We start from the raw sequence: 458,171 nt of genomic DNA, 5'->3' as shown, positions 1-458,171 counted from the left end.
GAGCAGCGCACCTACGGCACGCTGCAGCCCGTCAGTGGCAGCGGTGGTCGGATATTCAATGGCGCCTGCATGGCCTGCCACCATGACGGCGACAGCCCGAAGCTCAATGGCGTGCGGCCATCGCTGGCGGTGAGCAACAACCTGCATGCGGCCACGCCGGACAATCTGCTGCGGGTGATCCTGGACGGCATCGGCCACCCGGCGCGGCCGGAGCTGGGCTACATGCCGGCCTTCCGCAACAGCCTGAACAATGAGCAGATCATCGCGCTGGCGCGCTATCTGCGGGAGGACTTCGCCGGCCTGCCAGCCTGGCCGGACCTGGAGTTCAAGGTGGCCAAGCTGCGTTGAATCCGGCACGGGGGAGCCGCTCGCTGCCCTCCCCCGACCCGGTCAGGCGCCGAAGCGTTCGTCCAGCAGGTCGAACATCGCAGCGAAGGCGCGACGCGCCACCTTGGCGTCGTACTGCATCTTGCCCGGTACCTGCGCGTGCGGGTCGGTGAAGGAGTGCGCGGCGCCGCCGTAGCTGGTCAGGGCCCAGTCGACATTGGCGGCGGTCATTTCCCTGGCGAACTCGCCCAGCTGCTCGCGCGGCACCAGCGGGTCGATGGCGCCGTCGAGGACCAGCACCGCGCCCTTGATGCTCTTCGCGTCCGCCGGGTTCGGCGTGTCCAGGGTGCCGTGGAAGGAAACGGCGGCGGCCACCGGAGCGCCATCGCGGGCCAGTTCCAGGGAGCAGCAGCCGCCGAAGCAGAAGCCGAAGGTGGCCAGCTTCGCGGTGTCCAGCGGCGCCTTGCCGGCCTGCTCCAGCAGCGCCTTGAGCGAGCCCTGCATGCGTTGGCGCAGCAGCGAGCGGTCGTTCTTCAGCGGCATCATGGCGGCGAGAGCCTGGTCCGGGCCGTTGGGACGTACATCCTTGCCGTAGAGGTCGGCCACCAGCACCACGTAGCCGCGCTCGGCGACCTTGCGGGCGGTGTCCAGGGCGCCCTGGCTGACGCCCATCCAGTTCGGCGCCATCAGCAGGCCGGGACGCGGCGCAGTGCTGGAAGCATCGAATACCAACTGGCCTTCGAAGGCCTGGCCATCGACGCTGTAGGCGACGGGTTGCACGCTGATCTGACTCATCGGGGTAGTCCTCTGGTAAATGCCGGGGATGCCTATCGAACCGGGAACAAGCCTACTCGACTATCTCGGGTTCGGTGGGTGAATGTTTCAGGGCAAGCGGCAGCAGGAGGCACAGTGCAAGGCCTCGGCTGCGCCCGCCCCTTCAGTAGATGCTGACCAGCACATGTCGCTGCTCAGTGGCGCAGACATGATAGAAGTCGCGCAGTTCCCGGAAGGCTTCTTCCAGTTCAGCCTTGAGCTGCGAAGGATCGTCCGTCCAGATCTTCGGGTAGAGTTTGGCCTTGCGGAACCTGGCAAAATCCGCGGCGGCCAGCGCTTCATCGATCGACACCGCATCGAGCGCAGCGACGATAGCCGGCAGTTCCTCGCTCCTTGTGCAGGCAATGAAATCGTCGCAATCGAAGACCTGCACGCCGACCACCGCTTCGCTGAGCGGGTTGCCTTCGATCGGCGAACTGGCCGACACGCCGGTGAGCAGGAAGTGCAGGCCATCCCACAGCTTGTCCAGCCCGACTTGCGGGCAGTCTGCTTCCTCGAGCGCTTCGACCAGATCGAGCAACTCTTCAGCCGGCGCTTCGCCGAGGCGCTTGAGCGCGGCGTCATCCACGCTCAGATAGACGGCCTGGATTCCCATGTTGATTCTTCCCGTGTGCGTTGAAGTTCCAGGGCTTGTCGCATTGGTCTGGTGAGCATCACTGCTGTTCGAACGCCTCCAGCACATCGCGGGCATGCTCGCGGATGAAGGCCCACTTCGAGGTCAGCCCCCGTTGCGCCGCCACCACTTCGTCGGCTTGCAGCGTGCAGAAGCCACAGCCAGGCGCCAAAGCCTCGGCGACTGCTGGCGCAATAGCCGGGTGCTGCTCCAGCACCGCTTCGAGCGGGCGGTAGTCCAAGGGCTGGTGCTGGCCACGATCGCGGAAGGAGCGGTAGGGAGCGCTGAGCCCACGCGCGGCCACTTCGGCGGGCAAGCCGTTCAGATGCGCGGCAATCAGGTCCATGCGGTCGAGCCGTGCCAGGGCTGAGGCGGCCCAGGCACGCTCGCTTTCGCTGGAAGCCGCGCTGCACAGGGCGGTTTCCAGCGTGCTGATGACGTCGGGCGTCGAGTGGTTGATCTCGGCCAGCAGCATGCTCGCCTGCCACGCTTCGCCGGCACTACGCCCGGCGACGACGTCGAGCAGCGCCGGTATGGCGGCTTCGCCCAGGGCGCGGACGAGGGCGTCGTACTCGCCGAGCAGCGATCCGGGCGCAACCGCTCGCACGGCTTGCGGCACCACTTCAGCGACCTGTTCCGCCAGTGGCAACGCCGCGATGCGCGCACGTTCGCGCTCGGCCTCGTCGTACATCGGGAAGTGCCGCAGCAGCTGCGCGCGGGTCAGGCTGAGCGGCACCAGGTCGCCCGCTTCATCGGTGGCGACGGCGATGAAGTGCCTGTCGACCAGGCCCTCCTTGAGCAACTGAGCACGGGCCCGCTTGGCCGCACGGGGGAAACAGTGCAGGAAGCGGTCATAGACCGCCTCCCAGGCGCTGAAGCTGCCCTTGGCCGTGGCTTGCGCGAACTCGGCACACTGCGTCGCCCATTGATCCTGCTCGTCGCCCGGCTCGAAACCATGGTCCTCGGCGTGCTGGCTCAGGTCCGGGCCGGACCAGCGCAGGTCCTCGCCATCGTCGTCGTAGTCTGCGGCCACCTGGGCCAGGACCTCTTCCGTAGCGACCGTCACCATCGGCCAATAGAGCACCGAGCCGTCGCCGTAGAACTCGTGGAACATCGCGCCGTAGACGGTCTCGTCCGGATGGTCACGGCGAATCTTGCGTACTGCATTCACCACATGGTCCACGGCGACGTTTTCCAGGGCCTTCCAGTCGAACTTCTGCTTCGGGGGCATCCTCACTCTCCGGTAGCGCTGACCTGTATTGACGGTTCGTCTATCGCCGCCAGGGTACGAACCAACCCGGCCGCATAGTCCGCCGCGAAGCGGTAGCCACCCTCGACGTGAACGATGCTGCCGGCGGCGAGCCGTGCCTCCCACCAGTCACTGAGGAAGCCAGGGGCATAACCGCCGGTGCAGAATCCGTAGGGGTCGGCCACATAGCTGGTGGTCAGCATCAGGGTGTAGCAGGGGCGCCGGTAGTCGCTCTGCTCCCGGGAGCAGTCATGGAAGTCTTCGTACGACTCGGCGAGCTTGAGATGGGAGAACAGCCAGAACATGGCGTCGTACATCAAATGCGAATCCGCGTCGGCATGCAGGGCGAAGAAGCCCTTGGCGCGGACGATCCGCTCGGCCAGGCGGCGGATTCGCAGCTCGCCATCGGGCAGCTCCGTCGCCGCTGCTTCCAGCGCGCGGCGCAGAATGGGCGACAGCGTGCCGCGCTGCACCGTGGCCAGGTCGGCTTCGAGGGTTTCGGCGTCGTCGTTGAACTCATCCTCGCTGACCAACCCGCGGATGAAGGTCGCGAAGTCCGGCGCGACCTCGGTAATCGCAAAGTCGGCTTCCTGATCGACATGCACTACCCGTGGCTCCCCCTGCCGCCCGCACAGGCGGTAGTCGAGCATGATCATCTCGTGCCCGGCGCTGGGAGTGTTGGCGATACCGATACCGATGTCGGGATAGCCCCATTCGGCGCGCATGAAGGCCGAGCCGAGATCACCGCACAGCGAATAGGTAGCGGTGCGCCCGATGGCGTAGAGGCCAGTGATCGCGATGTGATCCTCGGCCCAGCCGGTCGGCTCATCCATCGGATAGCAACAGCGCTCGACAGCACCGCCATTGCGCAGGCGCGCCAGCTCCACGTAGGCATCCGGCAAGCGGTAGCCGCACTCCGCCTCGATCTGCGCAATCAGTTCGTCGCTGGGGGCTGGCTCGGTGTAGTGGCTGAGCGAGTAGTCGCCATCGTCCCAGAAGCCTTCAAGATCGAAGCCTTCGAAGGCCCCGGTTGTTCTTGCGACAGGTTGCGTCATTCCATTCTCCCTTGGGGGCGCAGCATTTCGTGCTTGCGCCGAGTCAGCTTGCCGAGCGTTTGATGGCCTGCATCGGCATATCCTTGCAGCGGTCCTTGACAGTCCTGCGCAATGAAAAACGCCACGATTCCAGCACTGAAATCGTGGCGTCTGTTCCAACCCTCGCAGAGGGTTAGGCGGAAAGCTCCACCAGCAGCTTGTTCAGGCGGCGCACGTAGGCGGCCGGGTCCTTCAGGCTGTCCCCCGCGGCCAGGGCGGCCTGGTCGAAGAGGATGTGGGTCAGCTCGCCGAAGCGCTCTTCGTCGGCTTCCGCGTCGAGTTTCTCGATCAGCGGGTGGGCCGGGTTGAACTCGAAGATCGGCTTGGCTTCCGGCACCTTCTGCCCGCTGGCCTCGAGGATCTGGCGCATCTGCAGGCCCAGGTCCTGTTCGCCGATGGCGAGGATCGCCGGCGAATCGGTCAGGCGGTGGGACACGCGGACCTCGGCGACTTCATCGCCCAGCGCGGCTTTCAGGCGTTCTGCCAGGCCCTCTTTGGCCTTGGCGATCTCTTCCTGGGCCTTCTTGTCCTCGTCGGAGTCCAGGCTGCCCAGGTCCAGGTCGCCACGGGCGACGTCGACCAACTGCTTGCCATCGAACTCGGGCAGGTAGCTCATCAGCCACTCGTCGATGCGGTCGGTGAGCAGCAGCACTTCGATGCCTTTCTTGCGGAAGACTTCCAGGTGCGGGCTGTTCTTCACCTGGGCGAAGCTCTCGCCGGTGAGGTAGTAGATCTTGTCCTGGCCTTCCTTCAGGCGACCGATGTAGTCGGCCAGGGAAACGCTCTGCTCGCCGCTCTCGTCGCTGGTGGAAGAAAAGCGCAGCAGGCCGGCGATCTTGTCCTTGTTGGCGAAGTCCTCGGCCGGGCCTTCCTTCAGCACCTGGCCGAAGTTCTTCCAGAAGCCCTTGTAGGCTTCGGCGTCGTTGCTCGCCAGCTTCTCCAGCATGTCCAGGGAGCGCTTGGTCAGCGCGGACTTCATCGAGTCGACGATGGGGCCGGACTGCAGGATCTCGCGGGAGACGTTCAGCGACAGGTCGTTGGAGTCCACCACACCCTTGATGAAGCGCAGGTACAGCGGCAGGAACTGGTCGGCCTGGTCCATGATGAACACGCGCTGCACGTACAGCTTCAGGCCGCGCGGGGCCTCGCGGTGGTACAGGTCGAACGGCGCGCGGGCCGGGACGTAGAGCAGCGAGGTGTACTCGAGCTTGCCCTCGACCTTGTTGTGGCTCCAGGTCAGCGGGTTCTCGAAGTCATGGGCGATGTGCTTGTAGAACTCCTGGTATTCCTCGTCCTTCACCTCGGTGCGCGGACGGGTCCAGAGGGCGCTGGCGCGGTTGACCACTTCCCACTCGGTCTCAGCCGGGGCGTCTTCGCCAGCAGCCTCTTTCGGCAGCTCGATGGGCAGCGCGATGTGGTCGGAGTACTTCTTGACGATGTTGCGCAGGCGCCAGCCGTCGGCGAACTCGTCTTCACCGTCCTTGAGGTGCAGGACGATGCGAGTGCCGCGTTCGGTCTTGTCGATGCTCGCCACATCGAACTCGCCCTCGCCTTTCGACGACCAGTGCACGCCCTCGCTGGCCGGGGCACCGGCGCGACGGGTGAACACGTCCACCTTGTCGGCAACGATGAAGGCGCTGTAGAAGCCCACGCCGAACTGGCCGATCAGGTGGGAATCCTTCTTCTGGTCACCCGAAAGGTTCTTCAGGAAGTCGGCGGTGCCGGACTTGGCGATGGTGCCCAGGTGCGCGATGACCTCCTCGCGGCTCATGCCGATGCCGTTGTCTTCGAGGGTGACGGTCTTGGCGTCCTTGTCGAAGCTCACACGGATCTTCAGCTCGGCGCCGCCTTCGAGCAGCTCCGGCTTGGCCAGGGCTTCGAAACGCAGCTTGTCGGCGGCGTCGGAGGCGTTGGAAATCAGTTCGCGAAGGAAGATTTCCTTGTTCGAATACAGGGAATGAATCATCAGGTGAAGCAGCTGCTTCACTTCGGTCTGGAAGCCCAGTGTTTCTTTTTGAGTCTCCGCGCTCATTGTTTCTCGCTCCGAGGATGACAAATGCCGCGTCATGCGGCCGATGTCAGCGAGATGGGGGCTTCCCGAACCAATTCAAGGGGTTGGCGAAAAATCCCTGGTGCTGCGATGGCAGAGCGCCGGCCGAGGGTCAGTGCGCCGGCAACTCGATATCTGTGATTTCGCTGGGGCGCAGCGTGTAGCTGGCCTCGCCCGGCCCCTCGATGACCCGACGAATGACAACACGGCCGTCGGCATTCAGGCCGACGAAGACGCCCTCGGCGGTACGCCCGCGCTCGGTGGTCACGCGCATGCTGCGATTGATGTAGCGCTGCGGGTTGGCCTGCAACCGCTCCAGCGCCAGGCGACCGCTTTCCGCCGCCGGCGGCACCGAGGCGCTCGTTGCCGCCGGGGCAGGCGCAGGAACCGGTGCTGCGGAGACGCTGGCCGCCTTCAATCGCGGATAGTGGTCACCGTGCACACCCCAGCCGCGCGTCGGGCTCTTCTCCAGCTTCACCTGCAGGTCCTGCGCCTGCCCGTCCATCTCGACGGTCAACGGGACCTCCTGGGAAGCCCGCTGGGGATCCAGGGTCGGTATCCGACTGATGGCGACGTCACGCCGGGCAAAGCGGCGCTGCAGGTAGTCCTGCAGGACGTGGCTCAGGGTGTCGCGGGAGTCGAAGCGGGTATCCACCTCACCGCCTATGTAGCGCAGGCGGTCGGTGAAGACTTCGATGGTGCCGGACAGCGTGGTGCGCATCTCGGCCGGCAGCACCAGGTGGAAGACGCCTTCCATGCGGTTGGGGGCCTTGGGCGTCAGGTCCAGGTGCAGGCTGTAGCCGCGTTGCAGGCGCACCGCCTCGGGCAGGTCCTGGCCCGGGGCGAGCCAACTGACTTCGATTTCCGGCAGGCGGCCCTTGTCGTCGGGCAGCACATCCAGCCGGAGCGGGCCGCTGACCGGCGCCGCCAGTCGCACCTGGACTTCGCGATGGGCATAGAAATCCTGCCCTTCGCGCAGGCTGAGCACGCCGTCGATGAACTCGGCCTGCTCGGGCACGAACGGCTTGCCGTTGAGCTCGCCACGCAGGTCGATGGCCAGTTCAGGCTGCACGACCGGTTCAGGCTTGAGCCATTCGAGGCGCAGAATGGCCTCCAGGCGCGCGCTGTCGTGGCTGGCCAGCAGGGTCAGGCCGACCACCAGCGGAATGCAGCCCAGCCCACCGAGAGCGACGGCACTGCGCGCGTGGCGCCAGTGAATCAGCACAAACAGCACTGCCAGCGGCGGCAGCAGGCTGGCAAGCCCCCAGAACAGGCTGCGCTCGAAGGCGCGGGCGATGAGCCAGACGTACCCGGCGAGGATCAGCAGCAGGCCGAGCAGGATCAGCAGCGTGTCCATTCAGGCGCCGTCGACCTTGAAGTGCGCGCGGGCGGTGGCGATGGGCTCGGTGCGGGTGGTCTGCCAGGCGGTGATGGCGACGTTGGCCACGCGCCGGCCCTGGCGCCAGACCTGGCACTGCGCGTAGGTATCGCGGAAGTGCCCGGCGCGCAGGTAATCGATGGAGAAGTCGATGATCTTGGGCATGTGCGGGATGCCCATGAACATCAGCAGGTGCAGCAGCGCCGATTGTTCCATGAAGCCGGCGATCACCCCGCCATGCAGGGCCGGCAGCGTCGGGTTGCCGATGTTGTCCGGGTTGGCCGGCAGGTGGAAGATCGCATCGTCGCCCAGGCGCAGGCAGCGGATGCCCAGCAGCCTGGCGTAGGGAATCATGTCCAGCAGCGGGTCGTAGTTCTTGCTCTCGTGCGCCGCACGCACCATCGCCTCGATGTTCACCGCGCTCATCCCAGGCCCCCCTCGACGTCACGCTTCACGGCGCCGGCGGACACCGCCTTGCCCATGCGCATGAATGTGCCGACTACGTGGGCGATGGGCTCCGAGGGGTCGTCCTGATAGGCATAGCCGCGGGTGAAGATGATGTTCGGGGTGACCCGGTAGCACTCGGCGAATCCGTAGACGTCCTTGTGCGGCTGCGCCGGGTGCATGTAGTCGATGCGCAGGTCCAGGGTCGGGCATATCTCGAATTGCGGCAGCACGCAGACGGTGGAGATGCCGCAGGTGGTGTCCATCAGCGTGGTGATGGCGCCGCCGTGGATCACGCCAGTCTCCGGATTGCCGACGATGGCCTCGCTGTAGGGAAGCCGCAGGGTCAGGCCGGAAGCGTCCGCCGCGTGTGCGCTGATGCCCAGCAACTGGCAGTGGCGCAGCGCCGACAGGAAGCGTTGGGCACGCTCCAGGAGTGGGTTTTCGGACATGGGAGGGGTCGACCGATTGACTGCACGGGGCCGCATCATACCCCGTGCGTTGTCACTCCTGCAGTGATGGATTACAGGGCCTGCGGAATATTCGTTGAACTAATTCACACAACCTCTGTTCAAAGGGCTAACACCAGGAAAGCCGCACATGGAGGCTCCGCATGAAAAAAACCCTTCCCTTCGCTCTGCTGATCGTTGCCGGTCTCGGCCTTGCCGCCTGCGACAAGAAAGAAGAGCCGAAAGCGCCGGCCGCACCCGCCGCGACCGAGCAGCCGGCAACTCCGGCGCCGACCACCCCGCCGGCACCTGAAGCCGCCCCGGCTGCTCCGGCTGCCCCGGCCACCGCGCCGCAGGAGCCCACCGGCGAGCAGAAGCAGCAATAACAGCGCTTTTGCCGCACAAAACAAGGCCCGCACTATGCGGGCCTTGTCGTTTCTGTCGTTTGCCGGTCAACCGCTGGGGGGAATGTCATTGTCCCGTGGCGCGTCGCCCTGCAGCGTCGGCGTGTAAACCATCACGTGGAGCACGCTGGAGTGGAATTCGCGCTGGTACAGCACGCCCACCACGCCCGCCGTCACCAGCATGAAGATCCACGGGTTGATGAACCAGGCGAGCATGGCCAGGGCAAAGTAATAGGTCCGCAGCCCCTGGTTGAACTGGTGCGCCGCCAGCGACACCACGCGGGCCGCCCGCTCGGCGAAGGACTTGCGCTCCAGCTCGCCGACGTTGCGCTCCCCCACCATGGGCGCGGAGCCGATCAGCACCGCCGCGAAGTTGTACTGGCGCATGCACCAGCTGAAGGTGAAGAAGGCGTAGACGAACACCACCGCCAGGCACAGCAGCTTCAACTCCGACAGGCCACGGGTTGGCGCCGTGACAAAGGGCAGGTCGGCCAGCACGGAGATCGTGCGCTCGGCGGAGCCCAGCAGGGTAAGGATGCCGGCCAGGATGATCAGGGTGCTGGAAGCGAAGAACGAGGCGTTGCGCTCCAGGTTGCCGATCACGCTGGCGTCCGCCACACGGTTGTCACGCAGCAGCACGCGGCGCATCCAGTCCTGGCGGTAGAGGTGCAGCACGCTGGCCAGGCACGCGGTGTCGCGGGCCTTGGTCTTGGCATAGCGGGTGTAGCCGATCCAGCAGAAGAGGAACCAGAGGATGGCGAGCAGGTTCCAGAAATACTGGATGTCGAACAGGTCGACGACGTCGGTCATGGATTTCCTTGCGATTCGAGACGGGATGAAGTCAGTACGCAGCCGATAGACGCCAGATCCTACCCTCAAGACACGATTTCCGCTTCCCAGGGCAACGCCCTCTTCCGCTGCGCCCCGCCATCGACATTGCCTGTCCAGGGACCCGATCAGATCGGAAGAATTTCTGAATAAAAAGCCAATATTGACGTACTCGTCATTTTTGTTAGATTCCGCCTCACCCGGATCAGCAAGAATCCGGGCCCACTTCTGGCTGCGGATCTCCCAATGCATAACAACAATGAGCTCCTTCCCGAATCGGTCGATGTCCTGGTGATCGGCAATGGCCCGGTCGGCGCGACGCTGGCTGCCCTGCTCGGCCGCTATGGCGTGGACGCCCTGGTGATCGACAAGGCCCATGACATCCTGCCCATGCCGCGCGCCATCGCCCTGGACAACGAAGCGCTGCGCATCCTCCAGCTCGCCGGGCTGGAGGAAGACGCGTTCGAAACCGTGGTCACCCCCCAGGTGAAGATGCACTGCCCCATCGTCGGCCAGTTCGGCCAGGCCAACACCAGCGGCCGCATCGACGGCCACCACAAACTGGTGACCTTCTACCAACCGGACCTCGAACAGGCGATGCGCCGACAGGCCCGGCACTACGAGAATCTGCGCTGCCGGGGAGGCCTGGAATTGCAGGAGTTCACCCAGAACGACTGCGGCGTCAGCGCCACCCTGCTTGACGGAGCCGGCGTGCAGCACCATGTACGTTGCCGCTATTTGGTCGGCGCGGACGGCGCAAGCTCGCGGGTACGCGGGTTGATCGGCCAGGAATTCAACGGCCAGAGCTATTCCGAGGACTGGCTGATCGTCGATGCCGGCTCACGCCAGGGAAAGGCCATCGACCACGTCGAATTCCTCTGCGACCACCGCCGGCCGACACCGCACATGCCCGCCCCCGGCGGCCGCGAGCGCTGGGAGTTCATGCTCCGCCCCGGCGAAACCCGCGACGAAATGGAAGACCAGGAGCGCATCCGCAGCCTGCTGGCGCCCTGGATCGAGCCGCAGCACCTGACCATCGAGCGCCAGGCGGTCTATCGCTTCCACGCCCGCTGCTGCGAACGCTTCCAGCAGGGTCGGATTTTCCTCGTCGGCGATGCCGCGCACATCACTCCGCCCTTCGTCGGCCAGGGGCTGGTGGCCGGCTTGCGCGACGTGGCCAACCTGGCCTGGAAGCTCTCCTGGGTACTCCAGGAACGCGCCTCGCCGCGGATACTCGACAGCTACGATCAGGAGCGCCAGCCCCACGCGCGGGAGATGATCGACCTGGCCAAGCTCATGGGTCGCCTGGTCATGCCCGGCAATGCCCTGGCCGCCGCCCTGATCCACGGCCTGATGAAGACACTGCGGCTGATCCCGGCGGCGCGGCGACACTTCGAGGAGCTGGACATCAAGCCCAAGCACCGCTTCCGCCGCGGCCTGTTCGTGCGCAGCCCGCGGCAGGCGCGACTGGTCAGCGGCGGGCTGTTCCCCCAGGGCTGGGTGCGCAACGCCGGACGCATCTGCCTGAGTGACCAGTTGCTGGGCGATCGCCTGCAACTGGTCGGCCTGGGCACCGACCCGCGCCAGTGGCTCGACGCTGCGCAACAGCAGCAATGGCTGGAACTGGGAGGCAGCTTCCTGCAGATCGTCCATGCCCGCGACGACAGCCGCGTGGATCTCGCCGAAACCCTCGACGGATCACTGCTCGCGCCCTGGCCTGATCCGACGCTGGTGGTGGTGCGCCCGGACCGCATCATCATGCATCAGGGCCGGCCCGAGCAGGCCGCCGAGTTGCTGCGCCATTGCCAGGCGCTGCTGCGGGCATGAGCGGGTACCGGTTGGCCATGGGCATCCCGTATCATCGCCGCAGCCCCGCAGACGAATGATCGCCATGACCGACCGCCAGCCCCGCGAAGACCACAGCGAACCCCTCACCCGCGGCCACAAGAAGCGCGCCCGCACCCGCCAGGGACTGCTCGATGCGGCGCTGCGGGTGTTCGCCCGGCAGGACATCGCGGCCACGGTGTTCCAGGACCTGGCCGCCGAGGCACAGGTCTCCACCGGCACCATCTACAACTACTTCAAGACCCGCGAGGAGCTGGCCGAGGCCGTGGGCATCTCGCTGGCCGGCGACTTCTCCGAGACCATCACCCAGCTCAGCGCCGGCATTTCCAGCGGTGCCCGACGGCTGGCCATCGGCGTGCGCATGTTCGTCCTGCATGCACAGGCCGACCCGCAATGGGCCAGCGCGCTACTGCGGGTGATCCACTATGACCAGGCCATGCATTCGACGCTGGCCAACCATGTTCGCGACGACCTGCGCGGCGGGCAGGCCGAAGGCGTCTTCAACTACGCGAACGAAGATGTCGCCCTGGACCTGGTGCTTGCCTGCGCCACCGGAGCCATCCGCGCCAGCCTCGAGGGCCGGGCGCCGGAGGGCCAGGACATCCTGCTCAGCGAGATGGTCCTGCGCGCTCTCGGCGCCACTCCCGCCAGGGCGGCGAAGCTAGCCGCCCTGCCCTTGCCGCAGGGCGACTGAACGCGCCTCAGGCCTGAGCGACCCAGAGCCGGTAGCGGCGCGACAGCTTGCGCAGCTTCAGCTGGTTGCCGATCAGCGCCAGCAGTGGCGAAGTGCGCGGGTTGGTCGGGCGGCCCTGGCTGAGCAGCGTCAGTTGCTTCTTCACCACCGACTGGGTCGCCACGGCGGCGAAGGCCTTGTTCTTCCACGCCACGACTATCGGTTCGACCTGTGCGCCCTCGCCGGCCTGCCAGCGCCGTGGCAGCGTGGGATCGACTGCCAGGGCCGTGGCCATCCCCACCATCGCCACCGGGCCCTGCAGGGCGCGTTCGGCGACCTCGCGCCTGCGAATGCCACCGGTGACCATCAGCGGCATGCGTGCCGTCGCGGCGATACGCTCGGCGAACTCGAGGAAGTAGGCCTCCCGCGCCAGTGTGCTGCCGTCGCGAGTCTGCCCCTGCATCGCCGGGCTTTCGTAGCTACCGCCGGACAGCTCGACCAGGTCCACGCCGCGCTCGTTGAGCAGACGCACCACGGCCTCGGCGTCCCGCGCCTCGAAACCGCCGCGCTGGAAATCGGCGGAGTTGAGCTTCACCGCCACGCAGAATTCCGGAGCCACCCGCTCGCGGATCGCCTCCACCGTGCGCAACAGGATGCGCGCGCGGTTCTCCAGGCTACCGCCCCAGTCGTCCTTGCGCTGATTGCTCAGCGGAGAGAGGAACTGGCTGAACAGGTAGCCATGCGCGGCATGTACCTGCACGCCAGTGAACCCGGCGCTCTCGGCCAGCAGAGCGGTGTTCAGGTAGCGCTGGATCAGCCCGTCGATTTCCGCGCCGGACAAGGCACGCGGCTGCGCGAAGACGCCCTTCAAACCGGGAATGTCCACGGCGATAGCCGATGGCCCGAGGGCTTGCTGGCCAAGGTCGGCCATCAGTTGGCGGCCAGGATGGTTGACCTGCATCCAGACCTGCGCGCCCTGGCTGCGACAGACCTCGGCCCAGCGCCTGAAGCGCGGCAGCAGACGGTCGTCCTCCAGCACCACGCCGGCCGGGCCGGTCAACGCGCGGCGGTCGACCATCACGTTGCCGGTGATGATCAGCCCGGCCCCGCCCTCGGCCCACCGCTGGTAAAGGCGCAGCAGCGTTTCGCCAGGCGCGTGGTCGGCATCGGCGAGGTTTTCTTCCATCGCCGCCTTGGCGATGCGGTTGCGGATCACCTGCCCGTTGGGCAGGCGCAACGGTTCGAACAGGGTGCTCATGGGATCGCTTCTCCGTTAATCACTGGGACCTGGCTCAACGGCTGCGCACCCGCTCGACGTAGGCGCCCAGCGGACGGGTGAGACTGCGCTTGATCCGGCTGGCGAACGACTCGCCGCTGTAGATCGGCGCCGCCACCACCTGCTCGCGGGCATCGCGGTACTGCGGGAACAGGCTCAGCGCGTGCCCCCGGTTGATCCCGTAGCGCTGCGCACCCGACCACAGGGTGTTCTGCTCCAGGGTCTGGCAGGTCAAGGTGGTGACCGGCGCCGGCGCGAAGGGGAAGTCGCTGCCGAAGAGAATCTGCGAGGGCTCCACCAGCTCCTTGAGCGCCGCCATGGAGTAACGCGACGGCGACAGCGCGGTGTCGAAGTAGAAGCGCTTGAGGTAGGTCATCACCCCCTGCGGGGCCTTGTCCTGGAACTGCGGCAGGGCATTGGCAAGGGACACGCGCCAGGCCACGTAGGGCAGGAAGCCGCCGCCGTGGGCGAGGATCCAGCGGATGCGCGGGTACTTCTCCAGGGTGCCGGTGAGGATCAGGTTCACTGCCGCACGGGTGGTGTCGCAGAGGAACTCGACGAGGAAACCCGGCGCGGCTATGCCCAGCTTCTCGCTGCTTTCGTGCATGTTCGGGTGGACGAAGACGATGGCCGCGCGGCGGTCCAGTTCGGCCATCAGCTCGTCGAAACGCTCGTCGCCAAGGAACACCCCATCGGTGCTGCCCAGCAGCACCACGCCTTCGGCCTTCAGCTCGTCCAGTGCGCGGATGGCCTCGCGACAGGCGGCTTCGGTGAAGGGAGTGGGCAGCACGGCGAAGTTGCCGAAGCGCCCCGGATGATCGGCCCGCATCTGCGCGGCGAAGTCGTTGCAGCGCATCGCCAGCTCGCGGGCCTGCTCCACTCCTCCGCCGAAATGCACGCCCGGCGCCGACAGCGAGGTAATGGCGGTCTGGATGCCGTTGAGGTCCATCACCTCGATGGACTTCTGCGGCGTCCATTTCGGCAGCGGCGCGCCGGCGACCATGTCCAGGCCTTTTTTCGCCATGACCTCGACGAAGGCCGGCGGAATGATGTGATGGTGCACGTCGATTCGACCTTGTTGGATCGTCATTCTTGTTGTCCTTGTGTGATCCGTGCGGGGCTAGGCAGCCCGGGCGATCTTCATGGCTTCGTTGAACCACAGGGCCACCGCGAAGCGCCCCTGCAACTGGCACTGCCCGTCTTCGACGGCGCGCAGCATGTCGGTCTCGTCGCGGCTGAGCATCACCCGCAGCGCGTCCGCGCTGCGTTGCCAGTGCTGGATGAAGTCCGGCCTGCGGTGCTCGCCACGGTGCAGGCTGAGCTCCCCGCCGCGCAGTTGGTAATAACCGCCGACGCCATCACCGGTGCGAATCTGCAGCACGAACGAGTCCTCGTGGAGCAGCTCGCGCAGGCGCGCCGAGCGGCGTTCGGCCCGGCGCAGCAGCGGGATGGACGCCAGCAGGAGCAGGCGCAGTTTCAGCGAATCGATGAACAGGCTCATGGTCAGCGGGCTCCGCGCAGACGGTTGAACAGCGAATAGCAATCGACCGGCAGGCTGTCGCCACGCCAGCACACATGCTGGTCCGGGCGTACCAGTACGAAGCGCCGTTCGTACAGGCTGGCCAGGTACTTCTCGTGAATCGGCAGAACGCTCAGCGGCACGCGGCATTCCTCGGCGGCCTCCTGCAGCGGCGCGCAACTCTCGGCGTCCACATCGAAGGCCAGCAAGGTATAGCCGCCCAGGGCCAACTGGTCGAAGACCGCCGTGCCATCCTCGCGGAACGCGCTGGGCAGGCGCGCGCTGGACCAGGTGGTGGGGGTGTAGCGAATCTCCTCGTAGGCCGGCTCACTCGCGGTGTCTGCTTCGATCGCCGGAGAGCCGTGATAGCGATAGCCGATCTCCACGCCCAGCGACTCGTAGAGCCGCGACACCTTGCGTTCGAACTCGCGCCCGGCGGCCTCTCGCGCCGCCTCACCGGCCGGCCCCTGGGCGAGGAGCGCGTCGTCGCGGCGCATCTGCGCCTCGAAGGTCGCTGCCGCGCATTTCTTCACGTGGTCGCGGTTGCGCCGGGCAACGGGCAGGCGCTCCGCCTCGTAGCTCTCCAGCAGGCGCGGGCCACCCCAGCCGGCCAGGCAGGCCGCGAGCTTCCACGCCAGGTTGTGCGCCTCGGCCACGCCGGTGTTCATCCCCAGTCCGCCGGTGGGCATGAACTGGTGGGTAGCGTCGCCGGCAATGAATACACGCTGCCGGCCGAACGAACGGGCTACCAGGAACTGCGGGCGCCACGGGCCGGACTGGACGATCTCATAGCGCAGCCGGGTGCCGAGGGCAGCGTCCACCACGCTCTCCAGCGACTCGCCGGGGCGCGGAGCAAAGGGCCGGTGCAGCACGTAGTCGTTGCGGCTGGCATCCGGCGATACCAGCAGCCCGGCAAAACCCGGCCGGGTCAGCCAGGTGTGCCAGTAAGGCTGGTTGTTCGGAAACAATCCAGCGATCTCGTCGGAGCGCAGGTGGATGATGAACAGCTCGCCGACAAGGTCGCGGGTGCCGTCGTAATCGATGTTGAGGAAGTTGCGCACGCGGCTGTTGGGGCCGTCGCAGCCGATCAGGTACTGGGCGAAGAACTGCTGCGCCTCGCCGCTATCCACTTCGTGGGCCATCGCCACCACGCCGGTAGAGCCCTGCTCGAAGCCGTACAGGCGCCAGCCCATGCGCAGCTCGATGTTCGGGTCAGCTTGCACCTCGGCCATCAGCACCGGCTCCAGGTGCATCTGCGCGATTCGCTGCATCGACTCCAGCGGCAGGCTGCCGTCGCGGCAGGCGCGGATGGCCTGTTCGGCCTGGCTGACCGGCTGGTAGATGAGGTGACGGTCCGCCATCACGCTGTAGAACGGCCCGTTGGCCGACGCCGCCATTGCCGAGTACTGGTTGGCGTCGACCGGGTTGCCGGCCGCGCGGATGCGCTCGGCCAGGCCCAACTGGCGGAAGATTTCCATCGAGCGGCAGTTCACCACGTCCAGCTTGGGATGCGTGGTGGTCTCCCGGCGATCGTTGAGCAGCACCGAGCGAATGCCCAGGCGGCTGAGGTTGAGCGCCAGGGTCAGGCCGACCGGACCGGCGCCGCTGATGAGAACGGGGGTGTCGATCATGCCGCCACTCCTTGGGTCTGGTTGCTGTGGCGGACCAGCGACAGGCCGGCGAGGAAGCGCTCGGCGACGCGGCCCAGCTGGTCGGCGTGGCCGGCATCGAAGACATAGCGGTCGGGGCGGATCAGCACGAAGTCCATGTCGGCTTCGTCGAACCAGTCCTGCAGCGCGCCGGTGGGGTCGCCCAGCACCGGGCTGGTCGGGTCTTCGGCGAACTCCAGCACGCGCAGGTCCACCTGTTGCGCCAGCCGCTCCAGATGCGCGTGCTGGCTATCGAGGCAGCCGCGCCGGGCGAGCAAGGCAAAGCCGTGACCCAAGGCTTCGTCGAGCAGCACCCGCTCGCCCTCCTCCTCCCGCAGCACCTTCGGCTGCAGCGCGAGGTGGCCCGACAGCCGATGCCCCCAGCCGCAGAAGCCGGCAGCCAGCGGCTTCTTGCGGTTGGCGCGCTCGTTGAACGCCTTGTTGGCGAAAGGCAGCATCCCGGCGATGCGGAACAGCAGCCAGTCGCGCAGGAAGGCCACGCCGCGGTGGCGGGTCTGGATGACGTTGCCGAGGAACATCGCGCCGTTGATGATTTCGCGCACGTGGGCCGAGCGCTCGGCCTCGTAGTCGTCGAACAGTTTCTCCTGCGCGGCCCCGCGCAGCACCATGTCCAGGCGCCAGCACAGGCTGCTGGCATCGCGCACACCCGAGCACATGCCCTGGCCGAGGAACGGCGGCATCTGGTGCGCCGAGTCGCCGGCGAGGATGATCCGGCCGTTGCGCCAGTCGTTGGCCCACAGGCCGTGGAACTTGTAGTAGGCGATGCGGGTGATCTCGATCTTGTCGAGGTCGACGAAGTCGCGCAGCTGCTGGCGCACCAGGTAGGGATCAGTGGCCTCGCGCTCGGACTTGCCGCCGGTGACCATGAACTGCCATTCGTAGTACGGGCCGGCCATCGGCACGTAAGTCACCGGCTGCGCCGGGTTGCACACCTGCGAGTGGTTGGCCGGCAGCAACGCATCCTTCTCGCCGGAGCGCGTCTTGGTATCGACGACCACCCAGGCCTCGTCGAAATCCGCTGACTCCAGGCGCAGCCCGGCCTCGCGGCGGACGAAGCTCTTGCCGCCATCGCAACCGATCAGGTAGCGGCCCTGAAACACCCGCTCGCGGCCGTCCCGCTGCACGGCGGTGGCGCGCACACCTTCGGCATCCTGCTCGACGCCGGTGACGCGGCAGCCGTACACCGAGGTGATATTGGGGTAGCGCTTGAGCCCGTCGTGGAAATGCCGTTCCAGGGTCGGCTGGTGGAACCACCAGGCGCCGGGATGGCCGTAGCGGCGGTCCTGGCTGCCGATGCGCGAGCGGGTCACCGGCTTGCGACCGGGGCGCAGGATGATTTCCATGTCGGTGAACGACTCGCTGGTGCGGCCGATGTCGTCGGCCAGGCCAGCGGACTGGAAGATGCGCATGATCTCGTCGTCGAAGTGCACGGCACGCGGGGCATAGTAAAGGTCCTCGTCGCGCTCCAGGCCGATCACCGACCAGCCATAGCGGCCCAGCAGGTTGGCCAGTACCGCCCCGGTGGGGCCGAGGCCGACGATGATCACGTCACAGGTTGTCGTTGTTGTTGTGGACTGTTGCATTGCTTGCTCCAGGGGAAGACATCGCCGAATCATTTTGAACACTAGTGTTCAATTCAGTCAACTGGAGATCAATTTTGATTCGAATTGCCTAACCAAACCCGCCGGCCAGAGCCTTTCCAGAGCACCGCCGCCGTACTGGAAAGGTCCGGAAGTCGGAAGAAACCGAGGAGAAAGCAGGAAAAATGACGACCAATGGACCCTGTTGACTTATTTTGAACGCAAGTGTTCAATCGCTCCAAGCTTGACCTTGGAGCCATTTCTTCATGGAAACCCTCAACCCCGTACAACGCCGCATCCATCAGGCCGCCCTGCGCCTGTTCGCCGAGAAGGGCGCCAGCCAGGTGAACATCAGCGATCTGGCGCAGGAGGCCGGTGTGGCCCGGGGCACCATCTACAACAACCTGCAGTCGATCGACGACCTCTTCCAGCACGTGGCCAGCCACCTGGCGGCGGAGATGCACCAGCGCGTGGTGAAGAGCTTCGGCGAGACCTCGGACCCGGCCCTGCGCCTGGCCAACGGCATGCGCTTCTTCGTCCGCCGGGCCCACGAGGAACCGCACTGGGGCGCCTTCATCAGCCGCTTCTCGATGAGCGAGGAATCGCTGCGCGGCATGTGGTTCGGGCCGCCCACCGCCGACCTGCTCAGCGGGCTCGCCAACGGCCGCTACAGCTTCCGCGAGGAGCAGCTGCCGTCGGCGATCTCGATGATCGCCGGCGCCGTGCTCAGCTCCATGTTTCTGGTCCTGGAGGGCCACCGTACCTGGCGCCAGGCCGGCAGCGACGCAGCGGAACTGACCCTGCGCGCGCTCGGCGTGGCACCGGAGGAAGCGCGCAGCCTGTCCACCGGTGAGCTGCCGGTGCTGCCACCCGCGGACTGATCCACCCGAACCTGCCAACGTTCCTTTTCAGGGGCGATGGCGAAGCCTTGCCTGACGAAAGCCACGGAGAACAACAAACATGAGCCGTCAGCACTCCTCTACTTCTCTGGCGACGCCGCAGCCGGCGCGCCATCCGCAGCCGACGGTGAAGGCCCGCGCGCTGGCGCACCTGATCTTCGAGCGCCCGGATCTGGAGCAGGCCGAACGCTTTCTTGGCGACTTCGGCCTGACCCTGGCGCGCCGCGATGCCGACTGTCTCTATCTGCGCGGCACCGGCCCGGCGCCCTACTGCTATCGGGTGCAACAGGCGGCACAGGCGCGCTTCGTCGGCTTCGGCCTGGCCGTGGAATCGCGCGAGGACCTGCAACGGCTGGCACGCCTGCCGGGCGCCTCGCCGATCCAGAAGCTCGATACGCCCGGTGGCGGCGAAACCGTCAGCCTGCGCGACCCTTCCGGCTTCGTCGTCGAGGCGATCCACGGCCAGCAGCCGGCCAGCCAACTGGCGCACCGGGCGGCCCTGCCGCTGAACCAGGTCGACGACGCACCGCGGATCAACGCCACCCAGCGCCCGCCCGTGGCGCCGCCGGACATCATCAAGCTCGGTCACGTGGTGCTCGAAGTGGCCGACTACCAGGCCACCGCCGGCTGGTACACCGAGCATTTCGGCCTGATTCCCAGCGACGTGCAGGTGCTGCCCGATGGCTCCCCGGCGGTAGCCTTCCTGCGGCTGGACCTGGGCGACACACCCGCCGACCACCACACCCTGGCACTGGCCCAGGGCTTCATGGCGGCCTACAGCCACAGCGCCTACGAAGTAGTGGATGCCGACGCCGTCGGCATGGGTCAGCGGGTGCTGCGCGAACGCGGCTGGAAGCATGCCTGGGGTATCGGCCGGCACATCCTCGGCAGCCAGATCTTCGATTACTGGCAGGACCCCTGGGGCGACAAGCACGAGCACTACTGCGACGGCGACCTGTTCACCGCCGAGCGTCCCACCGGACTGCACGGCGTCAGCCCCGAAGCCATGTCGCAGTGGGGCCAGCGCATGCCCAAGAGTTTCACCAAGCCGGCGATGAACCTGCAGAAGCTGCGCATCCTGCTGCACAACCTGCGGCACAGCCCGGACCTGACGCTGCGCAAGCTGATCACCCTGGCGCGGATGTTCGGCTAGCCCCGCGGCACAACAAACAGCACAACAACAATCGCCGCCCCGACGCGGCCCACAGCAGTACCAGGAGTCGCCCCCATGCCCGTGCACCTTGTCCGCTTCGAACACCAGAACGAAACCCGCTGGGGCGTGCTGCGCCAGGGACGCATCAGCCCCCTGCCCGACCGCTACGTCAGCACCGGCGAGCTGATCCGTCAGGTGCAGATCGAGGAATTGAGTGAGCTGCGCGGTGACGAACTGCCGCTGGATGCGGTGAAGCTGCTATCACCGATCACCCGCGACCAGCAGTTCGTCTGCCAGGGCGCCAACTACCGCCAGCACATGATCGAGTCGGGCATGGACCCGGACGCCAAGCACTTCAATATGATTTTCACCAAGGCGCAGAGCTGCATCGTCGCTGCCGACAGCGACCTGATCAAACCGCGCCAGGTACGCTTCCTCGACTACGAGATCGAACTGGGGCTGGTGCTGCGCCGCGAGATCACTGGCAAGGTCGCGGTGAGCGACGCCAACCTGCACGAGTTCATCGCTGGCGTGGTCATCGTCAATGACTACTCGGCGCGGGATATCCAGATCCCGCAGATGCAGTTCTACAAGGGCAAGAGCTTCCGCACCTTCGGCCCGGTCGGCCCGTACCTGTGCCTGCTGCAGAAGAACGACATGCGTGACCTGAAGGATCTGCAGCTGCGCCTGACGGTCAACGGCGAAGTGCGCCAGAGCGACAGCACCGCCAACCTCGTGCACGGCCCGGCGGAGACTCTGAGTGAGCTGTCCGGCGTGCAGGACTTCGCCGCCGGCGACCTGATCGCCACCGGCACGCCGGCCGGTTGCGCACTGTCGGTCCCCTCGCCAGCCAAGCAGCGCATCGCCGCGCTGCTACCCGAGCACATCAAGTGGAAAGCCTTCCTCAAGACGCAGGCGGGGCGTAGCCAGTACCTCAAGGCCGGCGATCTGGTCGAAGCCAGCATCCGTAGCGCCGACGGCGTGATCGACCTGGGCGTGCAGCGCAACCGTGTGGTGGAGCAAGCCTGATGGCCGTGCAGACCCTCGCCGACATCCAGGCACTGGAGAGCGTACCGCTGTCCCGTCGCGAACTGCCCGCCAGCACCTATGAGGCCCTGCGTCGCTGCGCCGCGCAGCACGGCCAGGCAACGGCGCTGAGCTTCTTCCTCGAAGCAAAGGATTTCCGCCGTACCCACGACTGGACGTACGCCGAGCTGTTCGCCGACATCACCCGCGCCGCCAACGCCTTCCATCGGCTTGGCGTCGGGCCGAAGGACGTGGTCGCCTTCCTCCTGCCGAACCTGCCGGAGACCCATTTCGTCATTTGGGGCGGCGAGGCCGCAGGCATCGTCCTGGCGATCAACCCGCTGCTGGAAGCCGCGCAGATCGGCGACCTACTGCGTGCCGCCAATGCTCGGCTGGTAGTGACCCTGGCGCCGACACCCGGCAGCGACCTGTGGCCCAAACTGGCCAGCCAACTCGACAGCTTGCCCGGGGTGCGCGATGTGCTCTGGGTGAGCATGGCGCCCTACGTCGGCAGCGTGGCGTCTCTCGCGCTGCGCTGGATGGCCCGGCGCGAACGCGCTCGCCACCCGCGCCTGCGCATCCACGACCTGCGCCGCCTGATGCGCCGCGAGAATGGCAAGCAGCTCAGCAGCGGCCGGGTGATCCACGCGGAGGAGCCCTCTTCCTATTTCTGCACCGGAGGTACCACCGGTCTGCCGAAGATCGCCAAGCGCAGCCACGGCTCGGAAGTCTTCAACGCCTGGGCCATGGCCGCCAACATGCAGCCACGCCAGAGCGGCCAGGTAATCTTCTGCGGGCTGCCGCTGTTCCACGTCAACGGCCAGCTGGTGACCGGGCTGATGCCCTGGACCCATGGCGACCGGGTAATCATCGGCACGCCCCAGGGCTATCGCGGCGAGGGGGTGATTCCGGCGTTCTGGGCGATGGTCCAGCACTTTGGCATCAACTTCTTCTCCGGCGTGCCAACCGTCTATTCGGCACTCCTGCAACAACCGGTCGCCAACCATGACCTGTCCAGCCTGCAGTACGCGCTGTGCGGCGCCGCGCCTATGCCGGTGGAACTGTTCCGCGAGTTCGAGCGCGTGGTAGGCGTGCGCATCCTCGAAGGCTACGGCCTGACCGAAGGCGCCTGCGTCTCGTCGAGCAACCCGCCCGACGGCGAGCGCCCGATCGGCTCCATCGGGCTGCGCCTGGCCTACCAGGGCATGCGTGCGGTGATCCTCGATGACCACGGCGACTATCTGCGCGACGCCGAAGCCGACGAAGTCGGGGTGATCGCCATCCACGGCCCGAACGTCTTCCTGGGCTACCTCGACGACAGCCACAACAAGGGCCTGTGGATCGACATCGGCGGACAGCGCTGGCTGAACACCGGCGACCTCGGGCGACAGGACGCCCAGGGCTACTTCTGGCTCACCGGGCGCAAGAAGGAACTGATCATCCGCGGTGGCCACAACATCGACCCGAAGCAGATCGAGGAGGCACTGCAGGCGCACCCGGCGGTTGCTCTGGTAGCCGCGGTGGGCAGCCCCGATCCGCATGCCGGCGAGATTCCCGTGGCCTACGTGCAGCTCGCCGCCGGCCAGCGTACCGACAGCGCCGCGCTGCTGGACTTCGCCAACCAGCGGATCAGCGAACGCGCCGCGGTGCCCAAGCGCATCGAGATTCTCGACGCCCTGCCGGTCACGCCGGTGGGCAAGATTTTCAAGCCCGCATTGCAGCAACGCGAGATCGCTCGGGTGATCCACCAGGAAGCGGACAACCAGGGACTGGCCGGCATCGCCGTGGAGGTGGTGCAGGACGCCCGTCGCGGGCTGGTGGCGCAGGTTCGCGCCGGCACCGGACGCGATGAACTGGCCCGCGCGCTGGGCCGCTACAGCTTCGCGGTGGACTGGCACGGCTGAGACCAATCGCACCACCGCCTCGCTCGCACCCGAAACAACAATAAAACGAAGGAAGTGCCATGCGCCCCCGACTGCCCCGAGCCCTTGCTCTGCTGCTCGTCCTCGCCCTGCCCGGCTGCGAACGCATCCAGCACGCGGCCCTGGATACGATGGTCAAGGACCACACCGACCAGTCCCTGATCCAGGGCGGCAACGCCATCCGCGTCATCCTCTGCGGCACCGGCACGCCGCAGGTCAACGCTACCCGTGGCCAGGCCTGCACCCTGGTGGCTGCCGGCGGTCGACTGTTCCTCTTCGATGCCGGCGAAAACGCCATGCGCAACCTGGAGACCAATCACGTGCCGGTGCAGGCGCTGAACCAGGTGTTCATCACCCACTGGCATTCCGACCATTTCAATGGCCTCGGCGCGCTGATCAACCACAGCTGGATCTACGGCCGGCAGACGCCCTTCCTGGTCTACGGCCCGCCCGGCGTCGAGCAGGTCGTCGAAGGTCTGGCCATGGCCTACGCCCAGGACGCCGGTTACCGCAGCGCCCACGCCCTGCCGCCGACCAACCAGCAGCTGGCGTTCGCCGAGCCGCGCCGGGTGGAGATCGTCGAGGGGCTGGAGTCGGTGCGTGTCTATGACCAAGGCGGGGTGACCATCGACGCCTACCGTGTCGATCACCACCCGGTGGAACCGGCCTACGGCTACGTACTGCACTACCAGGGCAAGAAGCTGTTCATCAGCGGCGACACCCGCGTCAGCGAGCGCTATCTCGAGGCCATGCGCGATGCCGACCTGGTGGTGCACGAGGCGATCAACGCCCATCTGGTCCGCGAAGGCGCCGCCGCGCTGGAACGCACCGGGCAGCCGGATCGCGGCGCGCAGGCCGTGCGCGTGCTCGACTACCACGCCGACACCCTGGAGCTGGCGCGCATGGCCCAGCGTGCCGGGGTGCGCCACCTGCTGCTTACCCACCTGATTCCCGCCCCGGACAACTTCCTCGCCCGACGCATGTTCGTCAGCGGCATGGCCGATGAGTATTCGGGCGAGATCACGCTCGGGGAGGACGCCCTCGACCTGAGCCTCTAGCGCCTCCACCTCACCACCTTCATCAACTGGCCCGCAGACCGCGGGCCAGCGGGGAGCCGCTGCGCCCGAAAAAGGGCCGGCAGACGACAGAACAACAACAAGAGGTCGTTTCAGATGAACCGCAGATCACCCGCCTTGCACAAGCTTGCGCTACCCGCCGCCATCGGCCTGGCCCTCTACGGTAACGGCGCGCAAGCCTTCACCTTCTCCCTTGGCGAGATCGAAGGGCAGTTCGACTCCAGCCTGTCAGTCGGCGCCAGCTGGGCCATGCGCAACGCCGACGCCGCACTGCTGCACAGCCACAGCTCGGATGACGGCAAGCGCAACTTCCGCGAGGGCGACACCTTCTCCAAGGTGTTCAAGGGCATCCACGACCTGGAGCTCAAGTACGGCGACTCCGGCGCCTTCCTCCGCGGCAAGTACTGGTACGACTTCAAGCTCAAGGACGAGCACCTGCACTTCAAGGACATCGATGACAACGGCCGCGAGGAAGGCGCCAAGGCGTCGGGCGCCGAGTTCCTCGATGCCTTCCTCTACCACAACTACAGCATCGGCGACCTGCCCGGCACCGTGCGCCTGGGCAAGCAGGTGGTGAGCTGGGGCGAGAGCACCTTCATCCAGGGCGGCATCAACGCCATCAACCCGATCGACGTCGCCGCCTTCCGCCGGCCCGGCTCGGAGATCAAGGAAGGCCTGATCCCGGTGAACATGTTCTACGTCTCGCAGAACTTCAGCGAGCACCTGTCCGCCGAGGCCTTCTACCAGTTGCAGTGGCAGAAGACGGTGATCGACAACTGCGGCACCTTCTTCTCCACCACCGACGTGATGGCCGACGGCTGCAACGGTCTCGCCGCCGGCCCGGTAATCAATCAGAACCCGCTGGCGGTACAGGCCCTGGCGCCGGCCGGAATCAACCTGACCGACGAAGGCATCGTCATCCCTCGCGGCAAGGACAACGAAGCGCGCGACGACGGCCAGTGGGGCGCGGCGCTGCGCTGGTTCGCCCCGGAACTGGACAGCGAATTCGCCGGCTACTTCATCAACTACCACAGCCGCCAGCCCTACCTCAGCGTGCGCAGCGGCCCGCACGCCGCCGACCTGGGCTTCGCCCCGCAACTGTGTGGCAACCTCGGCATTCCCGACGCGCTCTGCGGCGCGGTGATCGGCAGCAGCGCCGGCCAGCAACTGACCCAGGCCTATCGGCTGGGCAGCGCGCAGTACTTCGCCGACTACCCCGAGGACATCCAGCTCTACGGGCTGAGCTTCAGCACCAGCCTGCCCACCGGCACCACCCTGGCCGGCGAGATCAGCTACCGGCCGAACATGCCGGTGCAGATCAACCCGGTCGACCTGGTCACCTCGACCCTGGGCATACCGGCGCTCACACCGGTCTACGGCGATGCGCCGGCACCGGCCAACGACGCGGTCCTCAAGGGTTACCGGCGCAAGGAAGTGACCCAGGCGCAGGTCACCGCCACGCACTTCTTCGACCAGGTGATGGGCGCCGACCGCCTGACCCTGATCGGCGAGATCGGCGTCACCCACGTCGGCGGCCTGGGCGGCGACGACGAGCTGCGCTACGGCCGCAGCCCGGTGTTCGGCCAGGGCGCGTTGTACCCCGACAACAGCCTGTGCACCGGCAACAGCGTCACGCCGCAGTACTGCAACGACTCCGGCTTCGTCACCAGCACCGCCTGGGGCTACCAGACGCGGGCGATCTGGGAATACGCCGACCTCATCGACGGCGCCACGGTGCGACCCAACCTGGCCTGGTCCCACGACGTCCACGGCTACGCCCCGGAGCCGGGCTTCAACCAGGGCGCGCGGGCGATCAGCATCGGCGTCGATGGCACCTACCTCAACACCTACAACATGAGCCTTTCCTACACCAACTTCTTCGGCGGTAAGTACAACGTGAATACCGACCGGGACTTCCTTGCCCTGAGCTTTGGCGTGTCGTTCTAAGCGGAGAAAAACCGATGAACAAGAAACTTGCGTGCGCTTCACTGCTGTTCCTGGCCCTGCCCTTCAACCTCCAGGCTGCCGTTCCCGAAACGGAAGCGGCGAAACTGGGCAACACCCTCACGCCCCTGGGTGCGGAGCGCGCCGGCAATGCCGACGGCAGCATTCCCGCCTGGGACGGCGGCCTGCCAGCCAACGCAGGCAGTCGCGGCGCTGACGGCCGCCTGAGCGACCCCTTCGCCGCGGAAAAACCGCTGTTCACCATCACCGCGAAGAATATGGCGCAGTACGCGGCGAACCTCACGCCGGGCCAGCAGGCGATGCTGCAGCGCTACCCGGATTACCACCTCAACGTCTATCCCGCGCATCGCTCGGCGACCTACCCGGCAGCGGTACTGCAAGCTGTGTCCGCGAATGCGCGCCATGCCAGCCTGGTCGAGGGCGGCAATGGCCTGAAGGACTTCCAGACGGCGATTCCCTTCCCCATTCCGCAGAGCGGCGTCGAGGCGTTGTGGAACCACATCACCCGCTACCGCGGCGGCAGCGCCCAGCGTCTGCACGTGCAGGCGACGCCCACCGCCAGCGGCACCTACACGCCCACCTACTTCCAGCAGCAGCTCAGCTATCGCGACCAGCTCACCGACTACAGCCCGGACAAGGACAACAACGTCCTCTTCTACTACAAGCAGTTGGTCACCGCGCCGGCGCGCCTGGCGGGCGATGTGGTGTTGGTCCACGAGACCCTCGACCAGGTCCGCGAGCCACGCATGGCCTGGGTCTACAACGCTGGCCAGCGCCGCGTGCGCCGCGCCCCGCAGATCGCCTACGACGGCCCCTACCCGGCCTCCGATGGCCTGCGTGTCGCGGACAACCTGGACATGTTCAACGGCGCGCCGGACCGCTATGACTGGAAGCTGGTGGGCAAGAAGGAAATCTATGTGCCCTACAACAGCTTCGCCCTGGACTCCACCACCCACCGCTATGACGACCTGGTCAAACCCGGCCACCTCAACCAGGACCTGGTGCGCTACGAGAAACACCGCGTCTGGCAGGTCGAAGGCACCCTGCGCGCCGGCGAGCGACACATCTATGCACGCCGCGTGCTGTTCCTCGACGAGGACACCTGGCAGGCCGTGCTCGCCGACCACTACGACGGCCGCGGCACCCTCTGGCGCGTGGGCGAGAGCTTCATGACACCGCTGTACGACAAGCAGATTCCCTGGCTGGGCGTGGAGGCCATCTATGACCTCATCAATGGTCGCTACCTGGTGTCCGGCCTGACCAACCAGGAGAAGTCCCAGGTGGAGTTCGGCTTCAAGGCCAGCAGCGTCGACTACACCCCGACGGCGCTGAGGAACCAGGGCATCCGCTGACCTTCAGCGAACGGGATAAATCGACCTGCATGAAAAAGGCCGCCTTGTGGGCGGCCTTTTTCGTGGATGGCAGGATATCAGGCCATCGCTTCCTGAGGTTTGCCCAGCAGGCGGTCGATCACCACCATCACCGCCAGCATGGCGACCGAAGGGATCAGCCAGGCGAGGCCCTGTTCGGCCAGCGGCAGGTGTTCCATCCAGGCCGGCATCCAGGCGTCGAGCTTGGCCCCCTTCAGGGCATCGATGAGACCGAAGACGAAGGAGATCACCATCACCGGAGCGACGATGCGGGTCTGCGAACGCCACAGGCTGGCGCAGAAGCTCAGCGCCACCAGCACGATGCACGGCGGGTAGATGGCGGTCAGCACCGGGATCGAGAACTGGATGAGCTTGGTCAGGCCCAGGTTCGATACCAGCAGCGAGAAGCCGGCGAGGATGACCACCAGGCTGCGGTACGACAGCGGCAGGATGCGGCAGAAGTACTCGGCGCAGGCGCAGGTCAGGCCAACGGCGGTGACCAGGCAGGCCAGCGCGATGAGCACGGCGAGGAAGGTGCTGCCCAGCGAGCCGAAGGTGTGCTGTACATAGGCGTGCAGGACGGCAGCACCGTTGGCGGCACCGGCGGCGATGTCGTGGCTGCCCGAGCCCAGGCGGAACAGGCTGATATATACCAGCGCCAGGCCGACCCCGGCGATCAGGCCGGCGATGATGGCGTAGCGGGTGATCAGCCGCGGCGAGTCGACGCCACGGGAGCGGATCGCGTTGACGATGACGATGCCGAAGACCAGCGCGCCGAGGGTGTCCATGGTCAGGTAGCCATTGACGAAGCCCTGGGAGAACGCCGCGGCCTGGTAGGCCGGTTCAGCGACGCCGATGGGACCGGCCGGCAGCATGAAGGCGGCGATGCCCAGGGCGGCCAGGGCAATGATCTTCAGCGGCGCGAGGAAGCGGCCGACGGTATCGAGCAGCTTGCCCGGATACAGCGAGATCATCAGTACTACCGCGAAGTACACCAGGCTGTAGAGGAACAGCGGCAGCGCGCCCTCCCCGGTCAGCGGCGCCAGGCCGACTTCGAAGGACACGGTGGCGGTACGCGGGGTGGCGAACAGCGGCCCGACCGACAGGTAGCAGACAGCCGCCAGCAACCCGCCGGCGACCTTGCCGATGGGGTGGCTCAGGGTGTCCATCGCCCCACCGACCTTGGCCAGCGCGACGACGGTGATCACCGGCAGGCCGACTGCGGTGATCAGGAAGCCCAGCGCGGCCATCCACACATGCGGCCCCGACTGCAGGCCCACGATCGGCGGGAAGATGATGTTGCCCGCGCCGACGAACAGCGCGAAGGTCATAAAACCAAGTGCCAGGACGTCCTGGCCTTTCAAGACTTTCATGAAGGGAAATACCACAGTGCTGAAACGGTTTCGTGGTCTCCCAAGGCACGCACACCATACAGACGTAACAAAGCCGCATCGAACGGGATTGGCCGACTCACGCTGGGCGAGCCTGGGCATCCTGTGATGCTGCTGTCATCGGTACGGTGATTTGTTCTTGGAAGTCCGATAGCAGAGGTTTTCCATGGGCTCGTGGCCCGGTTGCTCCTGCATTCTGGTTATCCCGACATCCTTGCCGGTCAGGAATCGCCGTCGCTTCCGGGTAGGAATTGACGGTGAGCGAGCCTTCCCTTGTGGGGAACGCGACGCTTCATATAGTTGCTAGCCTAACGATCTATTCCGATGAACTGCACTGACATACGTCAGATCGTCCGCGCAATGATCGGCGATGTCGCCTGAACGACACTTTGTAGACGCCGCCATAACGACAGAGGCCACCCGAAGGTGGCCTCTGTTGACAGGCGGTTAAGTATGCGAGGCGCTTACTTGACCGGCCAGCCGGTCAGCTCGGCCAGGGCCTTGCCGATGTCAGCCAGGGAACGCACGGTTTTCACGCCAGCGTCCTGCAGGGCAGCGAACTTCTCGTCCGCAGTGCCCTTGCCGCCGGAGATGATGGCGCCGGCGTGGCCCATGCGCTTGCCGGGCGGTGCGGTTACACCAGCGATGTAGGACACCACCGGCTTGGTCACGTTGGCCTTGATGTAGGCAGCCGCTTCTTCTTCGGCCGAACCACCGATTTCGCCGATCATGACGATGGCCTCGGTTTTCGGGTCTTCCTGGAACAGCTTCAGGATGTCGATGAAGTTGGAGCCCGGGATCGGGTCACCACCGATGCCCACGCAGGTGGACTGGCCGAAGCCGGCGTCGGTGGTCTGCTTCACGGCTTCGTAGGTCAGGGTGCCGGAACGCGACACGATGCCTACCTTGCCCGGCAGGTGGATGTGACCCGGCATGATGCCGATCTTGCACTCGCCGGGAGTGATCACGCCCGGGCAGTTCGGGCCGATCAGGCGTACGCCCAGCTCGTCGCACTTGACCTTGGCTTCCAGCATGTCGATGGTCGGAATGCCTTCGGTGATGCAGACGATCAGCTTGATGCCGCCGAAGGCCGCTTCCAGGATCGAGTCCTTGCAGAACGGAGCCGGAACGTAGATGACCGAAGCGTCAGCGCCGGTAGCTTCCACGGCTTCCTTGACGGTGTTGAACACCGGCAGGCCCAGGTGGGTGGTGCCGCCCTTGCCGGGGGTCACGCCGCCAACCATCTTGGTGCCGTAGGCGATGGCTTGTTCGGAGTGGAAGGTACCCTGCGAGCCGGTGAAGCCCTGGCAGATGACTTTGGTGTCTTTATTGATCAGGACGCTCATTACTTACCCTCCGCGGCCTTGACGACTTGCTGGGCAGCGTCGGTCAGGCTGGTCGCCGCGATGATGTTCAGACCGCTTTCGGCCAGGACCTTGGCGCCGAGGTCGGCGTTGTTGCCTTCCAGACGAACGACAACCGGGATTTTCACGCCGACTTCTTTCACGGCGCCGATGATGCCTTCGGCAATCATGTCGCAGCGAACGATGCCGCCGAAGATGTTCACCAGAACGGCAGCGACGTTGCTGTCGGACAGGATGATCTTGAACGCTTCGGTCACGCGCTCTTTGGTGGCACCGCCGCCAACGTCGAGGAAGTTGGCCGGCTTGCCGCCGTGCAGGTTGACGATGTCCATGGTGCCCATGGCCAGGCCAGCACCGTTGACCATGCAACCGATGTTGCCTTCCAGCGCGACGTAGTTCAGTTCCCACTTCTGCGCATGGGCTTCACGAGCGTCGTCCTGGGACGGGTCGTGCATGGCCCGCAGCTTGGGCTGACGGTACATGGCGTTGGAGTCGATGTTGATCTTGGCGTCCAGGCAGTGCAGGTTGCCGTCTTTCTTGATCACCAGCGGGTTCACTTCCAGCAGCGCCAGGTCGTAGTCCTGGAACAGCTTGGCCAGGCCAACGAAGATGTGGGTGAACTGCTTGATCTGGTCGCCCTTCAGGCCCAGCTGGAAGGCCAGCTCACGACCCTGGTAAGGCTGCGCGCCAACCAGCGGATCGATGGTCGCCTTGAGGATCTTCTCAGGGGTTTCGTGCGCAACTTTCTCGATGTCCACGCCACCTTCGGTGGAGGCCATGAAGACGATGCGACGGCTGGAACGGTCGACAACGGCGCCGAGGTACAGCTCCTTGTCGATGTCGGTGCAGGATTCCACCAGGATCTTGCTGACCGGCTGGCCATTGGCGTCAGTCTGGTAAGTCACCAGACGCTTGCCCAGCCAGTTGGCGGCGAACGCCTTGGCGTCCTCTTTGCTCTTGACCAGCTTCACACCGCCCGCTTTACCGCGGCCACCGGCGTGTACCTGGGCCTTAACGACCCACTCGGTACCACCGATCTTTTCACAGGCTTCTGCGGCCTCTTCGGGTGTGTCGACGGCGAAGCCCTTGGATACGGGCAGGCCGTACTCAGCGAACAGCTGCTTACCCTGATATTCGTGGAGATTCATGCTTGTCTACCGTTTTCGTCTTGGGTATTGCGCATTCGGCGCGGCGCTCGTGGCACCACGCCACCTGTGACCGAGTCCCCCTCGGGGGAGAAACGATCCGGCGGGATGGACGGCAGCCCCTCGCAAAAGACTGCCGCCCTCCCCGCCGTGGTCCCGTTCCTTAGCGCTTCTTGCGGTTGGCGATGTGGATGGCGTGGCCATTCACTGCCAGGGCCGCTTCATGCAGCGCTTCGGACAGAGTCGGGTGGGAGAAGACCATCATGCCCAGGTCTTCGGCACTGGTGCCGAATTCCATGCCGATCGCGCCCTGCTGAACCAGCTCGGCGGCGCTCGGGCCGATCACGTGGACGCCCAGTACGCGGTCGGTCTTGGCATCGGCGATGACCTTGACCAGACCGCCGGTGTCGTTGGCAGCCATGGCGCGGCCGCTGGCGGCGAACGGGAAGGTACCGACGTTGACTTCGACGCCTTCACCCTTGAGCTGCTGCTCGGTCTTGCCGACCCATGCGATTTCCGGGTGGGTGTAGATCACCGACGGAATCAGGTCGTAGTTCATCTGGGCCTTGTGGCCAGCGATGCGCTCGGCAACCATCACGCCCTCTTCCGAGGCCTTGTGCGCCAGCATGGCGCCGCGGACCACGTCACCGATGGCGTAGACGCCCGGAACGCTGGTCTTGCACTGGTCGTCGACGAAGATGAAGCCACGCTCGTCCAGGGTCACGCCGCTGTCGGCAGCCAGCAGATCGGTGGTCACCGGGCGACGGCCCACGGCCACGATCAGCTTGTCGAAGACTTCCTTCTGCTCGCCGTTGGCGTCGGTGAAGGTCACGGTGACCTGCTTCTTCTTCACGTCCGAACCGGTGACGCGCGCGCCCAGGCGGATGTTCAGACCTTGCTTGGTCAGGGTCTTCAGGGCTTCCTTGGCGATCTGCTCGTCGGCAGCCGGAAGGAATTTGTCCAGGGCTTCCAGGACGGTGACTTCAGCGCCCAAGCGAGCCCAGACCGAACCCAGTTCCAGGCCGATGACGCCAGCGCCGATCACGCCGAGCTTCTTCGGTACGCTCTGGAATTCCAGGGCGCCGGTGGAGTCGACGATGATGTCTTCGGTCAGCGGGGCCGGCGGGATTTCGACCGGCTTGGAGCCCGAAGCGATGATGATGTTGTCGGCTTCCAGAACCTGGGTCTTGCCGTCCAGGCCGGTCACTTCGACCTGCTTGTTGGCCAGGACCTTGCCGTGGCCTTCGAAGGAGGTCACGCCGTTGGCCTTGAACAGGGTGGCGATGCCGCCGGTCAGGTTCTTCACGATGTTGGCCTTGCGACCAATCATCGCCGGAACGTCCATCTTCACTTCGCCAGTGGAGATACCGTGAACGTCGAAGCTCTCTTTGGCTTCCTTGTACTTCCAGGAGCTGTCCAGCAGCGCCTTGGACGGAATGCAGCCTACGTTCAGGCAGGTACCGCCGAGAGCGACCTTGCCCTCTTTACCGATGTACTTCTCGATGCAAGCGGTCTTCAGGCCGAGTTGGGCGGCACGGATGGCGGCTACGTAACCGCCGGGGCCGGCACCAATCACAACCACGTCGAATTTCTGGCTCATGTCTCAATCCTTATTCCGGTGAAGCGGACGGCCCCTTTCGGGGCCGTCGTGTAGTACGGGGCCGTCGTGTGAACTGACGTATCAGACGTCGAGCAGCAGGCGAGCCGGATCTTCCAGCAGATCCTTCATGGTGACCAGGAAGCTTACCGCTTCCTTGCCATCGATCATGCGGTGATCGTAGGACAGCGCCAGGTACATCATCGGCAGGATCACTACCTGGCCATTAACGGCCATCGGGCGTTCCTGGATCTTGTGCATGCCGAGGATGGCGGTCTGCGGCGGGTTGACGATCGGAGTCGACAGAAGGGAACCGAATACGCCACCGTTGGAAATGGTGAAAGTACCACCGGTCATGTCTTCGATGGACAGCTTGCCGTCTTTGGCTTTCTTGCCGAAGGTGGCGATGCCGTTCTCGATCTCGGCCAGACTCATGAACTCGGCATTGCGCAGAACCGGTACGACCAGACCGCGGTCGCTGGAAACTGCCACACCGATGTCCTGGTAGCCGTGGTAGACGATGTCGTTGCCGTCGATCGAGGCGTTGACGCCCGGGAAGCGCTTCAGGGCTTCGGTGGCGGCCTTGACGAAGAAGGACATGAAGCCCAGGCGAACGCCGTTGTGCTTCTTCTCGAACAGGTCCTTGTACTTGTTGCGCAGGTCCATGATCGGCTTCATGTTGACTTCGTTGAAGGTAGTCAGCATGGCCATGGAGGACTGGGCTTCGACCAGACGCTCGGCAACCTTGGCGCGCAGGCGGGTCATCGGCACGCGCTTCTCGACGCGGTCGCCAGCGGCGAACACGGGAGCAGCGGCAGCGGCCGGAGCAGCTGCCTTGGCGGCCGGAGCGGCAGCCGGGGCATTCTTCTTGGCTTCAACAGCGGCTACGACGTCTTCCTTGGTCACGCGACCGCCCTTGCCGGTGCCGGCCAGGCTGTTCGGGTCGATGCCGTTCTCTTCGGCCAGCTTGCGGGCAGCCGGCGAGAGGATGTTGTCGTCGCCGGCAACGGCGGCAGTGGCAGCAGCAGCCGGTGCGGCAGCCGGAGCCGAGGCAGCAGCCGGAGCGGCAGCGGCAGCACCGCCTTCGCTCAGCTTGCCCAGCAGTTCGTTGGAAAGAACGGTGTCGCCTTCATTCTTGACGATCTCAGCCAGGACGCCGTCGGCCTCGGCCAGTACTTCGATCACGACCTTGTCGGTCTCGATGTCGACGATCAGCTCGTCACGCTTGACGGCTTCACCGACCTTCTTGTGCCAGGTTGCGACGGTGCCGTCGGCAACCGATTCCGGGAAGGTTGGGGCTTTGATTTCGATAGCCATTATGTGTGTTTCCTTAAATTCGGTATCAACTGCGCGTTGGCGTTAAACGGTGAAGGCGTCCTGCAGCAGTTTTTCCTGCTGCTCGGCGTGCATCGAAGCGTAGCCGCAAGCCGGAGCTGCCGAGCCTTCGCGGCCCGCGTATTCCAGATTGAGACCTTTCTTGTGCGCGGCGATGACACGACGCATGTGGTGCTGCGAGCAGAACCAGGCGCCCTGGTTCATCGGCTCTTCCTGGCACCAGACGATGTGCTTGAGGTTCTTGTACTGCGACAGCACCTCGGTCAGATCGTCTTCCGGGAAGGGATACAGCTGCTCGATACGAACGATCGCGATATTCTCGAGACCTTCGGCACGACGCTTCTCCAGCAGGTCGTAGTAGACCTTGCCGCTGCACAGCACGATGCGGTCGACTTTCTTCGGATCCAGGCTGTCGATCTCGTTGATCACAGTCTGGAACGAACCGTCGGCCAGATCTTCCAGGGTCGAGATGGCCAGCTTGTGACGCAGCAGCGACTTCGGAGTCATCACGATCAGCGGCTTGCGCAGCGGACGGATCACCTGACGACGCAGCATGTGGTAGACCTGAGCCGGAGTAGTCGGCACGCAGACCTGGATGTTCTGCTCGGCGCACAGCTGCAGGTAACGTTCCAGACGCGCGGAGGAGTGCTCCGGGCCCTGGCCCTCGTAACCGTGCGGCAGCAGCATGGTCAGACCACACAGACGTTGCCACTTGGTTTCGCCGCTGGTGATGAACTGGTCGATCACGACCTGTGCACCGTTGGCGAAGTCACCGAACTGCGCTTCCCACACCACGAGTGCATCCGGGGTGGTGGTGGCGTAGCCGTATTCGAACGCCAGTACAGCTTCTTCCGAGAGGTAGGAGTCGTACAGGCTGACGCGCGGCTGGCCGTCGAACAGGTTGGCCAGCGGGATGTAGACCGAGTCGTCCTTCTGGTTGTGCAGCGCCGCGTGGCGGTGCGAGAAGGTGCCGCGGCCGACGTCCTGACCGGTCATGCGGACCGGGTGACCTTCGAACAGCAGGGTGGCGTAGGCCAGGTTCTCGGCGAAGCCCCAGTTGATCGGGAAACCACCGGCAGCCATCTTGGCGCGGTCTTCGTAGATCTTCTGTACCTGACGCTGCATGACGAAGCCGTCCGGGGTTTCCAGCAGCTTGTTGGACAGGTCCTGCAGGGTCTTCAGGTCGCAACGGGTGTCGTGACGGGCGGTCCAGGCGTGGCCGATGTACGGACGCCAGTCGACGAAGAGCTCCTTGTTGGGCTCCTTCACCAGGCTCTTCACCACGTGCAGGCCGTTGTCGAGAGCGTCGCGGTATTCGTCGACCTTCTCCTGGGCCTGCTCGGTGGTCTGCACGCCAGCGGCGATCAGCGCGTCGGCATACAGGTCACGGGTGGTGCGCTGCTTGGCGATCTGCTGGTACATCATCGGCTGGGTGCCGCTCGGCTCGTCGGCCTCGTTGTGGCCGCGACGACGGTAGCAGACCAGGTCGATGACCACGTCACGCTTGAACTGCATGCGGTAATCGATGGCCAGCTGGGTCACGAACAGGACCGCTTCCGGATCGTCGCCATTCACATGGAAGATCGGCGCCTGGATCATCTTCGCCACGTCGGTCGCGTACTCGGTGGAACGAGCATCGTCCTGACGGCTGGTGGTGAAGCCGACCTGGTTGTTGATCACGATGTGGATGGTGCCGCCCGTCTTGTAAGCACGGGTCTGCGACATCTGGAAGGTTTCCATGACCACGCCCTGCCCCGCGAAGGCGGCATCGCCGTGGATGGAGATCGGCACGACCTTGTCGCCGCTGCCGTCTTTGCGACGGTCCTGACGAGCGCGTACCGAGCCCTCGACCACCGGGGAAACGATTTCCAGGTGCGAGGGGTTGAACGCCAGGGCCAGATGGACTTCGCCGCCGGTGGTCATGACGTTGGAGGAGAAGCCCTGGTGGTACTTCACGTCACCCGAGCCCAGTTCGACCAGTTTCTTGCCTTCGAACTCGTCGAAGAGGTCGCGCGGGTTCTTGCCCAGGGTGTTGACCAGGACGTTCAGACGGCCACGGTGGGCCATGCCGATGACGATTTCCTTGACGCCGTAGGAGCCGGAGCGCTGGATGATCTCGTCGATCATCGGGATCAGGCTCTCGCCGCCTTCCAGGCCGAAGCGCTTGGTGCCCGGGTACTTGGTGCCCAGGTACTTTTCCAGGCCTTCGGCAGCGGTCAGGCGCTCGAGCAGGTGGGAACGGGCGTCGGCGGAATACGTCGGACGGCCGCGCACGCTTTCAAGGCGCTGGGCGAACCAGTGGCGCTGCTCGGAATCGACGATGTGCATGAACTCGGCGCCGATGGTGCTGCAGTAGGTCTGCTTCAGCGCATCGATGATTTCACGCAGGGTCGCTTCTTCCTTGCCGATGTAGAGCTCACCGGTACGGAAAGTAGTGTCGAGGTCTGCAGCGGTGAGCCCGTAGTGTTCGAGCGACAGATCGGAGGGAGCGGTACGCACCCAGAGACCCAGCGGATCGAGCGATGCTGCCTGATGTCCACGCAGACGATATGCCAGGATCAGACGCAGGACTTCAACCTGCTTTTTCTCGTGCTCGGTGCTTACGCTGCCAGCGGAAACAGGCGCAGCGCGGCGCTGGTTCTTGGCCAGGAGTACGAAATGATCACGGATAGAGGAATGCGAGACGTCGGGGGCAGGATTGCCGTCGGCGGGGAGCTTCTGGAAGTACGTGCGCCACTCTTCTGGCACAGCGTTCGGGTCGTGCAGGTAGAGCTCGTAGAGCTCTTCGACGTAGGCAGCGTTTCCACCGGATAGATGGGCACTGTTCCACATCCGCTGCATTACGCTTTCGTGCATGCTTGGTCACCCTCGGTAAGGGGACTCCACCTGTGGAATCTCTGGCGCGAAGTCATACACAGCGACTTCAAGCCACCGATCCCCGCAGATAGTCCGGGTACCAGCCCGGATGCCCCTGCTGGTCATATATACGTTTTCAAAACAGGACCCCCGCTTTGTGGGCTTGGGTCCTAGGGACTGTACCGCCGGAAAATGTTCCGGCGGCACAGGTGTCGCTCTTGCAATGATCTTTGGGCGCGAGGCCCTCGGATCAAGTGCCGCTCTGCAGCAGCATGTTACGGATGTGACCGATTGCCTTGGTGGGGTTCAGACCCTTCGGGCAGACGTTCACGCAGTTCATGATCCCGCGGCAGCGGAAGACGCTGAACGGGTCATCCAGGCTCGCCAGGCGCGCCTGAGTTTCGGTGTCACGGCTGTCGGCCAGGAAGCGATAGGCTTGCAGCAGTGCGGCGGGACCCAGGAACTTGTCCGGGTTCCACCAGAACGACGGGCAGGACGTCGAGCAGCAGGCGCACAGGATGCACTCGTACAGACCGTCCAGCTTCTCGCGCTCTTCCGGGCTTTGCAGACGTTCGATGGCCGGCGCTGCATATTTGTTCTGCAGGAACGGCTTCACGCTCTCGTACTGCTTGTAGAAGATGCGCATGTCGACAACCAGGTCACGGATGACCGGCAGGCCGGGCAGCGGGCGAATGACCAGCTTGCCGCCCTTCAGGCCAACGGCCGACAGGGGGGTGATGCAGGCCAGGCCGTTCTTGCCATTCATGTTCATACCGTCGGAACCGCACACGCCTTCACGGCAGGAACGACGGTAGGAGAAGCCCTCGTCCTGTTCCTTGATCAGCGCCAGCACGTCCAGGACCATGATGTCCTTGCCGTCGGTATCGACCTGGAAGTCCTGCATGTAAGGCGCAGCGTCCTTCTCAGGGTTGTAGCGGTAAACACTCACTTGCAACATGGCGGGCACCCTTAGTAAGTACGAACCTTGGGTTCGAATGCCGGAACAGTTTTCGGCGCGAAGTTGACGGCACGCTTGGCTACACGCTTCTCACCCGGGAAGTACAGGGTGTGGCACAGCCAGTTCTCGTCATCGCGCTCCTCGAAGTCTTCACGGGCATGCGCGCCGCGGGACTCTTTACGGGCTTCTGCCGCAATCGCAGTGGCTTCGGCCACTTCGAGGAGGTTCTGCAGTTCCAGCGCTTCGATACGCGCCGTGTTGAATGCCTGGCTCTTGTCGTTGATCTTGACCGCAGCGATACGCTCACGCAGATCAGCCAGCTGAGCGATACCTTTCTGCATGTATTCGCCGGTACGGAACACACCGAAGTAGTTCTGCATGCAGGATTGCAGCTCGCGCTTGAGCGGAGCGACTTCTTCGCCGCTGGTGCGCTCGTTCACGCCGTTCAGGCGCTTGAAAGCGGACTCCAGGTCGGACTCGGAAGCCTGGCGGTGCTCGATACCATCCTTGAGCGCCTTCTCCAGGTGCAGACCGGTGGCACGACCGAACACAACCAGGTCGAGCAGCGAGTTGCCGCCCAGGCGGTTGGCGCCGTGTACCGATACGCAAGCCACTTCGCCTACGGCGAACAGGCCTTCGATGATCTGCTCGTTGCCGTTGGCGTCCATGGTCAGGGCCTGGCCATGGATGTTGGTGGCAACGCCGCCCATCATGTAGTGGCAGGTCGGGATAACCGGGATCGGAGCGACAACCGGGTCAACGTGGGCGAAGGTCTTGGACAGTTCGCAGATGCCAGGCAGGCGGCTGTGCAGAACTTCTTCGCCGAGGTGGTCGAGCTTCAGCAGTACGTGGTCCTTGTTCGGGCCCACGCCGTTGCCGGCGATCACTTCTTTAACCATGGAGCGGGCAACCACGTCGCGGCCGGCCAGGTCTTTCGCGTTCGGAGCGTAACGCTCCATGAAACGCTCGCCATGGGCGTTGATCAGGTAGCCACCTTCACCGCGGCAACCTTCGGTGACCAGTACACCAGCGCCGGCGATGCCGGTCGGGTGGAACTGCCACATCTCGATGTCCTGCACCGGCACGCCAGCGCGCAGGGCCATACCGATGCCGTCACCGGTGTTGATCAGGGCGTTGGTGGTGGAGGCGTAGATACGGCCGGCACCGCCAGTGGCCAGGACCACGGCTTTGGAGCGGATATAAACGGTGTCGCCGGTTTCGATGTCGATAGCGATGACGCCAACCACATGACCGTCCTGGTTCTTCACCAGGTCAACCGCGTACCACTCATTAAGGAAGGAAGTACCGCTCTTCAGGTTGGCCTGATAGAGAGTGTGCAGCAGGGCGTGACCGGTACGGTCAGCCGCGGCGCAGGTACGGGCAGCCTGGCCACCCTTGCCGAAGTCCTTGGACTGGCCACCGAACGGACGCTGGTAGATGCGACCCTGCTCGGTACGGGAGAACGGCAGACCCATGTGTTCCAGTTCGAACACGGCTTCCGGGCCGACGGAGCACATGTATTCGATAGCGTCCTGGTCACCGATGTAGTCGGAGCCCTTGACGGTGTCGTACATGTGCCAGCGCCAATCGTCGTTCGGGTCGGCCGAAGCGATGGCGCAGGTGATGCCGCCCTGGGCGGATACGGTGTGCGAACGGGTCGGGAAGACCTTGGTCACCACGGCAGTCTTGTGACCGCCCTGGGCCAGTTGCAGCGCAGCGCGCATGCCGGCGCCGCCACCACCAACGATGATGGCGTCGAAGGAAAGAGTACGAATGCTAGCCATGGATCAGTTACCCCAGAGAATCTGCACACCCCAGACGAAGAATGCGAACATGGCCATGCCGCATACCGCCTGGACGAGGAAACGCACGACGGTCGCGGACTTACCCAGCGCCATCGGAGTCAGGTAGTCGGTAGTGATGGTCCACATACCAACCCACGCGTGCACGCTCAGGGAAACCAGCGTCAACAGGCTGAAAATCTTCATCAGGCTGTGGGAGAACAGACCATGCCACTCGGTGTAGGTGATACCCGGGTGGGCGATCAGGAAGCCCAGCAGGAAGAGAACATAAGCCGCGAGAACGACCGCGGAGACGCGCTGGACCATCCAGTCATAGAGACCCGAACGCGACAAGTTAGTGACGTTAGTTACCATACCCATACCCCCGCCAGAACGATCAGCACCACTGCGACAGCGATGACGATTTTCGAACCACGCTTACCGCCTTCCAGCGTTTCGCCAATACCTGCGTCCATGACGAGGTGACGAATACCGGCTACCAGGTGGTACAGGAGCGCAGACAGCAGGCCCCAGATCACAAGCTTGACCAACGGATGGGTCAGACACGCCTTCACCTGCTCGAAGCTTTCTTCCGAAGCGAGGGAACGATCCAGTGCGAACAGCAGCACTGCGATGCCCACGAACAGAATGACGCCAGAGATGCGGTGGAGAATCGACGTGTAAGCAGTGATAGGGAGTTGGATGGTCCTTAGGTCTAGGTTTACGGGTCGTTTGCTATTCACGGCTTTTTTCACACTGAGAGCCCTTCTATGAATCAGGGCTAGTTGTCGGGAGGTGCACTTGTCAGGTACCCATCACCTTCGGGAGTGACAACCACCAATCAAGCGAGGCCGGACGGCCCTTGGCGGCTGGTCGCCGAGTATAGACAGTTAGGCTCCTAATGACAACGGAAAGACCTTCACCTAAGGACTAATTGCCGCACCCCCCGAAAAGGCGTAAACAGGCAAATTTTTCCGGCAAAACAGGGGCTTGGAGGAGCCAAACTTCTCCGATTGTGCAAATTGACATTCGGATTTATCTCTCTATAGTGGTGCGGGCCCTGCGTGGGGGGTCGTACAGATGATTTCAAGCATAAATAGGAGGCCATCATGGCTGACAAAAAAGCGCAGTTGATCATCGAGGGCGCTGCCCCCGTCGAACTGCCTGTCCTCTCCGGCACGCTGGGTCCCGATGTTGTCGACGTGCGGGGCCTGACCTCCACGGGTCACTTCACTTTCGACCCCGGCTTCATGTCCACCGCCTCCTGCGAGTCGAAGATCACCTACATCGACGGTGATAAAGGTGTACTGCTGCATCGCGGCTACCCGATCGAACAGCTCGCCGAGAAGTCCGACTACCTGGAAACCTGCTACCTGCTGCTCAACGGCGAACTTCCGACTGCCGAGCAGAAGGAAAAGTTCGTCGGCACCATCAAGAACCACACCATGGTTCATGAACAGCTGAAGACCTTCTTCAACGGTTTCCGCCGTGATGCGCACCCGATGGCCGTGATGTGCGGCGTGATCGGTGCGCTCTCCGCCTTCTATCACGACTCCCTGGACATCAATAATCCGAAGCACCGGGAAGTCTCGGCGCATCGTCTGATCGCCAAGATGCCGACCATCGCTGCCATGGTGTACAAGTACTCCAAGGGCGAGCCGATGATGTACCCGCGCAACGACCTGAACTATGCAGAAAACTTCCTGCATATGATGTTCAACACCCCTTGCGAGACCAAGCCGATCAGCCCCGTGCTGGCCAAGGCCATGGACCGCATCTTCATCCTGCACGCCGATCACGAGCAGAACGCCTCCACCTCCACCGTGCGCCTGGCGGGCTCCTCGGGTGCCAACCCGTTCGCCTGTATCGCCTCGGGCATCGCTGCCCTGTGGGGACCGGCCCACGGCGGTGCCAACGAAGCCGTTCTGCGCATGCTGGACGAGATCGGTGACGTGTCCAACATCGAGAAGTTCGTGGCCAAGGCCAAGGACAAGAACGATCCGTTCAAGCTGATGGGCTTCGGTCACCGCGTGTACAAGAACTTCGACCCGCGCGCCAAGGTCATGAAACAGACCTGCGACGAGGTTCTCCAGGAGCTGGGCATCAACGACCCGCAACTGGAACTGGCCATGAAGCTGGAAGAAATCGCCCGCCACGATCCCTACTTCGTGGAGCGCAACCTCTACCCGAACGTGGACTTCTACTCCGGCATCATCCTGAAGGCCATCGGCATTCCGACCAGCATGTTCACCGTGATCTTCGCCCTGGCACGTACCGTGGGCTGGATCTCGCACTGGCAGGAAATGCTCTCCGGTCCGTACAAGATCGGCCGTCCGCGTCAGCTGTACACCGGCGCCACCCAGCGCGACTTCGTGGACCTCAAGGCCCGCTAAGCGCTACGGCGTACGAGAAAAGGCCGCCTTCGGGCGGCCTTTTTTATTGCCGCGCTTCGCCTTCCTGCAGGAGCGAGCCCCGCCGACGCGCCACGACAGGAACGAAAAAGCCGCCCGAAGGCGGCTTTTTCATGCAAGGCAACGACAGCGCCTATTACTTCTCGGCGGCGCTGCGCAGGCCCTTCAGGGTGTTCATCGGCGCATCGACCACGAAGCTGTTGGCCAGCCAGGACGGGATGCTGCCACCCGGCTCGGTCTGCACCTGGTAGGTCACTTCGGTCACGCCGGCGCCCTTGGGGACCAGCTTCCACTCGCCGATCAGCTTCGGCACGCGGATTTCGCCCTTCTCTTCCGGGATGTAGGTCGGCTCGGCCTTCAGGTGACGGATCAGGCCGCCGTCGGCGGTCTTCTCGGTGGTCACATGGATCACCACGTCGCGGCCGGTCACCGGCCAGGGCATGTCGATCTTCGAGTAGGTCCAGGAATTGTCGCCTTCGGTCTTCAGCAAACGCATCTCGGCGCAGGCATGGATCCACTTGCAGGAACCGGCCACGTCTTCCTGCAGGGCGTTGATCTTGGCCACGTCGGCCTTGATGTCGACGACGCCACGGTAGGCCTTGTACTTGGAGCCGGCCACAGGGCTGAGGAAGACCTTCACGCCGTCTTCTTCCTTCTCCAGCTTCCAGTCTTCCGCCAGGGCAGTGCCGGCAAAGCCCATCACGGCAGTGGCCAGCAGGGTCATACGCAATACACCACGCATCGTCTTACCTCTCTTTATTCTTGATCTTGTGGGGGCAGCAAACGCCGCCGCCCCGTCGCAATCCGCGGTCTTGAGCGGGTCGGGGCGTCAGTATGGACCGCGAAAACGTGACTTCCAAGTCACATCAGGCGGCGGTGATGCGTTCCCACTCGGTGAGGATCTGCAGGGCCTGCTGGTTGCTGCTGCCGCAGGCGTCGGCGTCCGCATCGAAGACCGCACAGACCTTTGGACGCCGCGAGTCGCCGAATAGTTTGCACAGATTGCGTTCATCGAGCTGCACGCAGCGGACGCCCGCCGGCTTGCCGTCAGGCATACCGGGGATGGGCGAGGAAATCGACGGCGCTATGCAGCAGGCGCCACAGCCGATACGGCATTGCATGGATGAACTCTCGACAGGGAAATCATGGACTGGAGCGCAGCATCCCCTGCTTGCGCAGGGCCGCCACCAATTGCTCGCCATCGGTGGAGCCGGCGCGATAGAACACCGCCGGCTCGCCAATCGGCGCGGGAACCTCGACCGTTCCGCCGGCAGCGACTTCAAAGGTCGCACCGCTCCACAGATGCACCCAGCGCCCCTCGGGCAACGCCACGTTCAGACGCTGCACGCCAGGCTCCAGCACCGGGGCCACCAGAAATTGGTCGCCGAGCATATAGCTCGTCGGCGTTTCCGCCAAGCTGGCCGGATCAGCGGGGAACTCCAGCCAGAGCGGGCGCGCCAGCGGCCAGCCATGCTGCGCCGCCTCTTCCATCAGGCGCTGGCGGTACGGCGCCAGCTCGCGGAACACCGTGGCGAAGCGCTGCAACTGCGCCACGGTCGCTGGCGAACTGTAGGCCTGTACGTTGTCGTCCGGGCGGTTGCCCTCGTGGGTGCGCAGCAGGCTGGTGAAGGCGGAGAATTCCATCCAGCGCAGCAGCAGTTCCTCGCTGCGGTGGTAGTTCCTGATCGGGCTGCTGATGGTGGTGTAGCCGCCGGTGTCGCTGTGGTCCAGGCTGAAACCGGATACTCCGCCCGACAGCAGCCCCAGCAGCGCACTGTGCAGGCCGTCGTCGGCATCCCAGGTCACCAGTTGGTCGCCCAGCCACATACTGGTGGTCAAGCCAGGGCTGCGGCTGTACGCGGAGCGCATGAAGAACAGCAGGTCGCCGGCGCCCTCCTCCTCCACCAACTGCCGGTTCAGCTTGGCCCACAGCTCCGGATAGCGATTGTGCACGACGGAAGCCGGCTCACCGGAGGCCAGCTTCGCCTCGTAAGGCAACGCCTCGCCGAAGTCCGCCATCCAGCCGGAGAAGCCCGCGCCGAGCATCTCCTTGCGCATCACCCCGCGCAGCCAGTCAGCCGCCCGGGGGTTGGTCAGGTCCACCAGGCCGGCGCTGAAGCTGGTGTTCTGCAACAGCAACGGCTGCCCCTGTTGATCCAGGGTCAGGTAGCCGTGTTCCAGCGCTTCACGGTAGAGGTTGCGGGTCGCCCCGCCCTTCTCAGCCGTATCCACCAGGAAGGGATTCACATAGGCCAGGCTGCGAATGCCCTTGGCCCGCAGTTCAGTGTTGAACGCCAACCAGCCCGGATAGCGCTCGCCATCCAGCACCCAGTTCCACCACAGTTGCTTGCCGAAGCTGGTGGTGCGCTGGCCGACCCAGTCCTGCACCCAGACGCCCGCCAGCGGCACCTTCGCCTGCTCGAATTGCCGGACGATGCCGCGCACGCGCTCGGTGCCGCCCTGCAGCCCGAGGATCGCGCCCTGCTGGGTCCAGGCCGGCAACGGCGGCATGCGCCCGACCACCGAGGTGTGCGCCTCGATCAGCGCCTTGGGGCTGCTGCCTTTATAGAAGTGGGCCTGGAGCTTGCCAGCATGCACCTCCAGCGCCACGCGCTGGTCGTCGCGCAGGTCGAAGACCTGGTACTCCGGCGCCTCGCTGAAGAAGCCGTGCAGGCGCGAGGTGAGATAGAAAGGCACCGGCGCGTAGGTGGTCCACCAGTCGCCACCAGCACGAGCACTGAGGTCCGCGGCCAGGGTGATCGGTTGAAGACCGCGCCCCACGCCCTGCTCCTGCACCAGGATCGGCAGCCGCCGCCCGCTCAGGTCGAAGCGGGTGAATTGCTCGCCGAAGCCATGGAGCTGCTCGTCCGCCTCCCGTGCCCAGGCCAGATAGAGGCGATTCAGCGCCGGATCAGCCAGGCTCACGTCCATCACTACGCCGCGCTCGCCGTCGGCGCGCAACGAGAAGGTATAAGGAGCTTGCCGGCCATCGGCACAACCGAGCGTACCGGCGATCAGCAACCTGTCCGCTTCAGCGCGCACGGAGTCCAACTGTTGCTGGCGACACAGCAGCTCGCGGTGTTCGCGGACGAACATCGCGCCGCGATGCTCTTCGGCATCCACGCGACCGATGCCCGCGGCCAGGAATCCGCCACGGGTCTGCCACAGCGTCTGCGCAGGATGTTCGCCCGCGCGCAGGGCGAAGGACGCACCGTCCCACTCCAGGCGATAGTCACCCAGCGGCCAGTTCTGCCCGGCAGCCATGGCCGGAGCCACCGTCAGCTGCGCCCAGACCGACCGCTGCTGCCACCACTGCCAACCTTTCCAGCCGCCGAACGCCAATACCCCCAGCGCCAGCAGCGCCGCCGCTCCCCGCAATACGAACCTGATCAATATCCCGCCCCTTGGCTGTCGCGTCGCGCATCCACTAGGCTCAGGCGCAGTCCCCTTCTGGAGCCGCTGCCATGCCGGTCTGGCTGTAAACCGCGTTTCTTCTGTCACTCTCCAACCTGTTCATGACCTTCGCCTGGTACGGCCACCTGAAAACCCTGAGCAGCAAGCCGTGGATCATCGCGGCGCTGGTCAGCTGGGGCATCGCACTGTTCGAATATCTGCTGCAGGTGCCGGCCAACCGCATCGGCTACACGGTGATGTCGGTGGGGCAGCTGAAGATCATGCAGGAGGTCATCACGCTGGCGGTCTTCGTGCCGTTCAGCGTGTACTTCATGCAGCAGCCACTGAAGCTCGACTATCTATGGGCCGGCTTGTGCCTGCTGGGCGCGGTGTACTTTATCTTCCGCGCCTGAGGCGATCAGGAGCGGCGCACGACGATCTCTGCGACCGATGGCGCCACCTGAGGGGGAGAAACGGATCAGGCCTCGGGCGATTCCTGAAGGCGGGTGATCAGGCTGGAAGTGTCCCAGCGCCCGCCGCCGGCGGCCTGCACCTCGGCGTAGAACTGGTCGACCAGCGCCGTCACCGGCAACTGCGCGCCGTTGCGGCGAGCCTCATCCAGGACGATACCCAGGTCCTTGCGCATCCAGTCCACCGCAAAGCCGAAGTCGAAGCGACCTTCCAGCATGCTCTGGTGACGATTCTCCAGTTGCCAGGACTGCGCGGCGCCCTTGCTGATCACTTCCATCGCCGCCATACCGTCGAGGCCGGCGCTCTGGGCGAAGTGCAGCGCCTCGGACAACCCCTGCAGCAGGCCGCCGACGCAGATCTGGTTGACCATCTTGGTCAACTGGCCGCTGCCCACCGGGCCCATGCGCCGCACCATGCGCGAATAGGTGGCGATCACCGGCTCGGCGCGGGCGTAGAGGTCAGCGTCGCCGCCGACCATCACCGTCAGCGCACCGTTCTCGGCGCCGGCCTGGCCGCCGGAAACCGGCGCATCGAGGAAGCCCAGCTCGCGCTCGGCCGCCGCCACCGCCAGCTCGCGGGCCACTTCGGCCGAGGCGGTGGTGTGGTCCACCAGCACGGAGCCGGGCTGCATGCCGGCCAGCGCGCCATCCTCACCCAGCACCACACTGCGCAGGTCGTCATCGTTGCCCACGCAGCACATCACGAAGTCGGCCCACTGCGCGGCCTCGCGCGGTGTCTGCGCCGAGCTGCCGCCGAACTGCTTGACCCACTGGGCGGCGCGGCTCGCGGTGCGGTTGTAGACGCACACCTCGTGCCCTTCGCGCGCCAGATGCCCGGCCATGGGGTAACCCATCACGCCCAGGCCGATGAAAGCCACTTTCGCCATCGCAGTCCCCTTGTCCGATCAAGTCGCTCAGCCTAGCACAGCGGTTTGCCGGTCCCGCAAACGCCTTCCATACTCGATTCGAACCCAACCACGAGCACCGACTATGCCCCACTGGCTGGTGATCGACCTGGAAGCCACCACCGAGGAAGGCGGCTGGCCGGTCGAGGAAATGGAGATCATCGAGATCGGCGCGAGCCTGGTTGCCGAGGCCGACGGCCGCGAGCTGGACCATTTCCAGCGTTTCGTCCGCCCGCAGCGACGCCCGCTGCTGACGACCTTCTGTCGCGAACTCACCCACATCACCCAGGCCAATGTCGATGCCGCCGCGCCGCTGCGCGAGGTCTGGCCGCAGTTCGAGCGCTGGCTCGCCCAGCACAGCCCGCGCCTGGCCGGCTGGACCAGCTGGGGCGACTACGACCGTCACCAGCTGGAACTGGAATGGCGCCGCCAGCACCTGGACAGCCACCTGTCCCGCGTCCCCCACGTCAACCTCAAGCAGCGCTTCGCCCAGGCCCGTCAGCTCAAGCGCCAGGTAGGCCTGAACGCCGCGCTGCACCTGGCCGGCCTGCACTTCCAGGGACAGCCGCACCGCGCCCTGGAGGACGCCCGCAATACCGCCCGCCTGCTGCCGCTGACCCTGCCCGTCGCCGGCTGAAGCCGCAAACTCATCGTCGATTCAGCGCCGACCTGGCACTGACCGCACGGTCGCCTGCGCCGCTCTAGTGACGGGGCCTGCGGCCTTGGGCATACTGGCGGGCCCTTTTTCACCCCTCTAGCAGGAGAAGCCCATGTTCAAGGTCAACGAGTACTTCGACGGCACCGTCAAATCCATCGCCTTCGACATGACCGCAGGCCCCGCCACCATTGGCGTGATGGCTCCCGGCGAATACGAATTCGGCACCAGCCAGCTGGAGGTGATGCACGTCGTCGCCGGCGCACTGACCGTCAAGCTGCCGGGCAGCGACAGCTGGGAAACCTTCGAAGGCGGCAGCAACTTCACCGTGCCGGCCAACAGCAAGTTCCAGCTGAAAGTCGCCCAGGACACCGCCTACCTCTGCGAATACCGCTGAGTTCGGCGCGTCATGAAAAGCCGGCCCTGAGGGCCGGTTTTTTATTGCCTGCGAAAAGACCGGGCGAACTCTCGGTACTCGAGCGAGCCCTCTCCCCCGCCCTGGCTGCGCGCCCCGCTCCAAAGGGAGAGGGAGTGGATTGTGCCGGCTGATACCTCAGCTTCATCCTGCACCGAACGGTCCCCTCTCCCCTTGGGAGAGGGTTAGGGTGAGGGGAAGCCCAGGCGCAGAGTTCCAGGCAGCTTTGTCTACGAAATGCACCCTCGCAGCCCGACCTCAAGATCCACCCGCAACCCCGCATCCTTCTCCGCAATGAACACCAGCCGCGAGCCCTGCGCCGCCTCGGCCGCAGTGGCCGGGCACAGCTGATAGCGCCCGCCGACATATTGCAGCCAGACCGTCTCGCCCTGTCCCGCCAGGCGAATCAGCCCCTTGAGGCGCAGCAGGCCGCGAGGCAGTGCCTCCAGCCATTGTTTCAACCGCGCGCCATCGAAGCTCGCCTCGCCCTGCCAGCTCCAGCTGTCGAACAGGTCGCCATGGTCGATGCCTTCCTGCCCATGGGGCCGCAGCTTGCGCGACGGCTCACCGAGCAGCAACGCGTCGGGAATCTGCGCCTGGATAGTTTCCAGCACCCGCGCGCCCCGGCCGAAACGCTCGCGCTGGCTGGCGCGCTCGTCGGCGTCCAGCAGGTCGCACTTGTTCAGCAGCAGCAGGTCGGCGGCGGCGGCCTGCATGCGCTCCAGTCGCGCATACTCGCCTTCCAGCGGTTCCCGGCGGGCAGCATCGACCACGGTGAGCACCGCATCCAGATGCAGACGCCGGCGCAGCTTCGGGTAACCCAGCGTCTGCACGATGCGCTGCGGGTCGGACACCCCACTGCACTCGATCACCACCTGCTCCAGCGGCGGGTGCATAGTCGCCAGGCGCTCCAGCTGCGCCAGCAGGTCGTCCTGCACGCTGCAGCAGATGCAGCCGTTCTCCAGGCTGTACACCGCCTCGGTCTGCTCGGCGATCATCCCGGCATCGATGTTCAGCTCGCCGAAATCATTGACGATCACCGCCAGGCGCCGGCCTTCGCAGCGCTCCAGCAGGTTGCGCAGCAGCGTGGTCTTGCCCGCGCCGAGGAAGCCGGCGACCACCGTCACCGGGATGCTCGCGGCGTTCATGCGTTGACGCCTTCGATGCGCGGCGGTTCGCCCTGCCACACCGCCGCCAGGGCGGTATCGCTGAACTGGCCGAGGCGGTCGTACACCGGGCGGCCTTCGACGAAGGTCAGTTGCACCTCGGTGCGGTGGATGAAGTTGCGCGCCGGCTGCTCGAACAGGTTGCGGTCGAGCACGATGAAGTCCGCCGACTTGCCAGCCTCCAGGCTGCCGGTGAGCTTCTCCAGGCCCATGGCATAGGCGCCATTGAGGGTCGCCACGCGGATCGCCTGCTCCAGGCTGATCGGCTCGCCGAAGCAGGCCGGGTCGTCGTTCCACGGGTTTTGCCGGGTGACCAGGGTTTCCAGCGCCAGCCAGGGGTCGATGGATGCCACCGGCCAGTCGGTTCCGAATACCGCGATGCCGCCGGCGGCCAGCACGCCCTTGAAGTCGTAGATGCGCTTCAGCCGATCCGTGCCGTAGCCCGAACGCGCGCCGCTGGCGAAGGGCGTCGGGTACCAGGCTGCCGGGGAGAACTCGGCGATCACTTCCAGCTCGCGGAAGCGCTTGAGGTTGCCCGGATGCAGGATGGTGCTGTGCGCGCACTGGTGGCGCACACCGCTGAAACCATTGCGCCGGCGCGCTTCGGCCACCGCATCGAGGAACACGTCGGACGCCGCATCGCCAGTGCAGTGGGCGATGACCCGGATGCCACGGCTGTCCATGTCCACCACCATGTCGGTGATGTGCTCGGGCGTCAGGTTGAGCTTGCCGCGCCAGGCGTCCTCGCCCGGCCAGGGTGTAATAAGGAAGGAGGAGCGCGGCTCGACGGTACCGTCGAAGTGGAACTTCACAGCGTTCGCCGACAACCGTGCGCTGCGATAGTAGTGACGCTCGCCGCTGAGCAGCTCCCAGCGGCGGCGCACCGGGAAGATGTCGTCCTGCCAGCTGATCGCTGCTTCCACGCGCAGGGTCAATTGGCCGGCGTCGTCGAGGTACTTGAGGGCGTCCAGGCGGTTCTCGCAGACGTGCAGGTACTTGGCCGCGGTGACGCCGCGCGAGCTCTGGAAGTGCACGCCCTCGCGGTAGGACTGGCGCAGCACCTTCGCCGGGGTCGGCGGCATGGCGGCGTGGATCAGCGCGTAGGCGCCGTCGATCATCAGACCGTTGGGCTCGCCGGTCAGCTCGTCGCGCTCCAGGTAGCCGTTGCGCGGGTCGGCGGTGCTGGCGTCGATACCGGCCAGTTCCAGCGCGCGGGAGTTGACCATCATGGTGCCCCACATGCGGTCGAGCAGCGCCACGGGGCGATCCGGCAGGATACTGTCGAGCCACTCGCGGCCCGGCTTCAGCCCGGCTTCGCGGAAGGTGTAGCGCACCCAGTACTGGCCGTAGACCCAACCGTCACCGGGATGGCTGGCGGCGTAATCGAGGATGGCTTTTGCAAGCTGCTCCGGGGTCGGGTCCTCGATGCCGACGTCGAGGTCGTCGGCGTAACGCGGGTTCAGCGCCAGGTCCGGGTGGGTGTGCATGTCGTGCAGGCCGGGCATGCAGAACGCGCCTTCGAGGTCGCGCACCAGGGTGTCCGGGCCGATCAGGTGCTCCATGTCCTCGCGACGGCCCACCGCCAGCAGCCGGCCATCGCGGATGGCCACGGCCTCGGCCCAGGGCTGGGCGGGGTCGAGGGTATAGAAGCGGCCGTTGTGCAGCAGCAGTTCGGCGAAGCGCTCGGTGGGGGAGTTGGAGGAGCGGAAGCGGTCCGGAGCGGTCATGGGAAGCCCTTGTTGTTCTTGTCCATGGAGGCAGTATAGGGCTCGGCTTTCGGCCATCGGCTAGCATAAGATGACAACTCACTAGCATCAGACGACAGCTTGAGCCTGCGCCATGCCCACCGCGTCCTTCGACATCGATTACGCTGCCCGCCAACTGTTCCGCCACTTCCTCGACGAGTGGCGCGCACGCCCCACCCTGCCGGCGCTGGCGCCCTTGCTGGGTGGCCTCGGGCTGCCCAGCAACAGCGAAGCGGCGGCCGCCGAGATGAACTTCGCCCGCTATTACCGCCTGCTGCAGCAGGCCGCCGGGCTGCTCGGCCCGAGCGACTTCTTCCTGCGCCTGGGCCAGCGCTACAACCTCTATGACCTGGGGGTGATCGGCTACGCGCTGATCAGCGCGGCCAACCTGCGACGCTCCTGGGACATCTCGCTCGGCCAGCCGTCGAGCCTGATGCCCCACCCGATCCACACCCACCGCGAGGAAGTCGGCGAGCACATCCGCCTGACGCTGCAACTACCGCCCTTCGGCGAGGTGGAACGCATCGCCCTCTGCGAGGAGTGGCTCAGCAGTACCTGGCGCTGGCTATGCCAGCGCCTGCCGAACCTGGAGGCCTGCACCGGCATGCAACTGCACCTGCCCTACCCGCCACCCGCCCACGCGGCCCTGTATGGCGAGCTATTCCCCGGCCCCAGCCAGTTCAATGCCGGGCAGGCCGAGCTGTGGATGCCGAAGGCCTTCCATGACCAGCCCTTCTCCACCGCCAACCCGTCGGTGAGCCGGCTTTGCCAGGCCCAGGGCGCGGCAACCCTGGCCAGCTTCGAACGCGGCCCGGCGCTGCCGGACGATGTGCGCTACTACCTCCTGCAGAACGCGCGCATCCCGCTGCCGGACCTGGAGCAGACCGCCGCCTGGCTGCGTCTGCCGCCGCATACATTGCAGCGCCGGCTGCGCGAGCACGGGCTGACCTTCAAGGGAATCGTGCTGGAGGTGCGGATGGCGCTGGCCCAGCGTTATCTGCTGGCCAGCCGGATGGCGCTGCAGGAGATCGCCTTCCTGCTCGGGTATGAGCACGTCACCAGTTTCCACCGGGCTTTCCAGCGGTTCACCGGGACAACGCCGGAGCGCTTCCGCGCCGACGCCGGGAAGGACTCCCTGTAGGAGCGGGCCATGCCCGCGATCGCGCCCATGGGGCGCTCCTACAGGGAGAGTCCTGCGATCAGACCTCTTTCTCGCAATTGATCATCCACGGCACCCCGAAACGGTCCTCCAGCGCGCCGAACAGCTCGGCCCAGAAGGTCTGCTCCAGCGGCATGGTAACCTTGCCGCCCTGGCCGAGGGCGTCGAAGATGCGCCGCGCTTCGGCCTTGGTGTCGACGTTGAGGGTGATCGACACGCCCTTCACGCCCTCGTACTGGCCGCACTGGGGCGAGGCGTCCGAGCCCATCAGCACGTGGCCGCCCACTTCCAGGCGAACGTGGATGATGCGGTTCTTCAGCGCCTCGGGCATGTCCTCGCAACCCGGCGCATCGGAGAAACGCATCAGGTGCGGCAGCTCGCCGTGCAGTACTTCGGCGTAGTGACGGAAGGCTTCTTCGCAGTTGCCGTCGAAGACCAGGTAGGCATTCATCAACATGGCGGATTCCTCCAGGCTCAGGATTTGCTGGCGATTTCGGCGCGCAGGCGTTCTTCCTGCTCGCGCAGTTCGGGGGTGAATTCGGCGCCGAAGTCCTCGGCTTCGAAAATCTGCCGGATTTCGATCTCGGACTCGCCGTCGAAGGGATTGGGCGAGCGCCTGACCCAGTCGATGCACTCCTGCAGCGACGCGGTCTGCATGATCCAGAAGCCCGCGATCAGCTCCTTGGTCTCGGCGAACGGGCCGTCGATCACCTGCCGCGACGCGCCATCGAAGCGCACCCGCGCGCCCTTGACACTGGGGTGCAGGCCTTCACCGGCCAGCATCACGCCGGCCTTCACCAGCTCCTCGTTGTAGGCTCCCATGGCGGCAAGCAGCTCTTCCTTGGGCATCACACCGGCTTCGGAGTCGGCGGTGGCTTTGACGATCACCATGAAACGCATGGTCTTTCTCCTCTTGTTGTCATTTTCAGCGTGGCGGCCGGTTGCTTCCGGTTCCTGACGAGTAGTCGAAGGGCGCAACGACAGATCGACAGGCCACGCGAATTTTTTTTCGAGCGGGGCGACGGGGCTTTTGAGCATAGGTCGCGCCAGGGTTCCCGGAGGCGATATGGGAAAATTCGCTATGGACGCTCGGGGGCAGTGCCCTTAGAACGTGCCGCTCAGCAAACTCCCGGCGGTCCCATGCAGGTTCAGCTCATCCCCGTCATCGAAATCTTCTACCTGGTCGACTCCGTTCCCTTGCCGTCCCACGGGCCGTACTGGGACCACGTGGCAGGCTGGCGTGATTACCATGAGCGCAACCTGCGGGCCAACGGCTTCAGTCCGCGACTGCGACCGTACCTGCAGGGCAGTGCGTTCCATCGCATTGCCGAGCTGAGCGACACGGACATTTCGCGGTTGGTCCGCCTGCACTGCGCCGAGGGCCTGGAAGGCTCCGGAGACTGGCGCCAGGTTCCGCCCCTGTCTGGCGGCTACGTGTTGCGGATCGGCGATCTCGACGTCCTGTTCCCGCAATGCTGCAGCGACCTAGGCGACATGCACAGCTGGAAGCGCATCGCCGCCGGCAAGGGCGCCTACCTGTACAGCGGCCATCCCTCTCCCGATATCAATCAGCACAACCAGTCCGTCAGCTTCGACTTCAACGGGCCGGGCGAGACCTTCATCCCGCCGCCGCCGCTGCATTCGGTCACGGTGCCGCTGTCCGCGCTGACCCGCGCGGTGCAGGCGGCCGACCGCGAGCTGAGGATCTTCGCGGCTCGCCTGGATCTGCTGAACGCCAACCAGTCCATGGGCATACCCGACATCGAGACGCTGCTCATTCGCGGACACTGAAAACCCGCTCTGGACAGCTCCGCCCACGCTCCCTAGATTCAGTCCTTTTCGCACCATACGGAGCATCGCCCCATGAGCCTGGAATCGGTTCGCGCCTTCTTCGCCGAAAAGGCCCCCGACATCGCCATCATCGAGCTGGAAACCAGCACCGCCACCGTGGCCCTGGCCGCCGAGGCCCACGGCGTGGAGCCGGGCCGTATCGCCAAGACGCTGTCCCTGCGCGTCGGCGAACGCACCGTGCTGGTGGTGGCCCGCGGCGACGCGCGGCTGGACAACCGCAAGCTCAAGGAAGCCTTCGGCGGCAAGGCCAAGATGCTCGGTGCCGAGGACGTCGTGGCCCTGACCGGCCACCCGGTGGGCGGTGTCTGCCCGTTCGGCCTGGCGACGCCGTTGCCGGTGTATTGCGATGTGTCGCTGCAGGCGTTCGACGAAGTACTGCCGGCGGCCGGCGCGGTGCACAGCGCAGTGCGGATCGAACCGCAGCGCATGGCGCAGCTGGTGGCGGCGGATTGGATCGACGTCTGCCAGGAACTGGCCTGAGGGTTTTTGATGCCCATGCCTCCTGACCTGTAGCACGCAGGGCGCATAACCCGGAACGGGTTATCCACCGATGCCACAATGGCGGATAACGCTGGCGCGTTATGCGCTTACTGAATGCTCGCGATATCCAGCCCGCTCTGGGCGTATCGCGATTGATGGGTATCGCTGCGCTCCACGCCATCCTACGTTGATGCTCTGTGTGGCTGGGAACTCTGATCGCCGAGAAGCTTCGCTCCCGCAAGACCAATCGCTGCTCCAGAACTGTTGACCCAGCAACACCCGCCCAACACTTTGCTGCGTGCCCAGCGCCCAAACTGTTGGACAAAATATTCAAGCCATTGAATTCAAAGGGTTTTAATTTGCGGCACAGCTTGTGCAATGACCTCATCAGTCAGACCCGAACGCCGGGTCGAATCATCTGCCGAGGTCGCTGTACTGCCATGCCCCCACTCCCCGAATCCGCCCACTACGACATCCGCGAACCCAACGCGCAGTGGATCGTCTCCGACGCACAAGCCATCGAAGTCGCCCACAAGGTCGCCGCGTTCCTGCTAGAAGGAGCCGCCGAACGCGACCGCAACCGCGTCGTCCCGCCCGAGGTCATCGAGGTCTACTCCAACAGCGGCCTGTGGGGCATCACCGTGCCCCGCGAGTTCGGCGGCGCCGAGGTGTCCTATGCGACCCTCGCCGAGGTCATCGCCATCGTCTCCGCTGCCGATCCCTCGCTGGGCCAGATTCCACAGAACCACTACTGCCTGCTGGAAGACATCCGCCTGCAGGGCAGCGACGAGCAGAAGCGCTTCTTCTTTGATCTCGCGCTCAAGGGCAACCGCTTCGCCAACGCGCTGTCGGAAACCGGCGGCAAGAACGTCCAGGACATCCAGACCCGCCTACGCCACGACGGCGACAGCGTGCTGATCGACGGCCGCAAGGGCTACTGCACTGGCTCGCTCTACGCCCACTGGATCGGCGTGCTCGGCCTGGACGAACAGAACAACGCCCAACTCGCCTTCGTCCCGCGCGGCACGCCGGGGCTGGTGATCGTCGACGACTGGGCCAGCATCGGCCAGCGCACCACCTCCAGCGGCACCGTGCTGGTGGAAGGCCTGCGCGTACCGGCGTTCAACGTCTTCCCCACGCACCGCTCGTACGACGTGCCGACCCTGGCCGGCCCGTTCGCGCAGATCACCACCGCCGCCATCGATGCCGGCATCGCCCGCGCGGCGCTGCGCGACACCATCGCCTTCGTCCGCGAGCAGGCGCGCCCGTGGATCGACGCCGGCGTGGAAAAGGCCAGCGACGACCCGCTGACCATCATCCAGATCGGTGAACTGGGCATCCGCATCGAAGCCGCCGACGCCCTGCTGGAACGCGCCGGCAAGGTGATGGACGCCGCTCGCCCGGCGCCGGACGAAGACAGCGTGGCCCGCGCCTCGGTCGCCGTGGCCAAGGCCAAGGTGCTGACCACCGAGGTCGCCATCGAGGCCTCGAACAAGCTGTTCGAACTCGGCGGCACCCGCTCCACCCTCGCCCGCCACGGCTTCGACCGCCACTGGCGCAACGCCCGCGTGCACACCCTGCACGACCCGGTGCGCTGGAAGTACCACCTGGTCGGCAACTGGCTGCTCAACGACAAGCGCCCGCCGCGCCACGACTGGAATTGAGGACGCGCGATGAGCAAGCAGATCCGTCTCAACGCCTTCGCCATGAACTGCGTCGGCCACCTTTCGCCCGGCCTCTGGCGCCACCCGCGCGACCAGCAGGCCGCGCGGTACACCGACATCCACTACTGGATCGAACTGGCGAAAACCCTCGAACGCGGCAAGATCGACGGCCTGTTCCTCGCCGACGTGCTGGGCGTGTATGACGTCTACCACGGTAACGCCGACGCGGCCCTGCGCGCCGGCGCGCAGGTGCCGGCCAACGATCCGCTGCAGATCGTCCCGGCCATGGCCGCGGCCACCGAGCACCTGGGTTTCGGCATCACCGCCTCGGTGTCCTTCGAGCACCCGTTCCCCTTCGCCCGGCGTATCTCCACGCTGGACCACCTGACCCGTGGCCGCGCCGGCTGGAACATCGTCACTTCCTACCTCAACAGCGGCGCGCGCAACCTGGGGCTGAAGCAACAGCTCAACCACCAGCAGCGCTATGCCCTGGCCGAGGAGTACCTGGAGGTCTGCTACAAGCTCTGGGAAGCCAGCTGGGATGAAGACGCGGTGGTCGCCGACCGTGCGAGCGGCATCTACGCCGACCCACGCAAGGTGCACCCCATCGAGCACAAGGGCGAGCACTTCGAAGTACCCGGCTTCCACCTGAGCCAGCCGTCGCCGCAGCGCACACCAGTGCTTTACCAGGCCGGCGCATCGAGCCGGGGCAAGGCGTTCGCCGCCGGCAATGCGGAGTGCGTGTTCGTTGCCGCGCCGACCAAGCGCATCCTCCGCGACCAGGTGGCCGACCTGCGCCGCCTCGCCGTGGAAGCCGGCCGCGAGCCGAGCGACGTGCTGGTGCTGAACCAGCTCACCGTGATCGTCGCACCGACCGACGCGGAGGCCCTGGCCAAGCTGGAAGACTACCGCCGCTACAGCGACCGCGAGGGCGCCCTGGCGCTGGTCTCCGGCTGGACCGGCATCGACTTCGGCCAGTACGCGCCGGACCAGGTGTTGCGCCACGTACAGAGCGACGCGATCCAGTCCGCGGTGGACGCCTTCAGCGCTGCCGACCCGGAGCGCCAGTGGACCGCCGCCGAGATCGCCGACTACTGCGCCCTGGGTGGCGACGGCCCGCTGCTGGTGGGTTCGCCGCAGACCGTGGCGGACGAGTTGCAGGCCTGGGTCGAGGAAACCGACGTCGACGGCTTCAATCTCTCCAGCCTGGTGGCGCCGGAGACCTTCGTCGACATCGTCGACCTGCTGGTGCCCGAGTTGCAGGCGCGTGGGCTGTTCAAGCGCGAGTACGAACAAGGCACCCTGCGCCACAAGCTGTTCGGCCAGGGCGACCGCCTGCGCGCGCCGCACCGTGCGGCGAAACTCAGACGAGGTGGCGTCTGATGGACGGCTGGTTCCGCAACCTCGACTGGCACGATCTCGCCCAGGCCTGCCTGGACACCCTCGCCATGCTCGGCGGCGCACTGGCCTTCACCGTGTTGCTGGGGCTGCCGCTGGGCGTGCTGCTGTACCTCACCGGCAAGCGCCAGTTGCATGCCAGACCCGGCCTGTACCGCGCTCTCTCGGTGGTGGTGAACATGCTGCGCTCGCTGCCATTCATCATCCTGCTGATCGTGCTGATCCCGGTCACCACGCTGATCACCGGCACCTCGCTGGGCGTCGCCGGCGCGATTCCGCCGCTGGTGGTGGGTTGCACGCCGTTCTTCGCGCGGCTGGTGGAAACCGCCCTGCGCGAAGTCGACCGCGGCCTGGTGGAAGCCACCCAGGCGATGGGCGCCAGCACCTGGCAGATCATCTGGCACACCCTGCTGCCGGAAGCGCGCACCGGGCTGATCGCCGCCGTGACCGTCACCGCCATCGTGCTGGTGGACTACACCGCGATGTCCGGCGTGATCGGCGGCGGCGGTCTCGGCGACCTGGCCATCCGTTTCGGTTACCAGCGCTTCCAGACCGACGTGATGATCATCACCGTCGCCCTGCTGATCCTGCTGGTGCAGGCCCTGCAGATGAGCGGCGACCGTCTCGTGGTGCGCTACACCCGGCGTTGAATTCCCCGCCCACTCCCCCACCGGGAGCGGCACTTGCGATCCACCCGCCGGCAGCCGGGCCCCGCTGCCATCAAGGCCCCACGTCCACACCACGACGGCCCACCCACTACTGCCAAGGAGCAACACCCATGAAAAAGGCCATCGCCATTCTGGCGGCCGTCGTCGCCTTCTCCGCCCACGCGGGGGAGAAGCTAGTGGTCGGCGCCACCCCGGTGCCCCACGCCGAGATCCTCGAGTTCGTCAAACCGGAACTGGCCAAGGAAGGCGTCGACCTCGATATCAAGGTCTTCACTGACTTCATCCAGCCCAACCTGCAGCTCGCGCAGAAGAACCTCGACGCCAACTACTACCAGTACCGTCCCTTCCTCGATGACTTCAACAAGACCCGCCACACCGACCTGGTGCCGGTGGTAGGCATCCACATCGAGCCCTTTGGCGCCTACTCCACCAGGTACAAGTCCCTTGCCGAGCTGCCCGACGGTGCCAGCGTGGCTATCCCCAACGACCCGGTGAACACCGGCCGCGCCCTGGTGCTGCTGGCCGAGAGCGGCCTCATCAAGCTCAAGGACCCGAGCAACCCGCAGTCCTCCGAGCGCGACATCACCGACAACCCCAAACACCTGAAGATTCGTGAGCTGGAAGGCGCCCTGCTGGCCCGCGCGGTGAAGCAGGTGGACCTGGCGTTCATCTTCGCCAACTACGCGCTGGAGGCCGGGATCGACACCAAGAGCGCGCTGATCGTGGAGAAAGGCAAGGACCTCTACGCCGAGTTCCTCGTCGCCCGCCCGGACAACATCCAGGACCCGGGCATCCAGAAGCTGGCCAAGGTGCTGAATTCGCCGGAAGTCCGCCAGTTCATCCTGACCCGCTACAAGGGTGAGATTGCGCCGGCGTTCTGATGCGAGATCGGACGCGGGGGCGTTTAACCCTCTCCCCCCGCCCTCTCCCGCAAGCGGGAGAGGGAGCTAAAAGCCCGCCAGCTGAAGCAGCTGTATCAACGCACACGGACAGCCCCTCTCCCTTCAGGGAGAGGGTTGGGGAGAGGGAACCTCCCGCACTGCAATAACCACAGGAAACCGCATGACCGACGAATCCGCACCCAAGGACCTTCGTGACCAGGCGCCCCGGCAACTCCCGGCGCGCCGCATCGACAACGACGCCCAGGCCATCGACGCCGCCCACGAAGTGGCCCGCCTGGCGAAACCCGGCGCTGCCGCCCGCGACCGCGAGCGCGCACTGCCCTGGCGCGAGCTGGAGCACTTCACCGCCCTGGGCCTGGGCGGCATCAGCATTCCCCGCGAGTACGGCGGCGCGCAGGTTTCCTACGCCACCGTGGCCGAAGTCTTCCGCGTGATCTGCGCCGCCGACCCGGCGCTGGGGCAGATTCCGCAGAACCAGTTCGGCCTGCTCAACGTGATCGACAACGTCGCCAGCGACGCGCAGAAGCGCGTACTGTTCGGCGGCGTACTCAACGGTCGGCGCATCGGCAATGCCGGCCCCGAACGCAACACCCGCAACACCCTCGAACTCAAGGCACGGCTGCGGCCCGACGGCGAACACTTCCGTGTCAGCGGCGAGAAGTTCTATTCCACCGGCGCGCTGTTCGCCCACTGGGTCGCGGTGAAGGCCATCGATGAGCAAGGCCGCGCGGTCATGGGCTTCGTCGAGCGCGGCGTGGAAGGCCTGCGCATCGTCGACGACTGGTCCGGCTTCGGCCAGCGCACCACCGCCAGCGGCACCGTGCTGCTGGACAATGCCCCCGTTGCCGGTTCGCTGGTGATCCACAACGGCCGTCTCGCCGACGTGCCGAACATCCAGGGCGCCGTCTCGCAACTGATCCAGGCCGCCATCGATGCCGGCATCGCGGCGAACGCCCTTGAAGATGCCATCGACTTCATCCGCACGCGCACCCGTCCCTTCATCGATGCCAACGTCGAGCAGGCCAGCGAAGAGCCCTTCACCATCGCCGAGATCGGCCGCCTGCAGGTCGAACTGCACGCCGCCGAGGCGCTGCTGGAGCGCGCCGGCCATGTGCTCGACGAAGTCAGCGCACGCCCCATCGACGACGAGTCCGCCGCCCGTGCCTCCATCGCCGTGGCCGAGGCCAAGGTGCTGACCACCGAGGTCAGCCTGGCCGCCAGCGAAAAACTCTTCGAGCTGGCCGGCAGCCGCGCCACCCTTGCCGAATTCAACCTCGACCGCCACTGGCGCAACGCCCGCGTGCACACCCTGCACGACCCGGTGCGCTGGAAGGTCCAGGCGGTCGGCGCCTACCACCTCAACGGCGCACGCCCCGCGCGTCATTCCTGGATCTGAGGAGCGCCGATGAACAGCCTCGTACAATCTCCCGCACAGATCGCCCCCATCCACATCATCCGCAGCGACGACGAAGCCCTCGACGTCGCCCGCACCCTGGCCGCCGACTTTCGCGAGGGCGCCATCGTCCGTGACCGTGAGCGGCGCTTGCCCATCGACGAACTGGAGCGTTTCAGCCGCTCCGGTCTGTGGGGCATCACCGTGCCGCGCGAGCACGGCGGCGCGGGGGTTTCCCGCGTCACGGTGGCCCGTGTGATCGCGATCATCTCCGCCGCCGACGGATCGCTGGGGCAAATTCCGCAGAACCATTTCTATGCCGTCGAGCTGCTGCGGGTGAACGGCAGCGAAGAGCAGAAAGCCCGCCTGTTCGCCGAAGTGCTGGCCGGCGTGCGCTTCGGCAACGCGCTGGCAGAAATCGGCACGCGCACCGCCCACGAGCGCACCACCCGTCTCAAGCGCGAAGACGGCCAACTGCGCATCCATGGCCGCAAGTTCTACTGCACCGGTGCGCTCTACGCACAGCGCATTCCGACCCTGGTGATCGATGACGACGGCGTCCAGCAGTTCGCCTTCATCGCGCGCGACAGCCAGGGCGTGGAGGTGATCGACGACTGGTCCGGCTTCGGCCAGCGCACCACCGGCAGCGGCAGCGTGGTGTTCGATGGCGCGCCCGTGAGCGAGGACGACATCGTGCCGTTCCAGAGCGCCTTCGAGCGTCCGACCACGGTCGGCCCCTTCGCACAGATTCTCCACGCCGCCATCGATGTCGGCATCGCCCGTGGCGCCTATGAAGATGCTTTGGTGTTCCTGCGCGAAAAGGCGCGGCCGTGGATCGACGCGGGCGTGGACAAGGCCAGCGACGATCCGCTGGCGATCAATGAAATCGGCCGCCTGGCAATCCGCTTGCACGCCGCCGAAGCGCTGCTGGATCGCTCGGGCCGCGTGCTCGATGCCGCCACTGCCGAGCCAAGCGCCGAGAGCGTCGCCGCCGCCTCCATCGCCGTGGCCGAGGCGCGGGCGATCACCACCGAGGTCTCGCTGCTGGCCGGCTCCAAGCTGATCGAACTGGGCGGCAGCCGCGCCAGCCTCGCCGAGCTGGGCCTGGACCGCCACTGGCGCAACGCCCGCGTGCACACCCTGCACGACCCGGCGCGCTGGAAGTACTTCGCGGTGGGCAATTACTACCTCAACGACCAGCTGCCGCCGCGCCGGGGGACCCTATGAGCCAGAAGCAGATCCTCCTCAACGCCTTCAGCATGAATTGCGTCGGCCACATCAACCACGGCCTGTGGACCCATCCGCGCGACCGCTCCAGCGACTTCAACAAGCTCAGCCACTGGACCGACCTCGCCCGCCTGCTGGAGAAAGGCCTGTTCGACGGCCTGTTCCTCGCCGACATCCTCGGCGTCTACGACGTCTACCAGAACGGCATCGAACTCACCGCCAGGGAAGCCATCCAGCTGCCGGTGAACGACCCGCTGATGCTGGTCTCGGCCATGGCCGGGGCAACGGAGCACCTGGGCTTCGGCATCACCGCGAACCTCACTTACGAGGCGCCCTACCCGTTTGCCCGGCGACTCTCCACGCTGGATCACCTGAGCGACGGCCGGGTCGGCTGGAACATCGTCACCGGCTACCTGGAAAGCACCGCCCGCGCCATGGGCCAGGACCGACAGATCGACCACGACCGTCGCTACGACCGCGCCGACGAATACCTGGAGGTGCTCTACAAGCTCTGGGAAGGCAGCTGGGAAGACGATGCCGTCGTCGCCGACCGCCAGCGGCGCATCTACGCGCAGCCGGCCAAGGTGCACAAGGTCCGCCACCACGGCGAGTTCTTCGACATCGAGGGTTACCACCTCAGCCAGCCGTCGCCGCAGCGCACGCCGCTGCTGTTCCAGGCCGGTGCGTCGAATCGCGGGCTGGCCTTCGCCGCACGCCACGCCGAGTGCGTGTTCGTCTCGGCGCAGACCCGCGAGGCCACCCGCGTGCTGGTGGAGCGCATCCGTCAGGCGGCGGTGGATGCCGGCCGCCGGGCGGACGACATCAAGGTATTCATGGGCATCAACGTCATCGTCGCACCGACCGAAGCCGAGGCCCGCGACAAGCTCGCCGAATACCGCCGCTTCGCCAGTGCCGAGGCCGGCCTTGCACACTTCGCCAGCACCACCGGCATCGACTTCTCGCGCTACGCACTGGACGAGCCGATCCGCTACGAGAAGACCAACGCCATCGAGTCCGCCACCAAGGCGCTGACCGTCGCCCGCACCGACGCCACCGTGCGCCAGTTGCTGGAACAGCTCGCCCTCGGTGGCCGCTACACCACGCTGGTCGGCGACCCGCTGCAGGTGGCCGATGAGCTGCTGGGCTGGATCAACGAGGCCGGTCTGGACGGCTTCAACCTTACCCGCACCGTGGAGCCGGAAAGCTACGCCGACTTCATCGACCTCGTGGTACCCGAACTGCAGAACCGCGGCGCCTACAAGACCGCCTACGCGGACGGCACGCTGCGGGAAAAACTCTTCGGCGCCGGCCGCGCCCGACTGCCCGCGCGGCACGTCGGCGCAGGCTTTCGCCAGGCAACCGCCACTGGAGCGACTCCAGCTTTCTCGCTTTGACGATCGGCTTAAAAAATCACAAAGGATTCGTTGCCATGCATGCACGCTTCAAACTGGCCCTCGGGCTCTCCTTCAGCCTCCTCGCCGCCGGCCTCGCCCAGGCCGCCGACACCCTGCGCCTGGGCACCACCGCCGCCTTCGCCCCACCGCTGGAAGTGGCGGTGAAGGAAGCCGCCGAACAGGGCCTGAAGGTCGAGCTGGTGGAGTTCACCGACTGGAACGCACCGAACATCACCCTCGACCACGGCGACATCGACGCCAACTACTTCCAGCACACGCCCTTCCTGGAGAACGCCAACCGCGAGGGCGGCCTGCACCTGAAGGCGTTCGCGCCGGGGATCATCAACAACGTCGGCCTGTACTCGACCCGATACAAGGCCATCGCCGACCTGCCCGAGGGTGCCAAGGTCGCCATCGCCAACGACCCGATCAATGGCGGCCGTGGCCTGCAGCTGCTGCAGAAGGCCGGGCTGCTCAAGCTCAAGGATGGCGTCGGCTACAAGGCGACACTGGACGACATCGTGGCCAACCCCAAACACCTCCAGATCATCGAGCTGGAGGCCGTGCAGCTGGTCCGCGCGCTGGACGACGTCGATCTCGCCCAGGGCTACCCGCATTACATCCGCCTGGCCGGGACCCTCGATCCGAACAGCGCGCTGCTGTTCGATGGCATCGAGAACCGCGAGTACGTCATCCAGTTCGTGACCCGCGATGACTACAAGGACCCGGACGGCAAGCTGAAGAAATTCGTCGATCTCTACCAGCACTCGCCGCAGGTCCGCGCCGCGCTGGACAAGGCCCACGGTTCGCTCTACCAGCCGGGCTGGCAGTAAACGCGCCAGCATCACCGCTGGCGCGCTATTTCGTAGGGCGGATAACCTGTTCCAGGTTATGCGCCCTACGTTCCGGCCGCGCCGAAATCTCCGGCAAGAACCGCAATTGCCGAACACACCGAACCAGTCCCCTCTCCCTTCAAGGAGAGGGTTAGGGAGAGGGCAAAGCGCCCGCTCCGAACTACCGAACAGGCCCCCACCATGGTCAGCTTCAACCGCAATCTCGAACTCGCCACCCAGCACATCGCCCTGCGCGGGCTGGGCAAGACCTACGCCGGCCACCACGGCCCGGTGGAAGCACTGAGCGACATCGAACTCGCCGTCCGCCGTGGCGAAGTGTTCGGCATCATCGGCCGCAGCGGCGCCGGAAAGAGCTCGCTGATCCGCACCCTCAACCGCTTGGAACAACCCAGCGTCGGCCAGGTACTGATCGATGGCGAGGACATCGGCACCTTCGACGCCCAGCAACTGGTCGGCCTGCGCCGTCGCGTCGGCATGATCTTCCAGCACTTCAACCTGATGTCGGCCAAGACGGTGGCGCAGAACATCGCCCTGCCCCTGCGCGTGGCCGGCGTGCCCAAGGCGCGCATCGCCGAGCGAGTGGACGAGCTGCTGCAGCTGGTGGGGCTGGAAGACAAGCGCCACGCCTACCCGGCGCAACTCTCCGGCGGGCAGAAGCAGCGCATCGGCATCGCCCGCGCTCTGGTGCACCAGCCGGAAATCCTGCTCTGCGACGAGGCCACCTCGGCGCTGGACCCGGAGAGCACCCAGGCCATCCTCGCGCTGCTGCGCGACATCAACCGCCGCCTGGACCTGACCATCGTGCTGATCACCCACGAGATGGCGGTGATCCGCGAAATCTGCGACCGCGTGGTGGTGCTCGAACGCGGGCGCATCGTCGAACAGGGCGACGTCTGGGAAGTCTTCGGCAACCCGCAGCACGAGGTCAGCCGCACCCTGCTCGGCTCGCTGCAACAGCACCTGCCGCCTGACCTGCTGGCACGGCTGGAGCATCCCTCGGACAACGAAGTGATCCTCGACCTGCACTACACCGGCGTACGCGAACAGGAGCCGGACCTGCTGGCCATCGCCCAGGCCCTGGGCAGCCGCATCAGCCTGCTGCACGGCGGCATCGAGCGCATCCAGGGCCGCGCCCTCGGCCGGCTTCTGCTGAGCGTCGCAGCACCCGCCGCCAGTGCCCCGCAACTGCTCGAACGTGCCCGCGATGTAGCCGACAGGCTGGAGGTGCTCACCCATGCCTGATCGCCTGCTGCAAGGCCTGCTCGACACCCTGCTGATGATCGGCGCGTCCTCGGCCATCGTCCTGCTGGTGGGCATCCCGCTGGCCCTGGTGCTGGTCACTACCGGGCCCGGGGGGATCTTCCAGGCGCGCCTGGTCAACCAGGGCCTGGGCAGCGTGGTCAACGTGCTGCGTTCGATCCCGTTCCTGATCCTGATGGTCGCGCTGATCCCCTTCACCCGGCTGATAGTCGGCACCAGCTACGGCGTGTGGGCGGCAGTCGTGCCGCTGACCATCGCCGCGACGCCGTTCTTCGCGCGCATCGCCGAGGTCAGCCTGCGCGAGGTCGACCACGGCCTGATCGAAGCGGCCCAAGCCATGGGCTGCCAGCCCCGGCACATCATCTGGAACGTGCTGCTGCCCGAGGCACGACCGGGCATCGTCGCCGGTTTCACCATCACCCTGGTGACCATGATCAACTCCTCGGCCATGGCCGGCGCCATCGGTGCAGGCGGCCTGGGCGACCTGGCCTACCGATACGGCTACCAGCGTTTCGACACCCAGGTGATGCTCACCGTGATCATCCTGCTGGTCGCCCTGGTGACCCTGATCCAGTTCGGCGGAGATCGCCTCGCGCGCTGGCTCAACAAGCGGGCGTGACGTTCGTCGGCTGGACTCGGCGCAACCCTGCCCCCACGCGGGTTGCGTCTAACCTGACAACACACCCGCCCCTCCGTGCCCCGGCACAGCTCGTGGATGCGTGGCGTCCCTGTGCTCACTGCGGAGGCGTTCGTCATGGCCAATCCCCTTTCCACCCTGGGCATCGTGCATACCGCCATCAGCCTGGTACCACTGGTTGCCGGGTTGTGGGCTTTCTACCAGGCGGGGCGCATCGATCCGCGCAGCCCGGCCGGACGCTGGTATGTCTACGGAATGATCCTCGGCGTGCTGACGGCCTTCGGCCTGTCCAGCACCGGCAGCTTCAACGCCGGCCACGCCATCGGCATCCTCTGCCTGATTGCCATCGCGGCAGGCAGCTACGCGCAGCGGATCAGCGCGCTCGGCGGGCTGCGCGAATATGTGGAAACCGGCGCGATGAGCTTCAGCTTCTTCCTGATGATGATCCCCACGCTCAACGAGTCGCTGTCCCGGCTGCCGCCGTCCAGCCCCATCGGCCAGGGCCCGGACTCCCCCCCGGTGCAGACGGCGGTGATGGTTGCGCTGCTGGTGCTGGTGGTCGGCGTGCTCTACCAGTTCTACCGCATCCACCGTCGGCGCATGCCGCCGGCACGCCCGGCGCACTGAGCGTCTATGCTGGCGGACTCCCGCCTCGGAGCTCCGCCATGACCGTCCGCCGCATCGTCGCCAACCTCGCCACCGGCCAGCCTGCCGAGGTCGCGCGTTTCTACCGCGAGCTGTTCGACCTCGACGTGGTGATGGACCACGGCTGGCTGATCACCCTCGCCAGCGGCGACAGCGCGCTGGCGCAGATGAGCCTGGCCAGCGAAGGTGGCTCCGGTGCGCCGGTGCCGGACCTGTCCATCGAGGTGGACAATCTCGACGAGGTGTACGAGCGCGCCCACGCGGGCGGCCACGAGATCACCTACGCACTGACCGTCGAGCCCTGGGGCGTGCGGCGCTTCTTCCTGCGTGACCCGTTGGGGACGCTGTTGAATGTGCTGGAGCACCGCTAGCCACTGACCGTTCGTCACTCCCGCCTTTGCTCGCCCCTCTTTCCCGGCAAACCGCCTGGGGCGACCTAAACTGCTTCTGGGCGCCGCCGAGCAAGGCCGCCCAGCGCCGGATGGAATCGGTTCCCGCCCGCCAGGCAGAAGCCCGCAACGCACCATGCAACCCGACGCCCGAGACAGCCCCTGACCAGAGCCCCGCCCTGCCGGAAACCGGCAGCAGCCCTGCTCCAGGTGCTTCCCGCCTCACCAGGAACAGCTTCGGGAGAACCGCATGAGCATTCGCAATTCCAAGGAACCGGCCGAAGGCGCAGGCCAGCCGAAGCCGCAGCGGCCCTTCGCGCACCCACAGGACCACCTGTCGCAGCTCTATGACCTGCCGCCCGGCCAGCTGCCGGACGCGCTGGGTGCCACGCCGAGCCAGGCATCCGCCTATTCGGCCGGCGCCACGGACTACGCCCGGAAACAGCAGCAGAGCGCACAGCACACCCTCGACCAGCTCGACGAACTCGATGAAGCCCTGCAACGCGAAGCGAGCCGGCCCACCCCCGATGCCATCGTCACGCCGGATGGCGCGCCCGACACCCCGCTCAGCCAGGCCGATCAGTTGCTGCAAGCAGTTGTCTCGCAGGACGCCAGTGACACCGAAAACGTGCTGCAGGACGTGCAGAGCACTCTCGACTCCCTCGCCGGCATGGCCCAGGGCCTGTCGCAGCAACGCCTGGACTCCATCAAGGAACGCGAGACGCTGGACGCACGCCAGGAACAGGCCGATGAGCGCGAGCGCCTGCTCAACGAACGGGAAGACGCCTTGCGCCAATGGGAACAGCGGTTACAGCAGGAGAAGGCTGCGCTGACCCGCCTCGGCGAGCAGCAGGCCGCCACCCTCGCCGAACGCAGCGCCACCCTGCAGGCGCTGGCGGAGACCGTCGACAGTCGCGACCGCGCCACCAGCAAGCGTTGCGAGGTGCTGCAGACGGAGCAGGACCAACTGGAACGCAAGCTGGCGCAGATGCGTATTCGCCATGCCGACCTGGACGGCCGCGAGACGCTGCTGCAGCAAAAGGACAACGAGCTGACCGAACGCTTCAAGCAACTGGTGGATGCCAAGGAGCGCTTCGGCGCCATCGTCCGCAGCTTCAACGAAACGGTACGCTTCAACACCGCGCTGAGCGCCATCAACCGCACCGTGAGCGGACGCCCGGACGGCCACTGATTCACTCGTGGAGTGCCGGGGCCCAGCGGCCCCGGCAGCGGCGTCTCAGCGATTGAGGAAGCCCAGCAGGTCCTCGTTCACCTGGTCGGCCAGGGTGGTGCACATGCCGTGCGGGCCGCCCTTGTAGACTTTCAGCTCGCCCTTCTGCACCAGCTCCACCGAACGCTGGCCGGCGGCGCCGATGGGCACGATCTGGTCATCGTCGCCGTGGAGGATCAGCGCTGGCACGTCGATCTTCTTCAGGTCCTCGGTGTAGTCCACTTCGGAGAACTCGTGGATGCACAGGTACTGGCCCAGGTGCCCGCCGGTCATGCCCTGCAGCCAGAAGTTGTCGATCACGCCCTGGGACTGCTTCGCACCCGGCCGGTTGTAGCCGTAGAACGGCACCGCCAGGTCCTTGAAGAATTGCGAGCGGTCTTCCTTCACGCCCTTGCGGATGCCGTCGAACACGTCGATCGGCAGGCCGCCGGGGTTGGCAGCCGTCTTGAGCATCAGCGGCGGCACCGCACCGATCAGCACCGCCCCGGAAAGACGTTTGGTGCCATGCCGGCCGATGTAGCGCGTCACCTCGCCGCCACCGGTTGAATGGCCCACCAGCGTGGCGGACTTGAGGTCCAGCGCATCGATCACCGCCGCCAGGTCATCGGCGTAGGTGTCCATGTCGTTGCCGTTGGCCGGCTGGCCCGAACGGCCGTGGCCGCGCCGGTCGTGGGCGATGACCCGGTAGCCCTTCTGCACCAGGAACAGCATCTGCGCGTCCCAGGCGTCGGCATTGAGCGGCCAGCCGTGGGAGAACACCACCGGCTGCCCGCTGCCCCAATCCTTGTAGAAGATCTCAGTGCCATCTTTCGCTTTGACGAAGCTCATTTAGGTCGTTTCCTTCAGGGAGTGGTTGAAAAGAAACGCCGCAACTCCAGCGACTGCGAACCGCTCTACGGCGGCCTTGAGCATAGCCAGCGCGGTGACGCCGGCAGCCGCGCCTGGCAGCTTTCCGACAAGCGACCACTCAGCCGATGCCGGCCGCGAACAAACCGCCGAGCCAGTCGGAGAACACCCGCAGGCGCCGCGACATCTGCCGGCGCACCGGGTGCAGCACGCTGACCGGCAGCGGCGGCGGCTGCCAGGCGCGCAGCACCTCCACCAGCTCGCCGCTGGCCAGGCCTTCGTGCAGGTGATAGCGCGGCGCCTGGATCATGCCGAAGCCGGCGCGGCAGGCGGCAATGTAGGCGTCTGCGTTGTTCACCGCGATCCGGCTGGGCAGCCGCTGGGTGCGCAGTTGGCCATCGAAGCGGAACTCCAGGTCGAAGATGCGCCCGCTGGAGGCCGACTGGTAGTTGACCGCCAGGTGCCCTTCGAGCCGCTCCGGATGCTCGGGCAGGCCGAACTCCTGCACGTAGGCGCGGCTCACGCAGGTCAGTTGCTCCAGCTCGGCGATGCGCCGGCCGACCAGGCTGGAGTCCGGCAGTTCGCCTGCACGCAGCACGCAATCGACGCCTTCTCGCACCAGGTCCACCTGGCGATCATTCAGGCTCAGTTCGAGCTCGATCTGCGGGTAGCGCCGGCAGAACTGCGGCAGCGCCGGGATTACCACCAGCCGTCCCAGCGAACTGGGCAGGTCGATGCGCAGCTTGCCGCGCGGGTTGTCGGGCGAGTCGGAGAAGCAGTTCTCCGCCTCCTCCAGGTCCTCCAGCAGGCGCACGCAGCGCTCGTAATAAGCCTGTCCATCGGCGGTGACGCTGACCTGCCGCGTGGTACGACGCAGCAGTTGCACGCCCAGGTGCGTCTCCAGTTGCTGGATCAGCTGGGTCACGCTGGCGCGCGGCATCTGCAGGCTGTCCGCGGCCTTGCCGAAGGCCTTGAGTTCGACGATGCGGGTGTAGACCTGCATGGCCTGCAAGCGGTCCATGGCGCACTCCGATTATTCATCCAGGCCGAATAGTTAAACCGCAATCTGCCGGTTTATCCATGCCTGACAAACAACAAGAATGGTCCTGCCCCTTTCCCCACCCCGGAGAATCCCCGCATGAAGACCCGCCGCCTGGGCTCGCAAGGCCCCGTCGTCTCCGCCATCGGCCTCGGCTGCATGGGCATGTCCGACTTCTACACCACCGGCAGCGATGAGGCCGAATCCATCGCTACCCTGCACCGCGCGCTGGAGCTGGGCGTCACCCTGCTCGACACCGCCGACATCTACGGCCCGCACACCAACGAGGAACTGCTCGGCCGCGCCCTGAAGGGCAAGCGCGAACAGGTGTTCCTCGCCACCAAGTTCGGCATCGTGCGCACCCCTGACCAGCCGCAGGTGCGCGGCGCCAACGGCAGCCCGGAGTACATCCGCCAGGCCGTGGAAGGCAGCCTGAAGCGCCTGGGCACCGACCACATCGACCTCTACTACCAGCACCGCGTCGACCCCAAGGTGCCCATCGAGGACACCGTCGGCGCCCTGGCCGAGCTGGTGAAGGCCGGCAAGGTGCGCTACCTCGGCCTGAGCGAAGCCTCGGCAGAAACCCTGGAACGCGCGCACAAGGTCCACCCGATCACCGCGCTGCAGAGCGAATACTCGCTGTGGACCCGCGACCCGGAAGAGAACGGCGTGCTGGCCGCGTGCGAACGCCTGGGTGTCGGCTTCGTGCCCTACAGCCCGCTGGGCCGCGGCTTCCTCACCGGCGCGCTGAAGAGCCCGGATGACTTCGCGCAGGACGACTACCGGCGCTCCAGCCCGCGCTTCACCGGCGAGAACTTCGCGAAGAACCTGCTGCTGGTGGACAAGGTCGCCGAGCTGGCCGCCGCCCGCGGGGTGAAGCCCTCGCAACTGGCGCTGGCCTGGGTGCTGGCCCAGGGCGAGCACCTGGTGCCGATCCCCGGCACCAAGCAGCGCAAGTACCTGGAAGAGAACGTCGCCGCCGTGGACCTGGCTCTGACCCGGGCGGAACTGCTGGAGCTGGACGCAATCTTCCCGGCCGGTGCGGCCGCTGGCGGGCGCTACAGCGAACAGGTGATGGCGCTGATCCAGTAAAAGCTCTGCATCGGGGCTCCGGTGGACGCTCGCAGCGGTTATGCTGACGGGGTCCACCGGAGGCTCCATGCGATTCGTTCCCGCCGCACTGCTCGTACTTTCCTTCCTTCCCCTCGCCGCCCACGCGGATGAGGAGTGCCAGGTGACGGCCGTGTTCAGCGGCGACCAGTTGACCTGCCAGCGCGCGGATGGCGGTGATACCACCATCCACCTGCGCGGCATCACTGCTCCAGAACTGGAACAACCCTTCGGCCAGCGCTCCCGCGCGGCCCTGGTGCAGCTCGCCCTGGGCAAGAGCGCCACCCTCAAGCACGCCGAGCCGCTACCCGACGGCAGCCTGCGCGCGGCGGTGTGGGTCACCCCGGCGGAGTGCCCGAACTGCGGTCATACCCTGGATATTGGTCGCGCCCAGCTGAGCATCGGCCTCGCGCGCTGGCGGCAGAGCGACGCGCAGACGCCCGAGGAAGTCGGCCAGTACCAGTTCGAAGAGCACGAGGCCAAGGCCCGCCGCACCAATCTCTGGCGCAAGCCCTGACGCGGGAATCCGTCAGTTGCTGACGTAGTGCTGCAGGATGCGCCGATCCTCGCCCGCGTCCACCAGCGTCTTCAGCGTCTGCGCGTAGCGACGGACGAAGTCCTCGTCCTGGGTGCGCTTGCTGAAGGCGACTTCCGCCGACTCCGCTGACACCACCACGCTGGTGGGCTCGATGCGCTTGGCCAGGCCCAGCTGCTGCAGTTCGTACTGGCCGCTGTGCTCATCGGCGATGATGCCGTCGATTCGGCCCTTGTCGACCATGTGCCAGAGGTTGCTGCGGCTGGGATTGAAGAACACCCGCGCGGCGAAGTCGGGGTCAGCCATCAACTGGCGATAGGGTTCACCGTAGGAAACGTCGATCTGCGCGCCGAGGCGGAAGTCGCTGCCGGGCAGGTCGGCAAGCTGCTGCAGGCTACCCAGCTGGGGCAGGCCGCGACGGACGAAGAGGATGTTGCGCGACGGTGGCAGCACGGTACCGGAGAACCAGGCGTAGGCCTCGCGCTCGGGCTTGCGGAAGGCCCCGGGCAGCACGTCGAGGCGACCGAGTTCGAGTTCCTTGAGCGCCCGTGCCCAGGGCAGCTTGACCATCCGCACCTCGCACCCCAGGCGCTCCAGCACAGTGCGATTCAGCTCGACGTAGAGCCCACCGACGCTGCCGTCGGGCAATTGCATGCTGAAGGGCGGGTCGTCATCCCAGCGCAGGGTCTTCTCGCAGGCGGCCAGCGGCACGCTGGCCAGCGCCAGGCCCAGCAGGACCAGGCGCTTCAGGCGCGCACGCGGGAGCAACGGCAGGCGATGGGCTTGCGACGGCAAGATCACGACTCACAGCAGGAGAAGACGGATGACCGGAGTGTATTGAACCCGATGCCTGCGTGACCAGTGGTGATCGGGTTCGCACGTTGGTTCCGTTTCGCTCACTGCCAGCCGTAGCGCCGGGCGAACCAGCCCTTCACGGTCTGGGTCAGCGCCATGTAGCCCAGCAGGATCGCCACCAGCCAGGGCCAGTACCCCAGCGGCAGCGCCTCCATGCGGAAGGAATGCGCCAGCGGCCCCATGGGCAGGAAGATCGCCACCGCGACGATCGCCAGGGTCATGCCCAGCAGCGGCCAGGCGGCGCGGCTCTGCAGGAAGGGAATGCGCCGGGTGCGAATCATGTGCACCACCAGCAGTTGCGAGATCAGCCCCTCGACGAACCAGCCGGACTGGAACAGCGTCTGCTGCGCCGGTGAATTCGCACCAAATACGTGCCAGAGCACAAGGAAGGTGGCGATGTCGAAGATCGAGCTGATCGGCCCGAAGAACACCATGAAGCGCCCCAGTCCGTCCGGGTTCCACTGCTGCGGCTTGCGCAGCAGTTCGCCATCGACATGGTCGAAGGGAATGGCGATCTGCGACAGGTCGTAGAGCAGGTTCTGCACCAGCAGCTGCAGCGGCAGCATCGGCAGGAAGGGAATGAAGGCGCTGGCCACCAGCACGCTGAACACGTTGCCGAAGTTGGAGCTGGCGGTCATGCGGATGTACTTGAGCATGTTGGCGAAGGTGCGGCGCCCCTCGATCACGCCCTCCTCCAGGACCATCAGGCTCTTTTCCAGGAGGATCAGGTCGGCGGCTTCCTTAGCGATGTCCACTGCCGAATCCACTGAAATGCCGATGTCCGCCGTGCGCAGCGCCGGGGCATCGTTGATGCCGTCGCCGAGGAAGCCGACCACGTGGCCGCGCTCGCGCAGCACGCGCACCAGGCGCTCCTTGTGGCTGGGAGTGAGCTTGGCGAACAGCGTGGTGCGCTCGGCCAGTTCGCCCAGCTCGGCGTCGTTGAGCTCGTCCAGCTGTGGGCCGAGCAGCACGCCCTCGACCAGCAGCCCCACATCGCGGCAGACCTTCAGGCTCACCCGGTCGTTGTCGCCGGTCAGCACCTTCACCGCCACGCCGTTCTCCGCCAGCGCGCGCAGCGCCGGGGCAGTGGTTTCCTTGGGCGGGTCGAGGAAGGCGATGTAGCCGGCCAGGCAGAGGCCGCTCTCGTCCGCCACGCCGTAGACATCGCGGGTGGGCGGCAGCTCGCGGGTGGCCACGGCGACCACCCGCAGGCCTTCCTGGTTGAGCCCGTCGGCCACTGCGCGGATGCTTTCCAGACGCGCCCCGGTGAGCGGCTCGACACCTTCGGTGGTTTCCACCGTGGCGCAGACCGACAGCACCTCTTCCAGCGCGCCCTTGCAGATCAGCAGGTGGTTGTCCTCGCGTTCGCTGACCACCACCGACATACGCCGGCGGGCGAAGTCGAAGGGAATCTCGTCGAGCTTGCGGAAGCGGCTGTCCACCTTCAGTGCATGACGCAGTTCGACGTGCTCGAGGACGGCGACATCCAGCAGGTTCTTCAGCCCGGTCTGGTAGTGGCTGTTGAGGAAGGCCAGTTGCAGCACGCGGTCCTGCACCTGGCCGAAGGCGTCGGTGTGGCGCTCGAGGACGATGCGGTCCTGGGTCAGGGTGCCGGTCTTGTCGGTGCAGAGGATGTCCATGGCGCCGAAGTTCTGGATGGCGTCCAGGCGCTTGACGATCACCTTGCGCCGGCTGAGCACCACCGCGCCCTTGGCCAGGGTCGAGGTGACGATCATCGGGAGCATTTCCGGGGTCAGGCCGACGGCGATGGACAGCGCGAACAGCGCGGCCTCAAGCCAGTCGCCCTTGGTGAAGCCGTTGATCAGCAGGACCACCGGCGCCATGACCAGCATGAAGCGGATCAGCAGCCAGCTGACCCGGTTGACGCCGGTCTGGAAGGCCGTCGGCGTCGGGTCGCTGGCGATCACCCGCTCGGCGAGGGAGCCGAAGTAGGTGCGCGTGCCGGTGCCGATCACCACCGCCAGGGCGGAGCCACTGACCACCGTGGTGCCCATGAAGCACAGGCTGTCACGCTCCAGCGGGTTGCCCTGGCGGGCGTCACGCAGCTGGGCAAACTTCTCCACCGGCAGCGATTCGCCGGTGAGCGCGGCCTGGCCGACGAAGAGGTCCTTGGCGCTGAGCAGGCGCACGTCCGCCGGGACCATGTCGCCCGCCGACAGCCACAGCACGTCGCCGGGCACCAGCTCGCGGATCGGCACTTCCACCCGCAGCGCGGGGCCATCGTCTTCGGCGCTGCGAAATACCGTGGCCGTGTTGCTGACCATCGCCTTGAGCTTCTCGGCGGCACGGTTGGAGCGCTTCTCCTGGATGAAGCGCAGCAGCGTGGAAATCCCCACCATGCTGCCGATCACCACGGCGGCCTCGACGTCCTCGGTGAACCAGGAAATGGTCGCGAGCACGGTGAGCAACAGGTTGAAGGGGTTGCAGTAGCAGTACCACAGGTGCATCCAGGCACCTAGCGGCCGGTCCTGGTCGACTTCGTTGAGCCCGTCACGCTGGCGGCGCTCGCCCGCCTCGGTCTCGTTGAGGCCCTCGCGCCGGCTCTCCAGGCGCTCCAGCACCGTGGCCGATTCCAGCGCGGACCACTCCAGCAGGGCCGCAGCCAGCGCATTGGGCGCTTGTCTCCCGGCCGCCGAACCGCGCAGCAGGTCACGGGCGACCAGCCGGCGCAGTTGGCGGGCCGGGAAGCCCTTGTTGATGAATTCGAGCAGGTGGGTCCTGATGAGGTCCAGGCGCATGATGACTTTCCCCTTGTGCGCACTTCGTCCGGCGGCGGGGGGAGTCTGTGCCGGGTACCTTAAGGGGCCATGAAGACCGGCGGCGCCGAACGACGGCGCCGCCGAGCGCACTCAGAAGTCGCGCTTGTAGAAGATATCCAGGGAGCTGGCCAGGCCGCTGGCAGCCTCCAGGTAGACCTTCTTGCTCAGCAGGTAGCGCAGCGCGATGGTGTTGGCCGGTTCGAACACACCCACGCCATAGCGCAGGCTGAGACGGTCGGAAAGCTGGCCGCTGGCGACCACGCTGGTGCTGTTGCCGGTGCCTTCGGTGTCCAGCTGGAAGTCCTGGATGCCCAGGCGCTGGGCGACTTCACCGGTCAGCGGTGCGCTGCCGGCCAGGCCGAGCGCCAGGGCTGCCTCGCCGAGCATGTTGCTGTCCTCGCCGCTGGACATGGGCCGGCCCAGCACCAGGTAGGACAGCGCCTGCTGCTGGCTCATGGCGGGCTCGGAGAACACTTCGCTGCGCGGCTGCTCGGCGTTGCCGGTCAGGCGCAGGCCGGCCACCACGTCGTCGACCTTGCGGATCGCCTCGACATCTAGGAACGGCTGGTCGATAGGCCCGGCGAACAGCAGGCGCGCGCGGCGGATGGTCAGCTTCTGGCCGTAGGCGCGGTAGCGGCCGTTGTTCAGGCGCAGCTCGCCACGGGTGTCCATGTTGTCGCCGATGTGCACCTGACCCGCCAGCTCCGCGTTCAGGCCGAAGCCGCTGAAGGTCAGCTTGTCGCTGCCGACCCTGACATCGATATCCATGTTCAGCGCAAGCGCGCTTTTCGGCTCCTGCTTCGCGCCGACGATCACGCTGTCGTCGGACACCTTGACCGTGGACGGCGGCAACTGGCGAATGGTGATGGCGCCGCGCGGCACCTGCACCGAGCCGGACACGGCAAGCCGTTCGCCCGCCATCTGCACCGTGAGATCGGGCTCCACTTCGAGGTTGGCGTAGGGCTCCACGGTCACCGGCAGTCGACTGCCGCGCAACTTCACGTCGACGTCCAGGCCACTGAACCAGGCGATGCGCCCGGACAGGCTGCCGTTTCCATGTTCTCCGGCCTTCCAGTCGCCGCTCAGGTCGACCTGCTCGCCGGCAATCCGGGCGGTGACCTGCAACTGCTCGAAACGGGTCGGCAGGTCGCCGCCGGAGATTTCCCCGTCGTTCAGGCGCAGCTCGCCATCCACCCGTGGTGCCAGCAGGCCGCCAGAAATCTGCCCGCTGCCGTTGAGGTGGCCTTTCAGGGTTTCCACCATGGGCGCAAAAGGCCGCGCCACGGCGATGTCCAGGCCACTGAGGCTGAAGGTGCCGCTCACCGGCTTGGCTTTCGGCCGCGGGTCGAGCTGGACCTGGGCCTGCAGGCTGCCGAGCTTGTCGCCCAGGAACTGCAGGCTGGTGTCGATGCGCCGGGGCGTCAGGCGGCTCTCCAGTTGCAGGCGCTGGTAGGGGAAGTCGACCCACTCCTCCTGCTCCTTGATGCGCAGGGTGCCGTTGTTGGCATTGATCAGGATGGAGCCGTTGGGGCCGCTGGCGGGCAGGTCGAGCTGCACGTCGCCGTCGAGCTTGCCTTTCCAGGCGAAGTCTTCGGGCAGCCAGCGCGCCAGGCTGTCCAGCGGGAACTCGCGCAGGTGCATGCGCAAGCGTGGATCGGGCATCAGCCGCTGGTCTTCCATGCAAAGGCTGGCGGGGCCGGAAGCCCAGCAATGGGCGCCGAGGTTGATCCGACCATCCGCCAGGCGTTCCAGGCGTGCCGGCTGTTGCAGGCGCCAGTCCTGGCCGCCGCTCTGGATATCGCCCTTCAAGAGACTTCCGCGCCAGTCCTTGCCGTTCCAGTTGCCGTCCAGGCCGAGGTCGAGCACTACCGGCTTGCCCTGCAGGTTCAGGGCAAGTTGCTGGCGCTTGAGGTCGCCGCTGCCCTCCAGCTTGAGCACGCCGAAATCGGTGTCGCCGCTGCGCAGCCCCTGGGCTGTCAGGTTGACGCGACCACGCTGGCCGGCATCGAGGGAGGCGCTCAGATCCAGTGTGCGCAGGCCCTGGTCAGCGTAGGCGACGCGCTGGCCGTCGAGCTTCAGCTGCCCTTGCGGCGCCTGCAGCGTGCCGGCCAGGTCGAGCTGGCCGTTGAGACGGCCGAACAGCTGCGGCCACAGCTGACCGAGGCGATTCAAGGCGATGTCCAGGCGACCGGATAGCCGCTGGTCCAGCGCGGCTTGCCCGCTGATGCGGTTGTCGCCCAGCTGCAACGCCAGGCCATCGACCTTCCACGCCTGCCCTGCCGCCGTGGCATTCGCCTTGAAGGTAGCCGGCTGGCCACGCAGGCGGCCTTGCAGGTCGAGGTTGGCATCGAGGTTCAGCGCTTCGCCCTTGAGCGAGCCCTTGCTGCGCAACGGTCCACCGAGGCGGCCGGGCATTTCTTCGAGCCAGTAGGCCGGGTCGAGATCGGACAGGTCGAGCGCTGCGTCCCAGCTCACCGCATCGGCGAAACCGACCTTCAGGTGCCCTTCGGCCTTGCCCTGCCCGGCCACCAGTTTCAGCGACGGCAGGAAGACTTCCGCGAGATTGCCAGACACCGGGCTGGCCAGGGTGAAAGCGCCGGCCGGCCCCTTGAAGGCGCCGTCAAAATTACCCAGGTAGGCACCCTCGCTGTAGCTCACCTCGGCCTTGAAGGTGTGTACGCTCACCGGCGGCTCGTCGATCTCCGGGTACAAGCGGCGCCAGGGGAAGTCCAGCCAGTCGAGCTGGGCGTTGGCGGCGAAGGCGTCTTTCCAGTCGAGGCGGCCGGTCAGTGCCACGCGCTGGTCCTTGGCGGCGCTCAGGTCGAGGGCGGCGATATCCGCACCCTCGGCGTCGACGCGCCCGCGCAGGGTCAGCACCACCGGGCTTTCCTCGGCGGGCAGCACGGCGGCGCCAGCCAGCTGGTAGCCATCCTTGAGGTTGCCGCTGGCATTCAGGCGCAGCTGGTTCAGCGTCAGAGTGTCGGGTAAGGACGCATCGGCCTTGAAGCCGTCAGCAGTCACCAGCGCGGTGGCCGGCAGGTTCTCCGCCAGCGGTTGCAGGTCTCCTTCCAGGTTGCCGTTCAGGTAGCCACTGCTCTGCGCCTGCAATTTGAGGTGCCCCATCAGCTCACCCTTGGCCTGCAGCTGCAGGGTCCAGGGCTTCTCGCCCGGCGCGGGCAGGCCAAGCGTCCCCTCGGCCTCCAGCGGCCAGCCCTGGGTCGGCTTCAGCAGGCCCTTGAGCGACAGACTCAGGCCATCACGGGCAAGCTTCAGCGAGTCGATGTGCAGGCCTTCATGGTCCCAGTGCGCGGCCAGTTCGGCGTCGCGTAGCTGCTCCTGGCCATCGAGCAGGAAGCGGCCGATGCGGATGTCACCCAGTTCCAGTGACAGCGGCAGGCTCAGGTCGGGCAGCTCGATGGGGCCGGACGATTCGCTCGGCTCGCTCGGCGGCAGGGTCAGCAGCACTTCGTTGGCCACGACCTTGTGCAGGCACAGCGTCATGCGCAGCAGGCAGGCCGGCGACCAGTCGATCTGCGGCTGGTCCAGCACCAGATGGGTGCCGCCGTCGGTCCACTCCAGGCGCTTGGCGCTGAAACCACCGGCAAGGCGGCCGTCGAACTCATCGACGCTCAGGCCCGGCACCCAGCTCAGCACGGCGCGGCTGCCCGCAGGCGTGCCGAGCAAGGCGGCCACCGCAATGACCAGCAGCAGGATCAGCCCGAGCAGGCCGCCCAGGCTCCAGCGCAGCGCACGCATCCAGCCCGCGCGGGTCACAGCTCAGGCCCCATGGAGAAGTGCAGGCGGATGCCGCCGTCCTCGTCCAGGCCATCGGCGAGGTCCAGGCGCAGCGGGCCGACCGGGGAAATCCAGCGGATACCGATGCCGACGCCGGTCTTGATCGAGGGGAAGTCCAGCGAGTTGAACGAGTTGCCCTGGTCGACGAAGGCTGCAATGCGCCAGCGCTCTGCGATGGGGTACTGGTATTCGACGCTGCCGGCGACCATGTAGCGGCCACCGATGCGATCGCCGTCGGAGTTCTTCGGCGACAGCGTCTGGTAGTCGTAGCCGCGCACGCTCTGGTCGCCGCCAGCGAAGAAGCGCAGCGACGGCGGGATCGCGCTGTAGTCATTGGTGGCGATGCCACCAACCTGGATGCGTCCGAGCAACCGCTGCCCTCCCCAGAAACTGGTCACGCCCTTGGCCATGGCGTTGATATGGGCGACGTCGGCGTCCGCCAGCAGCCCTTCCTTGGCGCCCTTCACCTCGAATTGCAGGCGATAGCCCTTGCCGGGGTCGATCTTGTTGTCGGCCTCGAGGATCGAATAGCCGATGCCCGGCATCAGGAAACTGCTCAGGCCCGAATCGTCGCCCAGTTTGTATTCCTCGCGCTGCCAGTTCAGCGAGACGACCCGCTGCCAGCCGCTGTCGAGCTTGTGGTGCCACTCGCCGCCGAGGGTCAGCAGCTTGCTCTCGGTGTCCACCAGATCTTCGTACTGGTAGCCGCTGGTGAAGCGCAGCTTGTCGGTGAGCGGCGGGTCCAGCGGAATTTCGTACCAGGCGCCGACGTTCTGCCGTGGCGCGGAAACTTCCGCCTCGAATCCCAGACTATGGCCCTGCGGGTTGACCCAGTGGCGGGTCCAGGTGGCCCGTGCACGGGGCCCGACGTCGGTCGAGAAGCCCAGGCCAAGGCCCATGGTGCGTGGCTTGCGTGCCTCCAGATGAACATTCACCGGCACCACTTCACCATCGGCGTTGGTCGGCGCGGCATCCACCCGTACGCCATCGAAGTAGCCGCTGGACTGCAGGGCCTGGTTGAGGTCGGCGATCTGTTCGGAATCGTAGTCGGCGCCTTCCTTGAACGGCACCATGCGCTGCAGCAGGTCCTCGTCGAAGGGGAAATCGCCAGCGAATTCGACCTTGCCCAGGCGATAACGCGGCCCGCTGGCGTACACCAGTTCGATGTCCGCCACGCCGGCTTCGGGGTCGATGCGCAACTGCTGCTGGGTGAACTGGCCACGGAAGAAACCGAAGCGCGAGGCCTGGTTCTGGATCAGCCGCTTGGCGTCTTCGTAGGCACCGTGGTTGAGTTGCGCGCCAGGCTTCAGGGCGTCGCCGCCGGGCACCCGGAAACTCTTGAGTCTGGCTGCCGGGCCTTCGACGCGTACGGTGACGTTACGCAAGTGAACGGGCTCGCCGGGCCGCACATTGATGCGCAGGGTGGGCACCTTGTCATCGGTCACCCGGCCACGGATGCGCGCCTGGTAGTACCCCAAAGCCTGGGCGGCCTTCTGCGCCTGCTCCACGGCATTGCGCCGGAATCTTTGCAGGGCCTCCTGATCACGCTCGCCAAGGCTGCCCACATAGGCCTCGATATTGGCCTTGAGCGCAGCGTTGGCGGGGGTGACACGAACGTCGAGATGGGCTTCGGCCGCCAGGACCCTCTGCAAGCAGAAGGCCATCACCAGCAGCAGCCCAAGCAATCCTTGGACAACTCTCATGGCGCGAAATGCTAGCACGGGTTTTCCCCGTATTGCCTTCCTTCAGGCTGTAGGAAGCGTCTGAGGATTCAAGGCGACAGCTATCCCGCGGACACTTTCACTGCCTCGCGCCCATGGGTGGGATGGAACAACACGTGCTCGCGGATCGGGCCCAGCGCCACCTCTCCCAGTTCCTCGTAACCGTGGCGCCGGTAGAACTCCAGGTAGCGAGCGTTGCCCGTATCCAGCACCAGTCCCTGGGAGCCACCGTCCTCGGCGCACCAGGCATGCAGCGCATCGAGCAACTGCTCGCCCAGGTGCTTGCCCTGGAACTCCGGGTGCACGCCGATCAGCGGCAGGATGTGGTAAGGCCCCGGCGGCAGGCAGCCGAGCACGGCGGCGTGGTAGTCCAGGTAGCGTCGGGTGCAACCCAGGCCGGTGGTGAGCAGCATGCGCATGCGCCAGAACCAGCTCTCGGTGACATCCAGGCGACGTTGCGGCGGGACCACCAGCGCTACACCCACCAGACGATCCTCGATCAGCAGGCCAATGGCGGGCAGCTCCTCGAGGAAGTGCTGGTTGACCAGCTCGCGGACGGTCGCCCGCACGCGCTGGTCAAAACCGGCACGGTCGGATTCGAACAGGTAGGCGAAGGTGGGTTCGTGGCGGTAGGCGTGATAAAGCAGCGAGCGGACTTCACGGCTGTAGTTGCCGTCCAGCAGACGGACTTCGGCGAGGGTATCAGGCATGCGGACGCCTCTTCGTGTGAGTTCTTCTTATGGTTATGAGTCCAGCCACAAAACCCTAGCAGCGCCTTGCCGGGGTCGCCAGGGTCGCCCTACCTGGGCTAGCATCGTGCTTTTGCCAGGGCGCCCAGGATGAAAATCGTCTCCTTCAATATCAACGGTTTGCGCGCACGTCCCCACCAGCTCCAGGCGATCATCGAACGCCACCAGCCGGACGTGATCGGCCTGCAGGAAACCAAGGTTGCCGACGAGCAGTTCCCCCGCGAGGAGATCGAGGCCCTCGGCTACCACGTGCATTACCACGGACAGAAAGGCCACTACGGCGTCGCCCTGCTCTCCCGCCAGGAGCCGCTTGAGCTGCAGCGCGGCTTCCCCAATGACGGCGAGGAGTCCCAGCGCCGCTTCATCTGGGGTACCTTCAAGGACGCCGATGGCCAGCCGATCACCGTGATGAACGGCTACTTCCCCCAGGGCGAGAGCCGCGACCATCCGGTGAAATTCCCCGCCAAGCAGCGCTTCTACGCCGATCTGCAGGACCTGCTGGAAACCCGCTTCCAGCCCGACCAGCCGCTGGTGGTGATGGGCGACATCAACATCTCGCCAGAAGACTGCGACATCGGCATTGGCGAGGAGAACCGCAAGCGCTGGCTGAAGACCGGCAAGTGCAGCTTCCTGCCGGAAGAGCGCGAATGGCTGGCGCGCCTGAAGGGCTGGGGCCTGGTGGACAGCTTCCGCCTGCAGAACCCGAGCGTGGACGACCGCTTCAGCTGGTTCGACTACCGCAGCCGTGGCTTCGAGGACACGCCCAAGCGCGGCCTGCGCATCGACGTGATCCTCGCCTCCGAAGCCCTGCGCGGCCGCATCGCCGAGACCGGCGTGGACTACGACATCCGCGGCATGGAAAAGCCCTCGGACCACGCGCCGATCTGGCTGAAGCTGAAGTAATCGCCTTGAACGAAAAAGCCCGGCCAATGCCGGGCTTTTTCATTTTCCGGAGAGAATTCAGGCTTCTTCCGCACCAGTTCCAACCGTCTTGCTGATGGCGCTGTAGGTCGTGTTGAAGCGCACGGTCTCGTTGAAACCCTTGACGATGGCGCCAAAGCGCTCCTTGGCGTCGAGCAGTTGCTTGAAGCGGTCCGCCAGCTCGCCGCTCTGGCGCTGCAGGCCGGCCTCGCGATCATCCAGCTCCTGAACCCGCGCACGCAGCTGGTTCTGCTGGCGGTCGATACTCTGCTGCTCCTGGCCCAGGACCTCAGCGCGCTTGGTCGTCGCGCGGTCGCGGCTATCGACGGTCTCGGCCAGGGCCTGCAAGGCCGTGCTGCGTTCAGCGAGAACGGTGGCGTTGTGTTCGGCGATGCGTTCGATGCCTTGTTTCTCTTCCTGCAGGCGTTGCTCCTGCTGACTCAGGCGCTCCTCCCGCTCGGCCAGCTGGCGCTCGCGCTCCAGTGTCGCCAGACGGCGCTCCTCGAGCGCCTCGCGCATTTTCACGATCTCCAGTTTCTGCTGCGACAGGCCGTGCGCCATGCCAGCCAGCGAGTCGAGAGTGGACTGAACATCGTGCAGGACGCCATCGGTTTCGAGGACCGAAGATTGGCGCACAGTCACGGCGGATTCCACGGACGCCCGGGCATTCGCGGCTTCGGTGGTGGTGGGTTGGGCTTGAGCGTTCATGATGGAGGTTTCCTCGTGGGAAATGGGGGAAGTCGCCTGACTGGAAAGCAAATGGGTTGTCGCATCGACAGGAGTGCGTGGGTGGCCCTGGTTCGGCTCCGGAATCCGTAGCGAATCCAGCAGGATCTCAGACTCTTGAACTTCGGAAACCGCCGGCTCGAAATGGGGAACACCAGCGGCCAGCGCCAGTGGCTCGGCGGTGTCGGGGGAGTCGTTGTCCGCGACACCCAGCCCAGAACAGGCAGAGGCGAGTTCGGCAAGGTCTCTTTCGAGGTGCTCGAAAGCCTCCAGGGTCTGAGGGCCCTCCGGCTGCCCGGCGGGCGACGTCTTGTCGCTCTGAATCGGGATGTACCCTGCCGATAGTGCAGGGCGAGCAATTTTCTCGGCCGGCGGGGGTAGAGGTGCCGTGAGACTGGGCAGACTCTCGTCAATAGCTGGAGAAAGAAGTGCGGTGACCTCACCGGACGAATGTGGAGCGGTCACGTCTGACGAGCCGTCCTCCTGGAGTCCTTCGAACCGCTGCGCATCTGAAGTCATGAAACGTCCTACCCTGAGGGTGGTCAGCCACACCTTCTCTGCACGCCGCACGACAAGTCGAACGGAGGTCGGAGACTCGGTGGCGCTGCCCCTTCGCAATCAAGGGCAACAGGCCGACGGGAAGAGCCGATGGGATGCCCCGCTCTTCTCGGATGGGGGAAGAGCAGGACAGGTTGCAGGAGGAATTCTTACAACCCCGCACCACCGTGACTGTCAGTTAATTCCTGCACGAATGAAGGAAAACTATGGAAGGCCACCTGATCGATTCGGCTCGTTACCACCGCGCCGACTGCCCTCCAGAAGCCAGGCGAGCGGTCACTGACCGATGCCCCTAAAGCAGGCCGATCTCCTCACTGATGCTGAACAGCTCTTCCAGGGTAGCGGCCGACAGTTTCCGCATCAGTTGCCTCTTATGCTGGCCGACACTGGCCCCCGATAGAGCCAGCACCTCCGCAAGCGATGCCACCGAACGCCCCAGTCGCAACCCGTGCAGCACGGCGACCACATGGGTGGGGAGACCCAGTGCCGACTCCAGCCGTGGATCGTCCACCAGCGGCAAACGCTCATGTTCAGGGAAGATCTTGCCACCCGAGAGTACGGCGTCGACGGCCCTGCCGATCAAGGTCGGTCGGTCGTCCATCAAGAGAAAGCCTGAAACCCCGACGCGAATTGCGCGTTGAATGTTCAGCGGTGAGCCCAGGCTGGAGCAGACCAGCACAGGAGTGCTGGGTTTGAGTCGGCCGTCTCGCCTGAGCATGGTGACCAGTTCCATACCATGGATGTCCGGCAACTCCAGGGTCACCACCAGCAGATCGCAGTCACTGGCCTCCAGGCTGCTCAAGGCCTGGCGTGCGTACTTGAAATGCACGTCGCACTGATGGCCATGCTCCTGCAGAAACCGGCGGAGCGTGAGGAAGTCACGCCGAGACGGCTCGATGAGTACTATACGGGCCATGTTCCTCCTTGCTGCAAAGGCCCCGCGGGCCGCGTGCGACATGGCATACAGAAAGAATCCACTGCAGTAATCGTTCCCACAGAAATCTCATTGAACAGCTAAGCCAACGGAACACGGCGCTGGCGTAACTGACAAAGCCGGACAACTCCTTGTCTCGGCATCCCCTGTTTCGCCAGCCCCCACTGCGGCAGATAAACCCGACCGGAACGCCCGATGGCGTGCCGGTCGCTCCGGTCACTCGTTGACGGTTTTGGAAATGGCCGACAGGGTGCTGTTGAACTGCACCGTCTCGTTGAAGCTCTTCACGATAGTGCTGAACTTGTCCTTGGCGCTCTGCAGTTGCTTGAGCCGAACGCCCAGTTCCTCGCTCCTGCGCTTGAGGGAACTCTCCCGCTCGTCCAACTCGCTGGCGCGGGTACGCAGGCTGGCAGTCTGTTCATCGATACGCTGCTGTTCCAGCTGGATCGACTCGGCACGTTTGACAGTGGTCTTGTCGCGCAAATCGACGGTCTGGGCCAGCTCCTTGAGCGCTTCGCTGCGTTCGGCGAGTAGACGATTGTTCTCTGCGGCCATGCGATCCAGGTTGGTCTTGGCCTGCTTGAGATGATTTTCCAATTGCAGCAGGCGCTCTTCCTTGTCGCCCGCCAGGCGCTCGCGCTCCTGCAACTGGATGTTCCACTCCTCCAGCTCTTCCTGCAGACGGCCCGCCGCCTGTTTCTGCTGAGTCAGCCCTTGAGCCATGCCGGCGAGCGAGTTCAAGGTGCTCTGCACATCGGACAGCACGTCATCCGGATCGGCCTCAAGCTGCGGAACACTCAGCGTGGCCGCTACTTCCTGCAATTCCGCCGAGGAGATGGGGGCATTGGCCGGAGCCTCGACCTCGATTGACTCATCGTGCATTTCGGTCATTTCAGTTTCCTTCTGGATAAAGATTCCCTGAAGCGCCGTCGCTTCAGGAAGGTTGTCGTCTGTCTGCCTGACCCCGGCAGCAAGGGGGGCGGACGAGGTGTGCGCGGCGTTCAGCCGGGCCTTTGCTGCCGGGGTTGCATCGCGAACGACATTGGCAACCGTCAGCACAGCCAGGGCGTCCTCCAGGCTTGCGATCATCGGTTCAAGACCGAAATCGTCCGTGACAGTGGCCTCCGGGTTCATTTCGATCACTTGCGTGCCCACCTGCCGGACCAGATCAGGCTGTTGCTCCGGAGTCACGGGCTCCCAGTGCATGACGGCCGGTGTGTGATCCGTTTCGGGCTGGTCGGCGGCCTCCGCGATCGGCGACTGCGCAGGTTCGGCAGCCTCTGTGCCGGTGTTTTCGGTGGTACACACGCTCGCAGCGATGGTTTCCAGCGCGCTCGCTTCCGGCGCATCGGCTACCGCCGCCGGCTGGGCGTGCTGGAGCGCAGCCTCGACCTCGGGAGCGCTCTCATCAGCCGACAGCGATACACCGAGACTCGGAGCGGCAGACGCCCGCTCCACGCTCGGCCGTGGCCGCGCGACGACTTTCCTGGCGAGACGCACGTCACTGACGACGATGCCCGGACCTGCCGCTTTCGGCGTTACTACCACGGGCTCGGGCCCTTGCTCGTGGCCGACCTCACTATCTGCCCCTGCCTCGGGCACTGCCACTGCCGGTACCGCTGCAGTGCTCACCACGGACGGCTGCCGTTGCTCGACAGCCTCCTCGATCACCGGCGCCTGCACGATGGGCTCCGGCACAGCCACGACCGTCTCCTCGACGGCAGCCACGGTCTCGGCAGGACCTACAACTTCAGGCTCGATCGCTGCCGTGATCACTGGCGCTGTCGGTGCATTGCTCATCGCTGACAACTGCCGTTGCTCGACAGCCTCCTCGATCACCGGCGCCTGCACGGTGGACTCCGACTCAGCCACGACCGTCGCCTCGACGGCAGCCACGGTCTCGGCAGGACCTTCAACTTCAGGCTCGATCGCTGCCGTGACCACTGGCGCTGTCGGTGCAGTGCTCATCACGGACGGCTGCCGTTGCTCGACAGGCTCCTCGATCACCGGCGCCTGCACGATGGGCTCCGGGACAGCCTCGTCCGACGCCTCTACGTCAGCCACGGTCTCGACAGGACCTTCAATTTCAGGCTCGATCGCTGCCGTGTCCACTGGCGCTGTCGGTGCAGCGCTCACCACGGACGGCTGCCGTTGATCGACAGGCTCCTCGATCTCCGGCGCCTGCACGATGGGCTCCGGGACAGCCTCGTCCGACGCCTCGACGGCAGCCACGGTCTCGGCAGGACCTTCAACTTCATGCTCGATCGCTACCGTATCCACTGACGCTTCCACTGCTGGAAGTTCGCTGACGACTTCTTCCAGCTGGGACGGCTCGCCAACGGGTTCAACGAACGGCATTGGCACGGGTGCGGCCACTGGCTGCAGTCCTACGTCCTCGACCAAGGGCGACGTCCGCCCTTCAGAGGCAGCCGTTTCCGGCGTCGAAACCTGCGGTCGCTCGACGCGCTCCTGAACGTTCAGCACTGGCTCCACTGCCGCAGATTCGCCCCGCTCCACCAGGGCCGGAACATCCAGCGCTTCCATGGTCAACTCGACCGGAGGTTCGTCCAGAGGAAGCGGTGCCTCCGGCATCGGGGGAAGCTCGGCAATCTGCTCTTGTGGCGCCTGCGCAGCCTCGGTACGGCCCTTCGCGGCAGACGATTCGCGTACCAGGAAGTCCTGGTCCAGGGACTCCGACGCCACGCTGCCGGCCAGACTGAGCCCATGCAACTGGTCAATACCGACAGTGGAAGCGAGAGCGGACGGCTCATCGTTACTGGAAGCTGCAACCACGGCCTCGGGTTCCGCTCCCACTTCTTCGGCGGAGCTGTTGTGCCTCGACTGGCGGGCGAAATTGGCGAAATCCAGGATCATCTCGGTAGCCATTTCGAATCCAAGGTCTTCGATCCTGGTCGGCGCATCCTCTTCGCCCTCGTCGGGCTGTCGCAGGACGCCGGCCGCAGGCGGGCGTACGCCGAGCATTCCGGCTCGGGACAACAGTTGCAGCCACGAACGCATCGGCTGTAGCGGCAGCCGGATCCCCTTGAAGGTCAACGCCTGGGGAGAAGGCAGGCTCAGTGCGCGACGCCGCCAGGGCCGTCCCCAGGAAGCGGCGGATGCGACATGCAGGGCCAGAGCGGTGGGTTTGACACGATGCTCGGAGCCAGCCGAGGCTGGCGCGCTTTGGAATTGGGTCATGATCACTTTCCGGCGGGGACGTTGAAACGACGCAAGTTTCGCTTGGCCGGAAAACGGGTGTTATCAGGCTTTCCTGATGAGCCAGGAGATTTTTCCTATCACTTCGTCAGCGCCCTTTTGTCAGCCGTTCCAGCAAGTCCCGGCTCAGTCGCGGCGTCAATGCGGCAGGCGCTTTCTGGCCCCCTTCGCGGAAAAGCGCTGAGCGAGCCCCGCGAGATCCAGCAGCATCACCAGGACAAAAAGTGGCGCCACCAGCATGAGCATCGGGACCGCCAAGGCCAGCGCCCTTTCCGGTGCGATGACCAGCGTGCCGGCCATCAGCACCACCAGAAGAATGAGCACCAGCTTCATCAGGACCGACGCAAAATCGAGGGTCTCGTGCATGTCGTTCTCCAGCAGGGTCGATTCGAGTGACCTGTATAGCCGTGGGCCAAGTGCGTCGAAATCGGAAACTTCCTGCAATCCGCCAGTCATGTCCGAAGGCGTCAGGAACTGCTCTGCCCTGCTGCGAAGCGTCATATCGATGCAATGATTCCGACTTAATCTGCCGCGCCAACGATGCCTCAAATGGAAGTTGACCCATGCAGTACAAGTCGAGCCCCAGCGATGCCCAACCCTGGCCCGTCACCATCGCCTGGCTCACCATCGCATTCATCTGCTACGCGTTTCCCTGGTCGGCCTTTGCCGCCCTGCCCTCGTCCCAGGGCGGCGAGCCGGTGCTGCGTATCCAGGGCTCCAACACCATCGGTGCGCACCTGCTGCCGGAGCTGGTGAAGGGCCTGCTGGTCAGCGAGGGCTACGCGGACGTCAGCGCCAAGCCGGGCAAGGCGGACAACGAACAGCGCATCATCGGCCGCAGCAAGGAAGGCAAGGAGGCCATCATCGATCTGGCCGCCCACGGCTCCAGCACCGGTTTCGTTGCCCTGAAGGACAACAGTACCGAGCTGGCCGCTGCTTCGCGCCCGATCAAGGACGCCGAGGTCGCGGGCCTGTCGGCGTCGGGCAACCTGCGCAGCGCCAAAGCCGAACAGGTGATCGGTATCGACGGCCTGGCGATCATCGTCAACGCGGCCAATCCGCTGGACGAGCTGACCACCGATGCGCTGGCGAAAATCTTCTCCGGCGAGGTGAAGACCTGGGAGGAAATCGGCGGCCGCGGCGGTGCGATCCGCCTTTACTCCCGCGACGACAACTCCGGCACCTTCGATACCTTCAAGGAGCTGGTGCTGGGCAGCCACGGCAAGACGCTGGCCAGCGGAGTACAGCGCTTCGAGTCCAGCGACCTGCTGTCGGCCGAGGTGAGCAAGGACCCGCAGGGCATCGGTTTCGTCGGCCTGTCGTCGATCCAGAAGTCCAAGGCCCTGCGCATCGCCGATGGCGACTCCCAGGCCATGCCGCCGTCCACCACCCTGATCGCCACCGAGGACTACCCGCTGTCGCGTCGCCTGTTCCTCTACATGAAACCCGAGGAACCGAACCGCTGGGCCCGCGCCCTGCTGCAGTTCGCCCAGGGCGACAAGGGCCAGGCCCTGGTCAGCGCCAGCGGCTTCGTCGGCCAGCGCGTGCAGGCGGTGAAGATGGCACCGCGCGCCAGCATGCCGGAGAACTACCAGGCCCTGGCGCGCGACGCCGAGCGTCTGTCGGTGAACTTCCGCTTCCGCGAAGGCAGCGCCACCCTGGACAACAAGGCCCAGCGCGACATCGACCGCCTGCTCGCCTACCTGCAGCAGAACGGCAAGATGAACAAGCAGGCGGTGCTGGTCGGCTTCGGCGACCCCAAGCAGGACCCGGCGCGCGCCGAGCTGCTTTCCAAGCTGCGCGCCATGGCCGTGCGCCGCGAGCTGGCGAAGGAAGGCGTGATGTTCCGCGAGATCAGCGGCATGGGCGATGCCCTGCCGGTGGCGGCCAACAGTGACAACGACGGCCGGGTGAAGAACCGCCGCGTCGAGGTCTGGGTGTACTGAGTTTCCAGATCGAAAAGGGTTCTTCCGAGGATCAGCGTCTAGACTTTCTTTCAGACGCTGATCCTCAGTCACCAATTCATGTAGGAACTTGTTACGTTCCATCGCTTGCCTGAGGCGTCCGCTCTGCTATTTTCCCGCCAGTGACGCCGGGCCCCTCTGACGGTTGCCAACCGCCATGTCGGAGTCACTTTTCGACAACGACACTAAGGGAGGGGCCACATGACAGCTCTGCACGCCTTTTTGACCGAACCATTCCTCGGAACCGCCACCTGGTTCTGGCTGGCCTTCCTGGCCATCGTGATTCTTCTGCTCGTACTCGACCTTGGCGTCCTGCAACGCGATCACCACGAGATCGGCGTGCGCGAGAGCCTGATGCTCTCCGCCGGCTACTTCGCCTGCGGCCTGGCCTTCGGTGGCTGGGTCTGGTACGAGTTCGGCGCCACCAGCGCGGTGGAGTACTACACCGGTTTCCTCGTCGAACAGTCGCTGTCCATGGACAACGTGTTCGTCATGGCGATGATCTTCGGCTTCTTCGGCATCCCCCGCCGCTACCAGCACCAGGTCCTGTTCTGGGGCATCCTCGGGGCCATCGTCATGCGCGCGCTGATGATCGGCCTGGGTGCCGCACTGGTGAAGGAATTCGAGTGGATCATGTACGTGTTCGGCGCCTTCCTGCTGTTCAGCGGCGTGAAGATGCTGTTCAGCAAGCATGACAGCGAACCCGACCTGGCCAACAACCCGGTACTGAAGTTCCTGCGCAAGCACATCCGCATGACCGACACCCTTCACGAACATCACTTCTTCGTGAAGATGCCGGATGCCTCGGGCAAGCTGGTGCGCTACGCCACCCCGTTGTTCCTGGCGCTGATCCTGATCGAACTGGCCGACCTTGTGTTCGCCGTGGACAGTGTGCCGGCGATCTTCGCCATCACCCAGGACCCGTTCATCGTCTACACCTCGAACATCTTCGCCATCCTCGGCCTGCGCGCCCTGTACTTCTCACTGGCGGCGATGATCCACCGCTTCGTCTACCTGAAGTACGCCCTGGCGCTGGTGCTGGTGTTCATCGGTACGAAGATTTTCCTCCACGGATTCATCGGCAAGGTTCCCGCAGCCCTGTCCCTTGGCGTAACCTTCGGCCTTTTGGCGGGTGGCATACTGCTATCCTTGCTCAAGACCCGCCGGACCAGCGAGGAACCGCTGGAAATCGTCAGCCAGGAGAGGATCCATGCAAGCGCTGGAGGTGAGGATCGAAGCCGTTGAGTTTCGCGGCCGGGCCTATTGGCAGGTCCGCCTCGGTCGTCGCGCGCTGCGTTTCCCCCATGAGGCCGCTGCGCGCGCCTTCGCCGCCCAGTTGCACACGCGGCGGGAGTGGCTGATCGAGCAGCGGGCGAACGCCGAAGGGCCGGAACCCTCCGCCCCGCAATGAAAGAACAAGGCCAGCGCAAGCTGGCCTTGTTCGTTGTGCGGGGCGGAGAATCTCCCGTAGGGCATATAACCCGGAACGAGTTATACGCCGAAGGCTCCGATGGCGGATAACGCCTCAGGCGTTATTCGCCCTACGCTCTGAACCGAGCGTAGGAGCGCCACGCTCTACCAATGAAAAAGGCCCGCATCAGCGGGCCTTTTCAGTGCTGCCTGGGATCAGCGGCTGCTGCGCAGCGCGTCGCGCGGCACGTACTTGCCGATCTCGTATTTGCCGATGGCGGCGCGGTGCACTTCGTCCGGGCCGTCGGCCAGGCGCAGGGTGCGCTGCATGGCATAGAAGTACGCCAGCGGGGTGTCGTTGGAAACACCGGCACCGCCATGCATCTGGATGGCGCGGTCGATCACCTGCAGGGCGACGTTGGGCGCCACGACCTTGATCTGGGCGATCTCGCTCTGGGCGATCTTGTTGCCGGCGGTGTCCATCATGTACGCGGCATGCAGGGTCAGCAGGCGGGCCTGGTTGATCTCGATGCGCGAGTTGGCGATGTGGTCGATGTTGCCACCCAGGCGCGCCAGCGGCTTGCCGAAGGCGGTACGGCTGACGGAGCGCTTGCACATCAGTTCCAGCGCGCGCTCGGCCATGCCGATGGAGCGCATGCAGTGGTGGATGCGGCCCGGGCCGAGGCGACCCTGGGCGATCTCGAAGCCGCGGCCTTCGCCGAGCAGCACGTTCTCATAGGGCACGCGCACGTTCTCGAAGAGCACTTCGGCGTGGCCGTGCGGGGCGTCGTCGTAGCCGAACACCGGCAGCGGGCGGAGGATCTTCACGCCGGGGGTGTCGGTGGGCACCAGAATCATCGAGTGCTGCTGGTGACGCGGCGCGTCCGGGTTGGTCAGGCCCATGAAGATCATGATCTTGCAGCGCGGGTCGCAGGCGCCGGAGGTCCACCACTTGCGGCCGTTGATGACCCACTCGTCACCGTCGCGTACCGCGTTGGCTTCCATGTTGGTGGCGTCGGAAGAAGCCACGCCCGGCTCGGTCATGGCGAAGGCGGAGCGGATCTCGCCGCGCAGCAGCGGCTCCAGCCAGGTGCGCTTGTGTTCTTCGGTGCCGTAGCGCACCAGCACTTCCATGTTGCCGGTGTCCGGCGCGGAGCAGTTGAAGGGCTCGGAGCCCATCAGCGAGCGACCCATGATTTCCGCCAGCGGCGCGTATTCCATGTTGGTCAGGCCAGCACCCAGCTCGGACTCGGGCAGGAACAGGTTCCACAGGCCTTCGGCCCGGGCCTTGGCCTTGAGCTCTTCCATGATGGCCGTGGGCTGCCAGCGGTCGCCTTGCGCCACTTGCTCCTCGAACACCTTCTCGGCGGGATAGACATAGGCATCCATGAACGCGGTAACGCGTTCACGCAGGTCCTGAACCTTGGCGGAATAAGCGAAATCCATGGGGGCTAACCTTCTGGCGGCGGTTGTTTGTGTGGTGATGATGCTAGAACAGCCCAGGGCATTTACCCAGCCTATTATCCGAATCAATGAACATTCATAACCCGTATGGACCTGAGCGTTCGTTCGGGTATGATCGGCCGCAGAACAAATACAAGCGGAGCCCTGGAATGAACCTCAGCAAGGTCGATCTGAACCTGTTCATCGTCTTCGACGCGATCTACACCGAAGCCAACCTGACCCGTGCCGGACAGATAGTCGGCATTACCCAGCCGGCCGTGTCCAACGCCCTCGCCCGCCTGCGTGAAACCTTCAACGACCCGCTGTTCGTGCGGACCGCACAGGGCATGGTGCCCACGCCGATGGCGCAGAACATCATCGGGCCGGTGCGCAACGCGCTGCAGTTGCTGCGCGTCTCGGTGCAGGAGAGCCGCACCTTCACGCCGACCCAGGCGAGCAAGACCTACCGCATCAGCATGACCGACCTCACCGAGGCCATCGTCCTGCCGCCGCTGTTCCAGCGCCTGCGCCGCCTGGCGCCGAACGTGCACATCGAGAGCTTCCTCTCCAAGCGCCGCGAGACCACCAAGGAACTGGCCGCCGGCCGCCTGGACTTCGCCGTGGACGCGCCGCTGAACACAGACCCGCAGGTGCGCCACGTCAAACTGATGGAAGACCGCTACGTCTGCGCCATGCGCCAGGGCCACCCGCTGGCCAAGGACAAGCTGAGCCTGGACGAGTACCTGTCGGTGGCGCACATCCAGATTTCCAGCCGCCGCAGCGGCCTGGGCTATGTGGACCTGTCGCTGGGCAAGATGGGCCTGCAGCGCAAGATCGCCCTGCGCTCGCAGCACTACCTGATGGCCTCGACCGTGGTGCAGCAGACCGACATGGTGGTTACCGTCCCCGAGCGCTTCGCCCGCCACCACGGCCTGCATTTCGTCGACCTGCCGGTGAACGACGTGCCCAAGCTGGAAACCCATCTGTACTGGCACGAAAGCACCGACCAGGACCCGGCCAACCGCTGGATGCGCGAGCAGATCATCGAGTTGTGCCAGCAGGTGACGGCACGGGAAGCGCGTGAGGCGGCGGAGCGCGCCTGATGCTTGGGGCGATGCCCTTTGATGGGTATCGCTTCGCTCCACGCCATCCTACGTTTGCCACACGTGCAACGACCAACCCTGTAGTAGCGAGCTTGCACGCGAACCGCCCAGCCGAGAAATCCCCGGTGAAATCTGTTCGCGAGCAAGAACTAGGCGTCCCCTCGCTCCTACAAAAAGCCTCTCGAGAAGCCACCCGCAAACCCCGCCCTGCCGAAGTGCCTGTCCAACGAACAGGCCGGGGTCTGCCGGCGAACCCTTCAAAGACTCCGCGCGATCACCAGCCGCTGCACATCGCTGGTGCCTTCGTAGATCTGGCACACGCGCACGTCGCGGTAGATGCGTTCAACCGGGTAGTCCTGCAGGTAGCCATAGCCGCCGAGGGTCTGGATCGCTGCGGAACACACGCGCTCGGCCATTTCCGAGGCGAACAGCTTGGCCATGGAGGCTTCGGTCAGGCACGGCAGGCCAGCTTCGCGCAGGCTGGCGGCGTGGTGGACCATCTGCCGGGCCACGGCGATCTCAGTGGCCATGTCGCTGAGGCGGAAGGCCACGGCCTGGTGCTGGATGATCGGCTTGCCGAAGGTCTCGCGCTCGTGGGCGTAGTCGCGGGCGTATTCGAAGGCTGCGCGGGCCATGCCCACCGCCTGCGAGGCGATGCCGATGCGCCCGCCCTCCAGGTTCGCCAGGGCGATGGCGTAGCCCTGCCCCTCCTCGCCCAGGCGGTAGCTGGCCGGGATGCGCACGTCGTCGAAGGCGATCTGGCAGGTATCGGAGGCGTGCTGGCCGAGCTTGTCCTCGACGCGCACCACGCGGTAGCCGGGGGTGTCAGTGGGCACGATGAAGGCGCTGATGCCCTTCTTGCCCGCCGCCGCATCGGTCACCGCGAAGACGATCACGAGACCCGCGTGCTTGCCGGAAGTAATGAACTGCTTGCTGCCGTTCAGCACGTAGTGGTCGCCGTCGCGGCGAGCGCGGGTCTTCAGGAAGCTGGCGTCGGAGCCGGCCTGGGGTTCGGTCAGGGCGAAGGCGCCGATCATCTCGCCACGGGCCAGCGGCACCAGGAACTGGCGCTTCTGCTCATCGTTGCCGAACTTGGCGATGGGCATGCAGCCCACCGAGTTGTGCACGCTCATGATGGTCGAGCAGGCGCCGTCGCCGGCGGCGATTTCCTCCAGCGCCATGGCGTAGGCCAGGTGGCCGGTCTGCGCGCCGCCCCACAGCTCCGCCACCAGCATGCCGAGGAAGCCGAGGTCGGCCATTTCCTTGATGGCTTCGGCCGGGAAGCGGTGCTCGCGGTCCCACTCGGCGGCGAAGGGCTTCAGCCGCTCCTGGGCGAACTGGCGGGCAACGTCGCGGATCTGGATATCTTCTTCGCTGGGAATCATCACTCGCTCCTTAGGCCAGGCGCTCGACCGCGATGGCCGTGGCTTCGCCGCCACCGATGCACACCGAGGCCACGCCGCGCTTGAGGTCGTACTGTTTGAGCGCCGACAGCAGGGTCACGATCACGCGCGCGCCGGAGGCGCCGATGGGGTGGCCGAGGGCGCAGGCGCCGCCGTGGACGTTGAGCTTGTCGTGGGGAATGTCCAGGTCGCGCATGGCGGCCATGGCGACCACGGCGAAGGCTTCGTTGACCTCGAACAGGTCGACATCGCCCAGCGCCCAGCCGGTGCGCTGCATCAGGCGCTCGACCGCGCCCACCGGGGCGGTCGGGAACAGGTTCGGCGCGTCGGCGTAGGACGAATGCCCACGGATTGCCGCCAGCGGCGTCAGGCCACGCTTCTCGGCTTCGGACAGGCGCATCAGCACCAGCGCGGCGGCGCCGTCGGAGATGGAGCTGGCATTGGCCGCCGTCACGGTGCCGCCGTCGCGGAACGCCGGTTTCAGGGTCGGAATCTTGTCCAGCCTGGCCTTGGGTGGCTGCTCGTCTTCGCTGATGGCGCGCAGTTCCTTGCCGGCCTTCACGGTGACCGCGACGATCTCGTCCTTGAAGCGACCTTCGCTCATGGCGTTCTGGGCGCGGGTCAGCGAGGTGATCGCGTAGTCGTCCTGCTGCTCGCGGGTGAAGCCGTACTTCTCCGCGCAATCCTCGGCAAAGGTGCCCATCAGGCGACCCTTGTCGTAGGCATCCTCGAGGCCATCGAGGAACATGTGGTCGAGCACCCGGCCATGGCCCATGCGGTAGCCGCTGCGGGCGCGGTCCAGCAGGAACGGCGCGTTGGACATGCTCTCCATGCCGCCGGCCAGGGCGACGCGAGCGCTGCCGGCGAGGATGGCGTCGTGGGCCATCATCGCGGCCTTCATGCCCGAGCCGCACATCTTGTTCACCGTGGAGCACGGCGTGCCGCGCGCCAGGCCCGCGCCCAGCACGGCCTGGCGTGCCGGCGCCTGGCCCTGCCCGGCGGCAAGCACGCAGCCGAGCACGGCTTCGTCCACTTCTTCGGCGCCCAGGCGGGCGCGCTCGACGGCGGCGCGGATCGCTGCCGCGCCGAGGGTGGCGGCGGTGACGTCCTTGAAGTCGCCGAGGAAGCCGCCCATGGGGGTGCGGGTGGCGCTGACGATGACGATGGGATCGTTCATGACTCTGACCTCCTGCTTACTTCGCGGCCATGCGGATGGCGCCGTCGAGACGGATCACCTCGCCGTTGAGCATGGTGTTCTCGATGATGTGGCGGGCCAGCGCGGCGTACTCGTCCGGGCGACCGAGGCGCGGCGGGAACGGCACGCTGGCACCGAGGGAGTCGCGCACTTCCTGGGGCATCGCGGCCATCATCGGCGTCTCGAAGATGCCGGGGGCGATGGTCATCACGCGGATGCCCGAACGCGCCAGTTCGCGGGCGATCGGCAGGGTCATGCCGACCACCGCGCTCTTGGACGCGGAGTACGCGGCCTGGCCGATCTGCCCGTCGAAGGCGGCGACCGAGGCGGTGTTGATGATGATGCCGCGCTCGCCACCGGCGTCCGGCTCGTTGCCGGCCATGGCTTCGGCGGCCAGGCGCAGCATGTTGAAGGTGCCGATCAGGTTGATGTTGATGGTACGGGTGAAGCTTTCCAGCCCGTGCACGCCGTTGCGGCCGATGACCTTTTCCGCCGGGGCCACACCCGCGCAGTTGGCCAGGCCGTGCAGCGCGCCGAAGGCGTCCAGCGCGAGTTGCACGGCAGCTTTGCCGTCCGCCTCGCTGCAAACGTCGGTGCGGATGAAGCGCGCGTTCGCCTCGCCCAGCTCGGCAGCCTGGGCCGCGCCGGCTTCGGCGTTGACGTCGGCCAGCACCACCTTGGCGCCGGCGCTCACCAGCAGCTTCGCGGTGGCCGCGCCGAGGCCGGAACCGCCGCCGGTGATGAGGAATACCTTGTTCTGGATCTGCATGAAGTCTCTCCGCTGTACTTAGTGAGCCGCCGCTTTCTCGGCCGCTTCGCGTTGCCTGGCAATCTCCTGGTTGCGCAGGAGGAAGCGTTGGATCTTGCCGCTGGGGGTCTTGGGCAGTTCGTCGACGAACTCCACTTCCCGCGGGTAGCTGTGCGCCGACAGTCGCTTGCGCACGTACTGTTGTAGTTCCTCGGCCAGCTCCGCGCCCGGCCGGTAGGACGAACAGAGCACCACGAAGGCCTTGACCAGTTCGGTGCGCTCCGGGTCCGGCTTGCCGATCACCGCCGCCTCGATCACCGCCGGGTGCTCGATCAGCGCGCTCTCCACGTCGAACGGGCCGACACGGTAGCCGGAGGTGGTGATCAGGTCGTCGGCGCGGCCGACGAAGCTGATGCTGCCGTCGGCGTTCAGCTCCACGGTGTCGCCGCTCAGGTAGTAGTCGCCGACGAAGGATTTGGTCTCCATGCCCTGGTAGCCGGCGAACCACATCAGCGGCGACTGGCGGCGGTCCATGGCCAGCACGCCGGGCTGGCCGGCGGGCAGTTCGTTGCCCTGCTCGTCCAGCACCACCACACGGTGGCCGGGGATGGAGAAGCCGGCAGCGCCCAGGTGCACCGGGTGCTGCAGTTCGTGGTGATTGGCCAGCACCATGCCCAGCTCGGTCTGGCCGTAGTGGTCATGGATGGTCACGCCCAGCTCGCTGGCGAACCAGCGGATCACTTCCGGAGTCAGCGGCTCACCGGCGCTGCTCACTGCGCGCAGGCGACCCTTGAGCGGTTTGGACACGGCCTCGCCAGCGGCGATCAGCAGGCGGTAAGCGGTGGGCGAACCGGCCAGGTTGGTGATGCCGTACTTGCGCACGATGCGGCAGGTGCTTTCCACCGTGAACGCGCCTTCGTAGAAGGTGATCGGGTGGCCCATGGCCAGCGGCCCGGTGACGCCGTAGTAGAGGCCGTAGGCCCAGCCCGGATCGGCAAGGTTCCAGAACGAGTCCTCCTCGCGCAGCCCCACCGCATCGCGCATGTAGCCGACGAATGCGACGATGGCCTTGAGCGGCACGGCCAGCGGTTTGGCCAGCCCGGTGGTGCCGGAGGTGAACATCAGCAGGAAGGTGTCTTCGCCGCTGCGCAGCACCGGTTCGAAGTCCGGCGAGTGGCGTTCCAGTTCGGCCCAGAAGCTGTAGTCGCCATGACGGATGCCCTGCCCCTTCGGACCGCCAACCGTCACCAGCAGGGGAGCGTCGGGCACCTCGTCGAGCTTACCGCGGTTGGCGCCGTCGGTGACTACCACCTTGCTGCCGGCCAGCTTGACCCGGTGCTCGATGGCCTTGGGGCCGAAGGCCGTGAACAGCGGCTGGTAGACCGCGCCCAGGCGCCAGGTGCCGAGCACGGCGATCAGCAGTTCCGGGGTGCGCGGCAGCATGCCCGACACCACGTCGCCGGGACGCACGCCGAGGCCGTGCAGGAAGCTGGCGAAGCGGCCTGAAAGCTCCTTGAGCTGGGTGAAGGTGTAGGAGGCGCTATCGCCGTCCTTGCCCTCCCAGAACAGCGCGACGCGGCCGGGAATGGCGTGGCGGTCGCAGCATTCGACACAGGCATTGAGGGCATCGAGGTTGCCGGCCAGGACGGCGTCGGCGGTAACGCGGTAGTCGAACTCGGCCGTGGCGGCAGTATGGGAACGCATCGCGGAACTCCTGGGTTTGTTCTTGTCTGGAGTCCCCTGATGTTCCCGCCGCGCCGGCGCGCGGGCAATGTCGAAAGCCGCCAATCTGGATGAGCGGATTGGACAGCTGTTCGTTGAGTGAAGGCTGAGCTGACACGGCTCTGGCTTAGCCCGAGCGAGTGCCTGTTGCGGTAGGCACTGTGTAGGATGGGTGGAGCCTATGCGATACCCATGCCGCCAGCGCGGGATCGATGGGTATCGCTTCGCTCCACACCATCCTACGGTCGAGCGCCCTGTGGAATTCGACGCTCGTCAGCGGCTCCGTCTTAGACGCGGAACTGATCCATCAGCCCCTGCTGATGGTTCGCCAGCTTGTTCAGCGACTGGCTGACCTGCGCCGATTCCTGCGCCTGGCTGGACAGCGATTCGGTGACGTCACGGATGCCAGCGACGTTGCGATTGATCTCCTCGGCCACCGCGCTCTGTTCCTCGGCGGCGCTGGCGATCTGCAGGTTCATGTCGGTGATCACGCCCACGGCGTCGCCGATGCGCTTCAGCGCGGCCACGGCCTGTTCGACCTGGTTCACGCTGTCCTGCGCCTGGCGGTGGCTGTTGTTCATGGCGCCGACTACCTCGCGGGTACCGTTCTGCAGGCCTTCGATGACCTGGCGGATTTCCTCCACCGAGTCCTGGGTGCGCTTGGCGAGGTTGCGCACCTCGTCGGCGACCACCGCGAAGCCGCGCCCGGCCTCACCGGCGCGGGCCGCTTCGATGGCGGCATTGAGCGCCAGCAGGTTGGTCTGCTCGGCGATGCCGCGGATGACTTCCAGCACCGAGCCGATCTGCTCGCTGCTCGCCGCCAGCCCTTCCACCTGGCTCATGGCGCTGCTCATGTCGCTGGCCAATTCGTCGATCAGGCGGGTGGTGTTGTCGATCACGCTGAGGCCGTCGCGGGTCGCGCCGTCGGCGCCACGGGCGGCATCGGCGGCCATGGCGGCGCTGTTGGCGACGTCATGGGCGGTGGCGCTCATTTCCTGGGAGGCTGTGGCGACCTGATCGACTTCGCGGAACTGCTGCTGCATGCCGGCGCTGGTCTGGCTGGCGATTTCCGAGGATTGGTCGGCAGTGGCGCGGGCGTCCTGCACCGAGGATTTCACGTCACGGATGATCGGCTGCAGCTTGTCGAGGAAGCGGTTGAACCAGCCGGCCAGTTCACCCAGCTCGTCCTTGCCGCTGTAGTCCAGGCGCTTGGTCAGGTCGCCTTCGCCGCTGGCGATGTTGCGCAGCATGGCGGCGACGTTGAGGATCGGCCGGGTCACGCCGCGGGCGGTGAGCCACACCAGCAGCAGGCCGACGATGGCGGCGGCGAGGCCGAACAGGGTCTGCCACAGCGCGCCGCTGGAGTTGCGTTCATCCAGTTGCTTCTGCAGTTCCAGCGCCGGAGCCAGCAGCACGTCCTGCGGCACGTCGAGCACCACAGCCCAGGGCTTGGTGGCATCCGGGATCGGCAGCAGCGGCTCGAGCACGCGCAGCTGGCCGTCCTGCTCCAGCACCTGCGGACGACCGCCGGCCTGCAGGGACAGCAACTCGGCGGCCTGGTCGGGAATGGCCTTGGCCAGCGGCTGGCCGAGCAGCGCTTCGTCGCTGCTGTAACCGGCGAGCAGGCCCGCCGGGCTGACGATGCTGACGCTGCCGGCGCCGTCGTAGAGTTGGTTGTCGCCATCGACAGAGAGCTTCTGCAGGCGGCTGAGGCTGATGTCGATGCCGATCACGGCGATGACCTTGCCCTGGTCGATCAGCGGGAAGGTCACGGTGGTCATCAGCACCTTGGTGCCCGAGGCGCTGTCGAAATAGGGGTTGAGCACGCAAGCCTTGCGGGTCTGCAGCGGGCACAGCTGCCAGGTGTTGAACGGGCTGCCGTCGAGCATCGCCGAGGTGTCGGCGATCATGTCCTCGGTCACTGCCAGGCCGGTCATCTCGCCGGAGGCCTTCTGCGCCCAATAGGCGCCGAAGCGACCCTTCTCGTTGCTGCCGGCGTCGGGCTGGTCATGGAAGGCGGCGTCCTGGCCGTCCAGCGCATCGGGCTCGAAGACCACGTAGAGGCTGAGCAGGTTCGGGTTGCTCTTCAGGCCGTCGCGCACCAGCTGGTTCAGGTCCTTGCGCACGCTGCCGGCGTCCGCGCCGTGCTGGGTGCTCTGCTCGCGCAACTGGGCGACCTGGCGGGAAAACTGGTTGCCGAAGTGGTAAACGTCGGTGAAGAAGCGCTGGATGATCTCCGCCTGTTGCTCGCTGCGCGCCTGCATCCGCGACTTGGCCGCGTCCTTGAGCATCTCCGCGTTGGCCGCCTTGATCAGTTGCGCGTCGTGGTTCATCCGGAACAGCGAGAGACCGACCAGCAGGCAGACGATGCAGAGCAGGCAAAGGCCGGTCAGCAGCGTGATCTTCCACTGGATCGAGAGGCGGGAAAGGGGCATGGAGTGGCGTCCTTGAGCAACAAGCAATTCTTTGAGGTTTTATCGGCTTGTAAGGCGGCTACTTGAGCTGCGCCCTTAAATTTCAGGGCTCCTGGCGGATCAGCGCCCGGTACTGCCCAGGCGTCGATCCGGTCCATTTGCGGAAGGCCTTGTAGAAGGCGCTGGTGTCGGCGAAACCCAGCTCCTCGGCCAGGTCGGCGAAGTTGCCGTCGCCGCTGTCCAGCCGGGCGATGGCGAGGTCGCGGCGCAGCTGGTCCTTGAGCGCCTGGTAGGACTGCCCCTCGGCGGCGAGCTTGCGGCGCAACGTCGAGGGCGCCATGTAGAAGTGCCCGGCGAGGGCGTCGAGGTCCGGCCAGCGTTCGAACTTCAGGCTGCGCAGGTAGGCCTTGGTGCGGGCGGCAAGACTCTGCGGGTCGCGGTAGCGCACCAGGATGTTCGCTGGCGCGCCCCCGAGGAAGCGCCGCAGCTCGCGCTCGTCGCGGCGCACGGGGAGATCGAGCGCCTCGGCGTTGAACAGCAGGCGCGACTGGCGACGGGCGAAATTGAGGTTCTCGGTGAACATCACCCGGTAGTCGGCGATGAAGTCCGGCTGCGGGCAGCGCAGTTCGATGGCCAGCACCGGGATGCGGCGCCCCACCAGCCAGCAGGCCAGGCCGTGCAGCATCAGCCACAGGGTGAAGTAGCAGAACGCGCGCGGCGCCGGGCCCTCGGGCTCGTCGAGGACGATGGCGGCCAAGCCTTCCTGGCGCGTCAGGCGCGGGGTGAAGTCGTCGAACACCAGGCCCATGAAGCGCAGCGCGGCGTTCATCGCCGTCTCCAGGGTCGGCTCGCGGACGGCGGCGGCGGTCATGAAGTTGAAGCTGCCGGACTTCATGCGCCGGGCGTTCATGCCGAAGAACTCGTCGTCCATCTCCCTGGCCAGGCGCAGCCAGAGCCGCGCGTAGGCCTGGCTGGAAACCCGCGCGTAGGGTTTGCCGAACAGTTCCGGGGCGATGCCAGCGGCGGCCAATAGCGGGCCGTCGTCGCGGCCGGCGCGACGAAACTCGGCCAGCGCTTCGCTGACCAGGCGGATGGAGATGGTGCCCTTCTCTACGCCCATGGCGCCCCGGCAATCCGGGCGCGCGCCAGGGCGCAGGCGGGCATCGGGCGATCAGCCACGCTGGCTGCGCACCTCTTCGATGCTGATCTCGCGCATGCGGAACTTCTGGATCTTGCCGGTCACCGTCATCGGGAACTCGTCGCAGAAGCGGAAGTGGCGCGGCACCTTGAAGTGGGCGATGGCGTTCTTGCAGAAGGTGCGCAGCTCGTCTTCGGCGACGCTATGGCCGGGGTGGAACTTGACCCAGGCCACCAGTTCCTCGCCGTACTTCTCGTCAGGGATGCCGATCACCTGGGCGTCTGCCACGGCGTGGTGGGTGTAGAGGAACTCCTCGATCTCGCGCGGATAGATGTTCTCGCCGCCGCGAATGATCATGTCCTTGCTGCGTCCGACGATGCGCACATTGCCGGCTTCGTCCATCTCGGCGAGGTCGCCGGTGAGCATCCAGCGCGCCGGACTGATGGCCTCGGAAGTCGCCTGCGGGTTGTTCCAGTAGCCGAGCATCACGCTGTAGCCACGGGTGCACAGCTCGCCGATGGTGCCGCGCGGGACGATGCGGCCGTCGGCGTCGATGATCTTGCTTTCCAGGTGCGGCTGGGTGCGGCCGACGGTGGTGACGCGGGTTTCCAGGTCATCTTCCGGGCCGGTCTGCAGCGACACCGGGCTGGTCTCGGTCATGCCGTAGGCGATCTGTACTTCGGCCATGTGCATCTCGTCGATGACCCGGCGCATCACTTCGATCGGGCAGGTGGCGCCGGCCATGATCCCGGTGCGCAGGCTCGACAGGTCGAAGTCGCGGCGGGTCGGGTGGTCCAGCTCGGCGATGAACATGGTGGGCACGCCGTACAGCGCGGTGGCCTTCTCTTCCGCCACCGCCGCCAGGGTCGCCTCGGGTTCGAAGCTGGGCGCGGGGTAGATCATGGTGGAGCCGTGGGTCAGGCAGCCGAGGTTGCCCATCACCATGCCGAAGCAGTGGTACAGCGGCACCGGGATCACCAGGCGGTCGTGCTCGGTGAGGCCGAGGCTGTCGCCGACCATCAGGCCGTTGTTGAGGATGTTGTAGTGGCTGAGCGTGGCACCCTTGGGGAAGCCGGTGGTGCCGGAGGTGTACTGGATGTTGATCGGCTCGTCGAACTGCAGCAGCGCCTGGCGCTCGGCGAGTTCGGTGGCGGCGATACCACGCCCCAGCGGCTCCAGCTGGCTCCAGCGCAGGAAGCCGGCGGGCGCGGTATCGGACAGGCTGATCACCCCGCGCAGCTCCGGCAGGCGGTCGCTGGACAACTCTCCCGGCCTGCCCTGCCCCAGTTCGGGCAGCAAGTCGGCGAGCATGCCGTGGTAATCGGAGGACTTGAAGGCGTCGGCGCACACCAGCCAGCGGCAGCCGGACTGCTTGAGCGCGTATTCGAGTTCGTTCACCCGGTAGGCCGGGTTGATGTTGACCAGCACGGCGCCGACCTTGGCGCTGGCGAACTGGGTGACGCACCACTGCGCGCAGTTGGGCGCCCAGATCCCCAGGCGGTCGCCAGGACGCAGGCCGAGGGCAAGGAAAGCGCGGGCGATGCCATTGACCACCTCGGCCAGCTCGGCCCAGGTGTAGCGCAGGTTCTGGTGACGCACGACCAGCGCCTCGCGCGCGGCGAAACGCTCGACGGTGGCGTCGAAGGCAGAGCCGACGGTCATGGCCAGCAGGGATTTGTCCTGCGGGCCGCGGGTGTAACTCAGGTGGTTCATGGCTTTCCCTTGTTGTGCTTGTTCTGGGATCAACACTGAACGATCGGTTCGGGCAGCGACGCAGAGCGTCTGGAACCGCGCTTGCTTACCGGCAGCCGCGCGGCTGACTGGCCGGTCGCGGGCTGCGAAACATGTTTACGTTAACGTAAAGGTAAACGCAACCCCGACCTTCGACAGCGCAGCAGGCCGGGCGCCTCCGCTCATTGCAGGATAGCCACTCACAAAGCGTGCCATCCGGCCTGAACGCCATATGCGGCGCGGCTTTGAGAAGGTTTTCAGTCGTTCGTGGGTAAGCCGTCCCGGTTGCATTTCGCAACAGCTCCGGCAAGCTGCCGCGCCGCGACTGCCAGCACGGCGCACGGCCTCTGCGCAGCGGGCGGCGCGACGTCTCAATCTGTCGCAATCTGAGACGCCCCGCGCCGCGTGCGCTATGACGGACCTTGCATTAGAATTCGCCGAAAATGCCTACATGGATGTAGATACATTCCCACTCACGCTTGCGAATCCCGTCCATGACTAGTCGTCGTTCGATACTGAGCCTGCTGTTTGCCTGTGCCGCTGTTGTCTGTTCATCGAACACCTTCGCCGCCTCCCCCGCCAAGGCGGCTTCCCCCAAGGAGCTGGTGCTCGCGTCCGGCAGCGCCCTGGTGGTCGACCTGGAGAATGGCAAGACCCTCTACTCCAGCAATCCCAACCTGGTAGTACCCATCGCCTCGGTGACCAAGCTGATGACCGCCATGGTCACGCTGGACGCCAAGCTGCCGATGAACGAACTGATCCCCGTGGACATCTCCGAGACCGCCGAGATGAAGGGCGTGTTCTCCCGCGTCCACCTGGGCAGCATGATCAGCCGCCAGAACATGCTGCTGCTGGCGCTGATGTCCTCGGAAAACCGCGCCGCCGCCAGCCTCGCCCGCAACTATCCGGGCGGCTCCAAAGCCTTCGTCGCGGCGATGAACGCCAAGGCGAAATCCCTCGGCATGACCAGCACCCATTACGTCGAGCCCACCGGTCTGTCGATCCACAACGTCTCCGACGCCAATGACCTGATCCGCCTGGCCAAGGCCGCCTACACCTACCCGCAGATCCGCCAGCTGAGCACCACGGCGACCAGCGACGCGCGCTTCAGCAAGCCCAGCTACTCGCTGAGCTTCTTCAACACCAACCCGCTGGTGCGCAACGGCAAGTGGGACATCCGCCTGACCAAGACCGGCTTCACCAACGATGCCGGCCACTGCCTGGTGATGGTCACCATGATGAACGGCCGCCCGGTCGCCCTGGCCCTGCTCGATGCCTTCGGCAAGCGCACCCACGTGGCCGATGCCGGCCGCATCCGCCGCTGGGTGGAAACCGGTGTCGCCTCGCCGGTGCCCGCCGTCGCCCTGCAGTACAAGGCCCAGCGCAGCCAGGCGCGTGCGGCCAGCATCACGGCCACCGCCGAGTAAGCTCCTCCCCGCGCTGGCGGAGTCCGCTCCGCCGGCCGCGTTTTTTCTCCCCTCCCCCTCCTATCGCACTGTCGTTTCAGCCCTGCTGGATGGCGCTTCCGTCACTTATATGCCGATCATCATTCAATGCTAGTATGACGACCGTAATATTTGATTGCCGGAGCCTTGCGATGACCGAACTGACACTCACCCGTGAACAGAAGATTGCCGCCTGGGAAGCGGCGGCTGCGCAGATACGCCAGCGTCTGGCCGAGCCCGGCGTGGTTTCGCTGCAGGAATTGCGCGGCAAGACGCCCCAGGAGTTCTTCGACGGCATCGGCGCTGGCGAACTGCCCGCCCCACCGATCAATGCGCTGATCGGCTTCGTCCCGCTGGAATGGGGCCAGGGCCGCTTCATCTTCCAGGGCACCCCGGACATGCGCCACTACAACCCGCTGGGCACCGTGCACGGCGGCTACGCGGCGACGCTGCTGGACTCGGCCATGGGCTGCGCGGTGCACACCATGCTCGAACCGGGGCTGGGATACACCACCACCGACCTGCGCATCAGCTACATCCGTGCACTGACCCGTGATACCGGGCCGATCCGCGCCGAAGGCACCCTGGTGCACATCGGCCGCTCCACCGCCCTGGCCGAAGGCCGCCTCTACGACGTGGACGGCCGGCTCTACGCCACCGGCTCCACCACCTGCCTGATCCTCGGGCGCTGATCCCTCAGGAGACTGACCATGACTTCCGTCGTCATCGCGGGTTATGCCCGCTCCCCGTTCCACTTCGCGAAAAAAGGCGCGCTGATCGACGTGCGCCCGGACGACCTCGCCGCGCAGACGGTCAAGGGCCTGGTTGCGCGCAGCGGACTCGACGCCCGGCTGATCGAGGACCTGATAATGGGCTGCGCCTACCCCGAGGCCGAACAGGGCATGAACCTCGCGCGCATCACCGGCTTCCTCGCCGGGCTGCCGGAAACGGTGGCCGGCGCCACGGTGAACCGCTTCTGCGGCTCGTCCATGACCTCCATCCACTTCGCCGCCGGGCAGATCCAGCTCGGCGCCGGGGATGCCTTCATCTGCGCGGGCGTGGAGTCCATGACCCGCGTGCCCATGGGCGGCTTCAACCTCTCGCCCAACCCGCGCCTGCTGGCGGAGTTCCCCCAGGTCTACATGCCCATGGGGCAGACCGCCGAGCTAGTCGCCGAGCGCTTCGGCATCTCCCGCGCGGACCAGGAAGCCATGGCCGTGGACTCCCACGCCAAGGCCGCCCATGCCCGCGAGCAGGGCCTGCTGGCGGCGGAGATCGTGCCCATCGACACGCCCAATGGGGTGGTCAGCGAGGACGGCTGCATCCGCCCCGGCACCAACCTGGAGGCACTGGCGCAGCTCAAGCCGGCCTTCGGCGGCAGCGTCACCGCGGGCACCGCCTCGCCGCTCACCGATGGCGCCGCGGCCGTTCTGGTGTGCAGCGAGGACTTCGCCCGCGCCAACGGGCTGGACATCCTGGCGCGGGTAAAAGCCGTCGCGGTGGTCGGCTGCCCGCCGGAAATCATGGGCATGGGCCCGCTCTACGCAACCCGCAAACTGCTCGACCGCACTGGACTGCGCATGGCCGACATCGACCTGGTGGAGATCAACGAGGCCTTCTCCAGCCAGGCGCTAGCCTGCCTGCGCGGGCTGGAGCTGGATAGCGACCGGGTCAACCTGCACGGCGGTGCCCTGGCCATCGGCCACCCGCTGGGCGCCACCGGCGCTCGCATCACCGGCAAGGCGGCAGCGCTGCTGAAGGAAACCGGCGGGCGCTACGCCATCGCCACCCAGTGCATCGGCGGTGGCCAGGGCGTGGCGACGCTGCTCGAGGCCGTTCGCTGACGCTCACGCCCGTAGGGCGCTTAACGCGCCAGCGTTATCCGCCGCGAATAGCCGGCGGATAACCTGTTCCAGGTTATGCGCCCTACCGTGCTGCCGCGGGCCCGGTATTGGGCGAAGACATCGCGGACGGAGTCCGCTCCTACGCGGTCGAGGTTGATCGTAGGAGCGGACTCCGTCCGCGATCCTCTTTCCGCGCATGCCCTGTCTGTCCTGAATCACCTCCCCGCGCCCGCCCTGCGTTAGAATGACATCCAGCATTCCATGATCCGCAGGAGACCGGTCATGCGTTACTCCGAAGACCACAAGGCCCAGACCCGCGAACGCATCATCAACGAGGCAGCGCAGCGCTTCCGCAGCGAGGGCGTGGACGCCACCGGCCTGCAGACGCTGATGAAGGCGCTGGGCCTGACCCACGGCGGCTTCTACGCGCACTTCAAGTCCAAGGACGAGCTGGTGGAGATCGCCCTGCAGCAGGCCGCCGAGCAGCTGCGCCCGGTCGTCGACCAGCAGTTCGAAAAGGCCGAGCCGCTGCCCGGCTTCATCGACCAGTACCTCTCCCCCGGCCACCGCAATGCGCCCGGCAAGGGCTGCCCGCTGCCGACCATCTCGGCCGAGCTGGGCGCGCGCGGCCATGCCAGCGCCACCACCGACGCCATCGTCCAGGCACGCATCGACGCCATCGAGAAGGCACTGCCCAGCGAGCATGCCGAGGATGAGAGCGTGGCCATGCTCGCCACCCTGATCGGCGCGCTGGTGCTATCGCGCAGCGTGGCCGATCCGCAGATGTCCGACCGCATCCTGGAGAGCACCCGCCGGCACCTGAAGCGCGAGATCGGCGCGGCGGAGTGAGGCGCTTTTGTAGGGGGCATAACGTGCCAGCGTTATCCACCGTTCAAGGGCCGGCGGATAACCTGTTCCAGGTTGTTCGCCCTACGCTCCCGGGCACCAATTTCAGCGCCGATCGACACCTGTAGGAGCGGGCCATGCCCGTGATCGCGAGCATGGCGCGCGCATAAAAAAGCCCCGGCGCAAGGCCGGGGCAAGCTTTTCGCCACTCAGTTACCCGATCAAGCCACTGCCACGCCATAGCGCTGTGCCGGGGCGCTGCGCGACAGGTTCGGCGCCATCTTCAGGCGCGCGGCAGTAAAGGCTTCGAATTCGCCCGCATCCGGCAGCGCCGGCAGGGTCACCACTTCACCCTGGGCCAGGCCGGCCAGCGCGGCGTCGACCATGTGGTTCACGTCCATCAGCATTTCCGCCGGCATTGCGGAGATGTCGGTGCCGGCGCGGTCCCAGATTTCGGTGCGGGTGGCGCCCGGCAGCACGGCCTGGATGCGCAGGCCCAGCGGCGCCAGCTCCTGCTGCATGGACTGGGTCAGGTTGAGCACGAAGGCCTTGGTGGCGCTGTAGCTGCCATTGAACAGTTCCGGCGCCAGCGCCAGCACCGAGGCCACGTTGATGATGGTGCCGCGGCCACGCCCGGCGAAAGCCTTGGCGGCAGCGCCAGCCAGGCGCGCAGTGGCGATGACGTTCAGCTCGATCATGCTTTCCAGGCGGTCCAGGTCGGCTTCCAGCAGGGTGCCGTTGATCGCCACGCCGGCGTTGTTCAGCAGCAGGCTGAGACTCGCATCCTCGGCCAGGCGGGCCTCGATGCGGGCGCGGTCTTCGCGACGGGTCAGGTCGGCCTTCAGCACATCCACCGAAACGCCGTATTCCTCACCGAGGTGCGCGGCCAGGGCGTCCAGGCGTTGCTGGTCGCGGGCCACCAGCAGCAGGTCGTAGCCCTGCGCGGCGAGGCGCTGCGCGTAGGTGGCGCCGATGCCGGAGGAAGCACCGGTGATCAGTGCGCGGCCCAGTTCGGATTTGGCATTCATGGTTCTTTCTCCAGGGAGGCGTTCGCCCCGCTTGCAACGTTGGGTGGGCCTGGTGGCCGTCTGGAATGTCCGGCCACTGGAATGATGACCGTCATCTGAAGGTTAATATTATACTCATAATATTATCTGTCAAGACCTGCCATGCGGTGCTGACGAACGGCCAGGGAGTCGCTGGCAAGCCTTGCGGGGCAGGCGCCAGGTGCCATCCGGCAGTTTAGGTTGCCCATTCCAGAGCGCTCGCGAGAGGCTCGCCGGGTCTCCACACAAGAACAATCCCGGAGCGTCACCTGCACCCTGCTGCCTGTCTACGCACCGGAGCGATCCGGAGGAGGACACATGCGATTGCGCTGCTTTTTCCTGGGATGTGTTTGGGATGAAGGGAATCTGACCGAAGTCGGCCGCGTACCGATGCTGTGCCAGCGCTGTGCGCGCTGCGGTGCACAGCGGTACCTCAGTCCCGAACCGGAAATCTGAAGTCGGCCCAAAGAAAATGCCCGGAGCACTGTCGTGCTCCGGGCATCGGGTGTTGCTCGATAGAGATCAGTTGGCCACGAAGGCCTGGCTGGTGGTGATCGCCATGTCGCCGCCGGGCAGCTTCAGGTCGCCGATGCGCTCCAGGCTGTCGGCGTCGAAGATCGCCACGTCGTTCAGGGTGCCGGTCAGGTACAGCTTGTTGCCGGCCTTGTTGGTCGACAGGCAGTAGTAGGAGTGGTCCAGGTTCGCCGCCTTGACCAGCTTCTGCTCCTTGATGTCGTACTTGGCCAGGCGGTTCAGCACGCCGTAGACGATATTGCGGTCCTTGGCCGAGCGGATACCGCTGAAGTACACCTCGGTGACCGGGCCGAAATCGACGGTCTCGGTCTTGCCGGTGGCCAGATCGATGTTGAAGAAGCCGTAGAGGAAGTCGGCCGTGGCCATGTCCTGCTTGGCGTCCTTGAACTTCGCCGTGGTGTAGAGCAGCGAGAAGTCACGCGGGTAGGTCTGCTGGTTCCACACGTAGAGCACATCTGGCGGCGCGTAGTTGGGGCGCTTCCAGTTGCGGCTGGGGATCACCACGTCGAACTTGCCGGTCTTCACGTCCACCTTGTAGATGTCCGGGCCTGCCACGTAGAGGGTGCCGTCATCGCCGCTCTGCATGATGGTCAGCTGGCGCGGCGCCGGGAAGGTGCGCACCGGCTTGGCGCCCATGCCGTCGGCGACGGAATACACCTGCAGGCGCGGCTGCTGCACCTCGTAGTGCTCGGCGAGGATCAGCGTCGGGTTGGCGATGGCATAGATCTCCTTGCCGTCGTGGCTGACGGTCATGGAGAACATCGCCCGCGCGTTCTCGCCCGGCTTCTGCGCAATGGTGGCGTGGAACACCGGTTTGCAGTCATCGAGCTGGATGCCGTAGATGTCCGCGTAGTGGTTGCTGAGGATGTAGACGGTCTTGCGGTCCGGCGACAGCTGGGTCATGCCCGGGCCGTAGGCGCCGGGGATGGTGCAGGTCTTGAACAGCTTGTCGGTCTGCATGTCGATGACGTGCAGGTTGTTCGGGTAGTTGGTGCTGATCAGGTACTCGTGGCCACTTTCCAGCGCTTTGCTCACGTCTGCGCCGGCGTCGGCGGCTAGAGCTTGCAGCGCGCAGGCCAGCGAGAGGCCACCGAGGGCGGCGGCGAATGCTTTTCTGGACATGCAGGTTTTCCTCTTGTTCTTCTGTCCCATATGTTTCAGGGCGATCATTTGTCGTCCGGGAATACGGTGCCGAGGTTGCGCCAGTTCTCGGCCGAGGCCTGCGCATCCTTGTTCCAGTCGGGGTAGGTGCTCATCATGTCCGGCACCTGGGCCGGCCACCAGCAAGGGTCGGAGCAGCCGTAGAGGTCCGCTTCCATCGGCTGGCAGAGCGAGGACACGCCGCCGAACACGTCGACTTCCCAGCCCGGGTCGGTGGTCGCCGCGCAGCCGGCCACGGAGTTCATCGCCACCACGTCCTCGATGCGATCCTCGGCGGCGGCCTGTTCGAGCTTCTGTGCTTTGGTGTTGATCGCTTTCAGATGTTTCATGTCAGTGCGCCTTCCGCGGAGTGATGTGGCGGTCGATGAAGCTGGGGTTGGAAGCCATGATCCGGCTGTAGACCTCGATGCCGAAGTCGACCCAGTCCCTCATCAGTTCGCAGTAGTGGTAGGTGGGGTGCGCCGGGTCGCCGTAGCGCGCGTAGCTCTCGTGGTAGCAGCCGCCGGAGCAGAGGTTGCGGATGTGGCAGCTGGCGCAGCCGGTGTCGGTGCGGTCCAGGCGCTGCGAGAGGAACTCGTTCAGCTCGGCCTGCTTCACCCCTTCATGCACGTTGCCGAAGGTCGGCAGCGATGAACCGGTGAAGCGATGGCACAGGTTCAGCTCGCCCTTGTGGTCCACCGCCAGCATCTTCAGGCCGGCGCCGCACGGCAGGGCCTTCTTCTGCCCTTCGTGGATGTCGGTGATCAGTTGGTGCAGGTTGGAGAAGCCGATGTTGCGCCCTTCCAGCGCCTCGTCCAGGTAACGGCGACCGAGGGCCTTCATACCGGCGAAGACAGCCTTCAGCTCATCGGTGGTGAGGTTGTAGCTGCTGATGTCGCCCGAGGTGACCGGCGCGAAGCCGACTTCGGCGAAACCCATCTCGTTGAACAGGTGATTCCAGATGGTCTCGACGTCGGTGACGCCGGTGGTCAGGGTCACCCGCGCGCCAACCGGCCGCGCGGTGTAGCGCGACAGCAGCATGTCGGCCTTGCGCCGCACCACGTCATAGGTGCCCTGCCCGCCCACGGTGATGCGGTTGCGGTCGTGCACCGTCTTCGGCCCGTCGATGCTGATGGACAGCCCGAAGCGATGGGCATTGAGCCAGTCGACGATTTCCTCGGTGAGCAGCGTGGCGTTGGTGGTCATGACGAAGTCCACCGTCTTGCCCAGCTCGCCGAAACGGCGCTCGCAGTACGCGACCATGTGCTCGATCAGCGGGCGGTTGGACAGCGGTTCGCCGCCGAAGAACACCACGGTGTAGCGCTGCTCGTCGGGGGATTCCTGGATCAGCATTTCCACCGAAGCCTCGGCGGTTTCCGCGCCCATCTTCTTGCCGGCGGAGGGCTTGTCCAGGTCTTCCTTGTAGCAATAGGTGCAGCTGAGGTTGCAGCCGGTGTTGACGTTCAGCACCACGGTGTTGAGCGCGGTGCGGTCAACCTTCTTGATGCCGATTTCAGGGGTCAGCGGCGAGCCGTCGCTGACCAGCTCCAGCGCGATCAGCTCGCGCAGGGTCTCGTCGATATCCTCGGCGGCGAAACGCCCGGCCAGGCGCTGGGTCAGCTCGTCCGGCGAGCAGGCATGCCCGCGCAGCGCGTCGATGATCCCGCCGGTCAGCTCGTCGCTGGCGAACAGCGAGGAGCTGGGAATGTGGAACAACAGGCGGTCGGCGTCGACCTGCACTTCATGCAGGTTGCGTTCGACCAGATTCAAGATGGCGCCCATGGCGACCTCCCGGAACTTGCTTGGTACACCCGCCCGAAGGCGGGGGCTCATGCTCTGAGTTCATCCGATTCCGACACTTACGGAATCGGCGGGTTGTTCCAACGCTGCACGGTGACGATCATGTGCCCTTCGCCCTTGTGCGACTGGCCGGCGTCGTCCACCGCGGCGATCACCTTCAGGTTGCCGGCGTTGTTGGTCATCATCTTGCGTTCCGGGTTCGGGCCGGCGTCGCCCGGGGTGAAGATGCCGGTGGCGGCGTCCATCGCGCCGGCGAACTTCACATCCTGGTCTTCCTTGGCGCGGTCATCGAAAGGCTCGACCGACCACTGCGCCGGGAACACGCCGATGCGGAACGGCTTGCCGTCGGCGCCCTTGCCCCAGGCCTCGGCATCGAAGCTGCCCTGGACCTTGGGCGTGGAGCCGCCATTGCCACCGATGCGGGAGATGGAGAACTCCGGCACTACCTTCACTTCGGCGATGTCCTTGTACACCGCGAGGCTGCCGCCCTTGGCGGTGCCCACGGTGACATCGCGCTCGCCAGCGGCAGCCGCGTCGCTGGCCTTGACCTTGACGGTCACGCGCTCGGGCGTTTCGGAAACCACCGACACCACTTCCACGCCCTTGCCGAACGACGGCTTGCCCTTCAGGCCGGTGCCGACCACGCTGACTTCGGTCTCCGCGCCCGCCTTGATGTAGGCCGGCTGCACACCCAGCACGTGGCTGGTGCCGTCCTTCGCCGCGACGAAGTCCAGGCCGCGCTCGTCGTGGGCCTTGTCGAACATGCGGCCCTGCATCTGGCCATTGAGGGCGGCGAACACCTGACGCATGGTCACGTCACCGACGGTGACCGCGCCACGCCATTCGTAGCCGTTGTAGAGCACCGCGCTGCCCTCGCCGCTGAACGGCGAACCGTCGGCGTACTGGCCCTTCACGCTCACCTTGAAGGCATCGTCGCCGTCCTTGCTCACGCTCATGCTGCCGGCCAGATCGCCCTTGCCCGGCATGTGCCCGGCGAAGCTCCAGTTACCCGCCAGCGACTCGGCCTTGGGCCGGTTCTTCTGCCAGTCGGACCAGGCCTTGCTGTCCAGCGGGTAGCGCTTGGCCAGTTCCGGGACCATCTCTTTCCTCGCCAGGTCGAACCAGTCGCGGTCGCGGGACAGGGCCTGGTATTCCAGCGACGGCCAGCGGCCGAGGTGGAAGTTCACCAGCTTCTCCCACTCCGCCGCCGGGCGGCGCTGCAGGGCAATGCGCGCACCCGAGTGGCAACGGGCGCACATCTGCTCGAAGTTCGTATCGAATTTCTCGACGGTGTTCAGCCGGCGCTCGAGGGCGTAGCGCACGCCTTCGGTTTCGCTGGGCGCCAGGCCCTGCTTGTCAGCAAGGAACTTGACCACCGAGCGACGTTCCTCATCGGTGATCTTCAGGCCGTACATCACCTGCATGCGGGCGATGCTCATCAGCCAGCCTTCGGGGGTCTTGCGCTGGTGGCTGATGCGGCTGAGGGAATTGTTGCCTTCGGGCGTGTGGCACGCCTGGCACTTGGCGTTGATGATCGCCTGGCCTTCGGGTGCGGCCTGGGCCGTCTGGTGGAGCGCAAGGGCCAGTGCGGCCAGGGTTCCGGCACCCAGATAGTGCCGAAGTCGTGTCATCTTCAAGGTCAGGCCTCCTCGGTATTCTTGTAGGTTATTCGCGCCCACCGATGGGCTAAGAGCGAGCTCTTGAAAGCGGTTTTGCAGGTTGTGTGCCACTACTGCGCAAACCGCGCCGAATCAGGCTTTCGGCGGGATTTGCAGGCACGCCCGGCAGAGGACACCGGGATTGCGACGTCACATTTCGCGATTGCTGTCTAACTCTGAGACAGGGCCCGTGAGACACCCTGCGAAGCAGTATGGTCCGGCTGGCGCAAAGCGCCGCCCGCCGGGAGCAACAAGGCGCCGAACAGCATGGTCAGCAGGCCGATCCAGACCAGCGAGAGGAACGGAAAACGGCGCACCACCACGACGCTCTCGATGTCGTCGCCGGGCTGCTTGAGCAGACGAGCGGAAGCCGGCACCCAGATCTGCAGGTCGCCGCTCCAGCCGCGGACGATGAACGGATGCAGCACGTAGCCACGATCCGAGGCGAAGCGCGCGTAGTGGTAGTCGAGGATTTCGCAGAGCTGGCGCACCGGGCCCTGGTAGGCCGGCGGGTTGCCGCGACTGTCCTGGAACAGCGCGTGGCCGGCCAACGTGCGGTCACCGTCACGCAGCTCCACCTTGGCCACCGCGTGGTAACCGGAGAAGTCCGGGCGGCTGGCATCCGGCGAGACGCGCATCTGCATACCGCCGATCACCGCGTGCCACTGCTCGAAGGAAATGCCCGGCGGGATGCTGATCTGCTGGTAGCTGTTCAGCGCCGTGGCGGCCAGCCCGCCCACCAGCGCGATCACCGCGCCGCCGTGTACTAGCGCCAGCCCGCCGCTGTAGCGCAGGTTGCCGACACGCAGGCTGCGCCACAGGGTCTGCGAGCCCCAGAGCAGGCAACTGCCCATCAGGAAGGCGCCGCCCAGCAGCGACGCGTCCAGCCACGGCAGTACCCGCACGATGTTCTGCGAGAGCATGCCGTCGCCGTTGTAGCCGTCGCTCAGCCAGCCGCCGTGCCAGCCGGTCCAGAGCATCACGGCCGCCATCAGCACGGTCGCCAGCAGCGCCAGCCGAGGCCGTCCGCAACGGCGCAGGAAGCTGTAGCCGCCCATCAGGCCGAGAGCCGCCAGCAGCGGCACTACCCAGTGCGCCAGGCCGTAGCCATTGACGTCCCACTGGTCGAAGGCGCGGCGCAGGCTGTCCATCTCGGCGGTGGTGGCCCAGGCAGTCAGGGTCTCGAAGAAGGGCTTCAACTCGCTCGGCCGCTCCACCCCCAGCCACTCGTAGAGGTGCGCCTGGAGCAGCGCGCCGAGGGCCAGCAGGCCGGTGCCGGCGAACAGGTAGATGGCCACGTCCAGGGTCCAGTCCGACGCCCCGAGCCGTCGCCCTGCCCGCTTGCGCGATCGCCATCCGGCCAGCAGATGGAATGCCGCGAGGGCCAGCAGGATCGCCGCCAGCGCCAGGTGGCTGAGCCAGGAGGTGGTGCCGATGTAGCGGTGCGAACTGGCGAGCACCGTGCTGCGGGTGACCGCCATGGCGCCGCAGGCCATGGCCGCCGCCAGCAGGCTGAGCACCGGCAGCAGCCGCGCGTAGGGGCCGTCCGCGCGCCAGCGGCGGGCGCCGTGCAGCACCGCGCCGAGCAGCGCCCAGATGATGAAGGCCGAGGTCTGGACCGGGTCCCAGTGCCACAACTGGCCGTAGGTGAAATCCTCCATGGCCCAGGCCATGCCGACGCCGATACCGGCGCTGAGGATCAGCCAGGCGCGGCGGCTGTAGCGCGGCATCACCCAGGCATAGGCGTGGCCGCCTCGGCCCAACGCTTCCAGCGCGGCACCGGCCGGCGCCAGTACCCAGGCATAGGCGCAGAGGATCAGCGGCGCGTGCAGGGACATCCAGAAGGTCTGCAGATGGGCGTTCATGCCCTGGCTCGGCTGCGCCGCCAGCCAGTCCGCCGGCGTCGCACTGAACGGCCCGAGCCAGGCGGCGGTGGCGACGTACCAGGCGGCGATCAGCGCCATGCCGCGCCCGGCCCAGCCCGGCAGCGCCGCGCTCTTCAGGGCAATAGCCATGCTGAAGGTCGCCAGCAGCAGCACCGTGCCCTCGTCGCCGCCCCAGAGGTTGGAGAACTTCAGATACGTCGGCAGCGCCGCGCTGCTGTAGAGCCAGGCGTAGCGCAGCTGGAAGTGGTCGGCCACCAGGTGCAGGCCAAGCGCCAGGCAGGCGCCGCACAGTGCGCCGAAGCCAACCAGCCATACCCGCCCGCGCCACTCCTGGCGGATGGCGCCCAGGGCAATCAGCGCCGCCAGGGCCCAGAGCAGCCCATTGCCCACGACGGGCAGCAGCCACAGCAACAGGCAGGTCAGCACGGCAGCCAGCGGCCCCGCAATCCACGGCAATGACAGGTGCATCCTCTTCAAGCCAGGCCTCCTTGTGCAACGCCGACGTGGCGCCGGGCGAAACCCCGAGCGCTTCACGTTGCGTGCCATCCGGAAAAGTCCTTGCAAAACAGCAGGCTGCGCTCGCCCGGACGCTGCCTGTGCGTGGCAGATCGCGACAGCTGTAGCAGTCTGAGACAGCCCTGGGGGTTATAGACGATGGTCTAATTGCACGACTCTCCCACAAGGAAGTGCCGACCAACGAGGCGCCAGCCAGACGCCTCGCGTCATCCGGCCTGTCCGGAACAGGTGCCAATCCGCGCCAGCCGGGGCTTTGCCGGGGCCGGCAGGTGGCCGAATACGTGAGAACGATTATGCTTTCAGATGACCTTGCGGCCAGCCGCAGGGCCACCTGACTTCACGCATCGCGCAATCCGTACGACCTGTCATCAGCCCTGGGCTCGAGTGCGGTAACGGAAAATCGAGGGACTCCGGCCCAAAACAACAACAAGACGGAGACGAACATGGCGCAGACATACAGCCCGGCCGCGGGCAACGCTCCTCACAGCGGAATCACCAAGGAGGAGCGCAAGGTCATCTTTGCCTCCTCCCTGGGTACGGTGTTCGAGTGGTACGACTTCTACCTCTACGGCTCCCTGGCGGCGATCATCGCCAAGCACTTCTTCGCCGGGGTCAATGAAACCACCGCCTTCATCTTCGCCCTGCTGGCCTTCGCCGCCGGCTTCGCGGTGCGGCCCTTCGGCGCCATCGTGTTCGGTCGCCTGGGCGACATGATCGGGCGCAAGCACACCTTCCTCATCACCATCATCATCATGGGCATCTCCACCGCCGTGGTCGGCCTGCTGCCCGCCTACGCCACCATCGGCGTGGCCGCGCCGATCATCCTCATCACCCTTCGGCTGCTGCAGGGCCTGGCGCTGGGCGGCGAGTACGGCGGCGCGGCGACCTACGTCGCCGAGCATGCGCCCAAGGGCAAGCGCGGCTTCTTCACCTCGTGGATCCAGACCACCGCGACGCTGGGCCTGTTCCTCTCGCTGCTGGTGATCATGGCCTGCCGCACCGTGATGGGGAACGAGGCGTTCGAGGCCTGGGGCTGGCGGATTCCGTTCCTGCTGTCGATCCTGCTGCTGATCATCTCGGTGTACATCCGCCTGCAGCTCTCCGAGTCGCCGGTGTTCCTGAAGATGAAGGAGGAAGGCAAGGCGTCCAAGGCGCCGCTGACCGAATCCTTCGGCCGCTGGGAGAACCTCAAGGTGGTGATCATGTCGCTGCTCGGCGGCACCGCCGGGCAGGCCGTGGTCTGGTACACCGGGCAGTTCTACGCGCTGTTCTTCCTGCTGCAGACGCTGAAGATCGACGCGCAGACCGCCAACCTGCTGATCGCAGGCTCCTTGCTGCTGGGCACGCCATTCTTCGTGTTCTTCGGCAGCCTGTCCGACCGCATCGGCCGCAAGAAGATCATCATGGCCGGCTGCATCCTCGCCGCGCTGACCTACTTCCCGATCTTCCACGGCCTGACCCAGTTCGGTAACCCGGACGTGTTCGCCGCCCAGGAGAAGAACCCGGTCACCGTGGTGGCCGACCCGAACGCCTGCTCCTTCCAGTTCGATCCGGTGGGCAAGGCGAAATTCGTCAGCTCCTGCGACATGGCCAAGAGCCTGCTGGCCAAGCGCGCCATCCCCTACGAGAACCTCAAGGCGGAAACCGGCGCACTGGCCCAGGTGCACGTCGGCGACAAGATCATTGCCAGCTTCGAAGGGGCCGGCATGCCGGCGGCGGAGTTCAAGGTGCAGTCAGAGGTCTTCACCGCGCAGCTCGCCGCCTCGCTGAAGGAAGCCGGCTACCCGGAGAAAGCGGACCCAGCGAAGATCAACCACCTGATGATGCTGGTGCTGCTGACCATCCTGGTGATCTACGTGACCATGGTCTACGGGCCGATTGCCGCGTGGCTGGTGGAGCTGTTCCCGACGCGCATCCGCTACACCTCCATGTCGCTGCCCTACCACATCGGCAACGGCTGGTTCGGCGGCTTCCTTCCCACCGTCGCCTTCGCCATGGTGGCCGCCACCGGGGACATCTACTACGGCCTCTGGTACCCCATCGTCATCGCCGTGATGACGGCCATCCTCGGCATCTTCTTCCTGCCGGAAACCAAGGACCGGGATATCACCAACACCTGAGCCCTGCGTCTCAGCCGCTGTCGCACAATGCGACAGCGGCTTTTCTCCCGCCCACCAAAAACCACAATTAAATCCTTTTAATTCAATAAGTTATAAAAAATTGACAGCCTTGGCACAGCCGTTGCGATGCTCCGCCTCAGCGACTCCCAGACCGGGAGCACGAACAGACAACAAGAGGCCACCGCAATGCTCGCTTCCCTGCCCATCAAGCCCGAATCCCGCGCCTTCCTGCAGCGCGCTCCGAAGATGCTGATCGGTGCCGACTGGACCTCCGCCAGCGACGGCGCCCTGATGGACCTGCGCAACCCGGCTACCGGCGAAGTGCTCTGCCAGGTGCCGGCCGGCACCGCCGCCGACGTCGACCGCGCCGTGCGCGCCGCGCGCCAGGCCTTCGATGACTCGGCCTGGAGCCGCACCCGCCCGCGCGAACGGCAGAACCTGCTGTGGAAACTCGCCGACCTGATGGAACGCGACGCCGACCTGCTGGCCGAGCTGGAATGCCTGAACAACGGCAAGAGCGCCGCCGTCGCCCGCGTCATGGACGTGCAACTGGCCATCGACTTCCTGCGCTACATGGCCGGCTACGCCACCAAGATCGAAGGCACCACGGTCGACGTGTCCATGCCGCTGATGCCCGACGGCGAATTCCACGGCTATATCCGCCGCGAAGCCGTCGGCGTGGTGGGCGCCATCGTCGCCTGGAACTTCCCCCTGCTGCTGGCCTGCTGGAAGCTCGGCCCGGCGCTGGCCACCGGTTGCAGCGTGGTGCTCAAGCCCGCCGACGAAACCCCGCTGTCCGCGCTGAAACTTGCCGAGCTGGTCCTGGAAGCGGGCTACCCGGCGGGTGTGTTCAACGTCGTCACCGGCGCCGGCATCACCGCGGGCGCCGCCCTCTCCCACCACCCGCTGGTGGACAAGCTGACCTTCACCGGCTCGACCCCGGTCGGCAAGGAAATCGGCAAGGCGGCCATGGACAACATGACCCGCGTGACCCTGGAGCTGGGCGGCAAATCGCCGACCATCGTCATGGCCGACGCCGACCTCGCCACCGCCGCCGCCGGCGCCGCCCAGGCGATCTTCTTCAACCAGGGCCAGGTCTGCTGCGCCGGCTCGCGCCTGTATGTGCAGCGCAAGCACTTCGATAATGTGATCGCCGACATCTCCGGCATCGCCAACGGCATGAAGCTGGGCAACGGCCTGGACCCGAGCATCGACATGGGCCCGCTGATCTCTGCCAAGCAGCAGAAGCGCGTGTTCGACTACATCGAACTGGGCCGAGGCAAAGGCGCCACCATCGCCTGCGGCGGCGAGCAGTTCGGCCCCGGCTACTTCGTCAAACCCACGGTGATCGTCGACGTCGACCAGAAGAATCCGCTGGTGCAGGAGGAGATCTTCGGTCCGGTGCTGGTCGCCATGCCCTTCGACGAAATCGAGGACGCCCTGCGCCTGGCCAACGACAGCCCCTATGGCCTGGGCGCGAGCATCTGGTCCAACGACCTGGCGGCGGTGCACCGCATGGTGCCGCGCATCAAGTCCGGCTCGGTGTGGGTCAACTGCCACAGCGCGCTGGACCCGGCGCTGCCCTTCGGCGGCTTCAAGATGTCCGGCGTCGGCCGCGAGATGGGCGCCGCGGCCATCGAGCACTACACCGAGCTGAAATCGGTGCTGATCCGCCTGTAAGTGATGTAGCTGACCTGTAGGAGCGCGCCATGCGCGCGATCGCGGGCATGGACCGCTCCTACAGGTTCATGCCGGTATCGAGCCAACGTGTCTACCTCGCCCGCGCGGTCCCCCTGCGCGGGTCTTGCATCCCCCGGTCGCGGCAGCGCACGGGGGATTTTTTTGCCCGGTTCAATCCCGATCCGGCGCCCCCAGCGGGAACAGCGGCCGGTGCGGCCGCGCCTCCTCCACCGCGCGGGCGAAGGATGGGCGCGCCAGCAAGCGCGAGCGGTAGGCGCGCAGCGTCGGATACTGGTCGCCGATGGGATGGGTCCAGTCCGCATAGAACAGCGACGGAGCGGCCGCGCAGTCGGCGAGGCTGAAGCTGTCCCCCGCCGCCCAGGTACGCCCGGCGAGTTCCTCCTCCAGCCAGGCGTAGGCCAGCTCCAGTTTGCTCACCGCATGGGCCAGGCCTTCCGCGCGCTTGCCCGCTTCGCCGCTCATGGCGCCCAGAACGGCGTGCTGCACCGGGGTCATCACATGCCAGTCGAAGAAGCGGTCGAGGAAGCGCACGTCCAGCGCCTTCAGCGGGTCGTCCGGCAGCAGGCGCACCGGGCCGGGATGCTTGAGGTGCAGGTACTCGATGACGATGCTGGTCTCGGCGACGCTGTGCTCACCGTCCAGCAGCACCGGGAACTTCGCCAGCGGCCACAGGCGCAGCCAGTGTGCGCCGTTCTCCGGCTGATCCGGGCCGAGGCCGCGGAACTCGAAGGGCGTGGCGTTCTCGTAGAGGGCGATCAGGACCTTCTGCGTGTAGGAGGAAAAGGGATGGCCGAACAGGACGAGGGACATGGCAGGTCACCTGGGCAGACGAAAGTACTCAGCCTAGACCCGAATGCCGGCGGGCGAAGCGGGCATGACCGCCGATCCGATCAGGCCGCCGTGCAAAGCCGTCCACTACGCATGGAACCTCCGTCCCAGAGCGGCCTATCGCCACTACGCCAGCCGCCGCCCATGTCGTTTTTGGTCATGCCCACGGCGATTTCGAGCAACTCGCCACCCATCCGGTGCCTTAGCTTGAGCCCCGCGTGAAGCGCATAGCCGCCACGCGGATTCCCCGGCCTCTACCAGCGCTCCAGCGGTTGCGGGGAAGCCGCACCCGGCCACGCGTCGCCGCGCCCTACATAACAATTTCAATAAAAGGCCGACAGATGAGTGCTCCCAGTGCAAAAGGCGCCAATGGCGATCTGGTGCAGGGCTTCAAGCCCCGCCACGTAACCATGCTCTCCATCGCGGGAATCATCGGCGCAGGCTTGTTCGTCGGCTCCGGCCATGCGATTGCCGCCGCCGGCCCCGCCGCCATCGTCGCCTACGCCCTCTCCGGGCTGCTGGTGGTGCTGGTGATGCGCATGCTCGGCGAGATGGCCGTGGCCAGCCCCGACACCGGCTCCTTCTCCGCCTATGCCGACCAGGCCATCGGCCGCTGGGCCGGCTTCACCATCGGCTGGCTGTACTGGTGGTTCTGGGTGCTGGTCATTCCCATCGAGGCCATCGCCGCCGGGGTCATCCTCAACAACTGGTTCCCGCAGGTCGAGACATGGGTATTCGCCCTGTCGATGACGCTGCTGCTCACCGTCACCAACCTGTTCAGCGTCGCCAAGTACGGCGAGTTCGAATTCTGGTTCGCCATGCTCAAGGTGGTCGCCATCGTCGCCTTCATCGGCCTTGGCGCGGCCGCGCTGTTCGGCCTGCTGCCGGGGCGCGAGGTGAGCGGCCTGAACAAGCTGATGGGCGAGCACGGCGGCTTCATGCCCAACGGCTGGACGGCCATCTTCAGCGCGCTGATCACCACCCTGTTCAGCTTCATCGGCACCGAGGCGGTGACCATCGCCGCCGCCGAATCCAGCGACCCCAGCCGCAACATCGCCAAGGCCACGCGCTCGGTGATCTGGCGCATCAGCGTGTTCTACCTGCTGTCGATCCTGGTGATCATCTCGGTGGTGCCGTGGAACGACCCGCGCCTGGTGGAGATCGGCTCCTACCAGCGCACCCTGGAACTGCTGAACATCCCCAACGCGCAACTGCTGATGGACCTGGTGGTGCTGGTCGCCGTGGCCAGCTGCCTGAACTCCTCGGTGTACATCGCCTCGCGGATGATCTATTCCCTGAGCCGGCGCCACGATGCGCCGGCCTTCATCCAGCGCACCTCCGCCGCCGGCGTGCCGCGCGCGGCGGTGATCGCCAGCACGCTGATCGGCATGTTCACCACCCTGCTCAATTTCTTCGCACCAGGGCGGCTGTTCGAGTTCCTGCTGGCCAGCTCCGGCTCCATCGCCCTGCTCGTCTACCTCGCCATCGCCGTGTCGCAGCTGCGCATGCGCGGCATCCTGCGCCGGCGCAACCACGAGCTGGTGTTCCGCATGTGGCTGTTTCCCTGGCTGACCTGGCTGGTGATCGGGATCATCAGCTTCATCCTCGCGGTGATGTTCATCATGCCGACGCACCGCATCGAAGTGAGTTCGACCCTGGCGCTGACGGTAATCATCATCCTGCTCAGCCAGACCAGCCGGCGCACTTCGCCCTCAGGCCAATCCGCCCTCGGCCGCCGCGCCGTGCGCGGCTGAGCCGGTCACCCACCCACGCAGACGAGGTGCCGATTGGTCGAACGCCGCCAGTTCAGTGGGGCCATGCAGGGCCGCAACCTGCGCTACCTCGACGGTGATTCCAGGGAGCCCGGCCGCCTCGCGCGGGTGGGCTTCCTGCTGCTCGAACACTTCTCCCTGCCCGCCTTCACCCAGGCGCTGGACACGCTGGTCACCGCCAACCTGATCCGCACGCAGACGTTCGCTACCGAGACCTTCAGCCTCAACGGCGAGTCGGTCACCAGCGACCTCGGTCTGGTGATCTGCCCCGGCGCCATGCTGACCTCGACGCAGCTCGCCGAGCTGGACCTGCTGGTGGTCTGCGGTGGGTTGCGCACTCCGCTGCGCGCGATCCCGGAGCTGACCCGCCTGCTCCAGGCCGCCGCCGACAAGGGCATCGCCCTGGCCGGCCTGTGGAACGGCGCCTGGTTCCTCGGCCAGGCCGGCCTGCTCGACGGCTACCGGTGCGCCGTCCACCCGGAGAACCGCGCGGCGCTGGCGGAAATCGCCCGGCACAGCGAAGTCACCAGCGAGAGCTACCAGGCCGACCGCGACCGCCTCACCGCCGCCAGCCCCACGGGCGCCTTCAACCTGGTACTGGAGTGGATCAACGCCCGCCACGGCCGCGAACTGGTGGACGCCATCGTCGACATCCTCGCCTTCGAGGAATCACGCTTCCGCCGCACCCGCCCGGCGCTGCACGAGAAGCTCAGCGAGCCGCTGCGCGAGGCGATCAACCTGATGAGCGCGAACATCGAAGAGCCGCTGAACCAGGACCAGTTGTCGAGCTACGTCGGGCGTTCCAAGCGGCAGATCGAGCGGCTGTTCCAGGAGCAACTGGGGACCACGCCGGTGCGCTACTACCTGGAACTGCGCATCACCGAAAGCCGCCGCCTGCTGCAGCATTCAAGCCTGCCGATGTACGAGGTCGGCCTGGCCTGCGGCTTCGTCTCGCCCAGCCATTTCAGCAAGTGCTACACGTCGTTCTATGGCTACTCGCCGTCGAAGGAAGCACGCTTTGGTTGCGTGAAGGCACAGCGAACCTTGTAGGTGCGAGAGATTCGGTGCTGTGCGGTTCGCGAGCAAGGACTGGGCGTCCCCCTCGGTCCTACAAATAGCCCTCACGCCCACCCCTGACGTTGGCTCGGTTCGTAGGGCGCATAGCGCGCCAGCGTTATCCGCCGCAATGACATTGGCGGATAACCCGTTCCGGGTTATGCGCCCTACATGTCTGAGCGCACACCAAAGCGGCGCAGGAACACCCAAGCCAAAGCAGCACAACCTGCACCAGAGGAGCTGAGACAGGCGCCGGCTCTGCCGACGGATCGCGGGCATGGCCCGCTCCTACAGGGGAGCGCCAGTGCCGCCGGTGAATACCAGGCTGGTTCGCGAGCCACCCATGCATCGGACCGTCGACAACGAGCCCCCCACACTTTGCGACCATAAAAAAACCGCGCCCAGGGGCGCGGTTCTTCGTCATGCAACCGATCAGGCCAGCGGCGGCGTGCTCGGCGGCACCAGGCGCTTGGAGCCGGTGGCTTCGAAGGCCGCGGCGAAGCGCAGCAGCGCGGAGTCGTCATAGGCGCGACCGGCGAAGGTCAGGCCCACCGGCATGCCGATATCGGCCATCACGCCCATCGGCACGGTGACGGTCGGCACGCCCAGGTGACGGATCGCCAGGTTGCCGTTGGCGACCCAGATACCGTTACTCCAAGCGATGTCGGCCGACTCCGGATTGACGTCGGCGTCCGCCGGGCCGACGTCGGCCACGGTGGGGAACAGCACGGCGTCGAGCTTCAGGCCGTCCATCCAGTCTTCCAGGTCGAGCTTGCGGGTCCTTTCCAGGCCGCGCAGGCCGTCGGGCAGGGACTCGATCTGGTCCCAGGTCTTCAGGCCGCGCTTGGCCATGTTGACGTACTCGTCCATGCCGGCGACCAGGTCGTCCTCACGGTTCGGCAGGGTGCCCGGGTCGTGCGGGAAGATCTGCAGGCCATCGACGTCGGCCAGCTTGTTCAGCTTGGGGTCGCCGTTGGCGCGGAGGAAATCGTCAAAGCCCCAGCCGGACAGCTCCCACAGCTCGTCATGCATGAACTGCTCTGTGACGAAACCACGGTTGAACACGGTCGGCGCGCCCGGGCGGTCGCCCTCGCAGTTGGAAACCAGCGGGAAGTCCACTTCGACAACTTCGGCGCCGGCGGCTTCCAGGGCCTTGCGGGCCTGTTCCCAGAGGTCGATGACCGAGGCGCGGGTGTTGATGCGCTGGCCGGTCGGGCCGCCGATGCCGGGCTTCTCGCTGGTACCGGCGAGTTCGTCCTTGTTGATGAACATGCGCGGCACGCCCAGGCGCTTGCCCTTGAGGGCTTCGGGGCCTGCTGCGAGGTCCAGGTAGGACGCCGGGCGCACGTCGGCGACGGCGGGAATCGGCACCCACGGCTGCAGGCGCCAGAGGTCGCCACGCTTGTCGGCGTCTTCGGCAACGACCACGTCGAGCACTTCCAGCAGGTCGGCCATGGTGCGCGCATAGGGCACCACCACGTCCATGGTCGGGGTCAGCGGCCAGTTGCCGCGCACCGAGATCACGCCACGGGACGGGGTGTAGGCGCACAGGCCGTTGTTCGAGGCCGGGCCACGACCGCTCGACCAGGTTTCCTCCGCCAGGCCGAAGGCCGAGAAGCTCGCGGCAGTCGCGGTGCCGGCGCCGTTGGAGGAACCGGATGCGAAGGGCGCGGTGAGGAACTTGCGGTTGTACGGGCTTTCCGCACGGCCGTAGACGCCGCGCTGCATGCCACCGTTGGCCATGGGCGGCATGTTGGTCTTGCCCAGGCAGATGGCGCCGCCAGCGCGCAGGCGCTCGACAGTGAAGGCGTCGCGGTAGGCGACCAGGTCCTTGAAGGCCGGGCTGCCGGAGGCGGCGGTCAGCCCCTTGACCAGGTAGCTGTCCTTGGCAGTGTAGGGGATGCCATCCAGCGGGCCGAGGGTCTCGCCACGGGCGCGACGGGCGTCGGAGGCTTCGGCTTCCTTCAGGGCCTGCGTGTTGCGCACGACCACGGCATTGAGCTTGCCCGGGCCATCGTAGGCATCGATGCGCGCGAGGTAGGCCTTGACCAGTTCGACCGCGGTGGTGCGGCCCGACTCCAGGGCTTCACGCAGCTGCGCAATGGAAACTTCGGTTACCTCGATCATGCTGTCACCGTCGGCTGAAGGGTGGTGGGAAGGGGCAGGTCTGCGTCGCGACGGACCCAGACGGCGCAAGTCGGAAAATGCGTGTTCATCTCGATTCTCTTGTACTTCTGTTACGCGACGGGAGTGAGTGTACCGTCGGCCGGCGGCAGCGTTCAGCGCCCGGCGGACAAACCGGATGCGCATCGACAGGCTGTGAAGGGCGAATACAGCCGCCAGGGCGCACACACTGGCATGACCGATCAGAATACACAACAGTCGTAAATTAAAAAAAACGCCCGCCGAGTGGGGGGACTCGCCGGGCGATAGTCGGGCGCTGGGGGGAGCGCCCCTGGAGAGTGAATCAGCGGCAGCCCGAAGGCAGACGCTGACGCAGGCTATTCGCCGCCTGCCGGCGCTGAGCGGGCCGCTGGGGGGAGCGGCCCGCTCGAAGACGGTTCAACTGTGCTGTGCGCACTGGTAGGCGGCATCCAGCAGCTCGCCCTTGTCCTGCCAGGCGCTGCGCTGGTAGGCGCTGAAGTGGTTGCCACCGGCAATCGGGGTCACCTGGACGATGCCACTGGCCTGCCGCGGATCGGCGCTGCCGGTGAGCAGCTGGCGGGTGGCGCCGCTGTCACTGACGAAGGTGGCGGTGCCGGGAGTGAGCCGGCCGTCGACGCAGCTCAGGTAGGTGCTGCTGTCCTGGGCGGTGGTACCGCCGAGGCTGTCCCAGCTCAGCCGGGTTTCCGAGGTCGCCGCGCAGCCGGTCAGACTGGCCACGGCCAGCAGCAACGGACCAAGGGCGATGCGGGCGACCAGGCGATTGGGTGTGGGGCGCTGTGTGTTCATCGTTTCTGTCCCTTGCTCGGTTCGACAAGCTCTTGGGACAGATAGTCAGCTGCGCCCGGCCGGCGCACCACTCGATTGCATCGATAGTGAAGCTCGACGTCGTCGATGGTTGCGCAGCGCCGCATTGGCGCACCGCCGCGCAGGAAGTTCGAACCCTCCCCGCCCGGCCGGGTCGCAACTCAGGAAGGCCCTGCATTGATGACCCCGGAGGACACGCCATGAGCTACGACTGGGACCTGATCGAACGCCTGCTGCTGCGCGCCCAGGAATGCGCCGACCAACCCTACAAGGCCCGCGAGTGCGGCGAGGAAGTGGCCGAGCAGCACCGGCTGCAGGGCGAGCCGGTGGACGGCAGCGTCGATCACCTGAAGAAGGTCGCCGGCGACCTGGAGGGCGACCTGCTCGCCAACGGCTATATCCAGGAACGCCCCCGCGAGCACGGTGGTACCGGCAACAACTTCGAGCTGACCGAGCGCGGCACCGAGCTGCTGACACTGATCAGCCGCAGCTTCCCGGACCACCTGGTGTTCCGCCAACTGCTCGACGAGCAGGGCGAAGCCGCGCTGCTGCCGGAAACCTTCGACCTGCTGGCCGAACGCGCCACCCGCGACCGGGTGAACGACCGGCCGGAGCGCTGACGCTTCAGCGATCAGGCGGCAGGCAGCTCCATCACCATCTCGTGCCACGCCATGCCGCCGTGGTCGGACGCCGACGGCTTCACGTAGCGATAGCCGAAGCGCTCGTAGAGCGGCACGTGACGGTCCTTGCACATCAGGTGGATGCTGCGCTTGCCCAGGCCGGTCATGCGTTCGATGAAGGTACGCATCAGCAATGTGGCGTAGCTCCTGCCCTGCTGCGCCGGGTCGATCACCACCGACATGATCACCACATTGGGCGCCGCCGCATCGTGGCCGATGAGCTCCTTGAACTCCTCGTCGGACATCACCACCTCGAAAGCGCAGCCGCTGTTGATGAAGCCAATGATCTCGCCGTCCAGCTCCATGATCAGGAAGCCTTCAGGATACTGTGCGATGCGCGTGGCGATCTTCTCGCGGGTCGCGGCCTCGTCGCCTTCGTAGGCGGATATCTCGATCTCGAAGCAGCGGTCGGTATCGGCGGCTGTGGCGGTGCGGAAAGTCGGTTGGCTCATGGTGATGTTCCGGTGGATCAGGTGGATCGGAGACAGCAGGATAATGAAAGCGCAGAATGCACGTACTGCATTTTCTTCACCGGATACTGAACACCGTGCACGCCAACCTGCGCCGCCTCGACCTCAACCTGCTGCTGGTGTTCGACGCCCTGTTCCGCCACCGCAGCGTGGTGACCGCCGCCGACGAACTGGCCATGAGTCCCTCCGCCTGCAGCCACGCGCTGGGCCGCCTGCGCGACACCCTGGGCGACGAGCTGTTCGTCCGCGCCGGTAGCGCCATGCAGCCCACCGCCCAGGCCGAGCTGATGGCCGAAGGCATCGGCGAGGCCCTGGCGCTGCTTGCCGAAAGGCTGTCCAGCGCCGCGCCTTTCGACCCGGCAAGCACCACCCAGACCTTCGTCTTCGCCGCCACCGACTACACCAGCTTCACCCTGCTGCCGGGACTTGTTTCGCGGATCGAGAAACTCGCCCCGCACCTGCGCATCAAGGTGGTCTACGCGACGCAGCAGGACTCGCTGGACGACCTGCGCGAAGGCCGTGTGCACTTCGCCCTGGGCGTTACCCACGAGCGCAGCGAAGGCGATGCCCTGGAGGCCATCGAGTGCTTCAGCGACGACTACGTGGTAGTCGCGCGCAAAGGGCACTCGCGGATCAGCGGCGGGCTTTCACTGCAGCAATACCTCGCCGAGCGACACGTGGTGGTGCTGCCCTGGAGCGACGCCGTCGGCGTGATCGACGCTGCCCTGGCGCGTCAGGGCATTCAGCGCGACGTGGCGGTGCAACTGCCCAGCCTGCTGGCCGCACCGAGCCTGATCGCCGTCTCCGACTACCTGCTCACCCTGCCCCGCCGCGTGGCGCAACAGCTCAATGCCGACGGTGCGCTGGTGTTGTACCCGGCGCCCCTCGAGCTGCCGCGCTACAGCCTGTGCATCCTCTACCACCCGCGCCACGCGAGCCGCCCGGCGCACCGCTGGCTGCGCGAGCAGATGCTGCGGGCGCTGGGCGACACCTAGCGGCCTTCCGGCAGCCTGGCGATCACCTTGATCTCGAAATCGAAGCCATACAGCCAGGTCACTCCCACCGCCGTCGCCGTCGGATAGGGCGCCATGCCCCAGTAGTCGGCAGCGACCTGCCAGGCACGCTCGAAATTCATCTGCGGATCGACCAGGAATACCGTCACGTCGATCACGTCCTCGAAGCTGCAGCCGGCGGCGGCGAGTATCGCGTTGAGGTTGTCGAAGGCCCGACGCACCTGGGCTTCCAGCTCCGGTTCGGGCGAGCCGTCCTCGCGACTGCCGACTTGGCCGGAGACGAACAGCAGGCCGTTGCTGCGGATCGCCGGGGAATAGCGGTTGCGTTCATAGAGGGCCTGGCGGCCAGCGGGGAAAACCACGTCGCGAGTAGTCATGGACTTGCTCCATCAGAGGGGGCCGCAGCCCCGGTTTCAACGATGGAGTCAGGTTAGGGCGCAGCGCACCGGCGATAATCGGGCAATACGGGTCAGCATTGTTTGTAGAATCCAAACAATCAGCCCGGGGACAGCCCCTTTCACCAGCCAGCCGGAGCCACCATGGACCGTTTCGATGCGATGCAAGCCTTCGCCCGCGTGGTGGAAACCGGCAGCTTCACCAAAGCCGCCGACACCCTGCACATGAGCCGCACCAGCGTGACCCAGCTGATCCAGCAACTGGAGGCGCGGCTGCGTGTGCGCCTGCTCAACCGCACCACGCGCAAGCTCAACCTCACCGCCGATGGCACTGCGTACTACGAGCGCGTGGTACGCCTGCTGGCGGACATGGACGATGCCGAGACCAGCCTCTCCAGCGCTGCTGCCCTGCCGCGCGGGCGCCTGCGGGTGGACGTCCCCAGCCCGCTGGCGCGCCTGCTGCTGATCCCCGGGCTGCCCGACTTCCACGAGCGCTATCCGGACATCCAGATCGACCTGGGCGTCAGCGACCGCATGGTCGACCTGATCGACGAGAACGTCGACTGCGTGGTGCGCGGCGGCGAGCTCACCGACCTGTCGCTGATGGCGCGCAAGATTGGCGAGCTGCAACTGGGGGTGTTCGCCGCTCCCGCCTACCTGCAACGCGCCGGTGTGCCGCAGCACCCGAGCGAGCTGGAAAACAGCCAGCAACGCATCGTCGGCTACCTCTGGGCGCGCACCGGCAAGCCGCTTTCCTATGCCCTGCAGAAGGACGGTGAGAGCGTTCAGGTCCACGGTCGCCCGGTACTCACGGTGGACGATGGCAACGCCTACCTGGCCGCCGGGATTGCCGGCATGGGCGTGCTCTGGTTGCCGCGTTACATGGCGCTGGATGCCCTGGCGCGCGGCGAACTGGTGGAACTGTTCGGCGACTGGAGCATGGAGAGCATGCCGCTGTACCTGGCTTTCCCGCCCAATCGCCACGTCAGCGCCAAGCTGCGGGTGTTCATCGACTGGGTCGCCGAGCTGATGGCGCGGCATGCACCGGTGGCCCACCCGCCGCTCTAGCCAGCGCAGCTTCAGCCCAGGCGCATGGACAGTTCCACATCGTCCGCGAAGGGAATCGACAGGTAGCGCCCGCCCGGCAGGCGAACTTCGGCCAGGTACTCGGGGCAGTAGTCGGCGTTGTCGGCGACGACCATCGCGCCGGGGCGAAGACGGCTTTCCACCAGGGCGAGGATCTCCGGATAGAGCGACTTGGCGCCGTCGAGCAGCAGCAGGTCAATGCTCTCCGGCAGGTCGCGGGCCAGGGTCTGCAGCGCGTCGCCCTGGCGAATCTCCACCAGGTCGGCGACGCCGCCGGCCTCCAGGTTGGCATGGGCCCGCGCCACTTTCGACGGCTCGAACTCGCTGGTGATCAGCCGGCCACCGCCGTTGTCGCGCAGGGCTGCGGCCAGGTGCAGGGTGGAGAGGCCGAACGAAGTGCCGAACTCGACGATGTTCTTCGCGCCGATGCCGCGCGCCAGCATGTACAGCAGCGCACCGGTTTCCCGCGAGACGGGCAGCGGCTGGTCCTTGAGCTGGCCGTAAAGCTCGCGGTACTGCGTCTTGCTCTGCATCAGGCGGGTCAGCGCGGCCTGGTCGAGGTTGGCGAAAGCTGGGCTGGACTGCGGAGAAGCCGCGTCGGCCTCCTCGAACAGGTGTTGCAGCAGGGGCGCCACGGGGGCGGAAGTGAGGGTTGTCATGGTGGGTTTCCCGTGTGGAATTTGAGTGCGAAAAAGCGCCCGACTAGAATGCGATCTTTTCGTCAGGTTTTACTATTCGCATTGCCGGAGCCAGCCATGAGCGAACGCCGCAGCCCGCGTATTTCCACGCGCAAGGAGCCGAAACAGGCCCGTTCCAACGACCTCGTGACGGCCGTTCTCGACGCTGCTGTTCAGGTTCTGGAGAAGGAAGGCGCCCAGCGTTTCACCACCGCGCGGGTCGCCGAGCGCGCCGGGGTCAGCGTCGGTTCGCTGTACCAGTACTTCCCGAACAAGGCCGCGATCCTGTTCCGCCTGCAGAGCGACGAGTGGCGGCAGACCACCGAGATGCTGCGCGGCCTGTTGGTCGATGAAAGCCAGCCGCCGCTGCAACGCTTGCGCAACCTGGTGCACGCCTTCATCCGCTCAGAATGCGAAGAAGCGCGCATGCGTATCGCCCTGAGCGATGCCGCCCCGCTCTACCGCGACGCCCCCGAGGCCAGGGAAGCCAAGGCCGCCAGCGAAGGCATCTTCCAGGCGTTCATCGCCGAGGTCCTGCCGCAAGCCAGCGACACGCAGCGCACACTGGCCCGCGAACTGATCACCACGACGCTGGGTTCGGTGGGCAAGCAGTTCTCGGAAAGCCCGCGCAGTGCGGAAGAGATCGAAGCATTCAGCGGAGCGATGGCGGATATGTTCTGCGCTTACCTGGACCGGCTGACACTCGCGGCGCCCATGCGCTCTCTCGCAGAGTGATGATTCAGTCGAAAAACTCCATGTCGCGATACGGCCGTCGCCGGCATTGCGCGAGGCGCGACTCCAGGCAGCCGACGTGGACTTCCAGGCGGTGACCATCCGGGTCGAGGAAGTAGAAAGAGTTGCCTTCGCTGGTGTTGTCCTTCCATTCCTCGACTGAAGTGGCCAGCAGGCGCTCGCGCAGCAGCACGAAGTCGCGCTGCGCGATGGAAAAGGCGTAGTGCGTGTAGTCTGCACGCGGGTTAGTACCGCGGTTTTCATCCAGCGACAGACATACCCAGAGATCACCCAGCTCCAGGTAGGCGCCGGCTGCCCAGCGCGCCCGTAGCCTCCCATCCAGGCTTCCCCGGTAGAACTGGATACTGCGCGACAGGTCTGTGACGGCCAGGGTCAGATGGTTCAGTCCGGTAAGCATGTCGGGGCTCCGCGATCGGGAAGCGACGAGCATGCCAGAAGCTTGATGCTATCGGTGGGTACCACTTCTTTATCGAGCGTCCGTTCCCACCAGCAGCACCTCGGCCCGAGCCCCCGGCATCATCGCCAGCAATCCGGCGACAAGCTGGTCGCCCGCTTCGCGCAGGGCCTCCAGCGGCATCTCCGGCAGGCTTTCGAGGATGAACCACATGCTCTGCGCCTCGGCATCCAGACGGGTGCGTACGCCCTGTCGCCAGTTCCAGCGCCGGCAGGTGACGCCGAGGTCGTCGCGCCAGATGATTTCGCCGGCGTCGGGGGATTCATGGGCCGGCGCGCCGTCCTTCAGGGTGTCGAAGGTCTCGCTGCCCTCGGCGATTACCAGGCGCGGAGTACCGGCGTAGGCAGCGAGGTTTTCCCCGCCGACTGGAATGGCGAATTGCACGCTGATGGCGTTGTACAGGTCCACTACCGGGTCGATGCTGGGCAGGCTGCCGTCGCGCAGCGCGCGCTTGCGCAGCGCCTCCGCCGAACAGGGCGTGCGCTGGGGCTTGGCACCGAATCGGCGGAACACCTCGGCCCAGGCCGCCAGGTGCGCGTCGCCCCAGGCCGGCTCGCCCACCGCCAGTGCCGCGCAGGCTCGCTGCAGCGCCAGCTCCGCCACCTCCGGATGGAGGATCGGTGCGGCGTCCACGGTGATGCTCAGGGCACGAAAGCCAGGAGCGAGGGTTGCGATGGCAGGGTCGATTTGCGGCGTGACGGCTTGCATGGCGGAATCCTTGAGGTGCAGCGGCAACGAGGTGGAACGGTCTGGCGCAGGGCCTGCCTCAGCGGCGGACGAAGTTGCGTTTGTTGTAGTCGCCCCAGGCGACGGAGAGGGTTTTCAGCACACACAGCAAAGCGGTCCATCTGGACGTCATTGGAATAACTCCGGAATCAGTGGGAATGGGCACGAACAGCGCGCCCGACCCGCACAGTTCTACCGGCATGGCGACATCGCTGCCATGAAATCCCCGAATGAATAATTAGCTCTGCTTATGAAGCGCCGCGAAAATCACTTCCGCTAATCGCGATCACCAACGGATCCGCAGGCCGATAGCACCGCTCAGAGACTCCTGGTTCTCGCTGTCGACATTGCCGCTGTAGGTGGTCGAAGCGTACAGCGCGACCTCCTCGGACAGGCGCGCGGCGATGCCGCCACCGATGTCCATGGCAGAGCCCTGGTGATCGGTGCGAATGGCATTCGTGTGGTCGTAGACCACCGCGTCGCGGCCACCGAAGTTGTGCCAGAGGTTGGTACGCAGCCAAGGCTCCAGCGGCGTGCCGTTGACCAGGTAACGGCCCTTCAGGCGCGCGCCGAGCCGACCGGTGTAGTACTCCTGGTTGTCGAAGGAGACGTGGGAAATACCATCGTTGTCGCTGTCCAGCGAGACCTTCTGGACGATCAACTGCGCCTGGGGTTCGACCACCCAGCGCAGACTGACCGGGATCGGCCGGCCGACCTCGGCGGATACCGCCCAGGCGTGGCCATCGAGGTCGAGCTTGTAACCGCGCTCCGAACGGCTGCGTCCGTCCAGGCGTGTACCCATGGCCAGCAGGTCGAGGTAGCCGCCAGCGGGGCTGCTCAAGGTCCAGTAGGCGCCCAGGTTGTCTGCATCTAGATCGAGATCGCCTGCGCGCAGGCTCTCGAAGCCGAGATTGAAGCCCCTGACATCGCCATCGACACTCGAATGCCCGACGAACAGGCCGGCGCGCTGGATATAGCCGTTGTCCATGGCCGCGCCAAACAGGTCATGGCCGACCTGGAAGCCGTTGAGGTGGCCATCGAAACTGGGCGAAACGGTGCCCGACCAGCTCTGTCGCAGACTCTGCCCCATCACCCGCACCCAGCCGGCCGGCGCACCGCCGGTTTCACCAAGCAGGCTCTGTTCACCCTGGCGCTCGTGGAAGGTACCGATGGCACTGGTGACCAGCAGCGCCGCCACGGGTGGGACGGCGGAGTACACCGGCACTTCCGGGCGGTAGATGACGATGGTTTCGCCGGGGTTCGGCGTGGGCAGCGACGGAGTACCCGGAGCCGCCACCGGCGCGGTGGCCGCGGGTTCCAGCGGAGCTTGCGGACCGGGGACTGTCGGCTGAGCAGGAGGGACAGCTGGCGGCGTTACCGGTGGCGTCGGCGGCGGCTCAGGTGGCGTGCCGGGTGGATTTTCCGGTTGTTCGGGCGGTGTGACCGGTGGCTCTACAGGCGGCTCAGGCGGTGCTACCGGCGGCTCAGGCGGAGTGACCGGTGGCTCAGGCGAGTTGGCCACACTGGAACGCAGGTACCAGGCGTTCTCCGAGCCGGCGGTGTAGCCACCCTTGAACAGGTAATACTGATAGGGGCCGGCGGAAAGTCCGTGGGCCAGGCGGAAGGCATCGCTGCTGCTAACTGCGCCCTGCCCGGCTTCCACGACCTGAATGCCGTTCAGCTCGGTGAGAGCACCAGCGCCGCCGAGGTTGCTGACCTCCAGCAGCGTATTGCCGGAAAGGCCACCGCGATTGACCACCAGGCGGTCGGAAGGGGCATCGTCACCGGCCAGTACGGACTGCAGGCGCACGCTGCCGTTCTCGCCGAGGTAGTCACCATCGATCGAAAGGCGATCGGCAGCACTGGCGCCAGAGGCAGTGAGGTCAATGATCCCGGCATTCACCACCCGCGCATTGAGGGCACTGTTGAACGGCAGAATGCTCCCGCGGCTGGAGGTCAGCAGGCTGCTGGAATCCAGCAACAGGCTGCCGGTACCGCTGCCTGCGTCGCCCAGCCCCAGGCTGTCATTGAGGTCCAGCCGCGCCCCCTGGGTCAGCGCAATGCTCTCCCAGCCGACGTAGCGCCCGCCCCGGTTGGTCGTGCTGCCGACGAAGGTGAGGCTGTCGCTCCCCGGCCCACCATCGAGGGAGGGGGTGCTGGCCAACTGGGTTTCGCTGAGGTTGCGCAACTGCGCCGTGTCGTCGCCATCGCCCATGAAGATGGCGCTGCGCACGGTGCCGCCACCCTCCCAGGTCAACCGATCGTTGCCGGCACTCAGCAGGATCTGCCCGCGAATGCCGCCGCCGGTGATCGTGACGTTATCGTCGCCGCCGCTGAGGCTGACATTTCCGCCAATGCTGCCGCCGGAAACGATGACGGTGTCATGGCCGAAGCCGGTAATCAGGTTGCCGATGATCGAGCCGCCGGAAAGCTCGAAGAGGTTGTTGTCCAGTTTCATGTCCACCCGGCCGATGGTGCCGCCACTTATGGTCGCCGTGTCACCGTCCTCGAAGGCCCCGACGATGGTGCCGCCAGTCATGGTGAAGGTATCGTGCTGGTCGCCCTGGGCCAGCGAGCCGATGACACCGCCGGTCATGCTGAAATCGTCGCCGCCCTCCCCCTGGTTGACAGCACCCTGGACCGCTCCCGCGCTCATGTGGAAGCTGTCGGATCCACTGCCCAGGCTGAGGCTGCCGCCGATGCTGCCCGAATCCATGACGACCGTGTCGTCGCCGTTGCCAAAGGCAACGTTGCCGGTGACGACGCCGCTGCCCCCGGCGGGAAAAGTCAGGCTGTTGTTGCCCGCCGTATCACTCAATGACGCGGCGGTCCCGGAACTGCAGAGGTGTGGATCGTTCCCCGCCCCCGGAGAAAAACTGCAATCGGCCCGGGCGGAGGCTTCCGGCAGGAGCAGAGCCAGCGGCAGAAGCGCTCCCAGGGCTTGATGCAGGCAGGACCTTGTCATCGGGGGTTGTATCCCGGTGATGGCTCTCCGAAAGTCATAGTTGAATGGTCGGATATGACAAGGCAGCCGATCGGCTGCCGCTTCGCTTTCCCGCCCCCCCGCTCTGGCAGGCGATACGGACCATGCCGGCGGATGCTTTAGCCGGACGCCAGCCTGAGGCTTTAGAAATCGTGCATTGAAGTACACCCTCGCCAGCGGTGAGATGGGCCGGCGGACAACCCGCCACCCCCGACAACAACGAGAAAGAGGTTCGCGCCCCATGCGCACGCTGATCAAAGCCCTGGCCCTGGCTTCCACCACACTCCTCGGCGCGCCCTTCGCCACGACCGCCGCCGAAGCCCCCAAGGCTGAAAAGCCGGCCTTCGTGGTACACAAGCTGACGGACTTCCTCTACGCCATCGGCGAGCCGAACTACTACCAGAAGAATTATTCGTACCTGCTGGTGGGGGCGAACCAGGCGCTGATGTTCGACTCCGGCGCCAACCAGAAGGAAGACATCACCCAGGTCGCCCGCCAGATCACCGACAAGCCGCTGTCGGTGCTACCTTCGCACCTGCACTTCGACCACCTGGGCGGGCTGCACAACTTCCAGAGCATCTACCTGGTGGATACGCCCTTCACGGCGAAATTCCGCCGTGCCGACGGCCTCTACCAGGTGCCCGAGCCGGTCTACCTGGGCAACATCGACCACATGACCCTAGCGCCCTTCAAGGTCTCGCGACTGGTGAAGCCCGACGAGGTGATCGACCTGGGCGGTCTCAAGCTGCGCCTGCTGAGCATGCCCGGCCACACCCCGGACGAAGTGGCGCTGCTCGATGAGGCGCACAACATCCTGCTCTCCGGTGACCACCTCTATCCGTCCTGGCTGCTGGCCGGGAATCTCAAGGACTACGTCGCCTCGCTGGACGCTACGCTGAAGGTGATCAACCCGCAGACCACTCTCTACGGCGCCCACGCCGACGAGGACCCGAGCAAGGTACCGGCCATGACCTACGCCGACGTGGTGGCGGTGCGCGACAAGATGCAGCAGATCCAGGCCGGCCGCGCCAAGGGCGAAGCCTTCAGCGACCCGGAGCTGATCAGGAGCTCGGAGCTGTACAAGGTGGAGAAGGACATCAGCATCCTCACCGATATCCAGTTCACCGATGGACGCGGTTACGGCTACTGAGCCGGCTCGCTGATCGACAGCAACCACTCGATGAACGCCCGGACCTCCGGGCGTTCGCGTTTCGCCTCAGGGCAGACCACGTAGTAGTTGTGCACCGCCGCCACCGAGATCGGCAGCGGGCGCACCAGCCGGCCTTCGTCGAGGTCGCGCTGTGACACCGTCTCATCGCTGAGCGCCACGCCGAAACCATCGCGCGCGGCCTGCAGGACCATGCCGAAGTCTTCGAAATGGATGTCCTCGGCACCACCCCGACTGTATCCAGCCTCGGCCAGCCATTGCTGCCACTGGCTGCCGTCATCCTCATGCAGCAACCGGTGCCGCGCCAGATCGGCGGCCTCGACGATGGCCAGCGGCCCGCGCAGGTATTGCGGGCTGCACACCGGCGTCATGCGGATGCCATGCAGCAGGCGCCACCAGACACCCGGCCACGGCGGTGTGCCGTAGATCACCGCCACGTCGGCGCGGCGCCAGTCCACCTGCGGCATGCCCGGCGCGGTGATCACGCTGACCCGCACCGAGCGCGACTCCTCCATGAAGCGCAGCAGCGGCCGGGTCAGCCACTCCACGCCTTCGGCCGGCGGGATCGACAGGCAGATGTCCACCCGGTCCTCTTCCAGCCGGACTCCCGCCTGCAACGCCTGGACCGCCTCGGTGATCTCGCCCATGGCACTGGCCACGCGCTTCTGCAGCTCGCGGCCGCTGTCGGTCAGCACCAACTGACGGCCTCGTTTCTCGAACAGCTCCACGCCCAGGCTGGCCTGCAGCGCCTTGACCTGCTGGCTGACCGCGCCCGTGGTGACGTGCAGCTCGACAGCAGCCGCGGCCAGGCTGCCCAGGCGGGCCACGCTTTCGAACACCCTGAAACTGTGCAGCGGTGGGAGGGCCATCTCTTTTCGAAATCCAACGAAAACCAAGGCGGACGGTTATAGCAGGAGCAGCCTTCGCCGGGGAGGACGGCGAGCACGGCACATCACTGGCCCGCAATTTGCGATGACCTGTGTACAGGTGGCCGGCAAGAGTCTTTCAGAGCTTTGCATGCAGCCAAGTGGTGCTTTTGGATTCAAACATGCACACATTTCGTGCAACGCACTCCGGGTCAGGAATTCATGCAGAAAGCCGATTGCAGAGCCATCCACCCCGATAAAACACATAACCGACCGGTCAGATTCCGGACCATCGGCCGAAAACATGTATACAAAACAGTGGATATTCACCACGGACTTTGTCTACAGTGGCCCCACAACAAAAACAAGCGAGTCCTCAGCCATGAATGATCGTTCAGCTGTAGCGTCCGCCGGAGCACGCCCGGAAGACGAGAACCTCGGAATCGGCGCCAACCTGGCGTACGGCCTGCAACACGTTCTGACCATGTACGGCGGTATCGTCGCCGTGCCCCTGATCCTCGGCCAGGCGGCCGGGCTCTCCCCCAGCGAGATCGGCCTGCTGATCGCTGCCTCTCTCTTCGCCGGTGGCCTCGCCACCTTGCTGCAGACCCTCGGTCTTCCCTTCTTCGGCTCGCAGATGCCACTGGTGCAGGGCGTTTCCTTCGCCGGTGTCGCCACCATGATCGCCATCCTCGGCGGGGGCTACGAGGGCGGTGGCATGCCCGCTGTCCTGGGTGCCGTCATGGCAGCCTCCTTCATCGGCTTCCTAATCACGCCGGTGTTCTCGCGCATCACCAAGTTCTTCCCGCCGATGGTCACCGGCATCGTCATCACCACCATCGGCCTGACGTTGATGCCGGTAGCGGCGCGCTGGGCCATGGGCGGCAACCCCAAGGCGCCGGACTTCGGCAGCATGGCCAACATCGGCCTGGCTGCCCTCACCCTGGTGTTCGTCCTGCTGCTGAGCAAGCTGGGCAACGCATCCATCTCGCGCCTGTCGATCCTGCTGGCCATGGTGATCGGCACCGTCGTCGCCGCCGCCCTGGGCATGACCGACTTCTCCCGCGTGGCCGAAGGCCCGATGGTGGCCTTCCCGGCGATCTTCCACTTCGGCCTGCCGACCTTCCACATCGCCGCCATCATCTCGATGCTGATCGTGATCATGGTGACCCTGGTGGAAACCTCGGCGGACATTCTCGCCGTCGGTGAGATCATCTGCACCAAGGTCGACTCCAAGCGTCTGGGCAATGGTCTGCGCGCCGACATGGCGTCGAGCATCCTGGCGCCGATCTTCGGCTCCTTCACCCAGAGCGCCTTCGCCCAGAACGTCGGCCTGGTGGCCGTGACGGGCGTGAAGAGCCGCTACGTGGTCGCCACCGGCGGCCTGATCCTGGTGACCCTCGGCCTGCTGCCGGTAATGGGCCGGGTGATCGCCGCAGTGCCCTCCTCCGTGCTCGGCGGCGCCGGCGTGGTGCTGTTCGGCACCGTGGCGGCCAGCGGTATCCGCACCCTGTCCAAGGTGGACTACCGCAACAACATGAACCTGATCATCGTCGCCACCTCCATCGGCTTCGGCATGATCCCGATCGCCGCGCCCAGCTTCTACGAGCACTTCCCCAGCTGGTTCGCCACCATCTTCCACTCGGGCATCAGCTCGGCGGCGATCATGGCCATCGGTCTCAACCTGCTGTTCAACCACCTCAAGACCGGCAACTCCAACCAGCAGTCGGTGTTCGTGGCCGCCGAGGAGCGCACCCTGCGCTACCGCGACATCGCCGCGCTGAACGAGGGTGACTACTTCCAGAACGGCAAGCTGTACGACGCCGAAGGCAACGAGGTCCAGGTGGTCGGTGACGATCACGACCACGACGAGCACCACGCGCCAACCGCCAGAACGGTGAAGCGCGAAACGGTGAACAGCAGCGCCTGACGCTCAGTCAGATGCCCATGAAAAAGGCCCCTTCCGGGGCCTTTTTCGTTCTTGCCAGCCAAGGGCAGCTTCAGTGCAGCGCCACCGCAGAGTCTTCTTCGGCTGAAGCCACCACCATCGCCACCGGACCAGCGTGCGGCGGCTCTGATTCCGCTTCGGCCTGCGGCGGCGCGCTCACTTCCAGCATCAGCGACGCAGAAGGACCACCTCCTGGCGGCGGGTTGACCACCACCACGGCCAGGCTGCCGCCAACGGCGACATCCTCGGGCAACAGCTGGAAGGCCAGGCGCGAACTGTCGGCCAGCGACGTTTCGCGCTCCTTTCCATTCACCTGCACCCGCGCGCCACGGCTGAAACCCTTGCCACGCAGGGTGACGTAGAGCGACTGGGCATCGAGGACCGGCGGCTGTGCTTCGGTGATAACGGCGAGGGGGTTTTCCAGCGGGTCCTTGCGCCGCGCGTCACCGGCCGGATGGCGGGTGCGAAATAGCGCATCAAGGAGGACGGCGAACTTGTCGGTACCCTGCTTGGACGCCATCCCCACCAGAGCGGCCATGGCCATCAGCCCATAGAGATTGACGCTGGCCGGTTCGCTGGCGCCGCTCACCGTGAGCACCACCGCGCGCACGATCAGGTAGAGCATCAGCGCCAGCGCCATGCCGATGCAGGGCTTGAGCAGGTACCACCAGATCCAGCTGGCCATGAAGCGGTCGTTGCCGACGAAGTCGCCGAAGGACTTCGCGACATGGACGAAACTGCCCAGCGCGCCTGCGACCATGACCATCACCAGCAGCCGCGCGTCCGGGCCAGGACACCAGCCGACCAGGCATTGCACGCCGGGGTCGCCCACTGCGCCGGCGCGAGGAAACTGCGGGTAGGACTGCGGCCACAGGCCGACCAGGGCGACCGCGAGAGCCAGGGCGAGGAGCATCAGCCCCGCCCCCATCAGGGTGATCTGCAGGGTATTGGCGCGTCGTCTCTTGCTGCGTGTCTCCATCATGCGCTCCGGGCAGAAGGTCAGCGGGAAAAACGCCCTGCCGCGAAGGGTGTTTCCCGCCTTCGCACGACGAACAGAGAAACTCACGTTAGCGCAGCGCCAAGCCGCTGCAAGAGGCCCTGGTGAATTTTTAACCGCTGTCTCGACGGCGTTACGTAACGCTGGCGAAACGGCGCGCGCGAAGGCCCGCGCTCAGGCCACTTCAGCCTCGGACAGGGGCGCATCCAGTAGTCCGATAAATGCCCGCAGCGCCGGCGTATCGGTACCGCGCCGCCAGAACAGCCAGGTCGTCGCGTCGGCATGCTGCGGCGCCAGCCGATGGATCGCCACGTTGCGCCCGCCAGCCAGGCTTTCGAACATCGCCCGCGGGATGATCGCCACGCCGCCGCCCGCCGCGATGCAGGCGAGCATGCCGTGGTAGGACTCCATCTCCATGATCTTGCCCGGCACCACGCGGTGCTCGGCGAACCAGCCTTCCAGGCGCTTGCGGTAGGAGCAGGTGTCGCGGAAGGCGAACACCGTCTCCCCCGCCACGTCCCGCGCGTCATGCACCGGTGCATGGTGCTTGGCACTCATCAGCACCAGCTCCTCGCGGTACACCGGCTTGCCGTCCAGTTGCGGATGGTTGGCCGGGCCATCGGCAAAGGCGGCGATGAAACGGCCGGAGAGCACGCCGTCGATCATCTCGCCCGAGGGGCCGGTAGACAGGTCCAGCTGCACCTTCGGGCACTGCTGGTGATAGCGCGCCAGCATCTCGGGAATGCGCACCGCCGCCGTGCTCTCCATCGAACCCAGGGAGAAGCCGCCATGGGGCTCGGCGCCCACCGCCACCTGCCGGGCCTCTTCCACCAGATCGAGGATGCGCTCGGCATATTCGAGGAAGCTGCGGCCGGTAGGCGACAGACGGAGGCGCAGTTTCTCGCGGATGAACAGCTCGGTGCCCAGCTCCGCTTCCAGCTGTTTGATCCGCGTGGTGAGGTTCGACGGCACGCGATGTAGACGGGCCGCAGCGGCAGTGATGCTGCCCTCGTTGGCGACGGCGCGGACGATTTCCAGCTGGGTGAGGTCCATGATTCTCTCCGAGAGAAAGAGTCTTTCTTGATTATTCATTTTACATGAATGGTTGCGCATCTTAATTTCTGCGCCATCCCGGAGCCATCCCGCCCGGACGAACGACCGGCCTTGCGCCTCCCCATAGAACAAGCAGGACTCACCATGAACCAGATCGCCGCCATCCCCGCTGCCATCTCCCGCAGCCCCGCCACCGGCCAGGAACTGGCCCGCTACACCTTCGAAGATACCGCCCAGCTGGAGACCTCGCTGGCCCGCACCGATGCCGCGTTCCGCCAATGGCGCGACACCAGCATCGCCGAACGTGTCGCCGTGCTGCGCAAGATGGCCGAAGTCCTGCGCGCCAACGTCGAGCCGATGGCCCGCATGGAAGCCCAGGAAATGGGCATGCCGGTCACCCAGGCCCGTGGCGAGATCAACAAGTGCGCCAACCTCTGCGAGTGGTACGCCGACAACGGCCCGGCCATGCTCGAAGACGAGAAGACCAGCATCGAAGGCGCGTACATCTCCTACCTGCCGCTGGGCCCGGTGCTGGCCGTGATGCCGTGGAACTTCCCCACCTGGCAGGTCATGCGTGGCGCGGTGAGCATCATCCTGGGCGGCAACACCTACGTCCTCAAGCACGCGCCGAACGTCATGGGCTGCGCCTATCAGCTGCGCGACGCGTGGCTGCAGGCCGGCCTGCCCGAAGGCGTGTTCGAGGTGCTGAACGTCGAGCCGCCGCTGGTCTCCAAGGCCATCGCCGATGACCGCATCGCCTCCATCGCCGTGACCGGCAGTGTCGGCGCGGGCGCCGCCATCGCCTCCCAGGCCGGTGCCGCGCTGAAGAAGTGCGTGCTGGAGCTGGGCGGTTCCGACGCCTTCATCGTGCTCGCCGACGCCGACCTCGATGCCGCCGTGAAAGCCGCCGTCGCCAGCCGCTTCGGCAACTGCGGCCAGGTGTGCATCGCCGCCAAGCGCATGATCCTCGAAGAATCCATCGCCCCGGCCTTCACCGAGAAACTGCTGGCCGCCGTCAAGGCGCTGAAGATCGGCGACCCGCTGGCGGACGACACCTTCGTCGGCCCGATGGCCCGCTTCGACCTGCGTGACGAACTGGACGGCCAGGTACAGCAGGCCATCGCCGATGGCGCCACCCTGCTGCTGGGCGGCCACAAGCTCGACGGCGAAGGCAACTACTACGCACCGACCGTGCTGGCCGACGTAAAGCCGGGCAACACCGCGTTCAAGAAGGAAATCTTCGGCCCCGTCGCTTCGCTGATCGTCGCCCGAGACCCCGAGCACGCCCTGGAGCTGGCCAACGACAGCGAGTTCGGCCTCTCCGGCGCGATCTGGAGTGCCGACAAGGCCAAGGCCCAGCACATGGCCCGTCGCCTGGTCAGCGGCGGCGTGTTCATCAACGGCTTCTCCGCCTCCGATCCCCGCGTACCGATCGGCGGCGTGAAGAAGAGCGGCTTCGGTCGCGAGCTGTCGCACTTCGGCCTGCGCGAGTTCACCAACCCGCAGACCGTGTGGATCGACCGCAAGTAAGTCGCCCCACAAGAAAGGCCCCTTCGAGGGGCCTTTTTTATTCCGCGTCACAACGCCCACACCGCTCCAACAATGTACGTCAGGGCTTGCTCGCGTCCTTCTTCAGCTGCAGCAGTTCCAGGGTGCTATGCCGCAGGTTCTCGGCCAGGCTGCCCTGCTCGTTGAAGCAGTCTTCGACAAGCCAGCCGCCAGCCGTGCGATGCAGCAACAGGCCGAGATCGCGATCCTCCCCCGTCAGGGCATCCTTGAGCACTACCCGCGCCTTGATGCGCTCGTCGTCCACCGGAGTGAACGCCAGCGACTTCACCTTGATATCGCCCCAGTCCTGGCAATCACACAAAGGGTCGCCACCGAGGTAGCCCAACTCGCCATCGGCGGCGTCCTGGTCAGCCTTCATCAGTGCGATCAGCGAGGCATCGTAGACGTCCTCTTCCTTCAATGTCGGGTTCGGCACGCCCGGGCCGTCCGGCGTATAGCTGGCGTACAGCCGGCGCAGGAAGCGTTCGGCGCTGGCGCTATCGGTCGCCGACGTCGAGGCCGCGAGCGAAGTATCGAAGAGCGTCAGCAGGATCAGCGACAGGGCGAAAGCGGATCGCAGGAAGGCCATGGGATTCTCCATCGGTCAGCCGGGCATCATCGCCCGACGCGGCCTCGAAATTCCGTGAAGTGGTTAAAGCTGTGGCTGATCGCCTCGGGACAACCGCCAGCCCTACCGCCCAGGTCCCCGAATGGCACCTGAGTAGGATGGGTGGAGCTTGCGATACCCATCGAGCGGCCCCTCCCAGGAATTGATGGGTATCGCTTCGCTCCACGCCATCCTGCGAAGAGCCCTCACGCGAACGTACAGCGGACCATAGGGCGCATAACGCCAGCGGCGTTATCCGCCATGACGGGGGCTGCGCAATCAGGATCGCGGACGATATCCCTGGGACAGCAGCCAGCCCTGGAAGGCCCGGCGGCGCTCCGGCGGCAGGTCTGCCAGCACCTGGGCCTCGGGCTCCGCGCGCAACCGCCGCAGCCAGGGCGCCAGCTCCAGCCCGTCGAGGTGCCAGATGCCCAGCGGCTGATCGGCGCTGACCACCACTTCCGCCTCGTCGACGAACTCACCCTTCAACACGGGAGCGCGCTCGATACGCAGGCTGGCGAAGTCCGCCGACATGTGGCTCGGCTGCTCGTCGGGCCAGGCGCGGCGCGCCTGCCAGAACGGCAGATCGGCCCACTGCGTTTCGCTGGCATAGAAGTCGCGGCCGACACGGGCGAAGCGCAGGAACAACTGCTCGACCCGCTGCTGATGGAAGCGCTTGGCCAACTCCGCCCGCTCCGGCGCGCGCAGCAGCGTGTTGATCACCAGCGGCGCCTGCAGGGCCGAGGACAGCGACTGGAAGATGCCATTGCCGGACAGCGGGTCCACGGCCATCGCCGCATCGCCCACGCGAATCCAGTGGTCGCCACAGGCTTCCAGGCAGAGGATCGCCGTGCTGCTGCGGGCGTGCAGGTCCAGCTCGTGCTCGGCGGCATCGCCGAAGAACTGTCGGACCAGCGTCGACGCGGCGCGGCGCTCGCGGCAGTAGTCCAGCAACTGCTCGCGGGGCGGCAGTTGGCTGCAGGCGACATCCAGGGTGAGCTGCCAGTAGCAGCGCCCGTCCTCCAGCCGCGCCATCCATGCCCAGCCATCGGCCAGGCTTTCCACCGCCGTCGCCAGCGGACCGGGCGCGCCCTGCCAGCGATTGAGCAGGCTGAGGGTTTCCGGGCCGCGCCGGGCCTTGTTGCCCTTCTGGTTCAGCGGCGCCTGCCGGCCGCGGGCCTCGACCAGAAAGGCGCCCTGCACTTCGCGGCCGCCTTCGAGCTTTACCCGCCAGCCGGGGGCTTCTTCCGCCACGGCCAGCACCTGGGCTTCGATCAGTTCGACGCCGGCCTGCTTCAGGTCCTCGCGCAGCCCGGCATCGAAGCGCGGGCGGTCGAGGACGCATTCGATGTTCTGCGCGCTTGCCACGCCGTTCCAGTGCACGCGCCGTTGCGACGGCGGCGCGGCGCACGCCAGTGCGCGCTGCAGGCCGGAATTGCGCAGACCTTCCAGCACGCGCTGGGACACACCTTCCACCGCAGCGAAGCGACGCCATTCACTGATCACGGTGACGGGGTGTCCGAGGCGGCGCAGGCCGAGGGCGACCGCCGCTCCGGCAGGACCGGCGCCGAGGATCAGGATGGGGAGATCAGTCATGCTCCGGATGCCCTCACCCTAACCCTCTCCCAGAGGGAGAGGGGACTGTTCGGTGCTTTTGGAGGTTTCTGCGCACGCCGATAGCAATGGACAAACGCCAGAGATGAGCCCCTACGGAGGACGGCCCCCTCTCCCTCCGGGAGAGGGCTGGGGTGAGGGGGACGGACTCGACCTCCACTCACAACCCCACCCTCCGCTCAATCCCCCGAAAAGCCGCCCGCGCCCGCATCAGCTCGACGAGCTGAACATTCGACAGCTCCGGCCGCTCCGCCAGCAGCGCCGCCAGATGCCCAGCGAATGCCGCGCATCCCAGGCTCGCACCGGAGCGCCCGCCCACCTTCACCGCCGCACCGAAATCGGCCTGCGGGCTGTCCAGCCAGGACCACTCGCCCTCGCCGCAACGGGCATCGCCGGTCACCCGGATCACCCCCGCGTAGCTTGCCGGGAACACCGGCTCGCCCCGCGCCGGGCTGGACGCGCAAACCAGTACGCCAGCCTCGATCAGCTCCGTCACGGCTTCGCGCAGGATCGGCCGGTCCTGGCGCACGCCCAGGCTCAGATTGATCAGCCGCACGCCCTGCTCGCCGAGCCAGTGCAGCGCGGCGGCGATCTGCAGCGGGCTGGTCACGCCACGCTCATCGAAGACCTGGGCGACGGAAAGGCGAGCTTCGGGCGCCTGGGAAAGAATCGCTTCGCAGACGACGCTGCCGTGGCCCAGTGCATCCACCACAGGCTCGCCGTCAGCATGACCGTCATCAGTCAGGAAGAACCGCCGCGAACCGCTGACGCTCGCGGATTGAGCCTCGGCAAAACCACTGTCGACCACTCCAACCCGCAGTTCAGGCCTCATGCTGCTGCACCGCCTGCGCCTCACGCACACGCATCTGCCCATCCTGCAACTCCAGGTGCAGGTCGGCGGCAGCCAGGGTCGAGGTGCGGTGGCTGATCAGCAGCCGCGTGCGCCCGGCGAACAGCCGGTCGATAGCCGCGATCACCTCGCGCTCGGTGCTCTCATCCACTTGCGAAGTGGCTTCGTCGAGCACCAGGATCAACGGGTCCTGCAACAGCGCGCGGGCGATGGCGATGCGTTGCTTCTGGCCGCCGGAAAGCTGCTGACCCCGTTCGCCCAGGGGGCTGTCGAGGCCTTCGGGCAGGCTGGCGATCAGGCTGTCCAGCTGCGCCGCGCGGGCGGCCCTGTCGATGGCCTCGCGGCTCGACTCGGGCGCGCTGTAGGCCAGGTTGTCGGCGAGGCTGCCGCGGAACAGCACGATGTCCTGGCTGACCACCGCCACGCGCCGGCGCAGGGCGTGCAGGTCGAGTTCGCGCAAGTCGATGCCGTCGAGCAGGATGCGCCCCTGGTCGGGGTCGTAGAAGCGTTGCAGCAGATCGATCAGGGTGCTCTTGCCGACCCCGGACGGGCCGCTCAGGGCGACCTTGAGGCCGGCGGGAATCACCGCCTGCACATCCTGTAAAACCGGCTGCACACGGCCAGGCCAGGCGTAGTGCAGATTCTCCAGGCGCAGCTCGCCCACCGCCGGCATCGGTCGCGGCGCGGCGGGCGAAACGATGGTCGCTTCCTCGCCACGCAGCTCCATTACCCGGCCGAGGCTGACGGTCATGCGCTGCAGCGCGACGTACAGGCCGAGCAGGCTCTGCACCGGCCCGATGGCCATGCCCAGGTAGGTGGAAAAAGCGATCAGCGAGCCGAGCTGCCAGGTGCCCTGCACCACCCAGTAACCGCCGACGAGGAAGGCGCAGGCGCGGGACAGGGACATCAGCGTGCCGGGCACCGCCTGGGTGAAGAACTCGGTGAGTTGCAGGCGCAGCAGTTGGCCGAGGTAGCCCTGCCCCAGGCCTTCCAGGCGCCCGGATTCGCGGGATTGCTGGCCGGCGGACTGGATGAATTTCATCGCCGGCAGCGTCTCGACGAAGAACGACGACAGGTCTGCCGAACGCTCGCGCAGGCCCCGCGCCTCGCGCTCCACCTTGCGCCGCATCCAGCGCAGCCAGAGCACGTCCAGCGGAATCAGCAGCGCCACCAGCAGCGAAAGCTTCCATGACAGGGTTAGCAGAAGCACCAGCGCACCGACCAGGCCGATCACGCTGGAGACCGCGGAGAACAGCGAGTCCACGGCGAAGCGCTGGATCTCGGCGACGTCGCCGTCGAGCCGGGACATCAGGTCGCCGATGCGGCGGCGGCCGAAGAAGCTCGGCGAGAGCGTCTGCAGGTGGCGGTACAGCGCATCGCGCAGGGAGAACAGGATGCGTCCGGACAGGCGCGTGTGCAGGTAGCGGTTCAGGCCGGACAACGCCGTGCCGACCAGGCCGACGACGATCATCGCGCCGGCCACCATCACCAGCACCGGGAAATCCTTCGCCAGCAGGCCGTCGTCGATCAGCGTCTTGGTCAGCCAGGGCTGCGCGAGCACCAGGATCGAGGCACAGAACGACAACCCGAGCAGGCCGGCAATGGCGGTCTTGTGCGGCCGCACGAAGCCGTACAGCCAGCGCAGCGAGGCCTTGAGTTGCTGCGGGTCCTCGCTGTCGATAAGGCGGGTGAAGAACATCAGCCCACCTTGAGTTGCTTGAGCTTGCGGTACAGCGTGGCGCGGCTGATACCCAGTGCGTCGGCGGCGGCGGAGACGTTGCCCTGGTGGCGCTCCAGCGCCTGGCGGATCAGTTCCAGTTCGTTCTCGCGGATGCTGCCGCTCTGCGGGCGCTCGCCGGCGGCGAGTTCGTCCAGGGTGCTGTCGGGCAGGTGCTCGAGGCTCAGTTCCTCCTCGCCCTCCTCGCGCATGGCCAGCGCGGTGCGCAGGACCATCTCCAGCTGGCGGATGTTGCCCGGCCAGTGGTACTCGCGCAGCAGGCCGAGCAGCTCGGCGGAGAGCTTGACCTTCGGCGCGCCCAGGCGCGCCAGCAAGCCAGTGGCGAGCTCGGCGAGGTCGTCGCGCTCGCGCAGCGCCGGCAACTTCACGCTGATGCCGTTGACGCGGTAGTAGAGGTCCTCGCGGAAGTGCTTTTCCTCCACCAGGCGCTTGAGGTCGCGGTGGGTCGCACAGATCAGCGCGACGTCGATGTCCTGTTCCTCGCCGGCACCCAGCGGCGCCACCTTGCGCTCCTGCAGCACGCGCAACAGGCGCGCCTGCAGGGCCAGCGGCATGTCGCCGATTTCGTCGAGGAACAGCGTGCCGCCATGGGCCTGCTGCAGCCGGCCGACCATGCCGCCGCGCCGCGAGCCGGTGAAGGCGCCGTCGCGGTAGCCGAACAGCTCGGATTCGATCAGGCCCTCGGGAATCGCCGCGCAGTTCACCGCGACGAAGGGTTTGTCGCTGCGCGCGCTGGCCTGGTGCAGGGCGCGGGCGACCACTTCCTTGCCGCTGCCGGTTTCACCCAGCAGCAGCACCGGTAGTTCGTTGACCAGTCCCTGGCGCGCCATGCGCAGGGCGCGGGCGTAGCGTGGGTGGCTGCCGGCGAGGGCTTCGAGTTCGGGGCCGGCGGCCGGGCGCGGCGCGCGGGCGCTGACCGGCACCGCGTGGCTGCGCAGCGGTGCCTGCAACGTCTTGTAGAACAGCTCGCCCTTGGGCGTCTGCAGGCTGCCGACGCCGCCCTGGTAGAGGCGGCCGAGCAACTGATCGCCGCGCAGGCCGAGGAAATCTTCGCTGCGCCGGCCCACCAGGCTTTCGCGGTGGGCGCCGAGCAACTGGCAGGCCTGGCCGCTGACGGCCAGCACCTTGCCGTCCAGCCCCAGCGCCAGCAAGCCCTGCCAGGCGGAATCGAGGTACTGGCGACGGTAATGAAAGGCGATCACCACCTGCCCCGGATGGCTGACGGCGAACAGCCGCGCCTCGATCTGGAACACCGCGAGGCTGAGCAGCGAGAGGCTTTCGCGCGGGCCGGAGAGTGGCCCCTCACGGGTCATGTCGAGCACGCCGAGCAGCGTGCCCTGCGGCCCCTCGATGGGCACCGAGGTGCAGGAGAAACGGCTCAGGCGATCGAGGAAGTGTTCGCCGCAGTCGATCTGCGTGGCGCGCTTCTCTACCAGCGCGGTGCCCAGGGCGTTGGTGCCGCGCGAGGCTTCGCTCCAGCAGGCGCCCTGGACGATGTCGGCCAGGCCCTTGCTCTGCATGCGCTCGCGGGCGCCTTCGACACAGAGGATGGTGGCGTCGGCGTTGGCCAGGATGATCACGCCGTCGTGGCCCTGGCGCTGTTGCAGGTAGTCGAGTTCGGGGGTGGCGGCGTCGAGCAGCAGGCGGTTGCCGGCCAGCAGCACGTCGGGTTTAACCCGCGTATCGAGGCCGTGCTCGGTGCCGCTGGCGCAGTCCAGGCCATGGCCGACACTGCGCCGCCAGGAGGCGTCGATTTCCTCGCGGAGCACGCCGCTGGGGACTTCGCCTTCCTGTTGCAGGCGTTCACGGGCCAGGTGGGCTTCACGCAGCAGGTCGCTGCTTATTGTTCTTGTAGTCATGCATCGCTCCGGTAGGTTCCGTGCCCCTTTTCAGGGATGTCGGGGCGCGGAACTCGCAGGCTGGTCAGGGCTGTGTACACCCGCAGGCGGCGTCAGTAAAGGGGAAGCCCCAGGTAGGAAAGTCTAGTAGGGAGCAGCAGGCAAATCCCGCGCCACTCCCCCTTCCTACGCCGCCTTCGAGTTGTATTGACACTGACTCAAGGCAGGTTTACGTTAACGTAAAGGTAAACGACCTAGCAAGAGCATTCCCATGGCCACGACCTACACCATCTCCGAGCTTGCCCGCGAACTGGACGTCACCACCCGCGCCATCCGCTTCTACGAGGAGCAGGAAATGCTCAGCCCCGAGCGTCGCGGCCAGGAGCGCGTCTACAGCGCGAAGGACCTGGTGGCACTGAAGCTGATCCTGCGCGGCAAGCGCATCGGCTTCTCGCTGGCCGAGTGCAAGGAGCTGATCGACCTCTACGACCCCAGCAGCGGCAACACCAAGCAGCTGCAGACCTTCCTCGACAAGATCACCGCGCGCCGCGCACAGCTGGAACAGCAGTTGCTCGACATCGAGCAGATGAAACTGGAACTGGACACGGCCGAGGAGCGCTGCCTGGCGGCCATGGCCGAGACCGATAAACCCCGCAAGCAGCGCGTGCCGGTTTAAGACAATCTCCTGGACCTCGCGAGCTAGAGCCAGGCAAGGCGAAAGGCGCCGAGAACGCGGAGTTTACGCTTGTAAATGAGCAGTTCTCGGCGGCTTTCAACGCAGCATGGCCGACGCGCAGCAGGTCCATTCACCCATCAGATTACAAATACAAGTACAGGTGATCCCATGAGCTACCCCTCCCTCAACTTCGGCCTCGGCGAAACCATCGACATGCTGCGCGAGCAGGTGCAGGGCTTCGTCGCCAGCGAACTCGCCCCGCGCGCCGCGCAGATCGACGCCGACAACCTGTTCCCCATGGACATGTGGAAGAAGTTCGGTGACATGGGCCTGCTCGGCATCACCGTCGCTGAGGAGTACGGCGGCGCCAACATGGGTTACCTGGCCCACGTCATCGCCATCGAGGAAATCAGCCGTGGCTCGGCTTCGGTCGGCTTGTCCTACGGCGCGCACTCCAACCTGTGCGTCAACCAGATCAAGCGCAACGGCAACGCCGAGCAGAAGGCCAAGTACCTGCCCAAGCTGATCAGCGGCGAGCACATCGGCGCCCTGGCCATGAGCGAGCCCAACGCCGGCTCCGACGTGGTGTCGATGAAGCTGCGCGCCGAGAAGCGCGGCGACCGCTTCGTCCTCAATGGCAGCAAGACCTGGATCACCAACGGCCCGGACGCCAACACCTACGTCATCTACGCCAAGACCGAGCCGGAGAAAGGCGCCCACGGCATCACCGCGTTCATCGTCGAGCGCGACTGGAAAGGCTTCAGCCGTGGCAGCAAGTTCGACAAGCTGGGCATGCGCGGCTCGAACACCTGCGAGCTGTTCTTCGATGACGTGGAAGTGCCGGAAGAGAACGTACTGGGCGCAGTCAACGGCGGCGTGAAGGTGCTGATGAGCGGCCTGGACTACGAGCGCGTCGTCCTCGCCGGTGGCCCGATCGGCATCATGCAGGCCTGCATGGACGTGATCGTCCCCTACATCCACGACCGCAAGCAGTTCGGCCAGAGCATCGGCGAGTTCCAGCTGATCCAGGGCAAGGTCGCCGACATGTACACCCAGCTCAACGCCAGCCGCGCCTACCTCTATGCCGTGGCCCAGGCCTGCGACCGTGGCGAGACCACCCGCAAGGACGCCGCCGGGGTGATCCTCTACACCGCCGAGCGCGCCACCCAGATGGCCCTGGACGCCATCCAGATCCTGGGCGGCAACGGCTACATCAACGAGTTCCCCACTGGCCGCCTGCTGCGCGACGCCAAGCTCTACGAGATCGGCGCCGGCACCAGCGAAATCCGCCGCATGCTGATCGGCCGCGAGCTGTTCAACGAGACCCGTTAAGCCTAACTCGCCGATTCGTAGGATGGGTGGAGCGAAGCGATACCCATCAGCTTGACCTGCGATGGGTATCGCAGGCTCCACCCATCCTACCTGCCCTTCGCACGTGGAGACGCCATGACCATCCTCGGCACCCAACTCAACACCCGTTCCCCGGAATACGCCGCCAACGCCGCGACCATGCTGGAGAACGTCCAGGACCTGCGCGCCGCCCTCGGCCGCGTCCATGAAGGCGGCGGCGCCGCCGCCCAGGCCAAGCACACCGCGCGCGGCAAGCTGCTGGTGCGCGAACGCATCAACCGCCTGCTCGACGCCGGCTCGCCCTTCCTCGAAGTCTCCGCCCTCGCCGCCCATGACGTGTACGGCGAAGACGTCGCCGCCGCCGGCGTGGTCGCCGGCATCGGCCGCGTGGAAGGCGTGGAATGCATGATCGTCGGCAACGACGCCACGGTGAAAGGCGGCAGCTACTACCCGCTGACCGTGAAGAAGCACCTGCGCGCCCAGACCATCGCCCAGCAGAACCGCCTGCCGTGCATCTACCTGGTGGACTCCGGCGGCGCCAACCTGCCGCGCCAGGACGAAGTCTTCCCCGACCGCGAACACTTCGGCCGCATCTTCTTCAACCAGGCCAACATGAGCGCCCAGGGCATCCCGCAGATCGCCGTGGTGATGGGCTCCTGCACCGCCGGCGGCGCCTACGTGCCGGCCATGAGCGACGAGACCATCATGGTGCGCAACCAGGCCACCATCTTCCTCGCCGGCCCGCCGCTGGTGAAGGCCGCCACCGGTGAAGTGGTGAGCGCCGAGGACCTGGGCGGCGCCGACGTGCACTGCAAGACCTCCGGCGTGGCCGACCATTACGCCGAGGACGACGAGCACGCGCTGGCCATAGCCCGCCGCTGCATCGCCAACCTCAACTGGAGCAAGCAGGGCCAGCTCAACACCCGAGCCCCGCGCGCCCCGCTGTACGCCAGCGACGAGCTGTACGGGGTGATCCCGGTGGACAGCAAGCAGCCCTTCGACGTGCGCGAGATCATCGCCCGCCTGGTCGACGGCAGCGAATTCGACGAGTTCAAGGCGCTGTTCGGCACCACCCTGGTGTGCGGCTTCGCCCACCTGCACGGCTACCCGGTGGCGATCCTCGCCAACAACGGCATCCTCTTCGCCGAGGCCGCGCAGAAAGGCGCGCACTTCATCGAACTGGCCTGCCAGCGCGGCATCCCGCTGGTATTCCTGCAGAACATCACCGGCTTCATGGTCGGCCAGAAGTACGAGGCCGGCGGCATCGCCAAGCACGGCGCCAAGCTGGTCACCGCGGTGGCCTGCGCCCAGGTGCCGAAGTTCACCGTGATCATCGGTGGCAGCTTCGGCGCCGGTAACTACGGCATGTGCGGCCGCGCCTACGACCCGCGCTTCCTGTGGATGTGGCCCAACGCGCGGATCGGCGTGATGGGTGGCGAGCAGGCCGCCGGCGTGCTCGCCCAGGTCAAGCGCGAGCAGGCCGAACGCGCCGGTAACGCGCTGTCGGCCGAGGACGAGGCGAAGATCAAGGCGCCGATCCTCGAACAGTACGAGCGCCAGGGTCACCCCTACTACTCCAGCGCGCGCCTGTGGGATGACGGTGTCATCGACCCGGCGCAGACCCGCGACGTGCTCGGCCTGGCCCTCTCCGCCTCGCTCAACGCGCCTGTCGAAGCCACGCGCTTCGGCGTCTTCCGCATGTAAGGCCGCAGCCATGACCGACTATCAGAACATTGAGCTTGATATCGACCCGCGCGGCGTCGCCACTCTCTGGCTGAACCGCCCGGAGAAGAACAACGCCTTCAACGCCCAGACCATCGCCGAGCTGATCCAGGCGCTGGCTGCCGTGGCCAGCGACGAGCGCGTGCGCCTGGTCGTGCTGCGCGGCCGCGGCCGGCACTTCTGCGGTGGCGCGGACCTGGCGTGGATGCAGGAATCCGTGCAGCTGGACTACCAGGGCAACCTCAACGACGCCCAGCAGCTCGCCGAACTGCTCTACAACCTGCACCAGCTGAACAAGCCGACCCTCGCCATCGTGCAGGGCGCGGCCTTCGGTGGTGGCGTCGGGCTGGTGGCCTGCTGCGACATGGCGCTGGCCGCCGAGGACGCGCAGTTCTGCCTGTCCGAAGTGCGCATCGGCCTGATCCCCGCGACCATCGGCCCGTTCGTCACCAAGGCCATCGGCCAGCGTGCCGCCACCCGCTACGCCATGACTGCCGAACGCTTCAGTGGCCTGCGCGCCCGGGAGCTGGGCCTGGTGGACGAGCACTACCCGGCCGCCGATCTGGATGACGAAGCCGACGCCTGGATCGCCAACCTGCTGAACAACAGTCCGGCGGCCCTGGTGGCCTGCAAGGCGCTGTTCCATGAAATCGGCGCCGGCGAACTCACGCCCGAGCGCCGCCGCTACACCGAAGCCGCCATCGCCCGCATCCGCATCAGCCCCGAAGGGCAGGAAGGCCTGCGCGCCTTCCTGGAAAAACGCAAACCGGCCTGGCAGGAGCAAGTCTGATGAAGAAGATCGATACCCTGCTGGTGGCCAACCGCGGCGAGATCGCCTGCCGCGTGATGCGCACCGCCAAGGCCCTGGGCCTGACCACCGTGGCCGTGCACAGCGCCACCGACCGCAACGCCCGCCACGTCGAAGAGGCGGACATCGCCATCGACCTGGGCGGCGCCAAACCGGCTGAAAGCTACCTGCGCGCGGACGCCGTGCTCGCCGCCGCGAAAGCCGCCGGCGCCCAGGCCATCCACCCCGGCTATGGCTTCCTTTCGGAGAACGCCGGCTTCGCCCGCGCCTGCGAAGAGGCCGGGCTGGTGTTCCTCGGCCCGCCGGCCAGCGCCATCGACGCCATGGGCAGCAAGTCCGCCGCCAAGGCACTGATGGAAACCGCCGGCGTACCACTGGTGCCCGGCTACCACGGCGAGGCCCAGGACTATGCGACGTTCCAGCGCGAGGCCGAGCGCATCGGCTACCCGGTGCTGCTGAAAGCCGCCGCCGGTGGCGGTGGCAAGGGCATGAAGGTGGTCGAGCGCGAGGCCGAACTGGCCGAGGCGCTGGAATCCGCCCAGCGTGAAGCACAGTCCGGTTTCGGCGACTCGCGCATGCTGGTGGAGAAGTACCTGACCAAGCCGCGCCACGTGGAAATCCAGGTATTCGCCGACCAGCACGGCAACTGCCTGTACCTCAACGAACGCGACTGCTCGATCCAGCGCCGCCACCAGAAGGTGGTGGAAGAAGCGCCGGCTCCGGGCCTCTCGCTGGAACTGCGCCAGGGCATGGGCGAGGCCGCCGTGCGCGCCGCCCAGGCCATCGGCTACGTAGGCGCCGGCACCGTGGAGTTCCTCTACGACGAAGGCAGCGGCCAGTTCTTCTTCATGGAAATGAACACCCGCCTGCAGGTGGAGCACCCGGTCACCGAAGCCATCACCGGCCTCGACCTGGTCGCCCTGCAGATTCGCGTCGCCCGTGGTGAACCGCTACCGATCACCCAGGAACAGGTGCCGCTGATCGGCCATGCCATCGAAGTGCGCCTCTACGCCGAAGACCCTGAGGGCGGCTTCCTGCCTGCCAGCGGCCACCTCGCGCTGTACCGCGAACCCGCCGCCGGCCCCGGCCGCCGGGTGGACAGCGGCATCCGCGAGGGCGACGACATCTCGCCGTTCTACGACCCGATGCTGGCCAAGCTGATCGCCTGGGGCGAGAACCGCGAGGAAGCGCGCCAGCGCCTGCTGTCGATGCTCGGCGAAACCGCCGTCGGCGGCTTCAAGACCAACCTGGCCTTCCTGCGCCGCGTGCTGGCCCACCCGGCCTTCGCCGAAGGCGAGCTGGATACCGGCTTCATCGGCCGCTACCAGGATGACCTGCTGCCCGCGGCCACCGCCCTGCCTGAGCGTTTCTGGCAGCTCGCCGCCGAAGCCTGGGTGCAGAGCGAAGCCGCCCGCGTGCGTGGCGACGATGCCCATTCGCCATGGTCCGCCCAGAGCGGCTGGCGCAGTGGCCTGCCGGGGGAAACCGACCTGCACCTGCTGGCCAAGGGCGAGTCGCATGTCGTGCGCCTGCGCCACGCTGATGGCCAGCGCATTGCCAAGCTCGATGGACAGTGGCTGGACGTGAAGGACGGCGACATCCGCCGCCGTCACCAGGTGATCCGCCGTGGCGACAGCCTCTACCTGGAATGGAACGGCGAGCTGGTCAGCGTGCAGCGCTTCGACCCGATCGCCGAGGCCGAAGCCGCGCACTCGCACCAGGGTGGCCTGGGCGCGCCCATGAACGGCAGCATCGTGCGCATCCTGGTCGAACCCGGCCAGAGCGTCGAAGCCGGCGCCGCGCTGGTGGTGCTCGAAGCGATGAAGATGGAACACAGCATTCGCGCGCCGCACGCTGGCGTGGTGAAATCGCTGTATTGCAGCGAAGGCGAACTGGTGTCGGAAGGTACGGCGCTGGTGGAGCTGGAGGAGGCGTCGGCCTGACGCCGGCTTTTGTAGGGCGCATAACGCGCCAGCGTTATCCGCCGCCAGACAACGGCGGATAAAGCGTTCCGCTTTATGCGCCCTACACGACTTCCGCTTGATGCCGCATTTGCAGGAGCGAGCAAGCTCGCTCCTGCAGAAAGCACCGCCCTTCGCGTGAACCCAACGAGGACATTCCATGACCCTGCCCCCATCCGTCCGCCTGGTCGAAGTCGGCCCGCGCGACGGCCTGCAGAACGAGAAACAGCCCATCGCCGTCGCCGACAAGGTGCGTCTGGTGGACGACCTCACCGCCGCCGGCCTGAGCTACATCGAGGTCGGCAGCTTCGTCTCGCCCAAGTGGGTGCCGCAGATGGCCGGCTCGGCCGAAGTCTTCGCCGGCATCCAGCAGAAGGCCGGCGTCACCTACGCCGCGCTGGCACCGAACCTGAAGGGCTTCGAGGCCGCGCTGGAATCGCAGGTGAAGGAAGTTGCGGTATTCGCCGCCGCCTCCGAGGCCTTCTCGCAGAAGAACATCAACTGCTCGATCAGGGAGAGCCTGGAGCGCTTCGTGCCGGTGATGGAAGCCGCGCGCCAGCACGGCGTGCGCGTACGCGGCTACGTTTCCTGCGTGCTCGGCTGCCCCTACCAGGGTGAGGTGGACGCGGAACAGGTTGCTGCCGTCGCTGCGGAATTGCACGCCATGGGCTGCTATGAAGTTTCCCTGGGCGACACCATCGGCGTCGGCACCGCCGGCGCTACCCGGCACATGTTCGAAGTCGTCGGCCAGCGCGTGCCGCGCGCGCAACTGGCCGGGCACTTCCACGACACCTATGGCCAGGCCACGGCTAACGTCTACGCGAGCCTGCTGGAAGGCATCGCGGTGTTCGACAGCTCGGTCGCGGGTCTCGGCGGTTGCCCCTACGCCAAGGGCGCCACCGGCAACGTTGCCACCGAAGACGTGCTCTACCTGCTCAACGGCCTGGGCATCCACACCGGCATCGACCTGGACCTGCTGATCGACGCCGGCCAGCGCATCTGCGCCGTGCTCGACAAGCCCAACGGCTCCCGCGTGGCCAAGGCGCAGTTGTCCAAGCGCTGAAGTCGGCGCAGACCGTACGGCGCATAAAGCGGAACGCGTTATCCGCCGCCAGGCCATCGGCGGATAACGCCTTTGGCGTTATGCGCCCTACCCGGCCGGCCGCTCCTACGAAATTCCCACCCATTCACCGCTACTGACCCCGTTCCCACATCCCGGTACAGTGCGCCCTCTGCCCTTCTCGCGCACGGCCCACCGATGACCGATTCCGACAGCCTCAAGGACTACCCCAGCGTCCGCCAACTGGCGATCCGCTCGCTGTTCGAGATCTTCGAGCAGTTCAGCGAAGGCACGGTGATAGTCGACCGCGAGGCGCGCATCGTCTGGATCAACCAGCGCTACGCCCAGCGCTTCGGCCTGGACAGCGCCGAACAGGCCGTCGGCCGCCCGGTGGAACAGGTGATCCCCGGCAGCCTGATGCGCGAAGTGGTCAGCAGCGGCCGGCCGATGCTGCTGGACATCCTCGACATGGCCAAGGACCCGCTGGTGGTCATGCGCGTGCCGATCCGCGACGATTCAGGCGTGGTCATCGGCGGCATCGGCTTCGCCCTGTTCGACGAACTGCGCGCACTCTCGCCGCTGCTCACCCGTTACCAGCGCATGCAGGCCGAACTGGCCTCGACCCGCTCGCTGCTGCAGGCGCGCCAGGCCAAGTACAGCTTCGCGCACTTCATCGGCACCAGCCCGGCCAGCCTGGAAGTGAAGCGCCGTGCCCGCCGCGGCGCCGCCAGCGAGGCGCCGATCCTGCTGCTGGGCGAGACCGGCACCGGCAAGGAACTGCTCGCCCATGCCATCCATGCATCGTCGCCGCGCGCAGACAAACCCTTCGTCAGCCTCAACGCCGCCGCCATCCCCGAGACCCTGCTGGAAGCCGAGTTCTTCGGCACCGCACCGGGCGCCTTCACCGGCGCCGACCGCAAGGGCCGCGCCGGCAAGCTGCAGATCGCCCAGGGCGGCACGCTGTTCCTCGACGAGATCGGCGACATGCCGCTGACCCTGCAGAGCAAGCTGCTGCGCGTGCTGCAGGAAAAGGAATTCGAGCCGGTGGGCTCCAATGAGGTGCTGCGCAGCGACATCCGCCTGATCGCGGCCACCTCCATCGACCTCGACGCCGCCGTGCGCGAAGGGCGTTTCCGCGCCGACCTGTTCTACCGCATCAACGTCCTGCCCATCGAGATTCCGCCGCTACGTGAGCGCCTGGAAGACCTGCCGGCGCTGTGCGAAGCCATCCTCGACGGCCTGCGCGACGACCGCCAGACCCTCTTCGAGCTGGATGCCGGCGGCATCGCCCTGCTCGCCCGGCACGCCTGGCCGGGCAACGTGCGCGAACTGCGCAACCTGCTGGAGCGCACCGTGCTGCTGGGCGACCGCCCGCAGATCGATGCCGCCGCCCTGCGCTCGGCGCTGGGTGAGCTGCAACCGTTGCCGGTCGGCACAGCAGCGCCGTCAGCCAGGCTGGGCGAAGGGCAGGATTTCTATGCGGCACGGGATGCCTTCGAGCGCGAGCTGATCGCCAACACCCTGGCCGAGCAGGCCGGCAACGTCGACGCCGCCGCGCAGCGCCTCGGACTGGGCCGTTCCACCCTGTACAAGAAGATGGCGACACTGGGTCTGCAATCCTGACCCACCAATCCCGAAACAGAGACAAGTCTCAAAAACGAGACAAGCCAGTTTCTCCACAAAATCACTGCCCCCTGGCATAGCCTTGCGGAAATCCGTCTCCATTCAGAGACAAACGATACCCGTCAGCAGTCGATTTTCTCAAAATAAGACTTGAAAATCAGATAGTTACAATCCTGGCACGGTCCTGGCTATGTCGCCTCTCGCGGCCTTCGCGCCGCACAGCCGACATAACAACAATCAACGCTGCCCGAACGCGAACAGACCCCAGCGGACACCACGGCTAGTCCCGCTTCGCACACGGCGCCGCGCCAGGAGATCACCCGATGAGCCGTACCGCCATTCTGGCCGCCCTCGGTTCCACCCTCGTCCTTTCGCCCCAGGCCTTCGCCGAATTTCTTGCCGACAGCAAGGCCAGCGTCGAACTGCGCAACTTCTACTTCAACCGCGACTTCCGCCAGGACAACGCCGCGCAGTCCAAGCAGGACGAATGGGCGCAGGGCTTTCTGCTGCGCTACGAATCCGGCTACACCGAAGGCACCATCGGCGTGGGTGTGGATGCCCTCGGCCTGCTCGGCGTGAAGCTGGATTCCAGCCCCGACCGCGCCGGCTCCGGCCTGCTGCCGCGCGACAAGGACAAGGTCAACGGCGCCCCGGACGACTACAGCGAGCTGGGCCTGACCGCCAAGCTGCGCGCCTCAAAAAGCACGCTGAAGATCGGCACCCTGCTGCCCAAGCTGCCCACCGTGCTGGCCAACGATTCGCGTCTGCTGCCGCAGACCTTCGAAGGCGCGCACCTGAATTCCGCCGAGTTCGCCGGCCTGACCTTCGACGGTGGCCGCCTGCGCCAGGTGAGCCAGCGCGACTCGTCCAACCGCGAGGACATGACCGTCACCAGCGGCAGCGCGCGCGGCATCGTCGCCACCGACACCAGCGACCAGTTCGACTTCGCCGGCCTGAGCTACAAGTGGACGCCGCAACTCACCACCGGCTACAGCTACGCCAAGCTCGACGGGCTCTACGACCAGCACATCGTCAACCTGGTGCACGTGCTGCCCGTCGCTGCCGGCCAGTCGCTGAAGACCGACCTGCGCTACGCGCGTTCCGACGACGACGGCCACAGCAACGTCGACAACCGCGCCTTCGGCGCGATGCTCACCTACACGCTGGGCGGCCACGGCTTCGGCGCCGGCTACCAGAAGATGAGCGGCGACACCGGCTTCGCCTACATCGGCGGCACCGACGCCTTCCTGGTCAACTTCGTGCAGATCGGCGACTTCGCCAACCGCGACGAGAAGTCCTGGCAGGCCCGCTACGACTACGACTTCGGCGCCCTCGGGGTTCCCGGCCTGACCTTCATGACGCGCTACCTGTCCGGCGACAGCATCGAGCTGGGCGCGGGCAAGCCCGAAGGCAAGGAATGGGAACGCGACACCGATATCGGCTACGTGGTGCAGAGCGGCCCGCTGAAGAACGTCGGCGTGAAGTGGCGCAATGCGACGGTGCGCTCCAGCCACTTCGGCAACGACCTGGACGAGAACCGCCTGATCCTCAGCTACGTGCTGCCGCTCTGGTAACCAACTGACCGCCTGACTCCTGATCGTCAAGCAAGCCCACTACAACAAGAACGACGCGCGGCTCCTGGCCGCGCGACAACTGGAGATACTTCGATGAGCGTGGTCATCGCCCTTGCAGCCCTCGCCCTGCTGATGCTCGCCGCCTACCGCGGCTACAGCGTGATCCTCTTCGCCCCCATCGCGGCGCTGCTCGCGGTGCTGCTGACGGACCCTGCCGCCGTCGCCCCGGCCTTCACCGGGGTGTTCATGGAGAAGATGGTCGGCTTCGTCAAACTCTACTTCCCGGTGTTCCTGCTCGGCGCGGTGTTCGGCAAGCTGATCGAGCTGTCGGGCTTCTCGCGCTCCATTGTCGCCGCCGCCATCCGCCTGCTTGGCACCAGCCAGGCGATGCTGGTGATCGTGCTGGTCTGCGCCCTGCTCACCTACGGCGGCGTCTCGCTGTTCGTGGTGGTGTTCGCGGTCTACCCCTTCGCTGCCGAGATGTTCCGCCAGAGCAACATTCCCAAGCGGCTGATCCCGGCGACCATCGCCCTGGGCGCGTTCAGTTTCACCATGGATGCCCTGCCCGGCACCCCGCAGATCCAGAACATCATCCCCACCGCCTTCTTCAACACCACCGGCTGGGCCGCGCCCTGGCTGGGGCTGATCGGCAGCCTCTTCGTGTTCAGCGTCGGCATGCTGTTCCTGCGTCGCCAGGCCGGCAAGGCGCGCGCCGCCGGCGAGGGCTACGGCAGCGAGCTGCGCAACGAGCCGGAAACCGCCGACGACATCCGGCTGCCCAACCCGCTGCTGGCGCTCTCGCCGCTGGTGCTGGTGGGCGTCGCCAACCTACTGTTCACCCACTGGATTCCCCAGGTCTACGGCAAGACCCACAGCCTGCAACTGGCCGGCATGGCCGCCCCGGTGGCCAGCGACGTGGCCAAGCTGACCGGCATCTGGGCGGTGCAGGCGGCGCTGCTGCTGGGCATCCTGCTGGTGCTGGTGACCAGCTTCGCGGTGATCCGCAGCAAGCTTGCAGAGGGCAGCAAGACCGCCGTGGGCGGCGCGCTGCTGGCGGCCATGAACACGGCTTCGGAATACGGCTTCGGTGCGGTGATCGCCTCGCTGCCGGGCTTCCTGGTGCTGGCCGATGCGCTGAAGAAGATTCCCGATCCGCTGATCAACGAAGCCATCACCGTCACCACCCTGGCCGGCATCACCGGCTCGGCGTCGGGCGGCATGAGCATCGCCCTGGCGGCCATGTCCGAGCAGTTCATCGCCGCCGCCCACGCCGCCAACATCCCGCTGGAAGTGCTGCACCGGGTCGCGGCCATGGCCTCTGGCGGCATGGATACCCTGCCGCACAACGGCGCGGTCATCACCCTGCTCGCGGTTACCGGCCTGACCCACCGCGAGGCCTACAAGGACATCTTCGCCATCACCCTGATCAAGACCCTCGCGGTGTTCGTGGTGATAGGTACCTTCTACGCCACCGGGATCGTTTAAGAATCCGCTTGTGGCTAGCTGCGCGTCGGCATAACTGCGTCAAAAGCAGGCGATGACTGCTCATTGACTACACGTCAACTCCGCGCCCTCGCCTGCTTGTTCCTTGTTCTGCTCCAGCTCGCAAGGCCACAAACGAATTCTGGGCAGTCCTGTGTATTGATAGTCGCAGCAATGCGGCCAACCCGTTCCAGAGGAGATTTGCATGACTCTCAAAGGCAAGACCGCACTGGTCACCGGCTCCACCAGCGGCATCGGCCTGGGCATCGCCGCGCGCCTGGCACAGGCGGGTGCCAACGTGGTGGTCAACGGCTTCGGCGATATCGACGCGGCGGTACGCGAGCTGTCGGTACATGGCACACGCATCGGCCACCACGGCGCAGACATGGCGCAACCCGAACAGATCGCCGAGATGATCGCCTACGTCGAGCGCGAGTTCGGCGGACTCGACATCCTGGTCAACAACGCGGGCATCCAGCACGTCGCGGCGCTGGAGGATTTCCCCGTGGAGCGCTGGAACGCGATCATCGCCATCAACCTCTCCTCGGTGTTCCACACCACCCGCCTGGCGCTCCCGGGCATGCGCCAGCGCGGCTGGGGGCGCATCCTCAACATCGCCTCGACCCACGGCCTGGTCGCCTCTGCCGGCAAGAGCGCCTACGTGGCCGCCAAGCACGGGGTGATCGGCCTGACCAAGACCACCGCCCTGGAAACCGCCACCAGCGCCATCACCTGCAACGCCATCTGCCCCGGCTGGGTGCTGACGCCGCTGGTGCAGCAGCAGATCGACGCGCGCATAGCGGCCGGTGCCACACCCGAACAGGCACGCCACGACCTGCTGGCGGAGAAGCAGCCGTCGCTCGACTTCGTCACCGCCGACCAGCTGGGCGAGCTGGCGCTATTCTTGTGTTCTGAAGCCGCCGCCCAGGTCCGCGGCGCCGCCTGGAACATGGACGGCGGCTGGGTCGCGCAGTGATTCACCCGCAGCGGCGAAGCACTTCCGGCGACGCTTCGTGTCAAGATGATGGGGGCCGCTGGTCGGCGGTGCCCACCGTTCCTTCGCTGGAGTCGTCGTCAATGAACCCACTGCTCTGGACACCCTCCCCCGAACGCATCGCCGCCACCCGGATGGACGCCTTCCGCCGCAAGGTGGCGCAGCAGCACGGAGTCGACCTGCCCGACTACGCCGCATTGCATGCCTGGAGCATCGCCGAGCGCGAAGCCTTCTGGCTGGCCATCATCGACACCTTCGGCGTGCAGTTCCACGAGGCACCCACGACGGTCCTCGAGGAAGGCCCGGAAATGCCCGATGCGCGCTGGTTCCCCGGCGCCACCCTGAACTTCGCCGAACACCTGCTGCGCCGTCGCGACAACAAGCCGGCGCTGATCGCCATCAGCGAGGATGAGCGTCGCGAGGTGATCAGCCATGCCGAGCTGGCCGCCCAGGTCGCCGGCCTGCAGTGTGCCCTGCGCGAAGCCGGCGTGGGCGTCGGCGACCGCGTCGCGGCCTTCATGCCCAACACCTGGCAGACCGTGGTCGGCATGCTCGCCACCACCAGCCTCGGCGCCACCTGGTCGAGCTGCTCGCCAGACTTCGGCACCCATGGCGTGATCGACCGCTTCGGCCAGATCGAGCCCAAGGTGCTGATCGCCTGCGCCGGCTACCGCTACGCCGGCAAGGTGCTGGACCTCAGTGCCAAGCTCAACGAAATCCTCGCCCAGCTGCCCACCCTGGAGCAGCTGGTGATCGTCCCCTACGCCAACGGCCACGCGCGACGCAGCGACTTCCAGACGCCGGCGCGGGTCAGCCTCTGGCAGGACTTCTTCCACAGCGGCGGCGAGCCGGTATTCACCCCGGTGCCTTTCGACCACCCGCTGTACATCCTCTACTCCTCCGGCACCACCGGCGTGCCCAAGTGCATTGTCCACGGCGCCGGCGGCGTGCTGCTGCAGCACCTGAAGGAGCACGGCCTGCACGTCGACCTGGGCAACAACGACACGCTGTTCTACTACACCACCTGCGGCTGGATGATGTGGAACTGGCTGGTCTCGGGACTCGCCGTCGGCGCGACGCTGGTGCTCTACGACGGCTCGCCCTTCCACCCCGGCCCCGAGCGCCTGATGGACCTGATCGACGCGGAGAACATCAGCGTGTTCGGCACCAGCGCCAAGTACATCGCCGCACTGGAAAAGGCCAACGTGCGGCCGCGCCAGAGCCACTCGCTGGAACGTCTGAAGACCCTGCTCTCGACCGGTTCGCCACTGGCCCACGAGAGCTTCGACTACGTCTACCGCGAGGTGAAACCCGACCTCTGCCTGTCGTCGATCTCCGGCGGCACCGACATCGTTTCCTGCTTCGCCATCGGCAATCCGACCCTGCCGGTGTGGCGCGGGGAAATCCAGTGCAAGGCACTGGGCATGGCGGTGGAAGTCTGGGACGAGGCCGGCAGACCGGTGCGCGGCGAGAAAGGCGAGCTGGTCTGCGTGCGGCACTTCCCGTCGATCCCGGCGGGCTTCTGGAACGACGAGAACAACGAGAGATTCCTCGATGCCTACTTCGCCACCTTCCCCGGCGTCTGGGCCCACGGCGACTACGCCGAGGAAACCGAGCACGGCGGTCTGGTGATCCATGGCCGTTCCGATGCCGTACTCAACCCCGGCGGTGTGCGCATCGGCACCGCGGAAATCTACCGCCAGGTGGAGAAGATCGAACAGGTGCTGGAGTCCATCGCCATCGGCCAGGAGTGGCAAGGCGACGTGCGCGTGGTGCTGTTCGTGCGACTGCGTGACGGCGTGGAACTGGACGAAGCGCTGCAGGAACGCATCCGCCAGACCATCCGCAGCAACACCACCCCACGCCATGTGCCGGCGAAGATCCTCGCGGTCAGCGACATCCCGCGCACCATCAGCGGCAAGATCGTCGAACTGGCGGTACGCAACGTGGTGCACGGCCAGCCGGTGAAGAACACCGACGCACTGGCCAACCCGCAGGCGCTCGAGCTGTTCAGGTACAGGAAGGAGTTGGAGAGCTGAGTCTCTCCAGATTCGTGGAGAGCGGCTCTTGATCTCGTAACAGAGCTTCTCCGCGATCCGGCCGGCAGGCCGGCAGGCCTGTTCCGCCATCGCGGGCATGGCCCGCTCCTACAGGGACATCGCATTCGGATGGGCTGGGGCACCTGGCCCATGCCCACGATCCATCGTAGGGCGCATAACCTGGAACAGGTTATCCGCCGGCGATCCTGCGGCGGATAACGCTGGCGCGTTATGCGCCCTACAAGAACAGCCCCTACCTGCGATCAGCGCTCTCGCCAATCAGTCACCGCCTGGATGCGTGGTCCGGGCGGCGCTGATCAGGCGTCGCCCAGCGACTCGGTGCCCAGCTCGTCCCACACCGCCTCGGCGAGGTGGAAGGTGGCGTTGGCGGCCGGAATGCCGCAGTAGATCGCACTCTGCAGCAGGACTTCCTTGATCTCTTCGCGGGTCACGCCGTTGTTGCGCGCGGCGCGCAGGTGCAGCGTCAGCTCGCCCTCGCGGTTCATGCCAATCAGCATGGCGATGGTAATCAGGCTGCGGGTGTGGCGCGGCAAGCCGGGGCGGGTCCAGATGTCACCCCAGGCATGGCGGGTGATCATTTCCTGGAACTCTTCGTTGAAGGCGTTGCGCTTCTGCAGGCTGCGGTCGACGTGGGCATCGCCCAGCACCGCGCGGCGCACCTGCATGCCGGCTTCGTAGCGTTCTTTCTCGTCCATCTCAAACTCCGTCAAATCCCCGTAGGATGGGTGGAGCGCAGCGATACCCATGCTGTCATCGCACAGAACCGATGGGGTTCGCTGCGCTCTACACCATCCTACGAAGAGCGGTTAAGCGCGCAGGAAGTCCAGCACGCGCTGGCTGAAGGCATCGCCGGCCTGCACGTTGGACAGGTGCGCGGCGCGGAATTCCGCCAGCTCGGCGCCGGGAATGCGCGCCTGCAGGAAGCGGCCGTCCTCGGTGGTGGTCACCGGGTCGGCAGCGCCGCAGACCACCAGGGTCGGCGCAGTGATCGCACCGATCTCACCACGGAAATCGGCATCACGCACAGCCGCGCAGTTGGCTGCGTAACCTTCCGGCGAGGTCTGCGCCAGCATGCCGACGATAGGCTCGACCTTGCCCGGCTCAGCTTCGGCGAAGTCGGCGGTGAACCAGCGCGAGATCGAAGCATCACGCAGATTGCGCATGGCCTCGGCGCCGCCGCTGAGCACGGTCTCGATACGCGGGTTCCAGACTTCCGGGGTGCCGATCTTGGCGGCGGTGTTGCACAGCACCAGGCGCTCGATGCGCTCCGGCGCATGGATGGCCAGCCACTGGCCGATCAGGCCGCCCATGGACAGGCCGCAGAAATGCGCGCGCGGGATGTCCAGAGCGTCCAGCAGGGCCAGCACGTCGCGGCCATTCTGCTCGATGCTGTACGGGCCGGGAGTGACCAGCGAAGCGCCGTGGCCACGGGTGTCATAGCGCAGCACGCGGAAGTGTTCGGCGAAGGCGGCGACCTGCGCGTCCCACATGTGCAGGTCGGTGCCCAGAGAGTTGGACAGCACCAAAACCGGAGCGTCGGCGGGGCCTGAGAGTCGCGGCCCTTCAAGTAAGTAATTCAGGTCGCCATCGGCGAGACGTACGGCAGGCATGCAAGGCTCCTATGGGGATTCTTTGCGCAAGGAAAGTGCTTGGTGTTCGGCCAGCGCGAGCTCGACCCAGCGGCGCGCCTGGCCCAGGTAATGGGCGGGATCGAGCAGGCGATCCAGCTCTTCGGCATTCAGTTGGGCGGCGACTTCGGCGTTGGCACCGAGCACCGCGCGCAGGTGTGCACCCTCCTTCACCGCCTGTTTGCAGCACTGCTCCACCAGGTGGTGTGCGGCGTCGCGGCCGATGCGCTGGGCCAGGGCGATGCTCACGGCTTCGGCGAGCACCAGGCCACGGGTCAGGTCAAGGTTGGCCAGCATGCGCTCGGCATCCACTTCCAGGCCCGGCACCAGGCTCATTGCCTGTTGCAGCGCACCGGAGACGAGGCAGCACAGCTCCGGCAGGCTTTCCCATTCGGCGTGCCACAAGCCGAGGCTGCGCTCGTGTTCCTGGGGCATGGCGGCGAACAGGGTCGAGACCAGGCCGGGCGCGCGGGTCGCCGCGCCAATCAGCACGGCGGCGCCCACCGGGTTGCGCTTGTGCGGCATGGTGGAGGAACCACCCTTGCCCGGCGCGGAAGGCTCGAAGACTTCGCCGGCCTCGGTCTGCATCAGCAGGCTGAGATCGCGGCCCAGTTTGCCCAGGCTGCCGGCGATCAGGCCGAGCAGGCTGGCGAACTCCACCAGGCGGTCGCGCTGGGTGTGCCAGGGTTGTTCGGGGAGTTGCAGGTCCAGCTCTTCAGCCAGCGCTTCGGCCACGGCGAAGCCCTGCTCGCCCAGCGCGGCGAGGCTGCCGGAGGCGCCGCCGAATTGCAGGCACAGCAGGCGCGGCTTGAGTTCGCTCAGACGCTGGCGATGGCGGGTAATCGCACCCAGCCAGCCGGCGATCTTCATGCCGAGGGTGACGGGCGTGGCGTGCTGCAGCCAGGTGCGGCCGACCATGGGCGTGCCGGCGTGGGCTTGTGCTTGTACGGCGAGCGCGTCGGCCAACTGGGCGAGGTCGCCTTCGAGCAGCTCAATGGCGGCACGCAACTGCAGGACCAACCCGGAGTCCATGGCGTCCTGGCTGGTGGCGCCCAGGTGCACGTAGCGCTCGGCTTCGGCGTCCTCGGCGGCGATACGCTTGCCCAGCGCCTTCACCAGCGGGATCGCGGAATTACCGGCGCTGCAGATGGCCTGCGCCAGTGCAGCGAAATCGTAGAGTTCGGCGCGGCAGGCGGCGGCGACGGGCGCCACGGCGCTTGCCGGGATCACACCCACGCGGGCCTCGGCACGGGCCAGCGCGGCCTCGAAGTCGAGCATGCCCTGCACCCGGCCGTGGTCGCTGAAGATCGCGCGCATGGCGGGCTGGGTGAAGTAGGCGTCGAACAGAAGGTTGGTGCTCACGAGGTGGCTCCGGAGATCGGCGGGCGTTGTCGGACAGTATGACCGGAGAGTTGCCTTTCGTAGGGCGCATAACGCGCCAGAGTATCCGCCGACCCATGGCCGGCGGATAACCTGTTCCAGGTTATGCGCCCTACAAGGCCAGCGGTCACACGCGCTCGACGACCAGCGCCACGCCCTGCCCTACGCCCACGCACATGGTGCACAGGCCGAGCTTGCCGCCGGACTTCTGCAGCTGGTGCACAGCGGTCAGCACCAGGCGCGCGCCGCTGGCACCCAGCGGGTGGCCGAGGGCGATGGCGCCGCCGTTGGGGTTCACCCGTACGTCGTCATCGGCGATGCCCAGATCACGGGTCACCGCCAGACCTTGCGCGGCAAAGGCTTCGTTCAGCTCGATGACATCGAACTGGTCGACTGACAGGTTCAGGCGTTCCAGCAGCTTGCGCACCGCCGGCACCGGGCCGATGCCCATCACGCGCGGGGCGACACCGGCGCTGGCCATGCCGAGCACCTTCGCGCGCGGCGTCAGGCCGTGTTTCTTCACCGCCTCGGCGCTGGCGAGGATCAGCGCCACGGCACCGTCATTCACGCCGGAAGCGTTGCCGGCAGTGACGGTCTTACCTTCGCCGTTGACCGGCTTGAGCTTGGCCAGCGCTTCCAGGGTGGTGTCCGGGCGCGGGTGTTCGTCGGTGTCGACGACGGTGTCACCCTTGCGACCCTTGATCACCACCGGGACGATTTCCTCGGCGAAGTAGCCGTTGGCCTGGGCGACGCCGGCACGCTGCTGGCTGCGCAGGGAAAAGGCGTCCTGGTCGGCGCGGTTGACGTTGTAATCGTCGGCCACGTTGTCGGCGGTCTGCGGCATGGCGTCCACGCCGTACTGCGCCTTCATCAGCGGATTGATGAAGCGCCAGCCGATGGTAGTGTCCTCGATCTTCTGGCCGCGGCCGAAGGCGCTGTCGGCCTTGCCCATCACGTAGGGCGCGCGGGACATGGACTCGACGCCGCCAGCGATGACCAGCTCGGCCTCGCCGCTGGCGATGGCGCGGAAGCCGGTGCCTACCGCGTCCAGGCCCGAGGCGCAGAGACGGTTGAGGGTCACGCCCGGCACGCTTTCCGGCAGGCCAGCCAGCAGCAGCGCCATACGCGCCACGTTGCGGTTGTCCTCGCCGGCCTGGTTGGCGCAGCCGAGGTAGACCTCGTCCAGCGCGGCCCAGTCGACTTGCGGGTTACGTTCCAGCAGCGCCTTCACCGGCACGGCGGCGAGATCGTCGGCGCGCACACCGGAGAGCGAGCCGCCGAAGCGACCGATGGGCGTGCGCACGGCGTCGCAGATGAAGACCTCGCGGCTCATTCCTCACCTCCCAGCTGGCCGTGGGCGGCGGCGGTGCGGGCTTCGAGGGCGCGCAGGGCTTCCAGCTCGACGTCGGTCGGCGCGACGGTCTCGGTCACCTGCTCAGCGAAGCGGATCGCCCAGCCGGTGTTCTCGACCACCTGCTCGCGGGTCACGCCCGGGTGCAGGGTGGTGACGATGAATTCGTTGCTGCCGGCTTCCGGCTCCATGATGCACAGGTCGGTGATGATCGCCACCGGGCCCTTGCCTGGGAGGCCGAGCTGCTTGCGATGGTCGCCGCCCTCGCCGAAGCCGACCGAGGTGATGAAGGCCAGCTTGTCGACGAAGGTGCGGTGGGACTGCTTGAGGATGATCAGCACTTCCTTGGCGGAACCGGCGATCTCCGGCGCGCCACCGGCGCCAGGCAGGCGCACCTTGGGCTTGTTGTAGTCGCCGATGACAGTGGTGTTGATGTTGCCGAAGCGGTCGACCTGGGCTGCGCCGAGAAAGCCGACGTCGATGCGCCCGCCCTGCAGCCAGTAGCGGAAGATCTCGCCGGTGGGCACCACGGTGTCGGCGGTCTCGGCCAGCTCGCCGTCGCCGATGGACAGCGGCAGCACGCTGGGCTTGGCGCCGATGGGGCCCGATTCGTAGATCAGGACCACGTCCGGCGAGGCGGTCAGACGCGCGAGGTTGGCGGCCTTGGACGGCAGGCCGATACCGACGAAGCAGACGGCACCGTTCTTCAGGCGGCGGGCGGCGGCCACGGTCATCATTTCATTGGTGCTGTAGGCGCTCATTACTTGGCCTCCGCGAGCTTGGCTTTGAACTCGTTGAAATCTTTCGTGCCGCGGATGTAGGTATCGATCCAGGCGTTGAAGGTGTCGCGGTCGCGGGCGATCGGGTCCCAGGCCTGGTAGAAGCGGTTGTCGCGCTCGGAGTAGCCGTGGGCGTAGGACGGGTGCGAACCGCCGGGCACCAGGCAGACGGCGGACAGCGCCCAGGTCGGCAGCACGCAGGAGTTCATCGGCGCATTCAGGTCGTCGACGATTTCCTCGACGGTGACGATGCAGCGCTTGGCGGCCAGGGCGGCTTCCTTCTGCACGCCAAGGATGCCCCACAGCAGCACGTTGCCCTTGCGGTCGGCCTTCTGCGCGTGGATCACGGTGACGTCCGGACGCACCGACGGCACGGCAGCCAGTTGCTCACCGGTGAACGGGCAGTTGATGAACTTGATGTTCGGGTTGACCTTCGGCAGGTCGGAGCCGGCGTAGGCGCGCAGCACGGCGAACGGTAGGCCCGAGGCGCCGGCGACGTAGGAGTTGGCGAGGTCGGCGTGGCTGTGCTCGTCGATCTCCAGCTCCCGCGGCCAGCCCTTCTCCACCGCGTCACGCAGGCGATGCAGCGAACCGACACCGGGGTTGCCGCCCCAGGAGAAGGTCAGCTTGCGCACGCAGCCGGCACCGATCAGCAGGTCGTAGACCAGGTCGGGGGTCATGCGCACCAGGTGCAGGTCTTTCTTGCCCTGGCGGATCAGCTCGTGGGAGGCAGCGGTCGGGATCAGGTGGGTGAAGCCTTCGAGCGCGACGGTATCGCCGTCGTTGACGAAGCGCTCGACCGCTTCGCGGAGAGTCAGGAGTTCAGCCATGGTCGGTCTCGTTGTGTAGGGGGTGCCGATGGGAAAACAGTACCGTCGGGGGGATGGGCGAACAATGCGATAATCGACTATTGGTGCGAATATCGAACACTTCTCTTAGGGGGCTAACGGCTGGTTTTCACGGGATCGGAGGTGTCTGAAGGTGGACGCAGACGTTGTCCGCGGGTCGCGGGCATGGCCCGCTCCTACAGTGTTGGCACAGCGTCGGTCTGTAGGAGTTGGCCATGCCTGCGACAGCCCGAGCTGCGGAGCATCAGGGCGCTCTGCGTAGGATGGGTGGAGCGCAGCGATACCCATGCGGTCGGTGCACGGATCGATGGGTATCGCTGCGCTCCACGCCATCCTACGGCGGGGTTACCGGAAAGGCCGGAGCGCTGGCGGGAATCAGGCTTCCTGCAGCGCGCGGGGACGGCTGCTGCGGTCTTCGGCGTCGGAGGAAGCCGCCTGCTGCAGCTGGAAGTCGAACTCGATCTCGGCGAAGCGCCCGTCCACACCGCGCGCCTGGGCGGCAGCCGCGTCCTCGACGAAACGCACCTCGCCGATCAGACCGTCACGGGTGGCGTAGGCGAAGTCGTCCCACAGGTACTGATCGCCGGCCAGGTTGATCTGCGTGGTCAGGTGACGATGCCCCGGTGCGGAGATGAAGAAGTGGATATGCGCCGGGCGCTGGCCGTGGCGGCCAAGCTGATCGAGGAGCTCCTGGGTCGGGCCGTCCGGCGGGCAGCCGTAGCCGCTGGGCACGATGCTGCGGGCCTTGTAGCGGCCTTCGGCGTCGGTGACGATGCGCCGGCGCAGGTTGAACTCGGACTGGGTGCTGTCGAAGTACGAGTAGGTGCCCTGGGTGTTGGCGTGCCAGAGGTCGACCACGGCGCCGACCAGCGGCTTGCCCTGCGGGTCGAACACGCGGCCGGAAAGGAACATCACGGTGCCCGCGTCCTTGCCGTCATCCATCCGCGCTTCGCCTTCGGACAGCGGCGCGCCGGCCACATACAGCGGGCCTTCGATGGTGCGCGGGGTACCGCCGCCGATACCGGCAGCCGCGTCCTGGGCGTCCAGCAGCAGGTCGAGGTAGTGCTCGACGCCGAGGCCGGCGACGACCAGGCCGGCTTCCTGACGGGAGCCGAGTCGGTTGAGGTAGTCCACCGCTTTCCAGAATTCGTCGGGGGTGACGTTCATGTCTTCGATCAGTTTCGCGGTGTCCTGCAGGATGCGCAGGACGAGGTTCTTCACGCGCGGGGTGCCCTGGTCATTCAGGGCGCCGCTGGCCTCTTCGAAGAACTTCTGGATGTCGGCAGTCTGGGAAATCTTCACGGTCATGATGCGATCCTCAAGTCTTGTTCTTGTTGAGTCGTTCGGACAGAAATCAGCGGTCGTCGGTATGGATCGAGGACGGATGGCGGCAGAGCCCGTCGACCTCGATGTCCATGTACGGGGACAGCGGCAGCTGCATCAGGGTGTCGTGCAGTTCCTCGACGCTGGCGAGGTCGAACACGCTGTAGTTGGCGTAGTGCCCGGCGATGCGCCACAGGTGGCGCCACTTGCCCTCGCGCTGCAGGCGCTGGGCCAGCTCCTTCTCGTCGGCCTTGAGCTGGGCAGCCTTGGCCGGGTCCATGTCGACGGGCAATTTCACGGTCATCTTCACGTGGAACAGCATCGGGTCTTCTCCTCTATCGGGCAGTCGGAAAGGGTTGCAAATCAGTGGCGGCGGAAGCGCGCCAGGCGCTCCTCGTCGAGGGTCAGGCCCAGGCCGGGCGTGCGCGGAACATGCAGCTGGAAGTCGCGGTAGACCGGCGCCTCGGTGACGATTTCCTCGGTGAGCAGCAGCGGGCCGAACAGCTCGGTGGCCCAGGTCAGCTTCTCCAGGGTGAGGAAGGCGTGGGCCGAGGCCAGGGTGCCGACCGCGCCTTCGAGCATGGTCCCGCCGTACAACGCGATGCCGGCGGCTTCGGCGATCTGCGCAGTGCGCAGAACGGCGCGCGGGCCACCGTTCTTGGCGATCTTCAGGGCGAAGATGCTGGCGGCGCCGTCAGCGGCGAGGCTGAAGGCGTCGGCCACGCTCTCGATGGATTCGTCGGCCATGATCGGCGCCGGGCTGCGCTGGTTCAGGCGCACCTGGCCGCTGCGGTTGATGCGCGAGATGGGTTGTTCGATGAGGTCGATGCCGTTCTCGCCGAGCACCTGGCAGCCACGGATGGCCTGGGATTCGTCCCAACCCTGGTTGACGTCCACGCGCACGCTGGCGCGCTCGCCCAGGGCCTTCTTGATCGCCACCACGTGCTTGAGGTCCTGCTCCAGCGGGTTGGCGCCGATCTTCAGCTTGAAGATGCGGTGGCGGCGGATGTCGAGCATCTGCTCGGCTTCGGCGATGTCGCGGGCGGTGTCGCCGGAGGCCAGGGTCCAGGCCACTTCGAGACTGTCGCGCACCCGACCGCCGAGCAGCTCGCTGACCGGCAGGCCGAGGCGCTTGCCCTGGGCGTCCAGCAGCGCGCTCTCGATACCCGAGCGGGCAAAGGTGTTGCCCTTGATCGACTTGTCCAGGCGCTGCATGCAGGCGTTGATGTTGCTGGCGTCCTGGCCCTTGAGCAGCGGCGCGAAGTGCGCGTCGATGTTGGCCTTGATGCTTTCCGGGCTCTCGTTGCCATAGGCCAGGCCACCGATGGTGGTGGCTTCGCCGATGCCCTCGACGCCGTCGGAGCAGCGCAGGCGGATGATCACCAGCGTCTGCTGCTGCATGGTGTGCATGGCCAGCTTGTGCGGGCGGATGGTCGGCAGGTCGACGATGATCGACTCGATGCGTTCGATGACGGGGCTACTCATGGACGGCGTTCCGGTCTGGGATTTGTGGGTGGGCCGGGCCGCATTGCGGCGATACCCGACAGGTCTTTTCACGATTGACGAAGGATTGCGCCGGGGCCTACAGGCAGTCCAATATCGTTGCCATCTTGTTGCATACCCTGGAGGTATCATGGAGCTGCGACACCTGCGCTACTTCCGCGAAGTGGCCGGCACCCTCAACTTCACCCGCGCCGCCGAGCGCCTGCACATCGCCCAGCCGCCACTGAGCCGGCAGATCCAGCAGCTCGAGGAACTGCTTGGCGTAGCGCTGCTGGAGCGTGGCCGACCGCTGCGCCTGACCGACGCCGGGCGCTACTTCCACGAGCAGACCGGCACCCTGCTGGCGCAGCTGGAAAGCATCTGCGAGAGCACCCGGCGCATCGGCCAGGGCGAGCGCCAGTGGTTCGGCATCGGCTTCGCGCCCTCGACGCTGTACGACGGCTTGCCCGAGCTGATCCGCGAGTTGCGCGGCGACGCCGCTCTGGAGCTGGGGCTGCAGGAAATGACCACGGTGCAGCAGGTCGAGGCGCTGAAAAGCGGGCGCATCGACATCGGCTTCGGGCGCATCCGCATCGACGATCCGGCGATTACCCAGCAGGTCTTGCGCGAGGAGCCGATGGTCGCCGTGTTGCCCGCCGGCCATCGCCTGCTCGGCACGCCGCTGAGCCTGGAACAGCTGGCCGGCGAGGACTTCGTGCTCTACCCCGCCAACCCGCGCCCCAGCTACGCCGACCACGTGCTGGCGCTGTTCGCCAACCACGGCCTGGGCATCCGCGTGGCGCAGTGGACCAACGAATTGCAGACCGCCATCGGCCTGGTCGCCGCCGGGCTGGGCGTGGCGCTGGTGCCGGCGTCGGTGCAGCAACAGCACCGCGCCGACATCGGCTACGCCACGCTGACCGACGCCGGGGCGGTCTCGCCGATCATCCTCAGCCAGCGCCGCGGCGACGTCAGCGCGCCGCTGCAACGCTGCCTGCAACTGATCGGCGCAAACCTGCCGTAAGGGCATCATGGCGGCGACTCAGCCCAGGTCGCCGCCACCCACCGGCAGGGTCACGCCGGTGATGTAGCTGGCTTCGTCGGAGGCGAGGAAGAGGATCGCGCCGACCTGCTCGTCGATGCTGCCATAGCGCTTCATCAGGCTGCTGTCGAGGGTCTGGTCGACGATCTGCTGGTACCAGGCTTTCTCCTCCTCGCTCTGCTGCGCCGCGTTGCGCGGGATGCGCCGCGGCGGCGCTTCGGTGCCGCCGGGCGCGGTGGCGTTGACCCGCACGCCGCGCTCGGCGGTCTCGAAGGCCAGGCACGCAGTCAGCGCGTTCACCCCGCCCTTCGCCGCCCCGTAGGGCACGCGATTAACCCCACGGGTGGCGATGGACGAGACGTTGACGATGGCGCCCGCGCCCTGCTCCAGCATCGGCACCAACGCCGCGCGGCAGCACCACAGGGTCGGGAACAGCGAGCGGCGCACCTCGGCTTCGATCTCGTCCTCGGCGTAATGCTCGAAGGGCTTCGCCCAGATGGTGCCGCCGACGTTGTTGACCAGGATGTCGAGGCGGCCGAAGCGCTCGATGGCCTGGGCGACCACGCCCTGGCAGTCGGCAAAGCGCTCCAGGTCGGCAGTCAGGGTGAGCACTTCGCCGTGCTGGCCGAGGGCGTCCTGCAGTTCGTGGACGATTTCCGAGCGGTCCACGGCGATGACCTTGGCGCCCTCTTCCACCAGGCGTTCGGCGACGCGCCGGCCGATGCCCTGGGCGGCGCCGGTGACGAGGGCGATCTTGTTGTTGAATCGGTTCATGGAAACCTCATGTTCAGTTGATTCCCGAAACTTGGTGCGTTACCCACCACCCTCACCCCAGCCCTCTCCCAGAGGGAGAGGGGGCCGTCCGTACCGGTTGATACCGTGGTTCTATCCTGCGCCGAACGGTCCCCTCTCCCGCTTGCGGGAGAGGGTTAGGGTGAGGGGCTCTTGACCCATCAGGCCGCGCTCGCCGCAAACTTCTCGTAGTAGAAATTCGCCGGCGTGATGCCCTGCTCGCGGATGTACTGGCTGACCGCCTCGACCATCGGCGGCGGGCCGCAGAGGTAGATGTCCACCTCGCCGTCGTGCAGGTGCGCCGGCTCGATGTGCTGGGTGACGTAGCCCTTGCGCGGATAGCTGCTCTCCGGGCTGGCCACGCAGGCGCTCCAAGTGAAATTGGGGATGCGCGCGGCGAAGGCTTCCAGGCGGTCCATCTCCACCAGGTCGAAGTCATGGGTGACGCCGTAGATCAGGTGCAGCGGATGTTCGCTGCCACGCTCGGCGATCTGTTCGAGCATCGCGGTGAAGGGCGCCAGGCCCGTCCCACCGGCCAGCAGAAGCAAGGGCCGCTTGATCTCGCGCAGGTAGAAGCTGCCCAGCGGGCCGGCCAGGAACAGCGCGTCCCCGGCCTTGGCCAGACCGGTGAGGAAGCTGCTCATCAGGCCGCCCGGCACGTTGCGGATCAGGAAGCTGACCTCGCCGTCCTTCTGCAGCGAGCTGAAGGAGTAAGCGCGGCTTTGCTCGCTGCCCGGCACCTGCAGGTTGACGTACTGCCCCGGCAGGAAGGCCAGCCTGCTCAGCGACTCGCCCTTGATCGACAGCGCGATGGTGCTTTCGGAGAGCTGGCGCACCGCGCTGATGCTGGCCTCGAAACTGGCCTGGGCGGTCTTGCAGACTTGCGAGGAGGCCGGCACGCGCACCACGCAATCGCTCTGCGCGCGCATCTGGCAGGTGAGCACGTAGCCCTGCTCGGCTTCGTCCTCGGTGAGCGCGTCCTCGATGTAGTCCTGGCCCAGGTCGTAGCGGCCGGCTTCGGCGAAGCACTTGCAGGTGCCGCAGGCGCCGTCGCGGCAATCCAGCGGAATGTTGATGCCCTGGCGGTAGGCCGCATCGGCCACGGTCTCGCTGGGGCCGGCGTCGATGAAGCGGGTAACGCCGTCTTCGAAATTGAGGGCGATCTTGTGGTTCATGGCGTGTACCTCGGTGCCGCGCAGGCAGCATCGCGCGCGGCGAATCCACGCACGCGCCGCACAGCCTGCGACGGCGAATCAGATGTGGTAGATGTCGATGACTTGCCTGACGTAGTCGTTCTTCAGCACAACCTTCTTCGCCTTTACCAGCGGCTGCTCGCCACGCACATCGAGCGTGTAGAAGCTGGTGCCGAAGTAGCTGTCGAGTGTCTTGTAGCGGAAGCTCAGGGTGTGCCAGTTGAAGCGCACCTGGCACTGCCCGTCGGCCTCGCCGAGCACCTCGATGTTGCTCAGGTTGTGCGAGGTGCGCGTGTCCGGCAGGGTCGCGCTGGAGCGCTCGGTCTTGATGCGGAACACGCGGTCTTCCAGGCCGCCACGGCTGCCGTACCAGATCAGCGAGATTTCCCGCTGCGGGTCTTCGGTGAGCTGGTCGCGGTCGTCCCAGGAGGGCATCCAGAAGGTGGCGTCGGCGGCGTACAGCTCCAGCCACGCATCCCAGTCCTTGTCATCGAGGTAGCGCGCTTCGCGGTAGAGGAAGTCGCGGACGCTCTCGTAGCGGCTCATCACACGCCCTCCTCTGTCACGGCGATGCGATTGGCCTGCTCGGCGGCCAGCGCATCGATCATGGTCTGCTGCCAGTACTGGTGCTGCAGCACGAACAGGCCTTCGTCCTCGGTGCGTACGCCGGACAGAGCCGGCGCCAGGTCGATTTCCCGCGCCGCATCGTCGGCGCCGTCGATCCAGTGCTGCGCCCCGCGCGACATGTCGTTCCAGCCGCCCGCGCTGCCCTGGTAGGCCTGCTGGCAGGAACGGAATTCCTCCAGGTCGTCCGGCGTGGCCATGCCGCTGACGTTGAAGAAGTCCTCGTACTGGCGGATGCGCTGGGCACGAGCCTCGCTGCTCTCGCCCTTCGGCGCGATGCAGTAGATGGTGATTTCGGTGCGGTTGACGTCGATGGGCCGGGCGATGCGGATCTGCGAGCTGAATTGGTCCATCAGGTAGACGTTGGGGTACAGGCAGAGGTTGCGCGAGTTCTCGATCATCCAGTCGGCGCGGGCGCGGCCATGGTCGCGGGCCAGTTCGTCGCGGCGCTCGAAGGCCGGGCGCGCCTCGGGGTTGGCCCAGCGGCTCCAGAGCAGCAGGTGGCCGTGGTCGAAGGAGTAGAAACCGCCGCCATGCTTGGCCCAGCCACCGGCGCTCATGGTCTTCACTTCTTCACCGGCTTCGCGCTGCTGGCGCTGGTTCTGGGTGGCGGCGTAGTTCCAGTGCACCGAGCTGACGTGGTAGCCGTCGGCGCCGTTTTCGGCGGTGAGTTTCCAGTTGCCTTCGTAGATGTAGCTGCTGGAGCCGCGCAGCACTTCCAGGCCTTCGGGGGACTGGTCGACGATCATGTCGATGATCTTCGCCGACTCGCCCAGGTGCTCCACCAGCGGCTTGACCTCGGCCTTCAAACTGCCGAAGAGGAAGCCGCGGTAGGACTCGAAACGCGCCACTTTCGTCAGGTCGTGGGAGCCTTCGCAGTTGAAGCCTTCCGGATAGCCGGCCTCGGCCGGGTCCTTGACCTTGAGCAGCTTGCCGGAGTTGTTGAAGGTCCAGCCGTGGAACGGGCAGGTGTAGCTTGCGCGGTTGCCGGACTTGTGTCGGCAGAGCATGGCGCCCTTGTGGCTGCAGGCGTTCAGGAAGGCGTTGAGCACGCCGTCCTTGTTGCGCGCGATGAAGACCGACTGGCGACCGATCATCGTGGTCAGGAAGTCGTTCTTCTCGGGGATCTGGCTTTCATGGGCGAGGTAGACCCAGTTGCCTTCGAAGATGTGCTTCATCTCCAGGTCGAACAGGCGCGGGTCGGTGAACATCTCCCGCCGGCAGCGATAGACGCCTTTGGCAGGGTCTTCCTCAAGCAGCGAACGCAAGTAGTCGATACCCAGGGACATGGCCGGGGCCTCCGTTGTTATTGTTCAGGCAGGCTCAGGTTAGGGCTGGGTTCGGCGGGGCAATATCCGCTTTGTGCAGAGTGCTATCCGTTTTCTGCAGGGTTGCCGTGAAGCCGCAACGAAGGCCCGCGCGAGCAGGCCGCCGGGAATTCAGAGGTGGAAGATAACGCCGTATTCAGCGGCCACTTCGACGGTCTTCGGTACGTCCACGGGGCCGGGCGCAAGCTCGCGATCCAGGGCGCGGAACATCTCGATGGCCTGGCTCTGGGCGCCGGTGATTTCGAGCATCTCGCCACCGCCGGGGCCGAAGTTGAAGCCATGCAAGGTGCCGGCGGGAATGTGGATCAACGTGCCGGCCTGGCAGGCGGCCGTGCGTTCGGCGACCGTGAAGACGACTTCGCCGTGGAGCACATAGAAGGACTCGTCCCAGTCATGGGTGTGCGACGGCGGCCCGGCACCCTCCTCGCCTGCCTGAAAGGTAATCCGCTGCGCCGCCGAGTCGGTGTCGGCGACCAGCACGTTGATGCGGATGCCGACGACATTGAGGGCCGGGCTGCGCGCTCCCGGCGAGAGAATGAACGGGGTGGGATTCATGGACGCGACCTCGCTGGGATTGCGCAGGAATTGCGCACGCCTCTTCCCAGTACAGCCCCACCCCGGCAAGCGAAGCGGGGAATCGGAGGAACGGCAGCACGTAGGGCGCATAACCCGGAACGGGTTATCCGCCGGCCACCTCGCGGCGGATAACGCTGGCGCGTTATGCGCCCTACCAATCGGCTTTCGCAGGAATGGCCTGGTGCCCTGCCGCCTTCCCCGGCGAACGCTTGAGTAGGATGGGTGGAGCTTGCGATACCCATGCTGTCGGTGCGCCGGAATTGATGGGTATCGCTGCGCTCCACGCCATCCTACGTTGGTGCTCAAGCATAACGTCGGCGTGAGCCAGCAGAGATCAGCTGCGGCGCTTGAGCGTCTCCGAGGGCAATTCGCCGAACTGCTGGCGGTAACCTTCGGCGAAGCGCCCCAGGTGCAGGAAGCCATAGTCCAGCGCCAGCTCGGTGACGTTGCGCACCGGGCAGGCCGGGTCGCTCAGGCAGGCGCGGATGCGCTCCAGCTTGAGGCGGCGGATGTACTGGCGCGGCGTGGCGCCTGCATGCCGCTCGAACAGCGCGTAGAGCGAGCGCAGGCTCATTGAAGCCTGGCGCGCCAGCGCTTCGACGTCGATGTCCTCGCGCAGGTGGCCCTCGATGTACGCCTCGATGCGTTCGAAGGAAGCGCTGGCACCGGCAATGGGTTCGCGGCTGACGTTGGTCTTCAGCAGAGTCAGCAGCTTGCTGGCGACTATCTGCTGGTAGTGCTCGTCGACCCGCGCCAGGCGTTCGCCGGCTTCGGACTCCTGGCAGACCATCGACAGCAGGTTGACGAAGCCTTCCAGATCGCCCAGCTGGTAGCGGTTCTCGGTGAAGCGCACACCGGCGCGCGGGTGGTTCCAGCGCTGCTCGGCGCAGACGGCTTCGAGCAGGGTCACCGGAATCTTCAGGATGAATTTCTCGCAGTCGTCCGAGTAGGTCAGGTCGACCGGGTCGTCCGGGTTGATCAGCAGCAGCTCGCCCGGCGCCAGGTAGTGCTCCTGGCGCTGGCCGCGCCACAGGCAGTGGCCACTGAGGAGGATCTGCAGGTGGAAGATGCTCTCCAGCGCCGGCGAGGTGACGCGCACCGCGCCGCCATAGCTGATGCGGCACAGGTCGAGGCTGGCAAAACGCCGGTGATTGAGGCTGGCCTGGGGATGGCCGTGGGCCGGCAGGCGCAGGTCGTGGGTGCCCACATGCTGGTTGACGTAGCCGGACACCGCATAGGGATCGGCACGCTCGAACACGCGGCTGCGCTCGCTCAGCAGGCTTTGCATACAGGCACTCACTCTTGTGGTTGGCCGCGCTCTTCGTCGCGGCTCGTGCGCCCAGTCTATGCCGTGGCCCGGAATACGGGCATCGGCCGGGATGGACGGTCGTGCGGGTAATCCAGGTGCAAGGCAGGCCCGCGAATCCGCTTCACCCTAGGGGCCGGTACCGGCCGGCGCAATTCGACCTGTGGCGCAGTGTTCGCCAATCGCACGCTTTCGTCGCCCACTCATTGCCAGCAGGTGGTGCCGGTTCCGGTGCCGGTATTGCTGCGAGTGCCGGCCTGGTCGAGGCTCAGGCTCAGGCACGGCGTATCCTTGGCCTGGGAGCCCGTGGCGGTGGCGGTGAGCGTGTAGGTGGTGGCGGTGATGTTGGAAATGGCCAGGCTGTAGTACTGCAGAGCGTTGACATTGCTGGTCATGTTCAGCGCGGCGGCAGTGCTGGCGTAGGCATTGTTCTGCGAGTAGTAGCGCTCCTGCCGGGCCGCCGCCTCGCTGAGCACGGCCTGGGCTTCGACCCGGTGGCCGCGCAGCACGTAACGCTGGTAGCTGGGGAAGGCGATGGCGGCGAGGATCGCCACTATCGCCACCGTGACCATCAGTTCGATCAGGGTGAACCCCCTCTCCTGCCGACGTTGCTTCATGCTTTCTCCCTGTCAGTTGGCTGGCTGGATCTGCCAGGTACGCCGGCCGCTCACGGTGCCGGAGTTGGTGCGGATGGCGTCCGGCAGCAGGTTGGTGCCGCCGCCCTCGCCGCCGGTGTAGGTGTAGCCACCGGAGACGGTGATATCGCCACCGCCGGTGATGAACGCCGAGAGCGCATCGAAGCTGCCGTCGTTGTTCAGGTCGAAGACGTTGTACGGCGTCAGCCCGCCGCGCTCGGGATCGATGGCGTAGCGGGTGCCGGAGAGGCCGGCGGCGCAGGTGCCGGTCTGCGGCGTGGAGCTGCTGAAGATGAGGGCGGAGCCGTAGAGCGTCATGTCGTAGATCTGCCGCTCGCCGGCCACCGGGAAGTCGAAGTACCAGCCCCATTTGTTGACGTTGGCATCGGCGGTGTTGCCAGAGGTGTCATACCACGCCACTTCGTTGTTGCTCAGGGTGTAGGTCGAGGTGCTGTTGAAGGTCCCCGTGCTGAGCGTCTGTGCCTGCAGGTTGCTGCGCGTGCGCGCCGCCGTCAGTGAGGAGGTGGTGGCCTCGCCGGCGATCTTGCGGTCCCAGATGCCGTAGACACTCTGTTGCGCCGTGGAGGTCTTGTCGGCGGTGAGCAGATAGCGGCCCGTGCCGAAGGCGACGATGTAGCCGGTGCCGCTGGGGTGATCGACCAGCGACGGCGCGGTGGTGATCGGTTGGCGCGTACCGCTGGCATTGCGCGCAACGTACAGCGGGTTGCCGCCGAAGGAAACGGCGTATCGCGCCTCCGAGGCCGTGCTGTTGAGCGGGTCGCCCCCGCTGGTGTCGATCAGGTCGAAACGCCAGAGGTTGCCCAGCAGGTCGCCGCCGTAGGCATAGTCGGCGATGCCGTCATTGTTGGCGTCGGCCACGAACAGTCGCGACAGGCCGTTGTTGAGGGCATCCAGCGAGGCGGTCTCGGCGGCGGTCAGGCTCGGCGTGGCGGTGATCTTCTTCAGCAACGCACCGGTCTGGATGTCGATGATCAGCAGCGACGCAGTGCTGCTGCCGATGTCATAGCCATTGGGCACCAGTGCCACCCACTTGCCGTTGTGCAGGCGCGCAATGGACGGCCGCGCCGCCGTGTAGCCGAGGCTGCTGTCGTTGTCGCTGGTGAACTCCCAGAGCAGCCTGGGCGCGGCAGGGTCGGTGACGTCGAGGGCGAACACCTCGCGGCCGCCGGCGCCAAGGCTGCCCAGCAGGACCTTGTGCCAGGCCGAGCCGTAGTAGACGTCGGACACCACGGGCGTGCCGTCGACGAAAAAGCGATGCTCGGTGCCTTGCTGCTTGCCGTAGTCCGGCGCGGTGAGGGCGTTCAGGTTGGGGATCACCGCGCTGGGGATGAAGGCGAAGATCTCGGCGCCGGTGGTCGCGTTGAAGGCATGCAGCATGCCGTCGTTGGCGCCGACATAGACCACCGAGGGCTTCGCCGCCAGCGCGGTGGCGAACGCCGCATAGGTGGTGCTGCCCTCCAGGGCGTCGGCGCGCGAGGACAGATAGTCGGAGCCGCTGACCAGCACCGGTGCCGAATTGATCATGTCGCCGAGTAGCGTCGTGCGGGTGCGGAAGGTGTTGTTCTCACCACGCAGGAAACCGACCCGCGCCTGCCCCTGGGTATCGACCACACCGGCAACGGTGCGATTGAGCTGGGTCTGCTGGGCGGCGGTCAGGTTGCTCCAGTTGAAGGCGGTGAGCGCTCCGCTCTTGGCGAACAGGATGTTGCGCGCGCTGGGTGTGCCCAGTTGCGCCGACGCCCGCCACAGCGTGGTTGTGGTCGTGGTGACGGCGCCGGAGCTGCTGGTGGTCATGGTTCGCTGCTTCTTCAGCAGGTCGCCGGTCCAGTCGCCGGTGACGAAGCTGGTGCCGTAGGTGTAGCTGCCACTGTCCAGCGACTGGGAGTCGACCGCCACGGCGGCGACCGACGTATTGAGCTGGAGGATGTCGTCGAAGGCCGACTTGAGCTGGGAGGCGAGTTTGCTGGGGTTGCTGACCAGGAAGTAGTTGTCCGGCACGCCATCGCCGTCGCGGTCCCAATTGGTGAGGTCGGTCTTGCCGTACTTGGCGGCGTACCACATGGGGTCCTGCAGGCTGGTCACGGCGGTAGTGGCCGACGGCGTGAAATTGCGCGTGTGGTAGGCCGGCCGGTTGCCGCTGAGCGCGCCGCTGCTGCCACTCAGGCCAGGCAACAGCGCGCAGGTGATCGACGAGCAGTCGCCGGGGGACCGGCCATCCGGAGTGTCGAGCCGGAAACGCGAACTGCCGCTGCCACCGCCGGTGACCTCCAGGTACACGCCATCCTTCGTGGTGCCGGCCATGGTGTAGCCCATGTGCGATTCATCGCCGGCCACCGAGTATTCGGTCTGGCTGGTCACGTCCACGGTACCGTCGCTCCTGGCCGTCACCGTGTAGAGCACGATGGCGTCCATGTCGTAGTCACGGCCCTGTGCGGAGTCGTCGTAGACCACGCGGAAGGTGATGGAGGTGAGGTTGCCGGCGCTGTCGCGGGTCAATGTGTCGATGTAGAAGCCGGTGATCTGGCTGACCACGCTCTGGCTGACGTTCATGCTGAACGGCACCAGGCGCAGCGTCCCCTTGCTGGTCTTGATGCGGATGTTGGGCAGGGTCGAGGACTGGGCGATGGAGAAGCTCTGCACCCGGTTCGAACCCGCGGTGGTGAGCGCGTTCTGGCTGCCGAAGAAAGACACGGCCGAGGTCGCGTAGCTGCCCTGGCGCGTGGGCTCCTCGGCAAGCCCGCGAATGGTGGCGAAGCTGCTGGCGGTCTTGGCGGTGGGCGCCGAGTCATTGGTGCCGCCGGACTGGCCGACGTTCACCGAGGCACTGCCGCCGACCTCGCGGCTCCACAGGGTGGCGCCGATGCTGGCGAAGTTGAAGCTGATGTCGTTGGTCGGCTGGCTGTCGGTGCCCAGGGAGCTGCCCGGCACATCCGAGTCGTAGCTCGGGTTGACGTCGCTCATCAGCGTCATGAACGGCCGGGTGCAGGACGGGTAGGTGCTGTAGGGGTTGGCCCAGCTGGTCAGGCTGGAGAGGCCCAGGTTGGTGTCGGCTGTGCCGGCCGCGTAAGCCGCGGTCGGCGCCTTGCCGGCGTAGTAGCGCAGCGTCTCGTAGGCCATCTCGCCGAGCGGGTTGCCCCAGTCGACGCACTTGCCGTTGGTCAGCGGATTGAGGTTGTAGCCGCTGGAGTCAGTGCAGCCGGCGGAAAACACCAGGCGGTCGAGGTTGGCGACTATGCCGCTGTTGTTCACGTAGCAGCGGCCGTTGAGGCAGCCGGTGCCGGTGGTGGAGTCGGTCAGAAAGCGCCCGGTGGAGCTGTTGTATTCGTTGCTGAAGGACGCCGCCGCCTTGCGCACCACGCCACCGCGCAGGTTGTTGGCGTAGGTGCCGGTGACCAGGCCGAAGTACATCTTGTCCGAGGCGCCGTAGTCGTGGAGCACACCGGTAGGTTTGTAGAGGTTGCCATACTGGGCGCAGTTGCTTTCCAGCAGGCCGGCCACGCACACCTGCACCCGGACGTTGAGGTCGTACGCAGGGATGATGGTGGTGTCGCTGTTGGTGGTGCTGGTGACGGTGTTGGTGCCCTGCGCCGACTCGCGCGACACCCAGCCCCAGATCCGGTAAGTGCCCAGCAGCGCCTGCTGCAGGCTGGTGATGATCCGTAGCCTCGGCGCGGCGCTGCTGTTGTAGGAACCCAGCGTGCTGGAGCCGATCGAGGTGTTGGCGAAGAGCACGTACTTGCCGTTGGTGGGGACCGGGATCGGGGTGTAGTCCGCCAGGCTGTAACCGTCGCGGGCGACGCTCAGGTACTCCTTGCCCCAGCTGTGCGCGTCGTTGGGGATGAAGGCGCGCTCGAGCACCGTGGAGAAGGCGCTGTCGGTAGAGCGGTAGCCGCCGTAGAGCACCTTGCGCAGCACATCCTGGCGCGACATGGTGAGGTAGTTCAGGTAGTCGCCGCTCCAGCGGCCAACCGCGCTGGTGCACTTCTTGGTGCTGGTGGCGCTGGAGGGCGCGAAGGTGCCGCTCAGCACATCGTAGATGTAGCACTTGTAGGAGTCGAAGTAGCCGGTGTAGTCGATGCTGGGCTTGTAATAGGTATCCAGCTGGCCGTCGCCGTCGATGTCGGAGGCGTCGTTGTAGGCCGGGAAGTAGAGCTTCTGGTCGCGGCCCACCACCAGCATGTTCATCGGCGGCGCGATGTTGCTGACGAACAGCGGCGTCTGCGCCAGGGACGCGCCCCAGGCCTGGCCACCCGCCAGGCAGGACAGCAGCAGGAACAGCGTCGCACGCAACGACTTCATGGTGTCGGCATCCTTGTACGACCGGAAAAATTCACTGGATCACCAGCCCGAAGGTCGAGCGCAGGCACAGCGCGTCAGCACCGCAGGCCTTGCTGGTGGCCGTACCCTTGTAGGCCTGGGAGTTGACCTCGTAGTAGTAGGTGCACCCCACCTGCCCCTTCGACAGGTAGGAATTCGCGCTGCCTCCCGCGCCGCCCTTGCAGTTGTTGGAGATGTAGCGCAGGTACCAGCGCGCACTGCGCAGCAGGCTGGTGCCGCCTTCCATGCCGGAGTACAGGTTGGACTTGCTGAAGTCGGTGCTGTAGTTGGTCGCCGCTGCGGTGAAGCACGGCGAGGTGCCCGCCGTGCAGTTGTCCAGTGCGCGGGTACTCTTGCGCAGGCGCCCTTCCCCTTCGCGCAGCGCGGACTCGGCCGCGCTCATCAGCCGTTGTTGCTCCAGGCGATTGCCGGTCATCCGCCCTTCCAGCTGCATGCCGCGCATGCCGCTGACGGCAGCCAGGGTGATCAGCAGCAACATCACCAGCGCGACGAACAACACTGCGCCACGCTGCCGGCGGGAAGACAGTCGTTTCATGGCATCAGGTTCCTCAACATGCTGGTGCCGCTGACGATGCGCCGCACGGGCCCGTCGCCATCGGTGCAGGCCTTGCTGCCGTAGAGGTCCTGCCAGCGCTGGCAGGTGGTGGCAGCCAAGCCGCCGCTCACCGAGCTGCTGCTGGCCAGCAGCAACGCGTAACGCAGACTGCGCACTGTCTGACCAGCCGCCGGCGTGGCGACGTACTGCGCCACCTGGCGATTGAATTCGTCGCTCTCGCTGTCCACCCCGAAGTCGAAGCGCAGCGCCACCACGTTCTCCACCAGGCTGGAACCGTTACAGGTCAGCTTGCCGTTGCTCAGGGTGAGTTTCTCGACCACGTTGTTGCTCGGGCTGTAGTTGCTGTAGGGCTTGTTGACCCCGGCGCGGCTGGCCAGCGATGCGCCGGTGCAATCGACGTCAGTGGTGTCGCGCGGCTGGTAGCGCAGGCAGACGGTGTTGGCATCCACCCGCACCAGCGCCTGGCCGGCTGCGAAGACGCAGCCATTGCTGGTCTGCGCGGGAAACGCGGCGGTCATGCGCGAGGACGGCAGGCGCCGGTAACCGGCTTTCGACAGGCGCCCATCAAGCATCTGCTGGGCGTAGCGCGCGCTGTCCTGGTTCTGCGCCTGGCCATCGAAGTAGCGCGAACGGTTCTGCCCGTCGAGGAACATCTGGGTGATGCCCAGGATCAGGAACAGGCTCAGGCCCATGGAGATCATCAGCTCGATGAGCGTCACCCCAGCCTGGGCACGCACGCCTGACCTGCGCATCCTAGGGTTCCTCCCGCAGCACGTAACGGCAGATGGTGTTGTCGCCGGTGGCGTTGGCGTCCAGGCATTCGCCGGCCTTCACCCGCCAGGCCAGCTGGATCTCGATGGCTGACCCGCTGTTGCTGCACTTGCTGCTGCCATTGGTGCGGCAGACATAGAACTCGCTGGCCAGGCCGGAAGCGCCCGGCAGCGCCTGGTTAACCCGCTGCGACCAGCAGGCCAGGCGCTGGCTGGCAGTCAGCGAAGCCAGTGAGGCGCAACTGCTGGGAGCGGTGGGAAATGACGCGCTGGCAGCCTTGTAGTAGCCCCAACTGGTCGGTGGCACCACCTGGGCCGCGCTGCCGTCCTGGGTGGAGTAGATATCGGTGCGCATCATCTCCATCAACTCGTCCGCCAGCTCCGCCGCGTTGCTGCGCAGAATGGTGTCCTGGGCATAGGCGATGGTTCGCCCCTGCATCGCCAGCATGCCGAGCACGCCGAAGCAGGTGACCAGCAGGGCCACCATCACCTCCACCAGACTGAAGCCCGCCATGTTCCGCCTCGCCGTGCGCCCTATCATTGGCCGGTTGCTCCCTGCAGGCTGATGTAACCCGAAGCGGCCACCTTGATACTGAATGCCTTGCTGGTGCCGCTGCTGGAGATGTCCAGGTCAGCCGCCGCGGCGCTGCCATCAGGCTTGAACGAGAGGTTACTGATGGTGCTGCTCACGCTGAGGCTGCTCGGCAGGTCCAGGCGCTGGCTCACCGAGGTGGAGGTGATCGAACCACAGGTGCTGGCGCGCACCACCACCCACTGCAGGTTTCCACTGCTGGGGCAGAGCGTGAGGGTCTGTCGGGTGTTGACCGCATCCGCACGGGACGCCTGGAGCAGCCGGAAAAGCGTCGATGCGCCGCTCTGCACACGGCTGGATTCGATCAGGTAGCGAAAACCTGGCAGGGCCACGCCAGCGAAGATCGCCAGCAGCGCGACAACCACCATCATTTCCACCAGGGAGAAGCCTTCCTGGCGTCCGGGGCCCCGCCGCGATTTCAGGCGGGAAAATGAGCATCCAACTGCATGAAGAACCATGGACTTTTCCAACGATGGTCAGGTGGCCGGGCCCCGTGTGGAGCCCCCCTTTTGGGGTGCCAGGACAAAGATTGGCTATTGGTCCGACAGCAATTTCTTCAGGGAGTTGAATCTATTTCAGCGAAACGGGGCGATTTTTCGACCGTTCACTCCCACCCAGAGACCGTTCATCCTATTGACGCCAGAACAACCGACATTGCGTCGAGCTCTGCAGCGTAGGAAACGTTCGCCAGCGGAAGGGCCACGACCTTGCATCGCGGCCCCTTTCAGACGCGTCCGTCAGGTCGCGTCGGCGTGGCTCACCAGCCCCTTGATCAGCACCGCGGCGGTGGCGATGGCGGCGGGCACCATCAGCGCGGTCAGCACCTGCTCGAAGTTCCAGCCCAGGCCCAGCAGCGTGGCGCCGATCCAGGCACCGAGGATGGCGCCGAAACGACCAATGCCAAGCATCCAGGAAACCCCCGTCGCACGACCCTGAGTCGGATAGAAGCGTGCTGCCAGCGACGGCATGGCCGACTGCGCGCCGTTCACGCACATGCCAGCCGCCAGCACCAGGGTCGCCAGCAGCGTGACGGTGCCCAGGCTCTGCCCCACGCAATAGGCGAACACCCCGGCCAGGCAGTAGAAGATGCCGATGACCTTGTGCGGATTGAAGCGGTCCATGGCCCAACCGACCGCCACCGAACTGAGCACCCCGCCGAGCTGGAACAGCGCACCGATGAAGGCAGCCTGTTCCATGCTCGCGCCGGCGTCGCGCATCAGCGTCGGCAACCAGCTGGTGAGCAGGTAGACGATCACCAGGCCCATGAAGTAGGTCAGCCACAGCAAAAGGGTTCCGGCGCTGTAGGTGCCGGAGAAGATCACCCTGAACACGTTGCGGCTCTGCACCGTCTTCTGCTCGGGCACGCTGAAGTCACGGGCGGCAACCACCTCGGCCGGCGCGATGGGCGCCAGGGCGCGCTTGACCTTGTCCGCCCCGCGATTGCGCACCACCAGGAAGCGCGCCGACTCCGGCAGCCACACCAGCAGCACCACCGCCAGCACCAGCGGCAGCACGCCGCCGAGCAGCAGCAGGCTGTGCCAGCCGTAGGCTGGGATCAGCTTGGCGGAGACGAAGCCGCCGGACGCCATGCCCAGGTTGAAGCCGCAGAACATGCTGGTCACCAGCAGCGACTTGAGGCGCTCGGGGGTGTACTCCGAGAGCAGCGTGGTGGCGTTGGGCATCGCCGCGCCGAGGCCGATGCCGGTCAGCAGGCGCAGCGCCATCAATTGCTCGAGGTTGCTGCTGTAGGCCGAGATCAGGCTGAACAGGCCGAAGAGGAACACCGCCACCACCAGCACGCCCTTGCGCCCGAAGCGGTCGGCCAGCGGGCCGGAGCCCAGGGCGCCGAACACCATGCCGATCAGCGCGGCGCTCATCACCGGGCCGAGGCTGGCGCGGTCGATGCCCCAGTCCTGGGTCAGCGCCGGGGCGATGAAGCCCATGGCGGCGGTATCCAGGCCGTCGAGGAAAACGATGAGGAAGCACAGCAGCACGATGCGGTACTGGTACAGCGACAGCGGCTGGGCGTTGATGAAGGACTGGACGTCGAGGGTGCCGGCAGCGGGCACGTGGGCAGAGCTGGTCATGCGAAGACTTCCTGCGAATGCGTCGTCGCGGGAAGGCCGGCTGGATCGCCCTGCACTCCCGCAAGCTGGACAGGAATGAGGCGCGAGCCGGTGGACGCACGGACCGGCGGATGAAGCAGGCACACAGGGGCCATGGCTGACGCTCATTGTTGTTATTGCCCGTCCGGCTGGACGGGTCGCTCAACAGTACGAAGAGACGTTCAGCCGTTCAATTCGATAATCGCGCCTGTGGGCGGTTAGCGAACAGGGAATGCCAGAGGCCAGCGAAAGGCGTGCAGGCCCTCCCCGCAGTCAATGGAACAGCCGCGTGCCCAGCTCGCGGCTGGCCTCCAGCAGCACTGGCAGGAAGCGCGTCTCCAGCTCCTGGCGCGACACCCGGCCGGCATGGGTGCCGACGTTCAGCGCGGCCAGCACCTGGCCGGCGGAATCCTTCAGCGGCACGGCGATGGAGCGCAGGCCGACCTCCAGTTCCTGGTCGATGATCACCCAGCCCTGCTGGCGAATTTCGGCGATGCTCGCGCGGAGCATTTCCGGGGTGTGCACGGTGCGGCTGGTCTTCACCTGCAGGTCGGCGTGGGCGAGGTAATCCTCCAGTGCATCGTCGTTCAGCCCGGCGAGCAGGATGCGGCCCATGGACGTGCAGTAGGCCGGCAGGCGGCTGCCGACGCTAAGGTCCACCGAGATCAGGCGCTGCGGTGTGGCCGAGCGGGCGATGTAGAGAATCTCGTCGCCTTCCAGCGTGGCCATGGAGCAGGCCTCGTGCAGTTGTTCGCTGAGGCGGTCGAGGATCGGCTGCGCGGTGACTGCCAGCGGCGTCGAGGACAGGTAGGCATGACCGAGGGTCAGCACCTTGGGCAGCAGCGAATAGGTGCGGCCGTCGGAGGTGACGTAGCCCAGCTTCATCAGTGTGTGCAGGCAGCGGCGCACGGCGGCGCGGGGAATCTCGGTACGGTGGCTGATCTGCGCGATGGTCAGGTGGCGCTTGCGCTCCTGGAACGCATGGATCACCGCCAGGCCACGGGCCAGCGAGGTCATGAAATTCGGGTCGCCGGTGAAGGCCTCGATGCGCTTGGCGGGCGAAGCGATGATCGGCGGCGCGAGGGGCGGCAGGCTGGCACGGGGAGCGTCGGTCATTGTTGTTGTCCTGGCAGGCGAATGCCGGGCGATTATCGACACGCACGGGCGATTATCGCAACACGAATGACCGATTATCGAACAGAGCTTGAGAGCGCGCGCAGAAGCGAACTCTGTCTCCGATGGTTCCCGCTGGCACTAAACCTGTAGGAGCGCGCCATGCGCGCGATCGCGCCCACATCGCCTTTCTAAAAAGCGGCCCGCTCCTACAAGGTGAATCCGCCCCCCAATGGCACCCCTGAGGCCTACAGCGGTTCCAGCTTCAACTGCCGCAACCGGCTCAGCGTGCGCGAGAAGTCCAGCGCCGCCCCACCCGCCGCCAGCTCCTCCAGCGGCACCGTGGCGAACAGCTGCAGCTTCAGCTGCCGGTCATAGGCGATGTCGATGAAGTTGAGGAAGCGCATGCTCACGTCCGGCGGGTAGTCCGCCAGCGGACCGAGACCGCTCACCGCCATGCGCGGGTAATGCTCGATCAGCCACAGGTAGTCGCTGGCCGAGCGCGGACGTTCGAACATCTCGCTGAAATCCATCCACGCACAATGATCGTCGTGGGCATGCACCTTCAGCGGGTGGTGGTTGACGCTGAGCGTTTCATTGAAGTGCGCCTCGTCCGCCAACCCCAAGCGCGAATCAATCAACTCGATATCATCCGTCGTCGCCGGCCAAAGATAAGTGCCCCACTCCTCCAGCGACGTACTGTGCTCGCGGTAGTCCTGGCCGGCATCCACCGAAATCACGTCGAAGCGCTTTTCGATCAGCTCGATGGCCGGGCGGAAGCGCTCGCGGTACAGCGGGTTCGGACAGAGATTTTCCGGCTCGTAGTTGGACGTACAGACCAGGCCTACGCCCTCGTCCACCAATACCTTCAGCATCCGCCCCAGGAGCATGGCGTCGCCGATGTCGTGCACGTGGAATTCGTCGAAGCACAGCAACCGGGTTTCTTCAGCGATGGCGCGGGCGACGCGCACCAGCGGGTCGGACTGCCCGGTGATCGCCAGCATGCGCACCTGCAGTTCCTGCAGGAAGGCATGGAAGTGCACGCGGCGCTTGGCCTGGGTCGGCGCGGCAGCGAAGAACTGGTCCATGACGAAGCTCTTGCCGCGCCCCACCCCGCCCCAGAGGTATACGCCGGCGACAGGTTTGCGCAGGAAGCCGTGACGGCCGGCGAGGAAGTCGTCGAGCCAGCTGGCGAGGTGGTCCACCGCCGCCATCTGCGCATCGTCCGCCCGGTAGCCGCGCTCATCGAGCGCGGCGGCGAAGTGCCGCCGGACACGGTCGGCGACCGGTTCGGCGGATGTTTCCTGTAGTCGTGTATCAGAAGTCAAAGAACACCGTTTCCGCATTTCCCTGGACGCGGATATCAAACCGGTAAGCGAGCTTCCCGTCCACCTCGCAACGCTTTGCGATGAGGGTTTGCCGACGTTCGGGCTGCTCGATCAGATTCAGCACCGGGTCCACCGCGTTCGCCTGCGCCTCGTCCTCGAAGTACAGGCGGGTCTGCAGGTGGATGTTGATGCCACGGGCAAACAGCGACAGGTTGATGTGCGGCGCCATGGGCACACCGGCGGCGTTTTTCACCACTCCGGGCTTGATGGTCTGCACCTGCCACTCGCCGGCATCGAAGGTCGTTGCCGTGCGTCCGAAGCCATTGAAGGGCTTCTCCTGATCGTAGGCAGCGTCATACACACCTTCGTGATTCGCCTGCCACAGCTCCAGGAAGGAGTCGCGGATCAGATGGCCGTTGCCGTCGTACACATGGCCGATCAGCAGGATGTGTTCGCCGGGCGCGCCAGGCTTGACCATCTCGCTCCAGATTTCCTGGTCACGGGCCGGGTTGCCGGCGGCGGAAAGCGCCAGGCCGATGTGTACGTACGGGCCGGCGGTCTGCGAGGGGGTTTCCGGCAGCAGTTCGATAGGCATGGTCGGTCCTCCTCACTGGTTCTCGAAATGGGTCTTGCGTTGGCCGCGCAGCACGATGTCGAAGCGGTAGGCCAGGCAATCCATGGGATTGGCGTTGCTCATGTCGAGCTTGGCGATCAGCGACTCCACCGCGTCCGGGTTGGCGATGGACTTGACGATGGGGCACATCGGGATCAGCGGGTCACCCTCGAAGTACAGCTGGGTAATCAGCCGCGTGGAGATCGACGGGCCGCTGATGGAGAAGTGGATGTGCGCCGGGCGCCAGTCGTTCGGGCCGTTGCGCCACGGGTACGGGCCGGGCTTGATGGTGCGGAAGACGTAGCGCCCTTCGCTGTCGGTCAGCGCACGGCCGACACCGCCGAAGTTCGGGTCCAGCGGCGCCAGGTAGCGGTCGTTCTTGTGCCGGTAGCGGCCGCCGGCGTTGGCCTGCCACATCTCCACCAGGGTGTGCGGCACGGGCTTGCCGTACTGGTCCATGACCCGGCCGGAAACGATGATGCGCTCGCCGATGGGCAGGCCACCGTTGTTGAAGTTGAGCAGCAGGTCGTTGTCGTGATCGCCCATCTTCAGGTGCGAGAAATCCGGGCCGCTGGTTTCGGAGACCGATTGCGGAATGCTCACCAGCGCCTGGCGCGGGGAACGGGCGATGGAGGTCTTGTAGTCGGGGGTGAGGGCTTTAGGGTGCCAGTTTCGGTCACGAATGACGAAGCGGCTGTTCTCCGCGTCGGACATGTCGGTCTCCTCTTGTTGGATTTATAGGAGCCTGTTGCATCAGGCAGTGCGACGGAGTGTCGCCCGCAAGCCCGACGCCGAAAACTGAAAAGATGCCCACCATCCATAACCATTCAGTTATGGATAAGCACCCTCACGGTACGCTTCGCCGACCTCGCGCAGCACCTCCAGGCACCAGTGCGCGCCGAGCGAAAGCGGCAGCGTCGAGTTGCTGCAAACCCCTACTGAACCGCCCGGTTCCTGTACATCCAGAGGCAGTTCGACCATCTCGCCGGAACGCAGGTCCAGGCGCACCGAATCCAGCGGGGCGATCCACAGTGCGTCGCTGGTCAATACATAACGGCGGCTGAGTACCGTGGACAGGGTCTCCAGTCGACGACGCGGCTGGCCGAGGCCGCTCTGCACCAGCAGGCTGTCGGCGGACTTGCGGATGGTGGTGCCGGCCAGCGGCAGCACCAGCGGCCAGTCGTCCAGCGCCGAGGGCGGCAGCGGGCGACCCAGCAGCGGGTGCCCGGCGCGGGCCACCAGGGTCATGGATTCGCTGTACAGGTGTTCGAAGGCAAGACCCTGGATCTGCGGGCTTTCGGTCATGCGGCCGACCACCAGGTCCAGCTCGCCCACGTGCAGTTGCGAGAGCAGGTGCGCGCTCGGCCCGGTCACCACGCTGACCACCAGCGCCGGGTGGCGCTCGTGCAGGCGCCGCACCGTCTCCGGCATCAGCAGGCTTTCCACGGTGGAGAGCACGCCAAGGCGCACGGTGCTGGAGGCGTACTCGCCGCCGCGCAGGCTGTTCACCCCGTCGCGCAACGCCTGCACGCAAGGGCCGGCGTAGCGCAGGAAGGCCACGCCGGCCTCGGTCAGGCTGGCGCCGCTCTTGCCGCGCTCGAACAGGCTGGCCTCGAGCAGGTCCTCCAGCTCCTTGAGCGTCTTCGAGATGGCCGGCTGGCTCACCGCCAGGGCGTCCGCCGCCCGAGCCAGGCTGCCCTGCCGGGCCACTTCGAGGAAACACACCAGGTGACGGAACTTGATACGCGAATCGATATTCATGGCGGCTCAACGCGGCTCGCGGAACGCGCGGGGCGAGACCCCGGCGTAGCGCTTGAAGAATCGGGAGAAGTAGGCGGGTTCGGAGAAGCCCAGGCTGTCCGACACCTGCTGGATGGTCATGGCTGTGTACACCAGGTTGCGCTTGGCCTCCAGCAGCAGGCGCTGGTGGATCATCTGCAACGCCGACTGCCCGGCCAGTCGCCGGCACAGCGCATTGAGGTGCGCGGCGCTGATCCCCAGCGCCGCCGCGTAATGCTCGATGGGCCGGTGTAAACGGAAGTCCTGCTCGAGCAGGCGGGAGAACGCATGCACATGCTCGACGCCGCGATCCTGCTGGCTCGCCTGCGCGCGAGCCTGCTCCAGCGCCCGGCGGCTGAGCCAGACCAGCAGCATGTTGAGCAGCGACTGCAGCATCAGGTCGCGGCCCGGCGCCTGCTGGGCGTACTCACGGTCGATGGACTCGAACAGCGCATCCAGCTGGCGCTTGCCCTCGCCCACCGTGAAGCACGCCGGCTGCTCCAGTACCGGGCTCTGCAGCAGGCCGCCGAGCTGCTCGGCCAGCGGCAGGCCCATGCTCAGCACCCAGCCCTGCACGTCCTCGGCAAAGCGGAAGCCGTGCACAGCCAGCGCCGGCGTGACCTGCAGCGAAGCCTCGCGGACTGGCGTCACCCGCCCTTCCACTTCCAGCTCCGCCGCGCCGGACTGCACATACAGCAACTGCACCAGATCGCCATGCCGGTGCGGGCGGATTTCCCAGTCATGCAGGCGGCTGCGCGAGGCGATGGATTCGCAGTGGATCAGGTCCGGCGTCGGCCACACCGTCGTCTCGCCATACAGGCGGAACACCGGGACCGGCGTGTCAGCGCGTTGTTCGATCACCGCCCACATCCATGAAAAATCCAAGAAGACTGTTGGAAATTACCTTCAAAGGCCGATCTCATCCACAAAAAATGCAGGAGACAAAAACAACAGCGCTCTCCAAGGAGCCACCCCATGAAGACTCAAGTCGCCATCATCGGTGCCGGTCCTGCCGGCCTCCTGCTTGGCCAGCTGCTGCACAAGGCTGGCATCGACACCGTGATCCTCGAACGCCAGACGCCTGACTACGTGCTCGGCCGCATCCGCGCCGGCGTACTGGAACAAGGCACCGCCGACCTGCTGCGCGAAGCCGGCGCCAGCGCGCGGATGGACGCCGAAGGCCTGCTCCACGACGGCTTCGTACTGGTCCTCAATGGCCGCCGCGAGCGCATCGACCTCAAGGCCCTCACCGGCGGCAAGCAGGTGATGGTCTACGGCCAGACCGAAGTCACCCGCGACCTGATGCAGGCCCGCGCAGCCAGCGGCGCGATGAGCGTGTATGAAGCGGCCGACGTGGCGCTGCATGACGTAACCAGCGAAAAGCCCTACGTCACTTTCACTCACCAGGGCGAACACGTGCGCCTGGACTGCGACTACATCGCCGGCTGCGACGGCTTCCACGGCGTGGCCCGGCGCAGCATTCCCGCCGAGCGCCTGAGCGTCTTCGAGCGCGTCTACCCGTTCGGCTGGCTCGGCCTGCTCAGCGACACCCCGCCGGTCAACCACGAACTCATCTACGCCAGCAGCGAGCGCGGCTTCAGCCTGTGCAGCCAGCGCAGCGCTACCCGCAGCCGCTACTACCTGCAGGTGGGGCTGGAAGAGAAGGTGGAAGACTGGTCCGACGAACGCTTCTGGGAAGAACTCAAGCGCCGCATTCCCGAGGACGCCGCACGCCAGCTGGTCACCGGCCCGTCGCTGGAAAAGAGCATCGCCCCGCTGCGCAGCTTCGTGGTGGAGCCGCTGCAATACGGCCGGCTGTTCCTCGTCGGCGACGCCGGCCACATCGTCCCGCCCACCGGCGCCAAGGGCCTGAACCTCGCCGCCAGCGACGTCGACGCGCTGCACCGCATCCTCGTGAAGGTCTACGGCGAGGGCCGCGTCGACCTGCTGGAACAGTATTCGCCCATCGCCCTGCGGCGCATCTGGAAGGCCGAACGCTTCTCCTGGTGGATGACCTCGATGCTGCACCAGTTCCCCGACAGCGACGCCTTCACCCGGCGCATGCTGGAGACCGAACTGGACTACTTCCTCGGCTCCGAAGCTGGCCGCACGACCATCGCGGAAAACTACGTCGGCCTGCCGTTCGAGAAAGTGGTCTGACGGCATTTCTCCAGCCCCGTAGGGCGCATAACGCGCCAGCGTTATCCGCCATTCAAGAGCCGGCGGATAACCTGTTCCAGGTTATTCGCCCTACGATTCTGTAGGAGCGAGCTTGCTCGCTCCTACAAGCAGCCCGCTACTATCCTTACTACTCCAGCCACACCGCTCGCCGCGACACCGCCGGAGGCCGTCATCGACCCGGATGAAGCGAACTTCCTCAGCTACCTGCTCGCCGAAAGCGGCGACGGTGACGCGCGCGCCTTTGCCACACTGTACCGCAGCACGGCCTCGCGCCTCTACCCACTGGCGCTGAAGCTGAAGACCGATCAGACAGAAGCCGACGCCCTGCTGGTCGACACCTTCCTCCACGTCTGGACAGACGCCGATCGCTATCACCCCACGCGCATCGCCGCGCTGGACTGGATGATCGCCCTGCTCTACCAGCTCGCCGACCACCCTTCCCCACCAGCCAGCGACGAACCCTGGCCAGAACTGCCACCACCGGACGAACTCTGGCCCGCCATCCACGCGCGCATTCCCGATGACGAGGCCGACAGCCCCGGCCTGCGCTGGCCGCTGATCATCGCCAGCGTGGTCGGTGTGCTGATCGGCGCGGCGATCTGCCTGAGCCTGCTGCTGGAGCTGCGCCCCGCGTCCTAGGCATTCACCTGAAGGGCGATGGGTATCGCTTCGCTCCACACCATCCTGCGACGTGCCACCTGCCCACCTTGGAGCTTTCCGCAGGATGGGTGGAGCGCAGCAATTACCCATGCTGTCGCTCTTCGAACAAGGCCAGAAACACCCCGCCCCAGTCCCGTATCCCGCCATAAAAACCCTGAATTCCGTACGGCATCACCTTGCCAAGCCGCCGCGTACTTGGCATAAACGTCCGATTCTTTTTCGCACACATAACAAGGAAGTTTCGATGCGCATTATCGGCCGCGTCCTACTTGCAGTCCTGCTGCTGCTTTTGCTCATCGGGGGCGTCATCGCCTGGTACACCGCGCATCCCAATCTCCCCGAGTATTCCAGGCCGGAGAAGATGATCCACCTCGACCAGTGGAGCCCGGCAGACCGCGAAACCTACTACTACACGCCCCAGGGCACCCAGGTGAAAGGCCTGCGCTACGACTGGTTCACCCACCTCGAGCAGCCCTTCTCCAGGGACAAGTTCGCCAGCCCCGAAAACCTCGCGCGCTTCGGCTTCCTCATCGAGCCCGAGCAGATCGGTCGCGACGCCGACGACACCCTGGCGGCCACCTCCAGGAACCCCGGCAACCTGCCGGTCGGCTTCGCCCGCCACCAGGACGGCGAGTCCGGCGCCTGGTACCTCGACATCACCTGCTCCGCCTGCCACACCGGCGAGCTGCGCTACAAAGGCACCGCTGTGCGCATCGACGGCGGCGCAGCCATGCACTCCATCGCCTCCACCGTGCCTACCCTGCGCGGCGGCGCGTTCGGCCAGGCGCTGGGCGCCAGTCTTGCCTCCACCTACTACGTGCCGTGGAAGTTCGACCGCTTCGCCAAGGGCGTGCTGGGCGACCGCTATCCCAAGGGCAAGGCCGCGCTCAAGCGCGACGTGCGCAACGTGCTCGGCACCCTCGTCTCCACCGCCTGGAACGACACCCACCGCGGCCTCTACCCAACCTTGGAAGGCCCCGGCCGCGCCGACGCCTTCGGCCGCATCGCCAACAGCGTGTTCGGCGACGGCATCGACGCCTCCAACTACCGCGTCGCCAACGCCCCGGTGAACTACCCACAGGTATGGGACATCTGGAAGTTCGACTGGGTGCAGTGGAACGGCTCGGCCATGCAGCCCATGGCACGCAACATCGGCGAAGCCCTCGGCGTCGGCGCCACCCTGCGCATGTTCGAGAGCGACGGCAAACCGGTGATGGGCGATGAGCGCTACGCCTCCAGCGTGCGCCTGCGCGATCTCTACACCCTGGAAGAGACCCTCAAGCAGCTCAAGCCGCCGGCCTGGCCGAAGGACGTGTTCGGCGAGATCGACCTGAAGAAGGCCTCCCAGGGCCGCGCCCTGTTCCAGGCCAACTGCGTCTACTGCCACGGCCCGCACGTCAAGGAGCCAGGCGCCAAGGACTACATCGCCCCGGCCCGCGTGCCCGAGTGGCGCATGAAGATGGTCCCCACCAGCGAGATCGGCACCGACCCGACCACCGCCGACAACATCGCCGACCACACCTTCGACGTGCGCCCGCTGAAGCTCAAGCTCGATGAGCTGCAGAACATGAACGTGGTCCTCGTGCCCAAATCCGACGCGCCGCTGGACCTGTCGAAGATCTCCGCCGCCAAGGGCCTGGCCTACGTCACCGCCTTCGTCGAGCAGCGCGCCTACCGCGACGCCCACATCAGCCCGCTGCAGCAGCAGGAAATGAACGGCTACGGCCTGCCCATCGGCGTCCGCGAACTGCGCGCCTACAAGGCCCGCCCGCTGGATGGCATCTGGGCCACCCCGCCCTTCCTGCACAACGGCTCGGTGCCCAACCTGTTCCAGATGCTCTCCCCGGTGGCCGAGCGCGACAGCCAGTTCTGGGTCGGTAGCTTCGAGTACGACCCGAAATACGCCGGATACCGCACCGAGCGCTTCCCCGGCGGCTTCCTCTACAAGACCAGCGTCACCGGCAACAGCAACGGCGGCCACGAATTCCGCGACGGCTGCCGCAAGGACGGCGCCATCGGCCGCGCCCTGTCGCCAGAAGAACGCTGGGCGCTGGTGGAATACCTGAAGGTGCTGGGCAACCCCGACTACGAAAGCAAGCTCGACCCGAACGTCCCCACCCCACCGTGGACGCCGGGGCCGAAGTGCGAGTGACGACACGCTTTTCGTAGGACCGAGGGGGACGCCTGGTCATTGCTCGCGAACAGACTCCCCGGCAGCTCCGGCGCTGGCCGGGTTCGCGAGCAAGCTCGCTCCTACATGTGAATGGCAACTCCCAGCCACCACCGAAACACCGATCCGCCCCCTCTCCCTCCGGAGCGGGGCGCGTAGCCAGGGCTGGGGTGAGGGCCAGCCCCCACTCTGAAGTCCCACCGAGTCGCCGAACCAGTTCCCTCTCCCTTCAGGGAGAGGGCTAGGGAGAGGGAAACGCCCAGCACCATTCCCCTCCCGCAACACCGATCCGCCAAGCAGTCCCCTCTCCCCAGAGAGAGGGTCAGGGAGAGGGAAGCTCCTGGAATCCCCTCCATAAAAAGAACACCAAAGGACCCCGTGCCATGCGCTCCCTGCTCACCCGAATCTGGCTCTTCCTCGGCAAATGGCTCGGCCGTCTGCTGCTCGCCGTCGCCGCCATCGGCCTGCTCGGCTGGGGCATCGGCAGCCTCTACTACGCGTGGAAATTCTCCGGCCCGGTCTCCGCCCAGGAACAAATCCCACCGGGCGAAGCCCAGCTCACCCAGGCCATCATCGAAGACGCCGTGCGCATCGTCGAACAGCACCGCGACAACACCCGCGTCCTGCGCGACGCCCACGCCAAGGCCCACGGCTGCGTGAAGGCCGAAGTCACGGTCGCCAGCGACCTCGCCCCCGGCCTGCGCCAGGGCGTGTTCGCCGAACCGGGGCACAAATGGGCGGCCATGGTCCGTTTCTCCAACGGCAACGCCTACCCGCAGTTCGACAGCGCCCGCGACGCCCGCGGCATGGCCATCAAGCTACTCGACGTGCCCGGCGCCAAGCTGATGCCCGGCAAGGGCCACGACACCGAGCAGGACTTCGTCATGTTCAACCACCCGGTGTTCTTCGTCCGCGACGTCGCCGAATACCGGCAGAACTTCGCCGCGCAAGCGAGCGGCCAGAAGGTCGCCGCCTTCTTCCCCAGCTGGAAGCCCAGCACCTGGGAAATCCGCCACCTGGTCATCGCCCTGCAGACCCTCGCCCCCGCCCCGGACAGCCCCCTGCAGGCCGGCTACAACGGCATCGCCCCCTACAAGCTCGGCGACGCCAACAACATCAAATACCGCGTCATCCCGCTGAGCGAAGGCTGCCCGGCCTACCAGCTACCCAAGCTCAACGAGAAGCTGCCCAACTTCCTGCGCACTGCCATGTACCAGCAACTCTCGGTCGACCGCATCCCCGCCTGCTTCGCCCTGCAAGTGCAGAAACAGGACCCGAGCAAGTACATGCCCATCGAAGACGTCAGCGTCGAATGGAGCGAGAAGGACTCCCCCTTCCAGACCGTCGCCACCGTCAGCATCCCGCCCCAGGACTTCGACAGCCGCGAACAGAACCTCGCCTGCGACAACCTCTCCTACAACCCCTGGCACGCCCTGCCCGAACACCGCCCGATTGGCGGCATCAACCGGCTGCGCAAGGCGGTTTACGAGGCGGTGAGTGTTTATCGGCATGAGCGCAATGGGGTGGGTGGGGAATGACCCAACCCATTCGCAAAGCGGTAGCACCTGATATTCAGCGGCAAGAGAGCTAGCGGTAGATGATGTTTCACGATTGGCTGATCGCCCAAGGCAAGAGCCAGAAGACCATCAAGCACTACACCGGCGCCATCGACGGGCGCCTAAAAGTTTTGGCAATGCACCTCGACAATGGTGACTTTGCGCTGGGCGATATCAAGTCCAGCGCGGCATTCGCCGACATTTGCCAGAAGTTCGATCCAACTGAGGAAATCCTGCCGCTCAACACGCGCGGAAAGGACATGTATCGCCGCGCCCTGGTTATGTACGCGGAGTACCGGGACAGCTCGCTGAACGAAGCGGCACTCGTCCAAGTCGACTTCCTGCAATCCGTGCAGAAAGCGCTTCAAGACTCAAGCGAGCAGCGACGGACCCGCCTGGCAAAAGCCCCAAAGATACCGAGCAAGAAAACGGTCCGCGCAGTGGTGTTTAACCGCAACCCCGATGTGGTCGCCGAGGTATTGCTACGTGCAGAAGGGAAGTGTGAGGGCTGCAAGGAGCCAGCCCCCTTCAAGCGCAAATCCGACAGCTCGCCGTATCTGGAGGTACACCACCGAATACCGCTCGCCCAGAACGGTGAGGACACGGTGGAGAACGCCATTGCGCTTTGCCCAAACTGTCACCGCGAAAGGCATTTCGGCTGAAAGAACCCGCAGACGCACCGCCTAATTGCGCGTCTATCGAATGACCAAGGACCGCGCATGAACAGCCTCCTACGCACCTCCCTCCTAACCTTGACTACTGCCGTGCTACTCCCTATCGCCAGCGCGCATGCCGCCCAGGAGTACCTGGTGATGGCTCCGCTGGATGAAGTGCGGCATAAATGCGATAGCGACCTGCCCCGCCTCGGCGTCGCCTGCACCCTCGACGGCAACCCAATCGGTGGTGAGGCGCAGTGGATCAAGGTCACCGAGAACCTGTCGCAGGACGAGTGGGCCGCTGGAGTGACCGTCAGCGCTGTACTCCAGCTGACGACGCGCACCACGGCCAACGGCATTCCCTACCTCGCCGCCGCCAGCTACCAGGTCACCAGCCAGGCACCGAAGCAAAAGGAAACTCGCTTCGGCAGCACGTTCTGGAAAGTCATCCGCGCCCAGGTGTACAGCAAACCGATCGACGACCCGATCTCCGTGCAATACCTGAAAGACGCCAACGACAACCCCACGCCTGAGCAACTGGCCGCCCGCGATTTCGCCGCGAAGGACGCCGAAGCTCGGCAGTACGCCGCGTCCCCCGAAGCACAGCGCGGTATCTCCGCCGACCTGATTCTTGATTGCGATCTGCGCATAAAAGAAGCGCGCGAAACCATCGCCTACGAAAAGAAGGTGGGCGCCACTTCCGGCTTTGTGAACAAGCTGAACCTGCGTCACGCAGGCGAGCAGATCGTTCAGTGCCAGGAGGACATGAAAGAGTACTGGAGTGACTACAAGAGCAACGGCGGCAAGTCGCGTAACATCGAACAACTCAGGGCCGAGCGAGCGAACTGAATGAGCGGCTTGAGCAAGTCTCCACTGCTTTCGCGAACGAAATGGCTACAACATTGACTGCAATACTGAGACAGAGAGTGCAGTTCCGCCTCCGAAGCGAACTGTCCCCGCCACCTCTGTTGTCCGAGACAACTTGATTCTTCTATCGTCCACCCGCCCCGTGAAAAAGACGGGGCCGGGATTAGCAGCCCGAAACCCTAGAGACAATCGCCGATCTGTATCGGCGGCCCAACCATTTGGGCCGTCCACCGGAACGCGGCGTGTTGGTTCGTATGGCTGCTGATCCAACATCGTCCGTAGGTGGTCAGCTCGTAGTAGAGATGCGACTGAAATGGACGATTCTTCCCTGCCAATCCCACTCCCTTTCCTCCGTAATCGCCGCACCCTGCGCGCGCTGCTGATCGACGATCAGGTCTGGTTCATCCTCGCCGACTTCTGCCGCGTGACGGGTTACACGCACGAAGAACGCCTGGCCATGCGCATGGCCGACGACCAGATTCGCCAGGAGCGGCTGCTGACCGAGGACGGCCTCGAACTCGATTACGTGCTGCTGAGCGAATCCGCCGTGTACCAGGCGCTGGTGACGTTCAACGTGCCGGACTATGGCGCGCTGCGGCGCTGGATCAGCGGCACGGTGGTGCCGCAGGTGCGCAGCCAGTTCAACGCCGCGGGACCACGCCATGTGCAGCTGCAATTCGAACGGCACTGCCTGCGGGTGCTGGATTGGCAGGATGATCTGTGGGTGCGCTTCGGCGATCTGCCGCGCGTGCTCGGCGGGCGTTCGCCGATTGCCGGGCGCAGCGGATGGCGCGGTTGGGCGAAGCGGTTGCGGACGTAGGGCATCGTCTGACCGAAGCTGCGACGCTCTCTGTAGGAGCGCGCGATCGCGGGCGTGGCCCGCTCCTACAGGTACTTACCGGCTTTTCAGATAGAGAACGGCAGAGCCGTAACGCTCCAGCTTGGCGTCCGCCGTCACTAGTTGCAGCCCCTCGACCTGTGCCTGGGCTACCAGCATGCGATCGTGCGGGTCCTTGTGGTCCTCATGCAGCGGCAGCGCGCGCAGTGCAACTGCATGAGCGCCGACGAAGGGCAGTTCGCGCAGACCACCCTCAAGGGACGCTCGGCGCAGATCATCGGGCTCCACGCCCAGCGACTTTTTCGCAAGGCTGGCCTTGATGGCGACTTCCGCCAGGCTGATGGCGCTGAAATGCACAGGCTGGCCATTGTCCAGCGCACTCTCGATCATCTGGCGGGCTTTGGGAGTCAGCCGTGGGTCATCCGTGGCGGCCCAGATCAGGATGTGGGTATCCAGCAATATCAATCAGACGGCTCCTCGAGATAAAGCTGGGCGATCTCGTCATCCAGGGCATCGAATTCATCGGACAGACGGCCTTTCAGGCTACCGATGAAGGGTTTGCGCTGCCCCTCTCCATAGGTCAGCGATACCAGCTTGGCGACGGGCTTGCCTGCCTTGCCAATGATCACCACCTCCCCTTTCGCCGCCTGATCGACAAGCTTGGACAGGTTGGACTTGGCGTCATGGATGTTGTGGACGTCAGGTGTTTGCATGGCTGCGCCCCTCCGGGGACAGGTTGGCGACGAGTCCAGCTTAGCTAAGATGTTAGCTAAAATACATCGGCGTCCGCCGAATCACCTGCAGGAGCGCGCCATGCGCGCGATCGCGGGCATGGCCCGCTCCTACAGGGTTAGCCAAGAGGGTCCCGTCAGAGCTCCCCGCCCAGCTTGAGGAGGGTCATGATCAGCCCGCCGATGGTCATGAAGGACGCGAGCAGTGTGCCGAGGATCAGCGGGACGACACCGATCGGCGAGACGTAGGGCGTCACTTCCAGCGGGAAGCCGGGACGGATGTGGTGCGGGGTCATGCAGGTGATCCGGTAGTCGCCGGGTTCGTTGCAGTGGAATTCGCCCAGGGGATTGCTGGAGTTGCCGCCCATGTCGCTGCGGCGCACGGTGAAGACGTTGAAGTGGCTGTACGCCTCGTAGGGCACGGGATTGCCGCTGGCGCAGGCGGTGATGGCGAAATCGGCGTTGAAGTGCGCGGTACCGGTGACGACGGTGAAGGGCGGGAAGACGATGTTGACCACGTAGCGCCCCGGTCGCGGCAGCGCCACTACTTCCGCGCGGGCGGGGTCGGCCCAGCGGTAGCAGATGTCAGGGGCGATCACCCGGCGCAGCCCGCCGATGCAGCGGATCAGCAGGTAGCCACCGAGCAGCATCACCAGCGGTGCGCCCCACAGGAGCATCGACAAGTCTGACTTCATTCCACCAACCCTTGGTTAACCATCATGCTGTCCCTTTGCGACGCGGCGGACAGACCGTCTACATCAGATCACAGGCCAGTGCTTCAGCTCTTGGCAGGAACGCACCAGTCATGCATCAGCCGCCGAAGTTGGCCACGAGAGACTTCGTAATTATCGCCGCTACGTGCAGGAATTTTCCGATAGAGCTCATTCCCTCGGCTCCCTAGCCTTGCGCTTCATGTCATCGACGCGCGCAAGCTGCTCATCCCGTGCAGCACTTTCCGCCGTCGTCGTGCCCTGGAGAATCCTGCATGTCTGCCGCCGAGAAGAAGTTGAACAAGCTGGCCGCCACTTTTCGGGCGGCGCTGGCCAAGGGGAATTACCGACTGGGCCGCGATACGGCGCGCGAGGCGCTGAAGATCGCGCCGACCCATCCCACGCTGCTGGCGGATTATGCCCTGTGCCTGATGCGGACCCAGGACTACGAACAGGCCTACAAGACCTACCTGAAACTGCTGAACAAACTGGGCGAGGAGAATATGCCGGGCACGGCGCTGGACGGGCTGACCGAGGCCTGCGGCTGGCTGAAACGCGAGGACCTGGTGCGCCGCTACGGCAACCTGTCGCTGAGCGTGGCGGACCGCAAGTACAGCCAGTTCCCCGCCCACCCGCTGCCCGACGCGCCGCCACCGGCTTTCGACGGGAGCAACCCCGAGCACAACCTGATCGTCTTTTCGCTGTTCGGCGCCCGCCCGCGCTATTGCGAGAGCGCGCTGAAGAACGTGGAGGCCGCGCACGAGCTGTTCCCGCAATGGCGCTGCCGCTTCTACGTGGATGACTCGGTGCCGCAGGCAGTGCTGACCCGATTGAAGGAGTCTGGCGCGCAGGTCGTGCTGGTTGACGAAGCGACTCGCAGCGCCATCCCCGCGACCATGTGGCGCTTCCTGGTGATGGAGGACCGCGAGGTCTCGCGCTTCCAGGTGCGCGACGCCGACTCGCTGCTCTCCGAGCGCGACCGCGCGGCGGTGGAGGCCTGGCTGCAGAGCGGCTGCTGGTATCACCACATGCGCGATTACTTCAGCCACACCGAATTGCTGCTGGCGGGCATGTGGGCCGGCTGCCACAACCCGAACCTGCCGGGCATCCGCGAGCTGATCGCCCAGTACCTGAAGGAAGAGAAAGCGCACCAGCGCTTTGCCGACCAGTACTTCCTGCGCCGCAGCCTGTGGCCGACCATCCGCCAGAGCCTGTTGAGCCATGACGATCTGTTCGGCTTCCTCGAGGCGCAGCCCTTCCCGCCGCATGAGCCGGTGCGCTGGCAGACGGAGTCGTTCCATGTGGGCAGCAATGCCAGCTACCAGGGCATCAAGGTGCAGAGCAAGCTGAAGGACGGTGAGTTGCAGCCCTGGGGGTTGTTCGATACCGAGGGCACGCTGCTGTGTCGTTACGAATCGCCGGTGGCCAGGGGGCACTGGGAGGAATGGATACCCTACTTCCTCTGCGAAGCCATTGCGGATGGCAGTTGCTCGGTGCGCAGTCTGGCCAAGTAAGGGGATCGCTTCGGGAGCGGGTCCGCTCCTGCTACGCAGCCGGGGCAACCGTAGGATGGGTGGAGCCTGGGCGATACCCATGCTGTTGGTGCGCCGGACAGCATGGGTATCGCTGCGCTCCCCGCCATCCTGCAAAAGCTGCCCGAAGTCAACCGGTGCAGCGTCAGTAGACTTCCGGCACCTGCAGTTCCTGCGGCGTAGGATGCCGGCGATAGCCTTCGTGGCGCTGCCGCTCGGGCAGGTCGACGGCGGGCTGTTGTACTTCCTGGTAGGGAATCTGGCTCAACAGGTGGCTGATGCAGTTGAGCCGCGCGCGCTTCTTGTCGTCGGCCTGCACGATCCACCAAGGCGCTTCAGGGATGTGGGTGCGTTCGAGCATCACTTCCTTGGCCTTGGTGTAGGACTCCCAGCGGCGGCGCGATTCCAGGTCCATCGGGCTGAGCTTCCACTGCTTGAGCGGGTCGTGAATGCGGCTGAGGAAGCGGTAGTGCTGTTCCTCGTCGGAGATCGAGAACCAGTACTTGAGCACCTGCACGCCGGAGCGCACGAGCATGCGCTCGAACTCGGGCACGCTGCGGAAGAATTCCTCGTACTGGGCGTCGGTACAGAAGCCCATCACCCGCTCGACGCCGGCGCGGTTGTACCAGCTGCGGTCGAACAGGACGATCTCCCCCGCCGCCGGCAGGTGCGAGACGTAGCGCTGGAAGTACCACTGGGTGCGTTCGCGATCGTTCGGCGCGGGCAGCGCGGCGACCCGGCACACGCGCGGATTGAGGCGCTGGGTGATGCGCTTGATCACCCCGCCCTTGCCGGCGGCGTCGCGACCTTCGAAGAGGATGACCACCTTGTGGCCGGTCTTCACCACCCAGTTCTGCAGCTTGACCAGCTCGGCCTGCAGGCTGAACAGGGTGTGGAAGTAACGCTGGCGCGCCAGGCGTTCCTCGTGGGTCTGCAGGCTGCCTTCGCGCAGCCCTTCGAAGTCGTAGAGTTCGTCGAACAGTTCGAGTTCGAGCTCTTCGTCGCGGTCATCCAGCAGGTCGCGCTGGACGCGTCGTGGGAAGTTCTTGTCATCGAGCAGCATGGTGGGTTGCCTTGTGCCGTCACTGGCTCAGTCACATCGAGTGACACTTTCATGACAGAAAAATGTAATCACGCTTTATGACGAATTCATTACAGGCAGTGAAAGATATTTCTTACAAAGCCCGTGCTAGAGCGTTCTTCGATAGGACACCCGATAAATCAGGAAGGTCTTGATGAGGCGGGCGAGCCGCCGGACGGAGCTGATGTCGAGGCGATATCAGCGCAGGGAAACGGCCGCGAATACCCGTTCACGGCCGCCAACGAGCGGGGAAAAGTCAGGCGTCAGCCAGCGGGCGGGGCTTGTTGACGTACTTGAAGGTGCCGGATGCGGTCGCGACGACCACGCCCTGGCTGTTGCGCAGCTCGCCCTCGCAGAAGGCGATGGAGCGGGTGTGGTGCTGGACCTTGCCGTGGGCTTCGAGTACTTCGCCGACTTCGCCGCCGGGGCGCAGGAAGCTAGTCTTCATCTCCACGGTCACCACGCCGCGATAGGCTTCGTCGGCATCACTGGCACTCAGGGCCATGGCGACATCGAGCAGGGTCATGATCAGGCCGCCATGGGCGTTGGCCCAGCCATTCACATGCTGCGGTTCGACGCGTATGACCAGGCGGCCCGGCCCGTTTCCATCTTCCGCCGGGGCATGGCGGAACTGCAGGAAGTCGAGCATGGGAATGGCGATGCCACGGTGGGCGGTGTAGAGCTTGAGCTGGTCGATATCGAGGGGCATGGGGCTTCCTGGTGCACGAGTGAGGCCAGGCGATGTTCCCCGCTCAGGCCAGCGGATCGCAAGCCCGAAGTGGCTTCATGCACGACAGGAATGCCCGGCGATTGCAGCGCTCGGGCGAACAATCGGCGCCCCTCGCCCCGGGTGGTCAGCGCGAGCGGCGGGTGCCGTTCTTCTTTTCGCTCTGGCGCTCGACGGCCTGGACGAAGAGTTCCTCGACCAGCAGTGACTGGATCGGCGCACGGGTCTCCAGCGACAGGCTCATGGCCTCCAGCTTCTGGTTCACTCCCAGGCGGGCGATGCCGCACAGCAGGATGCGCTGGGCGCCGAAGATATTGCCCTTGTCGACCAGCACTTCCCGGGGCTTTTCGCCGTCCAGGTAGCTGATCTTGAGGGCGATGGCGGTGTCATCGCGCACGGCCAGGTTGAGCCAGGTGGCGACGTTGAACTCGACCACCCAGCCCAGGCCTGTCTTCTTGGCCACGGCTTCACGGACCAGATGAGCGGGAACCGGACCCAGGGGGGTGCTGTGGTTTTCCATGGGGCTACTTCTGACTGCTGCGGGTAGAGCGAAATGCGCTAACGGTATCCCCGATTTTATGTGAAGCAGTTCAAGTTTTCAGTCTGAATTTTGTAAGACAACTGCTATCAGGTATGCGTGACATTACAGAAGCGGGCCGCTCTGGAATGCCGCTCTGCTGCCGGAATGAGCTGAAGGAAGGGCGCGCGGCAGTGTCGGGATACCGAATACTGTCCGACGAAGTGAATGAGTGGGGTCAAGCGTCACGCAAGGCCGGTCCGGCGCGATGCCGAATCGACCCTGCCGTGTCTCCTTGGCTGGCGCAAGCGCCAGTGAGGCCGGGCCTGGGGCCCGCTTGCTCAGGCCGCGCCAGCGAAAGTGCGGGGCCTGTGTTCGCCCGAGCGGTTCTTGCGCACTTCCCGGCGCTCTCTGAAGTCCAGTTCTTCCAGGGCGTCCATGCGTTCCTGCAGGTCTTCGATGACCTGCGGGGTCAACAGCTTGCGATGTCGAGTCATACGCACCTCCTGCGTGCTGATGCCTCATTAATTGGACTAGCACGCGGGTACGAAGATTCAACAGCCAGGCGGGACGGATTGACCAAACGGTCAGGCGAGCGAAGCGTAGGCATTGTGCAGAAAAGCGTCGCGGGCATGGCCCGCTTCTACACGGAACGCCGGTGCAGGAGCGGGCCATGCCCGCAATCAGCGCCTGAAGGCGCTCAATCGATCACCGCAATTCGTCGATCAGGCTCGCCACCGTCACCAGCACCGCCCCCGCCAGCGCCTTCGAACGCGCGCCGCTCCACCCGGTGCGGGCATTGGGCGACAAGTTGTGGTCCTTGAACGGCATCTCCAGGGTCAGCGACAGGCAGTCATAGGTGCGGCCGACGTGGTTGCAGGCCAGGGTCAGGTTGGCCTGGCCGGGAGCGTCCTTCGGGTAGCCGTGCACGCTCTGGAATTCGCCGTTGGCTTCCAGGCGCTCGCGGAACAGGCTTTCCAGGCGATCCAGGCGCGGCGTGAACTCCGGGTTGCCCTCGCAGCCGGCGGCGAACACGAAGGGGATTTCCTCGTCGCCGTGCACATCGAGGAACAGGTCCACGCCGTATTTGGCCATCTGCTGCTGGACGAACAGCACTTCCGGGCTTTCCTCGGCGCTGGGCGCGGCCCAGGCGCGGTTGAGGTCCTTGCCGGCAGCGTTGGTGCGCAGGTGGCCGTGGAAGGCGCCGTCCGGGTTCATGTTCGGCACCAGGTAGAAGTCGGCGCGCTCCAGCAGGCGCTGGATGTCAGCGTCGCCGGATTGCAGGCGGTCGATCAGGCCTTCCATGAACCACTCAGCCATGTGCTCGCCGGGGTGCTGCTGGGCGATCAGCCAGATCTTGCGCGCACCCGCCGCGCCCTTGCCGATGCGCAGCAGGGGCAGCTCGCGGCCTTCGAGGCTATGGCCAGTGGCGAGCAGTTCGGCGCCACTGGCCTGGGCGCGTTTCACCAGTTCGGCGTGGCGTTCGCGGCTGTAGGGCTCGAAGTAGGCGAACCAGGCCTGGGGCTGCTCGGCATCGAGGCTGAAGTGCAGGCCATTGGAGTCGTAGGTACTCGGCACGCGGAACCACTCGCGCTGATCGAACGACGCCACGGCGTTGTAGCCCGGCCAGCCGCCGATGTAGCTGGAGCCGGGGGTGTTGGTCAGGCTGAACTGGTACTGCTGGCCGGGTTCGAGGCCTTCGGCCTTGAAGTGGAACCACTGGAAGTGCGGGCTTTTGCTGTCCGGGCGCAGCGCCAGGCGCACGTGGCGCGGATCGCTGTCGTCAATGACCTGGATGTTGCCGCTGTCGAAATCGCAGTCGATCTTCATGAATTCTCCGTAGGCGCACGAACCTGAGGCGCCAAAGCCCTGCATTTTCGCCCTCCCCGCCGCGCCTGTCATGTAGCGGCGACTTGCCCGCACAAATATATTATGCATGTAATATAAATCAGGTAACGGATTGAAGCGGCCCTGCGCTGGTGATCCAGCGACCACCGGCTAACCTCGATTGACCCTTTCCACTGACTCTTTCCAAGCATGGAGAACACGGCATGAGCGCATACGATGTGATCGTCATTGGCGGCGGCCCCGGTGGCTACAACGCTGCGATTCGCGCGGGCCAACTGGGCCTGAAAGTCGCCTGCGTGGAGGGTCGCGAAACCCTCGGCGGCACCTGCCTGAACGTCGGCTGCATGCCGTCCAAGGCGCTGCTGCATGCATCCGAGCTGTATGAAGCGGCGGCCGGCGGCGAGTTCGCCAACCTTGGCATCCAGGTCAAGCCCAAGCTGGACCTGGCGCAGATGATGAAGCAGAAGGCCGAGAGCGTGACCGCGCTGACCAAGGGCGTGGAATTCCTGTTCCGCAAGAACAAGGTGGACTGGGTGAAGGGCTGGGGCCGCATCGACGGGCCGGGCAAGGTCGAGGTGACCGGCGCTGAAGGCAGCAAGACCAAGCTGACCGCCAAGGACATCATCATCGCCACCGGCTCGGAGCCCTCCCCGCTGCCGGGCGTCGAGGTCGACAACAAGCGCATCCTCGATTCCACCGGCGCGCTGTCCATCCCCGAGGTGCCCAAGCACCTGGTGGTGATCGGCGCCGGCGTCATCGGCCTGGAGCTGGGCTCGGTGTGGCGCCGCCTGGGCGCGGAAGTCACGGTGATCGAATACCTCGACCGCATCTGCCCCGGCATGGACCTGGAAACCGCCAGGACCTTCCAGCGCGCACTGACCAAGCAGGGCATGAGCTTCAAGCTGGGCTCGAAGGTCACCCAGGCCAAGGTCAGCGGCAAGCAGGTGACCCTGAGCGTGGAGCCGGCCGCCGGCGGCGCGGCGGAGTCGATCCAGGCCGATTACGTCCTGCTCGCCATCGGCCGCCGCCCCTATACCCAGGGCCTCGGGCTGGAGAGCGTGGGGCTGACCACCGACAAGCGCGGCATGCTGGAGAACCACGAGCACCGCAGCAGCGTGCCGGGCATCTGGGTGATCGGCGACGTCACCTCCGGCCCGATGCTCGCGCACAAGGCCGAGGACGAGGCGATCGCCTGCGTCGAACTGATCGCCGGCAAGGCCGGGGAAGTGAACTACGAGGTGATCCCCAGCGTGATCTACACCCACCCGGAAGTCGCCACCGTGGGCAGGACCGAGGAACAGCTCAAGGCCGAGGGCCGCGCCTACAAGGTGGGCAAGTTCCCCTTCACCGCCAACAGCCGGGCGAAGATCAACCACGAGACCGAGGGCTTCGTGAAGGTGCTGGCGGACGAGCGCAGCGACGAGATCCTCGGCGTCCACATGATCGGCCCGAACGTCGGCGACATGATCGCGGAGTACTGCGTGGCGATGGAATTCCGCGGCGCCGCCGAGGACATCGCCCGTACCTGTCACCCGCATCCGACCCGTTCCGAGGCGCTGCGCCAGGCGGCGATGAACGTGGACGGCTGGGCCATGCAGGCCTGACCGCCCGTCGCTTCTGACGAGCGGTAGGTGCGGCGCGATAGCGCACCCACCACAACGCTGCAGGCCACGGCTGACGGGGCCTGCAGCGATTAACTCGGATTAATTTGCGACTACTTTGTGTACAAACGCGACATGGGCTGTGACTTTCTTCGACTCTGAAACCATCAATTGCGTGAACGAACACGAAAGTGGATGAACCGCTTTCGCCACCTTCGCAATGGATTACCGCAGAGAGATCACAACCATGCATGCGACTCTTCGTTTCAACGAGGCTCTGCTGATCACCGGACGAGCCTTCCAACCCTTCAATTGTGTGACCTGGGTTGACCAAGGGGGCGACGGCAGCCTCGACCTGTCCGTCCTCGATCGTACCGGTGCCCGTCTGCTGGGCCTCACCCGCATTCCCAGCTCCGCCTACTCCGACCCGGAGCAGCTCGAAGGCCTGCTGAACCAGGCCCGCGACGAGCTGAACCGCGAAGGCTACCGCCTGCAGGAATGGCACATGCCCGCCTGATCCGCAGACAGGTACCCATGAAAAAGCCCGGCCTCCGCCGGGCTTTTTCATGGGCGCTGCCAGCCGTCGGCAAGCGCTCAATTTCCCGCCTCTTCCGCCGATAGCGCGTTATCGGTCGCCTCACCGGCTGCATCGTTTCAGCTTCGATTCCGAACCCTGGCTTCCCACTCGTCTGAATCCGCCCTCGTGACGCGGCTTTCGCGGGTGCAGCGACCGACAATGATGGCAATTTGCAGCCATCCTGTGTTTTGCTTCCCCCAGTCTCGTCTTCCACCGGGCCTTCGGCACGCAGTACGGTCTTCGTTCAATGCTCGATCTGCAGCGATATTTCTACAGTGGCGACACCCCTTCGCTGCTGGTTTTCGGCGAGCACAACACGGCGCTGGTGGCGCTCTCCATCCTCATCGCCATCTTCACCTCGGCCATGGCCCTGCAGCTGTCGGGCGTGGCGCGGCTGGCGCGCAGCCCGTTCTACCGCCAGCTGGCCATCGGCACCGGCGCGGTGGCGCTGGGCGGCGGCGTGTGGGCGATGCACTTCATCGGCATGCTGTCCTTCCAGCTTTGCGCGGCGGTGCGCTATGACCCGCTGATCACCCTGCTCTCCGGCCTGCCCAGCCTGTTCGCCTCGTGGATCGCCCTGAGCCTGCTGGCGCGACGCAACGTCAGCCCCCTGCAACTGATCGGCGGCGGCGTGCTGGTCGGTGCCGGCATTGGCGCCATGCACTACAGCGGCATGGCAGCGATGCAGATGGCCCCGCTGCTGCGCTACAACCCTTGGATGTTCGCGCTGTCGATCCTGGTCGCCGTGGTGCTGGCGGTGATCGCGCTGTGGGTGCGCTTCGGCCTGCGCGGGCGGATGCGGCCGAACCTGACGATTCTGGTCAGCGGCGTGGTGATGGGGCTGGCGATTGCCGGCATGCACTACACCGGGATGGCCGCCGCGCGTTTCGTCGGCCGGGAGGAATTCGGTGTGCCGCAGGGCGTGCAGGGCAGTTTCTACCTGGCGATGGCAGTGTCCATGGCCACCATCAGCCTGAGCATCTGCGTCGCCGCGGTGAACGGCCTGCTGCGCTACCGCCAGCTGTTCCAGGAACTGCAGCGCCGGCGCAAGCACCTGGATTCGCTGCTCGATGCCGCCGTCGAGGCGATTCTTACCATCGACCACAGCGGCGTGATCCGCTCGGTCAACCACGCCGTGCTGCGCCTGTTCGGCTGGCACCCGCACGAGCTGGTCGGCCAGCCGATGCAGGTGCTGATGAACGAGGCCTACGGGCAGCAGTTCCGTATCGCGCTGGAGAACTACAAGCGCAGCGGCGAGCGCCAGTTCCACAACTCCGAACTGGAGCTCGAAGGCCTGACCCGTGACGGCCGTGAATTCCCCGCGCGGGTCAGCCTTGGCGTCACCGACCACGACGGCAAGCCCTGGTTCGTGGTGTTCGTTGCCGACATCAGCGAGCGCCGCGTGATGGAACAGGCCCTGCGCACCAGCGAGGAACAGTACCGCTCACTGATCCGCAACATGCCCGGCATCGCCTTCCGAGTCCTGCCGGACGACGTCTGGAGCACGCTGTTCGTCAGCGACGCCGTCGAGGCCGTCACCGGCTGGTCGGCACAGGACTTCATCGACCGGCACATCACCTTCGGCGAGCTGTATCACCCCGATGACCAACCGGCGGTGAACGAAGAAGTCCGTCGCGCTATCGCTGAACGCCGCAGCTATGTCGTCGAATACCGCATGTTCGACCGCAGCGGCGCGGAGCATTGGATCTGGGAAGGCGGCAGCGCCTGCTATGACGAAGCCGGCAAGCCGCAGTGGATCGACGGCGTGCTGCTCGACCAGACCGAAACCAAGTTGCTGAGCAACGAGTACGAAGGCAAGGTCACCGCCATCGGCCGCGCCATGGCGCTGATCGAGTTCGACCTCGACGGCCGCGTGCTCGCCGCCAACGAGAACATCCTCGAACTCTTCGGCTACACCGAAGCCGAGGTGCTGGGCCAGCACCACAGCCTGTTCTGCCCGCCGGACGTCGCCGCCAGCGCCCGCTACCAGACGTTCTGGCAGGGGCTGCGCGACGGCGAGTACAGCGCCGGCGAATACCGCCGCCTGGCCAAGGACGGACGCGAGGTGTGGATCCACGCCACCTACAACCCGATCCTCGACTTCGACGGCAAGCCGGTGAAGGTGGTGAAACTGGCCACCGACCTCACCCCGCGCCGCGTCATGGAGCAGGAACTGCGCAGCGCCCGCGACCGCGCCGAACAGGCCGCTGCCGCGCGCAGCAGCTTCCTCGCCAACATGAGCCACGAAATCCGCACGCCGATGAACGCCATCATGGGCTTCACCGAACTGCTGCTGGATTCGCCGCTGGAAGAGAACCAGCGGCGCTACCTGACCACCGTGCAGAACGCCTCGCGCTCGCTGCTGGGCCTGCTCAACGACATCCTCGACACCGCCAAGCTCGACCGGGGCGCCATCGAACTGGAAGCGCTCGACTTCTCCCTGCCGGAGCTGTGCGAGCAGGTCTGCGCGGCGCTGCGACTGTCCGCCGAGCGCAAGGGCCTGAGCCTGCAGATCGACTACGGCCAGCGCGCCGGCGAGTACTTCCAGGGCGACCCGCTGCGCCTGCAACAGGTGCTGACCAACCTGCTGGGCAATGCGGTGAAGTTCACCGAGCGCGGCGAAGTCCGGCTGGTCATCAGCGGCGAGCCGGGCGCGCTGCGCCTGGCCATCCGCGACACCGGCATCGGCATCGCCGCCGACCGCCTGGAACGCATCTTCGACCCCTTCGCCCAGGCCGACGCCTCCATGAGCCGGCGCTTCGGCGGCACCGGGCTGGGCACCACCATCTCGCGCCAGCTGGTGGAGCTGATGGGCGGCCGCATCACCGTGGAAAGTGAAGTGGGCCGCGGCAGCGTGTTCACCGTCGACCTGCCGTTGCCGGCCGGGCGCAGCGTGCAACCGACGGCCCGCAGCCACGCGCCGAGCCTGCCACCGCTACGCATTCTGGTGGCCGACGATGTACCGCAGAACGTCGAGCTGCTGGAGCTGAACCTGCGCCGTCTGGGCCACCAACCGTACAGCGTCGGCGACGGCCAGGCCGCCGTGGATGCGTACAGCGCAGAGGACTTCGACCTGATCCTGATGGATGTGCAGATGCCCGGCATGGATGGCCTGGAAGCCACCCGGCGCATCCGCAGCATCGAACAGGAAAGGGGCATTGAGGCCGTGCCGATCATCGCCCTCACCGCCAGCGTACTCGACCGCGACCGGCAGAACGCCCTGGACGCCGGCATGAACGGCTTCGCCAGCAAGCCGCTGGACCTCGCCGGCCTGCTGGATGAAATGGCCCGCCTGCTCGGCGCCGCTCCTGCGGTGCGCAGCGCGCAGACCGCCGACAGCACGCCGCTGGCAACCCTGGACTGGGCCGCCGGCGCGCGCCTGTGGGGCGGCCCGCTGCCCATGGCGCGGGCCATTGTGCGCTTCCTCGACGAGCAGAAAGCCAGCCTGGATACCCTGGAAATCGCCGTGAGCGAAGGTGACCGCGCCGGCATCGCCGCCCTCGCCCACCGCCTGCGCGGTGCCGCTGCCAACCTTGCCCTGCCGCGCCTGGCCAGTGCCATCGGCGCGCTGGAAGGTGCCGCCGAGCATGGCCCGGCTGAGCAGCTGAACTCCACGCTGGAGCGTGTCCGCGTGGAGTTCGCCACGGTCCGCGAGTCGGTGCCACTGGTGCCGGAAGCGGTTACCGAGGCGGTCGGCCAGATCGTCGGCGAGGCCGCCTCGCAGGACCTGCGCGACGCGCTGCAAGCCCTGCAACTGGCGCTCTCCCGTGGCGGTCTCGACGACCAGGCACTGGAACGCCTGCGCCTGGGCACCGCCCAGGGCGAGCACCGCGAGGCCTTCGAGGCCCTGCGCTACGCCATCGACGATTTCGACTTCGACCAGGCCCTGGAATGGGTCCGGACCCTCGGCACCCGCCTGGAGCAAGCATGACCCAGACCGCCCAAGATCATCGGCCCTGCCTGCTGCTGGTGGACGACGAAGCCACCAACCTCCAGGTGCTGCGCCACATCCTGCAGGACGACTACCGCCTGCTGTTCGCCAAGGACGGCGACAAGGCGCTGGAGCTGGCCAACCGCGAGCGCCCCGACCTGGTCCTGCTGGACGTGATGATGCCCGGCATGACCGGCTTCGAGGTCTGCCAGCGGCTCAAGGCCGAGCAGGCCACCTGCGCCATCCCGGTGATCTTCGTCACCGCCCTGGCCGACGTGCCGGACGAGGCCAAGGGCTTCGAGGTGGGCGCGGTGGACTACATCACCAAGCCGGTCAGCCCGCCCATCGTCAAGGCGCGGGTGCGCACGCACCTGTCGCTGGTGAGCGTGGAGGAGCTGCGCGAGACGCGCCTGCAGATCGTCCAGCGCCTGGGCAAGGCCTCGGAGTACAAGGACAACGAGACCGGCCTGCACGTCATCCGCATGAGCCACTACGCACACCTGCTGGCGCGCGCCGCCGGCTACTCGGAGAAGGCCGCCGACGACCTGCTCAACGCCGCGCCCATGCACGACGTGGGCAAGATCGGCATTCCCGACGCCATCCTGCGCAAACCCGGCCGGCTCGACGAGCACGAATGGCAGGTGATGCGCCAGCACCCGGAGATCGGCGCGCGGATCATCGGCGAACATGACTCCAACCTGCTGCGCCTGGCCCGCAGCATCGCCCTCACCCACCACGAGCGCTGGGACGGCACCGGCTACCCGAAGGGCCTGCGCGGCGAGGAGATTCCCGTCGAGGGGCGCATCGTCGCCATCGCCGACGTGTTCGACGCGCTGACCAGCGTGCGCCCCTACAAGCCGGCCTGGAGCATCGACGAGGCGGTGGAACTGCTGCGCCGGGAGAAAGGCAGCCAGTTCGACCCTGAGCTGGTGGAGCTGTTCCTCGGCTGCCTGCCCGACATCCTCGCGGTGCGCGAGCGCTGGGCCGACGCCGGCTGAGCGGCGGCCCGCACAATTCCTGCTTTACTCTCTGACCTTCACCCCTGCCGAGAGTAAGCAAGATGAATGCGAAACAGCACGACACCCTGCTGGCAACCCTGCAGGCGCGCTTCGAGCAGCACCCCGAACGCCACAAGGGCATCGACTGGGCCGACGTCCAGGCGCGCCTGAAGAGTGCCCCGTCCAAGCTCAAGGCGCTGGAACAGATGGAGGCCACCGGCGGCGAGCCCGACGTGGTCGGCCGCGAAAGCGCCAGCGGCGCCATCCTGTTCTTCGACTGCTCCGCCGAAACCCCGGCCGGCCGCCGCAGCCTGTGCTACGACCGCGAGGCGCTGGATGCACGCAAGAAGGACAAGCCCGGCGGCTGCGCCACCGAGCTGGCCGCGCAGATCGGCATCGAGCTGCTCGACGAAGCGCAGTACCGCCAGTTGCAGGAGCTGGGCAGCTTCGACCAGAAGACTTCCAGCTGGCTGCGCACGCCCGGCTCCATGCGCAAGCTGGACGGCGCGCTGTTCGGCGACCGCCGCTACGAGCGGGTGTTCACCTACCACAACGGCGTGCAGTCGTATTACGCGGCGCGGGGCTTTCGCGGCGTGCTGAAAGTCTGACGGAAGACCGGATGTAGTCCGTTTCTGAACGATTCCTGTACCGCCGCTGAACTTTCCCAGGGCCGCCCGGCGGCCCTTGATACAAGTCAGGCGGATTCCTCCGAGTGGCGCGCAGCCTTGTCGCATCCCACTCGATGACGAGGAATCTTCCGTGAAAACCCCCGCCTGCCTTCTGCTCGCCAGCCTGCTCGTCGGTTGCGGCCCGACGCCTTCGGTGCCGGCCGACAGCGTGCGCCCGGTGAAGCTCTACAGCGTGCCCGCCGCGGCTGCCGAAGGTGTGCGTCAGTTCCCCGGCCAACTGGTGGCCTCGGATGAAGTCGACCTGTCCTTCCGCCTCGCCGGGCATCTCAAGACCCTGGCGGTGAAGACCGGCCAGCGCGTGGAGCGCGGCCAGCTGATCGCCGAGCTGGATGATGCTGACCTGCGCCTGCGCCTGCGTGATCGCGAAGCCACCTTCAACCTGGCCCGCGCCCAGTACCAGCGCGTCGCCACGCTCAACGAGCGGCAACTGGTGGCCCGCGCCGAACTGGACCAGCGCAAGGCCCAGCTGGACTCCGCCGAGGCCGCGCTGAAGCTGGCGCGCCAGGAGCTCGGCTATGCGCGCCTGACCGCGCCGTTCGAGGGCGTCATCGCCCAGCTGCCGGTGCAGAACCACCAGATGCTGCAACCCAAGCAGCCGGTGGCGATCCTGCAATCCGCCGATACCTACGACGTGCAGTTCCAGCTGCCGGAAAGCCTGCTGGAGCGGGTCGACGGCGCCAGCCTGCGTACCGACTACCAGCCCATCGTGCGCCTGGCTCGCGTGCCCGGCCGCGACTTCCCCGCGCAGTACAAGGAGCACAGCACCCGCCCCGACCCGGCGACCCTGAGCTACACCGTCACCCTGACCCTGCAGCGGCCGCAGGACGTCACCCTGTTGCCGGGCATGAGCGCCACCGTCGAGGTGGACTTCGCCCAGCTCGGCCGTGATGCCCAGGCCATCCTGCGCATCCCGGTGGAAGCGGTGTTCAGCGCCGATGACGGCGCGCCGGGGCAGAGCCAGGTGTGGGTGGTGAAAGGTACTGGCGATGCGCTGCACGTCGAGCGCCGCGCGGTGCAGCTCGGCCAGCCGGGCGCCGCGGGTATCCAGATTCTCTCCGGGCTGGAGCCGGGCGAGCGCATAGTCGCCGCAGGCACCGCCGAGCTGCGCGAAGGCCAGCACGTGCGCCCGTGGCAACGCGAACGGGGGCTGTGATGGACATCAGCGGCTACTTCATCCGCAACAAGGTGAGCAGCTGGATCGTCATCCTCCTGCTGGCCCTCGGCGGCCTCTACGCGATCTTCGAGATCGGCCGTCTGGAAGACCCGGCCTTCACCGTCAAGACCGCCGTGGTCGCCACCCGCTACGCCGGCGCCTCGCCGCAACAGGTCGAGGAAGAAGTCACCTATCCACTGGAGAACGCCATCCAGCAACTGGCCTACGTCGACAAGCTGACCTCGATTTCCAGCGCCGGCCTCTCGCAGATCACCGTCAACGTGAAGCCGCAGTACCGCGCCGGCGAGCTGCCGCAGATCTGGGACGAACTGCGGCGCAAGGTCAACGACCTCGCCCCGCACCTGCCGCCGGGGGTCTCGCCGCCGCAGGTGAACGATGATTTCGGCGACGTCTACGGCATCCTCCTGTCGCTGTCCGGCGACGGCTATCGCTACCAGGAACTGCGCGACTACGCCGACTATCTGCGCCGCGAACTGGTGCTGGTGCCGGGCGTGAGCAAGGTGGTGGTTTCCGGGCTGCAGGCCGAGCAGGTCCAGGTGGAGGTCTCGCGGGAGAAGATGAACGCCATGGGCGTGCCGCTGCAGCGTCTGGCGGACCTGCTGAACCGGCAGAATGTGGTGTCCGACGCGGGCAGCCTGCGGGTCGGCAGCGAGAGCATCCGCCTGCACCCGACCGGCGAGTTCGCCGACGTCGGCGAGCTGGAGCGCCTGCTGGTCAGCGCGCCGGGCAGCGCCCAGTTGATCCGCCTGGGCGATATCGCCACGGTGAAGCGCGGCTTCACCGACACGCCCAGCCACCTCTGGCGCGCCGATGGCAAGCCGGCGCTGGCGCTGGGCATCGCCTTCGCCCCGCAGGTGAACGTGGTGAAAGTCGGCGACGCCGTGCACCAGCGCCTCGACCAGCTGGAAAGCGAACGCCCGGCCGGCATGCAACTGACGCCCTTCTATGACCAGGCCGTGGAAGTGCACGGCGCGGTCAACGGCTTCCTGCTCAGCTTCGTCATCGCGCTGGCGATTGTCGTCGGCACCCTGCTGGTGTTCATGGGCCTGCGCAGCGGGCTGGTGATCGCCGGGGTGCTGGCGCTCAACGTGCTGGGCAGCCTGCTGCTGATGTACCTGCTGGGCATCGAGCTGCAGCGCATCAGCCTCGGCGCGCTGATCATTTCCCTGTGCATGCTGGTGGACAACGCCATCGTCGTGGTCGAGGGCGTGCTGGTCGGCCGCCTGCGCGGCCAGGGCATCGACGCCGCGATCCGCCATATCGTCCGCCTCACTGCCCTGCCCCTGCTCGGCGCCACGGTGATCGCGGTGCTGGCCTTCGCCCCCATCGGCCTGTCCGCGGACTCCACCGGCGAATACTGCCGCTCGCTGTTCGACGTGCTGCTGGTGTCGCTGCTGCTCAGCTGGGTCACCGCCATGACCCTGGCGCCGCTGCTCGCCCGCTGGGCCTTCGCCAAAATGCCGGTGAAGGCGGACAGCGCCGAGCCGCACGCCGGCTGGCTGTACCGTGCCTACCGCAGCCTGCTGGAAGCCTGCCTGCGCCAGCGCGCGCTGACCCTCGGCGTACTCGCCGTGGCGCTGGCCGCCTCGCTGCTGGGCTTCTCCCAGGTGCGGCAGAACTTCTTCCCGCCGGCCAACACGCCAATGTTCTTCGTCGACCTGTGGCTGCCCCAGGGCACCGCCATCGAGCACACCCGCGACCTGGCCGCCGAGATCGACCGGCACATCACCGCCCTGCCGGGCGTGGAGCGCACGGTCACCAGCATCGGCCAGGGCGCGCCGCGCTTCATCCTCACCTACGGCGCCGAGCGCCAGCACGCCAACTACGCCCAGGTGCTGGTGCGCACCGAGAACCGCGCGCAGATTCCGGGGCTGATCGCAGGCCTGCAGCACTACCTCGACGAGAACTACCCGCAGGTACAGACGGGGCTGAAGCGCCTGATGTTCGGCCCCTCCAACGGCAGCGCCATCGAAGTGCGCCTGACCGGCCCGGACCCGCAGGAGCTGCGCCGCCTCGGCGCGCAGGTGGGCGACATCCTCGCCGCCGACCCGGTGGCCACCGGCGTCAGCCACGACTGGCAGGCCCGTGCGCTGCTGGTCAGGCCGCAGTTCAATGAGGCCCGCGGCCGCGAGCTGGGCATCGACAAGCGCGACCTCGACAGCCTGCTGCGCATGAGCTTCAGCGGCCTGACCGTAGGCCTCTACCGCGACGGCACCCAGCAGATGCCGATCGTCGTGCGCGAACGCGACGTGGACGCCGGGCAGATCAACGACCTGATGCTGTGGAGCCCGGTGAGCCAGCGTTACCTGCCCATCGAGCAGGTGGTCGGCGGTTTCGACAGCGTCTGGGAGGACCCGCTGATCCTGCGCGAGGACCGCAAGCGCACGCTGACGGTGATGGCCGACGTCGCCCCGCAGAGCGGCGAGACCTCCTCGCAACTGCTGAATCGGGTGCGCCCGCAGATCGAGGCGCTGACCCTGCCGCCGGGCTACGAGCTGGCCTGGGGCGGCGACGTGGAAAGCTCCAGCGACGCCCGCAACGGCGTGCTCGGCAGCCTGCCCATGGCCTTCCTGGCGATGTTCATCATCACCGTGCTGATGTTCTCCTCGCCGCGCAAGGCGCTGCTGATCTGGCTGACCGTGCCGCTGGCGATGATCGGCGTGAGCCTGGGCTTCCTGCTCACCGGCATCCCCTTCGGCTTCATGGCCCTGCTGGGGCTGCTGAGCCTGTCCGGCATGCTGGTGCGCAACGGCATCGTATTGCTGGAGGAAGTCGACAACCTCGCCGAAAGCGGCCAGCCGCCCCGCGAGGCGCTGGTGAACGCTGCCTGCGCGAGGCTGCGGCCGATCTGCCTGACCGCGCTGACCACCATCCTCGGCCTGGCGCCGCTGCTGCTGGACGCCTTCTTCCAGAGCATGTCGGTGGTGATCATGTTCGGCCTGGGTTTCGCCACGCTGCTGACGCTGATCGTGCTGCCGGTGCTGTACGCCAGCGCCTACCGCCTCGGCGGTTCGAAGGTGGCTGCCCACTGATTTGGCAAGATCCGTGGGGTGACTGACGTTGCCGCCAGCGTCGGTCACCGCCACACTCGTGGCATCCAATGAACGAGCCTTGCCATGGAATCGCCACGCCGTATCGCCTGCCTGCTCTACCCCGAGGTCATGAGCCTGGACATCACCGGGCCGCTGCAGGTGTTCGCCTCCGCCAACGTCGAGCGCCAGCGCCAGGGCCTGGCGCCGCTCTACGAGCTGCTGGTGCTGGGCGAACAGGCCGAGCCGGTGGCGACCTCGGCTGGCATCCGCATCTGCGCCGACCAGGCGTGGCGAGAAGTCGATCCCTCGAGCCTGGATACCCTGCTGGTGCCCGGCGGGCTGGGCGTACCGGAACAATGCGGGAACAGCGAGCTGCTGCACTGGCTGGCAGCCGCCGAACCCCAGGTGCGCCGTCTCGGTTCGGTGTGTTCCGGCGCGCTGATCCTCGCCGCCGCCGGCGTGCTCAATGGCCGCCCGGCCACCACGCATTGGGCGGATGTCGACGAACTGTGCGCCGGCTTCCCCGAAGTGCTGGTCCAGGGCGACCGCCTGCACACCTACGACCCGCAGCGCCGCGACGGCGACGATCACGTGTTCACCTCGGCGGGCGTCACCGCCGGTATCGACCTTGCCCTGGCGCTGGTGGAGGCCGACCTCGGTCGCGCGCTGGCCCTGGCGGTCGCACGGCGACTGGTGATGTTTCTCAAGCGCCCCGGCGGACAGGCGCAGTTCAGCCACTGGCTGACCCCGGAGGCGACCCGCACGCCGCGCCTGGCCGCGCTGCTGGAATGGATACCGGCGCACCTGGGCACCGACCTGTCGCTGGAAGCCCTGGCCGAGCAGGCCTGCATGAGCCCGCGCACGCTCTCGCGGGTATTCATCAACGAACTGGGCATGGGGCCCGGCCGCTACGTCGAACGGGTGCGCCTGGAAGCGGCGCGGGCGCTGCTGCAGGACGCCCAGGCGTCGATCAGCACGGTGTCGCGGCTGTGCGGTTTCGGTCATCCGGAAAACCTGCGCCGCACCTTCCACAAGCACCTGGCGATCAGCCCGCAGGAATACGCCGAGCGCTTCGGCCAGTTGCACAGACAACGACAACCACCCAAAGGAAGATTGCCATGCTCGAACTCCGCCCCGGCTGCGAGTGCTGCGACCGCGACCTGCCCGGCGACAGCGCCGACGCCCGCATCTGCAGCTTCGAATGCACCTTCTGCACCGACTGCGCCGAGCAGGTGCTGAAAGGCCAATGCCCGAACTGCGGCGGTGAGCTGGTGCCGCGTCCGCGCCGCCCGCTGGCGAAGCTGGCGGCCAATCCGGCCTCGACCCAGCGGGTGCTCAAGCCCAACGGCTGCCAGGGCTGAGGACGGACCATGCTGCTGCGCACCCCGGCAATCCGCCTGCTGTTCACCAGCCAGGCGCTGTACTGGTCCTGCTCGCTGATCGGTATCACCCTCACCTCGCTGGTGGGCGCCCAGCTCGCTCCACTCAACAGCCTGGCCACGCTGCCCCTGGCGATCCTGGTGCTGGGCAATCTGCTGGCGGTGCAGCCGCTGTCGCTGTTCATGCAGCGCCACGGGCGCCGGCGCGGCCTGCTGCTGGGCGCCGCCTGCGGCGTGCTCGGCGGCCTGCTCTGCGCGCTGGGGGTGTGGCTGGCGGATTTCCTGCTGTTCTGTCTCGGCGCGCTGCCCATCGGCGCGTACCAGGCCTCGGCGATGTACTACCGCTTTGCCGCGCTGGAGGCGGTCGATGAAACCCACAAGGGCCGCGCCACGGCCTATGTGATCGGCGGCGGCGTGCTCGCGGCTCTGCTGGCGCCGAGCCTCGCCCTGTGGTCGCGCAACGCCCTGCCCGCTCCCTTCGTGGGTTCCTACCTGGCGATTGCCGCGCTGGCGCTGGTCGCCATCGCCGTGCTCAGCCGTCTGCCGGAGGGTGCGGCACCCTCGCCATCCACCGGCGGCTGGAAGGTGATGCGCGAGCTGCTGGCGCGCCCGGCGGTCCGCGCGGCCATGGCCTGCACCGCCGCCGGCCACGGGCTGATGATCCTGATCATGAACGCCACGCCGCTGGCGATGAGCTTCTGCGGGCTGCCGCTGGAGCGTTCGGTGAGCGTGATCCAGTGGCACGTGCTAGGGATGTTCCTGCCTGCCTTCATCGCCGGTCCGCTGGTGGACAGGTTGGGCGCACGACGCGTGGCCTGGGTCGGCATGGCGCTGCTGGCGGTGAGCGCCGCGGTGGCCCTGAGCGGGCAGTCGGTGGCGCAGTTCCTGGTCAGCTCGCTGCTGCTGGGTATGGGCTGGAACCTGATGCTGGTGGCAGGCACCACGCTGCTTGCCTTTGGCCACACGCCCCAGGAGCGCGGCCATGCGCAGGGCCTGATGGAGCTGGGCAATGGCAGCCTGGCGGCGCTTATGTCCTTCAGCTCCGGCGCGCTGATCACCAGCGTCGGCTGGAGCGCGGTGAACCTGCTGGTGTGGCCGGTGCTGCTGGTGGCGCTGGTGATGGTCTGGTCGGGGCGCAGGGAATTGGCGGCCGCTTCGTAGGGCGCATAACCCGGAACGGGTTATCCGCCGCATTGGCGGATAACGCTTGAGGCGTTATGCGCCCTACGACTGCGTGGAAGTCCACCAATGAAAAAGGCGACCCGAAGGTCGCCTTTTCGCTGCCAGACGCCGACTCAGTAGTAGGCGTTCTCGCGGTTGCTGTGGTCGGTGACATCACGCACGCCCTTCAGCTCCGGGATGCGCTCGATCAGGGTCTTCTCGACGCCATCCTTCAGGGTCATCTCGACCGCGCCGCAGCCCTGGCAACCACCGCCGAAACGCAGCACGGCGATGTTGTCCTCGACCACGTCCACCAGGCTCACCTGGCCACCGTGGCTGGCAAGCCCTGGGTTGATCTCGGTCTGCAGGTAATAGTTGATGCGCTCGGTGATCGGACTGTCTTCGTTGACCATCGGTACCTTGGCGTTGGGCGCCTTGATGGTCAGCTGGCCGCCCATGCGGTCGGTGGCGTAATCGACCACGGCGTCGTCCAGGAACGGCTCGCTGATGGCGTCGATGTAGGCGGTGAAAGCTTTCAGGCCGACCGGGGTGTCTTCCGGCTTCTGCTCGCCCGGCTTGCAATAGGCGATACAGGTTTCGGCGTACTGGGTGCCCGGCTGGGTGATGAAGATGCGAATGCCGATGCCGGGAGTGTCCTGCTTGGACAGCAGCTCGGCCAGGTAATCCTGTGCGGCTTCGGTGATGGTGATAGCGCTCATGGCAACTCCTCGCAAACGTGGCGCCAGTTTACGCCATTCGGGGGGACGGGATAAAGCCCTACCGTTTTAGTAGGAATAATTCGCAGCTGGATGGACAGCAGGTAACTCCCTGCAGGATGGGCGGGGGCGCCTGGCCCATGCCCGCGATCACGGGCATGGGCCGCTCCTACAAAGAGCGTACCGGTCAGAGGTTCTCGTAGCGGTTCATGTCCAGCACGCCCGCTTCCACCGGCTCGGTTTCGCGCAGGTAAGCGTCCAGGTCATGGAAGTAGAACCAGAACTGCGGGTGGCTGCGGCGAATGCCCCAGCGGTCGGCGACCTTCTCGAAGTCCGCCGCGCTCTTCACCTGCTCCAGCGCGGCGACGAAATCGCTCACCTCGGCGGCCTTCAGGTTGAACATGAAGTTCGGGTAGCTCGACAGCACGCCGGGGTAGATGGTCAGGGTGTCCAGCCCCGGCTGGTAGCGCAGGGATTCGCCCGCAATGAAAGCGACGTTGCTGTGCGCGCGGTTGCGCAGCACGGTGTAGATCTCGCGCTCGCCGTCGGGCAGTTCCACACGCAGGATGGTCGCCTCGGGGAACTGGTCGATCACCGGCAACCCGGCGGCCGGACGGCTGACCAGCCGGCTGAAGGCCTGCTCGGCGTCCTGCAGCGGCGCCGCCACGGTGTTGCGGTAGCAGGCACCGTTCTCACACAGGTTGATCGGGTCGGGCCGCGCATTGAGCGCCACGTAGTTCTTCAGCAACTGCTTGGCGAAGGCCAGCTTGGCGCCTTTCTCCGGCAGGAACAGGCCGGTCGGCTGGTCACTGTCATTGCTGTAGTAGTCGGCCCACATCTTGATTTTCCCGCTGTTCTGGTACCAGTCGTCGAGCAGCTTCTTGCGTGCGCCGACGGGCATCAGCCGGAGGAAGTTCTGTTCGGCGCCGTTGCGGATCAGGTCGAAGTACAACCGCGTCTGCGCCTGGTGGGCGACATTGCCGAACACGTCGAAGTTCACCACCAGCCCGTAGTAGGTGCGCTCCAGCAGCGGGTAGTCGAGCCACCAGATGGTCTGCGGCACGCCGCCGATCAGGCCCTTGCGCACCGAAGCGCTGTCGTACTGGCGGAAGATGCTCAGCACGGCATTGTCGTTGCCGGCCCAGATGTCGGCCCAGGTCGGCGTCGGCGCATCGTCGTAGACGTCCTGGCGCAGCTCTTCGTACTGGTTGCGCTTGTCGCGGTAGGAGCGCCACTGGGACAGCATGGCGCCCACGTCATCGATCTGCCCCGGCAGCGCCAGCAGCGGCGAGGCCTGGTGCTGGAATTTCGGGTCGGTGACATAGAGGTCGTGGTCCGGGTCCTGGAACAGCGCCCAGAAATTGTCGCGGATCACATCGGTGGCGATCTGCCCGCGGCACACCGGACCGCGAATGAAGGTGCGGACAAAGTACTCGGCATTGTCGAGCATGAACTGGTAGCGCGCCCGCGCCGGGATCGCCTCGAAGGTCACGAAAGGATTGGCGCGGTGCTGCAGGCCGTAGCCCGGTACCTTGTCGGTGTTCCAGTCGCTGCCGTAGAACAGCTCCTGGTTGCGCTTGAGGCGTGCCTCGTTGAGCGGATAGGTGATGTGCGTCTTGTGCACGATCACGCCCTGGATGGGCCACAGGCGGTAGTAGAAGGTATTGCCCGGATCGTCGTTGGGCCGGCGCGTGGCGATGGGGTCGATGGGCTGGCCGCTGGGCGTGCGCGAACGCACCAGCTGGAAGAAATGCCCCGGCTCGCCGCGTTCGGTGAAGTACAGGTGGGCAAGGAACAGGTGCTCGTAGATCCAGCGCTGCACCAGGCTCTGGCGCGCGCCGGGCTGGTTCAGGAAGGCTTCCCAGTCGGCGATCTGCGCGGCCTCGCCGGCGCCCGGCTGCCAGGCCTTTTCGTCCACCGGCGCACCCTGGGCCAGCCAGGTCTTGATGGTCGACAGCTGCTTGTCGCTCAGGCCGGTGACGGCGAACGGCATGCCGCTGCGAGGATTTTTGGCAGCGAAGTCGTCGATGGAATCGGGTGTCGGGCACTGGTTGGTGCGGTTGATCGACAGGTCCAGCCCGTCGGGAATCTTCGCGTTGGGCACCAACGGATGCTCATGTCCAAGGTCGATCATCCGTGCCATCAGCGCCGCCTGGCTGCCGCGGCCGTCGAGCACCGACCAGAAGTCCTTGCGCCGCCAGGCATCCGCGCCCTGGGCGTCGAGGAACAGCCGCGTCGGGTCCTGCGCCTTGCTGCGCCCACCGTCGTAGACCGGCAGCTTGTTCGCCCCGCGCTGCGCGCCTTCGGCGGCCGTCAGGTTGAGCTGGCACGGCGAGTCGTAGCAGGCGTGGCAGGCCACGCACTTCTCGGTGAAGATCGGCTGGATGTCCCTGGTGTAGGACAGCCCTCCCGCCAGGGCCTGCGCCGAAAACGCCAGGGATGCGATGAGCAACGTGAAACGGGCTCGCAGGGACATGAAGGACTCCGGACATCAGAATGGAGCGGATTCTAGCGGGAGTACCGGCGCAATGCGCTCCAACCAAAGGCGGAACATGAGGAATCTTCATGTAAAACCGCGCCCGGTCAAATTTCCTGCAGCTTTGTTATCATCAGCGACCTTTCGTCACGCCTTTTTCCGAGAATTCCAATGATCGACCGTGCCGCACGCCTGCAAGCCCTCCAGCAAGCCCTCAAGGAGCGCATCCTGATCCTCGATGGCGGCATGGGCACCATGATCCAGAGCTACAAGCTGCAGGAAGAGGACTACCGTGGCGCGCGCTTCGCCGACTGGCCGAGCGACGTGAAGGGCAACAACGACCTGCTGCTGCTCAGCCGCCCGGACGTCATCCAGGCCATCGAGAAGGCCTACCTCGACGCCGGTGCCGACATCCTCGAGACCAACACCTTCAACGCCACCCGCGTGTCCCAGGCGGACTACGACATGCAGGAACTGGCCTACGAGATGAACGTCGAGGGCGCGCGCCTGGCCCGTGAAGTGGCCGACGCCAAGACCGCCGAAACCCCCGACCGCCCGCGCTTCGTCGCCGGCGTCCTCGGCCCGACCAGCCGCACCTGCTCGATCTCCCCGGACGTCAACGACCCGGGCTTCCGCAACGTCACCTTCGACGAGCTGGTGGAGAACTACAGCGAATCGACTCGCGGCCTGATCGAGGGCGGCGCGGACCTGATCCTGATCGAGACCATCTTCGACACCCTCAACGCCAAGGCGGCGATCTTCGCCGTGCAGGGCGTCTATGAGGAACTGGGCGTCGAGCTGCCGATCATGATCTCCGGCACCATCACCGACGCTTCCGGCCGCACCCTGTCGGGCCAGACCACCGAAGCCTTCTGGAACTCGGTAAGCCACGCCAACCCGATCTCCGTCGGCCTGAACTGCGCCCTCGGCGCGAAAGAGCTGCGCCCGTACCTGGAAGAGCTGTCGAACAAGGCCGGCACCCACGTCTCCGCGCACCCCAACGCCGGTCTGCCCAACGCCTTCGGCGAATACGACGAGACCCCGGCGGAAATGGCCGTGGTCGTGGAAGAGTTCGCCGCGTCGGGCTTCCTCAACATCATCGGCGGTTGCTGCGGCACCACGCCTGGGCACATCGAAGCCATCGCCAAGGCCGTGGCCAAGTACGCGCCGCGTGCGATTCCGGAAATCCCCCGCGCCTGCCGCCTGTCCGGCCTCGAGCCGTTCACCATCGACCGCAATTCGCTGTTCGTGAACGTCGGCGAGCGCACCAACATCACTGGCTCGGCCAAGTTCGCCCGCCTCATTCGCGAGGAGAACTACGCCGAAGCGCTGGAAGTGGCGCAGCAGCAGGTGGAAGCCGGCGCCCAGGTGATCGACATCAACATGGACGAGGGCATGCTGGATTCGAAGGCCGCCATGGTCCGGTTCCTCAACCTGATCGCCTCCGAGCCGGACATCTCCCGCGTGCCGATCATGATCGACTCCTCCAAGTGGGAAGTGATCGAGGCAGGCCTGAAGTGCATCCAGGGCAAGGGCATCGTCAACTCCATCTCCATGAAGGAAGGCGTCGAGCAGTTCAAGCACCACGCCCGTCTCTGCAAGCGCTATGGCGCCGCCGTGGTGGTGATGGCCTTCGACGAAGCCGGCCAGGCCGACACCCAGGCGCGCAAGGAAGAAATCTGCCAGCGTTCCTACGACATCCTGGTCAACGAAGTGGGCTTCCCGCCGGAAGACATCATCTTCGACCCGAACATCTTCGCGGTCGCCACCGGCATCGAGGAACACAACAACTACGCGGTCGACTTCATCGAGGCGTGCGCCTACATCCGCGACAACCTCCCCTACGCCCTGACTTCGGGCGGGGTGTCCAACGTGTCGTTCTCGTTCCGTGGCAACAATCCGGTGCGCGAGGCGATCCACTCGGTATTCCTCTACTACGCCATCCAGAACGGCCTGACGATGGGCATCGTCAACGCCGGCCAGCTGGAGATCTACGACGAAATCCCGCAGGAACTGCGCGACAAGGTCGAGGACGTGGTGCTCAACCGCAGCCCGGACGCCACCGAGGCCTTGCTCGCTATCGCGGATAACTACAAGGGCGGCGGCGCGGTCAAGGAAGTGGAAGACGAAGAGTGGCGCAGCCACAGCGTCGAGAAGCGCCTGGAGCATGCACTGGTCAAGGGCATCACCACCTTCATCGTCGAGGACACCGAGGAGTGCCGGCAGAAGTGCGCGCGCCCCATCGAGGTCATCGAGGGCCCGCTGATGAACGGCATGAACGTGGTCGGCGACCTGTTCGGCGCCGGCAAGATGTTCCTTCCGCAGGTGGTGAAGTCCGCCCGCGTGATGAAGCAGGCGGTGGCCCACCTGATCCCCTTCATCGAAGCCGAGAAAGGCGACAAGCCCGAGGCCAAGGGCAAGATCCTCATGGCCACGGTGAAGGGCGACGTGCACGACATCGGCAAGAACATCGTCGGCGTGGTGCTGGGCTGCAACGGCTATGACATCGTCGACCTGGGCGTGATGGTCCCGGCCGAGAAGATCCTGCAGACCGCCCGCGAGCAGAAGTGCGACATCATCGGCCTGTCCGGCCTGATCACCCCGTCGCTGGACGAGATGGTCCACGTCGCCAAGGAAATGCAGCGGCAGAACTTCCACCTGCCCCTGCTGATCGGCGGCGCCACCACCTCCAAGGCGCACACTGCGGTGAAAATCGACCCGCAGTACAGCAACGACGCCGTGGTCTACGTGACCGACGCCTCCCGCGCAGTGGGCGTGGCGACCACCCTGCTGTCGAAGGAAATGAAGCCCGAGTACACCCGCAAGCTGCGCGAGGAGTACGCGGAAGTCCGCGAGCGCACCGCCAACCGCAGCGCACGCACCGAGCGCCTGAGCTACGAACAGGCCATCGCCGCCAAGCCGAAGTTCGACTGGGCCGGCTACCAGCCGCCGGTGCCGAGCTTCACCGGCGTCAAGGTGCTGGATGACATCGACCTCAACGTGCTGGCCGAGTACATCGACTGGACGCCCTTCTTCATCTCCTGGGACCTGGCCGGCAAGTACCCGCGCATCCTCACCGACGAAGTCGTGGGCGAAGCGGCGACCAGCCTGTTCAACGACGCCCAGGCGATGCTCAAGAAGCTGATCGGCGAGAAACTCATTCGCGCCAAGGCAGTCTTCGGCTTCTGGCCGGCCAACCAGGTGCACCACGACGACGTGGAAGTCTACGGTGACGATGGCCACAAGCTGGCTACCCTGCACCACCTGCGCCAGCAGACCATCAAGCCCGACGGCAAGCCGAACTTCAGCCTGGCCGACTTCGTCGCGCCGAAGGAGAGCGGCGTGAAGGACTACGTCGGCGGCTTCATCACCACCGCCGGCATCGGCGCCGAGGAAGTGGCCAAGGCCTACGAGGCCAAGGGCGACGACTACAACGCGATCATGGTCAAGGCCCTGGCCGACCGCCTCGCCGAAGCCTGCGCCGAATGGCTGCACCAGCGTGTGCGCAAGGAATACTGGGGCTACCAGCCCGAGGAGCACCTGGACAACGAGGCGCTGATCAAGGAGCAGTACGTCGGCATCCGCCCGGCGCCCGGCTACCCGGCCTGCCCGGACCACACCGAGAAAGGCACGCTGTTCAAGCTGCTCGACCCGAAGGGCCTGTCCGGCGTGACCCTGACCGAGCACTTCGCCATGTTCCCCGCCGCCGCCGTCAGCGGCTGGTACTTCGCCCACCCGCAGGCGCAGTACTTCGCCGTGGGCAAGGTCGACAAGGACCAGATCGAACGCTACAGCGTGCGCAAGGACCAGGAAATCACTACCAGCGAACGCTGGCTGTCGCCGAATCTGGGCTACGACAACTGAGCACCCCATGTCGCGACCGGGCCCGCCCGGCGCGACATCCTCGTCAGGGCTTGCAACTGCCCGGGCAAAACCTTCGCTGCACTTGCGGCGCAGATGCGGGATAATCCCGCCATCCTGGGTACCCCCGGGCCACAACGGACCGAAGCCGGCCACCCGCCAGGCTTCCGCTGACGAGAGCAATGCGAATGAAATACCTCACCCCCGAACAGATGGCCAAACCGCGCAAGCGCCGCCTGCTGAAGAAACTGCGCCTGGCCGAGTTCCAGGAATTCGGCTTCAGCCTGGAAGTGAACTACAGCGGCGACCTGGATGACGTGCTCGAGCAGTGGATCGCCTTCGTCGAGTCCGAGGGCTGGGTCTTCGTCGGCGGCGCCACCGAAGACGGCGAGTTCACCGGCTACCTGTGCCTGAACGCCGTCGGCAGCCTGACCGAAGCCGACCGCGAGACCACCCGCCTGTGGCTGGAAAAGCAGTCCTGGGCCAAGTCCTTCGAGCTGGGCGAGCTGAGCGACTGCTGGCACGGTCTGTTCGAGTAATACCCGCACCAAAGGAAACGTGGGCAAGCCTCCCCGGCAAGCCCACGCTTTCACCCCGCCCTTTTCGTTACATCGCCATCTGCCCCTCCACCTCCTGCAGCTTGCGCCGAGCCAGCGCCAGGTTGGCTTTCACCTTGTCCAGCACGTAGTACATGAACACGCCTTCATGCTTCGCCATGGGGCGGATGATGTGGTACTGGCGGCCCAGGGTGATGAGGATGTCCTCGATCACATCGTTGAGCGCCAGCGACTTCATGGTCTTGAGCTTGGCGCGGACCACTTCGGTATTGCCCGCTGCCGCCAGTTCCAGGTCCACGCCGCCACCCGCCTGCCCGAGCAGCATGCCGCTCTTGGCATCCACCACGGCCGACGCCAGGGCACCATCCAGGTTCAGCAGTTCGTCCAGCGATTGTTGCAGTGCTGCCATAGCGATTACTCCTTGAGTGCGCGTCCGGTTGTAGGGGCCCCGCAGCCGCGCGCGCCGCGAAGCCTTTTGTCTCAGCCGGCCAGCGACAGATCCGCCAGCCGTGTTGCCGTGCGTTTTGCCTGGTAGAGCACCTGGCCGAGCATCTCCTCGCGGTCGGCGACCAGGTTGAGGATCATCGGGTGGCTCGGGTGCGGGATGTCGACGATGACGATGTAGCCTTCGCTCGCCTCGACGATCACGTTCTGGTGCGGCCCGACTTCGCTCTCCTGGCCGACCATCGCACCCAGGGCAGAGATCGAGCAGGCCATCGCCGCCAGCTTGGAAACCTCCAGCCCCTTGCCGGCGCGGGAGGCGACTTCGAAACCATCGGTGGTGGCAATCACCGCCGCGCTCAGCCGGCCGAGGCTGGCGCCCAGTTCGTCCAGCGCCAGCTCGGCGTCGTGGCGCAGTCTTTCCGGCAGGCTCATCAGGGCATGTTCCATGGTCGACTCCAGTCGGTGGCGAACGTCAGGCCTCAGGCCGCCGTGCATTCCAGTTGCAGCAGGAGCAGGTCGAGCAGCAGCCGCACCTCCTCCGCTTCGCGTACGTCCACCTCGATCACCGGGAAGCTGTATCCGGCTTGCGCCAGGGCGGCGGCGTAGTCGTCCAGGCCGGGATGGGGATTACCCGGCAGGCGGCCGACACCGATCACACAGGGCGCGCGGCCGATGCAATCGGCGAAGCCGTCGAGGTAGACGCGCAGGTCGCCCAGCGGGTCTGGCCGCGAGTTGTCGATCAGGATCACCAGCCCGAGCGCACCTCGGGCGAGGATTCCCCACATGAAGGCGAAGCGCGCCTGGCCTGGGGTACCGTACAGGCGCAGGCGCTCTTCCGGGCCGAGGACCACTTCGCCGTAGTCCAGGCCGACCGTGGTGCGCGCCTTGTCCAGGCTCGGGTCGTTGTTCTGCACATCGGTGCTGACCGGGTCGATATCGCTGATCGCGGCGATGGCGGTGGTCTTGCCGGCGCCCATGGTGCCGGTGAAGAGGATCTTGTATTCCCTCATCGGCTGGCCTCCGCAGTACCGCCCAGACCGAGATGACGACGGATGCGCGCCAGCAGGCCGATGGGCGCTGCGGTTTGCTGCGCGGGCGCAGCAGGCATGGCCTCGACGGGTTGAAGCATCTGCTGGGCGTCCATCAGGCGGACGAAGCTTTCCGCCACCTGGCGCGGCACGCCGGAGCGCTCGCACAACTCATCCAGGCTCATGGCCCGCGCGCAGAGCAGTGTGGCCAGGCGCACGTAGCGATGCTCACCCTTGAGCAAGGAAGCCGCCGGCCAGTGCTTCAGGCGCAGCGCTCCGCCAGGAGTCTCCACTGGCCGGTGACCGATGGCACGGGCGGCGCGCTCAAGACAGTCGAAGACTTCACTGGCACGCAGTGGCCAATGGACCCAGAGCGGCTCGCCTTCGGCGGTGCGCAACTGGACGCGGGGCTCGCCTTCCTCCCCCTCGACCAGCAGATCGGCCGGGCCATCGACATACGCCCAGCTCGCCAGCGTGCGACCGCTGAGCAGGCCGACAATGGATTTGAAAACCACCTGATCCCGCAATGCCATCCGGGCGAACCCGTAGGTGTAGTGAACCTGATACGGCTGATTCATCGGCGCGCTCCCTTGGGCCAACAAACACCATCAACCTGCACGGGTTGATCAGGAGGCTCACCGGGACGTTGGAAGATGCCGAGCGCAAGCTCGCAGAAGGCGCGGACGAACGTCCGGCCTGCTTGGCAACCCCGCGGTCATGGCCCTTTCGGGCTGTAGATCGGTGGCTTTGCGTCCCTGGCTTTCGCACAGGTTTGCCCTGGTCAATTGAGTCTCAGCGTAGTACGTCGATTTCGTTCGCCAAGGCAAAAAAGCGTGACGAACCTCACACAAATATCGGAAATATGCCCGGAACAACTTCGCAATATTCGTAGGCATATTCCGTTCTAAAACGGGGCGGGAAACGTCCCCTTCGGCTAGGATTTCCTACAGCGACGCCCTACCGGCACGGGCTCGCCGGATATCCATACAAGGCCGGAGCTCACTGCCCAGAGACGCCATGCTAGAGCGCCAGCGGTTCCAGAATATTCTCAGCCTGGGCTTGCCGATCATCGGCGGGATGCTCAGCCAGAGCCTGCTCAACCTGGTGGATGCGGCCATGGTCGGCCACCTCGGGGAAAAGTCCCTGGCCGGGGTCGGCATCGGCAGCTATGCCAACTTCGTCGCCATTTCCCTGGTGATGGGTCTGGGTGCCGGCGTGCAGGCACTGGTGGCACGCCGACGCGGTGAAGGCCGCAACGCCGAGCTCGCCGCTCCGTTGAACTGCGGGCTGCTGGTGGCGCTGGGCCTGTCGCTGCCGATCACGCTGATCTGCCTGTTGTTCGCCGAGCCCATTGTCCGCGCTCTATCCAACGACCCCGAGGTGCTCGCGGTCGGTATTCCCTACTTCGAATGGCGCGCCTTGTCGGTGCTAGCCGTCGGCCTGAACTTCTCCTTCCGCGGCTACTGGAACGGCACCCGGCGCTCGGGCATGTACATGCGCACCCTGGTGGTGATGCATCTGGCCAACGCGGCGATCAGCTACAGCCTGATCCACGGCCTGTTCGGCCTGCCCCGGATGGGCGCGGTGGGCAGCGGCCTGGGCACCACGCTGGCGCTGTACCTCGGCTCGCTGATCTACGCCTGGATCACCTGGCGCGACGCCCGCGCCCAGGGCTTCCACCCGCGCCTGCCAAGCGAAAGGGACATCCGCACGCTGCTGCGCCTGTCGCTGCCCAACTCGCTGCAGCAGTTCTTCTTCGCCGCCGGCATCACCCTGCTGTTCTGGATCATCGCCCAGGTCGGCACCCGCGAGCTGGCAGTGGCCCACGTGCTGATCAACCTGGCGCTGTTCCTGATCCTGCCTGGCGTTGGCCTGGGCATGGCGGCGACGACACTGGTCAGCCAGAGCATGGGCGAGCGCGACTTCGACAGCGCGCACCGCTGGGGTTGGGACGTGGTCAAGGTCGCCGCCTGCGGGCTGGCACTGCTGGGCGCGCCGTTCTGGATTTTCCCCGAGGCGATCCTGCGGCTGTTCGTCAGCGATCCTGCGCTGATCGAACTGGGCCGGGTGCCGCTGATGCTCACCGGCATGGGCATGGTGATCGACGCCACCGCGCTGGTACTGACCCAGGCGCTGCTCGGCGCAGGCGCCGTGCGCACGGTGATGGCGGTCAGCCTGGGCAACCAGTGGCTGTTCTTCCTGCCACTGGCCTACCTGGTCGGCCCGGTGCTGGGCGGCGGGCTGCTGGCGATCTGGAGCATGCAGATACTGCAGCGCGGGCTGGCCTCGGCGATCTTCGCGGTGATGTGGCAGAAGCGCCAGTGGACGCAGATCGAACTCTAGCGTTCGCGCCCTCAGGAGCTAGGCTTGCAGGCAAAAGGAGGACGAACGATGGACGAGCAACAGAACAAGCCGCCGAGCTTCTGGCAGATGCTCCACAGCGTGCTGGCCGCGGCCTTCGGCGTACAGAGCGGGCGCAACCGCGCGCGCGACTTCACCCACGGCAAGCCCAGTCATTTCATCGCCATGGGCATTCTCTTCACGCTGGTCTTCGTGTTGCTGCTCTACGGGCTGGTGCAGTTGGTGCTGCATTTCGCCGGGCTGTAGAAAAGCCGGCCGGGAAGTGAGGTACCGGGCGGGCCGCAGCGCGACCCGCCGGCACCGCTGTCACTGGTGGCTGACCCAGAATACGGCGGTCGCGACCACCAGCAGGATCAGGATGAATGCGGCGCGGGCATCGACGACGCTGTCGCTGGTCTTGCTGGACGTTTCTTCGCTCATGCTTCCCCCATCTTCTCGTTATTGGCTGAAGGACCACAGCCCAGAGTTAAGACCAGCCCGGCCCGCAGCTCAAGGAACCGCCCCTTTCCGCCACTGCGCAAATGCCGTTAGGCTGCTGGCTCCATAAGAACAAGCGAGTGGATGAAGCACGTGGACTCACTGCAAGACACTGTCGCGCCGGAAGGCGTCTGCTACGGCTGCGGCGGCAGCAACCCGCACGGACTGCACATCAAGAGCCGCTGGCACGAGGACGGAATCCACGTCGTCGCCGAACACCTGCCCGAAGCCAAGTACTGCGGCTGGCCGGAACTGGTCTACGGTGGCCTGATCGCCATGCTGGTGGACTGTCACTCGAACTGGACCGCCATGGCCTACCACTACCGCGCCGAAGGCCGCGAGCCGGGCAGCCTGCCGCGCATCGACTGCGTCACCGGCAACCTCGGTATCAAGTACATCAAGCCGACGCCCATGGGCGTGCCGCTGACCCTGAAGGCCCATGTAGAAGGTGAAGTCGGACGCAAGAGCCGGATCATCTGCGAGGTCTACGCCGGGGACGTGCTGACCTGCGTCGGCGACTCGATCTTCGTCCGCGTCGACACCTCACAACTGCGCGACGCTGCCCACGGCCGGGATGCCTGATCGGCTCCCGTTGCGCCGCCGCCCATAGCCAGGCGAAGCGGCGCAACGGAGCAACGGCCGTCCTGCTTCAAGTCCCCGTCCCGCCTGTGTTTCAGGCCTGGCGCGACTTATACCCGAAAGTTCTCGCCATATACTCAAACATCACTTTTGCGCATATTCCCGAACTGGTATCGTGCGCCCCACTCCGCGTGGAGCGCGTTGCCGTGCGCGCTGGGATACGCAATACGCCCTGAGCGCTATAGCCTGACAGCAGGATGATTCATGTACGTATATGACGAATACGATCAGAGGATCGTAGAAGATCGCGTCAAGCAGTTCCGCGATCAGACCCACCGTTACCTGGCGGGCGAACTGACCGGCGAGGAATTCCGCCCGCTGCGTCTGCAGAATGGCCTGTACATCCAGCGCTACGCGCCCATGCTGCGAGTGGCTGTGCCTTACGGCCTGCTGTCCTCCCGGCAGGTCCGCAAGCTGGCGCAGATCGCCCGCGACTACGACAAGGGCTACGCGCACATCAGCACCCGCCAGAACGTCCAGTACAACTGGCCGGAACTGGAAGACGTGCCGGAAATCCTCGCCGAGCTGGCCACCGTGCAGATGCACGCGATCCAGACCAGCGGCAACTGCATCCGCAACACCACCACCGACCAGTTCGCCGGCGTCGCCCGCGATGAACTCGTGGACCCGCGCCCCTGGTGCGAGATCATCCGCCAGTGGTCGACCTTCCACCCCGAATTCGCCCACCTGCCGCGCAAGTTCAAGATCGCCGTCAACGGCGCCGTGAGCGACCGTGCGGCCATCGAGGTGCACGACATCGGTCTGGAAGCGGTGCAGAACGAAGCCGGCGAGCTGGGCTTCCGCGTCTCCGTCGGCGGCGGCCTGGGCCGTACCCCGATCGTCGGCAGCTTCATCAATGAATTCCTGCCCTGGCAGCACCTGCTGTCCTACCTGGACGCCATCCTGCGCGTGTACAACCGCTATGGCCGTCGGGACAACAAGTACAAGGCGCGCATCAAGATCCTGGTCAAGGCGCTGACGCCGGAAGTCTTCGCCCAGAAGGTCGACGCCGAATGGGCGAACCTGAAGGACGGCCCGAGCACCCTGACCGACGCCGAGCTGCAGCGCGTGGCTGCGCACTTCGTCGATCCGGCCTACCAGGCCCTGGAAGACCAGGACGCCACCCTCGCCCAGCTGGACGCCGAGAACCCCGGCTTCGCCCGCTGGCGCACCCGCAACACCTTCGCCCACAAGAAGCCCGGCTACGTCGCCGTGACCCTGTCGCTCAAGCCCACCGGCGTGGCGCCTGGCGACATCACCGACAAGCAGCTGGACGTGGTCGCTGACCTCGCCGACCGCTACAGCTTCGGCGAAGTGCGCAACAGCCATAACCAGAACATCATCCTCGCCGACGTCGAGCAGGCGCAGCTGTTCACCCTCTGGGGCGAACTGCGCGAGAACGGTTTCGCGACCCCGAACGTGGGCCTGCTGACCGACCTCATCTGCTGCCCGGGCGGCGACTTCTGCTCCCTGGCCAACGCCAAGTCGCTGCCGGTGGCCGAAGCCATCCAGCGTCGCTTCGATGACCTGGACTACCTGTTCGACATCGGCGACCTCGACCTCAACATCTCCGGCTGCATGAACGCCTGCGGCCACCACCACGTGGGCCACATCGGCATCCTCGGCGTGGACAAGAAGGGCGAGGAGTTCTACCAGGTCTCCCTCGGCGGCAGCGCCAGCCGTGAGGCGAGCCTCGCGCAGATCCTCGGCCCGTCGTTCGCCCAGGAGCAGATGGCCGACGTGATCGAGAAGATCATCAAGGTCTACGTGGAACAGCGCACCGAAGAGGAACGTTTCCTCGATACCTACCGTCGCATCGGCATCGACCTCTTCAAGGAGCGCGTATATGCAGCGAATCATTAAGAACCGCGAGGTCGTCGACGATCGCTGGCACCTGCTGCCCAAGGACGCGACCCTCGAGACCGTGCCCAACTGCGACGACGTGATCATCCCGCTGAACCTGTGGCTGGAACACGGCCCTGCGCTGCGCGGCCGTGACGGCGGCCTGGGCGTGTGGCTGGACGCGGACGAAGAGCCCGAAGCCATCGCGCAAGACCTGGACAAGTTCAAGGTCATCGCCGTGAACTTCCCCGCCTTCACCGACGGCCGCGGCTTCAGCACCGCGCGCCTGCTGCGCGAGCGCTTCGGCTACAAGGGCGAAGTGCGCGCCATCGGCGACGTGCTGCGTGACCAGCTGTTCTTCATGCAGAGCTGCGGCTTCGACGCCTACGCCATCCGCGCCGACCGCGACCCGCAAGCGGCGCTGGCCGGTCTGGATGACTTCTCCGAGGTCTACCAGACCTCGGTGACCCAGCCGCAACCGCTGTTCCGTCGCCGTCAGCTCGCCTGATTCAGCGACAGGAAAAAGCCCCGCACTGCGGGGCTTTTTCATTTCTGCTCGGCACGGTTTCTCGCAGGGCGCCTATCGCGCCAGCGTTATCCGCAGCCGGGACAACGGCGGATAACCTGTTCCAGGTTATTCGCCCTACGGTTTGGCGAGCCCCCTAGTGGCTCGCTCCTACCGGGTGCCATTGCGCGACCACGGTATCAGGCGCGGACGCTGTCCCACGCGATCTGAGCCAGTTGCTCACGGCACTCGATCAGGTCCACCCGCGTCCGCCCGGCCAGCCAGTTCCGCGCATAGTCATGAGTCGGACCAATCACCACGGAGTTGAACAACTCCGCCGACAGTGCCTTGAACGCCCCCGCCTTGCGGTGTTCGGCCAGCAGCTCGGCAATACGCCGGCCCTGCTGACGGTTGGCCTCGCGCAATTCCTCGCCCACCTCCCCCGCTTCCACGCGCCCGCGGCTGTGCAGGATGAAGCGAGCCCACTGCGGATTGGCCGAGACCCAGTCGATGTAGGAGGTGACGAACAGCTTCACCACTGCCTCGGCGCTCTTCGCCTCCTCCAGCCCGGCGTCGAGCAACGCCGCGTACTGGCCGATGCCGGTCAGGTACAGCGCGCCGATGATGCGCTCCTTGTTGCCGTAGTGGTGATAGAGGCTGCCAATGCTGGCACCGGAGCGATCGCGAATCATCTCGATGGTGGTGGCGTCCACGCCGGATTCACTGAAACAGGCCAGCGCGGCCTGGAGGATGTCGTCTTTGCGGGAAGGTCGGGCCATGGGGGTCCTGTATCGGAATTCGGTCCAGAAAGTAATTCTAGAATAATTTTCTAGAATTACTTTCTAATCTTCGTATACTGCCTGGGCGCGCACCGCTCTTCAATGACAGTTCTTCAATCACAGCTCTTCAATCCCAGCTTGCCCACCCCATCAGCCTGCGGAGCCACCATGAGCCAGATGCTGCAGATGTTCCAACAGGCCGGCCCGGCGCAGTTCAGCGCCATGATCGGCCAGGTTGCCCCCTACTTCTCTACCATCGCCCCGCAGTTCGTCGAGCTGCGTCCGGGCTATGCAGAAGTCACCTTCCCCAAGCGCCGAGAAGTGCTGAACCACATCGGCACCGTGCACGCCATCGCCCTGTGCAACGCCGCCGAACTGGTGGCCGGTACCCTGACCGACGTGTCGATCCCCAAGGGTCGCCGCTGGATTCCCCGCGGTATGACCGTGGAATACCTGGCCAAGGCCGAAGGCGACGTCCGCGCCGTGGCCGACGGCCTGGCAATCGACTGGAACCAGGAAGGCGACATCACCATACCGGTGCTGGCTTATGTCGGTGACAAGAAGGTCTTCCGCGCCGATATCACCATGTACGTCAGCCAGGCCTGAGGGACGCTGCCATGATCACCCCGCTCCCCCGCCCCCTGGACAACGGTAACGGCCACAGCCTCTCCAGCCACTGGTACTACCCACCCGGCGAAGCCCGCGGAGCGGTGCTGATCGTCCCCGCCATGGGCGTCGAGCAGCGCTTCTACACCGCCTTCGCCAACTGGCTGGCGGAGCGCGGCTTCCTCACCGTGACCTTCGACTACGTAGGCATGGGCAAGTCCCGCGCCGGCCACCTGCGCGACCTGGACGTCAACGTCGTCGCCTGGGGCAACCACGATTGCAGCGCCATGCTCGACGCCGTGGTCGAGGCCGCTGGCGAGTTGCCGGTGTACTGGATCGGCCACAGCCTGGGCGGGCAGATCCTGCCCTTCGTCCGTGGCAACGAACGCATCCAGCGCGCCTTCACCATCGCCACCGGCAGCGGCTACTGGCGCGAGAACACCAAGGGATTGCGGCACAAGGCCTGGCTGCTCTGGTACTGCCTGGCACCGACCATCACGCCGCTGCTGGGCTACTTCCCGGGCAAACGCCTGGGCGTGGTAGGCGACCTGCCGCGCGGGGTGATCGAGCAATGGCGGCGCTGGTGCCTCGACCCGGAGTACGCGGTGGGCGCGGAAGGCGGTGCGGTGCGCGAGGCGTATTCATCGGTGCGCACGCCCATCACCTCCATCTCCTTCACCGACGACGAGATGATGTCCGGCCGCAATACCGAGTCGCTGCACGGCTTCTACCGTGGCTCGCCAAAGACCGTGAAGCGAATCGCCCCGGAGGACATCGGCGTGAAACGCATCGGCCACTTCGGCTTCTTCCGCAGCCAGTTCGCCGATTCGCTGTGGGCGGGCTACCTGCTGCCGGACCTGGGCTGACACCCAGGCCCGGCGCGGGCATCGATCAGAGGATCAGTCCAGCGTCACCAGTACCCGGCCAACCAGCTTGCCGGCAAGGATCTGGTGGATGGCGGCGGGCAGGTCGTCGAGCTTGACCTCGCGCACCGCCGCTTCGAGGTTGTCGAGCTTCCACTGCAGGGACAGCTTGTCCCACATGGACGCCTTGACCACCAGCGGCAGCTCTACCGAGTCGACGCCCAGCAGGTTCACGCCGCGCAGGATGAACGGCAGCACGGTGGCCTTGAAGGCGGCGCCGGCAGTCAGGCCGCAGCAGGCGACGCTGCCGCCGTATTGCAGCGACTTGACCACGTTGAACAGGATGTCGCCGCCCACGGTGTCCACCGCGCCGGCCCACTGCTCGCGCAGCAGCGGCTTGTCGACGCCATCGGAGACGGTGGCGCGGTCGAGGATCTGCCGCGCGCCGAGGCGGTTCAGCAGCTCGGCCTGCTCCAGCTTGCCGGTGGCGGCGGCCACGGTGTAGCCCAGCTGCGCCAGCAGCATCACCGCGATACTGCCCACGCCGCCGGTGGCGCCGGTGACCAGGATCGGGCCCGCGGACGGCGTGACGCCAGCGCGCTCCAGCTTGTCGACGCACAGCGCGGCGGTCAGGCCGGCGGTGCCGAGGATCATCGATTCGCGCAGCGACAGGCCCTGCGGGCGCTTGATCAGCCAGGCCGCGGGCACACGGATGTACTGGCCGAAACCGCCCGGGGTGTTCATGCCCAGGTCGTAGCCGGTGACGATGACTTCGTCGCCAACGGCGAATTCGCCCACCGAGGATTCTTCCACCACGCCAGCAGCATCGATGCCGGGAGTGTGCGGGTACTTGCGGGTGACGCCACGGTTGCCGCTGGCGGACAGCGCATCCTTGTAGTTCAGCGAGGAATACTTCACCCGCACCAGCACTTCACCCGCCGGCAGATCGGCAACCTGCCGCTCGGCCACCTGCAGGTCATACACGCCATGCGCGCTCTCCGTGACCCACAACGCCTTGAATGCACTCATCTCGACCCTCCTCTTTCGAATTTGGAACGGGCGCGATCCCGGCGCCCGACGACGATCATTGCCAGAAGCGGCTGCGACCCAGGCGGTCCCACCAGGTCACCAGCACGCGATCGATCACGCCGCTGACGCCCACGCCGAAGCGCTCCTGGATGGACTTCTTCTGTACGTAACTGAGCTGGTAGACATCCGCCTCGCGAGCGCGTTCGGCCAGGTATTCGTCACTGGTCTTGAGCTCGTCGACCAGCTTCTTGCCCAGCGCCGCCTGACCCAGCCAGACCTCGCCGGTGGCGATCTCGTCGATGGCCAGTTGCGGGCGGTAGTGGACGACGAAGCGCTTGAACAGCTCGTGGGTGGTTTCCAGGTCTTCCTGGAACTTCTCCCGGCCCTTGTCGGTGTTCTCGCCGAACACGGTCAGGGTGCGCTTGTACTCGCCAGCGGTGAGCACCTCGAAATCGACGTCGTGCTTCTTCAGCAGGCGATGGATGTTGGGCAGCTGCGCCACCACGCCAATGGAGCCGAGAATGGCGAAGGGTGCGGAAAGGATGCGTTCGCCGATGCAGGCCATCATGTAGCCGCCGCTGGCTGCAACCTTGTCGACGCAGACGGTCAGCGGTACGCCGGCCTGACGGATGCGCGCCAGCTGGGAGGCCGCCAGGCCGTAGCCGTGAACCATGCCGCCGCCGCTCTCCAGGCGCAGCACCACTTCGTCACGCGGGGTGGCGAGGGTCAGCAGCGCGGTCACTTCATGGCGCAGCTGCTCGGTGGCCGAGGCCTTGATGTCGCCGTCGAAGTCGAGCACATAGACGCGGTTCTTCTCGCCGCCCTTCTTCTTTTTCGCTTCCTTCAGGCTTTTCGCCTCGGATTTGCGCAGGGCCTTGAGCTTGGTCTTTTCCAATACGCTATGTTGCAGGCGCTCGCGCAATTCCTTGTAGAAGTCGTTGAGCTTGTGCACTTCAAGATGCCCGCTGCCGCCGCGACGACCGCGGCCGCGCAGTGCGGAGATCACCACCAGGACGATGACGATGGCCACCACCACGGTGAAGGTCTTGGCCAGGAAACCCGCGTAATCCGCTAGAAACTCCACTCACATCCCCTTTTACAATTCTGGTCGAGCCCGCCAGGCGAGCGCAGCGAATCCCGCAAGCATACCCACGCCGCAGGCCCGCCACCAGCGCTGGCAAACCGCTGCATCAGTCCAGCGAATGCCATTCAAACAAGCGTATGTTTTTTCGTTGACAGCCCCAGGTGATCCTCATAACCTCGCCGGAACTTTCAGCCCTGCCGGGATACTGCGCGTGGGAAGCATCTACCTGATTCGACATGGCCAGGCTTCATTCGGTGCCGACGACTACGATGTGCTCTCGGCCACTGGCGTACGCCAGGCGGAAATCCTCGGCGAACACTTGGCCGGCCTGGGCCTGCGCTTCGATCGCTGCGTGGCCGGCGACCTGCGTCGCCAGCGCCACACCGCCGAAGCGGTGATGGGCCGGCTGAACGAAGCCGGGATCGAAACCCCCATCCTGGAAATCGACTCCGCCTTCAACGAATTCGAAGCCGACGCCGTGATCCGCGCGCACCTGCCGGACCTGCTCGAGATCGAGCCGCAGGCGCTGCACATCATGCGCAACGCCGCCGACCACCGCGCCGAGTTCCAGCGCCTGTTCTCCACCGTGATTGCCCGCTGGGTTTCCGGCGACCACGACAAGGACGGCCTGGTCAGCTGGGCCGAGTTCCTCGACACCGTGCACGGCGGCCTCCAGCGCCTGCTGGAGGCGGCCAGCGGCAAGGACAACATTGGCGTGTTCACCTCCGGCGGCACCATTACCGCGGTGCTCCAGCATGTGACCGGGATTCCGGCGCTGAACGCCTTCGAACTCAACTGGCAGATCGTCAACACCTCGCTCAACCGCCTGAAGTTCCGCGGTAGCGAAGTGGCCCTGGCTTCCTTCAACAGTCACGTGCATCTGGAACTGTTGAGGGCGCCGGAACTCATCACCTATCGTTGAGTACCGGCCCATTGCGACGCGAGCGTCGCGCGAGAAAACCTAGAAAAGGAATAGAACCATGAGTGTTGCTGACATCGTTTCCACCATGCAGAGCAAGTTCAACGCCAGCGCGGCCGCCGGCCTGGATCTGGTGTTCCAGTTCAACATCGAAGACGGCGACAACCACTACCTGGTCGTCAAGGACGGTACCTGCCAGGTCGTACAGGGCGACGCCGAGTCCCCCAACGTCACCCTGATCATGGACAGCGAAACCCTCAAGGGCATCACCAGCGGCGAAACCGACGGCATGCAGGCCTTCATGGCTGGCAAGCTGCGCGCCGAAGGCGACATGATGCTGGCGATGAAGCTGGGCGAACTGTTCCCGGTCTGATCCGAGGAAAACCTGCCCGCGCAGCACGAAAAACCGGAGTCCATGGCTCCGGTTTTTTTATGCCCGCGCCCCGCTGCAATACCCGGATCAGGCAGCTTGATCGGGGTCCAACACGAACGCCAATAAGGGCTTTGTGTGCTTGTGACGGGCAAGGCCTGACATTAGATTAGCCAATGATCACCCGGCGCCATCATTGCTTTGCCTGATCCTGCCGCGACCCATCGGGCAAGATACAGACGCCGGCCTGCGCGCACCTCGCCAGGAGCCCTGGGCCCTCGCGGGGACGATTCGTAAAAGCCCGTACAAGAAAGGGACCAGCATGTCGTTGACCGACCAGACCATCCGCTCCCGCGAAGGCGAAGAACTCGATGCCGCCGTGATCGACGGCTTCCTCAAGGACCACATTCCCGGCCTGCAGGGTCAGCCGCGCATCAGCCAGTTCCCCGGCGGCGCGTCGAACCTGACCTACCTGATCCAGTACGACAACCAGGAACTGGTCCTGCGCCGCCCGCCGTTCGGCAAGAAGGCCAAGTCCGCCCATGACATGGGCCGCGAATACCGCATCCTGAATCAGCTCAAGGACGGTTTCCCCTACTGCCCCAAGGCGTACGCCTACTGCACCGACGAGTCGGTGATCGGCGCCGAGTTCTATGTCATGGAGCGGGTCAACGGCATCATCCTGCGCAGCGACCTGCCCAAGGAACTGAACCTCGACGCCGGGAAAACCACCGCGCTGTGCAAGAGCTTCATCGACAAGTTCGTCGACCTGCACAACGTCGACTACAACGCCTGCGGCCTGGGTGACCTGGGCAAGCCCGAGGGCTACGTGCAGCGTCAGATCGGCGGCTGGATCGATCGCTACGAGAAATCCCTGACCCCCGACGCGCCGGCCTGGGAACAGGTGAAGGTGTGGCTGCGCGAGAAGATGCCGGCCGACCACCACAAGCCGGGCATCGTCCACAACGACTATCGCTTCGACAACGTCATCCTCGACCCGAACAACCCGATGCAGATCATCGGCGTGCTCGACTGGGAGATGACCACCATCGGCGACCCGCTGATGGACCTGGGCAACACCCTCGCCTACTGGATCGAAGCGGGCGACCCGCAGCCGATGCAGATGCTGCGCCGTCAGCCCAGCCACGAGCCGGGCATGCTGACCCGCCAGCAGTTCGCCGACTACTACGCCGAGCGCGCCGGCATCCAGATCGACAACCTCGATTACTACTACACCTACGGCCTGTTCCGCCTGGCCGGCATCATGCAGCAGATCTACTACCGCTTCTTCCACGGCCAGACCCAGGACAAGCGCTTCGCCACCTTCATCCACGCCAACAAGCTGCTGGAGCAGGTGAGCCTGCAGGTCATCGGCAAGTCCCGCCTGTAACGGCGCCCCAGAACAAGGAGAACCCCCATGTCCAAGACCCAACTGTTCGACCTCGAAGGCAAGATTGCCTTCGTCTCCGGCGCCAGCCGCGGTATCGGCGAGGCCATCGCCAAGCTGCTGGCCCAGCAGGGTGCCCACGTGATCGTCTCCAGCCGCAAGATCGACGGCTGCCAGGCCGTGGCTGACGAAATCGTCGCCGCCGGCGGCAAGGCCACCGCGATTGCCTGCCACATCGGCGAGATGGAGCAGATCCAGGCCGTCTTCGCACAGATCCGCGAGCAGTTCGGCCGCCTGGACATCCTGGTCAACAACGCCGCCACCAACCCGCAGTTCTGCAATGTGCTGGACACCGACCTGTCGGCCTTCCAGAAGACCGTCGACGTGAACATCCGCGGCTACTACTTCATGTCCATCGAAGGCGGCAAGCTGATGAAGGCCAACGGCGGCGGCAGCATCATCAACGTCGCCTCGGTCAACGGCGTCACCCCGGGCGAGTTCCAGGGCATCTACTCGGTAACCAAGGCTGCGGTAATCAGCATGACCAAGGTCTTCGCCAAGGAATGCGCGCAGTTCAACATCCGCTGCAACGCCCTGCTGCCGGGCCTGACCGACACCAAGTTCGCCTCGGCGCTGGTGAGCAACGATGCCATTCGCAACGTCGCCCTGCAGCGCATCCCGCTCAAGCGCGTGGCCGATCCGAGCGAGATGGCCGGTGCCGTGCTGTACCTCGCCAGCGATGCCTCCAGCTACACCACCGGTGTGACGCTGAACGTGGACGGCGGCTTCCTCGCCTAAGCGTTATCGCGGGAACGAAAAAGGGAGCCGGTTGGCTCCCTTTTTCTTTGGTGAGGATTGGGCTCGCTCAGACAAGATCAAAAGCCCCTCACCCTAACCCTCTCCCGCAAGCGGGAGAGGGGACTGTTTGGTGCAGGATGACACCACAGTGCCAGCCGGCACGAGTTGCCCCCTCTCCCCCTGGGAGAGGGTTGGTTGAGGGAATGAGGCGCACAGACTTCACAGAGGAAACCAGTTGCTCCTGGCTCACTGCCAATCCTTGAGAGCCTGGTTCGCCGCCGCATTCATCGGCTCAGCGGTCAGCCCGCCGGCCCCGTAACGCACCGCGAAAACAGCCTGGTCGGCCAGCGGCAGGTAGTTCACCCGGCCCGCCTTGGGCACGAAGGTCAGCAGGTCATGCTGGCCGTCGCGCAGCCATCGCCACAGATCGAGACCCAGCACGTCGTCCGCCAGCGCCACCTTGCGCCCCAGGCTCTGCTGCTCGACAGCGAGGAAGCGGCCGCTGAGGTCCTGCAGGCGATAACCCGGCACCATCCCTATCAGCCGCGCCAGGCCTTTCCATTCCAGCACCCGCGCATCCAGTTGCCAGAGGTCGCCGGCCAGTTCAACACGACGCTCGTCATCACCCTGCAGCAACGTCACGTCATACCGCTGCTCACCGACCTTGTGGAAGCTCAGCGTCGCCAGCGGGCGCTCTGCCGGTAGCCGGTCGTAGCTGCGCAGGTCCCAGGCCACCAGCGCCACCAGTGCGGCCACGGCCACGAACAGCATGCCCGCCGTACCCCGCAGCCAGCCGAGGAACCAGTGACGGTCGAACAGAATGCGGGCGGCTACCACCAGGGCCAACAGCGCCAGGAAGGCAACGACCCAGGCCAGACCGTCGTACTGCATCGAATGATTTCCTTCCTCGTAGAAATGCCGGCATTATGCGCACCGCGTACCTGCACGGCCAGCCAGACCGTCGCAGCTTTCGGGCCCGTTAACGTTTCCCGCGCACCATTCTTTACGAGAGAGTGGCGCCACGGGCCCCCGATCAAGGCCAACCCCATGCCCTTCGAACTCGTCGTAGACCCGACCACCCTCGTCATTCTCGCCGGCGTCGCCTTCCTTGCCGGCTTCATCGACGCCATCGCCGGAGGCGGTGGCCTGCTGACCATCCCTGCCCTGCTCACTGCCGGCGTCCCTCCGCACCTAGCGCTGGGCACCAACAAGCTGAGCTCGACCTTCGGCGCCGCCGTGGCCAGCTACACCTTCTATCGGCGCAAATTGTTCCAGCCGCGCCAGTGGCGCAAGGGCCTGATCGCCACAGCCATCGGCGCAGCGCTCGGCGCCTGGGCCGCGCACCTGATGCCGGCGGAATGGCTCAACCGCATGCTGCCGGTGGTGGTCTTCGGCTGCGGCCTGTACCTGCTGTTCGGCAAGACGCCCGAAGCGCCTCTGGACGCCAATCCGCAAATCGCCCAGGGCCGCCAGTGGCCGCAAGGCCTCGGACTGGGCTTTTACGACGGCGTGGCAGGCCCAGGAACCGGCGCCTTCTGGACCGTCAGCACCCTGCTGATGTACCCGCTCGACCTGGTCCGCGCCAGCGGTGTGGCGCGCAGCATGAACTTCGTCAGCAACATAGTCGCGCTGGCGGTGTTCATCGCCTCGGGTCAGGTGGTCTGGCTGATGGGTCTGTGCATGGGCAGTTCGCTGATGATCGGCGCCTACTTCGGCGCGCGCACGGCGATTGGCGGCGGCGCCAAATTCATCCGTCCGGTATTCATCCTGGTGGTACTCGCCTTGACCGTGCGCCTGGCCTGGCAGCACTGGTTCACCGCCGCGGCCTGAGGGAGGCCGGAGCAGCGCCTGGAATCAGGCGCCGCCGGGCAGGACAGGATCGGGACGACCGGCGCGGCGCGCCAGGTAGACCTCGATCAGGTAGCGGGCGATCGAGCGCTCGGCCGGCAGGCGCGGCAGCTCGTCGACGTGGAACCAGCGGGCGTCCTCGATCTCGTCCGGCTGCATGACGATCTCACCGCTGACGTACTCGGCGTGGTAGCCGAACATCAGCGAATGCGGGAACGGCCAGGGCTGGCTGCCCATGTAGCGGATATTGCCGATCTCGACGCCCACCTCTTCGCGCACCTCGCGCGCAACGCAGTGCTCCACCGACTCGCCCGGCTCGACGAAGCCGGCCAGGGTGCTGTACATCCCCGGCACGAAGCGCGGCGAACGTGCCAGCAGTACCTCATCGCCACGGGTCACCAGGACGATCATGCTCGGCGACAGCAGCGGGTAGCGCTGGATGCCGCAGCTTTCACAGTGCATGGCGCGGTCACGGGGCATGCGCAGGCTGGGCTGGCCGCAGCTGCCGCAGAAGCGGTTCTGCCGCCACCAGATGCCGATCTGGCTGGCGAAGCCGAGCATGGCGAAGATGTCTTCCTCGGCCTGCATCATGAACTGGCGCAGGCCGATCCAGCTGGCGCCTTCCAGCGGGTCGGTACGGTCGATTTCCAGCAGGTACACCGGTTCGCCGTCGAACTGGCCGACGGCGTGCTCGGAAAGCACCGAGAGATCCTGGCGCTTGAGCCAGTCACGGGGGAACAGCACGCCGTTGCTGTCGGCGAGGAACTGCTGCTGGCAGTGGGCAAGCGCCCAGCCGCCGTTGGCAGCGACCTCGAACATCGAGGACTCCCAGCGCCCGGTGCGCATCAGGCTGCCACCGTCAGGCCCAGGGCCTTGACGCTCTCGCTGGCGACGTCGAGGACGTCGGGTTGGCCTTCAGGCCGCATCATGGCTCCACCCTCCAGGTAGTACTCCAGGCCGGTCAGCGCATCCGCCAGGGTTTCCAGCATCTGCTCGGACGGCATCTGGGTCGTCTCGATCATCTGCCCCTGAATGTAATCGGCACAGGCACCCACGAGCAATGCCGCGCGCTCCTGGCCGAGGAACCACAGGCCGCCGCGCACTGCCTGCAGGCTGATCGGCACGTTGGCCAGGTGAAGTTTGTCGCCATTGGATTCCAGGTAGGCGGTGATCGCGCGCTTGGCCAACGCCAGTCCCGCCTGGGCCTCGTCGATCACCACAATGCGCGCTTCGGCGAGCTGGTGCACGGCGAAGGAGTCATCCTCACCCATCGGCGCCGGACGCGCACTCATGCGCTCGCCACGCTCCAGGTTGCCGACCATGCTCTCGACGTAGAGCAGCGCGTCGGCCAGGGAGTTGAGGGCGGCAGGCTCGTCCACCGAGCCCTTGGCGACCCAGCCGGCGACTACGCCGTGCTGGTGCTGCAGCGAAGTGGCAGCGGAATTCAGGCCGACCATGCCCAGGGTCTTGGCCAGTTTGCCCAGCTGGGTGTGCAGGATGCCCAGCGCATCGGCCTGGGACACGCCGCGCTCGATCAGGTCGAGCTGGTCCTTCACCGCCGTGAGTTCCTCGCGGATCGCCACCGACAGCGAGCGCATCACCGACTTGCCCGGGCCGGACAGGCGTTGCGACTCGTCTTCGAGCAGGTGATCGGTGAACGGCAGCGGTGCCAGGCCGAACACCTGGCGCAGTTCGGTCGCGCGCACGCCGCTGGTGTCAGCCAGCGTGGTGAGATACAGCAACTCCTTGAGCAGCTGCCGTGGCGCTTCGTACTGCGGGTTGGCGATCAGCTGCTTGAGTTCGCGGTCCAGGCGCGAGAACACCTGCTTGCGCGTCTTGCGCGGCAGCATCTGCGCGTCCACCAGCGACTCCAGCGCGCCAGCGCCGACCCAGCACAGGCGGGTGCGCGCGGCGCTGCCCAGCAGTACGTCGAGCTTGCCCAGTGCGCGCCCCATGAGCTTGAGGCTGGGATAGAGATTCTGTTCGCGAATCAGCCCGACCAGGCCGACCTGGTACATCTGCCGCAGACGGCGGACTTCGCGGGCTGGGTCTTCCACCTGCGGCGCAGTGACGGCGCGCAGCGGGCGTGGCAGGTCCAGGCGCGCGCTGAAGAAGAAGCTCTCCGGCAGCGCGGGCTGGCCAGCGGCCTGGCGCACATCGTTGATCGCCGGCAGCAGCAGCTCGGGGATTTCCTGGCGGTGCGCCTCGAGGTTTTCCAGGTAGCGGCGCAGCACGTAGAGCGCATTGCCGAGCGCTGCCAGCTGGCCGTCGCGGTCTTCACTGACCCCGGTCGGAATGTCGGTGGCCAGGTCCAGCGCTTCCTGCGCCAGCAGCTCGGCGCCGGCCAGTTCGATGAGATTCAGCGTGCCGCGAATCTGGCTCAGGCAATCGACGGAATGTTGCAGCAGGCTGCCGTTCTGACGCTCGGCGATGAAGTGCTCGAGATTCTGCTCGGCCTCCTCCATCGTCGCGAACAGCTCGTCGCGGACCAGACTGAGGGACGTGGCTCCAGTAACCATCGGCCTAGTGCGCCTCCTGCGCGCAAGAAGAGTGGACGGACATCAATCGGCGAACTCGGGGGTCTTCTTGCTCATGTGCGCCATCATCGCGGCCTGCAGGTCAGCGGACTGCAGCATGGCGGCGTTCCAGGTGGCGATGTATTCCAGGCCGTCCTCGACGCGGTGGTCGCGGGCGTAGCCGATCATTTCCTTGGTGCCGCGGATGGCAATCGGCGACTTGGCGGCGATCTGCCGGGCCAGCTCCATCACGCCGTCCTGCAGCGCGGAATGGTCGGCGTAGACACTGTTGACCAGGCCGATGCGCTGCGCTTCCTCGGCGTTGACGTTACGCCCGGTGTAGGCCAGCTCACGCATGATGCCGTCGCCGATCAGGCGCGGCAGGCGTTGCAGGGTGCCGACATCGGCTGCCATGCCCATGTCGATTTCCTTGATGGAGAACTGCGCGTCCGCGCTGCAGTAGCGCATGTCGCAGGCGGAGATCAGGTCGATGCCGCCGCCGATGCAGTAGCCCTGGATTGCCGCGAGGACCGGCTTGCTGCACTTGTCCACGGCGTTGAAGGAGCCCTGCAGCTGCAGGATGGTCTTGCGCAGTGCGCGGGCGTTGCGGCCGACGTCCTTGCCCAGGTGGCTGGCGGCCTGGGCCAGCAGGGCGAGGTCGATACCGGCGGAGAAGTGCTTGCCGGCGCCGCTGAGGACGACGACGCGGACTTCATCCGTTTCATCGGCCCACTGGAAGATATCGATGATTTCCTTCCAGAAATCGGCGTTCATCGCGTTGAGTTTTTCCGGGCGGTTGATCTGCACATGGGCGATCTTGTCCGCCAGTTCAACGCGGAAGGCTTTGTATTCGGTCACGGGAGATGTCCTCGGGAATGCCCTGCTTCTCGTCTGGGTGCGGCGCGCTGCCGCTGGAGCCCGGGCCAACAGTTCTTATGGTTGCCGCATACAGATTTTTGGCATCGCGCCACTATAACAAGGCAAGACCAAAAGTCGATGCCGCGGTCTGTGACACAGGCCACGGCATCGGGCGTGAATCCGCTCGCAATTCGCTCACCAACTGCTTGATCTGACAGGAAGGTGGCCGCCGCGACAATCAGTCGCCGGCGGCCATCGGCAGCCCCTGCGCGCGGTTGCGGTACTGGCGCCAGGTGTACATCGGGATGCCCGCCATGAACACCAGGAAGCCCCAGAAGATCGCCTGCTGGCCGGTGCCGTAGAGTGCCCACAGCGAGTAGAGGAAGCCCAGGCAACCAATCGCCAGCACCTGCGGGCGCGAGCGCGGGGAGAAGGACTCGGGCTTCACCGCCAGCATCTGGATCAGCGCGGCGGTGCAGAAGGCGTAGGGAACGACGCCCGTCATGGTGCCGAGCAGGATGATGACGTTGAACACCTCCACCAGCTCGCCATGGCCATCGACCATCACCAGCGCGGTGACCAGCAGCCCGGAGGACAGCAGGCCGTTGGCCGGCGCGCCGTTCTTGTTGAGCTTGCCCAGGGACTCGGGGAACAGCCCGTCGCGGGCCGGCGCCACCGGGATCTGGCCCTGCAGCAATACCCAGCCGTTGAGCGCGCCGAGGCAGGCGATCACTGCCCCGCCAGCCACCAGGTAATAGCCCCAGGTGCCCAGCAGGATGCGCGCGGCATCAGCGAACGGCGACGTGGACTTGGCCAGCACTTCCGGCGGCATCAGGCCCTGCACGGCGGTGATCGACAGGATGTACACCGCGGCAGCCGCCAGGGTGCCGAACAGCGTGGCGCGGGGGATGGTCTTCTTCGGGTCGCGCACATCGTCCGCCGGCACAGTGGCCGATTCCAGGCCGATGAACGACCAGAGCGTCAGCGCTGCCGTGGTGGCGATGGCCTGGGCATAGCCCATGTTCGGCAGCTCGCTGGGCGCCGGGATGGTCAGGTAGTCGGGGTTGAAGTGGAACCAGCCGAGAATGCCCACCAGCAGCAGCGGGATCAGCTTGAGCGCGGTCAAGCAGTTCTGCACCACGGCAAAGGCGGTGATGCCGCGCAGGTTGATCAGGGTGCACAGCCAGATGGCGCCGATGGCCGTGGCGACCATCAGCAGCGGGTCGGCCAGTGCCGGAATGAAAACCCGCAGATAACCGACCAGCGTGACGGCGATGGCGGCGTTGCCGATCCAGGCGGCTTTCCAGTACGTCCAGGCACAGAGATAGCCGGCGAAGCTGCCGAAGCCGTCACGGGTATAGGCGTATGGCCCGCCAGCTCCAGGGTTGAGCCGCGCCAGCCGGGCGAAGGTGAAGGCGAGGATCACGGCCCCGGTGCTCGACACCAGCCAGCCGAACAGACTGAGCCCGCCGAACGCGGCCAGGCTCGACGGCAACAGGAACACCCCCGACCCCACCATGTTGCCAACCACCAGCGCGGTGCAGCTCCAGAACCCCATGCTGCCCTTTTTCGCTTCCGCCATCTGCGCTCCTTAGAAGCCCGCGATCTGTATTTTCGTGTTGTCGCCCTGGCCATCGAAGGGGCGCAGAGCGGCGATCTGTCCTACAGGGTAGACAGCGCCGGGCAAAGGAGGAAACCGTTTTGCAGGACGAGACCGCCCGTTTCGAGCGATTTCGCCCCGCGCGGTCAATGCCGCTGCAGAAATTCCGCCGCTCAGGCGGAGCCGAACTGCCGCGTGCCGATCCCGTAGAGCTGCTCGAACTGCAGCGACGGCATCGGCTTGGCGAACAGGTAGCCCTGCCCTTCGGTGCAGCGTTCGGCGCGCAGGCGGTCGCGCTGGGCGGAGGTTTCGATGCCTTCGGCGATGGTCTCCAAATCGAAGCTGCGGGCCATGTCGAGGATTGCGCGGATCACCGAGAGGTCCTGCTGGGTCTCCAGCATGCCGATGACGAAGGTGCGGTCGATCTTGATGCGGCTCAGCGGATAGGTCTTGAGCAGGCTGAGGGAGGCGTAGCCGGTGCCGAAGTCGTCGAAAGCGATCCCGACCCCATAGGAGCGCAGGCTCTGCAGGGTACTGAGAACGGTGTCGTCGTGGTTGAGCACGATGTTCTCGGTGATCTCCAGTTCCAGCGCCTCCGCCGGCAGGCCGTGCCGTTCCAGTGCCTCCAACACCTGGGTGACCAGGTTGCCCATGCGGAACTGCGCGCCGAACAGATTCACCCCCATGCGCAGGTCGGGCGCACCGTTGCGCCGCCAGTAGGCAGCCTGGGCGCAGGCCTCATCCAGTATCCAGGCGCCGACGATGGCCGCCAGCGGGCCGCCCTCAAGCGACGGCAGGAAGGCCGCCGGCGACAGCAGGCCGCGCTGCGGATGCTGCCAGCGGATCAGCGCTTCCGCCCCGCGCAGGGAGCCGTCGCGCAGGCTGACCTGGGGCTGGTAGAACAACAGGAACTCGCCGTTGGCCACGGCGCGATGCAACTCCATGCCATACAGGTGCCGCGCCGCCGCTTCCATCTTCAGCGCCGGAAGGAACACAAACGCGTGGCTGCGACCGCTGCTCTTGGCCTTGAACAGCGCCAGGTCGGCGTCACCCACCAGCTCCAGCGCTTCCTGCGCATGCAGAGGCGCCAGAGCCACGCCGCAACTGGCAGCGACCCGCACCTCATGAGCGTCGATGACGATGGGCTCGGCGATACTGGCGATCACCGCCTGGGCGAAGCGCATGGCGTGTTCGGGCGAGAGCAGGTTCGGCTCGAGGATGGCGAACTCGTCGCCACCGATGCGCGCCACCGTGGCGCCAGCGGTGGCCAGCCGGGCCAGTCGCTCGGCAACCTGCCGCAGAATGCCGTCGCCGACGGCGTGGCCGAGGGAGTCGTTGACGTCCTTGAAGCCGTCCAGGTCGATCATCAGCACGGCCGCCGGGCGCGACTGCACCAGGACTTCCTCGGTGCGCCGGTAGAACTGGCCGCGATTGGCCAGCCCCGTGAGTACATCGACGCTGGCCAGTTGGCGCAGCGCCTCCTCTTCCCGATGGCGGGCGGTGAGGTCCTTGAGCACTGCCTCGAACTTGAGCTTGCCCCTTTCCGACCAACTGAAGAGCGTCAGGCCCAGCGAGAGTTCGGAGCCGTCCTTGCGCAGGCCGGCGATTTCCCCCGGCACGGCCATGCCGTCCAGGGACGTGGCATCGCTGGCTCCGCTGATCAGGGCGCGGAAGGACTGGCGACTGCGCTCGGGCAGCAGCAGCTCGAAGGACTGGCCGCTGCCTTCGATCAGGTCGTAGCCGAACAGGTTGGCCGCCGCTTCGTTCCAGGCACCGATCTCGCCCCAGCAGTCGAACCAGACCACAGGAGTCGGCGAGGTGCCGGCGTACTCCTCGAACAGCGGCCGGGTGCGCGACGAGGCCACCTCGATGCGGCGCAGTTCGAGCCGGTCGGACGCCATGCGCGCCAGCTCGACCAGACGCTCGCGGTCCTCGCCGGAAAAGTCTTCGTGGGGCTGGCTGTCGATGATGCACAGCGCGCCCAGCGCCTGTCCCTCGACCGAGAGCAGCGGCACGCCCGCGTAGAAGCGCACGCCATTGGGCGCCGTCACCAGCGGGTTGTCGTGGAAGCGCTCATCGCGGCTGGCGTCGCCCACCACCATCACGCCGTCCTGGGCGATGGCATGGGCGCAGAAGGATACGTCGCGCCCCATGTCGACTTCGCCGATGCCGGTGGCGGCGGCGAAGAACACGTGGTCACTGCCGATCATGTTCACCGCTGCGACCGGCATGCCGAACATGCGCACAGCGATCTGCACCACCGGGTCGAGGCTGGGCAGCAGGCTTTCGTCGTCGAAACCGTAATCGGAGAGCGCACTCAGGCGCTCGCTCTCGTTCGGCAACGTCACGGGACAGCGCATGGGGGAAACCTCCCTTTTTCCTCAATTTCTCCCTTTACCGATGCGCACAAGGATAGTTCCACTTTTCATACAGTGATGTATGTCGCTGCTGTCAGTAGTCGGACGGTCACTTGCAGCACTCCACGGTATAGCGCCGCTCGCCGTCTACCTCGCGCACCTGCAGGCCATGGACGTCGGAGTCGAAGCCGGGAAAATTGCGTTCGAAGCTCTGCGCGAAGGCCAGGTAATCGAGTATGGAGCGGGTGGATTCGGTGAACCGCTCGCCCGGCATGATCAGCGGGATACCTGGCGGATATGGCACCAGCATCACCGCGGCGATGCGCCCTTCCAACCGATCGATGGGCACCGCCTCGACCTCGCCGCGCACCAGTTGCGCGTAAGCGTCCGCCGGGCGCATGGCGATTTCCGGCAGCACCGTGTACATGCGCTTCATCGCCTTGGCGGTGGCGTGGTCGCGATAGCAACGGTGCAGCTCATCGCAGAGGTCGCGCAGGCCCATACCCGCATAACGTACGCCGCCGGCCTGGGCGACGCTGGGCAGCGCGTCCGCCAGCGGCTGGTTGGCGTCGTAGCTGCGCTTGAACTCCAGCAGTTCGGTGACCAGGGTGCTCCACTTGCCCTTGGTCACGCCCATGGAGAACAGCACGAGGAAGGAGTACAGCCCGGTCTTCTCCACCACCAGCCCGCGCTCCCAGAGGAAGCGGCTGACAACCGCGGCGGGAATCCCGCGCGAATCCAGGCGCCCGCCAGCGGTGAGCCCCGGCGTGGCCAGGGTGACCTTGATCGGGTCGAGCAGCACGTAGTCTTCCACCGCGTCGCCGAAGCCGTGCCAGTCGGCGTTGGGTTCCAGCACCCAGTCGCGGGTCTTCACCTCGTCAGTGCCCTCGACGCCCGGCGGCTGCCAGACGCAGAACCACCAGTCGTTCTCCGCGAGGTTCTGTTGCACATTGGCCAGGGCGCGGCGGAAGCTCAGGGCTTCGTCGAAGGTTTCCTGGATCAGCGAGCGCCCCGCCGGGCCTTCCATCATCGCCGAGGCCACGTCCAGCGAGGCGATGATGCCGTACTGCGGCGAGGTGGAGATGTGCATCATGAAGGCTTCGTTGAAGCGTGCCTGCTCGAAGCGCCGCGCGCCGGCATCCTGCACATGGATCATCGAGGCCTGGCTGAAGGCGGCGAGCATCTTGTGCGTGGAGTGAGTGGTGAACACCAGCGGGCCGCTGTCGTCACGGCTGGTGCCCATGCCGTAGCGTCCGTCATAGAACTCGTGGAAGGCCGCGTAGGCGTACCAGGCTTCGTCGAAATGCAGTACCTCGACGCTGTCGCCCAGAGCCTGCTTGATCATCTGCGCGTTGTAACAGAGGCCGTCGTAGGTGGAGTTGGTCACCACCGCCAGCCGCACCCTGGGCTCTCGGCCGCGCGCCAGCGGGCTGGCCTCGATCTTCGCGGCGATGGATTCGCGGCTGAACTCCGACAGCGGGATCGGCCCGATGATGCCCAGCTCGTTGCGCTCAGGCGTCAGGTACAGCGGGATGGCGCCGGTCATGATGATCGAATGGAGGATCGACTTGTGGCAGTTGCGGTCCACCAGCACCAGGTCGTCGCGGCAGACCATGGAGTGCCAGACGATCTTGTTCGCCGTGGAGGTGCCGTTGATCACGAAGAAGGTATGGTCGGCGCCGAAATTGCGCGCCGCACGGGCTTCCGCCTCGGCCAGCGGACCGGTGTGATCGAGCAGCGAGCCCAGCTCGGGGACCGAGACGGAAAGGTCCGAACGCAGCGTGTTCTCCCCGAAGAACTGATGGAAGGCCTGTCCCACCGGACTCTTGCGGTAGGCCACGCCCCCTCCGTGGCCAGGCGTGTGCCAGGAATAATTGGACTGCGCGGTGTGCTCCACCAGCGCGCGGAAGAACGGCGGCAACAGGCCTTCCAGGTACTTGCGCGCAGCGCGACTGACCTGGCGGGCGAGAAAGGGCACGGTGTCTTCGAACAGGTAGAGGATGCCGCGCAGCTGGTGCAGGTCGGCCATGGACTCGGCCGGCGCGTTCTCGATGGTCATCTGTTCGCCGAGGGCGAAGATCGGCAGTTGTGGCGCGCGCACCCGCGCCATGCGGATCAGCTCCACCACATCCTGCAGAAGGCGCTGGTTCTCCCCCGCCCCCTCGGCGGCGACCAGGATGCAGGCGAGACCGTGGTGGGTCGAGGCAACGATGCGCCCCTCGGCGGAACTGGCGGTGGAAAGGATGCTGAAGCCGTCCTGCTCCAGCTCCCGCGCGATATCCCTCACCCGGTCGCCGGCCACGGTATCGGCCTTGATGTCGCGGTGGACGATGAGGATGGGGAATTTTAAGTCTTTGTACATTGTGAACCCCTGAATGGACGTACGACTGGCGTCGATCCCTTTCAGAGTATGGGCTCACGGAATGTAGGGGAATGCACCCGGCAGACGGCTGTAATAAAACGTCGCGTGGCTGACAGGTGCGCTCACCTCGAGCGTTTTGATCTGGCTCTGGCTCTAAAAGACTTCCAGAGAAATGCCAGCGCACTCCAGACTGCCCCGTTCAGGAGGCCTCGTTGAATTGGAGTTTCAGGGGTTGAGCGACATGGATGTCGCGAGAGCCACGATTGGCCAGGGATGGCCCTTCGCGGCGGGCCCCTGAAACTTCGATTCAACGAGGGAATTTTTCGCCTAAGCAAAAAACCGGATGTCCGGGGCAAGCCTTCTTGGTTACTTCTTCGGCGCTTGGAAGAAGTGACTCGCCCGAGGGGGCGAAACACAGAGTTCGCGCGTACGTCAGAGCGACGCCGAACCGCCTAAGTCAAAGCAGCGTTACAGGATCAACACCCGAGCAGAGAACGGCGCCGGCCCTGCCGGCGGATCGCGGGCATGGCCCGCTCCTACAGAAGTCGCATCCGTGCGTTGACCCTCGGAAACGAAAAAGGCCCCTGATAGGGGCCTTTTCTCAGGTGGCGAGAAGGATCACTCCTTCGGCGCTTCCATCTGCGCCCACAGCGCCGGACCACCCGCGGACTTCTCGATCACCGCCAGGCGCGCCACATGCGCCTCGATCTCCGCATCGCTGGCGCGAATCACCCGGGTCAACCCGCGATCTGCCGCCAGGCGACGGATCGCCGAGGCCGTGGCACGGCCGCTGCCGTCACCCTCTGCACCATTGCCAGCCAGCGACAGGCTGGTCTGGCCACCGGTCATCGCCAGGTAGACGTCGGCAAGAATCTCGGCGTCGAGCAATGCGCCGTGCAGGTCACGGCCGGAGTTGTCGACGCCATAGCGCTTGCACAGCGCATCGAGGTTGTTGCGCTGGCCCGGATGGCGCTCGCGGGCCATCAGCAGGGTGTCGAGGATGCCGCAGTAGTCGGCGACGTCCGCACGCTCGGACTGCCCCAGCAGGGCGAACTCGTTGTTGATGAAGCCAACGTCGAACGCCGCGTTGTGGATGATCAGCTGGGCGCCCTTGATGAACTCGAAGAAGTCATCCGCCACTTCGCGGAAGCGCGGCATGTCCTTGACGTATTCATTGGTGATGCCGTGGACCGCGATCGCACCTTCGTCGATCTCGCGGTCGGGCTGCAGGTAGACGTGGAAATGCCGGCCGGTCAGGCGGCGACCGTCGAGTTCGACGCAACCGATCTCGATGATCCGGTGGCCGTCGGTGACCGGCATACCGGTCGTTTCAGTATCGAGTACGACGCTGCGCATTCTGTGTGAAACCTTCTTGCGATTGATGCGCCCGAATGACTTCGGGCGACCTTGATTCTGAGAGCGGACGCTTAGCGCGGCAGCTCGCTCACGCCACGGTTGGCGAGCATGTCGGCGCGCTCATTGCCGGGGTGGCCGGTGTGGCCGCGCACCCAGCGCCATTCGACAGTATGCCGGTTTACCTGCTCATCCAGCGCCTGCCACAGGTCGGCGTTCTTCACCGGCTGCTTGGCGGCGGTCTTCCAGCCGCGCTTCTTCCAGTTGACCATCCACTCGGTGATGCCCTGCATGACGTACTGCGAGTCGGTGACGATACGCACATCGCAATGCCGCTTGAGTGCGGCCAGGGCCATGATGGCGGCCATCAGTTCCATGCGGTTGTTGGTGGTTTCGGCCTCGCCGCCCCACAGTTCGCGCTCGGCGCCCTTGTAGAACAGCACGGCGCCCCAGCCACCCGGTCCCGGGTTGCCCTTGCAGGCGCCGTCGGTGTAGATCTCGACTTTCTCTTCGCTCATTTGGCTCGCTTTCAGGACTCGGAATCGCGGCGACTGACCTTGGCCACCGGCAGCGGCACCAGTTGGCCGCGCGGCTCGCGACGGGGCTGACGCAGGGGCCGCAGACCGACCACCAGCTTGCGCGCCACCAATAGATAGAAGCCGGCGCCGGAGCCCTGCAGGACGGGGCCCCAGGTCTCCATGCGGGCCAGACGGCCCTGCCATTTCGCCGATGCAAGCGGCGGACGATAACACCCGAAGCGGCGTTTCTCCAGCGCGAAGCCCAGCAGGTTGAGCCAGTCGCAGACCCGGTTCGGCGAGATGCAACGGGCGCGGCGCAAGGCATCGCGGGCGAAGTAGTGGCGGATGCCCCAGGCACTCCAGGGATTCACCCCGACCACCAGCAGGTGCCCGCCCGGACGCACGCTGCGCGCGGCTTCGCGCAACAGGCGATGCGGCGACAGGCAGAAATCCAGGCCATGCTGCAGCAACACCACATCAGCGGCATGCTCGCCCAGCGGCCAGGCCGCCTCGTCGCAGGCGATCTCCACGCCGGGCAACGGCGGCCCGAGGCGCACGCCACGCTGGATATTGCCGACGCTGGCCGGCAGCTCCGCATGCGGCCCGTAATGCACCAGGTAGCCGCCGAAATAGCGCTCCAGCTCGTCGATCAGCAACTGCTGTTCTTCGGCGAGCATCATTCCGCCGATCGGCCCGGACAGCCAGTGGCGGGCCTGGTCGATCAGCTCCAGCCAGTCGGCATCGGCCTGGGCGAAGGGTTCTTCGATCATCACTACCCCCTGTGGGACAGCGCGACACAAAAGTGCGTATCCGCACTACTATGCGCCAATGCCCACCACTTGGCGACTTTCCACCCATGATACAGATAGATGCTCTGCCCGCCTTTTCCGACAACTACCTCTGGCTGTTGCAGGATGTGACCCGCCGTGAATGCGCGGTGGTCGATCCGGGTGACGCCGCGCCAGTCGAGCAATGGCTGCAGGCCCATCCCGGCTGGAAGCTGACCGACATCATCATCACCCACCACCATGCCGACCACGTCGGCGGCGTCGCCCGCCTCAAGGCGGAAACCGGCGCCCGCGTGCTGGGCCCGGCCGGAGAGAAGATTCCGGGACGCGACGTGGCGCTGGAAGACGGCGACCGGGTCGAAGTGCTGGGGCTGGGCTTCGAAGTCATCCATGTGCCCGGCCACACCCTCGGCCACATTGCCTATTTCCATGCAACGAACAGCCATGACGATGAAAGCCAGCCACTGCTGTTCTGTGGCGACACCCTGTTCGCCGCCGGTTGCGGCCGCCTGTTCGAAGGCACGCCAGCGCAGATGCATGCCTCGCTGAGCCGGCTGGCCGCCCTGCCCGGCCGCACCGCCGTGTACTGCGCCCACGAATACACCCTGAGCAACCTGCGCTTCGCCTGTGCGGTCGAACCGGAGAATCCGGAGGTCCTCGCGCGCTTCGAAGAGGTCAGCCGCTGGCGCGAACAGGGCCGGATCAGCCTTCCTTCTTCCATTGCCCTAGAAAGGGCTACGAATCCTTTCCTTCGCGTGTCGGAAATATCCGTTAAGAAAGTCGCCGACGAGCGGAGCGGCCAGCAAATCCGCACGCCGGACGAGGTCTTTGCGACCATTCGCCGCTGGAAGGATCAATTCTGAAGGCTGGCGAAATCTTGACCAGGGCAGGCTCGGTTTCTAGAATCGCCGAAATTTTTGCCCCGGACATAGTCATCAGCCAATGCCGCCCAAGACCAGAAAGACCTCCGATCTAGACGCATTGGCACGTGCCATCCGAGTCTCCATCGTCCTCCTCGCAGCGGGTCTGGCGGGTTGCCAGTCGACCCAGCAGACCGCCAGCGACAACCAGGCCCGCAGCGCCTCCCGCGCCGTCGACGTGCAGTTCAATCCAGCCTGGAACCAGGCCCAGAACGATATCTGGGAACGCATGCGTGGCGGCTTCCAGTTGCAGGACCAGCTCAATACCAACCCGCGTATCGAGCGTCAGCGCCTGTGGTTCATGAGCAACCAGTCGTTCCTGGAAAACGCCAGCGAGCGCGGCGCGCCGTACATGCACTACGTCGTCGAGCGCTTGGAAGAGCGCGACATGCCGCTGGAACTGGCGCTGTTGCCGATGATCGAGAGCTCCTACAACCCGATGGCCGTGTCGCGTGCCCAGGCCGTAGGCCTGTGGCAGTTCATCCCGAGCACCGGTACGCACTTCAACCTGCGCCAGACCAACTTCTATGACGGCCGCCGCGACATCACCGCGTCGACCAATGCCGCGCTGACCTACCTGAACCGCCTGCACGACATGTTCAACGGCGACTGGCTGCTCGCGCTGGCCGCCTACAACGCCGGCGAAGGCACTGTCAGCCGCGCGATCGAGCGCAACGAGCGCCTCGGCCTGCCCACCGACTACTGGAACCTGCCGCTGCCGCAGGAAACCCAGGACTACGTGCCCAAGCTGCTGGCCCTGTCGCAACTGGTGAATGCCCCGACTATCTACGGCATCAACCTCAGCCCGATCGCCAACCAGCCCTATTTCACCTCGATCCGCGTCAAGCCGGGCCTGGACCTCTCCCAGGTCGCCGCCGCAGGCGATCTGGACCAGGACGAACTGCAGCAGCTCAACCCCGCCTTCAAGCGTGGCGTGACCCTGGATGGCCCGCACCACCTGCTGGTGCCGCTGGCCAAGGCGGATTCGCTCAAGGCCGGCGTTGCGAACCTGGAGCCGGTACAGGTCAAGCCCCTGGTGGCTTCGAGCAATGGCCATTACCGCGTGCGCAAAGGCGACAGCCTTCACAGCATCGCCCAGCGCTACCGTCTGAGCGTGGCTGAACTCAAGGCCGCCAACCGCCTGAGCGCCAACCGTCTGCGCAATGGCCAGACCCTGGTCATCCCCGGCCAGCCCGGCCGTCCAACCATCGAGCCGGAGAGCCCGCGCCAACTGGCCCAGGTGGAAAGCTCGAAGACCGTCGCCAGCGCCCGCGTCGCTACTCGCAGCTACACCGTGAAGAATGGCGACACCCTGTGGAACATCGCCAAGAAGAACGGCGTCGAGGTCGCGGACCTCAAGCGCTGGAACGGCCTGGACAGCCATGGCGTCAAGCCCGGCCAGACCCTCAAGCTGCAGAGTGCTGCCGCTACCCAGCTGGCCTCCAGCAGCAAGAGCAAGGCCAAGCAGGACACCGCGACCTATTACAAGGTCAAGCGAGGCGACTCGATCTCGATGATCGCCAAGCGCTTCAACGTGGAGACGCAGCACATCCAGCGCTGGAACCCACGCAGCGGCAAAGCCCTGAAGCCCGGCCAGACCCTGACCCTGTACCTCGGCACCGCCAGCCGCTGAGTTTTACCTTGCGCCGGGGCGCACAGCCCCGGCCGCATGTCTTCTGGCAGCCAGGACAAGCTGCTACTGTACGACGCAACTCTCCTTCAGCCAGCCGGGATCGGATCCTACGCCTGATGCGTCGCTTGTCTCTCCTGTTCCTGGGACTCTTCCTGGGCCTCCCCGCCTCCGCCCAGATCACCGAGAGCCACGGCTACGCCCAGTTCGGCGACCTCAAGTACTCGGCCAGTTTCGACCACTTCGACTGGGTCAACCCCAAGGCGCCCAAGGGCGGCCTGCTGCGGCTGATGGGCCTGGGCACCTTCGACACGCTCAACCCCTACACCTTCAAGGGCAGCCCGCCGGTCAGCACCGCGGACTTCCTGCAGTACGGCGTCAGCGAGCTGAACGAGCCGCTGATGGTCGGGACCGGCCTCTACGACCCGTCCGGCGACGAGCCCGCCTCCAGCTACGGCCTGATCGCCCGCAGCGTGGAGTACGCCGAGGACCGCAGCTGGGTGGTGTTCAACCTGCGCCCGGAAGCCCGCTTCCACGACGGCAAGCCGATCACCGCCTACGACGTGGCGTTCTCCTACCGCACCCTGCTCAAGCATGGCCACCCGATGTACCGCACCAACCTGCAGGAAGTGCAGCGGGTCGACATCCTCTCGCCGCAGAGCATCCGCTTCGTCTTCAAGCGCCACGACAACCCGCTGCTGATCCTGCGCCTGGGCGAGATGCCGGTGCTGCCGCAGCACTACTGGAAAGGCCGCGACTTCCAGGCCACCACCTTCGAACCGCCGCTGGGCAGCGGCCCCTACCGAATCACCGAGGTGGTGCCGGGGCGCCGGCTGGTGTTCGAGCGGGTCAAGGACTGGTGGGGCAAGGGCCTGCCGGTGAATCGCGGCAAGTACAACTTCGACCGTGTCGAGGTGGACTTCTACCGTGACGCCGGCATCGCCTTCGAAGCCTTCAAGGCTGGCGAGTTCGATGTCTACGTCGAGCACCAGGCGAAGAACTGGCGCAGCAACTACCGCTTCCCGGCCGTTCGCCGGGGCGAGGTTATGAAGGTGGAAATCCCCCACCAGATTCCCACCCAGACCCAGGCGCTGTTCCTCAACACCCGCCGCGCGACCTTCGCCGATCGCCGCCTGCGCGAGGCGCTGGGGATGATGTTCGACTTCGAATGGACCAACCGCGCGCTGTTCAACGATGCGTACGTGCGCGCCAACAGCTACTACCCCAACAGCACCCTCGCGGCCACCGGCGTACCGCAGGGCCAGGAGTGGCTGCTGCTCTCGCCGTACCGCTCGCAACTGCCCGAAGCGCTGTTCAAGCGCCCCTTCACCGTCCCGGTGACCAAGGGCGCCGGCATCCCGCGGGAAACCCTGCGCCACGCTTTGGGTCTATTGGGCGAAGTCGGCTGGAAGCTCTCCGGCGACCGCCTGCTGGACGCCAACGGCAAGCAGCTGCGCTTCGAGATCCTGCTGGTCAACCCCAGTCTGGAACGCATTCTCCAGCCGTATCGCGAGAACCTCGCCAGCATCGGCATCGATGCGAGCTTGCGCACCGTGGACCGCGCCCAGTACAAACAGCGTCTGGACCAGTTCGACTACGACATGATTCTGATGACCCTGCCCCAGACCCTGAGCCCCGGCCTCGAACAATGGCAGTACTTCCATTCCAGCCAGGTGGCGGTGAAGGGCAGCAAGAACTATGCAGGCATCGCCAACCCCGTGGTGGACGCGATGCTCGAGAAACTCCTCGGCGCCACCAACCGCGACCAGCAGGAAGCCGCGGCGCGCGCCCTGGACCGGGTGCTGCTGTGGCAGCACTACAGCATTCCCAACTGGTACCTGAACAAGCACCGACTGGCGTACCGCAACCGCTTCGCCTTCGTCACCACGCCGCCCTATACGCTGGGTCTGCGAGCCTGGTGGCAAAAAGACCAGGAGAAAACCCTATGAAAAGCCCCCGCCGCGCCGCGCTCTGCGCCGGCCTGTTGCTGGGACTGCTGGGCAGTGCGCAGGCCGCGCCGCAGCACGCCATCACCCTGTATGACGAGGCGCCCAAGTACCCGGCGAACTTCAAGCACTTCGACTTCGTCAATGCCGATGCGCCCAAGGGCGGCACGCTGCGCCTCTCCGACTTCGGCGGCTTCGACAGCCTCAACCCCTTCATCGCCAAGGGCAACTCCGCGCCGCAGATCAACCTGATCTACGACACCCTGACCTTCCACTCCCTCGACGAGCCCTTCACCGAGTACGGCCTGCTCGCCGAGAAGATCGAGAAGGACCCGGAACACCGCTTCGTCCGCTACTACCTGCGCCCCGAGGCGCGCTTCCAGGACGGCACGCCGGTCACTGCCGAAGACGTGGTGTTCACCTTCGAGACGCTGATGAAGGACGGTGACCCGATGTACCGCAACTATTACGCGGACGTCGACAAGGTGGTGGCCGAGGACAAGCTGCGCGTGCGCTTCGACTTCAAGCACGGCGACAACCGCGAGCTGCCGCTGATCCTCGGCCAGCTGTCGATCCTGCCCAAGCACTGGTGGGCCAGCCGCGACTTCAACAAGACCAACATGGAACCGCCACTGGGCAGCGGCCCGTACCGCATCGCCAAGGTCGAGGCCGGCCGTTCGATCCGCTACGAGAAGGTCAAGGACTGGTGGGGCGACAAGCTGCCGGTGAACCGCGGCTTCAACAACTTCGACGCCGTGGTGGTGGAGTCCTATCGCGACCTCACCGTCGCCCTGGAAGCCTTCAAGGCCGGGCAGTTCGACTTCAACGACGAGCGCATCGCGAAGAACTGGGCGACCGCCTACGACTCGCCCGCCGTACGCGACGGCCGCATCGTCCGCGAGGAGCCGGTGAACGGCAACCCGTGGGGCATGCAGGCTTATGCCTTCAACATCCGCCGCCCGGTGTTCCAGGACCCGCGCGTGCGTGAAGCGATCACCAACCTGTTCGACTTCGAGTGGACCAACAAGCAGCTGTTCTTCGGCTCCTACCTGCGTGACGGCAGCTACTTCGAGAACTCCGAGATGGCCGCCAAAGAGCTGCCCGACGCCGAGGAGCTGAAGATTCTCGAGCCGCTGCGCGAAAAGCTGCCGCCAGAGGTCTTCACCCAGGTCTACGTGCCGCCCACCAGCGACGGCAGCGGGATCATCCGCGAGCAGAAGCGCAAGGCCTACCAGTTGCTGCTGGAGGCCGGCTACAAGATCGAGAACGACAAGATGGTCGGCCCCGACGGCAAGCAGCTCAGCTTCGAGTTCATGCTCGCCCAGGCGGACTTCGAGCGCGTGCTGCTGCCCTTCAAGCGCAACCTCGCGGAGCTGGGCATCGACATGCAGCTGCGCCGCGTCGACGTCTCGCAATACATCAACCGCCTGCGCTCGCGCGACTACGACATGATCGTCAGCAGCTGGCCGCAGTCCAGCTCGCCCGGTAACGAACAGCGCGAGTTCTGGCATTCCAGCAGCGCCGACAAGCCCGGTAGTCGCAATTTCATCGGCCTGCGCGATCCAGGCATCGACGCCCTGGTGGAAGGCCTGATCAACGCCGGCTCCCGCGAAAGCCTGGTGCGCCACGCCCGAGCCCTCGACCGCGCGCTGCTCTGGGGCCACTACGTGGTGCCCAACTGGTACCTGGGCAATTGGCGCATCGCCTACTGGAACCGCATCGCCCACCCGGAAAAACTGCCGCCTTACAGCTACGCGCTGCAGACCTGGTGGCAGGCCCGCGACAAGGCCGTACCGACCAAGACGGATGCCAAGGCCGCGAGCGAAACGCCGGCTGACGGCACCGTCGCGCAAGGGACCCACTGATGCTGGCCTACATCCTGCGGCGCCTGCTGCTGATCATCCCCACCCTGTTCGGCATCCTGCTGATCAACTTCATCATCATCCAGGCCGCCCCCGGCGGCCCGGTGGAGCAGATGATCGCCAAGCTGGAAGGCTTCGACGCCGCCAGCGGCGGCGCCACCGGGCGCATTTCCGGCGGCGGTGGTGAAGTCGCCTCCGCCGGCACGCACTACCGCGGCGCCCAGGGCCTGGACCCGGAACTGGTGAAGGAAATCGAGCGCATGTACGGCTTCGACAAGCCGGCGCCCGAGCGCTTCTGGATCATGCTCAAGAACTACGTGCACCTGGACTTCGGCCAGAGCTTCTTCCGCGACGCCAAGGTCACCGACCTGATCGTCGAGAAGTTGCCGGTGTCCATCTCCCTCGGGTTGTGGAGCACATTGATCATGTACCTGGTGTCGATCCCGCTGGGCATCGCCAAGGCGGTGCGCCACGGCAGCCACTTCGACGTCTGGACCAGCTCGGCGATCATCGTCGGCTACGCCATCCCCGCCTTCCTCTTCGCCATCCTGCTGGTGGTGCTGTTCGCCGGCGGCAGCTACTGGGACTGGTTCCCCTTGCGCGGACTGACCTCCAACAACTTCGACGAGCTGACCTGGGGCGGCAAGGTCCGCGACTACTTCTGGCACCTCGCGCTGCCCATCACCGCGCTGGTGATCGGCAACTTCGCCACCATCACCCTGTTGACCAAGAACAGCTTCCTCGACGAGATCGGCAAGCAGTACGTGGTCACCGCCCGCGCCAAGGGCCTGACCGAGCGCCGCGTGCTCTACGGCCACGTGTTCCGCAACGCCATGCTGCTGATCATCGCCGGCCTGCCCTCGGCCCTGCTGGGCATCTTCTTCACCGGCTCGCTGCTGATCGAGGTGATCTTCTCCCTCGACGGCCTGGGCCTGCTCAGCTTCGAGGCAGCGCTGAACCGCGATTACCCGGTGGTGTTCGGCACGCTGTTCATCTTCACCCTGTTCGGCCTGATCATGAAGCTGGTCAGCGACGTCCTCTACACGCTGGTCGATCCGCGCATCGACTTCGAGAACCGGGAGTAATCCGATGCGCCTGTCTCCCATCAATCAGCGCCGCTGGGCGCGCTTCAAGGCCAACAAGCGCGGCTGGTGGTCACTCTGGCTGTTCCTCACGCTGTTCATCCTCAGCCTGGGTGCCGAGCTGATCGCCAACGACAAGCCCCTGGCGATCCGCTACGACGGCGAGTGGTATTTCCCGGTGGTCAAGCGCTACCCGGAAACCGCCTTCGGCGGCGAGTTCCCCATGGAGGCGAACTACAAGAGCCCGTACATGCGCGAACAGATCGCGCAGAAGGACGGCTGGATACTCTGGCCGCCGATCGCCTACAGCTACGACACCATCAACTACGACCTGCGGGTGCCGGCGCCCTCGGCGCCCACCGCGGAGAACTGGCTGGGCACCGACGACCAGGCGCGCGATGTGATGGCGCGGGTGATCTACGGCTTCCGCGTGTCGGTGCTGTTCGCCCTGATCCTCACCGTGCTCAGCTCCATCCTCGGTGTCGCCGTGGGTGCATTGCAGGGTTTCTACGGCGGCTGGATCGACCTGCTCGGCCAGCGCTTCCTGGAAATCTGGTCCGGCCTGCCGGTGCTCTACCTGCTGATCATCCTCGCCAGCTTCGTGCAGCCGGGCTTCTGGTGGCTGCTGGGAATCATGCTGCTGTTCTCCTGGATGAGCCTGGTGGACGTGGTGCGCGCCGAGTTCCTCCGCGGCCGCAACCTGGAATACGTGCGTGCCGCGCGCGCCCTGGGCATGCGCAACGGAGCGATCATGTTCCGCCACATCCTGCCCAACGCGATGATCTCCACCCTGACCTTCATGCCCTTCATCCTCACCGGCGCGATCGGCACCCTGACCTCCCTGGACTTCCTGGGCTTCGGCCTGCCCGCCGGTGCGCCGTCACTGGGCGAGCTGGTCGCCCAGGGCAAGTCCAACCTGCAGGCGCCCTGGCTGGGCATCACCGCCTTCGTTGTGCTGGCCGTGATGCTGAGCCTGCTGGTGTTCATCGGCGAAGCCGCCCGCGATGCCTTCGACCCGAGGAAGTGACATGAACCAGAACGAAAACCTCATCGAAGTCCGCGACCTGTCCGTCGACTTCCTCTGCGGCGACGAACAGGTGCGCGCGGTAGAACACATCAGCTTCGACATCCGCAAGGGCGAGACCCTGGCGCTGGTGGGCGAAAGCGGCTCGGGCAAGTCGGTCACCGCGCATTCCATCCTGCGCCTGCTGCCCTACCCCACCGCCAGCCATCCCTCCGGCAGCATCCAGTACGCTGGCAAGGACCTGCTCAAGCTGCCCGAGCGCAAGTTGCGCGGCATCCGCGGCAACCGCATCGCCATGGTGTTCCAGGAACCCATGACCTCACTGAACCCGCTGCACACCATCGAGAAGCAGATCGGCGAAGTGCTCGCGCTGCACAAGGGCATGAACGGCAATCAGGCCCGTGCCCGTACGCTGGAGCTGCTCGACCTGGTCGGCATCCCCAATCCCACCAGCCGACTCAAGGCCTACCCGCACGAGCTCTCCGGCGGCCAGCGACAACGGGTGATGATCGCCATGGCCCTGGCCTGCGAGCCGGAGCTGCTGATCGCCGACGAACCGACCACGGCGCTGGATGTCACCGTGCAGCTGAAGATCCTCGACCTGCTGCGTGACCTGCAGCAGCGCCTAGGCATGGCCATGCTGCTGATCACCCACGACCTCAACCTGGTGCGGCGCATCGCCCATCGCGTCTGCGTGATGAAACGCGGCTGCATCGTCGAGCAGGCCGATTGCGACACCCTCTTCGCGGCCCCACAGCACCCCTACACGCGCGAATTGCTCGGTGCCGAGCCCAGCGGCAAGCCCGCGCAGAACGAGCCCGGTGCGCCGCTGCTGGAGGTCGACGACCTGCGCGTGTGGTTCCCGATCAAGAAAGGCGTGTTCCGCAAGACCGTCGACCACGTCAAGGCGGTGGACGGCATCGACTTCAGCCTGCCGCGTGGCCAGACCCTGGGCATCGTCGGCGAGAGCGGCTCGGGCAAGTCGACCCTGGGCCTGGCCATCCTCCGGCTGATCAACAGCCAGGGCGGCATCCGCTTCGAGGGCCAGGCCATCGAAAGCATGAACCAGGCGGAAGTCAGGCCGCTACGGCGCGAGATGCAGGTAGTCTTCCAGGACCCGTTCGGCAGTCTCAGCCCACGCATGTCGGTGGGCCAGATCGTTGGCGAAGGCCTGGAAATACATGGCATGGGCACGCCCGAGGAGCGCGAGCAGGCGATCATCGAGGCGCTCAAGGAAGTCGGACTCGACCCCGACACCCGCCACCGCTACCCCCACGAGTTTTCCGGGGGCCAGCGGCAGCGTATCGCCATCGCCCGCGCGCTGGTACTCAAGCCAGCGCTGATCCTGCTGGACGAGCCGACCTCGGCACTGGACCGCACCGTGCAGCGCCAGGTCGTCGAACTGCTGCGCGGGCTGCAGGCCAAGTACAACCTGACCTACCTGTTCATCAGCCACGACCTGGCGGTGGTGAAAGCCCTCAGCCACCAGCTGATGGTGATTCGCCACGGCAAGGTGGTCGAACAGGGCATGGCCGAGGAAGTCTTCGCCGCACCGCGGCATGCCTACACACAGCAACTGCTGGAAGCAGCCTTTATGGTACCGACGCAAGCCTGAGCCAGCAGCAGACAAGGAAGCAATGACATGGGGTTTCTCGCCGGTAAACGCGTACTGATCGTCGGTGTCGCCAGCAAGCTGTCCATCGCCTCCGGCATAGCCGCGGCGATGCACCGCGAAGGCGCCGAGCTCGCCTTCACCTACCAGAACGACAAGCTCAAGGGCCGCGTCGAGGAATTCGCCGCCGGCTGGGGCTCCAGCGCCGAGCTGTGCTTCCCCTGCGACGTGGCCAGCGATGCAGACATCGAAGCCGTGTTCGCCGCACTGGCAAAGCAGTGGGACGGCCTGGACTGCATCGTCCACTCGGTGGGGTTCGCACCGGGCGACCAGCTCGACGGCGACTTCACCGAAGTCACCACCCGCGATGGCTTCCGCATCGCCCACGACATCAGCGCCTACAGCTTCGTCGCCCTGGCCAAGGCCGGCCGCGAACTGATGCAGGGCCGCAACGGCTGCCTGCTGACGCTCTCCTACCTGGGCGCCGAACGCACGATGCCCAACTACAACGTGATGGGCATGGCCAAGGCCAGCCTGGAAGCCGGCGTGCGCTACCTGGCCAGCAGCCTCGGCCCGGAAGGCACCCGGGTCAATGCAATCTCCGCCGGCCCGATCCGCACCCTCGCCGCCTCGGGCATCAAGAGCTTCCGCAAGATGCTCGCCGCCAACGAACGCCAGACGCCGCTGCGGCGCAACGTAACCATCGAGGAAGTCGGCAACGCTGGCGCCTTCCTCTGCTCGGACCTGGCCAGTGGCATCAGCGGCGAGATCCTTTACGTCGACGGTGGCTTCAACACCACCGCCATGGGCCCGCTGGACACGGACTAAGTCTTCCGGACAGGCAACCAAGAAGGCCCCTTTTCAGGGGCCTTTGACTGAGCCCGTCAGTTGTACGCCATCGTCACGGTGGCAATGCTCGCTACGGTTCCAGGCGATACCGTCCCCGTTCTCACGTACCGAACCGACAAGGGAATACTGACGGTCGTTGTGCCGGTCACCGTTGTGACATACCACTGGTTCAGTGTTCCAACGGTGCTGGAGTCCGGGCCGAACCGCACTGCGCTCCCATCAGCCTTGAACACCCGCAGCCCCACCCCCTTGGCGGTCGAGCCGGACGCGAGTGACAACACATCGGTGATGTTACCGGTGTTGTTGGCATCCGAGAGGGTGATGTACATCTTGCTAGCCCCTCCCGTACCGGTGCCCGCCTTGCAGTTGAGGTCGACGCTGAAGTTTGTCGCCTTGCCTGCCGCATCGCCGATCGCCCCGAAAGCCCCCATGGAAATCGGGTCAAGCTTGACGGATTGCGAAAATGCACTGATGGCGCAGGTCGGGTTGGTCGGTTTGATCGGAATCGAACCGCTGATGACGATAGTCGCCAGTTGCTTTCCCTGGCTGGGTACCCACCAGCCCGCGACCTCACCGTTGATAGTGCCACCGTCGGCGATCGGCCCTGTCTTGACAAAGGTGATGGTCAGGTTAGCAGTCGGGTTAACATGGCTTGGATCACCGGGCGTATTGAAATAATAAGGGAATGTGGACTTATTGGAGCCCGTATATTGGAACTTCATTCCGAGGCCGGCGATGCCAGTTGAGTAGATCGCCTGCGCTCCTACCGCTCCTATCTGCGGAGTACTTCCCCGGTGGACCTGCTGCACACCATCACAACCCGTGATGTCGCCTGCAACAGTGCTGAGGGGAACGGACTTGGTAAATAAATCCGTCCCGTCGGGGACGTTGGTATCGATCGCAGCATCGAATCCGGGCAGCGTGAAGGTGAACATTGGCTGTATGGTCGTATCGCAGGCCGCCCATGCGCTGGCAGAAGCAAAGAACGGCAGCAAAGCCAGTAGGCTGACGGAAATCCGAGTCTTGACCGGGGTAACCCGCTGGCGATCCAGATGAATGTGGCAAAGGTTGGCTGTGGAAAACAGCTTCATCCTGGTCTCCTGACCTACGGCTGCAGGTCCATATGCATAAATATTCATGGCGACAGACTGACTGCCTCCTCCTTGATGACGATGAGCGCTGGCCGGCAGCGCCGTTTATTCTGCGTCCTTCCGAGCACAGTCATCTGTCAGCCTGCCCCGCCTTTTTCTCTGAACTTTCCCAAGACCTGGCAAGCACCATCCCGCTGCCGGGGCCGCGTCTCACAAACATCCAGGGAAGAATTACCCACCTCTTCCTAGATAAAAGGAAATCCCCTTCAGGACTGACTGATAACTGGCGTACCGATGAAAAACTCGGGCGAATCGTCCACCCGCCCAATACATCGATAGACCGCCGCAAAAAAGAAGGCCGCTGATGCGGCCTTTTTTGAGGATTGTTAGAGGAAGAGCTCCGGATGGATATTCCACCCGGAGCGTTCTGCAATCTCGGGCAAAAAAGGATTAATGCCCGATTCGGCTCACACCAGGTTGACCTTCACCGCCTGTTGCACCAGCAACTCGGCGTCCAGGCCGGAGTGCTGATAGACGTTGTACGTCGTGCCACCAACGTTGATCGATCCGTTGTTGGCCCAGTCGCCGTAGTCCGGCCCCTTGGCGCCCAGCAGGTCATCGAGGTTCACCACGCTCTTGGCGTTGCCCTTCACCATCATCTGCACCGTGTGCTTGTCGGTGCTGTGGAACAGGTCGGTCTGACCGTTCTCCAGCACGTCCTGCACGGACAGCTTCAGCGTGTTGCCATAAGAGGCGTTGGTGCTGGTGAGATCGATGATTTCCATGCTGCTGACCTTGCCCTTGGAGGTGGCCAGGGTCAGGTCCAGCACCTGGTTGTAGTTCTCCACCTTCAGGGTATCGACGCCGTCGCCACCATGGATGCCAGTGTTGCCGGTGTAGGCCAGGTAGCTGCTGGCAGCGTACTTGAGCAGAGCCACGTCGTCGCCAGCGGTGCCGTAGTAGCTGTCCGTCGCGTGGTCGATGGTCTGCGCACGGGTATCACTCACATGCAGGGCTTCGGTGAAGCTGAAGCTGCTCAGCGTCACGCTGTCGCTGCCGGCCACGACCTTGAAGCTGCCCACTTCCACACCCGCCGTCGCCGTGTAGGTGTAGTACTTGTAGTAATACGGAGTGGTCAGCGTCTCGTGGGCAAGCTCCTTGCCATCCACGCCGTAGACATAGACCGTGGCGCCCGTCTTGGCCAGCGCAGCGCCCGACAGGTACATCGCGAACTTGGTCGCCGGCTGGCTCAGAGTGACGGTGGCATTGGCGTTGCTCGCGTCGCCAAGCGTCAGGCCCGCCATCTGCTTATTGGCTACCGCCACAGTCTTGGCCATGCTGGTGCCGCTGGTGCTCACCGAGAAGTCGGTGCCGGTATAGACGTTGCTCGACACCGCTCCGGCCGTGAAGGTCGTATCGCTGATCGCCTTGGTGGCAAAGCCGCCGCCCACGATCGCGTAGGGCTGCGAACTGGCCCCAGCCACGCCGTTGGAAACGATAGACGCGCTCACGTTGAAGTTGTAAGCGACGCCCTGTTCGCTGTACGCCACGGCGGAAGGCACCTTGACGGTGACCTGGCCGGCGGTGATGTTCGCCGCGGTCAGTGCCTGGTCATACAGCCCCACGCCCCACTGCACGTGAACGATATCGCCTGCCTTAGCGCCGGTGTCGGCCAGGGACACCACCATGTCGACACCGCTGTAGGCCTCGCTCGCAGTCAGCAACCCGTCATCTGCCTTGGGGATGCTGAGGATCGTCGGGGCCTTGGCGATATCCGCCAGGGCCACCTTCTGGTTGGCCAGGTTGGCGCTCAGACCAGTGCCATCGCTGACTCGCAACTGAACGCTCCAGTCGGAGGTATGCGCGATCTTGTCGACGAAGGCCCACTCCGAGCCCGAGATAGCCGTAACCTTGCTCCAGCTGGCGCCATTGTCCGAGGAGGCCTCGAGATAGCTGCCGCTGGCCAGGGCGCCGGAAAGCTTGCCCGTTACCAGTCGACCGGCCGAGCCGTCCTCGGTGATGAAGTCGTTCAGGACGCCGGTGTCCTTGGCCATGGCATCGATGCTGCCGGCACCACCGCCTTCGGCACTGATTGTGATGCTGGTGGTCACGCCCTGCTTGATGAAGATTTCCGCATCCAGCGCGTTGTAGCTGTAGACCTGATAGACCACGCCGCCAATGGTGGCGGTGCCGCTGTTCTGCCAGCCGCCGATGCCCGCGCCATGCCCTTCCAGGCCGTACAGCTCGACGATGTCGCCGGCATTGCCGTCAACCATCACCTGCACCTTGCCGTCTTTACGGAACATGTCCGTTTCGCCCAGGTGCAGCACTTCGTTGAGGGAAATCTTCAACGTGTTGTTGCCGGTGCCGGTGATGTCGAACTTCTCGATGCTACTGATCTTGCCTTCGCCGCTCTCACCGGTCAGACCGCGCAGATCCAGGACCTGATCTTTGCCGGTGAGCTTCAGCGTATCCATGTGGTTGCCACCATGGACATGCGCCGAGCTCTGCTTGAAGTAGGCCGTCGGATCGATCGACATGGAGATGACATCGCTCGCCGACGAGCTGATGCTGTCGGAGAAGTAGGACTCCCACGGATGGTCGATTAGCTTCTGGTTCGGCGCCTGCCAGGGTGCCGTAACGGTGACTTCAACCGGGACCAAGTACGGTACCTGCACCTGCACGGTCGTTGTGACCTGTTGCGTTGTCGTGAAGTTATCGATCGGCAGGCCAAACATGTCGCTGTACACCATCACCTTGCCGATGGTGGTGCCCGAGGGCGCGCTATAGCTGAAGTTATTCACCAGCCCATAAGGCCCGTGGTTGTTATAGCTGTAGATCAGTCTGTAACTACTGTCGAAGACCTGAACCAGCGAGCCATTGCTCCCGATGTTTTCGGTGCCCCAGTAATCGTAAGAGAAGGACGTCACCGGATTATCGAAGGTGAAGATTGCCGCACTCTTGCCGCTGGCATTCGGGTCTGTGATGCCGCCGATATACAGACCACCGCCATGCCCCTTGCCGCCGGGGAGTATGACTTTCACGATGCCGAAGGAATTGACGGTGAAGTGGCCCGTTCTGCTGTAGAAACTTCCGCTATAGCCAACCTCGCTGTCAAAGTTGTCGAGGTACGTGACGCTCTTGGTTTGCGTCTGCGTCTCGGTCCTGTAACGAGTCTCGTAATGGATCTCGGTACGGGTCTGGTTGAGCGCGAAGACGGAGCTGGGGTTACTGATCTGCCCCTCGTCGGTCACGATCTGCGCCGTCACCCCGAAGCTGTAGGAAACGCCCTGGGACAACGTCTGAACGGCCGGCACGTTGGCCGTGACGCTGCCCTTGGCGATATCGGCCGCAGTCAGCACCTGGTCGTAGGTAGTGTTGCCCCAGATGATATGCACCGTGTCGCCGGCCCTGGCGCCGGTATTGGCCAGCGAGACGTTCACGTCGCTGCCATCGGCGGCCTTGGCCAGCGTGTACCCACCAATGCTGTCCGGGATACCGGTGATGGTCGGGGACGCGACCTGCGGAGCCAGGTAGGTCACATCCTGCGAGGCGAAAGCTAACTCCAATGGTGGCGAGATATTGGCGAAGACACGAGCCTGGATGGTCCAGTTGGCGCTATGGGCCTTGGTATCCACGGCGACCCAGTTCTGACCACTGACGACGGCATTCGTCCAGGTGGCGCCTTTGTCGAAGGACACCTGAACTGTCTCGTATTCGAGCAACTCCTTGCTCAGAGAGCCGTAGACCCCCCGCCCCGCTGTACCATCGGCAGTGATGAAGTCGACGGAGTGCGCCAGGTCGGTCGAAGAGTCCTTGCTCATGCTGTCGATGGTAATCACCAGCTCGGGCTCTTCCACGGTGTACCCATGCGGCGAGGCGGTAATGGTCCCCGCATTACCCGCCGCGTCGTGTGCCACCAGCGTGGCCACGATCGATTGGCTGCCATCAGCCACCAGCTTGCTGCCGGGCACGCTCGTGCTCCAGCTGCCATCCGCCGCGACCTTGGCGTTGTACTGAGTGCCATCGACCGTGACGGACACCAGATCACCGGCGGTGAAGTCACCAGATACCTTACCGCTGATGGCCACGTTCGCCTTGGCCTCACCGACACTGATGAAGTCGTCACCAGTGATGGCATCGATACTCAGGAAGGTCGAGTTCGCGTTAGGCCCGGTGTAGTCAGTGATGACGTTGAACGGGTCGGACTTGACGCTGGTATTGCCCATCGCGTTGGTCGCCTCAACGGTAAAGGCGTGCGAGCCTTCGCTGAGGTTCGTCACCGGGGTGAAGCTCCACTTGCCATTCTTGTCGGCGGTCGTGGCGCCCAGCTTGCTGCCATTATCGTAGAGGGTCACGGTGGAACCAGCTTCTGCCTTGCCCGACAGGACCGGCGCCGCGTCGTCGGTGGCGCCGCCCTTGGCGACTGAGCCCTGGATACTGCCCTGGCCGTCATAGACCTGCTCGATGCTCGGCTTGGCCGGTGTATCGAGGTTCACCTCGTAGGCGTGGACTTCGGTCACGGTGTTGACCTTGCCCGCTTCGCCATGCGCGATGACAGTGGCGGTGATCGCATGCAGATCATTGGCCACCAGATCGCCTCCCGCCACGCTGACGCTCCACTTTCCATCAGCACCAACGGTGGCACTGTAGTCGTGGCCATTCAGCGTGAAGGTAACCTGGTCGCCCTCCTGGAAGACGCCACGAACCTTGCCGCTGACAGTCTGCTCGGTCTTCGACTCGGGCAGGTTGACGATGTCATCCCCGGCGACCGGCGCGATAGTGAGTTCGGTGGCGCCCGGCTCGACAGCCGAGATATTGATCGTATAGGGCTCTGACAAGTCGCTGAGCTTACCGGTCGGGCCTTCCGCACGGAGCGTGATCGAGTGCTCGCCATTGGAGAAAGCCATCGCGGCTGGCACCTTGAACGACCAGGAGCCATCGTCGCCAGCCACAACGCTACCCAGCTGGGTTGCGCCGCTGAAGACATGGATGATGACGTCCTTCTCGGCGCCCACGCCTGAAATCAGCGGATGCGCGGTGTCCTGGTCGATGACGGTAGCGAGACCAGGTACTTCGGGAGCCAGAACGTCGACAAGCACTTGAAGAGTCTTGGAGGAGCTCGGATTGCCGGCAGCGTCCCTGGCGATCAGGATGATGTCATTGTTGCCTGCGGACATGGCCTGGACCGGGGTAACCGTCCAATCGCCATTCTTGTCCGCCGTGACATTGATCGTTTCGCCTGTCGGGAAAGTCACGGTGACCACCGCGCCCGGCTCGGTCTTGCCTTCGATGGTCGGCTTGTTTACGCCGGCAGCGGCCGGATCAATCCAGGCATCCGGTGCAGCAGGTGCAACGAGATCCACACTGTAGGCATGATCCTGGGTGATGGTACCGGCGGCGCCAGCCTTGCTGTGCGCCACAATGGAAGCGTGGATGCTGGTGCCGGCGGCGAGTTCGCCTCCGGGCACAGACACGCTCCATTCACCCTTGGCGTTCACTGTCGTGCTGTAGAGGGTGCCATGCAGATCGACCTTGACCACATCACCGGCCTGGAAAATACCCACGACCTTGCCACTGACGGTCTGCGCGGCCTTTGAATCGGCCAGGTTCACGACGTTGTCGCTCGTCACTGGGTCAACGATGAGTTGAGTATCCCGCGCAGTGACGGTTCCCAGCATCGTTTCAGCAATTTTCTGCGCCGAGGGCTCCTCGATGGTCGCGCTGGTGGTGATCTGCGACAGATAGTAGTCACCGATACCGGCACCAATGCGGAATGTCGTCACCGGAATTGGCTCATGGGTCGCCGATGGCTTATCCATGAAGGCATGCCAGGCCTTGAGCGTCGCGGCAGAGGGCACATGGGTCGTATAAGGAGCGGCGCTACCGTTGGAGATGAAGAACACTTGCTTGTTCTCCACCATGCCGGCCGACGCTTCCTTCTGCAGATTGGCCAGAGCCATCTTCAGACTGGCTTCGTAGTTCGAATTCCCCGACGCCATGAAGCCGTTGATCACATTGAGCAGCTTGTTGTAATCCGGATCCGCGGGGCTACTGAACTTGAAGGAGCCAAGATCTTTCGCGGTGTCTTTCATTTCGATCAGATTGAAGGTCACCGCGGAGCCGGACCTCAACGAGACGCTCACCATCTCCATCAGCGCCATTTTGACCGAGTTCAGGCCGATGAAGCCCATGCTTCCAGAGGCATCGACCACGACGGTATAGCTTTGCGGAGCGCCAACCGCTGATAACGTACTCGCCTGATCAGCTTGTGCACCCAGGGTCGCCCCGAGAACGAAAGACTTGGGGGACGCACTGGTGCTGGTGGTCTGGGAAATCTCACTGCTCAGCAGGCTCGGACTCGAACCGACGGCAAGGCCCGACTTGCCCGGCGACTCCTGTGCGGCACCGAGGCTGCTGCCCTGGGGGGCAACGACAACACCCGGCTGCACCATGGGGGTGGTTATTCCGGCGTCCTTAGCGGTGATCTGAGCGTCACTCGCCAAATGGTCTTGCGCCATGGCCGCGACAGGAGCGCTGGTCGATCCTTGCTCCTGCAGAACAGCTGACTGCTGTGGCGGTACTGACGAGGAGGACTGGACGATAGCCTCTCCACCATTGGTGTCCGGCGAACCGGACCGCAGCAGCTCGGATTGGGCAGTGATCAATTCCGTCTGGGCAACGGCCAATTGGCGCGGTGTAAGGGAGTTGGGTTCAGTCATGGTGCTCTCCTGGAAACCTCACCGACAACGGCGAGGAAAAGTGAAGTAGCGAAAGCATTGCCAGGGCGCGAAGTACCCCGTCGGCGCATCGCTGTCATCGGAATCGAAAAGATGTCGTCTGCGGTTGAGTTCGCCGTGCTCAGCGGCATTGAGGCGGGGTCAGGGCCTGCCTCATCGCGACTATCTATTCGGCGTGACTCGAAAACAGGCTCTGGAGCAACCCGGGAGCGACTGTCGGGCGACAGCGTTGTGATGCAGGGTTGGCGGCAGCTGCACCACGTCTTCGGCATCACCCGGGGCGGTGACGAACTCGGGCAAGACGTTGCTGCCTTCCTGGTTGCTGCCTTCCTGGTTTTGGCCCTTCGCTTCACCCGACGCTGTGTCGTCGACCTTGGGCGGTGCTTTCAGGCCTGCGTGGGGAGAAAAGAGAGTCAGAGCTACCTTTTCCATGGGCATCTGTTTCCTTCCTTATGAAATCTGTCACCTCCAAATCTTAAAATTCACCCCACTGGCGTAGCTGTCAGACGAAGCTTTTCAGCGGCGTGGACGCTTCCTGCACCGACGTACTAAAACACCCCCGCCCTTCCGAAGAAGAATCCCTGAATTCCGCCCCCGGGTAGAAAGGCAGGTACACAAGGCCGCCGAGAAGCGGGATCGCACCCCGCGAGCAAAAACACAGGACCAAAAAAAACGCCGTTTCCCTCACGGGAAACGGCGTTTTTTGAGAAGACGGAGTCAGGGCCGTCGTCGACAGCCCATACCGATCACTTCTTGGCGTCGTCGAATTTCTCGATCTTCGCCTGATCCTGCAGGTAGCGACGGAACGCGGAGAAATCGTCCTGGCCGCTACGCGAAGCGAGGAAGCGCTGGTACATCGCTTTCTCCTGCTCGGTCGGCTTGGCATCCGGCTCACTTACACCGCTGAGCTTGACCAGCACGAAGTCGCCGTTCTGCAGCGCGACACCGCCCAGGCTGGGCTTGCCGGCGCCTTCCGGACGAGCCATGCGGAACACACTCTGCAGCACGACCGGATCGACGCCTTCCTGACCGCGGGCAGCGGCTTCCACGACTTTCCAGTCCTGGCCTTCCTGGGCCTGGGTCAACGGGATCTTGCCGTCGCGCAGACCAGCAAGCAGCGCTTCACCACGAGCCTTGGCATCGGTGGCAGCGTGCTCGACCTGCAGGCGCTTGAGGATATCGGCACTCACCTGTTCCAGGGTTTCCTGCTCAGGTTTGTGGTGCTCTTTCACGCGCAGCACGACCACGGTGTCGGGGTCCAGCTCGATGGCGCCGCTGTTGGCACCCTCTTCCAGCACTTCGGGACTGAAAGCGGTCTGAATGACCTGGCGGTTGGCGGTCACGCCCTCACCACCTTCCTTGCCGAACGGCTTGCTGGTCTGCACCTTCAGGCCCATGTCCTGAGCCGGCTGGCCCAGATCGGAGGCTTCGTAGGCAGAGCTTTCCAGTTGCTTGGTCACATCGACGAAGCGCTGTTCGACCAGTTGGGTCTTGGCTTCGTGCTCCAGCTTGGCCTTCAGGCTGTCGAAGGTCGGAACCTCCGGCGCTTCAACGCCCAGCAGCTTGATCAGGTGCCAGCCGTAGGAGGTCTTCACCGGAGCAGAGACTTCGCCCTTCTTCAGCGCATACAGCGACTCTTCGAAGGCCGGGTCATACACGCCACGACCGGCGAAGCCGAGGTCACCACCGTTGGCGGCGGAGCCGGTGTCGTTGGACAGCTCCTTGGCCAGCTTGGCGAAGTCTTCACCCTTGTCCAGGCGTGCCTTGATCTCGTCGATCTTGGCCTTGGCCTGCTGGTCGTTCTGCTTGTCGTTCACCTCAATCAGGATGTGCGCGGCGTCGCGCTGCTCGGCCAGACCGGCGATTTCCTTCTGATAGAGGGCATCGAGGTCTTCTTTCTTCACCTCGACCTGGTCGAAGAAGGCGGACTTCTTCAGCTCGACGTAGTCGATGGTGACCTGTTCGGGTGTCATGAACTCGGTGCTGTGGGCGTCGTAGTACGCCTTGATCTCACTGTCCTCGACCTTGCTCTTGGCCGGGTCGGCCTTCAGGGTCAGGGTGGCGAAGTCGCGGGTCTGCTTCTCCAGGCGGGCGAAGGCATTCAGCTCGTCGTCGGTGACGAAGCCAGTACCGGCGATACCGGCGCGTAGCTGACCAATGAGCATTTCCTCGCCGAACATGCGACGGAACTGCATGCGGTCATAGCCCATCTGGCGGATGACCTGGTCGAAGCGCTCGGCGCTGAACTTGCCGTCCACCTGGAATTCCGGGGTCGACAGGATCAACTGATCCAGCGCCTGCTGGGAAAAGGCGAACTTGTCGTTCTGGGCGGCCTGCAGGATCAGCTTGCGCTCGATGAGCGACTTCAGCGCGGAGTCCTTGAGCAGCTTGTCGTCAAGCATGGACGAATCGAAGTCCTTGCCCAGACGCTGCATCAACTGGCGACGCTGCATGTCCGCAGCCTGCTGCAGCTCCGGCAGACCAATGTCTTCACCGTTGACCTGAGCAGCGACGTTCTCGTGGTGGGTTGCGCGAATGATCTGATCGAACCCGGTCAAAGCCATGAGGACAACGATCACGCCCAGGATGGTCTTGGTGATCCAGCCTTGGGAATTGTCCCTGATGTTTTGCAGCATGCGGCCCCCGACGCGGCCACGGCTCACCGTCAATGGCGGCGCGGCGTGGAAAAAAGGCGGATATAAGAAAGGCGCATCCGAGGATGCGCCTTCTCGTAACTGGTGGAGCTTGCGGGCATTGAGCCCGTGACCCCTGATGATTCCAACCGACCTACGCCAGCCGGGTCATCGCTCCGTGACCGGCCCAACCGAAGTTGAACCGGTCCAGGTCAAGTCCAAAAAGACGCTTAGTTGACAGCGTCCTTGAGGGCTTTACCGGCCTTGAAGCCCGGGATCTTAGCAGCAGCGATCTTGATCGGCTTGCCGGTTTGCGGGTTGCGACCGGTGCGAGCAGCGCGCTCTTTGACAGCGAAGGTGCCGAAGCCTACCAGTACGACGGAGTCACCAGCCTTCAGGGCGCCAGTTACGGACTCGATCACCGCGTCCAGAGCGCGACCGGCAACAGCTTTCGGGATATCAGCAGATGCGGCGATAGCATCGATCAGTTCCGACTTGTTCACTCTAAGTCCCCTTATTTCTGTTGAGTATGTTTCTATGTGTTAGGTGTAAGCAAAAGCAGGTGCTGGTTTGCCAACTGACAAAGCAAGTGCCGCTTTATAACAAGGGCTCAAAAACAGTGTCAAGAAAGCCCCCCAACTAATGCGTGCTGATTCGCTCCTTGGAATCAGACTCGCGCTTCTCATCCTTTGCAACCATCTCGGGAGCCGCATCGGGCAAGGGCTCCGGGGCGTATTGCAGCGCAATTTGCAGGACCTCGTCAATCCATTTAACCGGTTTAATAACGAGATCGGCCTTAATATTATCCGGAATTTCCCTAAGGTCCCGTACGTTTTCCTCGGGAATGATCACCGTCTTGATTCCACCACGGTGCGCAGCCAGAAGTTTTTCCTTCAGCCCACCGATGGCCAGAACCTGACCGCGCAGGGTGATCTCGCCGGTCATGGCAACGTCAGCACGGACCGGAATCTGGGTGATCGCTGAAACCAGTGCGGTGCACATGCCGATGCCCGCGCTAGGGCCGTCCTTGGGCGTCGCGCCTTCCGGCACGTGGATGTGGATATCGTGCTTTTCATGGAAGTCCGGGGCGATGCCCAGACTCTTCGAACGACTACGAACCACGGTCAACGCGGCAGTAATGGACTCCGCCATGACGTCGCCCAGCGAGCCGGTCTTGGTCAATGCGCCCTTGCCGGGAACCATGGCCGATTCGATGGTCAGCAATTCGCCGCCCACCTGGGTCCAGGCCAGGCCAGTAACCTGGCCGATCTGGTCCTGCTGCTCGGCCAGGCCGTAGCGGAACTTGCGCACACCCAGGTAGTTCTCCAGCGAATCCGGAGTCACCACGGCTTCGATGCGCTTGGCCTTGCCGCCGTCCTTGACGGCCTTGCGGCAGACCTTGGCGATCTGGCGCTCGAGGCTGCGGACACCGGCCTCGCGGGTGTAATAGCGGATGATGTCACGGGTAGCCGCTTCCTCGAAGACCACCTCGCCCTTCTTGAGACCATTGGCCGCAGTCTGTTTCGGCACAAGATATTTCGAGGCGATGTTGATCTTCTCGTCCTCGGTGTAACCCGGCAGGCGGATGACTTCCATGCGGTCCAGCAAGGCTGCCGGGATGTTCATGGAGTTCGCCGTGCAGAGGAACATCACATCGGAGAGGTCGTAGTCGACTTCGAGGTAGTGGTCGTTGAAGTTGTGGTTCTGCTCCGGATCGAGCACTTCGAGCAGCGCCGACGCGGGGTCGCCGCGCATGTCGCTGCCCATCTTGTCGATCTCGTCGAGCAGGAACAGCGGGTTGCGCACGCCCACCTTGGTCATTTTCTGAATCAGACGACCGGGCATGGAACCGATGTAGGTGCGACGGTGACCGCGAATCTCGGCCTCGTCACGCACGCCCCCCAGGGCCATGCGCACGAACTTGCGGTTGGTCGCGCGGGCGATGGACTCGGCCAGCGAGGTCTTGCCCACGCCGGGCGGGCCGACCAGGCAGAGCACCGGGCCCTTGAGCTTCTTCACGCGCTTCTGGACGGCGAGATACTCGAGGATGCGCTCCTTGACCTCTTCCAGGCCATAGTGGTCCGCGTCGAGGATATCCTCGGCCTTGTCCAGGTCGTGGCGCACCTTGCTTTCGGCCTTCCACGGCACATTCACCAGCCAGTCGATGTAGGAACGCACCACGGTCGCCTCGGCGGACATCGGCGACATCTGCTTGAGCTTGTTCAGCTCGGCAGTGGCCTTGGCCAGGGCCTCCTTGGTCAGGCCGGCGGCGTCGATGCGCTTCTTCAGCTCCTCGACTTCGTTGTGGCCTTCGTCGATGTCACCCAGTTCTTTCTGGATGGCCTTCATCTGCTCGTTGAGGTAGTACTCGCGCTGGCTGCGCTCCATCTGCTTCTTCACGCGACCACGAATGCGCTTCTCGACCTGCAGCAGGTCGATCTCGGCATCCAGCATGGCCAGCACGTGCTCGACGCGGGCGGACAGCTCGGTGATCTCGAGGATCTCCTGCTTCTGTTCGATCTTCAGCGCCATGTGGGCAGCCATGGTGTCTACAAGACGGCCCGGCTCATCGATGCTGTTGAGCGAAGACAGGACTTCGGCCGGGACTTTCTTACCCAGCTGCACGTACTGCTCGAACTGGCTGAGCAGGCTGCGGGTAAAGACTTCGGATTCGCGCTCGCCGACGGTGGCCTCGTCAATGATCGAAACTTCCGCGCGGCAGTAGGCTTCCTCGTCGATGAAGCGCTCTACCTGGCCGCGCTGCTCGCCTTCGACCAGCACCTTGACGGTGCCATCGGGCAGTTTCAGCAGTTGCAGGACGGTGGCTACGGTGCCCATGCGGTACAGGCCTTCAGCGCCCGGATCGTCGTCGGCCGGATTCTTCTGCGCCAGCAACAGGATCTGCTTGTCACTGGTCATGGCGGCCTCGAGGGCCTCGATGGATTTCTCTCGTCCCACGAAAAGCGGGATGACCATGTGCGGATACACCACTACGTCACGCAGGGGGAGCAGGGGCAACTCGACGAGTGTTTTCATGATATTCGGCTCTACAGCGGCACTTGGCCAAAACGATGGGATTGGACCCTTCGGCCTAAGATGGGGTTAGGACTGGGAAAAAACAAGCGCGGTAGATGGGAAGAAAAAAGGGGCCCTAGGGCCCCTTCTGGTTTCAGGCGTCAGGTGCAGCCTTGGCCGGCTGCTCGCTGTTCTCGTAGATCAGCAGCGGCTGGGAGGAGCCCTCGATGACGCTTTCGTCGATCACCACCTTGCTGACATCGTTCTGCGAGGGGATCTCGTACATGGTATCGAGCAGGATGCCTTCGAGGATCGAACGCAGGCCACGGGCGCCGGTCTTGCGCTCCAGCGCGCGACGGGCAACAGCCTTGAGCGCGTCCGGGCGGAACTCGAGGTCCACGCCTTCCATTTCGAAGAGCTTGGCATACTGCTTGGTCAGCGCGTTCTTCGGCTCGGTCAGAATCTGCATCAGCGCAGGCTCGTCCAGCTCGTCGAGGGTCGCGATGATCGGCAGACGGCCGACGAACTCGGGGATCAGGCCGAATTTCACCAGATCTTCCGGCTCGACCTCACGCAGAGCTTCGCCAACCTTCTTGCCCGCTTCCTGGCTGCGAACCTCGGCATTGAAGCCGATGCCGCCCTTGGTGGAACGGTTCTGGATGACCTTTTCCAGGCCAGCGAACGCGCCACCGCAGATGAACAGGATGTTGCGGGTGTCGACCTGCAGGAATTCCTGCTGCGGGTGCTTGCGGCCGCCCTGGGGCGGTACGGAAGCCACGGTGCCTTCGATCAGCTTCAGCAGAGCCTGCTGAACGCCTTCGCCGGACACGTCGCGGGTGATCGACGGGTTGTCGGATTTGCGCGAGATCTTGTCGATTTCGTCGATGTAGACGATGCCCATCTGGGCCTTCTCGACATCGTAATCACACTTCTGCAGCAGCTTCTGGATGATGTTCTCGACGTCCTCGCCCACGTAGCCAGCCTCGGTGAGGGTGGTGGCATCGGCGATGGTGAAGGGAACATTGAGCAGACGCGCCAGGGTCTCGGCGAGCAGGGTCTTGCCCGAGCCGGTCGGCCCGATCAGCAGGATGTTGCTCTTGCCGAGTTCGACGTCGTCCTTGCGCTCACGCTGGTTCAGGCGCTTGTAGTGGTTGTACACCGCTACTGCCAGGGTTTTCTTGGCACGTTCCTGGCCGATCACGTACTGATCGAGGATGGTGCGGATCTCTTTCGGCGCCGGAAGCTTGTGCGCACTGCTCTCCGCCTGTGCTTCCTGCACCTCCTCACGGATGATGTCATTGCACAGGTCGACGCACTCGTCGCAGATAAAGACCGAGGGGCCGGCAATCAACTTGCGCACTTCGTGCTGGCTCTTGCCGCAGAAGGAGCAATACAGCAGCTTGCCGTTGTCCTCGCCGTTGCGGGTGTCAGTCATTCGATCGTTCCAATCGGGGATATACGTGAAGGACAAGATGAAGGCATTCGCAGGCATTTTCAAGCCCGCGAGCGGCCGGATTACCGGCCGCGGTACAGCGGAGAGACTCAGCTGGCGGAAGGACGCTGAGTGAAGACCTGATCGATCAGACCGTACTTGACAGCCTCGTCGCCGCTCATGAAGCGGTCACGGTCGGTATCGCGGGCGATGACGTCCAGCGGCTGGCCGGTGTGGTGTGCCAGCACCTGGTTCAGGCGCTCCTTGATGAAGAGGATTTCCTTGGCGTGGATCTCGATGTCCGAGGCCTGGCCCTGGAAGCCGCCCAGCGGCTGGTGGATCATCATGCGCGAATGCGGCAGGCAGTAGCGTTTGCCTGCGGCGCCGCCGGCCAGCAGCAGGGCACCCATGCTGCACGCCTGGCCCACGCAGATGGTGGACACGTCGGGCTTGATGAACTGCATGGTGTCGTAGATCGACATGCCAGCGGTGACGGAACCACCCGGGGAGTTGATGTAGAGGTGGATGTCCTTGTCCGGATTCTCGGCTTCAAGGAACAGCAACTGGGCAACCACGAGGTTGGCCATGTAGTCCTCGACCTGGCCGACCAGGAAGATGATCCGCTCCTTCAGCAGGCGCGAATAGATGTCGTAGGAACGCTCACCGCGGGCGGACTGCTCCACCACCATCGGCACCAGACCACCAGCGGCCTGAATGTTCGGAACTTGCGGCATATAAGGATTATGCATGTCCGACGATCACTCCCTAATAAAAAGTCATGTCTCTATAGACGCACAAGCCAGCCCGAAGGCTGGCTTGTGACAATCGAACGAAGAAGCGCTGGATCAGGCCGCTTGCGGAGCTTCTGCAGGCTTGACCGCGTCTTCGTAGGATACCTGCTTGTCGGTCACATTGGCCTTCTGCAGGACAGTATCTACAACTTGTTCTTCCAGTACAACCGAACGGACTTCGTTCAGTTGCTGGTCGTTCTTGTAGTACCAGGAAACAACCTGTTCCGGCTCCTGATAGGCGGAAGCCATCTCTTCGATCATTTCGCGAACGCGGGCTTCGTCAGCCTTCAGTTCGTGCTGCTTGACCAGCTCGGCAACGATCAGACCCAGTACGACGCGGCGCTTGGCCTGCTCTTCGAACAGCTCGGCCGGCAGTTGGTCGGGCTTGATGTTGCCACCGAACTGCTGGACAGCCTGGACGCGCAGACGATTGACTTCGTTGCCGATCAGGGCTTTCGGAACTTCGATCGGGTTGGTCTCGACCAGACCTTCCATCACCTGGTTCTTCACCTTGGACTTGATGGCCTGACGCAGTTCACGCTCCATGTTCTTGCGAACTTCGGTGCGGAAGCCTTCCAGGGTGCTTTCCTTCACGCCGAACAGAGCGAAGAACTCTTCGTTCAGCTCCGGCAGCTTCGGCTCGGCGACGCTGTTGACGGTAGCGGTGAACTCGGCGGCTTTGCCGGCCAGGTCCAGGTTCTGGTAGTCCTCGGGGAAGGTCACGTTCAGAACACGCTCTTCACCAGCCTTGGCGCCGACCAGGCCTTCTTCGAAGCCCGGGATCATGCGGCCGGAGCCCAGCACCAGCAGGGTACCCTTGGCGGAACCACCAGCGAAGGCTTCGCCGTCGATCTTGCCAACGAAATCGATGTTCACCTGGTCGTCGTTCTGAGCGGCGCGGTCAACAGCTTCGAAGCGGGTGTTCTGCTTGCGCAGGATTTCCAGCATGTTGTCGAGATCGGCGTCAGCCACGTCGGCCTGCAGGCGCTCGACCTTGATGCCGTCGAAACCGGCAACCTGGAACTCGGGGAAGACTTCGAAGGTAGCGATGTACTCGAGGCCCTTCTCTTTCTCGAACACTTTCGGCTCGACGGAAGGAGCACCGGCCGGGTTCAGCTTCTGCTCGACCACGGCTTCGTAGAAGGTTTCCTGGATCAGGTCACCGAGGGCTTCCTGACGAGCGGCGGCTTCGTAGCGCTGACGGATCACGCTCATCGGCACCTTGCCGGGACGGAAGCCAGGAACCTTGGCGCGACGAGCGGTCTGCTGCAGACGCTTGTTGACTTCGGTCTCGATGCGCTCGGCCGGCACGCCAACGGTCATGCGGCGCTCAAGAGCGGAGGTGCTTTCAACGGAAACTTGCATGGATATTCCTCGTGGCACAGACGTAAGCCGGTCCTTCCGGCTCCCAGAATCAAGGGCAAGCATTCTAGTAGCTAGAAATGCAGAAGTCACCCTGAGCGGAAGCTGCGGAAATTCACGGATGCGAGAGCTTATGGAAAGAAGATGGTGCGGACGGAGAGACTCGAACTCTCACAGCTTGCGCCACCGGAACCTAAATCCGGCGTGTCTACCAATTTCACCACGTCCGCAGGGTACCGCAGAAACGAAAACGCCAGGCTCTGGGCCTGGCGCTTCGGAATATGGGGTGGACGATGGGAATCGAACCCACGACACCAGGAGCCACAATCCTGTGCTCTACCAACTGAGCTACGCCCACCATATTACATTTGCTTGTACCGAACGCCACTTGGCGCACCCGGCAGGACTCGAACCTGCGACCATCCGCTTAGAAGGCGGATGCTCTATCCAGCTGAGCTACGGGCGCTTTAGTGGCGGCAACCCTTGCTAAGCAGACTCAGTGGAAACCACCGAATCGGTTGGCACCGCCTCTTTCGTGTTTCAGGCTGTGCTCGGCAAGCGGGGCGCATGTTATCGATGAGGCCATACCCCGTCAACAACTTTTTTAAAAAAAGTTCAAAGAGATAAAGGAGTTACGCCAAATCAGGGGCTCCCGCCTTTGCCTTATGGAGGCAGCATGCGAAAATGCGCGCCTTCTTTTCACCCGCCTTAATGGTTATCCCCCCGACATGACTGCAAAACTGATCGACGGCAAAGCGATCGCCGCCAGCCTCCGCCAGCAGATTGGCCAACGCGTCAATGAACGCCGCCAGCAAGGACTGCGCATCCCCGGCCTGGCTGTGATCCTGGTCGGTAGCGACCCCGCCTCTCAGGTCTATGTCGCGCACAAGCGCAAGGACTGTGAAGAGGTCGGCTTCCTCTCTCAGGCGTACGACCTCCCCGCCAGCACCACCCAGGAAGAGCTGCTGGCACTGATCGACCGCCTGAACGCCGACCCGGCCATCGACGGCATCCTCGTCCAGCTCCCCCTCCCCGCCCACCTCGACGCCTCCCAGCTGTTGGAACGCATCAGCCCGGACAAGGACGTGGACGGCTTCCACCCCTTCAACATCGGCCGCCTGGCCCAGCGCATCCCACTGCTGCGCCCCTGCACCCCGAAAGGCATCATGACGCTGCTGCAGAGCACCGGCGTCGATCTGTACGGCATGGACGCAGTGGTAGTGGGCGCATCGAACATCGTCGGCCGCCCCATGGCGCTGGAGCTGCTGCTGGGCGGCTGCACCGTCACCGTGACCCACCGCTTCACCCGCGACCTGGCCGAGCACATACGCCGCGCCGACCTGGTGGTCGTGGCCGCCGGCAAGCCGGGCCTGGTCAAGGGTGAGTGGATCAAGGAAGGCGCCATCGTCATCGACGTGGGCATCAACCGCCAGGAAGACGGCAAGCTGGTGGGCGACGTGGAATACGACGTCGCCGCCGAGCGCGCCAGCTGGATCACCCCGGTTCCGGGCGGTGTCGGCCCGATGACCCGCGCCTGCCTGCTGGAAAACACCCTGTACGCCGCCGAACACCTGCACACCTGACAGGTTTTCGACGAGCAAGAAAAAGGCCGCTGATCAGCGGCCTTTTTCATTTCCGGGGAGCTGTTACTCGGCAAGGCGCCAGGTAGTGCCGCCCTTGCCGTCTTCCAGCACTACGCCCAGAGCGGTCAGCTCGTCGCGGATACGGTCGGATTCGGCCCAGTTCTTCGCCGCACGGGCATCCAGACGAGCCTGGATCAGTGCCTCGACCTGCGCCGCGTCGACCTTGCCGGCTGCGCCGGCCTGGAGGAACTCGTCGGCATCCAGTTGCAGAACACCCAGCAGAGCCCCCAGCTCACGCACGCGTGCCGCCAGTGCAGCCGCAGCCGCCGGATCGCTCTCGCGCAGGCGGTTGACCTCACGGACCATCTCGAACAGCACGGCAACCGCTTCCGGCGTACCGAAGTCGTCGTCCATCGCGGCGCCGAAGCGCTCGACGAACTCCTCGCCACCCGCCGCAGCCACCTGCGGCAGACCACGCAGCGCGGTGTAGAAACGCTCCAGCGCGCCCTTGGCTTCCTTCAGGTTGTCTTCGGAGTAGTTGATCGGGCTGCGGTAGTGGCTGGAGACCAGCAGGAAGCGCACGACTTCCGGGTGGTATTTCTCCAGCACCTCGCGGATGGTGAAGAAGTTGCCCAGGGACTTGGACATCTTCTCGCCGTCCACGCGCACCGCTCCGGCGTGCATCCAGCTGGCCGCATAGAGTTTGCCGGTGGCCGCCTCGCTCTGGGCGATCTCGTTCTCGTGGTGCGGGAACACCAGGTCCGGGCCGCCGCCGTGGATGTCGAAGGTCTCGCCCAGGCAGCAGGTGGACATCACCGAGCACTCGATATGCCAACCCGGACGCCCGGCACCCCAGGGCGACTCCCAGCTTGGCTCGCCCGGCTTGGCGCCCTTCCAGAGCACGAAGTCCAGCGGGTCTTCCTTGGATTCGTCGACCTCGATCCGCGCACCGATGCGCAGGTCCTCGATCTTCTTGCGCGACAGCTTGCCGTAGCCGGCGAACTTGCCGACCCGGTAGTAGACGTCGCCATTGCCTGGCGCGTAGGCGTAACCCTTGTCGATCAAGGTCTGAATCATCTCGTGCATGCCGGCGATGTGACCGGTGGCGCGCGGCTCGATGTCCGGACGCAGGACCGACAGGCGCGCCTCGTCTTCATGCATCGCGGCGATCATGCGGGCGGTCAGGTCTTCGAACGATTCACCGTTCTCCTGAGCGCGGCGGATGATCTTGTCGTCGATGTCGGTGATGTTGCGCACATAGGTCAGGTCATAGCCGCGATGGCGCAGCCAGCGGGCAATGACGTCGAACGCCACCATCACGCGGGCATGGCCGATGTGGCAGAAGTCGTACACGGTCATGCCGCACACGTACATGCGCACCTGGTTGCCCACCAGCGGTTTGAAGCTGTCCTTTGTCTTGGACAGCGTGCTGTATATCTGCAAGTCAGCCATCCGTTACTGCCCCCAGGAATCGCGCAGGGTCACGGTACGGTTGAATACCAGGGCGTCAGCCCTGGAATCCTTGGCATCCGCGCAGAAGTAGCCTTCGCGCTCGAACTGGAAGCGATCCTCGGCAGTGGCGCTGGCCAGCGACGGCTCGGCGCGGCAACCCTTGAGCACCACCAGGGAATCCGGATTGATGTTGTCGAGGAAGCTGCCGCCCTCTTCCGACTTCTCCGGATTGGCGGAACGGAACAGGCGGTCGTACAGGCGCACTTCGCACTCGACGCTCTCGGCGGCCGGCACCCAGTGGATCACGCCCTTGACCTTGCGACCTTCCGGGTTCTTGCCCAGGGTGTTCTCGTCGTAGCTGCAGCGCAGCTCGACGATGTTGCCGGCGGCGTCCTTGACGGCTTCGTCGGCGCGGATCACGTAGCTGCCGCGCAGGCGCACTTCGCCACCCGGGATCAGGCGCTTGTAGCCGGCCGGCGGGACTTCCTCGAAGTCGCTGGCGTCGATGTAGATCTCGCGGCTGAACGGCAGCACGCGCACGCCCATGTCCTGTTTTGGATGGCGCGGCAGCTCGAGGTTCTCGACCTGGCCTTCCGGATAGTTGGTGATGACCACCTTCAGCGGCTTGAGCACGCACATGGCGCGGCCGGCGTTGGCATCAAGGTCGTCACGGATGGCGAATTCCAGCATGCCGATGTCCACCACGCCGCCGGCGCGGTTTACGCCGATCATGTCGCAGAAGGTGCGAATCGACGCCGGGGTATAGCCACGGCGGCGGTAGCCGGAGAGAGTCGACATGCGCGGGTCGTCCCAGCCATGCACGTGGTTTTCATCGACCAGTTGCTTGAGCTTGCGCTTGCTGGTGATGGTGTAGTTCAGGTTCAGGCGCGCGAATTCATACTGGCGCGGCTGGGCCGGGACCGGCAGGTTGGCCAGGAACCACTCGTACAGCGGGCGGTGATCCTCGAACTCCAGGGTGCAGATGGAGTGGGTGATGCCCTCGATGGCGTCCGACTGACCGTGGGTGAAGTCGTAGCTGGGGTAGATGCACCACTTGTCGCCGGTCTGGTGGTGATGGGCGTGGCGGATGCGGTAGAGGATCGGGTCGCGCAGGTTGATGTTCGGCGAAGCCATGTCGATCTTCGCACGCAGCGAGCGGGCGCCATCCGGGAACTCGCCGGCTTTCATGCGGGCGAACAGGTCCAGGTTCTCTTCCATAGAACGCTCGCGGAACGGGCTGTTCTTGCCCGGCTCGGTCAGCGAACCACGGTACGCGCGCATTTCCTCGGCGTTCAGGTCGCAGACGAAAGCCTTGCCGGCCTTGATCAGGTCTACCGCCCAGTCATGCAGCTGGTCGAAGTAGTTGGAGGCGTAGCGCACCTGCCCGGCCCAGTCGAAGCCCAGCCATTTCACATCGGCCTCGATGGCATCGATGTACTCCTGGTCTTCCTTCGCCGGGTTGGTGTCGTCGAAGCGCAGGTGGCAGTCACCGCCGAACTCCTTGGCCAGGCCGAAGTTCAGACAGATGGACTTGGCGTGACCGATATGCAGGTAGCCGTTGGGCTCCGGCGGGAAGCGGGTGACGATTTTCTGGTGCTTGCCACTTTCCAGGTCGGCCGCAACGATCGGGCGCAGGAAGTTGGCGGCAACAGTGGCTTCTTTCGTATCGGCGGTAGGCTTGCTCATGGTGTCCTTGATCATGCTGGTGTTCGGCCAGGGTAGGCCAGCCAAACCAAAGCGCTTATCATAGCCGAAGCTGTCAACCCCCTGACAGGCCTTCGATTTTTCCAAAGAGCGGAATTCCCTGATGACTACCACCGTCAAACTGCAGACCAACTTCGGCGACATCACCCTTGAACTCTTCGACGACAAGGCGCCGGAAACCGTGGCCAATTTCAAGGAGTACGTGAAGGCCGGCCATTACGACAACACCGTTTTCCACCGTGTGATCAACAACTTCATGATCCAGGGCGGCGGTTTCGAGCCGGGCATGAAGCAGAAGTCCACCCGCAAGTCGATCAAGAACGAAGCCAACAACGGCGTCGGCAACAAGATCGGCACCGTCGCAATGGCCCGCACCATGGAGCCGCACTCGGCCAGCGCGCAGTTCTTCATCAACGTCGCCGACAACGATTTCCTCAACCACAGCGCGCCGACCGTGCAGGGCTGGGGCTACTGCGTGTTCGGTGAAGTGAAGGACGGCATGGACGTGGTCAACAAGATCAAGACCGTCGCCACCACCATGCGCTCCGGCCACCAGGACGTACCGGCCGACGACGTGATCATCGAGAAAGCAGAAGTCATCGGCGAGTGAGTCGATGAGCGTCCTGTTCATCTCGGACCTGCATCTCGAAGCGGAACGCCCGGACATTACCCGGGCGTTCTTGCATTTTCTCTCCACCCGCGCCCGCATGGCCGAGGCGCTGTACATCCTCGGCGACTTCTTCGAAGCCTGGATCGGCGACGATGGCATGGACGAGTTCCAGCACTCCATCGCCCGCGCCCTGCGAGAGTTGTCCGACAGCGGCACGCGCATCTACCTGATGCACGGCAACCGCGACTTCCTGATCGGCCAGGCCTTCTGCCGCGAAGCAGGCTGCACGCTGCTGCGTGACCCGAGCCTGATCGACCTGGACGGCGAGAAGATCCTGCTGATGCACGGCGACAGCCTGTGCACCCTCGACGCGGCCTATATGAAGCTGCGTCGCTGGCTGCGCAATCCGCTGACCCTGTTCATCCTGCGCAACCTGCCGCTGGCCACCCGCCACAAGCTGGCGCGCAAGCTGCGCAAGGAAAGCCGCGCGCAGACCCGCATGAAAGCCAGCGAGATCGTCGACGTCACCCCGGCGGAAGTGGAGAAGATCATGCGCGACAAGGGCGTGCGCATCCTGATCCACGGCCACACCCACCGCCCCGCCGTCCACGAACTGGAAATCGACGGCCGCCCCGCGCGACGCATCGTCCTCGGCGACTGGGACAGCCAGGGCTGGGCTCTGGAGGCCGACGACCAGGGCCTGCAGCAGGCACCCTTCCCCCTGTGAAGCTCCAGGCCACCGCAATGGTGGCCTTTTGGCGTTAACCCACACGCACTGTCAGACATTTCTCCTTGACCAGCACCGACCGCCTTGCGCAGCATTCGCGGTTTGCTCACTCAAGGAAGAAACATGTTCAGCAAGGGAAACCTCATCAAGTTCGGCGCCCTGCCCCTGGCATTGGTCGCCGCCGCCTTCATCCTGTTCAACGGCGTCTTCTTCTATAACGAAGCCGGCTTCATGACCCACGTGCGGACCATCTTCGGCGACGAGAAGATCGTCGACGACGTCGGCTACGCCACCAAGTGGTTCGGCCGCGCCACCACCTGGAAGAAAGCCATCAGCGTGCAGTCCGTGCTGATCATGGACGAGAACGACAACAACCCGGACAACGACGGGCTGGGCGCGACCATCGAAGCCTTCCCCATCGTCTTCCTCGGCAACGTCGACGCCAAGGTCGAATCCTCCGCGCGCTTCCGCCTGCCCGGCGGCGACCAGTTCCTGAAGATGGCCCAGGAATACCGCAACCCGGACAACTTCATCCGCACCGCGCTGGTCCCGGCGATCAAGGAAACCCTGCAGGCCACCGCCTCGCTGATGACCGCCGACGACTACTACGCCGGCGCCCGCAGCGAATTCGCCGCGGAGTTCGAGAACCAGCTCAACGATGGCCTGTACCTGATCAAGCGCAAGGAGGTCCGCGGCCCACGCGGTGCCGTACCACACCAGACCGCGATCCTGCAGGCCGGCACCGAACAGGGCAGCTTCGGCGACAACAACGCCAGCCAGTTCGTCACCGAGAAGGTCACCGACGCCAAGGGCATCCCGGTGCGCAAACAGCAGCAGTTCCGCAAGTTCGGTGTGGAAGTGGTGGAGGCGCGAATCACCAACGTCGACCCGAACCCGCAGTACAAGCAGCGCATGGTCAAGGTGCAGCAGGCACTGGCCGAGCTGGCCGTAGCGCGCCAGAACCGACTGAAGGAAGAGGAAGAGAAGCTGCTGGTCACCGCCCGTGGCGAGAAGGAAGTAGAAGCCAAGCGCCAGGAAACCCTGCGCGACCAGATCGAGCGCACCACCCAGGCGGAAACCGAGAAGCAGCTGGCGGTGATCAACGCCGAGCGCGAGAAGCAGCGCGCCGAGATCGAGAAGCAGACTGCTGAGTTGCTGCGCGACAAGGCTGCCGTGACAGCGCAGGCCACCAAGATCACCGCCGACGCCGATGCCTACGCCCGCGAAGCGGTGATCAAGGCGGACGGCGCGCTGCAGCCGAAGCTGGACGCGCTGATCGCCATCAACAAGGTCTGGGCCGAAGCAGCCGCCCAGGCGCCCGTCCCCAGCGTGATGATGGCCGGCGGACAGAACAGTGCCAGCAGTCGCCAGGATGAGATCGGCCAGCTGATGGGCGTCCTGGCGACCAAGGCCGCGCGCGACTTGGCGCTGGATCTGAAGGTGAAGGACTGAGCCCCACCAGCAGCGACAAAGAAAAAGCGCCCGTCAGGGCGCTTTTTTCATTTCGGCGGACGACTCAGGCCGCCTGCTCCACCGGCACTCCGCTGTGGAAGCGGAACTCGCTGTCCGGCGACTGGATCAGGCCAGCCTCCACTTCGCGAATCTCCGCCACGCGGCGGTCGATGTCGGCGTCATCGCCATAGCGGCGCGCCAGGCTCAAGTAGCCCTGGAAGTGCCTTGCCTCGGATTTGAGCAGCGAGCCGTAGAACTTGGCCAGGTCGGCGTCCAGGTGATCCACCAGCGCGGCGAAGCGCTCGCAGCTGCGGCATTCGATGAAGGCGCCGACGATCAGGGTATCCACCAGTTTCTGCGGCTCATGGTTGCGCACCACGGTGCGCAGGCTGGAGGCGTAGCGGCCGGCGGAGATCGGCCGCAGGGGGATGCCGCGTTTCTTCAGGATCGCCAGCACCTGCTCATGGTGGCGCAGTTCCTCGCGCGCCAGGCGCGACATGAAGTTCACCAGCTCCTCATGGGCGCTGTACTTGGCGATCAGGGCCAGGGCCGTGCTGGCGGCCTTGAACTCGTTGTTCTTGTGGTCGATCAGCATCACCGCCTGATCCCGCAGCGCGGCTTCCACCCACGCATCCGGCGTGGCACAACCGAGGAATTCCCTGATTTCAGACAGCATGTTCAAAACTCCAAGCTCGCGACCCACCGGCTGGCCGGTGTCATAAAGGCGGAGCATTATACGAATGCCACCGCGCGGAACCAGCTTCCGGCGTTGATATGCCTCAACGTCATGAACGAGATATCCCGACTACAGTTGCTCCACATAAACAACGCGCACGAAGGGAAACGATCATGCAAGCCATCCGTAGCATCCTCGTAGTCGTCGACCCGGACCAGCCGGAAGGTCTCGCGCTGAAACGGGCCCGCCTGATCGCCAGCGTTACCCAGTCGCACCTGCATCTTCTGGCCTGCGAGCGGCGCGCCGACTACAGCGCCAAGCTCGAGGAAGTCGCCGAGGTGCTGCGCCAGGAAGGCTTCAGCGCTTCCAGCCGCCAGGCCTGGAAGGACAACCTGCACCAGACCATCATCGCCGAGCAGCAGGCCGAAGGCTGCGGGCTGGTGATCAAGCAGCACAGCCCGGACAACCCGCTGAAAAAAGCACTGCTCACCCCGGACGACTGGAAGCTGCTGCGCTTCTGCCCGTCTCCGGTGCTGCTGGTGAAGACCAGCCTGCCCTGGGCCGGACGCAACATCCTCGCCGCCGTGGACGTGGGCAACAACGACATCGAGCACCGTACCCTGCACGCCGGCATCGTCAGCCACGCCTACGATATCGCAGGCCTCGCCCACGGCCAGTTGCACGTCATCAGCGCGCACCCCTCGCCCATGCTCTCAGCCGCCGACCCGACCTTCCAGCTCAGCGAGACCATCGAGGCCAAGTACCGCGAGGCATGCAAGGCGTTCCAGGCCGAATTCGGCGTCGACGACCAGCACCTGCACATCGAGGAAGGCCCGGCGGACGTACTGATCCCCCGCGCGGCGCACAACCTCGACGCGGCGGTGACGGTGATCGGCAGCGTGGCACGCACCGGGCTGTCCGGCGCACTGATCGGCAACACCGCCGAAGTGGTGCTGGATTCGCTGGAGAGCGACATCCTGGTCCTCAAGCCGGACGACATCATCGCCCACCTGGAAGAGATCGCCGCCAAGCCGTGATCCGGCAGCCATGACGAAAAAGCCGCCCATCGGGCGGCTTTCTCATTGCGCGGCAACGATCAGACCCGCGACTCCAGCGCGTCAGCCAGGAAGCTCGGCGCGATATAACGCTCGTAATGCGCCTCGGAGAGGATGAAGAACTCCTTGTCGATGGCGTCGCGCAGGTCCGGCAGCGGCCATTCGCGAAACTCCGGCAGCAGCGCCAGACCGTAGGCTTCCACCTGGTTGATCATCCGCGAGCCGCGGGCAATCAGCTGGTAGGCCCAGCAATAGGGCGACTGCTCGGGCACGAAGCGGATCTGCCGCTGCTCCAGCTGGCTGCGCAGCAAGGACGCATCGAAGACTTCCAGCTTGGCCATCATCACCTGCGTCAACAGGATCTCCAGACGGCTCAGGACCGCCCGCTTCTCCTCGTCGCCGTAGCGGTTCCAGTTCACCACTTCGTGGTGGAAGCGCTTGCAGCCACGGCAGACCAGGTCGCCATAGACCGTCGAGCAGAGCCCGACACAGGGGGTTTTGATGCGTTGCGAAGACATGGCTGAACAGATAGCTGGCAAAGCGGGCATGTTAGCCCTTTGTCTAGGCAAGATCACCCTCGGGCGCCACGCAAATCGGCTTACCAAGGCCCATTAATTCCATTAGAATGGCTGCGCCTTTTTGGCGTCATTGTCCGAAAGAAGCTGTTTTCAAAGCGTCACGAAGCACAGATTCCGGCAGCCGCGCGGTCTGGGCGCCTCCCTCAAGCGCCCATTCCCATCAGTCCCAGGCCACCCCGGCGTAAAACTTTGAAAACAGCTTCTGCCCGGAGATCGCCGGTGCCGTCGTAGGTCAGTGGATTACCGTCCACCATGCCTGACGAATGGATCGGAGGGGTCTCCTGGATACGCGTCCTCCGGGACCACTGATGAGGGAAATACTGTGCTTGAAGCCTATCGCAAACACGTAGAAGAGCGTGCCGCCCAGGGCGTCGTGCCCCAGCCGCTGAACGCCGAACAGACCGCTGGTCTGGTCGAACTCCTGAAGAACCCGCCGGCCGGCGAAGAAGAATTTCTCCTCGACCTGATCACCAACCGCGTACCGCCGGGCGTGGACGAAGCTGCCTACGTCAAGGCCGGTTTCCTGTCCGCCGTCGCCAAGGGTGAAGCCACTTCCCCGCTGCTTTCCAAGACCCGCGCCCTCGAGCTGCTGGGCACCATGCAGGGTGGCTACAACATCACCACCATGGTCGAGCTGCTGGACAGCGCCGAGCTGGCCGAAGTCGCCGCCGCGCAACTGAAGCACACCCTGCTGATGTTCGACGCCTTCCACGACGTCGCCGAGCGCGCCAAGAAAGGCAACGCCGCCGCCAAGTCCGTGCTGCAGTCCTGGGCCGAAGGCGAGTGGTTCAAGGCCCGTCCGGCCGTCGCCGAGAAGCTGACCCTGACCGTGTTCAAGGTCCCCGGCGAAACCAACACCGACGACCTGTCCCCCGCTCCGGACGCCTGGTCGCGCCCTGACATCCCGCTGCACGCCCTGGCCATGCTGAAAATGGCCCGCGACGGCATCGAGCCGATCCAGCCGGGCTCCGTCGGTCCGCTGAAGCAGATCGAAGCGGTCAAGGCCAAGGGCTTCCCGGTTGCCTACGTCGGTGACGTGGTCGGTACCGGTTCTTCCCGTAAGTCCGCCACCAACTCGGTGCTGTGGTTCTTCGGCGACGACATCCCCTACGTGCCGAACAAGCGCGGCGGTGGTTTCTGCTTCGGCACCAAGATCGCCCCGATCTTCTACAACACCATGGAAGACGCCGGCGCCCTGCCGATCGAATTCGACTGCACCAACCTGGCCATGGGCGACGTCATCGACGTATACCCGTACGAAGGCAAGGTCACCCGTCATGACAGCGGCGAAGTGGTCACCACCTTCGAGCTGAAGACCCCGGTTCTGCTCGATGAAGTCCGCGCCGGCGGCCGTATCCCGCTGATCGTTGGCCGCGGCCTGACCGAGAAGGCCCGCGCCGAGCTGGGTCTGCCTGCCTCCGACCTGTTCAAGAAGCCGGAAGCGCCGGCCGACAGCGGCAAGGGCTTCACCCTCGCCCAGAAGATGGTTGGCCGCGCCTGCGGTCTGGCCGAAGGCCAGGGCGTACGTCCGGGCACCTACTGCGAACCGAAGATGACCACCGTCGGTTCCCAGGACACCACCGGCCCGATGACCCGCGACGAGCTGAAAGACCTGGCTTGCCTGGGCTTCTCCGCCGACCTGGTGATGCAGTCCTTCTGCCACACCGCCGCTTATCCGAAGCCGATCGACGTCAAGACCCACCACACCCTGCCGGACTTCATCATGACCCGCGGCGGTGTTTCCCTGCGTCCGGGCGACGGCATCATCCACAGCTGGCTGAACCGCATGCTGCTGCCTGACACCGTCGGCACCGGCGGCGACTCGCACACCCGCTTCCCGATCGGCATCAGCTTCCCGGCCGGTTCCGGCCTGGTCGCCTTCGCCGCTGCCACCGGCGTCATGCCGCTGGATATGCCGGAATCGGTTCTGGTGCGCTTCAAGGGCCAGCTGCAACCGGGCATCACCCTGCGTGACCTGGTCCATGCGATCCCCTACTACGCCATCCAGGCTGGCCTGCTGACCGTCGAGAAGAAGGGCAAGAAGAACATCTTCTCCGGCCGCATCCTCGAGATCGAAGGCCTGAACGACCTGACCGTCGAGCAAGCCTTCGAGCTGTCCGACGCCTCCGCCGAGCGTTCGGCTGCCGGTTGCACCATCAAGCTCCCGGAAGAGGCGATCGCCGAGTACCTGAAGTCCAACATCACCCTGCTGCGCTGGATGATCGGCGAAGGCTACGGTGACGCCCGCACCCTGGAGCGCCGCGCGCAAGCGATGGAAGCCTGGCTGGCCAACCCGCAACTGCTGGAAGCCGACAAGGACGCCGAATACGCCGCGGTCATCGAGATCGACCTGGCCGACGTCAAGGAGCCGGTACTCTGCGCTCCGAACGACCCGGACGACGCCCGTCTGCTGTCCAGCGTCGAAGGCCGCAAGATCGATGAAGTCTTCATCGGTTCCTGCATGACCAACATCGGTCACTTCCGCGCTGCCGGCAAACTGCTGGACAAGGTCAAGGGTGGTATTCCGACCCGTCTGTGGCTGGCTCCGCCGACCAAGATGGACGCCCACCAGCTGACCGAAGAAGGCTACTACGGCATCTACGGCAAGGCTGGCGCGCGCATGGAAATGCCGGGCTGCTCGCTGTGCATGGGTAACCAGGCTCGCGTACAGACCGGTTCGACCGTGGTCTCCACCTCGACCCGTAACTTCCCGAACCGTCTGGGCGACGCCACCGACGTGTTCCTGGCATCCGCCGAGCTGGCCGCTGTCGCTTCGATCATCGGCAAGCTGCCGACCGTCGAGGAGTACATGGCCTACGCGAAGGATATCGACAGCATGTCTGCCGACATCTACCGCTACCTGAGCTTCGACCAGATCGCCGAGTTCCGCGAAGCTGCTGCCAACGCGAAGATCCCGGCCGTCCAGGTCTGAGTCTCCTAGCGTGATGAAAAGCCCCGCCCCGAGCGGGGCTTTTCTTTTCCAGGCCCCGAAACAGAGCGCTCCCGCCCGCCCCTAACGATGGGCCTAATACTTATTGACCGGTTGCGCCGCAGGCCACCGGGTCTAAGGTGGACGACAGGCTCCTGCCGATATCCGTGCCCAGGTGCCCTTGTGGAACCCTCCAGAGGTGCGCTCCCTTCCTCTGCGCCCCGCCCTCCATGGCGGGGCTTCTTTTTTTCTGCACCGCCACTGGCACAGCCCTTGCTCCACTCCTCACACCTGCGGTCCAACGGCGGATCGCGCCCGACAATCAACAATCGACAATGGCGTCGTGCCTACCTCCTGTGACAGCAGGTGGCGCGGCGCCATTTTTTGCATTGAAAGCGCGTTGAGAGTGTGTTCAGAGGTGGAGATGATCGACAGCACCAGCCCACTGCCGGACAGCCTGGCCTGGGTGGCCGGTTCCGATGCCCCGGAGAAGACAGCCCTTAACCTGGGCTTCATGGCCCTTACCGACTCCGCCTCGCTGGTGGTAGCCGCGACTCAGGGCTTCGGCCAGCCCTACGGCCTGACGCTCAACCTGCAGCGGCAGAATTCCTGGGCCGGCCTGCGCGACCGCCTGCTCAGCGGCGAGCTGGACGCAGCGCAAAGCCTCTACGGGCTCATCTATGACCTGCAACTAGGCCTGGGCGGCGCCCCAGCCACCGACATGGCCGTGCTCATGGGCCTGTGCCAGAACGGCCAGTCGATCAATCTTTCCGCCCCACTGATGCGCGACGGCGTGACCTCTGCCGGGGCACTGCAGAGCCACGTGCGCCAGAACGGTGCGCAACTGACCCTGGCCCACACCTTCCCCACCGGCACCCATGCGATGTGGCTCTACTACTGGCTGGCCAGCCACGGCATCCACCCCCTGCAGGACGTCCGCAGCCTGGTGGTGCCGCCGGCACAGATGGTCGAGCACCTGAAGGCCGGGCGCATCGACGGCTTCTGCGCCGGGGGCCCGTGGGGCGCCCTGGCGGTGGACGAAGGCATGGGCTTTACCCTCGCCACCAGCCAGCAGATCTGGCCGGACCACCCGGAAAAGGTTCTGGGCACCACCCGTGCCTTCGTCGAGGAGTATCCCAACACCGCGCGCGCACTGGTCATGAGCCTGCTCGATGCCAGCCGCTTCATCGAAGCCAGCGCAGACAACCTGCGCAGCGCCGCCCAGCTGATCAGCAGCGAAGACTACGTCGACGCCCCACTCGCCAGCGTCGAGCCGCGTCTGCTCGGCCGTTACCAGGACGGCCTCGGTCACGCCTGGCAGGACGCGCATCCACTGCGTTTCTTCAATGCAGGCCACGCCACCTATCCCTGGCTCTCCGACGGGCTGTGGTTCATGACCCAGTTCCGCCGCTGGGGCCTGCTGCGCGAAGACGTCGACTACCTTGGCATCGCCCGCCAGGTCCAGCAGCTCGACCTCTACCGCGAAGCTGCCAGCGCCGTGGGCGCAAGCGTGCCGGACGCCGAGATGCGCACCTCGACCCTGATCGACGGCCGCCTCTGGGACGGCAGCGACCCGGCCGGCTATGCCCGCAGCTTCGAGCTGAATGCCCTGGCGGAGCGAGGTTGAGCATGCTGCGCGTCCTGCTGATCAACGACACCCCGAAGAAGGTCGGGCGCCTCAAGGCCGCGCTGGTGGAAAGCGGCTTCGAGGTCATCGACGAATCTGGCCTGACGGTCGACCTGGCGCAACGGGTGGAGGCCCTGCATCCGGATGTGATCCTCATCGACACCGAGTCCCCTGGCCGCGACGTGATGGAGCAGGTAGTGCTGGTCAGCCGCGACCAGCCGCGCCCCATCGTCATGTTCACCGACGAGCACGACCCGCAGGTGATGCGCCAGGCGATCCGCTCCGGGGTCAGTGCCTACATTGTCGAGGGCATCCAGGCCGAGCGGCTGCAGCCGATCCTCGATGTCGCCATGGCCCGCTTCGAGAGCGACCAGGCCCTGCGTGCCCAGTTGCAGGCCCGCGAGCTGCAGCTGGCGGAGCGCAAGCGCATCGAGCTGGCCAAGGGGCTGCTGATGAAAATGAAAGGCTGCGCCGAGGAAGAGGCCTACACCCTGATGCGCCGCCAAGCCATGGGCCGCCAGCAGAAGCTGGTGCAGGTGGCCGAGCAGATCATTGCGATGCACGAGATGCTCGGGCACTGACGCTGCAAGTGCGAATCGGCTGAAAGCGCTAGGCGGCCAACGGCCAGCGGCGGCAAGGCGCGATCATTTCGCCAGCCGCCGAGCTGGCCCCTCCCCTGCCCGCAACGCCCTATGCTGCGGCCGCCCGGTCTTTTGGCCGGGCCCCAGGAGCGTCATCGGCAGGGTTCGATGGCGCATCGCAGTGGCCGCCGCCGGCTAGGCACCTCGGCGCCACCCGACCTCGCCGCCTGTGCGGCTCAGCAAGGGCAAGCCCATGATCGACCTCACCACCTGGAACCTCAGCGTTCCCACCGACCCCCGCCCCACCGAAGTCAGCACCGAGCAGATCGCCCGGGGCTACCAGAGCCGCTACTTCCAGCGCGGCGGCAGCCAGGTGGTGTTCTGGGTGCCCGTCACCGGCTCGCACACCTCCGACAGCGTCTACCCCCGCAGCGAGCTGCGCGAGACTCTGTCCAACGGCGAGGTCTCCAACTGGTACTACACCCAGGGCGACAACGAACTGCGCGTGACCATGAGCGTCCAGCAGGTGCCCTCGAAGAACAAGATCATCATTGGCCAGATCCACAGCCGCTCGCCCTACACCGGCAACGGCGAGCCGCTGGTCAAGCTGCAGTACCACTACCTGCCCACCCTGGAGAGCGGACGCCTGGAAGCCCTGGTGCGCAACCACCCCGACGACAGCGCCAGCATCAACGTCCCGCTGATCGACAACATCGCCCTGGACCAGACCTTCAATTACAGCCTGCGCGTCACCTCGGTGGGCAACCTGGCGATCCGCGTGGAGACCTCCGACGGCCGGGCCAACTACTACCGCAAGATCCTCAGCACCACCTGGTCCAAGCAACTGCTCTACTTCAAGGCCGGCGCCTACATCAACGACAACTACGGCGACACCAGCGAAGGCGCGCGGGTAACCGTCTTCCACCTGAACTCGGCGCACCGCTGATTCGCCATTCACTGGCCTGATGAGGCGCGGGGCGCGCGGACTGCGCGTAGAATGCGCGGCACATCCGCACTACCCGTTGCCTTGTCACCGAGACCGCCATGGCCCGCCTGAAACTGGAATTCCCCGAAGAACTCTTCATCTACGAAACCAAGCTCACCGTCCGCGTCACCGACATCAACGGCGCCAACCATCTGGGCAACGATTCGATGATCTCGATGATCTCCGAAGCCCGCGCGCGCTTCCTGTTCGACTACGGCATCCGCGAGACCGGCATCATCGTCACCGACCTCGCCACCACCTATCGCGCCGAGGCCCACGCGCGCGATCAGCTGCTGTTCGAGGTCGGCGTGATGGACTTCAACAAGTACGGCGGCGACATCATCTTTCGCATCACCCGCCCGGCCGACGACACGCTGGTAGCCATGGCCAAGTCGGGCTTCGTGTTCTTCGACTACAAGGCCGGCAAGGTCGTGCCGATCCCCGAGGCATTCCGCGACACCTTCCCCAACGTCAACTGGATCGCCTGACGCTCCAGTACAGGGCACGCCGCAGCACGGCGCGCCCTCTGATGGATCAGCATCGGTCCTGACCCTCCTCTCATCTCTTTGATCTGACTGGGATTTCTCATCCTGGCCCGCGCCTTGCTCTGCACAAGGCGATGGTAATCAACGACGATTACCCGACTTCGACAAAGGCGTCGCATCCACACCCGCGCAGTGCGGTGGGTGGAGCGACGCCTTTTTCGTTTGCCCCGGCGCAGGGGCTCAGGACCTTCTCGAACCCGGCGGCTGCCAAGTGGCGCATGACCGGGCTCCTCTACCGTTGCTGATGAGGTGTTCGATGAACACGAGTTTCTGGAAAGCCGGCCACGCGCCGACCCTGTTTGCCGCCTTCCTGTATTTCGACCTGAGCTTCATGGTCTGGTACGTCCTCGGCCCGCTGGCGGTGCAGATCGCCACCGACCTGCAACTGACCACCCAGCAGCGCGCGCTGATGGTCGCCACGCCGATCCTCTCCGGCGCCATCCTGCGCTTCCTCATGGGCCTGCTGGCCGATCGCTGGTCGCCCAAGGCCGCCGGCATCCTCGGCCAGGTGATCGTCATCTGCGCGCTGTTCGGCGCCTGGCGACTGGGCATCCACAGCCTGGAGCAGGCGATGATCCTCGGCGTGCTGCTGGGCATGGCCGGCGCCTCCTTCGCCGTGGCGCTGCCGCTGGCCTCGCAGTGGTACCCGCCGCAGCACCAGGGCAAGGCCATGGGTATCGCCGGGGCCGGCAACTCCGGTACTGTGCTCACCGCGCTGTTCGCCCCGGCCATCGCCGCCGCCTTCGGCTGGCAGAACGTCTTCGGCTTCGCGCTGATCCCGCTGCTGGCCACCCTGGTGGTGTTCGCCCTGCTCGCCCGCAACGCCCCGGAGCGCCCGCCAGTCAAGTCACTGGCGGATTACCTGAAGGCTCTGGGCGACCGCGACAGCTGGTGGTTCATGTTCTTCTACAGCGTGACCTTCGGCGGCTTCCTCGGCCTCGCCAGCACCCTGCCCGGCTACTTCCACGATCAGTACGGCCTCGACCCGGTGAAAGCCGGCTACTACACCGCCGCCTGCGTCTTCGCCGGCAGCCTGATGCGTCCGCTGGGCGGCGCCCTGGCCGACCGCATCGGCGGTATCCGCAGCCTGCTGGTGATGTACACCGTCGCCTCGATCTGCATCGCCGCCGTGGGCTTCCACCTGCCCAGCGCGGTGGCGGCACTGAGCCTCTTCGTGGTCGCCATGCTCAGCCTCGGCGCGGGCAACGGTGCGGTGTTCCAGCTGGTGCCGCAGCGCTTCCGCCAGACCATTGGCGTGATGACCGGCCTGATCGGCATGGCCGGCGGCATCGGCGGTTTCTGCCTGACGGCGGGCCTGGGCGCAATCAAGCAGGCCACCGGCGACTACCAGATCGGCCTCTGGCTGTTCGCCAGCCTCGGCGTACTGGCCTGGTTCGGCCTGCACGCGGTGAAAGCCCGCTGGCGCACCACCTGGGGTAGCGCGGCCGTTACCGCGGCGCGGGTGTAGGCCATGGCCTTTGCAGCAACACTCATTTTCTGCAGGGGTGACAGCCTTTTCACGAGCAAGTCCGTGCCTGTGCTTTCCCCCTCACCCCAGCCCTCTCCCTCAGGGAGAGGGAGCTGTCCATACCGGCTGACACCGAGGTTTCATCCTGTGCCGAACGGTCCCCTCTCCCTCTGGGAGAGGGTTAGGGTGAGGGCCGCCCCGAGCGCCGGTCCATCCCGCAGGAGCAGGCCATGAGCCTGGCCCTGAGCTTCGCCCAGGCCAGCGCCACCGGCCCGCGCGACGAGAACCAGGATGCCCTGCGGGTGGTCACCCCGCCCGCAGGGCTGGCCGCCAGCAAGGGGCACCTGTTTGCCATCGCCGACGGCGTCAGCCACTGCGCCGACGGCGGCCTCGCCGCGCGCCTGAGCCTGCAGGCGCTGGCCGCCGACTACTACGCCACCCCCGAGACCTGGGCCGTCGCCCAGGCCCTCGACCGCCTGCTGATCTCGCAGAACCGCTGGCTGCAGGCCAACGGCGGTGGCCAGCCGCTGCTCACCACCCTCACCGCGCTGGTCCTGCGGGGCCGGCGCTTCACCCTCGCCCATGTCGGCGACTGCCGCCTGTACCGCTGGCACGCCGGCCAGCTGGATTGCCTGACCCAGGACCACGTCTGGGAACAACCCGGCATGCAGCACGTGCTCAAGCGCGCACTGGGCCTCGACCAGCATCTGGTGGTGGACTACTGCGACGGCGAACTGGAAGCCGGACAGAGCTTCCTGCTGGTCAGCGACGGCATCTGGGCTGCTCTTGGCGACAGCGCCATCCAGCGCCTGCTGGAGGACGCACAGAGCTTGCAGGCCTGCGCCGACGCACTGGTCAGCGCCGCCCACCTGGCCGGCAGCCAGGACAACGCCAGCGCGCTGCTCCTGCAGGTGGACGAACTGCCGCCTGCGAGCCTCGGCGACGCCCTCGCCCAGCTCGACCACTGGCCCGCGCCGCCCGCCCTGCGGGACGACCAGGAGTTCGAAGGCTGGCGGGTGGAAGGCCGACTGGCGCAGTCGCGCCAATCGCTGATCTACCGCGTGCGCGACCGGCAGAACCGCCCCTGGCTGCTCAAGACCCTGCCGCCAGCACTGCGCGACTCCGCGGAAGCCGCTCAGGCGCTGCTGCTGGAGGAGTGGTTCCTGCGCCGCGTGCAGGGCCGCTACTTCCCCGAACTGCACAGCCTGCCGCAACGCCAGCACCTGTACTACGTGATGCGCGAGTATCCGGGGCAAACCCTGGACGAGCACCTGAAACTCAACGGCCCGTTGAACCTGCCCGACTGGCTGGACCTCGCCCAGCGCCTGTTGCGCGGCCTGGGCCAGCTGCACCGGCGCAACATCCTGCACCGCGACATCAAGCCGGAAAACCTGCACTGGGCCGACGACGGCGAGCTGCGCCTGCTGGACTTCGGCCTGGCCTACTGCCCGGGCTTGTCGCAGGAAGACCCGCACGACCTGCCCGGCACCCCGAGCTATCTCGCCCCGGAATCCTTCCAGGGCGCGGCGCCGGAAGCCCGCCAGGACCTCTACGCGGCCGGGGTCACGCTCTACCGCCTGCTCTGTGGGCACTACCCCTATGGCGAGATCGAAGCCTTCCAGCATCCGCGCTTCGGCACGCCCGCCCCGGCCAGCCGCTATCGCCCGGATGTGCCAACCTGGCTGGACGACTGGCTGGCAAAGCTGATCGCCGCCCAACCGCAACAGCGCTTCGAAACCGCCGAGGAATGCCTGCTCGCCCTGGAACAAGGCGAACGCCAGGCACCGCCGCGCCCACGCCCGCTGCTGGAACGCGAACCGCTGCGGGTCTGGCGCGGCGTCGCCCTGGCCTCGCTGGCGATCAACCTGGGGCTGCTGCTCTGGCTGCTGCACGGGGGCTGAAGGCGCACCAGATCGGTTCAGAACGCATCACCGCAGTGCAGCAAAAAGGCCAACCGGCAGAACAGGCCAGCCGAAAGCCCCGAAAACCGGGGGTCGAGAAAGTTGGCACAGCCCCTGCAATAACCGTTTCAACAATCTACAAAAGCGCGTCCCTCAACGAAGAGGCTCGCACTTCCCGATCGATCGGGACTTGGACAAAGGCGTCCTCGCTGGGTAACCGGCGGGACGCCTTTTTTGTTTTCCGCGATTGCGTGACGGAGCCCTGACATGAAGAAGCTCAAGCTCGTACTGATCGGCAACGGCATGGCCGGTGTGCGCACCCTGGAAGAACTGTTGAAGATCGCCCCCGATCTTTACGACATCACCGTGTTCGGCGCCGAGCCCCACCCCAACTACAACCGCATCCTGCTCTCCCCCGTGCTGGCCGGCGAGCAGGCCTTCGAGGACATCGTCCTCAACGACCTCAACTGGTACAGCGAGAACGGTATCCGCCTGCTGCTCAACCGCAAGGTCAGCCGCATCGACCGTCATCGCCGCAAGGTCTACGCAGAAGACGGCACCGAGGCCGAGTACGACCGCCTGCTGATCGCCACCGGCTCCAACCCCTTCATCCTGCCGGTGCCGGGCAGCCGCCTGCAGGGCGTGATCGGCTACCGCGACATCGCCGACACCCAGACCATGATCGACACCGCCGGCACCCACAGCCATGCGGTGGTCATCGGCGGCGGCCTGCTCGGCCTGGAAGCGGCCAACGGCCTCAAGCAGCGCGGCATGGACGTCACCGTGGTGCACCTCTCCGACTGGCTGCTGGAGCGCCAGCTGGACCGCACCGCCGGCAAGCTGTTGCAGGAAGCGCTGGAATCACGCGGCATCAACTTCCGCCTGAACACCCACACCGAAGAACTGATCGACGACGGCAGCGGCCGCGTCTGTGCCATCCGCTTCAAGGACGGCGAAGTGATCGCCGCCGACCTGGTGGTGATGGCCGCCGGCATCCGCCCCAACACCGAACTGGCGGAGAAGACCGGCCTGCCCTGCAACCGCGGCATCCTGGTCAACGACACCCTGCAGACCTATGACCCGCGCATCTACGCCCTGGGCGAATGCGCCAGCCACCGCGGCATCGCCTATGGCCTGGTGGCCCCGCTGTTCGAGCAGGCCAAGGTCTGCGCCAACCACCTGGCCATGCTCGGCTTCGCCCGCTACCAGGGCTCGGTGACCTCCACCAAGCTCAAGGTCACCGGCATCGACCTGTTCTCCGCCGGCCAGTTCATGGGCGGCGAAGGCACCGAGACCATCACCCTCTCCGATCCCATCGGCGGCGTGTACAAGAAACTGGTGATCAAGGACGACGTGCTGGTCGGTGCCTGCCTCTACGGCGACACCGCCGATGGCGGCTGGTACTTCCGGCAGATCCGCGAGAACCACAACGTCGGCGAAATCCGCGACCACCTGATGTTCGGCGAGAGCAGCATCGGCGACGTCGGCCACCAGGGCCAGAACAGCGCAGCGAACATGCCCGACACCGCCGAAGTCTGCGGCTGCAACGGCGTGTGCAAGGGCACCATCGTCAAGGCGATCCAGGAGAACGGCCTGTTCAGCGTCGATGAGGTGAAGAAGCACACCAAGGCCGCCAGCTCCTGCGGCTCCTGCGCCGGGCTTGTCGAGCAGATCCTGATCAGCACCGTGGGCGGCGCGGCGGACGTGAAGCCCAAGAGCGAAAAGGCCATCTGCGGCTGCAGCGACCTCAACCACGGCCAGGTACGCCAGGCGATCCGCGACCATCACCTGATCACCCTGAGCAGTGCCATGCGCTTCATGGACTGGCGCACCCCGGACGGCTGCGCCACCTGCCGCCCGGCGCTGAACTACTACCTGATCTCCACCTGGCCGGGCGAAGCCAAGGACGACCCGCAGTCGCGCCTGATCAACGAGCGCGCCCACGCCAACATCCAGAAGGACGGCACCTACTCGGTAGTCCCGCGTATGTGGGGTGGCGTCACCAACGCCGCCGAACTGCGGCGCATCGCCGACGTCGCCGACAAGTACCAGGTACCCATGGTCAAGGTCACCGGCGGCCAGCGCATCGACCTGCTGGGTATCAGGAAAGATGACCTGCCGGCGATCTGGAAGGAGCTGGACATGCCCTCCGGCCACGCCTACGGCAAGTCCATCCGCACCGTGAAGACCTGCGTCGGCAGCGAGTTCTGCCGTTTCGGCACGCAGAACTCGACCCAGCTAGGTATCGACCTCGAGCACGACCTGTTCAACATGTGGTCGCCGCACAAGGTCAAGCTGGCGGTCTCCGGCTGCCCGCGCAACTGCGCCGAGGCCGGCATCAAGGACATCGGCATCATCGGTGTGGATTCGGGCTGGGAGCTGTACATCGGCGGCAACGGCGGGATCAAGACCGAGGTGGCGGAGTTCTTCGTCAAGCTCAAGACCTCCGACGAAGTCCGCGAGTACAGCGGCGCCTTCCTCCAGCTCTACCGCGAGGAGGCCTTCTACCTCGAACGCACCGTGCACTACCTGCAGCGCGTCGGCATGGAGCGCATCAAGAAGGCCGTGCTGGAAGACGCGGAAAACCGCAAGGCGCTCAATGCCCGCCTGCAGTTCTCCCTGTCGCTGGAGCAGGACCCGTGGCAGGAGCGCATCACCCAGCAGCCGCTGAAGAAGGAATTCGAACGGATTCCCCTCAAGCAGCTGGAACCCGCCTGAGTGCCCGCCGGGCCCCGCCACCGGGGCCCCTACTACCCGATTGCCGGAGACACCCCATGAACTGGTTAGACATCTGCGCCCTGGACGACATCAACCCGCTGGGCTCGCGCGTCATCGCCGGCCCCAAGGGCGACATCGCGATCTTCCGCACCTCCGATGACGAGGTCTTCGCCCTCGACGACCGCTGCCCGCACAAGGGCGGCCCGCTGTCCCAGGGCCTGATCTACGGCAAGCGCGTGGCCTGCCCGCTGCACAACTGGCAGATCGAACTGGCCAGCGGCGAGGCCGTGGCCCCCGACCAGGGCTGCGCCCATCGCCACGAGGTAAAGATCGAAGATGGTCGCGTGCTGCTGGCCCTGCGCGACAACCTCGCCCACTGCGCCTGATCCCCCTGCGATTGATTTCCCTGCTTCCGATTCAGAGCGAGGCTGCGCCATGACCCACAACCGTCGCACTACCGCCTCCACCTGCTGCTACTGCGGCGTGGGTTGCGGTGTACTGATCGAGCACGACGACGAGCGCATCCTCGGCGTACAGGGCGACCCGCAGCATCCGGCCAACTTCGGCCGCCTGTGCAGCAAGGGCTCGACCCTGCACCTCACCGGCGACGCGGACGCCCGCGCGCAATTCCCGGAGCTGCGCCTGGGCAAGGGACTGTCACGCGCCCGCACCGACTGGGACACCGCACTGGAGCATGCCGCCGGCGTCTTCGCCGAAACCCTCCGCGAGCACGGGCCGGACAGCGTGGCCTTCTACGTCTCAGGCCAGCTGCTGACCGAGGACTACTACGCCTTCAACAAGCTCGCCCGCGCCCTGGTCGGCACCAACAACATCGACAGCAACTCGCGCCTGTGCATGTCCTCGGCGGTGGTCGGCTACAAGCGCAGCCTGGGCGCAGACGCCCCGCCCTGCAGCTACGAGGACATCGAACTGGCCGACTGCGTGATGATCGCCGGCAGCAACATGGCCTACGCCCACCCGGTACTGTTCCGCCGCCTGGAAGAGGCCCGCGCACGTCGCCCGGAGATGAAGCTGATCGTCATCGACCCGCGCGTCACCGACACCGCGGAGCAGGCCGACCTGCACCTGGCGATCCTGCCCGGCACCGACGTCGCGCTGTTCCACGGCATCCTGCACATCCTGCTCTGGGAAGGCTGGACCGACCGCGCCTTCATCGAAGCCCACACCGACGGCCTGGATGAACTCAAGGCCCTGGTACGCGACTACGGTCCGCTGGCCGTCGCAGAAATCTGCGGCATCGCCGTCGACGACCTGCAACGCGCGGCCCAGTGGATCGGCCAGTCGCCTTCCTTCCTCTCGCTCTGGTGCATGGGGCTGAACCAGTCCACCGCCGGTAGCGCGAAGAACAGTGCGCTGATCAACCTGCACCTGGCCACCGGGCAGATCGGCCGCCCCGGTGCCGGCCCCTTCTCCCTCACCGGCCAACCCAATGCCATGGGCGGCCGCGAGACTGGCAGCCTGTCCAACCTGCTGCCCGGCCACCGCGAGGCGGCCAACGCCGAACACCGTGCCGAAGTGGCTGCTTACTGGGGTGTCGAACAACTGCCGGAGAACCCCGGCCTGAGCGCCATCGAACTCTTCGACGCAGTACGCGACGGGCGCATCAAGGCCCTGTGGATCGCCTGCACCAACCCGGCCCAATCACTGCCAGACCAGACCCGCGTGCGCGAAGCCCTGGCCGCCTGCTCGTTCGTCATCGTCCAGGAAGCCTTCACCACCAGCGAGACCTGCCAGTACGCCGACCTGCTGCTGCCGGCCGCCAGCTGGGGCGAGAAGGAAGGCACGGTGACCAACTCCGAACGCCGCATCAGCCACGTGCGCCCGGCCATCCCGGCCATCGGCGAGGCGCGGGCGGACTGGAACATCGTCTGCGACTTCGCCCGCCGCCTCGAGCAGCGCCTGCGCCCCGGCGAAAACAGCCTGTTCGACTTCGATTCGCCGTCCTCGCTGTTCGACGAATTCAAGCTGCTGACCCGTGATCGTGATCTTGATCTGTCCGGCGTCGACTACGCCCTGCTGGACACCCGTGGCCCGCAGCAATGGCCCTTCCGCACCGGCGCTACCCAAGGCACCGAACGCCTGTATGGCGACGGACAGTTCCCCACCATCAATGGCCGCGCGCGGCTGATCGCCGAGCCCTACCGAGCACCGAAGGAAAAGCGCGATGCACGTTACCCGCTGATCCTCAACACCGGCCGCCTGCGCGATCAGTGGCATGGCATGACCCGTACCGGCACCGCGCCGCAACTGTTCGGCCACGTGGAAGAAGCTGTGCTCGGCCTGCACCCGGACGAGCTGCGCCGCCGGCGCATCAGCGACGGCCAACTGGTTCGCCTGCACAGTCGCCGTGGCGAACTGGTGCTGCCGGTGCAAGCCGACGACCGCCTGCGTCCCGGCCAGGCCTTCCTGCCGATGCACTGGGGCGACCGCTTCCTCAAGGGCCTGGGCATCAACGTGCTGACCCTGCCGGCGGTGGACCCGCTGTCGCGCCAGCCCGAGCTGAAGCACGCCACGGTGGAAGTCAGCCGCATCGAGCTGCCCTGGCAGTTCTTCGCGCTGGTGGAAGGTGAGGTGCAGAAGCGCTTCGACGCCCTGCGCCCGATGTTCGAAGACCTGCGCTACGCCAGCTTCAGCCCCACCGGCCGTGAACGCCCGGCACTGGTGATCCGTGCCGCACACCACGAAGCGCCCAGCGCGGACTGGCTGGCCCGCATCGACGCCCTGCTCGACCTCGGCGACGGTCCGGTCATGGCCTATGACGACCCGCGCCGCACCGTCGGCAAACGCGTGCGTATCGAACAATCGCGAATCGTCTCGCTGCGCCTGGCCGGCGAAACCGCCGCCCGCGCCTGGCTGCGCGAATTGTGGAAGGAAGGCCGCGCCGACCAGGAGCTGCGCCGCTGGCTGCTCGCCCCGCTCAGCGCCGCCCCGGGTAAAGCCGGCGCGGCGGCGGACAAGACGCTGTGCAACTGCCTGAACGTCAGCCAGAGCCGCATCCAGGCCGGGATCGACAAGGGCCTGGACCTGGAAGGCCTCAAATGCGAACTCAAGTGCGGGACCGCCTGCGGCTCCTGCGTACCGGAAATCAAGCGCCTGCTGGCTCAGAAGCCGCTGGCCGCTACCGCCTGAATCAAGCCGCGAAGACGGCAGCCTGAGGAGAACGACATGAGTGGAAAAGTCTGGCTGATCGGCGCCGGCCCCGGCGACCCGGAACTGCTGACCCTGAAGGCCGTCCGGGCCATGGCCCAGGCCGACGTGGTGCTCATCGACGACCTGGTGAATCCGGCGGTGCTGGAGCACTGCCCTTCGGCGCGAGTGATTTGCGTCGGGAAACGCGGCGGCTGCCGCTCCACCCCGCAGGACTTTATCCACCGCCTGATGCTGCGCTACGCCCGCCAGGGGCGCCGCGTCGCACGTCTGAAAGGCGGCGACCCGTGCATCTTCGGCCGTGGCGGCGAAGAAGCTGACTGGCTGATTGCGCGGGGCATCGATTGTGAGTTGGTCAACGGCATCACTGCCGGGCTGGCAGCAGCGACTCAGTGCGGCATCTCCGTAACCCTGCGTGGTGTCAGCCGGGGTGTGACCCTGGTGACCGCACACACCCAGGACGACAGCCCGCTGAACTGGCGCGGCCTGGCCGAAGGCGGAACAACGCTGGTGGTGTACATGGGCGTGGCGAAACTGGCGGAAATCCGCGACGGACTGCTCGAAGGCGGCATGGCGGCCGGCACGCCAGTGGCGATGATCGAGAACGCATCCCTGCCCGCCCAACGCGAATACCGCAGCCAGCTGGGCGACATGCTGGAAGACGCCCAGAGCTTCGCCCTGAAGAGCCCGGCAATCCTGGTGATCGGCGAAGTCGCCGCCGCTGCGCAGCAGGCAATCCTGGCCCGCACCGCCTGAGATTCACTTTCCTGCAGGCAAAGAAAAACCCGGCCTAGGCCGGGTTTTTCTCGTCAGCTCAGACCAATTACTTGGCTTGGGCTTCCACTTCGGCTTCTACGCGGCGGTTAACAGCGCGGCCTTCGGCGGTTGCGTTGTCAGCAACCGGACGGGACTCACCGTAACCAACAGCGTTTACGCGGCCGCCTTCAACACCGTACTCGTTGACCAGTACGTCACGAACGGCGTTGGCACGACGCTCGGACAGCTTCTGGTTGTAGGCGTCGGTGCCGACGGAGTCGGTGTGGCCTTCAACGGTGGTGGAGGTGGACGGGTACTGCTTCATGAAGTCAGCCAGGTTTTTGATGTCAGCGTAGCTGTTCTCTTTAACCTTGGACTTGTCGAAGTCGAACTTCACGTCCAGCTGAACGCGAACGACTTCGGCAACAGCCGGGCAGCCGTTGGCGTCAACGGTGACGTTGGCCGGGGTGTTCGGGCACTTGTCGACGTTGTCGCAGACGCCGTCGTTGTCGGAGTCGGAGCAGACTTCAGCAACCGGCTCGGGAGCCGGGGCCGGCTTGGCGCCGCCGCCGAAGTTCATGCCAACGCCCAGGCCAGCCATCCACTCGCCCTGGTGACCGTTCTCACGCTTCTCCAGGCCGTACTGACCGTCGAGGCTGGCTTTGGCGTAGAAGTTTTCGGTGAAGTAGTACTTCAGACCGGTACCGACCATGGCCATGGTCAGGTTCTGACGACCACCGTTGTCGGAGTTGATGTTGGTCAGGCTCTGGTGGCCAACGCCGGCGGAAACGTACGGACGCAGGTTGCCAGCACCCGGAGTGCCGAAGTGGTAGATGGCGTCCAGAGTGCTCAGGTTGCCATGGACCTTCTTGTTGCCGGTCTCGTAGGTGCCACGTACGTCGTGGTACTCACCGTAGGACAGAGCCAGCTCGACGTCGTCGGTCAGGAAGTAACCAACGGAGCCGCCGTACAGGTCCGCGTTCTTCATGTTGCGGGTGCTGTCGGTGAAGTAGCGCTTGCCGAATGCTTCGACTTCGACGGCGCCCTGGCCTTGAGCGAAGGCATTGACAGCGGCGGTGGCGATCAGCGAGCCAACTACGACGCCTAAGGTGTTCTTCAGTTTCATCCGTTAAATCCCCATCTTGGTGGTCAATAAGTTGTCCTAACCATAGGCCGTACAACTTGGGTGGCAAGTTTATCAGAACTTGCCAAACAGAGAGACAATATTTCCCGGACTAAGATTCCGTCACATTCGAAAACTTTTCTCTCATTCGATCGAGTGCACGTTTGTAGCGCATCTTTGTGGCGCTAAGCCCCATGTGCATGATGTCGGCGATCTCCTGGAACTCCAGTTCCGCAACAAATCGAAGCACGAGGATTTCCCGATCAATGGGATTGACATGAACTAGCCAGCGGTCTAGTCCACCCCGTTCTTCGACTTTCGGAGCCTTCTCTTCAGAGGCTTCCTCGACTGGATCCAGACTCAGCGCATCGAGCAATCTGCGTTTGCGCCGTTCCTTCCGATACTGGGTAATGCACTCGTTGTAAGTGATGCTGTACAGCCAGGTCTTGAACTTCGACTTTCCCTCGAAGTTCTTCAGACCATACAGCACCTTGAGCATGACCTCTTGACACACATCATCGGCGTCCCGGTCGTTGCCCAGATAGCGCGCGCAGACGTTGAACAGCGTGCGCTGGTATCGGCGCATCAGCTCTTCATAGGCCCGCGTCACGTGGTAGAGCTCCTCGTGGGAACGCTCCACCAGCTCCTCGTCGGTGAGCTGGCGCGGGTCATAGCGCAAGGACAGTGATTGCGGCTTGTTCAAGTCGGGTCGGGCCAGGTCAAGTCAGCGTCCGGCGCGGCTTTCAGGAAGCCGTACCGGTAATCGGTCATCATCTTCAGCGACTGGTTACACGCTGATCGAGCAGGATGCGGTTGGCGATCGACACCAGCTCACCCTCGTCTGTCAGCAGGATAGTCTTGATGGTACCAATTTCCTCGATGATGCCTTCGACATCAGCCACTTTCACCTGTTGTCCGACCTGATACAGCTCCCGCACATAAATACCCGCGATGATCTGCCCTGCCACCTCACGGCTGCCCAGGCCCAGGGCCAGGGCGGCAGCCAGGCCGATGGTGATCAGCACGATGGCGATGATGTAGTTCAGCAGGTCGGTCTTGACCTCGAGCTGGCCGATAGCCACCGAGATGCTGATGATGATGACCAGCCACTGGGCCACGCGACCCAGGCCGTTGGCGTATTCCAGGCCGACACCATCGGCCGCGCCGCGCACCAGGCTGTTGGCCAGTTGGGCGAGCAGGATGCCGACGATCAGCACCAGCGCCGCGCCGAACACCTTGGGCAGGTACAGCGCGAGCATGTCCAGGGTTGCCGAGACGCGCTGCAGACCGAGGGACTCCGCCGCGGAGACGAGGAATACCAGCAGCACGAACCAGTAGATGATCTTGCCGATCAGGGTCGAGACCGGCACCTGGATGCCGGCACGGGCCAGCAGCTTGGTCAGGCCGGTACCCGCCATGAGGCGGTCGAGGCCGAGCTTGGCCAGCAGCTTGGAGATCAGCGCATCGAGCAGTTTGGCGACGACGAAGCCGAGCAGCACGATCACCAGCGCGGCGAGCAGGTTCGGGATGAACCCGGCCAGCTTGCCCCACAGGGTGTTCATGGCGGTGAGCAGGCTTTGCGTCCAGATGTCGAATTGCATGTTCAGTCGGCCTTGTCAGCGGAAGGGGCGGAATTCTGCGCGTGGCGCGAGACGGGTGCAAGGTGCGCGGCGCCACGGCTCACGCCAATGGACAGGGCCTGGAACCAGTGCCCCATCAGGCTGAACAGATCGCCCGCGCCTACCTGGCGGTTGGCGGTCTTCAGGACGCGATCCAGGCGCGAATCGTCTCCCGGCTGTTCCGGAGGCATTCGCAGCAGATCGCGCAAGGATTCTTCAAATGGGTCGTGCATACGCACCTCGCCTGTGTGAGGTGCTTGACGCCCCCACCACCTCAAAAGTCACACCTAGAGCCAACGCATGCGGCGGAATATCCACCATTGGAAAGCCACTATCCCGAGGATCACCAGGCAGGCCACGGCGAAGCCGTAGGGTGCACTGGAGCCGGGAATGCCGCCGACGTTGATGCCCAGGAGACCGGTCACGAAGCTCATGGGCAGGAAAAAGCCGGTAATGATACCAAGCAGGTACATGGTGCGGTTCATCCGCTCGGTAATTCGACGATGTTCGGCTTCCTGGATCAGGCTGATGCGCTCGCGCACCAGCTCCAGTTCTTCCAGGTTGCGGGTCAGGCGGTTGTAGAGCTCGTTCCAGTAGTCGGCGTCGTCGGCCACCGTCCAGGACGCCTTGAACCGGACCATCTGCGAGTAGATTTCCCGCTGCGGCGCCAGGTAACGGCGCAATCCCGCGGCACGTCGCCGCAGGGTGCGCAGCTGGTGCTGGTCGGGAATGCTGCGCTCGTCTTCTTCGATGGCCTCTTCCATCGCGTCGAGCTGATCAGCCAGGCCGCCGATCAGGGTATCGACGCGGTCGGTGAGGTAGTGGGCGAGGTACAGCACCACTTCCGAGGCCGTCTTCGGGCCGGTGCCGGCATCCAGGTCGGCGCGCAGGTCGGCCACCGCCTTGAGCGGACGCAGACGCAGGGAAATCACCCGCTGCGACTCGGCATAGACCCGCAGCGAGACCATGTCCTCAGGTACCGCACCGGGGTTCAGGTTGACCCCGCGCAGGAACAGCAGCAGGCGCTCACCCCCCAGGTCGACCAGGCGCGGGCGGGTGGCCTCTTCCAGCAGCAGGTCGCAGGCGAATTCGTTCAGACCGCTGGATTCGCGCAGCCAGGACTGGGCTTCGGGCACACCGCGATCCCAATGCACCCAGAGGCTTTCCTCGGGCTTGAGATCCAGCAGCGGCAATTCGCTCCGGGTGATCCGCCGGCCACCACCGTGGCCGTCCAGCACGAAGCCGTCGATCAGTCCGCGTTCCGTGCCGCTCTCGTACTGCTGCATGCCCTTTTCCTTCGCTCAAGGTCGCTTGCGCGAGGCCCCATGAAAAATGCCGGAAGCTTTCGCTCCCGGCATTGACCCGAACTTCAGCTGGAAGGTTCGAATTATTCCGGCATTTTCAACGCTTTAGGCGAGACGATGATGCCGTTGTTGTCGGCATAGACGAACTCGCCCGGGCGGAAGGTGATGCCGCCGAAGGTCACGGCCACGTTGAGGTCGCCGATACCGCGCTTGTCGGTCTTCATCGGGTGGCTGGCCAGCGCCTGCACGCCCAGATCGGTCTGCGCGATCACGTCGATGTCACGGATGCAGCCGTACACCACGATGCCTTCCCAGCCGCTCTTGGCGGCCTTCTCGGCCAGCATGTCACCCAGCAGTGCACGGCGCAGCGAGCCGCCGCCGTCGACCACCAGCACCTTGCCCTTGCCATCCTTCTCGACCTGCTCCTTGACCAGCGAATTGTCCTCGAAGCACTTGATGGTGACGATCTCGCCACCGAAGGAGTCCCGTCCGCCGAAGTTGCTGAACATCGGCTCGACGACCTGGACCAGCTCCGGGTAGGCATCGCACAGATCGGGGGTGACGTAATGCATGGAGAAGCTCCTCTTGATGAAATCCGGCAGGGTTTCAGGCCTGGATGTGACCGAAAGCCGCAATGGCGTCACAGTCTACTCCCTGCCACGCCAAGCTCAAGCCTGCGCCAGAGCGCCCTGCCCTTCCGGCAAGCCGCTGTGCTCCAGCCAGTATTGCAGCAGTGGCCAGACCTCACGCTGGGCGCCCTTGCTGATCAGCATCTCGATGTGACCAAAATCTTCCGAGAAGCCCTGGCGCCGTCCCAGGTGCAGGAACTGCCGGATCTCGGAGCCGAACTGCTCCAGCAACTTGCGACAGGCCCAGGCCGGGTCCTGGATATCGCCATCGGAGCCGATGGCCAGCACCGGCAGGGAAACCTTCTGCAAACCGCCCCACCAGTCGTTGTCCTTCTCGCCGAAGCGGCCGAACAGGCTGTACCAGTGCAGGGCCTCCAGGGCGAGCCCCAGCGGCTCGTCCTCCGGACCGCGCTTGAGCCGCGAACCGGACAGCCCGCCCATGCGCTTGAGCAGCAAGCGCCCGCCCCAGGCCACGGGCGGTAGCTTCAGCGGCCAGTAGGTACGGCTGATCTGGCTGCCGCACAGCGCCGCGCTGGCGGCCTGCTGCTCATCCAGGTAGCCGCCGCCCAGCGCGGCAGCCAGGGTGACGCCCCCTAGGGAGTGCCCGACCCAATGCGGCGCCTGGCCGCTCTGCTCGACCACGAAATTGGCAATGGCCGGCAGGTCGAAACGTGCGTAGTCGGCGACACGATTGCGATCGTAGTCAGCGTTACGGGGCGACAGGCCATGCCCGCGCATCTCGGCGATCCAGACATCGAAGCCGGCACGCGCCAGATACGCACCCAGGCCAATACCCTTGGGCGAGAACCAGAAGCGGCGGTTGGAGAAGCTGCCGTGCAACAGGATCACCGGCACGCCACGCCGCCCTTCGGGGCGACCGAGGCGGGTGACCGCCAGCTCGACGCTGGAGTCCGGGCTGTTGTTCGGCTTGAGGCGGTAGACGTCCTCGGTGAGGTCGCCGCGCAATTCCGCGCTGACTAGCGCGACGGGGAAGAGTTGACTGCTGCTTTGCATGGAATCGCTTGCATAAAAAAGGGCGGGTGAAATCACCCGCCCTTCTCAGGATGGAGAAGGAACCGTCAGGACTGGCCTTCGGCGAGGAAGAACCAGGTGTCGAGGACCGAGTCGGGGTTCAGCGACACGCTCTCGATGCCCTGCTCCATCAGCCACTTGGCGAGGTCCGGGTGGTCCGACGGGCCCTGGCCGCAGATGCCGATGTACTTGCCGGCGCGGTTGCACGCCTGGATGGCATTGGACAGCAGCTTCTTCACCGCCGGGTTACGCTCGTCGAACAGGTGCGCGACGATGCCCGAGTCACGGTCCAGGCCCAGGGTCAGCTGGGTCAGGTCGTTGGAGCCGATGGAGAAGCCGTCGAAGAACTCGAGGAACTCGTCGGCCAGCAGGGCGTTGGACGGCAGCTCGCACATCATGATGACGCGCAGGCCGTTCTCGCCACGCTTGAGGCCATTGGTGGCCAGCAGGTCGACGACCTGGGAGGCTTCGCCGAGGGTACGGACGAACGGCACCATCAGCTCGACGTTGGTCAGGCCCATCTCGTTGCGGACCTTCTTCATCGCGCGGCATTCGAGTTCGAAGCAGTCACGGAAGGATTCGCTGATGTAGCGCGAGGCGCCACGGAAGCCGAGCATCGGGTTCTCTTCTTCCGGCTCGTAGAGCTTGCCACCGATCAGGTTGGCGTATTCGTTGGACTTGAAGTCCGACAGACGCACGATGACCTTCTTCGGCCAGAAAGCCGCGGCCAGGGTGCTGACGCCCTCGACCAGCTTCTCGACGTAGAAGCCGACCGGATCGTCGTACCCGGCGATGCGCTTCTCGACGCTTTCCTTGATGTCCGCCGGCAGGCTGGCGAAGTTCAGCAGCGCCTTGGGATGCACGCCGATCATGCGGTTGATGATGAATTCCAGGCGGGCCAGGCCCACACCTTCATTCGGCAACTGGGCGAAGTCGAAGGCACGATCCGGGTTGCCGACGTTCATCATGATCTTGAACGGCAGGTCGGGCATGGCGTCGACCGAGTTCTGGCGGACGTCGAAGCCCAGTTCACCTTCGTAGATCAGGCCGGTATCGCCTTCGGCGCAGGATACGGTCACGCGCTGGCCATCCTTCAGCGCCGCGGTGGCGTTGCCACAGCCGACGACTGCCGGGATGCCCAGTTCACGGGCGATGATCGCGGCGTGGCAGGTACGGCCGCCACGGTTGGTGACGATGGCGCTGGCGCGCTTCATCACGGGTTCCCAGTCCGGGTCGGTCATGTCGGAGACCAGCACGTCGCCCGGCTGGACCTTGTCCATCTCGGAAACGTCGTGGATCACCTTCACCGGGCCGGCGCCGATGCGCTGGCCGATGGCGCGGCCTTCGACCAGGACCTTGCCTTTTTCCTTGAGCAGGTAGCGTTCCATCACGTTGGCGCTGGAACGGCTCTTAACGGTTTCCGGACGGGCCTGCACGATGTACAGCTTGCCGTCGTCACCGTCCTTGGCCCACTCGATGTCCATCGGACGCTCGTAGTGCTTCTCGATGATCAGGGCCTGCTTGGCCAGTTCGGTCACTTCGGCGTCGGACAGCGCGAAGCGGGCGCGGTCGGCCTTCTCCACGTCGACAACCTTGACCGATTTGCCGGCCTTGGCTTCGTCGCCGTAGATCATCTTGATCGCCTTGCTGCCCAGGTTGCGACGCAGGATGGCCGGGCGGCCGGCTTCCAGGGTCGGCTTGTGGACGTAGAACTCGTCGGGGTTCACCGCGCCCTGCACCACGGTCTCGCCGAGGCCGTAGGCGCCGGTGATGAACACCACGTCACGGAAACCGGATTCGGTGTCCAGGGTGAACATCACGCCGGCGGTGCCGGTTTCCGAGCGGACCATGCGCTGCACGCCGGCGGACAGGGCGACCAGTTTGTGGTCGAAGCCCTGGTGGACGCGGTAGGCAATGGCACGGTCGTTGAAGAGGGAGGCGAAGACTTCCTTGGCCGCGCGGATCACGTTGTCCACGCCGCGGATGTTCAGGAAGGTCTCCTGCTGGCCGGCGAAGGAAGCGTCCGGCAGGTCTTCGGCAGTGGCGGAGGAACGCACGGCCACGGCCATGTTGTCGTTGCTGCCGGCCATCTCGGCGAAGGCCTTGCGAATCTCGGCATCCAGACGCTCGGGGAACTCGGCGTCCATCACCCACTGGCGGATCTGCGCGCCGGTCTTGGCCAGGGCGTTGACGTCGTCCACGTCCAGGGCGTCGAGGGCCGCATGTATACGATCGTTCAGACCGCTCTGGTCGAGGAAGTCACGGTAGGCCTGGGCGGTAGTGGCGAAGCCACCCGGTACGGAAACGCCGGCACCGGCGAGGTTGCTGATCATTTCGCCCAGGGATGCGTTCTTGCCCCCCACATGTTCGACATCGTGGACGCCGAGCTTATCGAGGGAAACTACGTACTCTACCAAGGTGATCTCTCCACTAAGTGTTGGAAAAGGTCATACAAGTCGGTGCGGCCCCACCCTGTCTGGCCGGAGCCGGAAAAATGGGTGAGAATGCCCCGGCAAAGGGCCTTGCAAACGCGGGGCCTATCATAACCAGGATTCGATCCTACCTATAAGGCCCGCAGCGCACATGAAACGAACTGCATTCTTCATCTCCGACGGCACCGGCATCACTGCCGAAACCCTCGGCCAGAGCCTTCTGGCGCAGTTCGAGAACATCAACTTCACCAAACTGACACGACCTTACATCGATACCGAAGAAAAGGCGCGCGTCATGGTACAGCAAATCAACCGGGCTGCGGAGGCGGACGGGGCAAGACCGATCATCTTCGATACCATCGTCAATCGTGAGATCCGCTCGGTCCTGGCGCAATCCAACGGTTTCATGATTGACATCTTCTCGACCTTTTTGTCCCCGCTCGAGCAAGAATTATCCTCAGACTCGTCGTATTCCGTCGGAAAATCCCACAGCATCGGCCATAACCCGCACTACATGGAGCGGATCGATGCGGTGAACTTCGCCCTCGACAACGACGACGGCGCCCGCACCCACTACTACGACAAGGCCGACCTGATCCTGGTCGGCGTCTCGCGCTGCGGCAAGACGCCCACCTGCCTCTATATGGCCCTGCAATACGGTATCCGCGCGGCGAACTACCCGCTGACCGAAGAAGACATGGAGCGCCTGCAACTGCCCAACGCGCTCAAGCCCTACAAGCACAAGCTGTTCGGCCTGACCATCGACCCGGACCGGCTCACCGCCATTCGCCACGAGCGCAAGCCCAACAGCCGCTACGCCAGCTTCGCCCAGTGCGAGTTCGAGGTTCGCGAGGTGGAGAACCTGTTCCGCCGCGAGAACATCGCCTACATCAACTCGACGCATTTCTCGGTGGAGGAGATCTCCGCCAAGATCCTCGTCGAGAAAGGCGTCGAGCGCCGGCTAAAGTAACCGGCCACCGCGTAAAAATCCCCCAACCGACGGCCGGCATCACCGGCCGTTCGACTTTCTGCAGCCTTTCATTCGGGCGCCTATCATTCTCTGAACCCGCGTTTTACCCGTGGCAGTTTTCACGGATCGGGCATTCCCGGCACAGGAGAGCGCCATGCGAGAATGTCAGTACCTGATTCTGGTCGCCTTGTTGGCATTGACGGGTTGCGATTCGGGCGACAAGCCCGTCGCCAAGACCGCCACGGCCGCCACGCCACCCGCCAGCCCGCCCGCCGCGACAGCGCCTCCTCCGCCAACGCCCCCCGCCCCGCCTCCAGCCGCCGCCCCGGCCGCGCCCGCTGCCGCGCCCTCGCAGGCGGTGTTCAGCGTCGAGGAACTGGACCAGATGCTCGCGCCGCTGGCGCTGTATCCCGACTCGCTGCTGGCCCAGGTGCTGATGGCCACCACCTACCCCGGTAACGTGGCCGACGCCGCAGCCTGGTCGAAGGCCAACCCCAAGGCGGTAGGCGATGATGCGGTGAAACAGGTCGCCAACCAACCCTGGGACCCCAGCGTCCAGTCGCTGGTCGCCTTCCCCCTGGTGCTCGCCACGCTGGGGCAGGACCCGGCCTGGGTGCAACGCGTCGGCGATGCCTTCCTCGCCCAGCCCGATGCGGTGATGGATTCCATCCAGCGCCTGCGTCGCCAGGCCCAGGCCGCCGGCAACCTGCAGTCGAACGAGCAGCAGACCGTGACCATCAAGCCGGCCGCCCAGCCGGCACCGGCGCAGCCCGCTTCCGGTGGAGACACCGTAGTAGTGCAGCAACCGGCAGCGGCGCAGACGATCATCATCGAGCCCACCGATCCGCAGGTGGTCTATGTGCCCAGCTACAACCCCACGCAGGTCTACGGCTCCTGGCCCTATCCCGCCAGCCCGCCGGTGTATTACCCGCCGCCGCCCGAATACCCGGTCGCCACGGCGCTGGCCACCGGCCTGGCGTTCGGCGCGGGCGTTGCCATCGTCGGTTCGCTCTGGGGCGATTGTGATTGGGACGACCATGACATCGACGTCGACGTCGAGCATTACAACAACTTCAACAGCAACCGGAACGTGAACCGGAATGTGAATCGAGATTTCACCGGCAACGTCAATGGCAACCGGGCGAAGTGGCAGCACAACCCGACCTACCGCAATGGCGTGCCCTACCGCGACTCGGCCAGCCGCGAGCAGTACAACCGCCGGCTGGCCGGGGGCGAGCAGCGCGATGCGCTGCGCGGGTTCGACTCGGCCCGCACCCAGGAGCGCGCGAAAGCCAGGGAGAGCCTGAGCCAACGCGGCATCGCCCCACCGGCGGCGAACAATGCCCAGGCCCGCGAGCGCGCCCAGGCGGCAACCCGCGACCTGCGGGACAACCCGCAAGCCCAGCAGCGTCTGCAGCAAGGCAACCGCGACAACGCCCAGGCCCGTGAGCGGGCGCAGGCTGCCACCCGCGAGTTGAACCGTACCCCGGAAAACCGGCAGCGTGCGCAGAACCAGGTGCAGAACCGCAGCAACCAGGCACAGCAACGGCCGCGGACGCAGAACAACCAGCAGATCCGCGAACAGGCACGCCAGCAGCATGCCCGCACCCAGGCCCCACGCAACAATGCCTTCGCCGGCGCCAACAACCCCAGACAGTCCCGCGAAGTTGCCAACCGCGGCCAAGCCAGTCGCGCCGCCGCCAGCCGCCCGCAGGCCGCCCGCGCCGGTCACACCGTCCAACGTCCTGCCCGCGCGCCCTCTGGCGGCGGTCGGCGCCGCTAGGAGACGAGCCATGCCCATCGCATCGCGCCTGCTGACGCTCGCCCTCCTCGCCGCCCTGCCTGCCAGCCTGCTGGCCCAGGACAGCTTCCCCACCCCCGACGCGGCCGCCGACGCCTTCATCGCCGCGCTCGGCACCGAAAAAGCCGACCCCGAACGCCTGGCCGCCCTGCTGGGCAAGGACTGGCAGAGCTATATACCGACCGCCGGCATCGACCGGGATGAAGTGGACGCCTTCCTCGCCCACTACAAGGACAAGCACCAGATCGAGAAGGACAACCCGCACCTCGCCCATCTGGTCGTCGGCAACGATCCCTGGACCCTGCCCCTGCCGATCGTCCACGACAAGAACGGCTGGGCTTTCAACGCCAAGGCCGGCGGCGAGGAAATCCGCATTCGCCGCATCGGCCGCAACGAGGAGTCGACCCTGGAGGCCGTGCAGGCGTACCACGATGCGCAGATGGACTACGCCGAGGTTGACCGCAACGGCGATGGCGTCCTGGAGTACGCGCAGCAGTTCGTCAGTAGCGACGGGCACCATGACGGTCTGTACTGGCCGGAGGAAGACGGCGGCGAGGAAAGCCCGCTCGGCCCATTGTTCGGCGACGACATGCCGGGCGACGGCTGGCATGGCTACCACTACCGCATCCTCACCGCCCAGGGCCCCTCGGCCCCCGGTGGCGCCTACGACTACAAGATCGGCGGCAGGATGACCCGCGGCTTTGCCCTGATCGCCTGGCCGGTGAAGTACGGCGACAGCGGCGTGATGAGCTTCATGATCAGCCACGATGGCGAGATCTTCTCCAAGAACCTCGGCCCGGAGAGCGACAAGATTGCCAAGAAGATGAGCCGCTTCGACCCGGACAGTAGCTGGACCGAGGTCACCGCCGAGGAGGAAAAGCCCTGAGTGACTGAACCCACCCGGCCGCCTGGCGGTCGGACGGGTTCTGGCAGAGCCCGCCGCTCGCCCGGCATTCGGCGGGCCCGCAAGGCCCCTGTCATATGCCTGAAACAAATACCCTGCCAACACGCCAACCGACTGTCGCCAGCGAAAAACCACATGATAGAATTCGGGCGCTATTGCCTGGCGTCACCAGGCCACGCCGGCCGGCATGCCGGCCACAGCCATTTGGGGTGACGACCGGGGCGTTTCTTTTCAAGGCTTTGCGGCCACTCACTCATCAAGGCCCATGAGACTCAAGCCCACTGCCCTGCTCCTCTTCCTGAGCATCTTCCTGCTTCCCGGCTTCAGCGCAGCTGCCGGCAAGACCGTCTATGGCCTGAACGAATACGCCCGGATCAACGACCTGGACATCGAACTGGCCGCCAAGCTCGACACCGGTGCCAAGACCGCCTCCCTCAGCGCCCGCGACATCAAGCGCTTCAAGCGCGATGGCGAGACCTGGGTGCGGTTCTACCTGGCCACCGACACCGCCGACAGCCAGCCGATCGAGAAACCCCTGGCGCGCATCAGCAAGATCAAGCGCCGCCACGGCGACTACGACCCTGACGAAGGCAAGGCCTATACCGCGCGTCCGGTCATCGAGCTTCAGCTGTGCATGGGCAAGGCCCTGCGCACCATCGAAGTGAACCTTACCGACCGCAGCGCCTTCCAATACCCGCTTCTGATCGGCTCCGACGCGCTCAAGCGCTTCGGTGCCCTGGTCGACCCGAGCCTGAAATACGCTGCCGGCAAGCCCGGCTGCCAACCCGTAGCGAAACCTGCCGAGTAATCCCATGCGCTCTCTTACCCTGCATCTGAAGGTCCTGATCGCCATCCTGCTGACGCTGGGCGTCGCGATCACCGCCTACCAGATCTTCGTCCTCGGCATTCCCATGACCGAGGCCGAGACCGACGACCTGTGGAACATCGACGCCAAGGTCGAGTTCGTCGCCACGCCGAAGACCCCGGTGAAGGTGCAGATGTTCGTACCGCCATTGGCCCAGGATTACGTCAGCCTCAACGAGAGCTTCGTCTCCAACAACTACGGCGTGGGCATCAACCGCTCCGACGGCAACCGCAAGGTGACCTGGTCCTCGCGCCGCGCCAGCGGCCAGCAGACCCTCTACTACCGCCTGGTGCTGACCAAGCGCTATGCCGGCGCCACCGAGAAGGCCAAGGAAAAGGGCCCGATCTTCCGCGACAGCCTGCCCCTGGAAGGCCCGGACAAGATCGCCGCCGAAGCCCTGATCGCGCCCATCCGCCAGCACTCGGCGGACGTCGAGACCTTCGTCAGCGAAGCCATCAAGCGCGCCAACAACCTCAATGACGACAACGTGAAGCTGCTGCTGGCCGGCGATACCAGCCTGGACAAGCGCTCGCATGTGGTCGAAACCCTGCTCGCGGTGGCCCATGTGCCGCTGGAGCGCGTGCACACCATCCGCCTGGTCGCCAACCAGCCGCAGCAGCCCGAACTCTGGCTGCGCAGCTACAACGGCAAGGAATGGCTGTACTTCAACCCGGAAACCGGCGAGCGCGGCCTGCCCAACGATCGCCTGATCTGGTGGCTGGGTGACGAGAGCCTGCTGTCCATCGAAGGTGGCAAGAAGGCCCAGGTCAGCTTCAGCCTCAACAGCAGCGAGATGAACGCCATCCGCCTGGCCAAGCTGTCGGACGAGAACACCGACGCGGCCTTCCTCGAGTACTCGCTGTACGGCCTGCCGCTGTCCACCCAGCAGACCTTCCAGATCATGATCATGATCCCGTTCGGCGTGCTGGTGATCCTGATCCTGCGCAACCTGATCGGCCTGCAGACCCTGGGCACCTTCACCCCGGTGCTGATCGCCCTGGCCTTCCGCGAGACCGGCCTGCAGTGGGGCATCGGCCTGTTCACCGTGATCACCGCGCTAGGCCTGTCGCTACGCTCGTACCTGGAACACCTGAAGTTGCAGATGCTGCCACGCCTGTCGGTGGTGCTGACCTTCGTGGTGGTGATGATCGCCGCCATCAGTCTGCTCAGCCACAAGCTCGGCTTCGAGAGCGGCCTGTCGGTCGCCCTGTTCCCGATGGTGATCCTGACCATGAGCATCGAACGCCTGTCGATCACCTGGGAAGAGCGCGGCGCCGCCCACGCCATGAAGGCTGCCATCGGCACCCTGTTCGCCGCTGCCCTGGCGCACATCCTGATGCGCGTACCGGAGCTGGTGTACTTCGTGTTCACCTTCCCGGCCGTGCTGCTGATTCTGGTGTCGTTCATGCTGGCGATGGGTCGCTACCGCGGTTACCGCCTGACCGAACTGTTCCGCTTCAAAGCCTTCCTCAAGGACTAAGCCATGTTCGGCCTGATCAAGCGATGGAAAGCCCTGGAAGCCAAAGGCATCATGGGCATCAACCGACGCAACGCGGACTACGTGCTCAAGTACAACCAGCGGCACCTGTACCCGATCGTCGACGACAAGATCATCACCAAGCAGCGCGCCATCGAGGCGGGCATCCACGTACCGGAAATGTACGGGATCATCTCCACCGAGAAGGAGATCGAACGCCTGCCGGAGATCATCGGCGAGCGCAGCGACTTCGTGATCAAGCCGGCGCAGGGCGCCGGCGGCGACGGCATCCTGGTGATCGCCGATCGCTTCGAGGAGCGCTACAAGACGGTCTCCGGGCGGATCATCAGCCATGAGGAAATCGAGCACCAGCTGTCGAGTATCCTCACCGGCCTGTACTCCCTGGGCGGCCACCGCGACCGCGCGCTGATCGAGTACCGGGTGACCCCGGACCAGATATTCAAGAGCATCAGCTACGAAGGTGTACCGGACATCCGCATTATCGTGCTGATGGGCTACCCGGTGATGGCGATGCTGCGTCTGCCGACCCGCCAGTCCAACGGCAAGGCCAACCTGCACCAGGGCGCCATCGGCGTGGGTGTGGACCTCGCCACTGGCCTGACCCTGCGCGGCACCTGGCTGAACAACAAGATCAGCAAGCACCCGGACACCACCAACGCGGTGGACGGCGTGCAGTTGCCCAACTGGGACGGCTTCATGAAGCTCGCTGCCGGCTGCTACGAGTTGTGCGGCCTGGGCTACATCGGCGTGGACATGGTGCTGGACCAGGACAAGGGCCCGCTGATCCTCGAGCTCAACGCCCGCCCCGGCCTGAACATCCAGATCGCCAACGACTGCGGCCTGACCTTGCGTACCCATGCCGTCGAGGCGCATCTCGCCGAGCTGGAAGCCAAGGGCGTGAAGGAGACGGTGGAAGAGCGCGTGCGCTTCTCCCAGCAGCTCTTCGGTCATGTGCACCCGAAGGAAGTCTGAGGCGCCCCGCCCCACAAAAAAGCCCGGCATTCGCCGGGCTTTTTCATGGTCATCTGATTTCGCGGACAGCGCGTAGGGCGCATAACGCCAACGGCGTTATCCGCCGTGGAGGCTGGCGGATAACCCGTTCCGGGTTATCCGCCCTACGGAACTGCTTCAGCGCACTACGGCCAGCTCGAACCCACCCTGGTCTCCGTGCTCGCGCACCTTCATCCCGGCCTCGTTCACCGCCAGGTCTTCCAGCGGTCGCTTGTAGGGCTTGTTGTCGAGGGTCTGCAGGCTGCGGTCCTCGTCGGTAGTGAGCAGCAGGACGTAACGCTCACCCTGGTTGGCGCGCACCGGGATTGTCCCTTCGATGAAGGCATAGCGGTACCAGGTCTCCGGGTTGAGCTTGTACACCGCGTCACTCACCAGGCGTGTCGGGCGCTTCTGCTCGTCGAGGAACAGCAGCGACGGGTAGACCACCTGGTGGTTGGCGAAGCTGCGCACGCGCAAGCCGTAGACGTGTTGTGAGCTGGGCAGCTTCATTGCCACGAAGTAGCTCTTGCCCATGGGGAAATCGAAACTCGGCGAGAACTTGTTCAGCTCCTCGTAGCGCGGTTCTTCCACCGACAGCTCGGTGAAGTCACCGTCGCCCATCTGATCGCAGCAACGCCGCTGCAGGTCGACATAGAGGTCGTCCAGGGTCTTGCCACTGCCCTTGAGCAGCGCCTTCATGGCGTCAGTCTGCTCGCCCATGCCGTCGAGCCCCGGCAGGTTGTTCGGGCGCCCCTTCAGGTCGATCTGCCGGCCTTCGGTAAAGGCGATAGTGCTGCCACCCTGCTCGCCCCGACGAAACATCGCCCCGCGCTGCTCCGCCGTGATCGGCGAGTTGCGCACCTGCCCCTTGTCGTCGACCCAGGTGAAGTACGGGTTGCCGTTCTCACTGCGGACAAAGCCGCGATCCTCGTAGGACTCGGCGTCGATGTACTCGGAAGAGTGCTCACCATTGGGCAGCACGTAATCCGCGCGGCCGGGTGCTACCTGGCCGGCGGCGTAGAAGCTGTTCTGCAGGTTGCCCTGGGCGTCCACCCAGGTGAAGTAGCGGCGCTTGCTCTCCCCTGCCGGCCGGGCACCCGGCCACTGGGTGGCGCTGAGGTCGATCAAGCGTGCGCGGTCGCTCTGGTCGATGCGCTTGTCCGCCTGGCGCTGCTGCTGGGCGTAGTTGGCATCGACGAAGGTGTTATGCACCTGGCCGCTGTCGTCGATCCACGACAGGTATCGACCGCTGGCAGCCTGCGCCGATGCGCTCGCCACGCCGACGGCGGCGACGCAGGAAATCAGGAGGGTCAGCCTGTTCATGTTGTTGCCCTCAGAAGGTGGTGCGGTAAGTCATGGCGAACACGTAGGCCTTTACCGTGGTGCTGACGTCGAGGCCGGCATAGGGGTTGTACACCAGGTTGTCGATGCCGGTGCAGTTCAGGTTGCAACTGGTGCCCGCCTTGATGCTCTGCTTGGAGACGAAGTAGTTGAAGCCCAGGTCGATCACCGTGTCCTTGTCCCACTGATAGCCCAGGCCCAGGCCGTAGAGATCGGCGTCGCCGATGGGCACCAGGGCGTCGGCCTTGTCCTTGGGGATCGCCGAGGGACGGTACTCGTATCCGGCGCGCAGTTGCAGGCGGTCGTTGACGTCGTACTGCACGCCCATGGCATAGCTCCAGGTGTCCTGGTAGCCGCGGTCGAGGATGATGCTGTGGTCGGTGGCACCGTTGGGCGCAAAGTTCTTGGCGATGCGCAGCAGGTCGAGCTCCTTGTCGAACTCGATTTCCAGCTTGTTCCAGTCGCTGTAGTCGGTCCACTTCAGGTCGAAGTTGAACTGCCACCTGTCGAACGGGCGCACCTTGATACCGGTGGAGAAGCTGTCCGGGTTGACCATGTTCAGCGTCGCCACACCGTGCTCTTCCTCGGCGTTGCCGTAGGGGAACAGCGGGCTCAGGAAGGCGCCGAACACCGAGTTCTGCATGCCGGACCAGAAGCCCTGCCAGTCCTTGGTGTAGTCGACGCGGTACTTGCCCTTGAGGTGCATGCGCGACTCGCTCTGGTAGGTCGCGCCCCAGGCCAACCAGTCGTAGGGTTCCCAGAGCACGCCCAGGTTGAAGCTCGGCGAGAGGGTCTGCTGCATGTCCAGCTTGAGGTTGGCCAGCGAGTCGTAGGGACCGATGCGGCCGCCGCAGACGTTGAACACCAGCTCGACGATCTCCTGCGCACCCGGCACGCAGGTGGTGTCGTGCAGGGTCTGCAGCAGGCCGGTGAGCAGGCCCGGGTTGCGGAAGTCGGTATCCAGCGCCATCGCCTGGTGGGAGAAGCCGATGCTCAAGCCCACCGACAGGTCGTCGTTGACCTCGTAGCCCACCGAGGGTGAGAAGTAGGTGATGCGCTGCAACGAGACGCGGCGGCCTTCGTAGCGTGCCGGGTCGCTGTCGGAGTCGCGCGAATAGCCCAGCGCCTGGGGCGCGTAGACGTTGGTGGCGAAGGTGAACTTGGAGCCCGGCGGGTTGATCGACAGGCCGGCCAGTGGCGCCACCAGCAGCGGCATGTCGGTCATGCCGCCGAGGCCCGGCAGGTACATGGTCGGAGTCAGGGTACGGCTGTTCTCACCGGCCACCGGGTCGTCGTCCAGGCCGAAGGAGGACGAACCATAGTCCGGCGGCGCCTTGAAACCGGCGCGGATATCCATGACCCCGGTGATCAGCTTGAGCTGGGTCTGGCGGCCCTTGAGCTTGGTCAGGGCGGCGGGGTTGTAGTGCACCGCGTCGATACCGGTGGAGTCGGCCGTGACCGCGTTGGCCATGGCCATGGCCTTGGGGTTGCCGATGGTCAGGTCGTTGGCGAGCTGGGCGTTGGCGAGCGTCGCCCAGCCAAACCCTACCCCTGCCATCGCCACCGCGAGGGGCGAAATGCGCATAGTCATGTGGTGGTCGCTCGTCGGTTACTGGGCTTTGAGGCCTTGGATATCCAGGGGAAGGGAAACCCCCAGCAGTACATCCGGCGAGTCTTCGGTCAGACCGAAACCGGCGTTCACGTTGACGATGTAGTCCGGCGATGTTCGCAGGCCGAGCGAGAAGTTCATGATCGCGCTGGTCTGCTCGGGCGCCTCGACCGTGCGGTCGTTGAAGTAGTACTTGTTCTTGAACGAGTAGGCCATCTGGTAGGAGGTGGCCAGGGAAACGTCGTAGGACAGCGCGTAGGCCATCCCCATGGCGAAGTTCAGCGTGTCACCCGGCACCACCTTCTCCAGCTCCTCGCCGAACTGGTTCTGGTGGATGTCATCGACCTTCATGTTGTAGGTGTAACCCAGCGAGCCGTAGAGCACGACGGGGTCGATCACGTAGGACATGTTGGCGCCGGCGCCCAGGCTGTAGAAGCCGTTGCCGGTGGAGACGTCATCCTGCACGTTGCCCTTGTACGGGCTGTCGCCGGTGGGCAGGCCGAGGGTCGCGTAGAGCGTGGTGACCGGGGCGCCGCGGCGCGCGGCCCAGGGCTGCCAGCGCAGGGTGGCGGAGACGTCGCCCAGGCTGTAGGCATGGATGTCGCGCTCGGTGTCGTACTTGGCCACGAACGGCAGGCGCATGCTGAAGGTCAGGTTGTCCCAGATGCCGTAGTCGAAGGTGAACGAGTTGGTGAAGGTGTGTTGCGCCTCGCTCTGGGCCAGCACGCTGTAGACGTTCTCGCCACTGCGCACGGCCTGCAGGCGCGTGTCGCGCATCAGGGTGTAGTCGAAGCCGTAGGTCAGCTGGCGCTCACCTTTCTTGAGCAGGGTGTAGCTCTTCTCGGCGGCCTGGAATACCTGCTCCAGCGCCTTGGCGCTGTCGGCGTCGGTATCCTTCTTGGCCAGCGCATCACGCGCGTCTTCGGTTGTCGCTTCTTCGGCGATGGTGCTGGTACTTGCCAGCAAGGCCAGAGCGGCAACGCACGCAAACCCCTTGAAATCCATGTTGCTATCCCCTGGTCTTGTTCTTATTCGTATGGGCCGATCGGGCGATCACTTGCGCCGGATGTACTGGACATCTCCGTTCGTGGCGGCTGTGCCAATCTGGTTCTGGGTGACCTTGCTCATCTCCGGGAACTCGCGGAAAGCCAGCAGGCTCACGGTCCGGTCGTCCACCAGGCGCATGTCGGCCTCCTTCAGCTCCAGGGCGTTCCTGGGCTCCTGGCCGCTGGGGTAGATCACGAAGAGCACGTTCTGGTCCCAGATTTCCTCGAAACGGGCGCGGGTGAAACTGATGTTGCCCAAGGCAGGATCGGCAACGAAGACGTGGTCGTTGTAGACGTCGCGGACCACGACGAAATGCTTGAAGCCGGCATAGTGGATCGGCACCAGCGCCGGGTGTTCGAGCGAGTCCAGGTCGGAGAACTCGGCACGGAAGCCGCCACTCTTGTAGCCGAGTGCGGCGGCATAGCGCTTCATGTCCAGAAGCGAGAATCCACGGCGCTGGACGATCTTGTCGGCCTCGCCATACTTGATCAGGCCTTCCATGACCTGACGCTCTTCCAGGTTGCGGCCCAGGTAGTAGTCCAGCAGCGTGGTCAGCGCCGCCGAGCCGCAGCTGTAGTCGTAGGCCTGGCGGATGACGTTGCGGAACTGCACCTGGCTCATCGGCTCGAGCTGGACCGACTCACGGAAGGGACCGTTGGGCGTGAGCGGCTGCGAGATGTTCACTGTGCCCTGCTGTTGCGGCTTGGTATCCACGGCCTGGGTAAAACCGAACAGGCCCAGCAGGCTTCCCAGCAGAATCTCGAACATCCCACCCCTCGCTTCAAATTCTGGAAGTCATTCCTGGAAGACCCTCGCCGGCAGGCGCCGGCAAGGGGTACTGCGCTTCAACCTTCGGGATCAGTGACCCCAGACCTTCACGGTCGAACCGGCGAGGTTCAGGTTGGAAACGGTCAGCGAACCAATGCTGGCGCCGCCGGTGCCTACCTTGACGGCGTCGATGGTGACGTCACCGGTCACGGTGGGCAGGCCGATGGCCAGTTGTTCGGTGGCTACGGCGGTGCCGCCGCCAACCGGAGTGATGTTGGTTTTCACCACGTCGACGGTCATCGGCGCGTTGTCGGCGATGGTCACGCTCGGCAGGTGGATACCCTGCAGGACCAGGGAACCGCCGTTGGTGTCGGCGTCCTTGTAGGTGACAGCGCCAATGGAGGCGTTGAAGGTACCGGAAATGCTGATGCCATCCTGGCCGGTGATACCGGACAGTGCAGCGTCATCCATGGATTTCATGTCGGCATGTGCCAGGAACGGAGCGGCCAGAACTGCGCTTGCAAGAACCAGTTGCTTGATTTTCATTGTTATAACTCTCCAGTGTTCAGGTGGGGTTGCCCCAGGCACTGCAAGGGGCGTCCTACCCCGCTGCAGGTTGACCGGCTGCTGCCGATCTTCCAGACCCCCGACTTCTTCCTTAGGCGCCGCGGGTATGGATTCGTGAAGCACGAAGCTTCTCGTCCTGGTCTCCAAGCTACTGACCCGCCGTGAACCTGCCAGCCCATCCAAGGGATGGCGCAAAACCAACCTTCCGACTCAAGCTTCGCTGAGCAGTCCCAGACTCTTCCCCTTGAGTACCGCCTGGGTGCGGCTGCGCACGCCGAGCTTGGCGAACAGGTTGTGCAGATGCCACTTGATGGTGGCCTCCGACAGATGCACCGCCTGGGCGATATCCCGGTTCGACAAACCCGCCGCCACGAGCCGCAGGATTTCCCGCTCGCGATGGCTAACATCTTGATTTTCATCGAAACTTTCAGGATCTACAGAGAGCCTGCGGCACTGTTCGCGAAGCATCTCGGCCACCCCTTGCCAGGCCGATGCGCGCTTGGGTTCGGCGCCTTTCCAGGCCTCCCAGAGCGGCAGTAGCCACAGGGCGTCGTCCTGGAACAGGCGCCGGTAACCCAGGTTCCAGGCTTCCTCGAGGGTGGGGGCGAACAGAGCGAAGGCTTTTTCGCTGTTACCTTTCTGCCAATACGCCACAGAAAGTAACAGCGAAAGACGCAGCCGCCGGTCGCGCTGATAGGGCGAGGTAAAGCCCGCCAGGCACGATTCCAGACGCTGCTGCGCACGTTCGGCGTGGCGCTCGGAAAGCGCCAGGCGCGCCTCCGCCATCACCAGCGCCGCGTGGGCATCGGCGTAGCGTTCGGCGTTGAGCCCTGACAGGTGCCGCGCCAGTTGCAGACACACGCGCTCGGCCTCGTTGGGCCGGCGCATCCACAGCAGCAGCTGCACCTTGCAGCTCATGGCCAGCGCATGCACCCGCTCGTAGCCCGGCGACTGCAGGCCAACCAGCCATTCGTCGAGCTGGGCCAACCCTTGTTCGGCCTCACCAGCGAAGAATCGCGCCTTGGCCATCACCAACTGGCCACGACTGATCAGCTCCACCGGTGTGGCAACGTCGCGCCAGGTGGTGGCCAGCGGCAGTTCGGCAAGGATCGCCGCGTGACGATCCTGCTCGTACAGCAGGTCCGCATAGGCCAGGGACAGCGGCCCACCGACCCGGCTGCGCCGGCCGAAGACCCGCTCCACGCGGCTGCGCGCACTCTCGGCAATGGTCCGGCCGCGCTCCAGCTCACCGCGTTCCTTGCAGATCAGCGCCTCGATCATGCTGACGACGACCTGCAGGTATTCGCTGTCAGCCATGCGCAGGCAATCGCGGGCAACGCCGATGGCGTTGGCCGCCTCGGCGTAGTCACCCAGCAGCGCATAGGCAGCCGCCTGGATGCACGACAGGCTGGCGCGGAACACCGGCTGGTTGCCTGGCACCAGCGCCAGCCACTGGCGCGCCACCTTCAGGCAGGCCTCCAGCTTGTCCTGGTAGAGCAGCACCAGCGCCTTGAGTACCTGGGCCACGGCGAGCAATTCGGCCATGCCGAAGTGGCGCACCTTGCCCTGCCCCTGCAGCAGCCGGACGCTGAGCTCTTCGATCAGCGCCTCGGCCTCGGCGAACTTCTGCTCGAAGGCCAGTTGCCAGGCGTAGAAGATCTGGAACACCGGGTGCTCGCGGATCACCTCGGCGGGAATGCTGCTGAGCATGCCGAGGATGCCGTACACGCGGTTGCCGGCAATCAGCTTGGCGCCCTGGCGCTCCAGCAGGTCGGCGGCGAAGGCGTAGTCGCGGGCGCGCAGGGCGTACTTGATCGCACGGTCCGCCATGTCGCGACCCTCGCACCAGCGCGCGGCAGCATGCAGCAGCGGCGTCGGATCGGAGTTGCGCGCCAGGCGGCCCTGGAGGAATTCGGCGAACAGGTGGTGGTAGCGGAACCACTCGCGCTGGTCATCCAGCGGGATGATGAACAACTGCTCGTTCTGCAGCCGCATCAGCATGTCCAGGCCATCGCGGCGCCCGGTCAGGGCGTTGCACAACTCGGCGCAGAATTCGTCGAGCACCGAGGTCTGGTCGAGGAACTGCTGCAGCGGTTCGGGCAGGCTGCGCAGAACGTCCTCGGCGAGGTAGTCGGCAAGGTCGCGCTCGGTACCGGAAAGCCCCTTGAGCAGCGCCGCGCGGTCCGGGTTGCGCGCCAGCGCCAGGGCCGCGAGATGCAGCGCAGTGATCCAGCCTTCGGTGCGTTTATGCAGCAGCTTGAGCTCGCTGTCGCTCAGGGCCAGCCCCTTGAGTTCGGTGAGGAAGGTGTCGGTTTCCTCGCGGGTCAGGCGCAGGTCGTCGCCGCTCAGGCAGAAGGCCCAGGGCGCCAGGCCCGGCTCGTCGACCAGGAAGCGCGGGCGATAGCGCGTGCTGGTGACCAGGCGGATGTTGTCCGGCAGGTGCTCGATCAGGTAGCGCGCACCGTGGGCCAGCGCCGGGTGGCGGATCTGGTGGAAGTCGTCGAGCAGCAGGTAGATCGGCCCGTCGAGGCGACGCAGGTCGGAAAGGAAGGCGTCGATGATGCCTTCCAGCGGCAGGGTCATGTCCGACTGCAGCAGGTTCGAGGTGTTGGTGCCGAAATCCGCCTCGACGCTGCGGATGCTCGCCACCAGGTACTGCACCAGGCGCTGCGGCTCGCTGTCGCCCTCGTCGCAGGACATCCAGGCGACCCGCGCGCCACCCTCCAGTAGGCGCTGGCGGAACAGGCTGAGAATGGTGCTCTTGCCGAACCCGGCCGGCGCACTGAGGATCAGCACGCGCTGCTGGCGGTGGGCATACAAGCGGTCGATCAGGGCGCGGCGCGGCAGCAGCGAATCGCTGTCGGTGCGCGGTGGGAACAGCTTGGTGCGCAGCAGCGGCATGGGCTGCTGCGGCAGTGTGGTCAGGGTCGTCATGTCAGAGCAGACTCAGCTCGCGGGCACGGCGTATCGCTTGGGTCCGATTGCGCACCTTGAGCTTCTCGTAGATGTTGTGCAGGTGCCATTTGACGGTGCCCAGGGCCAGCGACAGCTGCTGGCCGATCTCCTCGTTGGAGAGTCCCTGGGCCGCCAGGCATACCACCTCGCGCTCGCGGTCGGTCAGACCTTCCTCGAGCACCTCGGGTGACCTGCGTGCTTCCTGCCCCGGCCAGACGGTCAACATTCCGCGAATGAAGACCTGCAGCGCCGGTTGTCGCTCGGTGGATTCCAGCTGCTGCAGCAACTGGCGAATCCCCTCGCCTTCCTCGATGAAAATGCTCCGCACCCCTTCCCGCTCGGCGCCGACCAGGCATTGGCCGAGCAGGCTGTGGGAACGTTCCTGGTAGCCCAGGCGCTGGTAGCTCAGGGCCGCCAGCAGGTCCAGGCGCAGCCGTTGCAGGCCGTGCCACCCCGGCTGCAGCATGCCGCGCAGCTGGGTGATTTCGTGCAACGCCTCGCTGAAGTGCCCGCGCGCCTGGAGCAGGCGCACACGGCTGATGCCCTGCACCCAGAGCACCGGGTTGAACGGCATCTGTTTGTAGTGGCTGGCGAGCTTTGCCCAGTCGATCGCCTTGAGCCGCTGCTCGGCGCGCTTGCAGCGGTCGGTGGCGGTTTCCTGGAGGATCAGGTTGATCTCCTCGCCCACCGCCATGGCGAAGAAGCGCCAGGACTGGTTGCGCGAAGCCAGGGTCTGCATCAGCCCCAGAGTCGCCAGTGCTTCCTTGCCGCGGCCCTGCAGGCGCTGGATGCGCGCCAGGCACTGCATGCCCTGGGCGTACAGGTCGATGGGATTGACCACGTCGACCCGGCCCAGCGCCCAGCGCAGGCGTTCTTCAAGGCCATCCAGTTCGGTGCGGTAGTAGGCCGTCAGCGCTTCGGCGATGGCCGGCAACGCCAGGGCCTGGGAGCGTTTGTCGAACAGCGGCATGGCCTGCTCACGTACGCGCTCGATGAGCATCTGCGCCTGGTTGACGTGTCCCTGCTCCAGCGCCAGCACCACTTCGATGGTGCATTGCTGCATGTGCAGGTAGCGGCCGTCGAGGAAGTGGTTGCGCTGCTGCGCCAGCCCCATCAGGCGACGTGCCTGCTCCGCCTGGCCACGCACGACCTGGGCGAAGGCGGCGATCAGCAGGATCGCGCCCTCGAGGAACGCCGAGTTCTGCCCCAGTTGGCTCTCCACCTTGCGCGCCAGGGTAATGCACTGTTCGAGGTCATCTTTCTGCAGCGCCAGTACGGCTTTCACCGCCAGCGCCGAGAGGTACTGGTTGCCCATCGGGCCGTTGCCGCGCGAGTCGCCCCAGCGCGCCAGCAGCTCGTCGATCATGCGATTGGCTTCGGGCAGGCTGAGCTCGGTGGCGCGGGTCCAGACGTCGCTGAGCACGAGGATCGGGTAGCGCTCGGCGATCTCGTTCGGCACATGCTTGCGCCAGCGCGAGATCAGGTAGAGCTGGCCGCGGTTGATCAGCTCCAGGCCGCAGCCGTCGACCAACGCGGCGAGCATCTCCGGGTCCTCGGCGAGGCAGGCGTGCTCGATGGCCAGGGTCGGCATGTGGTGATTGGTGAACCACAGGCTGGCGTTGAAGTGCAGTTGCTTGAAGCGCTCCGGGTCGCGCTCGCGCAGGCGGGCACGGAGGAAGTCGGCGAACAGCTGGTGGAAGCGGTACCACTGGCGGTCGCGGTCCAGCGGCAGGAGGAACAGCTGCATGCTGTCCAGGTGCTCCAGCAGCGCTTGGCCGTCCTGGCGACCGGTCAGGGTGTTGGCCAGATCGCCGTTCACGCGATTGGCGATGCCCAGCGACAGCAGCGCGCTCTGCACGTCGGCCGGCAGGCGTTCGAACACCGCGCGCAGCAGGTAATCACCCACCGCCGCCTTGTCGCTGCTGAGCAGCCTGAGGTCTTCCGGAGCACCCGGCTGCTGGCGCAGCCACAGGCTGACCAGGTGAACCCCCGCCATCCAACCTTCGGTCTGGTTGTGCAGCGACTGCAGGCAGCTATCTTCGAGTTGCAGGCCATCGCGGGCCAGGTACTCGCGGGTTTCGTCGCGGGACAGGCGCAGCTCGTCCTGGCCGATTTCCAGCAGCAGACCCTTGGCGCGCCAGGTAGCGAGGTTCAGCGGCGGCTGGGAACGGCTGCCGATGGCCAGGGTCAGGCCGGGCGGCGCGTACTGCACCAGGCGATTGAGGCCGGCGAAGACGTCGGAATGGGTGATCTCATGCAGGTCGTCGAGTACCAGCAGGACCTTGCGCTCGTCGCGGGAGAGGTCCATCAGCAGGCTTTCCATGACCGCGACCACGGGCACACGCATGGTGTTGTGCACGTAGCCCAGCGCATCCTCGCCAGTGCCCGGCACGGAGGTGGCCAGGGCCTGGATGAGCTTCAGGCAGAAACGACCGGGATCGTCGTCGTCACTCTCCAGGGAGAGCCAGGCGACCTTGTGGCCTTCGCTTGCACGCTTGCCGGCCAGCGCCGCCAGTGCGGTGGTCTTGCCGAAGCCGGCGGGCGCCGAGAACGACAGGATCGAGGCATAAGGATGTCGGTCCAGGGCATTCTGGACCTCGGGACGAATCAAATAATCAGCAGGCACCCGAGGGGGTGTTAATCTGGAGCGCAGAAGGCTGCCGGCTGCGGGCTCGAGCACTACATCCACGGCCTGTATCCCTATGTCATTATCGTTGTTGGTACGGAGCACTGTCCGCGTGGGATTCGTCACTTCTTATCAGAATGCTTTTCCTACGTAAACTGAAGAAATAGCTCTAGGATCGACACTTCAGCCGACCTGATCACCTCATTTGCCTGCACGCTGTTACCCATGCCTGACTGTTTTCTGTACCCGCTTCCTTACCGGGAAGACCCGGGCGAACGCTTCGCCCTGATTCATCGGGCACCCGGCGCCGTACTCCTGGACGCCGGTCGACCCATTGCCACACGTGGACGCTATGACCTTCTGAGCGCCTGGCCATTGGCAGAACTGGCACCAACCGCCGACGAATCGGCCAAGCGCTTCTTCGCCCGCGCAAGAGCCGCCTTGCAGAGCCTGGGCGAGGCAAAAGTCCCGGACAATCAGCAATTGCCATTCGTCGGCGGAATGATCGGTTATCTCGGTTATGACTTCGGCCGGCGCGTCGAGCACCTGCCCGAACCGAACCTCGACGACCTCGCCTTCCCCGACGCACGCCTGGGCCTGTATGCCTGGGCGCTGGTCACCGACCACGAGGAGCGCAGCAGCCAGCTGGTTTTCCACCCGTCACTGGCGACGAGCGAGCGGGAGCGTCTGATCGCGCTGTTCGAGAACGCCCACGATGATGAAGCGCTGCCGCCCTTCCAGCTTGCTGCGCCCTTCCGTCCGGACCTGAGCCGCGAGCAGTACCGCGAAGCGCTGGAGCGGGTGCACGGCTACATCCTCGCTGGCGACTGCTACCAGGTGAACTACACGCAGCGCTTCCGTGCGCCCTGCCAGGGCTCGCCCTGGCTGGCCTACCGCGCGCTGCGCGAGGCGTGTCCTACGCCCTTTGCCGGTTACCTGGCATTGCCTGAAGGCGCCGTCCTCAGCCTGTCGCCGGAGCGCTTCATCCAGCTCCACGGCAAGCAGGTGGAAACCCGCCCGATCAAGGGCACCCGCCCGCGCGGCGACACCCCAGAGGCCGACCGACAGAATGCCGATGCCCTGCTCGCCAGCGAGAAGGATCGTGCCGAGAACCTGATGATCGTCGACCTGCTGCGCAACGACCTGGGCCGCAGCTGCCGCCCTGGCAGCGTGCGTGTGCCCGAGCTGTTCGCGGTGGAGACCTACCCCAACGTCCACCACCTGGTCAGCAGCGTGCGTGGCGAACTGGCGGACGGCAAGGACGCGCTGGACCTGCTCGAAGGCAGCTTCCCCGGTGGCTCCATCACCGGCGCACCGAAAGTCCGCGCCATGCAGATCATCGACGAGCTGGAGCCGACCCAGCGCAGCATCTACTGCGGCAGCCTGCTCTACCTCGATGTGCGCGGCGAAATGGACAGCTCCATCGCCATCCGCACCGTACTGGTCAAGGACGGCCAGGCAAGCTGCTGGGCCGGCGGCGGCATCGTGGCCGACTCGAATTGGGAAGAGGAATACGAGGAATCGCTGACCAAGGTGGGCGTGCTGCTGCGGACCTTGGAAAACCTGTAGGAGCGGGCCATGCGCGCGATCGCGGGCATGGCCCGCTTGTGTCTGCAAAGCTCTATAAGCTCGAAGGTGAGAGCGACGGGAGGCAAGCTGCAGGTCCGCGGTGTTGGTCGCACGAGTAGGAACTCAAGCTGCCTCCCGCCGTCCTCTGACCTAGCCCGAACAGTTGAACGAGTGAACCTCGAACCACAAGCGTGGGCAGTCAGAGTGCTCTCGTCGAACAGTTTACGAGGATTGGCTCATGACAACAGCTTGGGTAGGTATCGATGTTGCCAAGGATTCACTCGCCGTTTGGATCCGGCCACAAGGTGTACTCGTCAGCGTTTCCAATGACGCAACGGGATATCAGCAATTGCTGGAGCTCTTTGCCCAGGACAAGCCGGGGCGGATCGTTCTGGAGGCCACGGGCGGGTATGAGCGAGGTGTGCTCTTTGCCCTGCTGCGGGCAGGCCATGTCGTTTCCCGCCTGAATCCAACTCGAGTACGAGCATTCGCTACAGCGATGGGCAAGCTGGCCAAAACCGATCCGATTGACGCTGCGGTACTGGCACACCTGGCCCAGGTTCTTGAAGAATCGCCCAGCCAGGCGCCCTCGCCAGCGCGCGAGCGGCTGCTTGCGCTGGTCCAGCGCCGCGAGCAATTGGTCTGCCAGCGCGATGATGAGCGCCGCCGGTTGCCGCAGGCTAGCCAAGCCTTTGTCCGGGATTGCCTGGAAAATGCCATCAAGACCCTGCAAAGCACCATCCGACGTTACGACCAGGAGATAACCAAGGCCCTGAACGACCTGGACCCGGAGCAGGTCGAGCAGCTACGCCAAGTCAAAGGCGTAGGGCCGGTCACTGTCGCAGGCTTGCTCGCCTACTTGCCGGAGTTGGGGCAACTCAATCGACGGCAGGTTGCCGCACTGGTGGGGTTGGCTCCGTACAACTGCGACAGCGGCCAAAAGTCGGGGCAGCGACGCATCCGCGGTGGCCGCAGTGCAATACGACGCATCCTCTACATGGCGACCTGGTCGGTCATTCGTTATCAGCAGGAGTTTGCTGATCGCTACCAAAAACTACGGGACAAGGGGCGGTGCCCGAAGGTCGCATTAGTGGCATGCATGCGCGTACTGATCGTGCGGATCAACGCGATGGTGAGAGACGGCACCGGGTGGAGGACAGGTGCCGTGTGAAGACAGTTGCTCCTACAACAGCTGCGTGTCTCGATATTCCGCGTAGGGCGCATAACGCCTACGGCATTATCCGCCGTCCTGGCGGATAACCCGTTCCGGGTTATTCGCCCTACGAGGAACAAAAAAGCCCCGCATCAGCGGGGCTTTTTTGTCACAGCCGGTATTACAGGCTGAGCGGGCGGTTGGACGCCTTGAGGAATTCCTTCTTCAGGTCCTCATAGGTGTGCACGGCCGGGAACTGCGGGAACTCGCGAATCACGTTTTCCGGCGCGTGGAACAGGATGCCGGCGTGGGCTTCGGAGAGCATGGTGGTGTCGTTGTAGGAGTCGCCGGCGGCGATCACACGGTAGTACAGGCTCTTGAAGGCGATGACCGACTGACGCTTCGGGTCCTTCTGGCGCAGCTGGTAATCCACCACGCGATCGGTCTCGTCGGTGATCAGCTTGTGGCACAGCAGGGTCGGGAAACCGAGCTGGCGCATCAGCGGCTGGGAGAACTCGTAGAAGGTGTCGGAGAGGATCACCACCTGGAAGCGCTCGCGCAGCCAGTCGACGAACTCCACCGCGCCTTCCAGCGGCTTCAGGGTGGCGATCACTTCCTGGATGTCGGACAGCTTCAGGCCGTGCTCGTCGAGGATGCGCAGACGCTGCTTCATCAGCACGTCGTAATCCGGGATGTCACGGGTCGTCGCCTTCAGCGCTTCGATACCGGTTTTTTCAGCGAAGGCGATCCAGATTTCCGGAACCAGAACCCCTTCCAGGTCGAGACAGGCGATTTCCACGAACGATTTCCCCGCAGGTTTGACTTGAGAGGCGGCACTCTAGCCGCTCGCTCCAGGCGGTGCAACGCACCACTTATACCCAAACACCACAGTCGACCTTCCTGATGGTTATTTAGGGGCATATCCCCCTCTTTGCTACCATCGCGCCCACAGAGCGCCTTGCGCCATTAAAACTAGGAATACCGCCTGATGAGCCTCCCGTTCGATATCGCGGAAATCGCCGCGAGCTATGCCAGCAAAGCCCCACAGGACATCCTGAAGCTTGCCTTCGAGCACTTCGGCGACGAGCTGTGGATTTCCTTCAGCGGCGCCGAGGACGTGGTGCTGGTGGACATGGCCTGGAAGCTCAACAAGAACGTCAAGGTGTTCAGCCTGGACACCGGCCGCCTGCACCCGGAGACCTACCGCTTCATCGAGCAGGTTCGCGAGCACTACGGCATCGCCATCGAAGTGATGACCCCCGACCCGCGCCTGCTGGAGCCGTTCGTCAAGGAAAAGGGCCTGTTCAGCTTCTTCAAGGACGGCCATGGCGAGTGCTGTGGCATCCGCAAGATCGAGCCGCTCAAGCGCAAGCTGTCCACCGTGACCGCCTGGGCCACCGGCCAGCGCAAGGACCAGAGCCCCGGCACCCGCAGCCAGGTGGCCGTGGTCGAGGTGGACGGCGCCTTCTCCACCCCGGAGAAACCGCTGGTGAAGTTCAACCCGCTGGCGAACATGAGCAGCGAAGAGGTCTGGGCCTATATCCGCATGCTGGAAATCCCCTACAACAGCCTGCACGAGCGCGGCTTCATCAGTATCGGCTGCGAGCCCTGCACCCGCCCGGTGCTGCCGAACCAGCACGAGCGCGAAGGCCGCTGGTGGTGGGAAGAAGCCACGCAGAAGGAATGCGGCCTGCACGCCGGCAATTTGATCAGCAAGGCCTGAAGCCGTACCCTCGGCTGACGGAAATTTCCTTGTCAGCCCGCAGCCCAGGATCGGACGCCTGCATGCCTGCGGCGGAGCCGATCCCATGCGCATCACCCTGGTGAAGAAGGTCCTGGCCGACGGCCAGGACTGCCGCAAGTGCCGCGAAGTCCACGAACGCCTGGTCAAGGGCGGCTATCTGAGTCGAATCGACCGCACCCTGGTCGCCGATGAGCGCAACCCCGCCAGCACTGGCTGGCTGGTCGCCGCGCAGTACGGTGTGGACACCGCGCCGTTCTTTGTCGTCCGCCACGATGATGGCTGCGAGGTCGTCTACACGGTGTTCATGAGCTTCCTCCATGAAGTTCTGGAAGGCCGTGGCGAACTCCCGCTGGACTCCCGCGAAGCGCTGGCCGAACTGGCCCAGCGCGACGACCTCGATCGCCTCTGAGCGTCGTCTTTGACGCTTTCTTGATGCCCGTTCGGCCAGACTGTTTTCTCCTTCCCTGACGCACAAGGATGTTTCGCCATGGCCGACGGCACGGATCGCAGACGCCCCCGCATTCCCGCCACCGTCTGGGCACTGGGTTTCGTCAGCCTGTTCATGGACCTGTCCTCCGAACTGCTGCACAGCCTGTTGCCGCTGTTCCTGGTTGGCAGCCTCGGCCTGAGCATGGTTGCGGTGGGCCTGATCGAAGGCATTGCCGAAGCCACCGCGCTGATCGTGAAGGTATTCTCCGGCGCCATCAGCGACTACCTCGGCCGGCGCAAGGGCCTGGTGCTGTTCGGCTACGGCCTGGCGGCGCTGTCCAAGCCGCTGTTCCCGCTGGCTACCTCCGGCGAGACCATCTTCGCCGCGCGCCTGCTCGACCGTATCGGCAAGGGCATCCGCGGCGCACCACGCGATGCACTGATCGCGGACGTTTCGCCGCCGTCGATCCGTGGCGCGTGCTTCGGACTGCGCCAGTCCATGGATACCGTCGGCGCCTTCGCCGGCCCGCTGCTGGCCATCGTGCTGATGCTCTGGCTGGGCAACAACCTGCCGCTGGTGTTCTGGTTCGCCTGCATTCCGGCCGGCGTCGCAGTGCTGGCCATCGTCTTCTTCGTCCAGGAACCGGAACAGGCCGAAGGCACCCAGCGCTTCCGCTCGCCGATCCATCGCGATGCGCTGCGCAGCTTCCCGGCGCGCTACTGGTGGGTGGTCAGCATCGGCGCGGTGTTCACCCTCGCGCGCTTCAGCGAAGCCTTCCTGGTGCTGCGCGCCCAGGACATCGGCCTGCCGATGGCCTGGACACCAATCGTCATGGTGGTGATGGCCCTGGTATTCATGCTCTCGGCCTACCCGGTGGGCTGGTGGTCGGACCGCACCGACCGCACCGGCCTGCTGGCCATCGGCATGCTCCTGCTGGTGGCGGCCGACCTGCTGCTGGCCTGGGCCGACTCCACGCCGCTGATGCTCGTCGGCGTCGCACTGTGGGGCCTGCACATGGGCTTCACCCAGGGGCTGCTGGCGACCTTGATCGCCGACACCACGCCAGCCGACCTGAAAGGCACCGCCTTCGGCGTGTTCAACCTCGCCAGCGGAATCGCCATGCTGCTCGCCAGCGTGCTGGCCGGCTGGCTGTGGCAGAGTTTCGGCGCCAGCTGGACCTTCCTGATCGGCGCGGCGCTGGCCTTCGCCGCCCTGCTGTTGCTGCGCTGGCGCATCCACTGAAGTCAGCAATGAAAAAGCCCGGCATCTGCCGGGCTTTTTCGAGTGCGGAGGCGATCAGTAGACCGGCAGCTCGATGCCGTCGAACAGCTCGTCCAGCTCGGTCTTGTTGTGGCACTGCACGGCCTTGGCCAGCAGGTCGCGGGTCAGGTGCGGGGCGAACTTCTCGATGAAGTCGCACATGAAGCCGCGCAGGAAGGTGCCGCGACGGAACCCGATCTTGGTCACGCTGGACTCGAACAGGTGGCTGGCATCGAGCATCACCAGGTCGCTGTCGAGCTTCGGATCGACCGCCATGTGGGCCACGATGCCCACGCCCAGCCCCAGGCGCACGTAGGTCTTGATCACGTCGGCGTCGGCCGCGGTGAACACCACTTTCGGCACCAGGCCACGCTGGTTGAAGGCTTCGTCGAGCTTGGAGCGGCCGGTGAAGCCGAATACGTAGGTCACGATGGGCTGCTCGGCGAGCAGTTCCAGGGTCAGCTTCGGCACCTTGGTCAGCGGGTGGCCCTGGGGCACGATCACGCAGCGGTTCCAGCGGTAGCACGGCATCATGATCAGGTCGCCGAACAGCTCCAGCGCCTCGGTGGCGATGGCGAAGTCGACGGTGCCGTCAGCGGCCATCTCGGCGATCTGCATCGGCGTGCCCTGATGCATGTGCAGGGAGACGTCCGGGTACTGCTTGATGAAGCCGCTGATCACGCCGGGCAGTGCATAACGCGCCTGGGTGTGGGTGGTGGCGATGGACAGCGTGCCCTTCTTTTCGTTGGAGAACTCCTGGGCGATCTGCTTGATGCTCTCGACCTTGCGCAGGATCTCGCCAGCGGTGGTGATGATGCGCTCGCCGGCCGGGGTGACGCGGGTCAGGTGCTTGCCGCTGCGGGCGAAGACTTCGACGCCCAGCTCGTCTTCCAGCAGGCGGATCTGCTTGCTGATGCCGGGCTGGGAGGTGTACAGGCTTTGGGCGGTGGCCGAGACGTTCAGATCGTGGTGCGCGACTTCCCAGATATAGCGCAGTTGCTGAAGCTTCATGGACTTTCCTCGAAATGAATGTCGCGACCCGCGATCAGGGGCTTGTCGTTTTATAACCATATTAATGGTTTAAGGAATAAAACTAGACGTTTTTTTTCGCCCTGCATGCCATTCGTCTAAAGCCCCACGGAAATTCCGGGCTTGCCCGACGTATCGTCACAAAGCCTTCAGCGGTGCTGCAGCATCGGTACCAGGTAGACCGGCACTTCGGCCAGCTGTACCAGGCGCGCGGCGGTGCGCCCCAGCGGCGTGTTCAGGCCATCCCCATGGCTGTGGCTGCCGGCGACGATGATGTCGACGTCCAGGCGCTTGGCCTCGTCGAGAATCACCATCGGCGCGTCCCCCTGCACCACGCGCACCGAGCGGATCAGCTCGGCGTCCTGGCGCGCTTCCCCCAGTTCATCGCGGAACCCTTCCATCACCCGCTGCTCGATGCTGCCCATGACGTTGGTCAGGCCGTTGGTGCGCATCTCGTTCAGCGTGCCTTCATCCAGGTAGGTCTGCAGGACGGACTCGGCGAACAGCCCCAGCGGTTCGACCGCGTGCACGACATACACCTCGGCTCCGTAGGCACGGGCCAGGGAAAGTGCGTGCTGAAGGACGTAGGGGGCGTAAAGACCGAGGTCGGTGGCGTAAAGAATCGTTCGGATCATGCGGCCTCCTCGACTGCCTGCGCGGCGGGGCCTATCCAGCAGCGTAGCAGGAGAACGCGAATCGCTCCGAGAAGGCCGGATGTCGCGGCCGGGCGGCTATCCGGCGACCTTCTTCTCGTTGCTCACACCATGGGGAACATGGCCGGTCGCCACCACTTCCCGCGCCTTCTCGCAGTGCATCGGCTGGTCGTCGAAGAACACGTCGGCGGCGAAAGCTTCGAGGAAGGCGGCCTTGTCCAGGCCACCGAGGAACAGTGACTCGTCCAGGCGGATGTCCCACTCGCGCAGGGTGCGGATCACCCGCTCGTGGGCCGGGGCCGAGCGCGCGGTGACCAGCGCCGTGCGGATAGGGCAGGACTCCTGGGGGAAGGCCTGCTGCACGCGATTGAGCGCCTTCAGGAAGGGTTTGAACGGGCCGCCACCCAATGGCTCACGGGCGGACTCGCGCTCGTGGGTCTGGAAGGCCTCCAGGCCACCCTGCTGGTAGACGCGCTCGGAGTCGTCGGAGAACAGCACCGCATCGCCGTCAAAGGCGAAGCGCAGCTCGCCATTGGCTTCCCGGCGGGTGCCGCCGGAAAGGATGGTCGCGGCAGCGAAGCCGGCGTCCAGCGCGTTGCGCACGTCCTCTATGTGGGTGGAGAGGAACAGGTGGCAGTTGAACGCCTTGAGGTAGGGATAAGGGCTGCGCCCGCCAACGAAGGCGGCGCGGGAGATGCCCAGGCCGTAGTGCTGGATGGAGTTGAATACGCGCAGGCCGGTATCGGCGCTGTTGCGCGATACCAGGACGACTTCCACCGGCGCGCTGTCGGTCCCGCCGTTGAGGGCGAGCAGCTTCTGCACCAGGGCAAAGGCATCGCCCGGCGGCAGGACTTCGTCCTCGCGGTCGATCTGGTACTGGCGATAGGCTTCGACGCCCTCGCTTTCATAGACCTGATGGCTTTCCCGCAGGTCGAACAGCGCCCGCGAGGAGATCGCCACCACCAGCTTGTCGCCCAGCCCTTTTGCCATGCTTCCCCCCCGGTGCTCGTCAGCGAGTCTGGTTGCGCGCGTCGATGAAACGCAGCGCGCGATATAGCGCATCGATCTTCGGCAGTTCGCGCCCCGCCCTGCGCGCAGCTTCCAGAGGCGCCGCATAGATGGCGCCCAATTCCAGCGGCCGGCGCTGGGCAAAATCATGGTACATGCTGGGCAGGTAGTCCGGCATCGCATCGGTGGAACTGAGCATCGCCCCGACTATGCCCTGGGGCAGCGAGTGCCCGCACGCGGCGGCGGCGGCGATGACTTCCTCCATCAGTTCGGCCACCAGGGTGCGACTGTCGGGGTTGTCCATGATCGCCCGCGTGCCGCTGTCGAGCAGCACCGAGAGACCGTTGTAGGGGATGTTCCAGACCAGCTTCTGCCAGCGCGCCTGCTCCAGGTTGGGCATGGCATTGGAGTCCAGGCCGGCGCTGCGGAACAGCGCGGCACCCTCCTCCACGATCGCCTGGCGCGCTTCGGCCTCCTGCGCGGAGCCCGAGTGATAGCCAATGTTCACCCCACCGAAGGCCTGGTGTTCGATCACACCCGGCTCGGCGCGGTGCACGCAGATGAAGCAGAGTCCGCCGAGCAGGTGGATGTGGTCGGGCAGCAGCGCGCGCAACTCGTCCTCCACGGCGAGGCCGTTCTGCAGCAACAGGACCTTCGCCCCCTGCGCAGCGGCCTGAATGATCAGCGGCGCGAGGTCGGCGTTGCTGGTGGTCTTGGCGCCCACCAGCAGCCAGTCGCAGGACGGCATCTTCGCCACATCGTCGTAGGCGTTCACCGGCGACAGGCTAAGCGCGCCGTGCACCTGGCTGTTCAGACGCAGGCCGTTCTGGGCGACGGCGAGATACTCGCTGCGCAGCAGGAAATGAACGTCATGGCCGGCGCGGGCCAGCATCAGGCCGTAGAAACCGCCAATGGCGCCGGTTCCGATGATGCCGATTCGCAGATTCATCAAGGCAATTCCTCAGCAGGGCGCGCCAGGGCAGCGCGCAGGGCTTGGGTCAGGGGTTCGGGGCGCAGCGGTGCGTGGACAGGGCCCAGGAAGTGGCCGTCGCGCACCAGGAACAGGGACGGCAGGTGGAAGACCTCGTAGCGCTCGACCAGGCCGCCGCTGTGCCCGGCGTCGATCCAGCACAGGCGGTCGATGGGCAGGTGGAACTGCGGCAGCACCTGCCGCGCCCAGCGACAGGTGGAGCAGCCAGCGCCGGTGAAAATCAGCAGCGATACGCCCGGCAGCTCCAGCAGCCGGCGGTCGGCATCCAGGTCGGTCAGCTCCAGGGCCGGCACTATACTCAAGGTGCCACCACTATAAAGATTGCAGTCGGAGCGTTCCGTCATGCGTCAGTTCCTGCGCCACCCGTGCGATTTTCCGGTCGAGCTGGTCATCCGCAAACAGACTTTCCTGCCGCGCCAGCGGTTGCACAATATCAGCCTCGGCGGCGTCGCGTGCAATTCGCCACGGGGCTTTCGCCGCGGCACCTCCATCGAGCTGCGCATTCCCCTGCTGGGCGACTCCGCCTGCTACCCCGGCGTCATCGCCTGGAGCCGCAAGCAGGCCAGCGACTACCGCGTAGGCATTGCCTTCATCGACGAAGACACCCTGTTCCGGGCGCGCATGGTCGAGCAGGTCTGCCAGATCGAACAGTACCGTCGCCAGCAGGAACAGGCGAGCGGCAGCAGCCTGCCCTTCGAGACCCTGGCGCTGGAGTGGATCGCGCATAACGCCGCCGACTTCCCGATGTTTTGCGCGGTCTGACCAGCGCCCCGCAGAAAGTCGCGCAAATGCCCGTGTTGCGGGCATTTTCCTGCATCGAGCCATTGTCGAGGCTACGCCTGAACGGTTAAGGTTCGGGTTCCCCTTAGCGACACCTCTGCCTGCGCCCCATCGCACGGGGATTTCTGGCGGCCGGCACCCGTGACCTGATTGAGTACCACGATGGCTGATTTACAGATCGACGACCTTAACGTTGCCTCCAACGAGACACTGATCACGCCGGAGCAGCTCAAGCGCGAAATCCCCCTGACCGACGCCGCCCTGCGCACCGTCGCCAACGGCCGCCAGGTCGTCCGCGACATCCTCGACGGCAAGGACCACCGCCTGTTCGTGGTAATCGGCCCCTGCTCGATCCACGACATCAAGGCCGCCCACGAATACGCCGAGCGTCTGAAGGTGCTGGCTGCGGAAGTCTCCGACACCCTGTTCCTGGTGATGCGCGTGTACTTCGAAAAGCCGCGCACCACGGTCGGTTGGAAAGGCCTGATCAACGACCCGTACCTGGACGACTCCTTCAAGATCCAGGACGGCCTGCACATCGGCCGCCAACTGCTGCGCGACCTCGCCGAAATGGGCCTGCCCACCGCCACCGAGGCGCTCGACCCGATCTCCCCGCAGTACCTGCAGGACCTGATCAGCTGGTCGGCCATCGGCGCGCGCACCACCGAATCCCAGACCCACCGCGAGATGGCTTCCGGCCTGTCCTCGGCGGTCGGTTTCAAGAACGGCACCGACGGCAGCCTGACCGTGGCGATCAACGCCCTGCAGTCGGTATCCAGCCCGCACCGTTTCCTGGGCATCAACCAGGAAGGCGGCGTCTCCATCGTCACCACCAAGGGCAACGCCTACGGCCACGTGGTGCTGCGCGGTGGCAACGGCAAGCCGAACTATGACTCGGTCAGCGTCGCCCTGTGCGAACAGGAACTGACCAAGGCGAAGATTCCGCTGAACGTGATGGTCGACTGCAGCCACGCCAACTCCAACAAGGACCCTGCCCTGCAGCCGCTGGTAATGGACAACGTCGCCAACCAGATCGCCGAAGGCAACAACTCCATCGTCGGCCTGATGGTGGAAAGCCACCTGGGCTGGGGCGCTCAGCCGATCCCGAAGGACCTGTGCCAGTTGCAGTACGGCGTGTCGATCACCGATGCCTGCATCGACTGGGACACCACCGAGAAGGCCGTGCGCAGCATGCACACCAAGCTCAAGGAAGTCCTGCCCAAGCGCCAGCGCGGCTGACGCTCAAGGCACGAACGAAAAAGCCGGGCATCTGCCCGGCTTTTTTTATTGTTCCGCCGCCTCGCGGGATGAACCTGTAGGAGCGAGCTTGCTCGCGAACAGAGTCTCCGCCAGCGCCAGCGTCAGGCAATTCGCGAGCAAGCTCACTCCTACGAAAAGCCAAAGAAAAAGCCCGGCATTGGCCGGGCTTTTTTCATTTCAGCGCGCTGAACGTCAGAGCGCTGTATCGGTGTGACGCTGGCGGCGTTCCAGGTAGCGCTCGACGTAGGAGCACGACGGGATGACGCTATAGCCCTTGCGCTCGGCGAACTGCAGCGCATGCTCGGTTAGAGCGGCGGCGATGCCGCGACCACGCAAGCTGTCCGGAACGAAGGTGCGGTAGATGTCGAGCGTCTGCTTGCCCAGATCCATGTAGGCCAGATAGGCGCGATGACCATCAACAGTCGTTACGAACTGGTGGCTGGTTTCATCATGCTGGATGGACAACGACTCACTCACTTGCTCTCTCCTTCGCAGGGCCTCACAACATGACCCGCACCTGATTGATCTTGTTCAGGCGGAGGAACATTTCCGCCGAGCCCGTCCCGATCATGACGGTGATATAGACTCGGCCGTTCTCCACCTTGTGCAGCACACCCTGATAATAGGCACCATCAAACGTGATGAACTGCAGGCGCTTGCCTGTGTACTGGGCAAGACTTTCAACGCTAACGAACTCATATTGCTGCGTTTTGGCCTGCGACTCAACCGTTTCCGGGGCCGAAACCATTTGATACTGGCTTTCCGGCGTGAGTTTTTCCTTAGCCGGATCGACCCACGCGAACCCCAGCGGTGTGACTGACTGCTGGTTCACTAAGACGACCGGATGCAGCATCTGGATCACATCCTTGGGCTCGAAAAATTGCAGACCGCCCCAGGCCATTCCCTCACTGGGCATCAGCTCGATGCGCAGCGAACGCGGATCTTCCAGGTAACGGCCATAGGCCTCGAGTAGCGGCTTGTCGAGCGCGACGCGCTGCTGGCGCAAGGCCTTGTCGAATTTCTCCAGCGACAGCGCGGTGTAGGCTTTCTGATCGACGCCCAGCTTGCCACGGCAGAATTCGCTGACCCGGCGCTGGTACTGGTTGTCGTTCATCTCGAAGACGACCTGGGATACCCGCGGCGGGTTCACGCGCATGTCGCCCGGACGCTCGGAAACGTTCATCAGTGTCATGCTGGTGTGCATGTCGAGCATGTCGCGAGTGTCGCTGCGCAGGTCGAAGGTCAGGGTCTGCGCGCCCGGCTGCATGCGGTAGGAAAACTCGATATCCGACTCGAGGGTGCGGTACCCCATCTGCAGCAACTCATCGACGCCGATGTTGCGGACGTTGCCGCAGGCCACTTCGCTCATGGCAGTGAAGGCGCTCTTCTCTGCCGGCTTGGCGTACAGCGATTGCATGAACGGACCGTGGATCTGCAACTCGACGCCCTTGAGGTCTGCTGCCATCTGCTCCGGCAGCTTGCCCTCATCCAGACGCTCCTTGAAGCTCAGCAACTCGCGCAGCCCATTGAACTTCAACTGGGCGTGGGAGACCTTCAGGCTGTCACCGGCCATGGGCACCCTGATCACCACGTTCTGCAGACCGACACGGCCGTCGAAGGACGAAGAGATTCCGCCATAGGTGATCTCCATGAACGGAGAGACGCGGGCGATGGCTTCGTTCACCACGCTGCGTACGGAAAGCCAGAGCGACGCCTTGATGATGAGGGCGATCGCCACGACGGCGAAAAGGGACCACTTGAGAATCTTCGACATGGCAGGCACATCCTGGATTGTGCGAGAGCGGGACGCAGGGATACTGGCAGCTTAACAGTACGCCTGAGACCTCTCCACGAACGCCGTCGGAATTTGCGTGCACAGCGCACAGAAATCGCCCGAATTTAGTGGCATGCGGCTGACTCATCAGTCAGTCAAAACGCTTTACGCACCAGGCCCGCGTCAGTATGTTCTGGCCACTTCCAACCCAAGGACTGCAACCCAGGACCCTCTGCCATGAGTGAGCTGATCAGCTACCAATTCGAAGACGGCATCGCCACCCTGACCCTGAACAACGGCAAGGTGAACGCCATCTCCCCGGCGGTCATCGAAGCCTTCAACCAGGCCCTGGACCAGGCGGAGAAGGACCGTGCCATTGTCATCGTCACCGGCCAGCCGGGCATCCTCTCCGGCGGCTACGACCTCAAGGTGATGACCTCCGGCCCGGAAAACGCCGTGAACCTGGTGGCCGCCGGCTCCACCCTGGCCCGCCGCATGCTGTCCCACCCGTTCCCGGTCATCGTCGCCTGCACCGGCCACGCCGTGGCCAAGGGCGCCTTCATCCTGCTCTCGGCGGATTACCGCATCGGTGTCGACGGGCCGTTCCAGATCGGCCTCAACGAAGTGGCCATCGGCATGACCATGCACCACGTCGGCATCGAACTGGCCCGTGACCGCCTGCGCCGTTCCGCCTTCACCCGCTCTGTGGTGAACGCCGAAATGTTCAACCCGCGCGACGCCGTGGACGCCGGTTTCCTCGACAAGGTGGTGCCGGCCGAACAACTCCAGGCCGCTGCCCTGGAGGCCGCCCAGCACCTGAAGAAGCTGAACATGACCGCCCACCGCAACACCAAGCTGAAAGTGCGCAAGCAGTTGCTGGAAACCCTGGACAAGTCCATCGAGCTGGACCGGAACCACCTGGCCTGATCGCCCGATGACCAAAAGCCCGGCCTGGTGCCGGGCTTTTTCATGCCATCACTATTACCTAAATAGCAATACTGATTAAGCCTGTTTGCTATTTTTCAAAAATTATTACGCATTAACCTATAGATGAACCCGAAACAAACCAACCCAGAGGTGTTCATCATGAAACTCAACATCATCGCCGCCAGCGTACTGGCCGCCGCTACCGCCTTCGCCGCCCAGGCCAGCTTTGCCGAAGAGTCCCCGCTGATGCAGGACCGCATGGTTCACATGACCCAGGCCGCTATTCAGCAACAACAGTCCGAGCAGTCCGCCAGCCAGGTGAATGTCGAAGCCGCTTCCAAGCAGGGCTGAAACCTTCACATCCCGCCAGCCGCCTGCAGCAGGTGACGTCATGCAACCCTGCCCGAAGCGAAAAGCCCGGCGTGATGCCGGGCCTTTCAGGGACGATGACGCAACCTCAGTGCTTTCGACGGCCGCCACGCCCGTCGCCTCCCCTCCCTGACGAGGGTCAAGCAGCCATGAAGCCCGCCAGAGTTCCGGAAACATCCGATAGCGTCCCGCCACTCACCTCCTTGCGTCTGGTCGTAGCGCCGCCATCTATCAATTTGCCTGATACCGGGAACCAACCGGCATCGTTATTCAATCGAAATGACCAAAGCGACACTGGGCCATCACTTCCCCTGACCCGAGTCGCCAGCATGAACCGCCAAGCCCACCGCTACGCCCGCAACGGCGCCCTCGCCGCCCTGGGGCTCTACACCATCGTGATCCTGGTGGTCACCGCCCTCAGCGCCGGCTTCGACGGCGCGCGCCGTGCCCCGGTGGACAATATCGACCGCAGCGGGCTCTTCGAACGTTTCAACCAGGCGGTGCCCGTGGCACTGCAAGGCCTCCAGGAAGCGCTCACGCCTCACTCCTGATTCCGCTTCGCTGGCGCGTCGCGCCAGGCTGGCCAACACTCAATCCCTGCAGAACGACCTATCCAGCAGCAGGGTGGGCTTGAGCATGGGCCGAGTCATCGCTTCCGCCGTCTACAGCAAGGGCCGCAAGGTCTCCGACATCCCGCTCGAGGACGGCTACCGCTGGGCGTGTCAGCCCGACCACTTCGTCTGGACCGGCCTGCAGGAGCCAACTCCGGAAGAGATGTTCAACCTGCAACGGCAGTTCAACCTGCACGAACTGGCCGTGTCAGACGCGCTGGAAAAGCACAGCAGGCCGAAGCTGGAAACCTTCGGTGACGCGCTGTTCATCGTCATCTACTCACCGATCCGCGCCGATAGCCGACTGATGTTCGTCGAAACCCACCTCTTTGCCGGCATCGGCTACATCATCAGCGCGCGCCATGGCTTCTCCCAGTCCTACGCCCAGGTCCGCCAGCGCTGCGAGGCGCGACCGCTGCTGCTGGCCCATGGCACCGACTTCGTGCTCTACGCCCTGCTGGATTTCGTGATGAGCAATTACGAGCCGGTGGTCGAGGCGATCCGCGCGGAGATTGAGGAGGTGGAACAAGAGGTGCTGCGCAAGTCGCTGACCCAGGAGCAGATCGAAAAGATCTACGGCCTGCGCCGTGAAGTACTGCGGCTCAGGCGCTATGCCGCGCCCATGGTGGAAATCTGCCAGGAGCTGCAGCGCCTGGACTTCCCCTTCATCGACAAGCAGATGCGCCCCTACTTTCGCGACGTGGCGATCCACGTGAACCGCCTGCTCGAAGACCTCACCACTTTGCGCGACGTGGCCAGCCAGACCATCGAAGTCGGGCTGGCGCTGGAGTCCTCGCGGCAGAGCGTGGTGCAGCGCAAGTTCGCCGCCTGGGCAGCCATCCTCGCGTTCCCCACCGCCGTGGCCGGCATCTACGGGATGAACTTCGAGTACATCCCGGAGCTGCACTGGCACTACGGCTACTTCCTGATCATGGGGCTGCTGGCGCTGGGCTGCGTCGGGCTCTACATCAGCTTCAAGCAGGCCGACTGGCTCTGACCGCAAGCTACAGATGCCCCCGGGAAGCTCCGCCCATCCTACAAAAGCCGTTTGCCGATACCCCGTCTCCAGAATCGAAAACGCCGCTCGATTGAGCGGCGTTTTCAGTCAACACGGCAGGAGTCAGGCCGCGCTCTTCTTTTCATCACGCCCCTGCTGGACGAAGCGCATCATCCATTCGCCGACCGCCGTACCCTGGTGCGGGCGCGAGAGGCTGTCGATGCCGGACTGGAACACCGGCTCGCTGAAGATGTGCTTGCGCAGCTCGAGGATCGCCTGGGAGTAGTCGCTCTGGAACTCCGGGTGGCCCTGGAAGCACAACACCTGGTCGCCGATGGCGTAGGCGGCGTTCGGGCAGAAGTCGCTGGAGGCGATGCGACGGGCGCCGTGGGGCAGCTCGGTAACCTGGTCCTGGTGGCTGACCAGCAGGGTCAGGCCATCGCCCGGCGCCGGGCTCATCCACTCCGGCTGCTCCTCGATGCGGTAATCGTGGATACCCACGCCCCAGCCCTGGCTCGCGCGCTCGGTCTTGCCGCCCAGCACCAGTGCCAGCAGCTGGTGGCCGAAGCACACACCCAGCAGCTTGTCGCCGCGCTGGTAGAGCTTGAGCACGTAGTCCTTGAGGGTCTGGATCCAGGGATCAGTGCCGAAGGAGTCCGCCTTGCTGCCGGTCACCAGGTACGCGTCGAACTTCTCATCTTCGGGCGGGTAATGCCCTTCCACCACGTTGTAGACCGTGAACTCGGCCGGAACGGGTTGCTTGGCGAACAGTTGCTGGAACATCCAGCCATAGCCCTTGTACTGATCGATGAGTTCGGGGCGGAGGATGTCGGTTTCCAGAATGCAGATGTGCAACGACATGCAGGGGTGATTCCTGGGGGGTTGGCGGCTGATAAGAATGGTTTTCCTGACACTGATGAAACGCGCGTGAAAATTACGCCCTATTTTTTCACCACACAAGATGCCGAGGCCGATTCTTGTGTAGGAATTTCAGGGGAAATACCGGAAAAACCGACTTCCTTCAATTGCACGGATGCACAGGAGTGACGGCCGGTTGGCAAGGATTCAGCCGATGGACAGCCTTTGCAGCAGCGAGTTCGTGTCCAGGACCTGCGCGTACTCGCCCTGCAGGTTGGCCAGGGACATGGCGTGGACCTCCTCGGCACTGCGCTGCAGGCCGTTGAAATCGCGCTTGTCGAAGGCGAAACAGGCGTCGGCGACGACCTGCGTAGTGAAGCCCAGGTTGCCCGCCGTGCGCGCCGTGGCCTCCACCGAGTTGTTGGTGCTGACGCCGCAGATCACCAGCGCCCCGATATCCCGCACACGCAGCCAGCGCTCCAGCCCGCTGTGGATGAAAGCGTCGGGGACGTTCTTTTCCACCACGTGCTCATGCTCCAGCGGTGCCAGCGCCTCCTGGAACTCGGCGCCCGGCTGTCCCGGCCAGAACGGCGAGCCCGGCGTGCGCGACATGTGGCGAATATGTACCAGCGGCCAACCTTCCCGGCGCCAGGCCGCCAGCAGGTCGCCGATGCGCTGCTCGGCCTGCGGGTTGTTGCGCGGCTCCAGGCTGTCACGCATGCCTTTCTGCTGGTCGATGATCAACAGGGCGGGAGGCGTCATCGGAGGGCATTCCTTGCAAGTGAGAAAGCGCTATCCTACGGTCTGCACAGGGAAGAAAAAACCGGCCATGGGGCCGGTTTTTTCTGTACGAGCGAGCTCGCTCGCGAACAGCCCCGCTGCGGAGCCAGGTTCGCGAGCAAGAACCAGGCGTCCCCCTCGCTCCTACAGGGACGGTCAGAACGTCTCGCCGCGCGCGGCCTTCTCCAGCAGCAGCGCCGGCGGCAGGAAACGCTCGCCGTACTGCTCGGCCAGATACTCGGCGCGGGCGACGAAGTCCTTCAGGCCGTACTGGTTGATGAACTGCAGTGCGCCGCCGCTCCAGGCCGCGAAGCCGATGCCGAAGATCGAGCCGATGTTGGCGTCGGCGGTGGAGGTCAGCACGCCCTCCTCCACGCAGCGCACCGTCTCGATGGCCTGCACGAAGAGAATGCGGTCGCGCACATCCTCAGCGGAAATCTGCGCGTCAGCCTTCTCGAAGCGCTGCTTCAGCTCCGGCCACAGGTGCTTCTTGCCGTTGGCGGGATAGTCGTAGAAGCCGGCGCCGGCGGCTTTGCCCGGGCGCTTGTACTCGTTGACCATCAGGTCCACCACCGCGAAGGCCGGGTGTCTGGGCAGTTGCTTGCCTTCTGCTTCCAGATCCTTGCGGGTCTGCTCGCGGATGTGGGTCATCAGGCTCATGGAGACTTCGTCGCTGATCGCCAGCGGGCCCACCGGCATGCCGGCCTGGCGCGCCTGGTTCTCGATCATCGCCGCCGACACACCCTCGCCGAGCATGGCCAGGCCTTCGTTGGTGAAGGTGCCGAACACGCGGGAGGTGAAGAAACCACGGCTGTCGTGGACGACGATCGGGGTCTTCTTGATCTGCAGGACGTAGTCGAAGGCGCGGGCCAGGGTGGCGTCGTCGGTCTTCTCGCCGCGGATGATCTCCACCAGCGGCATCTTGTCCACCGGGCTGAAGAAGTGCAGGCCGATGAATTTCTGCGGCTGCGCTACCGCCTCGGCCAGGCCGGTGATCGGCAGGGTCGAGGTGTTGGAGGCGATCACCGCATCGGGCAGCGCGGCAGATTCGGCGGCAACGCTGACCTTGGCCTTCAGGCCACGGTCCTCGAACACCGCTTCGATGATCAGGTCGCAGCCTTCGAAGTCGGCATCGCTGGCGGTCGGCTTGATCCGCGCGAGGAAGGCGTCGCGCTTCTCGGCGCTCATCTGGCCGCGGCCGACCTTCTTGTCCAGCAGGCCGGCGGAATAGGCCTTGCCCTTCTCTGCCGACTCCAGGGAAACGTCCTTGAGCACCACCTCGATGCCGGCGGCGGCCGAGACGTAGGCGATGCCCGCGCCCATCATGCCGGCGCCGACCACCCCGACCTTCTTCGTCTGCTGCGGCGGGATGCCCTGCGGACGGGACTTGCCGGCGTTGATCTCGTTGAGCTGGAACCAGAAGGTGCCGATCATGTTCTTCGCCACCTGGCCGGTGGTCAGCTCGGTGAAGTAGCGCGCCTCGATCAGCTGAGCGGTGTCGAAGTCCACCTGCGCGCCTTCGACGGCGGCGCACATGATCTTCTCCGGCGCCGGGAAGCAGCCCTTGGTCTTGTCGCGCAGCACGGAAGGCGCGATGGCCAGCATCTGCGCCACGGCGGGGCTTGCCGGCGTGCCGCCGGGAATCTTGTAGCCAGCGCTGTCCCACGGCTGCTTGGCGGCCGGGTTGGCAGCAATCCACTCACGGGCCTTGCTCAGCAGCTCGTCGCGGCTGGAAGCCAGCTGATGGATCAGGCCGGCCTTGAGTGCCTGGTCCGGGCGCACCTTCTTGCCTTCGGCCAGGTACGGCAGGGCCTTCTCCAGGCCGAGCAGGCGCACCATACGCACCACGCCGCCACCTCCTGGCAGCAGGCCCAGGGTGACTTCCGGCAGGCCGAGCTGGACGTGGCTTTCGTCCAGGGCGATGCGGTGGTGACAGGCCAGGCAGATTTCCCAGCCGCCGCCCAGGGCCGCGCCGTTGATGGCGGCGACTACCGGCTTGCCGAGGGTCTCCAGGCGACGCAGCTGGCCCTTGAGCACCAGGATGCCTTCGTAGAAGGCCTGGGCATCGGCCCTGGTCACCTTGATCAGTTCATTGAGGTCGCCGCCGGCGAAGAAGGTCTTCTTCGCGGAAGTGATCACCACACCGGCAATCGACTCCTTCTCGGCTTCCAGGCGCGCCACGGTGGCGGCCATGGCCTCACGATAGACACCGTTCATGGTGTTGGCGCTCTGGCCGGGCATGTCCATGGTCAGGACGACGATGTTGTCCTGGCCTTTCTCATAACGAATGGCGTCAGTCATTTTTGTATTTTTCCCATGGTGGGGGATCGCTTCAGGGGCGTCACGAGCGAAGGGCAGGCAAGGCGGAAATTCTTCGGGAAGCGGAGTTGGCTGCAGCCAATGAGCATTCCCGGAGAATTTCCAACGCCGCATGGCCGAGCGCAGTAGCCCATGATCGATCCTTAAACTCGTTCGATGATGGTGGCTATGCCCATGCCGCCGCCCACGCAGAGGGTGGCCAGGCCGTAGCGCAGGTTGCGCCGCTCCAGTTCATCCAGCAGGGTGCCGAGGATCATGCAGCCGGTGGCGCCCAGCGGGTGGCCCATGGCGATGGAGCCGCCGTTGACGTTGACCTTGCTCTCCGGCACGCCCATGTCCTTCATGAACTTCATCACCACCGAGGCGAAGGCTTCGTTGACCTCGTAGAGGTCGATGTCCTCGGCCTTCAGCCCGGCCTTGGCCAGCGCCTTGCGGGTCGCCGGCGCGGGGCCGGTGAGCATGATGGTCGGGTCGGTGCTGGTCACCGCGGTGGCGACGATGCGTCCGCGGGCCTTCAGGCCCAGTTCGCGGCCCTTGGCCTCGGAGCCGATGAGCATGGCGGTGGCGCCGTCGACGATGCCGGAGCTATTGCCCGGCGTGTGCACGTGTTCGATGCGTTCAACGAAGCTGTACTTGCGCAGTGCGCTGGCGTCGAAGCCCATCTGCCCCATCATTTCGAAGCTGGGTTTGAGCGCGCCGAGGCCTTCGAGGGTGGAATCGGCGCGGATGAATTCGTCATGGTCGAGCAGGACGATGCCGTTCTGGTCCGTCACCGGCACCAGGGATTTGCCGAACAGCCCTTCAGCGCGGGCCTTGGCGGCCTTCTGCTGGGAGCGCAGGGCGAAGGCGTCGACGTCGGCGCGGCTGAAGCCTTCCAGGGTGGCGATCAGGTCGGCGCCGATGCCCTGGGGCACGAAGCTGGTGTGCAGGTTGGTTTCCGGGTCCAGCGCCCAGGCGCCGCCGTCGGAGCCCATGGGCACGCGGGACATGGATTCCACGCCGCCGACCACCACCAGGTCCTCGAAGCCCGAGCGCACCTTCATGGCGCCCAGGTTGACCGCTTCCAGGCCCGAGGCGCAGAAGCGGTTGATCTGCACGCCGGCGACCTGCTCGTCCCAGTCGGCGACCAGCGCGGCGGTCTTGGCGATGTCCGAGCCCTGGTCGCCCACCGGGGTCACGCAGCCCAGGACGATGTCGTCGACCTGCGCGGTGTCGAGCTGGTTGCGCTGCTGCAGCGCGCGCAGGACTCCGGCCATCAGGTTGACCGGCTTGACGCTGTGCAGCGCGCCGTCCTTCTTGCCCTTGCCGCGGGGAGTACGCACCGCGTCGTAAATGAATGCTTCGGTCATGGCGTTCTCTCTTAGAGTTGTCGTCACGCAGGCGTGGCGTGTCGGCCTACCTTAGCGGCGTATCGGCGCGCGGCAATGACCGCAGCGCTCAGCGCAATTGACCGCCACGCTCAGCCACCGACCGGCGGCGAACGGGTCGAAGGCTCTGGAAAGGGGCTGCCGGAGCAGGCAGACGAACGGTCGAAAAGCTGAACAGAGCTGTCACGGCCCGGTCATATAGAGGGAATATGCCTGAAGCTGCAGGACTTGCTGCCAGATGGTCTAAGCCCCCGCGGCACTAGGCTTAGACTCAATCAGGCAGATGATGCGAAGAGTGCCGTTGCCGGGTTTTGCCGGCTCGGCTCGATAAACCAGAAGCCAAGGCATGGGCGTCACTATCAACAGGCCGTGAGTGAGCCGTGCCAAGAACAAGAAAGGCGGAAGGACATCATGGACAAACAATCGAGAAAGTGGCGTCAGGCTAGCCTGATCGTCTTCGCAACCACCGTTGTTTTGATCATCCCCAATCTGAGTCGTCTGGTCGGCTAGGGCCAACACCCGGCAACCCCGCCGCTGCGTACCGCGTGCCGCCATCCGCGAGCCACGGTCAACGCAGCGCGGGAGCCACCTGCCTCCTGCTGCGCCCACTCCTCTGCTAATGTTCCGCGGCCCTCTCCCGCCACGGATGCGACCATGCGCCCACTGCTGCTGACGCTGCTGCTGCTCTGCCCCACCACTTTCGCCGCCACGCTCACCCTGGAACTGCCCGACGGCAGGCACGACTTCAGCACGGAACAACTGCTGACCAACCCCAAGGCGCAGGACATCGAGATTCCCGCCGACGTCTCCTACAACCGCACCATGCAATACCGCGCGGTACCGCTGGCGGCGCTGCTGCAAGGCGTGAAGCCGGCCGACCACCTGCAGGCCGTGGCGCTGGATGGCTTCGCTGCCGAACTGCCGGCCGCGCCGCTGCTGGCGGAAAAAGGTTCGCGCGCCTGGCTGGCCATCGAAGAGACAGGCAAACCCTGGCCACCGTTGGCCGAAGGCAAGCCTTCCGCCGGGCCTTTCTATCTGGTGTGGACCGATCCGAAAGCCGCCGGCATCGGCCCGGAGCAATGGCCCTTCCAGGTCGCCAGCATCCGTTACCTCAAGCCGCTGGCCGAGCGCTTCCCCGCGCTGCTGCCGGCGAAGAATGCGCCTGAATCGGTGCAGAAGGGCTTCGCCCAGTTCCAGAAGAACTGCCTGGCCTGCCACCGCCTGAACGGTGCCGGCGACTCGCAGTTCGGCCCGGACCTGAACCTGCCGCACAACCCCACCGAGTACTTCGCGCCGGGCTATCTCAAGCAGTACATCCGCGATCCGCAGAGCCTGCGGCACTGGCCGGAAGCGCGGATGAAGGGCTTTGCGGCGGATGTGGTCAGCGATGCGGAACTGGAGCAGATCGTCGCCTACCTGAAGCACATGGCGGGGCGGAAGGTAAAAGCCGGCGGATAAAGGCATCCAGCTCTTGTAGGGCGCATAACGCGCCAGCGTTATCCGCCGCTGGGGGCTCGGCGCGAACCCGCCCCTGCAACCGCGCTCAGTGCCAGTAATCCCCCGGTGGCGCCGGCAGCTTGCCCAGCAGCTGGCGCAGCCCCGCGCCCCACTGGTTGCGAATGCCCTCGAAATACGGGTCACCCTCCTGGATGCGGTACCCCGCCGGCACCTCCAGGCTGCCCTCGCGGTACACCAGCAGGTCCAGCGGCATGCCCACCGAGAGGTTGCTGCGGATGGTCGAGTCGAAGCTGATCAGCGCGCAGCGCAGGGCCTGTTCCAGCGGCGTGGCGTAGCTCATGGCGCGGTCGATGATCGGCTTGCCGTACTTGCTCTCGCCGATCTGGAAGTACGGCGTATCACGGCAGGACTCGATGAAGTTGCCCTGCGGGTAGACGTTGAACAGGCGCGGCACTTCCGTGCCGATCTGCCCGCCGACCAGGAAGGAGCTGCCCAGGTCGACACCCTGGTTCTGACCAATATTCTCGTCGTGATCGACCACTTCACGCAGCGTCGAACCCACGAGGCGCGCGGCCTCGAAGAGATTCTCCACTGTGCCGAGGTTCGGTCCGTCGTCGCCCATGCGCTGGCGCAGCGTGCTGATCACCGACTGCGAGGTGGCCAGGTTGCCGGCGCTCTGCACCACGATCAGGCGCTCCCCCGGCGTGCCGAAGATATGCAGCTTGCGGAACACCGCGATGTTGTCGACGCCGGCGTTGGTGCGCGAATCGGAAACGAAGACCAGGCCCTGGGCGAGGTTCATGGCGACGCAGTAGGTCATGGCTTTCTCATGGCGGCAGGAACTGGCACCGATCTTATGCCGGTGCCGTCGCTTGTGCCACGCATCCTCACTGTTGCGCCTGCTGCATCTGCTGCAGATGACCCGGCGCCACGGTGACGCGGGCGTGCATCTGCTCGCCACCGCCGCCCCGGCGCATCCCGCGCACCGGGCAGGCATCGAGGTAATCCAGGCCCACCGCCAGTTTCAGGTGGCGCTCAGGGCGATCCAGCACGTTGGTCACGTCGAAGCTGTACCAGGCGTCATCGAGCCAGGCCTCGGCCCAGGCGTGGCTGGCCAGGTGATCCTCGACGTCGGTGTAGAGATAGCCGGAGACGTAGCGCGCCGGCACACCGAGGTAGCGCAGGCAGGCGAGGAAGGCGTGAGCGTGGTCCTGGCAGACGCCCTGCCCGGCCGCGAAGGCTTCGGCGGCGGTGCTGTCCACCTGGGTCGAGCCCGGCACGTAGGCGATGCGCTCGTTCAGCGCCTGCATCAGGCGAATCATCGCCTTGCGGTCTCGGCGATCGGAGCACTGGGCACGGGCGAACTCCTGCAGCGCGCCGTCGGCCTGGGTCAGCCGGGTGCTGCGCAGGAACGGCAGCGGCGACAGGTGATCGTGCTCGCGCTCGTTCTCCACGTCGATTTCCACGTGACCGTGGGCGGCGATGACAATGGCCTCGTGGGGCTCATCCAGGGTCAGTACGTGAAGGATGTTGCCGTAGGCATCGCGCTGCGGGTGTGCCGGTCGCGGCAGGTGCAACTGCCAGTCGAGCACATGCTGGCGCTCGCTTTCCTGCGGGGTCAGGCGCAGGTACTGGATGCTCGCGCGCACCTGGTCTTCGTAGCGGTAGGTGGTGTCATGGCGGATGGAGAGTTTCATGCGGCCTCCAGGTACGAGCTGTGAATGGCGTTGGCGAGCTGGCGCACCAGCCCGATATGGTCGGTGATCCAGGGATGCAGGCCACTGCCCAGCACTTCGTCGATGCCGGTGTAGCGCACCCGCGCTTCCAGTTCGGCGGCCAGACGCTGGGCCGGACGGCCGTTGATGCCGGGCAGGCTGGCGAGGATCTGGCGCAGCTCCTCGGCACAGGCCAGCAGCGAGCGCGGCACGTCCTCGCGCAGCAGCAGGAGTTCGGCGATGTTCCGCGCGTTGAGGGCGTCGCGGTACAACTCGGTGTAACCCTCGAACGCCGACAGCGCGCGCAGCAGCGCGGTCCACTGGTAATAGCCGCGCGCCGTGCCTTCGGCCGGGCCGGCGCTGTGTTCGCCCAGCACCTGATGGCGCGCGTCGAGCAGGCGCAGGGTGTTGTCGGCGCGCTCGATGTAGGTGCCCAGGCGGATGAAGTGGAAGGCATCGTTGCGCATGCTGGTGCCGAAGGTGGCGCCACGGAACAGGTGCGAGCGGTCCTTCACCCATTCACAGAAGTGGCTGATGCCGTAGCGCAGCAGGCCCTGGTGGGCGATGTCGCGCATCTCCAGCCAGGTGGCGTTGATGTTCTCCCACATGTCGGTGGTGATCCGTCCGCGCACCGCGTGGGCGCCGGCACGGGCGGCGCCGAAGCAGGAGTAGATACTCGCGGGGTTCTGCGCATCCAGGGCGAAGAAGTTCAACAGGCGTTCGGCGTGCAGCTCGCCGTGGCGGGCGAGGTAGGCGTCGAGGTTGCCGGTGATCAGCAGCGGCATGGCCAGTTCTTCCAGGCCGTCGCCACGGCCGTCCTGGGGCATCAGCGACAGCGAGTAGGACACGTCGAGCATGCGCGCGAGGTTCTCGGCGCGCTCCAGGTAACGCGACATCCAGTACAGGTCGGAGGCGGTTCTGCTGAGCATGCTTAGTCCTCTACTACCCAGGTGTCCTTGGTACCGCCACCTTGTGACGAGTTGACGACCAGCGAGCCTTCGCGCAGCGCCACGCGGGTCAGCCCGCCGGGCACCAGGCGCACGTTGTCCGGCGCGGAGAGCACGAAGGGGCGCAGGTCGATATGGCGCGGGGCGATGCCGTTCTCGACGAAGGTCGGGCAGGTCGACAGGCTCAGGGTCGGTTGCGCGATGTAGGCTTCCGGGCGCGCCATCAGCCGGGCACGGAAGGCTTCGATCTCGGCACTGCTGGCGGCCGGGCCGACCAGCATGCCGTAGCCGCCGGAGCCCTGCGCTTCCTTCACCACCAGCTCGGGCAGGTGCGCCAGCACGTGGGACAGGTCCTGCGGGCGGCGGCACTGCCAGGTCGGCACGTTGTGCAGGATCGGCTCCTGGTCGAGGTAGAAGCGGATCATCTCCGGCACGTAGGGATAGACGGACTTGTCATCGGCGACGCCGGTGCCGATGGCGTTGGCCAGCACCACGTTGCCCGCACGGTAGGCGGCCAGCAGGCCGGGCACGCCGAGCATGGAGTCGGGGTTGAAGGCCAGCGGGTCGAGGAAGTCGTCGTCCACCCGCCGGTAGATCACGTCCACCGGCATCGGGCCGGAGGTGGTGCGCATGTAGACGCGCTCGTCGCGAACGAACAGGTCGGCGCCTTCCACCAGCTCCACGCCCATCTCGCGGGCCAGGAATGCATGCTCGAAGTAGGCGCTGTTGAAGCGACCGGGCGTCAGCACCACGACGCAGGGCTGCTCCACTTCACTGGCCTGACGCAGGGTGTCGAGCAGCAGGTTCGGGTAGTGGTCGATGGGCGCGATGCGCTGGGCGCCGAACAGTTCGGGGAACAGGCGCATCATCATCTTGCGGTTCTCCAGCATGTAGGAGACGCCGCTGGGGGTGCGCAGGTTGTCTTCGAGGACGTAGTAGGCGCCGTTGCCGTCGCGCACCAGGTCGATGCCGGCGATGTGCGCATAGACGTTGCCGGGCACGTCCAGGCCCTGCATGGCCAGCTGGTACTGGTCGTTGGCCAGGACCTGCTCGGGCGGGATCAGGCCTTCCTTGAGGATGCGCTGGTCGTGGTAGAGGTCGGCGAGGAACAGGTTGAGCGCCTGCACCCGCTGGATGCAGCCGGCCTCGATGATCTTCCATTCGCTGGCCGGGATGCTGCGCGGGATGGTGTCGAAGGGGATCAGGCGCTCGGTGCCCTGGTCGTCGCCATAGAGGGTGAAGGTGATGCCCGCGCGATAGAACAGCAGGTCGGCCTCGCGGCGGCGCTGCTGCAGCTGTTCGCCGGGCATGTCCGCCAGCCAGCGGGCGAACTCCGTGTAGTGCGGTCGGCAGGCGCCAGCGGCGTCATGCATTTCGTCATAGAACACCCGAGCCATCTTCCACTCCTTGTTGCCGCTCTCACTCGGCTACAGGTGCCGTCGCAAGGCCCGTGCCAGAGGTCGATTTCCTGTCCATTCAATGACTTGCAAAGGCTGTTTGCGCAGGCCGCACTGCCATGGTGCGAAACCGCCACCGCCCCTGCGCGCCGCGCCCTTTTTGGGGCCACGGGCCGCGCCAGGGCTCGCTTGTCAGCCTCCGGGGCCAGAACTACGCTGCAAGAGCGTGGCCATTCCCCATGGACTCGCAGCGGTCAACGGAGGTGCCATTTTTCTGCGCGCTGGTTCCGCAGTGGCTCCCACAACGAAGAACAACAGGAGTCCGTCCATGTCATCAGTGCAATTGCTTTCACTGAAAGTCGCGGCGCTGGCCTTTGCCGGCGCCGGCCTGCTCGCCAGCGGCTCGTTGCAGGCCGCCGAGGCACTCAAACAACTCGGCAACCCCGAAGGGGCGCTGGATATCATTGCCTGGCCCGGCTACATCGAACGCGGCGAGAGCGACAAGAATTACGACTGGGTCAGCCAGTTCGAGAAGGACACCGGCTGCAAGGTCAACGTGAAGACCGCCGCCACCTCCGACGAGATGGTCAGCCTGATGGCCAAGGGCGGCTACGACCTGGTCACCGCGTCCGGTGACGCTTCCCTGCGGCTGGTCTACGGCAAGCGCGTGCAGCCGATCAACATCGCCCTGGTACCCAACTGGAAGAACGTCGACCAGCGCCTGCAGGACGCGCCCTGGCACACGGTGGACGGCAAGCACTACGGCACGCCCTACCAGTGGGGGCCGAACGTGCTGATGTACAACACCAAGGTCTTCCCCAAGGCGCCGGAAAGCTGGAGCGTGGTGTTCAGCGAGCAGAAGCTGCCCGATGGCAAGTCGAACAAGGGCCGCGTGCAGGCCTACGACGGCCCGATCTACATCGCCGACGCGGCGCTCTACCTGAAGACCGCCGAGCCCAAGCTGGGCATCCAGGACCCCTATGAGCTCAACGAGGAACAGTACGCCGCCGCGCTCAAGCTGCTGCGTGAACAGCAGAAGCTGATCCACCGCTACTGGCACGACGCGACGGTGCAGATGAGCGACTTCAAGAACGAAGGCGTGGCCGCTTCCGGCTCCTGGCCCTACCAGGTCAACGCGCTGCAGGGCGAGAAGCAGCCGATCGCCTCGACCATCCCCGGCGAAGGCGTCACCGGCTGGGCGGACACCACCATGATGCACGTCGACGCCAAGCACCCGGTGTGCGCCTACAAGTGGCTGAACTGGTCGCTGGAGCCCAAGGTGCAGGGCGACGTTGCCGCCTGGTTCGGCTCGGTGCCCGCCTCACCCGATGGTTGCACCGGCAGCCAGTTGCTGGGCGAAAAAGGTTGCGCCACCAACGGCTACGACCAGTTCGACCGCATCGCCTTCTGGAAGACGCCGCAGGCCAAGTGCGACCAGGGCCAGTGCGTGCCGTACAGCCGGTGGACGCAGGACTACATCGCGATCATGGGCGGGAGGTGACGTAGCGTCCTTCCGGCGGCGGATGACCGGTCCCGGTCATCCGCCGTTTTCGTTTCAGCGCGCCCCGACCAGCACCCGCGCGCCCATGCGCTACCTTTTCTGATGCAGCCCCCGCCATTCAGGTAGCCAGCAGCATGACCACAGCCGTCCAGTTCACCGACGTGAGCCGTCATTACGGCGAGGTGCGCGCCGTCGATTCGGTGTCCATCGAGATCCGCGACGGCGAGTTCTTCTCCATGCTCGGCCCTTCCGGCTCGGGCAAGACCACCTGCCTGCGGCTGATCGCCGGCTTCGAGCAACCCACCTCCGGCTCCATCCGCATCCATGGCGCAGAAGCGTCGGGCCTGCCGCCCTACGAGCGCGACGTGAACACGGTATTCCAGGACTACGCGCTGTTCCCGCACATGAGCGTGCTGGACAACGTCGCCTACGGCCTGAAAGTGAAAGGCGTGGCCAAGGCCGAGCGCTACCACCGCGCCGAAGAGGCCCTGGGCATGGTCGCCCTGGCCGGGTACGGCAAGCGCAAGCCAGCGCAGCTCTCCGGCGGCCAGCGCCAGCGCGTCGCCCTGGCCCGCGCGCTGGTGAATCGCCCGCGTGTCCTGTTGCTGGACGAACCCCTCGGCGCGCTCGACCTGAAGCTGCGCGAGCAGATGCAGGTGGAGCTGAAGAAGCTGCAGCGCCAGCTCGGCATCACCTTCATTTTCGTCACCCATGACCAGAGCGAAGCGCTGTCCATGTCCGACCGCGTGGCGGTGTTCAACAAGGGCCGCATCGAACAGGTCGACACCCCCGGCAACCTCTACCGCCGCCCCGCCACGCGCTTCGTCGCCGAGTTCGTCGGCACCGCCAACGTGCTGCGCGGCGACCTCGGCCAACGCCTGCTGGGCGAGTCGCGCCCGCACTCGCTGCGCCCCGAGCACGTGCGCTTCGGCCGTGCGGGCGACGGCGAGCTGGAAGTCAGCGGCACGCTGTTCGACGTGCAATACATGGGCGCCAGCAGCCGCTACGAGATCGAACTGGAAAACGGCGTGCGCCTGGTCGCGGCCCTGCCCAATGGCGAGCGAGAGGAGCAACGGCCGAAACCGGGTGACGCGGTGACCGCCTGCTGGGCACGCAGCGCGCTGGTGCCGCTGCTCGAGGAGCCGGCGCCGTGAGGGCGATCTCCAGCTTCCTCTACCGGCGCAGCACGCTCTACCTGCTGATGCTGCTGATCCCGCCGCTGCTGTGGTTCGGGGTGATCTACATCGGCTCGCTGTTCGCCCTGCTCTGGCAGAGCTTCTATACCTTCGACGACTTCACCATGGCGGTGACGCCGGACCTGACCCTGGCCAACTACCAGGCCCTGTTCAACCCGGCCAACTACGACATCGTCCTGCGCACCTTCAGCATGGCGATTGCCGTGTCGGTGGCCAGCGCCGTCCTCGCCTTCCCCATCGCCTACTACATGGCGCGCTATGCCGGGCCCAAGGAGAAGGCCTTCTTCTACATCGCAGTGATGCTGCCGATGTGGGCCAGCTACATCGTCAAGGCCTACGCCTGGACGGTGATCCTGGCCAAGGGCGGCATCCTCTACTGGATAATCGAGCACCTGCACCTGCTCGGCCTGCTGGACCTGCTGCTGCAAGTGCCAGGCGTGGGTGGCAACACGCTATCCACCTCGCACCTGGGGCGCTTCTGGGTGTTCACCTACGTCTGGCTGCCGTTCATGATCCTACCGATCCAGGCCGCCCTGGAGCGCCTGCCGCCATCGCTGCTGCAGGCCTCGGCGGACCTCGGTGCGCACCCGCGGCAAACCTTCTTCCAGGTGATCCTGCCGCTGGCCTTCCCCGGCGTGGTGGCGGGCTCGATCTTCACCTTCAGCCTGACCCTGGGCGACTTCATCATCCCGCAGCTGGTCGGCCCCAGCGGGCTGTTCATCGGCACCATGGTCTACGTGCAGCAGGGCGCGGTGGGCAACATGCCGCTGGCGGCGGCCTTTACCCTGGTACCCATCGTGCTGATCGCCGTCTACCTGTCCATCGCCAAGCGACTGGGGGCCTTCGATGCGCTCTGACGCACACTCCACCGATCGCCCCTCCTGGTTCCTGCGCCTGGCAGCCTGGGGCGGGCTGGTGTTCCTGCACTTCCCGATCCTGGTGATCCTGCTCTATGCCTTCAACACCGAGGAGTCGGCCTATAGCTTCCCGCTGCAGGGCTTCACCCTGAAGTGGTTCAGCATCGCTTTCCAGCGCGGCGACGTGCTCGACGCCATCTGGCTGTCGGTGAAGATCGCCTGCGTGGCCACGCTGATCGCCATGGTCCTCGGCACCCTGGCCGCTGGCGCGCTGTACCGCCGCGACTTCTTCGGCAAGGAGAGCATCTCGCTGATGCTGATCCTGCCCATCGCCCTGCCCGGGATCATCACCGGTATCGCCCTGCTCTCGGCGTTCAAGACACTGGGAATCGAGCCGGGCTTCCTGACCATCGTCATCGGCCATGCGACCTTCTGCGTGGTGATCGTCTACAACAACGTGATCGCGCGCTTCCGCCGCACCTCCTTCAGCCTGATCGAGGCGAGCATGGACCTGGGCGCCGACGGCTGGCAGACCTTCCGTTACATCATCCTGCCGAACATCGCCACGGCGCTGCTGGCCGGCGGCATGCTGGCCTTCGCCCTGTCGTTCGACGAGATCATCGTCACCACCTTCACCGCCGGCCACGAGCGCACCCTGCCGCTGTGGCTGCTCAACCAGCTGAGCCGCCCGCGCGATGTGCCCATCACCAACGTCGTCGCCATGCTGGTGATGCTCGCCACCATGCTGCCGATCCTCGGCGCCTACTACCTGACGCGCGGGACCAGCGATGTGGCTGGGAGCGGGAAATGACTCTGTGCCAAACGCCCCCACCCTAGCCCTCCCCCTGAAGGGAGAGGGGACCGGATCGGCGCCGGCTGAAACCGTAGTGTCAGCCGACACGGACAGCTCCCTCTCCCTTCAGGGAGAGGGTTGGGGAGAGGGAAACCCACTGAAGAAAAGGAGCCTCCGATGCAAACCAAACTCCTGATCAACGGCCAGTTCGTCGCCGGCGAAGGCGCCCCGCTGGATATTCTCAACCCCGCCACCGGCACCGTGATCGGCCAGATCGCCGAGGCCAGCGAGGCGCAGGTGGACAGCGCCGTGCGCGCCGCCGACGCAGCATTCGACGGCTGGTCGCAGACTGCGCCGAAAGACCGCGCCATGCTCCTGCTGCGCCTGGCCGACCGCATCGAGGAACACGCCGAGGAACTGGCCCGGCTGGAATCCGACAACTGCGGCAAGCCCTACGCCGCCGCGCTGAACGACGAAATCCCGGCCATCGCCGACGTGTTCCGCTTCTTTGCCGGCGCCTGCCGTGTGCTGCCCGGCTCCGCCGCTGGCGAATACCTCCCCGGTTTCACTTCGATGATCCGCCGCGACCCGGTGGGCGTGGTCGCCTCCATCGCGCCTTGGAACTACCCGCTGATGATGGCCGCGTGGAAGCTCGGCCCGGCCCTGGCCGCCGGCAACTGCGTGGTGCTCAAGCCTTCCGAGCAGACGCCGCTGACTGCCCTGCGGGTGGCCGAATTCATCGCCGAGCTGTTCCCCGCTGGCGTGGTCAACCTGGTGTTCGGCCGCGGCCCGAGCGTGGGCGCGCCCCTGGTGAGCCACGATCTGGTGCGCATGGTTTCGCTGACCGGCTCGGTGGGCACTGGCAAGGCCATCATCCGCAGCGCCGCCGACAGCGTGAAGCGCCTGCACATGGAGCTGGGCGGCAAGGCGCCGGTGATCGTCTTCGACGACGCCGACCTGGAAGACGTGATCGCCGGCATCCGCACCTTCGGCTTCTACAACGCCGGGCAGGATTGCACCGCCGCGTGCCGCATCTACGCCGGCAAGAAGGTCTATGACAACTTCGTCGCCGACCTCGCCAGCGCGGTGTCGAGCCTGAAGACGGGTCTGCAGAACGACCCTGACACCGAACTCGGCCCGCTGATCACCGCGGCCCAGCGCGACCGCGTCGCCGGCTTCGTCGAGCGCGCCAAGGCCAGCCCGCACATTCAGATCGCCACGGGTGGCAAGGTTGTCAGCGGCAATGGCTTCTTCTACGAACCAACGGTGGTGGCCAACGCCCAGCAGGACGACGAGATCGTCCGCCGCGAAGTGTTCGGCCCGGTGGTTTCGGTGACCCCGTTCAGCGACGCCGACGAGGCGGTGCGCTGGGCGAACGACTCCGACTATGGGCTGGCCTCGTCGGTGTGGACGAAGGATGTCGGCCGCGCCTCACGGGTGGCGGCGCGGCTGCAGTACGGCTGCACCTGGGTGAACACCCACTTCATGTTGTGCAGCGAGATGCCCCACGGCGGCTTCAAGCAGTCCGGCTACGGCAAGGACCTGTCCATGTACGGCCTGGAGGACTACACCGTGGCGCGGCACATCATGTTCAAGCATTGAGTCGGTGGAGGAGCGGATTACCGGTAAGAACGGTTGCGCTCTTCTGGTCAGTCCGTGCTTGCGCTCCCCCCTCACCCCAGCCCTCTCCCTCAGGGAGAGGGGGCAGTCCGTGCCGGCTGACACCAAGGCTTCATCCTGCACCGAACGGTCCCCTCTCCCGCGTGCGGGAGAGGGTTAGGGTGAGGGGCTCTTGATCTCGTAGGAGCGGACTCCGTCCGCGATGGCTCGCCGCCGTACCGAAACAGCAGGATCAGGCCAACCCGGCCAGCTTCAGCCAATGCTGGTAGAAACCCTCTGCCACGCGGTTCATCGCCGCGACCTTCTGCGGCAGGTCGGCCAGCATCGCCTCCGCGCACTCCTGGCTCGGCTGGCTGGGGTCCTGGTATTCCGGGAAGCCATTGACCCAGCCGCTCACCAGTTCCTCGGTCATCTCCGGGTGGCCCTGCAGGCCAAGGATGCGCTCGCCGAAGCTGAAGCCCTGGTTCTCGCACCAGGGGCTGGAGAGCAGGCGGGTGGCACCGTTGGGAATGTCGAAGGTATCGCCATGCCACTGGTAGATCGGGAATTCCTCGGGCAGGTGCGCCAGCCACGGGCTCTGCCCTTCCTGACGGCGCATCGGCTGCCAGCCCATCTCGGTGTAAGGCAGGCGGTGGATATCGGCGCCCAGCGCCTTGGCCAGCAGCTGGCCGCCCAGGCAGTGGCCGATCATCGGCACGTCGCGCTCGATGAAACGGCGGATCGCGGCGATCTCGTCGCGCAGCCATTGCAGGTCGTCGTTCACGCTCATGGGCCCACCCATGATGGCGACGGCTTTCGGCCGCTCCAGGTCGTAGCCATCCAGCTCGCCCAGATCGACACGGCGCACGTCGAACGGCAGTTGCAGTCGGTCGAGCAGCGCGCCCAGGTGGCCGGGCGGGCAGAAATCGACGTGGGTCAGGATCAGGATATCGGTCATGGTCACCTCCGCGCGGCAGTCTGCCGCATCGGTGGCGGTGAGGAAACCCGGCGTGTCCGCAAGCGCGTCCTTGCACGGCTGCCGTCCTGGCGCCGTTCCCCGGACGAAGAAAGGCGCGCCGTCACAGCTGGCGACGGCGCGCATTTTCATTCTTACGGGTAAAGAGCACAGGTGAAAAACGCGGGTAGAAGATCGGCCGTCGCAAGACGGCTCAACGACGTGTTGCGATCAACGCAGGGAGGTGACCTCCTGGGTCACGCCCCATCCATCGAGCGTACCGCCCAGTGGCACCACGACTTCCTCAAGGTCGTGTTCGAAATCGCCGATGGCGGCATGGGTGGCGAACATCACCTTGCTGATCTGCAGGTTCCAGCCGCCGTCATCGCGCGCTTCGACCTGGGTTCTCAGCGACTCGCCGCGAAACTGCCGGGCAGCTTTACGGGCGTTCTGTTCATCGGAAAAGATGGCGAAAAAATCGATGGGATGAATACGAGCGAAATCGAAGCCACCTTCCTTCATCCGGCGCAACACGTTGACGCTGATATCCTCCGAGAGGGGCTTTTCCATGGTACGCACCTCCTGTCGAGACGTTCAGAGTGTATTCCCCGCCAACGAACACGCCCTGCGCGGGCGCATTCCGGGCACTTCAGTGTGCCGCCGGGAAACGTCAAATGACGCAACGTCCCCCGAAATGGTGGCCAACTCCGCCGAACGCGCCGAGCGGCGCAGCGGAAATCTCCCGGCCACATTGCTCAGCGTAGCGTCTGGCGGCGCGCCCTGCCGCTACTTTGACACCAAGGCCCGTTCGGCGGCGACAGGCGGCAGCCCGATGGCGCCATCCAGGATGGCTACCCCCCCAGCGCCAGGCAGATGCCAGTCATGGCCACACCCAGCGCGGTGAAACCAACGGCGCCCTGCCACGGCCGGCCGCCAGCCCAGCGCGCCAGCAGCCAGCCCAGGCCGAACATCAGCAGCAAACCCGTGATCTGCGCCAGGCGCAGCGCCAACAGGTCGTCACGGATAACCAGCAGCGGCAGGATAATCGGCAAGGTCGCGAGGAAGGTATGCCCGGCCAGGATCAGCCACGCCAGCCAATGCTCGCGTCCCAGGCTCGGCGCTTCCCCGGTACCGAGCAATGATTTCAGGAAGTTGCCGCGCAGGCGCTGGACGTCGCTGCTCTGCAGGTGATCCACCATCAGGTCCGGGAGGAATTCCCGCAGGCCTTCGCGGAAGCTCTTCTCGTCCGCCGACCGGCGCAGGGCGCGCAGGCCGGCGTGGCGATGCTCACGGTCCACGCGCATGCCAACCAGGGTCATCAGGGCGTCGACCATGCCCCACGCCAGGTTGCAGCCCAGCGCCGCCAGCACCAGTTGCTGTCGTCCTGCGCCATCGGCGGCGGTGGGAATGACCGAGATGATGGTCAGCGCCATGATCACCCCGAAGGCGACCTCGCTGAGCCGGTCGAACGGATCGGTCAGGTCGCTCCAAGCCTTGCTCCAGGCGGCTTTCCAGGAAAGTCGCGATTGCTCCACGAATCAGGCTCCTTCACTGCGTTGCCGCACCGGCCAGAAGGCGCCGGGGCGGATTTCCAGTACGCAGTCTAATGGGAGCGCCCGACAGTGACGTTGATCGCAGCCGTTCTCCAGGAGAATCTCGAAGCGGACCGTGAACGCCCGCGCGCTGCGCTCAGCGACTGAGCCAGGCCATCACCCAGCGGTTGATCGCCGGCGGCGAGAGCTGGCCGGACCAGTACATGGCGCGGAACATCGCGCCGATGGGCCGGTGCACACCGCCGCTCTGGGCCTGCCGCCACGCGGCCTGGGCGATGTCCTCGGCCACCAGGGTGACGCCCAGGCGGCGCAGCACTGGCGGCTCGAAGGTCTGGCTGGCGACCATTGGCGTGCGCACGAAGGGCGGCATCAGGTCGGCGACGCGGATGCCCAGCTCCCGCCACTCCAGCTCCAACGCCTCGGTCAGCCCGCGCACGGCGAACTTCGACGCCGAGTAGCTGGCCATCTGCGGCACGCCATAGAGCCCGGAAGCCGAGCCCATGTTCAGCACCTGCGCGCCCGGCGTGCGCTTGAGGTAAGGCAGCGCGGCATAGCAGCAATTGAGCACGCCCTGAACGTTGATGGCGATGATGCGGTTGTGCTCGGCGAGGCTGATGTCCTCGAAGCGCCCGAAACGCAGGATGCCCGCGCAGTTGAACAGCAGGCGCAGGTGCCCGTTGTGGGCTTCGGCGAACTCGCGCACCGCCGCCGATACCGCCTCGGCATCGGTGACATCCAGCGCCCGCTGCCAGGCGCCGTCCAGCTCGGCTGCCAGCGCCGCCAGTGGCTCGGGATTGAGGTCGATCAGGCCGACGCGCCAGCCGCGCTGGTGGAACAGTTTGGCGGTGGCGGCGCCGATGCCAGAGGCGGCCCCGCTGATCAGGATGGTGTTCATCGCTGCATTCCTTGCATTGAGGTGGGTTGCGGGTGCCCGGCCCGCAAATGGCTGGCGAGAAAATTGGCGACGTCCTGCAAGGCGCGATCGGCCACGTCCAGCAGGCCGGCGTGGGCCTGGAACACGTGCCAGCAACCGGGAAACCGCTGCAGCTGCACGGTATTGCCATAGCGCCGCGCAGCATCGACGAAGCGCAGGCTGTCGTTGCGCAGCACCTCGTCCTCGCCGACCTGGATCAGTAGCGGCGGCAGGCCGCCCAGATCAGCGTGCAGCGGCGACAGCCGGGCGTCCGCGCGGGGCACGCCCGGCGGGCAGAACATGCCCATGGCACTGTCCATCCAGGCGCGGGTGATCAGCGGGTCGCCCGCGGCTGGCGCGTGCAGGTGTTCATTGGAGAGATCGGTGACCGGCGAGAAGGTCACCAGCGCACCGGGCATCGGCAAGCCCTGCGCCTTGGCTTCCAGCGCCAGCTGCAGGGTCAGGTGACCGCCGGCGGAATCCCCGGCCACCGCGATGGCGGGCGCAGGGATGCCCTTGTCCAGCAGAGCGCGGTAAGCCGCCACGGCATCTTCACGCTGAGCGGGGAAGCGATGCTCGGGCGCCAGGCGGTAGTCGATCACCCAGACCTCGGCCTTGCAGCGCCGCGCCAGGTTGGCGGTGATCGCCCGGTGCGTGGCCGGTGAGCCGATCAGATAGGCACCGCCGTGCAGGTAGAGGATCACCCTGCCCTCGCCGACACCTTCCGGCCGCCAGACTTCGGCGGGAACGCCGCCCAGCGTCGTCTGCTCCCGGTGCACGCCGCGCGGCGTCAGCGTGGCGGCCGTCAGCCCACGCAGCAAAGCGCGCTGCGCCTTCACCGGCAACTGCGGGCCCATCAGCCCGCGGAACAGCAGGTTGAGCGCGCCACGCAGGGCGGCCGTCAGCAGCTTCTGGCGGGTCGACAGCGGCACTTGCGGTTCAACGGATGCAGTCATAGTCGGCGAACTCCGGCTGACGGGTCTGTTGGCGATAGCGGAAGGTGAAGCCCGGCCAGTTCACGGTATTGCGCCCGCTGGCGGTCTTGTACCAGCTGCTGCAACCGCGCTCCCAGATGGTGTGCCGCAGGTCGTGCTGCAACTGGCGGTTGAAGCCCTGCTGCGCCTGCGGCTTGAGGTCCAGGTACTTCAGGCCCTCGCGCTGGATTCGCTGCAGGCAGCCGAGCACATAGGGGAACTGGCTCTCCAGCATGTAGATGATGGAGTTGTGCCCCAGGTTGGTGTTCGGCCCGTAGAGGATGAAGAAGTTGGGGAAGCCGCTGACACTGATGCCCTTGTAGGCCTCGGCACCGTCACTCCAGGCCTGGTTCAGTTCGCGCCCGGCGAGGCCGGTGATTTGCATCGGCGCGAGGAACTCGGTGGCGGCGAAACCGGTGCCGTAGATGATCGTGTCCACCGGATGCCGCACGCCGTCGCGGGTGACGATGGCGTCCTCGGTGACTTCGCGGATGCCGGTATCCACCAGCTTCACGTTGCTGCGCGCCAGCGCCGGGTAGTAGTCGTTGCTGATCAGGATACGCTTGCAGCCCATGGGGTAATCGGGCTCCAGCCGCGCGCGCAGTTGCGGATCGCTGATGCTCTTGCGCATGTGCAGGTGGAAACTGATCCGCATGATTTTCATCATCGGCGGGAATACGGTGAAGGCCAGCGCGCGGGCCTCATGCTGGATGTACTTCAGGCCCCGGTCCAGACGCTGCAGCCAGGGCAGGCGCGACTTGATGCGACGCTCCCAGTCGGCGTAGGGGCGGTCCGGCTTGGGAATCACGTAGGCGGCGCTGCGCTGGAACAGCAGCAGCTCGGCCACCTTCGGAGCAATCTGCGGGACGAACTGGATAGCGCTGGCGCCGGTGCCGACTACCGCGACGCGCTTGCCCTCCAGCGGCGCGCCGTGGTCCCACTGCGCGGAGTGGAACGCCTTGCCCTGGAAGCGTTCGATGCCCGGCAGCTTCGGGATCAGCGGGCGGCTCAGCTGGCCGAGGGCGCAGACCAGCGACTGGGCGCGCAGCTCCTCGCCGTCGGCGCAGGTCACCCGCCACTCGCCGGCCGCTTCGTCGAAGCTCGCCTCGCGCACTTCGCAGTTGAAACGGATGCGCTCACGCAGGCGGTACTTGTCCGCGCAGTGCCGCGCGTAGTCGAGGATTTCCGCCTGGGGCGCGAACTTGCGCGACCAATCGGCCTTGGGTTCGAAGGAGAAGGAGTACAGATGCGAAGGCACGTCGCAGGCGGCGCCCGGATAGACGTTCTCGCGCCAGCAGCCACCGACGTCGGCAGCCTTCTCGAGGATCAGGAAGTCCTGGATGCCCGCTTGCTGCAGGCGGATCGCCAGGCCCAGGCCGGCAAAGCCGGCACCGATGATCAGCACGCGCGGGGCGGCCGATCGACGGGATGATGTTGTCATTGTTGTGCTCCCGGTTTCGAAGTCCGCACAACGGCGGATGACACCATCCTAGTGCGACTTCCTACCGCAGGTTATGGCATAGTCGGACATAAAATTGTGACTTTCGGTCACCCCTGATTTTCGGTCATTTGAAAGCCGAGGTTCCGATGCCTGCCACTCCAGCCTGGTCGCCGCGGCGCAGCGCCATCAGCGTGCAGCTCATGACGCAGTTCGGCCTCGACCACGGCATGACCCTGGAACAGTGCCTGGATGGCACGGGCCTGGACATCGGCGTGCTCGCCGACCCGGGCGCCGAGGTGGAAGCCAGCCAGGAACTGGAGCTGCTGCGCAACATCAACCGGCAGATCGGCCAGCGCCCCGGTATCGGCCTCAAGGCTGGCCTGCGTTATCACCTCAACACCTATGGCATCTGGGGCTTCGCCCTGCTCAGCAGCTCGACCTTCCTCAGCGCGGCGCACCTGGGCCTGCGCTACCTCGACCTGACCTACGCCTTCCACCGCATGACGCTGGAGGAGCACGACGGCGAGGCGCACCTGGTGCTGGACGACTCAGCGGTGCCGGAAGACCTGCGCGACTTCCTCATCGACCGCGACGGCGGCGGCGTGCTGCGTATCCAGCGCGATCTCACCAACCAGCCGCCGCCAATCCGCCAGGCGCTGTTCCGCCGCGAGGCGCCGGCCGACCTGCAACCGTACATCGATGAACTGGGCGTGACGCCGCTCTTTGGCCAGGCGGAGAACCGCATCGTCTTCGACAGCCGCATCCTCGACATGCCGCTGCCGGGCGCCAACCCAGAGGTGGCGCGCCGCTGCGAGGAGCAGTGCCGCGCCCTGCTCGCCCGGCGCCAGGTGCGCACCGGGCTGTCCGGACAGATCCGTGATCGACTGCTGGGTACGCCGGGGCGGCTACCGGACATGGAGCAACTGGCAGATGAGTTGCACATGACGTCGCGCACGCTGCGCCGCCGGCTGGAAACCGAAGGCAGCAGCTATCGCACCTTGCTGGACGAGGTACGCCAGGCGCTGGCCGAGGAGTTGCTGGCCACCGGGGCGATTCGTCTGGAGGAGATTGCCGAGCGGCTCGGCTATGGCGAGGTGTCGAACTTCATTCACGCCTTCCGCCGCTGGAAAGGCGTGACGCCGGGGCGTTTCCGTCGCGGCTGAGCGCTCGGGAAGCTGGCGCTTAGAAGACCAGCTTGTAGCCGATCATCGCCAGCATCACGGCCAGGCACGGCCGCAGGATGCCGTCCGGAATGCGTCCGGCCAGGTGGCTGCCGACGTAGATGCCCGGCAACGAGCCGATCAGCAGGTAGCCCAGCAGGCCCCAGTCCATGTTGCCCATGCTGGCGTGGCCGAGGCCGGCGACCAGGGTGAGCGGTACCGCGTGGGCGATCTCGGTGCCCACCAGGCGGCGGGTGGCGAGGAACGGATAGAGGATGAACAGTGCCACGGTGCCCAATGCGCCGGCGCCGATGGAGGTCAGCGCGACCATCGCGCCGAGGATGGCGCCGGTGATCACGGTCAGGGTGTTCAGCTTCGAGCCACTGAAGTGGAAACTGTCGCCGGCATGGCGCTGGGCGAAGGCCAGCACCTGCTTCTTGAACAGCACTGCCAGCGCAGTGAGCAGCAGCACGACGCCCAGGGCGTTCTTGATCACGGCGTTCATGGCCGCGGTATCGGTGTGCAGGCTGTGCAGGAACAGCAGCGTCAGCGCCGCCGCCGGAACGCTGCCCAAGGCCAGCCAGCCGGTGATGCGCCAGTCGATGTTGTCGTTCTTGCGGTGAACCAGGACGCCGCCGGACTTGGTAATGGCGGCATAGAGCAGGTCAGTGCCCACGGCGGCAGCGGGGTTGATACCGAACCAGAGGAGAATCGGCGTCATCAGCGAACCGCCGCCGACACCGGTCATTCCAACGATAAAGCCAACGACAAGACCCGCGATTACGAAACCGATATTGCCAACATCCATCTACGCGTCCTGACTGGCGAAACTGATCACCTCGTGGTGTGGGCGGCAGGATAACGGCTTTTCTTATAATCCATTAGATCGATGTGGTCTTACTTTATAACTGCTTTTTACCGTTAATCGGGTTGCTTATTTCCTATCCGCAGCGCCTGGCATAAGCCTTCTAGGAGCGCGCCACACGCGCGATCGCGGGCATTGTCCGCGCCTACAGGATGCTCCGTCAGTGAATGAAAAAGGGGCCCGAAGGCCCCTTTTCACTCAGCGCTCGATCACTTCACGTCAGGCTTGCCGTCCACCACGCCAGCGGTGTTGTCCAGCAGGCTCTTGGTCGCGGTCTGGATGAAGGACTCCAGGCGCACGCGCAGGCTCTCCTGGTCGGACGCGCCGTCCACACGCTTCACGCCGAAGTCGCTGCCCAGCTTGTAGTCGTAGACGCGGATATCGCCTTCCTTCGGACGGATGAGGATGCGGTTACCGGAAATCACGGCGACCACCTGCTCGCTGCCCGACGGCTTGATGACGCCGATGCCCTTGTCGCCAGCCGGCAGGTTCAGCAGGTCGCGGCCCCAGCACTGGTGACGCACTTCACCGCCCAGGCGGCCCATGATGGTCGGCACGATGTCGATCTGGGTGCCGACGGTATCGCGGGTCGCGCCGAACTTCTCCTGGATGCCCGGGGCAACCAGCAGCAGCGGCACGTTGAAGCGGAACAGGTCCATCTCGGTCAACTGCTCGGGACTGCCGAAACCATGGTCGCCGACGACCACGAACAGGGTGTCCTTGTAGTACGGCGATTTCTTCGCCTTCTCGAAGAACTGCCCCAGCGCCCAGTCGGAATAACGCATGGCGGTCAGGTGCTCGTCGAGGCTGCCGTTACCGGTCACGCGCTCCACCGGCAGGTCCTTGGGCAGTGCGTAGGGCACGTGGTTGGACAGGGTCTGCAGCAGGGCATAGAACGGTTTGCCGGTGGCTTCGAGCTTGTCCAGCTCCTCGTTGCCGCGAGCGAACATGTCCTGGTCGGACACACCCCAGGTCGGGTCGGAGAACACCGGATTGACGAAGTCGTTGCGGCCGATGAACGAGGTCATGCCCTGGTTGGCGAAGAAGCCGGACTGGTTGTCCCAGGCGAAGTCGCCGTTGTAGACGTAGACGTCCTCGAACTTGCGCGCCGACAGCAGCTGCGGCAGGCCGGAGAACTTGTGGCCACCCTCGGGCGTCTGCATCAGGTATTCGAAGCCCGGCAGGTTGGGGAAGCACGCCATGGTGGCGAACATGCCCTGGTGGGTGTGGGTGCCGTTGGAGAAGTACTGGGTGAACAGCAGCCCTTCCTTGCTCATCTTGTCGAAGTACGGCGTGATGTTGCCCTTGCCGCCCAGCGCACCGACATAGTGGCCGGCGAAGCTTTCCATCAGGATCACCACGACGTTCTTGATCGGCAGGGTGCCGTCGGCCGGCGGGGTGTAGTCGCGGCGCACGGCGGCATCGTCGGCGTCGACCAGCTTGTCGTCCGGCATCACCAGCATCTGGCGCACCACATCGCGTGCCTGGTCCACCGGCAGGGTGGCTTTCCAGATGTTGTCGCGGTCTTCGGACAGGAAGCGGCTCTCGGCAGCCTTGATCAGGCTGAGGGTGCCGTTCAGGCCCAGCTGGTTGGCGAACATCGAATCGGTGGTGAAGGCATCGCCCCAGCGCAGCGGCGGGCCCTGGCGCAGGGTGCCGCGAGCGGCCACCACGCACAGCACGATCACCACCAGCATCACGGCCACGCGGATGTACCAGACGGCGGCGGACGGACCGGAAGCATCCGGACGGGTGGCGCGGTCGATGCCGCGGAACAGCAGGTACAGGATCCAGGTGGCAAAGGCCCAGGCCAGCAGATAGCGAACCACCGGGTAGCCGTACCAGATCATGCTCATGACCGTCTTCGGGTCTTCGGACATGTACTGGAACACCAGGCTGTTCAGGCGCTGGTGGAACTCGCGGTAGAAGTCCATCTCCAGCACGCCGAGGAACAGCGTGATGCTCGCGGCGATGGTCAGCCAGGTCTCCCACAGCCAACGCCAGCCCATGGCGCGCACGCTGGCGATGGCGAACACCAGCGGGGCGACGATGTAGACCACCGCGCGGATGTCGAAGCGCATGCCGGTGATGAAGGCCTCGACGAAAGTGGACGCCGGGGTGCTGCCGATCAGCTCGCGGTTGTAGACGAGCAGTGCCACGCGCAGCAGGGAGAACATCACCATCAGCGCAACGACGCTGAGCGCGGTGAACGCCAGGTGGCTGGACAGGGTCGGCCGCGTGAGGCTCGCACCGGTCTGGCGGTTGGTCAGGACTTCTGATTGGCCCATTTCTTGGTTCCGTTGTGAACGTTCAGGGTTCGAAGGAGCGTCGCCATGGCCGGACAGACGGGCTGCCCGCGCGAGCGCGAAAGGCTGCGGCATTACACCGCAAAAGCAGCGGCGTCGCATTCTATTGTGCGCGCCTTAAGCGGACATTAAGCCTGGCCGTGCATTCGTTTCGGGATGATGCAAGCGTGAACCGGCGCAGGTGGGACCGCCTGACGGCGGGGATAGTGCCGGCCGGCATGTGAAGAAAATGTCCCGAAGGACGGGCAATCCGGGGCATTGCGCCCCTGCCCACCACGCGCGGGGCGTGGCGGGCAGCGCTGGATCAGTCGTTGGCCGGCTTGCCGATGGCCTGCAGCACGTACTGCGGCAGGGCGAAGGCGCCCTGGTGGATGGCCGGGTTGTAGTAGCGGGTCTGAATGCCGCTTGCAGCGAAACGCTGGGCCAGGGTGGCAACGTCAACCTTGCGCAGCGCCGGGTTGGTCGAGCCCCAGGCGAAGGTCATCGAGCCGCCGATGTAGGTCGGCACGGCCGCCTGGTAGAAGTGCCAGTCGGTGAACAGGCCGTTCATGCGCCCAGCGGTGTTGCGCACGGTGTCCAGCTGCATGAACGGCGTGCCGTTCTGGGTCACCAGTACACCGCCTTCGTTCAGGCAGCGGTGGCAGGCCTGGTAGAAGTTCTCCGAGAACAGCACTTCGCCCGGACCGATCGGGTCGGTGGAGTCGGAGATGATGACGTCGAACTTCTCCGTGGTGGTGGCGACGAAGCGCATGCCATCGTCGATCACCAGGTTCAGGCGCGCATCGTCGAAGGCGCCCTGGGAATGGTTGGGCAGGAACTCCTTGCACATGTCGACCACGGTACCGTCGATCTCGACCATGGTGATGTGCTCGACGCTGGCGTGCTTGGACACCTCACGCAGCATGCCGCCGTCGCCGCCGCCGATGATCAGCACGCGCTTGGCCGCGCCATGGGCGAGGATCGGCACATGGGTGAGCATCTCGTGGTAGATGAACTCGTCGGCCTCGGTAGTCTGGATCACGCCGTCCAGCGCCATCACCCGGCCCATGCGGGCATTCTCGAAGATCACCAGGTGCTGGTGCTCGGTGCGCACCTCGTGGAGCATCCTGTCGACGCTGAAACGCTGGCCATAGCCGTCGTAGAGGGTTTCCTGGTAATCGTGCATGCAGTGGGCTCCCGTCGGGACAAGACACTAGGAGGGGACGGCCGGGCCGCCCCGAAAGAGGCGCGCATTCTACGTGCCGGAAGATGACAGGTCGAACCCTGCTGTCGGCGCCTTCCATATAAACAGCCTGAGCGCGACAGTTTGAAAGTCAGGCGCGGGAGGACAGCCCGCCGCGCAACAGGTAAGGTCGCCGCATGAACAACACAGCCACCGACTCCCGCACCATCCGCCTGCCCTACCGGGCCCCCTGGGACTGGCAGCAGTTCCACGAGCACTTCGCCCTGCGCAGCCTGGCCGGAGTCGAATGCCTGTCGCCCCGGCGTTACGCCCGCAGCGTCCGGCTGGGCGCGGACAGCGGCTGGTTCAGCGTTACGCCGCTGGATGACTGCGCCGAGCTGGAACTGGAGCTGCACCTGCCGCCCCGTCACGCCGAGGCGCTGACGGCGCGGGTGCGCAAGATGTTCGACCTGGACAGCGATCCCGCGCCTATCGCCGGGCACCTGGGCGAAGATGCCGTCCTCGGCCCGCTCCTGCTGCAAGCCCCCGGCCTGCGCCTGCCCACCGCGTTCGACCCGTTCGAGCAGGCTGTGCGCGCCATCGTCGGCCAGCAGGTCACGGTAAAAGCGGCGGTGACCATCGTCGGGCGGCTGGTGCAGCGTCTGGGCGAGACGTTGCCAGGAGAAGCCGAAGGCCAGCCAACCCGCCTTTTCCCCACGCCCGAAGCCCTGGCCGAAGCCGACCTCGCCGGTATCGGCATGCCCGGCAAACGTGTGGAAACCTTGCAGCGTTTCTCTGCCGCCTGCGCCAGCGGCGCGCTGGCGCTGCACGTGGACGACGGCGCCGATGACCTGGTGAAACGCCTCTGCGCCCTCCCCGGCATCGGCCCATGGACCGCGGAGTACGTCGCCCTGCGGGCCTTCGGCGACCCGGATGCCTTCCCCGCCGCCGACCTGGGCCTGCTCAAATCGCCCGTCTGGGGCGCCGAAGGCATCACCGCCCGCGAACTGCAACGCCGCGCCGAAGCCTGGCGGCCATGGCGCGCCTACGCCGCCGTCTATCTGTGGCACGCCTATTCCCAGGCCGGCCGCACCGGAGGATGACCATGCACTACCGCTACCACGACAGCCCCACCGGCCGCCTGCTGCTGGCCGGCGACGAAGGCGGCCTGCGGATGCTCTACATGGACCTGGAGACCCGCCACTATCCCGAGCCTGACTGGCAACAGGGCAGTCCTTTGCTGGACGAGGTTGCGCGACAGCTGGACGAGTACTTCGCCGGCAAGCGCCAGCGCTTCGATGTGCGCCTCAATACTGGCGGCACCGAGTTCCAGCGCCAGGTCTGGCAGGCGCTGCTGGAAATCCCCTACGGCTACACCACCGTCTATGCAGAACTCGCACGGCGCATCGGCCGGCCCAGGGCAATTCGGGCGGTGGGCGCAGCTAACGGCGCCAATCCCATCAGTATCATCGTCCCCTGCCACCGGGTGATCGGCAGCAACGGCAGCCTCACCGGCTACGCCGGCGGCCTGCCGCGCAAGGAACTGTTGCTACGCCTGGAAGGCGCGCTGGAGTCGGCTTAGCTGCAGTCGGCTCAGGAGAATCCTGCCTAGAAATCGAAGGCGGTCTGCGCTGCCTGCGGGTCCTCGAAACCTTCCAGCGCCAGCATGCGCATCTTCGAGGTACTTCCGCCCGGCGCGGAGAAGCCGCCGGTCTTGCCGCCACTGGCGAGCACACGGTGACAGGGAATGATCAGCGGGATCGGGTTGCTGCCCATCGCCTGCCCTACCGCACGGGACAAGCCAACATCGCCCAGTCGCCGGGCGATCTCGCCGTAGGTCGTGGTTTCACCGCGCCCCAGCTGGAGAATGTCGTCGTAGACCCGGCGGTGAAAATCGCTCACCGCGGAAAGGTCCAGTGGCAGATTGCCGAAGGACACTGCCTCGCCCCGCGCATACCCCAGGATCAGCTGGCGCGCCTCGTCGATGAACGCCGGCCAGTGGGCAGTTTCGCTGCCGAGCTTGTCGAAGCGCTCGCGCACGCTGTGCACGGAGTCACCCGGCAGATAGGCGCGCGTGATCCCCTGCGGGCTCCAGGCGAGCCCGAACCAGCCGAGGTCTGTTTCGATCAGGCAGTAATGCATCGAACGAGTCTCTATCCCTGCGCCCTATCCCGCAACCCTTTCCGCCTTCAGCACGACGTCGCACCAGCGCCGCAGCTCTGCGCCGATGGCGCCGGCCGGATCGCCCTGGCGCTCGAAGGCCCACCACAGCTGCGCGCCCTGCCATTGGCTGGCCATCAGCCGGCCGAGTATCGGCTGCCGCTGCGGATCATCGCTCAAGCGCCGCCCCAATGCCTTGGCCAACGTGGCGCCCCACTGCGCACCGCGCTCTCGCAACAGCGGATCGCGCATGTCTTCCCTCAGGATCAGCAAGCCTTCGGCGTAATCCGTCTCGCCCTCACCCACCGGGAACATCGCCACGAGCATCTGCACGGCGCCTTCCGGGCTCAGTTCGGCGCTCTCGTCCAGGCGCGCGGTCTGCTCATCAAGTTGGTCCCAAGCGCGCAGCAGCACGGCGCGAAGGAACTCGGCCTTGGTTGCGTGTCGCTGCACCAGCGTCGCGGCGGACAGCCCGACCTCGCAGCCCACGGCGGCGAAGGTCACCGCCTCCGGCCCTTTGCGCACCATCAGCGCCATGGCGGCGTCGAGTATCGCTTCGTCACTCACCGTCTTGGTTCGAGCCATGCCATCCTCTTTTATAAATGAACATTCATTTATATATTGGCACCAAGCTTACCCAGGGAGACCCCACATGGCCAGTATTCTCGGCTACATCGCCAGCAGCCTCGACGGCTTCATCGCCACCCCGGAACACGGTCTGGACTGGCTGTTCAAGCATGATCAGCTACAGCTGGGCGAACATGACTACGGCCTGTTCCTCCAGCGCATTCGCACCGTCGTCATGGGCCGTGCGACCTACGACTTCCTCGCCGCCGATCCCGGTCCCTGGCCCTACGGCGAACAGCGTGTGCTGGTGGTGACTTCTCGCCCCATCGACGACCCGAAGGGCCCGCTGGAAATCCGCAGCGATGTCGACGCGCTGGTCGCGGAGCTGCGAGCGCTGGAGGATGGCGACGTGTGGATGCTCGGCGGCGGCCAGTTGCAAATGGCCTTCCTCGAGCGCGGGGCGCTGGATGAGCTGGAGGTGTACGTGATGCCGGAGATCATCGGCGGCGGCTTCCCGCTGTTCCCCGCCACCGGCCTGCGGGTATCACCGACGCTGCTGTCGGCCAAGGTCATCGAGCCAGGCTGCGTGCGGATGCATTATCGGTTTGGCTGAGGAGCACCCTGCAGGAGCGCCCATGGGGCGCCCTGCAGGGAGCGGTACGGCAACTAGATCTTCACATTCCCCCGCGGCCCCGCTACCGCCCAGATAATCAGGCCCAGTACCGGCAGGATGACGATCACCAGGATCCAGATGATCTTCATCGACATCTCGGCGTTGCTCTTCACCACGTTGATGATCGCCCAGATATCCAGGGCAAAGATGATCAGGCTGATCAGGCCACTCAGGGTCGAACCCATATAGAAGATCCCTCTATGCGATTGTCGGCCTGATCAGCATAGCCGTCCGCGCCGCAACGGCACGGGCGTGGCCAACGGAGGGCTCAGACCCGCGCCGGGTCGATCACCGCAAAGCTGGCCACGGTGTCGTGGCCATCCAGCACGCCGCCCTCGCGGGCCAGGCCGATGGTCTGCAGGCCGGCCTGCTGTGCGGCATCCAGCTCCTGGACCACGTCGGAAAGGAAGAGGATTTCCTCGCCCGGCAGGCCGATGGCAGCGGCGATGCGCTGGTAGGAATCAGCCTCGCGTTTGGGCCCGCTGGTGGTGTCGAAGTAGCCGGAGAACAGCGGCGACAGGTCGCCGGCCTCGGAGCAGCCGAAGATCAGCTTCTGCGCCTGGATCGAGCCGGAGGAATAGACGTACAGCTGGTAACCCTCGGCGTGCCAGTGACGCAGCGCGTCGACGGCGTCCGGGTAGACGTGACCCTTGAGCTGGCCGGCACGGTAGCCCTGCTCCCAGACCATGCCCTGCAACGCTTTGAGCGGCGTGGCCTTGCGGTCTTCGGCGATCCAGCCGAGGAGGATGTCGATGCAGCGTTCGGTGTCGGCGTTCGCCTCGCCGCTGTCGGCACGTACGGCGGCCAGTTGCTCGGCCACGGCAGGCTCGGCGGCATGCTCGCGCACGTAGTCCGGCAGATGCGCGGCGGCATAGGGGAAGAGCACGTCGAAGACGAAGCTGACGGCGCTGGTGGTGCCTTCGATGTCAGTGAGGATGGCTTTGATGGGCATGAAAACTCCAGCTGCCCGCCCCTGGCACAGGCGGGGGGATATGGCGGTAAGAGCGAGCTTGCTCGCGAACAGATGCAGCAGCGCGGTGCGTTCGCGAGCAAGGACTAGGCGTCCCCCTCGGTCCTACGAAAAGCAAGGAACGCCCGGCAACGCCGGGGCGAAAGAATCAGTCTTCCAGCAACGGAAAGCGCTTGGCGATCTCGTCGCCGGTGAACTTCGCGACCCAGCCCTCGGCGTTGTTGAACAGGCGGATGGCGACGAAGTGCGGACGCTCGCCCATGTCGAACCAGTGGCGGGTGCCGGCAGGCACCGAGATCAGGTCGTTCTTCTCGCACTGCACGGCGTACACGTGATCCTCGATGTGCAGGGTGAACAGCCCGCGACCAGCGACGAAGAAACGCACCTCGTCCTCACCGTGGCGGTGCTCGTCGAGGAACTTGGCGCGCAGCTCGTCCTTCTGCGGATGGTCGGCGGTGAGGCTGACCACGTCGACGGTGACGTAACCCTCCTCCTCCTGCAGGCGGCGAATCTCGTGCTGGTAGGCGGCGATCACTTCTTCCTGGCTGGCGCCGGGGACGATGGGGGCGTTGGCCGCCCAACGCTGGAAGCGCACGCCCAGCTCGCCCAGGGTGGAGGCGATGTCCTCGGCGTGGGTCAGCAGCTTCAGTGGCTGCTCGGGGTTGGATTCGTGGTAGACGGTCAGGCTGCTCATGGTCGTTATCCTTCTGGGCTGTTTCCGCAAAAGCGGGCCGGATTCGCTCAGCGCGTGCCGCCGCGAAGGCTCAAGACTTTCAATTCGCATTCGAAGAGGAATTCGAAGGCTTCGATCTGGCGCAGGGCATCGGCCATGCGTGGGCCCCAAGTGTACAGGCCGTGGCCGCGGATCAGGTAACCGGGGCAATCCGGATGCGCATCGAGCCAGGGCTGCACCTGGGCGGCCAGTCGGGCGATGTCCTGGTCGTTGTCGAAGATCGGCACGGTCACGCGGCCTTCGTGGGTGGTGACGCCGCTGAAGGCCTTCTGCAGCTCGTAGTCCTCCAGCTCCAGGCGGTCGCCGGCGGTCAGTCGCGACAGCACGGTAGCGTTGACCGAATGGGTGTGCAGCACCGCACCGATCTCCGCGCGCCAGGCGTAGAGCTGGGTGTGCAGCAGGGTTTCCGCCGAAGGCTTCTTGCCCGGCTCCAGGCTGTTGCCGGATAGATCCGTTTCCAGCACGTCGTCCTCGCCAAGCTGGCCCTTGTGCTTGCCCGAGACGGTGAGCAGCGCGCGGTCGGCCGCCAGGCGCGCCGAGTAGTTGCTGCTGGTGGCCGGCGACCAGCCACGGCCATAGAGGAAGCGGCCGGCGTCGATGATCTGCCGGGTCAGCTGTTCACGGGTGTCGTTCATGCGGGTCCTCGTTCAGACGGGTCCAGATGATGAAGGCGGCGGCCAGCGCGGCGATGCTGGCGATGGAAAAGGTCCAGGCCGGGCCAAGGCTACCCCAGCTGTAGCCGGAGTAAAGCGCGCCGAGCGCGCCACCGGTCCCCGCCAGTGCGGCGTAGAGCGCCTGGCCCTGGCCCTGCTGGCGCGCCTGGAAGCTGCGCTGGACGAAGTGGATAGCGGCGGCGTGGAAACTGCCGAAGGTCGCCGCGTGCAGCAACTGGGCGAACAGCAACACCAGCAGGTGCCCGGCCAGCGTACCCAGCAGCAGCCAGCGCAAGGACGCCAGCAGGAAGCTCGCCACCAGCACCTGGCGCAGGGAGAAGCGCTTGAGCAGGCGCGGCATGACCAGGAACAGCAGCACCTCGGCCACCACGCCCAGCGCCCAGAGCTGGCCGATCAGCCCACGGGCATAGCCGAGCGCTTCCAGGTGCAGGGTCAGGAAGGTGTAGTACGGGCCGTGGGACAGCTGCATCAGGCACACGCAGAGGTAGAACGCGAGCACGCCGGGCTTGAGCAGTTGCTGACGGAAGCCACCGGCGCTGGCTTCGTCCTGCCGCGCCGGCGGCTGGGCGTTCGGCACCCACCAGCTGGCGCCGACGATGCCGAGCATGATCGCCAGCAACGCCAGCGGATAGGCGTCCAGGCTGGCGAACTCGAACAGCCAGCCGAGGCCGACCACAGTGCAGATAAAGCCGATGGAGCCCCACAGGCGAATACGGCTGTAGCTCTCGGTGCGCCCACTCAGGTGCGCCAGGGTGATCACTTCGAACTGCGGCAGCACCGCGTGCCAGAAGAACGCGTGCCCGGCCATGATCAGCGCGAGCCAGGCATAGCTGTGGCCGAGGAATATGCCGGCGAAGCACAGCGCCGTACACACCGCGCCGAAGCGCACGATGGCCAGCCGCTGGCCGCTGCGGTCGCCCAGCCAGCCCCACAGGTTCGGCGCCACGCAGCGCATCAGCATGGGGATGGCGACCAGCTCGCCGATGCGCGCGCTGGAGAAGCCCAGGTGATGGAAATACAGCGCGAGGAACGGCGCCGTCCCGCCCAGCAGGCAGAAGTAGAAGAAGTAGAAACTGGACAGCCGCCAGTAAGGGACCTGCATCATCGGCGGCGCGACGAACCTTCCGCGAATCGGGTGATTCGCGGAAGGTTCTGGTCGATCAGAGCTGACCGAGGACCGGAGTGCCGACCTTCACGTCGGCATTCTGCGCGCGATGGCGCAGCAGGTGGTCGAGCAGCACGATGGCCATCATCGCCTCGGCGATGGGGGTCGCGCGGATGCCCACGCACGGGTCGTGGCGGCCCTTGGTGATCACGTCCACCGGGTTGCCGTTCACGTCGATGGAACGGCCGGGGGTGGTGATGCTGGAGGTCGGCTTGAGCGCCAGGTGGGCGACGATCGGCTGGCCGGAGGAGATGCCGCCGAGGATGCCGCCGGCATTGTTCGACAGGAAGCCTTCCGGGGTCAGCTCGTCGCGGTGCTCGGTGCCGCGCTGGGCGACGCTGGCGAAGCCGGCGCCGATTTCCACGCCCTTCACCGCGTTGATGCTCATCAGCGCGTGGGCCAGTTCGGCATCCAGGCGGTCGAAGATCGGCTCGCCCAGGCCTGGCGGCACGCCTTCGGCGACCACGGTGATCTTCGCGCCGACCGAGTCCTGGTCACGGCGCAGCTGGTCCATGTAGGCCTCCAGCTCCGGCACCTTGTCCGGGTCGGGGCTGAAGAAGGCGTTCTCTTCGACGCTGTCCCAGGTCTTGAAGGGGATTTCGATCGGGCCGAGCTGGCTCATGTAGCCGCGCACGCTGATGCCCATGCCTGCCAGCACCTTCTTGGCGATGGCGCCGGCCGCTACGCGCATGGCGGTCTCGCGCGCCGAGGAGCGGCCGCCACCACGGTAGTCACGCACACCGTACTTGTGGTGGTAGGTGTAATCGGCGTGGGCCGGGCGGAACAGGTCCTTGATCGCCGAGTAGTCCTTGGACTTCTGGTCGGTGTTGCGGATCAGCAGGCCGATCGGGGTGCCGGTGGTCTTGCCCTCGAACACGCCAGAGAGGATTTCCACCTCGTCGGCTTCCTGGCGCTGGGTGGTGTGGCGGCTGGTGCCGGGCTTGCGGCGGTCCAGGTCGCGCTGCAGGTCTTCCAGGGAAATCTCCAGGCCGGGCGGGCAGCCGTCGACGATGGCGACCAGCGCCGGGCCGTGGCTTTCGCCAGCGGTGGTGACGGTGAACAGCTTGCCGTAGGTGTTGCCGGACATGCGAGGCTCCGCGAAAAGACTAGGATTCGAAAAGGCCGAGCAGTATACCTGCGTCAATCCGCCCTGCGAACCTTCGCGGCCCGTGAGGATCAAAGCGCCATCAGCCCCATCCTGAAGTCATCGATGCGCCGTCTCGCCCTGTTCTGCTTCCTGCTCATTTCCTCCTTCGCCCAGGCAGCCCCCACCAGCATCCTGCAACGCCCCTATGACCTGGACACAGGTCACGGCGTGCTGCGCGGCACGATGCTGCTGCCACAGACTGACACTCCACCGCCGGTGGCCCTGCTGATCGCCGGCTCCGGCCCCACCGACCGCGACGGCAACAACCCCGAGGGAGGGCAGAACGCCTACCTGCGCAAGCTGGCCGAGGCACTGGCGGAGAACGGCATCGCCAGCGTGCGCTACGACAAGCGCGGCGTGGCCCGCAGCCTGCCCGCAGCGCCGCGCGAGGAAGAGCTCAGCGTCGAGGCCTACGTCGGCGACGTGGTGGCCTGGAGCGACAAGTTGGCCCACGACCCGCGCTTCGGCCGGCAGGTGCTCATCGGCCACAGCGAAGGCGCGCTGATCGCCAGCCTCGCCGCACCGCAAACCCATGCCGAGGCGCTGGTTTCCCTGGCCGGCAGCGCCCGCCCGATCGGCGATGTGCTGCGCGAACAGTTGCAGGGCCGCCTCCCCCCGCCCCTGCTGGCGCAAGCCGACCAGCTGATCGACAGGCTGCAGGCCGGGCAGTTGCAGCCCAGGGTGCCGGAGCCGCTGAAAGTGCTGTTCCGCCCCAGCGTGCAGCCGTACCTGATCTCGCTGTTCCGCCAGGACCCGGCCCGCGCCTTCGCCACGCTCAAGCTGCCCACCCTGATCCTGCAGGGCACCAACGATATCCAGGTCGGCGTCGAGGATGCCCAGGCACTCAAGCGCGCCAAGCCCGACAGCGACTTCCACCTGATCTCGGGGATGAACCACATCCTGCGCATCGTTCCGACCAGCGGTCCGCAACAGCTCGCCTCCTACAACAACCCCAACCTGCCGCTGGCCCGCGAGCTGGTACAGCACGTCACGACTTTCATCCGGCAGGCGCAGAACCTGCCCGGTGGCACGCTGGCGGAATCTGGAGCGAACGTCTCAAGAAATCCGCCGGTGCGTCGATAAACCACGGGAGAGCCCTGGTCACGCACACCAGGCCCCGAGGTAGATCCCCATGACTGAAGCCGAACAGACCGCCGTCGCCGCCGACGAGGCCGCCGCCCGCCCGCACCCGTGGGCCGAGCTGGCGCCGGAACACTATCGCCTGCTGCGCCTGGCGCCGCTGCCCACCGACCGCAGCACCGGTGCGCGCCCGCTGCGCTTCGTCCAGCTCGGCCGGGTGGAACGCCACAACGCCGAGCAGAGCCTGCTGCGCCTGACCGTTCAGGTGCCCGGCCAGGTGCTGCGCAAGGAAGTGAACCTGCTGGAGGTCTGGGCGGACCACCGCAACAAGGAAGTGCGCTTTGGCGCCGATTCAGGCTTTGCCACCGATCCGCTGAACCGCGGCCTCGGGCGCTTCCTGCTGGCCCAGGGGGTGGCCTGGGCGAAAAAGAAGTGGTCACACTACCGCGTCGAGGGCGGCGCGCTGGCGATGAAGGACACGCCCAACGAAGAGGCCCGGCAGCGCCGCGACCACTTCCTGCGCGCCCAGGGCTTCGACGTGATCTACGAAGACTCGCGGTTGCTGAAGGCGCGTTACAGCGTCGGCCGGGTCAGCGAGCTGTATGACGACTGGCACAAGGAGAAGGTGCAGATACTGCCGCTGCTGGAGGCCGGTTCCATGCTGGAACAGGCCGACCAGAACCTCGCCACCCAGTCCAACGAAATCCGCCGGCTGGAACAGCGCATCGAGACCTTCCGCCGCGACGACACCAGCCTGCGCTTCACCATTGCCTGCCTGACGGTGTTCGCCGTGTTCCAGGCCGGTCTGCTGATCTGGATCGCCACGCACTGAGGCGTGGCGATTCCCTGTAGGAGCGCCCCATGGGCGCGATCACGGGCATGGCCCGCTCCTACAGGTTCATTCAGGCTTTGATCCGCGACCTGAACAGCTCCTGATGCTCGCGGCACTGCTGCGCCGAAAGCAGGAACACGCCGTGGCCGCCGTACTCGAAGTCCAGCCAGGTGAAGTCCACTTCAGGGTAGAGGGCCGCCACGTGCACCTGGCTGTTGCCCACTTCCACCACCAGCGTGCCGCGTTCGGTCAGGTGGTCCCCGGCCTCGGCCAGCATGCGCCGCACCAGGTCCAGCCCGTCGTTGCCGCAGGCCAGGCCCAGCTCGGGCTCGTGGTGGTATTCGGCCGGCATGTCGGCGAAGTCTTCGGCGTCGACATAGGGCGGGTTCGACACGATCAGGTCGAAACGCTGGCCCGGCAGGCCTTCGAAACCATCACCCTGCACGGTATAGACGCGCTCGCCGAGCTCGTGGCGCTCGATGTTGATGTTGGCCACTTCCAGGGCATCGAACGACAGGTCGCCCAGCACCACCTCGGAGTCCGGGAAGGCGCTGGCACAGGCGATCCCGATGCAGCCCGAACCCGTGCAAAGGTCGAGGATTCTCGCCGGGTCGGCCGCCAGCCAGGGCTCGAAGCGGCGTTCGATCAGCTCGGCGATGGGCGAGCGCGGCACGAGTACGCGCTCGTCCACCACGAAAGGCATGCCGCAGAACCAGGCTTCGCCCAGCAGGTAGGCGGTCGGCACACGCTCCTCGATGCGCCGGCGCAGCAGGTGCATCAGGTAGTCGCGCTCCTCGTCCTCGAGGCGGCAGTCCAGGTAGGCATCGGCCATTTCCCAGGGCAGGTGCAGCGCGCCCAGCACCAGCTGGCGGGCTTCGTCCCAGGCGTTGTCGGTACCGTGGCCAAAGAACAGTTCCTCGGCGTGGAAGCGGCTGACGGCCCAGCGGATGTGGTCACGCAGGGTCAGCAAACGGGATTCGGTCACGGCAGCAGTCCTCGCAGCTCGCAAAAAGGGGCGCATTCTAGCGGAACGCGGGGGCTCTGGGGCGCCTCCGGGCGGTTCCTGAGAAGAATGCCAATACCACTTTGGCGCGAGTTCGCAAAGATTCACAGCGGACGCGTTACGGCCCACAATGAGTGAACATGCATTTACAGGAGTCCAGACATGTCCCATCCGCTCAGCATGCTGCAGATCAGTGGGCGCGGATATCCGCCGGCCACCCTGCGCCAGAGCACTCTGTTGATCATCGACGCCCAGGAGGAATACCGCAGCGGCGTGCTCGCCCTGCCTGACCTGGACGCGGCGGTGGCGCAGATTCGCCTGCTGCTGGAGACGGCCCGGAACATGGGCACTCCTATCGTCCATGTGCATCACCTGGGTGTGGTCGGTGGCCTGCTCGACCCGCAGGGCCCGCGCGGCCGCTTCCTGCCGGAGCTGGCTCCACTGCCTGGCGAGGTGGTGGTGGACAAGCGCCTGCCCAACGCCTTCGCCGGCACCGACCTGCATGACCGCCTGCAGGCCAGCGGCCGCCTGGACCTGATCGTCTGCGGGTTCATGACCCACTCCAGCATCAGCACCACCGTCCGCGCTGCCAAGGACTACGGTTACCGCTGCACCCTGGTGGACGCGGCCTGCGCCACCCGCGACATCCCCACCCCCGAAGGTGGCGTGCTCGCCGCCCGCGACCTGCACCGCGCGGAAATCGCTGCCCTGGGCGACAACTTCGCCGCCGTGGTCGCACAGGCCCAGGCGCTGGTCTGAAGCCACTCGTCCCGACGGGCGGCAGCGACAAGCGCCCGGGGTTAGGCTCAGCTTAGGCGCGAAAGCCCGCGAACCCGCTCACCCAGCGGGTTCGCCGCGCTTCCCGACCCTGGGGTTGGAACCCCACCCCTCCCCACCGGTCATAGCCTCGTTCAACAGATGAGGAAGTCGGGATGAAGATGACCGAGAAGTTCGACCCACCCAGCCTGCGCCCGAAACGACCGGGGCGCTGGCGCTGGCGCTTTGCCGCCGCGATTGCCGCGGTGATCGCCACCTTCGGCATCCTGTCCAGCATGGCCGGCGTCGCCGCCCTGCTCCGCCGCCAGCCCGCGGTGGGCGTCCTGCACATCGAACCGGGCGCTGGCGCCGTGCTGCTGGTCATCGGCCTGTTATGTCTCTGGCTGGGCGTCACCTTCTGGCGCGCCGCCCGCCGCCGTGCCCGTGGCCGCGACGGCCTGAGCCTGTCGCCGCGACTGATGAAGCGCCGCAACTGAATTCCTGGGCGAATTTCCGTAGGACCGGCACGATCCGTTAGACTGCGCGGCTCTTCGAGGAGGTGCGCATGCAAGACGACGATTTTTCCCAGTTCGCCCGCGAGATGCGCGGCGTCAAGCGCATCACCGTGGACCAGGCCGACACCGGCAAGCCCAAGGCCGACCGCAAGCAGCTCAAGGAGCTGCGGCAGAACGCGACCGTGCGCACCGAGAACATCCGGGTGGACGGCCTGTCCGACCAGTTCGTCATCGACGTCGGCCCCGAAGACGAACTCTACTGGGCCCGCGACGGCGTCCAGGAAGGCCAGATCCGCAAGCTCAAGGCCGGCCAGATCGCCTTCGAGGGCAGCCTCGACCTGCACGGCATGAAGATCGAGACCGCCCGCGAAACCCTCTGGGACTTCATCGCCGAAGCCACTCGTTTCGAGATCCGCTGCGTCCGTGTCACCCATGGCAAGGCCGCTCGCGTCGATGGCCGCAGCCCGATGGTGAAGAGCCACGTGAATACCTGGCTGCGCCAGCACCCGCAGGTACTCGGCTTCACCTCCTGCCTGCCACGCCACGGCGGCACCGGGGCGATCTACGTGATGCTGCGGCGCACCATGCTGGAAGGCCGCGACGAGTAATCAGACGGGAAAACGCGCGCCGTAGCTTTCCCTCTCCACCTTCAGGCCGTTCACCACGAACGACACCGAATGGTAGAACCCCACCACCATCAGGCACTCGATCAACTGATCAGCGCTGAAGTGCTCGCTCAGCCACGCCCACAGCTGGTCGTTCACGGTCGAGCTGTCGTGCAGGCTGTCCGCCAGCGCCAGCAGAGCCCGCTGCGCGGGGCTCCACAACGCAGCGTCCGGTGTTGCGCGGCAGGTGTCGGCCAGTTGCTCCTCGCTGAAGCCGGTCTTGCCGGTATAGAACGCCACGTGCACGCCCCACTCGTATTCCGCGCCGCAGCGCGCGGTGGTGCGCAGGATCAGCAACTCACGGTCCTCCAGGGCGATGCTGCCGCGGTCCAGCAAGCCGCCAGCGAAGAAGCGCTGCAGCACCCGCGGGTTATGCGCCATGGTACGGAACAGCTTCAGCGGCTCCACGCCGGTCGGCATGATCCGGGTGAACGCGGCTTGCTGGTCTTCGGGGAACGGCGGTTGCAACGGCTCGATACGCGGTTGTGTCATGATGCGCCTCCGACTGCTATCAATTAAGTAGCAATCAAGCTAGACCGCTACTGAAAAAGTAGCAAGGAGAGTCGATGACACTTCCCCTCCCCGGCAACCCCGTACGCGGCTCCGACAGCGGCCGGCCGATCATGGCGCTGCTCGACCTGCTCGGCCGCCGCTGGAGCCTGCGCGTGCTCTGGGAATTGCACCAGGGGCCGGCGAGTTTCCGCGAGCTGCAGGCGCGTTGCGAAGGCCTCTCGCCCTCGGTGCTCAATACCCGTCTGGGCGAACTGCGCGAGGCGCAGCTGGTGGAAAACGGCGCGGACGGCTACCAGCTTTCCGAGCAGGGCCAGGAGCTGGCGCTGCACTGCCTGCCGCTGGCGCAATGGGCCGAGGGCTGGGCGCAGCGCCTGGCGCCAAACCGGCAGCCATAACGCGCCAACCGGCGCGCGGGCCTTGCCAGAGGGGGCTGAGCGCCCTACCCTGCGCCACGGTTTTTATTTTTGTCATTGCCACAGGTAGATCATGTCCCTGGAACAAAACTACTCCGCGATCCTCAGCCAGCTTGGTGAGGACGTCACCCGCGAAGGTCTGGTCGACACGCCCAAGCGTGCCGCCAAGGCCATGCAGTACCTTTGCCGCGGCTACCAGCAGACGCTGGAGGAGATCGTCAACGGCGCCCTGTTCAGCTCCGACAACAGCGAAATGGTGCTGGTCAAGGACATCGAGCTCTACTCGCTGTGCGAGCACCATCTGCTGCCCTTCATCGGCAAGGCCCACGTCGCCTACATCCCCAACGGCAAGGTGCTGGGCCTGTCCAAGGTCGCACGCATCGTCGACATGTACGCCCGCCGCCTGCAGATCCAGGAAAACATGTCGCGGCAGATCGCCGAGGCCGTGCAGCAGGTCACCGGCGCGCTGGGCGTGGCCGTGGTGATCGAGGCCAAGCACATGTGCATGATGATGCGCGGTGTGGAGAAGCAGAATTCCTCCATGGTCACCTCGGTGATGCTCGGCGAGTTCCGCGAGAACGCCGCCACCCGCAGCGAGTTCCTCAGCCTGATCCGCTGATCGCGAACCGCCGCCATGAAAAAACCGGCCCTAGGGCCGGTTTTTTTTGCCTGCAAGAAGGCATCAGCGGGTGTAGTAACCCACCGCCACCAGGTAGTGCCCGGCCTTGCGCAGGAAGGCGTGCTTGTTCTCCACCTTGCTGGTCACCGGGTTGCGCCACTGGTACTCGAACTCCGCCTCGCCCTTGGCCTTCACCAGTTCCAGCATGGCGTGGCCGATGGGGTTGCCGCCCGGGTCCTTCAGCGAGTCGAAGTCGGTGCCGACCATTCGGGTATTGAAGCCGTGGGCGACGAACTTCGAGGACTCCAGGTCGACCACGAAGACGTAGAGGTCATCCTCGATGAAGGCCTTGTCCCGTGCGGTGATCTGCTTGAAGGTTCCTTGCGGGTCGGCCTCGACGGCCTTCACCGCCTTGTCCAGCATGGACACAGCCTGCTGCGCCGAGGCGCGCGGGATGTAATAGCCCACCGCGAGGAAGCGCTCGCCGACGCGCTGGTAATAGACGTGCTTGCGTTCCACCTTGCCGTCCGCCCAGTTCTTCCAGCGGTAGTCGGCCTGCTGCACCTTGCCGGTTTCCGGCGACTTCAAGGCCTTGGCGAACTGCTCCTGCAGCGAAGGATCGAGCGTCGAGGAAACGTCGCGGTCGATCAGCACCACCGACGGCCCGCCGCTGGCGAGCATGGTGCCCTTGCTGTCCACCACGAACACATAGAGGTCGCCATCGACGAATTCGCCCTGGCGGCTGAATGCGGCGAAGGCCTTGTCGCCGTCCTGCTTGTAGGCAGCCACCGCCTTGGACAGCAGCGCCTTGGCGCGCTGGTCGTCAGAGCCTGACGTGGCGCTCGACTGGGCGGCGAACAATGGGAAGGACGACAGGAAGGAAAGCAGCAACAGTGACTTCAACAGCGTCTTCATATGCGAATACCCCCGTGGCATAGCTTGTAGTTGTGCACAGAGCATAGCCAGCCAGGGGCGATTCGCGTCGGCATTCACTGCCGAAACAGCGGGCGATTCAGCCGAAGAATCGCTTCATCGAGCGCGAAAGCCAGCCGCCGTGGCCCTGGTCGCGGGTCAGCTCGTGCATGGTCGCCTTCACCGCCTCCACATAGTTGGCGTCGTCGTTGCGGATATGGTTGAACAGCCAGCGGCCGAGCAGCCCTTTGAGCTCCTCGGCGACGTCCTCGCCGGCCTCGAAGCGCGTGCGGTAATCGGAAACGCGCTTGATGAAGAGTTCATGGACCTTCTTGTGCGCGCGGGTGAACTGGTAGCCGGAGTCCTCCAGCAGGGTCTCCTCGAAGGCGAAGTGCGAGATGGTGTAGTCGACCAGTTCCTCGATCACGCCGCCGAGCATCGCTCGATCGTGATGGGCCTGGGCCTCGTGCAGCTGGTTGATCATTTCGACGATGCGCTTGTGCTGTGCGTCGATCACTCCGATCCCGGTGTCGAGATCCGCCTGCCAGACCAGATAGGCCATCTTTTCCCTCCCCATGCCAGGCGACGACACTGCCTGCCGCTCGCGCCCGGCCACATCGGTACATCCCGCATGGCAGCGCGTCCAGATTAGGGAGGGCGACAAAACGCCGCCATGATGCCGGTCAACCCCAAAGCGCCGGAATCCGCGGTTTAGAGCGGTTTTTTCGGATTCGTCTGATGGCGTTTTGCCGGTTTTCTTCACCGACGCCCGGATCAGCCTGTAGGAGCGAGCTTGCTCGCGAATCGCCCAAGGTCCGGTGTTGCCGGAAACCTGTTCGCGAGCAAGCTCGCTCCTACCAAGAGCACCGGGCGCACAACGAAAAACGCCGCTTCCAGCGAAGCGGCGTTTTCAACAGCAAGACGCTGATCAGTCCTGCATGCCCACATGCCGCGGGTGATCCGCCACCCGCGCCAGCCACGCGTTGATCGCCGGGAAGTTCGACAGGTCGAAGCCGCCCTGGTGAGCCACGTGGGTGTAGGCGTACAGGGTGATATCGGCGATGGAGTAGGTGTCGCCCACCAGATAAGGCGTCTGCTCCAGTTGCTTCTCCATCACCTTCAGCGCCTTGTAGCCGCCCTTGTGACAGCGCGCGTATTCCTCGCGGCGCTCCTCGGGCAGACCGAGGTAGAACTCGATGAAGCGCGCCACCGCCACGTAGGGCTCATGGCTGTACTGCTCGAAGAACTGCCACTGCAGCACCTGGGTGCGCAGGCGCGGTTCGCTGGGCAGCAGCTCGCTGCCATCGGCGAGGAAATTGAGGATGGCGTTGGATTCCCACAGGCAGGTGCCGTCCTCGAGCTTGAGCACCGGCACCTTGCCGTTGGGGTTCATCGCCAGGAACTCGGCGGTCTGCGTCTCGCCCTTGAGGATGTTGATCTCGCGCCACTGGTAAGGCAGGCCGAGCAGGTGCAGGGCCAGCTTGACCTTGTAGCAGTTGCCGGACAGTTGATCGCCGTAAACGGTGTACATGCTCATCTCCTCACTGGGCCTGGGCGTTACGGATCACCGTCGCCAGTCGACGGAGCCCTTCACCGGCGCGTTCGGGCGCCACGTGGCTGAAGTTAAGCCGCAAATAGCCGGGATTGGCATCCGGTTCGGTGAAGAAAGGCTCACCCGGCATGAAGGCCACGTTCTGCGCCAGCGCCGCGTCCAGCAGCGTGCGGGTGTCCAGCGGCTGCTTGAGCCTGAGCCAGAAGAACAGCCCGCCCTGGGGCACGTTCCACTCCGCCAGCTCGCCGAAGTGCTCCTCCAGCTGCGCCTGCATGGCGTCGCGGCGGATGCGGTAGAAATCGCGCAGCTCAGCCAGATGGCCACGGTACGCTTCGGTGCCGAACCACTGCAACGCCTGCCACTGGCCGACGCGGTTGGTATGCAGGTCGGCGGACTGCTTCAGCCGCAGCAAATGCGGGAACAGGTCCGGCGTGGCGATCAGGAAGCCCACGCGCAAGCCCGGCAGCAGCGTCTTCGACACGGTGCCGGTGTAGATCCAGCTCGACTTCTTCAGGCGGCTGACCAGCGGGGTCGCAGCGCCCTCATCGAACACCAGCTCGCGGTAGGGTTCGTCCTCGATCAGGGTCACGCCGAATTCGTCGAGCACGGCGGCCACCTCATCGCGGCGCTGTTCGCTGTAACGCACGCCGGACGGGTTCTGGAAAGTCGGGATCAGGTAAGCGAAGGCCGGCTTGCTGGTCTCCAGGCGCTGGCGCAGCGCGGCGACGTCCGGGCCTTCGGCACCCAGCGGCACGGTCAGGCAGTTCGCGCCGAACAGCTGGAAGGCCTGCAGCGCAGCGAGGTAGGTCGGCGCCTCGAGCAGCACTTCGGTGCCCGGATCGATGAACAGCTTGCTGGCCAGGTCGAGCGTCTGCTGCGAGCCGCTGACGATCAGCACCTGGCTCGCCTCGCAGGGCACGCCCAGTGCGCGCGCTTCGGCAGCGATGGCTTCGCGCAGCGCCGGCTCCCCTTCACTCATGCCGTACTGCCCCATGCTTGCGGGCATGGCGTCCCAGTTCACCTTCGGCAGCATCGGCTCGGCGGGCAGGCCGCCAGCGAAGGACATCACCTCCGGGCGCTGCGCCGCGGCGAGGATTTCACGGATCAGAGAGCTTTTCAGTCGGGCGATGCGTTCGGAGAAGGCCATGGGAGTCACCGGTAGCGGGAGCACGGAAGAATGAGTCAAACTGCTTGACCGAAGCTACGACGCCCGAGACGGATACGTCAATATGCCTGACCTAATAAAAAATGCCCTGCAACTCCAGGCCATGGAAGCCTTCTTCTTCAGCTACCGGGCCTTCACCGCAAAACCCGACGAGATGCTGGAGCGTCGCGGCCTGAGCCGTGTGCACCACCGCATCCTGTTCTTCATCGCGCGCAATCCGGGGCTGAGTGTCAGCGAGTTGCTGTCCGCCCTGGGCGTGACCAAGCAGGCGCTGAACGTGCCGCTGCGCCAGTTGCTGGAACGCGACCTGATCCGCAGCGAAGCCTGCGACAACGACAAGCGCCGGCGCCTGCTGGAGCTGACGGCCGAAGGCGGCAAGCTGGAAAAGGCCCTGCGCCAGGAACAAGGACGCCTGCTGCAACGCGCCTTCGACGAAGCCGGAGAGGACGCCGTGCGCGGCTGGCTGGCGGTCAACCAGGCCATCGCCTGGTCGCAGGACGAAGACTAGCGGGCGGCGGCTTCCAGCTCGCGGGCGGCGCGCAGGAACATCAGCGCCAGCGGCAGCAGGCTGGCCATCGCCAGGGCTGTGCCGGGCAGGAACAGCAGGACGCTGAGCAGGCACACCCCGGAGGTGACCTCCAGCCAGCCCATGACCTTCACCGACGGGTACGGCAGCTCGATCTTCAGCAGGCGGATGCCGTACCACAGCGTGACGATACCGGTGGGCACGAACAGCCCCATGAAGCCCATCAGCGCGCCGTTGAATTCACCGCTGAGCTGCTCGTCGAAGATCAGGCTGTAGACCTGCATCACCAGCGCGATGGCTATCGACAGCCCGACCGGCCAGGCCAGTCCGCGGGCGTTGAAGCGATCCTCGAGAAAACTGCGGGTACGCCACAGCAGGAAGCAGCCGAGCACCGTGCTGAGCACGCCGACCCAGAGTTCGTAGCGCTGCCACGTACTCGACTCATGCAGCGCTGCCGCGAAGGACAAGGCGAACAACACCACATTGCACAGCAGCAGCGCGAGACTCAGGAAACCGAGCAGACGCAGGTGGCCGGGGTTCCAGCGCCCGGCGAGGAAGGACCCCGGAGCGCTCTGATCCACCAGCTCGACCTTGGGCGCGGCGTAGGGATTCTGTTCCATGGTGGCGATCTTCCATCAGTCGTACGGCTTTCCCGCACCATACCGGCGCACTCCCGCGCACGCCACTGCCGCTCGCACTGTACGGGCCACTCGGCCGCTGGCTGTTATGGGACAGCCTGGAGCCCGCGGGATTAGGCTGGTCCTACAACTAGACCGGTATACCGCCATGCCCCTCGAACTCCTCGGCGCCTTCGTGCTGTTCGCCTTCGTCACCTCCATCACCCCCGGCCCCAACAACATGATGCTGCTGGCCTCGGGCGTGAACTTCGGCGTACGCCGGACCATCCCGCACATGCTCGGTATCAGCATCGGCTTCCTGCTGCTGGTGGTCGCCGTGGGCCTGGGCCTGCACCAGCTGTTCGAGCGCTTCCCGGTCACCTATACCGCGCTGCGCTACGCCGGCGGCGCCTATCTCCTGTACCTGGCGTGGAAGATCGCCCGTTCCGGCGCGCCTGAGGCCAAGGGCGAGCACAGCGCCAAGCCGATGACCTTCCTCCAGGCCGCCGCCTTCCAGTGGGTCAACCCCAAGGCCTGGGTGATGGCCGTCGGCGCTATCGCCACCTACCTGCCAGCCAACAGCTGGATCGGCAACGTGGTGCTGATCGCCACCCTGTTCGCCGTGGTCAACCTGCCCAGCGTGGGCGTCTGGACGGTGCTCGGCAGCCTGCTGCGGCGCTGGCTGGAAGACCCGCTGCGACTTCGCCTGTTCAATGTCGGCATGGCGGCGCTGCTGGTCGCCTCGCTCTACCCTCTGTTCACCCGCACCTGATGGAAGTTCGTGCATGACTGACACCACACCCGCCAGCGCGCCCATGCGCCCGCTGGCAGACTCCTCCCCCGCCGCCATCGTCGCCGGGTTCGTCGCCATGCTCACCGGCTACACCAGCTCGCTGGTGCTGATGTTCCAGGCCGGCCAGGCGGCGGGGCTGACCACCGCGCAGATTTCCTCGTGGATCTGGGCGCTGTCCATCGGCATGGCCCTGACCACCATCGGCCTGACCCTGCGCTACCGCACGCCGATCGTCATCGCCTGGTCCACCCCCGGCGCCGCACTGCTGATCAGCAGCCTGCCCGGCGTGCCTTACGGCGAGGCCATCGGCGCGTTCATCGTGTGCGCCGCGCTGATCACCCTCTGCGGCGTCACCGGCAGCTTCGAGCGTCTGATGCGCCAGGTACCCGGCTCGCTGGCCTCGGCGCTGCTGGCCGGCGTGCTGTTCCGCATCTGCATCGAAATCTGCAACGCCGCGCAGCAGCAGACGGCGCTGGTGGTGGCGATGTTCGTCAGCTACCTGATCGCCAAACGCCTGTCGCCGCGCTATGCGGTGTTCGCCGCACTGCTGGTGGGCGTAGCCCTCGCCGGCTTCCTCGGCCTGCTCAACTTCAGCCACTTCCAGCTGGAAGTCGCCCGCCCGGTATGGACCACCCCGAGCTTCTCGCTGGCCGCCACCATCAGCATCGCCATCCCGCTGTTCATCGTGGCGATGGCCTCGCAGAACATGCCAGGGCTGGCCGTGCTGCGCGCCGACGGCTACCAGGTGCCCGCCTCGCCGCTGATCTCCACCACCGGCATCGCCTCACTGCTGCTGGCGCCGTTCGGCTCCCACGGGATCAACCTGGCGGCCATCAGCGCAGCGATCTGCACCGGCCCGGAGGCCCACGAAAACCCGCACAAGCGCTACACCGCCGCGCTCTGGTGCGGGCTGTTCTACGGCATCGCCGGCATCTTCGGCGCCACCCTGGCCGCGCTGTTTGCTGCATTGCCCAAGGCGCTGGTGCTGTCCATCGCCGCGCTGGCCCTGCTCGGCTCGATCACCAACGGTCTGACCAATGCCATGGCCGACGCGCGCCAGCGCGAAGCGGCGATGGTCACCTTCCTGGTCACCGCCTCGGGCTTCACTTTGTTCTCCGTCGGTTCGGCCTTCTGGGGACTGGTGGCCGGCCTGCTGACCCAGCTGGTGCTGAACTGGCGCCGCGCGCCGTAAAGGCGCAACCCTTCTGCTAGCATGCGGGCGATTGCCCGAACCGGATCGCCCCGCATGCTGCACACCCTGGCTGTCGCCAACTACCGCTCGATCAACTCGCTGGTGCTGCCGCTGGGCCGGCTGAATCTGATCACCGGCGCCAACGGCAGCGGCAAGTCCAACCTCTACCGCGCCTTGCGCCTGCTTGCCGAGACCGCCCAGGGCGGCGTGGTGAATGCACTGGCGCGCGAGGGCGGGCTGGAGTCCACCTTCTGGGCCGGGCCGGAAACCCATTCGCGGCGCATACGCACGGGCGAAGTGGAAGTCCAGGGCGGCCCGCGCAACGAAGTGAAGCGCCTGCGCCTGGGCTTTGCCGGCGAAGATTTCGGCTACGCCATCGCCCTCGGCCTGCCGCCACCGCCGGTGGTCAGCGCCTTCGGCCTGGACCCGGAGATCAAGCACGAAAGCATCTGGGCCGGCCCCTGGTACCGCCCCGCCTCGCAACTGGTGGAGCGCAACGGCCCGATGCTGCGCGCCCGCGAAGGCCGCAGCTGGCAGGTGCTGGAGCAGCACATCCCGACTTTCGACAGCCTGTTCACCCACATCGGCAGCGGCTCGGACTGCCCCGAAGCCCTGCTGCTGCGCGAGCAGATTCGCGGCTGGCGCTTCTACGACCACTTCCGCACCGACGCCGACGCCCCCGCGCGCCAGCCGCAGCTCGGCACCCGCACCCCGGTGCTGCACCACGACGGCCGCGACCTCGCCGCTGCGCTACAGACCATTCGTGAAATCGGTAACGCGACAGCACTGGAAACCGCCATCACCGACGCCTTCCCCGGCGCCGAACTGCAGATCGACTGCCAGCCCGGCGGACGCTTCGCCGTGGCGCTGAAGCAGTACGGCCTGCTGCGTCCGCTGAGCGCGGCGGAGCTCTCCGACGGCACCTTGCGCTACCTGCTGCTGGTCGCCGCCCTGCTCACCCCGCGCCCGCCGTCGCTGATGGTGCTCAACGAACCGGAAACCAGCCTGCACCCGGACCTGCTGCCCGCGCTGGGGCGGTTGATCATCGAGGCCTCGAAGCACACCCAGGTCTGGGTCGTGTCCCACGCCAGCCGGCTGATCGCCACGCTGGAGGAGCACCCCGAGTGCAACTGCCTGCACCTGGACAAGGAGCTGGGCCAGACGCGCATCCGCGACCAGGGCATGTTCGATGCCCCGGCGTGGCATTGGCCGGATTGAGTCTGCTCAGCGGCAGCAGGCGCGCACCTTCGCAGGTTGGCCAGGGCGGCGTTCCGCGAGTTCGCGATCCCCATGCGATCCCTGCTGGGGTTCGATGGGTATCGCAAGCTCCACCCATCCTACGTCGCGTTCAACCGGCGGTATCGGGTCCACGGAGCACGTAGGGCGCATAACCCGGAACGGGTTATCCGCCCTACGACCTGCCAGGAGCGTGAGAAACCAACCGGCAAGGCACGGCGCCAACCTGTACGACAGAGGCCGGGGATTCGCAAGCAAGCTCGCTCCCGCAGGAGCCGGTGAGATGCCAGGGAGGAGGTAGGCGCCCTACCAGCCTCCACGGGAGCGAGCTTGCTTTCGAACCCGAGACTTCAGACCTTCAGGACGGCTGGCGAGGCGGCGGCCATGAGGCGTTGCTGCAGGCGCCAGAGGAAAGCCGTTTCATAGGCGACCTGATGGAAGCCTCGCCCCTGGTCCAGTCGCCCCATATGCAAGGCCATCCAGAGGTTGGATTTGTGTCGCTCGGCGAACCATTGCTCGACGCGGGCCACGCCGGCGTCAGCGGCCGACTGGCAATCCATCGGCCACTCCAGCGCCAGCCCCGGCCAGCCATCGGCCTGCGGAATGTGGCACAGGTGGAATCTCGCGTTGCGCACCTTCTTGTCTCTCATTGAAAACTCGCTTTGCCGCGCTCGCGGGCGCGGGCGCCGATCCATGTCCAAAGGGCCGCCAGGCTCCCAATACACCCGGCGGCCTGCCGCAAATCTCAGGTGCCCGGCAGGGTGGCGAGCACCGAGGGTTCAGCCAGTTCAATTAGTCGGTAGAAGGAATTCCAGAGGGGTGTTGCCGGTGGTGCGCGGGGGTAAAAGCGGGATAGTGCATCTTTCAGTTCCTACGTAGTGGTGAGAGGAGCCCGACTCACCCAACTTTCCACTGAAGGGTGGCGGGACCGTGCAAGGGTGGAAATACCGGCTACGTAGGACCCGGCCGGGCCGAAGCCCGCCTCGCACGATCCCGCCATAGACAGCACCTGACGGGCACAAAAAAAGCGCCCGTCAAACCGCCATGGCGCTACCGCGCCTACGTAGCAAAACACCGGGTTTCCACGCCCAGGTCACGACAACCGTCGCGACCCGGAAACCTTACCGGCGGCCTTGCAGGCACAGCAATGCGGCATGCTACCGGTTCTTCCGATGCCAGTGCAGGACGCTTCCCGAGTACCTTGTCGCATTTGCGTAGGAAGATGGACCGATACAGGAGAGGTCGCGGACGCAACCCGTTCTGTCGCCGGCCGGTTAACGCAGAGATCACCTGTAGGAGCGCGCCATGCGCGCGATCGCGGGCATGGCGCGCTCCTACAGGGAAAATCCGGGCGTCAGGCGGGCGCCTGCTCCGGTGCGGTCTTGGCCACGCCACGGCTGACCCACCAGCCGAAGAGGCCGGCGGTGAAGAACATCAGCACGCCGTAGATGGCCGCCGGGATCGCCATGGTCTTGTTGTTCAGCAGCATCGGGCTGAGCGCCAGGGCGATGGCGAGGGTGCCGTTGTGGATGCCGATTTCCATGCCGATGGCGATGGATTGCGGCTTGGACAGCTTGAGCAGGCGCGGAATCCAGTAGCCCACGGCCAGGCTCAGCAGGTTGAAGCACAGCGCCGCCGCGCCGACGATGGGCGCATAGGTGAGGAACGTCTGCCAATCCTTGGTCACGGCCACGCCGATGATCACCGCCAGCAGCAGCGCGGAGAGGATCTTCACCGGCTTCTGCAGTGCCGCCGCCACGCCCGGCAGCAGGCGCCGCACGATCATGCCGATGGCCACGGGGCCGAGGACGATGATGAACACCTGCACCACCTTGGCGAACTGCAGCGGGATGGTCTGGCCGTCGTTCATGAAGTACAGCAGCGACATGTTCACGATCAGCGGCATGGTGAGGATGGCGATCACCGAGTTCACCGCGGTCAGCGTGATGTTCAGCGCGACGTCGCCGTGGGCCAGGTGGCTGTAGAGGTTGGCGGTGGTGCCGCCGGGCGATGCGGCGAGCAGCATCATACCCACGGCCAGCGCCGCTTCGAGGGCGAAGCCCAGGGTAATGAGGAAGCACGCCAGGGGCAGCAGGATGATCTGGCACACCAGGCCGATCAGCACGGGCTTGGGATAACGCACCACGCGGGCGAAGTCGGCGATGGTCAGGGACAGGCCGAGGCCCAGCATGATGATGCCCAGGGCGATGGGCATGAACAGCGTCAGCAAGGGATCGTTGGTCATTGTCATTATTCTCCAACTGGAATGGGCCGATTGTTTCGGCCTCTTGGGCGCTTGTAACTGGCCTTGCAGGCCAATACCACTTCTTCCTGTAACAGAATGCGAAAGTTTGTAGCGAACGAGGCGGGATCTTGCAGGCGAGCTCGCTGTAGGAGCGCGCCACACGCGCGATCGCGGGCATGGCCCGCTCCTACAGGAGGGAGCCAGACGCGAGCACATCGCGGCAACGTGTAGGGCGCATAACCTGGAACAGGTTATCCGCCGCATGGTTCGTGGCGGATAACGCTGGCGCGTTATGCGCCCTACGGGGCTGCAGGTGCCTCACGGAAAAATGGTGAGGGCAGCCCGAACACCGGGCAGCCCCGAGACGATCAGATCGCCGTCGCCCCACCATCCACCGGCAGCGCGATACCGGTGGTGAAGCCGGCGTGATCGCTGCACAGGTAGAGCACGGCGGAGGCGATTTCCTCGACGCGGCCGACGCGACCCACCGGGTGCATGGCGGCGGCGAACTCGGCCTTCTTCGGATCGGCCTCGTAGGCGCGGCGGAACATGTCGGTGTCGATCACCGCCGGGCACACCGCGTTGACGCGGATTTTCTTCTTTGCGTACTCGATGGCGGCGGACTTGGTCAGGCCGATCACCGCGTGCTTGGAGGCGGCATAGATGCTCATCTTCGGCGCGGCGCCCAGGCCGGCAACCGAGGCGGTGTTGACGATGGCGCCGCCGCCCTGCTCCAGCATCACCGGAATCTGGTGCTTCATGCACAGCCAGACACCCTTGACGTTGACGCCCATGATGGCGTCGAACTCGCTCTCCTCGCCATCGGCCAGCTTGCCCTTCTCGATCTCGATGCCGGCGTTGTTGAAGGCGTAGTCCAGGCGGCCGTAGGCAGCCACGGTGCCTTCCACCAGCGCCTTGACCTCGGCGTCGCGGGTCACGTCGCAACGGATGAAGGTCGCCTCGCCACCCGCCGCGCGGATCAGCTCGACGGTGCCTTCGCCGCCCTTGGCGTCGACGTCGGAAACCACGACCTTCACGCCCTGCTGGGCGAAGGCCTGGGCGGTGGCGCGGCCGATGCCGTTGGCGGCGCCGGTGACCAGGGCGACCTGGCCGGAAAGCAGCTGACTCATGAGCGTTCCTCGAAAGCGTTGCGAAGCGAATGGGGATAACCGTCGCAGTCTAGCCAGCGCGTTGCGGGCGCGAAGCACTATCAGGCGGGGCGACGTCGTTGCATCCATGCCGATGATGATTCGGCCAAATCCGGATCACTGGAACCGATGGACGGACATTCCCCCGGCGGACGGAACTTGCCCCAACGCCGCGCGCGGACTATCACCTAGGCTTTCCCCCTGACTGAGTCCACTGCCATGTCCGCCCAGATCAACCGTCAGTTCCAGCTCGCCCAGCGCCCGGTCGGCGCCGCCACCCGCGACACCTTCGCCTACGTGGAAACCCCGGTCGGCGAGCCCGGCCCCGGCCAGATCCTGGTGAAGAACCAGTACCTGTCGCTGGACCCGGCCATGCGCGGCTGGATGAACGACGCCAAGTCCTACATCGCCCCGGTGGCCATCGGCGACGTGATGCGCGCCCTGGGCGTGGGCAAGGTGATCGCCTCGCAGCACCCGGACTTCAAGGTCGGCGACGAAGTGAACGGCGCCCTCGGCGTGCAGGACTATTTCCTCGGCGAGCCCAAGGGTTTCTACAAGGTCGACAGCCAGCGCGCGCCGCTGCCGCTATACCTGTCCGCGCTGGGCATGACCGGCATGACGGCCTATTTCGGCTTCCTCGACGTCGGCCTGCCCCAGGCCGGTGACACCGTGGTGGTCTCCGGCGCCGCCGGCGCGGTGGGCAGCGTGGTCGGGCAGATCGCCAAGATCAAGGGCTGCCGCGTGGTCGGCATCGCCGGCGGCGCCGACAAGTGCCGCTACCTGGTGGATGAACTGGGCTTCGACGGCGCCATCGACTACAAGGCCGAGGACGTCAACGCCGGCCTCAAGCGCGAATGCCCCAAGGGCGTGAACGTGTTCTTCGACAACGTCGGCGGTGACATCCTCGATGCCGTGCTCGCCCGCCTGGCGCCCAAGGCGCGGGTGGTGATCTGCGGTGCGATCAGCCAGTACAACAACAAGGAAGCCGTGCGCGGCCCGGCCAATTATCTCTCGCTGCTGGTCAACCGCGCGCGCATGGAAGGCATGGTGGTGATGGACTACGCCCACCGCTTCCAGGAAGGCTTCAAGGACATGGCGACCTGGATCGCCGAAGGCAAGCTGAAGTCAAAGGAAGACATCGTCGAAGGCCTGGAAACCTTCCCCGAGACCCTGGCCAAGCTGTTCAGCGGCGAGAACTTCGGCAAGCTGGTGCTGAAGGTCTGACGGCCGCTCTTACCAGGATTCCTGTGCTCGGATCGGCCCTCACCCTCTCCCAGAGGGAGAGGGGACCGTTCGGCGCAGGATGAAACTATAGCGTCAGCCGGCACAGTCTGCTCCCTCTCCCCCTGGGAGAGGGCTGGGGTGAGGGAAAAGGCACTGCGCCAGAATCACAGGGGGAGGATGTTCGCGGACATGGCCCGCTCCCGGAGTTCTGCATTCCTCGCTCTATCTCGATGATTTCCGACAAGCTCTGTTGAGCCTTTCCAGCTAGGATTTCCCCTGGTCGATTCCAAGGAAGATCCCCCCGAATGTCCCTCGCCCGTTGGCTGCCCGGCCTGGACAGCCTGCTGCACTATCGTTTCGACTGGCTACCGCGCGATGTGCAGGCCGGCCTGTCGGTGGCCGCGGTGCAGATTCCCACCGCCATCGCCTATTCGCAGATCATCGGCTTCCCGCCGCAGGTCGGGCTCTACGCCTGCATCCTGCCGATGCTGATCTACGCCATCGTCGGCAGCTCGCGGCAGCTGATGGTCGGCCCGGATGCCGCCACCGCCGCGATGGTCGCGGCCGCTATCACGCCACTGGCCGCCGGCAACCCGGAGCGCCTGCTGCAACTGTCGATGATCGTCGCGGTGCTGGTGGGCGCCATGTCCATCGCCGCCGGGTTCGCCCGCGCCGGCTTCGTTGCCAGTTTCCTCTCGCGGCCCACGCTGGTGGGCTACCTGAACGGCATCGGCCTGAGCCTGATCGCCGGCCAACTCGGCAAGATCCTCGGCTACCACAGCGAGACCAGCGGCTTTGTCCGCGGCCTGATCGCCCTGGTGCGCAACCTCGCCGATACGCATTTCCCGACCCTGGCGCTGGGGGTCGGCACGCTGGCGCTGATGATCCTGTTGCCGCGTCGCTACCCGAAGATTCCCGGCGCACTGGTGGGCGTGCTGTTCGCCTCGGTCATCGCCGCCGTATTCGGCCTGGACCAGTACGGCATCAAGCTGCTGGGTGAAGTGCCGCAAGGCCTCCCGCAATTGAGCTGGCCGAAGACCAGCTACGAGGAACTGGGCAGCCTGTTCCGCGATGCCATGGGCATCACCATCGTCAGCTTCTGCAGCGCCATGCTGACCGCACGCAGCTTCGCCGCCCGCCACGGCTACGCCATCGATGCCAACCACGAGTTCATGGCACTGGGCATGGCCAACATCGGCGCGGGGATTTCCCAGGGCTTCGTCATCAGCGGCGCGGACTCGCGCACCGCGGTGAACGACATGGTCGGCGGCAAGAGCCAGCTGGTCGGCGTGGTGGCCGCGCTGGTCATCGGCCTGGTCCTGCTGTTGTTCAGCAAACCACTGGGCTGGGTGCCGATGCCGGCGCTGGGCGCGGTGCTGCTGATGGCCGGCTGGGGGCTGATCGACTTCCGTGCGCTGCGCGGTTTCTGGGCACTGAGCCGGTTCGAGTTCGGCCTGTGCGTGCTGACCACGGCCGGTGTGCTCAGCGTCGGCGTGCTGCCGGGCATCTTCGTCGCCATCATGCTCGCCCTGCTGCGCCTGCTCTACCTCACCTATCGCCCGCACGACGCGGTGATGGGCTGGGTGCACGGCATCGACGGCCAGGTGGAGCTGGAGCAGTACCCCAACGCCCACACCCTGCCTGGTCTGGTGATCTACCGTTTCGACGCGCCGATCCTGTTCTTCAATGCCGACTACTTCAAACAGCGCCTACTGGAAGTAGTGGCCGAGGCGCCCAGCGCCCGCGCGGTGCTGCTCAATGCCGAGGGCATCCTCAACCTGGATATCAGCGGCCTGACCACCTTGCGCGAGGTTCAGCAAACCCTCGACGCCCAGGGCGTGCACCTGTCCCTGGCGCGGGTGACCGGCGAAGCCCTGGCGATGCTCAAGCGCTCCGGCGCCCTGGGCGAGGTGAAGCCGCCGCTGGTATTCAGCTCGGTGCGGGCCGGCGTCAACGCCTACCGGCGCGTGCATCAGCAACACAAGCGTGAGCAGGCGGCCGAACGAGCCGCGCCGGCTTCAGAGACGGAACTGCCCGACCAGCCCCTGTAGCTCGCGGCTGAGCTGCGCCAGCTCGACGCTGGAAGACGCGGTGGACTCCATGGCCTGCGCCGATTCGTCGGCGATGCCACGGATGCTGCTGACGCTGCGGCTGATCTCCTCGGCCACCGCGCTCTGTTGCTCGGAAGCGGCGGCGATCTGCTGGTTCATCTGGTGGATCACCGCCACCGCCGAGGCGATGGTGCCCAGCGCGGCCTCGGTCTGTACCGCGTCGCCGACGGTCATTTCCACCAGCGCGTGACTGCGCTGCATACGTTGCACCGATGTATTCGCGCCGTTCTGCAGGGCGGCAATCAGCGTCTCGATCTCCACGGTGGACTGCTGGGTGCGCCGCGCCAGCGCCCGCACCTCGTCCGCCACCACGGCAAAGCCCCTGCCCTGCTCGCCCGCCCGCGCAGCCTCGATGGCGGCGTTGAGTGCCAGCAGGTTGGTCTGCTCGGCGACGTTCTTGATCACGTCCAGCACGCTGCCGATGCTCTGGCTCTCGCGGCCAAGCTGCTCGATGCTCTGCGTGGCCGCGCGCACCGCATCGGCCAATTGTTCGATGCGACCCAGCGTCTGGCGCACCACGTCCTGCCCGCTGGCCACTTTGCCGTCGGCCTGTTCGGCGGAGCTGGCGGCCTCTTCTGCATTGCGCGCCACGTCATGGACGGTGGCCGCCATCTGGTTCATCGCCGTAGCAACCTGATCGGTCTCGGCCTTCTGGCTGTTCACCCCGTGCTGGGTGCGCTCGGTGACGCTGGACAGTGCCTGCGCCGAAGCGGTGATCTGCCCCACGCCATCGCTCAGCCGGCTGACGATGCCGCGCAGGCTGTCGGCCATGCTGCCGACTGCGCCCATCAGTTGGCCGACCTCATCCTTGCGCCGCACCTCGATGCTCACGCTGAGGTCACCCTCGGCGATGCGTCGAGCCATGCCGATCACCTGGCGCAGCGGTCGCACGATCATCCAGGTGATCAGCATCGACGCCAGCGCGCCGACCAGCAGCGCCAGCGCCGCCGAAGCGACGATCAGCAGCGTATTGGTCCGCAACTGGCTCTGCATCGCCGCACGCTGGGCAGCGTAGGCATCGTCGACCTGCTGCATGACCAGCGCCGCTCGGTCGTTCATCTGCGCGTGGACCTGTTTTTCCTGCTCGAGGCTGGCGGTGTATTCGTCGAGCTTCTCGACGAAGGCGTTGATGTTGGTGATGACGTCCTTGAGCACCGAGACGTAGGTTGGATCGGTAATCGCTTCCTGCAGCTTGGCGGACAGCTCCAGCGCCTCGGCGGCGGACTTGATGCGACCGCCCTCGGCCTTCTCGTCGCTGCCCGCTTCCATGCGCGAGCGGGCCTCGTTCAGCCCCTGCAGCACCAGGCGGTAGAGCTGGCTGACCTGGGTAGCCTGCTGCAGCAGTTCCTCGCCCTTCTGGCCCTGGGAGTCCTTGAGTTCGTAGGCGCCGTCATCGGCCAGGCTGGATTGCAGGATGTCCAGGCTGTTGGACGCGCCGTTCACCGACCAGGTGGCGGCGTCCAGCGACAGGCGCCGGCTCTTGCTGGACTTCTCGAAGCTGGCGAAGGCGGCCAGGTAGTCGGCAATGCCCTGCTCCACGCGGGCCATGGCCGCAGCCTGATCCGGCTGGGTCTTGAGACGCGCCACCGCTTCGCCGAGGTTGCCGGCGTGTTCGCGCAGGCGCTTGGCCGAGGCATCGCTGGCGTCGATCACGAAGTCCTTCTCGCTCTGGCGCATCTCCAGCAACTCGCGGTTGATGGTCGACATGTCGCCGAGCAGATCGAAGCGCTGGGAAATCGCCCGTAGCGAGGTCACGCCGATCACCGCCACCACGGCCGTCAGCAACAGCACCAGGCCGAATCCGATGGCCAGTTTCTTCGCCGTTCCCATGTCGGCCAGACGACGCTGCACGAAGGCAACCATGGCTTCTCCCCCCCATCCGCAATGGCGTTGCAGGAAATCCCGAAGGTCTCCTGATCGTTATCGCTGCTTTTGCGCGGAACATTAGGAGCGCCGCCCACCGACTGGATAGAGGGCACGACGGTGATGGCACGGTGATGCTGCACAGAGATACGTGGAGGTCGTATCCAGAACACTGAACAGGACTTTCCTGACCCGGATGCGGAAATCGCCGACAGCGACCTGCCAGCCTGACCGTTCAGATTCCGACACCTGACTTTTCACTCCAGGTGCTCGGATGAACGCCTACTACCAACTGGTCCTGCAGCGCCCGCTGGCGGGATTCGCCCAAGAACTGTTTCTGCCGGAGCTGTACCGCCAGCAGCGCCGCCTCGACCCGTTGCTGCTGACTCGCGGACAGCTGCCGATCCGTCACTTTGTCTGCCCGCAGGCGTATGACGAGGCCAAGGGCGAATGGCTGGACTGCTGGTTCGATGCCCAGACCGGCTGGCGCCTGGTGCACGGCATCGTCAGCCTGATCCACGGCAGCACGCTGGACTTTACCCGCCGTGACGAACTGCTCTCCGAACTCTTCGCCCTTGGCGAGCGGCTGGACGTGGCGCGGATGGGTGGCATCCACTGGCAGCTCGGGCTGGAACTGGAGTTCGCCTGACGCCGCCGCGCCAGGCGGGGAGTCCTACTTCGGACGGATCATGCTGAAGGTGTCGCGGGTATAGCTGTACTGGGTGCCGCCCAGGCGACCGACCAGGTCCAGCTTCGCCGGGTCGACGTGGCGCTCGTCCTGCATCACCGACTCATCGATATGCGCCAGCAGCACGCGGGCGAAGATCAGCATGCTGGAGGGGTTTTCTGCCGGGTACGGCATGATTTCCGCCAACTGGCATTCGAAGGCCACCGGTGCGCCGACAACGCGCGGCGGTGCCACGCGCTCGCTGGGCACGGTAGCGATGCCGGTGTGTTCGATCTCGCTGACGCCGTGGGGCAGCCAGGCGGCGGTGGCGTTCATGTTCTCGGCCTGGTCGGCGCTGACCAGGTGGATCACCAGCTCGCCGGTCTCGCGCACGTTGCGCAGCGTGTCCTTGACGCTGCCATCCTCGCGCACGCTGGTGTTGACCAGCAGGGTCGGCGGCGAATCGCTGATGACCTGGAAGAAGCTGAACGGCGCGAGATTGCTCTGGCCGTCCCTGGACAAGGTGCTAACCCAGGCGATCGGGCGTGGCGTGACAGTGGAGGCCAGCCAGCGGTAGGCCTCGGCCTTGGACAGTTGGGTGAAGTCGAGTTGCATGTCGAAATCCGGGCGATGCGGTAGGGAAGGCGCGGGCCGCTTCAGGCAGCCCGGCGATACGCGGCTCAGCGGCCGGCGCGGGATTCCTTGATGTAGAAGCGCGCGCGGCTGGCCTTGTCGGCGCAACCGTCATAGGCCTCGACCTGCTGCTGGGTCTTGGCGGCGGTCAGCAGCCCGACGGCCTTGGAGTAGCTGACGGTGCCGGCGAAACCTTCGGCCTTGGCCAGGTCCAGTTCGTGCCAGGCGGCATTCAGCTCGTTGGCGCAGCTGTCGCGGTTGACGGTCTTGCCCGAGCAGCCGGCAACGGCGAGCAGCAGGGCGATGATCAGGGGAATGCGCGGCATGACGAAACTCCTGGAAGTATTCGGGGGTGAATCCAGCTTAGAACGCGGCGCAGGGGCCTGCCGGACGGCGCCGCAGTATGCCACCGGACGGATGGCATTCAAGCGACTACTACACTGTTTGCCCACGGGGTATCCCGACAAGGAGAAGGATCATGTTGCACCAGGGCAGCTGCCATTGCGGGCAGATCGCGTTCGAAGTGGAAGGGGATGTCGGTGAAGTCGTGTCATGCAACTGCTCGATCTGCCGGCGCAAGGGCTCGCTGCTGTGGTTCGTGCCGCGCGGCAAGCTGAAGCTGACGACTCCTGAGAGTGCGATGAGCACCTATACGTTCAACACCCATCGCATCGAACACCGTTTCTGCCCCACCTGCGGCTGCGCGCCGCTGGCCTACGGCGCGATGCCGGACGGCACGCCGATGGCGGCGATCAACGTACGCTGCCTGCCGGGGGTGGACCTGGCGGGGCTGACAGTGAAGGAGTACGACGGCAAGAGCATGTGAGCACCTGTTGGTCCGCTGCAGCGTGTAGGGCGGATAACCCGGAACGGGTTATCCGCCGATGGCATAACGGCGGATAACGCTGGCGCGATATGCGCCCTACAAAACTGAAAGCTAGTCGTAGGATGGCGTGAAGCGAAGCGATACCCATCGCTCTCATGCACCGACAGCAGCATGGGTATCGCAAGCTCCACCCATCCTACGTTGGTGCTCCGTCGTGATGCCGGTGCGGGCCGGTATGGCCCGCACCTGCAGGGGAACGCCGGGATCAGCGCTCGGCGCGGAAGCGCAGGTATTCGACCACTTCGTCCTGGGTGCCGCGGAACTCCACGCGCTCGCCTTTGCTCTCGCGCTGGAAGGCGTACATCGGGTCGTAGTATTCGCCCAGCAGCCCTTCGATCCAGCCCCGGTGCAGGTCCACCGCGCCGCTGCGCTTCTGCTCTTCCAGGGCCTCATCCATGATCGCCGCCAGGCGCTGGTAGCGTTCGCCGCCCAGGCGCTTGACGATGCCCGACAGGCTCTTGCGCAGGTAGGCGGCGAAGGACTCGAAGCCGCCCTCCTCGCCCACTACCTGCACATGGTCGGCGCACAGGTTCACCACGTAGTCCTTGAGGATGCGCTCCACGCGCTGCTCGAAGCTGTCTTCCAGCCACACCAGCGGGTAGTGCTGCATGCCCTGGTACAGCTCCAGCGGCACCGAGCAGCTGCCGACGATGCGCCCCTCGTCCTCCAGCACGAACTGCTCCGTGCCGGCGTGGCGCTTCTTCAGGATGTCGATGGCCAGGCGGTTCTCGAAATCGATCTGCGCCGGCTGCGGCGTGGCGCGGCGGCCGAAGGCGGAACCGCGGTGGTTGGCGTGGCCTTCGAGGTCCAGGCTGTTGGCCAGCTGGGCGATGACCTCGGTCTTGCCGGTACCGGTCAGGCCGCCCACCAGCACGAACTGGCACTCCTCGACGGCGGCGCGGGTGGTGTCGAAGAGGAAACCGCGCATCGCCTTGTAGCCGCCGACCACGCGCGGGTATTCGATGCCGGCTTCGGTCTTCAGCCACTGCTGGGTGATCTGCGAACGTAGCCCGCCGCGGAAGCAGTACAGATAGCCCTCGGGGTTGGCCCTGGCGAAATTCGCCCAGGCCTCGATGCGTGCGGCCTTGAGCTTGCCCATGACCAGCTCGTGGCCCAGCGCGATGGCCGCCTGCTGGCCATTCTGCTTGTAGCAGGTGCCGACCTTCTGCCGCTCGCTGTCGTTCATCAGCGGCAGGTTGATCACATTGGGGAACGCGCCCTTGTCGAACTCGACCGGGGCGCGCACGTCCATCATCTTCACATCGCCGAGGAACAGTTCGCGGTAGTGGCGGGTGTTGTCGCGCATCACATCACCTCGACCGCGTGACGCTGTCGGCCGACCAGTTCGCCGATGGGCGCCAGGTCCATGCCCAGCTCCTTCGCCGTGGCGAGGAACTGCGCCTCGCCCGCAGGCTCCACCGCCACCAGCAGGCCGCCGCTGGTCTGCGGGTCGCACAGCAGCAGCTTGTGCAGCTCGGGCAGCGGCGCGATGCGTTCGCCGTAGCTGTCGAAGTTGCGCAGGGTGCCGCCGGGTACGCAACCGGCTTCCAGGTAGTACTCGACGCTGGCCAGACGCGGCACGGCGTCGTAGCTCACGCGGGCAGTCAGGCCGCTGCCGTCGGCCATTTCCACCAGGTGGCCGAGCAGGCCGAAGCCGGTGACGTCGGTCATCGCCTTCACTCCGTCGAGCTTGCCGAAGCGCGCGCCGGGCTTGTTCAGGGTGCACATCCAGTCGCGGGCGACGCCCACGTCTTCGGCGCGCAGCTTGGCCTTCTTCTCGGCGGTGGTGAGGATGCCGATGCCCAGCGGCTTGGTCAGGTACAGCTTGCAGCCGGCGGTGGCGGTGTCGTTGCGCTTCATGAAGCGCTTCTCCACCAGTCCGGTGACAGCCAGGCCGAAGATCGGCTCGGGAGCATCGATGGAGTGCCCACCGGCCAGCGGGATGCCGGCTTCGTCGCAGACCTTGCGGCCACCGGCGATCACTTCGCGGGCGATTTCCGGCGCCAGCACGTTCACCGGCCAGCCGAGGATGGCGATGGCCATCAGCGGGTCGCCGCCCATGGCGTAGATGTCGCTGATGGCATTGGTGGCGGCGATACGGCCGAAGTCGAAGGGATCATCGACGATCGGCATGAAGAAATCGGTGGTGGACACCACGCCGCGCTCGGCATCGATTTCGTAGACGGCGGCGTCATCGCGCGAGGCGTTGCCGACCCACAGCTTGGGGTCGAGGTTCTGCGCGCCGCTGCCCGCGAGGATGACCTCCAGGACCTTGGGGGAAATCTTGCAGCCACAGCCGGCACCGTGGCTGTACTGGGTCAGGCGGATCGGTTCGCTCATCGGGAGGCTCCGGGCAGGGAAATCAAACGGCGATTCTAGCAAAGCCCGGCTTGGCGCGGCCGCTGCCCACGGCGTATCGTCGCAGGGTTCGTCACGCGGAGTTGCCCCATGTCAAAACAGATCGCGCTGGTACTCGGTTCCGGCGGCGCGCGCGGTTATGCGCATATCGGAGTGATCGAGGAGATCGAACGGCGCGGCTATGAGGTGGTGTGTATCGCCGGCTGCTCCATGGGCGCGGTGATCGGCGGCATCTACGCCGCCGGCAAGCTGGGCGAGTACCGCGACTGGGTGGAAAGCCTGGACTACCTCGACGTGCTGCGCCTGCTGGACGTCAGCTTCCGCCTCGGCGCCATCCGTGGTGAGCGGGTATTCGGCAAGATCCACGAAATTCTCGGCGAGATCGACATCGAACAGCTGCCGATCCCCTACACCGCGGTGGCCACCGACCTCACCAACCAGCAGGAAATCTGGTTCCAGGAAGGCTGCCTGCACCAGGCCATGCGCGCCTCGGCGGCGATCCCCAGCCTGTTCACCCCGGTCATGCAGGGCACCCGCATGCTGGTGGACGGCGGCCTGCTCAACCCGCTGCCGATCGTCCCGGTGGTCTCGACCCACGCCGACCTGATCGTCGCGGTCAACCTCAACGCCACCAACCAGCGCCAGTACTCGCTGCCGGTGATCGAGCGCCCACCGGCGCTAAAGGGCCGCTTCGATTCGGTGATCTCCGGGCTGTCGAACAAGCTGAGCTTCTTCCGCCGCGGCGACGTCGAGCCGCCACCCGAACTGATCGCCGACGCCCTGCTGCACCCGGTGCCAGCCGCCGCCGAAGAGCCCGCCGAACCGGAAATGCAGCAACCCGCCGCGGCTCCACAGGCCAAGGGCTCGCCACGCTCGGCCACCGGCAGCCACGTGATCGACAGCAGCAGCCCGGCCTCGCTGCTGGAGTTGGTGAACCAGAGCTTCGAGGTGATGCAGACCTCGCTGGCGCAATACAAGATCGCCGGCTACCCGCCGGATATCCTGATCAACGTGCCCAAGCGCGTGTGCCGCTTCTTTGAGTTCTACAAGGCCCCCGAACTCATCGCCCTCGGCCGGCAGATCGCCAGCGATACGCTGGATCGGTATGAGGCGGAGAATCCTTACTGATCGGGCTGGTGCTCTTCCGACAAGAGCGATGAATCGCGGGCAGGTTTCGGCTTTGGGCGGTTCGCGAGCAAGAACTGGGCGTCTCCCTCGCTCCTACAAAGAGCCCGCCGCCCCGCTTGTACAAGCGGACCTTGTCCGCGAAATCCATCGCGGCGGACATAGCCGTCACAGGGATACTCCGTTGAATATCGCCTGTCGGCGATTCGCGGAGAAGCTCCGCTCCTACAAGAGCGTGCGCATCGTTCTGGCTTTGGCTTTTGCTCTTGGAGACTTCCAGGGAAACCTCCGCGCACTCCGAACGGCCCCGTTCAGGAGGCCTCGTTGAAGCGGAGTTTAAGGGGTTGAGCGACATGGATGTCGCGAGAGCCGCGATGGGCCAGGGATGGCCCTTCGTGGGGGGACGCCTAGTTCGTGCCCCTGAAACTTCGCTTCAACGAGGGTATTTTTCGCCCCAAGCGAAAAACCGGATGTCCGGGGCAAGACCTTTGCCCACTTTGGGTCGTTTGCCAAAGTGGGTCGCCCGAGGGGGCGAAACATGAAATCCACGCGCACGCCGAAGCGGCGCTGAAATAACCAACCACAAGCAAGAAGAGCATCGCGGACAAAGTCCGCTCCTACGGAAAGCCCACGCGTCGAAGGGGAAAAGCAGAGCGATGGGTATCGCTTCGCTCCACACCATCCTACGTCGTGCTCTCCGGTCTGAAATTCAGTTTCGTAGGGCGCATAACGCGCCAGCGTTATCCGCCGCGGTGGAATCGGCGGATAACCCGTTCCGGGTTATGCGCCCTACGCGCTGTCAGGCTTCGCGCAGTCGGTACCCGACTCCCGCCTCGGTGACGATGAACCGCGGCGTCGCCGGATCATCCGCGAGCTTCTGCCGCAGGTGACCGACCACCACCCGCAGGTAGTGCGTGTCCTCGGTATGCGTCGGCCCCCAGATATCCTTGAGCAGTTGCTGCTGGGTCACCACCCGGCCCACATGCCGCGCCAGGGTCGAGAGCACCGCGTACTCCTTGCGCGTCAGCGACACTTCCTCGCCATCGAGCAGCACGCGGCGATAGGAGAAATCCACACTCAGCGGCCCCACCGCGACCACCGCCTCCTGCGTCTCGCCACTGGCGCCCTGGCGCAGCAGCACGCGGATGCGCGCGAGGAATTCCTGGATGCCGAAGGGCTTGGTCACGTAGTCATTGGCGCCGCTGTCCAGCGCCAGCACCTTCTCGCTTTCGCTGGCACGCACGGAAAGCACCAGCACCGGCACCTGCGACCACTCGCGCAGTTCGCGCAGCACGTCCTGGCCGTCCTTGTCCGGCAGGCCAAGGTCGAGCACCACCAGGTCCGGGCGGCCCAGTGCGGCCTGGGCCAAACCTTCCTCGCCGGTGCCGGCTTCGAGCACCTTGTAGCCACCGGCGCTGAGGCTGATACGGAGGAACTTGCGGATCTGCGGTTCGTCGTCGACGACCAGGATGGTGGCGGCGCTGGCGTTCATCGGCAGTCCGGGCTGGCGGGGGGCGTCCAGCTTGAGCCTTTCAGACAGCAGCATCAAGCTGCTCCAGGTCCGGCTGTTGCTGCAGCGGCAGGTGCAGCACGAGGGTGGTGCCGCGCCCGTCGATGCCGTCCTCGACGGTGATGCGCCCGCCGTGGGCGCCGACCATGCCCTGGCAGATCGCCAGGCCCAGCCCGGTGCCTTGCCCGCCACGATCACCGCGCGCGGCGGTGTAGAACATGTCGAAGATCTTCTCGCGCTCCGCCGGCGGTATACCCGGCCCTTCGTCGCTGACCAGGAAGCGCAGCTCGTCCTCGCCCTGCTCTACCGCCACCCGCAAGCGGCCTTGCGGCGGCGAGAAACGCGCGGCGTTTTCCAGCACGTTGACCAGCGCCTGTTCGATCAGCGCGGCATGCACGTAGAGCAGCGGCAGTTCCGGCGCTACGCGGGTTTCCACCCGATACGGGGCGACCACCGCGCGCAGGCGATTGAGCGCGCTGCCAACGATGTCGCCGGGCGATACCCAGTCGCGCGACAGCTTCAGGCCGCCATGGCCGAGACGGGTCATGTCCAGCAGGTTCTGGATGTAGCGGTCCAGGCGCTCGGCCTCGTCGCGGGTGCTTTCCAGCAGCTCGCGGCGATCCGGCGGCGGGATGGCGTCGCCGAGGGCCAGCAGGCTGTCGATGGCGCCGCGCATGGAGGTCAGCGGGGTACGCAGGTCGTGGCTGACCGAGGCCAGCAGCGCACTGCGCAGTTGTTCGGTTTCGCCGTGCAGACGCGCGGCTTCGAGATCTTCGGCCAGACGAGCACGGGCCAATGCCTGCGCCAGTGGCTGCCCCAGAGCTGCAAGCAGACGACGGCGCGAGCCGGACAAGGGTTGCGAATCACGCGGGCTGACGCCGAGCAGCGCCAGCGGACCGTCCTCGCCGGACAGCGGCCACCACCACCAGCGCCCGCCCGGCAGCGTGCCGGTGCCCAGGCCGGCGGGCTGATCGTGCTGCCAGGCCCAGTCGGCGGCGGCACGCTCCTGGTCTTCCAGCGTGCGGTTGAAGCCACCCTCCAGCTTCCACTCGCCGTTGACCCGGCCAAGCAGGCAGATATCCAGCCCCTCCCAGCCGCCCAGTTGCTGCGCGGCGGCAGCCATCACTGCCTGGCGGTCGGTGGCGGCGGTGAGCTTGCGCGACAGCTCGAGCATCTGGCTGGTCTCTTCCTGCGTTTCGCGCAGCGCCTGCAACTGCCGACGTTGGCGAGCCGCGAGGTTGCCGGTGAGGCCGGCCATGAGGAGGAAGAACAGCAGGGTCAGCACGTCTTCTTCGCGCTGGATGGAGAAGGAGAAATGCGGCGGGATGAACAGGAAGTCGTAGGCCAGGAACGACAGCACCGCGCAAGCCAGCGCCGGGCCGAGGCTGCTGCGTACCGCCACCAGCAGTACGGCGGCGAGGAACACCAGGGAGATGTTCGGCAGCTCCAGCACACTGGCCACTGCCCACGCCAGGGCGCTGGCACAGCCGGCGGCCAGCGTGGCGAGCAGGTAGTTGCCCCAGGGCCAGGGCGATTGCGGACGGGCCCTGGGCGGCGCGAGGTCGGCCTCGCTGTCGAGCACGCTGATTTCCAGCCCGTCGCCCAGGCGCAGCAGGCGCGCTGCCAGGCCGCCGCCGAACAGCCGGCGATACCAGCGCTGCCGCGAGCGGCCGACCAGCAACAGCGTGGCGCGACGTTCCTTGCCGTGTTCGACCAGGGTGCGCGCGACTTCGCCGCCGCGCAGTTCGACCACGTCGCCACCGAGGCGCTCGGCCAGTTGCTGGGCGTTCTGCAACTGCATGCGCGACGTTTCGCTGCGCGCCTCGCCGGTATCGACGTGGACCAGCGACCAGGGCAGATGCCGGCGTTCGGCGACGCGGCTGGCATGGCGCACCAGCCGTTCGGCGTTGTGTTCTCCATCCACCCCCACCAGCAACCTTCCGCGCACAGCGGGGGCGTCGCCGCCCTGCTGGCGATAGCGATGGGCAAGATCGTCGTCCACTCGCGCGGCGGCGGTCTGCATGGCCAGCTCGCGGAGTGCGGTGAGGTTGGTCTGACTGAAGAAGGCGTCGATGGCGGCGCGGGCCTGCTCGGGCACGTAGACCTTGCCCTCGCGCAGGCGCTCCAGCAGCTCGCGCGGCGGCAGGTCCACCAGCAGCAGCTCGTAGGCTTCCTGCAATACCCAGTCGGGCACGGTTTCGCGCACCTGCACGCCGGTGATGTCGCGCACCTGGTCGTTGAGGCTTTCCAGGTGCTGGACGTTGACCGTGGTGTAGACGTCGATGCCGGCGGAGAGCAGTTCCTGGATGTCCTGCCAGCGTTTGGCATGGCGGCTGCCGGGGGCGTTGCTGTGGGCCAGCTCGTCCACCAGCGCCAGCGCCGGCGGGTCGCAGAGCAGGCCGTCGAGGTCCATTTCCTCCAGGGTGATGCCGCGGTATTCGGAGCGCTTGAGCGCCTGCTGCGGCAGGCCGGCGAGCAAGGCCTCCGTCTCCGCGCGGCCGTGGGTTTCGACGACGCCGACGCGCAGCTTCACGCCCTGGCGCAACTGGCCCTGGGCGGCCAGCAGCATGGCGTAGGTCTTGCCGACGCCCGGTGCGGCGCCGAGGAATACCTTGAGGCGGCCACGGCCCATGGGGGGCAGGTCGGCCAGCAGGGCGTCGGCGCGGTTGGGGTCGGTCATGGGGCTATCCTCGGAGCGCGCGGGGCGCTCGTTTCATGTTTTGCCAAGGCGGAGACAAGCCCCTCTCCCCAGCCCTCTCCCTGGAGGGAGAGGGAGCTGTCCGCAGCAGGCCGGCACCCTCGTGCAGCGGCCTGGACGGCTCTGGCGCTGGAGTCTAGCGAGGCAGGCTGGCCAGGGCCATGTTCAGCGCCAGCACGTTGACCACGGCGGGGCCGATCAGCGGGCGTTCGGTGTTGGCTTCCACCAGTTTCTCCAGGCTCGCCGCCGGTACGCCGCGCTCCAGGGCGATGCGCGGCACCTGGTACAGCGCGGCGGCGGGCGGCAGTTGCGGGTCAAGACCGCTGCCGGAGGTGGTGACCAGCGCCAGCGGCACCGGTTGCGCGCCAATCTGCTGGGCAGCGGCATCCTTGGCGATGCGTTCGGCCAGCGCCGGGTTGCCGGGCGCGAGGTTGCTGGCGCTGCTGGAGACGGTGGCGAAGTCGCCAGCGGAGGGGCGCGAGTGGAACCACTGGGCACCGTCGAATTTCTGCGCGATCAGCGCCGAGCCGCGCACGTTGCCCTGGTCGTCGCGCACCAGGCTGCCGTTGGCCTGGTCGTGGAAGGCGACCTGGGCGATGCCGGTGACGGCCAGCGGATAAGCAACGCCGGTGACGGCGCTGAGCAGTATCAGCGAGACGATGGCGGGGCGGAGTTGGTTGAGCATGTTCGTGTTCCTCTGTGAGATTCGGAGCGAGGGAATGCCCTCACCCCAGCCCTCTCCCAGAGGGAGAGGGGGTTGTTCGGCGTATCCGGCGAGATCGGTGCTTCCCGATCACTCCGAACGGTCCCCTCTCCCTCCGGGAGAGGGTTAGGGTGAGGGGGAAGCCGCGTGCCTTAGGCCAGGCCTACGCCCACCAGAATCATGTCAATCACCTTGATCCCCACGAACGGCGCCAGCAGCCCGCCCACGCCATAGATCAGCAGGTTGCGCCGCAGCAGCTGCGAAGCGTCGCTGGCCTGCACGCGCACGCCGCGCAGGGCCAGGGGGATCAGCGCGACGATGATCAGCGCGTTGAACACGATGGCCGAGAGGATGGCGCTCTGCGGGCTGGCCAGTTTCATCACGTTGAGTACGCCCAGTTGCGGGTAGATGCCGGCGAACAGCGCAGGAAGGATGGCGAAGTACTTGGCCACGTCGTTGGCCACCGAGAAGGTGGTCAGCGCGCCACGGGTCACCAGCAGTTCCTTGCCCACCTGCACCACGTCCAGCAGCTTGGTCGGGTCGCTGTCCAGGTCCACCAGGTTGGCGGCCTCGCGGGCGGCCTGGGTGCCGTCGTTCATGGCCATGCCGACATCTGCCTGCGCCAGGGCGGGGGCGTCGTTGGCGCCGTCGCCGCACATGGCGACCATGCGGCCCTCGCCCTGCTCCTGGCGAATGCGCGCCAGCTTCTTCTCCGGCGTGGCTTCGGCGATCACGTCGTCCACGCCCGCTTCGGCGGCGATGGCGGCAGCGGTCAGCGGGTTGTCACCGGTCACCATCACGGTACGGATGCCCATGCGGCGCAGCTCGGCGAAACGCTCGCGGATGCCCGGCTTGACCACGTCCTTCAGGTGGATAGCGCCCAGCAGCTTGCCGTCGGCCACCACCAGCAGCGGCGTGCCGCCACTCTGGGCGATGCGCTCGATCTCCTTGACGAGGGTTTCGGGCATCTGCGCACGGTCCATACCGATAAAGGCCAGCGCAGCGTCCACCGCGCCCTTGCGGTACACGTGGCCGTCGATGTTGATGCCCGACAGGCGCGTCTCGGCACTGAAGGCCACCGGAGTCACGCGGTTGCGGTCCGGCTCCGGCAGGATGATCTGCGCCCTCAAGAACTCCACTATGGATTTGCCCTCCGGCGTGTCGTCAGCCAGCGAGGCGAGGAACGCGCCCTCGGCCAGCTCCAGCGGCTGCACGCCGGGAGCGGTGTGCAGCGCGCTGCAGCGGCGATTGCCGAAGGTGATGGTGCCGGTCTTGTCGAGCATCAGCACGTGCACGTCCCCCGCCGCTTCCACGGCGCGGCCGGACTTGGCGATGACGTTCAGGCGCACCAGGCGGTCCATGCCGGCGATGCCGATGGCCGAGAGCAGGCCGCCGATGGTGGTGGGGATCAGGGTCACCAGCAGCGCCACCAGGAACACCAGCGGCAGGTTGCCGCCGACGAACAGGGCGAAGGGCTTGAGGGTCACGACCACCAGCAGGAAGATCAGCGTCAGGCCGATCAGCAGGATGTCCAGCGCCACTTCGTTGGGGGTCTTCTGGCGCTTGGCGCCTTCCACCAGGGCGATCATGCGGTCGAGGGTGGATTCGCCGGGGTTGGCGGTGATCTTCACCAGCAGAGCGTCGGAAACCAGCCGGGTGTTGCCGGTCACGGCCGAGCGGTCGCCGCCGGATTCGCGGATCACCGGGGCAGATTCGCCGGTGATGGCTGCCTCGTTGACCGCCGCCACCCCCTCGATCACCTCGCCGTCGCCGGGGATCAGCTCGCCGGCGACGACACGCACCACGTCCCCTTTGCGCAGGCTGCTGGCGGCGACTTTCTCGAAGTTGCCGCTGGCAGTCCGGCGCATGGCCAGCAGACCCTGGGTGCCGGCCTTGAGGCTGTCCGCGCGGGCCTTGCCACGGCCCTCGGCGAGGGCTTCGGCGAAGTTTGCGAAGAGCACGGTGAACCACAGCCACACGGCGATCTGCACGGCAACGAAGGTGGGCACCGACTCACCGCCCACCACACAGAGCACGGTGGTCAGCACGGCGGTCAGGGCCACCACCAGCATCACCGGCGAGCGTTGCAGCTGGCGCGGGTCGAGCTTGACGAAGGCCTGCACCAGCGCCGGCTTCCACAGGGCGGACAGCGCGGTGGTCGGGCGTTTCTCGGCGGCCTTGTTCAGGGCCAGTTCCTGGGTTTTCGCATTCATGGAGGCGGCTCCTCAGAAGCCAAGCGTCAGGTGATCGGCCACTGGGCCCAGCACCAGCGTCGGCAGGAAGTTCAGGCCACCCACCAGCAGGATGGTGGCGGTCAGCAGGCTGACGAACAGCAGGCCGTGGGTCGGGAAGCTGTTGGGGCCGACCGGGGTGGCCTTCTTCGCCGCCAGGCTGCCGGCAATCGCCATCACCGGGAGGATGTAGCCGAAGCGGCCGATCAGCATGGCCAGGGCGATCATCAGGTTGTGGAACGGGGTGTTGGCGCCGAAGCCACCGAAGGCCGAACCGTTGTTCGCGGTGCCCGAGGTGTAGGCGTAGAGCAGTTGGCTGAAGCCGTGGGCGCCGGGGTTGCTCACCGCCGAGGCCGGGCCGGGCAGGCTGGCGGCGATGGCGCCGAGCACCAGTACGCCGACCGGCATCACCAGCAGGGTCGCCACCAGCAGGCGCACTTCACGGGCCTCGAGCTTCTTGCCGAGGTATTCCGGGGTGCGGCCGACCATCAGCCCGGCGAGGAACACCGCCACCAGGACGAACAGCAACATGCCGTAGAGGCCCGCACCGACGCCGCCGAAGATCACTTCGCCGACCATCATGTTGAGCATTGCGACCATGCCCGACAGCGGGTTGAGGCTGTCATGCATGGCGTTCACCGAGCCGTTGGAGGCCGCCGTGGTGGTCACCGCCCAGAGCACGCTGGCGGTGGTGCCGAAGCGGCTCTCCTTGCCCTCCAGCGGAGCGACCTGCTCCACCGGCAGCGCGCTGAGCGCCGGGTTGGGCTGGTACTCGGCCCACAGCGTCACGCCCAGGCCCAGGGCGAACAGCACCAGCATGCAACCGAGGATGGCGCGGCTCTGGCGCAGGTCCTTCACGTAGTGGCCGAAGGTGAACACCAGCGCGGCCGGTATCAGGATGATGGAGACGACCTCGAACAGGTTGCTCCAGATGGTCGGGTTCTCGAACGGGTGCGCCGAGTTCACGCCGAAGAAGCCGCCGCCGTTGGTGCCCAGCTGCTTGATGGCGATCTGGCTGGCCGCCGGTCCCAGCGGGATGGACTGGTCGGCGCCCTGCACGGTCAGCGCGTGGGCATAGTCGAGGAAGGTCTGCGGCACGCCCTGCCAGACCAGCAGCAGCGCCAGCAGCAGGCACAGCGGGATCAGCCCGTAGAGGGTGGCGCGGGTCAGGTCGACCCAGAAGTTGCCGAGGTTGTTCGTCGACTTGCGCGAGATGCCTCGGGCCAGCGCCACCAGCACGGCCAGGCCGACGGCGGCGCTGACGAAGTTCTGCACGGTCAGGCCGAGCATCTGGCTCAGGTAGCTCAGCGAAGCTTCGCCGCTATAGGCCTGCCAGTTGGTGTTGGTGACGAAACTCACCGCGGTGTTGAACGCCAGCGTCCATTCCAGGCCCAGCAGGTTCTGCGGGTTGAGCGGCAGCAGCCCCTGCAGCACGAGGATGGCGAACAGCAGCACCAGCCCCACCAGGTTGAACGCCAGCAGGGCCAGGGTGTAGCTCTTCCAGTCCTGTTCGTCTTCGGGACGGATGCCGCACGCGCGGTAGATCGCCCGCTCCACCGGCAGGAACAGGGGGCTGAGGAAGGTGCGCTGTCCCTCCATCACCTTGTAGTAGAAGCGCCCGAGGAACGGTGCCGGCACCAGCACCAGCGCCAGGAAGGCGACGATCAGCAACAGGTCATGACTGTTCATGACGTCTCCTAGGAACGGTCGGCGCGCAGCAGCGCCACCAGCAGGTAGATGAACAGTCCCGTGGCCAGGACCAGTGACACACCGTCGAGCACGCTCATGATTGCTTTCTCCTCACGCGGGCGACTCCATCGCTTGGGCGGCCGATGCCGCCTGACGGAAATTTTCCGCAAGCGGCGCGTAAAGGAGCGATTCCCAGCCCCGGCGGGCGGCATAAAGAAAGCGTAAAAAACCGCTCTGGCGCGGTGACCGGAAGGCTTTGTATCAGGCCCGATACAGAGCGGACACGCTGGCGACACCCGCACACCGCAGCCTCGCCGACCATGGCCCGCGCACGCGATGACGGGTTAGCATGCGCGCGTCGCATGCCCCTGGCGGCCCCTGGCCATCCTGCCCCACGTTTTCCCGCGACAGGTTTCTTCATGTACCCGACCACTACCGACGACCCACGCCGCTGGACTACCCGTGCCCTGCTGGTGGATGACGACGAGCCGATCCGCGAACTGCTCTGCGGCTACCTCGCGCGCTTCAACATCGAAACCCACGGCGTCGCCGACGGCGTCGAAATGCGCCGCGCGCTGGAGAACGAAAGCTTCGACGTGGTGGTACTGGACCTGATGCTGCCCGGCGAAGACGGCCTGTCCCTGTGCCGCTACCTGCGGGCCGAGTCGGACATCCCGATCCTCATGCTCACCGCCCGCTGCGAACCGGCGGACCGCATCATCGGCCTGGAACTGGGCGCCGACGACTACATGGCCAAGCCCTTCGAGCCGCGGGAACTGGTAGCGCGCATCCAGACCATCCTGCGTCGTGTGCGCGGCACCAGCCTCACCAGCGAGGAAGGCACCCGCGGCGAACCGCGCGCCCAGGTGCGCTTCGACCAGTGGCGCCTGGACAGTGTGCTGCGCCAGCTGCATGCGCCCGATGGCCTGGTGGTGCCGCTGTCCAACGCTGAATTCCGCCTGCTCTGGGTGTTCCTCGAACGCCCACGGCGGGTGCTCAACCGCGAACTGCTGCTGGACGCGGCCCGGGGCCGCACCATCGAGGCCTTCGACCGCAGCATCGACCTGCTGGTCTCGCGCCTGCGGCAGAAGCTCGGCGACGATCCGCGCTCGCCCCGGCTGATCAAGACCGTGCGTGGCGAAGGGTACCTGTTCGATGTCCGCGATATCGCCTGAGTCCGCGCCCGAGCGCGCGAAGGAAAAACCCCTGGAGCGCGCCGATAGCCTGTTCGCCCGGCTGTTCGGGGTGTTCCTGCTGGCCATCGTGGTCGCGCACCTGCTGGCCTTCGCCTGGTTCCACCATTACGGCCCGCACCGGCCCGACATGCCGCCGCCCCCGCCGCCAGGGCAGGGCTTCGAGCGGGGTCCGCCGCCGCAAGGTTTCGCGCCGGGCCCCGAGGGTTTTCGCCCGCCGCCTCCCCCGCCGCCGCGCCTGCCGTTCTGGAGCGCGCCGTTCGCCTTCCAGCTGCTGGCCCTGATCCTCGCCGCCGGCATCGGCGCCCGCCTGCTCGCCCGCCCGGTGCAGCGCATGGGCGACGCCGCGCTGCGCCTCTCCGAAGACCTGGACAGCCCGCCGCTGCCGGAAACCGGCCCGCGCGAAGCGCGCCAGGCCGCCCACGCCTTCAACCGCATGCGCGAACGTATCCGCGAACAGGTGCAGCAGCGCAGCCGCATGCTGGTGGCGGTGTCCCATGACCTGCGCACCCCACTGTCGCGGCTGCGCCTGCGCGTCGAGGAAATCGACAACCCGCAGCTGCGCACCCGCATCGGCCAGGACCTGGCCGAGATGATCGGCATGCTCGACTCTACCCTGCACTACCTGCAGCAGGAGCGCGCCACCGAACCGCTGCAGTGGTTCGACGTGAAGGCCCTGGCCGATTCGCTGGCCGAGGACGCCTGTGAGCGCGGCGCCGATGTCGGCGTGGAAGGCTTCTGCGCGCCGCTCAAGGTCCAGCCGATGGCACTGCGCTCATGCCTGAACAACCTGCTGGACAACGCCCTGCGCTACGCCGGTGATGTCAGCATCGAGCTGCGCGACGGCACCCGCGAAGTGGAAATCCGCGTCCGCGACCACGGCCCGGGCATCCCCTCAGAGCTGCGCGAGCAGGTGTTCGAGCCGTTCTTCCGCCTGGAAGGCTCGCGCAACCGCAATTCCGGCGGCGTCGGCCTGGGACTGTCCATCGCCCGCGATGCCGCGCGGCGCCAGGGCGGCGACCTGACCTTCGAGGAAACCCCCGGCGGCGGCGCCACCGCCGTGCTGCGCCTGCCCAGAAGCGCAGCCACGTAACGCCGTGTAGCGACCCGCAAACAAAGCGCACAAACCCGCGACACAGGCGCGCCCGAGGCTGTCATCAGCGGAGAACCCTCCGCTTCGGCAACCACGGAGACTCTCCCATGATCAGCGGCGTGAGCAGCAGCTATGCGAGCTACTACACCAGCTCGCTCGCCCGGACCCAGACCGCCAGCAGCACCACCGCGACGCAGAGCGGTAGCACTGGCGGTTCCCAGGGCGCGGCGAAATTCCAGGAAGACCTGTTCAAGTCCATCGACAGCGATGGCGACGGCAGCATCAGCAAGGACGAACTGACCAGCGCGCTGGCCTCCAGCGATGACTCGGACAGCAGCGACATCGACATCGACGCCCTGCTCAGCGAGCTGGACAGCGACAGCAGCGGTGGCATCTCCCAGGACGAACTGGCCGCCGCCATGCCTCCTCCCCCCCCACCACCCGGCGACATGGGAGGCATGGGCATGGGCGACTCCGCAGAAGACCTGATCAGCGCCCTGGACAGCGATGGCGATGGCAGCATCAGCAGCGACGAGCTCTCCGCCCTGGGCAGCAGCGACGACGACAGCGAGCGCCTGAGCGAACTGTTCAGCCAGCTCGACGCCGACGGCAGCGGCTCGATCAGCAGCGACGAGCTTTCCAGCGCGCTGCAGGCCCAACGCCCCGACGGCCCGCCGCCGCCCCCGCCGGCTTCGGCCTCCAGCAACTCGTCCGACGACTCCTCCAGCAGTGCGTCGGACAGCTCGACGACCACCGCCTCCAGCGCCTCCTCGACCAGCGCCAACACGGGCGCCGCCTACCAGAAGCTGGTGGCCAACCTGCTCAAGCAGTACCAGAGCAGCGAAGTCACCGCCCTCCAGGCGACCAGTGGCAGCCTGGTGAACATCGCCGCCTGATCCGCGTCGATGCCCACCGCCGGAGCGCCCCCGCTCCGGCGGCCTTCTCTTCTCCCCGCATTGCCAGCCAACACGGAACTGTCCTAATCTTGGCCTCTTAAAATTCATCCGATGATTGGATGTTTCAATGCCAAGCCCCATTCAGAAGCGCTCGCTGGTGGACATCGCCCTCGAGCAGATCCATCTGCGCATCGACGACGGCACCTGGCCATTGGGCCAACGTCTGCCGCCAGAGCCCGAACTGGCCGAATCCCTGGGTATCAGCCGCAATACCGTGCGCGAAGCGGTCCGCGTGCTGACCTTCTCCGGCGTGCTGGAAGTGCGCCAGGGCGACGGCACCTATGTGCGCGCCCGCGCCAACCCGCTGGAAACCATGCTGGTGCTGGCCCGCAGCTCGGTGGAGCAGGCACTGGAGGCGCGCGGCGTCATCGAAGTGGAAGCCAGCCGGCTGGCCGCCGGGCGCCGCACCGAAGCCGACCTCGCCGCACTGCGTGAGGCGCTGGAGCGCTCTGCCGTTCATCACGGTGGTGCTCTGGATGAATACATCGCCCACGACCTGGCCTTCCACCAGCGCGTGGTGGACAGCGCCCACAACCCGGTGCTCAGCGAGCTGTACCGCTACTTCTCCCAGGTGATCCGCGCCGGCCTGGAGCGCACCATCGGTGACCCGAGCCGGCCGCAACCGGGCTTCGATCTGCACCGCGAACTGGTGGATGCCATCGCCCGTGGTGACGCGGACGCAGCCGCAAAAGCGAACCGCGCGCTGCTGATCTGACTCTGAATGCTTTCTTCTGCCTTGCTGCCCTGGAATGCCCACCATGTCCTTGCCCAATGACCCGAAAGACACCGAGCACAAGGTGTCCTGCCCGCCCGAAGAACTGCTGATCGACGCCGAGGACGACGGCGTGAAAGCCGCGCCGCGCCCGCAGCGCACCTGGCTGTTGCTGCTCGGCCTGGTGCTGGTGGCGATCAACCTGCGCCCGGCGCTTTCCAGCCTGTCGCCGCTGCTCAACACCGTGCGAGACGGCACCGGCCTGTCCGCCGCCGCTGCGGGCCTGCTGACCACCCTGCCGGTGCTCTGCCTGGGCCTGTTCGCGCCGCTGGCGCCGATGCTCGCGCGACGCCTGGGCGCCGAACGAACCGTACTGCTGATCCTCTTCACCCTGGCCGGCGGCATCGTCCTGCGCAGCCTGTTCCCGGTGGCCGGGCTGTTCCTCGGCAGCCTGGTGGCCGGCGCCAGCATCGGCATCATCGGCGTGCTGCTGCCGGGCATCGTCAAGCGCGACTTCCCGCACATCGCCGGGACCATGACCGGCGTCTACACCATGGCGCTGTGCCTGGGCGCCGCTACTGCGGCCGGCTCCACCGTGCCGCTGGCGACGCTGATGGACAATAGCTGGCAACTGGCGCTGGCGTTCTGGGCGATCCCGGCCGTGGTCGCCGCGGCGATCTGGCTGCCGCAGACCCGCCAGAACCACCACGCCCACCGCGCGGTGTACAAGGTGAAGGGGTTGTGGCGCGACCCGTTGGCCTGGCAGGTGACGCTGTACATGGGCCTGCAATCGTCGCTGGCCTACATCGTCTTCGGCTGGGTGCCGTCGATCCTCATCGACCGAGGCCTGAGCGCGGTGGAAGCCGGGCTGGTGCTCTCCGGCTCGGTGATGGTGCAGCTGTTCAGCGCCCTCGCCGCGCCCTGGCTGGCCACCCGTGGCAAGGACCAGCGCATCGCCGTGGTGATCGTCATGGGCCTGACCCTGGCCGGCCTGCTCGGCCTGCTGTTCGCCCCGCTCTCGGGCATCTGGGGCTGGGCGGTGGTGCTCGGCCTCGGCCAGGGCGGCACCTTCAGCATCGCACTGGCGCTGATCGTGCTGCGCTCGCCGGACTCCCACGTCGCCTCCAACCTCTCCGGCATGGCCCAGGGCGTGGGCTACACCCTGGCGGCCTGCGGGCCCTTCCTGGTCGGTGTGGTGCACGACGCCACCGGCGGCTGGGCAGCGACCGGGGTGATCTTCGTGGTGGTGACAGTGGCGGGGATCGTCTTCGGCCTGGGCGCCGGGCGGGACAAGCTGGTGCAGGTGAAGAGCGAGCACGTCTGAATCACGTAGGGCACATGACGCCCCAGGCGTTATCCGCCATGGCGGCGGATAACCCGTTCCGGGTTATCCGCGCTACGTTGCTGTGAACTTCGGTGCGTCTGCTGACACCCTCACCCCAGCCCTGGCTGCGCGCCCCGCTCCAGAGGGAGAGGGAGCCGCTCGGCGCAGGGGCTCTTCTAAGAAGTCAGCCGGCGAGCTCCCATCTTGCAAAGCGCACCAACCGGTCCCCTCTCCCTCCGGGAGAGGGTTAGGGTGAGGGCAATCTCTCGCGCCGAAGTATCAAACCACCGGCGGCGGCGGAGGCCGCTGCGAGCTGGCCACCCACGCGCTGACCAGGTTGTAGACCACCGCCAGCAGCACCGGACCGAGGAACAGGCCGATGAAGCCAAAGCTGAGCAGCCCGCCGAGCACGCCCAGCAGCACCACCACCAGCGGCAGGTTGCCGCCGCGGCTGATCAGGTAGGGCTTGAGGATGTTGTCCACGCCGCTGATCACGAAGAAGCCCCAGATCGCCATGAACACCGCGTAGCCGTAGCTCTCCTGGTAGAACAGCCAGATCACCGCCGGGCCCCACACCAGCGGCGGCACCATCAGCAGGCTGCAGACGAAGGTCAGCAGGCCGAGCAGAAAGGCGCCGGGAACGCCGGCAATGAAGAAGCCGATGGTGGCCAGCACGGCCTGGGCCGCGGCGGTGCCAATCACGCCGTTGACAACCCGCTGTACGGTGCCGGCGATGATGTCCATGTACTGCTGCGCGGCAGGCCCGATCAGGCGCTCCAGCACACCATGGGCAAAGGCTTGCAGGCGCAGGCCGTCGCGATAGAAGAAGAAGATCAGCACCAGGCTCAGCACCAGTTCGAAGATGCCCGCGCCCAGCTTGGCGCTACGCGCCAGGGCCCAGTTGCCGACCTCGCCCATGTACGGTTTGAGCGCGGAGAACATCGCCACGCCCTGCTGGTCGGCCTGGTACCACCAGCCGATCAGCCGGTCGCCGATCAGCGGCACCCGCGCCATCCACTCCGGCGGCGGCGGCAGGCCGGACACCTGCAGGTTCTTCACCAGCTCGACGCCTTCGCGCACCCGGTCGACCAGGCCAAAGCCCAGCCACACCAGCGGCAGCGCCACCAGGACGATCCAGCCGATGGTCAGCAGGCCCGCCGCAGAGGCCTGGCGACCGCCCAGCAACTGCGTCAGCAGACGCATCAGCGGCCAACTGGCGAAGGCCAGCACGGCGGCCCAGAACAGCGCCGACCAGAACGGCAGCAGTACCCAGATACTCGCGCCCAGCAGGCCGAGCAACAGCAGGCGCAGCAACAGGCGATCGTTGTCGAACATTGGAAACCCCGGTTGGCTCGAAAGCCCCAGTGTAGGGCGTTTCCGCTCTCAACGTAGGATATTCAGCCTGGAGAATCAGTTCCGGAAAATCAGCGCAGCCAGGTCAGGTGCAGGCCGTCACCGTCATCCTTGCCCTGCTCCAGGCGCGCATCGCGTACGCCCTGGGCGGTGAGCGCGGCACGCCAGTCACCAGCGTGCTGGCCGGCCAGCTCGACGCGCACGCCGGTGTCCAGGCGCAAGGTGCGCACCAGCAGGTCGAGCCAGGCGCCGCCCGGCTCCTGCGGCACGTGGCTGAGGGTCAGCTCGCCGTTGGCCTTGAGCAGGCGCATCAGAGTCGCGGGGCTGGGCAGCAGTTCGCCGAGGGCGGCGGTGCTGTCCAGCTGTTCGGCATGCAGGTAGGCGCGGCGGTTGCCACGGGTAATGGTGTAGACCGCCAGCAGGCTGTTCTCGTGGGGCGCGGCGAGGCGCACCAGCAGGTAGGCCTGCTGGTCGTCCGGACCGAACAGTTTGGAGTTGCCGAACACCGAGTTGGCCAGCAGGTTGCTGGAGCCGCAGTCACGGCTCTCGCACCAGAACAGCGGCGTAGCGTCGGCCTTGAGCAGGTCCTTGCGCGCGGCGGCGAAGGCGCTCTGGCTGGAATCCTCGTCGGGCAGGCGATAGGTCACGGCGGTCAGGTCGCCGATGGCGCGCACCTCCCCTTCCATGCGCAGGCGCCCGCTGATGCGGCTGATCGAGCCCTGCGGGTAGATGCGTTCCTGGCTGGCGGTCTGGTTGAAGTCGACGATCTCCGAGCGCGGGAAGCGCGGGAGTATTTCCAGGTCGTGGCTATCGGGCAGGTCAGCGGCGCTGGCGAGGCTGGCGATACCGAGCAGTCCACCGGCGAGCAGCGTGCGGAGCAGCCGTGACATCCGGTGCGCGTCGGTCCTGACGAAGTGAGGGTTTTCCGGCCTCTGGCGCGCGGCGGTCTGGATGTCGAGCATGCACAATCTCCCTGAAGCGATCCGTGCAGCGTCGCGGCCGGCCCCGCTTTAGTCAAGCCGCAGGGCGCTACGGGGTGTTTCCCTCAGGCCTGCAGGAAGGGTCGGAAGATCGCCGCGACGGCTTCGGCACCCGCCTCGTCATCCAGGTGCAGGTGGTGCTGGCCGGGCAGCTCGTGGACCGCAAAGGGCCTGTCTTTCAGCAGCTCGCGGGTGGCAGGCTCGACCAGCATGAGGCCCTGCTGCGCCAGCACGAGGCTGGTCGGGCATTGCACGGAGTGGACGAATTGTCGCGCATGGGCGCGGGTCAGGCGCAGCGGCGACGGCAGGGTCAGGCGTGCATCGGTGCGCCAGGTGTAGCCACCGGGTACCGGCACCAGGCCACGGGATGCCAGCAGCTCCGCCGCTTCTCGGCTTACCGCGCCGACACCTTTCATGCGCGCTTCCACCGCGCGGTCGATGGCTTCGTAGACCGGCTTGCGCTTGTTCGGCAGGGCGAGCTGGGCGCGCAGGGCTTCGCCGAGCTTCTGCGGCGAAGTCTCAGGTTCGCCGGTATAGGGCACCAGGCCGTCGATCAGCGCCAGGCGCTCGACGCGTTCGGGCATGGCGCCGGCCAGCAGCACCGAGACGATGGCGCCCATGGAATGCCCGAGCAGGGAGAAACGCTCCCAGCCCATCTGGTCGGCCACCATCAGTACGTCCAGCGCGTAGTCCCACAGCAGGTAACTGGCCCCCGGCGCACGGTGGCCGGAATGGCCGTGGCCAGCGAAGTCCAGGGCGAGGATGCGCACGCCCTCGAGCTTGGGCGCCAGGCGGGCGAAGCTCATGGCGTTGTCCAGCCAGCCGTGCAGGGCGATCACCGGACGGCCGTCTTCCGGGCCGAAGAGGTGTGCGGCCAGTTCGATGTGCGGCAGGTTCAGGCGAATTTCCTGGACTTTGGCGGTCATGGCGATTCCTTAGGCGTTGGCGCGCTGTTGCCAGCGGGCGAAGACGGTCTTGAGCAGCGCGGCGGTGTCCTGCGGGCGCTCCAGCGGGAACATGTGGCCGCCCGGCAGCGACAGGCTCTCGCCCATGGGGATGCGGCCGATCAGGCGGGCATGGTGCGGCAGCACCACGCGGCTGTGGCGCCCGCGCACCATGGTCAGCGGCACGGCCAGCTGTTTGGCGCGGCCGGGCGCGGTATGCGGCACGTTGCGGTAGATGGAGATTTCCGTGGCCGGGTCGAACTTCAGCCGCAGGCCCCGCGCGTCGACCGGCGCCAGCCCGTGGCGCACGTAGGCCTCCAGGCAGTCGCGGTCGAAGCGCTTGAACAGCGGCTTGCCGGCGAAGTATTCCAGCGCCTCGGCAAAATCGTCGAAGTCCTCGCGGCGGCCGAGGGTGCGGCCGGCGGGCGTCAGCCGGTCGATGAAGCCGAAGCGCTTGGCGACGCGGATCACCAGCTGGTCGGCCAGCGTCAGCAAGGGCGAGTCGAGCATCACCACGCCGCGGTACAGCTCGGGTTTGCGCAGCGCCGCGTGGTAATGCAGCACGCCGCCGAGGGAATGGCCGACGCCCCACACGGGCTCGTCCAGCGCCTCGAGGTGATGCAGCAGCTCTTCCACCAGGTTTTCCCAGTTGGCGTTCACCGGGAAGCGCGGGTCATGGCCGTGCATGTCCAGCCGATGGACCCGGTAATCCGGCTCCAGGGCATCGAACAACTTGCCGTAGGTCCCCGAGGGGAAGCCATTGGCGTGGGCGAAGAAGACCGCTTGCGACATGCTGCGTGAACTCAGGGGAATGACAGCCTGAATTTTCCGACAGCACCGGGGGCGCGGCAATGACCCGCGCTCCCGCGAATGACGGCACTACGGCCAAACTCCATGGCGCTCCGGCGGATTTGCCCTGATCTCTCCCTTTTACGGCGGATAACTTATTCCAAGTTATGCGCCCTACGATGGAGTTCTCGTAGGGCGCATAACGCGGCACGCGTTTTCCGCCGACAGCCCTCAAACCCAATGCGTCGCGTGGCTCACCACGCTGAACAGGATGCCGCCCGCCACCAGCAGGAACACCAGTCCGCAGGCGCCGTCGATCACCGGCACCGCGCGCAGCAGGCGCCGCTGCCACAACGGTCGGGTGAGGATCACGCTGAGCAGGCTGAACCAGACGAAACCGGTGCCGAACAGCATCACCGCCACCGCGACCTTGCCAGGCGCCGACATGTCCACCGGGATCAGGCTGCTGAGCAGCGCAAGGAAGAACACCAGTGCCTTGGGGTTGAACAGGTTGGTCGCCAGCCCACGTAGCCAGGGGCCGAGCCTCGACGCGGACAACTCGCCGTCGATGCGCCCTGCCCCGCCCGGCTTGCGCAATGCGCGCAGTGCGCCGACACCGAGCCAGCCGAGGTAGGCCGCGCCCACCAGTTGCAGCGCGCTGAACAGCAGCGGTGAGCGGCTGAGCAGCAACGACACGCCGGTCAGCACCAGGGTGCCGTGGACCAGGATGCCGCAGGCCAGCCCGAGGGCGCTGAGCACCCCGGCGCGGCGGCCCTGGTGCAGCGAGGTGCGCACCACCAGCGCGACGTCCGGGCCGGGGCTGACCAGGGCGACCGCGAACACGGCGGTAAGCATGAGCAAGACGTGAACCTCCTGCATGGCGGGATTCTCCAGTGGGAATGAAACGGGATTTTTTAGGGCGGATCAGCGCTGGCGTAGTCGCGCGGGCGGCAATCCGTAGGTACGGCGGAACAGGCGGCTGAAGTGTGCCTGGTCATAGAAGCCCAGGCTCAGGGCGATCTCCGACAGCGGCTGGCCCTTGATCACCCGCGGCAGCGCACGTTCCAGGCGCAGCTGGGTCAGCCACTGGTGCGGCGGCAATCCGCACTGGTGGCGGAAGCGGCGCAGTACCTGCCAGGGGCTGAGGTCGCAGAACCCGGCGATCTCTTCCAGAGTCGGCGGGGTTTCCAGGCGCGATTCCAGCCACTCGCGAAGGCGCGCCCAGGTCACGGCGTCGAAGCCCTGCCCCGGCTCGCGGATGCGCAGGCTGGAGGCGCGCTCCAGCAGCGCGGCCAGCGCCTGCCAGAGCTGGCCTTCCTGTGCCAGCCGCTCGCCGCCGAGCATCAGGGAGTGTGCGCGTTGCAGCTCGACTTGCAGCAGTGGATCGCGCAGTTGCGCGGCAGTCAGGCGCGGCGCGCCCTGGCGGCCATCGCTGAAGGCGCGGCAGGCGTCGTCCAGCCATTGCGGGTCGATGGACAGCACGCGGATGCGGTAGCCGTCCTCGCCTTCGCTGGAACCGTCGTGGATGCTTTCGGGGCTCATCAGCAGGATGTCGCCATTCCCGGCCAGCGAGCGTTCACCGCGATGCGTGTAGCGCTGGCAGCCGTCCAGCATCAGCCCGACGTGGTAGTCGAGATGAAAATGCCGGGGAAAGGCGAAACGGCGGTACTCGGCGTCGATGAAACGGACGCCGGGCAGGCCGCTGCTGTGGTGTTCGATGCGTTCCATGGGCCTACTGTACCGGCGCGGGAACGGCGGGTCTTGGACAAAATTGCGAGGGCGCCGGGCGGCGCTCCTACAATCGCAGGGAGCGCCCTTGTAGGATGGGTGGAGCCTAGGCGATACCCATGCTGCTGATGCAGGAATCGATGGGTATCGCTTCGCTCCACGCCATCCTACGGTCCCATCCAGGGACAGGCCGCAGATTGGAACTGGTTCAGCGCTCCAGCGGCACCACCGCCATGGTCAGCCGCGAGATGCAGCTCGGCTTGCCGTCATCTCCATGCAGGCGGATTTCCCAGACGTGGGTCGAGCGGCCGATATGCACCGCCTTGGCCACCGCCGTCACCCGTCCGCTGCGCAGCCCGCGCAGGTGGTTGGCGTTCACTTCCAGGCCCACGCAGTAGTACTTGCTGTTGTCCAGGCACAGGTAGCTGGCGGTGGAGCCGACGGTTTCCGCCAGCACCACCGAGGCGCCACCGTGCAGCAGGCCGTAGGGCTGGTGGGTGCGCGAATCCACCACCATGCTGGCGGTCAGCGAGTCGTCGTCGAACGCCTCGAAACGGATGTCGAGCACTTCACCGATGGTGTTCTTCAGGTTCGCGTTGAGCTTTTCCAGGTCGGGCGTGGTGCGCCAGGTCATTCCGCATTCCTTCTGTCATTCATGCCATTGCACCGCCTCGCGGCGCTCCGCCCATTCATTGAAGCGCTTGCCGTAGGTCCCTTCCACCACGTTGCGCTTGATCTTCAGGGTCGGCGTGAGGAAGCCGTTGTCCACGGTCCAGACGTCCTTGACCAGCACCAGCCCGGCCAGGCGCTCGTGCTTGTCCAGCGCTTCATTCACTTCCGTCAGCAGCTCCTGCAGGCTCTGCTCCAGCTGGCTGCGCGAGCCGTTGGCGGCTTCCTGGCGGCCTACTTCGGAGAGCACGCAGAGGCCCAGCGGGGCGATCAGGCCGTCGCCGACCACGCAGATCTGCTCGATCCGCGAATGCACGGCCAGGCGGTTTTCGATGGGCGCCGGAGCGACGTACTTGCCCTTGGCGGTCTTGAAGATTTCCTTGATGCGGCCAGTCAGGCGCAGGTGGCCTTCGGCGTCCTGCTCGCCCTTGTCGCCGGTGCGCAGGAAGCCGTCTTCGGTGATGGTCTCGGCGGTGCGCTCCGGGTCCTTGAAGTAGCCGACCATGGTCGCGCCGCTGCGTACCTGCACCTCGCCTTCGTCGCTGATGCGCACTTCCACGCCGGGGCTGTTGCGGCCGATCCAGCCGACCCGCTGCTCACCCGGCCGGCAGACGTGGGAATAACCGCAGTTCTCGGTCATGCCGTAGACCTCGAGCACGTTCAGGCCCAGACGCTGGTACCAGCCCAGCAGCGCCTCGGGCACCGGCGCAGCCCCGCACAGGGCGAAGCGCACGGCGTCCAGGCCAAGGCCGGCGAGCACCTTGCGGCCCACCAGACGGCCGACGATGGGCAGGCGCAACAGGCGGTCGAGCTTCTGCGCCGGCATCTGCGAGTAGACGCCCATCTGGAACTTGGTCCAGATGCGCGGCACGCCGAAGAACACCGTGGGCCGCGCGCGGCGCATGTCGGCGACGAAGGTGTCCAGGCTTTCGGCGAAGAAGATCGTCTGCCCGGCATAGATCGACGCCATCTGCACGAACATGCGCTCGGCCACGTGGCACAGCGGCAGGTAGGACAGCAGGCGGTCCTCCTCGCCGACGCCGAACAGGTCGATGGCATGGCTGGCGGCGAAGGCGAAATTGCCGAAGGTGTGCATCACGCCCTTGGGCGTGCCGGTGGTGCCGGAGGTGTAGATGAGGGTCGCCAGCGTCGCGGCGTCCGGGCGCGGATCGTCGCTGATCGGCGCCAGCTGCTGCAGGTCGCTCCACTGCTGGTCGAAGTGGCCCTGCGGATGCAGCGGCAATGCGACGGTCGGCACGCCCTCGGGAATGCCGTCCTTCATCGCCGGCCAGTCGTCGAGCTTGCCGATGAAGGCCACCCGCGCTTCGGAGTGAGTCATCACCTGGCGCACGGAATCGGCGGTGAGGTTGGGATACAGCGGCACCGAGACGTGGCCGGCCATCCAGATGGCGATGTCGGCGACTATCCAGTGCGCACAGTTCTTCGAAATGATCGCCACCCGGCTGCCTTCGGGCAGGTCCAGGCTGCGCAGCCAGGCGGCGGCGCGGCGGGCCTGCTCGCCCACTTCGCCCCAGGTCAGGGTCTGCACTTCGCCGCCGGTCAGCGGCTGCACCAGGTAGCGTTTGTTCGGGTGGCTCTTCTCGCGCTGATAGAACAGGTCGAGTGGTAATCGGACTGCTTTAACCACGTGCCCCTCCTTTGTTCTTGTTGTCAGAGGTGTAGCTCAGGGATATAGCGATGGATCAACCAAGCACTTGCTTGGTTGAATATTCCACGCAGCGCAGCGGCAGACAAGGCTGGTCGTGTGAACTTTTGTAGGATTTAGCCGAAGGATGGGCTCCAGACGCTCTGCGACGGGCCCTGCGTGGAAACATCCGGGCACGATTTACCGGCGTCGGAAATGCAAAAGGCCCCTTGCGGGGCCTTTCGCGGAGACTTGTCTGCCTCAGGAATGCCGCGGATGGTGCAGCGACACCAGCTCCATCAGCCCCGCTACCGGCACCTCGCCTTCCAGCTCCGCCAGGGTGGCGGTGCTGAACGGCACGGCGTCGCTGCGGCTGCCATGCACCAGCAGGCCGGCCAGCGCGCCCACCAGCGGCTGGTGGGTGACCAGCAGCAGGTTCTGCTCGTTGCGGCCGTCGAGGAAGCGCAGCACGTCCTTCGGATCATCGTCGGGGGTCAGCCAGGGCGCGGTGCCGACGGAACCCTCGAAACCCAGTGCCTCGCGGACCAGTTCGGCGGTTTCCTGGGCGCGCACATAGGGGCTGGCGAGGATGCCGTCCAGCGGCTGGCCGGCGAGCTGGGCAGCACTTTTCAGCACTTCCTTGACACCATGTGCCGTCAGCCGGCGCTCGGAGTCGCGGCGGGCCTGGGGTTCGGCTTCACCATGACGGAGCAGCCAGAGCTTCAAAGCTTGGGCTCCTCGTCGCGCACCGGGTGCGGCGCCGGCGGCACATCATGCGGGGCCTCGCCTTCGGGCGTATGGGCGGTCGGCCAGTCGGCGAACGGCCAGGGTTTCTCTTCAGTCTGGAAGGTGCCGAAGCGGCCGATCTGCGCGAAGTACTGGCTCAGGCTGTCACCGAAGCCCATCAGGCTGCCGCTGGGCGCGCCGTAGATGATGCGGTAGACCAGCTGGATGATCACCACGGCGCCGAGGATCATCTCGGCGACGAACCAGACCAGCGCGAAGACCAGCATCCAGACGACGCGCAGGACCAGGGATTCTTTCTCCAGACGGTCAGAGGGCTGACGTTCCGCAGACATGGTGATACCTCCTCAGAAACCGGTGGTGGGAATGAAGTCGACGTCGGTCTTCGGCTCGCCGCTCATCAACGCGCCGATGACCTGTTCCAGGGTGCGGCCGCCGAACAGGATGGCGTTGAGGCCGGCCACCAGCGGCATGTAGACCTGCAGCTCGTCGGCCTTGGCCTTGAGCACCTTGAGGGTGTTCACGCCCTCGGCAGTCTCGCCCATGCGCGCCACGGCGTCTTCCAGGGTGAGGCCTTCGCCCAGGGCGAAGCCCACCTGATAGTTACGGCTCTTGGGTGACGAACAGGTGACGATCAGGTCGCCCACGCCGGCCAGGCCGAGGAAGGTCATGGGGTTGGCGCCGAGCTGGACGGCGAAGCGGGTCATCTCCGCCAGGGCGCGGGTGATCAGCATGCCCTTGGTGTTCTCGCCCATGCCCAGCGCAGCGGCCATGCCGGCAATGATGGCGTAGACGTTCTTCAGCGCGCCGCCCAGTTCGACGCCGAAGCGGTCGCCACTGGCGTAGACGCGGAAGGTGCGCCCGTGCAGTGCATCCTGCACCTGGGCGCAGAGGTCGTCATCCTCGCTGGCGACCACGGTGGCGGTCAGCTCATGCTCGGCGATCTCGCGCGCCAGGTTCGGGCCGGAGATCACCGCGATGCGGGATTTCGGCGCGATCTCTTCGAGCACCTGGCTCATCAGCTTGAAGCTCTGCGCTTCGATGCCCTTGGTCAGGCTCACCAGCATCTTGCCCGCCAGCTCCTCGCTGCGGCCGTCGAGCACCTTGCGCAGGGCGCTGGAAGGCACCGCGACGAAAATCATCTCGCACTCGGCCAGGGTCGCGGCGAGGTCGGTGGTCGGCTCCACGCCGTCATGGATGCGCACGCCCTTGAGGTAATTGGGGTTCTCGCGGCGGGTGCGGATCGCCTCGGCCTGTTCCTCGTCGCGCATCCACTGGCGAACGCGCTGTCCGTTTTCTGCCAGCAGATTGGCGAAGGCGGTGCCGAAACTGCCACCACCGAGGACGGCGATCGGTTGCTGCTGTGTCATGTCTGTTCCATTGGTGACCGCTTAGGGGCGGCGATTGGGCCATTATAAGGCCGCATCGGCGACCGGCCAGTCCGGATCGCAGGACTGGCAATCAGCGCTGCCTCGTTTAACATCCGTCCTGTGGAAAACGTCTAGCCGTAGACATTGACCGAACCCATAAGAACCGAGAACAAGGTCGTTCCGTGCATCGTCCCGTCCGCGCTCCCCTGCCGCTTTCCCTGCTTGCCGCACTGCTGGCGGGCGAGGCCGTGGCGGGCGACCTGTTCGTGGACAGCCTCGACGTCCCTGAAATTCTGACCGCGACGCGGCTCAAACAGTCCCCCGCCGAAGTCCCTGGCAGCATGACGGTGCTCGACCGCGACCTGATCAAGGCCTCCGGCGCCCGCGACATTCCCGAACTGATGCGCCTGGTGCCGGGCATGATGGTCGGCTACCTCTCGGGCAACCAGGCAACGGTGAACTACCACGGCACCAACGTCACCGAGGCGCGGCGCCTGCAGGTACTGGTGGACGGCCGCTCGGTATACCGCCCGGGCCTGGCCACGGTGGACTGGAGCGACATCCCGGTGGCCATCGAGGACATCGACCGCATCGAGGTCTTCCGTGGCCCCAACGCCGTGAGCTACGGCGCCAACGCACTGATGGGCGTGATCAACATCCTCACGCGCCACCCGGCGGACAGCCAGGGCACGCGACTGAAGTACACCGCCGGGCAGAACGGCGTGCGCGACTGGTACGCCAGCCAGGGCATCCATGACCGCTCCGGCGACTACCGACTGTCAATCTCCGGGCAGGCAGACGATGGCTTCGACCACGACCAGTTCGACCGCGACTACCGTGACGGCCGCCGCCTGAGCCGCTTCAACCTGACGGCCAGCCACAACCTTGACCTGCGCAACAGCCTGGACTGGCAGCTCGCGGCGAAGGAAGGCAGCAACCAGCGCCCCTACGACTACGAACCGATCTTCGGCAACATCGCCGCCGGCGACGACAACTCCGACCTGACCGCCCGCGACTACGCCGGCTCCCTGCGCTGGACCTTCGACATCAACCCCGAGCACAGCCTCTACGTGCAGGGTTACGCCGAACACTGGGAGCGCCTGCAGGACTTCGGCGCGTGCGAGGCGCAGATCGCCTTCAGCCCGCAGCTTGCGCAGTTGTGGGATATGAATCCGAAGTACGTGCAGAACTTCGCCGACACGCTGCCGCGCATTCCCCGTGGCACCGCGCACGAGCAGGCACTGGCCCGGCAGGTGGTCCAGCAACTGGCGGCCGGTGCCTACCTGCCGGTCTGCGGGCAGGTGAACCAGAACATCCGCGAAACCCGCTACGACCTCGAAATCCAGGACACCCTGAGCCTCGCCGATGGCGTGCGGCTGGTCAGCGGCATGAGCTACCGCCACGACCAGGCCACCTCGGAAACCTACTTCGACGGCACGGTGAACAACGACATCTGGCGCCTGTTCGGCCAGCTGGAGTGGCACCTGACGCCGCACTGGCTGCTACAGGGCGGCGCAATGGTGGAGGACGACCAGCTCTCCGGCAGCTCGGTCAGCCCGCGCCTTGCCCTCAACTACCTGATCACCCCGCGCCACAGCCTGCGCGCGGTGTACTCCGAGGCCGTGCGCTCGCCGGACATGTACGAGAACGACGTGAACTGGAGCTACCGGGTGCGCAACCTCTCGGCACCGGTCTACGGCCAGTCCAGCGCCTACTACTTCGCCCGCGCCCACGGCCCCGGCGATCTCGACCAGGAGCGCATGCGCTCGCGGGAAATCGGCTACAACGGCCAGTTCGACGAACTCGGGCTCGCGGTCGACATCAAAGCCTACTACGACGAAATCCACGGGCTGATCAGCGATCCCTTGAAGGTCTCCGACTTCGAACCGAGCAACGACAACGACATCCGCTTCAGCGGCGCCGAGTCCCAGCTCGACTGGCGCCTGACGAGGCAGGATCGCGTGCGCCTGACCTACGCCTATGTCGATTACGACGCCAGCAGCCGTTATGACCAGCGCCTTACCGCGCGCAACAGCGGCTCGGCCGGCTGGATGCGCGACTGGGGGCGCGGCTGGTCGAGTTCGGTCTTCTACTACGGCGACGATGCACTGAACGAGCACCGCTTCGAGCGCGTCGACCTGCGCGTGGCCAAGCGCATTCCCCTGGGTCGCGCCGCACTGGAGCTGGCCGGCGTGCTGCAGCAACGGCTGGACGACGAACCGCTGACCTGGCCGGAAAACCGCTACGACAGTCGCCACCTGCTCTACTTCAGCGCCGAGGTGGACTTCTAGCATGTCTGCCCGCCGCTCATGGACGAGCCCCGGAACCCTACTCAGCGCCCTGCTCCTCGGGCTGGCCTGCCTGTTCGCACTACCGGCCCAGGCCCGTGACATCCTGCTGGTCAGCACCGAACAGAGTCAGGCCCTGCAGGACTTCGCCGAGGCCCTGGCGCAACGCCGCCCGCACGACCAGGTGCGGCTGGAATCCCCGGAGAACCTGCCGCCCGCCGCCAGTCTCGATGGCGAAACCCGCCTGCTGCTGCTCGGCAGCGGCGCGCTGAACTGGCGCCTGGCCAGTGACGATGCACCGCCGGCACTGACCCTGCTGGTCAGCCGCGTCGAGGCCCGGCAAGTGCTGGGCGAGCGCGAGCCGCCACACCTGAGCCTGCTATGGAGCGACCCGCCACCGGCACGCCAGCTGCAACTGGCGCTGCAACTCAGCCCACGTCCGCAACGTATTGGCGTGCTGATCGGCCCCAGCAGCGAATTTCTCCTGGAAGAGCTTCAGCGCAGCGCGGATCAACTCGGCGTCGAACTGGTCAGCGAGCTGCAAACCCGCGCCGAAGACAGCCGCCCGCTACGAGAACTGCTCGGTCGCAGTGACCTGCTGCTCGGGCTGGACGACAAACAGCTTTATAACGCGCAGACCATCAAGGGCATCCTCCTCAGCGCCTACGCCGAGAACCGGGCGCTGATCGGCCCCACCGCCGCCTTCGTCAAGGCCGGCAGCCTGGCCAGCAGCTACAGCGACCAGAGCGACTGGCTGGAGACCCTCGACACCCTGCTCGACGAGCCGGCGGAGCAATGGCCCCGCAGCCTCTACCCCGAACGCTTCAAGGTGCAGAGCAACCGCCAGGTGGCTCGCTCGCTCGGCATCGACCTGCAAGGCGACGCGGAACTCGCGCAGCGCCTGGCCGAAGGAGAAAAACCATGAGTTCCCGCAAGAGCTGGAACATCCAGACGCGCATGCTGGCCATCAGCCTCGGCCCGGCGCTGCTGCTGACTGTGCTGCTGACCGCCTACTTCACGTATTCGCGTCTGCAGGACCTGCGCCTGGAGTCCAACCACACCGGCCAGCTGATCGCCAACCAACTCGCCCCGGCGGCGGAATACGGAGTGATCTCCGGCAACCTGCCGGTGCTGCAGAGCCTGTTGCGGGCGACCTTGAGCACCGCCCACGTGCGCTTCATCGAAGTGCGCGATCGCGGCGACAACATCCTCGTCTACGTCGAGCACGCCGCCGATCCCGCGCAGGCGAGCACCAAGGTGGAAATCTTCCACGCCTCGATCCAGCGCGAGAACATCGCCCTCAATGGCAGCGACCTGGCGAGCTCCAACGACATGCTACCGACGGCCGCACCGCCCAGCGGGGATTACCTCGGCCGCGTGGTCGTCGGGATGGCCAGCGACGCCTTCAGCGAACGGCAACAGGAAATCCTCCTCAAGGCCAGCCTGCTCGCGCTGTTCGCGCTGATCCTCACCTACCTGCTGGCGCGCCGCCTCGCCCGCCGCCTGGCCGCACCGATCCATACCATGGGCCGCGCCGTGCAGGCGATCCAGACCGGCGACTACCACACCACCCTGCCGGTGCCGGATGACGGCGAAGTCGGCGACCTCGCCCGGCACATCAACAACCTGGCCCGTGGCCTGCAGCAAGCCAGCCTGGAGCAGGAGCGCAGCATCGCCCAACTGGTGGCGGCGCGGGAGGAGGCCGAAGAGGCCAACCGCGCCAAGTCCGATTTCCTGGCGATGATGAGCCACGAGCTGCGCACCCCGATGAACGGCGTGCTGGGCATGCTGCAGCTGCTGGAAACCACCGAGCTGAACCAGGAACAGGCCGAGTACAGCGCACTGGCCACCGAATCCACCGAGCACCTGCTCAAGGTCATCAACGACATCCTCGACTTCTCCCGCGTCGAGCGCGGCGCGCTGGAACTGGAGCGCATCCCGTTCAACCTGCTGGAGCTGATCCAGAGCTCGATCCAGGTCTTCCAGCACAGCGCCCAGCAACGCGGCCTGGAACTGGAAATGAACGTGCAGGACGGCCTCGACAACCTCGAGGTGCAGGGCGACCCGACGCGCATCCGGCAGATCCTCGTCAACCTGCTGGGCAACGCCCTGAAGTTCACCGAGGAAGGCGGCGTGCGCCTGGAAGCCACCTGGCAGGCGCTGGACGACGAGGTGCTGTGGCTCAGCTGCTCGGTGCAGGACAGCGGCATCGGCATCTCCCGCGAGCGCCTGGAGCACATGTTCGAGGCCTTCCAGCAGGCCGATTCGTCGACCTCGCGGCGCTACGGCGGCACCGGACTGGGGCTGTCCATTGCGCGCACCCTGGCCGAACGGATGGGCGGCACCCTGGGTGCGGTCAGCGAGGAAGGTTGCGGCTCGACCTTCACCCTGGAGATCCCCCTGCCCTTCCGGGAGCGTCAGAGTGCCGCAGACGACGGGACGAACGGCGGCGACGCCCTTGCCACTGGTCAGTCCGTGCTGCTGGTGGAGGACAACCCGGTGAATCAAACGGTCATAGAAGCTATGTTGCGCAGCCTGGGTTATCGCGTCACGCTGGTGGGTGACGGCGCCCAGGCAGTGCGTACCTCGGAGCGCGGCGAGTTCGCGGCGATCCTGATGGATTGCCGCCTGCCGGTGCTCAACGGCTACGAAGCCACCCGGCAGATTCGTGCGAAACCGGGCGGCGAACAGGTACCGATCATCGCCCTGACCGCCAACGCGCTGCAGGGCGACCGCGAGGCGTGTCTTGAAGCAGGAATGAACGACTACCTCGCCAAGCCGTTCAAACGCGCGGAGCTGCAGCGGATTCTGCAGCGCTGGGTTGCTCCAGGTCGTTGATCGATGGAGCGCTTGCCCGCAAACTGCGGACCGGCCCGGGGCCTGCGTCCCGACGGGGAAACCTGGCATCGGCGAAAAGTGAACAAGCGTTCGCCGATTGCTGTGACTTTCACTTAAAGGCAATAGTCTATGACTAGGCTGCCGCATGACACCGTGACAAGAACAACGGAACGCGGCGCCGCAGGCACAAGCCAAACAACGCCTGCTATCCAGGATTTTTGAGGAGCTCGCATGACCAAACAAAACGCCTTCACCCGAGAAGACCTGCTGCGCTGCAGCCGCGGCGAGCTCTTCGGCCCGGGTAATGCGCAACTGCCCGCCCCGAACATGCTGATGATCGACCGCATCACCCACATCAGTGATGTCGGCGGCAAGTATGGCAAGGGCGAACTGGTCGCCGAGCTGGATATCAACCCGGACCTGTGGTTCTTCGCCTGCCACTTCGAGGGCGACCCCGTCATGCCCGGCTGCCTGGGCCTCGACGCCATGTGGCAGCTGGTTGGCTTCCACCTCGGCTGGCAGGGCAACCCCGGCCGTGGCCGCGCCCTGGGTTCGGGCGAAGTGAAGTTCTTCGGCCAGGTCCTGCCGACCGCCAAGAAAGTCACCTACAACATTCACATCAAGCGTACGATCAATCGTTCGCTGATCCTGGCCATCGCCGACGGCACCGTCAGCGTCGATGGCCGCGAAATCTACAGCGCCGAAGGCCTCCGCGTCGGCCTGTTCACTTCCACTGACAGCTTCTAAGGGTATCCGCATGCGTCGCGTCGTGATCACCGGTCTGGGCATCGTTTCCTGCCTGGGCAATGACAAAGACACCGTCTCCGCCAACCTGCGTGCAGGCCGTGCTGGCATCCGCCACAACCCCAGCTACGCCGAGATGGGCCTGCGCAGCCACGTTTCCGGTTCGGTCAACCTGAACCTGGAAGAGCTGATCGACCGCAAGGTCTTCCGCTTCATGGGCGACGCCGCCGCTTATGCCTACCTGGCAATGGAACAGGCGATCAAGGACTCCGGCCTCACCCCCGAGCAGATCTCCAACCCGCGCACCGGCCTGATCGCCGGCTCCGGCGGTGCTTCCACCCTGAACCAGATGGAAGCCATCGACACCCTGCGCGAGAAGGGCGTCAAGCGCATCGGCCCATACCGCGTCACCCGCACCATGGGCAGCACCGTTTCCGCGTGCCTGGCCACTCCCTTCCAGATCAAGGGCGTGAACTACTCCATCTCCTCGGCCTGCGCCACCAGCGCGCACTGCATCGGCCAGGCCATGGAGCAGATCCAGCTGGGCAAGCAGGACGTCGTCTTCGCCGGCGGCGGTGAGGAAGAACACTGGAGCCAGAGCTGCCTGTTCGACGCCATGGGCGCCCTCTCCACCCAGTACAACGACACCCCGGAAAAGGCCTCCCGCGCCTACGACGCCAAGCGTGACGGTTTCGTCATCGCCGGCGGCGGCGGCATGGTCGTGGTCGAAGAGCTGGAACACGCCCTCAAGCGTGGCGCCAAGATCTACGCCGAAATCGTTGGCTACGGTGCGACTTCCGATGGCTACGACATGGTTGCCCCGAGCGGCGAAGGCGCCATCCGCTGCATGCAGCAGGCCCTGTCGACCGTGGATACCCCGATCGACTACCTGAACACCCACGGCACTTCCACCCCGGTCGGCGACGTCGCTGAAATCCGCGGCGTGCGTGCAGTGTTCGGCGACAAGGCCCCGGCCATCAGCTCCACCAAGAGCTTGTCCGGCCACTCCCTGGGCGCCGCTGGCGTTCACGAAGCGATCTACTGCCTGCTGATGATGGAAGGCAACTTCATCGCCGGTTCGGCAAACATCGACGAGCTGGACCCGGAAGTCGCTGACCTGCCGATCCTGCGCGAGACCCGCGAAAACGCGAAGATCGACACCGTCATGAGCAACAGCTTCGGCTTCGGCGGCACCAACGCCACCCTGGTCCTGAAACGCCACAACGGCTGATCGGTGATCCAAGCAAGAAAGGCGCCCCAGGGCGCCTTTTTTGTTGCCTGCGATTCCGCCCTACCCTCGCGCTGCCAATCCCGTCAGGATGAGCAGGCGGATAACAGGGAGCGCAGAGATGGAATTGACGATCAGACAGGCCCACAACGGCGACGCCAAGGCAATCAGTCAGGTCATCGTCGCGGCCGTCAGGGAAAGCAACGGCCAGGACTACCCGGCGAGCGTCATCGAATCGGTGGTGGCGAACTTCACGCCTGAACGGGTGATCGAGCTGCTGCAGCAACGCCTGGTGTTCGTTGCCTTGCTGGGGAGCGAGATCGTCGGCACAGGTGCCCTGGATGGCAATACCGTGCGCAGCCTCTTCATAGCGCCACAGCAGCAGCGCAAGGGCATCGGCCAAGTCCTGTGGGGCAAATAGAGAAAACCGCCCTACAGCGCGGCGTAGAGACCCTGCTGGTCCCCTCTTCTCTCACCGCTGAAAGCTTCTACGCTCTCCTGGGCTATCGCGTGGTACGCGAACAACTCCACGGCGAAGAGCGCACCCTCATCATGACCAAACCCCTTACTCCCCTGTAGGAGCGGGCCATGCCCGCGAACCGCATCCCTCACGGACCTCCGGCAAACACCGGTCGTAGGGCGCATAACGCCTCAAGCGTTATCCGCCATCGCAACGAATAACCCGTCTCGGGTTACTCGCCCTGTATAGGGCTCCCGCATTGGCTTTTTCCGCCCCAAAAACAAAACCCCCGACCAGCTCTCGCTGATCAGGGGCTTTGGAATTGGAAGCTTGACGATGACCTACTCTCACATGGAGAAACTCCACACTACCATCGGCGATGCATCGTTTCACTACTGAGTTCGGGATGGGATCAGGTGGTTCCAATGCTCTATGGTCGTCAAGCAATTCGGCTGGATGCTCGCCTTGGCGCTCATCCGAATTCGGGTTGCTTACACCAATAAGCAAAACCCCCGGCCAGCGATGCTGACCAGGGGTCTTGGGATAGGAGCTTGACGATGACCTACTCTCACATGGAGAAACTCCACACTACCATCGGCGATGCGTCGTTTCACTACTGAGTTCGGGATGGGATCAGGTGGTTCCAACGCTCTATGGTCGTCAAGCAATTCTTTATGGACGCTCGTGGCACGTGCACACGCTCATCCAGATTCGGGTATGTGACAGGTATTTGCGGTTCACACGAACTTTCGGTTCGTTACGTCTTCACCGTACAACACGCAAATTGTTTGGGTGTTATATGGTCAAGCCTCACGGGCAATTAGTATCGGTTAGCTCAACGCCTCACAGCGCTTA

At 65.7% G+C, this 458,171-nt stretch carries 398 protein-coding genes, 3 tRNA genes, 2 rRNA genes, 3 pseudogenes and 1 riboswitch (1 of these 407 running past the window's edge); of the genes and pseudogenes, 177 read left to right on the top strand and 229 right to left on the bottom strand.

Annotated features, from left to right (window positions below):
* Window positions 1-348: the final stretch of a cytochrome c gene (locus IB273_RS02015; RefSeq protein WP_192223083.1), read on the top strand. Its footprint begins 933 nt before the window's first position; the window shows 348 of its 1,281 coding nt (coding positions 934-1,281); its start codon lies beyond the left edge, outside the window; the stop codon is at window positions 346-348.
* A 42-nt stretch (window positions 349-390) separates the two neighbouring features.
* Here the strand turns inward: IB273_RS02015 and IB273_RS02010 are convergent, their stop codons facing one another.
* From IB273_RS02010 to IB273_RS01975, 8 genes are all read right to left on the bottom strand, one after another.
* Entirely contained in the window at window positions 391-1,122 is a 732-nt protein-coding gene (locus IB273_RS02010) for a dienelactone hydrolase family protein (protein ID WP_192223082.1), read from the bottom strand.
* A 142-nt stretch (window positions 1,123-1,264) separates the two neighbouring features.
* On the bottom strand, window positions 1,265-1,756 hold the full coding sequence (locus IB273_RS02005) for a YfbM family protein (protein WP_167523170.1): 492 nt from the start codon (window positions 1,754-1,756) through the stop codon (window positions 1,265-1,267).
* A gap of 58 nt (window positions 1,757-1,814) precedes the next feature.
* Window positions 1,815-3,005: a DUF4303 domain-containing protein gene (locus IB273_RS02000; protein ID WP_192223081.1), complete on the bottom strand. Its 1,191-nt coding sequence runs from the start codon at window positions 3,003-3,005 to the stop codon at window positions 1,815-1,817.
* 2 nt (window positions 3,006-3,007) lie between these two features.
* A complete protein-coding gene (locus IB273_RS01995) occupies window positions 3,008-4,078 on the bottom strand; it encodes an SMI1/KNR4 family protein (RefSeq protein WP_192223080.1) in 1,071 nt (356 codons plus the stop codon).
* 172 nt (window positions 4,079-4,250) lie between these two features.
* Window positions 4,251-6,149, bottom strand: coding sequence for a molecular chaperone HtpG (gene htpG / locus IB273_RS01990; protein ID WP_192223079.1), 1,899 nt, complete (start codon window positions 6,147-6,149; stop codon window positions 4,251-4,253).
* A gap of 130 nt (window positions 6,150-6,279) precedes the next feature.
* Window positions 6,280-7,524 carry an MFS transporter gene (locus IB273_RS01985; RefSeq protein ID WP_192223078.1) on the bottom strand — a complete coding sequence of 415 codons (1,245 nt, stop codon included), beginning with the start codon at window positions 7,522-7,524 and terminating at the stop codon, window positions 6,280-6,282.
* Entirely contained in the window at window positions 7,525-7,971 is a 447-nt protein-coding gene (locus IB273_RS01980; RefSeq protein ID WP_081516718.1) for a PaaI family thioesterase, read from the bottom strand.
* A complete protein-coding gene (locus IB273_RS01975) occupies window positions 7,968-8,441 on the bottom strand; it encodes a PaaI family thioesterase (protein ID WP_192223077.1) in 474 nt (157 codons plus the stop codon). The genes IB273_RS01980 and IB273_RS01975 overlap by 4 nt, the downstream gene beginning before the upstream one ends.
* 161 nt (window positions 8,442-8,602) lie before the next feature.
* Between IB273_RS01975 and IB273_RS01970 the strand changes: the two genes are divergently transcribed.
* On the top strand, window positions 8,603-8,824 hold the full coding sequence (locus IB273_RS01970) for a hypothetical protein (RefSeq protein WP_192223076.1): 222 nt from the start codon (window positions 8,603-8,605) through the stop codon (window positions 8,822-8,824).
* A 66-nt stretch (window positions 8,825-8,890) separates the two neighbouring features.
* On the opposite strand, the gene IB273_RS01965 is transcribed toward IB273_RS01970, so the two are convergent.
* Window positions 8,891-9,652 carry a DUF599 domain-containing protein gene (locus IB273_RS01965; protein ID WP_045207986.1) on the bottom strand — a complete coding sequence of 254 codons (762 nt, stop codon included), beginning with the start codon at window positions 9,650-9,652 and terminating at the stop codon, window positions 8,891-8,893.
* A 264-nt stretch (window positions 9,653-9,916) separates the two neighbouring features.
* Here IB273_RS01965 and IB273_RS01960 point away from each other — a divergent pair, with 264 nt between their 5' ends.
* Together IB273_RS01960 and IB273_RS01955 are read left to right on the top strand one after the other, a co-directional pair.
* Window positions 9,917-11,497 (top strand): bifunctional 3-(3-hydroxy-phenyl)propionate/3-hydroxycinnamic acid hydroxylase, encoded by a 1,581-nt coding sequence (locus IB273_RS01960; protein WP_192223075.1) that lies wholly within the window; start codon window positions 9,917-9,919, stop codon window positions 11,495-11,497.
* Window positions 11,498-11,561: 64 nt separating this feature from the next.
* Window positions 11,562-12,209, top strand: coding sequence for a TetR/AcrR family transcriptional regulator (locus IB273_RS01955; RefSeq protein ID WP_192223074.1), 648 nt, complete (start codon window positions 11,562-11,564; stop codon window positions 12,207-12,209).
* A gap of 7 nt (window positions 12,210-12,216) precedes the next feature.
* Here the strand turns inward: IB273_RS01955 and IB273_RS01950 are convergent, their stop codons facing one another.
* From IB273_RS01950 to IB273_RS01930, 5 genes are read right to left on the bottom strand one after another with little or no spacing between them, the layout of a single operon-like run.
* Entirely contained in the window at window positions 12,217-13,446 is a 1,230-nt protein-coding gene (locus IB273_RS01950) for an NADH:flavin oxidoreductase/NADH oxidase family protein (protein WP_192223073.1), read from the bottom strand.
* A gap of 34 nt (window positions 13,447-13,480) precedes the next feature.
* Window positions 13,481-14,554 carry an amidohydrolase family protein gene (locus IB273_RS01945; RefSeq protein ID WP_192223072.1) on the bottom strand — a complete coding sequence of 358 codons (1,074 nt, stop codon included), beginning with the start codon at window positions 14,552-14,554 and terminating at the stop codon, window positions 13,481-13,483.
* Between the two features lie 30 nt (window positions 14,555-14,584).
* Window positions 14,585-14,965, bottom strand: a complete 381-nt coding sequence (locus IB273_RS01940) for a hypothetical protein (protein ID WP_192223071.1) — start codon at window positions 14,963-14,965, stop codon at window positions 14,585-14,587.
* A gap of 2 nt (window positions 14,966-14,967) precedes the next feature.
* Window positions 14,968-16,614: an FAD-dependent monooxygenase gene (locus IB273_RS01935; protein ID WP_081516711.1), complete on the bottom strand. Its 1,647-nt coding sequence runs from the start codon at window positions 16,612-16,614 to the stop codon at window positions 14,968-14,970.
* Window positions 16,611-18,236, bottom strand: a complete 1,626-nt coding sequence (locus IB273_RS01930; RefSeq protein ID WP_167523169.1) for a bifunctional 3-(3-hydroxy-phenyl)propionate/3-hydroxycinnamic acid hydroxylase — start codon at window positions 18,234-18,236, stop codon at window positions 16,611-16,613. The genes IB273_RS01935 and IB273_RS01930 overlap by 4 nt, the downstream gene beginning before the upstream one ends.
* Window positions 18,237-18,499: 263 nt before the next feature.
* Here IB273_RS01930 and IB273_RS01925 point away from each other — a divergent pair, with 263 nt between their 5' ends.
* The 7 genes from IB273_RS01925 (at window position 18,500) to IB273_RS01895 (ending at window position 27,626) form a co-directional block, all read left to right on the top strand.
* Entirely contained in the window at window positions 18,500-19,114 is a 615-nt protein-coding gene (locus IB273_RS01925; protein ID WP_151186680.1) for a TetR/AcrR family transcriptional regulator, read from the top strand.
* Window positions 19,115-19,193: 79 nt separating this feature from the next.
* Window positions 19,194-20,285, top strand: coding sequence for a VOC family protein (locus IB273_RS01920; RefSeq protein ID WP_192223070.1), 1,092 nt, complete (start codon window positions 19,194-19,196; stop codon window positions 20,283-20,285).
* Between the two features lie 75 nt (window positions 20,286-20,360).
* Window positions 20,361-21,314, top strand: coding sequence for a fumarylacetoacetate hydrolase family protein (locus IB273_RS01915; protein WP_192223069.1), 954 nt, complete (start codon window positions 20,361-20,363; stop codon window positions 21,312-21,314).
* Window positions 21,314-23,215, top strand: coding sequence for an acyl-CoA synthetase (locus IB273_RS01910; RefSeq protein ID WP_192223068.1), 1,902 nt, complete (start codon window positions 21,314-21,316; stop codon window positions 23,213-23,215). The genes IB273_RS01915 and IB273_RS01910 overlap by 1 nt, the downstream gene beginning before the upstream one ends.
* A 59-nt stretch (window positions 23,216-23,274) precedes the next feature.
* Window positions 23,275-24,291: an MBL fold metallo-hydrolase gene (locus IB273_RS01905; RefSeq protein WP_081516705.1), complete on the top strand. Its 1,017-nt coding sequence runs from the start codon at window positions 23,275-23,277 to the stop codon at window positions 24,289-24,291.
* Window positions 24,292-24,405: 114 nt separating this feature from the next.
* Entirely contained in the window at window positions 24,406-26,256 is a 1,851-nt protein-coding gene (locus IB273_RS01900; protein WP_081516704.1) for a DUF1302 domain-containing protein, read from the top strand.
* Window positions 26,257-26,270: 14 nt separating this feature from the next.
* Window positions 26,271-27,626, top strand: a complete 1,356-nt coding sequence (locus IB273_RS01895; protein ID WP_192223067.1) for a DUF1329 domain-containing protein — start codon at window positions 26,271-26,273, stop codon at window positions 27,624-27,626.
* 77 nt (window positions 27,627-27,703) lie between these two features.
* Here IB273_RS01895 and brnQ read toward each other — a convergent pair whose 3' ends face one another.
* The 10 genes from brnQ to sdhC all read right to left on the bottom strand — a co-directional run bounded on the left by brnQ (window position 27,704) and on the right by sdhC (window position 40,826).
* Window positions 27,704-29,017: a branched-chain amino acid transport system II carrier protein gene (brnQ, locus tag IB273_RS01890; RefSeq protein WP_192223066.1), complete on the bottom strand. Its 1,314-nt coding sequence runs from the start codon at window positions 29,015-29,017 to the stop codon at window positions 27,704-27,706.
* 482 nt (window positions 29,018-29,499) lie between these two features.
* Window positions 29,500-30,381: a succinate--CoA ligase subunit alpha gene (gene sucD / locus IB273_RS01885; protein ID WP_038803160.1), complete on the bottom strand. Its 882-nt coding sequence runs from the start codon at window positions 30,379-30,381 to the stop codon at window positions 29,500-29,502.
* Window positions 30,381-31,547, bottom strand: a complete 1,167-nt coding sequence (gene sucC / locus IB273_RS01880) for an ADP-forming succinate--CoA ligase subunit beta (protein ID WP_015477516.1) — start codon at window positions 31,545-31,547, stop codon at window positions 30,381-30,383. The genes sucD and sucC overlap by 1 nt, the downstream gene beginning before the upstream one ends.
* 160 nt (window positions 31,548-31,707) lie before the next feature.
* On the bottom strand, window positions 31,708-33,144 hold the full coding sequence (gene lpdA, locus IB273_RS01875) for a dihydrolipoyl dehydrogenase (protein WP_081516701.1): 1,437 nt from the start codon (window positions 33,142-33,144) through the stop codon (window positions 31,708-31,710).
* Between the two features lie 81 nt (window positions 33,145-33,225).
* Entirely contained in the window at window positions 33,226-34,458 is a 1,233-nt protein-coding gene (gene odhB / locus IB273_RS01870; protein ID WP_192223065.1) for a 2-oxoglutarate dehydrogenase complex dihydrolipoyllysine-residue succinyltransferase, read from the bottom strand.
* Between the two features lie 42 nt (window positions 34,459-34,500).
* A complete protein-coding gene (locus IB273_RS01865) occupies window positions 34,501-37,332 on the bottom strand; it encodes a 2-oxoglutarate dehydrogenase E1 component (protein ID WP_081516699.1) in 2,832 nt (943 codons plus the stop codon).
* Between the two features lie 250 nt (window positions 37,333-37,582).
* Window positions 37,583-38,290, bottom strand: coding sequence for a succinate dehydrogenase iron-sulfur subunit (locus tag IB273_RS01860; protein ID WP_045208028.1), 708 nt, complete (start codon window positions 38,288-38,290; stop codon window positions 37,583-37,585).
* An 11-nt stretch (window positions 38,291-38,301) separates the two neighbouring features.
* On the bottom strand, window positions 38,302-40,074 hold the full coding sequence (gene sdhA / locus IB273_RS01855) for a succinate dehydrogenase flavoprotein subunit (protein WP_045208031.1): 1,773 nt from the start codon (window positions 40,072-40,074) through the stop codon (window positions 38,302-38,304).
* 3 nt (window positions 40,075-40,077) lie between these two features.
* Entirely contained in the window at window positions 40,078-40,446 is a 369-nt protein-coding gene (gene sdhD / locus IB273_RS01850; protein WP_081517058.1) for a succinate dehydrogenase, hydrophobic membrane anchor protein, read from the bottom strand.
* Window positions 40,440-40,826: a succinate dehydrogenase, cytochrome b556 subunit gene (gene sdhC, locus IB273_RS01845; protein ID WP_167523168.1), complete on the bottom strand. Its 387-nt coding sequence runs from the start codon at window positions 40,824-40,826 to the stop codon at window positions 40,440-40,442. The genes sdhD and sdhC overlap by 7 nt, the downstream gene beginning before the upstream one ends.
* Window positions 40,827-41,180: 354 nt before the next feature.
* Here sdhC and gltA point away from each other — a divergent pair, with 354 nt between their 5' ends.
* Entirely contained in the window at window positions 41,181-42,464 is a 1,284-nt protein-coding gene (gltA, locus tag IB273_RS01840) for a citrate synthase (protein ID WP_045208034.1), read from the top strand.
* A 154-nt stretch (window positions 42,465-42,618) separates the two neighbouring features.
* Here gltA and IB273_RS01835 read toward each other — a convergent pair whose 3' ends face one another.
* The 3 genes from IB273_RS01835 to IB273_RS01825 all read right to left on the bottom strand — a co-directional run bounded on the left by IB273_RS01835 (window position 42,619) and on the right by IB273_RS01825 (window position 45,875).
* A complete protein-coding gene (locus IB273_RS01835; protein WP_138216627.1) occupies window positions 42,619-43,224 on the bottom strand; it encodes an START domain-containing protein in 606 nt (201 codons plus the stop codon).
* A gap of 124 nt (window positions 43,225-43,348) precedes the next feature.
* Window positions 43,349-43,603 carry a YkgJ family cysteine cluster protein gene (locus IB273_RS01830; RefSeq protein ID WP_192223064.1) on the bottom strand — a complete coding sequence of 85 codons (255 nt, stop codon included), beginning with the start codon at window positions 43,601-43,603 and terminating at the stop codon, window positions 43,349-43,351.
* A gap of 22 nt (window positions 43,604-43,625) precedes the next feature.
* Window positions 43,626-45,875, bottom strand: coding sequence for an alpha-glucosidase (locus IB273_RS01825; RefSeq protein ID WP_192223063.1), 2,250 nt, complete (start codon window positions 45,873-45,875; stop codon window positions 43,626-43,628).
* Between the two features lie 101 nt (window positions 45,876-45,976).
* On the opposite strand from IB273_RS01825, the gene IB273_RS01820 reads away from it, so the two are divergent.
* On the top strand, window positions 45,977-46,288 hold the full coding sequence (locus IB273_RS01820) for a DMT family protein (RefSeq protein ID WP_225610106.1): 312 nt from the start codon (window positions 45,977-45,979) through the stop codon (window positions 46,286-46,288).
* Window positions 46,289-46,353: 65 nt separating this feature from the next.
* Here the strand turns inward: IB273_RS01820 and IB273_RS01815 are convergent, their stop codons facing one another.
* Entirely contained in the window at window positions 46,354-47,232 is an 879-nt protein-coding gene (locus IB273_RS01815; protein WP_192223062.1) for an NAD(P)-dependent oxidoreductase, read from the bottom strand.
* 103 nt (window positions 47,233-47,335) lie between these two features.
* On the opposite strand from IB273_RS01815, the gene IB273_RS01810 reads away from it, so the two are divergent.
* Together IB273_RS01810 and IB273_RS01805 are read left to right on the top strand one after the other, a co-directional pair.
* Entirely contained in the window at window positions 47,336-47,887 is a 552-nt protein-coding gene (locus IB273_RS01810; protein ID WP_045208048.1) for an exonuclease domain-containing protein, read from the top strand.
* A 133-nt stretch (window positions 47,888-48,020) separates the two neighbouring features.
* A complete protein-coding gene (locus tag IB273_RS01805; RefSeq protein WP_024765480.1) occupies window positions 48,021-48,302 on the top strand; it encodes a pyrimidine/purine nucleoside phosphorylase in 282 nt (93 codons plus the stop codon).
* A gap of 248 nt (window positions 48,303-48,550) precedes the next feature.
* On the opposite strand, the gene IB273_RS01800 is transcribed toward IB273_RS01805, so the two are convergent.
* Both IB273_RS01800 and IB273_RS01795 read right to left on the bottom strand, forming a co-directional pair.
* Window positions 48,551-49,468, bottom strand: coding sequence for a CobW family GTP-binding protein (locus tag IB273_RS01800; RefSeq protein WP_192223061.1), 918 nt, complete (start codon window positions 49,466-49,468; stop codon window positions 48,551-48,553).
* Window positions 49,465-51,213, bottom strand: a complete 1,749-nt coding sequence (locus IB273_RS01795) for an amidohydrolase (protein ID WP_081516694.1) — start codon at window positions 51,211-51,213, stop codon at window positions 49,465-49,467. The genes IB273_RS01800 and IB273_RS01795 overlap by 4 nt, the downstream gene beginning before the upstream one ends.
* Before the next feature lie 112 nt (window positions 51,214-51,325).
* Here IB273_RS01795 and IB273_RS01790 point away from each other — a divergent pair, with 112 nt between their 5' ends.
* Complete coding sequence (locus IB273_RS01790) at window positions 51,326-52,372, top strand: AraC family transcriptional regulator (RefSeq protein ID WP_192223060.1); 1,047 nt, start codon at window positions 51,326-51,328, stop codon at window positions 52,370-52,372.
* A 58-nt stretch (window positions 52,373-52,430) separates the two neighbouring features.
* Here the strand turns inward: IB273_RS01790 and IB273_RS01785 are convergent, their stop codons facing one another.
* Complete coding sequence (locus IB273_RS01785) at window positions 52,431-52,847, bottom strand: VOC family protein (protein WP_081516692.1); 417 nt, start codon at window positions 52,845-52,847, stop codon at window positions 52,431-52,433.
* A gap of 17 nt (window positions 52,848-52,864) precedes the next feature.
* Window positions 52,865-53,290: a YciI family protein gene (locus IB273_RS01780; RefSeq protein WP_045208059.1), complete on the bottom strand. Its 426-nt coding sequence runs from the start codon at window positions 53,288-53,290 to the stop codon at window positions 52,865-52,867.
* A 240-nt stretch (window positions 53,291-53,530) separates the two neighbouring features.
* Between IB273_RS01780 and IB273_RS01775 the strand changes: the two genes are divergently transcribed.
* The 15 genes from IB273_RS01775 to IB273_RS01705 all read left to right on the top strand — a co-directional run bounded on the left by IB273_RS01775 (window position 53,531) and on the right by IB273_RS01705 (window position 68,344).
* The gene (locus tag IB273_RS01775) at window positions 53,531-54,181 is read left to right on the top strand and encodes a hypothetical protein (protein WP_192223059.1); all 651 of its coding nucleotides are present in this window, start codon (window positions 53,531-53,533) and stop codon (window positions 54,179-54,181) included.
* A gap of 72 nt (window positions 54,182-54,253) precedes the next feature.
* The gene (locus tag IB273_RS01770) at window positions 54,254-54,721 is read left to right on the top strand and encodes a YbaK/EbsC family protein (RefSeq protein WP_045208063.1); all 468 of its coding nucleotides are present in this window, start codon (window positions 54,254-54,256) and stop codon (window positions 54,719-54,721) included.
* A 440-nt stretch (window positions 54,722-55,161) separates the two neighbouring features.
* Entirely contained in the window at window positions 55,162-56,385 is a 1,224-nt protein-coding gene (locus IB273_RS01765) for an SfnB family sulfur acquisition oxidoreductase (protein WP_192223058.1), read from the top strand.
* 9 nt (window positions 56,386-56,394) lie between these two features.
* Window positions 56,395-57,768 carry an LLM class flavin-dependent oxidoreductase gene (locus tag IB273_RS01760; protein WP_192223057.1) on the top strand — a complete coding sequence of 458 codons (1,374 nt, stop codon included), beginning with the start codon at window positions 56,395-56,397 and terminating at the stop codon, window positions 57,766-57,768.
* Window positions 57,768-58,433 carry a methionine ABC transporter permease gene (locus IB273_RS01755; protein ID WP_081516688.1) on the top strand — a complete coding sequence of 222 codons (666 nt, stop codon included), beginning with the start codon at window positions 57,768-57,770 and terminating at the stop codon, window positions 58,431-58,433. The genes IB273_RS01760 and IB273_RS01755 overlap by 1 nt, the downstream gene beginning before the upstream one ends.
* A 128-nt stretch (window positions 58,434-58,561) precedes the next feature.
* Window positions 58,562-59,332, top strand: coding sequence for a MetQ/NlpA family ABC transporter substrate-binding protein (locus tag IB273_RS01750; protein WP_192223056.1), 771 nt, complete (start codon window positions 58,562-58,564; stop codon window positions 59,330-59,332).
* Between the two features lie 181 nt (window positions 59,333-59,513).
* Window positions 59,514-60,749 (top strand): SfnB family sulfur acquisition oxidoreductase, encoded by a 1,236-nt coding sequence (locus IB273_RS01745; protein ID WP_192223055.1) that lies wholly within the window; start codon window positions 59,514-59,516, stop codon window positions 60,747-60,749.
* 9 nt (window positions 60,750-60,758) lie between these two features.
* Window positions 60,759-61,973 carry an SfnB family sulfur acquisition oxidoreductase gene (locus IB273_RS01740; RefSeq protein WP_192223054.1) on the top strand — a complete coding sequence of 405 codons (1,215 nt, stop codon included), beginning with the start codon at window positions 60,759-60,761 and terminating at the stop codon, window positions 61,971-61,973.
* The gene (locus IB273_RS01735; protein ID WP_192223053.1) at window positions 61,970-63,367 is read left to right on the top strand and encodes an LLM class flavin-dependent oxidoreductase; all 1,398 of its coding nucleotides are present in this window, start codon (window positions 61,970-61,972) and stop codon (window positions 63,365-63,367) included. Before IB273_RS01740 ends, IB273_RS01735 begins: the two co-directional genes overlap by 4 nt.
* Window positions 63,368-63,402: 35 nt before the next feature.
* Window positions 63,403-64,200, top strand: a complete 798-nt coding sequence (locus IB273_RS01730) for a MetQ/NlpA family ABC transporter substrate-binding protein (protein WP_081516683.1) — start codon at window positions 63,403-63,405, stop codon at window positions 64,198-64,200.
* 201 nt (window positions 64,201-64,401) lie between these two features.
* The gene (locus tag IB273_RS01725; RefSeq protein WP_192223052.1) at window positions 64,402-65,463 is read left to right on the top strand and encodes a methionine ABC transporter ATP-binding protein; all 1,062 of its coding nucleotides are present in this window, start codon (window positions 64,402-64,404) and stop codon (window positions 65,461-65,463) included.
* A complete protein-coding gene (locus tag IB273_RS01720) occupies window positions 65,456-66,100 on the top strand; it encodes a methionine ABC transporter permease (RefSeq protein ID WP_081516681.1) in 645 nt (214 codons plus the stop codon). The genes IB273_RS01725 and IB273_RS01720 overlap by 8 nt, the downstream gene beginning before the upstream one ends.
* Before the next feature lie 135 nt (window positions 66,101-66,235).
* The gene (locus tag IB273_RS01715; RefSeq protein ID WP_225610061.1) at window positions 66,236-66,745 is read left to right on the top strand and encodes a hypothetical protein; all 510 of its coding nucleotides are present in this window, start codon (window positions 66,236-66,238) and stop codon (window positions 66,743-66,745) included.
* Window positions 66,746-66,783: 38 nt separating this feature from the next.
* Window positions 66,784-67,134, top strand: coding sequence for a VOC family protein (locus tag IB273_RS01710; protein WP_081516679.1), 351 nt, complete (start codon window positions 66,784-66,786; stop codon window positions 67,132-67,134).
* 268 nt (window positions 67,135-67,402) lie between these two features.
* Window positions 67,403-68,344: a hypothetical protein gene (locus IB273_RS01705; protein WP_192223050.1), complete on the top strand. Its 942-nt coding sequence runs from the start codon at window positions 67,403-67,405 to the stop codon at window positions 68,342-68,344.
* A gap of 45 nt (window positions 68,345-68,389) precedes the next feature.
* On the opposite strand, the gene IB273_RS01700 is transcribed toward IB273_RS01705, so the two are convergent.
* Window positions 68,390-69,211, bottom strand: a complete 822-nt coding sequence (locus IB273_RS01700) for an alpha/beta fold hydrolase (RefSeq protein WP_081516677.1) — start codon at window positions 69,209-69,211, stop codon at window positions 68,390-68,392.
* A 139-nt stretch (window positions 69,212-69,350) separates the two neighbouring features.
* Window positions 69,351-70,250, bottom strand: a complete 900-nt coding sequence (locus IB273_RS01695) for a LysR family transcriptional regulator (RefSeq protein ID WP_081516676.1) — start codon at window positions 70,248-70,250, stop codon at window positions 69,351-69,353.
* Window positions 70,251-70,367: 117 nt separating this feature from the next.
* Between IB273_RS01695 and IB273_RS01690 the strand changes: the two genes are divergently transcribed.
* Complete coding sequence (locus IB273_RS01690; protein ID WP_192223049.1) at window positions 70,368-71,360, top strand: aldo/keto reductase; 993 nt, start codon at window positions 70,368-70,370, stop codon at window positions 71,358-71,360.
* A gap of 67 nt (window positions 71,361-71,427) precedes the next feature.
* Complete coding sequence (locus IB273_RS01685) at window positions 71,428-71,895, top strand: thermonuclease family protein (protein WP_081516674.1); 468 nt, start codon at window positions 71,428-71,430, stop codon at window positions 71,893-71,895.
* A 12-nt stretch (window positions 71,896-71,907) separates the two neighbouring features.
* Here IB273_RS01685 and IB273_RS01680 read toward each other — a convergent pair whose 3' ends face one another.
* The 5 genes from IB273_RS01680 to IB273_RS01660 all read right to left on the bottom strand — a co-directional run bounded on the left by IB273_RS01680 (window position 71,908) and on the right by IB273_RS01660 (window position 81,774).
* Window positions 71,908-72,714 (bottom strand): substrate-binding periplasmic protein, encoded by an 807-nt coding sequence (locus IB273_RS01680; protein WP_192223048.1) that lies wholly within the window; start codon window positions 72,712-72,714, stop codon window positions 71,908-71,910.
* Window positions 72,715-72,809: 95 nt separating this feature from the next.
* On the bottom strand, window positions 72,810-75,527 hold the full coding sequence (mgtA, locus tag IB273_RS01675; protein ID WP_192223047.1) for a magnesium-translocating P-type ATPase: 2,718 nt from the start codon (window positions 75,525-75,527) through the stop codon (window positions 72,810-72,812).
* A gap of 111 nt (window positions 75,528-75,638) precedes the next feature.
* Window positions 75,639-79,304, bottom strand: a complete 3,666-nt coding sequence (locus tag IB273_RS01670; RefSeq protein WP_192223790.1) for a translocation/assembly module TamB domain-containing protein — start codon at window positions 79,302-79,304, stop codon at window positions 75,639-75,641.
* Window positions 79,305-79,318: 14 nt separating this feature from the next.
* Complete coding sequence (locus IB273_RS01665; protein ID WP_412548054.1) at window positions 79,319-81,046, bottom strand: autotransporter assembly complex protein TamA; 1,728 nt, start codon at window positions 81,044-81,046, stop codon at window positions 79,319-79,321.
* Between the two features lie 80 nt (window positions 81,047-81,126).
* Window positions 81,127-81,774: a GNAT family N-acetyltransferase gene (locus IB273_RS01660; protein WP_081516669.1), complete on the bottom strand. Its 648-nt coding sequence runs from the start codon at window positions 81,772-81,774 to the stop codon at window positions 81,127-81,129.
* Between the two features lie 129 nt (window positions 81,775-81,903).
* Between IB273_RS01660 and xthA the strand changes: the two genes are divergently transcribed.
* Window positions 81,904-82,716: an exodeoxyribonuclease III gene (xthA, locus tag IB273_RS01655; protein ID WP_192223046.1), complete on the top strand. Its 813-nt coding sequence runs from the start codon at window positions 81,904-81,906 to the stop codon at window positions 82,714-82,716.
* 57 nt (window positions 82,717-82,773) lie between these two features.
* Here xthA and IB273_RS01650 read toward each other — a convergent pair whose 3' ends face one another.
* The 4 genes from IB273_RS01650 to IB273_RS01635 form a co-directional block, all read right to left on the bottom strand.
* Window positions 82,774-83,979, bottom strand: coding sequence for a hypothetical protein (locus IB273_RS01650; RefSeq protein WP_192223045.1), 1,206 nt, complete (start codon window positions 83,977-83,979; stop codon window positions 82,774-82,776).
* Between the two features lie 331 nt (window positions 83,980-84,310).
* A complete protein-coding gene (locus IB273_RS01645) occupies window positions 84,311-84,934 on the bottom strand; it encodes a response regulator transcription factor (protein WP_081516666.1) in 624 nt (207 codons plus the stop codon).
* A gap of 234 nt (window positions 84,935-85,168) precedes the next feature.
* Window positions 85,169-88,150 carry a hypothetical protein gene (locus IB273_RS01640; protein WP_192223044.1) on the bottom strand — a complete coding sequence of 994 codons (2,982 nt, stop codon included), beginning with the start codon at window positions 88,148-88,150 and terminating at the stop codon, window positions 85,169-85,171.
* A gap of 156 nt (window positions 88,151-88,306) precedes the next feature.
* Window positions 88,307-88,534, bottom strand: a complete 228-nt coding sequence (locus IB273_RS01635) for a hypothetical protein (protein WP_192223043.1) — start codon at window positions 88,532-88,534, stop codon at window positions 88,307-88,309.
* A 197-nt stretch (window positions 88,535-88,731) separates the two neighbouring features.
* Between IB273_RS01635 and IB273_RS01630 the strand changes: the two genes are divergently transcribed.
* The 3 genes from IB273_RS01630 to IB273_RS01620 all read left to right on the top strand — a co-directional run bounded on the left by IB273_RS01630 (window position 88,732) and on the right by IB273_RS01620 (window position 91,543).
* Window positions 88,732-90,114, top strand: a complete 1,383-nt coding sequence (locus IB273_RS01630; protein ID WP_192223042.1) for a substrate-binding domain-containing protein — start codon at window positions 88,732-88,734, stop codon at window positions 90,112-90,114.
* A gap of 219 nt (window positions 90,115-90,333) precedes the next feature.
* Complete coding sequence (locus IB273_RS01625; RefSeq protein WP_192223041.1) at window positions 90,334-91,377, top strand: TerC family protein; 1,044 nt, start codon at window positions 90,334-90,336, stop codon at window positions 91,375-91,377.
* Window positions 91,343-91,543, top strand: coding sequence for a hypothetical protein (locus IB273_RS01620; protein WP_081516662.1), 201 nt, complete (start codon window positions 91,343-91,345; stop codon window positions 91,541-91,543). Before IB273_RS01625 ends, IB273_RS01620 begins: the two co-directional genes overlap by 35 nt.
* A gap of 215 nt (window positions 91,544-91,758) precedes the next feature.
* Here IB273_RS01620 and IB273_RS01615 read toward each other — a convergent pair whose 3' ends face one another.
* The gene (locus IB273_RS01615) at window positions 91,759-92,988 is read right to left on the bottom strand and encodes an acyl-CoA dehydrogenase (RefSeq protein ID WP_081516661.1); all 1,230 of its coding nucleotides are present in this window, start codon (window positions 92,986-92,988) and stop codon (window positions 91,759-91,761) included.
* A 167-nt stretch (window positions 92,989-93,155) separates the two neighbouring features.
* Between IB273_RS01615 and IB273_RS01610 the strand changes: the two genes are divergently transcribed.
* On the top strand, window positions 93,156-94,088 hold the full coding sequence (locus IB273_RS01610; RefSeq protein ID WP_081516660.1) for a LysR family transcriptional regulator: 933 nt from the start codon (window positions 93,156-93,158) through the stop codon (window positions 94,086-94,088).
* A 257-nt stretch (window positions 94,089-94,345) separates the two neighbouring features.
* Here the strand turns inward: IB273_RS01610 and IB273_RS01605 are convergent, their stop codons facing one another.
* The 8 genes and pseudogenes from IB273_RS01605 to IB273_RS01575 all read right to left on the bottom strand — a co-directional run bounded on the left by IB273_RS01605 (window position 94,346) and on the right by IB273_RS01575 (window position 104,421).
* Window positions 94,346-95,473, bottom strand: coding sequence for an acyl-CoA dehydrogenase family protein (locus tag IB273_RS01605; protein WP_192223040.1), 1,128 nt, complete (start codon window positions 95,471-95,473; stop codon window positions 94,346-94,348).
* A 10-nt stretch (window positions 95,474-95,483) separates the two neighbouring features.
* A complete protein-coding gene (locus IB273_RS01600) occupies window positions 95,484-96,668 on the bottom strand; it encodes an acetyl-CoA C-acyltransferase (protein WP_192223039.1) in 1,185 nt (394 codons plus the stop codon).
* 16 nt (window positions 96,669-96,684) lie between these two features.
* Window positions 96,685-97,455 (bottom strand): 3-hydroxyacyl-CoA dehydrogenase, encoded by a 771-nt coding sequence (locus tag IB273_RS01595; RefSeq protein ID WP_151186645.1) that lies wholly within the window; start codon window positions 97,453-97,455, stop codon window positions 96,685-96,687.
* 18 nt (window positions 97,456-97,473) lie between these two features.
* Window positions 97,474-99,138, bottom strand: coding sequence for an acyl-CoA synthetase (locus IB273_RS01590; protein ID WP_192223038.1), 1,665 nt, complete (start codon window positions 99,136-99,138; stop codon window positions 97,474-97,476).
* Window positions 99,139-99,443: 305 nt separating this feature from the next.
* Window positions 99,444-100,199, bottom strand: a complete 756-nt coding sequence (locus tag IB273_RS31830; protein ID WP_412548066.1) for a methyl-accepting chemotaxis protein — start codon at window positions 100,197-100,199, stop codon at window positions 99,444-99,446.
* 102 nt (window positions 100,200-100,301) lie between these two features.
* Window positions 100,302-101,420 (bottom strand): annotated as a pseudogene (locus IB273_RS31825) (HAMP domain-containing protein); the annotation flags it as partial.
* Window positions 101,421-101,673: 253 nt separating this feature from the next.
* A complete protein-coding gene (locus tag IB273_RS01580) occupies window positions 101,674-102,690 on the bottom strand; it encodes an AraC family transcriptional regulator (RefSeq protein WP_081516655.1) in 1,017 nt (338 codons plus the stop codon).
* A gap of 51 nt (window positions 102,691-102,741) precedes the next feature.
* A complete protein-coding gene (locus IB273_RS01575) occupies window positions 102,742-104,421 on the bottom strand; it encodes an AMP-binding protein (protein ID WP_192223036.1) in 1,680 nt (559 codons plus the stop codon).
* A 512-nt stretch (window positions 104,422-104,933) separates the two neighbouring features.
* On the opposite strand from IB273_RS01575, the gene pbpG reads away from it, so the two are divergent.
* From pbpG to IB273_RS01555, 4 genes are all read left to right on the top strand, one after another.
* The gene (pbpG, locus tag IB273_RS01570; RefSeq protein ID WP_192223035.1) at window positions 104,934-105,866 is read left to right on the top strand and encodes a D-alanyl-D-alanine endopeptidase; all 933 of its coding nucleotides are present in this window, start codon (window positions 104,934-104,936) and stop codon (window positions 105,864-105,866) included.
* A 170-nt stretch (window positions 105,867-106,036) separates the two neighbouring features.
* Window positions 106,037-106,576 (top strand): PaaI family thioesterase, encoded by a 540-nt coding sequence (locus IB273_RS01565; RefSeq protein WP_081516652.1) that lies wholly within the window; start codon window positions 106,037-106,039, stop codon window positions 106,574-106,576.
* 12 nt (window positions 106,577-106,588) lie between these two features.
* Window positions 106,589-107,728 carry a thiolase family protein gene (locus IB273_RS01560; protein ID WP_192223788.1) on the top strand — a complete coding sequence of 380 codons (1,140 nt, stop codon included), beginning with the start codon at window positions 106,589-106,591 and terminating at the stop codon, window positions 107,726-107,728.
* 282 nt (window positions 107,729-108,010) lie between these two features.
* The gene (locus IB273_RS01555; protein WP_081516650.1) at window positions 108,011-108,577 is read left to right on the top strand and encodes a TetR/AcrR family transcriptional regulator; all 567 of its coding nucleotides are present in this window, start codon (window positions 108,011-108,013) and stop codon (window positions 108,575-108,577) included.
* A 218-nt stretch (window positions 108,578-108,795) separates the two neighbouring features.
* Here the strand turns inward: IB273_RS01555 and IB273_RS01550 are convergent, their stop codons facing one another.
* On the bottom strand, window positions 108,796-109,602 hold the full coding sequence (locus IB273_RS01550; RefSeq protein ID WP_192223034.1) for an SDR family NAD(P)-dependent oxidoreductase: 807 nt from the start codon (window positions 109,600-109,602) through the stop codon (window positions 108,796-108,798).
* 336 nt (window positions 109,603-109,938) lie between these two features.
* On the opposite strand from IB273_RS01550, the gene IB273_RS31705 reads away from it, so the two are divergent.
* Window positions 109,939-110,076, top strand: a complete 138-nt coding sequence (locus IB273_RS31705; RefSeq protein WP_277873433.1) for a PSPA7_2676 family Cys-rich small protein — start codon at window positions 109,939-109,941, stop codon at window positions 110,074-110,076.
* Between the two features lie 66 nt (window positions 110,077-110,142).
* Here the strand turns inward: IB273_RS31705 and peaD are convergent, their stop codons facing one another.
* The 5 genes from peaD to ccsA all read right to left on the bottom strand — a co-directional run bounded on the left by peaD (window position 110,143) and on the right by ccsA (window position 117,106).
* Window positions 110,143-111,276: a quinohemoprotein amine dehydrogenase subunit beta gene (gene peaD, locus IB273_RS01545; RefSeq protein ID WP_192223033.1), complete on the bottom strand. Its 1,134-nt coding sequence runs from the start codon at window positions 111,274-111,276 to the stop codon at window positions 110,143-110,145.
* 44 nt (window positions 111,277-111,320) lie between these two features.
* A complete protein-coding gene (gene qhpC / locus IB273_RS01540) occupies window positions 111,321-111,644 on the bottom strand; it encodes a quinohemoprotein amine dehydrogenase subunit gamma (protein ID WP_015477047.1) in 324 nt (107 codons plus the stop codon).
* A 1-nt stretch (window position 111,645) separates the two neighbouring features.
* Complete coding sequence (peaB, locus tag IB273_RS01535) at window positions 111,646-113,076, bottom strand: quinohemoprotein amine dehydrogenase maturation protein (RefSeq protein WP_081516648.1); 1,431 nt, start codon at window positions 113,074-113,076, stop codon at window positions 111,646-111,648.
* A 77-nt stretch (window positions 113,077-113,153) separates the two neighbouring features.
* On the bottom strand, window positions 113,154-114,725 hold the full coding sequence (gene peaA, locus IB273_RS01530) for a quinohemoprotein amine dehydrogenase subunit alpha (protein WP_192223032.1): 1,572 nt from the start codon (window positions 114,723-114,725) through the stop codon (window positions 113,154-113,156).
* A gap of 197 nt (window positions 114,726-114,922) precedes the next feature.
* Window positions 114,923-117,106: a cytochrome c biogenesis protein CcsA gene (gene ccsA, locus IB273_RS01525; RefSeq protein ID WP_192223787.1), complete on the bottom strand. Its 2,184-nt coding sequence runs from the start codon at window positions 117,104-117,106 to the stop codon at window positions 114,923-114,925.
* Window positions 117,107-117,597: 491 nt separating this feature from the next.
* On the opposite strand from ccsA, the gene IB273_RS01520 reads away from it, so the two are divergent.
* Together IB273_RS01520 and IB273_RS01515 are read left to right on the top strand one after the other, a co-directional pair.
* Window positions 117,598-119,274 (top strand): MFS transporter, encoded by a 1,677-nt coding sequence (locus IB273_RS01520; protein WP_192223031.1) that lies wholly within the window; start codon window positions 117,598-117,600, stop codon window positions 119,272-119,274.
* Between the two features lie 186 nt (window positions 119,275-119,460).
* Window positions 119,461-120,954, top strand: coding sequence for an aldehyde dehydrogenase family protein (locus tag IB273_RS01515; protein ID WP_192223030.1), 1,494 nt, complete (start codon window positions 119,461-119,463; stop codon window positions 120,952-120,954).
* A 171-nt stretch (window positions 120,955-121,125) separates the two neighbouring features.
* Here the strand turns inward: IB273_RS01515 and IB273_RS01510 are convergent, their stop codons facing one another.
* Entirely contained in the window at window positions 121,126-121,785 is a 660-nt protein-coding gene (locus IB273_RS01510; protein WP_192223029.1) for a glutathione S-transferase family protein, read from the bottom strand.
* Between the two features lie 359 nt (window positions 121,786-122,144).
* On the opposite strand from IB273_RS01510, the gene gabP reads away from it, so the two are divergent.
* Complete coding sequence (gabP, locus tag IB273_RS01505) at window positions 122,145-123,557, top strand: GABA permease (RefSeq protein WP_192223028.1); 1,413 nt, start codon at window positions 122,145-122,147, stop codon at window positions 123,555-123,557.
* Window positions 123,558-123,620: 63 nt separating this feature from the next.
* Window positions 123,621-124,625 carry a GlxA family transcriptional regulator gene (locus IB273_RS01500; protein ID WP_192223786.1) on the top strand — a complete coding sequence of 335 codons (1,005 nt, stop codon included), beginning with the start codon at window positions 123,621-123,623 and terminating at the stop codon, window positions 124,623-124,625.
* 438 nt (window positions 124,626-125,063) lie between these two features.
* Here IB273_RS01500 and IB273_RS01495 read toward each other — a convergent pair whose 3' ends face one another.
* Together IB273_RS01495 and IB273_RS01490 are read right to left on the bottom strand one after the other, a co-directional pair.
* Window positions 125,064-126,758: an amidase gene (locus IB273_RS01495; RefSeq protein WP_192223027.1), complete on the bottom strand. Its 1,695-nt coding sequence runs from the start codon at window positions 126,756-126,758 to the stop codon at window positions 125,064-125,066.
* Window positions 126,759-127,193: 435 nt separating this feature from the next.
* Window positions 127,194-127,583, bottom strand: a complete 390-nt coding sequence (locus IB273_RS01490; protein ID WP_225610059.1) for a hypothetical protein — start codon at window positions 127,581-127,583, stop codon at window positions 127,194-127,196.
* A 218-nt stretch (window positions 127,584-127,801) separates the two neighbouring features.
* Between IB273_RS01490 and IB273_RS01485 the strand changes: the two genes are divergently transcribed.
* Window positions 127,802-128,221: a transcriptional regulator gene (locus IB273_RS01485; protein ID WP_081516638.1), complete on the top strand. Its 420-nt coding sequence runs from the start codon at window positions 127,802-127,804 to the stop codon at window positions 128,219-128,221.
* Between the two features lie 11 nt (window positions 128,222-128,232).
* On the opposite strand, the gene IB273_RS01480 is transcribed toward IB273_RS01485, so the two are convergent.
* On the bottom strand, window positions 128,233-128,733 hold the full coding sequence (locus tag IB273_RS01480; protein ID WP_081516637.1) for a GNAT family N-acetyltransferase: 501 nt from the start codon (window positions 128,731-128,733) through the stop codon (window positions 128,233-128,235).
* Window positions 128,734-128,789: 56 nt separating this feature from the next.
* Between IB273_RS01480 and IB273_RS01475 the strand changes: the two genes are divergently transcribed.
* Window positions 128,790-129,746, top strand: a complete 957-nt coding sequence (locus IB273_RS01475) for a LysR family transcriptional regulator (protein ID WP_192223026.1) — start codon at window positions 128,790-128,792, stop codon at window positions 129,744-129,746.
* On the opposite strand, the gene IB273_RS01470 is transcribed toward IB273_RS01475, so the two are convergent.
* On the bottom strand, window positions 129,743-130,141 hold the full coding sequence (locus IB273_RS01470) for a RidA family protein (protein ID WP_192223025.1): 399 nt from the start codon (window positions 130,139-130,141) through the stop codon (window positions 129,743-129,745). The two genes, IB273_RS01475 and IB273_RS01470, sit on opposite strands and share 4 nt — an antisense overlap.
* Window positions 130,142-130,303: 162 nt before the next feature.
* Between IB273_RS01470 and IB273_RS01465 the strand changes: the two genes are divergently transcribed.
* Entirely contained in the window at window positions 130,304-131,227 is a 924-nt protein-coding gene (locus IB273_RS01465; protein WP_192223024.1) for a LysR family transcriptional regulator, read from the top strand.
* 11 nt (window positions 131,228-131,238) lie between these two features.
* Here IB273_RS01465 and IB273_RS01460 read toward each other — a convergent pair whose 3' ends face one another.
* The gene (locus tag IB273_RS01460; RefSeq protein ID WP_192223023.1) at window positions 131,239-131,904 is read right to left on the bottom strand and encodes an O-methyltransferase; all 666 of its coding nucleotides are present in this window, start codon (window positions 131,902-131,904) and stop codon (window positions 131,239-131,241) included.
* Window positions 131,905-132,000: 96 nt separating this feature from the next.
* On the opposite strand from IB273_RS01460, the gene IB273_RS01455 reads away from it, so the two are divergent.
* Window positions 132,001-132,657: a TetR family transcriptional regulator gene (locus IB273_RS01455; protein ID WP_192223022.1), complete on the top strand. Its 657-nt coding sequence runs from the start codon at window positions 132,001-132,003 to the stop codon at window positions 132,655-132,657.
* Between the two features lie 4 nt (window positions 132,658-132,661).
* On the opposite strand, the gene fos is transcribed toward IB273_RS01455, so the two are convergent.
* The 3 genes from fos to IB273_RS01440 form a co-directional block, all read right to left on the bottom strand.
* On the bottom strand, window positions 132,662-133,072 hold the full coding sequence (gene fos, locus IB273_RS01450) for a fosfomycin resistance glutathione transferase (protein WP_081516631.1): 411 nt from the start codon (window positions 133,070-133,072) through the stop codon (window positions 132,662-132,664).
* A 69-nt stretch (window positions 133,073-133,141) separates the two neighbouring features.
* A complete protein-coding gene (locus tag IB273_RS01445; protein ID WP_192223021.1) occupies window positions 133,142-133,837 on the bottom strand; it encodes a B3/4 domain-containing protein in 696 nt (231 codons plus the stop codon).
* Window positions 133,838-134,141: 304 nt separating this feature from the next.
* Window positions 134,142-136,673, bottom strand: coding sequence for an autotransporter outer membrane beta-barrel domain-containing protein (locus tag IB273_RS01440; protein ID WP_225610058.1), 2,532 nt, complete (start codon window positions 136,671-136,673; stop codon window positions 134,142-134,144).
* 406 nt (window positions 136,674-137,079) lie between these two features.
* On the opposite strand from IB273_RS01440, the gene IB273_RS01435 reads away from it, so the two are divergent.
* The gene (locus tag IB273_RS01435) at window positions 137,080-137,988 is read left to right on the top strand and encodes an MBL fold metallo-hydrolase (protein ID WP_151186629.1); all 909 of its coding nucleotides are present in this window, start codon (window positions 137,080-137,082) and stop codon (window positions 137,986-137,988) included.
* On the opposite strand, the gene IB273_RS01430 is transcribed toward IB273_RS01435, so the two are convergent.
* On the bottom strand, window positions 137,982-138,875 hold the full coding sequence (locus IB273_RS01430) for a LysR substrate-binding domain-containing protein (RefSeq protein ID WP_151186628.1): 894 nt from the start codon (window positions 138,873-138,875) through the stop codon (window positions 137,982-137,984). The two genes, IB273_RS01435 and IB273_RS01430, sit on opposite strands and share 7 nt — an antisense overlap.
* Before the next feature lie 379 nt (window positions 138,876-139,254).
* Between IB273_RS01430 and IB273_RS01425 the strand changes: the two genes are divergently transcribed.
* Window positions 139,255-140,802, top strand: coding sequence for a nucleobase:cation symporter-2 family protein (locus IB273_RS01425; protein WP_192223019.1), 1,548 nt, complete (start codon window positions 139,255-139,257; stop codon window positions 140,800-140,802).
* Between the two features lie 70 nt (window positions 140,803-140,872).
* Here the strand turns inward: IB273_RS01425 and IB273_RS01420 are convergent, their stop codons facing one another.
* Both IB273_RS01420 and ptrR read right to left on the bottom strand, forming a co-directional pair.
* Window positions 140,873-141,799: a hypothetical protein gene (locus IB273_RS01420; RefSeq protein WP_192223018.1), complete on the bottom strand. Its 927-nt coding sequence runs from the start codon at window positions 141,797-141,799 to the stop codon at window positions 140,873-140,875.
* 192 nt (window positions 141,800-141,991) lie between these two features.
* Window positions 141,992-142,870 carry a putrescine utilization regulator PtrR gene (gene ptrR, locus IB273_RS01415; RefSeq protein ID WP_081516626.1) on the bottom strand — a complete coding sequence of 293 codons (879 nt, stop codon included), beginning with the start codon at window positions 142,868-142,870 and terminating at the stop codon, window positions 141,992-141,994.
* A 144-nt stretch (window positions 142,871-143,014) separates the two neighbouring features.
* Here ptrR and IB273_RS01410 point away from each other — a divergent pair, with 144 nt between their 5' ends.
* Window positions 143,015-144,400, top strand: coding sequence for an NAD-dependent succinate-semialdehyde dehydrogenase (locus IB273_RS01410; protein ID WP_192223017.1), 1,386 nt, complete (start codon window positions 143,015-143,017; stop codon window positions 144,398-144,400).
* Between the two features lie 79 nt (window positions 144,401-144,479).
* Here the strand turns inward: IB273_RS01410 and IB273_RS01405 are convergent, their stop codons facing one another.
* From IB273_RS01405 to IB273_RS01385, 5 genes are all read right to left on the bottom strand, one after another.
* Complete coding sequence (locus IB273_RS01405; protein ID WP_192223016.1) at window positions 144,480-145,007, bottom strand: DUF3828 domain-containing protein; 528 nt, start codon at window positions 145,005-145,007, stop codon at window positions 144,480-144,482.
* 297 nt (window positions 145,008-145,304) lie between these two features.
* Complete coding sequence (locus tag IB273_RS01400; RefSeq protein ID WP_192223015.1) at window positions 145,305-146,621, bottom strand: NAD(P)/FAD-dependent oxidoreductase; 1,317 nt, start codon at window positions 146,619-146,621, stop codon at window positions 145,305-145,307.
* Window positions 146,622-146,799: 178 nt separating this feature from the next.
* Window positions 146,800-147,471, bottom strand: coding sequence for a S8 family serine peptidase (locus IB273_RS01395; protein WP_192223014.1), 672 nt, complete (start codon window positions 147,469-147,471; stop codon window positions 146,800-146,802).
* A complete protein-coding gene (locus IB273_RS01390) occupies window positions 147,461-149,188 on the bottom strand; it encodes an ABC transporter ATP-binding protein (RefSeq protein ID WP_192223013.1) in 1,728 nt (575 codons plus the stop codon). The genes IB273_RS01395 and IB273_RS01390 overlap by 11 nt, the downstream gene beginning before the upstream one ends.
* On the bottom strand, window positions 149,188-151,086 hold the full coding sequence (locus IB273_RS01385) for a sigma-54-dependent Fis family transcriptional regulator (protein ID WP_192223012.1): 1,899 nt from the start codon (window positions 151,084-151,086) through the stop codon (window positions 149,188-149,190). Before IB273_RS01385 ends, IB273_RS01390 begins: the two co-directional genes overlap by 1 nt.
* A 250-nt stretch (window positions 151,087-151,336) precedes the next feature.
* Between IB273_RS01385 and IB273_RS01380 the strand changes: the two genes are divergently transcribed.
* The 11 genes from IB273_RS01380 (at window position 151,337) to IB273_RS01330 (ending at window position 166,354) form a co-directional block, all read left to right on the top strand.
* On the top strand, window positions 151,337-151,741 hold the full coding sequence (locus IB273_RS01380) for a MerR family transcriptional regulator (protein WP_081516619.1): 405 nt from the start codon (window positions 151,337-151,339) through the stop codon (window positions 151,739-151,741).
* A 168-nt stretch (window positions 151,742-151,909) separates the two neighbouring features.
* The gene (locus tag IB273_RS01375) at window positions 151,910-153,073 is read left to right on the top strand and encodes an isovaleryl-CoA dehydrogenase (protein WP_024765596.1); all 1,164 of its coding nucleotides are present in this window, start codon (window positions 151,910-151,912) and stop codon (window positions 153,071-153,073) included.
* A gap of 114 nt (window positions 153,074-153,187) precedes the next feature.
* Window positions 153,188-154,795 (top strand): carboxyl transferase domain-containing protein, encoded by a 1,608-nt coding sequence (locus tag IB273_RS01370; protein WP_192223011.1) that lies wholly within the window; start codon window positions 153,188-153,190, stop codon window positions 154,793-154,795.
* A 10-nt stretch (window positions 154,796-154,805) separates the two neighbouring features.
* The gene (locus tag IB273_RS01365; RefSeq protein ID WP_138216247.1) at window positions 154,806-155,603 is read left to right on the top strand and encodes a gamma-carboxygeranoyl-CoA hydratase; all 798 of its coding nucleotides are present in this window, start codon (window positions 154,806-154,808) and stop codon (window positions 155,601-155,603) included.
* The gene (locus tag IB273_RS01360; protein ID WP_192223010.1) at window positions 155,603-157,564 is read left to right on the top strand and encodes an acetyl/propionyl/methylcrotonyl-CoA carboxylase subunit alpha; all 1,962 of its coding nucleotides are present in this window, start codon (window positions 155,603-155,605) and stop codon (window positions 157,562-157,564) included. The genes IB273_RS01365 and IB273_RS01360 overlap by 1 nt, the downstream gene beginning before the upstream one ends.
* Window positions 157,565-157,742: 178 nt before the next feature.
* Window positions 157,743-158,645, top strand: coding sequence for a hydroxymethylglutaryl-CoA lyase (locus IB273_RS01355; protein ID WP_192223009.1), 903 nt, complete (start codon window positions 157,743-157,745; stop codon window positions 158,643-158,645).
* A 195-nt stretch (window positions 158,646-158,840) separates the two neighbouring features.
* Window positions 158,841-160,265, top strand: coding sequence for a sigma-54 interaction domain-containing protein (locus tag IB273_RS01350; RefSeq protein ID WP_192223008.1), 1,425 nt, complete (start codon window positions 158,841-158,843; stop codon window positions 160,263-160,265).
* 323 nt (window positions 160,266-160,588) lie between these two features.
* Window positions 160,589-161,839, top strand: a complete 1,251-nt coding sequence (locus tag IB273_RS01345; protein WP_081516612.1) for an OprD family porin — start codon at window positions 160,589-160,591, stop codon at window positions 161,837-161,839.
* A gap of 93 nt (window positions 161,840-161,932) precedes the next feature.
* A complete protein-coding gene (locus IB273_RS01340; RefSeq protein ID WP_192223007.1) occupies window positions 161,933-163,324 on the top strand; it encodes a GntP family permease in 1,392 nt (463 codons plus the stop codon).
* Between the two features lie 202 nt (window positions 163,325-163,526).
* Window positions 163,527-164,297, top strand: a complete 771-nt coding sequence (locus IB273_RS01335) for a 3-hydroxybutyrate dehydrogenase (protein WP_081516610.1) — start codon at window positions 163,527-163,529, stop codon at window positions 164,295-164,297.
* 101 nt (window positions 164,298-164,398) lie between these two features.
* Complete coding sequence (locus IB273_RS01330) at window positions 164,399-166,354, top strand: acetoacetate--CoA ligase (protein ID WP_192223006.1); 1,956 nt, start codon at window positions 164,399-164,401, stop codon at window positions 166,352-166,354.
* Window positions 166,355-166,671: 317 nt separating this feature from the next.
* Here IB273_RS01330 and pcaC read toward each other — a convergent pair whose 3' ends face one another.
* The 9 genes from pcaC to IB273_RS01285 form a co-directional block, all read right to left on the bottom strand.
* Window positions 166,672-167,070, bottom strand: coding sequence for a 4-carboxymuconolactone decarboxylase (gene pcaC, locus IB273_RS01325; RefSeq protein WP_045208224.1), 399 nt, complete (start codon window positions 167,068-167,070; stop codon window positions 166,672-166,674).
* Window positions 167,071-167,181: 111 nt separating this feature from the next.
* Window positions 167,182-167,985, bottom strand: a complete 804-nt coding sequence (gene pcaD, locus IB273_RS01320; protein ID WP_192223005.1) for a 3-oxoadipate enol-lactonase — start codon at window positions 167,983-167,985, stop codon at window positions 167,182-167,184.
* A gap of 9 nt (window positions 167,986-167,994) precedes the next feature.
* Window positions 167,995-169,365: a 3-carboxy-cis,cis-muconate cycloisomerase gene (locus tag IB273_RS01315; protein ID WP_192223004.1), complete on the bottom strand. Its 1,371-nt coding sequence runs from the start codon at window positions 169,363-169,365 to the stop codon at window positions 167,995-167,997.
* Between the two features lie 145 nt (window positions 169,366-169,510).
* Window positions 169,511-170,716 (bottom strand): 3-oxoadipyl-CoA thiolase, encoded by a 1,206-nt coding sequence (pcaF, locus tag IB273_RS01310; RefSeq protein ID WP_192210867.1) that lies wholly within the window; start codon window positions 170,714-170,716, stop codon window positions 169,511-169,513.
* Window positions 170,713-171,495, bottom strand: a complete 783-nt coding sequence (locus IB273_RS01305) for a CoA-transferase subunit beta (RefSeq protein ID WP_081516605.1) — start codon at window positions 171,493-171,495, stop codon at window positions 170,713-170,715. The genes pcaF and IB273_RS01305 overlap by 4 nt, the downstream gene beginning before the upstream one ends.
* The gene (locus IB273_RS01300; RefSeq protein ID WP_081516604.1) at window positions 171,495-172,343 is read right to left on the bottom strand and encodes a CoA transferase subunit A; all 849 of its coding nucleotides are present in this window, start codon (window positions 172,341-172,343) and stop codon (window positions 171,495-171,497) included. Before IB273_RS01300 ends, IB273_RS01305 begins: the two co-directional genes overlap by 1 nt.
* 393 nt (window positions 172,344-172,736) lie before the next feature.
* A complete protein-coding gene (gene catA, locus IB273_RS01295) occupies window positions 172,737-173,669 on the bottom strand; it encodes a catechol 1,2-dioxygenase (protein WP_192223003.1) in 933 nt (310 codons plus the stop codon).
* Window positions 173,670-173,715: 46 nt separating this feature from the next.
* Entirely contained in the window at window positions 173,716-174,006 is a 291-nt protein-coding gene (gene catC, locus IB273_RS01290) for a muconolactone Delta-isomerase (protein WP_192223002.1), read from the bottom strand.
* Window positions 174,007-174,047: 41 nt separating this feature from the next.
* A complete protein-coding gene (locus IB273_RS01285) occupies window positions 174,048-175,169 on the bottom strand; it encodes a muconate cycloisomerase family protein (RefSeq protein ID WP_192223001.1) in 1,122 nt (373 codons plus the stop codon).
* A gap of 148 nt (window positions 175,170-175,317) precedes the next feature.
* Here IB273_RS01285 and IB273_RS01280 point away from each other — a divergent pair, with 148 nt between their 5' ends.
* Window positions 175,318-176,190, top strand: a complete 873-nt coding sequence (locus tag IB273_RS01280; RefSeq protein WP_192223000.1) for a LysR family transcriptional regulator — start codon at window positions 175,318-175,320, stop codon at window positions 176,188-176,190.
* Between the two features lie 18 nt (window positions 176,191-176,208).
* Here the strand turns inward: IB273_RS01280 and IB273_RS01275 are convergent, their stop codons facing one another.
* From IB273_RS01275 to IB273_RS01185, 19 genes are all read right to left on the bottom strand, one after another.
* Window positions 176,209-176,982, bottom strand: a complete 774-nt coding sequence (locus IB273_RS01275) for a 1,6-dihydroxycyclohexa-2,4-diene-1-carboxylate dehydrogenase (protein ID WP_151186609.1) — start codon at window positions 176,980-176,982, stop codon at window positions 176,209-176,211.
* Between the two features lie 179 nt (window positions 176,983-177,161).
* Entirely contained in the window at window positions 177,162-178,175 is a 1,014-nt protein-coding gene (gene benC / locus IB273_RS01270) for a benzoate 1,2-dioxygenase electron transfer component BenC (RefSeq protein ID WP_192222999.1), read from the bottom strand.
* 78 nt (window positions 178,176-178,253) lie between these two features.
* Complete coding sequence (gene benB, locus IB273_RS01265) at window positions 178,254-178,739, bottom strand: benzoate 1,2-dioxygenase small subunit (protein ID WP_225610057.1); 486 nt, start codon at window positions 178,737-178,739, stop codon at window positions 178,254-178,256.
* On the bottom strand, window positions 178,739-180,106 hold the full coding sequence (benA, locus tag IB273_RS01260; protein WP_192222997.1) for a benzoate 1,2-dioxygenase large subunit: 1,368 nt from the start codon (window positions 180,104-180,106) through the stop codon (window positions 178,739-178,741). Before benA ends, benB begins: the two co-directional genes overlap by 1 nt.
* Before the next feature lie 150 nt (window positions 180,107-180,256).
* Window positions 180,257-180,700, bottom strand: a complete 444-nt coding sequence (locus IB273_RS01255; protein WP_151186606.1) for a cupin domain-containing protein — start codon at window positions 180,698-180,700, stop codon at window positions 180,257-180,259.
* 355 nt (window positions 180,701-181,055) lie between these two features.
* Complete coding sequence (locus IB273_RS01250; protein WP_192210872.1) at window positions 181,056-182,009, bottom strand: AraC family transcriptional regulator; 954 nt, start codon at window positions 182,007-182,009, stop codon at window positions 181,056-181,058.
* A 221-nt stretch (window positions 182,010-182,230) separates the two neighbouring features.
* Window positions 182,231-182,644, bottom strand: coding sequence for a type IV pilin protein (locus IB273_RS01245; protein ID WP_192222996.1), 414 nt, complete (start codon window positions 182,642-182,644; stop codon window positions 182,231-182,233).
* 12 nt (window positions 182,645-182,656) lie between these two features.
* Window positions 182,657-186,982 (bottom strand): pilus assembly protein, encoded by a 4,326-nt coding sequence (locus IB273_RS01240; RefSeq protein ID WP_192222995.1) that lies wholly within the window; start codon window positions 186,980-186,982, stop codon window positions 182,657-182,659.
* A gap of 31 nt (window positions 186,983-187,013) precedes the next feature.
* On the bottom strand, window positions 187,014-187,556 hold the full coding sequence (locus IB273_RS01235) for a PilX N-terminal domain-containing pilus assembly protein (protein WP_081516592.1): 543 nt from the start codon (window positions 187,554-187,556) through the stop codon (window positions 187,014-187,016).
* Window positions 187,553-188,329: a PilW family protein gene (locus tag IB273_RS01230; RefSeq protein ID WP_081516591.1), complete on the bottom strand. Its 777-nt coding sequence runs from the start codon at window positions 188,327-188,329 to the stop codon at window positions 187,553-187,555. The genes IB273_RS01235 and IB273_RS01230 overlap by 4 nt, the downstream gene beginning before the upstream one ends.
* A 1-nt stretch (window position 188,330) precedes the next feature.
* Window positions 188,331-188,861: a type IV pilus modification protein PilV gene (gene pilV / locus IB273_RS01225; protein ID WP_139791490.1), complete on the bottom strand. Its 531-nt coding sequence runs from the start codon at window positions 188,859-188,861 to the stop codon at window positions 188,331-188,333.
* A 23-nt stretch (window positions 188,862-188,884) separates the two neighbouring features.
* The gene (locus IB273_RS01220) at window positions 188,885-189,397 is read right to left on the bottom strand and encodes a GspH/FimT family pseudopilin (protein WP_081516589.1); all 513 of its coding nucleotides are present in this window, start codon (window positions 189,395-189,397) and stop codon (window positions 188,885-188,887) included.
* Between the two features lie 279 nt (window positions 189,398-189,676).
* Window positions 189,677-191,026, bottom strand: a complete 1,350-nt coding sequence (locus IB273_RS01215) for an MFS transporter (protein ID WP_192222994.1) — start codon at window positions 191,024-191,026, stop codon at window positions 189,677-189,679.
* Between the two features lie 291 nt (window positions 191,027-191,317).
* Entirely contained in the window at window positions 191,318-192,160 is an 843-nt protein-coding gene (locus IB273_RS01210; protein ID WP_017519476.1) for an IclR family transcriptional regulator, read from the bottom strand.
* A 245-nt stretch (window positions 192,161-192,405) separates the two neighbouring features.
* Complete coding sequence (gene zapE, locus IB273_RS01205) at window positions 192,406-193,485, bottom strand: cell division protein ZapE (protein WP_192222993.1); 1,080 nt, start codon at window positions 193,483-193,485, stop codon at window positions 192,406-192,408.
* Entirely contained in the window at window positions 193,475-194,080 is a 606-nt protein-coding gene (gene pcaG / locus IB273_RS01200) for a protocatechuate 3,4-dioxygenase subunit alpha (RefSeq protein ID WP_192222992.1), read from the bottom strand. Before pcaG ends, zapE begins: the two co-directional genes overlap by 11 nt.
* A gap of 12 nt (window positions 194,081-194,092) precedes the next feature.
* Complete coding sequence (gene pcaH, locus IB273_RS01195) at window positions 194,093-194,812, bottom strand: protocatechuate 3,4-dioxygenase subunit beta (RefSeq protein ID WP_192222991.1); 720 nt, start codon at window positions 194,810-194,812, stop codon at window positions 194,093-194,095.
* 117 nt (window positions 194,813-194,929) lie between these two features.
* Window positions 194,930-195,859 (bottom strand): pca operon transcription factor PcaQ, encoded by a 930-nt coding sequence (gene pcaQ / locus IB273_RS01190; RefSeq protein ID WP_192222990.1) that lies wholly within the window; start codon window positions 195,857-195,859, stop codon window positions 194,930-194,932.
* 6 nt (window positions 195,860-195,865) lie between these two features.
* A complete protein-coding gene (locus tag IB273_RS01185; RefSeq protein WP_192223785.1) occupies window positions 195,866-196,735 on the bottom strand; it encodes a helix-turn-helix domain-containing protein in 870 nt (289 codons plus the stop codon).
* 117 nt (window positions 196,736-196,852) lie between these two features.
* Between IB273_RS01185 and pobA the strand changes: the two genes are divergently transcribed.
* The 7 genes from pobA to IB273_RS01150 all read left to right on the top strand — a co-directional run bounded on the left by pobA (window position 196,853) and on the right by IB273_RS01150 (window position 204,787).
* The gene (gene pobA / locus IB273_RS01180) at window positions 196,853-198,037 is read left to right on the top strand and encodes a 4-hydroxybenzoate 3-monooxygenase (RefSeq protein ID WP_192222989.1); all 1,185 of its coding nucleotides are present in this window, start codon (window positions 196,853-196,855) and stop codon (window positions 198,035-198,037) included.
* Window positions 198,038-198,460: 423 nt separating this feature from the next.
* A complete protein-coding gene (locus IB273_RS01175; RefSeq protein WP_192222988.1) occupies window positions 198,461-198,697 on the top strand; it encodes a hypothetical protein in 237 nt (78 codons plus the stop codon).
* Between the two features lie 265 nt (window positions 198,698-198,962).
* The gene (locus IB273_RS01170; protein ID WP_192222987.1) at window positions 198,963-200,870 is read left to right on the top strand and encodes a di-heme-cytochrome C peroxidase; all 1,908 of its coding nucleotides are present in this window, start codon (window positions 198,963-198,965) and stop codon (window positions 200,868-200,870) included.
* A gap of 401 nt (window positions 200,871-201,271) precedes the next feature.
* Window positions 201,272-202,426, top strand: coding sequence for a catalase family protein (locus tag IB273_RS01165; RefSeq protein WP_192222986.1), 1,155 nt, complete (start codon window positions 201,272-201,274; stop codon window positions 202,424-202,426).
* Between the two features lie 59 nt (window positions 202,427-202,485).
* A complete protein-coding gene (locus IB273_RS01160) occupies window positions 202,486-203,106 on the top strand; it encodes an HNH endonuclease (protein WP_192222985.1) in 621 nt (206 codons plus the stop codon).
* 57 nt (window positions 203,107-203,163) lie between these two features.
* Window positions 203,164-203,949 carry a hypothetical protein gene (locus IB273_RS01155; protein WP_192222984.1) on the top strand — a complete coding sequence of 262 codons (786 nt, stop codon included), beginning with the start codon at window positions 203,164-203,166 and terminating at the stop codon, window positions 203,947-203,949.
* A 331-nt stretch (window positions 203,950-204,280) separates the two neighbouring features.
* Entirely contained in the window at window positions 204,281-204,787 is a 507-nt protein-coding gene (locus IB273_RS01150) for a Bro-N domain-containing protein (protein WP_081516577.1), read from the top strand.
* Between the two features lie 75 nt (window positions 204,788-204,862).
* On the opposite strand, the gene IB273_RS01145 is transcribed toward IB273_RS01150, so the two are convergent.
* The 3 genes from IB273_RS01145 to IB273_RS01135 all read right to left on the bottom strand — a co-directional run bounded on the left by IB273_RS01145 (window position 204,863) and on the right by IB273_RS01135 (window position 206,231).
* Entirely contained in the window at window positions 204,863-205,270 is a 408-nt protein-coding gene (locus tag IB273_RS01145) for a type II toxin-antitoxin system VapC family toxin (RefSeq protein WP_151186592.1), read from the bottom strand.
* Window positions 205,267-205,518: a type II toxin-antitoxin system Phd/YefM family antitoxin gene (locus tag IB273_RS01140; RefSeq protein ID WP_192222983.1), complete on the bottom strand. Its 252-nt coding sequence runs from the start codon at window positions 205,516-205,518 to the stop codon at window positions 205,267-205,269. The genes IB273_RS01145 and IB273_RS01140 overlap by 4 nt, the downstream gene beginning before the upstream one ends.
* Window positions 205,519-205,673: 155 nt before the next feature.
* Complete coding sequence (locus tag IB273_RS01135) at window positions 205,674-206,231, bottom strand: hypothetical protein (RefSeq protein WP_192222982.1); 558 nt, start codon at window positions 206,229-206,231, stop codon at window positions 205,674-205,676.
* A gap of 290 nt (window positions 206,232-206,521) precedes the next feature.
* Between IB273_RS01135 and IB273_RS01130 the strand changes: the two genes are divergently transcribed.
* Window positions 206,522-207,760, top strand: a complete 1,239-nt coding sequence (locus tag IB273_RS01130; protein WP_192222981.1) for a tetratricopeptide repeat protein — start codon at window positions 206,522-206,524, stop codon at window positions 207,758-207,760.
* 163 nt (window positions 207,761-207,923) lie between these two features.
* On the opposite strand, the gene ppk2 is transcribed toward IB273_RS01130, so the two are convergent.
* The 5 genes from ppk2 to IB273_RS01105 all read right to left on the bottom strand — a co-directional run bounded on the left by ppk2 (window position 207,924) and on the right by IB273_RS01105 (window position 211,933).
* Complete coding sequence (gene ppk2 / locus IB273_RS01125) at window positions 207,924-208,841, bottom strand: polyphosphate kinase 2 (protein WP_081516572.1); 918 nt, start codon at window positions 208,839-208,841, stop codon at window positions 207,924-207,926.
* A 274-nt stretch (window positions 208,842-209,115) separates the two neighbouring features.
* Complete coding sequence (locus IB273_RS01120) at window positions 209,116-209,568, bottom strand: PaaI family thioesterase (RefSeq protein WP_138216286.1); 453 nt, start codon at window positions 209,566-209,568, stop codon at window positions 209,116-209,118.
* Window positions 209,569-209,713: 145 nt separating this feature from the next.
* Window positions 209,714-210,106, bottom strand: coding sequence for a hypothetical protein (locus IB273_RS01115; protein WP_192222980.1), 393 nt, complete (start codon window positions 210,104-210,106; stop codon window positions 209,714-209,716).
* 338 nt (window positions 210,107-210,444) lie between these two features.
* Window positions 210,445-210,600, bottom strand: coding sequence for a hypothetical protein (locus IB273_RS01110; RefSeq protein ID WP_167523163.1), 156 nt, complete (start codon window positions 210,598-210,600; stop codon window positions 210,445-210,447).
* Between the two features lie 211 nt (window positions 210,601-210,811).
* Window positions 210,812-211,933 carry a M14-type cytosolic carboxypeptidase gene (locus IB273_RS01105; RefSeq protein ID WP_081516569.1) on the bottom strand — a complete coding sequence of 374 codons (1,122 nt, stop codon included), beginning with the start codon at window positions 211,931-211,933 and terminating at the stop codon, window positions 210,812-210,814.
* Between the two features lie 221 nt (window positions 211,934-212,154).
* On the opposite strand from IB273_RS01105, the gene lpdA (IB273_RS01100) reads away from it, so the two are divergent.
* The 10 genes and pseudogenes from lpdA (IB273_RS01100) (at window position 212,155) to IB273_RS01055 (ending at window position 226,493) form a co-directional block, all read left to right on the top strand.
* Window positions 212,155-213,555 (top strand): dihydrolipoyl dehydrogenase, encoded by a 1,401-nt coding sequence (gene lpdA, locus IB273_RS01100; protein WP_192222979.1) that lies wholly within the window; start codon window positions 212,155-212,157, stop codon window positions 213,553-213,555.
* 244 nt (window positions 213,556-213,799) lie between these two features.
* Window positions 213,800-214,069: a hypothetical protein gene (locus IB273_RS01095; protein WP_081516567.1), complete on the top strand. Its 270-nt coding sequence runs from the start codon at window positions 213,800-213,802 to the stop codon at window positions 214,067-214,069.
* 307 nt (window positions 214,070-214,376) lie between these two features.
* A complete protein-coding gene (locus tag IB273_RS01090) occupies window positions 214,377-218,060 on the top strand; it encodes a PAS domain S-box protein (RefSeq protein ID WP_192222978.1) in 3,684 nt (1,227 codons plus the stop codon).
* Window positions 218,057-219,058: a two-component system response regulator gene (locus IB273_RS01085; RefSeq protein ID WP_081516565.1), complete on the top strand. Its 1,002-nt coding sequence runs from the start codon at window positions 218,057-218,059 to the stop codon at window positions 219,056-219,058. The genes IB273_RS01090 and IB273_RS01085 overlap by 4 nt, the downstream gene beginning before the upstream one ends.
* Before the next feature lie 62 nt (window positions 219,059-219,120).
* Window positions 219,121-219,666 (top strand): DUF4256 domain-containing protein, encoded by a 546-nt coding sequence (locus IB273_RS01080; protein WP_192222977.1) that lies wholly within the window; start codon window positions 219,121-219,123, stop codon window positions 219,664-219,666.
* 151 nt (window positions 219,667-219,817) lie between these two features.
* Complete coding sequence (locus IB273_RS01075; RefSeq protein ID WP_081516563.1) at window positions 219,818-220,900, top strand: efflux RND transporter periplasmic adaptor subunit; 1,083 nt, start codon at window positions 219,818-219,820, stop codon at window positions 220,898-220,900.
* Entirely contained in the window at window positions 220,900-223,953 is a 3,054-nt protein-coding gene (locus IB273_RS01070) for an efflux RND transporter permease subunit (protein WP_192222976.1), read from the top strand. The genes IB273_RS01075 and IB273_RS01070 overlap by 1 nt, the downstream gene beginning before the upstream one ends.
* Before the next feature lie 84 nt (window positions 223,954-224,037).
* A pseudogene (locus IB273_RS01065) lies at window positions 224,038-225,036 on the top strand (GlxA family transcriptional regulator); the annotation flags it as partial.
* A 35-nt stretch (window positions 225,037-225,071) separates the two neighbouring features.
* The gene (locus IB273_RS01060) at window positions 225,072-225,314 is read left to right on the top strand and encodes a DUF1272 domain-containing protein (RefSeq protein WP_081516560.1); all 243 of its coding nucleotides are present in this window, start codon (window positions 225,072-225,074) and stop codon (window positions 225,312-225,314) included.
* Between the two features lie 9 nt (window positions 225,315-225,323).
* The gene (locus IB273_RS01055; protein WP_192222975.1) at window positions 225,324-226,493 is read left to right on the top strand and encodes an MFS transporter; all 1,170 of its coding nucleotides are present in this window, start codon (window positions 225,324-225,326) and stop codon (window positions 226,491-226,493) included.
* A 134-nt stretch (window positions 226,494-226,627) separates the two neighbouring features.
* On the opposite strand, the gene nfuA is transcribed toward IB273_RS01055, so the two are convergent.
* The gene (nfuA, locus tag IB273_RS01050) at window positions 226,628-227,212 is read right to left on the bottom strand and encodes a Fe-S biogenesis protein NfuA (RefSeq protein ID WP_045208304.1); all 585 of its coding nucleotides are present in this window, start codon (window positions 227,210-227,212) and stop codon (window positions 226,628-226,630) included.
* A gap of 184 nt (window positions 227,213-227,396) precedes the next feature.
* Complete coding sequence (locus IB273_RS01045; RefSeq protein WP_151186581.1) at window positions 227,397-229,685, bottom strand: fatty acid cis/trans isomerase; 2,289 nt, start codon at window positions 229,683-229,685, stop codon at window positions 227,397-227,399.
* A gap of 171 nt (window positions 229,686-229,856) precedes the next feature.
* Here IB273_RS01045 and metH point away from each other — a divergent pair, with 171 nt between their 5' ends.
* Both metH and IB273_RS01035 read left to right on the top strand, forming a co-directional pair.
* Window positions 229,857-233,549: a methionine synthase gene (metH, locus tag IB273_RS01040; protein WP_192222974.1), complete on the top strand. Its 3,693-nt coding sequence runs from the start codon at window positions 229,857-229,859 to the stop codon at window positions 233,547-233,549.
* Window positions 233,550-233,734: 185 nt separating this feature from the next.
* On the top strand, window positions 233,735-234,085 hold the full coding sequence (locus IB273_RS01035; RefSeq protein ID WP_192222973.1) for a 50S ribosome-binding protein YggL: 351 nt from the start codon (window positions 233,735-233,737) through the stop codon (window positions 234,083-234,085).
* 67 nt (window positions 234,086-234,152) lie between these two features.
* Here IB273_RS01035 and IB273_RS01030 read toward each other — a convergent pair whose 3' ends face one another.
* The 4 genes from IB273_RS01030 to IB273_RS01015 form a co-directional block, all read right to left on the bottom strand.
* Window positions 234,153-234,512 carry a hypothetical protein gene (locus IB273_RS01030; protein WP_081516556.1) on the bottom strand — a complete coding sequence of 120 codons (360 nt, stop codon included), beginning with the start codon at window positions 234,510-234,512 and terminating at the stop codon, window positions 234,153-234,155.
* Window positions 234,513-234,583: 71 nt separating this feature from the next.
* Complete coding sequence (locus IB273_RS01025) at window positions 234,584-234,994, bottom strand: roadblock/LC7 domain-containing protein (protein WP_138216302.1); 411 nt, start codon at window positions 234,992-234,994, stop codon at window positions 234,584-234,586.
* Between the two features lie 32 nt (window positions 234,995-235,026).
* Entirely contained in the window at window positions 235,027-235,557 is a 531-nt protein-coding gene (locus tag IB273_RS01020; protein WP_192222972.1) for a GTP-binding protein, read from the bottom strand.
* Window positions 235,554-236,153, bottom strand: a complete 600-nt coding sequence (locus IB273_RS01015) for a hypothetical protein (RefSeq protein ID WP_151186579.1) — start codon at window positions 236,151-236,153, stop codon at window positions 235,554-235,556. Before IB273_RS01015 ends, IB273_RS01020 begins: the two co-directional genes overlap by 4 nt.
* Window positions 236,154-236,274: 121 nt before the next feature.
* Window positions 236,275-236,362, bottom strand: a riboswitch (cyclic di-GMP riboswitch).
* 230 nt (window positions 236,363-236,592) lie between these two features.
* Between IB273_RS01015 and IB273_RS01010 the strand changes: the two genes are divergently transcribed.
* The 5 genes from IB273_RS01010 (at window position 236,593) to IB273_RS00990 (ending at window position 241,402) form a co-directional block, all read left to right on the top strand.
* On the top strand, window positions 236,593-237,918 hold the full coding sequence (locus tag IB273_RS01010) for an MATE family efflux transporter (RefSeq protein WP_151186578.1): 1,326 nt from the start codon (window positions 236,593-236,595) through the stop codon (window positions 237,916-237,918).
* A gap of 48 nt (window positions 237,919-237,966) precedes the next feature.
* On the top strand, window positions 237,967-238,182 hold the full coding sequence (locus IB273_RS01005) for a DUF2970 domain-containing protein (protein WP_045208331.1): 216 nt from the start codon (window positions 237,967-237,969) through the stop codon (window positions 238,180-238,182).
* Window positions 238,183-238,497: 315 nt separating this feature from the next.
* Window positions 238,498-238,995, top strand: coding sequence for a PaaI family thioesterase (locus IB273_RS01000; protein ID WP_081516551.1), 498 nt, complete (start codon window positions 238,498-238,500; stop codon window positions 238,993-238,995).
* A 261-nt stretch (window positions 238,996-239,256) separates the two neighbouring features.
* Entirely contained in the window at window positions 239,257-240,915 is a 1,659-nt protein-coding gene (locus IB273_RS00995) for a nitrite/sulfite reductase (RefSeq protein ID WP_192222971.1), read from the top strand.
* Complete coding sequence (locus tag IB273_RS00990) at window positions 240,899-241,402, top strand: DUF934 domain-containing protein (protein WP_081516549.1); 504 nt, start codon at window positions 240,899-240,901, stop codon at window positions 241,400-241,402. Before IB273_RS00995 ends, IB273_RS00990 begins: the two co-directional genes overlap by 17 nt.
* 197 nt (window positions 241,403-241,599) lie before the next feature.
* Here the strand turns inward: IB273_RS00990 and IB273_RS00985 are convergent, their stop codons facing one another.
* Window positions 241,600-242,178 carry a TetR/AcrR family transcriptional regulator gene (locus IB273_RS00985; RefSeq protein WP_081516548.1) on the bottom strand — a complete coding sequence of 193 codons (579 nt, stop codon included), beginning with the start codon at window positions 242,176-242,178 and terminating at the stop codon, window positions 241,600-241,602.
* A gap of 168 nt (window positions 242,179-242,346) precedes the next feature.
* On the opposite strand from IB273_RS00985, the gene IB273_RS00980 reads away from it, so the two are divergent.
* Both IB273_RS00980 and IB273_RS00975 read left to right on the top strand, forming a co-directional pair.
* Complete coding sequence (locus IB273_RS00980) at window positions 242,347-242,784, top strand: hotdog fold domain-containing protein (protein WP_192222970.1); 438 nt, start codon at window positions 242,347-242,349, stop codon at window positions 242,782-242,784.
* 11 nt (window positions 242,785-242,795) lie between these two features.
* Entirely contained in the window at window positions 242,796-243,650 is an 855-nt protein-coding gene (locus IB273_RS00975; protein WP_081516546.1) for an alpha/beta fold hydrolase, read from the top strand.
* 33 nt (window positions 243,651-243,683) lie between these two features.
* On the opposite strand, the gene IB273_RS00970 is transcribed toward IB273_RS00975, so the two are convergent.
* A complete protein-coding gene (locus IB273_RS00970) occupies window positions 243,684-244,676 on the bottom strand; it encodes a YhdH/YhfP family quinone oxidoreductase (protein ID WP_081516545.1) in 993 nt (330 codons plus the stop codon).
* A 55-nt stretch (window positions 244,677-244,731) separates the two neighbouring features.
* Window positions 244,732-245,760, bottom strand: coding sequence for a protease SohB (gene sohB, locus IB273_RS00965; protein ID WP_192222969.1), 1,029 nt, complete (start codon window positions 245,758-245,760; stop codon window positions 244,732-244,734).
* A 211-nt stretch (window positions 245,761-245,971) separates the two neighbouring features.
* Between sohB and IB273_RS00960 the strand changes: the two genes are divergently transcribed.
* From IB273_RS00960 to IB273_RS00945, 4 genes are all read left to right on the top strand, one after another.
* Window positions 245,972-246,682, top strand: coding sequence for a histidine phosphatase family protein (locus IB273_RS00960; RefSeq protein WP_151186573.1), 711 nt, complete (start codon window positions 245,972-245,974; stop codon window positions 246,680-246,682).
* Window positions 246,683-246,740: 58 nt separating this feature from the next.
* Window positions 246,741-247,052, top strand: a complete 312-nt coding sequence (locus tag IB273_RS00955) for an SCP2 sterol-binding domain-containing protein (RefSeq protein WP_081516542.1) — start codon at window positions 246,741-246,743, stop codon at window positions 247,050-247,052.
* A gap of 319 nt (window positions 247,053-247,371) precedes the next feature.
* Complete coding sequence (locus IB273_RS00950) at window positions 247,372-248,439, top strand: phosphotransferase family protein (RefSeq protein WP_081516541.1); 1,068 nt, start codon at window positions 247,372-247,374, stop codon at window positions 248,437-248,439.
* Window positions 248,440-248,466: 27 nt separating this feature from the next.
* Entirely contained in the window at window positions 248,467-249,234 is a 768-nt protein-coding gene (locus IB273_RS00945; protein WP_045208354.1) for an SDR family oxidoreductase, read from the top strand.
* Window positions 249,235-249,480: 246 nt separating this feature from the next.
* On the opposite strand, the gene IB273_RS00940 is transcribed toward IB273_RS00945, so the two are convergent.
* Window positions 249,481-250,125: a hypothetical protein gene (locus tag IB273_RS00940; RefSeq protein WP_192222968.1), complete on the bottom strand. Its 645-nt coding sequence runs from the start codon at window positions 250,123-250,125 to the stop codon at window positions 249,481-249,483.
* Between the two features lie 156 nt (window positions 250,126-250,281).
* Here IB273_RS00940 and IB273_RS00935 point away from each other — a divergent pair, with 156 nt between their 5' ends.
* Window positions 250,282-251,064 (top strand): TSUP family transporter, encoded by a 783-nt coding sequence (locus tag IB273_RS00935; RefSeq protein ID WP_081516539.1) that lies wholly within the window; start codon window positions 250,282-250,284, stop codon window positions 251,062-251,064.
* A gap of 24 nt (window positions 251,065-251,088) precedes the next feature.
* On the opposite strand, the gene nudC is transcribed toward IB273_RS00935, so the two are convergent.
* The 9 genes from nudC to IB273_RS00890 form a co-directional block, all read right to left on the bottom strand.
* Window positions 251,089-251,901, bottom strand: a complete 813-nt coding sequence (gene nudC, locus IB273_RS00930) for an NAD(+) diphosphatase (protein ID WP_412548053.1) — start codon at window positions 251,899-251,901, stop codon at window positions 251,089-251,091.
* Between the two features lie 26 nt (window positions 251,902-251,927).
* Window positions 251,928-253,601, bottom strand: coding sequence for a ferrous iron transporter B (locus tag IB273_RS00925; RefSeq protein ID WP_151186572.1), 1,674 nt, complete (start codon window positions 253,599-253,601; stop codon window positions 251,928-251,930).
* A gap of 42 nt (window positions 253,602-253,643) precedes the next feature.
* A complete protein-coding gene (locus tag IB273_RS00920; protein ID WP_138216321.1) occupies window positions 253,644-254,456 on the bottom strand; it encodes a crotonase/enoyl-CoA hydratase family protein in 813 nt (270 codons plus the stop codon).
* A 238-nt stretch (window positions 254,457-254,694) separates the two neighbouring features.
* Window positions 254,695-256,038, bottom strand: a complete 1,344-nt coding sequence (locus IB273_RS00915; RefSeq protein ID WP_045208363.1) for an amino acid permease — start codon at window positions 256,036-256,038, stop codon at window positions 254,695-254,697.
* A 191-nt stretch (window positions 256,039-256,229) separates the two neighbouring features.
* Window positions 256,230-258,416 (bottom strand): putative bifunctional diguanylate cyclase/phosphodiesterase, encoded by a 2,187-nt coding sequence (locus IB273_RS00910; RefSeq protein ID WP_081516535.1) that lies wholly within the window; start codon window positions 258,414-258,416, stop codon window positions 256,230-256,232.
* 106 nt (window positions 258,417-258,522) lie between these two features.
* Complete coding sequence (locus IB273_RS00905) at window positions 258,523-260,775, bottom strand: Orn/Lys/Arg decarboxylase N-terminal domain-containing protein (RefSeq protein ID WP_081516534.1); 2,253 nt, start codon at window positions 260,773-260,775, stop codon at window positions 258,523-258,525.
* Window positions 260,776-261,393: 618 nt separating this feature from the next.
* A complete protein-coding gene (dnaQ, locus tag IB273_RS00900) occupies window positions 261,394-262,131 on the bottom strand; it encodes a DNA polymerase III subunit epsilon (RefSeq protein ID WP_151186570.1) in 738 nt (245 codons plus the stop codon).
* Window positions 262,132-262,202: 71 nt separating this feature from the next.
* Window positions 262,203-262,646, bottom strand: a complete 444-nt coding sequence (gene rnhA, locus IB273_RS00895) for a ribonuclease HI (protein WP_024763291.1) — start codon at window positions 262,644-262,646, stop codon at window positions 262,203-262,205.
* A gap of 11 nt (window positions 262,647-262,657) precedes the next feature.
* Entirely contained in the window at window positions 262,658-263,413 is a 756-nt protein-coding gene (locus IB273_RS00890) for a class I SAM-dependent methyltransferase (RefSeq protein ID WP_151189651.1), read from the bottom strand.
* An 89-nt stretch (window positions 263,414-263,502) separates the two neighbouring features.
* Here IB273_RS00890 and gloB point away from each other — a divergent pair, with 89 nt between their 5' ends.
* The 8 genes from gloB to fabI all read left to right on the top strand — a co-directional run bounded on the left by gloB (window position 263,503) and on the right by fabI (window position 274,338).
* Entirely contained in the window at window positions 263,503-264,297 is a 795-nt protein-coding gene (gloB, locus tag IB273_RS00885; RefSeq protein ID WP_192210902.1) for a hydroxyacylglutathione hydrolase, read from the top strand.
* A gap of 79 nt (window positions 264,298-264,376) precedes the next feature.
* Window positions 264,377-265,987 (top strand): LysM peptidoglycan-binding domain-containing protein, encoded by a 1,611-nt coding sequence (locus IB273_RS00880; RefSeq protein WP_192222967.1) that lies wholly within the window; start codon window positions 264,377-264,379, stop codon window positions 265,985-265,987.
* 116 nt (window positions 265,988-266,103) lie between these two features.
* Window positions 266,104-267,933 carry an extracellular solute-binding protein gene (locus IB273_RS00875; protein WP_192222966.1) on the top strand — a complete coding sequence of 610 codons (1,830 nt, stop codon included), beginning with the start codon at window positions 266,104-266,106 and terminating at the stop codon, window positions 267,931-267,933.
* Window positions 267,930-269,795 carry an extracellular solute-binding protein gene (locus IB273_RS00870; protein ID WP_151186567.1) on the top strand — a complete coding sequence of 622 codons (1,866 nt, stop codon included), beginning with the start codon at window positions 267,930-267,932 and terminating at the stop codon, window positions 269,793-269,795. The genes IB273_RS00875 and IB273_RS00870 overlap by 4 nt, the downstream gene beginning before the upstream one ends.
* Window positions 269,795-270,877 carry a microcin C ABC transporter permease YejB gene (locus IB273_RS00865; RefSeq protein ID WP_081516482.1) on the top strand — a complete coding sequence of 361 codons (1,083 nt, stop codon included), beginning with the start codon at window positions 269,795-269,797 and terminating at the stop codon, window positions 270,875-270,877. Before IB273_RS00870 ends, IB273_RS00865 begins: the two co-directional genes overlap by 1 nt.
* Before the next feature lie 4 nt (window positions 270,878-270,881).
* Entirely contained in the window at window positions 270,882-271,901 is a 1,020-nt protein-coding gene (locus tag IB273_RS00860) for an ABC transporter permease (RefSeq protein WP_081516481.1), read from the top strand.
* Between the two features lies 1 nt (window position 271,902).
* Entirely contained in the window at window positions 271,903-273,513 is a 1,611-nt protein-coding gene (locus IB273_RS00855) for an ABC transporter ATP-binding protein (RefSeq protein WP_192222965.1), read from the top strand.
* A gap of 27 nt (window positions 273,514-273,540) precedes the next feature.
* Entirely contained in the window at window positions 273,541-274,338 is a 798-nt protein-coding gene (fabI, locus tag IB273_RS00850) for an enoyl-ACP reductase FabI (RefSeq protein ID WP_192222964.1), read from the top strand.
* Window positions 274,339-274,394: 56 nt separating this feature from the next.
* On the opposite strand, the gene IB273_RS00845 is transcribed toward fabI, so the two are convergent.
* A complete protein-coding gene (locus IB273_RS00845) occupies window positions 274,395-275,450 on the bottom strand; it encodes a fimbrial protein (RefSeq protein ID WP_192222963.1) in 1,056 nt (351 codons plus the stop codon).
* Window positions 275,451-275,482: 32 nt separating this feature from the next.
* On the opposite strand from IB273_RS00845, the gene IB273_RS00840 reads away from it, so the two are divergent.
* Window positions 275,483-275,815 (top strand): hypothetical protein, encoded by a 333-nt coding sequence (locus tag IB273_RS00840; RefSeq protein WP_151186565.1) that lies wholly within the window; start codon window positions 275,483-275,485, stop codon window positions 275,813-275,815.
* A gap of 102 nt (window positions 275,816-275,917) precedes the next feature.
* Here the strand turns inward: IB273_RS00840 and IB273_RS00835 are convergent, their stop codons facing one another.
* From IB273_RS00835 to IB273_RS00785, 11 genes are all read right to left on the bottom strand, one after another.
* Window positions 275,918-282,172, bottom strand: coding sequence for an Ig-like domain-containing protein (locus IB273_RS00835; RefSeq protein ID WP_192222962.1), 6,255 nt, complete (start codon window positions 282,170-282,172; stop codon window positions 275,918-275,920).
* 180 nt (window positions 282,173-282,352) lie between these two features.
* The gene (locus IB273_RS00830; protein WP_192222961.1) at window positions 282,353-282,622 is read right to left on the bottom strand and encodes a hypothetical protein; all 270 of its coding nucleotides are present in this window, start codon (window positions 282,620-282,622) and stop codon (window positions 282,353-282,355) included.
* A gap of 314 nt (window positions 282,623-282,936) precedes the next feature.
* Entirely contained in the window at window positions 282,937-284,826 is a 1,890-nt protein-coding gene (locus IB273_RS00825; protein ID WP_192222960.1) for a SurA N-terminal domain-containing protein, read from the bottom strand.
* Window positions 284,827-285,053: 227 nt separating this feature from the next.
* A complete protein-coding gene (gene hupB / locus IB273_RS00820) occupies window positions 285,054-285,326 on the bottom strand; it encodes a nucleoid-associated protein HU-beta (protein ID WP_003087931.1) in 273 nt (90 codons plus the stop codon).
* A 136-nt stretch (window positions 285,327-285,462) separates the two neighbouring features.
* Window positions 285,463-287,859, bottom strand: coding sequence for an endopeptidase La (gene lon, locus IB273_RS00815; RefSeq protein WP_192222959.1), 2,397 nt, complete (start codon window positions 287,857-287,859; stop codon window positions 285,463-285,465).
* Between the two features lie 133 nt (window positions 287,860-287,992).
* The gene (gene clpX, locus IB273_RS00810; RefSeq protein ID WP_017519553.1) at window positions 287,993-289,273 is read right to left on the bottom strand and encodes an ATP-dependent Clp protease ATP-binding subunit ClpX; all 1,281 of its coding nucleotides are present in this window, start codon (window positions 289,271-289,273) and stop codon (window positions 287,993-287,995) included.
* Window positions 289,274-289,380: 107 nt separating this feature from the next.
* The gene (gene clpP, locus IB273_RS00805) at window positions 289,381-290,019 is read right to left on the bottom strand and encodes an ATP-dependent Clp endopeptidase proteolytic subunit ClpP (RefSeq protein WP_081516473.1); all 639 of its coding nucleotides are present in this window, start codon (window positions 290,017-290,019) and stop codon (window positions 289,381-289,383) included.
* A gap of 96 nt (window positions 290,020-290,115) precedes the next feature.
* A complete protein-coding gene (gene tig / locus IB273_RS00800) occupies window positions 290,116-291,426 on the bottom strand; it encodes a trigger factor (RefSeq protein WP_054907730.1) in 1,311 nt (436 codons plus the stop codon).
* Window positions 291,427-291,568: 142 nt separating this feature from the next.
* Window positions 291,569-291,653, bottom strand: a tRNA-Leu gene (locus IB273_RS00795).
* A 52-nt stretch (window positions 291,654-291,705) separates the two neighbouring features.
* Window positions 291,706-291,781, bottom strand: a tRNA-His gene (locus IB273_RS00790).
* Between the two features lie 31 nt (window positions 291,782-291,812).
* Window positions 291,813-291,889 (bottom strand) — tRNA-Arg (locus IB273_RS00785).
* A gap of 262 nt (window positions 291,890-292,151) precedes the next feature.
* On the opposite strand from IB273_RS00785, the gene folD reads away from it, so the two are divergent.
* The gene (folD, locus tag IB273_RS00780) at window positions 292,152-293,006 is read left to right on the top strand and encodes a bifunctional methylenetetrahydrofolate dehydrogenase/methenyltetrahydrofolate cyclohydrolase FolD (RefSeq protein WP_192222958.1); all 855 of its coding nucleotides are present in this window, start codon (window positions 292,152-292,154) and stop codon (window positions 293,004-293,006) included.
* Between the two features lie 63 nt (window positions 293,007-293,069).
* Here folD and cysS read toward each other — a convergent pair whose 3' ends face one another.
* Together cysS and IB273_RS00770 are read right to left on the bottom strand one after the other, a co-directional pair.
* Window positions 293,070-294,458, bottom strand: coding sequence for a cysteine--tRNA ligase (gene cysS / locus IB273_RS00775; protein ID WP_192222957.1), 1,389 nt, complete (start codon window positions 294,456-294,458; stop codon window positions 293,070-293,072).
* 3 nt (window positions 294,459-294,461) lie between these two features.
* On the bottom strand, window positions 294,462-296,144 hold the full coding sequence (locus IB273_RS00770) for a glutamine--tRNA ligase/YqeY domain fusion protein (protein WP_192223784.1): 1,683 nt from the start codon (window positions 296,142-296,144) through the stop codon (window positions 294,462-294,464).
* A 121-nt stretch (window positions 296,145-296,265) separates the two neighbouring features.
* Between IB273_RS00770 and IB273_RS00765 the strand changes: the two genes are divergently transcribed.
* The 3 genes from IB273_RS00765 to IB273_RS00755 all read left to right on the top strand — a co-directional run bounded on the left by IB273_RS00765 (window position 296,266) and on the right by IB273_RS00755 (window position 298,951).
* On the top strand, window positions 296,266-296,772 hold the full coding sequence (locus IB273_RS00765; protein ID WP_081516469.1) for a peptidylprolyl isomerase: 507 nt from the start codon (window positions 296,266-296,268) through the stop codon (window positions 296,770-296,772).
* A gap of 4 nt (window positions 296,773-296,776) precedes the next feature.
* On the top strand, window positions 296,777-297,499 hold the full coding sequence (gene lpxH, locus IB273_RS00760) for a UDP-2,3-diacylglucosamine diphosphatase (RefSeq protein WP_192222956.1): 723 nt from the start codon (window positions 296,777-296,779) through the stop codon (window positions 297,497-297,499).
* Between the two features lie 123 nt (window positions 297,500-297,622).
* On the top strand, window positions 297,623-298,951 hold the full coding sequence (locus IB273_RS00755; protein WP_081516467.1) for an SPFH domain-containing protein: 1,329 nt from the start codon (window positions 297,623-297,625) through the stop codon (window positions 298,949-298,951).
* 64 nt (window positions 298,952-299,015) lie between these two features.
* Here the strand turns inward: IB273_RS00755 and IB273_RS00750 are convergent, their stop codons facing one another.
* Complete coding sequence (locus tag IB273_RS00750) at window positions 299,016-299,627, bottom strand: tRNA-(ms[2]io[6]A)-hydroxylase (protein WP_412548052.1); 612 nt, start codon at window positions 299,625-299,627, stop codon at window positions 299,016-299,018.
* Between the two features lie 173 nt (window positions 299,628-299,800).
* Here IB273_RS00750 and IB273_RS00745 point away from each other — a divergent pair, with 173 nt between their 5' ends.
* Window positions 299,801-300,664 carry a universal stress protein gene (locus tag IB273_RS00745; protein ID WP_081516466.1) on the top strand — a complete coding sequence of 288 codons (864 nt, stop codon included), beginning with the start codon at window positions 299,801-299,803 and terminating at the stop codon, window positions 300,662-300,664.
* Window positions 300,665-300,723: 59 nt separating this feature from the next.
* Here IB273_RS00745 and IB273_RS00740 read toward each other — a convergent pair whose 3' ends face one another.
* A complete protein-coding gene (locus IB273_RS00740) occupies window positions 300,724-301,200 on the bottom strand; it encodes a DUF1289 domain-containing protein (protein ID WP_081516465.1) in 477 nt (158 codons plus the stop codon).
* 382 nt (window positions 301,201-301,582) lie between these two features.
* Between IB273_RS00740 and acnB the strand changes: the two genes are divergently transcribed.
* The 11 genes from acnB to cobA all read left to right on the top strand — a co-directional run bounded on the left by acnB (window position 301,583) and on the right by cobA (window position 317,938).
* Window positions 301,583-304,192, top strand: a complete 2,610-nt coding sequence (gene acnB, locus IB273_RS00735) for a bifunctional aconitate hydratase 2/2-methylisocitrate dehydratase (protein WP_151186560.1) — start codon at window positions 301,583-301,585, stop codon at window positions 304,190-304,192.
* A gap of 421 nt (window positions 304,193-304,613) precedes the next feature.
* Window positions 304,614-305,816, top strand: a complete 1,203-nt coding sequence (locus tag IB273_RS00730; protein ID WP_081516463.1) for a CmpA/NrtA family ABC transporter substrate-binding protein — start codon at window positions 304,614-304,616, stop codon at window positions 305,814-305,816.
* Window positions 305,817-305,818: 2 nt separating this feature from the next.
* Complete coding sequence (locus IB273_RS00725) at window positions 305,819-306,397, top strand: ANTAR domain-containing response regulator (protein ID WP_081516462.1); 579 nt, start codon at window positions 305,819-305,821, stop codon at window positions 306,395-306,397.
* A 253-nt stretch (window positions 306,398-306,650) separates the two neighbouring features.
* Complete coding sequence (locus IB273_RS00720; protein WP_192222955.1) at window positions 306,651-307,343, top strand: polysaccharide lyase family 7 protein; 693 nt, start codon at window positions 306,651-306,653, stop codon at window positions 307,341-307,343.
* Between the two features lie 98 nt (window positions 307,344-307,441).
* Window positions 307,442-307,870 (top strand): thioesterase family protein, encoded by a 429-nt coding sequence (locus IB273_RS00715; protein ID WP_138216348.1) that lies wholly within the window; start codon window positions 307,442-307,444, stop codon window positions 307,868-307,870.
* Between the two features lie 313 nt (window positions 307,871-308,183).
* Window positions 308,184-309,395 (top strand): nitrate/nitrite transporter, encoded by a 1,212-nt coding sequence (locus IB273_RS00710; RefSeq protein WP_081516459.1) that lies wholly within the window; start codon window positions 308,184-308,186, stop codon window positions 309,393-309,395.
* A gap of 230 nt (window positions 309,396-309,625) precedes the next feature.
* Window positions 309,626-311,296, top strand: a complete 1,671-nt coding sequence (locus tag IB273_RS00705) for a bifunctional protein-serine/threonine kinase/phosphatase (RefSeq protein WP_151186559.1) — start codon at window positions 309,626-309,628, stop codon at window positions 311,294-311,296.
* 267 nt (window positions 311,297-311,563) lie between these two features.
* On the top strand, window positions 311,564-314,014 hold the full coding sequence (nirB, locus tag IB273_RS00700; protein ID WP_192222954.1) for a nitrite reductase large subunit NirB: 2,451 nt from the start codon (window positions 311,564-311,566) through the stop codon (window positions 314,012-314,014).
* A gap of 56 nt (window positions 314,015-314,070) precedes the next feature.
* Window positions 314,071-314,400 carry a nitrite reductase small subunit NirD gene (gene nirD, locus IB273_RS00695; RefSeq protein ID WP_081516456.1) on the top strand — a complete coding sequence of 110 codons (330 nt, stop codon included), beginning with the start codon at window positions 314,071-314,073 and terminating at the stop codon, window positions 314,398-314,400.
* Window positions 314,401-314,449: 49 nt separating this feature from the next.
* On the top strand, window positions 314,450-317,164 hold the full coding sequence (locus tag IB273_RS00690; RefSeq protein WP_192222953.1) for a nitrate reductase: 2,715 nt from the start codon (window positions 314,450-314,452) through the stop codon (window positions 317,162-317,164).
* Between the two features lie 36 nt (window positions 317,165-317,200).
* On the top strand, window positions 317,201-317,938 hold the full coding sequence (cobA, locus tag IB273_RS00685; protein WP_192222952.1) for a uroporphyrinogen-III C-methyltransferase: 738 nt from the start codon (window positions 317,201-317,203) through the stop codon (window positions 317,936-317,938).
* 67 nt (window positions 317,939-318,005) lie between these two features.
* Here cobA and IB273_RS00680 read toward each other — a convergent pair whose 3' ends face one another.
* The 8 genes from IB273_RS00680 to ppsA form a co-directional block, all read right to left on the bottom strand.
* Window positions 318,006-319,064 (bottom strand): OmpA family protein, encoded by a 1,059-nt coding sequence (locus IB273_RS00680; protein ID WP_081516453.1) that lies wholly within the window; start codon window positions 319,062-319,064, stop codon window positions 318,006-318,008.
* 109 nt (window positions 319,065-319,173) lie between these two features.
* The gene (sigX, locus tag IB273_RS00675) at window positions 319,174-319,764 is read right to left on the bottom strand and encodes an RNA polymerase sigma factor SigX (RefSeq protein WP_045208526.1); all 591 of its coding nucleotides are present in this window, start codon (window positions 319,762-319,764) and stop codon (window positions 319,174-319,176) included.
* A 73-nt stretch (window positions 319,765-319,837) separates the two neighbouring features.
* Window positions 319,838-320,662: a mechanosensitive ion channel family protein gene (locus IB273_RS00670; protein WP_081516452.1), complete on the bottom strand. Its 825-nt coding sequence runs from the start codon at window positions 320,660-320,662 to the stop codon at window positions 319,838-319,840.
* A gap of 2 nt (window positions 320,663-320,664) precedes the next feature.
* Window positions 320,665-320,913 carry a hypothetical protein gene (locus IB273_RS00665; protein ID WP_017516812.1) on the bottom strand — a complete coding sequence of 83 codons (249 nt, stop codon included), beginning with the start codon at window positions 320,911-320,913 and terminating at the stop codon, window positions 320,665-320,667.
* Window positions 320,914-320,967: 54 nt separating this feature from the next.
* On the bottom strand, window positions 320,968-321,966 hold the full coding sequence (locus IB273_RS00660) for a zinc transporter ZntB (protein ID WP_081516451.1): 999 nt from the start codon (window positions 321,964-321,966) through the stop codon (window positions 320,968-320,970).
* A gap of 101 nt (window positions 321,967-322,067) precedes the next feature.
* Window positions 322,068-322,556, bottom strand: a complete 489-nt coding sequence (rraA, locus tag IB273_RS00655) for a ribonuclease E activity regulator RraA (protein ID WP_192222951.1) — start codon at window positions 322,554-322,556, stop codon at window positions 322,068-322,070.
* A 96-nt stretch (window positions 322,557-322,652) separates the two neighbouring features.
* Window positions 322,653-323,627, bottom strand: a complete 975-nt coding sequence (locus IB273_RS00650) for an alpha/beta fold hydrolase (protein ID WP_192222950.1) — start codon at window positions 323,625-323,627, stop codon at window positions 322,653-322,655.
* A 65-nt stretch (window positions 323,628-323,692) separates the two neighbouring features.
* Complete coding sequence (gene ppsA, locus IB273_RS00645; RefSeq protein WP_081516449.1) at window positions 323,693-326,062, bottom strand: phosphoenolpyruvate synthase; 2,370 nt, start codon at window positions 326,060-326,062, stop codon at window positions 323,693-323,695.
* Window positions 326,063-326,228: 166 nt separating this feature from the next.
* Between ppsA and IB273_RS00640 the strand changes: the two genes are divergently transcribed.
* The 6 genes from IB273_RS00640 to IB273_RS00615 all read left to right on the top strand — a co-directional run bounded on the left by IB273_RS00640 (window position 326,229) and on the right by IB273_RS00615 (window position 333,087).
* Window positions 326,229-327,047 carry a pyruvate, water dikinase regulatory protein gene (locus tag IB273_RS00640; protein ID WP_017516884.1) on the top strand — a complete coding sequence of 273 codons (819 nt, stop codon included), beginning with the start codon at window positions 326,229-326,231 and terminating at the stop codon, window positions 327,045-327,047.
* Between the two features lie 154 nt (window positions 327,048-327,201).
* Window positions 327,202-328,830, top strand: coding sequence for a DUF3300 domain-containing protein (locus tag IB273_RS00635; protein ID WP_192222949.1), 1,629 nt, complete (start codon window positions 327,202-327,204; stop codon window positions 328,828-328,830).
* A 10-nt stretch (window positions 328,831-328,840) separates the two neighbouring features.
* On the top strand, window positions 328,841-329,734 hold the full coding sequence (locus IB273_RS00630) for a DUF2950 domain-containing protein (RefSeq protein WP_192222948.1): 894 nt from the start codon (window positions 328,841-328,843) through the stop codon (window positions 329,732-329,734).
* Between the two features lie 283 nt (window positions 329,735-330,017).
* Window positions 330,018-330,560, top strand: coding sequence for an ATP-dependent zinc protease (locus tag IB273_RS00625; RefSeq protein ID WP_151186552.1), 543 nt, complete (start codon window positions 330,018-330,020; stop codon window positions 330,558-330,560).
* Between the two features lie 4 nt (window positions 330,561-330,564).
* Entirely contained in the window at window positions 330,565-332,097 is a 1,533-nt protein-coding gene (locus tag IB273_RS00620; protein WP_081520579.1) for an inactive transglutaminase family protein, read from the top strand.
* Window positions 332,098-332,100: 3 nt separating this feature from the next.
* Window positions 332,101-333,087, top strand: a complete 987-nt coding sequence (locus IB273_RS00615; protein ID WP_081520580.1) for an alpha-L-glutamate ligase-like protein — start codon at window positions 332,101-332,103, stop codon at window positions 333,085-333,087.
* Window positions 333,088-333,243: 156 nt separating this feature from the next.
* Here IB273_RS00615 and IB273_RS00610 read toward each other — a convergent pair whose 3' ends face one another.
* From IB273_RS00610 to IB273_RS00580, 7 genes are all read right to left on the bottom strand, one after another.
* Window positions 333,244-334,428: a MalM family protein gene (locus IB273_RS00610; protein ID WP_192222947.1), complete on the bottom strand. Its 1,185-nt coding sequence runs from the start codon at window positions 334,426-334,428 to the stop codon at window positions 333,244-333,246.
* Between the two features lie 10 nt (window positions 334,429-334,438).
* Window positions 334,439-336,037, bottom strand: coding sequence for an outer membrane protein transport protein (locus tag IB273_RS00605; protein ID WP_139791695.1), 1,599 nt, complete (start codon window positions 336,035-336,037; stop codon window positions 334,439-334,441).
* A gap of 18 nt (window positions 336,038-336,055) precedes the next feature.
* On the bottom strand, window positions 336,056-337,060 hold the full coding sequence (locus IB273_RS00600) for a transporter (RefSeq protein ID WP_081520583.1): 1,005 nt from the start codon (window positions 337,058-337,060) through the stop codon (window positions 336,056-336,058).
* A 48-nt stretch (window positions 337,061-337,108) separates the two neighbouring features.
* Window positions 337,109-337,870: a C39 family peptidase gene (locus IB273_RS00595; protein ID WP_081520584.1), complete on the bottom strand. Its 762-nt coding sequence runs from the start codon at window positions 337,868-337,870 to the stop codon at window positions 337,109-337,111.
* 90 nt (window positions 337,871-337,960) lie between these two features.
* Window positions 337,961-338,416, bottom strand: coding sequence for a DUF6160 family protein (locus IB273_RS00590; protein WP_017516894.1), 456 nt, complete (start codon window positions 338,414-338,416; stop codon window positions 337,961-337,963).
* Between the two features lie 231 nt (window positions 338,417-338,647).
* Entirely contained in the window at window positions 338,648-341,371 is a 2,724-nt protein-coding gene (locus tag IB273_RS00585) for a helix-turn-helix transcriptional regulator (protein ID WP_081520585.1), read from the bottom strand.
* Window position 341,372: 1 nt separating this feature from the next.
* Entirely contained in the window at window positions 341,373-344,081 is a 2,709-nt protein-coding gene (locus IB273_RS00580) for a helix-turn-helix transcriptional regulator (RefSeq protein WP_081520586.1), read from the bottom strand.
* Window positions 344,082-344,243: 162 nt separating this feature from the next.
* On the opposite strand from IB273_RS00580, the gene pabB reads away from it, so the two are divergent.
* Window positions 344,244-345,587: an aminodeoxychorismate synthase component I gene (gene pabB / locus IB273_RS00575; protein WP_192222946.1), complete on the top strand. Its 1,344-nt coding sequence runs from the start codon at window positions 344,244-344,246 to the stop codon at window positions 345,585-345,587.
* A 238-nt stretch (window positions 345,588-345,825) separates the two neighbouring features.
* On the top strand, window positions 345,826-346,758 hold the full coding sequence (locus tag IB273_RS00570) for an IS110 family transposase (RefSeq protein WP_192222945.1): 933 nt from the start codon (window positions 345,826-345,828) through the stop codon (window positions 346,756-346,758).
* A gap of 163 nt (window positions 346,759-346,921) precedes the next feature.
* Here IB273_RS00570 and thrH read toward each other — a convergent pair whose 3' ends face one another.
* Window positions 346,922-347,539, bottom strand: a complete 618-nt coding sequence (gene thrH / locus IB273_RS00565) for a bifunctional phosphoserine phosphatase/homoserine phosphotransferase ThrH (RefSeq protein ID WP_024765701.1) — start codon at window positions 347,537-347,539, stop codon at window positions 346,922-346,924.
* A gap of 189 nt (window positions 347,540-347,728) precedes the next feature.
* On the opposite strand from thrH, the gene IB273_RS00560 reads away from it, so the two are divergent.
* The 3 genes from IB273_RS00560 to IB273_RS00550 all read left to right on the top strand — a co-directional run bounded on the left by IB273_RS00560 (window position 347,729) and on the right by IB273_RS00550 (window position 350,156).
* Window positions 347,729-348,463 (top strand): phosphoadenylyl-sulfate reductase, encoded by a 735-nt coding sequence (locus IB273_RS00560; RefSeq protein ID WP_081520588.1) that lies wholly within the window; start codon window positions 347,729-347,731, stop codon window positions 348,461-348,463.
* 85 nt (window positions 348,464-348,548) lie between these two features.
* On the top strand, window positions 348,549-348,893 hold the full coding sequence (locus IB273_RS00555) for a hypothetical protein (RefSeq protein ID WP_192222944.1): 345 nt from the start codon (window positions 348,549-348,551) through the stop codon (window positions 348,891-348,893).
* 78 nt (window positions 348,894-348,971) lie between these two features.
* Window positions 348,972-350,156 carry an MFS transporter gene (locus tag IB273_RS00550; protein WP_081520590.1) on the top strand — a complete coding sequence of 395 codons (1,185 nt, stop codon included), beginning with the start codon at window positions 348,972-348,974 and terminating at the stop codon, window positions 350,154-350,156.
* A gap of 54 nt (window positions 350,157-350,210) precedes the next feature.
* Here IB273_RS00550 and cysB read toward each other — a convergent pair whose 3' ends face one another.
* The 5 genes from cysB to IB273_RS00525 form a co-directional block, all read right to left on the bottom strand.
* Complete coding sequence (gene cysB / locus IB273_RS00545) at window positions 350,211-351,185, bottom strand: HTH-type transcriptional regulator CysB (RefSeq protein ID WP_024765699.1); 975 nt, start codon at window positions 351,183-351,185, stop codon at window positions 350,211-350,213.
* A gap of 167 nt (window positions 351,186-351,352) precedes the next feature.
* The gene (locus tag IB273_RS00540; RefSeq protein WP_081520591.1) at window positions 351,353-351,838 is read right to left on the bottom strand and encodes a universal stress protein; all 486 of its coding nucleotides are present in this window, start codon (window positions 351,836-351,838) and stop codon (window positions 351,353-351,355) included.
* 96 nt (window positions 351,839-351,934) lie between these two features.
* Window positions 351,935-352,846, bottom strand: a complete 912-nt coding sequence (locus tag IB273_RS00535; RefSeq protein WP_081520592.1) for a 5'-nucleotidase — start codon at window positions 352,844-352,846, stop codon at window positions 351,935-351,937.
* Between the two features lie 19 nt (window positions 352,847-352,865).
* Complete coding sequence (locus IB273_RS00530) at window positions 352,866-353,813, bottom strand: putative 2-dehydropantoate 2-reductase (protein ID WP_192222943.1); 948 nt, start codon at window positions 353,811-353,813, stop codon at window positions 352,866-352,868.
* Entirely contained in the window at window positions 353,813-354,199 is a 387-nt protein-coding gene (locus IB273_RS00525; protein ID WP_151186546.1) for a thioredoxin, read from the bottom strand. The genes IB273_RS00530 and IB273_RS00525 overlap by 1 nt, the downstream gene beginning before the upstream one ends.
* Here IB273_RS00525 and IB273_RS00520 point away from each other — a divergent pair.
* Both IB273_RS00520 and IB273_RS00515 read left to right on the top strand, forming a co-directional pair.
* Window positions 354,198-354,617 carry a PilZ domain-containing protein gene (locus IB273_RS00520; RefSeq protein ID WP_192222942.1) on the top strand — a complete coding sequence of 140 codons (420 nt, stop codon included), beginning with the start codon at window positions 354,198-354,200 and terminating at the stop codon, window positions 354,615-354,617. The genes IB273_RS00525 and IB273_RS00520 overlap by 2 nt on opposite strands.
* A gap of 180 nt (window positions 354,618-354,797) precedes the next feature.
* Window positions 354,798-355,874 (top strand): 3-deoxy-7-phosphoheptulonate synthase, encoded by a 1,077-nt coding sequence (locus tag IB273_RS00515; protein ID WP_081520596.1) that lies wholly within the window; start codon window positions 354,798-354,800, stop codon window positions 355,872-355,874.
* A 213-nt stretch (window positions 355,875-356,087) separates the two neighbouring features.
* Here IB273_RS00515 and IB273_RS00510 read toward each other — a convergent pair whose 3' ends face one another.
* Entirely contained in the window at window positions 356,088-356,372 is a 285-nt protein-coding gene (locus IB273_RS00510) for a GNAT family N-acetyltransferase (RefSeq protein WP_024765462.1), read from the bottom strand.
* A 22-nt stretch (window positions 356,373-356,394) separates the two neighbouring features.
* Window positions 356,395-357,669 carry a hypothetical protein gene (locus IB273_RS00505; RefSeq protein WP_081520597.1) on the bottom strand — a complete coding sequence of 425 codons (1,275 nt, stop codon included), beginning with the start codon at window positions 357,667-357,669 and terminating at the stop codon, window positions 356,395-356,397.
* A 237-nt stretch (window positions 357,670-357,906) separates the two neighbouring features.
* Between IB273_RS00505 and IB273_RS00500 the strand changes: the two genes are divergently transcribed.
* From IB273_RS00500 to IB273_RS00485, 4 genes are all read left to right on the top strand, one after another.
* On the top strand, window positions 357,907-358,596 hold the full coding sequence (locus IB273_RS00500; RefSeq protein ID WP_045208591.1) for a crotonase/enoyl-CoA hydratase family protein: 690 nt from the start codon (window positions 357,907-357,909) through the stop codon (window positions 358,594-358,596).
* Between the two features lie 159 nt (window positions 358,597-358,755).
* Window positions 358,756-358,947 carry a hypothetical protein gene (locus tag IB273_RS00495; RefSeq protein ID WP_081520664.1) on the top strand — a complete coding sequence of 64 codons (192 nt, stop codon included), beginning with the start codon at window positions 358,756-358,758 and terminating at the stop codon, window positions 358,945-358,947.
* 347 nt (window positions 358,948-359,294) lie between these two features.
* On the top strand, window positions 359,295-359,516 hold the full coding sequence (locus IB273_RS00490) for a hypothetical protein (protein WP_081520598.1): 222 nt from the start codon (window positions 359,295-359,297) through the stop codon (window positions 359,514-359,516).
* Between the two features lie 85 nt (window positions 359,517-359,601).
* On the top strand, window positions 359,602-360,573 hold the full coding sequence (locus tag IB273_RS00485) for a magnesium and cobalt transport protein CorA (RefSeq protein ID WP_081520665.1): 972 nt from the start codon (window positions 359,602-359,604) through the stop codon (window positions 360,571-360,573).
* Window positions 360,574-360,696: 123 nt separating this feature from the next.
* Here IB273_RS00485 and IB273_RS00480 read toward each other — a convergent pair whose 3' ends face one another.
* The 4 genes from IB273_RS00480 to IB273_RS00465 form a co-directional block, all read right to left on the bottom strand.
* Window positions 360,697-361,434, bottom strand: a complete 738-nt coding sequence (locus IB273_RS00480) for an amidotransferase (RefSeq protein WP_081520599.1) — start codon at window positions 361,432-361,434, stop codon at window positions 360,697-360,699.
* Between the two features lie 204 nt (window positions 361,435-361,638).
* Window positions 361,639-362,193, bottom strand: coding sequence for a cysteine hydrolase family protein (locus IB273_RS00475; RefSeq protein WP_192222941.1), 555 nt, complete (start codon window positions 362,191-362,193; stop codon window positions 361,639-361,641).
* A gap of 174 nt (window positions 362,194-362,367) precedes the next feature.
* Window positions 362,368-364,512 carry a 3-hydroxyacyl-CoA dehydrogenase NAD-binding domain-containing protein gene (locus IB273_RS00470; protein ID WP_192222940.1) on the bottom strand — a complete coding sequence of 715 codons (2,145 nt, stop codon included), beginning with the start codon at window positions 364,510-364,512 and terminating at the stop codon, window positions 362,368-362,370.
* 161 nt (window positions 364,513-364,673) lie between these two features.
* The gene (locus IB273_RS00465; RefSeq protein WP_138216379.1) at window positions 364,674-365,879 is read right to left on the bottom strand and encodes an acetyl-CoA C-acetyltransferase; all 1,206 of its coding nucleotides are present in this window, start codon (window positions 365,877-365,879) and stop codon (window positions 364,674-364,676) included.
* 672 nt (window positions 365,880-366,551) lie between these two features.
* Here IB273_RS00465 and IB273_RS00460 point away from each other — a divergent pair.
* A complete protein-coding gene (locus IB273_RS00460) occupies window positions 366,552-367,355 on the top strand; it encodes a cytochrome c (RefSeq protein ID WP_192222939.1) in 804 nt (267 codons plus the stop codon).
* An 85-nt stretch (window positions 367,356-367,440) separates the two neighbouring features.
* On the opposite strand, the gene IB273_RS00455 is transcribed toward IB273_RS00460, so the two are convergent.
* The 4 genes from IB273_RS00455 to IB273_RS00440 all read right to left on the bottom strand — a co-directional run bounded on the left by IB273_RS00455 (window position 367,441) and on the right by IB273_RS00440 (window position 371,414).
* Window positions 367,441-368,175, bottom strand: coding sequence for a proteasome-type protease (locus tag IB273_RS00455; RefSeq protein ID WP_192222938.1), 735 nt, complete (start codon window positions 368,173-368,175; stop codon window positions 367,441-367,443).
* A 67-nt stretch (window positions 368,176-368,242) separates the two neighbouring features.
* Window positions 368,243-369,052, bottom strand: coding sequence for a transglutaminase family protein (locus IB273_RS00450; RefSeq protein ID WP_151186541.1), 810 nt, complete (start codon window positions 369,050-369,052; stop codon window positions 368,243-368,245).
* Window positions 369,049-369,999: an alpha-E domain-containing protein gene (locus tag IB273_RS00445; RefSeq protein ID WP_045208605.1), complete on the bottom strand. Its 951-nt coding sequence runs from the start codon at window positions 369,997-369,999 to the stop codon at window positions 369,049-369,051. The genes IB273_RS00450 and IB273_RS00445 overlap by 4 nt, the downstream gene beginning before the upstream one ends.
* Window positions 370,000-370,001: 2 nt before the next feature.
* The gene (locus IB273_RS00440; protein WP_081520606.1) at window positions 370,002-371,414 is read right to left on the bottom strand and encodes a circularly permuted type 2 ATP-grasp protein; all 1,413 of its coding nucleotides are present in this window, start codon (window positions 371,412-371,414) and stop codon (window positions 370,002-370,004) included.
* Window positions 371,415-371,742: 328 nt separating this feature from the next.
* On the opposite strand from IB273_RS00440, the gene ydcS reads away from it, so the two are divergent.
* The 5 genes from ydcS (at window position 371,743) to IB273_RS00415 (ending at window position 377,363) form a co-directional block, all read left to right on the top strand.
* Window positions 371,743-372,915, top strand: a complete 1,173-nt coding sequence (ydcS, locus tag IB273_RS00435; protein ID WP_081520607.1) for a putative ABC transporter substrate-binding protein YdcS — start codon at window positions 371,743-371,745, stop codon at window positions 372,913-372,915.
* 134 nt (window positions 372,916-373,049) lie between these two features.
* Entirely contained in the window at window positions 373,050-374,069 is a 1,020-nt protein-coding gene (locus IB273_RS00430) for an ABC transporter ATP-binding protein (protein WP_138216385.1), read from the top strand.
* Window positions 374,070-374,116: 47 nt separating this feature from the next.
* A complete protein-coding gene (locus IB273_RS00425; RefSeq protein ID WP_225601947.1) occupies window positions 374,117-374,968 on the top strand; it encodes an ABC transporter permease in 852 nt (283 codons plus the stop codon).
* Window positions 374,958-375,779, top strand: coding sequence for an ABC transporter permease (locus IB273_RS00420; protein WP_081520610.1), 822 nt, complete (start codon window positions 374,958-374,960; stop codon window positions 375,777-375,779). Before IB273_RS00425 ends, IB273_RS00420 begins: the two co-directional genes overlap by 11 nt.
* Before the next feature lie 159 nt (window positions 375,780-375,938).
* On the top strand, window positions 375,939-377,363 hold the full coding sequence (locus tag IB273_RS00415) for a gamma-aminobutyraldehyde dehydrogenase (RefSeq protein WP_192222937.1): 1,425 nt from the start codon (window positions 375,939-375,941) through the stop codon (window positions 377,361-377,363).
* Window positions 377,364-377,613: 250 nt separating this feature from the next.
* Here the strand turns inward: IB273_RS00415 and IB273_RS00410 are convergent, their stop codons facing one another.
* The 6 genes from IB273_RS00410 to IB273_RS00385 form a co-directional block, all read right to left on the bottom strand.
* Window positions 377,614-378,318, bottom strand: a complete 705-nt coding sequence (locus tag IB273_RS00410) for a type 1 glutamine amidotransferase (protein ID WP_192222936.1) — start codon at window positions 378,316-378,318, stop codon at window positions 377,614-377,616.
* Between the two features lie 228 nt (window positions 378,319-378,546).
* The gene (locus IB273_RS00405; protein WP_045208619.1) at window positions 378,547-378,885 is read right to left on the bottom strand and encodes a ribonuclease E inhibitor RraB; all 339 of its coding nucleotides are present in this window, start codon (window positions 378,883-378,885) and stop codon (window positions 378,547-378,549) included.
* Window positions 378,886-379,166: 281 nt separating this feature from the next.
* Window positions 379,167-379,850, bottom strand: a complete 684-nt coding sequence (locus IB273_RS00400) for a hypothetical protein (protein ID WP_192222935.1) — start codon at window positions 379,848-379,850, stop codon at window positions 379,167-379,169.
* A 154-nt stretch (window positions 379,851-380,004) separates the two neighbouring features.
* On the bottom strand, window positions 380,005-380,763 hold the full coding sequence (locus IB273_RS00395) for an SDR family oxidoreductase (protein ID WP_192222934.1): 759 nt from the start codon (window positions 380,761-380,763) through the stop codon (window positions 380,005-380,007).
* Complete coding sequence (locus IB273_RS00390) at window positions 380,760-381,737, bottom strand: alpha/beta hydrolase (RefSeq protein WP_192222933.1); 978 nt, start codon at window positions 381,735-381,737, stop codon at window positions 380,760-380,762. The genes IB273_RS00395 and IB273_RS00390 overlap by 4 nt, the downstream gene beginning before the upstream one ends.
* Window positions 381,721-383,196, bottom strand: a complete 1,476-nt coding sequence (locus IB273_RS00385; protein ID WP_192222932.1) for a flavin-containing monooxygenase — start codon at window positions 383,194-383,196, stop codon at window positions 381,721-381,723. Before IB273_RS00385 ends, IB273_RS00390 begins: the two co-directional genes overlap by 17 nt.
* A gap of 146 nt (window positions 383,197-383,342) precedes the next feature.
* Here IB273_RS00385 and IB273_RS00380 point away from each other — a divergent pair, with 146 nt between their 5' ends.
* On the top strand, window positions 383,343-384,359 hold the full coding sequence (locus tag IB273_RS00380; RefSeq protein WP_192222931.1) for an AraC family transcriptional regulator: 1,017 nt from the start codon (window positions 383,343-383,345) through the stop codon (window positions 384,357-384,359).
* A gap of 19 nt (window positions 384,360-384,378) precedes the next feature.
* Here the strand turns inward: IB273_RS00380 and IB273_RS00375 are convergent, their stop codons facing one another.
* The 3 genes from IB273_RS00375 to speE all read right to left on the bottom strand — a co-directional run bounded on the left by IB273_RS00375 (window position 384,379) and on the right by speE (window position 388,692).
* On the bottom strand, window positions 384,379-385,164 hold the full coding sequence (locus IB273_RS00375; protein ID WP_081520618.1) for a sulfite exporter TauE/SafE family protein: 786 nt from the start codon (window positions 385,162-385,164) through the stop codon (window positions 384,379-384,381).
* Window positions 385,165-385,430: 266 nt separating this feature from the next.
* Window positions 385,431-387,509, bottom strand: a complete 2,079-nt coding sequence (locus IB273_RS00370; RefSeq protein WP_192222930.1) for an LTA synthase family protein — start codon at window positions 387,507-387,509, stop codon at window positions 385,431-385,433.
* A 322-nt stretch (window positions 387,510-387,831) separates the two neighbouring features.
* The gene (gene speE / locus IB273_RS00365) at window positions 387,832-388,692 is read right to left on the bottom strand and encodes a polyamine aminopropyltransferase (protein WP_081520620.1); all 861 of its coding nucleotides are present in this window, start codon (window positions 388,690-388,692) and stop codon (window positions 387,832-387,834) included.
* A 194-nt stretch (window positions 388,693-388,886) separates the two neighbouring features.
* Here speE and IB273_RS00360 point away from each other — a divergent pair, with 194 nt between their 5' ends.
* Entirely contained in the window at window positions 388,887-389,792 is a 906-nt protein-coding gene (locus IB273_RS00360) for a DNA-3-methyladenine glycosylase family protein (RefSeq protein ID WP_192222929.1), read from the top strand.
* A gap of 2 nt (window positions 389,793-389,794) precedes the next feature.
* Window positions 389,795-390,271, top strand: coding sequence for a methylated-DNA--[protein]-cysteine S-methyltransferase (locus tag IB273_RS00355; protein WP_081520622.1), 477 nt, complete (start codon window positions 389,795-389,797; stop codon window positions 390,269-390,271).
* A 26-nt stretch (window positions 390,272-390,297) separates the two neighbouring features.
* Here IB273_RS00355 and IB273_RS00350 read toward each other — a convergent pair whose 3' ends face one another.
* Both IB273_RS00350 and IB273_RS00345 read right to left on the bottom strand, forming a co-directional pair.
* Window positions 390,298-390,831, bottom strand: coding sequence for a methylated-DNA--[protein]-cysteine S-methyltransferase (locus tag IB273_RS00350; protein WP_192222928.1), 534 nt, complete (start codon window positions 390,829-390,831; stop codon window positions 390,298-390,300).
* 24 nt (window positions 390,832-390,855) lie between these two features.
* A complete protein-coding gene (locus tag IB273_RS00345; protein WP_081520624.1) occupies window positions 390,856-391,434 on the bottom strand; it encodes a helix-turn-helix domain-containing protein in 579 nt (192 codons plus the stop codon).
* Between the two features lie 67 nt (window positions 391,435-391,501).
* Here IB273_RS00345 and IB273_RS00340 point away from each other — a divergent pair, with 67 nt between their 5' ends.
* Window positions 391,502-392,029 (top strand): dihydrofolate reductase family protein, encoded by a 528-nt coding sequence (locus tag IB273_RS00340; protein WP_192222927.1) that lies wholly within the window; start codon window positions 391,502-391,504, stop codon window positions 392,027-392,029.
* A 53-nt stretch (window positions 392,030-392,082) separates the two neighbouring features.
* On the opposite strand, the gene IB273_RS00335 is transcribed toward IB273_RS00340, so the two are convergent.
* The 6 genes from IB273_RS00335 to aroC all read right to left on the bottom strand — a co-directional run bounded on the left by IB273_RS00335 (window position 392,083) and on the right by aroC (window position 396,718).
* Window positions 392,083-392,274 carry a PLDc N-terminal domain-containing protein gene (locus tag IB273_RS00335; protein WP_045208647.1) on the bottom strand — a complete coding sequence of 64 codons (192 nt, stop codon included), beginning with the start codon at window positions 392,272-392,274 and terminating at the stop codon, window positions 392,083-392,085.
* 83 nt (window positions 392,275-392,357) lie between these two features.
* Complete coding sequence (mtnC, locus tag IB273_RS00330) at window positions 392,358-393,041, bottom strand: acireductone synthase (protein WP_192222926.1); 684 nt, start codon at window positions 393,039-393,041, stop codon at window positions 392,358-392,360.
* Between the two features lie 166 nt (window positions 393,042-393,207).
* Window positions 393,208-393,753, bottom strand: coding sequence for a 1,2-dihydroxy-3-keto-5-methylthiopentene dioxygenase (locus tag IB273_RS00325; protein WP_024765430.1), 546 nt, complete (start codon window positions 393,751-393,753; stop codon window positions 393,208-393,210).
* 47 nt (window positions 393,754-393,800) lie between these two features.
* Window positions 393,801-394,427 (bottom strand): methylthioribulose 1-phosphate dehydratase, encoded by a 627-nt coding sequence (locus IB273_RS00320; RefSeq protein WP_151186524.1) that lies wholly within the window; start codon window positions 394,425-394,427, stop codon window positions 393,801-393,803.
* Window positions 394,411-395,571, bottom strand: a complete 1,161-nt coding sequence (locus IB273_RS00315) for an MFS transporter (RefSeq protein WP_192222925.1) — start codon at window positions 395,569-395,571, stop codon at window positions 394,411-394,413. The genes IB273_RS00320 and IB273_RS00315 overlap by 17 nt, the downstream gene beginning before the upstream one ends.
* Window positions 395,572-395,626: 55 nt before the next feature.
* Window positions 395,627-396,718, bottom strand: a complete 1,092-nt coding sequence (aroC, locus tag IB273_RS00310) for a chorismate synthase (RefSeq protein WP_081520629.1) — start codon at window positions 396,716-396,718, stop codon at window positions 395,627-395,629.
* Window positions 396,719-396,841: 123 nt separating this feature from the next.
* On the opposite strand from aroC, the gene IB273_RS00305 reads away from it, so the two are divergent.
* On the top strand, window positions 396,842-397,861 hold the full coding sequence (locus tag IB273_RS00305; protein WP_192222924.1) for an alpha/beta hydrolase: 1,020 nt from the start codon (window positions 396,842-396,844) through the stop codon (window positions 397,859-397,861).
* A 49-nt stretch (window positions 397,862-397,910) separates the two neighbouring features.
* Window positions 397,911-398,690 (top strand): hypothetical protein, encoded by a 780-nt coding sequence (locus IB273_RS00300; protein ID WP_151186521.1) that lies wholly within the window; start codon window positions 397,911-397,913, stop codon window positions 398,688-398,690.
* 70 nt (window positions 398,691-398,760) lie between these two features.
* On the opposite strand, the gene prmB is transcribed toward IB273_RS00300, so the two are convergent.
* A complete protein-coding gene (gene prmB / locus IB273_RS00295; RefSeq protein ID WP_139791696.1) occupies window positions 398,761-399,675 on the bottom strand; it encodes a 50S ribosomal protein L3 N(5)-glutamine methyltransferase in 915 nt (304 codons plus the stop codon).
* A gap of 180 nt (window positions 399,676-399,855) precedes the next feature.
* On the opposite strand from prmB, the gene IB273_RS00290 reads away from it, so the two are divergent.
* From IB273_RS00290 to IB273_RS00280, 3 genes are all read left to right on the top strand, one after another.
* Window positions 399,856-400,452: a cysteine hydrolase family protein gene (locus IB273_RS00290; protein WP_081520633.1), complete on the top strand. Its 597-nt coding sequence runs from the start codon at window positions 399,856-399,858 to the stop codon at window positions 400,450-400,452.
* Window positions 400,453-400,625: 173 nt separating this feature from the next.
* A complete protein-coding gene (locus tag IB273_RS00285; protein ID WP_151186520.1) occupies window positions 400,626-400,946 on the top strand; it encodes a hypothetical protein in 321 nt (106 codons plus the stop codon).
* Window positions 400,947-401,014: 68 nt separating this feature from the next.
* Window positions 401,015-401,572 (top strand): Smr/MutS family protein, encoded by a 558-nt coding sequence (locus tag IB273_RS00280; RefSeq protein ID WP_151186519.1) that lies wholly within the window; start codon window positions 401,015-401,017, stop codon window positions 401,570-401,572.
* On the opposite strand, the gene IB273_RS00275 is transcribed toward IB273_RS00280, so the two are convergent.
* A complete protein-coding gene (locus IB273_RS00275; protein ID WP_192222923.1) occupies window positions 401,573-402,121 on the bottom strand; it encodes a carboxymuconolactone decarboxylase family protein in 549 nt (182 codons plus the stop codon).
* Window positions 402,122-402,195: 74 nt separating this feature from the next.
* On the opposite strand from IB273_RS00275, the gene IB273_RS00270 reads away from it, so the two are divergent.
* Together IB273_RS00270 and folE are read left to right on the top strand one after the other, a co-directional pair.
* Window positions 402,196-402,537, top strand: coding sequence for a winged helix-turn-helix transcriptional regulator (locus tag IB273_RS00270; protein ID WP_081520637.1), 342 nt, complete (start codon window positions 402,196-402,198; stop codon window positions 402,535-402,537).
* A 91-nt stretch (window positions 402,538-402,628) separates the two neighbouring features.
* Window positions 402,629-403,174, top strand: coding sequence for a GTP cyclohydrolase I FolE (gene folE / locus IB273_RS00265; RefSeq protein ID WP_024765420.1), 546 nt, complete (start codon window positions 402,629-402,631; stop codon window positions 403,172-403,174).
* A 63-nt stretch (window positions 403,175-403,237) separates the two neighbouring features.
* Here folE and IB273_RS00260 read toward each other — a convergent pair whose 3' ends face one another.
* The 4 genes from IB273_RS00260 to IB273_RS00245 all read right to left on the bottom strand — a co-directional run bounded on the left by IB273_RS00260 (window position 403,238) and on the right by IB273_RS00245 (window position 406,785).
* Window positions 403,238-404,089: a cache domain-containing protein gene (locus IB273_RS00260; RefSeq protein ID WP_225610056.1), complete on the bottom strand. Its 852-nt coding sequence runs from the start codon at window positions 404,087-404,089 to the stop codon at window positions 403,238-403,240.
* A 97-nt stretch (window positions 404,090-404,186) separates the two neighbouring features.
* On the bottom strand, window positions 404,187-404,648 hold the full coding sequence (locus IB273_RS00255; protein ID WP_081520638.1) for a bacteriohemerythrin: 462 nt from the start codon (window positions 404,646-404,648) through the stop codon (window positions 404,187-404,189).
* A gap of 366 nt (window positions 404,649-405,014) precedes the next feature.
* A complete protein-coding gene (locus IB273_RS00250) occupies window positions 405,015-405,617 on the bottom strand; it encodes a glutathione S-transferase family protein (protein WP_081520639.1) in 603 nt (200 codons plus the stop codon).
* A 10-nt stretch (window positions 405,618-405,627) separates the two neighbouring features.
* Window positions 405,628-406,785 (bottom strand): PLP-dependent aminotransferase family protein, encoded by a 1,158-nt coding sequence (locus IB273_RS00245; protein WP_192222922.1) that lies wholly within the window; start codon window positions 406,783-406,785, stop codon window positions 405,628-405,630.
* An 82-nt stretch (window positions 406,786-406,867) separates the two neighbouring features.
* Between IB273_RS00245 and IB273_RS00240 the strand changes: the two genes are divergently transcribed.
* Entirely contained in the window at window positions 406,868-407,311 is a 444-nt protein-coding gene (locus IB273_RS00240) for a MarR family transcriptional regulator (protein ID WP_081520641.1), read from the top strand.
* Here IB273_RS00240 and IB273_RS00235 read toward each other — a convergent pair.
* Window positions 407,308-407,949: a hypothetical protein gene (locus IB273_RS00235; RefSeq protein ID WP_192222921.1), complete on the bottom strand. Its 642-nt coding sequence runs from the start codon at window positions 407,947-407,949 to the stop codon at window positions 407,308-407,310. The genes IB273_RS00240 and IB273_RS00235 overlap by 4 nt on opposite strands.
* A gap of 166 nt (window positions 407,950-408,115) precedes the next feature.
* Between IB273_RS00235 and IB273_RS00230 the strand changes: the two genes are divergently transcribed.
* Genes IB273_RS00230 through IB273_RS00220 form a run of 3 tightly spaced genes read left to right on the top strand, consistent with a single transcriptional unit; the run spans window position 408,116 to window position 411,149 of the window.
* Complete coding sequence (locus IB273_RS00230; protein WP_192222920.1) at window positions 408,116-408,718, top strand: LysE family translocator; 603 nt, start codon at window positions 408,116-408,118, stop codon at window positions 408,716-408,718.
* 13 nt (window positions 408,719-408,731) lie between these two features.
* Window positions 408,732-409,931, top strand: a complete 1,200-nt coding sequence (locus IB273_RS00225) for a benzoate/H(+) symporter BenE family transporter (protein ID WP_192222919.1) — start codon at window positions 408,732-408,734, stop codon at window positions 409,929-409,931.
* Window positions 409,932-409,985: 54 nt separating this feature from the next.
* Window positions 409,986-411,149 (top strand): AAA family ATPase, encoded by a 1,164-nt coding sequence (locus IB273_RS00220; RefSeq protein WP_192222918.1) that lies wholly within the window; start codon window positions 409,986-409,988, stop codon window positions 411,147-411,149.
* A gap of 368 nt (window positions 411,150-411,517) precedes the next feature.
* On the opposite strand, the gene IB273_RS00215 is transcribed toward IB273_RS00220, so the two are convergent.
* The 3 genes from IB273_RS00215 to IB273_RS00205 all read right to left on the bottom strand — a co-directional run bounded on the left by IB273_RS00215 (window position 411,518) and on the right by IB273_RS00205 (window position 414,542).
* Window positions 411,518-411,817 carry a LasR-specific antiactivator QslA gene (locus IB273_RS00215; protein ID WP_192222917.1) on the bottom strand — a complete coding sequence of 100 codons (300 nt, stop codon included), beginning with the start codon at window positions 411,815-411,817 and terminating at the stop codon, window positions 411,518-411,520.
* 704 nt (window positions 411,818-412,521) lie between these two features.
* Window positions 412,522-413,412 carry a bile acid:sodium symporter family protein gene (locus tag IB273_RS00210; protein ID WP_081520646.1) on the bottom strand — a complete coding sequence of 297 codons (891 nt, stop codon included), beginning with the start codon at window positions 413,410-413,412 and terminating at the stop codon, window positions 412,522-412,524.
* 368 nt (window positions 413,413-413,780) lie between these two features.
* Window positions 413,781-414,542 (bottom strand): SDR family oxidoreductase, encoded by a 762-nt coding sequence (locus IB273_RS00205; RefSeq protein WP_081520647.1) that lies wholly within the window; start codon window positions 414,540-414,542, stop codon window positions 413,781-413,783.
* 237 nt (window positions 414,543-414,779) lie between these two features.
* Here IB273_RS00205 and IB273_RS00200 point away from each other — a divergent pair, with 237 nt between their 5' ends.
* Window positions 414,780-415,784, top strand: a complete 1,005-nt coding sequence (locus IB273_RS00200; protein ID WP_081520648.1) for an NADP-dependent oxidoreductase — start codon at window positions 414,780-414,782, stop codon at window positions 415,782-415,784.
* Window positions 415,785-416,089: 305 nt separating this feature from the next.
* A complete protein-coding gene (locus tag IB273_RS00195; protein ID WP_151186513.1) occupies window positions 416,090-417,835 on the top strand; it encodes a SulP family inorganic anion transporter in 1,746 nt (581 codons plus the stop codon).
* Here IB273_RS00195 and IB273_RS31820 read toward each other — a convergent pair.
* Both IB273_RS31820 and IB273_RS31815 read right to left on the bottom strand, forming a co-directional pair.
* On the bottom strand, window positions 417,803-418,666 hold the full coding sequence (locus IB273_RS31820) for a methyl-accepting chemotaxis protein (protein ID WP_412548065.1): 864 nt from the start codon (window positions 418,664-418,666) through the stop codon (window positions 417,803-417,805). The genes IB273_RS00195 and IB273_RS31820 overlap by 33 nt on opposite strands.
* Window positions 418,661-418,792: pseudogene (locus IB273_RS31815) on the bottom strand (HAMP domain-containing protein); the annotation flags it as partial. The gene IB273_RS31820 and the pseudogene IB273_RS31815, both read right to left, overlap by 6 nt.
* Before the next feature lie 1,240 nt (window positions 418,793-420,032).
* On the opposite strand from IB273_RS31815, the gene IB273_RS00185 reads away from it, so the two are divergent.
* A complete protein-coding gene (locus tag IB273_RS00185) occupies window positions 420,033-420,407 on the top strand; it encodes a hypothetical protein (RefSeq protein WP_151186511.1) in 375 nt (124 codons plus the stop codon).
* Window positions 420,408-420,431: 24 nt separating this feature from the next.
* Here IB273_RS00185 and IB273_RS00180 read toward each other — a convergent pair whose 3' ends face one another.
* Together IB273_RS00180 and IB273_RS00175 are read right to left on the bottom strand one after the other, a co-directional pair.
* Entirely contained in the window at window positions 420,432-421,040 is a 609-nt protein-coding gene (locus IB273_RS00180) for a flavin reductase family protein (RefSeq protein WP_192222915.1), read from the bottom strand.
* Window positions 421,041-421,105: 65 nt separating this feature from the next.
* On the bottom strand, window positions 421,106-421,384 hold the full coding sequence (locus tag IB273_RS00175; RefSeq protein WP_081520653.1) for a hypothetical protein: 279 nt from the start codon (window positions 421,382-421,384) through the stop codon (window positions 421,106-421,108).
* Between the two features lie 152 nt (window positions 421,385-421,536).
* On the opposite strand from IB273_RS00175, the gene IB273_RS00170 reads away from it, so the two are divergent.
* Entirely contained in the window at window positions 421,537-421,884 is a 348-nt protein-coding gene (locus IB273_RS00170) for a GFA family protein (protein WP_192222914.1), read from the top strand.
* Between the two features lie 265 nt (window positions 421,885-422,149).
* On the opposite strand, the gene mnmH is transcribed toward IB273_RS00170, so the two are convergent.
* Both mnmH and selD read right to left on the bottom strand, forming a co-directional pair.
* A complete protein-coding gene (gene mnmH / locus IB273_RS00165; RefSeq protein WP_151186509.1) occupies window positions 422,150-423,250 on the bottom strand; it encodes a tRNA 2-selenouridine(34) synthase MnmH in 1,101 nt (366 codons plus the stop codon).
* A complete protein-coding gene (gene selD, locus IB273_RS00160; RefSeq protein ID WP_151186508.1) occupies window positions 423,250-424,284 on the bottom strand; it encodes a selenide, water dikinase SelD in 1,035 nt (344 codons plus the stop codon). Before selD ends, mnmH begins: the two co-directional genes overlap by 1 nt.
* A 108-nt stretch (window positions 424,285-424,392) precedes the next feature.
* Here selD and IB273_RS00155 point away from each other — a divergent pair, with 108 nt between their 5' ends.
* Window positions 424,393-425,430 carry a patatin-like phospholipase family protein gene (locus tag IB273_RS00155; RefSeq protein ID WP_081520657.1) on the top strand — a complete coding sequence of 346 codons (1,038 nt, stop codon included), beginning with the start codon at window positions 424,393-424,395 and terminating at the stop codon, window positions 425,428-425,430.
* Window positions 425,431-426,226: 796 nt separating this feature from the next.
* On the opposite strand, the gene IB273_RS00150 is transcribed toward IB273_RS00155, so the two are convergent.
* The 6 genes from IB273_RS00150 to kdpF form a co-directional block, all read right to left on the bottom strand.
* Entirely contained in the window at window positions 426,227-426,919 is a 693-nt protein-coding gene (locus IB273_RS00150; protein WP_192223781.1) for a response regulator, read from the bottom strand.
* Between the two features lie 40 nt (window positions 426,920-426,959).
* Entirely contained in the window at window positions 426,960-429,617 is a 2,658-nt protein-coding gene (locus IB273_RS00145) for a sensor histidine kinase (RefSeq protein WP_192222913.1), read from the bottom strand.
* 154 nt (window positions 429,618-429,771) lie between these two features.
* Entirely contained in the window at window positions 429,772-430,320 is a 549-nt protein-coding gene (gene kdpC / locus IB273_RS00140) for a potassium-transporting ATPase subunit KdpC (RefSeq protein ID WP_192222912.1), read from the bottom strand.
* Between the two features lie 170 nt (window positions 430,321-430,490).
* Window positions 430,491-432,551, bottom strand: coding sequence for a potassium-transporting ATPase subunit KdpB (kdpB, locus tag IB273_RS00135; RefSeq protein ID WP_192222911.1), 2,061 nt, complete (start codon window positions 432,549-432,551; stop codon window positions 430,491-430,493).
* 12 nt (window positions 432,552-432,563) lie between these two features.
* The gene (gene kdpA, locus IB273_RS00130) at window positions 432,564-434,258 is read right to left on the bottom strand and encodes a potassium-transporting ATPase subunit KdpA (RefSeq protein WP_192222910.1); all 1,695 of its coding nucleotides are present in this window, start codon (window positions 434,256-434,258) and stop codon (window positions 432,564-432,566) included.
* A gap of 8 nt (window positions 434,259-434,266) precedes the next feature.
* Window positions 434,267-434,356, bottom strand: a complete 90-nt coding sequence (gene kdpF, locus IB273_RS00125; RefSeq protein WP_009618573.1) for a K(+)-transporting ATPase subunit F — start codon at window positions 434,354-434,356, stop codon at window positions 434,267-434,269.
* Between the two features lie 321 nt (window positions 434,357-434,677).
* On the opposite strand from kdpF, the gene IB273_RS00120 reads away from it, so the two are divergent.
* The 5 genes from IB273_RS00120 (at window position 434,678) to IB273_RS00100 (ending at window position 439,536) form a co-directional block, all read left to right on the top strand.
* Window positions 434,678-435,433, top strand: coding sequence for a response regulator (locus IB273_RS00120; RefSeq protein ID WP_138216433.1), 756 nt, complete (start codon window positions 434,678-434,680; stop codon window positions 435,431-435,433).
* Window positions 435,414-436,544, top strand: a complete 1,131-nt coding sequence (locus IB273_RS00115) for a sensor histidine kinase (protein WP_151186502.1) — start codon at window positions 435,414-435,416, stop codon at window positions 436,542-436,544. The genes IB273_RS00120 and IB273_RS00115 overlap by 20 nt, the downstream gene beginning before the upstream one ends.
* 107 nt (window positions 436,545-436,651) lie before the next feature.
* Window positions 436,652-437,440 (top strand): EF-hand domain-containing protein, encoded by a 789-nt coding sequence (xopAW, locus tag IB273_RS00110; protein ID WP_192222909.1) that lies wholly within the window; start codon window positions 436,652-436,654, stop codon window positions 437,438-437,440.
* A 127-nt stretch (window positions 437,441-437,567) separates the two neighbouring features.
* A complete protein-coding gene (locus IB273_RS00105; RefSeq protein ID WP_192222908.1) occupies window positions 437,568-438,215 on the top strand; it encodes a FadR/GntR family transcriptional regulator in 648 nt (215 codons plus the stop codon).
* A 43-nt stretch (window positions 438,216-438,258) separates the two neighbouring features.
* A complete protein-coding gene (locus IB273_RS00100) occupies window positions 438,259-439,536 on the top strand; it encodes a CynX/NimT family MFS transporter (RefSeq protein WP_081519167.1) in 1,278 nt (425 codons plus the stop codon).
* A 279-nt stretch (window positions 439,537-439,815) separates the two neighbouring features.
* Here the strand turns inward: IB273_RS00100 and IB273_RS00095 are convergent, their stop codons facing one another.
* From IB273_RS00095 to IB273_RS00045, 11 genes are all read right to left on the bottom strand, one after another.
* Entirely contained in the window at window positions 439,816-440,871 is a 1,056-nt protein-coding gene (locus tag IB273_RS00095; RefSeq protein WP_081519166.1) for an AI-2E family transporter, read from the bottom strand.
* A gap of 89 nt (window positions 440,872-440,960) precedes the next feature.
* Window positions 440,961-441,779: a DUF4892 domain-containing protein gene (locus tag IB273_RS00090; RefSeq protein ID WP_192223780.1), complete on the bottom strand. Its 819-nt coding sequence runs from the start codon at window positions 441,777-441,779 to the stop codon at window positions 440,961-440,963.
* Window positions 441,780-441,934: 155 nt separating this feature from the next.
* The gene (locus IB273_RS00085) at window positions 441,935-442,795 is read right to left on the bottom strand and encodes an alpha/beta fold hydrolase (RefSeq protein ID WP_192222907.1); all 861 of its coding nucleotides are present in this window, start codon (window positions 442,793-442,795) and stop codon (window positions 441,935-441,937) included.
* A 9-nt stretch (window positions 442,796-442,804) separates the two neighbouring features.
* Entirely contained in the window at window positions 442,805-443,605 is an 801-nt protein-coding gene (locus IB273_RS00080) for an alpha/beta fold hydrolase (RefSeq protein WP_138216440.1), read from the bottom strand.
* Window positions 443,606-443,833: 228 nt separating this feature from the next.
* Window positions 443,834-444,481: a LysE family translocator gene (locus IB273_RS00075; RefSeq protein WP_192222906.1), complete on the bottom strand. Its 648-nt coding sequence runs from the start codon at window positions 444,479-444,481 to the stop codon at window positions 443,834-443,836.
* A 45-nt stretch (window positions 444,482-444,526) separates the two neighbouring features.
* Window positions 444,527-445,330: an AraC family transcriptional regulator gene (locus IB273_RS00070; protein ID WP_192222905.1), complete on the bottom strand. Its 804-nt coding sequence runs from the start codon at window positions 445,328-445,330 to the stop codon at window positions 444,527-444,529.
* Between the two features lie 208 nt (window positions 445,331-445,538).
* Window positions 445,539-445,964 carry a hotdog fold thioesterase gene (locus IB273_RS00065; protein ID WP_081519161.1) on the bottom strand — a complete coding sequence of 142 codons (426 nt, stop codon included), beginning with the start codon at window positions 445,962-445,964 and terminating at the stop codon, window positions 445,539-445,541.
* Between the two features lie 15 nt (window positions 445,965-445,979).
* A complete protein-coding gene (locus tag IB273_RS00060; RefSeq protein ID WP_081519160.1) occupies window positions 445,980-447,647 on the bottom strand; it encodes an AMP-binding protein in 1,668 nt (555 codons plus the stop codon).
* Window positions 447,648-447,905: 258 nt separating this feature from the next.
* A complete protein-coding gene (gene sixA, locus IB273_RS00055) occupies window positions 447,906-448,370 on the bottom strand; it encodes a phosphohistidine phosphatase SixA (protein ID WP_151186492.1) in 465 nt (154 codons plus the stop codon).
* On the bottom strand, window positions 448,367-448,723 hold the full coding sequence (locus IB273_RS00050; protein ID WP_192222904.1) for a DUF4389 domain-containing protein: 357 nt from the start codon (window positions 448,721-448,723) through the stop codon (window positions 448,367-448,369). Before IB273_RS00050 ends, sixA begins: the two co-directional genes overlap by 4 nt.
* 12 nt (window positions 448,724-448,735) lie before the next feature.
* A complete protein-coding gene (locus tag IB273_RS00045; RefSeq protein WP_081519157.1) occupies window positions 448,736-449,758 on the bottom strand; it encodes an NAD(P)H-dependent glycerol-3-phosphate dehydrogenase in 1,023 nt (340 codons plus the stop codon).
* A gap of 182 nt (window positions 449,759-449,940) precedes the next feature.
* Between IB273_RS00045 and IB273_RS00040 the strand changes: the two genes are divergently transcribed.
* The 6 genes from IB273_RS00040 to IB273_RS00015 all read left to right on the top strand — a co-directional run bounded on the left by IB273_RS00040 (window position 449,941) and on the right by IB273_RS00015 (window position 457,277).
* A complete protein-coding gene (locus IB273_RS00040; protein WP_318652458.1) occupies window positions 449,941-452,049 on the top strand; it encodes a TonB-dependent receptor plug domain-containing protein in 2,109 nt (702 codons plus the stop codon).
* 1 nt (window position 452,050) lies between these two features.
* Entirely contained in the window at window positions 452,051-452,971 is a 921-nt protein-coding gene (locus IB273_RS00035; RefSeq protein WP_192222903.1) for an ABC transporter substrate-binding protein, read from the top strand.
* Entirely contained in the window at window positions 452,968-454,884 is a 1,917-nt protein-coding gene (locus tag IB273_RS00030; protein WP_081519155.1) for an ATP-binding protein, read from the top strand. Before IB273_RS00035 ends, IB273_RS00030 begins: the two co-directional genes overlap by 4 nt.
* 231 nt (window positions 454,885-455,115) lie before the next feature.
* The gene (gene fabA / locus IB273_RS00025; RefSeq protein ID WP_017517389.1) at window positions 455,116-455,631 is read left to right on the top strand and encodes a 3-hydroxyacyl-[acyl-carrier-protein] dehydratase FabA; all 516 of its coding nucleotides are present in this window, start codon (window positions 455,116-455,118) and stop codon (window positions 455,629-455,631) included.
* 10 nt (window positions 455,632-455,641) lie between these two features.
* A complete protein-coding gene (gene fabB, locus IB273_RS00020; RefSeq protein ID WP_045208787.1) occupies window positions 455,642-456,859 on the top strand; it encodes a beta-ketoacyl-ACP synthase I in 1,218 nt (405 codons plus the stop codon).
* A gap of 118 nt (window positions 456,860-456,977) precedes the next feature.
* Window positions 456,978-457,277, top strand: a complete 300-nt coding sequence (locus tag IB273_RS00015; RefSeq protein WP_412548051.1) for a GNAT family N-acetyltransferase — start codon at window positions 456,978-456,980, stop codon at window positions 457,275-457,277.
* A gap of 367 nt (window positions 457,278-457,644) precedes the next feature.
* Here IB273_RS00015 and rrf (IB273_RS00010) read toward each other — a convergent pair.
* A 5S ribosomal RNA gene (gene rrf / locus IB273_RS00010) occupies window positions 457,645-457,760 on the bottom strand.
* Between the two features lie 105 nt (window positions 457,761-457,865).
* Window positions 457,866-457,981 (bottom strand): 5S ribosomal RNA (gene rrf / locus IB273_RS00005).
* Window positions 457,982-458,171 lie beyond the last annotated feature (190 nt).

The sequence above is a fragment of the Pseudomonas sp. PDM19 genome, from assembly GCF_014852215.1.
Classification (GTDB): Bacteria; Pseudomonadota; Gammaproteobacteria; order Pseudomonadales; family Pseudomonadaceae; genus Pseudomonas.
This window is presented reverse-complemented; position numbering and strand designations above follow the sequence as displayed.

Excerpts from the sequence above, each read along its gene's own strand:
- IB273_RS01735 (WP_192223053.1), top strand. The coding sequence starts at position 61,970 with ATGAGCCAGAAGCAGATCCTCCTCAACGCCTTCAGCATGAATTGCGTC.
- IB273_RS01755 (WP_081516688.1), top strand. The coding sequence starts at position 57,768 with ATGGACGGCTGGTTCCGCAACCTCGACTGGCACGATCTCGCCCAGGCC.
- IB273_RS00410 (WP_192222936.1), bottom strand. The coding sequence starts at position 378,318 with ATGACCGATATCCTGATCCTGACCCACGTCGATTTCTGCCCGCCCGGC.
- xopAW (WP_192222909.1), top strand. The coding sequence starts at position 436,652 with ATGATCAGCGGCGTGAGCAGCAGCTATGCGAGCTACTACACCAGCTCG.
- IB273_RS00525 (WP_151186546.1), bottom strand. The coding sequence starts at position 354,199 with ATGACGGAACGCTCCGACTGCAATCTTTATAGTGGTGGCACCTTGAGT.
- IB273_RS00665 (WP_017516812.1), bottom strand. The coding sequence starts at position 320,913 with ATGCACGACCCATTTGAAGAATCCTTGCGCGATCTGCTGCGAATGCCT.
- IB273_RS00955 (WP_081516542.1), top strand. The coding sequence starts at position 246,741 with ATGAGTGTTGCTGACATCGTTTCCACCATGCAGAGCAAGTTCAACGCC.
- IB273_RS01255 (WP_151186606.1), bottom strand. The coding sequence starts at position 180,700 with ATGAATCCCACCCCGTTCATTCTCTCGCCGGGAGCGCGCAGCCCGGCC.
- IB273_RS00065 (WP_081519161.1), bottom strand. The coding sequence starts at position 445,964 with ATGACCTGGCGCACCACGCCCGACCTGGAAAAGCTCAACGCGAACCTG.
- peaD (WP_192223033.1), bottom strand. The coding sequence starts at position 111,276 with ATGTCCAGAAAAGCATTCGCCGCCGCCCTCGGTGGCCTCTCGCTGGCC.
- IB273_RS01610 (WP_081516660.1), top strand. The coding sequence starts at position 93,156 with ATGAACCTCAGCAAGGTCGATCTGAACCTGTTCATCGTCTTCGACGCG.
- IB273_RS00915 (WP_045208363.1), bottom strand. The coding sequence starts at position 256,038 with ATGGCGGAAGCGAAAAAGGGCAGCATGGGGTTCTGGAGCTGCACCGCG.
- IB273_RS00035 (WP_192222903.1), top strand. The coding sequence starts at position 452,051 with ATGTCTGCCCGCCGCTCATGGACGAGCCCCGGAACCCTACTCAGCGCC.
- IB273_RS01355 (WP_192223009.1), top strand. The coding sequence starts at position 157,743 with ATGACCCTGCCCCCATCCGTCCGCCTGGTCGAAGTCGGCCCGCGCGAC.
- IB273_RS01725 (WP_192223052.1), top strand. The coding sequence starts at position 64,402 with ATGGTCAGCTTCAACCGCAATCTCGAACTCGCCACCCAGCACATCGCC.
- IB273_RS00155 (WP_081520657.1), top strand. The coding sequence starts at position 424,393 with ATGTCAAAACAGATCGCGCTGGTACTCGGTTCCGGCGGCGCGCGCGGT.
- IB273_RS01120 (WP_138216286.1), bottom strand. The coding sequence starts at position 209,568 with ATGCCCCTCGATATCGACCAGCTCAAGCTCTACACCGCCCACCGTGGC.
- nudC (WP_412548053.1), bottom strand. The coding sequence starts at position 251,901 with ATGTTCGAGGTCGCTGCCAACGGCGGCTGGGCGCTTGCCCACTGCCAG.
- IB273_RS01005 (WP_045208331.1), top strand. The coding sequence starts at position 237,967 with ATGGACGAGCAACAGAACAAGCCGCCGAGCTTCTGGCAGATGCTCCAC.
- IB273_RS01030 (WP_081516556.1), bottom strand. The coding sequence starts at position 234,512 with ATGGCAGCACTGCAACAATCGCTGGACGAACTGCTGAACCTGGATGGT.
- nirD (WP_081516456.1), top strand. The coding sequence starts at position 314,071 with ATGAACTGGTTAGACATCTGCGCCCTGGACGACATCAACCCGCTGGGC.
- IB273_RS00350 (WP_192222928.1), bottom strand. The coding sequence starts at position 390,831 with ATGCATTACTGCCTGATCGAAACAGACCTCGGCTGGTTCGGGCTCGCC.
- IB273_RS00380 (WP_192222931.1), top strand. The coding sequence starts at position 383,343 with ATGCCTGCCACTCCAGCCTGGTCGCCGCGGCGCAGCGCCATCAGCGTG.
- IB273_RS00440 (WP_081520606.1), bottom strand. The coding sequence starts at position 371,414 with ATGGCTCGGGTGTTCTATGACGAAATGCATGACGCCGCTGGCGCCTGC.
- IB273_RS00095 (WP_081519166.1), bottom strand. The coding sequence starts at position 440,871 with ATGTTCGACAACGATCGCCTGTTGCTGCGCCTGCTGTTGCTCGGCCTG.
- IB273_RS01895 (WP_192223067.1), top strand. The coding sequence starts at position 26,271 with ATGAACAAGAAACTTGCGTGCGCTTCACTGCTGTTCCTGGCCCTGCCC.
- gltA (WP_045208034.1), top strand. The coding sequence starts at position 41,181 with ATGGCTGACAAAAAAGCGCAGTTGATCATCGAGGGCGCTGCCCCCGTC.
- IB273_RS01170 (WP_192222987.1), top strand. The coding sequence starts at position 198,963 with ATGCGCATTATCGGCCGCGTCCTACTTGCAGTCCTGCTGCTGCTTTTG.
- IB273_RS00845 (WP_192222963.1), bottom strand. The coding sequence starts at position 275,450 with ATGAAGCTGTTTTCCACAGCCAACCTTTGCCACATTCATCTGGATCGC.
- odhB (WP_192223065.1), bottom strand. The coding sequence starts at position 34,458 with ATGGCTATCGAAATCAAAGCCCCAACCTTCCCGGAATCGGTTGCCGAC.
- IB273_RS00640 (WP_017516884.1), top strand. The coding sequence starts at position 326,229 with ATGAAACGAACTGCATTCTTCATCTCCGACGGCACCGGCATCACTGCC.
- IB273_RS01280 (WP_192223000.1), top strand. The coding sequence starts at position 175,318 with ATGGAGCTGCGACACCTGCGCTACTTCCGCGAAGTGGCCGGCACCCTC.
- IB273_RS01910 (WP_192223068.1), top strand. The coding sequence starts at position 21,314 with ATGGCCGTGCAGACCCTCGCCGACATCCAGGCACTGGAGAGCGTACCG.
- IB273_RS01410 (WP_192223017.1), top strand. The coding sequence starts at position 143,015 with ATGAACCAGATCGCCGCCATCCCCGCTGCCATCTCCCGCAGCCCCGCC.
- metH (WP_192222974.1), top strand. The coding sequence starts at position 229,857 with ATGATCGACCGTGCCGCACGCCTGCAAGCCCTCCAGCAAGCCCTCAAG.
- IB273_RS00755 (WP_081516467.1), top strand. The coding sequence starts at position 297,623 with ATGTTCAGCAAGGGAAACCTCATCAAGTTCGGCGCCCTGCCCCTGGCA.
- ccsA (WP_192223787.1), bottom strand. The coding sequence starts at position 117,106 with ATGCACCTGTCATTGCCGTGGATTGCGGGGCCGCTGGCTGCCGTGCTG.
- IB273_RS01000 (WP_081516551.1), top strand. The coding sequence starts at position 238,498 with ATGAAGCACGTGGACTCACTGCAAGACACTGTCGCGCCGGAAGGCGTC.
- IB273_RS00865 (WP_081516482.1), top strand. The coding sequence starts at position 269,795 with ATGCTGGCCTACATCCTGCGGCGCCTGCTGCTGATCATCCCCACCCTG.
- IB273_RS00230 (WP_192222920.1), top strand. The coding sequence starts at position 408,116 with ATGCCCCTCGAACTCCTCGGCGCCTTCGTGCTGTTCGCCTTCGTCACC.
- IB273_RS01980 (WP_081516718.1), bottom strand. The coding sequence starts at position 7,971 with ATGAGCGCGGTGAACATCGAGGCGATGGTGCGTGCGGCGCACGAGAGC.
- IB273_RS00255 (WP_081520638.1), bottom strand. The coding sequence starts at position 404,648 with ATGGCCTATCTGGTCTGGCAGGCGGATCTCGACACCGGGATCGGAGTG.
- benA (WP_192222997.1), bottom strand. The coding sequence starts at position 180,106 with ATGTCCCTGGGTATCGACTACTTGCGTTCGCTGCTTGAGGAAGACCCT.
- IB273_RS00670 (WP_081516452.1), bottom strand. The coding sequence starts at position 320,662 with ATGCAATTCGACATCTGGACGCAAAGCCTGCTCACCGCCATGAACACC.
- xthA (WP_192223046.1), top strand. The coding sequence starts at position 81,904 with ATGAAAATCGTCTCCTTCAATATCAACGGTTTGCGCGCACGTCCCCAC.
- nfuA (WP_045208304.1), bottom strand. The coding sequence starts at position 227,212 with ATGAGCGCTATCACCATCACCGAAGCCGCACAGGATTACCTGGCCGAG.
- IB273_RS01510 (WP_192223029.1), bottom strand. The coding sequence starts at position 121,785 with ATGTCCCTCGTCCTGTTCGGCCATCCCTTTTCCTCCTACACGCAGAAG.
- sucD (WP_038803160.1), bottom strand. The coding sequence starts at position 30,381 with ATGAGCGTCCTGATCAATAAAGACACCAAAGTCATCTGCCAGGGCTTC.
- IB273_RS01965 (WP_045207986.1), bottom strand. The coding sequence starts at position 9,652 with ATGACCGACGTCGTCGACCTGTTCGACATCCAGTATTTCTGGAACCTG.
- IB273_RS00320 (WP_151186524.1), bottom strand. The coding sequence starts at position 394,427 with ATGAACGACACCCGTGAACAGCTGACCCGGCAGATCATCGACGCCGGC.
- speE (WP_081520620.1), bottom strand. The coding sequence starts at position 388,692 with ATGCACGATTACCAGGAAACCCTCTACGACGGCTATGGCCAGCGTTTC.
- IB273_RS01710 (WP_081516679.1), top strand. The coding sequence starts at position 66,784 with ATGACCGTCCGCCGCATCGTCGCCAACCTCGCCACCGGCCAGCCTGCC.
- IB273_RS01520 (WP_192223031.1), top strand. The coding sequence starts at position 117,598 with ATGGCGCAGACATACAGCCCGGCCGCGGGCAACGCTCCTCACAGCGGA.
- IB273_RS00535 (WP_081520592.1), bottom strand. The coding sequence starts at position 352,846 with ATGGCAAAAGGGCTGGGCGACAAGCTGGTGGTGGCGATCTCCTCGCGG.
- IB273_RS01150 (WP_081516577.1), top strand. The coding sequence starts at position 204,281 with ATGGACGATTCTTCCCTGCCAATCCCACTCCCTTTCCTCCGTAATCGC.
- IB273_RS01790 (WP_192223060.1), top strand. The coding sequence starts at position 51,326 with ATGCCCACCGCGTCCTTCGACATCGATTACGCTGCCCGCCAACTGTTC.
- IB273_RS01500 (WP_192223786.1), top strand. The coding sequence starts at position 123,621 with ATGCAGGGCCGCAACCTGCGCTACCTCGACGGTGATTCCAGGGAGCCC.
- IB273_RS01780 (WP_045208059.1), bottom strand. The coding sequence starts at position 53,290 with ATGCGTTTCATGGTGATCGTCAAAGCCACCGCCGACTCCGAAGCCGGT.
- IB273_RS01700 (WP_081516677.1), bottom strand. The coding sequence starts at position 69,211 with ATGAGCTTCGTCAAAGCGAAAGATGGCACTGAGATCTTCTACAAGGAT.
- IB273_RS01420 (WP_192223018.1), bottom strand. The coding sequence starts at position 141,799 with ATGGAGACACGCAGCAAGAGACGACGCGCCAATACCCTGCAGATCACC.
- IB273_RS01705 (WP_192223050.1), top strand. The coding sequence starts at position 67,403 with ATGAGCATTCGCAATTCCAAGGAACCGGCCGAAGGCGCAGGCCAGCCG.
- IB273_RS00305 (WP_192222924.1), top strand. The coding sequence starts at position 396,842 with ATGCGCCGTCTCGCCCTGTTCTGCTTCCTGCTCATTTCCTCCTTCGCC.
- IB273_RS00205 (WP_081520647.1), bottom strand. The coding sequence starts at position 414,542 with ATGAGTCAGCTGCTTTCCGGCCAGGTCGCCCTGGTCACCGGCGCCGCC.
- IB273_RS00680 (WP_081516453.1), bottom strand. The coding sequence starts at position 319,064 with ATGAAACTGAAGAACACCTTAGGCGTCGTAGTTGGCTCGCTGATCGCC.
- IB273_RS01085 (WP_081516565.1), top strand. The coding sequence starts at position 218,057 with ATGACCCAGACCGCCCAAGATCATCGGCCCTGCCTGCTGCTGGTGGAC.
- sdhD (WP_081517058.1), bottom strand. The coding sequence starts at position 40,446 with ATGGTAACTAACGTCACTAACTTGTCGCGTTCGGGTCTCTATGACTGG.
- IB273_RS00490 (WP_081520598.1), top strand. The coding sequence starts at position 359,295 with ATGAACCGCCAAGCCCACCGCTACGCCCGCAACGGCGCCCTCGCCGCC.
- IB273_RS01210 (WP_017519476.1), bottom strand. The coding sequence starts at position 192,160 with ATGACCGACGCTCCCCGTGCCAGCCTGCCGCCCCTCGCGCCGCCGATC.
- pbpG (WP_192223035.1), top strand. The coding sequence starts at position 104,934 with ATGACTAGTCGTCGTTCGATACTGAGCCTGCTGTTTGCCTGTGCCGCT.
- IB273_RS01140 (WP_192222983.1), bottom strand. The coding sequence starts at position 205,518 with ATGCAAACACCTGACGTCCACAACATCCATGACGCCAAGTCCAACCTG.
- IB273_RS00765 (WP_081516469.1), top strand. The coding sequence starts at position 296,266 with ATGACTACCACCGTCAAACTGCAGACCAACTTCGGCGACATCACCCTT.
- IB273_RS00070 (WP_192222905.1), bottom strand. The coding sequence starts at position 445,330 with ATGGAACGCATCGAACACCACAGCAGCGGCCTGCCCGGCGTCCGTTTC.
- IB273_RS00515 (WP_081520596.1), top strand. The coding sequence starts at position 354,798 with ATGGCTGATTTACAGATCGACGACCTTAACGTTGCCTCCAACGAGACA.
- IB273_RS00505 (WP_081520597.1), bottom strand. The coding sequence starts at position 357,669 with ATGTCGAAGATTCTCAAGTGGTCCCTTTTCGCCGTCGTGGCGATCGCC.
- rnhA (WP_024763291.1), bottom strand. The coding sequence starts at position 262,646 with ATGAGCGAAGAGAAAGTCGAGATCTACACCGACGGCGCCTGCAAGGGC.
- IB273_RS01775 (WP_192223059.1), top strand. The coding sequence starts at position 53,531 with ATGCAGGTTCAGCTCATCCCCGTCATCGAAATCTTCTACCTGGTCGAC.
- benC (WP_192222999.1), bottom strand. The coding sequence starts at position 178,175 with ATGAACCACAAGATCGCCCTCAATTTCGAAGACGGCGTTACCCGCTTC.
- dnaQ (WP_151186570.1), bottom strand. The coding sequence starts at position 262,131 with ATGCGCAGCGTCGTACTCGATACTGAAACGACCGGTATGCCGGTCACC.
- ptrR (WP_081516626.1), bottom strand. The coding sequence starts at position 142,870 with ATGGACCTCACCCAGCTGGAAATCGTCCGCGCCGTCGCCAACGAGGGC.
- IB273_RS31705 (WP_277873433.1), top strand. The coding sequence starts at position 109,939 with ATGCGATTGCGCTGCTTTTTCCTGGGATGTGTTTGGGATGAAGGGAAT.
- IB273_RS01630 (WP_192223042.1), top strand. The coding sequence starts at position 88,732 with ATGCAGTACAAGTCGAGCCCCAGCGATGCCCAACCCTGGCCCGTCACC.
- IB273_RS00630 (WP_192222948.1), top strand. The coding sequence starts at position 328,841 with ATGCCCATCGCATCGCGCCTGCTGACGCTCGCCCTCCTCGCCGCCCTG.
- pilV (WP_139791490.1), bottom strand. The coding sequence starts at position 188,861 with ATGGCGGGCTTCAGTCTGGTGGAGGTGATGGTGGCCCTGCTGGTCACC.
- clpP (WP_081516473.1), bottom strand. The coding sequence starts at position 290,019 with ATGCATAATCCTTATATGCCGCAAGTTCCGAACATTCAGGCCGCTGGT.
- IB273_RS00500 (WP_045208591.1), top strand. The coding sequence starts at position 357,907 with ATGAGTGAGCTGATCAGCTACCAATTCGAAGACGGCATCGCCACCCTG.
- IB273_RS00880 (WP_192222967.1), top strand. The coding sequence starts at position 264,377 with ATGCCGCCCAAGACCAGAAAGACCTCCGATCTAGACGCATTGGCACGT.
- IB273_RS01905 (WP_081516705.1), top strand. The coding sequence starts at position 23,275 with ATGCGCCCCCGACTGCCCCGAGCCCTTGCTCTGCTGCTCGTCCTCGCC.
- IB273_RS01340 (WP_192223007.1), top strand. The coding sequence starts at position 161,933 with ATGAGCGTGGTCATCGCCCTTGCAGCCCTCGCCCTGCTGATGCTCGCC.
- IB273_RS00185 (WP_151186511.1), top strand. The coding sequence starts at position 420,033 with ATGAACGCCTACTACCAACTGGTCCTGCAGCGCCCGCTGGCGGGATTC.
- IB273_RS01400 (WP_192223015.1), bottom strand. The coding sequence starts at position 146,621 with ATGACTGATCTCCCCATCCTGATCCTCGGCGCCGGTCCTGCCGGAGCG.
- IB273_RS02010 (WP_192223082.1), bottom strand. The coding sequence starts at position 1,122 with ATGAGTCAGATCAGCGTGCAACCCGTCGCCTACAGCGTCGATGGCCAG.
- IB273_RS01350 (WP_192223008.1), top strand. The coding sequence starts at position 158,841 with ATGACCGATTCCGACAGCCTCAAGGACTACCCCAGCGTCCGCCAACTG.
- IB273_RS01175 (WP_192222988.1), top strand. The coding sequence starts at position 198,461 with ATGATCGCCCTGCTCTACCAGCTCGCCGACCACCCTTCCCCACCAGCC.
- IB273_RS01685 (WP_081516674.1), top strand. The coding sequence starts at position 71,428 with ATGCGATTCGTTCCCGCCGCACTGCTCGTACTTTCCTTCCTTCCCCTC.
- IB273_RS00870 (WP_151186567.1), top strand. The coding sequence starts at position 267,930 with ATGAAAAGCCCCCGCCGCGCCGCGCTCTGCGCCGGCCTGTTGCTGGGA.
- IB273_RS00690 (WP_192222953.1), top strand. The coding sequence starts at position 314,450 with ATGACCCACAACCGTCGCACTACCGCCTCCACCTGCTGCTACTGCGGC.
- IB273_RS00540 (WP_081520591.1), bottom strand. The coding sequence starts at position 351,838 with ATGATCCGAACGATTCTTTACGCCACCGACCTCGGTCTTTACGCCCCC.
- IB273_RS01555 (WP_081516650.1), top strand. The coding sequence starts at position 108,011 with ATGCGTTACTCCGAAGACCACAAGGCCCAGACCCGCGAACGCATCATC.
- IB273_RS01240 (WP_192222995.1), bottom strand. The coding sequence starts at position 186,982 with ATGAAGTCGTTGCGTGCGACGCTGTTCCTGCTGCTGTCCTGCCTGGCG.
- IB273_RS01580 (WP_081516655.1), bottom strand. The coding sequence starts at position 102,690 with ATGGGCGTAGAGAAGGGCACCATCTCCATCCGCCTGGTCAGCGAAGCG.
- IB273_RS00595 (WP_081520584.1), bottom strand. The coding sequence starts at position 337,870 with ATGTTCGAGATTCTGCTGGGAAGCCTGCTGGGCCTGTTCGGTTTTACC.
- IB273_RS00715 (WP_138216348.1), top strand. The coding sequence starts at position 307,442 with ATGGCCCGCCTGAAACTGGAATTCCCCGAAGAACTCTTCATCTACGAA.
- IB273_RS01665 (WP_412548054.1), bottom strand. The coding sequence starts at position 81,046 with ATGAGAGTTGTCCAAGGATTGCTTGGGCTGCTGCTGGTGATGGCCTTC.
- IB273_RS00615 (WP_081520580.1), top strand. The coding sequence starts at position 332,101 with ATGTTCGGCCTGATCAAGCGATGGAAAGCCCTGGAAGCCAAAGGCATC.
- fabB (WP_045208787.1), top strand. The coding sequence starts at position 455,642 with ATGCGTCGCGTCGTGATCACCGGTCTGGGCATCGTTTCCTGCCTGGGC.
- qhpC (WP_015477047.1), bottom strand. The coding sequence starts at position 111,644 with ATGAAACATCTGAAAGCGATCAACACCAAAGCACAGAAGCTCGAACAG.
- IB273_RS00840 (WP_151186565.1), top strand. The coding sequence starts at position 275,483 with ATGCATAAATATTCATGGCGACAGACTGACTGCCTCCTCCTTGATGAC.
- folE (WP_024765420.1), top strand. The coding sequence starts at position 402,629 with ATGTCCCTGGAACAAAACTACTCCGCGATCCTCAGCCAGCTTGGTGAG.
- IB273_RS01090 (WP_192222978.1), top strand. The coding sequence starts at position 214,377 with ATGCTCGATCTGCAGCGATATTTCTACAGTGGCGACACCCCTTCGCTG.
- IB273_RS31830 (WP_412548066.1), bottom strand. The coding sequence starts at position 100,199 with ATGCAGCAGCAGTTCCGCGAAGTCGATCAGGTCGCCACAGCCTCCCAG.
- IB273_RS00250 (WP_081520639.1), bottom strand. The coding sequence starts at position 405,617 with ATGTACACCGTTTACGGCGATCAACTGTCCGGCAACTGCTACAAGGTC.
- IB273_RS01940 (WP_192223071.1), bottom strand. The coding sequence starts at position 14,965 with ATGAGCCTGTTCATCGATTCGCTGAAACTGCGCCTGCTCCTGCTGGCG.
- IB273_RS00590 (WP_017516894.1), bottom strand. The coding sequence starts at position 338,416 with ATGAAAATCAAGCAACTGGTTCTTGCAAGCGCAGTTCTGGCCGCTCCG.
- pcaQ (WP_192222990.1), bottom strand. The coding sequence starts at position 195,859 with ATGAATATCGATTCGCGTATCAAGTTCCGTCACCTGGTGTGTTTCCTC.
- IB273_RS01490 (WP_225610059.1), bottom strand. The coding sequence starts at position 127,583 with ATGAACACACAGCGCCCCACACCCAATCGCCTGGTCGCCCGCATCGCC.
- cysS (WP_192222957.1), bottom strand. The coding sequence starts at position 294,458 with ATGGCTGACTTGCAGATATACAGCACGCTGTCCAAGACAAAGGACAGC.
- IB273_RS00705 (WP_151186559.1), top strand. The coding sequence starts at position 309,626 with ATGAGCCTGGCCCTGAGCTTCGCCCAGGCCAGCGCCACCGGCCCGCGC.
- IB273_RS01235 (WP_081516592.1), bottom strand. The coding sequence starts at position 187,556 with ATGAAACGACTGTCTTCCCGCCGGCAGCGTGGCGCAGTGTTGTTCGTC.
- IB273_RS00650 (WP_192222950.1), bottom strand. The coding sequence starts at position 323,627 with ATGCAAAGCAGCAGTCAACTCTTCCCCGTCGCGCTAGTCAGCGCGGAA.
- IB273_RS01785 (WP_081516692.1), bottom strand. The coding sequence starts at position 52,847 with ATGTTGATGAATGCCTACCTGGTCTTCGACGGCAACTGCGAAGAAGCC.
- IB273_RS00220 (WP_192222918.1), top strand. The coding sequence starts at position 409,986 with ATGCTGCACACCCTGGCTGTCGCCAACTACCGCTCGATCAACTCGCTG.
- IB273_RS01625 (WP_192223041.1), top strand. The coding sequence starts at position 90,334 with ATGACAGCTCTGCACGCCTTTTTGACCGAACCATTCCTCGGAACCGCC.
- IB273_RS01550 (WP_192223034.1), bottom strand. The coding sequence starts at position 109,602 with ATGAATGCCAAATCCGAACTGGGCCGCGCACTGATCACCGGTGCTTCC.
- IB273_RS01455 (WP_192223022.1), top strand. The coding sequence starts at position 132,001 with ATGAGCGAACGCCGCAGCCCGCGTATTTCCACGCGCAAGGAGCCGAAA.
- IB273_RS01650 (WP_192223045.1), bottom strand. The coding sequence starts at position 83,979 with ATGACTTCAGATGCGCAGCGGTTCGAAGGACTCCAGGAGGACGGCTCG.
- IB273_RS01370 (WP_192223011.1), top strand. The coding sequence starts at position 153,188 with ATGACCATCCTCGGCACCCAACTCAACACCCGTTCCCCGGAATACGCC.
- IB273_RS00970 (WP_081516545.1), bottom strand. The coding sequence starts at position 244,676 with ATGAGTGCATTCAAGGCGTTGTGGGTCACGGAGAGCGCGCATGGCGTG.
- IB273_RS01930 (WP_167523169.1), bottom strand. The coding sequence starts at position 18,236 with ATGCAACAGTCCACAACAACAACGACAACCTGTGACGTGATCATCGTC.
- IB273_RS00120 (WP_138216433.1), top strand. The coding sequence starts at position 434,678 with ATGTACCCGACCACTACCGACGACCCACGCCGCTGGACTACCCGTGCC.
- kdpC (WP_192222912.1), bottom strand. The coding sequence starts at position 430,320 with ATGCTCAACCAACTCCGCCCCGCCATCGTCTCGCTGATACTGCTCAGC.
- IB273_RS00405 (WP_045208619.1), bottom strand. The coding sequence starts at position 378,885 with ATGGAAAAGCCCCTCTCGGAGGATATCAGCGTCAACGTGTTGCGCCGG.
- IB273_RS00935 (WP_081516539.1), top strand. The coding sequence starts at position 250,282 with ATGCCCTTCGAACTCGTCGTAGACCCGACCACCCTCGTCATTCTCGCC.
- IB273_RS01985 (WP_192223078.1), bottom strand. The coding sequence starts at position 7,524 with ATGGACACGCTGCTGATCCTGCTCGGCCTGCTGCTGATCCTCGCCGGG.
- IB273_RS00315 (WP_192222925.1), bottom strand. The coding sequence starts at position 395,571 with ATGATGCAGGTCCCTTACTGGCGGCTGTCCAGTTTCTACTTCTTCTAC.
- IB273_RS00075 (WP_192222906.1), bottom strand. The coding sequence starts at position 444,481 with ATGCAGGAGGTTCACGTCTTGCTCATGCTTACCGCCGTGTTCGCGGTC.
- IB273_RS00635 (WP_192222949.1), top strand. The coding sequence starts at position 327,202 with ATGCGAGAATGTCAGTACCTGATTCTGGTCGCCTTGTTGGCATTGACG.
- IB273_RS00395 (WP_192222934.1), bottom strand. The coding sequence starts at position 380,763 with ATGAACACCATCCTGATCAGCGGGGCCGCCTCTGGCATCGGCGCCGCC.
- IB273_RS01365 (WP_138216247.1), top strand. The coding sequence starts at position 154,806 with ATGACCGACTATCAGAACATTGAGCTTGATATCGACCCGCGCGGCGTC.
- IB273_RS00830 (WP_192222961.1), bottom strand. The coding sequence starts at position 282,622 with ATGGAAAAGGTAGCTCTGACTCTCTTTTCTCCCCACGCAGGCCTGAAA.
- IB273_RS01130 (WP_192222981.1), top strand. The coding sequence starts at position 206,522 with ATGTCTGCCGCCGAGAAGAAGTTGAACAAGCTGGCCGCCACTTTTCGG.
- IB273_RS00905 (WP_081516534.1), bottom strand. The coding sequence starts at position 260,775 with ATGTACAAAGACTTAAAATTCCCCATCCTCATCGTCCACCGCGACATC.
- IB273_RS00290 (WP_081520633.1), top strand. The coding sequence starts at position 399,856 with ATGTCCCATCCGCTCAGCATGCTGCAGATCAGTGGGCGCGGATATCCG.
- IB273_RS00745 (WP_081516466.1), top strand. The coding sequence starts at position 299,801 with ATGCAAGCCATCCGTAGCATCCTCGTAGTCGTCGACCCGGACCAGCCG.
- IB273_RS01305 (WP_081516605.1), bottom strand. The coding sequence starts at position 171,495 with ATGAGCGCCTACAGCACCAATGAAATGATGACCGTGGCCGCCGCCCGC.
- IB273_RS01375 (WP_024765596.1), top strand. The coding sequence starts at position 151,910 with ATGAGCTACCCCTCCCTCAACTTCGGCCTCGGCGAAACCATCGACATG.
- IB273_RS01010 (WP_151186578.1), top strand. The coding sequence starts at position 236,593 with ATGCTAGAGCGCCAGCGGTTCCAGAATATTCTCAGCCTGGGCTTGCCG.
- IB273_RS00605 (WP_139791695.1), bottom strand. The coding sequence starts at position 336,037 with ATGACTATGCGCATTTCGCCCCTCGCGGTGGCGATGGCAGGGGTAGGG.
- IB273_RS01460 (WP_192223023.1), bottom strand. The coding sequence starts at position 131,904 with ATGACAACCCTCACTTCCGCCCCCGTGGCGCCCCTGCTGCAACACCTG.
- IB273_RS01595 (WP_151186645.1), bottom strand. The coding sequence starts at position 97,455 with ATGCAGATCCAGAACAAGGTATTCCTCATCACCGGCGGCGGTTCCGGC.
- IB273_RS00100 (WP_081519167.1), top strand. The coding sequence starts at position 438,259 with ATGTCCTTGCCCAATGACCCGAAAGACACCGAGCACAAGGTGTCCTGC.
- IB273_RS00345 (WP_081520624.1), bottom strand. The coding sequence starts at position 391,434 with ATGGCTCGAACCAAGACGGTGAGTGACGAAGCGATACTCGACGCCGCC.
- IB273_RS01020 (WP_192222972.1), bottom strand. The coding sequence starts at position 235,557 with ATGAGGGAATACAAGATCCTCTTCACCGGCACCATGGGCGCCGGCAAG.
- sdhA (WP_045208031.1), bottom strand. The coding sequence starts at position 40,074 with ATGGCTAGCATTCGTACTCTTTCCTTCGACGCCATCATCGTTGGTGGT.
- IB273_RS00175 (WP_081520653.1), bottom strand. The coding sequence starts at position 421,384 with ATGCCGCGCATTCCCCTGATCATCGCCCTGCTGCTCGCCGTTGCCGGC.
- IB273_RS01740 (WP_192223054.1), top strand. The coding sequence starts at position 60,759 with ATGAACAGCCTCGTACAATCTCCCGCACAGATCGCCCCCATCCACATC.
- IB273_RS01615 (WP_081516661.1), bottom strand. The coding sequence starts at position 92,988 with ATGGATTTCGCTTATTCCGCCAAGGTTCAGGACCTGCGTGAACGCGTT.
- IB273_RS00260 (WP_225610056.1), bottom strand. The coding sequence starts at position 404,089 with ATGAAGACGCTGTTGAAGTCACTGTTGCTGCTTTCCTTCCTGTCGTCC.
- IB273_RS00530 (WP_192222943.1), bottom strand. The coding sequence starts at position 353,813 with ATGAATCTGCGAATCGGCATCATCGGAACCGGCGCCATTGGCGGTTTC.
- IB273_RS01760 (WP_192223057.1), top strand. The coding sequence starts at position 56,395 with ATGAGCAAGCAGATCCGTCTCAACGCCTTCGCCATGAACTGCGTCGGC.
- IB273_RS01380 (WP_081516619.1), top strand. The coding sequence starts at position 151,337 with ATGGCCACGACCTACACCATCTCCGAGCTTGCCCGCGAACTGGACGTC.
- IB273_RS00560 (WP_081520588.1), top strand. The coding sequence starts at position 347,729 with ATGAGCCTCCCGTTCGATATCGCGGAAATCGCCGCGAGCTATGCCAGC.
- IB273_RS00460 (WP_192222939.1), top strand. The coding sequence starts at position 366,552 with ATGCGCCCACTGCTGCTGACGCTGCTGCTGCTCTGCCCCACCACTTTC.
- IB273_RS00225 (WP_192222919.1), top strand. The coding sequence starts at position 408,732 with ATGACTGACACCACACCCGCCAGCGCGCCCATGCGCCCGCTGGCAGAC.
- IB273_RS00445 (WP_045208605.1), bottom strand. The coding sequence starts at position 369,999 with ATGCTCAGCAGAACCGCCTCCGACCTGTACTGGATGTCGCGTTACCTG.
- IB273_RS01805 (WP_024765480.1), top strand. The coding sequence starts at position 48,021 with ATGTTCAAGGTCAACGAGTACTTCGACGGCACCGTCAAATCCATCGCC.
- lpdA (WP_192222979.1), top strand. The coding sequence starts at position 212,155 with ATGAGCGCATACGATGTGATCGTCATTGGCGGCGGCCCCGGTGGCTAC.
- IB273_RS01565 (WP_081516652.1), top strand. The coding sequence starts at position 106,037 with ATGACCGAACTGACACTCACCCGTGAACAGAAGATTGCCGCCTGGGAA.
- IB273_RS02005 (WP_167523170.1), bottom strand. The coding sequence starts at position 1,756 with ATGGGAATCCAGGCCGTCTATCTGAGCGTGGATGACGCCGCGCTCAAG.
- IB273_RS01435 (WP_151186629.1), top strand. The coding sequence starts at position 137,080 with ATGCGCACGCTGATCAAAGCCCTGGCCCTGGCTTCCACCACACTCCTC.
- IB273_RS01865 (WP_081516699.1), bottom strand. The coding sequence starts at position 37,332 with ATGCACGAAAGCGTAATGCAGCGGATGTGGAACAGTGCCCATCTATCC.
- IB273_RS01360 (WP_192223010.1), top strand. The coding sequence starts at position 155,603 with ATGAAGAAGATCGATACCCTGCTGGTGGCCAACCGCGGCGAGATCGCC.
- IB273_RS01970 (WP_192223076.1), top strand. The coding sequence starts at position 8,603 with ATGAAAAAAACCCTTCCCTTCGCTCTGCTGATCGTTGCCGGTCTCGGC.
- IB273_RS00050 (WP_192222904.1), bottom strand. The coding sequence starts at position 448,723 with ATGTCTGCGGAACGTCAGCCCTCTGACCGTCTGGAGAAAGAATCCCTG.
- IB273_RS01475 (WP_192223026.1), top strand. The coding sequence starts at position 128,790 with ATGCACGTACTGCATTTTCTTCACCGGATACTGAACACCGTGCACGCC.
- IB273_RS01975 (WP_192223077.1), bottom strand. The coding sequence starts at position 8,441 with ATGTCCGAAAACCCACTCCTGGAGCGTGCCCAACGCTTCCTGTCGGCG.
- mtnC (WP_192222926.1), bottom strand. The coding sequence starts at position 393,041 with ATGCCCATCAAAGCCATCCTCACTGACATCGAAGGCACCACCAGCGCC.
- IB273_RS00720 (WP_192222955.1), top strand. The coding sequence starts at position 306,651 with ATGATCGACCTCACCACCTGGAACCTCAGCGTTCCCACCGACCCCCGC.
- IB273_RS00375 (WP_081520618.1), bottom strand. The coding sequence starts at position 385,164 with ATGGATGTTGGCAATATCGGTTTCGTAATCGCGGGTCTTGTCGTTGGC.
- IB273_RS00195 (WP_151186513.1), top strand. The coding sequence starts at position 416,090 with ATGTCCCTCGCCCGTTGGCTGCCCGGCCTGGACAGCCTGCTGCACTAT.
- IB273_RS00285 (WP_151186520.1), top strand. The coding sequence starts at position 400,626 with ATGAAGATGACCGAGAAGTTCGACCCACCCAGCCTGCGCCCGAAACGA.
- IB273_RS00855 (WP_192222965.1), top strand. The coding sequence starts at position 271,903 with ATGAACCAGAACGAAAACCTCATCGAAGTCCGCGACCTGTCCGTCGAC.
- IB273_RS00990 (WP_081516549.1), top strand. The coding sequence starts at position 240,899 with ATGCAGCGAATCATTAAGAACCGCGAGGTCGTCGACGATCGCTGGCAC.
- IB273_RS01095 (WP_081516567.1), top strand. The coding sequence starts at position 213,800 with ATGCATGCGACTCTTCGTTTCAACGAGGCTCTGCTGATCACCGGACGA.
- IB273_RS01635 (WP_192223043.1), bottom strand. The coding sequence starts at position 88,534 with ATGCACGAGACCCTCGATTTTGCGTCGGTCCTGATGAAGCTGGTGCTC.
- IB273_RS01070 (WP_192222976.1), top strand. The coding sequence starts at position 220,900 with ATGGACATCAGCGGCTACTTCATCCGCAACAAGGTGAGCAGCTGGATC.
- IB273_RS00090 (WP_192223780.1), bottom strand. The coding sequence starts at position 441,779 with ATGTCACGGCTGCTCCGCACGCTGCTCGCCGGTGGACTGCTCGGTATC.
- IB273_RS01730 (WP_081516683.1), top strand. The coding sequence starts at position 63,403 with ATGCATGCACGCTTCAAACTGGCCCTCGGGCTCTCCTTCAGCCTCCTC.
- pabB (WP_192222946.1), top strand. The coding sequence starts at position 344,244 with ATGCCTGACTGTTTTCTGTACCCGCTTCCTTACCGGGAAGACCCGGGC.
- pcaH (WP_192222991.1), bottom strand. The coding sequence starts at position 194,812 with ATGTCCGACGCGGAGAACAGCCGCTTCGTCATTCGTGACCGAAACTGG.
- IB273_RS00030 (WP_081519155.1), top strand. The coding sequence starts at position 452,968 with ATGAGTTCCCGCAAGAGCTGGAACATCCAGACGCGCATGCTGGCCATC.
- IB273_RS00015 (WP_412548051.1), top strand. The coding sequence starts at position 456,978 with ATGGAATTGACGATCAGACAGGCCCACAACGGCGACGCCAAGGCAATC.
- IB273_RS00710 (WP_081516459.1), top strand. The coding sequence starts at position 308,184 with ATGAACACGAGTTTCTGGAAAGCCGGCCACGCGCCGACCCTGTTTGCC.
- IB273_RS01695 (WP_081516676.1), bottom strand. The coding sequence starts at position 70,250 with ATGGACCGCTTGCAGGCCATGCAGGTCTACACCCGCATCGTCGAACTC.
- kdpA (WP_192222910.1), bottom strand. The coding sequence starts at position 434,258 with ATGAACAGTCATGACCTGTTGCTGATCGTCGCCTTCCTGGCGCTGGTG.
- benB (WP_225610057.1), bottom strand. The coding sequence starts at position 178,739 with ATGAGCCGCTACGAGAGCGTCCGCGACTTCCTCTACCGCGAAGCGCGC.
- IB273_RS01800 (WP_192223061.1), bottom strand. The coding sequence starts at position 49,468 with ATGAACGCCGCGAGCATCCCGGTGACGGTGGTCGCCGGCTTCCTCGGC.
- IB273_RS01480 (WP_081516637.1), bottom strand. The coding sequence starts at position 128,733 with ATGAGCCAACCGACTTTCCGCACCGCCACAGCCGCCGATACCGACCGC.
- IB273_RS00245 (WP_192222922.1), bottom strand. The coding sequence starts at position 406,785 with ATGGCCTTCTCCGAACGCATCGCCCGACTGAAAAGCTCTCTGATCCGT.
- IB273_RS01995 (WP_192223080.1), bottom strand. The coding sequence starts at position 4,078 with ATGACGCAACCTGTCGCAAGAACAACCGGGGCCTTCGAAGGCTTCGAT.
- IB273_RS00300 (WP_151186521.1), top strand. The coding sequence starts at position 397,911 with ATGACTGAAGCCGAACAGACCGCCGTCGCCGCCGACGAGGCCGCCGCC.
- IB273_RS00390 (WP_192222933.1), bottom strand. The coding sequence starts at position 381,737 with ATGACTGCATCCGTTGAACCGCAAGTGCCGCTGTCGACCCGCCAGAAG.
- IB273_RS01330 (WP_192223006.1), top strand. The coding sequence starts at position 164,399 with ATGAACCCACTGCTCTGGACACCCTCCCCCGAACGCATCGCCGCCACC.
- IB273_RS00275 (WP_192222923.1), bottom strand. The coding sequence starts at position 402,121 with ATGACACAACCGCGTATCGAGCCGTTGCAACCGCCGTTCCCCGAAGAC.
- IB273_RS00355 (WP_081520622.1), top strand. The coding sequence starts at position 389,795 with ATGCACTACCGCTACCACGACAGCCCCACCGGCCGCCTGCTGCTGGCC.
- IB273_RS01645 (WP_081516666.1), bottom strand. The coding sequence starts at position 84,934 with ATGGCCCGTATAGTACTCATCGAGCCGTCTCGGCGTGACTTCCTCACG.
- brnQ (WP_192223066.1), bottom strand. The coding sequence starts at position 29,017 with ATGAAAGTCTTGAAAGGCCAGGACGTCCTGGCACTTGGTTTTATGACC.
- IB273_RS01445 (WP_192223021.1), bottom strand. The coding sequence starts at position 133,837 with ATGCAAGCCGTCACGCCGCAAATCGACCCTGCCATCGCAACCCTCGCT.
- IB273_RS01920 (WP_192223070.1), top strand. The coding sequence starts at position 19,194 with ATGAGCCGTCAGCACTCCTCTACTTCTCTGGCGACGCCGCAGCCGGCG.
- IB273_RS00425 (WP_225601947.1), top strand. The coding sequence starts at position 374,117 with ATGCTGCTGATCCCGCCGCTGCTGTGGTTCGGGGTGATCTACATCGGC.
- IB273_RS00415 (WP_192222937.1), top strand. The coding sequence starts at position 375,939 with ATGCAAACCAAACTCCTGATCAACGGCCAGTTCGTCGCCGGCGAAGGC.
- IB273_RS01935 (WP_081516711.1), bottom strand. The coding sequence starts at position 16,614 with ATGATCGACACCCCCGTTCTCATCAGCGGCGCCGGTCCGGTCGGCCTG.
- IB273_RS01575 (WP_192223036.1), bottom strand. The coding sequence starts at position 104,421 with ATGAACCACCTGAGTTACACCCGCGGCCCGCAGGACAAATCCCTGCTG.
- IB273_RS00945 (WP_045208354.1), top strand. The coding sequence starts at position 248,467 with ATGTCCAAGACCCAACTGTTCGACCTCGAAGGCAAGATTGCCTTCGTC.
- IB273_RS00045 (WP_081519157.1), bottom strand. The coding sequence starts at position 449,758 with ATGACACAGCAGCAACCGATCGCCGTCCTCGGTGGTGGCAGTTTCGGC.
- IB273_RS00475 (WP_192222941.1), bottom strand. The coding sequence starts at position 362,193 with ATGACGCCTCCCGCCCTGTTGATCATCGACCAGCAGAAAGGCATGCGT.
- IB273_RS00555 (WP_192222944.1), top strand. The coding sequence starts at position 348,549 with ATGCGCATCACCCTGGTGAAGAAGGTCCTGGCCGACGGCCAGGACTGC.
- IB273_RS00200 (WP_081520648.1), top strand. The coding sequence starts at position 414,780 with ATGTCCGCCCAGATCAACCGTCAGTTCCAGCTCGCCCAGCGCCCGGTC.
- IB273_RS01815 (WP_192223062.1), bottom strand. The coding sequence starts at position 47,232 with ATGGCGAAAGTGGCTTTCATCGGCCTGGGCGTGATGGGTTACCCCATG.
- IB273_RS00105 (WP_192222908.1), top strand. The coding sequence starts at position 437,568 with ATGCCAAGCCCCATTCAGAAGCGCTCGCTGGTGGACATCGCCCTCGAG.
- IB273_RS00150 (WP_192223781.1), bottom strand. The coding sequence starts at position 426,919 with ATGAACGCCAGCGCCGCCACCATCCTGGTCGTCGACGACGAACCGCAG.
- IB273_RS00385 (WP_192222932.1), bottom strand. The coding sequence starts at position 383,196 with ATGACAACATCATCCCGTCGATCGGCCGCCCCGCGCGTGCTGATCATC.
- IB273_RS01055 (WP_192222975.1), top strand. The coding sequence starts at position 225,324 with ATGCTGCTGCGCACCCCGGCAATCCGCCTGCTGTTCACCAGCCAGGCG.
- IB273_RS01945 (WP_192223072.1), bottom strand. The coding sequence starts at position 14,554 with ATGACGATCCAACAAGGTCGAATCGACGTGCACCATCACATCATTCCG.
- IB273_RS01770 (WP_045208063.1), top strand. The coding sequence starts at position 54,254 with ATGAGCCTGGAATCGGTTCGCGCCTTCTTCGCCGAAAAGGCCCCCGAC.
- gabP (WP_192223028.1), top strand. The coding sequence starts at position 122,145 with ATGAGTGCTCCCAGTGCAAAAGGCGCCAATGGCGATCTGGTGCAGGGC.
- IB273_RS00585 (WP_081520585.1), bottom strand. The coding sequence starts at position 341,371 with ATGACGACCCTGACCACACTGCCGCAGCAGCCCATGCCGCTGCTGCGC.
- pobA (WP_192222989.1), top strand. The coding sequence starts at position 196,853 with ATGAAGACTCAAGTCGCCATCATCGGTGCCGGTCCTGCCGGCCTCCTG.
- nirB (WP_192222954.1), top strand. The coding sequence starts at position 311,564 with ATGAAGAAGCTCAAGCTCGTACTGATCGGCAACGGCATGGCCGGTGTG.
- IB273_RS00750 (WP_412548052.1), bottom strand. The coding sequence starts at position 299,627 with ATGCTGTCTGAAATCAGGGAATTCCTCGGTTGTGCCACGCCGGATGCG.
- IB273_RS01275 (WP_151186609.1), bottom strand. The coding sequence starts at position 176,982 with ATGAACCGATTCAACAACAAGATCGCCCTCGTCACCGGCGCCGCCCAG.
- IB273_RS01795 (WP_081516694.1), bottom strand. The coding sequence starts at position 51,213 with ATGACCGCTCCGGACCGCTTCCGCTCCTCCAACTCCCCCACCGAGCGC.
- IB273_RS01105 (WP_081516569.1), bottom strand. The coding sequence starts at position 211,933 with ATGAAGATCGACTGCGATTTCGACAGCGGCAACATCCAGGTCATTGAC.
- IB273_RS31820 (WP_412548065.1), bottom strand. The coding sequence starts at position 418,666 with ATGGCCGACAGCCTGCGCGGCATCGTCAGCCGGCTGAGCGATGGCGTG.
- IB273_RS00470 (WP_192222940.1), bottom strand. The coding sequence starts at position 364,512 with ATGACTGACGCCATTCGTTATGAGAAAGGCCAGGACAACATCGTCGTC.
- IB273_RS01300 (WP_081516604.1), bottom strand. The coding sequence starts at position 172,343 with ATGGCTGAACTCCTGACTCTCCGCGAAGCGGTCGAGCGCTTCGTCAAC.
- IB273_RS00860 (WP_081516481.1), top strand. The coding sequence starts at position 270,882 with ATGCGCCTGTCTCCCATCAATCAGCGCCGCTGGGCGCGCTTCAAGGCC.
- IB273_RS01515 (WP_192223030.1), top strand. The coding sequence starts at position 119,461 with ATGCTCGCTTCCCTGCCCATCAAGCCCGAATCCCGCGCCTTCCTGCAG.
- IB273_RS00610 (WP_192222947.1), bottom strand. The coding sequence starts at position 334,428 with ATGAACAGGCTGACCCTCCTGATTTCCTGCGTCGCCGCCGTCGGCGTG.
- peaA (WP_192223032.1), bottom strand. The coding sequence starts at position 114,725 with ATGACACGACTTCGGCACTATCTGGGTGCCGGAACCCTGGCCGCACTG.
- cysB (WP_024765699.1), bottom strand. The coding sequence starts at position 351,185 with ATGAAGCTTCAGCAACTGCGCTATATCTGGGAAGTCGCGCACCACGAT.
- IB273_RS00450 (WP_151186541.1), bottom strand. The coding sequence starts at position 369,052 with ATGAAACTCTCCATCCGCCATGACACCACCTACCGCTACGAAGACCAG.
- IB273_RS00910 (WP_081516535.1), bottom strand. The coding sequence starts at position 258,416 with ATGCGCTGTCCCGTGACGTTGCCGAACGAGAGCGAGCGCCTGAGTGCG.
- IB273_RS00835 (WP_192222962.1), bottom strand. The coding sequence starts at position 282,172 with ATGACTGAACCCAACTCCCTTACACCGCGCCAATTGGCCGTTGCCCAG.
- IB273_RS01220 (WP_081516589.1), bottom strand. The coding sequence starts at position 189,397 with ATGGTTCTTCATGCAGTTGGATGCTCATTTTCCCGCCTGAAATCGCGG.
- IB273_RS00940 (WP_192222968.1), bottom strand. The coding sequence starts at position 250,125 with ATGCAGTACGACGGTCTGGCCTGGGTCGTTGCCTTCCTGGCGCTGTTG.
- IB273_RS01425 (WP_192223019.1), top strand. The coding sequence starts at position 139,255 with ATGAATGATCGTTCAGCTGTAGCGTCCGCCGGAGCACGCCCGGAAGAC.
- IB273_RS01335 (WP_081516610.1), top strand. The coding sequence starts at position 163,527 with ATGACTCTCAAAGGCAAGACCGCACTGGTCACCGGCTCCACCAGCGGC.
- IB273_RS01230 (WP_081516591.1), bottom strand. The coding sequence starts at position 188,329 with ATGCGCAGGTCAGGCGTGCGTGCCCAGGCTGGGGTGACGCTCATCGAG.
- IB273_RS00085 (WP_192222907.1), bottom strand. The coding sequence starts at position 442,795 with ATGACCGCCAAAGTCCAGGAAATTCGCCTGAACCTGCCGCACATCGAA.
- IB273_RS00985 (WP_081516548.1), bottom strand. The coding sequence starts at position 242,178 with ATGGCCCGACCTTCCCGCAAAGACGACATCCTCCAGGCCGCGCTGGCC.
- IB273_RS00280 (WP_151186519.1), top strand. The coding sequence starts at position 401,015 with ATGCAAGACGACGATTTTTCCCAGTTCGCCCGCGAGATGCGCGGCGTC.
- IB273_RS01345 (WP_081516612.1), top strand. The coding sequence starts at position 160,589 with ATGAGCCGTACCGCCATTCTGGCCGCCCTCGGTTCCACCCTCGTCCTT.
- IB273_RS01390 (WP_192223013.1), bottom strand. The coding sequence starts at position 149,188 with ATGTTCTTCACCCGCCTTATCGACAGCGAGGACCCGCAGCAACTCAAG.
- IB273_RS00825 (WP_192222960.1), bottom strand. The coding sequence starts at position 284,826 with ATGCTGCAAAACATCAGGGACAATTCCCAAGGCTGGATCACCAAGACC.
- fabI (WP_192222964.1), top strand. The coding sequence starts at position 273,541 with ATGGGGTTTCTCGCCGGTAAACGCGTACTGATCGTCGGTGTCGCCAGC.
- folD (WP_192222958.1), top strand. The coding sequence starts at position 292,152 with ATGACTGCAAAACTGATCGACGGCAAAGCGATCGCCGCCAGCCTCCGC.
- IB273_RS01115 (WP_192222980.1), bottom strand. The coding sequence starts at position 210,106 with ATGGAAAACCACAGCACCCCCCTGGGTCCGGTTCCCGCTCATCTGGTC.
- pcaG (WP_192222992.1), bottom strand. The coding sequence starts at position 194,080 with ATGCCTATCGAACTGCTGCCGGAAACCCCCTCGCAGACCGCCGGCCCG.
- IB273_RS01715 (WP_225610061.1), top strand. The coding sequence starts at position 66,236 with ATGGCCAATCCCCTTTCCACCCTGGGCATCGTGCATACCGCCATCAGC.
- IB273_RS01245 (WP_192222996.1), bottom strand. The coding sequence starts at position 182,644 with ATGAAGCAACGTCGGCAGGAGAGGGGGTTCACCCTGATCGAACTGATG.
- IB273_RS00115 (WP_151186502.1), top strand. The coding sequence starts at position 435,414 with ATGTCCGCGATATCGCCTGAGTCCGCGCCCGAGCGCGCGAAGGAAAAA.
- IB273_RS00875 (WP_192222966.1), top strand. The coding sequence starts at position 266,104 with ATGCGTCGCTTGTCTCTCCTGTTCCTGGGACTCTTCCTGGGCCTCCCC.
- lpxH (WP_192222956.1), top strand. The coding sequence starts at position 296,777 with ATGAGCGTCCTGTTCATCTCGGACCTGCATCTCGAAGCGGAACGCCCG.
- IB273_RS01155 (WP_192222984.1), top strand. The coding sequence starts at position 203,164 with ATGAACAGCCTCCTACGCACCTCCCTCCTAACCTTGACTACTGCCGTG.
- catC (WP_192223002.1), bottom strand. The coding sequence starts at position 174,006 with ATGCTGTTCCACGTGAAGATGACCGTGAAATTGCCCGTCGACATGGAC.
- IB273_RS00180 (WP_192222915.1), bottom strand. The coding sequence starts at position 421,040 with ATGCAACTCGACTTCACCCAACTGTCCAAGGCCGAGGCCTACCGCTGG.
- IB273_RS00980 (WP_192222970.1), top strand. The coding sequence starts at position 242,347 with ATGAGCCAGATGCTGCAGATGTTCCAACAGGCCGGCCCGGCGCAGTTC.
- IB273_RS00240 (WP_081520641.1), top strand. The coding sequence starts at position 406,868 with ATGCCTGACCTAATAAAAAATGCCCTGCAACTCCAGGCCATGGAAGCC.
- IB273_RS01470 (WP_192223025.1), bottom strand. The coding sequence starts at position 130,141 with ATGACTACTCGCGACGTGGTTTTCCCCGCTGGCCGCCAGGCCCTCTAT.
- IB273_RS01960 (WP_192223075.1), top strand. The coding sequence starts at position 9,917 with ATGCATAACAACAATGAGCTCCTTCCCGAATCGGTCGATGTCCTGGTG.
- IB273_RS00270 (WP_081520637.1), top strand. The coding sequence starts at position 402,196 with ATGACACTTCCCCTCCCCGGCAACCCCGTACGCGGCTCCGACAGCGGC.
- IB273_RS00730 (WP_081516463.1), top strand. The coding sequence starts at position 304,614 with ATGATCGACAGCACCAGCCCACTGCCGGACAGCCTGGCCTGGGTGGCC.
- ppk2 (WP_081516572.1), bottom strand. The coding sequence starts at position 208,841 with ATGCTGCTCGATGACAAGAACTTCCCACGACGCGTCCAGCGCGACCTG.
- IB273_RS00950 (WP_081516541.1), top strand. The coding sequence starts at position 247,372 with ATGTCGTTGACCGACCAGACCATCCGCTCCCGCGAAGGCGAAGAACTC.
- IB273_RS00465 (WP_138216379.1), bottom strand. The coding sequence starts at position 365,879 with ATGACCGAAGCATTCATTTACGACGCGGTGCGTACTCCCCGCGGCAAG.
- IB273_RS00215 (WP_192222917.1), bottom strand. The coding sequence starts at position 411,817 with ATGAGAGACAAGAAGGTGCGCAACGCGAGATTCCACCTGTGCCACATT.
- sucC (WP_015477516.1), bottom strand. The coding sequence starts at position 31,547 with ATGAATCTCCACGAATATCAGGGTAAGCAGCTGTTCGCTGAGTACGGC.
- fabA (WP_017517389.1), top strand. The coding sequence starts at position 455,116 with ATGACCAAACAAAACGCCTTCACCCGAGAAGACCTGCTGCGCTGCAGC.
- IB273_RS00995 (WP_192222971.1), top strand. The coding sequence starts at position 239,257 with ATGTACGTATATGACGAATACGATCAGAGGATCGTAGAAGATCGCGTC.
- IB273_RS00420 (WP_081520610.1), top strand. The coding sequence starts at position 374,958 with ATGCGCTCTGACGCACACTCCACCGATCGCCCCTCCTGGTTCCTGCGC.
- IB273_RS00325 (WP_024765430.1), bottom strand. The coding sequence starts at position 393,753 with ATGAGCAGCCTGACCGTCTACCACGAATCCAACCCCGAGCAGCCACTG.
- IB273_RS01860 (WP_045208028.1), bottom strand. The coding sequence starts at position 38,290 with ATGTTGCAAGTGAGTGTTTACCGCTACAACCCTGAGAAGGACGCTGCG.
- IB273_RS01690 (WP_192223049.1), top strand. The coding sequence starts at position 70,368 with ATGAAGACCCGCCGCCTGGGCTCGCAAGGCCCCGTCGTCTCCGCCATC.
- peaB (WP_081516648.1), bottom strand. The coding sequence starts at position 113,076 with ATGGGCGCCATCTTGAATCTGGTCGAACGCAACCTGCATGAAGTGCAG.
- fos (WP_081516631.1), bottom strand. The coding sequence starts at position 133,072 with ATGCTTACCGGACTGAACCATCTGACCCTGGCCGTCACAGACCTGTCG.
- IB273_RS00210 (WP_081520646.1), bottom strand. The coding sequence starts at position 413,412 with ATGACCAACGATCCCTTGCTGACGCTGTTCATGCCCATCGCCCTGGGC.
- IB273_RS01430 (WP_151186628.1), bottom strand. The coding sequence starts at position 138,875 with ATGGCCCTCCCACCGCTGCACAGTTTCAGGGTGTTCGAAAGCGTGGCC.
- IB273_RS00370 (WP_192222930.1), bottom strand. The coding sequence starts at position 387,509 with ATGGGCCAATCAGAAGTCCTGACCAACCGCCAGACCGGTGCGAGCCTC.
- cobA (WP_192222952.1), top strand. The coding sequence starts at position 317,201 with ATGAGTGGAAAAGTCTGGCTGATCGGCGCCGGCCCCGGCGACCCGGAA.
- htpG (WP_192223079.1), bottom strand. The coding sequence starts at position 6,149 with ATGAGCGCGGAGACTCAAAAAGAAACACTGGGCTTCCAGACCGAAGTG.
- IB273_RS01110 (WP_167523163.1), bottom strand. The coding sequence starts at position 210,600 with ATGACTCGACATCGCAAGCTGTTGACCCCGCAGGTCATCGAAGACCTG.
- IB273_RS01495 (WP_192223027.1), bottom strand. The coding sequence starts at position 126,758 with ATGATCGAGGTAACCGAAGTTTCCATTGCGCAGCTGCGTGAAGCCCTG.
- IB273_RS00170 (WP_192222914.1), top strand. The coding sequence starts at position 421,537 with ATGTTGCACCAGGGCAGCTGCCATTGCGGGCAGATCGCGTTCGAAGTG.
- IB273_RS01925 (WP_151186680.1), top strand. The coding sequence starts at position 18,500 with ATGGAAACCCTCAACCCCGTACAACGCCGCATCCATCAGGCCGCCCTG.
- IB273_RS01385 (WP_192223012.1), bottom strand. The coding sequence starts at position 151,086 with ATGACTACAAGAACAATAAGCAGCGACCTGCTGCGTGAAGCCCACCTG.
- IB273_RS00740 (WP_081516465.1), bottom strand. The coding sequence starts at position 301,200 with ATGTCTTCGCAACGCATCAAAACCCCCTGTGTCGGGCTCTGCTCGACG.
- IB273_RS02000 (WP_192223081.1), bottom strand. The coding sequence starts at position 3,005 with ATGCCCCCGAAGCAGAAGTTCGACTGGAAGGCCCTGGAAAACGTCGCC.
- mnmH (WP_151186509.1), bottom strand. The coding sequence starts at position 423,250 with ATGCGCGACAACACCCGCCACTACCGCGAACTGTTCCTCGGCGATGTG.
- selD (WP_151186508.1), bottom strand. The coding sequence starts at position 424,284 with ATGAGCGAACCGATCCGCCTGACCCAGTACAGCCACGGTGCCGGCTGT.
- IB273_RS01025 (WP_138216302.1), bottom strand. The coding sequence starts at position 234,994 with ATGGAACATGCCCTGATGAGCCTGCCGGAAAGACTGCGCCACGACGCC.
- IB273_RS01745 (WP_192223055.1), top strand. The coding sequence starts at position 59,514 with ATGACCGACGAATCCGCACCCAAGGACCTTCGTGACCAGGCGCCCCGG.
- IB273_RS01955 (WP_192223074.1), top strand. The coding sequence starts at position 11,562 with ATGACCGACCGCCAGCCCCGCGAAGACCACAGCGAACCCCTCACCCGC.
- pcaF (WP_192210867.1), bottom strand. The coding sequence starts at position 170,716 with ATGAGCCGCGAGGTCTTCATCTGCGACGCCGTGCGCACGCCCATCGGT.
- mgtA (WP_192223047.1), bottom strand. The coding sequence starts at position 75,527 with ATGCGCCTGGACCTCATCAGGACCCACCTGCTCGAATTCATCAACAAG.
- IB273_RS00925 (WP_151186572.1), bottom strand. The coding sequence starts at position 253,601 with ATGGTTACTGGAGCCACGTCCCTCAGTCTGGTCCGCGACGAGCTGTTC.
- IB273_RS00520 (WP_192222942.1), top strand. The coding sequence starts at position 354,198 with ATGCGTCAGTTCCTGCGCCACCCGTGCGATTTTCCGGTCGAGCTGGTC.
- IB273_RS00770 (WP_192223784.1), bottom strand. The coding sequence starts at position 296,144 with ATGAGCAAGCCTACCGCCGATACGAAAGAAGCCACTGTTGCCGCCAAC.
- lpdA (WP_081516701.1), bottom strand. The coding sequence starts at position 33,144 with ATGAGCCAGAAATTCGACGTGGTTGTGATTGGTGCCGGCCCCGGCGGT.
- IB273_RS01080 (WP_192222977.1), top strand. The coding sequence starts at position 219,121 with ATGAATGCGAAACAGCACGACACCCTGCTGGCAACCCTGCAGGCGCGC.
- lon (WP_192222959.1), bottom strand. The coding sequence starts at position 287,859 with ATGAAAACACTCGTCGAGTTGCCCCTGCTCCCCCTGCGTGACGTAGTG.
- IB273_RS01160 (WP_192222985.1), top strand. The coding sequence starts at position 202,486 with ATGATGTTTCACGATTGGCTGATCGCCCAAGGCAAGAGCCAGAAGACC.
- IB273_RS00145 (WP_192222913.1), bottom strand. The coding sequence starts at position 429,617 with ATGACCGACCCCAACCGCGCCGACGCCCTGCTGGCCGACCTGCCCCCC.
- catA (WP_192223003.1), bottom strand. The coding sequence starts at position 173,669 with ATGACCGTGAAGATTTCCCAGACTGCCGACATCCAGAAGTTCTTCGAA.
- pcaD (WP_192223005.1), bottom strand. The coding sequence starts at position 167,985 with ATGCCTGCCGTACGTCTCGCCGATGGCGACCTGAATTACTTACTTGAA.
- IB273_RS01830 (WP_192223064.1), bottom strand. The coding sequence starts at position 43,603 with ATGCAATGCCGTATCGGCTGTGGCGCCTGCTGCATAGCGCCGTCGATT.
- IB273_RS00430 (WP_138216385.1), top strand. The coding sequence starts at position 373,050 with ATGACCACAGCCGTCCAGTTCACCGACGTGAGCCGTCATTACGGCGAG.
- IB273_RS01015 (WP_151186579.1), bottom strand. The coding sequence starts at position 236,153 with ATGAATCAGCCGTATCAGGTTCACTACACCTACGGGTTCGCCCGGATG.
- IB273_RS01670 (WP_192223790.1), bottom strand. The coding sequence starts at position 79,304 with ATGCGTGCGCTGCGCTGGAGCCTGGGCGGCCTGCTCGGGCTGATCCTG.
- IB273_RS00975 (WP_081516546.1), top strand. The coding sequence starts at position 242,796 with ATGATCACCCCGCTCCCCCGCCCCCTGGACAACGGTAACGGCCACAGC.
- IB273_RS01035 (WP_192222973.1), top strand. The coding sequence starts at position 233,735 with ATGAAATACCTCACCCCCGAACAGATGGCCAAACCGCGCAAGCGCCGC.
- IB273_RS00480 (WP_081520599.1), bottom strand. The coding sequence starts at position 361,434 with ATGTCGTTGCACATCTGCATTCTGGAAACCGACATCCTCCGCCCCGAA.
- IB273_RS01605 (WP_192223040.1), bottom strand. The coding sequence starts at position 95,473 with ATGATTCCCAGCGAAGAAGATATCCAGATCCGCGACGTTGCCCGCCAG.
- IB273_RS00600 (WP_081520583.1), bottom strand. The coding sequence starts at position 337,060 with ATGGATTTCAAGGGGTTTGCGTGCGTTGCCGCTCTGGCCTTGCTGGCA.
- aroC (WP_081520629.1), bottom strand. The coding sequence starts at position 396,718 with ATGTCCGGCAACACCTACGGCAAGCTGTTCACCGTCACCACCGCTGGC.
- IB273_RS01765 (WP_192223058.1), top strand. The coding sequence starts at position 55,162 with ATGCCCCCACTCCCCGAATCCGCCCACTACGACATCCGCGAACCCAAC.
- IB273_RS00570 (WP_192222945.1), top strand. The coding sequence starts at position 345,826 with ATGACAACAGCTTGGGTAGGTATCGATGTTGCCAAGGATTCACTCGCC.
- IB273_RS01900 (WP_081516704.1), top strand. The coding sequence starts at position 24,406 with ATGAACCGCAGATCACCCGCCTTGCACAAGCTTGCGCTACCCGCCGCC.
- IB273_RS00660 (WP_081516451.1), bottom strand. The coding sequence starts at position 321,966 with ATGCAGCAGTACGAGAGCGGCACGGAACGCGGACTGATCGACGGCTTC.
- IB273_RS00360 (WP_192222929.1), top strand. The coding sequence starts at position 388,887 with ATGAACAACACAGCCACCGACTCCCGCACCATCCGCCTGCCCTACCGG.
- IB273_RS01165 (WP_192222986.1), top strand. The coding sequence starts at position 201,272 with ATGCGCTCCCTGCTCACCCGAATCTGGCTCTTCCTCGGCAAATGGCTC.
- IB273_RS01720 (WP_081516681.1), top strand. The coding sequence starts at position 65,456 with ATGCCTGATCGCCTGCTGCAAGGCCTGCTCGACACCCTGCTGATGATC.
- IB273_RS01465 (WP_192223024.1), top strand. The coding sequence starts at position 130,304 with ATGGACCGTTTCGATGCGATGCAAGCCTTCGCCCGCGTGGTGGAAACC.
- IB273_RS00485 (WP_081520665.1), top strand. The coding sequence starts at position 359,602 with ATGGGCCGAGTCATCGCTTCCGCCGTCTACAGCAAGGGCCGCAAGGTC.
- IB273_RS01915 (WP_192223069.1), top strand. The coding sequence starts at position 20,361 with ATGCCCGTGCACCTTGTCCGCTTCGAACACCAGAACGAAACCCGCTGG.
- IB273_RS00495 (WP_081520664.1), top strand. The coding sequence starts at position 358,756 with ATGAAACTCAACATCATCGCCGCCAGCGTACTGGCCGCCGCTACCGCC.
- IB273_RS01395 (WP_192223014.1), bottom strand. The coding sequence starts at position 147,471 with ATGAGGCCTGAACTGCGGGTTGGAGTGGTCGACAGTGGTTTTGCCGAG.
- IB273_RS01835 (WP_138216627.1), bottom strand. The coding sequence starts at position 43,224 with ATGCGTGGTGTATTGCGTATGACCCTGCTGGCCACTGCCGTGATGGGC.
- IB273_RS00235 (WP_192222921.1), bottom strand. The coding sequence starts at position 407,949 with ATGGAACAGAATCCCTACGCCGCGCCCAAGGTCGAGCTGGTGGATCAG.
- IB273_RS01660 (WP_081516669.1), bottom strand. The coding sequence starts at position 81,774 with ATGCCTGATACCCTCGCCGAAGTCCGTCTGCTGGACGGCAACTACAGC.
- IB273_RS01135 (WP_192222982.1), bottom strand. The coding sequence starts at position 206,231 with ATGAAGTCAGACTTGTCGATGCTCCTGTGGGGCGCACCGCTGGTGATG.
- pcaC (WP_045208224.1), bottom strand. The coding sequence starts at position 167,070 with ATGGACGAGAAAGAACGCTACGAAGCCGGCATGCAGGTGCGCCGCGCG.
- IB273_RS01590 (WP_192223038.1), bottom strand. The coding sequence starts at position 99,138 with ATGCGTTCCCATACTGCCGCCACGGCCGAGTTCGACTACCGCGTTACC.
- IB273_RS01950 (WP_192223073.1), bottom strand. The coding sequence starts at position 13,446 with ATGAGCACCCTGTTCGAACCGTTGCGCCTGCCCAACGGGCAGGTGATC.
- IB273_RS01750 (WP_192223056.1), top strand. The coding sequence starts at position 58,562 with ATGAAAAAGGCCATCGCCATTCTGGCGGCCGTCGTCGCCTTCTCCGCC.
- IB273_RS00625 (WP_151186552.1), top strand. The coding sequence starts at position 330,018 with ATGAGACTCAAGCCCACTGCCCTGCTCCTCTTCCTGAGCATCTTCCTG.
- IB273_RS01600 (WP_192223039.1), bottom strand. The coding sequence starts at position 96,668 with ATGAACGATCCCATCGTCATCGTCAGCGCCACCCGCACCCCCATGGGC.
- IB273_RS01640 (WP_192223044.1), bottom strand. The coding sequence starts at position 88,150 with ATGACCCAATTCCAAAGCGCGCCAGCCTCGGCTGGCTCCGAGCATCGT.
- IB273_RS01285 (WP_192223001.1), bottom strand. The coding sequence starts at position 175,169 with ATGAGTAGCCCCGTCATCGAACGCATCGAGTCGATCATCGTCGACCTG.
- IB273_RS00725 (WP_081516462.1), top strand. The coding sequence starts at position 305,819 with ATGCTGCGCGTCCTGCTGATCAACGACACCCCGAAGAAGGTCGGGCGC.
- kdpF (WP_009618573.1), bottom strand. The coding sequence starts at position 434,356 with ATGAGCGTGCTCGACGGTGTGTCACTGGTCCTGGCCACGGGACTGTTC.
- tig (WP_054907730.1), bottom strand. The coding sequence starts at position 291,426 with ATGCAAGTTTCCGTTGAAAGCACCTCCGCTCTTGAGCGCCGCATGACC.
- IB273_RS01810 (WP_045208048.1), top strand. The coding sequence starts at position 47,336 with ATGCCCCACTGGCTGGTGATCGACCTGGAAGCCACCACCGAGGAAGGC.
- IB273_RS01215 (WP_192222994.1), bottom strand. The coding sequence starts at position 191,026 with ATGACCAGCTCTGCCCACGTGCCCGCTGCCGGCACCCTCGACGTCCAG.
- IB273_RS00340 (WP_192222927.1), top strand. The coding sequence starts at position 391,502 with ATGGCCAGTATTCTCGGCTACATCGCCAGCAGCCTCGACGGCTTCATC.
- IB273_RS01250 (WP_192210872.1), bottom strand. The coding sequence starts at position 182,009 with ATGCAAAGCCTGCTGAGCGAGCGCAGCCGCGTGTTCGAGCGTGCCGAT.
- IB273_RS01060 (WP_081516560.1), top strand. The coding sequence starts at position 225,072 with ATGCTCGAACTCCGCCCCGGCTGCGAGTGCTGCGACCGCGACCTGCCC.
- IB273_RS00335 (WP_045208647.1), bottom strand. The coding sequence starts at position 392,274 with ATGGGTTCGACCCTGAGTGGCCTGATCAGCCTGATCATCTTTGCCCTG.
- clpX (WP_017519553.1), bottom strand. The coding sequence starts at position 289,273 with ATGACTGACACCCGCAACGGCGAGGACAACGGCAAGCTGCTGTATTGC.
- kdpB (WP_192222911.1), bottom strand. The coding sequence starts at position 432,551 with ATGAATGCGAAAACCCAGGAACTGGCCCTGAACAAGGCCGCCGAGAAA.
- IB273_RS00620 (WP_081520579.1), top strand. The coding sequence starts at position 330,565 with ATGCGCTCTCTTACCCTGCATCTGAAGGTCCTGATCGCCATCCTGCTG.
- IB273_RS00080 (WP_138216440.1), bottom strand. The coding sequence starts at position 443,605 with ATGTCGCAAGCGGTCTTCTTCGCCCACGCCAATGGCTTCCCCTCGGGG.
- IB273_RS01485 (WP_081516638.1), top strand. The coding sequence starts at position 127,802 with ATGAGCTACGACTGGGACCTGATCGAACGCCTGCTGCTGCGCGCCCAG.
- rraA (WP_192222951.1), bottom strand. The coding sequence starts at position 322,556 with ATGCATTACGTCACCCCCGATCTGTGCGATGCCTACCCGGAGCTGGTC.
- IB273_RS01620 (WP_081516662.1), top strand. The coding sequence starts at position 91,343 with ATGCAAGCGCTGGAGGTGAGGATCGAAGCCGTTGAGTTTCGCGGCCGG.
- IB273_RS00550 (WP_081520590.1), top strand. The coding sequence starts at position 348,972 with ATGGCCGACGGCACGGATCGCAGACGCCCCCGCATTCCCGCCACCGTC.
- gloB (WP_192210902.1), top strand. The coding sequence starts at position 263,503 with ATGATACAGATAGATGCTCTGCCCGCCTTTTCCGACAACTACCTCTGG.
- ydcS (WP_081520607.1), top strand. The coding sequence starts at position 371,743 with ATGTCATCAGTGCAATTGCTTTCACTGAAAGTCGCGGCGCTGGCCTTT.
- IB273_RS00455 (WP_192222938.1), bottom strand. The coding sequence starts at position 368,175 with ATGACCTACTGCGTCGCCATGAACCTCGCCCAGGGCCTGGTCTTCGTT.
- IB273_RS01405 (WP_192223016.1), bottom strand. The coding sequence starts at position 145,007 with ATGGCCTTCCTGCGATCCGCTTTCGCCCTGTCGCTGATCCTGCTGACG.
- IB273_RS01045 (WP_151186581.1), bottom strand. The coding sequence starts at position 229,685 with ATGTCCCTGCGAGCCCGTTTCACGTTGCTCATCGCATCCCTGGCGTTT.